The organism is Streptomyces sp. MMBL 11-1, assembly GCF_028622875.1.
In the GTDB taxonomy this organism is placed as follows: Bacteria; Actinomycetota; Actinomycetes; order Streptomycetales; family Streptomycetaceae; genus Streptomyces.
In genome coordinates, this window is the sequence record NZ_CP117709.1 from 2450533 (window position 1) to 2911905 (window position 461373).

At 71.5% G+C, this 461373-nt stretch carries 374 protein-coding genes, 8 tRNA genes, 3 rRNA genes, 1 other RNA gene, 6 pseudogenes and 2 riboswitches (2 of these 394 cut by a window edge); of the genes and pseudogenes, 179 read left to right on the top strand and 213 right to left on the bottom strand.

All coding sequences use genetic code 11. The features are described 5' to 3' along the window. The 4 genes from PSQ21_RS10490 to PSQ21_RS10505 all read left to right on the top strand — a co-directional run. A protein-coding gene (locus tag PSQ21_RS10490; protein WP_274030194.1) for a type 2 lanthipeptide synthetase LanM family protein crosses the window boundary here: on the top strand, positions 1-2455 show its 3' portion. Its footprint begins 992 nt before the window's first position; the window shows 2455 of its 3447 coding nt (coding positions 993-3447); its start codon lies off the left edge, out of view; the stop codon is at positions 2453-2455. An 81-nt stretch (positions 2456-2536) separates the two neighbouring features. Continuing rightward, positions 2537-2734, top strand: coding sequence for a hypothetical protein (locus PSQ21_RS10495; RefSeq protein WP_274030195.1), 198 nt, complete (start codon positions 2537-2539; stop codon positions 2732-2734). A 79-nt stretch (positions 2735-2813) separates the two neighbouring features. Further along, entirely contained in the window at positions 2814-5741 is a 2928-nt protein-coding gene (locus PSQ21_RS10500; RefSeq protein WP_274030196.1) for a helix-turn-helix transcriptional regulator, read from the top strand. Positions 5742-6026: 285 nt separating this feature from the next. Beyond that, entirely contained in the window at positions 6027-8033 is a 2007-nt protein-coding gene (locus PSQ21_RS10505) for an AfsR/SARP family transcriptional regulator (RefSeq protein ID WP_274030197.1), read from the top strand. Here the strand turns inward: PSQ21_RS10505 and lanKC are convergent. From lanKC to PSQ21_RS10525, 4 genes are all read right to left on the bottom strand, one after another. Then, positions 8020-10626 carry a class III lanthionine synthetase LanKC gene (gene lanKC, locus PSQ21_RS10510; protein WP_274030198.1) on the bottom strand — a complete coding sequence of 869 codons (2607 nt, stop codon included), beginning with the start codon at positions 10624-10626 and terminating at the stop codon, positions 8020-8022. The genes PSQ21_RS10505 and lanKC overlap by 14 nt on opposite strands. 11 nt (positions 10627-10637) lie before the next feature. Continuing rightward, on the bottom strand, positions 10638-12086 hold the full coding sequence (locus PSQ21_RS10515) for an MFS transporter (RefSeq protein WP_274030199.1): 1449 nt from the start codon (positions 12084-12086) through the stop codon (positions 10638-10640). A 457-nt stretch (positions 12087-12543) separates the two neighbouring features. Further along, entirely contained in the window at positions 12544-12696 is a 153-nt protein-coding gene (locus tag PSQ21_RS10520) for a hypothetical protein (RefSeq protein WP_274030200.1), read from the bottom strand. A gap of 94 nt (positions 12697-12790) precedes the next feature. Further along, the gene (locus PSQ21_RS10525) at positions 12791-12952 is read right to left on the bottom strand and encodes a hypothetical protein (RefSeq protein ID WP_179892522.1); all 162 of its coding nucleotides are present in this window, start codon (positions 12950-12952) and stop codon (positions 12791-12793) included. Between the two features lie 320 nt (positions 12953-13272). On the opposite strand from PSQ21_RS10525, the gene PSQ21_RS10530 reads away from it, so the two are divergent. From PSQ21_RS10530 to PSQ21_RS10565, 8 genes are all read left to right on the top strand, one after another. Beyond that, positions 13273-14457, top strand: coding sequence for a radical SAM protein (locus PSQ21_RS10530; RefSeq protein WP_274030201.1), 1185 nt, complete (start codon positions 13273-13275; stop codon positions 14455-14457). Beyond that, positions 14454-15209 carry an iron-containing redox enzyme family protein gene (locus PSQ21_RS10535; RefSeq protein WP_274030202.1) on the top strand — a complete coding sequence of 252 codons (756 nt, stop codon included), beginning with the start codon at positions 14454-14456 and terminating at the stop codon, positions 15207-15209. Before PSQ21_RS10530 ends, PSQ21_RS10535 begins: the two co-directional genes overlap by 4 nt. Beyond that, on the top strand, positions 15206-15424 hold the full coding sequence (locus PSQ21_RS10540; protein ID WP_274030203.1) for an aroma-sacti cluster domain-containing protein: 219 nt from the start codon (positions 15206-15208) through the stop codon (positions 15422-15424). Before PSQ21_RS10535 ends, PSQ21_RS10540 begins: the two co-directional genes overlap by 4 nt. A 232-nt stretch (positions 15425-15656) precedes the next feature. Then, positions 15657-18953 carry an adenylate/guanylate cyclase domain-containing protein gene (locus tag PSQ21_RS10545; RefSeq protein WP_274030204.1) on the top strand — a complete coding sequence of 1099 codons (3297 nt, stop codon included), beginning with the start codon at positions 15657-15659 and terminating at the stop codon, positions 18951-18953. Positions 18954-19190: 237 nt separating this feature from the next. Then, positions 19191-20036 (top strand): S8 family peptidase, encoded by an 846-nt coding sequence (locus PSQ21_RS10550; protein ID WP_274035703.1) that lies wholly within the window; start codon positions 19191-19193, stop codon positions 20034-20036. Then, a complete protein-coding gene (locus tag PSQ21_RS10555; RefSeq protein ID WP_274030205.1) occupies positions 20020-20646 on the top strand; it encodes a GAF domain-containing protein in 627 nt (208 codons plus the stop codon). The genes PSQ21_RS10550 and PSQ21_RS10555 overlap by 17 nt, the downstream gene beginning before the upstream one ends. Positions 20647-20822: 176 nt before the next feature. Then, the gene (locus PSQ21_RS10560; RefSeq protein ID WP_274030206.1) at positions 20823-21611 is read left to right on the top strand and encodes a sugar phosphate isomerase/epimerase family protein; all 789 of its coding nucleotides are present in this window, start codon (positions 20823-20825) and stop codon (positions 21609-21611) included. A 278-nt stretch (positions 21612-21889) separates the two neighbouring features. Beyond that, positions 21890-23737: a glycoside hydrolase family 3 protein gene (locus tag PSQ21_RS10565; protein WP_274030207.1), complete on the top strand. Its 1848-nt coding sequence runs from the start codon at positions 21890-21892 to the stop codon at positions 23735-23737. A 154-nt stretch (positions 23738-23891) separates the two neighbouring features. Here PSQ21_RS10565 and PSQ21_RS10570 read toward each other — a convergent pair whose 3' ends face one another. From PSQ21_RS10570 to speB, 5 genes are all read right to left on the bottom strand, one after another. Continuing rightward, complete coding sequence (locus PSQ21_RS10570) at positions 23892-25376, bottom strand: S28 family serine protease (RefSeq protein WP_274030208.1); 1485 nt, start codon at positions 25374-25376, stop codon at positions 23892-23894. A gap of 122 nt (positions 25377-25498) precedes the next feature. Then, a complete protein-coding gene (locus PSQ21_RS10575; RefSeq protein ID WP_397991865.1) occupies positions 25499-25864 on the bottom strand; it encodes a hypothetical protein in 366 nt (121 codons plus the stop codon). A 226-nt stretch (positions 25865-26090) separates the two neighbouring features. Continuing rightward, positions 26091-29822 (bottom strand): ABC transporter ATP-binding protein, encoded by a 3732-nt coding sequence (locus PSQ21_RS10580; RefSeq protein WP_274030210.1) that lies wholly within the window; start codon positions 29820-29822, stop codon positions 26091-26093. A 132-nt stretch (positions 29823-29954) separates the two neighbouring features. After that, positions 29955-31637 carry a thiamine pyrophosphate-binding protein gene (locus tag PSQ21_RS10585; protein WP_274030211.1) on the bottom strand — a complete coding sequence of 561 codons (1683 nt, stop codon included), beginning with the start codon at positions 31635-31637 and terminating at the stop codon, positions 29955-29957. Then, positions 31634-32623 carry an agmatinase gene (speB, locus tag PSQ21_RS10590; protein ID WP_274030212.1) on the bottom strand — a complete coding sequence of 330 codons (990 nt, stop codon included), beginning with the start codon at positions 32621-32623 and terminating at the stop codon, positions 31634-31636. Before speB ends, PSQ21_RS10585 begins: the two co-directional genes overlap by 4 nt. A 180-nt stretch (positions 32624-32803) precedes the next feature. Between speB and PSQ21_RS10595 the strand changes: the two genes are divergently transcribed. From PSQ21_RS10595 to PSQ21_RS10650, 12 genes are all read left to right on the top strand, one after another. Further along, on the top strand, positions 32804-34555 hold the full coding sequence (locus tag PSQ21_RS10595) for a PucR family transcriptional regulator (RefSeq protein ID WP_274030213.1): 1752 nt from the start codon (positions 32804-32806) through the stop codon (positions 34553-34555). 68 nt (positions 34556-34623) lie between these two features. After that, positions 34624-35517, top strand: a complete 894-nt coding sequence (locus PSQ21_RS10600) for a GNAT family N-acetyltransferase (protein ID WP_274030214.1) — start codon at positions 34624-34626, stop codon at positions 35515-35517. Between the two features lie 82 nt (positions 35518-35599). Further along, positions 35600-35890: a hypothetical protein gene (locus PSQ21_RS10605; protein WP_274030215.1), complete on the top strand. Its 291-nt coding sequence runs from the start codon at positions 35600-35602 to the stop codon at positions 35888-35890. Positions 35891-36063: 173 nt separating this feature from the next. Further along, a complete protein-coding gene (gene eccD / locus PSQ21_RS10610) occupies positions 36064-37407 on the top strand; it encodes a type VII secretion integral membrane protein EccD (RefSeq protein WP_274035704.1) in 1344 nt (447 codons plus the stop codon). Positions 37408-37462: 55 nt separating this feature from the next. After that, entirely contained in the window at positions 37463-38623 is a 1161-nt protein-coding gene (locus PSQ21_RS10615; protein WP_274030216.1) for a nucleotide-binding protein, read from the top strand. A 154-nt stretch (positions 38624-38777) separates the two neighbouring features. Continuing rightward, positions 38778-42770 (top strand): type VII secretion protein EccCa, encoded by a 3993-nt coding sequence (eccCa, locus tag PSQ21_RS10620; protein ID WP_274030217.1) that lies wholly within the window; start codon positions 38778-38780, stop codon positions 42768-42770. Positions 42771-42853: 83 nt separating this feature from the next. Further along, positions 42854-44272, top strand: coding sequence for a DUF6177 family protein (locus PSQ21_RS10625; protein WP_274030218.1), 1419 nt, complete (start codon positions 42854-42856; stop codon positions 44270-44272). A 151-nt stretch (positions 44273-44423) separates the two neighbouring features. Next, a complete protein-coding gene (locus PSQ21_RS10630) occupies positions 44424-44756 on the top strand; it encodes a hypothetical protein (protein WP_018959355.1) in 333 nt (110 codons plus the stop codon). A 58-nt stretch (positions 44757-44814) separates the two neighbouring features. Next, positions 44815-45126, top strand: a complete 312-nt coding sequence (locus PSQ21_RS10635) for a pore-forming ESAT-6 family protein (RefSeq protein WP_274030219.1) — start codon at positions 44815-44817, stop codon at positions 45124-45126. Between the two features lie 78 nt (positions 45127-45204). After that, entirely contained in the window at positions 45205-45651 is a 447-nt protein-coding gene (locus PSQ21_RS10640; protein ID WP_274030220.1) for a DUF6507 family protein, read from the top strand. After that, positions 45648-48179, top strand: a complete 2532-nt coding sequence (locus tag PSQ21_RS10645) for a hypothetical protein (RefSeq protein WP_274030221.1) — start codon at positions 45648-45650, stop codon at positions 48177-48179. Before PSQ21_RS10640 ends, PSQ21_RS10645 begins: the two co-directional genes overlap by 4 nt. Then, positions 48160-48807: a pentapeptide repeat-containing protein gene (locus PSQ21_RS10650; protein WP_274030222.1), complete on the top strand. Its 648-nt coding sequence runs from the start codon at positions 48160-48162 to the stop codon at positions 48805-48807. The genes PSQ21_RS10645 and PSQ21_RS10650 overlap by 20 nt, the downstream gene beginning before the upstream one ends. 348 nt (positions 48808-49155) lie before the next feature. Here the strand turns inward: PSQ21_RS10650 and PSQ21_RS10655 are convergent, their stop codons facing one another. Beyond that, positions 49156-50580, bottom strand: coding sequence for an FG-GAP and VCBS repeat-containing protein (locus tag PSQ21_RS10655; protein WP_274030223.1), 1425 nt, complete (start codon positions 50578-50580; stop codon positions 49156-49158). 178 nt (positions 50581-50758) lie between these two features. On the opposite strand from PSQ21_RS10655, the gene PSQ21_RS10660 reads away from it, so the two are divergent. Then, positions 50759-51658 carry a class I SAM-dependent methyltransferase gene (locus tag PSQ21_RS10660; protein WP_274030224.1) on the top strand — a complete coding sequence of 300 codons (900 nt, stop codon included), beginning with the start codon at positions 50759-50761 and terminating at the stop codon, positions 51656-51658. A gap of 33 nt (positions 51659-51691) precedes the next feature. On the opposite strand, the gene PSQ21_RS10665 is transcribed toward PSQ21_RS10660, so the two are convergent. Beyond that, positions 51692-52690 (bottom strand): hypothetical protein, encoded by a 999-nt coding sequence (locus PSQ21_RS10665; protein WP_274030225.1) that lies wholly within the window; start codon positions 52688-52690, stop codon positions 51692-51694. Between the two features lie 330 nt (positions 52691-53020). Here PSQ21_RS10665 and PSQ21_RS10670 point away from each other — a divergent pair, with 330 nt between their 5' ends. Together PSQ21_RS10670 and PSQ21_RS10675 are read left to right on the top strand one after the other, a co-directional pair. Then, positions 53021-53311, top strand: a complete 291-nt coding sequence (locus tag PSQ21_RS10670) for a DUF1905 domain-containing protein (protein ID WP_274030226.1) — start codon at positions 53021-53023, stop codon at positions 53309-53311. Between the two features lie 144 nt (positions 53312-53455). Further along, complete coding sequence (locus tag PSQ21_RS10675; protein WP_274030227.1) at positions 53456-54373, top strand: alpha/beta hydrolase; 918 nt, start codon at positions 53456-53458, stop codon at positions 54371-54373. A gap of 100 nt (positions 54374-54473) precedes the next feature. On the opposite strand, the gene PSQ21_RS10680 is transcribed toward PSQ21_RS10675, so the two are convergent. Then, the gene (locus PSQ21_RS10680) at positions 54474-54818 is read right to left on the bottom strand and encodes a hypothetical protein (protein WP_274030228.1); all 345 of its coding nucleotides are present in this window, start codon (positions 54816-54818) and stop codon (positions 54474-54476) included. 133 nt (positions 54819-54951) lie between these two features. Between PSQ21_RS10680 and PSQ21_RS10685 the strand changes: the two genes are divergently transcribed. Then, the gene (locus PSQ21_RS10685; RefSeq protein WP_274030229.1) at positions 54952-55749 is read left to right on the top strand and encodes a helix-turn-helix domain-containing protein; all 798 of its coding nucleotides are present in this window, start codon (positions 54952-54954) and stop codon (positions 55747-55749) included. Beyond that, on the top strand, positions 55742-55951 hold the full coding sequence (locus tag PSQ21_RS10690) for a DUF397 domain-containing protein (RefSeq protein ID WP_274030230.1): 210 nt from the start codon (positions 55742-55744) through the stop codon (positions 55949-55951). Before PSQ21_RS10685 ends, PSQ21_RS10690 begins: the two co-directional genes overlap by 8 nt. Positions 55952-55982: 31 nt before the next feature. Here PSQ21_RS10690 and PSQ21_RS10695 read toward each other — a convergent pair whose 3' ends face one another. The 3 genes from PSQ21_RS10695 to PSQ21_RS10705 form a co-directional block, all read right to left on the bottom strand. Next, entirely contained in the window at positions 55983-58370 is a 2388-nt protein-coding gene (locus tag PSQ21_RS10695) for an excinuclease ABC subunit UvrA (RefSeq protein ID WP_274030231.1), read from the bottom strand. A 179-nt stretch (positions 58371-58549) separates the two neighbouring features. Next, on the bottom strand, positions 58550-58963 hold the full coding sequence (locus PSQ21_RS10700; RefSeq protein ID WP_274030232.1) for a VOC family protein: 414 nt from the start codon (positions 58961-58963) through the stop codon (positions 58550-58552). Positions 58964-58973: 10 nt separating this feature from the next. Continuing rightward, positions 58974-59393 carry a helix-turn-helix transcriptional regulator gene (locus tag PSQ21_RS10705; protein ID WP_274030233.1) on the bottom strand — a complete coding sequence of 140 codons (420 nt, stop codon included), beginning with the start codon at positions 59391-59393 and terminating at the stop codon, positions 58974-58976. 292 nt (positions 59394-59685) lie between these two features. Here PSQ21_RS10705 and PSQ21_RS10710 point away from each other — a divergent pair, with 292 nt between their 5' ends. From PSQ21_RS10710 to PSQ21_RS10720, 3 genes are read left to right on the top strand one after another with little or no spacing between them, the layout of a single operon-like run. Next, entirely contained in the window at positions 59686-60843 is a 1158-nt protein-coding gene (locus tag PSQ21_RS10710) for an acyl-CoA dehydrogenase family protein (RefSeq protein WP_274030234.1), read from the top strand. Positions 60844-60860: 17 nt separating this feature from the next. After that, positions 60861-61745 (top strand): acyl-CoA thioesterase, encoded by an 885-nt coding sequence (locus PSQ21_RS10715; RefSeq protein ID WP_274030236.1) that lies wholly within the window; start codon positions 60861-60863, stop codon positions 61743-61745. A gap of 38 nt (positions 61746-61783) precedes the next feature. Further along, positions 61784-62767 (top strand): cation diffusion facilitator family transporter, encoded by a 984-nt coding sequence (locus tag PSQ21_RS10720; protein WP_274030238.1) that lies wholly within the window; start codon positions 61784-61786, stop codon positions 62765-62767. Between the two features lie 4 nt (positions 62768-62771). On the opposite strand, the gene PSQ21_RS10725 is transcribed toward PSQ21_RS10720, so the two are convergent. The 3 genes from PSQ21_RS10725 to PSQ21_RS10735 form a co-directional block, all read right to left on the bottom strand. Then, a complete protein-coding gene (locus PSQ21_RS10725) occupies positions 62772-63206 on the bottom strand; it encodes a YdeI/OmpD-associated family protein (protein WP_274030239.1) in 435 nt (144 codons plus the stop codon). A 78-nt stretch (positions 63207-63284) separates the two neighbouring features. Next, the gene (locus PSQ21_RS10730) at positions 63285-64121 is read right to left on the bottom strand and encodes a phosphatase (RefSeq protein ID WP_274030240.1); all 837 of its coding nucleotides are present in this window, start codon (positions 64119-64121) and stop codon (positions 63285-63287) included. 329 nt (positions 64122-64450) lie between these two features. Further along, positions 64451-65032, bottom strand: coding sequence for a TetR/AcrR family transcriptional regulator (locus PSQ21_RS10735; RefSeq protein ID WP_274030241.1), 582 nt, complete (start codon positions 65030-65032; stop codon positions 64451-64453). A 104-nt stretch (positions 65033-65136) separates the two neighbouring features. On the opposite strand from PSQ21_RS10735, the gene PSQ21_RS10740 reads away from it, so the two are divergent. After that, entirely contained in the window at positions 65137-66048 is a 912-nt protein-coding gene (locus tag PSQ21_RS10740) for an NmrA family NAD(P)-binding protein (RefSeq protein ID WP_274030242.1), read from the top strand. Positions 66049-66114: 66 nt separating this feature from the next. Here PSQ21_RS10740 and PSQ21_RS10745 read toward each other — a convergent pair whose 3' ends face one another. Then, complete coding sequence (locus PSQ21_RS10745; protein WP_274030243.1) at positions 66115-66780, bottom strand: GOLPH3/VPS74 family protein; 666 nt, start codon at positions 66778-66780, stop codon at positions 66115-66117. Positions 66781-66964: 184 nt separating this feature from the next. After that, positions 66965-67582, bottom strand: coding sequence for an SACE_7040 family transcriptional regulator (locus PSQ21_RS10750; protein WP_274030244.1), 618 nt, complete (start codon positions 67580-67582; stop codon positions 66965-66967). Between the two features lie 196 nt (positions 67583-67778). Between PSQ21_RS10750 and PSQ21_RS10755 the strand changes: the two genes are divergently transcribed. The 7 genes from PSQ21_RS10755 (at position 67779) to PSQ21_RS10785 (ending at position 75364) form a co-directional block, all read left to right on the top strand. Further along, positions 67779-69401 carry a carboxyl transferase domain-containing protein gene (locus tag PSQ21_RS10755; RefSeq protein WP_217228267.1) on the top strand — a complete coding sequence of 541 codons (1623 nt, stop codon included), beginning with the start codon at positions 67779-67781 and terminating at the stop codon, positions 69399-69401. A 7-nt stretch (positions 69402-69408) separates the two neighbouring features. Next, on the top strand, positions 69409-71370 hold the full coding sequence (locus PSQ21_RS10760) for an acetyl/propionyl/methylcrotonyl-CoA carboxylase subunit alpha (protein WP_274030245.1): 1962 nt from the start codon (positions 69409-69411) through the stop codon (positions 71368-71370). Then, complete coding sequence (locus tag PSQ21_RS10765) at positions 71367-72338, top strand: hydroxymethylglutaryl-CoA lyase (protein ID WP_274030247.1); 972 nt, start codon at positions 71367-71369, stop codon at positions 72336-72338. The genes PSQ21_RS10760 and PSQ21_RS10765 overlap by 4 nt, the downstream gene beginning before the upstream one ends. 7 nt (positions 72339-72345) lie before the next feature. Next, positions 72346-73512 (top strand): acyl-CoA dehydrogenase family protein, encoded by a 1167-nt coding sequence (locus tag PSQ21_RS10770; protein ID WP_274030248.1) that lies wholly within the window; start codon positions 72346-72348, stop codon positions 73510-73512. 118 nt (positions 73513-73630) lie between these two features. Continuing rightward, entirely contained in the window at positions 73631-73825 is a 195-nt protein-coding gene (locus PSQ21_RS10775) for a hypothetical protein (protein ID WP_274030249.1), read from the top strand. A gap of 79 nt (positions 73826-73904) precedes the next feature. After that, positions 73905-74699, top strand: a complete 795-nt coding sequence (locus tag PSQ21_RS10780; RefSeq protein ID WP_274030250.1) for a GntR family transcriptional regulator — start codon at positions 73905-73907, stop codon at positions 74697-74699. Next, positions 74699-75364, top strand: a complete 666-nt coding sequence (locus PSQ21_RS10785; protein WP_397991895.1) for a YdcF family protein — start codon at positions 74699-74701, stop codon at positions 75362-75364. Before PSQ21_RS10780 ends, PSQ21_RS10785 begins: the two co-directional genes overlap by 1 nt. Here the strand turns inward: PSQ21_RS10785 and PSQ21_RS10790 are convergent. From PSQ21_RS10790 to PSQ21_RS10805, 4 genes are all read right to left on the bottom strand, one after another. Further along, entirely contained in the window at positions 75321-76016 is a 696-nt protein-coding gene (locus tag PSQ21_RS10790; protein WP_274030252.1) for an alpha/beta hydrolase, read from the bottom strand. The genes PSQ21_RS10785 and PSQ21_RS10790 overlap by 44 nt on opposite strands. A 166-nt stretch (positions 76017-76182) precedes the next feature. Continuing rightward, entirely contained in the window at positions 76183-76692 is a 510-nt protein-coding gene (locus PSQ21_RS10795) for a DUF1707 SHOCT-like domain-containing protein (protein ID WP_274030253.1), read from the bottom strand. Positions 76693-76873: 181 nt separating this feature from the next. Further along, positions 76874-77797, bottom strand: coding sequence for an aminoglycoside phosphotransferase family protein (locus PSQ21_RS10800; protein ID WP_274030254.1), 924 nt, complete (start codon positions 77795-77797; stop codon positions 76874-76876). Between the two features lie 448 nt (positions 77798-78245). Then, on the bottom strand, positions 78246-78689 hold the full coding sequence (locus PSQ21_RS10805) for a winged helix-turn-helix transcriptional regulator (RefSeq protein WP_274030255.1): 444 nt from the start codon (positions 78687-78689) through the stop codon (positions 78246-78248). Positions 78690-78907: 218 nt separating this feature from the next. On the opposite strand from PSQ21_RS10805, the gene PSQ21_RS10810 reads away from it, so the two are divergent. From PSQ21_RS10810 to glmS, 10 genes are all read left to right on the top strand, one after another. Then, positions 78908-80383: an MFS transporter gene (locus tag PSQ21_RS10810; RefSeq protein WP_274030256.1), complete on the top strand. Its 1476-nt coding sequence runs from the start codon at positions 78908-78910 to the stop codon at positions 80381-80383. Positions 80384-80507: 124 nt separating this feature from the next. Next, positions 80508-81158, top strand: a complete 651-nt coding sequence (locus PSQ21_RS10815; protein ID WP_274030257.1) for a GNAT family N-acetyltransferase — start codon at positions 80508-80510, stop codon at positions 81156-81158. A 421-nt stretch (positions 81159-81579) separates the two neighbouring features. Beyond that, positions 81580-82566, top strand: coding sequence for a hypothetical protein (locus PSQ21_RS10820; protein WP_274030258.1), 987 nt, complete (start codon positions 81580-81582; stop codon positions 82564-82566). A 302-nt stretch (positions 82567-82868) separates the two neighbouring features. Continuing rightward, positions 82869-84317, top strand: coding sequence for a pyridoxal phosphate-dependent decarboxylase family protein (locus tag PSQ21_RS10825; RefSeq protein WP_274030259.1), 1449 nt, complete (start codon positions 82869-82871; stop codon positions 84315-84317). Further along, complete coding sequence (locus PSQ21_RS10830) at positions 84301-85578, top strand: lysine N(6)-hydroxylase/L-ornithine N(5)-oxygenase family protein (protein ID WP_274030261.1); 1278 nt, start codon at positions 84301-84303, stop codon at positions 85576-85578. The genes PSQ21_RS10825 and PSQ21_RS10830 overlap by 17 nt, the downstream gene beginning before the upstream one ends. Then, positions 85575-86147 (top strand): GNAT family N-acetyltransferase, encoded by a 573-nt coding sequence (locus PSQ21_RS10835; protein WP_274030262.1) that lies wholly within the window; start codon positions 85575-85577, stop codon positions 86145-86147. The genes PSQ21_RS10830 and PSQ21_RS10835 overlap by 4 nt, the downstream gene beginning before the upstream one ends. Continuing rightward, the gene (locus PSQ21_RS10840; RefSeq protein ID WP_274030263.1) at positions 86144-87922 is read left to right on the top strand and encodes an IucA/IucC family protein; all 1779 of its coding nucleotides are present in this window, start codon (positions 86144-86146) and stop codon (positions 87920-87922) included. The genes PSQ21_RS10835 and PSQ21_RS10840 overlap by 4 nt, the downstream gene beginning before the upstream one ends. A 108-nt stretch (positions 87923-88030) precedes the next feature. Further along, entirely contained in the window at positions 88031-88906 is an 876-nt protein-coding gene (locus PSQ21_RS10845; protein ID WP_274030264.1) for a DUF4429 domain-containing protein, read from the top strand. Between the two features lie 86 nt (positions 88907-88992). Then, positions 88993-89268: a hypothetical protein gene (locus tag PSQ21_RS10850; RefSeq protein WP_003968990.1), complete on the top strand. Its 276-nt coding sequence runs from the start codon at positions 88993-88995 to the stop codon at positions 89266-89268. A 75-nt stretch (positions 89269-89343) separates the two neighbouring features. Beyond that, on the top strand, positions 89344-91173 hold the full coding sequence (gene glmS, locus PSQ21_RS10855) for a glutamine--fructose-6-phosphate transaminase (isomerizing) (protein ID WP_274030266.1): 1830 nt from the start codon (positions 89344-89346) through the stop codon (positions 91171-91173). A gap of 186 nt (positions 91174-91359) precedes the next feature. Here glmS and PSQ21_RS10860 read toward each other — a convergent pair whose 3' ends face one another. After that, on the bottom strand, positions 91360-91881 hold the full coding sequence (locus PSQ21_RS10860; RefSeq protein ID WP_274030267.1) for a universal stress protein: 522 nt from the start codon (positions 91879-91881) through the stop codon (positions 91360-91362). Positions 91882-92909: 1028 nt separating this feature from the next. On the opposite strand from PSQ21_RS10860, the gene PSQ21_RS10865 reads away from it, so the two are divergent. From PSQ21_RS10865 to PSQ21_RS10875, 3 genes are all read left to right on the top strand, one after another. Then, positions 92910-94127 (top strand): helix-turn-helix domain-containing protein, encoded by a 1218-nt coding sequence (locus PSQ21_RS10865; RefSeq protein ID WP_274030268.1) that lies wholly within the window; start codon positions 92910-92912, stop codon positions 94125-94127. Between the two features lie 10 nt (positions 94128-94137). Beyond that, positions 94138-94743 carry an oligoribonuclease gene (gene orn, locus PSQ21_RS10870; RefSeq protein WP_274030269.1) on the top strand — a complete coding sequence of 202 codons (606 nt, stop codon included), beginning with the start codon at positions 94138-94140 and terminating at the stop codon, positions 94741-94743. Positions 94744-94863: 120 nt separating this feature from the next. Continuing rightward, positions 94864-94936: transfer RNA gene (locus PSQ21_RS10875), tRNA-His, on the top strand. Between the two features lie 96 nt (positions 94937-95032). Here PSQ21_RS10875 and PSQ21_RS10880 read toward each other — a convergent pair. The 6 genes from PSQ21_RS10880 to PSQ21_RS10905 form a co-directional block, all read right to left on the bottom strand. Next, on the bottom strand, positions 95033-95623 hold the full coding sequence (locus PSQ21_RS10880) for a lytic polysaccharide monooxygenase auxiliary activity family 9 protein (RefSeq protein WP_274030270.1): 591 nt from the start codon (positions 95621-95623) through the stop codon (positions 95033-95035). Positions 95624-95800: 177 nt separating this feature from the next. Continuing rightward, positions 95801-96838 carry a LacI family DNA-binding transcriptional regulator gene (locus tag PSQ21_RS10885; protein ID WP_274030271.1) on the bottom strand — a complete coding sequence of 346 codons (1038 nt, stop codon included), beginning with the start codon at positions 96836-96838 and terminating at the stop codon, positions 95801-95803. Between the two features lie 187 nt (positions 96839-97025). Continuing rightward, positions 97026-98495 (bottom strand): GH1 family beta-glucosidase, encoded by a 1470-nt coding sequence (locus tag PSQ21_RS10890; RefSeq protein ID WP_274030272.1) that lies wholly within the window; start codon positions 98493-98495, stop codon positions 97026-97028. Positions 98496-98740: 245 nt separating this feature from the next. Beyond that, complete coding sequence (locus PSQ21_RS10895; RefSeq protein ID WP_274030273.1) at positions 98741-99661, bottom strand: carbohydrate ABC transporter permease; 921 nt, start codon at positions 99659-99661, stop codon at positions 98741-98743. A gap of 14 nt (positions 99662-99675) precedes the next feature. Then, positions 99676-100674 carry a carbohydrate ABC transporter permease gene (locus tag PSQ21_RS10900; protein WP_097870632.1) on the bottom strand — a complete coding sequence of 333 codons (999 nt, stop codon included), beginning with the start codon at positions 100672-100674 and terminating at the stop codon, positions 99676-99678. Positions 100675-100838: 164 nt separating this feature from the next. Further along, positions 100839-102161: an ABC transporter substrate-binding protein gene (locus PSQ21_RS10905; RefSeq protein WP_274030274.1), complete on the bottom strand. Its 1323-nt coding sequence runs from the start codon at positions 102159-102161 to the stop codon at positions 100839-100841. A 308-nt stretch (positions 102162-102469) separates the two neighbouring features. Here PSQ21_RS10905 and aspT point away from each other — a divergent pair, with 308 nt between their 5' ends. Then, positions 102470-104146, top strand: coding sequence for an aspartate-alanine antiporter (gene aspT, locus PSQ21_RS10910; protein WP_274030275.1), 1677 nt, complete (start codon positions 102470-102472; stop codon positions 104144-104146). Between the two features lie 162 nt (positions 104147-104308). Continuing rightward, positions 104309-105961 (top strand): bifunctional aspartate transaminase/aspartate 4-decarboxylase, encoded by a 1653-nt coding sequence (locus PSQ21_RS10915; RefSeq protein ID WP_274030276.1) that lies wholly within the window; start codon positions 104309-104311, stop codon positions 105959-105961. 277 nt (positions 105962-106238) lie between these two features. Here PSQ21_RS10915 and PSQ21_RS10920 read toward each other — a convergent pair whose 3' ends face one another. Together PSQ21_RS10920 and PSQ21_RS10925 are read right to left on the bottom strand one after the other, a co-directional pair. Then, the gene (locus PSQ21_RS10920) at positions 106239-107672 is read right to left on the bottom strand and encodes a sensor histidine kinase (RefSeq protein ID WP_274030277.1); all 1434 of its coding nucleotides are present in this window, start codon (positions 107670-107672) and stop codon (positions 106239-106241) included. Then, positions 107669-108397, bottom strand: coding sequence for a response regulator transcription factor (locus PSQ21_RS10925; RefSeq protein ID WP_274030278.1), 729 nt, complete (start codon positions 108395-108397; stop codon positions 107669-107671). Before PSQ21_RS10925 ends, PSQ21_RS10920 begins: the two co-directional genes overlap by 4 nt. Positions 108398-108695: 298 nt before the next feature. Between PSQ21_RS10925 and PSQ21_RS10930 the strand changes: the two genes are divergently transcribed. Then, positions 108696-109256, top strand: a complete 561-nt coding sequence (locus PSQ21_RS10930) for a hypothetical protein (protein WP_274030279.1) — start codon at positions 108696-108698, stop codon at positions 109254-109256. Positions 109257-109278: 22 nt separating this feature from the next. On the opposite strand, the gene PSQ21_RS10935 is transcribed toward PSQ21_RS10930, so the two are convergent. Next, a complete protein-coding gene (locus tag PSQ21_RS10935; protein ID WP_274030280.1) occupies positions 109279-110226 on the bottom strand; it encodes a spermidine synthase in 948 nt (315 codons plus the stop codon). 76 nt (positions 110227-110302) lie between these two features. After that, complete coding sequence (locus PSQ21_RS10940; RefSeq protein ID WP_274030282.1) at positions 110303-110671, bottom strand: hypothetical protein; 369 nt, start codon at positions 110669-110671, stop codon at positions 110303-110305. Between the two features lie 301 nt (positions 110672-110972). Between PSQ21_RS10940 and PSQ21_RS10945 the strand changes: the two genes are divergently transcribed. Next, entirely contained in the window at positions 110973-112454 is a 1482-nt protein-coding gene (locus tag PSQ21_RS10945) for a tetratricopeptide repeat protein (protein ID WP_274030284.1), read from the top strand. A 288-nt stretch (positions 112455-112742) separates the two neighbouring features. On the opposite strand, the gene PSQ21_RS10950 is transcribed toward PSQ21_RS10945, so the two are convergent. Next, on the bottom strand, positions 112743-113339 hold the full coding sequence (locus PSQ21_RS10950; RefSeq protein WP_274030285.1) for a histidine phosphatase family protein: 597 nt from the start codon (positions 113337-113339) through the stop codon (positions 112743-112745). Between the two features lie 246 nt (positions 113340-113585). Between PSQ21_RS10950 and PSQ21_RS10955 the strand changes: the two genes are divergently transcribed. From PSQ21_RS10955 to PSQ21_RS10985, 7 genes are all read left to right on the top strand, one after another. Continuing rightward, positions 113586-114614: a phosphatase PAP2 family protein gene (locus PSQ21_RS10955; RefSeq protein WP_274030286.1), complete on the top strand. Its 1029-nt coding sequence runs from the start codon at positions 113586-113588 to the stop codon at positions 114612-114614. Positions 114615-114720: 106 nt separating this feature from the next. After that, positions 114721-115755: a hypothetical protein gene (locus PSQ21_RS10960; protein WP_274035705.1), complete on the top strand. Its 1035-nt coding sequence runs from the start codon at positions 114721-114723 to the stop codon at positions 115753-115755. Continuing rightward, positions 115746-117365 (top strand): hypothetical protein, encoded by a 1620-nt coding sequence (locus PSQ21_RS10965; RefSeq protein WP_274030287.1) that lies wholly within the window; start codon positions 115746-115748, stop codon positions 117363-117365. Before PSQ21_RS10960 ends, PSQ21_RS10965 begins: the two co-directional genes overlap by 10 nt. Positions 117366-117423: 58 nt before the next feature. Next, entirely contained in the window at positions 117424-118758 is a 1335-nt protein-coding gene (locus tag PSQ21_RS10970; RefSeq protein ID WP_274030288.1) for an AAA domain-containing protein, read from the top strand. Between the two features lie 130 nt (positions 118759-118888). After that, complete coding sequence (locus PSQ21_RS10975; protein WP_274030289.1) at positions 118889-119230, top strand: hypothetical protein; 342 nt, start codon at positions 118889-118891, stop codon at positions 119228-119230. Between the two features lie 425 nt (positions 119231-119655). Further along, positions 119656-120351 (top strand): bifunctional DNA primase/polymerase, encoded by a 696-nt coding sequence (locus PSQ21_RS10980; protein WP_274030290.1) that lies wholly within the window; start codon positions 119656-119658, stop codon positions 120349-120351. Beyond that, a tRNA-Lys gene (locus PSQ21_RS10985) sits at positions 120342-120415 on the top strand. The genes PSQ21_RS10980 and PSQ21_RS10985 overlap by 10 nt, the downstream gene beginning before the upstream one ends. Positions 120416-120506: 91 nt before the next feature. Here PSQ21_RS10985 and PSQ21_RS10990 read toward each other — a convergent pair. Continuing rightward, positions 120507-121748 carry a M6 family metalloprotease domain-containing protein gene (locus PSQ21_RS10990; protein ID WP_274035706.1) on the bottom strand — a complete coding sequence of 414 codons (1242 nt, stop codon included), beginning with the start codon at positions 121746-121748 and terminating at the stop codon, positions 120507-120509. Between the two features lie 386 nt (positions 121749-122134). Between PSQ21_RS10990 and PSQ21_RS10995 the strand changes: the two genes are divergently transcribed. Beyond that, on the top strand, positions 122135-124075 hold the full coding sequence (locus PSQ21_RS10995; RefSeq protein WP_274030291.1) for a putative bifunctional diguanylate cyclase/phosphodiesterase: 1941 nt from the start codon (positions 122135-122137) through the stop codon (positions 124073-124075). Between the two features lie 26 nt (positions 124076-124101). Here PSQ21_RS10995 and PSQ21_RS11000 read toward each other — a convergent pair whose 3' ends face one another. Then, positions 124102-125256: an LLM class flavin-dependent oxidoreductase gene (locus PSQ21_RS11000; protein ID WP_274030292.1), complete on the bottom strand. Its 1155-nt coding sequence runs from the start codon at positions 125254-125256 to the stop codon at positions 124102-124104. A 71-nt stretch (positions 125257-125327) separates the two neighbouring features. Beyond that, positions 125328-126092, bottom strand: coding sequence for a maleate cis-trans isomerase family protein (locus PSQ21_RS11005; protein WP_274030294.1), 765 nt, complete (start codon positions 126090-126092; stop codon positions 125328-125330). A gap of 244 nt (positions 126093-126336) precedes the next feature. On the opposite strand from PSQ21_RS11005, the gene PSQ21_RS11010 reads away from it, so the two are divergent. After that, the gene (locus PSQ21_RS11010) at positions 126337-127338 is read left to right on the top strand and encodes a D-2-hydroxyacid dehydrogenase (RefSeq protein ID WP_274030295.1); all 1002 of its coding nucleotides are present in this window, start codon (positions 126337-126339) and stop codon (positions 127336-127338) included. On the opposite strand, the gene PSQ21_RS11015 is transcribed toward PSQ21_RS11010, so the two are convergent. Next, positions 127310-127777, bottom strand: a complete 468-nt coding sequence (locus PSQ21_RS11015; protein WP_274030296.1) for a hypothetical protein — start codon at positions 127775-127777, stop codon at positions 127310-127312. The two genes, PSQ21_RS11010 and PSQ21_RS11015, sit on opposite strands and share 29 nt — an antisense overlap. Before the next feature lie 224 nt (positions 127778-128001). Between PSQ21_RS11015 and ehuB the strand changes: the two genes are divergently transcribed. The 7 genes from ehuB (at position 128002) to PSQ21_RS11050 (ending at position 132898) form a co-directional block, all read left to right on the top strand. Next, entirely contained in the window at positions 128002-128904 is a 903-nt protein-coding gene (ehuB, locus tag PSQ21_RS11020; RefSeq protein ID WP_274030297.1) for an ectoine/hydroxyectoine ABC transporter substrate-binding protein EhuB, read from the top strand. An 18-nt stretch (positions 128905-128922) separates the two neighbouring features. After that, entirely contained in the window at positions 128923-129654 is a 732-nt protein-coding gene (gene ehuC / locus PSQ21_RS11025; RefSeq protein WP_274030299.1) for an ectoine/hydroxyectoine ABC transporter permease subunit EhuC, read from the top strand. After that, positions 129651-130292 carry an ectoine/hydroxyectoine ABC transporter permease subunit EhuD gene (ehuD, locus tag PSQ21_RS11030; RefSeq protein ID WP_274030300.1) on the top strand — a complete coding sequence of 214 codons (642 nt, stop codon included), beginning with the start codon at positions 129651-129653 and terminating at the stop codon, positions 130290-130292. The genes ehuC and ehuD overlap by 4 nt, the downstream gene beginning before the upstream one ends. Further along, entirely contained in the window at positions 130282-131139 is an 858-nt protein-coding gene (ehuA, locus tag PSQ21_RS11035) for an ectoine/hydroxyectoine ABC transporter ATP-binding protein EhuA (RefSeq protein WP_274030301.1), read from the top strand. Before ehuD ends, ehuA begins: the two co-directional genes overlap by 11 nt. Positions 131140-131306: 167 nt before the next feature. Continuing rightward, a complete protein-coding gene (locus tag PSQ21_RS11040) occupies positions 131307-132065 on the top strand; it encodes an IclR family transcriptional regulator (RefSeq protein WP_274030302.1) in 759 nt (252 codons plus the stop codon). Between the two features lie 37 nt (positions 132066-132102). Beyond that, positions 132103-132645, top strand: coding sequence for a hypothetical protein (locus tag PSQ21_RS11045; protein WP_274030303.1), 543 nt, complete (start codon positions 132103-132105; stop codon positions 132643-132645). Positions 132646-132824: 179 nt separating this feature from the next. After that, a tRNA-Lys gene (locus tag PSQ21_RS11050) sits at positions 132825-132898 on the top strand. A 232-nt stretch (positions 132899-133130) separates the two neighbouring features. Here the strand turns inward: PSQ21_RS11050 and PSQ21_RS11055 are convergent. The 3 genes from PSQ21_RS11055 to PSQ21_RS11065 form a co-directional block, all read right to left on the bottom strand. After that, positions 133131-133721 carry a lytic polysaccharide monooxygenase auxiliary activity family 9 protein gene (locus tag PSQ21_RS11055; RefSeq protein WP_274030304.1) on the bottom strand — a complete coding sequence of 197 codons (591 nt, stop codon included), beginning with the start codon at positions 133719-133721 and terminating at the stop codon, positions 133131-133133. Positions 133722-133965: 244 nt separating this feature from the next. Then, on the bottom strand, positions 133966-136197 hold the full coding sequence (locus tag PSQ21_RS11060; protein WP_274030305.1) for an SPFH domain-containing protein: 2232 nt from the start codon (positions 136195-136197) through the stop codon (positions 133966-133968). Between the two features lie 29 nt (positions 136198-136226). Then, a complete protein-coding gene (locus PSQ21_RS11065; protein ID WP_274030306.1) occupies positions 136227-137519 on the bottom strand; it encodes a peptidoglycan-binding protein in 1293 nt (430 codons plus the stop codon). A gap of 192 nt (positions 137520-137711) precedes the next feature. Between PSQ21_RS11065 and PSQ21_RS11070 the strand changes: the two genes are divergently transcribed. The 3 genes from PSQ21_RS11070 (at position 137712) to PSQ21_RS11080 (ending at position 141522) form a co-directional block, all read left to right on the top strand. After that, positions 137712-137785, top strand: a tRNA-Lys gene (locus tag PSQ21_RS11070). Positions 137786-138066: 281 nt separating this feature from the next. Next, positions 138067-140952, top strand: a complete 2886-nt coding sequence (locus PSQ21_RS11075) for a DNRLRE domain-containing protein (RefSeq protein WP_274030308.1) — start codon at positions 138067-138069, stop codon at positions 140950-140952. A 30-nt stretch (positions 140953-140982) separates the two neighbouring features. Then, complete coding sequence (locus PSQ21_RS11080) at positions 140983-141522, top strand: hypothetical protein (protein ID WP_274030309.1); 540 nt, start codon at positions 140983-140985, stop codon at positions 141520-141522. Positions 141523-141739: 217 nt separating this feature from the next. Here the strand turns inward: PSQ21_RS11080 and PSQ21_RS11085 are convergent, their stop codons facing one another. The 11 genes from PSQ21_RS11085 to PSQ21_RS11135 form a co-directional block, all read right to left on the bottom strand. Then, the gene (locus PSQ21_RS11085; protein ID WP_274030310.1) at positions 141740-142429 is read right to left on the bottom strand and encodes a class F sortase; all 690 of its coding nucleotides are present in this window, start codon (positions 142427-142429) and stop codon (positions 141740-141742) included. Between the two features lies 1 nt (position 142430). Continuing rightward, complete coding sequence (locus tag PSQ21_RS11090) at positions 142431-143003, bottom strand: hypothetical protein (RefSeq protein WP_274030311.1); 573 nt, start codon at positions 143001-143003, stop codon at positions 142431-142433. A 179-nt stretch (positions 143004-143182) separates the two neighbouring features. Next, positions 143183-144028, bottom strand: coding sequence for an HAD-IIA family hydrolase (locus PSQ21_RS11095; protein ID WP_274030312.1), 846 nt, complete (start codon positions 144026-144028; stop codon positions 143183-143185). A gap of 75 nt (positions 144029-144103) precedes the next feature. Then, on the bottom strand, positions 144104-145648 hold the full coding sequence (locus PSQ21_RS11100; protein ID WP_274030313.1) for an alkaline phosphatase family protein: 1545 nt from the start codon (positions 145646-145648) through the stop codon (positions 144104-144106). Between the two features lie 203 nt (positions 145649-145851). Next, positions 145852-146955: a 2-aminoethylphosphonate ABC transporter substrate-binding protein gene (locus PSQ21_RS11105; RefSeq protein WP_274030314.1), complete on the bottom strand. Its 1104-nt coding sequence runs from the start codon at positions 146953-146955 to the stop codon at positions 145852-145854. 32 nt (positions 146956-146987) lie between these two features. Next, positions 146988-147785 (bottom strand): ABC transporter permease, encoded by a 798-nt coding sequence (locus PSQ21_RS11110; RefSeq protein WP_274030315.1) that lies wholly within the window; start codon positions 147783-147785, stop codon positions 146988-146990. Continuing rightward, positions 147772-148680, bottom strand: a complete 909-nt coding sequence (locus PSQ21_RS11115; protein WP_274030316.1) for a 2-aminoethylphosphonate ABC transporter permease subunit — start codon at positions 148678-148680, stop codon at positions 147772-147774. The genes PSQ21_RS11110 and PSQ21_RS11115 overlap by 14 nt, the downstream gene beginning before the upstream one ends. Then, positions 148673-149929, bottom strand: coding sequence for an ABC transporter ATP-binding protein (locus PSQ21_RS11120; RefSeq protein WP_274030317.1), 1257 nt, complete (start codon positions 149927-149929; stop codon positions 148673-148675). The genes PSQ21_RS11115 and PSQ21_RS11120 overlap by 8 nt, the downstream gene beginning before the upstream one ends. Then, the gene (locus PSQ21_RS11125; protein WP_274030318.1) at positions 149926-150657 is read right to left on the bottom strand and encodes a phosphonatase-like hydrolase; all 732 of its coding nucleotides are present in this window, start codon (positions 150655-150657) and stop codon (positions 149926-149928) included. Before PSQ21_RS11125 ends, PSQ21_RS11120 begins: the two co-directional genes overlap by 4 nt. A gap of 5 nt (positions 150658-150662) precedes the next feature. Beyond that, the gene (locus PSQ21_RS11130) at positions 150663-151787 is read right to left on the bottom strand and encodes a TIGR03364 family FAD-dependent oxidoreductase (RefSeq protein WP_274030319.1); all 1125 of its coding nucleotides are present in this window, start codon (positions 151785-151787) and stop codon (positions 150663-150665) included. Between the two features lie 297 nt (positions 151788-152084). Further along, a complete protein-coding gene (locus PSQ21_RS11135) occupies positions 152085-152900 on the bottom strand; it encodes a hypothetical protein (protein WP_274030320.1) in 816 nt (271 codons plus the stop codon). Positions 152901-153075: 175 nt separating this feature from the next. Here PSQ21_RS11135 and PSQ21_RS11140 point away from each other — a divergent pair, with 175 nt between their 5' ends. Then, a complete protein-coding gene (locus tag PSQ21_RS11140; RefSeq protein ID WP_274030321.1) occupies positions 153076-153297 on the top strand; it encodes a hypothetical protein in 222 nt (73 codons plus the stop codon). A gap of 221 nt (positions 153298-153518) precedes the next feature. On the opposite strand, the gene PSQ21_RS11145 is transcribed toward PSQ21_RS11140, so the two are convergent. The 3 genes from PSQ21_RS11145 to PSQ21_RS11155 form a co-directional block, all read right to left on the bottom strand. Next, complete coding sequence (locus tag PSQ21_RS11145; RefSeq protein WP_274030322.1) at positions 153519-154289, bottom strand: GntR family transcriptional regulator; 771 nt, start codon at positions 154287-154289, stop codon at positions 153519-153521. 102 nt (positions 154290-154391) lie between these two features. Then, positions 154392-155573, bottom strand: coding sequence for a peptidase (locus tag PSQ21_RS11150; protein WP_274030323.1), 1182 nt, complete (start codon positions 155571-155573; stop codon positions 154392-154394). Positions 155574-155691: 118 nt separating this feature from the next. Beyond that, a complete protein-coding gene (locus PSQ21_RS11155; protein ID WP_274030324.1) occupies positions 155692-156891 on the bottom strand; it encodes an ROK family transcriptional regulator in 1200 nt (399 codons plus the stop codon). Between the two features lie 73 nt (positions 156892-156964). On the opposite strand from PSQ21_RS11155, the gene PSQ21_RS11160 reads away from it, so the two are divergent. Both PSQ21_RS11160 and PSQ21_RS11165 read left to right on the top strand, forming a co-directional pair. Continuing rightward, positions 156965-158104, top strand: a complete 1140-nt coding sequence (locus PSQ21_RS11160; protein ID WP_274030325.1) for a Gfo/Idh/MocA family oxidoreductase — start codon at positions 156965-156967, stop codon at positions 158102-158104. Beyond that, positions 158101-158580, top strand: a complete 480-nt coding sequence (locus PSQ21_RS11165; protein ID WP_274030326.1) for a heme-degrading domain-containing protein — start codon at positions 158101-158103, stop codon at positions 158578-158580. The genes PSQ21_RS11160 and PSQ21_RS11165 overlap by 4 nt, the downstream gene beginning before the upstream one ends. A gap of 138 nt (positions 158581-158718) precedes the next feature. On the opposite strand, the gene PSQ21_RS11170 is transcribed toward PSQ21_RS11165, so the two are convergent. The 4 genes from PSQ21_RS11170 to PSQ21_RS37860 all read right to left on the bottom strand — a co-directional run bounded on the left by PSQ21_RS11170 (position 158719) and on the right by PSQ21_RS37860 (position 161460). After that, positions 158719-159579, bottom strand: coding sequence for a fumarylacetoacetate hydrolase family protein (locus PSQ21_RS11170; protein WP_274030327.1), 861 nt, complete (start codon positions 159577-159579; stop codon positions 158719-158721). Positions 159580-159739: 160 nt separating this feature from the next. Continuing rightward, positions 159740-160510, bottom strand: a complete 771-nt coding sequence (locus PSQ21_RS11175) for a YidC/Oxa1 family membrane protein insertase (protein WP_274030328.1) — start codon at positions 160508-160510, stop codon at positions 159740-159742. Positions 160511-160695: 185 nt separating this feature from the next. Further along, positions 160696-161028 carry a DUF6412 domain-containing protein gene (locus PSQ21_RS11180; RefSeq protein ID WP_397989822.1) on the bottom strand — a complete coding sequence of 111 codons (333 nt, stop codon included), beginning with the start codon at positions 161026-161028 and terminating at the stop codon, positions 160696-160698. A 111-nt stretch (positions 161029-161139) separates the two neighbouring features. Beyond that, complete coding sequence (locus PSQ21_RS37860) at positions 161140-161460, bottom strand: hypothetical protein (RefSeq protein WP_443334380.1); 321 nt, start codon at positions 161458-161460, stop codon at positions 161140-161142. Positions 161461-161683: 223 nt separating this feature from the next. Here PSQ21_RS37860 and PSQ21_RS11190 point away from each other — a divergent pair, with 223 nt between their 5' ends. From PSQ21_RS11190 to PSQ21_RS11215, 6 genes are all read left to right on the top strand, one after another. After that, a complete protein-coding gene (locus tag PSQ21_RS11190; protein ID WP_274030330.1) occupies positions 161684-162691 on the top strand; it encodes an SEC-C domain-containing protein in 1008 nt (335 codons plus the stop codon). 210 nt (positions 162692-162901) lie between these two features. Beyond that, positions 162902-164431, top strand: a complete 1530-nt coding sequence (locus tag PSQ21_RS11195) for an ATP-binding protein (protein ID WP_274030331.1) — start codon at positions 162902-162904, stop codon at positions 164429-164431. 49 nt (positions 164432-164480) lie between these two features. Then, positions 164481-167441, top strand: coding sequence for a Z1 domain-containing protein (locus PSQ21_RS11200; RefSeq protein ID WP_274030332.1), 2961 nt, complete (start codon positions 164481-164483; stop codon positions 167439-167441). 13 nt (positions 167442-167454) lie between these two features. Continuing rightward, complete coding sequence (locus PSQ21_RS11205; protein ID WP_443334381.1) at positions 167455-167895, top strand: very short patch repair endonuclease; 441 nt, start codon at positions 167455-167457, stop codon at positions 167893-167895. Continuing rightward, the gene (locus PSQ21_RS11210) at positions 167892-168845 is read left to right on the top strand and encodes a DNA cytosine methyltransferase (protein ID WP_274030334.1); all 954 of its coding nucleotides are present in this window, start codon (positions 167892-167894) and stop codon (positions 168843-168845) included. Before PSQ21_RS11205 ends, PSQ21_RS11210 begins: the two co-directional genes overlap by 4 nt. A 71-nt stretch (positions 168846-168916) precedes the next feature. Then, complete coding sequence (locus PSQ21_RS11215; protein WP_274030335.1) at positions 168917-170239, top strand: DNA cytosine methyltransferase; 1323 nt, start codon at positions 168917-168919, stop codon at positions 170237-170239. On the opposite strand, the gene PSQ21_RS11220 is transcribed toward PSQ21_RS11215, so the two are convergent. The 3 genes from PSQ21_RS11220 to PSQ21_RS11230 are packed head-to-tail and all read right to left on the bottom strand — an operon-like array spanning position 170161 to position 174172. After that, positions 170161-171063: a DUF6339 family protein gene (locus tag PSQ21_RS11220; protein WP_274030336.1), complete on the bottom strand. Its 903-nt coding sequence runs from the start codon at positions 171061-171063 to the stop codon at positions 170161-170163. The two genes, PSQ21_RS11215 and PSQ21_RS11220, sit on opposite strands and share 79 nt — an antisense overlap. Then, positions 171060-172052 (bottom strand): hypothetical protein, encoded by a 993-nt coding sequence (locus tag PSQ21_RS11225; RefSeq protein ID WP_274030337.1) that lies wholly within the window; start codon positions 172050-172052, stop codon positions 171060-171062. The genes PSQ21_RS11220 and PSQ21_RS11225 overlap by 4 nt, the downstream gene beginning before the upstream one ends. After that, positions 172049-174172: a helix-turn-helix domain-containing protein gene (locus PSQ21_RS11230; RefSeq protein ID WP_274030338.1), complete on the bottom strand. Its 2124-nt coding sequence runs from the start codon at positions 174170-174172 to the stop codon at positions 172049-172051. Before PSQ21_RS11230 ends, PSQ21_RS11225 begins: the two co-directional genes overlap by 4 nt. A 609-nt stretch (positions 174173-174781) precedes the next feature. Here PSQ21_RS11230 and PSQ21_RS11235 point away from each other — a divergent pair. From PSQ21_RS11235 to PSQ21_RS11265, 7 genes and pseudogenes are all read left to right on the top strand, one after another. Further along, positions 174782-175135, top strand: a complete 354-nt coding sequence (locus PSQ21_RS11235; protein WP_274030339.1) for a hypothetical protein — start codon at positions 174782-174784, stop codon at positions 175133-175135. A gap of 115 nt (positions 175136-175250) precedes the next feature. Then, positions 175251-180023: a DEAD/DEAH box helicase gene (locus tag PSQ21_RS11240; protein ID WP_274030340.1), complete on the top strand. Its 4773-nt coding sequence runs from the start codon at positions 175251-175253 to the stop codon at positions 180021-180023. Then, a complete protein-coding gene (locus PSQ21_RS11245; protein WP_274030341.1) occupies positions 180020-181933 on the top strand; it encodes a UvrD-helicase domain-containing protein in 1914 nt (637 codons plus the stop codon). Before PSQ21_RS11240 ends, PSQ21_RS11245 begins: the two co-directional genes overlap by 4 nt. Further along, positions 181930-185187 (top strand): helicase-related protein, encoded by a 3258-nt coding sequence (locus tag PSQ21_RS11250; protein WP_274030342.1) that lies wholly within the window; start codon positions 181930-181932, stop codon positions 185185-185187. Before PSQ21_RS11245 ends, PSQ21_RS11250 begins: the two co-directional genes overlap by 4 nt. Beyond that, the gene (gene drmB, locus PSQ21_RS11255) at positions 185184-187028 is read left to right on the top strand and encodes a DUF1998 domain-containing protein (RefSeq protein WP_274030343.1); all 1845 of its coding nucleotides are present in this window, start codon (positions 185184-185186) and stop codon (positions 187026-187028) included. The genes PSQ21_RS11250 and drmB overlap by 4 nt, the downstream gene beginning before the upstream one ends. A gap of 272 nt (positions 187029-187300) precedes the next feature. After that, positions 187301-187366, top strand: a pseudogene (locus PSQ21_RS11260) (hypothetical protein); the annotation flags it as partial. Between the two features lie 64 nt (positions 187367-187430). Then, positions 187431-187595: pseudogene (locus tag PSQ21_RS11265) on the top strand (DUF397 domain-containing protein); the annotation flags it as partial. A gap of 59 nt (positions 187596-187654) precedes the next feature. Here the strand turns inward: PSQ21_RS11265 and PSQ21_RS11270 are convergent. From PSQ21_RS11270 to PSQ21_RS11290, 5 genes are all read right to left on the bottom strand, one after another. Then, positions 187655-188503, bottom strand: a complete 849-nt coding sequence (locus PSQ21_RS11270) for a helix-turn-helix domain-containing protein (protein WP_274030344.1) — start codon at positions 188501-188503, stop codon at positions 187655-187657. Between the two features lie 24 nt (positions 188504-188527). Then, the gene (locus PSQ21_RS11275) at positions 188528-189280 is read right to left on the bottom strand and encodes a DUF6879 family protein (RefSeq protein WP_274030345.1); all 753 of its coding nucleotides are present in this window, start codon (positions 189278-189280) and stop codon (positions 188528-188530) included. Between the two features lie 444 nt (positions 189281-189724). Further along, positions 189725-190231, bottom strand: a complete 507-nt coding sequence (locus PSQ21_RS11280; protein ID WP_274030346.1) for a hypothetical protein — start codon at positions 190229-190231, stop codon at positions 189725-189727. Further along, positions 190224-192053, bottom strand: coding sequence for an alpha/beta hydrolase (locus PSQ21_RS11285; RefSeq protein WP_274030348.1), 1830 nt, complete (start codon positions 192051-192053; stop codon positions 190224-190226). Before PSQ21_RS11285 ends, PSQ21_RS11280 begins: the two co-directional genes overlap by 8 nt. A gap of 8 nt (positions 192054-192061) precedes the next feature. Then, complete coding sequence (locus PSQ21_RS11290; protein ID WP_274030349.1) at positions 192062-192517, bottom strand: hypothetical protein; 456 nt, start codon at positions 192515-192517, stop codon at positions 192062-192064. A gap of 346 nt (positions 192518-192863) precedes the next feature. Here PSQ21_RS11290 and PSQ21_RS11295 point away from each other — a divergent pair, with 346 nt between their 5' ends. Continuing rightward, positions 192864-193733 (top strand): endonuclease/exonuclease/phosphatase family protein, encoded by an 870-nt coding sequence (locus PSQ21_RS11295; protein ID WP_397989817.1) that lies wholly within the window; start codon positions 192864-192866, stop codon positions 193731-193733. A gap of 242 nt (positions 193734-193975) precedes the next feature. Here PSQ21_RS11295 and PSQ21_RS11300 read toward each other — a convergent pair. Next, a pseudogene (locus PSQ21_RS11300) lies at positions 193976-194353 on the bottom strand (hypothetical protein); the annotation flags it as partial. Between the two features lie 74 nt (positions 194354-194427). Between PSQ21_RS11300 and PSQ21_RS11305 the strand changes: the two are divergent. Further along, positions 194428-194501: transfer RNA gene (locus PSQ21_RS11305), tRNA-Ile, on the top strand. A 62-nt stretch (positions 194502-194563) separates the two neighbouring features. Here the strand turns inward: PSQ21_RS11305 and PSQ21_RS11310 are convergent. After that, complete coding sequence (locus PSQ21_RS11310) at positions 194564-195580, bottom strand: phosphotransferase (protein WP_274030352.1); 1017 nt, start codon at positions 195578-195580, stop codon at positions 194564-194566. A gap of 252 nt (positions 195581-195832) precedes the next feature. On the opposite strand from PSQ21_RS11310, the gene PSQ21_RS11315 reads away from it, so the two are divergent. Both PSQ21_RS11315 and PSQ21_RS11320 read left to right on the top strand, forming a co-directional pair. Continuing rightward, a complete protein-coding gene (locus PSQ21_RS11315) occupies positions 195833-196342 on the top strand; it encodes an Ig-like domain-containing protein (protein ID WP_274030353.1) in 510 nt (169 codons plus the stop codon). A 109-nt stretch (positions 196343-196451) separates the two neighbouring features. Then, positions 196452-197951 carry a hypothetical protein gene (locus PSQ21_RS11320; RefSeq protein WP_274030354.1) on the top strand — a complete coding sequence of 500 codons (1500 nt, stop codon included), beginning with the start codon at positions 196452-196454 and terminating at the stop codon, positions 197949-197951. Positions 197952-198047: 96 nt separating this feature from the next. Here PSQ21_RS11320 and PSQ21_RS11325 read toward each other — a convergent pair whose 3' ends face one another. The 3 genes from PSQ21_RS11325 to PSQ21_RS11335 form a co-directional block, all read right to left on the bottom strand. After that, positions 198048-198656 carry a hypothetical protein gene (locus PSQ21_RS11325; protein ID WP_274030355.1) on the bottom strand — a complete coding sequence of 203 codons (609 nt, stop codon included), beginning with the start codon at positions 198654-198656 and terminating at the stop codon, positions 198048-198050. Between the two features lie 53 nt (positions 198657-198709). After that, positions 198710-199516, bottom strand: a complete 807-nt coding sequence (locus tag PSQ21_RS11330) for an alpha/beta fold hydrolase (protein ID WP_274035707.1) — start codon at positions 199514-199516, stop codon at positions 198710-198712. A 138-nt stretch (positions 199517-199654) separates the two neighbouring features. Beyond that, on the bottom strand, positions 199655-201262 hold the full coding sequence (locus tag PSQ21_RS11335; protein ID WP_397991858.1) for a DUF445 domain-containing protein: 1608 nt from the start codon (positions 201260-201262) through the stop codon (positions 199655-199657). 97 nt (positions 201263-201359) lie between these two features. On the opposite strand from PSQ21_RS11335, the gene PSQ21_RS11340 reads away from it, so the two are divergent. Continuing rightward, a complete protein-coding gene (locus tag PSQ21_RS11340; protein WP_274030357.1) occupies positions 201360-202607 on the top strand; it encodes an SGNH/GDSL hydrolase family protein in 1248 nt (415 codons plus the stop codon). Between the two features lie 244 nt (positions 202608-202851). Here the strand turns inward: PSQ21_RS11340 and PSQ21_RS11345 are convergent, their stop codons facing one another. From PSQ21_RS11345 to PSQ21_RS11360, 4 genes are all read right to left on the bottom strand, one after another. After that, positions 202852-203565, bottom strand: coding sequence for a DUF1707 SHOCT-like domain-containing protein (locus tag PSQ21_RS11345; RefSeq protein ID WP_274035709.1), 714 nt, complete (start codon positions 203563-203565; stop codon positions 202852-202854). Between the two features lie 108 nt (positions 203566-203673). Then, positions 203674-204768 (bottom strand): ABC transporter ATP-binding protein, encoded by a 1095-nt coding sequence (locus PSQ21_RS11350; RefSeq protein ID WP_274030358.1) that lies wholly within the window; start codon positions 204766-204768, stop codon positions 203674-203676. Between the two features lie 30 nt (positions 204769-204798). Continuing rightward, on the bottom strand, positions 204799-205602 hold the full coding sequence (locus PSQ21_RS11355) for an ABC transporter permease (RefSeq protein ID WP_274035710.1): 804 nt from the start codon (positions 205600-205602) through the stop codon (positions 204799-204801). A gap of 121 nt (positions 205603-205723) precedes the next feature. Next, positions 205724-206524, bottom strand: coding sequence for an ABC transporter permease (locus PSQ21_RS11360; protein ID WP_274030360.1), 801 nt, complete (start codon positions 206522-206524; stop codon positions 205724-205726). Between the two features lie 236 nt (positions 206525-206760). On the opposite strand from PSQ21_RS11360, the gene PSQ21_RS11365 reads away from it, so the two are divergent. Then, positions 206761-209181 (top strand): transglycosylase domain-containing protein, encoded by a 2421-nt coding sequence (locus PSQ21_RS11365; RefSeq protein WP_274030361.1) that lies wholly within the window; start codon positions 206761-206763, stop codon positions 209179-209181. Positions 209182-209203: 22 nt separating this feature from the next. Here the strand turns inward: PSQ21_RS11365 and PSQ21_RS11370 are convergent, their stop codons facing one another. The 3 genes from PSQ21_RS11370 to PSQ21_RS11380 form a co-directional block, all read right to left on the bottom strand. Next, on the bottom strand, positions 209204-209524 hold the full coding sequence (locus PSQ21_RS11370) for a DMT family transporter (protein ID WP_097869140.1): 321 nt from the start codon (positions 209522-209524) through the stop codon (positions 209204-209206). Between the two features lie 39 nt (positions 209525-209563). After that, positions 209564-209622, bottom strand: a riboswitch (guanidine-III (ykkC-III) riboswitch). 54 nt (positions 209623-209676) lie between these two features. Then, the gene (locus tag PSQ21_RS11375) at positions 209677-210051 is read right to left on the bottom strand and encodes a GroES family chaperonin (protein WP_257138866.1); all 375 of its coding nucleotides are present in this window, start codon (positions 210049-210051) and stop codon (positions 209677-209679) included. Positions 210052-210131: 80 nt separating this feature from the next. Beyond that, a complete protein-coding gene (locus PSQ21_RS11380; RefSeq protein ID WP_274030363.1) occupies positions 210132-210449 on the bottom strand; it encodes a DUF3618 domain-containing protein in 318 nt (105 codons plus the stop codon). Between the two features lie 142 nt (positions 210450-210591). On the opposite strand from PSQ21_RS11380, the gene bcp reads away from it, so the two are divergent. From bcp to PSQ21_RS11400, 4 genes are all read left to right on the top strand, one after another. Beyond that, positions 210592-211059 (top strand): thioredoxin-dependent thiol peroxidase, encoded by a 468-nt coding sequence (bcp, locus tag PSQ21_RS11385; RefSeq protein ID WP_097869138.1) that lies wholly within the window; start codon positions 210592-210594, stop codon positions 211057-211059. 178 nt (positions 211060-211237) lie between these two features. Then, positions 211238-212734 carry a glycine betaine/L-proline transporter ProP gene (gene proP / locus PSQ21_RS11390; protein ID WP_274030364.1) on the top strand — a complete coding sequence of 499 codons (1497 nt, stop codon included), beginning with the start codon at positions 211238-211240 and terminating at the stop codon, positions 212732-212734. Between the two features lie 179 nt (positions 212735-212913). Beyond that, positions 212914-213918 carry an HNH endonuclease signature motif containing protein gene (locus tag PSQ21_RS11395; protein ID WP_274030366.1) on the top strand — a complete coding sequence of 335 codons (1005 nt, stop codon included), beginning with the start codon at positions 212914-212916 and terminating at the stop codon, positions 213916-213918. Between the two features lie 42 nt (positions 213919-213960). Then, a tRNA-Leu gene (locus tag PSQ21_RS11400) sits at positions 213961-214044 on the top strand. Positions 214045-214104: 60 nt separating this feature from the next. Here PSQ21_RS11400 and rdgB read toward each other — a convergent pair. From rdgB to PSQ21_RS11420, 4 genes are all read right to left on the bottom strand, one after another. Continuing rightward, on the bottom strand, positions 214105-214707 hold the full coding sequence (rdgB, locus tag PSQ21_RS11405) for an RdgB/HAM1 family non-canonical purine NTP pyrophosphatase (RefSeq protein WP_274030367.1): 603 nt from the start codon (positions 214705-214707) through the stop codon (positions 214105-214107). A gap of 155 nt (positions 214708-214862) precedes the next feature. Beyond that, entirely contained in the window at positions 214863-215252 is a 390-nt protein-coding gene (locus PSQ21_RS11410; protein ID WP_274030368.1) for a hypothetical protein, read from the bottom strand. A gap of 122 nt (positions 215253-215374) precedes the next feature. Beyond that, positions 215375-216112, bottom strand: coding sequence for a ribonuclease PH (rph, locus tag PSQ21_RS11415; protein WP_274030369.1), 738 nt, complete (start codon positions 216110-216112; stop codon positions 215375-215377). Positions 216113-216354: 242 nt separating this feature from the next. Then, positions 216355-216654 carry a PTS glucose/sucrose transporter subunit IIB gene (locus tag PSQ21_RS11420; protein ID WP_274030370.1) on the bottom strand — a complete coding sequence of 100 codons (300 nt, stop codon included), beginning with the start codon at positions 216652-216654 and terminating at the stop codon, positions 216355-216357. 153 nt (positions 216655-216807) lie between these two features. On the opposite strand from PSQ21_RS11420, the gene PSQ21_RS11425 reads away from it, so the two are divergent. Next, positions 216808-218067, top strand: a complete 1260-nt coding sequence (locus PSQ21_RS11425; protein WP_274030371.1) for a PTS transporter subunit EIIC — start codon at positions 216808-216810, stop codon at positions 218065-218067. A gap of 278 nt (positions 218068-218345) precedes the next feature. Next, positions 218346-219611, top strand: a complete 1266-nt coding sequence (locus PSQ21_RS11430) for a PTS transporter subunit EIIC (RefSeq protein ID WP_274030372.1) — start codon at positions 218346-218348, stop codon at positions 219609-219611. Between the two features lie 87 nt (positions 219612-219698). Here PSQ21_RS11430 and PSQ21_RS11435 read toward each other — a convergent pair. Beyond that, positions 219699-220212 (bottom strand): annotated as a pseudogene (locus tag PSQ21_RS11435) (GNAT family N-acetyltransferase). 43 nt (positions 220213-220255) lie between these two features. Then, positions 220256-221008 (bottom strand): MBL fold metallo-hydrolase, encoded by a 753-nt coding sequence (locus tag PSQ21_RS11440; RefSeq protein ID WP_274030373.1) that lies wholly within the window; start codon positions 221006-221008, stop codon positions 220256-220258. Positions 221009-221265: 257 nt separating this feature from the next. Here PSQ21_RS11440 and PSQ21_RS11445 point away from each other — a divergent pair, with 257 nt between their 5' ends. Continuing rightward, on the top strand, positions 221266-221790 hold the full coding sequence (locus PSQ21_RS11445; RefSeq protein WP_274030374.1) for a type II toxin-antitoxin system PemK/MazF family toxin: 525 nt from the start codon (positions 221266-221268) through the stop codon (positions 221788-221790). A 264-nt stretch (positions 221791-222054) separates the two neighbouring features. Here PSQ21_RS11445 and PSQ21_RS11450 read toward each other — a convergent pair whose 3' ends face one another. From PSQ21_RS11450 to clpS, 10 genes are all read right to left on the bottom strand, one after another. Continuing rightward, complete coding sequence (locus PSQ21_RS11450) at positions 222055-223005, bottom strand: PLP-dependent cysteine synthase family protein (protein WP_274030375.1); 951 nt, start codon at positions 223003-223005, stop codon at positions 222055-222057. Beyond that, a complete protein-coding gene (locus tag PSQ21_RS11455) occupies positions 223005-223292 on the bottom strand; it encodes a MoaD/ThiS family protein (RefSeq protein WP_274030376.1) in 288 nt (95 codons plus the stop codon). The genes PSQ21_RS11450 and PSQ21_RS11455 overlap by 1 nt, the downstream gene beginning before the upstream one ends. A gap of 98 nt (positions 223293-223390) precedes the next feature. After that, positions 223391-223519 carry a putative leader peptide gene (locus PSQ21_RS11460; protein WP_018958487.1) on the bottom strand — a complete coding sequence of 43 codons (129 nt, stop codon included), beginning with the start codon at positions 223517-223519 and terminating at the stop codon, positions 223391-223393. Positions 223520-223588: 69 nt separating this feature from the next. Next, on the bottom strand, positions 223589-224386 hold the full coding sequence (locus PSQ21_RS11465; RefSeq protein ID WP_274030378.1) for an ABC transporter ATP-binding protein: 798 nt from the start codon (positions 224384-224386) through the stop codon (positions 223589-223591). A 28-nt stretch (positions 224387-224414) separates the two neighbouring features. Continuing rightward, entirely contained in the window at positions 224415-225455 is a 1041-nt protein-coding gene (locus PSQ21_RS11470; protein ID WP_274030379.1) for a FecCD family ABC transporter permease, read from the bottom strand. Further along, positions 225452-226453, bottom strand: coding sequence for an ABC transporter substrate-binding protein (locus PSQ21_RS11475; RefSeq protein WP_274030380.1), 1002 nt, complete (start codon positions 226451-226453; stop codon positions 225452-225454). The genes PSQ21_RS11470 and PSQ21_RS11475 overlap by 4 nt, the downstream gene beginning before the upstream one ends. Positions 226454-226491: 38 nt before the next feature. Next, positions 226492-226682: riboswitch (cobalamin riboswitch) on the bottom strand. A gap of 19 nt (positions 226683-226701) precedes the next feature. After that, complete coding sequence (locus tag PSQ21_RS11480; protein WP_007450621.1) at positions 226702-227124, bottom strand: Mov34/MPN/PAD-1 family protein; 423 nt, start codon at positions 227122-227124, stop codon at positions 226702-226704. Between the two features lie 132 nt (positions 227125-227256). Then, on the bottom strand, positions 227257-228705 hold the full coding sequence (locus PSQ21_RS11485; protein ID WP_274030381.1) for an amino acid permease: 1449 nt from the start codon (positions 228703-228705) through the stop codon (positions 227257-227259). Positions 228706-229109: 404 nt separating this feature from the next. Then, entirely contained in the window at positions 229110-229721 is a 612-nt protein-coding gene (locus tag PSQ21_RS11490) for a DUF2017 domain-containing protein (protein WP_274030382.1), read from the bottom strand. 85 nt (positions 229722-229806) lie between these two features. Beyond that, the gene (gene clpS, locus PSQ21_RS11495) at positions 229807-230124 is read right to left on the bottom strand and encodes an ATP-dependent Clp protease adapter ClpS (protein ID WP_010062069.1); all 318 of its coding nucleotides are present in this window, start codon (positions 230122-230124) and stop codon (positions 229807-229809) included. Between the two features lie 79 nt (positions 230125-230203). Here clpS and PSQ21_RS11500 point away from each other — a divergent pair, with 79 nt between their 5' ends. Together PSQ21_RS11500 and PSQ21_RS11505 are read left to right on the top strand one after the other, a co-directional pair. After that, positions 230204-231532 carry a nicotinate phosphoribosyltransferase gene (locus PSQ21_RS11500; protein ID WP_274030383.1) on the top strand — a complete coding sequence of 443 codons (1329 nt, stop codon included), beginning with the start codon at positions 230204-230206 and terminating at the stop codon, positions 231530-231532. Positions 231533-231753: 221 nt separating this feature from the next. Further along, on the top strand, positions 231754-232344 hold the full coding sequence (locus PSQ21_RS11505; RefSeq protein WP_274030384.1) for an isochorismatase family protein: 591 nt from the start codon (positions 231754-231756) through the stop codon (positions 232342-232344). A 91-nt stretch (positions 232345-232435) separates the two neighbouring features. On the opposite strand, the gene PSQ21_RS11510 is transcribed toward PSQ21_RS11505, so the two are convergent. Both PSQ21_RS11510 and PSQ21_RS11515 read right to left on the bottom strand, forming a co-directional pair. Continuing rightward, positions 232436-232858 (bottom strand): hypothetical protein, encoded by a 423-nt coding sequence (locus tag PSQ21_RS11510; RefSeq protein WP_274030385.1) that lies wholly within the window; start codon positions 232856-232858, stop codon positions 232436-232438. A gap of 124 nt (positions 232859-232982) precedes the next feature. Further along, entirely contained in the window at positions 232983-235385 is a 2403-nt protein-coding gene (locus PSQ21_RS11515) for an immune inhibitor A domain-containing protein (protein WP_274030386.1), read from the bottom strand. Positions 235386-235812: 427 nt separating this feature from the next. On the opposite strand from PSQ21_RS11515, the gene PSQ21_RS11520 reads away from it, so the two are divergent. Beyond that, positions 235813-236142 carry a hypothetical protein gene (locus PSQ21_RS11520; RefSeq protein WP_274030387.1) on the top strand — a complete coding sequence of 110 codons (330 nt, stop codon included), beginning with the start codon at positions 235813-235815 and terminating at the stop codon, positions 236140-236142. 33 nt (positions 236143-236175) lie between these two features. Here the strand turns inward: PSQ21_RS11520 and PSQ21_RS11525 are convergent, their stop codons facing one another. Further along, a complete protein-coding gene (locus PSQ21_RS11525; RefSeq protein ID WP_274030388.1) occupies positions 236176-236841 on the bottom strand; it encodes an RDD family protein in 666 nt (221 codons plus the stop codon). A 214-nt stretch (positions 236842-237055) separates the two neighbouring features. After that, a complete protein-coding gene (locus tag PSQ21_RS11530) occupies positions 237056-238750 on the bottom strand; it encodes an RDD family protein (RefSeq protein ID WP_274030389.1) in 1695 nt (564 codons plus the stop codon). 247 nt (positions 238751-238997) lie between these two features. On the opposite strand from PSQ21_RS11530, the gene PSQ21_RS11535 reads away from it, so the two are divergent. After that, on the top strand, positions 238998-239480 hold the full coding sequence (locus PSQ21_RS11535; RefSeq protein WP_274030390.1) for an SsgA family sporulation/cell division regulator: 483 nt from the start codon (positions 238998-239000) through the stop codon (positions 239478-239480). 25 nt (positions 239481-239505) lie between these two features. Here the strand turns inward: PSQ21_RS11535 and PSQ21_RS11540 are convergent, their stop codons facing one another. Next, on the bottom strand, positions 239506-240873 hold the full coding sequence (locus PSQ21_RS11540) for an FAD-binding oxidoreductase (protein WP_274030391.1): 1368 nt from the start codon (positions 240871-240873) through the stop codon (positions 239506-239508). Between the two features lie 98 nt (positions 240874-240971). On the opposite strand from PSQ21_RS11540, the gene PSQ21_RS11545 reads away from it, so the two are divergent. Further along, on the top strand, positions 240972-242642 hold the full coding sequence (locus tag PSQ21_RS11545) for a tetratricopeptide repeat protein (RefSeq protein ID WP_274030392.1): 1671 nt from the start codon (positions 240972-240974) through the stop codon (positions 242640-242642). A 96-nt stretch (positions 242643-242738) separates the two neighbouring features. Here PSQ21_RS11545 and hppD read toward each other — a convergent pair whose 3' ends face one another. Continuing rightward, positions 242739-243884, bottom strand: coding sequence for a 4-hydroxyphenylpyruvate dioxygenase (gene hppD, locus PSQ21_RS11550; protein ID WP_274030393.1), 1146 nt, complete (start codon positions 243882-243884; stop codon positions 242739-242741). A 122-nt stretch (positions 243885-244006) separates the two neighbouring features. Here hppD and PSQ21_RS11555 point away from each other — a divergent pair, with 122 nt between their 5' ends. The 8 genes from PSQ21_RS11555 to PSQ21_RS11590 all read left to right on the top strand — a co-directional run bounded on the left by PSQ21_RS11555 (position 244007) and on the right by PSQ21_RS11590 (position 250628). Beyond that, positions 244007-244504 carry an Lrp/AsnC family transcriptional regulator gene (locus PSQ21_RS11555; protein ID WP_274035712.1) on the top strand — a complete coding sequence of 166 codons (498 nt, stop codon included), beginning with the start codon at positions 244007-244009 and terminating at the stop codon, positions 244502-244504. Positions 244505-244520: 16 nt separating this feature from the next. Next, positions 244521-245168, top strand: coding sequence for an ABC transporter permease (locus PSQ21_RS11560; protein ID WP_274030395.1), 648 nt, complete (start codon positions 244521-244523; stop codon positions 245166-245168). Then, the gene (locus tag PSQ21_RS11565) at positions 245161-246432 is read left to right on the top strand and encodes an ABC transporter ATP-binding protein (RefSeq protein WP_274030396.1); all 1272 of its coding nucleotides are present in this window, start codon (positions 245161-245163) and stop codon (positions 246430-246432) included. Before PSQ21_RS11560 ends, PSQ21_RS11565 begins: the two co-directional genes overlap by 8 nt. Next, on the top strand, positions 246429-247295 hold the full coding sequence (locus PSQ21_RS11570) for an ABC transporter permease (protein WP_274030397.1): 867 nt from the start codon (positions 246429-246431) through the stop codon (positions 247293-247295). Before PSQ21_RS11565 ends, PSQ21_RS11570 begins: the two co-directional genes overlap by 4 nt. Positions 247296-247348: 53 nt before the next feature. Then, entirely contained in the window at positions 247349-248293 is a 945-nt protein-coding gene (locus tag PSQ21_RS11575) for a glycine betaine ABC transporter substrate-binding protein (protein ID WP_274030398.1), read from the top strand. Between the two features lie 77 nt (positions 248294-248370). Beyond that, positions 248371-248988, top strand: coding sequence for an ArsR/SmtB family transcription factor (locus PSQ21_RS11580; protein ID WP_274030399.1), 618 nt, complete (start codon positions 248371-248373; stop codon positions 248986-248988). Between the two features lie 46 nt (positions 248989-249034). Continuing rightward, positions 249035-249229: a hypothetical protein gene (locus PSQ21_RS11585; protein WP_274030400.1), complete on the top strand. Its 195-nt coding sequence runs from the start codon at positions 249035-249037 to the stop codon at positions 249227-249229. Between the two features lie 25 nt (positions 249230-249254). Beyond that, positions 249255-250628, top strand: coding sequence for an MFS transporter (locus PSQ21_RS11590; protein WP_274030401.1), 1374 nt, complete (start codon positions 249255-249257; stop codon positions 250626-250628). Here PSQ21_RS11590 and PSQ21_RS11595 read toward each other — a convergent pair. The 6 genes from PSQ21_RS11595 to PSQ21_RS11620 all read right to left on the bottom strand — a co-directional run bounded on the left by PSQ21_RS11595 (position 250588) and on the right by PSQ21_RS11620 (position 256762). Further along, positions 250588-251376: a S16 family serine protease gene (locus tag PSQ21_RS11595; protein ID WP_274030402.1), complete on the bottom strand. Its 789-nt coding sequence runs from the start codon at positions 251374-251376 to the stop codon at positions 250588-250590. The genes PSQ21_RS11590 and PSQ21_RS11595 overlap by 41 nt on opposite strands. Before the next feature lie 168 nt (positions 251377-251544). Further along, entirely contained in the window at positions 251545-252189 is a 645-nt protein-coding gene (locus tag PSQ21_RS11600) for an IclR family transcriptional regulator (protein ID WP_018958460.1), read from the bottom strand. Between the two features lie 498 nt (positions 252190-252687). Next, positions 252688-254472, bottom strand: a complete 1785-nt coding sequence (locus PSQ21_RS11605) for a DEAD/DEAH box helicase (protein ID WP_274030403.1) — start codon at positions 254470-254472, stop codon at positions 252688-252690. A 158-nt stretch (positions 254473-254630) separates the two neighbouring features. Beyond that, on the bottom strand, positions 254631-255020 hold the full coding sequence (locus PSQ21_RS11610) for a type II toxin-antitoxin system death-on-curing family toxin (protein ID WP_274030404.1): 390 nt from the start codon (positions 255018-255020) through the stop codon (positions 254631-254633). Beyond that, a complete protein-coding gene (locus tag PSQ21_RS11615; protein ID WP_026290595.1) occupies positions 255017-255217 on the bottom strand; it encodes a ribbon-helix-helix protein, CopG family in 201 nt (66 codons plus the stop codon). Before PSQ21_RS11615 ends, PSQ21_RS11610 begins: the two co-directional genes overlap by 4 nt. Before the next feature lie 39 nt (positions 255218-255256). After that, entirely contained in the window at positions 255257-256762 is a 1506-nt protein-coding gene (locus PSQ21_RS11620) for an MFS transporter (protein WP_274030405.1), read from the bottom strand. Positions 256763-256997: 235 nt separating this feature from the next. On the opposite strand from PSQ21_RS11620, the gene PSQ21_RS11625 reads away from it, so the two are divergent. Next, positions 256998-257072 (top strand) — tRNA-Cys (locus tag PSQ21_RS11625). A gap of 53 nt (positions 257073-257125) precedes the next feature. Here PSQ21_RS11625 and PSQ21_RS11630 read toward each other — a convergent pair. The 16 genes from PSQ21_RS11630 to PSQ21_RS11705 all read right to left on the bottom strand — a co-directional run bounded on the left by PSQ21_RS11630 (position 257126) and on the right by PSQ21_RS11705 (position 276311). Continuing rightward, positions 257126-257899, bottom strand: a complete 774-nt coding sequence (locus tag PSQ21_RS11630; protein WP_274030407.1) for a hypothetical protein — start codon at positions 257897-257899, stop codon at positions 257126-257128. A 232-nt stretch (positions 257900-258131) separates the two neighbouring features. After that, positions 258132-259472: a hypothetical protein gene (locus tag PSQ21_RS11635; RefSeq protein WP_274030408.1), complete on the bottom strand. Its 1341-nt coding sequence runs from the start codon at positions 259470-259472 to the stop codon at positions 258132-258134. Between the two features lie 158 nt (positions 259473-259630). Further along, positions 259631-260302, bottom strand: a complete 672-nt coding sequence (locus PSQ21_RS11640; RefSeq protein ID WP_274030409.1) for a hypothetical protein — start codon at positions 260300-260302, stop codon at positions 259631-259633. Between the two features lie 67 nt (positions 260303-260369). Continuing rightward, on the bottom strand, positions 260370-261053 hold the full coding sequence (locus PSQ21_RS11645; protein WP_274030411.1) for a hypothetical protein: 684 nt from the start codon (positions 261051-261053) through the stop codon (positions 260370-260372). 175 nt (positions 261054-261228) lie between these two features. Next, complete coding sequence (locus PSQ21_RS11650; RefSeq protein ID WP_274030412.1) at positions 261229-261885, bottom strand: hypothetical protein; 657 nt, start codon at positions 261883-261885, stop codon at positions 261229-261231. Next, the gene (locus PSQ21_RS11655) at positions 261882-264200 is read right to left on the bottom strand and encodes a hypothetical protein (RefSeq protein ID WP_274030413.1); all 2319 of its coding nucleotides are present in this window, start codon (positions 264198-264200) and stop codon (positions 261882-261884) included. The genes PSQ21_RS11650 and PSQ21_RS11655 overlap by 4 nt, the downstream gene beginning before the upstream one ends. Before the next feature lie 20 nt (positions 264201-264220). Next, the gene (locus PSQ21_RS11660; RefSeq protein WP_274030414.1) at positions 264221-264643 is read right to left on the bottom strand and encodes a hypothetical protein; all 423 of its coding nucleotides are present in this window, start codon (positions 264641-264643) and stop codon (positions 264221-264223) included. A 112-nt stretch (positions 264644-264755) separates the two neighbouring features. Further along, the gene (locus PSQ21_RS11665; protein WP_397991829.1) at positions 264756-267104 is read right to left on the bottom strand and encodes a xanthine dehydrogenase family protein molybdopterin-binding subunit; all 2349 of its coding nucleotides are present in this window, start codon (positions 267102-267104) and stop codon (positions 264756-264758) included. 58 nt (positions 267105-267162) lie between these two features. Continuing rightward, entirely contained in the window at positions 267163-268959 is a 1797-nt protein-coding gene (locus PSQ21_RS11670; protein WP_274030415.1) for a 2Fe-2S iron-sulfur cluster-binding protein, read from the bottom strand. Then, on the bottom strand, positions 268956-269852 hold the full coding sequence (locus PSQ21_RS11675; RefSeq protein ID WP_274030416.1) for an FAD binding domain-containing protein: 897 nt from the start codon (positions 269850-269852) through the stop codon (positions 268956-268958). The genes PSQ21_RS11670 and PSQ21_RS11675 overlap by 4 nt, the downstream gene beginning before the upstream one ends. A gap of 337 nt (positions 269853-270189) precedes the next feature. Then, positions 270190-271851, bottom strand: coding sequence for a beta-N-acetylhexosaminidase (locus tag PSQ21_RS11680; RefSeq protein WP_274030417.1), 1662 nt, complete (start codon positions 271849-271851; stop codon positions 270190-270192). 4 nt (positions 271852-271855) lie between these two features. Beyond that, positions 271856-272725 carry a carbohydrate ABC transporter permease gene (locus PSQ21_RS11685; RefSeq protein WP_443334418.1) on the bottom strand — a complete coding sequence of 290 codons (870 nt, stop codon included), beginning with the start codon at positions 272723-272725 and terminating at the stop codon, positions 271856-271858. Between the two features lie 80 nt (positions 272726-272805). Beyond that, positions 272806-273786, bottom strand: a complete 981-nt coding sequence (locus tag PSQ21_RS11690; protein WP_274030418.1) for a carbohydrate ABC transporter permease — start codon at positions 273784-273786, stop codon at positions 272806-272808. Between the two features lie 2 nt (positions 273787-273788). Beyond that, entirely contained in the window at positions 273789-275093 is a 1305-nt protein-coding gene (locus PSQ21_RS11695; protein ID WP_274030419.1) for an extracellular solute-binding protein, read from the bottom strand. 239 nt (positions 275094-275332) lie between these two features. Beyond that, a complete protein-coding gene (locus PSQ21_RS11700; protein WP_006124925.1) occupies positions 275333-275629 on the bottom strand; it encodes a DUF3039 domain-containing protein in 297 nt (98 codons plus the stop codon). A gap of 121 nt (positions 275630-275750) precedes the next feature. Next, positions 275751-276311, bottom strand: coding sequence for a YqgE/AlgH family protein (locus PSQ21_RS11705; protein ID WP_274030420.1), 561 nt, complete (start codon positions 276309-276311; stop codon positions 275751-275753). Between the two features lie 287 nt (positions 276312-276598). Here PSQ21_RS11705 and murA point away from each other — a divergent pair, with 287 nt between their 5' ends. Both murA and PSQ21_RS11715 read left to right on the top strand, forming a co-directional pair. After that, positions 276599-277939: a UDP-N-acetylglucosamine 1-carboxyvinyltransferase gene (gene murA, locus PSQ21_RS11710; protein WP_274030421.1), complete on the top strand. Its 1341-nt coding sequence runs from the start codon at positions 276599-276601 to the stop codon at positions 277937-277939. A gap of 138 nt (positions 277940-278077) precedes the next feature. Then, positions 278078-278269, top strand: a pseudogene (locus tag PSQ21_RS11715) (DUF2000 family protein); the annotation flags it as partial. Between the two features lie 136 nt (positions 278270-278405). Here the strand turns inward: PSQ21_RS11715 and PSQ21_RS11720 are convergent. The 4 genes from PSQ21_RS11720 to PSQ21_RS11735 all read right to left on the bottom strand — a co-directional run bounded on the left by PSQ21_RS11720 (position 278406) and on the right by PSQ21_RS11735 (position 284170). Further along, positions 278406-278687, bottom strand: coding sequence for an HU family DNA-binding protein (locus tag PSQ21_RS11720; protein WP_003968811.1), 282 nt, complete (start codon positions 278685-278687; stop codon positions 278406-278408). Positions 278688-279063: 376 nt separating this feature from the next. Next, positions 279064-280500, bottom strand: coding sequence for an NAD-dependent malic enzyme (locus tag PSQ21_RS11725; protein ID WP_274030423.1), 1437 nt, complete (start codon positions 280498-280500; stop codon positions 279064-279066). A 525-nt stretch (positions 280501-281025) separates the two neighbouring features. Further along, on the bottom strand, positions 281026-283404 hold the full coding sequence (locus PSQ21_RS11730; protein ID WP_274030424.1) for a HelD family protein: 2379 nt from the start codon (positions 283402-283404) through the stop codon (positions 281026-281028). Positions 283405-283531: 127 nt separating this feature from the next. Continuing rightward, positions 283532-284170, bottom strand: coding sequence for a CGNR zinc finger domain-containing protein (locus PSQ21_RS11735; RefSeq protein ID WP_274030425.1), 639 nt, complete (start codon positions 284168-284170; stop codon positions 283532-283534). Between the two features lie 146 nt (positions 284171-284316). On the opposite strand from PSQ21_RS11735, the gene PSQ21_RS11740 reads away from it, so the two are divergent. After that, positions 284317-285006: a GNAT family N-acetyltransferase gene (locus tag PSQ21_RS11740; protein WP_274030427.1), complete on the top strand. Its 690-nt coding sequence runs from the start codon at positions 284317-284319 to the stop codon at positions 285004-285006. Here PSQ21_RS11740 and PSQ21_RS11745 read toward each other — a convergent pair. From PSQ21_RS11745 to PSQ21_RS11760, 4 genes are all read right to left on the bottom strand, one after another. Further along, entirely contained in the window at positions 284939-285502 is a 564-nt protein-coding gene (locus tag PSQ21_RS11745; RefSeq protein WP_274030428.1) for a GNAT family N-acetyltransferase, read from the bottom strand. The two genes, PSQ21_RS11740 and PSQ21_RS11745, sit on opposite strands and share 68 nt — an antisense overlap. Positions 285503-285532: 30 nt before the next feature. Further along, a complete protein-coding gene (locus PSQ21_RS11750) occupies positions 285533-286675 on the bottom strand; it encodes a uroporphyrinogen-III synthase (protein ID WP_274030429.1) in 1143 nt (380 codons plus the stop codon). 143 nt (positions 286676-286818) lie between these two features. Next, positions 286819-288150 (bottom strand): nitrate/nitrite transporter, encoded by a 1332-nt coding sequence (locus PSQ21_RS11755; RefSeq protein WP_274030430.1) that lies wholly within the window; start codon positions 288148-288150, stop codon positions 286819-286821. A gap of 149 nt (positions 288151-288299) precedes the next feature. Then, a complete protein-coding gene (locus tag PSQ21_RS11760; protein ID WP_274030431.1) occupies positions 288300-289271 on the bottom strand; it encodes a LysR family transcriptional regulator in 972 nt (323 codons plus the stop codon). A 102-nt stretch (positions 289272-289373) separates the two neighbouring features. Between PSQ21_RS11760 and PSQ21_RS11765 the strand changes: the two genes are divergently transcribed. Together PSQ21_RS11765 and PSQ21_RS11770 are read left to right on the top strand one after the other, a co-directional pair. Beyond that, positions 289374-290822 carry an MFS transporter gene (locus tag PSQ21_RS11765; RefSeq protein ID WP_274030432.1) on the top strand — a complete coding sequence of 483 codons (1449 nt, stop codon included), beginning with the start codon at positions 289374-289376 and terminating at the stop codon, positions 290820-290822. 66 nt (positions 290823-290888) lie between these two features. After that, positions 290889-292613: a serine/threonine protein kinase gene (locus PSQ21_RS11770; protein ID WP_274030433.1), complete on the top strand. Its 1725-nt coding sequence runs from the start codon at positions 290889-290891 to the stop codon at positions 292611-292613. Positions 292614-292698: 85 nt separating this feature from the next. Here PSQ21_RS11770 and ssrA read toward each other — a convergent pair. The 5 genes from ssrA to ftsE form a co-directional block, all read right to left on the bottom strand. Further along, positions 292699-293086: a transfer-messenger RNA gene (gene ssrA / locus PSQ21_RS11775) on the bottom strand. Positions 293087-293206: 120 nt separating this feature from the next. Further along, entirely contained in the window at positions 293207-293695 is a 489-nt protein-coding gene (gene smpB, locus PSQ21_RS11780) for an SsrA-binding protein SmpB (protein WP_097871213.1), read from the bottom strand. A gap of 18 nt (positions 293696-293713) precedes the next feature. After that, complete coding sequence (locus PSQ21_RS11785) at positions 293714-294901, bottom strand: S41 family peptidase (protein ID WP_274030435.1); 1188 nt, start codon at positions 294899-294901, stop codon at positions 293714-293716. A 68-nt stretch (positions 294902-294969) separates the two neighbouring features. Further along, positions 294970-295887 (bottom strand): permease-like cell division protein FtsX, encoded by a 918-nt coding sequence (gene ftsX, locus PSQ21_RS11790; protein WP_097871215.1) that lies wholly within the window; start codon positions 295885-295887, stop codon positions 294970-294972. A gap of 55 nt (positions 295888-295942) precedes the next feature. Next, positions 295943-296632 carry a cell division ATP-binding protein FtsE gene (gene ftsE, locus PSQ21_RS11795; protein ID WP_003968787.1) on the bottom strand — a complete coding sequence of 230 codons (690 nt, stop codon included), beginning with the start codon at positions 296630-296632 and terminating at the stop codon, positions 295943-295945. A gap of 260 nt (positions 296633-296892) precedes the next feature. Between ftsE and PSQ21_RS11800 the strand changes: the two genes are divergently transcribed. Then, on the top strand, positions 296893-297093 hold the full coding sequence (locus PSQ21_RS11800; RefSeq protein WP_274030437.1) for a hypothetical protein: 201 nt from the start codon (positions 296893-296895) through the stop codon (positions 297091-297093). A gap of 200 nt (positions 297094-297293) precedes the next feature. On the opposite strand, the gene PSQ21_RS37865 is transcribed toward PSQ21_RS11800, so the two are convergent. The 4 genes from PSQ21_RS37865 to PSQ21_RS11820 all read right to left on the bottom strand — a co-directional run bounded on the left by PSQ21_RS37865 (position 297294) and on the right by PSQ21_RS11820 (position 303107). Next, complete coding sequence (locus tag PSQ21_RS37865; RefSeq protein WP_443334382.1) at positions 297294-298319, bottom strand: LPXTG cell wall anchor domain-containing protein; 1026 nt, start codon at positions 298317-298319, stop codon at positions 297294-297296. 330 nt (positions 298320-298649) lie between these two features. After that, positions 298650-299756 (bottom strand): peptide chain release factor 2, encoded by a 1107-nt coding sequence (gene prfB / locus PSQ21_RS11810; RefSeq protein WP_274030439.1) that lies wholly within the window; start codon positions 299754-299756, stop codon positions 298650-298652. Positions 299757-299894: 138 nt separating this feature from the next. Next, positions 299895-301142 carry a serine/threonine-protein kinase gene (locus PSQ21_RS11815; protein WP_274030440.1) on the bottom strand — a complete coding sequence of 416 codons (1248 nt, stop codon included), beginning with the start codon at positions 301140-301142 and terminating at the stop codon, positions 299895-299897. Positions 301143-301415: 273 nt separating this feature from the next. Next, complete coding sequence (locus tag PSQ21_RS11820; RefSeq protein WP_274030441.1) at positions 301416-303107, bottom strand: serine/threonine-protein kinase; 1692 nt, start codon at positions 303105-303107, stop codon at positions 301416-301418. Between the two features lie 495 nt (positions 303108-303602). On the opposite strand from PSQ21_RS11820, the gene PSQ21_RS11825 reads away from it, so the two are divergent. The 5 genes from PSQ21_RS11825 to PSQ21_RS11845 all read left to right on the top strand — a co-directional run bounded on the left by PSQ21_RS11825 (position 303603) and on the right by PSQ21_RS11845 (position 313840). Next, positions 303603-307409 (top strand): FHA domain-containing protein, encoded by a 3807-nt coding sequence (locus tag PSQ21_RS11825; protein ID WP_274030442.1) that lies wholly within the window; start codon positions 303603-303605, stop codon positions 307407-307409. 216 nt (positions 307410-307625) lie between these two features. Next, a complete protein-coding gene (locus PSQ21_RS11830; RefSeq protein WP_274030443.1) occupies positions 307626-308990 on the top strand; it encodes an ABC transporter substrate-binding protein in 1365 nt (454 codons plus the stop codon). A 106-nt stretch (positions 308991-309096) separates the two neighbouring features. Continuing rightward, positions 309097-310383: a carbohydrate ABC transporter permease gene (locus PSQ21_RS11835; RefSeq protein ID WP_274030444.1), complete on the top strand. Its 1287-nt coding sequence runs from the start codon at positions 309097-309099 to the stop codon at positions 310381-310383. 100 nt (positions 310384-310483) lie between these two features. Beyond that, positions 310484-311425, top strand: coding sequence for a carbohydrate ABC transporter permease (locus tag PSQ21_RS11840; protein ID WP_274030445.1), 942 nt, complete (start codon positions 310484-310486; stop codon positions 311423-311425). Positions 311426-311614: 189 nt separating this feature from the next. Continuing rightward, positions 311615-313840: a bifunctional glycosyltransferase/CDP-glycerol:glycerophosphate glycerophosphotransferase gene (locus tag PSQ21_RS11845; RefSeq protein ID WP_274030446.1), complete on the top strand. Its 2226-nt coding sequence runs from the start codon at positions 311615-311617 to the stop codon at positions 313838-313840. A gap of 69 nt (positions 313841-313909) precedes the next feature. Here the strand turns inward: PSQ21_RS11845 and PSQ21_RS11850 are convergent, their stop codons facing one another. The 6 genes from PSQ21_RS11850 to PSQ21_RS11875 form a co-directional block, all read right to left on the bottom strand. Continuing rightward, positions 313910-315052 carry a glycosyltransferase gene (locus PSQ21_RS11850; RefSeq protein WP_274030448.1) on the bottom strand — a complete coding sequence of 381 codons (1143 nt, stop codon included), beginning with the start codon at positions 315050-315052 and terminating at the stop codon, positions 313910-313912. After that, complete coding sequence (locus PSQ21_RS11855; RefSeq protein ID WP_274030449.1) at positions 315049-317928, bottom strand: bifunctional glycosyltransferase/CDP-glycerol:glycerophosphate glycerophosphotransferase; 2880 nt, start codon at positions 317926-317928, stop codon at positions 315049-315051. Before PSQ21_RS11855 ends, PSQ21_RS11850 begins: the two co-directional genes overlap by 4 nt. After that, positions 317925-321374: a bifunctional glycosyltransferase/CDP-glycerol:glycerophosphate glycerophosphotransferase gene (locus PSQ21_RS11860; RefSeq protein ID WP_274030450.1), complete on the bottom strand. Its 3450-nt coding sequence runs from the start codon at positions 321372-321374 to the stop codon at positions 317925-317927. The genes PSQ21_RS11855 and PSQ21_RS11860 overlap by 4 nt, the downstream gene beginning before the upstream one ends. 295 nt (positions 321375-321669) lie before the next feature. After that, positions 321670-322539 (bottom strand): TylF/MycF/NovP-related O-methyltransferase, encoded by an 870-nt coding sequence (locus tag PSQ21_RS11865; protein WP_274030451.1) that lies wholly within the window; start codon positions 322537-322539, stop codon positions 321670-321672. Positions 322540-322550: 11 nt separating this feature from the next. After that, the gene (locus PSQ21_RS11870) at positions 322551-323321 is read right to left on the bottom strand and encodes a methyltransferase domain-containing protein (protein ID WP_274030453.1); all 771 of its coding nucleotides are present in this window, start codon (positions 323319-323321) and stop codon (positions 322551-322553) included. Positions 323322-323480: 159 nt separating this feature from the next. Continuing rightward, on the bottom strand, positions 323481-324677 hold the full coding sequence (locus PSQ21_RS11875) for a CDP-glycerol glycerophosphotransferase family protein (protein WP_274030454.1): 1197 nt from the start codon (positions 324675-324677) through the stop codon (positions 323481-323483). A 101-nt stretch (positions 324678-324778) separates the two neighbouring features. Here PSQ21_RS11875 and PSQ21_RS11880 point away from each other — a divergent pair, with 101 nt between their 5' ends. Both PSQ21_RS11880 and PSQ21_RS11885 read left to right on the top strand, forming a co-directional pair. Beyond that, positions 324779-328615 (top strand): bifunctional glycosyltransferase/CDP-glycerol:glycerophosphate glycerophosphotransferase, encoded by a 3837-nt coding sequence (locus PSQ21_RS11880; protein ID WP_274030455.1) that lies wholly within the window; start codon positions 324779-324781, stop codon positions 328613-328615. An 82-nt stretch (positions 328616-328697) separates the two neighbouring features. Continuing rightward, the gene (locus PSQ21_RS11885; protein ID WP_274030456.1) at positions 328698-329936 is read left to right on the top strand and encodes a hypothetical protein; all 1239 of its coding nucleotides are present in this window, start codon (positions 328698-328700) and stop codon (positions 329934-329936) included. A 6-nt stretch (positions 329937-329942) separates the two neighbouring features. On the opposite strand, the gene PSQ21_RS11890 is transcribed toward PSQ21_RS11885, so the two are convergent. After that, positions 329943-330551, bottom strand: coding sequence for a TetR/AcrR family transcriptional regulator (locus PSQ21_RS11890; RefSeq protein ID WP_179889851.1), 609 nt, complete (start codon positions 330549-330551; stop codon positions 329943-329945). Between the two features lie 252 nt (positions 330552-330803). On the opposite strand from PSQ21_RS11890, the gene PSQ21_RS11895 reads away from it, so the two are divergent. Next, positions 330804-331709, top strand: coding sequence for an ABC transporter permease (locus PSQ21_RS11895; protein ID WP_274030457.1), 906 nt, complete (start codon positions 330804-330806; stop codon positions 331707-331709). Then, on the top strand, positions 331702-332493 hold the full coding sequence (locus tag PSQ21_RS11900) for an ABC transporter ATP-binding protein (RefSeq protein ID WP_274030458.1): 792 nt from the start codon (positions 331702-331704) through the stop codon (positions 332491-332493). The genes PSQ21_RS11895 and PSQ21_RS11900 overlap by 8 nt, the downstream gene beginning before the upstream one ends. Positions 332494-332718: 225 nt before the next feature. On the opposite strand, the gene PSQ21_RS11905 is transcribed toward PSQ21_RS11900, so the two are convergent. Then, positions 332719-337725, bottom strand: coding sequence for an NAD-glutamate dehydrogenase (locus PSQ21_RS11905; RefSeq protein ID WP_274030459.1), 5007 nt, complete (start codon positions 337723-337725; stop codon positions 332719-332721). 432 nt (positions 337726-338157) lie between these two features. Here PSQ21_RS11905 and PSQ21_RS11910 point away from each other — a divergent pair, with 432 nt between their 5' ends. Continuing rightward, entirely contained in the window at positions 338158-338736 is a 579-nt protein-coding gene (locus PSQ21_RS11910; protein ID WP_274030460.1) for a DJ-1/PfpI family protein, read from the top strand. Positions 338737-338869: 133 nt separating this feature from the next. Here PSQ21_RS11910 and PSQ21_RS11915 read toward each other — a convergent pair whose 3' ends face one another. Then, the gene (locus PSQ21_RS11915) at positions 338870-339547 is read right to left on the bottom strand and encodes an HAD family hydrolase (RefSeq protein ID WP_274030461.1); all 678 of its coding nucleotides are present in this window, start codon (positions 339545-339547) and stop codon (positions 338870-338872) included. A 38-nt stretch (positions 339548-339585) separates the two neighbouring features. Then, positions 339586-340092, bottom strand: a complete 507-nt coding sequence (locus PSQ21_RS11920; RefSeq protein WP_274030462.1) for a DUF6912 family protein — start codon at positions 340090-340092, stop codon at positions 339586-339588. 273 nt (positions 340093-340365) lie between these two features. Between PSQ21_RS11920 and PSQ21_RS11925 the strand changes: the two genes are divergently transcribed. Beyond that, positions 340366-340812 carry an Rv3235 family protein gene (locus PSQ21_RS11925; RefSeq protein WP_274030463.1) on the top strand — a complete coding sequence of 149 codons (447 nt, stop codon included), beginning with the start codon at positions 340366-340368 and terminating at the stop codon, positions 340810-340812. 65 nt (positions 340813-340877) lie between these two features. Here PSQ21_RS11925 and secA read toward each other — a convergent pair whose 3' ends face one another. After that, positions 340878-343694 carry a preprotein translocase subunit SecA gene (gene secA, locus PSQ21_RS11930; protein WP_274030464.1) on the bottom strand — a complete coding sequence of 939 codons (2817 nt, stop codon included), beginning with the start codon at positions 343692-343694 and terminating at the stop codon, positions 340878-340880. 240 nt (positions 343695-343934) lie between these two features. Here secA and PSQ21_RS11935 point away from each other — a divergent pair, with 240 nt between their 5' ends. Together PSQ21_RS11935 and PSQ21_RS11940 are read left to right on the top strand one after the other, a co-directional pair. Continuing rightward, positions 343935-344555 (top strand): GNAT family N-acetyltransferase, encoded by a 621-nt coding sequence (locus PSQ21_RS11935; protein ID WP_274030465.1) that lies wholly within the window; start codon positions 343935-343937, stop codon positions 344553-344555. A 56-nt stretch (positions 344556-344611) separates the two neighbouring features. Then, on the top strand, positions 344612-345799 hold the full coding sequence (locus PSQ21_RS11940; protein WP_274030466.1) for a winged helix-turn-helix domain-containing protein: 1188 nt from the start codon (positions 344612-344614) through the stop codon (positions 345797-345799). A gap of 116 nt (positions 345800-345915) precedes the next feature. Here the strand turns inward: PSQ21_RS11940 and PSQ21_RS11945 are convergent, their stop codons facing one another. The 7 genes from PSQ21_RS11945 to mtnA all read right to left on the bottom strand — a co-directional run bounded on the left by PSQ21_RS11945 (position 345916) and on the right by mtnA (position 354485). After that, positions 345916-346671, bottom strand: a complete 756-nt coding sequence (locus tag PSQ21_RS11945) for a response regulator (RefSeq protein WP_274030467.1) — start codon at positions 346669-346671, stop codon at positions 345916-345918. 193 nt (positions 346672-346864) lie between these two features. Further along, entirely contained in the window at positions 346865-347554 is a 690-nt protein-coding gene (hpf, locus tag PSQ21_RS11950; protein WP_003968752.1) for a ribosome hibernation-promoting factor, HPF/YfiA family, read from the bottom strand. Positions 347555-347880: 326 nt separating this feature from the next. Then, positions 347881-348639 carry a ComF family protein gene (locus PSQ21_RS11955; protein ID WP_274030468.1) on the bottom strand — a complete coding sequence of 253 codons (759 nt, stop codon included), beginning with the start codon at positions 348637-348639 and terminating at the stop codon, positions 347881-347883. A 104-nt stretch (positions 348640-348743) separates the two neighbouring features. After that, positions 348744-350573: an LpqB family beta-propeller domain-containing protein gene (locus PSQ21_RS11960; RefSeq protein ID WP_274035717.1), complete on the bottom strand. Its 1830-nt coding sequence runs from the start codon at positions 350571-350573 to the stop codon at positions 348744-348746. A gap of 34 nt (positions 350574-350607) precedes the next feature. Beyond that, complete coding sequence (gene mtrB, locus PSQ21_RS11965; protein ID WP_274030469.1) at positions 350608-352647, bottom strand: MtrAB system histidine kinase MtrB; 2040 nt, start codon at positions 352645-352647, stop codon at positions 350608-350610. A 1-nt stretch (position 352648) separates the two neighbouring features. Further along, a complete protein-coding gene (gene mtrA, locus PSQ21_RS11970) occupies positions 352649-353338 on the bottom strand; it encodes a two-component system response regulator MtrA (RefSeq protein WP_007448372.1) in 690 nt (229 codons plus the stop codon). A 4-nt stretch (positions 353339-353342) separates the two neighbouring features. Continuing rightward, positions 353343-354485, bottom strand: a complete 1143-nt coding sequence (mtnA, locus tag PSQ21_RS11975; protein WP_274030470.1) for an S-methyl-5-thioribose-1-phosphate isomerase — start codon at positions 354483-354485, stop codon at positions 353343-353345. A 140-nt stretch (positions 354486-354625) separates the two neighbouring features. Here mtnA and PSQ21_RS11980 point away from each other — a divergent pair, with 140 nt between their 5' ends. The 5 genes from PSQ21_RS11980 to PSQ21_RS12000 are packed head-to-tail and all read left to right on the top strand — an operon-like array spanning position 354626 to position 360133. Further along, the gene (locus tag PSQ21_RS11980; protein WP_274030471.1) at positions 354626-355837 is read left to right on the top strand and encodes a hypothetical protein; all 1212 of its coding nucleotides are present in this window, start codon (positions 354626-354628) and stop codon (positions 355835-355837) included. 4 nt (positions 355838-355841) lie between these two features. Next, positions 355842-356531 (top strand): DUF4129 domain-containing protein, encoded by a 690-nt coding sequence (locus tag PSQ21_RS11985; RefSeq protein WP_274030472.1) that lies wholly within the window; start codon positions 355842-355844, stop codon positions 356529-356531. Beyond that, positions 356528-357784, top strand: coding sequence for a DUF4350 domain-containing protein (locus PSQ21_RS11990; protein ID WP_274030473.1), 1257 nt, complete (start codon positions 356528-356530; stop codon positions 357782-357784). The genes PSQ21_RS11985 and PSQ21_RS11990 overlap by 4 nt, the downstream gene beginning before the upstream one ends. Next, on the top strand, positions 357781-358809 hold the full coding sequence (locus tag PSQ21_RS11995; RefSeq protein ID WP_397991785.1) for an AAA family ATPase: 1029 nt from the start codon (positions 357781-357783) through the stop codon (positions 358807-358809). Before PSQ21_RS11990 ends, PSQ21_RS11995 begins: the two co-directional genes overlap by 4 nt. Positions 358810-358819: 10 nt before the next feature. After that, positions 358820-360133, top strand: a complete 1314-nt coding sequence (locus PSQ21_RS12000) for a DUF58 domain-containing protein (protein ID WP_274030474.1) — start codon at positions 358820-358822, stop codon at positions 360131-360133. Between the two features lie 156 nt (positions 360134-360289). Here the strand turns inward: PSQ21_RS12000 and rrf are convergent. From rrf to PSQ21_RS12020, 4 genes are all read right to left on the bottom strand, one after another. Beyond that, a 5S ribosomal RNA gene (gene rrf / locus PSQ21_RS12005) occupies positions 360290-360406 on the bottom strand. A 78-nt stretch (positions 360407-360484) separates the two neighbouring features. Further along, positions 360485-363609 (bottom strand): 23S ribosomal RNA (locus PSQ21_RS12010). Between the two features lie 304 nt (positions 363610-363913). Continuing rightward, positions 363914-365439: ribosomal RNA gene (locus PSQ21_RS12015) — 16S ribosomal RNA — on the bottom strand. The 16S, 23S and 5S rRNA genes sit together here, the layout of an rRNA operon. Before the next feature lie 737 nt (positions 365440-366176). Next, positions 366177-367184 carry a stage II sporulation protein M gene (locus PSQ21_RS12020; protein ID WP_274030475.1) on the bottom strand — a complete coding sequence of 336 codons (1008 nt, stop codon included), beginning with the start codon at positions 367182-367184 and terminating at the stop codon, positions 366177-366179. Between the two features lie 119 nt (positions 367185-367303). Between PSQ21_RS12020 and PSQ21_RS12025 the strand changes: the two genes are divergently transcribed. Beyond that, a complete protein-coding gene (locus PSQ21_RS12025) occupies positions 367304-368254 on the top strand; it encodes an RDD family protein (protein ID WP_274030476.1) in 951 nt (316 codons plus the stop codon). Here PSQ21_RS12025 and PSQ21_RS12030 read toward each other — a convergent pair. From PSQ21_RS12030 to PSQ21_RS12065, 8 genes are all read right to left on the bottom strand, one after another. Further along, positions 368251-368919, bottom strand: coding sequence for a hypothetical protein (locus PSQ21_RS12030; protein WP_274030477.1), 669 nt, complete (start codon positions 368917-368919; stop codon positions 368251-368253). The two genes, PSQ21_RS12025 and PSQ21_RS12030, sit on opposite strands and share 4 nt — an antisense overlap. Positions 368920-369115: 196 nt before the next feature. Beyond that, a complete protein-coding gene (ahcY, locus tag PSQ21_RS12035; RefSeq protein WP_274030478.1) occupies positions 369116-370573 on the bottom strand; it encodes an adenosylhomocysteinase in 1458 nt (485 codons plus the stop codon). 453 nt (positions 370574-371026) lie between these two features. Further along, positions 371027-371977: a cation diffusion facilitator family transporter gene (locus PSQ21_RS12040; RefSeq protein WP_274030479.1), complete on the bottom strand. Its 951-nt coding sequence runs from the start codon at positions 371975-371977 to the stop codon at positions 371027-371029. A gap of 87 nt (positions 371978-372064) precedes the next feature. Beyond that, positions 372065-373240: a mannose-6-phosphate isomerase, class I gene (gene manA / locus PSQ21_RS12045; RefSeq protein WP_274030480.1), complete on the bottom strand. Its 1176-nt coding sequence runs from the start codon at positions 373238-373240 to the stop codon at positions 372065-372067. Positions 373241-373508: 268 nt separating this feature from the next. Further along, on the bottom strand, positions 373509-374645 hold the full coding sequence (locus PSQ21_RS12050) for an SIS domain-containing protein (protein ID WP_274030481.1): 1137 nt from the start codon (positions 374643-374645) through the stop codon (positions 373509-373511). Between the two features lie 179 nt (positions 374646-374824). Continuing rightward, a complete protein-coding gene (locus PSQ21_RS12055; protein WP_274030482.1) occupies positions 374825-375007 on the bottom strand; it encodes a Trm112 family protein in 183 nt (60 codons plus the stop codon). A gap of 949 nt (positions 375008-375956) precedes the next feature. After that, complete coding sequence (locus tag PSQ21_RS12060; protein WP_274030483.1) at positions 375957-377327, bottom strand: phosphomannomutase/phosphoglucomutase; 1371 nt, start codon at positions 377325-377327, stop codon at positions 375957-375959. A 69-nt stretch (positions 377328-377396) separates the two neighbouring features. Next, complete coding sequence (locus tag PSQ21_RS12065; RefSeq protein ID WP_274030484.1) at positions 377397-377774, bottom strand: DUF3499 domain-containing protein; 378 nt, start codon at positions 377772-377774, stop codon at positions 377397-377399. Positions 377775-378125: 351 nt separating this feature from the next. Here PSQ21_RS12065 and PSQ21_RS12070 point away from each other — a divergent pair, with 351 nt between their 5' ends. Further along, positions 378126-378554 (top strand): metallopeptidase family protein, encoded by a 429-nt coding sequence (locus PSQ21_RS12070; protein WP_274030485.1) that lies wholly within the window; start codon positions 378126-378128, stop codon positions 378552-378554. A gap of 7 nt (positions 378555-378561) precedes the next feature. Here PSQ21_RS12070 and PSQ21_RS12075 read toward each other — a convergent pair. From PSQ21_RS12075 to PSQ21_RS12095, 5 genes and pseudogenes are all read right to left on the bottom strand, one after another. Continuing rightward, positions 378562-379043, bottom strand: a pseudogene (locus tag PSQ21_RS12075) (IS630 family transposase); the annotation flags it as partial. Positions 379044-379215: 172 nt separating this feature from the next. Next, entirely contained in the window at positions 379216-379677 is a 462-nt protein-coding gene (locus tag PSQ21_RS12080; protein WP_274030487.1) for an SRPBCC family protein, read from the bottom strand. 456 nt (positions 379678-380133) lie between these two features. Continuing rightward, positions 380134-381672, bottom strand: coding sequence for a DUF5719 family protein (locus PSQ21_RS12085; protein WP_274030488.1), 1539 nt, complete (start codon positions 381670-381672; stop codon positions 380134-380136). Beyond that, positions 381669-385559 carry a glycosyltransferase gene (locus PSQ21_RS12090; protein ID WP_274035720.1) on the bottom strand — a complete coding sequence of 1297 codons (3891 nt, stop codon included), beginning with the start codon at positions 385557-385559 and terminating at the stop codon, positions 381669-381671. The genes PSQ21_RS12085 and PSQ21_RS12090 overlap by 4 nt, the downstream gene beginning before the upstream one ends. A 557-nt stretch (positions 385560-386116) precedes the next feature. Next, the gene (locus tag PSQ21_RS12095) at positions 386117-386380 is read right to left on the bottom strand and encodes a WhiB family transcriptional regulator (RefSeq protein WP_274030489.1); all 264 of its coding nucleotides are present in this window, start codon (positions 386378-386380) and stop codon (positions 386117-386119) included. A gap of 725 nt (positions 386381-387105) precedes the next feature. Between PSQ21_RS12095 and PSQ21_RS12100 the strand changes: the two genes are divergently transcribed. From PSQ21_RS12100 to PSQ21_RS12110, 3 genes are read left to right on the top strand one after another with little or no spacing between them, the layout of a single operon-like run. Then, entirely contained in the window at positions 387106-387606 is a 501-nt protein-coding gene (locus PSQ21_RS12100) for a cysteine dioxygenase (protein WP_274030490.1), read from the top strand. Positions 387607-387619: 13 nt separating this feature from the next. Next, entirely contained in the window at positions 387620-388576 is a 957-nt protein-coding gene (gene cofD, locus PSQ21_RS12105) for a 2-phospho-L-lactate transferase (protein WP_274030491.1), read from the top strand. Then, complete coding sequence (locus PSQ21_RS12110; protein WP_274030492.1) at positions 388573-390015, top strand: coenzyme F420-0:L-glutamate ligase; 1443 nt, start codon at positions 388573-388575, stop codon at positions 390013-390015. Before cofD ends, PSQ21_RS12110 begins: the two co-directional genes overlap by 4 nt. A 187-nt stretch (positions 390016-390202) precedes the next feature. On the opposite strand, the gene PSQ21_RS12115 is transcribed toward PSQ21_RS12110, so the two are convergent. From PSQ21_RS12115 to PSQ21_RS12125, 3 genes are all read right to left on the bottom strand, one after another. Then, a complete protein-coding gene (locus PSQ21_RS12115) occupies positions 390203-391210 on the bottom strand; it encodes a DNA-3-methyladenine glycosylase family protein (protein WP_274030493.1) in 1008 nt (335 codons plus the stop codon). Positions 391211-391449: 239 nt separating this feature from the next. After that, on the bottom strand, positions 391450-392541 hold the full coding sequence (locus PSQ21_RS12120) for a nucleotidyltransferase family protein (RefSeq protein ID WP_274030494.1): 1092 nt from the start codon (positions 392539-392541) through the stop codon (positions 391450-391452). 79 nt (positions 392542-392620) lie between these two features. Continuing rightward, positions 392621-394213: a peptidoglycan recognition protein family protein gene (locus tag PSQ21_RS12125; protein ID WP_274030495.1), complete on the bottom strand. Its 1593-nt coding sequence runs from the start codon at positions 394211-394213 to the stop codon at positions 392621-392623. 137 nt (positions 394214-394350) lie between these two features. Here PSQ21_RS12125 and PSQ21_RS12130 point away from each other — a divergent pair, with 137 nt between their 5' ends. The 4 genes from PSQ21_RS12130 (at position 394351) to PSQ21_RS12145 (ending at position 400599) form a co-directional block, all read left to right on the top strand. Further along, the gene (locus tag PSQ21_RS12130; RefSeq protein ID WP_274030496.1) at positions 394351-395103 is read left to right on the top strand and encodes a TIGR03089 family protein; all 753 of its coding nucleotides are present in this window, start codon (positions 394351-394353) and stop codon (positions 395101-395103) included. A 177-nt stretch (positions 395104-395280) separates the two neighbouring features. Further along, positions 395281-396831: an LCP family protein gene (locus PSQ21_RS12135; RefSeq protein WP_274030497.1), complete on the top strand. Its 1551-nt coding sequence runs from the start codon at positions 395281-395283 to the stop codon at positions 396829-396831. Between the two features lie 224 nt (positions 396832-397055). Beyond that, positions 397056-398837: an LCP family protein gene (locus PSQ21_RS12140; RefSeq protein WP_397990493.1), complete on the top strand. Its 1782-nt coding sequence runs from the start codon at positions 397056-397058 to the stop codon at positions 398835-398837. A gap of 37 nt (positions 398838-398874) precedes the next feature. Beyond that, the gene (locus tag PSQ21_RS12145) at positions 398875-400599 is read left to right on the top strand and encodes an LCP family protein (protein ID WP_274030499.1); all 1725 of its coding nucleotides are present in this window, start codon (positions 398875-398877) and stop codon (positions 400597-400599) included. A gap of 107 nt (positions 400600-400706) precedes the next feature. On the opposite strand, the gene PSQ21_RS12150 is transcribed toward PSQ21_RS12145, so the two are convergent. Continuing rightward, complete coding sequence (locus PSQ21_RS12150) at positions 400707-401735, bottom strand: glycosyltransferase family 2 protein (RefSeq protein WP_274030500.1); 1029 nt, start codon at positions 401733-401735, stop codon at positions 400707-400709. Between the two features lie 167 nt (positions 401736-401902). Between PSQ21_RS12150 and PSQ21_RS12155 the strand changes: the two genes are divergently transcribed. Next, on the top strand, positions 401903-403465 hold the full coding sequence (locus PSQ21_RS12155; protein WP_443334419.1) for an LCP family protein: 1563 nt from the start codon (positions 401903-401905) through the stop codon (positions 403463-403465). A gap of 119 nt (positions 403466-403584) precedes the next feature. On the opposite strand, the gene PSQ21_RS12160 is transcribed toward PSQ21_RS12155, so the two are convergent. Further along, positions 403585-404133 carry an acyl-CoA thioesterase gene (locus tag PSQ21_RS12160; protein ID WP_018961270.1) on the bottom strand — a complete coding sequence of 183 codons (549 nt, stop codon included), beginning with the start codon at positions 404131-404133 and terminating at the stop codon, positions 403585-403587. A gap of 117 nt (positions 404134-404250) precedes the next feature. Between PSQ21_RS12160 and PSQ21_RS12165 the strand changes: the two genes are divergently transcribed. Beyond that, a complete protein-coding gene (locus PSQ21_RS12165) occupies positions 404251-405570 on the top strand; it encodes an LCP family protein (protein ID WP_274030501.1) in 1320 nt (439 codons plus the stop codon). Positions 405571-405639: 69 nt separating this feature from the next. On the opposite strand, the gene PSQ21_RS12170 is transcribed toward PSQ21_RS12165, so the two are convergent. Beyond that, positions 405640-406686, bottom strand: coding sequence for a DUF5954 family protein (locus PSQ21_RS12170; RefSeq protein WP_274030502.1), 1047 nt, complete (start codon positions 406684-406686; stop codon positions 405640-405642). 160 nt (positions 406687-406846) lie between these two features. Here PSQ21_RS12170 and PSQ21_RS12175 point away from each other — a divergent pair, with 160 nt between their 5' ends. Then, positions 406847-407062, top strand: coding sequence for a hypothetical protein (locus PSQ21_RS12175; RefSeq protein WP_274030503.1), 216 nt, complete (start codon positions 406847-406849; stop codon positions 407060-407062). Between the two features lie 93 nt (positions 407063-407155). Continuing rightward, positions 407156-408283 carry a hypothetical protein gene (locus PSQ21_RS12180; RefSeq protein ID WP_274030504.1) on the top strand — a complete coding sequence of 376 codons (1128 nt, stop codon included), beginning with the start codon at positions 407156-407158 and terminating at the stop codon, positions 408281-408283. A gap of 46 nt (positions 408284-408329) precedes the next feature. Here PSQ21_RS12180 and PSQ21_RS12185 read toward each other — a convergent pair whose 3' ends face one another. After that, positions 408330-408899, bottom strand: a complete 570-nt coding sequence (locus tag PSQ21_RS12185) for a TetR/AcrR family transcriptional regulator (protein ID WP_274030505.1) — start codon at positions 408897-408899, stop codon at positions 408330-408332. A gap of 103 nt (positions 408900-409002) precedes the next feature. Between PSQ21_RS12185 and PSQ21_RS12190 the strand changes: the two genes are divergently transcribed. Then, positions 409003-409962, top strand: coding sequence for an alpha/beta hydrolase family protein (locus PSQ21_RS12190; protein ID WP_274030506.1), 960 nt, complete (start codon positions 409003-409005; stop codon positions 409960-409962). A gap of 23 nt (positions 409963-409985) precedes the next feature. Here the strand turns inward: PSQ21_RS12190 and PSQ21_RS12195 are convergent, their stop codons facing one another. Beyond that, positions 409986-410864: a methyltransferase domain-containing protein gene (locus PSQ21_RS12195; protein ID WP_274030507.1), complete on the bottom strand. Its 879-nt coding sequence runs from the start codon at positions 410862-410864 to the stop codon at positions 409986-409988. Then, entirely contained in the window at positions 410861-411331 is a 471-nt protein-coding gene (locus PSQ21_RS12200; RefSeq protein WP_274030508.1) for a hypothetical protein, read from the bottom strand. The genes PSQ21_RS12195 and PSQ21_RS12200 overlap by 4 nt, the downstream gene beginning before the upstream one ends. 162 nt (positions 411332-411493) lie before the next feature. On the opposite strand from PSQ21_RS12200, the gene PSQ21_RS12205 reads away from it, so the two are divergent. Continuing rightward, positions 411494-412066 carry a dihydrofolate reductase family protein gene (locus tag PSQ21_RS12205; RefSeq protein WP_274030510.1) on the top strand — a complete coding sequence of 191 codons (573 nt, stop codon included), beginning with the start codon at positions 411494-411496 and terminating at the stop codon, positions 412064-412066. Between the two features lie 45 nt (positions 412067-412111). Here the strand turns inward: PSQ21_RS12205 and PSQ21_RS12210 are convergent, their stop codons facing one another. Continuing rightward, positions 412112-412639, bottom strand: coding sequence for an AAA family ATPase (locus PSQ21_RS12210; RefSeq protein ID WP_274030512.1), 528 nt, complete (start codon positions 412637-412639; stop codon positions 412112-412114). Between the two features lie 132 nt (positions 412640-412771). On the opposite strand from PSQ21_RS12210, the gene PSQ21_RS12215 reads away from it, so the two are divergent. The 6 genes from PSQ21_RS12215 (at position 412772) to PSQ21_RS12240 (ending at position 416501) form a co-directional block, all read left to right on the top strand. Then, positions 412772-413350: a maltokinase N-terminal cap-like domain-containing protein gene (locus tag PSQ21_RS12215; RefSeq protein WP_274030513.1), complete on the top strand. Its 579-nt coding sequence runs from the start codon at positions 412772-412774 to the stop codon at positions 413348-413350. Positions 413351-413782: 432 nt separating this feature from the next. Further along, positions 413783-413992 (top strand): hypothetical protein, encoded by a 210-nt coding sequence (locus tag PSQ21_RS12220; RefSeq protein WP_274030514.1) that lies wholly within the window; start codon positions 413783-413785, stop codon positions 413990-413992. Next, positions 413976-414500 (top strand): DUF6879 family protein, encoded by a 525-nt coding sequence (locus PSQ21_RS12225; protein WP_274030515.1) that lies wholly within the window; start codon positions 413976-413978, stop codon positions 414498-414500. Before PSQ21_RS12220 ends, PSQ21_RS12225 begins: the two co-directional genes overlap by 17 nt. Next, on the top strand, positions 414490-415332 hold the full coding sequence (locus tag PSQ21_RS12230) for a helix-turn-helix domain-containing protein (RefSeq protein ID WP_274030516.1): 843 nt from the start codon (positions 414490-414492) through the stop codon (positions 415330-415332). The genes PSQ21_RS12225 and PSQ21_RS12230 overlap by 11 nt, the downstream gene beginning before the upstream one ends. Positions 415333-415722: 390 nt before the next feature. After that, a complete protein-coding gene (locus PSQ21_RS12235; protein WP_274030517.1) occupies positions 415723-415953 on the top strand; it encodes a DUF397 domain-containing protein in 231 nt (76 codons plus the stop codon). An 80-nt stretch (positions 415954-416033) separates the two neighbouring features. Further along, positions 416034-416501 carry a hypothetical protein gene (locus tag PSQ21_RS12240; RefSeq protein ID WP_274030518.1) on the top strand — a complete coding sequence of 156 codons (468 nt, stop codon included), beginning with the start codon at positions 416034-416036 and terminating at the stop codon, positions 416499-416501. A gap of 413 nt (positions 416502-416914) precedes the next feature. Here PSQ21_RS12240 and PSQ21_RS12245 read toward each other — a convergent pair whose 3' ends face one another. Next, positions 416915-418072, bottom strand: coding sequence for an acyl-CoA dehydrogenase (locus tag PSQ21_RS12245; protein ID WP_274035723.1), 1158 nt, complete (start codon positions 418070-418072; stop codon positions 416915-416917). A gap of 218 nt (positions 418073-418290) precedes the next feature. On the opposite strand from PSQ21_RS12245, the gene PSQ21_RS12250 reads away from it, so the two are divergent. After that, entirely contained in the window at positions 418291-419634 is a 1344-nt protein-coding gene (locus tag PSQ21_RS12250; protein ID WP_274030519.1) for a UDP-glucose dehydrogenase family protein, read from the top strand. Positions 419635-419857: 223 nt separating this feature from the next. Here PSQ21_RS12250 and PSQ21_RS12255 read toward each other — a convergent pair whose 3' ends face one another. Genes PSQ21_RS12255 through PSQ21_RS12265 form a run of 3 tightly spaced genes read right to left on the bottom strand, consistent with a single transcriptional unit; the run spans position 419858 to position 422764 of the window. Next, positions 419858-421057 carry a dipeptidase gene (locus tag PSQ21_RS12255; protein ID WP_274030520.1) on the bottom strand — a complete coding sequence of 400 codons (1200 nt, stop codon included), beginning with the start codon at positions 421055-421057 and terminating at the stop codon, positions 419858-419860. A 10-nt stretch (positions 421058-421067) separates the two neighbouring features. Beyond that, positions 421068-421616: a 5-(carboxyamino)imidazole ribonucleotide mutase gene (gene purE / locus PSQ21_RS12260; RefSeq protein ID WP_274030521.1), complete on the bottom strand. Its 549-nt coding sequence runs from the start codon at positions 421614-421616 to the stop codon at positions 421068-421070. Beyond that, on the bottom strand, positions 421613-422764 hold the full coding sequence (locus PSQ21_RS12265) for a 5-(carboxyamino)imidazole ribonucleotide synthase (protein ID WP_274030522.1): 1152 nt from the start codon (positions 422762-422764) through the stop codon (positions 421613-421615). The genes purE and PSQ21_RS12265 overlap by 4 nt, the downstream gene beginning before the upstream one ends. Before the next feature lie 177 nt (positions 422765-422941). Here PSQ21_RS12265 and PSQ21_RS12270 point away from each other — a divergent pair, with 177 nt between their 5' ends. Next, positions 422942-423463: a GtrA family protein gene (locus PSQ21_RS12270; RefSeq protein WP_274030523.1), complete on the top strand. Its 522-nt coding sequence runs from the start codon at positions 422942-422944 to the stop codon at positions 423461-423463. A 135-nt stretch (positions 423464-423598) separates the two neighbouring features. On the opposite strand, the gene PSQ21_RS12275 is transcribed toward PSQ21_RS12270, so the two are convergent. Then, positions 423599-424864: an ATP-binding protein gene (locus tag PSQ21_RS12275; protein WP_274030524.1), complete on the bottom strand. Its 1266-nt coding sequence runs from the start codon at positions 424862-424864 to the stop codon at positions 423599-423601. 142 nt (positions 424865-425006) lie between these two features. After that, positions 425007-425684, bottom strand: a complete 678-nt coding sequence (locus PSQ21_RS12280) for a response regulator transcription factor (protein WP_274030525.1) — start codon at positions 425682-425684, stop codon at positions 425007-425009. A gap of 489 nt (positions 425685-426173) precedes the next feature. Here PSQ21_RS12280 and PSQ21_RS12285 point away from each other — a divergent pair, with 489 nt between their 5' ends. Further along, positions 426174-427673: a peptide MFS transporter gene (locus tag PSQ21_RS12285; RefSeq protein WP_274030526.1), complete on the top strand. Its 1500-nt coding sequence runs from the start codon at positions 426174-426176 to the stop codon at positions 427671-427673. A gap of 103 nt (positions 427674-427776) precedes the next feature. Here the strand turns inward: PSQ21_RS12285 and PSQ21_RS12290 are convergent, their stop codons facing one another. From PSQ21_RS12290 to PSQ21_RS12300, 3 genes are all read right to left on the bottom strand, one after another. Next, positions 427777-427956, bottom strand: a complete 180-nt coding sequence (locus PSQ21_RS12290) for a hypothetical protein (protein ID WP_274030527.1) — start codon at positions 427954-427956, stop codon at positions 427777-427779. Between the two features lie 193 nt (positions 427957-428149). Beyond that, entirely contained in the window at positions 428150-428641 is a 492-nt protein-coding gene (locus tag PSQ21_RS12295) for an ATP-binding protein (RefSeq protein WP_274030528.1), read from the bottom strand. Positions 428642-428843: 202 nt separating this feature from the next. Further along, on the bottom strand, positions 428844-429212 hold the full coding sequence (locus PSQ21_RS12300) for an STAS domain-containing protein (protein ID WP_097867211.1): 369 nt from the start codon (positions 429210-429212) through the stop codon (positions 428844-428846). A gap of 284 nt (positions 429213-429496) precedes the next feature. Here PSQ21_RS12300 and PSQ21_RS12305 point away from each other — a divergent pair, with 284 nt between their 5' ends. Beyond that, on the top strand, positions 429497-430477 hold the full coding sequence (locus PSQ21_RS12305) for an RNA polymerase sigma factor SigF (protein ID WP_274030529.1): 981 nt from the start codon (positions 429497-429499) through the stop codon (positions 430475-430477). A gap of 147 nt (positions 430478-430624) precedes the next feature. Here the strand turns inward: PSQ21_RS12305 and hutI are convergent, their stop codons facing one another. The 4 genes from hutI to hutU all read right to left on the bottom strand — a co-directional run bounded on the left by hutI (position 430625) and on the right by hutU (position 436357). After that, on the bottom strand, positions 430625-431797 hold the full coding sequence (gene hutI / locus PSQ21_RS12310) for an imidazolonepropionase (RefSeq protein WP_274030530.1): 1173 nt from the start codon (positions 431795-431797) through the stop codon (positions 430625-430627). A gap of 230 nt (positions 431798-432027) precedes the next feature. Beyond that, complete coding sequence (locus PSQ21_RS12315; protein WP_274030531.1) at positions 432028-433395, bottom strand: formimidoylglutamate deiminase; 1368 nt, start codon at positions 433393-433395, stop codon at positions 432028-432030. After that, positions 433386-434699: an allantoate amidohydrolase gene (locus PSQ21_RS12320; RefSeq protein ID WP_397990472.1), complete on the bottom strand. Its 1314-nt coding sequence runs from the start codon at positions 434697-434699 to the stop codon at positions 433386-433388. Before PSQ21_RS12320 ends, PSQ21_RS12315 begins: the two co-directional genes overlap by 10 nt. After that, on the bottom strand, positions 434699-436357 hold the full coding sequence (gene hutU / locus PSQ21_RS12325) for a urocanate hydratase (RefSeq protein ID WP_274030532.1): 1659 nt from the start codon (positions 436355-436357) through the stop codon (positions 434699-434701). Before hutU ends, PSQ21_RS12320 begins: the two co-directional genes overlap by 1 nt. Before the next feature lie 134 nt (positions 436358-436491). On the opposite strand from hutU, the gene PSQ21_RS12330 reads away from it, so the two are divergent. The 5 genes from PSQ21_RS12330 to PSQ21_RS12350 all read left to right on the top strand — a co-directional run bounded on the left by PSQ21_RS12330 (position 436492) and on the right by PSQ21_RS12350 (position 440280). Next, positions 436492-437874: an APC family permease gene (locus PSQ21_RS12330; RefSeq protein WP_274030534.1), complete on the top strand. Its 1383-nt coding sequence runs from the start codon at positions 436492-436494 to the stop codon at positions 437872-437874. Positions 437875-438018: 144 nt separating this feature from the next. Continuing rightward, positions 438019-438432 (top strand): hypothetical protein, encoded by a 414-nt coding sequence (locus PSQ21_RS12335; protein WP_274030535.1) that lies wholly within the window; start codon positions 438019-438021, stop codon positions 438430-438432. Positions 438433-438437: 5 nt separating this feature from the next. After that, positions 438438-439247, top strand: a complete 810-nt coding sequence (locus PSQ21_RS12340) for a transcriptional regulator (RefSeq protein ID WP_397990528.1) — start codon at positions 438438-438440, stop codon at positions 439245-439247. Positions 439248-439285: 38 nt separating this feature from the next. Continuing rightward, the gene (locus PSQ21_RS12345; RefSeq protein WP_274030537.1) at positions 439286-439762 is read left to right on the top strand and encodes a roadblock/LC7 domain-containing protein; all 477 of its coding nucleotides are present in this window, start codon (positions 439286-439288) and stop codon (positions 439760-439762) included. 143 nt (positions 439763-439905) lie between these two features. Then, positions 439906-440280 carry a hypothetical protein gene (locus tag PSQ21_RS12350; RefSeq protein WP_274030538.1) on the top strand — a complete coding sequence of 125 codons (375 nt, stop codon included), beginning with the start codon at positions 439906-439908 and terminating at the stop codon, positions 440278-440280. A gap of 66 nt (positions 440281-440346) precedes the next feature. Here the strand turns inward: PSQ21_RS12350 and PSQ21_RS12355 are convergent, their stop codons facing one another. Both PSQ21_RS12355 and PSQ21_RS12360 read right to left on the bottom strand, forming a co-directional pair. Next, the gene (locus tag PSQ21_RS12355) at positions 440347-440889 is read right to left on the bottom strand and encodes a hypothetical protein (RefSeq protein WP_274035726.1); all 543 of its coding nucleotides are present in this window, start codon (positions 440887-440889) and stop codon (positions 440347-440349) included. 147 nt (positions 440890-441036) lie between these two features. Next, positions 441037-441882, bottom strand: coding sequence for a MurR/RpiR family transcriptional regulator (locus PSQ21_RS12360; protein ID WP_274030539.1), 846 nt, complete (start codon positions 441880-441882; stop codon positions 441037-441039). Between the two features lie 208 nt (positions 441883-442090). Between PSQ21_RS12360 and PSQ21_RS12365 the strand changes: the two genes are divergently transcribed. Then, positions 442091-442507 carry a hypothetical protein gene (locus tag PSQ21_RS12365; protein ID WP_274030540.1) on the top strand — a complete coding sequence of 139 codons (417 nt, stop codon included), beginning with the start codon at positions 442091-442093 and terminating at the stop codon, positions 442505-442507. A gap of 399 nt (positions 442508-442906) precedes the next feature. Here PSQ21_RS12365 and PSQ21_RS12370 read toward each other — a convergent pair whose 3' ends face one another. Next, positions 442907-444313, bottom strand: a complete 1407-nt coding sequence (locus PSQ21_RS12370; RefSeq protein WP_274030542.1) for a cystathionine beta-synthase — start codon at positions 444311-444313, stop codon at positions 442907-442909. Positions 444314-444472: 159 nt separating this feature from the next. Between PSQ21_RS12370 and PSQ21_RS12375 the strand changes: the two genes are divergently transcribed. The 3 genes from PSQ21_RS12375 to PSQ21_RS12385 all read left to right on the top strand — a co-directional run bounded on the left by PSQ21_RS12375 (position 444473) and on the right by PSQ21_RS12385 (position 448022). Continuing rightward, positions 444473-445474, top strand: coding sequence for an SGNH/GDSL hydrolase family protein (locus PSQ21_RS12375; RefSeq protein WP_274030543.1), 1002 nt, complete (start codon positions 444473-444475; stop codon positions 445472-445474). 205 nt (positions 445475-445679) lie between these two features. Then, the gene (locus tag PSQ21_RS12380) at positions 445680-446900 is read left to right on the top strand and encodes an acetyl-CoA C-acetyltransferase (protein WP_274030544.1); all 1221 of its coding nucleotides are present in this window, start codon (positions 445680-445682) and stop codon (positions 446898-446900) included. A 255-nt stretch (positions 446901-447155) separates the two neighbouring features. Then, positions 447156-448022, top strand: coding sequence for a hypothetical protein (locus tag PSQ21_RS12385; RefSeq protein WP_274030545.1), 867 nt, complete (start codon positions 447156-447158; stop codon positions 448020-448022). 45 nt (positions 448023-448067) lie between these two features. On the opposite strand, the gene PSQ21_RS12390 is transcribed toward PSQ21_RS12385, so the two are convergent. The 3 genes from PSQ21_RS12390 to PSQ21_RS12400 form a co-directional block, all read right to left on the bottom strand. After that, positions 448068-448385 carry a hypothetical protein gene (locus PSQ21_RS12390; RefSeq protein WP_274030546.1) on the bottom strand — a complete coding sequence of 106 codons (318 nt, stop codon included), beginning with the start codon at positions 448383-448385 and terminating at the stop codon, positions 448068-448070. A 138-nt stretch (positions 448386-448523) separates the two neighbouring features. Continuing rightward, positions 448524-449408, bottom strand: a complete 885-nt coding sequence (locus tag PSQ21_RS12395) for a Bax inhibitor-1/YccA family protein (protein ID WP_274030547.1) — start codon at positions 449406-449408, stop codon at positions 448524-448526. 231 nt (positions 449409-449639) lie between these two features. Beyond that, positions 449640-449725, bottom strand: a tRNA-Leu gene (locus PSQ21_RS12400). Between the two features lie 590 nt (positions 449726-450315). On the opposite strand from PSQ21_RS12400, the gene PSQ21_RS12405 reads away from it, so the two are divergent. Together PSQ21_RS12405 and PSQ21_RS12410 are read left to right on the top strand one after the other, a co-directional pair. Then, positions 450316-451086 carry an ABC transporter ATP-binding protein gene (locus PSQ21_RS12405; RefSeq protein WP_215107609.1) on the top strand — a complete coding sequence of 257 codons (771 nt, stop codon included), beginning with the start codon at positions 450316-450318 and terminating at the stop codon, positions 451084-451086. A gap of 124 nt (positions 451087-451210) precedes the next feature. After that, positions 451211-453742 carry an ABC transporter permease gene (locus PSQ21_RS12410; protein ID WP_274030548.1) on the top strand — a complete coding sequence of 844 codons (2532 nt, stop codon included), beginning with the start codon at positions 451211-451213 and terminating at the stop codon, positions 453740-453742. Between the two features lie 103 nt (positions 453743-453845). On the opposite strand, the gene PSQ21_RS12415 is transcribed toward PSQ21_RS12410, so the two are convergent. The 7 genes from PSQ21_RS12415 to eno form a co-directional block, all read right to left on the bottom strand. Further along, positions 453846-455198 (bottom strand): SAM-dependent methyltransferase, encoded by a 1353-nt coding sequence (locus tag PSQ21_RS12415; protein ID WP_274030549.1) that lies wholly within the window; start codon positions 455196-455198, stop codon positions 453846-453848. A gap of 321 nt (positions 455199-455519) precedes the next feature. Further along, positions 455520-456905: an NAD(P)/FAD-dependent oxidoreductase gene (locus tag PSQ21_RS12420; RefSeq protein ID WP_274030550.1), complete on the bottom strand. Its 1386-nt coding sequence runs from the start codon at positions 456903-456905 to the stop codon at positions 455520-455522. Positions 456906-457292: 387 nt separating this feature from the next. Beyond that, positions 457293-458300: an arsenic resistance protein gene (locus PSQ21_RS12425; RefSeq protein WP_274030551.1), complete on the bottom strand. Its 1008-nt coding sequence runs from the start codon at positions 458298-458300 to the stop codon at positions 457293-457295. Between the two features lie 84 nt (positions 458301-458384). After that, entirely contained in the window at positions 458385-459338 is a 954-nt protein-coding gene (locus PSQ21_RS12430; protein ID WP_274030552.1) for a Ppx/GppA phosphatase family protein, read from the bottom strand. After that, positions 459335-459877, bottom strand: coding sequence for a DUF501 domain-containing protein (locus PSQ21_RS12435; protein WP_274030553.1), 543 nt, complete (start codon positions 459875-459877; stop codon positions 459335-459337). Before PSQ21_RS12435 ends, PSQ21_RS12430 begins: the two co-directional genes overlap by 4 nt. A gap of 61 nt (positions 459878-459938) precedes the next feature. Beyond that, entirely contained in the window at positions 459939-460418 is a 480-nt protein-coding gene (locus PSQ21_RS12440) for an FtsB family cell division protein (protein WP_097867236.1), read from the bottom strand. A gap of 148 nt (positions 460419-460566) precedes the next feature. Then, positions 460567-461373: the 3' portion of a phosphopyruvate hydratase gene (gene eno, locus PSQ21_RS12445; protein ID WP_274030554.1), read on the bottom strand. It continues 474 nt past the right edge of the window; the window shows 807 of its 1281 coding nt (coding positions 475-1281); its start codon lies off the right edge, out of view; the stop codon is at positions 460567-460569.

Sequence of the window (461373 nt, forward strand, 5' to 3'; positions counted from 1 at the left end):
CCGGCTGGTCTACAAGCCGCGTCCGCTCGCGGCGCACCGGCACTTCAACGCCCTGGCCGAGTGGTTCGGTTCGCTGCCCGGCGCCCCGGAGCTGCGGGTGCTGCGGGTCCTGGACCGGGGGGACTACGGCTGGGCCGAGTTCGTCGAGGAACGGCCGTGCGCCTCGGTCGCGGAGACCCGGCTGTTCTACCGGCGCCAGGGTGCGCTGCTGGCCCTGCTGCACACGCTGGACGGTACGGACCTGCACCACGAGAACGTGATCGCCTGCGGTCCGCACCCGGTCCTGGTCGATGTGGAGACCCTGTTCCACCCACCGCTCGGGCCCGCCCGGTCCACCGATCCGGCCGCCCGGGCCCTGCACGACTCGGTCCACCGGGTCGGTCTGCTGCCCCAGTTGCTCGTCGGGGACACCACCGCACTCGACATGTCCGCCATCGGCGGGGGCCGGGCCGCGTCGTCGCCGATCGAGACCGCCGACTGGGCGGACACCGGAACCGACCGCATGCGGCTGGTGCGGCGGGCGGGCCGGTTCACCGAGTCCGCCAACCGGCCCCGGCTGGGCGGAGTGGCGGCCGATCCCTCCGCGTACACCGAAGCGTTGTGCGGCGGCTTCCGCGCCGGATACACCGCCATCAGCGAGCACCGGGACGACCTCGTGGGCGAAGGGGGGCTGTTGCGGCTCTTCGCGCGGGACGAGGTGCGCGTGGTGCCGCGCCCGACCTGGACGTACACGACACTGCTGGACGAGTCGACCCACCCCGACCTGATGCGGGACGCCACCGAACGGCACCGCGTGCTCTCGTTGCTGCGCACCCCGCTCCTGGGCGTGCCCGCGCTGCCCGGAGTGGAGGACGAGGAGGTGGCGGAGCTGTGGTGCGGTGACGTGCCGGTGTTCGGCACCCGGCCGGGCGGTACGGAGGTGTGGAGCGGCACCGGCCGTACGGTTCCGGGGCCGGCCCACCACCGGCCGTCGCCCGACGGGCCCCCGCAGGACCGGACCGCACGTGACCGGAGCGCACTCGACGGGCCCCCGCAGGGCCGGGCCGCCCCCGACCGGGCCGCCGACGGCGGCGTCGAGCCCACGGGGCTGGCGCGCGTCGAGGCGAAGGTGCGCGCGATGGACACCGTGGACCGCCAGGACCAGGAACGGATCATCCGGACCGCCATGGTGAGCACCTCGCCCGAGCCGCCGCACCGGGCGGCGCCGGGCGGCCGGTCGCGGAGCGCGGCGACCGCCCCGGAGCCCGAGCAACTGCTCTCCGCCGCACGGTCGGTGGGCGACCAGCTCGTCTCCCTCGCCTACCGGCACGAGGGCCGCACCAACTGGATCGGACTCGAACTGCTCGGCGAGCGCTACTGGCGGCTCACGTCGATGGCCGCGGACCTCGCGGGCGGTTACACCGGCCCCGCCCTCTTCCTGGCGCAGCTGGCCGCGCTCACCGGCGCCTCCCGGTACGCGGAGGCGGCCCGCGAGGCGCTCGCCCCGGTCCCGGGGCTGCTGGACGCGCTGCACGGGCGGGCCGACGAGCTCGGGGCCCTGGGCTCCGGAGCCTTCGCGGGCCTCGGCGGCATCGCGTTCGCGCTGGCCGAGGTGGGCACGCTGCTGGGCGACCGGGAGGTGCTGGACCAGGCCGGTCCGGCCGTCCGGCTGAGCTGCGCGGCGAGCGCGGCCGAGGACGGGTACGGGGTGCGCGGCGGCGCGGCGGGCGGGCTCGTCTCGCTGCTCGCGGTGCACGGCGCCACCGGCCGCCCGGAGGCTTGGCGTGGCGCGGAGCGCTGCGCCGAGCGGATCGCCGCCGCCCCGCTCCCCGGGACCGGGGGCTTCGCCGACGGGGCGGCGGGGATCGGCTGGGCGCTGCTCCGCTTCGCCGGGGCCGGGGGTGACGCCCGCCACCGGATCGCCGGGCTGGAGGCCCTGCGCCGGGCGACGGCCGGAGCGACCCGCCTGACGACCGCCGGAGCGCCGCACGACACGACCGCCGGGGCGCTCCGGCCAACCACCACCGGGGCGGCCGGCCGGACAAGCGCCGGAGCGGCCCGGGGAACGGCCGCCGGGCCGGCCTGGTGCGACGGGGTCGCCGGGATCGCGCTGGCGATCGCGGACAGCCCCGAGGCGCTGGCGGACCCGGAGCTGTCCGGCTGGCTCGCGGCGCGCTCCGGTGAGCTGGCGGACATCGGCCCGCTCGCCGACGACAGCCTGTGCCACGGAGAGTCGGGGCTGCTCGAACTCCTCGGCCACAGCGCGCTGCCGGCCGCACGGCCCGCGTGGATGCGCCGGGCCGGAACGCTGCTGGCCTCGGCGGACCGGGCGGGCCCGCAGTGCGGGACGCCCGGCCGCGTACCGCACCCGGGGCTGCTCACCGGGCTCTCGGGGATCGGGCACGGGCTGCTGCGGGCCGGGTTCCCCGACCGGATCGGGTCCGCGCTGCTCCTGCGCCCCTCCCGGACACCCTGACTGAACCACGGGTTTCAAGGTTTCACGAACGAACATCACCACCACCACCACGACCACGACCACCCAGAGGATGAGGCAGAGATGAAGCAGTACGGCGAATCGGCCCTGCAGGCGTCCGGCGAGATCGCGCACGAGGGCGCGCCCGAGCACCCGGCCGGGCAGATCTCCTTGGGGTCCACCGGAGGCCTCGGTGCGCGCGGCAGACTTCTCAGCGCCTCGGAGGGCGAGAGCGGCTACAGCCACGACCTTCCGTGGACCACCATGACCGCACCCTGGTGAACGATTTCGGCCAACTCAGGTGTCATTGAGCCGAATTGGCCCGCTGCCGCAGGGGGTGGGGCTCCAGTAGCCTGCGGCCATGCGAGCCACTTCGCCGGTCATCGTCGGGCGGGACGAGGAGATCGGACTCCTGAGCAGCGCCCTGGACGCCGTACAACGGCGTTCGGGGCGCGCGCTGTTCCTCCTCGGGGAAGCCGGTATCGGCAAGTCCCGGCTGGTGGGCGAGTGCGCCTACCGGGCGTACGGGCTCGGCATGCCGGTGCTGCGCGGCCGGGCCACCTCGACCGGGCTCGTCGTCCCCTTCCGTCCGCTCGCGGAGGCCCTGGCCTCCCGGTTCCGGGCCGCGGGCACCCCGACCGATCCGGAGCTGGCGCCCTACCATCCGGCGCTGGCCCGGCTGGTGCCGGAGTGGCGCAGGGACGGCTCCCCCGGCTATCCGGAGACGGTCGTGGAGCTGGCCGAGGCCCTGCTGCGGCTGCTGTCCGTGCTGGGCCGGGAGGCGGGGTGCGCGATCCTGCTGGAGGATCTGCACGACTGCGACACGGAGACCGTGGCGGTCGTCGAGTACGTCATCGACAACCTGGCCGATCTGCCCATCCTGTTTCTGGGCACCCTGCGCCCGGAGCCGGGCGCCGCCCTGGACCTCGTACGTTCCGCCGAGCGCCGGCACACCGCGACGGTGCGGGAGATGGGACCGCTGCGCGACGACCGGGTGCGGGCGCTGACGGGCGCGTGTCTGGAGGCACGGCCGGAGGAGATACCCGAGGCGGTGCACCGCCGGCTGGCCGAACACGCGGCGGGCAACCCGTACTTGCTGGAGGTACTGCTGGCGGACCTGCTGGACACCGGCCGGCTCCGCCGGACGGACGACGGGTGGGAGGCGGCGGAGCAGCCGGGCGGTGCGGTCCCCTCGGACATCGTCCGCAGCTGGGCCCGCAGGCTGGAGCGGCTGGACGAGCCGGTGCGGGACCTCCTGCTGGCGTCGGCCACCCTGGGCAGCCAGTTCTCGGTGCCCGTGCTCCAGACCGTCACCGGCTTCGAGGACCGGGCCCTGTTCACCCATCTGCGGTCGGCCGTGGAGGCCGGTGTCATCGCGCCGGACGGCGCGGCCCCCGACCGCTACACCTTCCGGCACTCGCTGACCGCCGAGGCCCTGATCTCCTCGCTGGCGCCGGCCGAGCGCGCCTCGCTGGCCCGCCGCGCCGCCGGGGCCATCGAGCACTCCGGGCAGCCGCTGGACGAGGACGGGCGGCAGCTCGTGGCCTCGCTGCAACTGGCCGCGGGCAACCGGGCGGGGGCGGCCCGCCAGTTCGCGGAGGCCGGAAGACGGATGCTCGCTTCGGGAGCGCACGGCTCCGCCGTGGTGCTGCTGGAGCGGGCGCACCCGCTGGCCGCCGAGACCGACCGGGCCGCCGTCGCCGAGTCGCTGGCGGTCGCCCGTGCCGAGGGCGGCGACCTGGACGGCGCGCTGGCGCTGGCGGACGCGCTGCCGCCGGTCCCGGCGCGTTCCGAGGCCGCCGCCCGGCGCGGCCGGACCCACATCGAACTCGCCTGGGCGGCCGTCATGGCGGAGCGCCCCGCCGACGCGGCGCTCCAGGTCGAAGCGGCCCGCGTCCTGCTCGGCCCGTCGCCGCCGCCGGGCCGCCGGGCCGCGCTCGTGGTGGTCGAGGGGCATCTGGCACTGCTTCCCGGGCACGGGCACGGGCACAAGCCCCGGGATCCGGCGGATTCCGAGCGGACCGTGCGGGAGGCCGCGGAGACCGCCGAGGCGGAGGGGCTGCCCGTGGTGGCCTGCCAGGCCTGGCAGTTACTGGCGCTGCTGCGGCGCGAGGAGGGCTTCGACGCCGCGGACGCCGCGCTGGAGCGGATGCTGTCGATCTCCACCGAGCACGCCCTGCCGGTCTGGCGGGTGGAGGCGTTGGTGCGGCTCGGGGCGAACGCCTTCCTGCGGACCGGGGACGCGGCCAGGCTGCTCTCCGCGCGGGCGGCGGCCACCGAGCTGGGCGCCCTGCTGCTGACCCGTACGGTCGACGGGCTGCTCGCGATGAACGCGGTGATGTGCGCCCGGTGGGAGGAGGCGCAGGAGATCATCGACCGCTCGGCGGAGGCCAGTGCCCGGGTCGGTGACCGGTCCGCCCACCGCTATCTGCTGCTGGCCGGGGCGACGATGGCCGCGCACCGGGGGCGGCGCCGGGAGATGGACCGGGCGCTGGCGGCGTTCCGGCGGGCCGGTGGCGAGCAGTCGCTGCTGGTGCCGCTCCGGTCGGGGCTGTGCCGGGCGTTCGGGGCGCTGCTGGAGGAGGACCGGGAGCGGGCGGCGGCGGGGCTGGACGAGGCGCTGGCCTGGGAGTCGGACCACCCGAGCTATTACTACCTGAGCGGGCGGTACGGGCTGCGCCCGCTGCTGCGGGTGCTGGCGGGCGAGGCGGACCGGGCGGATCTCGCGGAGGCGCGGGCGGCCCCGGGGGGCGCTCTCGCCTGGAACCGGCAGTTCCTGGAGCTGGCCGACGCGGTGCTGCTGGGCCGGGAGGGGGACCCGGCCGGGGCCGCCCGGCTGATGGCGTCCTTCGACGGGGTCTCCACGCCCTTCCCGGTCGCCCGCCACCTGGGGCTGCGGCTGGTCGCGGAGGCGGCCCTCGCGGACGGGTGGGGTGAGCCGGTGGCGTGGCTGCGGTCCGCCGAGGAGTTCTTCTACGGGGCCGGGGTGCAGGCGGTCGCCTCCGCGTGCCGGGCCGCGCTGCGGCAGGCCGGGGCCAGTGTGGGCCAGCACCGGGGCGGCTGGGACCGGATCCCGTCGCCGCTGCGGGCCGGCGGGGTGACCCCGCGCGAGTACGAGGTGTTCGTCCTGCTGCCCGAGCGGCCGGGGAACCAGCAGATCGCCCGGCAGTTGTCCATCTCGCCCCGCACGGTGGAGAAGCACATGGCCAGTCTGCTGAGCAAGACCGGGCGCGCGGACCGGGCCGCGCTGTGCGAGTTCGCCGCCGAGTGCGCCGTCGAACCGGCCTGAGGGGCGAGCACGGGGCCCACGCCCCCTTCCCCGGCCCGGCCACTCCCGGCCCGGCCAAGCACCGCCGGGTGGTCCCGCAGGGTCCCGGACCCGGGCCGCGCGCCGCCCCGGCGGTCCCGCCGTGGGGGCCGGGGCGGGCAACATGGGGGCGCCGGGCGGTTTCGGTCGGGTCACCGGGCGGAAGATGCGTGCGGGGCCCCGATGCGCGGGGGCCGGGGCGGCAGCAGGATCGGGACGTCCGCACGGCCCAGCCCGCCGCCCGTCCCTGTTCCCGGAGGCCCGCCGATGACCCGACCTCCCGCCCGTACCGGCTCCGCCGGTGCGGTACACGTCTCCCTGCTCGGTCCGCTCACGGCCCGGCTGGACGGCCGTGAGCTGCAGCTCGGTCCGCGAAAGCAGCGACTGGTCCTCGCCACCCTGCTGGCCCGCCCCAACACCCCCGTGCCGGTGGGTGTGCTGATCGACGCGGTGTGGCCGGACGACCCGCCCCGTACCGCCCGCAAGAACCTCCAGGTCTACGTCAGTGCCGCCCGCGCCCTCCTGGGGCCGGCCGGGGACGGGACCCGGCACCGGGTGGTGCACGGCTGCGGGGGCTACCTCCTGCGCATCGCCGAGGGCGAGCTGGACACGCTGCGCTTCGGGGCGCTGGCCCGCGCGGGGCGGGCGGCGGCCGGGCGGGGCGACCTGCCGGGCGCCGCCCGGCTGTTGCGTGAGGCGCTGGACCTGTGGGAGGGGCCGCCGCTGAACGACCTGCGGGACTCCGCCGAGGTCGCCGAGGAGGCCGACCGGCTGGAGGCCCGCTGTCTGACGGTGTTCGAGGACTGGGCGGAGGCCGAGATCGAGCTGGGCCGGGCCGCTGTCGCGGTGGACGGGCTGCGGGATCTGGTGGAGCGGCATCCGCTGCGGGAGCGGCTCCGGGCCGCCTGGATGAACTCCCTGCACCAGTCGGGCCGGCAGGCCGAGGCGCTGGCGGTGTACGACGACTACCGGCAGCTGCTGGCGCGCGAGCTGGGCCTGGAGCCGAGTCCGGCGATGGCGGGGCTGTACCGCTCGATGCTCGGCCGGGGGCGCGAGGCCCGGCGGCCCGCCGCCGCCCGGGAGACGGTGAGCGCGGTGGCGCTGCCCGCCTGTACGGGGGCCTTCACCGGCCGCCGCGACGAACTGCGGGACCTTCTCGACGTGCTGGGCGGCGGCGAGGAGCGGGTGGTGGTCGTCTCGGGCCCGGCCGGGGCGGGCAAGTCGGCGCTGGCGGTCCGGGCGGCGCATCTGCTCGCCGACCGCTTCCCCGACGGCCGCGTCCAGGTCCGGGTGCGCCGGGAGGACGGTACGGCGCGCGGCCCGGCGGAGGTCCTGGCGGAGCTGGGGCGGCTGTGCGGGGTGGCGGGCGCCGCCCCTGCGGGGCCGGAGGGCGGGCCGGGGGACGTCCGGGCGGCGGGGGCCCTCGCGGACGCCTGGCAGGGGTGGCTGGCCCGGCACCGGGCGCTGGTCGTCCTGGACGACGTGCCGGGCGAGGCGGCCGTACGGGGGCTGCTGCCGCGGTCCGGGCGGTGTTCCGTACTGGTCACCGCACGGGGGCAGTTGGCCGGGCTCGCCCCGGTGCACCGGATCGCGTTGCCCGCGCCGGCGGACGGCGAGGCCCTGGAGCTGCTGGGGAAGCTGATCGGGGCCGGGCGGCTGCGGACCGACCCGGGTGCGGCGTTGCGGATCGTCCGGGCCTGCGGGGCGCTGCCCCTCGCGGTGGAGGTGAGCGGGATGCGGCTGGCGGTGCTGCGGCATCTGCCGCTGGCGGAGTACGCGGCCCGGCTGGAGGACCCGTCGGCCGCACTGGACGAACTGGTCGCCGGGGACGTCTCCGTACGGGACCGGATCGCGTCCGGCTGGCGGGATCTCGCGGACGGCGAGCGTCGGGTGCTGGGGCGGCTGGCGGGGCTCTCCGAGGACGGGGGGTTCACCCTGGACCGGGCCACGGCGGCGCTGGGCTGTGGGGAGCGGACGGCGATCCGGGCCGTCGAGTCGCTCATCCACGCCGGCGCGGTGACCTCGCCCGCCGGGGAGGTCACCGCGCATGCCGCGCTGTACGAGGTGCCGAGGCTGCTCGGCCTGTACGCCCGCGAGCGGGAGGCCCTCGCGCACGGCGGCGCACCCGCCGGCACCGGCGTACCGGTCACGCCCGCGCACCCCGGCGCACCGGCCCCGGCCCGCGTGCAGGGTCTGCCCCCGGCTCCGGCCCCGGATCTCATCGGCGTACCTGCCCGCGCGGTGGTGGCGGCCGGTCCGCTCAGCCCAGGGTGAGCAGCTTCAGCAGGTCGTGCGGACGGGCGTCGGCGGAGGCCCCGTGGTTGGGCCCGTCGGCTTCCGCCGCGGCCAGGAAGTGCAGGGCCAGCAGCAGCCCGGCCGCCCCGGTGGCCAGGTCGGCGGAGCAGCGCCGCAGCCCCGCCCCGGGCACCAGCAGCCGGTCCTCGTCGGCGACCAGGTGCCAGGACAGGTTGCGTACGGAGGCGAGGACTCCTGGCCCGGCCGGGCCCCGCTCCAGCTGACGTGCGGTGGCGACGAGTCCGGCCCGTCCCGTGAACAGCCCCGGTTCGCGGACGAACTCGTTGGTGCAGCCCTTGTGCACGCCGGGCAGCAGGGCGGCGAGCGCGGGCGCCTCGTGCCGGGCCAGGTAGGCGCGGGCGACCAGGGCGAAGCCGCCGCTGCCCTGGTCGAGGTAGAGCAGGTGGCGGCGGCCGTCCTTGACCTGGACGGTGCCGTCGGGCATCGCGGTGCAGTGGCCGGAGTCCCGGTACAGGGCGGTGCGGGCGGCGCGCGGCAGCCACTCCTCGCCGGTGAGCGCGTGGAGTTCGAGGTGCAGCAGGGCGACGCCGCTCAGTCCGCGCAGCAGCCCCGCGGAGGGCGGGGCGGTCAGGCCGCCGCCCGCCGCCGTTTCGCCCCGGACCAGACAGTCGAGGTCCCAGGCGGTGCGCAGGGCCATGTCCACCAACTCCGGGTCCGGAGCGGACGTGCCGGCGGTCGCGGTCGCCAGCCGCAGGGCGGCCAGGGCCGTGCCCGCGCGGCCGGTCAGGAGGTCGGCGGAGGTGGAGGGGTGCGCGGCGGCGGTGGCCCGGGCGAAGAGCTCCCGCGCCTCGTCCGGGCGGCCGAGCAGCGCCAGCACCGCCGCGGTGCCCGGCAGTCCGTCGAACAGGCCGCCGGATGAGGCGGGGTCGCGCCGGTGGGCGGCCGCCGCGAGCCAGTCGGTCCAGGCCTCCGGGACGGGGGCCCCGATGCGGTGGAGGGCGTAGAGGACGCCGGCCGCCCCGTGCGCCAGGTCGCTTCCGCCGGTGGCGAAGGCCTTCGGGTCGCCGGGAAAGAGCCGGTCGCGGCGTTCGGGCGTCGCGCCCGCGTGGAGTCCGGCGAGCAGCCGGGTCCGCAGGCCGTCCCAGTCGGGGGCGGGGCCGTCGAGCAGGGCCGCGATCTCGCTCTCCCGGCCGTCCGCCACGGTCCGCAGGACCGCGGGGCGGCGGGGCCCCGCGTTGGCCGCCAGGCCGTACCTGCGCCGCGCCCAGCGTTCCAGGGTCAGGGCCTTGGCCCGGTCGTGGCCGGCCATCTCCATGAGGGGCATCAGCATGGAGAGCCAGGTCGCCCAGAGCGCGTAGGCGTCGGCCTCGGCGCCGGAGGTCCCGGCGGGCGCCTGGAGGCCCGGCGCGCCCGCCGTCGGGGTGTCCCGGTCGTCGAGGCCGGTGGCGTACTCGAAGTCGATGAGGGCGACGCGGCCGTCGGGGCGGACGATGATGTTGTTGGGGTGCAGGTCGCCGAAGCGCAGGCCGCGCCCGTGCACGGCCGCGAGCGCCCGCGTGAGCTGTTCGGTCACGGAGTCCACCCACGCGGTGTACGGGGCGAGTTCGGCGGCCGTGCCCGCCCCGCGGACGAGGGCGAAACGGGCGACGATCTCCTCCAGGAGGGTGGTCCCCTCTATGTGCTCCTCGATCAGGAAGTGGTGCTCCCACACGGTCGTCACCCCGTGCACCGCCGGTACGCAGTCCAGTCCGGCCAGCGCGGTCAGGGCCCGGTGTTCGCGGTGCAGCCGTGTCACCGCGTCGTCGCCGGCCCCGTCGAGCCCGCAGTGCGGCCGGGCCTCGCGGAGGACCACCTGCCGGCCGGTCTCCCGGTGCCGGGCCAGGTAGATCCCACCCGCGTTGGAGAACTGGAGGGCCGAGAGGACGGTGTAGGGGAAGGCGGCGTCCCCGGCGGCGGCGCGGGCCGCCAGGTGCGGTCGCAGCGCCCCGGGGACGGTGACCCACGACGGGACCCGGAACACCACCCCGCGCTCGTCGGGCACCAGTTCGCCGGAGGGGTGGCGCAGGGCGGGGACGCGTTCGCCGTCCGCGTCCCGGCACCAGCGGGCGGTGAACGCCCCGTACCGGACGTGCACCGGGGTGTCGCCGATCCGGAGGTCGCTGAGGATGTACGGGCCGCGCCGTCCGGCGAGGACGCGGGTCAGCTCGTCCAGGACCCGCAGGAAGACGGTCTCGTCCGGCGGATAGAGCGTGAGGAACTTCCCCGCGCCGGAGCGGGACATGTACTTGCCGGACATCAGCAGGAGCGCCTGCTCGCTGCGGAGGAACTTGAACGGCACCCGGTGGGAGAGGCAGACGCCGGTGGTGTCGCGCAGGGTCGCCTCCGCCTCCTCCGGGACGGTGGAGACGTGGATCTTCCACCCCTGCTCGGCCGGTTCACCGTGTTCGGGCAGCATCGAGGTCCACAGCCCGCCCGGGGTCCGGCGCCAGCCCTCGGGGGGCGGGGCGATGTCCAGCGGGTAGCGGGTCTCCTCGTCCCGCAGCCGGGCCGGGGTGTCGTAGTACGTACGGTCGGCGAGGCAGTAGAGCTGGGTCTGCTGCGGTCCGGGCACGGCGGTCCTCCTCAGAGTGCGCCGGGACGACCGGCGGTGTCGGGGGTGGGTCGGGCCGGGGCTTCCTCCACGGCGGTCCCCTGGTGGGTCCGGGCGGCTCCGGCCGGTTCGGGAGCGGGTTCCCCGGGCGTCCGCGTACCGGCGGATGTCCTCGTACCGTCAGCCGTCGACGTACCGGCGGATGTCCCCGTACCGTCAGCCGTCCGCGTACCGGCGGATGTCCCCGTACCGTCAGCCGTCCGCGTACCGGCGGGCGCCGGGACCGCGCCGGCCCGGACGGAGGGGGCGAACGTCACCACGGCCGCCGAGACGGCCAGCACGCACCCGGTCACCCCGAAGGCCGCGCGGCTGCCCAGAGCGGTCAGCAGGGCGCCGCCCGCGAGCGGCCCGAACGGCTGGACGACGGAGGACAGGAAGCTCGCCGCGCTCTGCACCCGGCCGAGCCGGTCCTCCGGGGTGACGACCAGCAGGGTCGAGAGGAAGCCGATGCTGGCGATCGTCGACAGGCACATGCAGAGGGCGCACAACAGGCCGGCCATCAGGGGGCTGCTGAGCCAGGCCAGCGCGGCGGCCGTCCCGACACAGCTCCAGCAGGTGATGACGATGAGCGTCCGGACGTGACGGTCGGGTGCGAGCCGGGGCGCGAGCAGCGCGCCGACGAGGGCGCCCGCCGAGACACAGGTGATGACGAAGCCCCCGCCGAGGCCGGAGCGCCCGCCCCCGGAGAAGACGGCGAGCGCGGTGAAGGTGAGGGCGCCGAACGCGAAGTTCATGCCCAGGCCGAAGACGAGCAGCACCGTGCGCAGGTAGGGCAGTTGCCACAGGAAGGTGAGACCTGCGGTGAGTTCCCGGCGGCTGAACACCGAACCGGCCTTGGTCCTGGCCTCCGAGCGGGTCCGCACGAGGGCGACGCAGACCGTCGAGAGGAACAGCCCGAGGAACTGGGCGGTGAAGGGCAGGGCTTCGTGCACGCCGAACAACGCACCACCGACGAGCGGGCCGACCAGCCGGACGGTGGAGGTGCGCGCCTGGAGGCGTGCGGTCGCCGTGCCCATCTGGTCCGGCGGCACGACCGCGCGCATCAGACCGAACGCGGCGGGGGCGTAGACGCTGTTCAGCACGGCGCCGGCGGTCGCGACCAGCAGGACGAGCGCCATCGGGGCGCTCCCGTTCCACACGGCGACGGTCAGGGCGGTGACCGCGGCCAGGCTCCCCACGTCGCACAGCCGCATCAGGCGGCGGCGTTCGACCCGGTCGGCCATGACCCCGCCCGGCAGCATCGTGATCAGCACGGCGCAGACGGACACCGTCCCCACGAGGCCGGCCTGCACGGCGGAGCCGGTCTCCCTGAGGATGAGCAGGGGCAGTGCGAGGGCGCCCATCTGGCTGCCCAGAACGGCGAAGAGGCCGCTCATCCAGAGCAGCCGGAAATCCCGGTTGGAGCGGAGCGACGTGGCCATCGGAGGGCTCCCGGAGATCGTCGGGCAGGGCGGTGTGAGAGACGTGCGTGCGCTGTGCGGACGCGGGTCACGTGGCGGGAAGGGGCCGGACCCCCGGCGGGGCAGGGCGGGGCGGGTGCCGCGGCGGAACCGACCGGACCCGCGGCAGGGCTGGGCGGAAGCCGCGACAGCACGGGCGGACCCGCGACAGGGCAGAAGCCGCGAGAGAACGGGCCGGACCCGCGGCAGGGCGGGGCAGAAGCCGCGACAGCGCGGGCGGACCCGCGACAGGGCAGAAGCCGCGGGAGAACGGGCAGGACCCGCGGCAGGGCGGGGCGGAAGCCGCGACAGCACGGGCCGGACCTGCGGCGGGGCGGCTCCCGTGGTCACGGAGCCGCCCCGTACCGTCTGTCCGCCGTCCGGGCGCCGCGGCGGCGAGGCGTCGGCCTCGTCCGCCGCGGCGCACGGCCCGGTGGGATCAGAGCGGCTGCGTCTCGACGACGCTCAGGACGCTGATGCAGTTGCCGTCGGTCTGGTCGCCGCCCTGGACGGACGTCTCCTGGAGGTCCAGCACGGAGTGCGCCTCGACCTCGGGGGTCTCGTCGGCGGTGGGCTTGGTGTTCTCGGACATGGCGATCTCCATCCACTCGTCACTGCGATGACAGGAAGCTGCGGGACGACCGGAACCCCCGGAGGGAGCTGCCCCTGGGCGTCCGGCGCGGGGATCAGTTCTCGACGACGCTCAGCACGCTGATGCAGTTGCCGGGGGGCGCGATGATGTCGCGGTCGGCGTTGACGGCCGTCTCCTGGAGGTCCAGCACGGAGTGCGCCTCGACCTCGGGGGTCTCGTTGGTGTCGTCGGCGGCGGGCTTGGTGTTCTCGGACATGGCGGTCTCCATCCACTCGTCACTGCGGGTCCGGGTCCGTGGGGCGCGCCCCTCGGTGTCCGGTGCGGCCGGCCGGTGCCTGCCGTTGCCGAGAAAGTTAGGAAGCCGGGCCTGGCGATCGCTTCGGCGGCGGTATGGCGTCGGTATCGGGCCAGTTCGGAGGGAGGGAAGCACTGCTTTCCGGCCTCGCCGACGGCCCCCGCACCCGCCCCCACCTGGGCCCATACCGCCGCCGAAGCCCCACCGGACCGTCCGTGAACCGGTGACGCGCAGCCTGGGTACGCACCCGACGCGCCCCGGCCCAGAAGGAGGCGGCCCGCATGGAACTCGCCGAACTCGTCTCACGGCGGCCCTACCCGGCCGCCGGTCTGCTCCTCGGCCTCACCCGGCGCTGCCCCCTGCGCTGCGCGCACTGCTCGACCGGGTCGGACCTGTTCGCCCGGGAAGAGCCGGACGCCGGTCAACTGGAGCGCTTCGTCGGCTCGTTCAACGAGGAGAACCGGCCCGACGTCGTGATGCTCACCGGCGGGGAGCCGCTGCTGCTGCCCGCGCTCGCCGAACGGCTGAGCGTGCTGGCGCACCGCGCCGGGTCCCGTACCGCGCTGCTCAGCGGCATGTTCTTCGCCCGGTCCGGGAACACGCGGCCGGACGGCAACCGGCCGGGGAGCCACCGGGGCCGTGGGGACGGCGGGACCGGCCGGACCGGCCGGGGCGGGAAGGCGATTCCCCCCGCGATCCTGCGCGCGATCCGGTCCGTCGACCATTTCTCGGCCTCCCTCGACGTCCACCACGAGCGGGAGGTCCCGCGCGCCGACGTGTTCCGGGCCCTGCACCGGATCCGGGACGAGGGCGTGGCCGTGAGCTTCCACCTCACCGGGACCGGGGCGTCCGACCCGTATCTCGCCGACATCACCCGGGCGGTGGAGAAGGAGTTCGGCGGCCGGGTCCCCTGTCTGGTCAACGAGGTGCGGCCGTTCGGCCGGGCGGCCTCCTGGGCGAGGCCCGCCCGGATCGGCCCCGACCCGGCGGTGGCGTCGCCGTGCTCGATGGCCGCCTGGCCCGTGGTCGCCTTCGACGGCCGCGTGCTGGCCTGCTGCAACCAGGACACCGTCGACCAGCGGCCCGTCCCGGCCCATCTGGACCTCGGGCACATCGGCGTCGACGACTGGGCGACCGTGCGCCACCGGGCGCTGGAGTCCCCGGTGCTGCGCATGCTCCGCGCGGTGGGGCCCGCGCATCTGGCCGCCCGGTACGGCTCCGGCCCCCCGGCGGGCTCCTACTGCGACGGCTGCCGGGCTCTGGGCGGCGACGAGGCGGCGGCGGCCGGAGCCCTTGCGGTGGCGGGCGGGGCGGCCGGAGCGCTGCTGGACCTGACGGCCGCGGTGCGCGGCGCCCGGGAGGGTGCGCAGGGTGTCGTGCGCCGCCACGGCTGCGCGGAGTACGCACCGCTGGTCGTCGCGGGCGGGTCTCCGGCGCCGGAGACCGACGCCCCGGATGTCCGATGAGCGCGGTGGCCGGCGGCACGCGGCTCGGGCGCGCGGGGGCCTCCGCACGCCTCCGGGTCAAACTCCGCCTCCTGGAGCCGGAGTTCCGGGCGGCGACGCATCATATGTGGCGGTCCGATGGGCTGTTGCCGCGCTACCGGACGTATCTGTGCACCATGCACGCCGTCATCCGCGCCTCCGTCCCGCTGATGGAGCTGGCCCTCGGCCGGGCTCGCGCCCGGGCCGCGTCCGGCGATCCGCTGGCGGCACCGCTCGCCGCGTACCTGGAGAAGCACATCCGGGAGGAGGAGGGCCATGACGCCTGGCTGCTGGAGGACCTCCGGGCGGCGGGCGGCGCACCCGAGGACGCGCTGGGTCCGCTGCCCCCTCCCCTGGTCGCCTCGCTCGTCGGGTCCCAGCACTACTGGATCGAGCACCACCACCCGGTCGCCCTGCTCGGCTACATCGCCGTGCTGGAGGGCTACGCGCCGGCCCCCGGCCTCACCGGCCGCATCGCCCGGCTGACCGGGCTGCCCGCCGCCGCGCTGCGGACCGTGCGGGAGCACTCGGTGCTCGACACGGAGCACCTGGACGAGCTGTACGCGCTGCTGGACCGGCTGCCGCTCGGCCGGGGGCCCGAAGCGGCCGTGGCGGTCAGCGCACTGCACTCCCTCGACGCGCTCACCCAGCTGTTCGTCCGGCTCGGGCGCTCCGCACCGGCGCCGTCGCTGCGGGGAGCCGGACCTGTCCCACCGATGGGAGCCACACCATGACCGGACCACCCCAGGACGAGGAACGGCCCGCGCTGCCCGACGCGTTGTACGAGGCGGGCTTCCCCGTGGACCTGCTCACCGAGGAACAGCGCGAGGTCCTGAGCGGACTGACCCCGCAGGAACTGGACGTGCTGCTGGACATCAGGAGGCGGCTGGACGCCGTGGGGCCGGAGGTCCAGGCACACGGCGAGATCGCCGGCGGAGCGCTGTTCTGACCGGAGACCGATCAGCGGTACGGGCCCGGCTCCGGCGACGGACCGGGCCCGTACCCGCCCGGGGCCGCAACGTCACGACGTCCCGGCAGCGTCGCCCGCCCCGTTCGCCCGATCGCACGCGCCTTGTGCGCACGACCACCGGCCGCACCACCGTTGACCGCACGGCCGTTGACCGCATGACCGTTGACCGCGCCACCGTTGACCGCACGGCCCCCGGGAGAGAAGGACCGCCATGAACTGCCCCTCGTGCCAGCAGGATCTGCCGCCGACGGCCCGGTTCTGTTCGTCCTGCGGGACGCCGTGCGCGACCGCCGCCGCCACCGGGACCGGACCGGCCCCCGCCGCGCCGCACGGTGACGAACGCAAGCCGGTGACCGTGCTGTTCTGCGATCTCGTCGGGTCCACCGCGCTGTCCGGGGTGCTCGACCCGGAGACGCTGCGCACGGTGACCCTGCGGTACTTCGAGGCGATGAGTGCGGAGATCGTGGCGCGGGGCGGGACCCCGGAGAAGTTCATCGGGGACGCGGTGATGGCGGTGTTCGGCGTACCGGTGGTCCGTGAGGACGACGCCCGCCGGGCGCTGGCGGCGGCGCTCGGGATGCGCCGGGCGCTGGCCCGGCTGAACGAGGAGCTGGAGGCCACCCTGGGCATCGAACTGGCCACCCGGATCGGCGTCAACACCGGTCAGGTGGTGGCGGGTTCGGACACGGACGCACGGCAGGCCCTGGTCTCAGGGGAGACCGTCAACATCGCCGCCCGGCTGGAGCAGAACGCGGGCAGCGGCGAGATCCTCATCGGCCCGGGGACCCTGCTCGCCGCCGGCCCGACGGTGAGCGCCGAGCCCACCGGGCCGCTGCGGCTGAAGGGCAAGCGGGACAGCGTGGAGGCCTATCGGCTGCTGGCGCTGGGCGCGGACGACCCCGAGCTGCTGCGCCGCTTCGACGTCCCCTTCGTCGGCCGCGACGCCGAGCGGCAGGCGCTGGACACCGCCCTGGAACGGGCCGCGCACGGCGGCGGGGCCGGACCTCTGCGGGTCACCGGGGAGGCGGGCATCGGCAAGACCCGGCTGGTCCGGGAGTGGCTGGCGCGGCGGTCGGCGTCCGGAGTGCTCGCGTACGGCGCGGGGCGGTGCCGCAGTTACGGGGACCACGGCACCCTCGCCCCGCTGGCCGACGCGGTACGTTCGCTGGTGGCGGCCGGGCTCACGCCCGAGCCCCCGCCCGGGCCAGGTCCCGGGCCCGCGCCCCGCCCCGCGGACGACGCGAAGGACGCGGCGGGCGGGCTGGCGGTCGACGACGCGATGGCCCTGCTGTCCGGGGGCCTGCTGCGCGACGGCACGCCGAACGCGCCCTTCGAGGACATGTGCGCGGCTCTGACGGCGGTCCTGGAGCGGGCCGCCCGGGCCCGCCCGGTCGTCCTGGTGCTGGACGACTGGCACGCGGCGGCCCCACTGCTGGTCCGCACGGTGCACCGGCTGACGGACGGGCCGGGGTGCGCGGGGGTGCTGGTGCTCTGCGCCGGGCGGCCCGACGGGCCGGACGGCGCGGAGGGTGCGGACGGGCCGGACGAGGGGGGCGGGCTTCCCACCGGTGCGGGGCGCCTCCAGCTCACCGGACTGCCGCCCGAGGAGGCGGCGCGGCTCGCCGCCGGTCTCGCCGGTCCGGGCGGCGGGCCCGCCCCGGTGGACGACCGGCTCCTCGCCCGGGCCGGGGGCAATCCGCTCTACCTGGAACAGCTCCTGGTCGGCGACCGGCCGGACCCGGCGGTCGCCTCCCGCCCGGGGGAACCGGCCGCCGAGGAGGACCTGCCGCCCACGCTCCAGGCCCTGCTGGGCGCGCGCATCGGGGCCCTGGCCAGGGCGGAGCGCGGGGTGGTGGACCTGGCCGCGGTGATCGGGCGTGAGTTCACCGCCCCGGAACTGGTCCGGCTGGAGCTGTCCGTGCGGGCCGGGGAGGGCCACGAGGCCGGGCAGCCGGCCGGGGCGACCGGTGCGGCCCCCGAGCACCGGCGACGCGTCGAGGAGGTGCTGGCGGTGCTGGGCCGGCGCCGTCTGGTGGAGTCGGGGCCGCCGGGGGGCCGGGAGGCGGCGGCGTACCGGTTCAGCAGCGGACTGGTGCACGAGGTCGCCTACGCCTCGCTGTCCAAGCGGGCCAAGGCGGAACGCCATGCCTGGGCGGCGGAGCTGCCCAGCGTGCTGCGGAGCGGCGACGGCGCGGTCGGCGGCCACCTGGAGCGTGCCTACCGCTACCGCGCGGAGCTGGGCCTGCTGGACGACCGGGCCCGGCGGCTGCGCGAGCGGGCCGCCGCCGCGCTGGGCCGGGCCGGGGCGCAGGCCGCCGCCCGGTCCGACCTGCACTGGGCGCACGGTCTGCTGGAACGGGCGGTGGACCTGTGCCCCGGGGACCCGGCGGCGACGCGGCGGCTCGGCGAGGTACGGGTGGCGCTGGGCCGCACCGGGGAGGGGGCCGAACTGCTCCGCCGGGTAAGGGACTCGGGGTCCGACGCGGTGGAGGCCGCGCATGCCCGTCTCGCGCTGGCGGTGCTGGATCCGGGCGGTCCGGGCCCCGGCCCCGCCGCCGTGGCCCGTGCCGTGCTCCCGGTCTTCGAGGCGGCCGGGGACTCGGCCGGCCGGGCGCGGGCCCATCTGCGGCTCGCCCAGCAGTTCCAGCGGTCCGGGCGGCACGAGGAGGCGGAGCGGGACCAGGCGCGGGCCCTGGAGCACGCGGTGCTGGCGGGCGCGGAGCCGGAACGGGCCGGGGCGCTCGGCGCGATCGGTGTCTCCCTGTGGCGGGGGCCGGTTCCGGTGCCCACCGCGGTGATCCGCTGCCGGACCCTGCTCGCGGCGCACGGGGCGGGCCGGCCCACGGTGCGGGTCACCCTCAACTGCCCGCTGGCAGTGCTGTACGCGCTCCAGTACCGGCCCGACGACGCCTACCGCTGCCTGGCCGAGGCGGAACGGCTGGCCGGGAAGCTGGGGTTCGCCGAGGCGGAGGTCTTCCTTCCGGTGTTCCGGGCGACGGTGGAGGCGCTGCTCGGCAACGGCACGGAGGCTCTGGACCTGCTGGACCGGGCGGACACGGCGGCCCGGCGCACGGGGGCGGCCGGGATGCGGACGGCGGTGGCGCTGGACGCGGCCCGCCTCGACCTGGACGCGGGCCGGGAGGAGCGGGCGGCCGTCCGGCTGGCGGGTGTCGGGGACACCTCGGGGCTGAGCCGCGCGGACGCGGTGGACCTGGCGGGGCTGCGGTCCCGGCTGGCGGTGCGGGACCGCCCGGAGGAGGCGGCCGAGCGCGCGGACCGGGCGGTCCGGGCCTCGCTGCTCACGGATTCCCCGCTGGTGCAGGCGACGGCCGAGCTGGACCGGGCGCACACGCTCGCCGCCCTGGGCCGGTGGCCGGAGGCCGGGGCCTCGGCCCGGTCGGCCGGGGCGCACTTCACGGGCAAGGGGCATCTGCCGGGGGCGCGCCGGGTCGCCGGGTTCCTCACGCACCCGCCCCGGCCCATGGCCACGACGAGGGAGAGGAGCTGACCGATGACGACCACGGAGCCGGAACGGCCGCGCACGGAAACGGAACAGCCGCGTACGGAGCCCCAACGGCCGCGTACGGAGACGGCACGGCCGCGTACGGAAACGGAACGGCCGAGCACGGAGACGGCACGGCCCCTCACGCAACCGGAACGATCACAGCCGGGGCCGGGGCAGCCGGGGCCGGGACCGGGGCAGCCGTGGACGGCCCCCGGCGCACGCGGGGCCCCGGGGCAGGGGCTGACCTGGAGTCTGCGCGGGCGCGGCCCCGATGACGTACCGGTGCTGGCGGACGCCGGACCGCCGGGCGGACGCCCCGCCGGGCCCGCCACCGGGCGCGGCGTACGCGTGTGCGTGGTGGATTCGGGCGTGGAGCGGGACCATCCGCTGATCGGCCCGCTGGCCGGTTCCTGGGTGGTCGTCAAGGACGGGGAGAGCGGGGAGATCACGGTCGAGCCGACGACCACCGGAGACACCTGCGGGCACGGCACCGCGTGCGCGGGCATCGTCCGCCGGACCGCCCCGGAGTGCGAGATCCACAGTGTGCGGGTGCTCGGGGAGCGGTTCTCCGGCACCGGGGACGTCCTGATGGCCGGGCTGCGCTGGGCGGTGGAGCAGCGCTTCGACGTGGTCAACCTCAGCCTGTCGACCACCCGCACACGGTTCGCGCAGGAGCTGCACAACCTGGCCGACAGCGCCTACTTCGCCCGTACGGTGATCGTCGCCTCGGCCCACAACACCCCGGTGGAGAGCTTCCCCTGGCGGTTCGCCTCGGTGATCTCGGTGGGCAGCCACCAGGAGGACGACCCCGAACTGCACCTGTACAACCCGGACCCCCCGGTGGAGTTCTTCGGTCCTGGCCAGAACGTGACCGTGCCGTGGCTGGGCGGCCGGACGATCCGCACCACGGGGAACAGCTTCGCCACGCCGTACGTCGCCGGGCTCTGCGCCCGCGTCCTGTCCGCGCATCCGCGGATGACGGCCTTCCAGCTCAAGAACGCCCTCTATCTGTCCGCGGCCAATGTGCGCCACGCGCCGCGTCCTTCCACTGCGGCAGGAGATATCCGTGATGACTCCGAGAACTGATTCCGCCCCCTCCTCCTCCCTCTCCCCCACCGCCGCCGCGGTCGCCGACGCGCCGCGCAGCGAGCTGCTCCAGTCGGTCGTCGACGTGGCCCGCGCCATCTTCGGGGCGGAGGCCAGTTCGGTGTTCCTGCTCGACGAGGAGGCGGACGAGCTGGTCTTCCAGGCCGTGTCCGGGCAGGGCGAGGAGTTCCTCGTGGGCCGCCGGTTCCCGGCCGGCCGCGGGATCGCCGGGTGGGTGGCGACCTCCGGCGAGCCGATGGTGGTGGACGACCTGAGCGCCGATCCGTCCTTCGACCGCTCGCTGGCCGAGTCGACCGCGTACGTGCCGAACGCCCTGATGGCGGCTCCGCTCATCAGCGACTCCCGGGTCCTCGGCGTGCTGGAGGTGCTGGACCCCTCCCCGCAGGCCCGGTCGGGCGTCCGGGAGCTGGACCTGCTCGCGATGTTCGCCCGACAGGCCGCCGCCGCCCTGCGGGTGATCACCCCGGAGCGGGTGCGGGAGGCCGAGCAGCGCGCATCCTCCTTCACCGGCGCGCTGGAGGGCGCGCGGCGCGAGGACGCGCTGAAGCTGCTGGGTAGCCTGGAGCGACTGCTGCGGGGCGTCGGCTGAGGAGGCCGGGGCCGGGGAGCAGCCACCGGCCCCGCGTCCGCGAGCAGCGACCGGCCCGGCGTCCGGGATCAGCGACCTGCCCCGCGTGCGGGTTCAGCGACCTGCCCCGCGTCCGGGAGTAGTGGCCTGCCCGACGGGCAGGAGCGGGGCGTCGGCACAAGGGAAGGACACGCACGATGAAGCTCGCATTCTCCACTCTCGGGGTGCCGGGAACGCCGGTCTCCGAGGTCGTCCGGCTCGCCGCCGGGAACGGCTACCGGGGGGTGGAGCTGCGCGTCCACCCCGAGGAGCCGGTCCACCTGGGCCTCTCGTCGCTGGAACGGGCCGATGTGGTCGAGGCGTTCAAGGCCGGCGGGGTGGAGATCCTGGCCCTCGCCGGGTATGTGAACGCGGCTGCCGAGGGGGACGACGAACCGGTCGTGGCGGAGCTGTCCGAGCTGGTGAGGCTCGCGCGGGACCTGGGCGCGTCCTACGTCCGGGTCTTCCCCGGCGGAGGCGACCAGGAGCAGGCGGAGGCCGACGCGACGGCCGCCCGGCGGCTCGGCGCCGCCGCACCGGCCGCCGCCGACATGGGTGTGAGCATCCTGCTGGAAACCCATGATTCGCACCGGGCGGGCCTCGACGTCGCGCGGGTCGTCGCCGCGGTCGGGCACCCCCGGGTCGGGGCGATCTGGGACGTGCTGCACACCTGGCTCGCCGGTGAGGAGCCGGCCGCCAGTCACGCGGTGCTCGCCCCGCACCTGGGGTACGTCCAGGTGAAGGACGTCGCCTCGGCGGACGACCTCACTCCGGTGGCGCTGGGCTCCGGGGTGCTTCCGCTGGCCGCCTGCCTGGACCTGCTCGGCCCGGACACGTGGGTGTGCTGGGAGTACGAGAAGCGCTGGTACCCGGGGGTGGCGGAGCTGCCGGGTCTGCTGGGCGCGGGGCGCGAGCACCTGCTGCGGCTCGGAGCGCCGAAGCAGTAGCGGCGGGGCGGTGCGAGGGCGCGGGGCCGGTGCGGAGCGGCACCTCCCGCGCCCTTTCGCGTCGGTGGGAGGCGGGTGTCCGCGCGCCCTTTCGCGTCCGTGGGAAGCGGTGTGCCCGCGCGTTTCCGCGTCCTTGGGAAGCGGTGTGCCCGCGCGTTTCCGCGTCCCTCCGTTCGCGTGCGGGTCGTGACGCGGGCGGCTCGGCCTCTTGACCGGAAGTTAGTTTCCATATAAGCGTACTCACTTGAAAGTTTCTTTCACCCCGGGAAGGAGCTCACGTGCCCCACCGCACCTCAAGACGCACCCTCCTCACCGCCACCGCGGCCGCCACGGCGGCGGCGGCCACCGGCGCGCTCGCCGTCCCCTCCGCCGCATCCGCACCCTCCACGAACGCGAACGCCTCCAGCGACCGCCGGCTGCGACGGATCATCGCCGGGATGAGCCTGGAGGAGAAGGTCGGCCAGCTCTTCGTGATGCGGGTCTACGGGCATTCCGCCACCGACCCCGATCAGGCCGACATCGACGCGAACCTCAAGGAGATCGGGGTCCGCACCGCCGCCGAACTGATCTCCACGTACCACGTCGGCGGGATCATCTACTTCACCTGGGCGCACAACACCCGCGACCCGCAGCAGATCGCCGAACTCTCCAACGGCCTCCAGCGCGCGGCCCTCGCCGGGCGCTCCCGGCTGCCGCTGCTCGTCTCCACCGACCAGGAGCACGGCATCGTCTGCCGGGTCGGCGAACCCGCCACCCTGCTTCCGGGCGCGATGGCCCTGGGCGCGGGCGGCTCACGCTCCGACACCCGCCGGGCGGCCTGGATCGCGGGAGCCGAACTGGCCGCGCTCGGCATCAACCAGAACTACGCGCCGGACGCCGACGTCAACGTCAACCCGGCCAACCCGGTCATCGGCGTACGCTCCTTCGGCTCCGACCCCGACGCGGTGGCCGCCCTGGTCGCGGAGCAGGTGAAGGGCTACCAGGGCGCGGGCATCGCGTCGACCGCCAAGCACTTCCCCGGCCACGGCGACACCAGCACCGACAGCCACACCGGGCTGCCCGTCATCAACCACACCCGCGCGCAGTGGGAGGAGCTGGACGCCCCGCCGTTCCGCGCCGCGATCCGGGCCCGTATCGACTCGATCATGACCGCGCACATCGTGGTCCCCGCCCTCGACCCGTCCGAGGACCCGGCCACGCTCTCCCGGCCGATCCTCACCGGCATCCTCCGCGAGGAGCTGGGCTACGACGGGGTGGTGGTCACCGACTCGCTCGGCATGGAGGGGGTGCGCACGAAGTACGGCGACGACCGCGTGCCGGTCCTCGCGCTGCTGGCGGGCGTGGACCAGCTGCTGAACCCGCCGAACCTCTCCGTCGCCTGGAACGCCGTGCTGGATGCGGTGCGGGGCGGCGAGATCAGCGAGGCGCGCGTCGATGAATCGATCCTGCGGATCCTGCGGCTGAAGAGCCGGCTGGGCCTGTTCCGGGACCCGTTCGTCAGCCGGCGGGGCGTCGAGCGCACGGTCGGCAGCCGCACCCACCGGGCCGCCGCCGACCGGATCGCCGAGCGCACGACGACCCTTCTCGCCGACCCGGGCACGCTGCTGCCGCTCACCCGCCGCAGCCACCGCGACCTGCTGGTGGTGGGAGCCGATCCGGCCTCCCCCTCCGGGACGACGGGCCCGCCGACCAGCACGCTGAGGGACGCCTTCGCCGAACTGGGCTTCAACGCGCGGTCGTTGTCCACCGGTACGGCTCCGAGCCAGGCGAAGATCGCCGAGGCGGTCGCCGCCGCCGAGGGCCGGGACGTGGTGGTCGTGGCGACGTACAACGTCACGGCGACCAGCTCGCAGCGCACCCTGGTCACGGCCCTCGTCGCGACCGGCGTCCCGGTGGTCACCGTCGCCGTCCGCAACCCCTACGACGTCGCCCACCTCACCGGGACCAAAGTCGCCGCGAGCCTCGCCGCGTACTCCTGGACCGACGTCGAACTGCGCGCCGCCGCCCGGGTGATCGCGGGCCGGGCCGCCCCGGAGGGCACCCTCCCGGTCCCGGTGCAGCGCGCGGACGATCCGACGCGGGTGCTGTATCCGGTGGGCCACGGGCTGTCCTACGACAGGGTGTAGCCCGACAACCCCCGCGCACCTGGCGCGGCCCGCTCCGGCGGGCCGCGCCGGCGGGCCGCGCCGGGGGTACGGGGCTGCGCCCGCCGGTCGCCGGGGGGATGACCGAAGGGCGCAGCCCACGCGGGGCACCGCCGGGAGAGCCGCGAGGGGGCCGCTACGGGCGCAGCGTGGCCTCGTCGCGCTCGATCTCGCCGTTGCGCTTGTCCAGCTTCTTGTCGAACTTCGCCAGCGGCTTCGCCTTCGCCGGGTCGGCCTCGACGGCCGCCGGGGCGACGCCCGCCCAGCGCAGGATCGCGGCGGTGGCCTTCGCCTTCTCCTCGGCGGGGAGGCCGGAGACCTTCGCGCCGTGGTTGCCGCCGGGGACGGTGTAGACGTAGCTGTCCTTCGCGCCGCGTCCGAGGCGGAACGGCTCCGCGCTCCACGGGTCGTTCTCCCCGTTGACGTACATCATCTGCCGGGCGTTGCGCTTGACCCAGCGGTCGATGTCCCGCATCGCGCCCCGGTCGAACGTCATGGGGATGGAGCGGGGCACGAAGTTGCGCGGGGGCTGGTAGCCGTAGCGGCTCAGCTTGCTGAGCCAGGGCTGCTTGATGTCCGGCGACCCGAGCTGGGTGCCCGCCTGGTAGTAGTACGGGGTGTACCGCTCCAGGCCCTGGTCGACATAGGCGGAGAAGCCGGAGATGGAGTCGACCGAGTTCCAGATGACGTCGTCGCTGGCGTCCTCGGCGTCGGCCGGGAGGTCCGCGCAGTCGGCGAGCAGGCTGTACTGCCAGAACGCCCACCCGTAGTCCATGACCGTGGCCTCGTAGGCCCGGTCGAGGGAGCCGACGGTGTTGAAGGTCCAGCCCTGCGCCGCGGCCAGCTCCTTGTACTTCTTCTGGAGCGGGGCCCGGCGGATCAGCGCCTCGCGCTGCACGTCGGCCAGCTTGTCGCGGCACTCCTCGGTGCCGACGTTGCGGAAGAACCGGTCGTACGCCGAGTCCTCGTTGTTCACCACGTCGTTGGGCGCGACGTAGGCGACGACGCCGTCCATGTCCTTCGGGTAGAAGCGCTCGAAGTACGTGGCGGTCATGCCGCCCTTGGACCCGCCGGTGGCCAGCCACTTCTTGTCGTAGATCTTCTTCAGCGCCGTGAACACCCGGTGCTGGTCGCTGGCGGCCTGCCAGATGTCCAGCTTGGACCAGTCGGCCGGGGCCGGCCGGGACGGGGTGAAGTAGCGGTACTCCAGGGAGACCTGGTTGCCGTCGATGATCTGCGTCGGCTCGCTGCGGCTGGGGTTCGTGGAGACGTTGTAGCCGCTGGTGAAGAAGACCGTCGGGCGGCTCACGTCCTTGTGCAGCAGCGTCAGACGCTGCTGGAACGTGCCCTTGGACGGGCGCCGGTGGTCGACCGGCTGGGTGTAGTTGAGGACGAAGTAGCGGTAGCCAGCGTAAGGCTTCTCCTCGATCAGACTCATGCCCGGGATGGCCAGGATGCGGTCCTTGATGTCCTCGTTGCTCGCTTCGCCGCCCTTGGCAGCGCCGCTGCTCCGCTTCGCGGCCGGCTCAGCGGCGGTGGCCGCACCGGCCGAGGCCCCCGTGACTCCTACCGTGCCTATGAGCACGGCGAGCGAGAGAACCCCTGTGAGTGACTTGCGCATGCACGCTCCCCTTGGTTCACAACAGTCGCCGTGAACTTATCGGGGCAACACACGCCACGCCAGACCTGGTTGTCCGTGTCAGTGGAGAAGTCGGCGCAGAAGGGGAGGAGTCGGCGGAAAGGTCAGCAGAGAATCCATCCGGTGGAGGCGGATTTCCCGCCGATCGCGCCGGAGGCCCGTACGCACCGGTTGAGTGCGCTGACGGTGACCGGACCGGCCATCTTCGTGTACGCGCCCTTGTCGGAGACGGCGCGTCCGCCGCGCGCCTGGAGCGTGACGCTCATCGTCCGCCGCTTGCCGGGCTTCTTCGCGACGGTCACCGCGCAGACCTGGGCGCGGCTCTTGTAGACGCGCACTTCTCCCGTGGAGAACCCGACGGTCTTCGCCGGGCGGCCGGAGCAGCCGGAGGCGGCCCGCGCGACGCCGGGGGCGCCGAGCAGGGGCACGAGTCCGGCCAGCAGGAGCAGAACGAGGAGGCGGGCCAGCAACGGCCGTCCCCCCGGCCCCGGCCTCGTGAGACCGGCCTGCCCAGCCGGTCCCGCTGCCTCCGCCGGTCCGGCCGGTCCCGCCGGTCCCGTCTGCCTCATGGGTCTCACCGGCCCCGCGGTTCTGCCGAACACCTTCACCCCCACCTGACATCTGTACGCACCCGTGCGTCCCTGGCTACGACGCAGCAGACCCGTGGGAGGTTGCACCGCCGGACCCGAGGGCCCCTCAGACGCCCGCCGGCTCGTCCTCCCCTATGCCCTCGCCGATGAAGGTGCGCCAGAGCCGGGCGTACCGCCCGCCCCGGGCGAGCAGCTCGTCGTGCGTGCCGTCCTCGACGACGCGCCCGTGGTCCATGACCACGACACGGTCGGCGCGGGCGGCGGTGGTCAGCCGGTGGGCCACCACCAGCGTGGTGCGGCGGCCGGCGAGGCGGTCGGTGGCCTGGTTGACCAGGGCCTCCGTGGCCAGGTCCAGGGCGGCGGTGGCCTCGTCCAGGAGCAGGATGTCCGGGTCGACGAGTTCGGCGCGGGCCAGGGCGATGAGCTGGCGCTGTCCGGCGGAGAGGTTACGGCCGCGCTCGGCGACCTCGTGGAGATAACCGTCCTCCAGCGTGGCGATCATCTCGTGCGCGCCGACCGCGCGGGCGGCGGCCTCCACCCGGGCGTCGGTGGCGTCGGGCAGCCCGTAGGCGATGGCGTCGCGGACCGTGCCGCCGAAGAGGTACGCCTCCTGCGGGACGACACCGAGACGGTGCCGGTAGGCGGTCATGTCGAGGGTGCGCAGATCCGCTCCGTCGGCGGTGACCCGGCCGACCGTGGGGTCGTAGTACCGGGCGACGAGCTTCACGAGGGTCGACTTCCCGGCCCCCGTCTCCCCGACGAAGGCCACCGTCTGGCCGGCCGGGATGCGCAGGTCGACACCGCTCAGGGCCTCCTCGCCGGAGCCGTACGCGAAGGAGACGTCCTCGAACGCGATCTCGCCCCGCAGCGAGCGCACGCCGAGCGGCTCGTCCGGGTCGGCGGTCGAGGTGGGCTCGCGCAGCAGTTCCTGGATGCGGCCGAGGGAGACGGTCGCCTGCTGGTAGCCGTCGAAGACCTGGGAGAGCTGCTGGACGGGGGCGAAGAACAGCTCGATGTAGAGGAGGTAGGCGACCAGGGCGCCGACGGTCAGCGTGCCGTTGTCGACGCGTCCCGCGCCGACGATGATCACGGCAGCCGCGGCGACGGAGGCCAGCAGCTGGACGAAGGGGAAGTAGACGGAGATCAGCCACTGGCCGCGCACCCGGGCCTGGCGGTAGTGGTCGCTGTGCTCGGCGAAGCGGACGGCCCCGTCGTGCTCGCGGCCGAAGGCCTGGACGATGCGGAGGCCGGAGACGGACTCCTGGAGGTCGGCGTTGACGGCGCTGATACGGGTCCGGGCCAGCTCGTACGCCTTGACGCTGCTGCGCCGGAAGAAGACGGTGCCGATGATCAGCACGGGCAGGGTGGCGAAGACGACCAGGGCGAGCTGGACGTCCAGGACGAGCAGCGCGGCCATGATGCCGAAGAAGGTGACCACGGAGACGAACGCGGTGACCAGCCCGGTCTGGAGGAACGTGGCGAGGGCGTCCACGTCCGTCGTCATCCGGGTCATGATCCGGCCGGTCAGTTCCCGCTCGTAGTAGTCGAGGCCGAGCCGCTGGAGCTGGGCGAAGATCTTCAGGCGGAGCGAGTAGAGGATCCGCTCGCCGGTCCGGCCGGTCATCCGGATCTCGCCGGTCTGCGCCGTCCATTGGACGAGGACGACGACCAGCGCGATCGCGGAGGCCGCCCACACCGCGCCGGTGGAGACCTGGGAGACGCCCTCGTCGATGCCGTGCCGGATCAGGACCGGCAGCAGCAGGCCCATTCCGGCGTCGACGGCGACAAGCCCGAGGCTGATCAGCAGGACCCCGCCGAAGCCGCGCAGCAGCCGGCGCAGCCCGTAGGAGTCCTCCGCGCGCACGGCGGCGGCCTCGTCCACCCCGGGGGTGTCCGTGGCGGGCGGCAGCGCCTCGACCTGGGCGAGCAGCTCGGGCGTCGCGGGCATACCGGCGACGGTGGTGTCCCCCTCCTCCTCCTTGCGGATCCACAGCTCGGGGGTGATGCCGCGCTCCGCGTCGAACTCGGCGTCCAGCTCCTCCTGGAGGGCACGGTCGTCCTCGAGGGCGGCCTCGGTGCGCTCCGGCCGGTGGCCGGGTGAGGTGCCGCCCAGCTCGTCGGGGTCGGTGAGGAGGCGGCGGTAGAGCGCGGAGGTGCGCTCCAGCTCCTCGTGGGTGCCGATCGCGGCGAGCTTCCCGGCGTCCAGGACGGCGATGCGGTCGGCGAGCTGGAGGGTGGAGCGGCGGTGGGCGATGAGCAGGGTCGTGCGGCCCGCCATCACCTGCTTGAGGGCCTCGTGGATCTCGTGCTCGACGCGGGCGTCGACGGCGGAGGTCGCGTCGTCGAGGAGGAGGAGCCGGGGGTCGGTGAGGATGGCCCGGGCGAGGGCGACCCGCTGGCGCTGGCCGCCGGAGAGGGTGAGCCCGTGCTCGCCGACGGTGGTGTCGTACCCCTCGGGCAGTTCGGCGATGAACCCGTCGGCCTGCGCGGCGCGGGCGGCCTGCTCGATCTGCTCCTGGGTGGCGTCGGGGAGGCCGTAGGCGATGTTGGCGCGGATGGTGTCGGAGAACAGGAAGCTGTCCTCGGGGACGAGGCCGATCGCGGAGCGCAGGGACGCCTGGGTGAGCTCGCGGACGTCGTGGCCGCCGATGAGGACGGCCCCGTGGGACACGTCGTAGAAGCGGGGCAGCAGGAGCGAGACGGTGGACTTGCCGCTGCCGGACGCGCCGACGACGGCGACGGTCTCACCGGGTTCGACGGTGAGCGAGAAGCCGTCGAGGACGGGGCGCTCCTCCTCGTAACCGAAGCGGACGTCGTCGAACTCGATGCCGGCCGGGGCGTCGGCGGGCAGCTCCTTCGTACCGTCCCGCATGGAGGGCTCGGTGTCGATGAGTTCCAGGACCCGCTCCACGCCGGCCCGGGCCTGCTGGCCGACGGTGAGGACCATGGCGAGCATCCGGACCGGGCCGACGAGCTGGGCGAGGTAGGTGGAGAAGGCGACGAAGGTGCCGAGGGTGATCTCGCCCCGGATGGCGAGCCAGCCGCCGAGGGCGAGCATGGCGACCTGGCCGAGCGCGGGCACCGCCTGGAGGGCCGGGGTGTAGCGGGAGTTCAGCCGGATGGTGCGCAGCCGCCCGGCGAACAGCCGGCGTCCGACCTCGCGGAGCTTGCCGGTCTCCTGGTCCTCCTGGCCGAAGCCCTTGACGACCCGGACCCCGGAGACGGCCCCGTCGACGACTCCGGCGACGGCGGCCGCCTGGCTCTGGGCGTACCAGGTGGCGGGGAAGAGCCGGGTGCGGGAGCGGCGGGCGATGAACCAGAGGGCGGGGGCGACGGCGAGGGCGACGAGGGTCAGGGGCAGCGAGAGCCAGGCCATGATGACCAGGGAGATGAGGAAGAGCAGCACGTTCCCGATGGTCATCGGGAGCATGAACAGCAGCCCCTGGATCAGCTGGAGGTCGCTGGTGGCACGGCCGACGACCTGCCCGGTGGACAGCTCGTCCTGACGTTTCCCGTCGAGTCGGGTGATCGTCGTGTACATGTCCGTACGCAGGTCGTGCTGGACGTCCAGGGCGAGCCGGCCGCCGTAGTACCTGCGGATGTAGGTGGCTATGTAGACGAGGACGGCCGCGCCTATGAGCAGTCCGGTCCAGACGGCGAGGGAGCGGGTGTGGTCGGTGACCACGTCGTCGATGATCACCTTGGTGATGAGCGGCACGAGGGCCATGACGGCCATACCGGCGAGCGACGAGCCGAGAGCGAGCACGACGTTGCGCCGGTACCGCCACGCGTACCCGGTCAGCCGCCGGCTCCACCCCTGTTGCTCTGCGCCCGTCACGCGTTGCCTCCCGTTTCGGCCTTCTCCTCGGCCTGTCCGCCGGTCCAGCTGATCCGGCTGTTCCACCTGGTCTACCGGAAGGCACCAACGCCCGGGGCTGCGGATTTCATCCCGCCGCCCCGGACGTACGGCTCACAGGTGCGTCGGCTCGAACATCCGCAGCAGGGCCGGGAGCACGACGACGGAGGGGCCCGGGGCCGCCAGCGCCTTACTCAGGTCCCCGGCGAGGGAGTCCGGTGTCGTGCGGACGGCGGGGACACCGAAGGACTCGGCGAGCGCGACGAAGTCCGGGCGGGACAGCTCGGTGGCGGTGGCCTCGCCGAAGGCTCCCGTCATGTACTCGCGCAGGATGCCGTAGCCGCCGTCGTCGACGATCAGCCAGGTCAGCGGCAGGTCGTACTGGCGGGCGGTGGCCAGTTCCGCGATGGAGTACATCGCGCCGCCGTCACCGGAGACCGCGAGTACGGGCTTCGTCGGGTCGGCGACGGCCGCGCCGATGGCCGCCGGGAAGCCGTAGCCGAGGCCGCCCGCGCCCTGGGCGGAGTGCATGGTGTTGGGGCGGCGCGCGTCGAACGCGGACCAGGCCCAGTACGCCAGGATCGTCATGTCCCAGAAGCTGGGCGCGCCGTCGGGCAGCGCCTCGCGGACGGCGGCGAGGACCTGCTGCTCCAGGGTGAGGTCCTGGGCGTCGATCCGGGCCCGTACCTTCTCCAGCACCGTACGTACGCGCTCGGCGGCTCCCGCGTCCTCGCGGGGCTCGACGGCGTCCAGGAGGTCGGACAGGGCCTCGCGGGCGTCGGAGTGGATGCCGAGGGCGGGGTGGTTGGACTCCAGCTTCCCGGCGTCCGCCTCGATCTGGATCACCCGGCCGCGCGGGCGGAAGGTGTGGTAGTTCGAGGAGAGTTCGCCGAGCCCCGAACCGACGACGAGGAGAACGTCCGCGTCCTCCAGGAAGTCGGTCGTGTGCCGGTCCTCCAGCCAGGAGCGCAGCGACAGCGGGTGCTCCCAGGGGAACGCGCCCTTGCCGCCGAAGGTGGTGACGACGGGGGCGTCGATCCTCTCGGCCAGCGCGAGGAGCTTGCCGGAGGCGTCGGAGCGGACGACTCCGCCCCCTGCGATGATCACCGGCCGTTCGGCGTCCGCCAGCAGGTGCGCGGCGGCGATCGTCAGCTCGGGCCGGGGATACAGCTCGCGCGGGGTGGCGTCCATGGCGCTGACGACCGGCAGGGAGGTCTCGGCGAGCAACACGTCCTGCGGGATCTCCACCCAGACCGGCCCGTGCGGGGCGGTCAGCGCGGACTCCCAGGCGGCGGCGATCGCGGAGGGGATCTGGGAGGCGGACCGCACGGTGTGGACGGACTTCACGAGGTCGCGGACGGAGGCCTGCTGGTCGCGCAGCTCGTGGAGGAAGCCGTGCCGGCCGCCGCCGAGCCCGGCCGTGGGGATCTGGCTGGAGATCGCGAGGACGGGCGCGGAGGCGGCGGCCGCCTCCTGGAGCGCGGCGAGCGAGGTGAGCGCGCCGGGCCCGGTGGAGAGCAGCAGGGGCGCGACCTCGCCGGTGATCCGGCCGTACGCGTCGGCGGCGAAGCCCGCGTTGTTCTCGACACGGAGTCCCACGTAACGGAGGGAGGAGCGGCGCAGCGCGTCGAACACGCCGAGCGCGTGCTGGCCGGGCAGCCCGAAGACGGTGGTCGCGCCGAGCCCCTGGAGGGACTCGACGACCAGGTCACCGCCGTTGCGGCCGGCCGGCGGGTTCAGTACGGCGGCGGCCTGGGCGGCGGTGAGCCGCGGCCGGTCGTCGTGGTCGTGACTCACTTGGCGCCCTCGGCGCCCTGGGGGCTCCTGGAAGCCGCGATCTGCCGGGACATGATCGTCGTCAGCTCGTACGCGGTGTGGGAGGCGGCCACGGAGGTGATCTCGGCGTGGTCGTAGGCGGGGGCGACCTCGACCAGGTCGGCGGAGACCAGGTGGCAGGAGGAGAGCCCGCGCAGGATCTCCAGCAGCTCGCGGGAGGTGAGGCCGCCGGCCTCGGGGGTGCCGGTGCCGGGGGCGTGCGCCGGGTCCAGGACGTCGATGTCGATGGAGATGTACAGCGGCCGGTCGCCGATGCGCTGCCGCAGCTGGTCGGCGATCTCGTCGACGCCGCGCCGCATGACGTCGGCGGAGGTGACGATGCCGAAGCCCATCTTCTCGTCGTCGGTCAGGTCCTGCTTGCCGTACAGCGGGCCGCGGGTGCCGACGTGGGAGAGGGCGGAGGTGTCGAGGATGCCCTCCTCGACGGCCCGGCGGAACGGGGTGCCGTGGGTGTACTCGGCGCCGAAGTAGGTGTCCCAGGTGTCCAGGTGCGCGTCGAAGTGGAGCAGGGCGACGGGCCCGTGCTTCTTGGCGACGGAACGCAGCAGCGGCAGGGCGATGGTGTGGTCGCCGCCGAGCGTCATGAGGCGTGCGCCGGTGCCCAGCAGGTCGTCGGCCGCACCCTCGATGGTCTCGACGGCCTCGTTGATGTTGAACGGGTTCGCCGCGATGTCCCCGGCGTCGGCGACCTGGGCGAGGGCGAACGGGGAGGCGTCCTGCGCCGGGTTGTACGGGCGCAGCAGCCGGGACGCCTCACGGATCGCGTTGCCGCCGAAACGGGCGCCGGGCCGGTAGGAGACCCCGGAGTCGAAGGGCACGCCGACCACGGCGACGTCGGTCCGGCCGACCTCGTCGAGCCGGGGCAGCCGGGCGAACGTCGCGGGCCCGGCGTAGCGCGGGACGCGGGAGGAGTCGATGGGGCCGCGCGGCGATTCGGTGCTGCTCATGGGGGTGCCTTCCTTCGTGTTCCGTACGGTGTCAAGTGTGCGGGCCCGCCGGCCCGACCGGCCCGCCCCAGCCCGTCGGCCGTCGCTCCTTCGACCGGGCGCGGCGCCCGTGCGAGGAAGACGGTAAGTGGCCGAAGGCCGACACTGAAGAGTACGTTTCCTCCATTCGCGACCCACTGAATGGATGAACCATCCATGCCGAACCCTTCCGCGGGCACCTCGCGGACGACTCCGCCGCCCGGCCCGCCGACCCCGCCCGTCCCGCTGGCCGAGCTCCTGGCGCGCGAGGAGCTGGGCCTGCGCCGGATCGCGGGCCCCGCCGACGCCGATCTGCTCTGGGTGCACACCTCGGAGATGGCCGACCCGTATCCGTATCTGCTCGGCGGCGAACTGCTGCTGAGCGCGGGGGTGCTGCTGACCGACCCGGACCACTACGTCGGCCGACTGGTGGAGGCGGGGGCGGCGGCACTCGGTTTCGGGGTCCGGCCGGTGCACGAGACGGTGCCCCGGGCCCTGATCGAGGCGTGCGACCGGCACGGCCTGCCGCTGCTGGAGGTGCCGCCCGAGACCCCGTTCACCGCGATCGCGCGGGCGGTGTGGCGGTTGATGGCCGAGGCGCGCCACCGTGAGCTGCGCCGGGTGACCCGCGCCCAGCAGGCACTGGCGACGGCGGCGGCCCGCCCCGACCCCGTGCCGGCGGTCCTCCGCCAACTCGCGACGCGGCTCGACGGCCGGGCGGCGCTGCTGTCGGCACGCGGCGAGGAGGTCCACGCGGCGGGCCGCCGCCCGGAGCCGGAGGCGGCGGGGGCCCTGGCCCGGCTGGCCCGGGTGGTCGCAAGCGAACGCCCCGGCTCCCCCTCCTCGGCCACCGACACCCACGGCGGTACCCACCTCGCCGCGTACGCGCTGGGCGGCGGCGAGGGCCTGGTCCTGGCGCTGGCGACCCGGCGACGGGAGCCCGGCGACCACACGGTGGCGGGCATCGCGGTGGTCCTCCTCTCCCTCCTTGCCGCCCCCCACCAGGGCGCGGACGCGGCGGGCCGTTCGGCGGCCCTGGTCCGCATGCTCCTGGGCGCCTCCCCCGCCGAGGTGGCCCCGCTCCTCGGCTCCACCGGCCCCTGGACGGTGATCCACGCCCGCCGCACGGACGGCACCCCGGCGGACGCGCTGACGGCCGGAGCCCTCGGCGCGTCGCTGGGCACGGCCTTGGTCGACGCGGGGCGCGGGGCCGGCGAGGCGGTCCGGGTGCTTCTGAGCCCCGACCAGGGCCCCGACCGGAACACGGCGCGGCCCGGCGAGACCACGACGCGGCCCGACGATCACGCAGAGCAGCCCGACCGGAACAGGACGCGGCCCGACGAGAGCGCGGCGCGGCCCGGCGAACGCGCAGAGCAGCCCGACCGGAACAGGACGCGGCCCGACGAGACCACGACGCGGCCCGACGATCACGCAGAGCAGCCCGACCGGAACAGGACGCGGCCCGACGAGAGCGCGGCGCGGCCCGGCGAGCGCGCGCCGGAGCCGCCCCGGCTCACCCCGAGGCCCGGCTGGACGCTCGGCGCGTCCGCGCCCACCCCCCTCGCCGCTCTCGACGCCGCCGATGGCCGGGCGGCCCGCGCCCTGGCCCACGCGTGGGCGACCCGCGCCCCGCTGACGGTGGACGCCCCCATGAGCGGCCTCGCCGCGCTGGTCCCTCCCGAACAGGCGGCCGCCCACGCCCGTGCCCTCCTCGCCCCGCTCACCGCGCCGCTGGCCGACACCCTGCGCTGCTGGCTCTCCCTCCACGGCGGCTGGGACCGTACGGCGGTGGCCCTGGGCGTCCACCGCAACACCGTCCGCCAACGCATCGGGCGGTGCGGGGAGTTGCTGGGCGCGGACCTGGACGACATGGACGTACGGGCGGAGTTGTGGTTCGCGCTGCGGCAGGCATGACCACCGGCCCGGGCCCATCGGGCACAAAAGCCTTCGCCCCTCCGTGGCGCGCTGACTAGTCTCCGCGCATGGCCTCACTCGCGCGGCACCGCCTGTCCCCTGCCGACACCGGCCCGGCGCTGCGTGCCCTGCGCGCGTGGACACCGCCCGACGCCCCGTCCGGAAGCCTGCACCCCGGGGACGTGGGCTGGCTGCTGCGGCTGGACGACGCGACCGTCTACCTCTGGACCGACGCACGGGCCTCGGCCTCCGCAGGGACCGGCGCGGGGGCCGGCCCACGGGCCTCCTCCTCGCGGGCCGGGGCCCGGTCCGGCGGTGCGGCGGAGCCTGCCCCCGTGGCGGTCGGCTTCCTCGACGGCCCCGTGCTGCGGGTGACCGCCGCACCCGACGCCGACCTCGGGGCGCTCGCGTCGGATGCCGAGGAGCTGCTCGTACCCGGCAACGACGCGACCGACGGCCTGCCCGTGCCCGGCTGGGAACCGGACACGGAGGAGCCCTGGCTCGTCTTCTCCTGGACCCCGGAGCCGGTGTCGAGCCGCGCCGTGCGGGTCGGCGAGTCCGACCTCGCCGACCGGGCGCTGGTGCACCGGGCCGCCTTCGCGGGATCCACGCTCTCCGTCGACCACTGGCGCAGGATGACGGGGTCCCCCGCGGGCCATCTGGCCGTGGAGACGCTCGTCCGCACGCCCGCCGGGGAGCCCGCGGCCGCCGCGACCGGCTGGTTCGGGGGCGCGGGCAGGTGCGGACTGCTCGAACCGGTCGGCACGCATCAGGACCACCGCGGCCACGGTTACGGACGCGACGCCGTACGGGGCGCGTGCGCGGCACTCGCCGACCGGGGCGCGAGCGCGGTGGCCGTTCTGACACCGGCCAAGAACGTGGCGGCGGCAGCGCTTTACCGATCGGCCGGATTCACCCTCGTACGCGAGAACCACGACTGGACGCGCCCCGGCCGGGTCTGAACACCGCTTCCCTCACGTCCCGTCCCCTGGTGTGTACTTCACGACCGCCCCTCGGTATGTTGCAGTGGCAAAGGGGGATCGTGTGGCACGGGATTACGACAGTCAACTGCTGGAATCGGTAGGGGTACGCCGCCGCAGGATGCGAGACGCCCTGCTCTTCGGCGTTGGGCGCGCACGGCGCACCTCCGACGAACGGCTCGGGAAGGTATTCGCGGGCATCGCCATCACCGCCGTGCTCTGCGCCGGGTGCATCGGCTGGTCCTTTCTCCAGCACACACTGGACAAACAGAAGGCCGAGCAGGAGAAACAGCAGCGGCAGGCGCAGCGGTACGAACCGCTGACGCATTCTTCGGGCCCGGAGAAGGGCCACTGATCAACTCCGGCCGAGAAACGACGGAGTGGCCGGAAACTCACCGGGCCCGCAGGTATCGCAGGCGAGATTTCGCCGAACTCGGAAACGCGCCAACCGCGCTGTGCGCTATGCCTCATTGGCCCGGAATCTCGGAACATCACGATGATAGGTTTCCGTAAGTGGTGAGCACAGCAATGACGTCCCGCTCGGAACTGAGCCGGGTGACCCTGGTCGGTGAGCGGCGCCGGGCCGACATCGTGCTGCCCTCGGACACGCCCATCGGGCAACTACTGCCGGACATACTGCAATTGCTGGACGACCGGGCGGCATCACGGCCGTTGACCCGGCAGTTGATCACCTCCGACGGTTCGGCCCTGCCGCACGACAGCACGCTCGCCTCGGCCGGTGTCAGCGACGGCGCCGTGCTGCGCCTGGTCAGGACCCACGCGGCTCCCCCCGCCCCGGTGGTCCACGACGTCACGGACCAGGTGGCCGACGGTCTCGACCTCCAGGCCTGGCGCTGGCGTCCGGCCGCGCGAAGGGTCACCGCCGGGGCGTCGACCGTGGCCTTCGCGGTGATCGCCGCTCTGTTGGCCCGGCGCGAATTCCCGCTCGGCACCCTGGCCGTCGCGCTGGCGGTCGCCACCGCCGTCCCCCTGGTGGGCGGTGCGCTGTGCGCCCGGACCGGAACGGGCAACCGCGGCCTGGCGACCGCGCTGCTGTTCGTCTCGGGAGGGCTCGGCGTTCTCACGGCCTGGACCGCCGCCGACGCGTACGGCTGGTCGGGCCCGGCCCGGCTCGCCGCGGTGGCGACGGCGGTGGCCCTGGCCCAGCTGCTGCTCGGCTTCTTCTCGCCACTCGGCCGCGGCGGCCTGATCGGTGCGGGCGCCACCGCCGCCGTCACCGCGGTGTGGGAGGCCGTCGCCGCCGTGGAGCCGGATCCGGCCCGACTGGGCGCCGTGATGGCGGTGTTCTCCGTAGTGCTGCTCGGCATGCTGCCGCGGCTCGCGCTGATGGTCTCCGGTCTCACCGCGCTCGACGACCGACGGTCGGGCGGAGCGTCGGTCAGCCGCCACGACGTGGCCGACGCACTGGCCGCCACACACCGCGGGCTCGCCCTCGCCACCGTGGTCACCGCGGCGTCGGCGACGGCGGCGGGCTGGCTCCTCACCCTGACCGCGCGACCGACCGTGTGGACGGTGCTGCTGCCCTCGCTGGTGGCAGTGGTGCTGCTGTCGAGGGCTCGCGCGTTCCCCCTGGTGGCCGAGGTGGTGGCCCTGTTCACCGCCGCGGCGGCCCTTCTCGTACGCCTCGTGATGCTGTGGATGGAGCAGGCGTCCGGGAACGCGGGGCCCGTCGTCGTACTCGGCGTGGCGGCGCTGCTGCCCCTGCTCGCCCTGGCGGTGGAGCCTCCCGAGCATGTACGGGTGCGGCTGCGGCGCACCGCCGACCTGGTCGAGTCCATCGGCATGGTGGGGCTGTTCCCGCTCGCCATCGGCGTGTTCGGCATGTACGGCCAGTTGCTCGACAAGTTCTGACATTCATACGCGGGCGGCCCCGGTCGGGGCGCCGGAGCGGAGGAGGAGGGCAGGCATGCCGAACGCGGACGACTGGCAGGGTGATGTGCTGCGCGATCTGAAGGGAACGCCTCCTCCGCAGCGCGCGCCGGGCCACGGGGCGGGACAGGGCCACGGTGCGGCGCGCGAACAGCAGCAGCCCCCGCGGGCGCTGCCCCAACCGCCGACGGGTGCGCGGGCGCCGGGCCCGGACACCCCCGCGTCGCCCGTTCCCCCTCCCGCCACCCCGTCGGCAGGTGCTCGACGGCCCGCCCGCTCCCCCGACTCACGGCCCGTGATCGACAGCGCGCTGTCCGGTACGGCCCGCCGCCCCCGGCAGGGTGAGCCGACGGCCACGCGGGTCTCGCGTGCGGTACGGCGGCTCGTCTCCTCGTCGGCGGCCCGCGAGGTCGCCGAGATCACCCGCACCGCCGAGCGGATCCAGCAGCCGGTGACGACCGGCCGGCAGATCGCCGTCACCTCCATCCGGGGCGGCGCGGGCAAGACGACGGTGGCCGCCCTGCTCGGCACGGCGTACGCGCACTTCCGCCAGGACCCGGTCCTCCTCGTCGAGGCCGATCCGGCGCTCGGCTCGCTTCCCCTGCGTCTCGGCGCAGAGACGCTGCGCTGGACGACTGCCGACCTGGCGGACATCGTGGAGCCGCAGATGTCGCTGCTCGACGTCACCGGCTATCTCGTCCAGCTCCCCGACAACGCCTGGCTGCTGCCCGGCAGTCAGGGCCGGATCGGGGCGATGCTGGACACTGCGGCGTACGAGCGGGTGATGGTCGCGCTCCGCCGGTACTTCGGGGTGACCGTGGTCGACTGCGAGACGCTGCCCGCCGAGCTCGCCCGGGTCGCGCTCTCCGCCGCCCAGGCCCGGGTACTGGCCGCCCCCGCCACGCTGGACGGCATCACCAGCACGTACGCGGTCCTCCAGTGGATGCGGGGGCTGCCACGCCACATGATCGCCGGGACCGTGGTGGCGCTCACCAGCACCACGTCCCACCCCGGGATCGATGTGGCGGCCGCCGCCGAGAAGCTCCGGTCCACCGGCGCGACCGTCCACGTGCTGCCCCACGACCGGCATCTGGCGGCAGGCGGAGTCCTCCGCACCGAACTGCTCGCCCGGCCGACGCGGCTGGCCGCCACCCGGCTTGCGGCCGAGGTCTTCCAGCTCTCCCAGCAGCGCCGGTGACCTCGATGCGACGCACCGCCACAAGAAGAACCGCGGCCACGACCACGGCCACAACTTCCGCCACAACCAGGACCACCGCTGCCGCCGCTGCCGCCGCTGCCGCCACTTCCGCCACTTCCGCCACTTCCGCCACCGCGACCGCCGGACCACTCCGATGAGCACTCGCCTGATCCACCGCCCCGCCCGGACCACCCGCCCGCCGGCCGCGCCCGCGCCCCGCACCATCGAGGCCCCGCCCAACCTTCCCGAGGGGAAGGCGGGCAACATCGCGATGTCGCTGCTGCCGGTCGCCGGGGTCATGTCGTCCGTCGTGATGATGACGGTCGTCCGCAACAGCCAGTTCGCCGCCCTGGGCGCGATCATTCTCGTGGTCACCGTCATCGGTTCTGTGGCACTGCTCTTCTCGCAGCGGGGCAAGGCCCAGCGCACCCGACGCACCCAGCGCGAGGCGTATCTCGCCTATGTGGAGGACCTGCGGGAGGAGTTGTCGGGCGAGGAGCGCGAGCGGCGCGAGCGCGCCGATGTCCTGAACCCCCCGCCGTACGCCCTGTACGACATCGTGCGGGACCCGGCGCGCCTCTGGGAGCGGCGCAGGGTCGACGACGACTTCCTGCGGGTGCGGGTCGGCACCGGCGAGATGCCCGTACGGGATCTGGGGATCGCCGAGCCGGGTTCGACGGTGCTCACTCCACCCGACCTGTTCATGCTCAACGAGGCGTCGGCGCTGGTGAACCGGTTCCGCAACGGCACCGAACTGCCGCTCACCGTCCCGCTGGACCGGATCGGCAACGTCAGTGTGATCGGCCCCCGCGAGGACTGTCTGCGGGTGGCCCGCGCCCTGCTGGTCCAGACGGCCGCCCTGCACGCACCCGACGACGTGGCCATCGCGGTCGCGACGCCGGGGGACCGCGTGGCCGACTGGGAATGGGCCAAGTGGCTGCCGCACCTGCTCGACGCCGAGCAGTTCGACGGGCCCGTGGCCGCCCGTCGGATCGCCCCCTCCGCCCCGCAGCTCGCGCGGCGGATCGGGGCGGAGCTGCGCCGCCGGGCCTCGTACGCGGCCGAGGTCCGACGGGGGCTGGCCGGACGGGACGCGCTGTCCATGAACTCCCGGCTGCTCGTCGTCACCGACGGGCACGGCGAGGACGCCGTGGAGCTGCCGCGCCCGGACGACGCCGTCGGCCTGCGGGAGATGGGCGTCACCGTGCTGCATCTGCTGGAGCGGCGGGTGCAGGAGCCGGACCACGTCAGCGTACGGATCACGGTAGTCGGCACGGACGTGACCATCGAGGACCTGCGGGCGCCGGAGCCCGTGAAGGCGCACGGCACGGTGGACGAGACGGGCGCCCCGTTCGCCGAGGGGCTGGCCCGCATGCTCGCGCCGCTGCGGCTGTCCGCCGAATCCCTGGTCGATGCCCCGCTCTCCGGGCCGGTGGAGTTCGCGGCGATGCTCGGCATCGACGACGTGGCCCGGCTCGATCTGGACCGGCTGTGGGCGCCGCGCGGCGAGCGCGCGTTCCTGCGCGTCCCGATCGGCATCACCGACTCCCACGAGCCGGTGCTGCTGGACCTCAAGGAGTCCTCGGAGCTGGGGATGGGCCCGCACGGCCTGTGCGTGGGCGCGACCGGGTCGGGCAAGTCGGAGCTGCTGCGCACCCTGGTCCTCGCTCTGGTGGCCACCCACCCGCCGGAGGACCTGGCGCTCGTGCTGGTCGACTACAAGGGCGGGGCGACGTTCGCGCCGTTCGCCGGTCTGCCGCACGTGGCCGGGGTCATCACCAACCTGGAGAACCAGGCGGGGCTCGTCGAACGGGTCCACTCCTCCCTCGCCGGTGAGGTCAAGCGCCGGCAGCAGGCCCTCAAGGACGCGGGGAACGTCGCCGACATCGGGGACTACGCGGCCCTGCGCGACGAGAAACGGCCGGACCTGGATCCGCTGCCCCACCTGTTCGTGGTGATCGACGAGTTCGGCGAACTGCTCACCGCCAAGCCGGACTTCATCGACCTGTTCCTCTCCGTCGGCCGGATCGGCCGCTCCATCGGCGTGCATCTGCTGCTTTCCAGCCAGCGCATCGAGGGCGGCAAGCTGAAGGGCCTGGACACCTACCTCTCCTACCGTCTCGGCCTGCGGACCTTCTCCGCCGACGAGTCCCGCACCGTCCTGGACACGACGGACGCCTTCCACCTGCCTCCGCTGCCCGGCTTCGGCTATCTGAAGGTCGACACGAGCCACTACGCCCGGTTCAAGGCCGGCTATGTCTCGGGCGGCTACCGCGGCCCGGTCCGCGTCACCGACGAGGAGGAGACCGGCCCGCTGGCACTGCCGTACGAGGCGTTCAACACCCTGGCAGGTCCTGACGAGGCGCGACAGTCCGCAGAACCGGCATCGCGTCGCCGCGAGACGGGCCCGACCGAACTAGGCGTCATGGTTGCCCAGTTGACCGGATCGGCACCGCCCGTACGGAGCATCTGGCTGCCGCCCCTGCCGACGGTCACCGCGCTGGACACCGTCGCCGGTCCACTGGACATCGGACCGCGCGGGATGCGTCTGACCGGAGCGGTCGCGGACGGACACCAAAGGCCTCTCCGCGTTCCCGTCGGCCTGATCGACGACCCGGCCAAACAGTGGCAGGGGCAGTGGTTCCTGGACCTCACAACGGCGGGCGGCCACGCGGCGGTGATCGGCGGGCCCCAGTCGGGCAAGACGACGCTGCTGCGCACGCTCGTGCTCTCCCTCGCGCTCACCCACACCCCGCGCGAGATCGGCGTATACGGACTGGATCTGGTCGGCGGCGGCCTCCAGGCGCTTTCGGGTCTGCCGCACGTGGGCGGTATCGCGGGCCGCGCAGACCGGGAACGGGCAGCCCGCACCGTCGAGGAGGTCCGCACGATGCTCGCACTGCGCGAGGACCTCTTCCGCGAGCACGGCATCGACTCGGTCGAGCAACTGCGCACCCTGCACGCGGCCGGCCGGCTGCCCGAACTCGCGTCGGCCGAGGTCCTCCTCGCCATCGACGGATTCGGCGCGCTCCGCGACGACTTCGACGAGCTGGACGACGCGATCGCCGACATCCTCAAGCGCGGCGGCGGCTACGGCGTCCACGTCGTCGCGTCCATGCTGCGCTGGAACGACGTACGCATCGCCATCCAGTCCAACTTCGGCACCCGCGTCGAGCTGCGCCTCAACGACCCCGGCGAGTCCAGCATCGACCGCAAGCTCGCCGAGACCCTGTCGCCCGACGAGCCCGGGCGCGTCCTCACCGACGGAAAGCTCTTCGCCCAGGTGGCGCTCCCCCGTACGGACGGGATCGCCGACACGGCGGGCCTTGGCGCAGTCCTGGAGCGCACGGCCCGTACGGTCCGGGCTACCTGGAGCGGTGAAGTGGCGCGGCCGGTGCGGGTGTTGCCACACCTTCTGGAGCCGCACGCGCTGCCGGGCCCGGCTGCCGAGCCCACGCGCGTACCGATCGGGCTCGACCAGTCGGCGCTCGCGCCCGTACTGCTCGACCTGTTCCAGCACGATCAGCATCTGCTGGTGCTGGGGGACAGCGAGTGCGGCAAGACGAACCTGCTGCGGACCGTTGCGCACGGGCTCATCGACCGGTACGGCGAGGACGAGTTGGTGTTCGCCGTGATGGACCCGCGGCGCTCCCTGCGCGGTGCGGTCCCGGAGGAGTTCAACGGGGGGTACGCGTACAACTCCAAGCTCTGCACGGGGCTCTCGGCGGGCATCGCCACCGAACTGGAGAAGCGCCTGCCCGACGAGAACGCCCGCCTGGAGGATCTGGAGCCCGGCAACTGGGGCACGGGCCCGCGCATCGTCGTCCTCGTCGACGACTACGACGTCCTCACGACGGCCGGACAGTCCCCGCTGTCGGCGTTCCTCCCGTACATCCCCTCGGCGGTCGACATCGGCCTTCACTTCGTCCTGACGCGCCGGGTCGCCGGCGCCTCACGCGGCATGTACGAGCCGCTGGTGCAGGGCCTGCGGGAGTCGGGGGCCTCGGCGCTCCTGATGGCGGGCGACCGCAGCGAGGGCCAGCTGTTCCCCGGCGTGTACGCCTCCCAACAGGCGCCCGGGCGCGGCGTGTTCGTGCGCCGCGGCCAGCCGAACCGGCTGATCCAGACGGTGTACGCGCCTATGTGACTCCTCGGCGCGGAGCAGCGCCCGCCCGTGCGTGCCCATCACCGCAGAACGACGAAGCACCGGAAGGACCGGACGACCACTCCATGACCAAGGACGTCATCGCTCTCACACCCCGTATGCCCGACCCGTGGGCCGTACTGGCGGGGCTGCTCTCGGGCGGCCCGGACAAGCTGGTGGGTACGCGGGGCGAGGGCGCGGTGATCCAGCTCTGCGACGCGGAGGGCCGCCCGCTCGTCTCCGTGGAGGCGCCACTGCTGGTCTCCGTGGAGGGCGAGGCCGAGCGGCTGCTCGGGACCACGGCGCCGCCGGTCCCGTACTGGTGGACGGAGGCCCGCGCCACCACGGGCGTCGCGGAGGCGGAGCAGCTCGCGGGCACCTTCGCGACCCGGCTCGCCGCGCTGGTGGGCGGCTCCGCCTGGCCGCCGGACATGGCCGGCTCGATCACCGTGGTGACGACCGACGGCGTGAGCGTCGCGCCGGAACCCGCCGCCGCCCAGCCGGCCATCGACGTGCTCACCGGCAAGGTCGCGGTCGTCATCCAGGACCGCCCTGTGGTGGCGATGACGGCCTGGCTCTCCGACGCCTTCCGGGCGGCCTCGGCCGCGGGCCTCGGCCTGCAGATCGTCAGCCCGGCGGGCACCACGCTGTCCCCCGCCGTACGGGACGCGCTGGGCGGTTGGCCGTCCCGCTGGATCGTCCAGGACGAACGGGACGGCTACTACGACGGACTGACCGGGGCCGTACTGCGCTGGCAGGACGGCGCGTTCGACCCGGTGCTCTCACCCGACGCCACGGAGGACGACCCGCGCACCCCGGTGGCGGCGGCCTACCAGCGGGTCCACGACACCGGCGACCGCCAACTGGGCCTGACATTCCGCATGGTGCACCCGGCGGACGAACGGCTGGTGCTGGGCGGCGGTCTGGAGACGGTGTGGCGGGAGCTGACGGGCGAGCCGCCGGCCGGCTGGGGCACCTCCGAACCTGCGAACCTCCCCTGGTCACCGGCCCGCCTGACCGATGTCGCGTACGAACGGGCACCGGAACCCGCCTGGTTCGTCGTGGTCGGGAACCGCTTGCGACGGGGCATCGCGACCGTACGCGTCACACGTACGCAGGCGGGCGTGGAGGAGGAGGTCACGCTCGCGTTCGGCTACGGCGCCGACGAGGAACTCCCGCTGGACGCCCTGCCCGCGGCCGCCGAGGCGCTCGCCACGCGCCACCGCCTCCAGTCGATGCTCGTACAACTTCGCAAGGCGCGCCGCGATGTGGCCGTACCGCCGCGCTTCGAGGGCCCGGGAGTCCCGCTGGCCTTCGTCCTGGGCGCGGAGGAGGTCCGCGCGATGCCGGAAGACCGGGCACGGCGCACGCCCCTGGCCGAACAGCCGGTGCGGCTCGGCCCGAGAACGAGGCCGGCACTGTACTACCCGCTGCCGGGGGACCCCTCGGACCTGGCGGGGTGGCAGGAGTTCGAGAGGCTCATGCGGCACCTCAAAGGGGCATAGGGGCCTACACGTCTCGCCTGTCACAATCTGGCTGATTGCAGACTGCAGTAGTGATACGAGGGTTGATAGATGTTGACGGGCAAGGATGTACGCGCAGGTACGCGTGCGTTCGGTCGGTGTCATCGATGCATGCGAGGTAACGGGGGATGTCATGAAGTTCGACATGGGGGCGTCGGTCCTGTCGAGGCTGTTGTCGGATTCGCAGGGTGCGAGTACGGATCTGGGGACGCTGATCCAGCAGTTGATCGCGGCGGCAGAACCGTTGGAGGGGAAGTTCAACGGGGCGGGGAAGGTCGCGTTCGATGATTTCAAGGCGCGTTCGGACGAGATCACCAAGGCGTTGAACGCGTCGTTGTCGGGGATTCTGGGTGGTCAGTCGGGGATGGACGCGGCGTTCGGTTCGGGTGATCAGGAGCAGGACGAGAACGCGAAGTCGCAGATGGCGTCGGCGAATTTCGACGCGGCGCGTTTCGGTGGCCGCTGACAGCGGTCGCGGTGACCGGTTCGGCCACACTTTTGTCTGACGGGGAGTTGAAGGACTGATGGCGGGCAGCATGGATCGGCGTTCGTACGACACGGGTGCCTCGACGGAGGTGCAGGCGGCTCTCCAGGTGGTGATCGGCCGTCTGGAGCAGGTGATCACGGCGCGGGACACGCAGGTGAGAGCGGCGATGAACGACTTCGCAGCCGATGGTGTGGCGGATGAGTACCACGGCAAGGAACTGCGGTGGAACGCGACGTCGCAGGAGGTGCGGAACATCATCCGGCTGCTGCGGACGACGTTGGAGAAGAACGACGGTACGGCCGCGCAGACGTTGGCGCGGGCGAAGGCCGCGGTCGACGGTATCGGCTGACCGCCGGGGTGGTTCCGGTGTTCGCCCACCCCGTGCCGGGTGGGCTTTGTGGTGTGCGTGCGGGGGCGGGGGCGTGGGATGACCGGGTGGGATATCAAGCCGCAGGGTGTGCAGGGCCAGTTGAAGGTGGTCGGCGGGTACGCCGGTGAGCTGGAGGAGGCGCTGAACGCGCTGATGGCGCACCTGGCGGAGGCGGCGGAAGCAGCGGGGACCGCGGTGCCGGGGGGTACGGAGGTGGGGCAGCCGGTGGGTCCGGTGATTCCGCGCCGGCAGGCCGGCCCGGTCGAGGCGCTCGTGGACACCCCGGCGATGACGGGTCCGGTGGCGGCGGCGCTGGGTGCGTACGTGACGGCGCGGCAGGCGCAGCTGAAGTCGATGTCCGAGCGGATCCAGGCGGCGGTGCTGGGTGCGGCGACGGCGACGAACGAGTACGTGGAGGGTGATCTCGACACGGCGAAGCAGGCGCAGGACGCGGCGAAGGCGGTCCGTCTGGACGTGCTGAAGGAACTGCGGGGTGGGAAGTGAGCGACAAGGAGCCGGTCGACCCGTCTGGCATTCCGGTGTTCACCGGGGATCTGGCGGTGCTGGGCCAGAAGGTGACCGCTGTGGTCGGGGACGGGGAGAAGATCGCGTCGGCCACGGGTGATATCCACAGCAGTTTCGGCGGACTCCAGGCGTTCTACAAGGCTCCGGAGGCCGATCAGCTGTTCGCGACAACGCAACCGGTCGCGTACCGCGGGGCCGCGCTGGAGTGGGACCTGACGAGCATCGCCGGCGCGCTCAGCGCGTACGCGGACGACGCGCAGCCGCTGGTGGAGAAGCTGAAGCGGCTCAAGCGAGACGCGTCGGCCTTCCTGGACGAGACGAACGCGGACGACAAGTGGCGCGAGGACGGCGGCCTGGTCGAGGAGAACAACCGCCGTCGTGGAGAGATCGCCGAGACGTGGGCGGCGTTCCAGGCTGCGGAGCGCGCCTGCTACAACAAGATCATCGCGCTGGTGCCCGGCGGCAAGCCGCTCAAGACGGACGACGGCTCCGGCGGCAAGGGCAAGTACGGATACGACGCCGAGGTCCTGAAGCAGGTCAAGGGCCTGCCGTGGGGCGACCCGGTCAAGGAGTCCACCCCGTGGTGGCACGTCCACGAACACGTCCACGACTTCGGGAAGGGCTTCGTCGTGGACGGCGTCCTGGCCACGGTCAAGGGCCTGGGCACCCTGGCCGGGTTCGACGGCTGGGACAGCATGAAGCAAGCCTGGACCGGCCTGGGCAACCTCACCACCGGCACCATCCTCACCGTCACCGCACCCCATCTCCTGTGGCTCACTCCGAAGGACAAGCTGCCGGGCTTCGCCCGCGACGCGCGCGAGGCGATGACGGGGACCGGCAAAGCGCTGATCGCCTACGACCAGTGGGGCGAGAACCCGGCCCGCGCCGGCGGTGCGGTCACCTTCAACGTCCTGACGACCGTCTTCACCGGCGGCACCGGAGGCGCGGCCTCCGGCGCGGGCAAGGCGGCGGTCGCGGCGAAGGCCCTCTCGTTCGCGAACAAGGCGGGCCGCTACGCCGACCCGACGACGTACCTCTTCAAAGGCGCGAGCAGCGGCCTGACCAAGATCAGCGACGTCATGGCCGGCCTCAGGGGCACGGGCAACGTCGAGATCCCGCCACTGCCGCCGGGCACGATCACTCTGCCGGACGGCGGGTTCAAACTCGCCGACGGCACCCTGCACCTGCCCGAGGGCGCGGCGCTCCCGGACGGCGCGTTCGAGGTCCCGAGGAACTCGGTCAAGCTCCCGGACGGCGCGGAGATCCCCGCCGGAGCGATCGACCTGGGCGACGGCGTGGTCCGTCTCCCCGAAGGCGTGGCCCCGCCCGCAGGCTCTCTGCCGATCCAGGAAGGCGCCCTCAAACTCCCCGAAGGAACCACCGCCCTGCCCGAGGGCACCCTCCGAGGCACCGACAAGGACGGCAACATCGTCCACCTGGACCGCGAGGGCAACATCCTCGGTGAAGACGGCACGCTCAGGCAGCACCACACCGCCGCCCACCGCGAGAACCCGACGGACGGCGCTTCCGTCAGGACAGACGCAGACAGTCCCCCGCCCCGCACCCCTGCCGAACAATCGGCCCTCGTCGCCGCGGGCTCCCGCGGCGGCAGCGACTCGGCCCGGCTGGGCTCGGACCTGGGCGGCGCGGGGCGGATCGGCGACGACGCGGGCCGGACGGGCGATGACGCCTCGCGCCCGAACAGGACACCGGGCGGCACAGCGAACAACCTGCCGACCAACAGCGTGGACGGGGGCGGCCCGACTGGCACAGGCGGGCACGATGCCCACAGTGGATCCGCCTCGGAAGGCACCACTACTGGGAGCCGAACGGACAGCGAGGGGCCAGGTTCCACAGCTAGCGGACACCGAGAGAGTGCCGAGACCCAGTCAGAGAAGCCACCGTCCGACGACAAGGTGACGGATCATGCTGGAGGCCGAGCTTCGGATACCTCGGGCCGGACGGACACTACACCCAGCGAGCGGGCAAACGAGCCGATACCCGAACTGACGACTGCAGAGCGGGCCAGGCATGGGAAACACTTGGAAGAGGTAGGGGGCCGGGCTCCAGATGTATTCGACCACCTGAGGCACGACCCAGATCACAGAGGTAAAATCACTGACGATTCGATGGACGAGGCCCGGGTCGGCCTTGACCTGCGAGAGCAGGGACGCCTCCCGGCGGACATCCGCCGACCGAATGAAGCCGATATGGGCGAGTTCTATTCCGAGACAACCGGAAGATATTACGACATCAAGGGTGTCCATTCCTTCTGGCCCCCATTCAATAACGTGCGCAATCCGAAACTGCTCGCAGGCCCGTTCCCAGGCGCATACAACCCAGCCAGGGACGCCCAGACCTGGGTGAATACTTTCACATCCATGATTCGCGAAAAGAATCGCATAGTAATTGTCGACGTACGGAACGCGAATCAAGCGGCAATTGACAGCATCAAGGAAATTGTCGACACTCACGGCTGGGGAGATCATGTCATCTGGTACCCATGAAAAATGGAAGCCCATTACGTTCCCGAACGACCCTGAAGCGACCCATCAAATCCAGGAATGGATGACCGAAGAGGGCTACAGCCTCTTCGGTATCGAGCATGACTTCCGGGGAGCCGATCTCTCGGGCGGAGACTTCACAAAGGCGTGGCTCACACAGGCGGTCTTGGTGAACGTACGACTGACCGGGGCGATCTTCTATCGAGCCGACCTCCAGTCGGCCGATCTCACCGGTGCTGACCTGACAGGCGCCGACCTCGTCCGGGCGAATCTTGACGGTGCCGCACTCCGGTCGGCGCGGCTCGACAGTGCCGACATGACTAAGGCTTCACTGCAAGGGGTTGACGCATCAGGAGCGAGCTTCAGAGGCACACGGATCATGGGAGCCTCTCTGTTCGACGTCGATATGAGGGGGGCAGATCTGACCAACGCGGTCCTGTTCCAGAACACCTTTAAGATCACAGTCGACGAAGCCACCATCGTGCAGGGCCTGACAGGCACTGCGTTCGGACCAATCACTGCTTTCGAAGGCGAATATTCTCGCGAGCTGGCCGGGTCGGAACTCGAGGCATGGATCACCGAGCGAGGAGGGCAAGTACAGGTGATTCCCCCCAGCAGCATGCCGAAGTAGCCCGGTAGCTATTATCAGCAGACGCCGATTTTGCGGCGTGAGCGAGCACCGCAGGCAAGGCGGGAGAAGAAAGTAGGGACCGGTAGAGAGAAGTAATATTTGGTGCCCGCAGAGAAGGGAAACGAACTCAGGGATCTGACCCATAAAGTACAGGATGGCCTCAGGGGAGGCAGAAATCCCTGAGCAGCCGCATGAGCCGGAGGCGAAATGGCCCGTACTGAGCATTTCAGAAATTTCTTCAGAGTGCACCTGGATCTTTAGCGAGGGTACGAGTCAGCGTTCCGCCGCTGACACCCACTTGACGTGCGATGCCACCGCTTCCGCCGACGCGTGCGACGTCTGAACCCCTCACCCCAGCAATCCCCCGAAGCGGACCGCCGACGGCTTGACGCCCAGGCTCGACTCGCCGAAGGAGACGCTGCCCTTCGTGACCGGGCCCGTGCGGCTGCCCTTGAGGAGCCAGACGGCGCCCTGGTTGGTGTTCTCGCCGGGGGCGGCCAGGGCCAGTGTGGCCGGTACGCCCTTGGCCGGGGCCACCACGTGGACCTCACCGCCGAACGCGTCGCCGTTCTCGTCGACTCCGGGGACGTTCGCCGTGGACTGGCCGATCACCTTCGTGCCGGCGCCCGTGATGCCCGAGGCGCGTCCCTTGAAGACCAGGACCCCGCCGGCGTCCTTGGCCGGGCCCACGTCCTCGCCCGGCAGGCCCACGACGACCTCGCCGTAGCCGTCGCCGTCCAGGTCTCCCACCGCGGCGCTCGCGCCCATGGCGTCGCCCCTCTCGTCGGCGCCCGGCACTCCGGTGGTGGCCTGGGTGATCCACTTCGGCTTCACGGCGGTGTTCTGGCCCTTGGGGCCGCCGAGGACGACCGCCACCGCGCCGCCCTTGCTCGGGAAGTCCAGGTCGCTGTCCAGGCCGGTCGGTTGCCGGGTGAAGACCAGGTCCGGGTACGCGTCGCCGTTGACCGAACCGACCGTCACCGATGAGTGGTCGAGGTACGTCCCCGGCGCGGTGGCGATCGGGGTGCGGGTGAAGCCCGTACCCGTCGACAGGTAGAGCGACCGCCCGCCGCAGTCCGGCTCGTCGTTGCAGCCGGTGCTCACCAGCAGGTCGTCCTTGCCGTCGTTGTTCATGTCCACGGCCCGCACGTCCTCGAAGACGGTGGCGCCGTTGTTCACGGTGAGTGCCGTGCGGGTGCCGCCGACCGAGCCGTCCGCGCCGATGTTCTCGTCCAGGACGACCTTCCCGTCCCACTCGCTGTGGTCGATCCAGGCCGCGTCCGTCCGGCCGTCGCCGTCGAAGTCGCCCACCGCGTGCCCCTGGCCCCGGTACACGACGGCCCGGGTGCCGAGGCCGCTCCTGCCGCCGAACAGGAGGACCCGCGGGCCGTTGCCGGCCGAGACCAGCAGGTCGGTGTACCCGTCCCGGTCGATGTCGGCGGGGGTGCCCGTGCCGAAGCGGGCGTTCGCGGCGGCGGTGCCGGGGATCCCGGACGTGTTCTGGTTGATCACCCGGTGGCGGGCGGGGCTGATGCCCTTCGCGCCGCCCGGGTAGACCACCAGGTACCCGGCCTTCTTGAGGCCGGACACGGTCCCGTCGGGCACCGAGGCGAACATGTCCGCGTATCCGTCCCCGTTGAAGTCGACCTGCTGACGCGCGGCGGAGACCGGCGCGGCCGCCACCGCCGTAGCGGAAAAGGCCGGCGCGGCGGCCGCTGTGGCCGCGAGCGTCACGAAGATCGCGGAAGCGGTACGGAGTCGAGAAGTCTTCATGGTCGTTCATCCCCCTGATGTGCGCACGTGCTCACTGCTGAGAAAGACCATCCGTACCGTGAATGGTTGTGCGCTCCGGGACCGGTCCCCTTGCGCAGGAGGGTGGCTCCGGCGTCATCTTCTTGCGTTATCGGCAAGCATGCATGCATCTGACGCAAGAGTCCGTACGCTCGATCCCATGGCTCACGGACACCAGCACCAGCACCAGCACCAGCACCAGCACCAGCACCAGCACGGACATGCGGCCCACTCCCACGGTTCCGCCGCGACGCCGAACGGTCTCCCCGAGATCCTCGACCTCGACGCCGCCCTCTTCGCACCCCACCTGACCGCGCTCACCGGGCGTATCGCCTGCCTGGCCGGAGACGACGTCCGCAATATCGTCGACCTCGGCGCGGGCACCGGGACCGGCACGTTCGCCCTCCTGGAGCGGTTTCCGACCGCCCGGGTGACCGCCGTCGACAGTTCCCCCGAGATGCTGGAGCGGCTCGCCTCGGCGGCCCGGGAACGGGGGCTCGGCGACCGCGTGCACACGCTGGAGGCCGACGCCGGTGCGGGGCTGCCCGGGGTCGTCGACGCCGACCTCGTCTGGGCGTCGGCGTCCCTGCACCACCTGGACGACCCCGCCACCGCCCTGGCCGGCATCCGCGCCGCGCTGCGTCCCGGCGGGCTGCTGGCCGTCGCGGAGGTGGACGGGATGCCGACCTTCCTGCCCGAGGGCGGGGAGCCGGGCGCGTTGGAGCGCCGCTGCCGGGAGGCCCTCGACGGCCTGCATGCCGAGCAGCTGCCGCACCGGGGCGCCGACTGGGGGTCGCTGCTGGTGGCCGCCGGCTTCTCCGTCGAGCAGGAACGCGCCGAACCGTGGGAGCTGCGCGCCCCGCTTCCCGAGGGGGCGGGCCGGTACGCCTATCTCGTCTTCGAGCGCATCCGCGACAACCTGGTCGGGCGCGTCTCGGCGGAGGACCTGGCCGCGCTGGACCGGCTCATCGGCGGCGGGCCCGAGGACGTACGCCACCGGGACGACCTCGTCGTACGGTCGGCCCGGGAGACGTGGATGGCCCGCCGCCCCACCAGCTGAGCCGGGGCCAGCAACCGGAAGACGCCCGACACGCTAAGGCTGGGCCAGCTTCTGGAACAGCGCGTCGATCTCCGCCTGGTCGGCGACCAGCGGGAGGGTGTCGAAGGACAACTCCCACTCTCCTTCCGGGCCGAAGCGCTCCACCACCCCGAAGGGGATGTCCTTGCCCTTCGGCCCGGACACCGTGCCGTGCCACTCGACGTACGCCGTGGTCCTGCCGAACGCGACCTGGCCGGCCTTGAAGCGGACGTCCGCCGTGCCGAAGAACCGCTGGAGGTAGGCCCGCTTGCCCGCCTCCGTCGTCAGCGGAGCGTCCAGCCCCGGCCCCGACAGCCGAGCCCTGCCCATCCGTGCGAGCAGGGCGTCGGCGTCCTCCCCGTTCCAGGCCGCCAGGCGGGCCGGAATTTCCGCGGCCCTCAAGCGCTCGGGTGCCGGGCCCCCGGAAGGAGCCGGGCCGGAGTCCGCGATCCCGTCGAACAGGCTCTTGGGCGCCAACTCGGGGACGGTGTCGCGGAACAGGACGTAGCGGTCGTAGTAGCGCCTGGCCTGGAGGCTCTTACCGTCGTCCCCCAGGACATTGCGCGCAATCTGCGGGTAGGCCACCTTGTGGCCCTTCAGCGTGACCTCGTTCCACTGGCCGAACATCGCCACACCGCCGTCGGCCACCACGTTCGTCCCCCGGTAGCGCAGGTCCGGTACCAGCCTCAGCGATCCGGTGATGGAGGTACCGATCACGCTGTGCCCGCGCTGCGGGGCGCTGCCCGCCTCCCAGAGGGTGGCTTCCTCGTCGAAGATGTCGAGATAGGCCTTCACCCGGGGGTGGCTCAGGTCCCCGAGAGCCGGCGGGGTCCCGGTCGGCAGCTCACCGAAGGCGATCTGACGCCGCATGAACGCGCAGGCGTTCGGGGTGATCCGGCCCTCCAGACGCTCGACCTTGGCCCGCACCTCCAGGCAGTCGCCCTGGGCTGCGGTCTTCTCACCCCCCGGCAGTGCCGCCGCCGAGGTCGCCACCCCCGCTACGACAGCCAGCACCGCGACCCCCACCACACCACGCCGCCACCGGAACATCCTGTACCTCGTCTCGTTCCGTCCGAGGCGGACCGTCGCCGCTCGATGCGGACCAACATGCCCGCCCGCCGGGCAGGGGTCGATTACTCGTGAGGTAATGGCCGGACCTTCAGGCGGTACGGGCTGCCACGACCGGCAGGACCCACGACCGTCGTGCGTCCGCGGAGCGGAAACAGGTTGCACGGGGTCCGGCGGCCGTCGTGGTCGCGATGAGTTTCGCGGGCCGTCTCGGTCCTACTGGTGGGCGGCAACAGCCCCTGCTCGTCGAAAGCACCTGGACAGGCGGTATCAACGATGGACAGCACCCTGAACAAGCTGAACAAGCAGTTCACCGCAACCCTGCAGAAGAGCCCGGAGAAGGGCGGCTGGACCTACGTCGTGTGGCCCGGGGCGGCCGAGTTCTTCGGCACACGAGGCCTGGTCAAGGTCCGGGGCACCATCGACGGCCATCCGTTCCGCAGCTCGTTCATGGCCCTGGGCGACGGCACGCACAAGCTGCCGGTGAAGGCTGATGTGCGCAAGGCGATCGGCAAGGAGGAAGGAGACAGCGTGACCGTCCTCCTGGAGGAGCGGGTGGACGCTTGACCTCCGGATCGATCGCCCTGCCGTGACAGCGGCGATCACCGCGACGGCGACGAACCGCGCCCACGATCCACCACGACCCGCCGCTACATTGGCTGCCGGCCGGCACAGACAGGGTCGGCCAGGACGACGGATGAGGAGCGACGCGTGCGATTCGCGCTGGAAGCACTGCTGGCCGACGTGCCGGCCGGGCAGGTCGCCGAGGCCCGCGCCTTCTACCGGTCGAGGGCGGCGGGCCGGGGGCCCGGCTCGTACGAGGAGCTGAAGGAGGCCCGCGCGAAGAAGCCCACTCCCCGTGCCGCCGTTCCGCCCGCCGTCGAAGAGACGGTCGAGGCCGCCGGGGTACGGGTCCCGGTCCGGATCTTCCTCCCTTCCGGCGGCCCGCCCCGGGCGGTCTACCTGGGCATCCACGGCGGCGGCTTCTACATGGGCTCCGCGGCGCAGGGCGACGAACGCCACCGCGCGCTCGCGGACACCCTGGGCATCGCGGTCGTCGGCGTCGACTACCGGCTCGCGCCCGAACACCCGTGGCCTGCCGCGCCCGACGACTGCGCGGCGGTGGCGCTCTGGCTCGTCGAAGAGGCCGAGGCCCGTTTCGGGACCTCCCGGCTCGCGATCGGCGGAAGCTCGGCCGGGGCCACCCTCGCCCTGGCCACCCTGCTCCGGCTACGGGACCGGGGCGTCGTCGACCGCTTCGCCGGGGCCGCGCTCCGCTTCGGCACATGGGACCTGAGTGCACGGACCCCCGGCGGCCGTCTCATCGCCGACGAGTTCTTCCTCCGGGCGTACGCGGGCCACGTGGCCGACCGCACCCTTCCCGACATCTCACCCCTCTACGCCGACCTGACCGGGCTTCCTCCGACCCTGCTGGTCGTCGGCGCCGAGGACATCCTGCTGGAGGACAACCTGACGCTGGCGGGCCGGTTGTCGGCGGCCGGAAACGACGTGGAGCTGCGCGTCTATCCCGCGTCTCCCCACGGCTTCACCGGCCACCCCACCGCCCTGGCGGCGACGGCGCTCGACGGCATCAACTCCTGGCTGCGCGACATGATCGGGCCCCCCTGACGCGGGCGCGCAGGTGCGTGCCGTGTCGGCCCTCGTCATGCACGGCCGCGTCGTCGGCGCTGCGCGCCGAGGGGGGTGGGCCCGGTCGCCCGCCCCCGCCTCACGGCCGCAGCCGGACCAGCCCCAGGCCCGACGGGTGACCGGGCTCGAAGGCGTCGGGAATCCCCAGCCTGAGACCCCGGCTCCTCGCGACCCGGTGGACATCCCGCAGGGAATGCGCCAGGGCGGCGGCGACGTGGCGGAGCTGGACGGCCGTGGAGCCGTCGTCCTCGACCATGTCGTCGGCGTGGTCGAGGAGTTCGTACGCCATACCGAGCTGCATGGCCTCGACCTTGTCGGCCTCGCGCGAGACTTTGCCGTCGCCGTCACCGACGACGTAACAGGGCCTGCCTTCCGTTCCGGTCCAGGGGAGCAGGCGGGCGGCGTTCTGGGGCTGTTCGTTCATGAGGGGGTCAACTCCGTGCACGGTGGGGGTGAATTCTTCGCTGCGTAGCGATCCACTCACAGAGTGCGAGCGATGCGGCTAGGCTCGCCAGGGGGTTTGTGGTGACACCGCGTTCGTCGCACGGGAGTTGGCTGTGAGTAATACCTATGGCACATGGTTGAAGGCGCAGCGCGAAGCGGCGGGCCTGACCCAGCAGCAGCTTGCGGACCTGGCGCTGATGACGCGGTCGCACATCTCGCACATCGAGGCGGGGCGTCGCATGCCGAGCGAGGAGGATGCCCTGCGGCTGGACAGGGCGCTCGGGACAGGGGATGTGCTGACGACGTTCCGGCCCCGGGAGGATGACCGCTCGGTCGCGGAACACTTCGAGGGTGCCCGAAAACTCGAGGAACAGGCAACGTTCATCTGCGAATTCGCCATCGCCTACTTTCCCGGAATCCTCCAGACCCGTCGGTACGCGGATGCAGTGCTGGGCACCGCCTTTCCGCCGTACAGCGACGAGGAACGTGACGAGGCCGTTGTCTCACGGCTGGAACGGGCCAAGATCCTGGATCACCCCACCTCGCCCGCAGTCTGGGCGCTGCTGGACGAAGCAGTCTTCCGGCGGGTTGCAGGCAGCGCGGACATCATGGCGGAGCAGATCATGCATGTGGTGCGCCTGGCCGAACGAGGACGGATCCGCGTCCATGTGCTGCCCCTGGGCGGCCCCATCTCCACTCTGCACCAGAGCATGGTGACGCTGATGCAGTTCGCAGATCAGCCACCGGTGGCGTACTCCGAGGGCACGAAGGTGGCCAAGCTGCATGACTCGCCACACTTGGTCGCGCGGATTCAGAGCACCTACTCTCTGGCCATGAGCGACGCGCTGTCCCTCTCTGAGTCGCTGAAAGCGCTCAGGGCAGCCGCAAAGGAGTACGGATACCGTGAGTGAAGGCATCAACTCGCCGGCCGGCTGGCGGAAGTCGTCGTACAGCAGCCCCGAAAAGGACAGCTGCCTGGAAGTCCAGGACCACCACCCCACCGCCGTCCCCGTCCGCGACTCCAAGGTCCCCTGTGGGCCCGCCCTGCTCATCCCCGCCGCCGGGTGGGCCTCCTTCGTGGACGCGGTCAAGAGCGGGGCCCTCTCCGCCTGACCCGGAGGGCCGGCGGAAAGGGCCCCGTGTCTCACGCCCCCACGTACTCCGCCAGGTGCTCGCCCGTCAGCGTCGAGCGGGCCGCGACCAGGTCCGCCGGGGTGCCCTCGAAGACGATCTGCCCGCCGTCGTGGCCGGCGCCGGGGCCGAGGTCGATGATCCAGTCGGCGTGGGCCATCACCGCCTGGTGGTGCTCGATGACGATCACCGACTTTCCGGAGTCGACGAGCCGGTCCAGGAGGCCGAGGAGCTGTTCCACGTCCGCGAGGTGCAGGCCGGTGGTCGGCTCGTCGAGGACGTAGACGCCGCCCTTGTCGGCCATGTGCGTGGCCAGCTTCAGGCGTTGGCGTTCGCCGCCGGACAGGGTGGTGAGCGGCTGGCCGAGGCTCAGGTAGCCCAGGCCGACGTCCACGAGACGGTCGAGGATCTTGTGCGCGGCCGGGATGGCCGCGTCGCCGGAGGCGAAGAACTCCTCGGCCTGGGCGACCGACATGGCGAGGACCTCGCTGATGTCGCGGCCGCCCAGGTGGTAGTCGAGCACCGAGGCCTGGAACCGCTTGCCCTCGCAGTCCTCGCAGGGGCTGGAGACGCTCGCCATCATGCCGAGGTCGGTGAAGATGACGCCCGCGCCGTTGCAGGTGGGGCAGGCGCCCTCGGAGTTGGCGCTGAACAGGGCGGGCTTCACGCCGTTGGCCTTGGCGAAGGCCTTGCGGATCGGTTCGAGGAGGCCCGTGTACGTCGCCGGGTTGCTCCGGCGCGAACCGCGGATCGGGCTCTGGTCGACCGAGATGACGTTCTCGCCCGCCGGGATCGAACCGTGGACGAGCGAACTCTTTCCGGAGCCCGCGACGCCGGTGATGACGGTGAGCACACCGAGCGGGATGTCGACGTCGACCTCGCGGAGGTTGTGCGAGGTCGCGCCCCGGATCTCCAGTGCGCCCGTGGACTTGCGCACCTCGTCCTTGAGAACGGCCCGGTCGTCCAGGTGGCGGCCGGTGACGGTGCCGGAGGCGCGGAGTCCTTCCAGGGTGCCCTCGAAGCAGACGGTGCCGCCCGCCGTACCGGCCCCGGGGCCGAGGTCGACCACGTGGTCGGCGATGACGATGGCCTCGGGCTTGTGCTCCACGACCAGGACCGTGTTGCCCTTGTCGCGCAGGCGCAGCAGCAGATCGTTCATGCGCTGGATGTCGTGCGGGTGCAGACCGGTGGTGGGCTCGTCGAAGACGTACGTGACGTCGGTCAGCGAGGAGCCGAGGTGGCGGATCATCTTGACGCGCTGCGCCTCGCCGCCGGACAGGGTGCCCGAGGCCCGGTCCAGGGCGAGGTAGCCGAGGCCGATCTCCACGAAGGAGTCGAGGGTCTGCTGGAGGGCTTCGAGGAGGGGGGCGACCGAGGGTTCGTCCAGGCCGCGGACCCACTCCGCGAGGTCGCGGATCTCCATCGCGCAGGCGTCGGCGATGGAGATCTTCTTGATCTTCGAGGAGCGCGCGCCCTCGGTGAGCCGGGTCCCCTCGCATTCGGGGCAGGTGGTGAAGGTGGCCGCCCGGTCGACGAACTCCCGGATGTGGGGCTGCATCGACTCGCGGTCCTTGGAGAGGAACGACTTCTGGATCTTGGGGATCAGCCCTTCGAAGGTGAGGTTCGCGCCCTCGACCTTCACCTTGGTCGGCTCCCGGTAGAGGAAGTCCTGCATCTCCTTCTCGGTGAACTCGGCGATCGGCTTGTTCGGGTCCAGGAAGCCCGACTCCGCGTACGTCCGCACGGTCCACCAGCTGTCCGACTTCCAGCCGGGGATGGTGAACGCGCCCTCGGCGATCGACTTGGAGTCGTCGTAGAGCTGGGTGAGGTCGATGTCGGAGACCGATCCGCGGCCCTCGCAGCGGTTGCACATGCCGCCGGTGCGGCTGAAGGTCGCCTTGACGGCCTTCTTGTTGCCGCGCTCGACGGTGATCGCGCCGCTCGCCGTCACTGAGGGGACGTTGAAGGCGAACGCGCCGGGCGGGCCGATGTGCGGCTTGCCCAGCCGGCTGAAGAGAATGCGCAGCATGGCGTTGGCGTCGGTGGCGGTGCCGACCGTGGAGCGGGGGTCGCTGCCCATCCGCTGCTGGTCGACGATGATCGCGGTCGTCAGACCGTCGAGGACGTCGACGTCGGGCCGCGCCTGCGTGGGCATGAAGCCCTGGACGAAGGCGGGGTACGTCTCGTTGATCAGCCGCTGGGACTCCGCGGCGATGGTGTTGAAGACCAGCGAGCTCTTGCCCGAACCGGAGACTCCGGTGAACACCGTCAGCCGGCGCTTCGGGAGCTCGATGCTGACGTCCTTCAGGTTGTTCTCCCGCGCACCGTGCACGCGGATCAGGTCGTGGCTGTCGGCAGCGTGCTGCGCGGGCGGCTGCTGGGTCTTCGTTCGCGGAGCCATGCTCGTCGTCTCTCCATTACTGATGCGCGGAGCCTGCTGGTACGGCGCCCTGCTGGTACGGGAGCCCTGCTGCTACGGCTGGTTGGGCTGGTACGGGTGTGTGCCTGTTGGTGCGCGGAGCCTACTGGTCATGCGTGAGGGCCAGGGCCTGTTTCGGCCCCGGCCCTCGCGGGCTGGTGCTACTTCTTGGCCTGGGTGATGCGGAGCATGTTGCCGGAGGGGTCGCGGAAGGCGCAGTCGCGGACGCCGTACGGCTGGTCGATCGGCTCCTGGAGCACCTCTCCGCCCGCCGCGCGGACCTTCTCGAAGGCCGCGTCCACGTCCTCGGCGGAGAGGATGACGCCGCGGAGCAGGCCCTTGGCGAGCAGCTCGGCCATGGTCCGGCGGTCGGCTTCCGGCGCGTTCGGGTCCGCGAGCGGGGGTTCGAGGACGATCTCCACGTCCGGCTGCGCGGGGGACCCGACGGTCACCCAGCGCATGCCCTCGAATCCGACGTCGTTGCGCACCTCCATTCCCAGGGCGTCGCGGTAGAAGGCGAGCGCCTTGTCGTGGTCGTCGACGGCGATGAAGCACTGCGAGAGGTTGATGTTCATGCGTTTCACGCTACGGGCGGCGGGTGGGATGCGCTTCTCCATTCCTGACCGGTCGTGTGAGCATCTTGGCGACGCACGCCGGGATGGTCTCGCCCGCGTCGTGGGGGCGGGCCCGGTAGGCGCTCGGGCTCTCGCCGACCAGCTCGGTGAAGCGTGAGCTGAACGAGCCGAGCGACGTACAGCCGACGGCGAAGCAGACCTCGGTGACCGAGAGGTCGCCCCGGCGCAGCAGCGCCTTGGCCCGCTCGATGCGGCGGGTCATGAGATAGCTGTACGGGGTCTCGCCGAAGGCCGCCCGGAAGCTGCGGGAGAAGTGGCCGGGCGACATCAGGGCGGCTCGGGCCAGCGAGGGGACGTCGAGCGGTTCGGCGTACTCGCGGTCCATGCGGTCGCGGGCCCGGCGCAGCCGGGCCAGGTCCTCCAGCCTCACTCCTTCACCCTCCCACGGCCGTCGGCGCCCTGCCCGTCCCCCGGAGTCGGGACCCGGTCACCACTCGCGCTCGGGTCTCCCGCATACGTTCCGTACGTTCCTTCGCCGTCGTTCCGATACTCCCCCACGCCACTGACAATCGGTCCGCGCGCGGGCGCCGAGGCGGCGCCCCCCTGGCTTCCGCGTGCCGAGCATCACCCTGGACAGCGGCCACAACCGACGGGTAACTTCGAGGGAAGTCTGAGCAAGCGCTTAGCACGAACGAATCGACTGCCGACCTAGGAGGCATCCCGTGCGCCGTACGGTATTCAACGAGGACCACGAGGCGTTCCGGGAGACCATCCGCGCCTTCATCGCGGCCGAGGTCGTGCCGGTCTACGACGAGTGGTTCGCCGCGGGCGAGGTGCCGCGCGACTTCTACCTCAAACTCGGCGAGCTGGGCATCTTCGGCATCGAGGTCGACGAGGAGTACGGCGGCGCGGGCATCGACTCGCACAAGTACGAGGCCGTCATCTATGAGGAGACCGCCCGCGCGGGCGTCTCCTTCGGCGGCTCCGGCGTGCACACGCTGCTCGGCCTCCCCTACCTGAAGATGCTCGCCACCGGCGAGCAGAAGAAGCGCTGGCTGCCGAAGTTCGCCACCGGCGAGGAGATGTGGGCCCTCGCGATGACCGAGCCGGGCACCGGCTCCGACGTCGCGGGCATGAAGACCACCGCCAAGCTCTCCGAGGACGGCACGCACTACGTCCTCAACGGCGCGAAGACCTTCATCACCGGCGGCGTGCACGCCGACCGCGTCATCGTCTGCGCCCGCACCGCCGCCCCGCGCGAGGACGACCGCCGCTTCGGCATCTCCCTCTTCGCCGTCGACACCAAGTCCGCGGGCTACTCGGTCGGCCGCAAGCTCGACAAGCTCGGCCTGAAGACCTCCGACACCGCCGAGCTGGCGTTCGTCGACGTCAAGGTCCCGGCCGAGGACCTCCTCGGCGAGGAGAACAAGGGCTTCGGCTACCTCGGCACCAACCTGGCCTCCGAGCGCTGGGGCATCGCCTTCGGCGCGTACGCCCAGGCCGCGGCCGCCGTCCGCTTCGCCTCGGACTACGTGCGGGAGCGCACGGTCTTCGGCAAGACGGTCGCCTCGTTCCAGAACACCAAGTTCGAGCTGGCCGCCTGCCAGGCCGAGGTGGACGCGGCCCAGGCCGTCGCCGACCGTGCGCTGGAGGCCCTGGACGCCGGTGAGCTGACGGCGGCGGAGGCCGCGTCCGCGAAGCTGTTCTGCACCGAGGTCGCCCACCGTGTCATCGACCGCTGCCTCCAGCTGCACGGCGGCTACGGCTTCATGAACGAGTACCCGATCGCCCGCCTGTACGCGGACAACCGCGTCAACCGCATCTACGGCGGCACCAGCGAGGTCATGAAGTCGATCATCGCCAAGTCCATGGGTCTGTAAGGGATTACCTTCCCTCCATGAACGAGAGCCCCGATCCCCTGCTCGATCTGCTCCACCTGCTCGACCTGGAGCGGATCGAGCGGGACATCTTCCGGGGCGAGAGCCGCAGCGCGCTCGTGCCCCGGGTGTTCGGCGGCCAGGTCGCGGCCCAGGCGCTCGTCGCCGCGGGCCGCACCGTCCCCGCCGACCGGGCCGCCCACTCCCTGCACGCGTACTTCCTGCGGGCGGGCGACCCCGGCGCGCCCATCGTCTACAGCGTCGACCGGATCCGCGACGGCCGGTCCTTCACCACCCGCCGCGTCGTCGCCGTCCAGCACGGGCAGCCGATCTTCCACCTCTCCGCGTCCTTCCAGAGTCACGAGGAGGGCATGGAGCACCAGGCGCCCATGCCCGCCGCCCCGGACCCGGAGACCCTGCCGACGGCCGCCGAGATGCTGCCCCGGTACGCGGACCGCTTCAGCGATCCGGGGGTCGTCGACCGGCTGATCGAGGCGCGGGCGGCGGTGGACCTGCGGTATGTGGACGCGCCGCCGTTCGGCACGGTGGGCGAGGCGCGCGAGCCCCGGTCCCAGGTGTGGTTCCGGACCAACGGCAAGCTCGCGGACGATCCGCTGCTGCACGTCTGCATGGCCACGTACGTCTCCGACATGACCCTGCTCGACTCGGTCCTCCTCGCCCACGGGCGGGGCGGCTGGGCGGTCGGGGACGTGGTCGGCGCGAGCCTGGACCACGCGATGTGGTTCCACCGGCCGTTCCGGGCGGACGAGTGGCTGCTGTACGACCAGGAGTCGCCCTCGGCCTCCGGCGGTCGCGGACTGGGCCAGGCCCGTATCCACACCGCCGACGGGCGCCTCGCCATCACCGTCATCCAGGAAGGCGTCGTCCGCATCCCCCGGGGATGAACGCCACCTGAAGCGCCATTTCGGACATACTCCCCATCATGAGCGACGCGGGAGCGGGCAGGGAAGCCGATGGCGGGGAGTCCACGTTCACGGTGATCGTGGCGGCCGTCGCCAACCTCGGCATCGCCGTGGCGAAGGCCGTCGCCGGGCTGATCAGCGGCTCCAGCGCGATGCTCTCCGAGGCGGCCCACTCGGTCGCCGACACCGTCACCGAGGTCATGCTCCTCGCCGCGCTCAAGCGGAGCGGGAAGCCGGCCGACGAGGACCACCCCCTCGGCTACGGCCCCGAGCGCTACATCTGGGCGATGCTCGCCTCCATCGCCACCTTCGTCGGCGGGGCCGTCTTCTCCCTCTACGACGGAGTCCACACCCTGGTCGAGGGCGAGGAGCCGGGCGACCCGCTCGTCTCCTACATCGTCCTGGGCGTCGCCTTCCTCCTGGAGAGCTATTCGCTGCGCACCGGGGTCAAACAGGTGCGGCGCGAGGCGTCACGGCTGCGGGTGCCGGACGCGTACTACCTGCGCCACACCCCCGACACGGCGGTGAAGGCCGTCGTGATGGAGGACTCGGCGGCCCTGACCGGCCTGCTGCTGGCCGCGGGCGGCCTGCTGGGCGGGCAGCTGACGGGGTCGGGGGTCTGGGACGGCATCGCGTCCTGTCTGATCGGCCTGCTGCTCGTGTACGTGGCGTGGGTGCTGGGCCGGTCCAACGCCCAGCTGCTCATCGGCCGGCCGCTGCCCCCGGCGATGCGGTCCGGGGTGCGCGAGGAGCTGCTGTCGGTGCCGCACATCGTGGACGTGCTGGAGCTGACCACGCTCATCCAGGGGCCGTCCGAGATCCTGATCGCGGCGAAGGTCGACTTCCGGGACATGGCCACCGCCGCAGAGGTCGAGTGGGCCTGCGAGGAGGCGGAGGCCCAGCTGCGCGAACGGTTCCCGTCGGTGCGCCGGGTCTATCTGGACCCGACGCCCGGGCGGGCGCAGCGGCTGCGGCGGCAGCAACAGCAGGACACCGGCCCTTGACGCCCTACGGCGTCAGCTCCGCCACCGTCTTCGCGATCCGCCGCTCCCGTGTCGCCTGTGTCTTCGCTCCCTCGACCGACGTGACGTGCGCCTTCTGCCGGCTGGGCGACAGCGCCGCGAACGCCTCCGCGGCCCCGGGGGCCGCCGCCAGCGCCGCCGCGAGGTCCTCGGGCGGCTCCACCGCGCGGGACGCGGTGTCGAGGGTCAGCTCCACCTCGATGGCGTCCCCGCCGTTGATGCCGGTCTCCGCGCGCTTGTCGGCGCTGAACGGGATGAGGTACTTCCCGCCCATCGGGGCGATCGTCGAGCGGTACGCGTACCCGTTGACCGTGACGTTCACCGGGGGGCGCTTCCCCGCGCCGAGGGCCTCGACCACGGCCTCCGGCACCTCGATGCCCGTGTTGTTGCCGGTCAGGAACATCGTCGTGCTGAACTTCATGGCCTTCCCCTTGCCTCGGCGTCGTGTCAGTGAAGACGCCCGCCGGGACCGAAACTCATCGCCGGCCCTCGTCGCCCCCTACGCGGCGGGCTCCTCCGCAGGCTCCCCGGACTCCCGAGACTCCACCGGCTCCTCCTCCAGCAGCCCCGCCGCGTGCAGCAGGTACTCCGTCATCGGGTCGTAGAAGCGCGGGTCGGTGACGTGGTCGTCCAGCGGGACCGTGACCTGGAGGGTGCCCTCCGCCTCACCGAGGAAAAGGGCCGGGTCGTTGCAGTCCGCGTAACCGATCGCGTCCAGCCCCCGCTGTCCCGCGCAGCCCGCCCAGCCGTGGTCGGCGACGACCAGGTCGGGCAGCGGGCGGCCGAGGTGGGCCATGGCGTCCAGGATGGCGGCCATCGGGGCCGGGGAGTGGGTGTGCCAGAGGGTCGCCCCGCGTTCCAGCATCGCGACGTCGGCGAACTGGAAGACCATGCCCTCGTCCGCCATCAGCCCGGACGGGATGCGGACGATCTCGCAGCCCGCGCGGCGCAGCGCGTCCGCCGTCTGCCGGTGCACGTCCAGCATCCCGCCGGGGTGCCCGGTGGCGAACAGGACCCGCTCGCGGCCGTCCGCGGCCTTGCGCAGGCGGGCCGCCATCCGCTCCAGGGCGTCGACCGTCAGCTCCGGGTCGATGGTGTCCTGGCCCTGCCGGTGCGCCGGGTCGTCGTTGACACCGCAGCGCTCGGCCATCACGGCGAGCACGTCCTGCTCGTCGGTCCAGCGGTCGCCCAGCTCCAGACCCAGCCAGTAGTGGCGGTCGCCGTTGGCGAGCTTGCGGTAGTGGGAGAGGTTGTTGTCGCGTGGCGTGGCGACGTCCCCCGCGATACGCGTACGGACGAGGTGGTCGACGAGGGCGGCGCGGCTGGGTATCGGCATGGCCCCATTGTGCCGTCCGGTGTGCGGGGTGTCCCCGGTGTTCTGCCTGACGGACGGGTGGGCCGGGTGTTCCGCCCGGCGGAGGGTCCGCTTCCGGCCGGACGTGCGGGACTCCGCGCCCCGGCCGGACGTCCCGCGCCCTCCGGTCCCGTACCTCGCGGACCGGGCCGTCGGCATCGCGCCGTGGACGCGGGGACCTGGAAGCGGGCCGTGGACCTGGACCACGGGGTCTGCCTGATCCTGAACGGGACGGGGTCTTCCTGATCCTGGACGTGGCGGTCGTCGGCAAGCCGCCGGAGGCCGACCGGGCGCCTCTCGGCCCCGGTCCGTCAGGCGCTGGGGCTGGGGCTGGGGCTGAGACCTTCGACCGCCAGTGTGAAGAGGCGGTCGGCCTGGACCGAGGGTTCGGCGTGGTGCTCGGTGGCCAGGGCGATGCCGACGACCAGGGTGATCAGGTCGTGGAAGGTGACGCCCGGCCTGACCGTCCCTTCGCGCAGGGCGCGCCGGAGCAGGGGGGCGGCCGCGTCGTCGAGCACCGCGCCGCAGGAGTGCGGCGCGTCGCCGGCGGGCGCGTCGGTCGGCGGCTCGTAGGTCAGTGCGTCCGCGAGCCCCCGGGCGGAGACGGCGTACTCCACGAGGCCGCGCAGCCAGTCCAGCAGGGCGGTGCGGCTGTCCTCGGTCCGGCTCAGCTCGTCCGCGCGCCCGCAGAGGGCCTGGACGCGCTCCTGGAAGACCGCTTCCAGGAGCGCCTGGCGGGTGGGGAAGTGACGGCGCACGGTGGCGGAGCCGACGCCTGCCGTGCGGGCGACCTGTTCGAGGGAGGCGGCGGCTCCGTGCCGGGCCACCTCGGCCTCCGCCACGGCGAGGATGCGGCTGTAGTTGCGGCGGGCGTCCGCGCGCTGACCGGTCACGTTCTCACTCCAGTTGCTAAGTGGTGGGCCCCGCCATATCGTAGCCGGAGGAAAACGGCGGGCCCCGCCGTTTTGCGTTCCCCGGTTCGCGAGGAGACACACCCATGGCATCACGTACCACCCCTGTCCTGGTCACCGGCGCCACCGGCCGCCAGGGCGGGGCCACCGCCCGGGCCCTGCTGGCCGCCGGCATCCCGGTGCGCGCCCTGGTGCGCGACCCGCACACGCGGCGTGCGAAGGACGTCGAGGCGCTGGGGGCCGAGCTGGTGACCGGGGACCTGGCCGACCGGCCCTCGCTGGACACGGCCTGCGCGGGCGTCCGGGCCGTGTTCTCGGTGCAGATACCGCCGATGAGCGGGAGCGGGGTCGACTTCGCGGGGGAGCGGGCGCAGGCGACGCACCTGATCGAGGCGGCGCGGGCGGCGGACGTGCCGCAGTTCGTCCAGTCCTCGACCAGCGGGGTCGGCGCGCACACGGAGACCCCGGGCTGGGCGGAGGGGCACTGGGCGGCGATGGAGCCCTACTTCGCCACCAAGCAGGCCATCCTGGAGGCGGTGCGCGGGGCGGGCTTCGCCCGCTGGACCGTGGTCAAGCCCGCGTTCTTCATGGAGAACCTGCCCCAGCTGGCGCCGGAGGGCCCCGGCGGCGGTCTCGCGACGGTCATCCGGCCGGACACCACCCTGGCGCTGGTGGCCTGCGAGGACATCGGCGCGGCCGTCGCCCACGCCGTACGGGACCCCGACCGCTTCCACCGGGTGGAGCTGGAACTCGCGGGCGACCGGCTCACGATGGAGCAGGTGGCCGGGGTGCTGTCCACCGCGTGGGGCGTGCCGGTGGCGGCCCCGTCCATGGATCTCGACGAGGCCCTCGCGGCAGGGATGCCGGCCTGGGGCGCCGGTCACCTGTGGAGCAACGCCATCACCCAGCCGGCCCGCCCCGAACTCGCCACGGAGCTGGGGATTCCGGTGACCTCGTTCGCCGCCTGGGCCGACCGTCACCTGACGGCGCGCGCCTGACGGCCTCCCGGCCTCCCCGGCCCGGCGCTCCCCCAAGGCGACCCCGGGTCCTGCCCGGGTGCGGACCTACGACACCACGGAGAGCACCGTCACCACGGTCACCGCGGAGATCGCCGCCCGGAGGTCGCGGATCGCCTCGCCCACGCTCACGCCCGCCCAGTGCCCTTCGGCGATCTGGGCCATACGCGGCGCGACCTGCTTCTTAGGCAGGCCGGGAAAGGCCTGGGGGTGCATGCCCGTGGCGTGCAGCAGGGCGACGAGGGAGCTGGTCCGGGCGTCCGGCTCGGCCCCGTGCAGCACCGCGGCGGCCAGCCGGGCGCGCAGCTCCCGCTCGACGGTTCCGTCGGCCTCCGGGTAACGGCGCACGGGGAAGACGCCGAGGGCCCGGTGCCTTTCCTCGGTCACCAGACCGCGGGCACAGAGGCTCTTCACGACGTCCTGCGAGCCCTTGGCATGGTCCCGGGTCAGCCAGTCGGTGACCTTGCGGCTGCTGGACGTCCCGTGGACCCAGCGCGCCAGCCGGTCGAGCCGTCCGTCCAGGAGCGGATCGCCCGTCGGGGTCGGGTCGAAGACCTCGACGCGGCCGCCCCTCACCGTGACGCGGCCCGCCATGACCAGCTCCAGGAGCATGCCCGCCGCCACGCCCCAGCGGGCGGCGGTCTCCCCCTTCGCCGCGCCGGTCGTGTCGTCCAGCGACAGCAGCATGATCTCTTCGCCCAGTGAGACGGGCATGGAGCGGCTCCCCGATTCGTTACGTGTCGTCCGGACAGACGTACGGACCTCGTCCGAGGTTGCCCTGGAACGGAAAGGAGCAGGTCAAGGGCAGGGCAGGGGCAGGGCAGGGGCAGGGCAGGGGCAGGGGCAGAGCAGGGGCGCAGTCAGCTGACGGGGACGGAGCCGGAGCCGGAGCCGCCGCTCAGGAAGGGTCCGCGGCGGCGAAGGCGCCCCGGGCCAGCCGGTGCAGCAGGGCGGCGGTCACCGCCCGGCCGGGCAGGGCCTCGGGCCGGGCCAGGTGCGGGGTGGAGTTCAGCAGGCCGAAGACGGCGTGCACGGTGACGCGGGCCCGGTTCTCGGCCAGCGACGGATAGAGGGCGCGGACGACGCCGACCCAGACCTCCACGTACTCGCGCTGGAGGCGGCGCACCCGCTTGCGGTCCGTGTCGCGCAGCCGGTCCAGCTCGCGGTCGTGGAGGGTGATCAGGGGGCGGTCGTCGAGGGCGAAGTCGATGTGGCCCTCGATGAGCGCGTCCAGGAGGGCCTCCGGGGAGCCGTCGCCCCGGGAGGCGTCCTCCGACACCCGCATACGGCCGCCTTCCAGCAGACGTTCGCTGATGCCGACCAGGAGCTCGGCGAGCATCGCGTCCTTGCCGGGGAAGTGACGGTAGAGGCCCGGGCCGCTGATCCCCACGGCCGCGCCTATCTCGTCGACGCCGACGCCGTGGAAGCCGCGCTCGGCGAAGAGGCGGGCGGCCTCCCGGAGGATCTGCTCGCGGCGGGTGGGGGCCGCGACGCGGGCGGCGGCATGGGTGCTCATGAGGATTCATTCTAGACAGGGTCGTTAGCGCTCGTTAACCTGACGAGGGAAACGCGTTAACGCTCACTAACAGCGCTGACGGCACTGACGGCACTGACGGCACTGACGGCACTGGCAGCACGAAGAGCACCAACAGCGCTGACAGCAGCGACAGCAGCGGTTGACTATCGCGGTACGGGCAAGGGGGCTCGACACGATGCAGCAGGCACCGGTCCTGGCGAGCGCGGCCGATCCCGCCTCGGAGGCCTGGCAGGCCAACGAGGCGGCTCATCGCGCGCTCTCCGACGAGCTGGCGGGACGCCTCGCCACGGCACGGCTGGGCGGGGGTGAGAAGGCGCGGGCCCGCCACGAGGCGCGCGGCAAGCTGCTCCCCCGCGACCGGGTGGACACCCTCCTCGACCCGGGCTCGCCGTTCCTGGAGCTGGCCCCGCTGGCTGCCGAAGGGCTGTACGGGGGCGCCGCCCCGGCCGCCGGGGTGATCGCCGGGATCGGGCGGGTCAGCGGCCGGGAGTGCGTGATCGTCGCCAATGACGCGACCGTCAAGGGCGGCACGTACTACCCGATGACCGTGAAGAAGCACCTGCGCGCCCAGGAAGTCGCGCTGGAGAACCGTCTCCCCTGCCTGTATCTGGTCGACTCGGGCGGTGCGTTCCTGCCGATGCAGGACGAGGTCTTCCCCGACCGGGACCACTTCGGGCGGATCTTCTACAACCAGGCCCGGATGTCGGGGGCCGGAATTCCGCAGATCGCGGCGGTGCTGGGCTCCTGCACGGCGGGCGGGGCGTACGTCCCGGCGATGAGCGACGAGGCAGTGATCGTCCGGAACCAGGGCACGATCTTCCTCGGCGGCCCGCCGCTGGTGAAGGCCGCCACCGGCGAGGTCGTCACGGCGGAGGAGCTGGGCGGCGGCGAGGTCCACTCCCGTACGTCGGGGGTCACCGACCATCTCGCGGAGGACGACGCGCACGCCCTGCGGATCGTCCGCAACATCGTCGCGACACTCCCGGACCGGGCCCCGCTCCCCTGGTCGGTCGAGCCGGCCGAGGAGCCGAAGGTCGACCCGGCCGGTCTGTACGGGGCGGTCCCGGTGGACTCCCGCACCCCGTACGACGTACGCGAGGTGATCGCGCGCGTGGTGGACGGCTCGCGCTTCCAGGAGTTCAAGGCGGAGTACGGCACGACGCTGATCACCGGCTTCGCCCGGATCCACGGCCACCCGGTCGGGATCGTCGCGAACAACGGGATCCTGTTCTCCGAGTCGGCCCAGAAGGGCGCGCACTTCATCGAACTGTGCGACCAGCGGGGCATCCCTCTCGTCTTCCTCCAGAACATCTCCGGCTTCATGGTCGGCCGGGACTACGAGGCGGGGGGCATCGCCAAGCACGGCGCGAAGATGGTCACGGCCGTGGCCTGCACCCGCGTCCCGAAGCTGACGGTCGTGGTCGGCGGTTCGTACGGCGCGGGCAACTACTCCATGTGCGGCCGGGCCTACAGCCCCCGCTTCCTCTGGATGTGGCCGAACGCCAAGATCTCGGTGATGGGCGGCGAGCAGGCCGCCTCCGTGCTGGCCACCGTCAAGCGCGACCAGCTCGGCGACGACTGGAGCGCCGAGGACGAGGAGACGTTCAAGGCCCCGATCCGCGCCCAGTACGAGACCCAGGGCAACGCCTACTACGCGACCGCCCGGCTCTGGGACGACGGTGTGATCGACCCCGTGGACACCCGGCAGGTCCTGGGCCTCGCGCTCACGGCCTGCGCCAATGCCCCGCTGCCCCAGAAGGACCCGGCCGGGCCCGGCTTCGGCGTCTTCCGGATGTGAGGAACAGATGACGATGTTCGACACCGTTCTGGTCGCCAACCGCGGCGAGATCGCGGTCCGGGTGATCCGGACCCTGCGGGAGCAGGGCGTGCGCTCGGTCGCGGTCTTCAGCGACGCGGACGCGGACGCCCGGCATGTGCGGGAGGCGGACACGGCGGTCCGGATCGGCCCGCCGCCCGCCGCCGAGAGCTACCTGAACGTGGCGGCGCTGCTCGACGCGGCCCGCCGCACCGGCGCGCAGGCCGTGCACCCCGGGTACGGGTTCCTGGCGGAGAACGCGGAGTTCGCGCAGGCGTGCGCGGACGCGGGCCTGGTCTTCATCGGCCCGCCCGCCTCCGCGATCTCCCTGATGGGCGACAAGATCCGGGCCAAGGAGACGGTCGCGGCGTACGGGGTCCCGGTGGTCCCGGGCTCCTCGGGCAGCGGCCTGACCGACGCCCAACTGGAGGAAGCGGCAAAGGAGATCGGCATGCCGGTCCTCCTGAAGCCGAGCGCGGGCGGCGGCGGCAAGGGCATGCGCCTGGTCCGTGACGCGGCGGTGCTGGCGGAGGAGATCGCGGCGGCCCGCCGCGAGGCACGGGCCTCCTTCGGCGACGACACCCTCCTCGTGGAGCGGTGGATCGACCGGCCGCGCCACATCGAGATCCAGGTGCTGGCCGACGCCCACGGCAACGTGATCCACCTCGGCGAGCGCGAGTGCTCGCTCCAGCGCCGCCACCAGAAGATCATCGAGGAGGCCCCCTCGGTCCTCCTCGACGAGGAGACCCGGGCGGCGATGGGCGAGGCGGCCGTGCAGGCGGCGCGCTCCTGCGGGTACGCGGGCGCGGGCACGGTGGAGTTCATCGTCCCGGGCGACGACCCGGCCTCGTACTACTTCATGGAGATGAACACCCGCCTCCAGGTCGAGCACCCGGTCACCGAGCTGATCACCGGCCTGGACCTGGTGGAGTGGCAGCTGCGGGTGGCGTCCGGCGAGCGACTGCCGTACGCACAGGAGGACATCACCCTGACCGGCTGGGCGATCGAGGCCCGCGTCTGCGCCGAGGACCCCGCCCGGGGCTTCCTCCCCTCCGGCGGTACGGTGCTGGCGCTGCGCGAGCCGCAGGGCGGCGGGGTGCGGACGGACTCGGGGCTCAGCGAGGGCGTGCCGGTGGGCAACCTGTACGACCCGATGCTGTCGAAGGTCATCGCGTACGGCCCCGACCGCGCGAGCGCGCTGCGCAAGCTGCGGGCGGCCCTCGCGGACACGGTCATCCTCGGCGTCCCGACCAACGCGGGCTTCCTGCGCCGTCTGCTGGCCCACCCGGACGTGGTCTCCGGCGACCTGGACACCGGGCTGGTGGAGCGCGAGGCGGAGGGCCTGGTGCCGGACGGGGTGCCGGACGAGGTGTACGCGGCGGCGGCCGCGGTCCGCCGGGAGGCGCTGGAGCCCCGGCCGGACGCGGGGGGCTGGACGGACCCGTTCTCGGTGCCGAACGGATGGCGGACGGGGGGTGTGCCGGCGCCGCTGCTCTTCCCGCTGCGAGTAGCGGGAGCTGAACCCGTCACTCGCTGCGCTCCGGCCTCCGCGACGGTCACGCCCGACCACGTCACGGTCGAACTCGACGGCACGGTGGGCCACTTCCACCGCTCCGGGGAGTGGCTCGGCCGGGACGGCGACACCTGGCACGTCCAGGACCACGATCCGGTGGAGGCCTCCCTGAGCGGGGCGGGCCGGAGCGGGGCGGACACCCTGGCGGCCCCGATGCCGGGCACGGTCACGGTGGTGAAGGTCGCCGTCGGCGACGAGGTCGAGGCCGGACAGAGCCTGCTCGTGGTGGAGGCGATGAAGATGGAGCACGTGATCTCCGCCCCGCACGCGGGGACCGTCACCGAGCTGGACGTCACGGCGGGCGCGACGGTCGCGATGGACCAGATCCTGGCGGTCGTGGTCCCCGTCCCGGCCGCTTCGGTCCAGGAGGGCTCATGACCATGCGCACGCTCCCCATGGAGGTCCCGGCCCCCGGGCTGCCGGCCCGGGTCCGCATCCACGAAGTAGGCGCGCGGGACGGTCTCCAGAACGAGAAGGGGATCGTTCCGACGGAGGTGAAGGCGGAGTTCATCCGCCGACTGGCGGTGGCCGGCCTGACCACCATCGAGGCGACGAGCTTCGTGCACCCGAAGTGGGTGCCCCAACTGGCGGACGCGGAAGCCCTGTTCCCGCTCCTCGGGGAGATCGCGGACGTGGGCGACGTGGCCCTCCCGGTCCTCGTGCCGAACGAACGCGGACTGGACCGGGCCCTGGCGCTCGGGGCCCGGTCGATCGCGGTGTTCGGCTCGGCGACGGAGACGTTCGCCGCGCGCAACCTGAACCGGACCGTGGACGAGTCGCTGGCCATGTTCGAGCCGGTGGTGGCCCGCGCCAAGGCGGAGAAGGCGCACGTCCGCGGCTATCTGTCGATGTGCTTCGGCGACCCGTGGGAAGGCGCGGTGCCCGTGGCACAGGTGGTCCGGGTCGCGAAGGCGCTGATGGACCTGGGCTGCGACGAGCTGTCGCTGGGCGACACCATCGGAGTGGCGACGCCGGGCCACGTAACAGCGCTGCTGACAGCCCTGAACGAGGCGGCGGTCCCCACGGACTCCATCGGCGTCCACTTCCACGACACATACGGCCAGGCGCTGTCCAACACCCTGGCGGCGCTCCAGCACGGGGTGATCACGGTCGACGCCTCGGCGGGCGGCCTGGGCGGCTGCCCGTACGCGAAGAGCGCCACGGGCAATCTCGCCACCGAGGACCTCGTGTGGATGCTCGACGGCCTCGGCATCGAAACGGGCGTCGACCTCGACGCGCTGACCGCCACCAGTGCCTGGATGGCCGGACACCTGGGCCGGCCGAGCCCGTCCCGCACGGTCCGCGCCCTGACCCCTTCCTCTTCTTCCCCCTCCCACAAGGAGTGAGCCACCCATGTCCCTGGACCACCGGCTGACCGCCGAGCACGAGGAACTGCGCCGCACCGTCGAGGCGTTCGCGCACGATGTGGTCGCGCCGAAGATCGGCGACTTCTACGAGCGCCATGAGTTCCCGTACGAGATCGTGTGCGAGATGGGCCGGATGGGCCTGTTCGGGCTGCCGTTCCCGGAGGAGTACGGCGGTATGGGCGGCGACTACCTGGCGCTCGGGATCGCCCTGGAGGAGCTGGCCCGGGTCGACTCCTCGGTGGCGATCACCCTGGAGGCCGGGGTCTCGCTGGGCGCCATGCCGCTCCACCTGTTCGGCACACCGGAGCAGAAGCGGCAGTGGCTGCCGAAGCTGTGCGCGGGCGAGGCGCTGGGCGCGTTCGGCCTGACCGAGCCGGACGGCGGCTCGGACGCGGGCGGCACCCGGACGACGGCGGTCCTGGACGAGGCCACGGACGAGTGGGTGATCAACGGCTCGAAGTGCTTCATCACCAACTCCGGTACGGACATCACCGAGTTGGTGACGGTGACGGCGGTGACGGGCCGCAAGGAGGACGGCCGCCCGCTGATCTCCGCGATCATCGTCCCCTCCGGCACCCCCGGCTTCACGGTCGCCGCCCCGTACTCCAAGGTCGGCTGGAACGCCTCGGACACCCGGGAGCTGTCCTTCGCCGACGTCCGCGTCCCGGCGGCGAACCTCCTGGGCGAGCAGGGCCGGGGCTACGCGCAGTTCCTGCGCATCCTCGACGAGGGCAGGGTCGCGATCTCGGCGCTGGCCACGGGCCTGGCGCAGGGCTGCGTGGACGAGTCGGTGAAGTACGCGGCCGAGCGCCACGCGTTCGGCCGGCCGATCGGCGCGAACCAGGCGATCCAGTTCAAGATCGCCGACATGGAGATGCGCGCCCACATGGCCCGGGTGGGCTGGCGCGACGCGGCCTCGCGGCTGGTGGCGGGCGAACCGTTCAAGAAGGAGGCGGCGATCGCGAAGCTGTACTCCTCGACGGTCGCGGTGGACAACGCCCGTGAGGCGACGCAGATCCACGGCGGCTACGGCTTCATGAACGAGTACCCGGTGGCGCGGATGTGGCGCGACTCGAAGATCCTGGAGATCGGCGAGGGGACGAGCGAGGTACAGCGGATGCTGATCGCACGGGAGTTGGGGCTGCCGGGCTGACACTCCGACCGTCGCCGCCGCCCCGCCTGCTGTGGATCGCTCCACGGCGGGCGGGCCGGACCTGCGGGCAAGGGGGTCACCCATCGCTCTCTGGCGGCACGAGGTCGGGGCAGAGCGAGTGCCCGCATTGACAGGGCGGCCACCGGAGTGCGGCTCCGGGGACGAGGTCGTCCTGGTCATGGCCATCGGTCGGAACGACGAGAACCCCATCGCTGCCCAGCTCCCTCATGAGTCGAGAGAGATTCCGCCGACCATCGCTGCTTTCCACCATGACGAACTAGCCTCCCAGTCCCAGGACTACGACCATCAGTGACGCTACTGTCACTGACAGTCCCAGGACTGTCAACCTTCTCTTCGCTGTGTTTGACTGCTCCTGTCGAGAGGAGGGACGCATGGCGCCCAAGTGGCGGGACTTGGCCGACCGGCTGGCCGAACGCATCAGAAGCGGCGAGTACGAGCCGGGCCGGCAGTTGCCTCACATCAGGGACCTCGTGGCATCGGGTGAGGGATCCAAGTCGACGGTCCATGCGGCATACAAAGCGCTGGAGGCAGAGGGCCTGGTGACTTCGTCGCGCGGCCATGGCACTGTCGTACGGCCACCGGCAGCTCTCCAACGACTCGGCATCGATCGCTACGACAAAGCGAAGTGGCGCGACGGCGACGAAGTCGCCTTCATCGCGGACCGAGTAGCGTCTGGGCGACCGCACAGCCGTGGCGACCAGACGCAGACAGTGAGCCAGATCGAAGCCACGGACACCATTGCCGCCGCCCTTGGCCTGCGGCCAGGATCCGACGTGTACGCGCGAGCCCGCCTCATCAAGGAAAGTGGCCATCCCACGCACACCCTGACCAGCTACTACCGCCCCGAACACGTCGAAGGCACCCGTCTGGTCGACCCGGCACCCGGCCCGGCCGGGCGTGGTGGAGGGTTCCGTGTCCTGTACGACGCCGGGTACGAGATCGACCACATGCGCGAGGAGCTCTTCGCGCGCCCGGCCACGCCGGAGGAGGCGAAGCTGCTGCAACTACCGTCAGGTGAAGCCGTGGTGGAGCTTCATCGGACAGCGTTCACCGCAGACGGATCGCCCGTCGAGTTCGCCATCGGTGTGCACGCCGCATCGAGGTTCCGCTGGACGTACGACTTCGCAGTACCGGACTCGGCGCGCACAAAGGGCAAGCAGTCGTGATGACTGCCCAGTCCTGGTCGGACGCCCGGCAGGTGTGGGACCACCACCTCATGCACCACACCCCACGCCCCTGCTCGGTCATCGTCGGGCTGGGCAGCCATGACCTCGGGGTGGCCGACGTGTCGGCGGGGTTCTACCTGCACGGGCTGGCCCCCGTCATCGTGTTCACCGGCTCGACCAGCCCCACCACCCGCGAGCGCATGCCGCGTGGCGAGGCCGTGCACTACCAGGAGCGGGCCGTCGAACTCGGCGTGCCGGCCTCCGCCGTGCTCGTCGAGCCGAAGGCCCGCAACACCGGGGAGAACATTCGCTTCTCGCGGGCCCTCCTCGAAGCGGCTGGTGTGCGAGTGGACTCCGTACTGCTGGTCAGCAAGCCGTACGAGGAGCGGCGCGCGTACGCCACGGCCCGCAAGCTGTGGCCGGGCGTGGACGTCGTCAGCGCGTCGAGCCCCATGACGTTCGAGGAGTATGTGGACTCCATCGGGGACGACCGGCTGGTCATCGACATGCTGGTCGGGGCCATGCAGCGGCTGCTCGTCTACCCCGCGCAGGGGTTCATGATCGAGCAGCCCGTCCCGGACGAGGTCTCGGCAGCGTACGAGCGGCTGGTCGAGGGCGGGTTCACGAGCCGGCTGATCCCGCGGCCTCCTCGATCAGATCCGTGACCGGGCCGGGCTGCGATGCCAGGGACGCGTGGCCGGCGTCCAGCTCGATGATCCTGCGCGGGTTCATACGCTCGGCCATGCGGCGCTCGTTGTCGGGGTGGATCATGCGGTCGTCGGTGGAGACTTGGTACCAGGTCGCCTTGGCGCGCCAGGCCGGGGCGGTGACGTTGTCGCCGAAGGTCGAGGCCAGCGGTGCCTTCTGTGTCACCGCCATCACCAGCGCCTCCTCCTCGGACAGGTCCTGGGCGAAGCTCTCGTGGAACTTGTCCTGCTTGACCCACAGATAGCCGTCGGAGTCCGGGGCGAGGTTCTCGAACGCCGCGGGGGGCTTCTCCTGGCTGATCTGTCCGGGGCTCTCACCGGCGTCCGGGGCGAACGCGGCGATGTAGACGAGTCCGGTGACATTCGGCAGGTCACCGGCCTCGGTGATGACCGCGCCGCCGTAGGAGTGGCCGACCAGGACCACCGGCCCGTCGATCTGCCGGACCATCTTGCGGGTGCGCTCGGCGTCCTCGGCCAGTGAGGTCAGCGGGTTCTCCACCGCGTGCAGGGAGCCGAAGCCCCGGCGGTGCAGCTCGGTGATGACCTTGCCCCAGTGGGCGGCGCCGCCCCAGAAGCCGTGGACGAGGACGATCGCGGGTTCGTCAGCCATCGGGCGGACCTTTCGAGGGGGGCGACGTGATGGAAGGCGTGCGTCCCCAGCAGACATCCATCCGCTCGTCCCCGCCTGCCGGGGCCGTTATTCAGGTGACCGGGCCGGCCGGTCACAGTGAAGGCCCCGTCCCTGGCCCCCGCCCCCGGCCCCCGGCCAGGCCGCCTCACCGCCAGGCGTGGCGGATCTTCAGCCGGCCGTACCCCAGCGCCCCCGAGAAGCGGATGCGCGGCGCGCCGGGGCGGGCCGGCTGCCGGGGCCTGTAGCGCAGGTCCTTCCACCCGGTCGTGAGGCCCTCGACCTCGACGATCGCGTCGCGCGGGACCGTGATGCTCGCGTTGCCGGTGCCGAGGCTCAGCTCGATGTCGATGACCGGGTGTTCGATGATCGCCCGGGACAGGTCCAGCCGCACCCGTCCGAAGGCGGACTGGACCTTGAGGACGCGGGGCACCCGCCATGCGCCGCGCCGCTTGATCCGTCCGCCGGCGGCAGCGATCGTCGACGTCGTGCCCGGGTCCTCCGCCGGGAGCAGGTCGACGGCCGACGCGAGTTCGCCCTGCGTCGTGGCGGCCAGCACCCGGCCCAGGCGCTCGTCCATCTCCTCGTGCGCGATGTACCCGTCGGCGTACGCCTCGCGCACCCGCCGCACGGCGTTCTCGCGGTCGTCCTCGCTCACGCGCGAAACGGCGTTTCCCTGGGGTGAGTTCACCCCATCACTCTAGTGCGGCCCCGGCCCCGCCGACATGGCTGGCGGGACGACTCCGGGGGCTTCGGTCCTTCACCGAGGCGCCTATGTCGGGCTGCCGGTGGACTGGTGGGGGGACGCGCTCGATGGGGTCGTGTTCAGTGGGTCGTGTTCAGTGGCGGGGCAGCGCCTGGGCCACGGTGGTCTGGGAGGGGTCAATGGTGGTGCGCCCGTCCTCGATGTCCCACAGCGTGTTCTGCAGCAGCCGGGCCAGGGTCCAGCCGGCCGCGCGTCGGCGGTCCAGCCCGAGCGCTTCGGTCAGCAGGTCGAAGCGGCGCCGCACCGCCCGGGAAGCGTCCCCGGGGGTGCGGAACTTCTCCCAGCCGGTGTCCAGCGCCGGCCACAGGTCGAAACCCGGGTCGCCGACGAGGGGTTCGGGGTCGATGGCCAGCCACGGCTCGCGCTCGGCGGCGAGCACGTTGCCGTAGTGCAGGTCCCAGTGCAGCATCCGGTCGCCAGGGTCACCGGCCAGCTCGGTGACCACCGATGCCCAGTCGTGCAGCCGCCGCTGGTCCTGGGGGTCCGGCAGGGCGGCGACGGCCGCCGGCACGGACGCCAGCATGTCGCGCGCGATGGCACCGAGCCCGCGCAGACCCTCGGGTGCCAGGCCGGAGTGCAGCCGGGCCATGAGTCCGGCCAAGACGTTCATGGCGACGTCGTCGTCCTCGACGGAAGCCAGGGTGCGTGAGCCGTCCAGGCGTTCCAGCAGCATGGCGCTGCTCTCCGGGTCGTGGTCGAGCAGCCGCACGATGCCGTTGCCGTTCCACGCCCGCAGCCCGATCAGCGCGGCGGCCGTCTCCTCGCGGGGCATCTGGAGTTTCAGCGCGGCACGGGTGTCGTCCGCCCGGCGCACCGGCACCACCAGCGAGGCCTCGCCGGACCCGGTGCCGCCGTCGCGCTCCAGTTCCCATCGGTCGAGCAGCTCAGCCACCAGTGCGGGCAGCCGCGCAATCCAGGCCCGTTGCTCATCGCCCCCGTTCCTCAGGTGCGAGGCGACGAGCGTGTCGGGGATCTCCATGTCCTGCGGCGAACTCATGGGGCGTGGTCCTTGGGAGGAGCGGGTTTTCCACCGCGACCGCAGGTGGTGACGCGGGTCGAGCGGCGGCTGGTGCGGGGACGCGGGTCTCACGGGCCGATGGGCCGTTCCGTCGCGGAGCATGACGTACGGGACGCCGGAGCGCATGCGGGCGGGGCGGAGGAGAGCTTGCGGGCGGCCTTGTCGGGGATCTTCCCACCGGCCGGAGTCGGTCCGTGGCCGGAAGGGGCGTTCTTGCCGACGCCCGCCCAGGGCTCCCGGCGGCGGCCGTGGTGAGGACCGCGACCGGGCGCACCGCCGACGGGAGTTCACCGGACCACGCCGCACTCGTCGCCCCCTGTCTCCGGCCCGACGGTCCCGCCCGGAATACAGAAACTGCCGGACTACAGAAACTGATCGGCGCCCCATGACGCGGCACGGGGCCGGGACGCGTCCGGGCCCCGCGATCTCAGGAGACCGCCGCCTCGGCCTCCTGGCGGGCGTCGTAGTCGGCGCGGGCCTTCGCGATCTCCTGCTGGTGGCTCTCGGTCCAGTCGACCAGGGCCCTGATCGTCGTGTGCAGCGTCGCGCCCAGCTCCGTCAGCTCGTACTCCACGCGGGGCGGGACGACGGGGTAGACCGTGCGCCGCACCAGGCCGTCCCGTTCGAGCTGGCGCAGGGTCACCGTCAGCATGCGCTGGCTGATGCCCTCGATCAGCCGGCGCAGCTCGGAGAAGCGCAGCGTGCGGCGTTCCAGGTGGGCGATGGCGAGGAGCGACCACTTGTCCGCGACGCGGTCGAGGATCTGCCGCACCTCGCACCCCTCGCGGACGTCCCACTGGCTGATGTCGTAGTCCGGCCCGGCGCCGGTATCCGCGCAGTTACTCGGTGACTTCGAAGTGCCTTCTTCCATACCTCCCCACGGTGCCGCAAGCTTCGAGTGGTTACAAGAGGGAACCAAGCAGCACTTCAGTAACTCGCCGCCGCCTCGCGCCGCTTGACGCCCGCGTACGCGAACCCCATGCCGTCCACACGCAGTTGCGGCAGCTCGCCATGCCCTTTCCCGACCGCACAACAAGGAGAAGTCCCGTGTCCTCATCACCATCCCTTTCCGGACCGACCGGTGACCGCATGACCGGCCGCTCGTGGGGCGTGCTGTTCGTCCTGTGCGGCGCGATCTTCCTGGAGGGCATCGATGTGGCCATGCTCAACGTGGCCCTGCCCGCGATCCGTGACGATCTGGATCTGTCCACCGGCACGCTCCAGTGGGTGATGAGCGCGTACGTCCTGGGCTACGGCGGTTTCATGCTGCTGGGCGGACGGGCGGCCGACCTGTTCGGCCGTCGCCGGATGTTCCTCCTCTGGCTCGTGGTGTTCCTGCTCTTCTCCGGCCTGGGCGGGCTGGCCACCGAGGGCTGGATGCTGGTCGTCGCCCGCTTCGTGACGGGGATCTCCGCGGCCTTCATGACCCCGGCCGGCCTGTCGATCATCACCACCGGCTTCCCGGAGGGACCGCAGCGCAACAAGGCCCTGCTGGTCTACTCGGGCACAGCCGCCGGAGGCTTCTCGATCGGCCTGGTCGTCGGGGGGCTGCTCTCCGCCGTCGACTGGCGCTGGGTGTTCTTCGCCCCGGTCGTCCTCTCGTTCGGCATCCTCCTCGCCGCGCTCGCGCTCGTCCCCGCCTCACCCCGGCCGGACCGCACCGGGCAGGGCGTCGACCTGGCCGGAGCGGTCGCCGTCACCGCCGGGATCCTGCTGCTCGTCTTCGGCGTCGAGCGGGCCTCGCACGTCCCGCTCGCCTGGACCGTCGGCACGATCGGCGCGGCCCTGCTCCTCTTCCTCGCGTTCGTCCTGATCGAGCGCGCCTCGTCCTCACCTCTGGTGCGCCTGGGCCTCTTCCGCAGCGGGGCGCTGGTCCGCGCCAACGTGTCGGGGCTGCTGTTCGCCGCCGGGTTCTTCGGCTTCCAGTTCATCGCCGTGCTCTACCTCCAGGAGCTGCGCGGCTGGTCGTCCCTGCGGACCAGCTTCGCGCTGATCGTGATCGGTGTGGACGCGGTCCTCTCGCCGCTCCTCACCCCGAGGCTGGTGGCCCGGTTCGGCAACGCCCGGGTGATCTTCGGCGGACTGCTGGTCGCGTCGCTGGCGTACGCCCTGTTCCTGCCGATCGCCGCGGACTGGACGTACGCGGCGATGTTCCCGGGCCTGCTCCTCCTGGGCCTGGCCTTCTCCCTGGTCTACGGGCCCCTCACCATCGTGGCCACCGACGGCATCGCCGAGGAGGAGCAGGGGGTGGCGGGCGGGCTGCTCTACACGTCCTTCCAGTTCGGGGCCGCGCTGGGACTGTCGGCGGTGGCCGGCGTCAACGTCGCGGCCACGGACGGTACGTCGCCCGCCGCGCTCCTCGACGGGTACCGGGCGGCCCTGGTCGTCCCGCTGGCCGCCGCCCTGACCGCCGCCGCCGTCAGCGCGTTCGGCCTCCGCGCCCGGCGTGCGGCGGCGACGGGCGGGCCCTCCTCCGGCGACGGCGGCCGGGGCGGCAGCAGCGCCTCGCCGGGCGGGAACAACGTTGCGGGCGACGTCGAGCGGCCCGCACCGATCGGCGCCTGAACGCGCTTGCAAGGCGGTGGGGGGGCGTACGGGTGGGCCCGGCCGCCCCCAACCCCAACGGCCGTACGCCGCCCCCTCCGTATTGCGGTCGACACCTCCCGCGCGCCTCCGGCAGAGTCCCCTCATGGATCTCACGGACCACCCGCACTGGCCCCTCTACCGGCTCCGCCTCCGCACGCCTCGCCTCGAACTGCGGCTGCCCGGCCTCGGACTCCTGGACGAGCTGGCCTCGGTGGCGGCCCACGGGGTGCACGACCCGGACCGCATGCCGTTCAACGTGCCGTGGACCGACGGGACCCCCGCCGAGGTGGGGCGGGCGGTGTTCCAGCACGTGCTGGGGACCGTGGCCGGCTGGTCCGCGCAGGACTGGACGCTCAGCCTGGCCGTCCTCCACGAAGGGAAGGTCGTCGGGCGGCAGGACCTGATGGGGCAGCGGTTCGGGGTGCGGCGGGAGACGGAGACCGGGTCGTGGCTCGGGCTCCCGTACCAGGGGCAGGGCTTCGGTACGGAGATGCGCGCCGCCGCCCTCCACCTCGCGTTCGCCGGGCTCGGCGCGCGGTACGCGGTCTCCGCCGCCATGACCGACAACCCCCGTTCGCTCAGAGTCTCGCGACGCCTCGGATACACGGACGACGGCCTGAAGACCGACGACGTACGGGGGGTTCCCGTCACCCTGCGGCGACTTCGCCTGGACCGGGCCCGGTGGGAGGCACACCGGAGCGTCGAGGTGACCGTGGAGGGACTCGACGCCTGCCGGGCGGAGTTCGGGGTCTGAGGTGGAGGTCCCGCGCACCGATGACCGGGCACGGGAGGCGGAAGCGGAGGCGGACGCGGGCACGGGCACGGGCACGGAGGGCGGACGCGGAAACGGACACAGACACAGACACAGACACGCCACGGCACGGCACGGCACGGCACCACGATGACCGTGGGTGACGGCCTCCACCGGGGGCAGCCCGTCCGAGATTCACCCGTTCCGGTGGCCGCCCCCCGCAAACGCCCTCCGACGACGACAGATCACCCATGATCGGCCCGGTGATCACCCGCCGCACACGCCCCGCCTCCGGGCACCGGGCGGCTCGGACCGTCGGGGTCGGCGTGGCTGCGACGGTGACACGCGGTGATATGCGTAACTCTGAGTCATGGAACGCGAGAAGTGCGAGCCATGCGAAGTGTTTTCCACTGGAGGCGAAAGAGTGTCACGTCAGCGTCTGAGGCTGGGAGTACTGGCCCTTGCGGCCCTGGTTCTGTCAGGTCCCGCGGTTGCCCCGACCGCGGCGGTAACCTCCTGGCAGGCCACCACGGGCATCCACGGGCAGGCCGTCCTGGCGGGCCCGTCGGCCGACGAGGATCCGGGCTTCCTCAAAAGGCGTCAGAGGGCCCAGGCCGAGGGGCTCATCGACGCCGACGGCAGAGTCCCGGGAAGTCAGAGCGAGGGGAGCCGCGCCTGGCCCCACGATGACACGGGATACCGCATCCAGCCCCGGGACCTGGAGTTCCTCGGGCTGACGCGGCAGCAGGTCACGTGGTGGCGCCACTACCAGGCACCGCTGGGCACGACTCCCCACCAGTTCAAGCGCATGTCGGCCTCCCTGTTCAGGGTGCTGTGCTCCGCCTGCGAGCGCCCCCAGGACTACGACGTACGGCTCCAGGGATCATGGGCGTTCTTCTTCTCGGGCCGCCACAAGAACTTCCCGACCGAACGGGACCTGGCAGGACAGCCGGTGGCGCCGGCGAGGTTCCAGGAGTGGATGGGCTCCACACCCCCCGCCGAGCGCCCGGCGCGCCGCCCGTTCGACGCGTTGCACAAACTGGGGATGCTCGACGAGAACGGGAAGCCGTACGGGCCCAGCGACGGGGACTTCCAGATCTCGTCCGACGTCATGGTGGCCAAGGCCCGGGCGAAGTGGGATGAGCTGAAGAGCGCGGGGAAGCTCAGCGATGAGGACATCCGCAAGGGATTCATCCACGAGAAATTCAGCTTCGTCAACCGGACGGCGGTCCAGGAGGCCTTCCCGGACCTCGAAAAGTGGTCGACCGTATGGGAGGAGCGGCTGGGCCGGGGCATCGCCCCGTCACTGTTCCCCAGCTCCGGGCCCCCCGACACGTCCCAGAAGGGGAACGGGATCTCCACCCACTTCCGCAACTCCGACTGGGTGGTGACCAACCCGCCGAAGCACTGACCCGGTTCCGTCCCGGTCGGCCGGGTCACAGCCGACACCCTTGACCTGAACGCCGTACGCGCTCCTCGGCCGCCGCCGCTCCCGCTCCGACGGGACGGCGGCGGCCGTTCGCGTGGGGCCGACCTCGGACGCCGGCCTCGGGGGCAGGGGCGGGAATCAGACAACAGGTGCATCAGAAGGGGCAAGGGGAGCAGTCGAGCGCAAGGTTAGGTTAGGCTAACCTAACTTCGACATCGCGTCCTCGTCCCCCCTTCCTGCCCGGAGGGCCGCGATGAAGTTCCCCTTACCCGGGAGGACCCTTCATGCGTTCGCACCTGCTCAACAACACGACCGCGGAGCACTATCGAAACACCGTATCCGCGGGAGTGGAACGGGTCGCGGCCACGCTCGCCGCCACCGAGCGCCCCTTCAGTGGGATCGGCGTCGACGAGCTCGCCCCCGCCGTCGACGCGATCGACCTCGACCGGCCGCTGGGCGACGCCGCCGCGGCCCTCGACGAGCTGGGCGAGGTCTACCTCCGTGACGCCGTCTACTTCCACCACCCCCGCTATCTGGCGCACCTCAACTGCCCGGTCGTCATACCCGCCGTGCTCGGCGAGGCCGTGCTCTCCGCGGTCAACTCCTCCCTGGACACCTGGGACCAGAGCGCGGGCGGCACCCTCATCGAGCGCCGGCTGATCGACTGGACCGCCGAGCGGATCGGGCTCGGCCCGGCAGCCGACGGGATCTTCACCAGCGGTGGTACGCAGTCCAATCTCCAGGCCCTGCTGCTGGCACGGGAGGAGACGAAGGTCCGGCCGGAGCACTTCACGCGGCTGCGGATCCTCACCTCCGAGTGCAGCCACTTCAGCGTGCAGAAGTCCGCCAAGCTGCTCGGCCTCGGCCCGGACGCCGTCGTTTCCGTTCCGGTCGACCGCGACAAGCGCATGCGGGCGGTCGCCCTGGCCCGCGCCCTGGAGCGTTGTCTCGCCGAGGACACCGTCCCGATGGCCGTCGTCGCCACCGCCGGCACCACGGACTTCGGGTCCATCGACCCGCTGCCCGAGATCGCCGCGCTGTGCGATCAGTTCGGCGTCTGGATGCACGTGGACGCCGCGTACGGCTGCGGTCTGCTCGCCTCCCGCGAGCGGGGCGGGCTGCTCGACGGCATCGCGGGCGCCGACTCGGTCACCGTGGACTACCACAAGTCCTTCTTCCAGCCCGTCAGTTCCTCCGCGCTGCTGGTCCGCGACCGGGCGGCCCTGCGGCACGCGACGTACCACGCGGAGTATCTGAACCCGCGCCGGACGGTCGAGGAGCGGATACCCAACCAGGTCGACAAGTCCCTCCAGACGACCCGCCGCTTCGACGCGCTCAAGCTGTGGATGACGCTGCGCGTCATGGGCGCGGACGGCGTCGGTGAGCTGTTCGACGAGGTCTGCGACCTTGCCGCCGAGGGCTGGCGGCTGCTCGCCACCGACCCGCGTTTCGACGTGGTCGTCGAGCCGCAGCTCTCCACGCTCGTCTTCCGCTACGTCCCGCCCGGTGCCGCCTCCCCCGACGAGATCGACCGGGCCAACCTCCATGCCCGCAAGGCACTGTTCGCCTCCGGGGAGGCCATCGTCGCGGGCACCAAGGTAGGCGAGCGCCAGTACCTGAAGTTCACCCTGCTGAACCCCGAGACGACCGTGCGGGACATCGCCGCGGTCCTCGATCTGATCTCCGGCCACGCCGAGAAGTACCTGGGAGACTCCCTTGACCGCGCTTCCTGAACCCCACGACTTCATCGGGATCGGGCTCGGCCCGTTCAACCTCGGCCTGGCCTGCCTGACCGAGCCGGTCGACGAGCTGAACGGCGTCTTCCTGGAGTCCAAGCCGGACTTCGAGTGGCACGCCGGAATGTTCCTCGAAGGCGCCCATCTCCAGACGCCGTTCATGTCGGACCTGGTCACCATGGCCGACCCGACCTCGCCTTACTCGTTCCTGAACTACCTCAAGGAGCGCGGCCGGCTCTACTCCTTCTACATCCGGGAGAACTTCTACCCGCTGCGGACCGAGTACAACGACTACTGCCGCTGGGCCGCCGCGAAACTGAGCAGCATCCGGTTCGACGAGACCGTCGAGACAGTGACGTACGACGAGGGCTCCGAGCTCTACACCGTGCGCACCGCCTCCGGTCGGCTGTTCCGGTCCCGGCATCTGGTCCTCGGCACCGGCACGCCGCCGCACATCCCGGACGCCTGCCGAGGGCTCGGCGGGGACTTCCTGCACAACTCCCGTTACCTGGAGGCGAAGAGCGAGCTCCAGAGGAAGCGGTCGATCACTCTGATCGGCAGCGGGCAGAGCGCGGCGGAGATCTACCACGACCTGCTCTCCGACATCGACACCTACGGCTACCGGCTCAACTGGGTCACCCGCTCCCCGCGGTTCTTCCCGCTGGAGTACACCAAGCTCACGCTGGAGATGACCTCCCCGGAGTACATCGACTACTTCCACGCGCTGCCCGAGGAGACCCGCTACCGCCTGGAGACCGGTCAGAAGGGGCTGTTCAAGGGCATCGACGGGGAGCTGATCGACGCGATCTTCGACCTGCTCTACCAGAAGAGCGTCGCCGGGCCCGTGCCGACCAGGCTGCTGACCAACTCCGCCCTGGTCAGCGCCCGTTACGACGCGGACGGCGGCGCGTACAGCCTGGGGCTGCGCCAGGAGGAGCAGGGCAAGGACTACGAGCTCACCGCCGAGGGCCTGATCCTCGCCACCGGCTACCGTTACGAGCCGCCCGCCTTTCTCGCGCCCGTCGCCGGGCGGCTGCGCCTCGACAGCCGGGGCCGCTTCGACGTGGCTCGCAACTACAGCATCGACACCACCGGGCGCGGGGTCTTCCTCCAGAACTCCTCGGTGCACACCCACTCGATCACCTCGCCCGACCTCGGCATGGGCGCCTACCGCAACGCCTACATCATCGGCGAGCTGCTCGGCCGTGAGGTCTACCCGGTCGAGAAGTCCATCGCCTTCCAGGAGTTCGCCGTATGAGCCGCCCCGAGAACCGCCGCGCCCCCGGCACACCCGGCGCGTTCACGGTCCGCCCGCTGGACCCCGCCGCCGACGCCGGGCTGGTGCACGGCTGGGTGACCCACCCCAAGGCCGCGTTCTGGCTGATGGGCGACGCCGGACGCGCTGACGTGGAACAGGAGTACCGGTCCATCGCCGCCCACCCGCACCACGACGCGTTCATCGGGCTGCACGACGGCGCGCCCGCCTTCCTGATCGAGCGCTACGACCCCGCCGAGGTCGAGCTGAAGGGGCTGTACGAGGCGGAGCCCGGCGACGTCGGGATGCACTTCCTGGTCGCCCCCACCGACACCCCGGTGCACGGCTTCACCCGGGCCGTGATCACCGCCGTGATGGATTTCCTGTTCGCCGACCCGTCGGTGCGCCGGGTCGTCGTCGAGCCCGACGTGACCAACAGGGCCGTGCAGGCCCTCAACAAGGCCGTCGGCTTCGAGGTGCTCCGGGAGATCACCAAGCCGGAGAAGACAGCTCTGCTCAGCGCCTGCACCCGCGAGCAGTTCGAAGCAGCAACCGGAGGAAACGACCGATGACGACCGCCCTCACCGAGAGCGTCGCCCACCTCTCCCCGGAGCGCTGGGCCACCGCAAACCGACTGCTGGTACGCAAAGCACTGGCGGAATTCAGCCATGAACGGCTGCTGACGCCGGCGCCGCTCGGCAACGACCACTTCACCGTCCGTAGCGACGACGCCTCCACCGAGTACCGCTTCACCGCGCGCCTCTTCGCCCTGGACCACTGGCAGATCCCCGCCGAGACCATCACCCGGCACCGGCACGGCTCCGAACTTCCCCTGGATATGACGGAGTTCCTCATCGAGCTGCGGCACACGCTCGGGATCTCCGCGGAGGTCCTGCCGGTCTATCTGGAGGAGATCTCCTCCACCCTGGCCGGAACCGCCTACAAACTCACCAAGGAACCGGCGACCTCCGGCCAGCTCGTCGCCGCCGGCTTCCAGGCCATCGAGACCGGGATGACCGAGGGCCACCCGTGCTTCGTCGCCAACAACGGGCGGCTCGGCTTCGGCGTGGACGAGTACCGGGCGTACGCCCCCGAGGCGGCCTCGGAGATCCGGCTGGTCTGGCTGGCCGCCCGCCGTGACCGGGCCACCTTCACCGCGGGCGCCGGTCTCGACTACGACGCGCTGGTCAAGGGTGAGCTGAGCGAGGCGGCCCGGGAACGGTTCGACGGCACGCTGCGCGGGCTCGGCCTCGACCCCGGCGACTACTTCCTGCTGCCCGTCCACCCCTGGCAGTGGTGGAACAAGCTCGCGGTCAGCTTCGCCGGAGAGCTGGCGGCACGGCATCTGGTGGTGCTCGGCGAGGGTGAGGACAGGTACCTCGCCCAGCAGTCGATCCGCACGTTCTTCAACACCGACCACCCGGACAAGCACTACGTCAAGACGGCGCTGTCGGTCCTGAACATGGGCTTCATGCGCGGACTGTCCGCCGCGTACATGGAGGCCACTCCCGCGATCAACGACTGGCTGGCCGGTCTGATCGAGCGCGACGAGCTGCTGCGCGGGGCCCGGTTCTCGATCATCCGGGAGCGGGCCGCGATCGGCTACCACCACCGGTCCTACGAGGCGGCCACCGCCAAGGGCTCCCCGTACCGGAAGATGCTGGCCGCCCTGTGGCGCGAGAGCCCCGTGCCGGGACTCCGGTCCGGCGAGCGGGTCGCGACGATGGCCTCACTGCTCCACACCGACCGCGAGGGCGGATCGGTGGCCGGGGCGCTGATCGCCGAGTCGGGCCTGGACCCGCGGGTGTGGCTGCGGCACTACCTGGACGCCTATCTGGTGCCGGTGCTGCACAGCTTCTACGCCTACGACCTCGTCTACATGCCGCACGGCGAGAACGTGATCCTGGTCGTGGAGGACGGTGTCGTCACCCGCACGATCTTCAAGGACATCGCCGAGGAGATCGCGGTGATGGACCCGGACGCGGTGCTGCCGCCGCAGGTCGAACGGATCCGGGCCGAGGTCCCGGAGGACCTGAAACTGCTGTCGGTCCTCACCGACGTCTTCGACTGCTTCTTCCGCTTCCTGGGCGCGGGCCTGGCCACCGAGGGCGTCCTGCACGAGGACACCTTCTGGCGGACGGTCGCCTCCTGTGTGCGCGACTACCAGAAGTCGATGCCGTATCTCGCGGACAAGTTCCAGCGGTACGACCTGTTCGCGGCGGATTTCGCCCTCTCCTGCCTCAACCGCCTCCAGCTGCGCGACAATCAGCAGATGGTCGACCTCAACGACCCTGCTGGCGCACTACAGTTGGTGGGGCGTCTGAAGAATCCGATCGCCGGGTTCTGAGCCCCGGCCGCCGCATCGCGGCAGCCCGCCCGACCGGTGAGCGCCCGGGGACGGTCCCCCGGGCGCTCACCTTCTCCGCCCGGAAGACGGGCTGGCAGAATCGCGGGCATGGCAGAAATCATCCAGCGGGACGGAACGTGGACATTCGACGGGGACACCGTTCGGATCGTGCCGGGAGGAAAGGCGCATCCGGTCCGGCAGGAGCTGGGTGAGACAGCCGTACCCCTGCGGGCGGTGGCGGGCGTCTCGTTCGAACCGGACCGCAAGGGCGGGCGGCTGCGGCTGCGCGGCGGCGCCTGCCCGGTACTGCGGGCCGCCGACGGCCGGCTCAAGGACGGCGCCGACCCCTATGCGCTGACCGTGGAGAAGGACCGCACCGGGGTCGCGGAGTACTTCGTCGACGAGGTCCGCAACGCGCTGCTGATCGAGCAGGTGCCGGAGGGCCCCGTGGACCGTTTCCTGCTGCCCGGCCCCGCGCTGCCGGTCTCCGGCGGAGGCGGTGACGGCACGGCGTCCTTCGACGGGGAGACGGTCCGGCTGACCTGGAACTGGAAGGCCGAGGAGTCCAAGACCGCCGGGGGCCCGTCCGTCTTCCCGCTGTCGCGGATCGCGGGCGTGCGGTGGCTGCCCTCGATCGGGCTGGAGAACGGCTACCTCCGCTTCGAGCCGGTCGAGGGGGCCGTCTCGGCTCCGCCGAAGTACGACACGTACGCCCTGGACCTGTGGGGGATCTCCAAGAAGGAGCACACGGCGGTCCTGGTCGCGGCGGCGGTGCTGATGCGGCTGCCCGGGGCCCGTGCGGCGCTGGACGCACCGGAGGCGGCCCCGGCCCTGGCCAAGGCGGCCGAGCCCGCCGCCCCGCCCGCCGGCGACCACGACACGTTGCTGCGGCGACTCCGGGAGCTGGGCGAGCTGCACCGGGCCGGGGTGCTCACCGACGAGGAGTTCAGCACCGCGAAACAGGCCGTCCTGCGCAGCATGTGAGGCGATCGAGCCGCATTCCAAGCATCGCCTGCCCGATTTCGGGCAGATTTCTTGCATAAGAACGCCCCGGCACGCAATATCGACGGGTGCTTGAACGCCGCTCGTCGCACGACGACCTCATCGACCACCTCGTACGCTCCACCGCGCTCCAGCGCGGCGAGGCGGCCCGGGTGATCCTCGACGTGCTGGCGTACTTCGACGAGAGCACCGACGACTTCGTCCGGCGCCGCCACCGCGAACTGCAGTCCGGCGGCCTGGTCAACACGGAGATCTTCGAGCGGATCGCGGCCGAGCTGCCGCACCGCGCCGTGGCGCCGCCGGAGCTCTCGCTCCGCCAGCTGCGCCGCATCGTCTACGGCTGACCCGGGGGCCGGCCGGGCGCCCGTGCGGGGCGTCGAACGGAAATGCGTGTACGTCGATGGAGGGGCAGAGAACACATGTGCGGAATCGTCGGTTACATCGGAAAGCGTGACGTCGCTCCGCTGCTGCTGGAAGGCCTGCAGCGGCTGGAGTACCGGGGGTACGACTCCGCGGGCATCGTCATCACCGGCAAGGCGGCGGCGGGCAAGCCGGGCGCGCTGAAGATGGTCAAGGCCAAGGGCCGGGTCCGCGAGCTGGAGGCCAAGGTCCCCAAGCGTTTCGCCGGCACCACCGGCATCGCCCACACCCGCTGGGCCACCCACGGCGCGCCGAGCGACGAGAACGCCCACCCGCACATGGACGCGGAGAACAAGGTCGCCGTCGTCCACAACGGGATCATCGACAACGCCTCCGAGCTGCGCGCCAAGCTCACCGCCGACGGCATCGTCTTCCTCTCCGAGACCGACACCGAGGTGCTGGTCCACCTGATCGCCCGCGCCCAGGCCGAGACCCTGGAGGAGAAGGTCCGCGAGGCGCTGCGCTCGGTCGAGGGCACCTACGGCATCGCCGTGCTGCACGCCGACTTCAACGACCGCATCGTGGTCGCCCGCAACGGCTCCCCGGTCGTCCTCGGCATCGGCGAGAAGGAGATGTTCGTCGCCTCCGACGTCGCCGCCCTCGTCGCCCACACCCGCCAGGTCGTCACGCTGGACGACGGCGAGATGGCCACGCTGAAGGCCGACGACTTCCGTACGTACACCACGGAGGGCTCGACCACGACGGCCACGCCGACCACCGTGGAGTGGGAGGCCGAGTCGTACGACATGGGCGGCCACGACACGTACATGCACAAGGAGATCTCGGAGCAGGCCGACGCCGTGGACCGCGTCCTGCGCGGCCGGATCGACGACCGGTTCTCCACCGTGCACCTGGGCGGACTCAACCTGGACGCCCGCGAGGCGCGCGGGGTGCGCCGGATCAAGATCCTCGGCTGCGGCACCTCGTACCACGCGGGCCAGATCGGCGCCCAGCTGATCGAGGAGCTGGCCCGCATCCCCGCCGACGCCGAGCCGGCCTCCGAGTTCCGCTACCGCAACCCGGTCGTCGACCCCGACACCCTGTACGTCGCGGTCTCCCAGTCGGGCGAGACGTACGACGTGCTGGCCGCCGTCCAGGAGCTGAAGCGCAAGGGCGCGCGCGTCCTCGGCGTGGTCAACGTGGTCGGCTCCGCCATCGCCCGTGAGGCCGACGGCGGGACCTACGTCCACGCGGGCCCGGAGGTCTGCGTCGTCTCCACCAAGTGCTTCACCAACACCGTGGTCGCCTTCGCGCTGCTCGCCCTGCACCTGGGCCGGATCCGTGACCTGTCGGTCGCGGACGGCAAGCGGATCATCGACGGGCTGCGCAGGCTGCCGGAGCAGATCAGCGAGATCCTGGCGGGCGAGGACGAGATCAAGCGGCTCGCGGCGGAGTACGCGGACGCCAAGTCGATGATGTTCATCGGCCGGGTGCGCGGCTACCCGGTGGCCCGCGAGGCCTCCCTGAAGCTGAAGGAGGTCTCGTACATCCACGCCGAGGCCTACCCGGCCTCCGAGCTGAAGCACGGCCCGCTCGCGCTGATCGAGCCCGCGATGCCGACCGTGGCGATCGTGCCGGACGACGATCTGCTGGAGAAGAACCGCGCCGCGATGGAGGAGATCAAGGCCCGCAGCGGCCGCATCCTCGCCGTCGCCCACCAGGTGCAGGAGAAGGCCGACCACACCATCGTCGTGCCGAAGAACGAGAACGAGCTGGACCCGATCCTCATGGGCATCCCGCTCCAGCTCTTCGCGTACCACACGGCCCTGGCGATGGGCCGCGACATCGACAAGCCGCGCAACCTGGCGAAGTCCGTGACGGTCGAGTAGACGGCCGCGCGCAGACCTGGGGCCCCGTACCGTCGCGCAGACGGTACGGGGCCCAACGCGTGCCGCTCCAGGGCTTTCTGGCGGCAGATCAGGAAACTCGGACCGCACGGCTCGCTCACGCCGCTCCCGCCGCTCCGGCCGCTCCGGCCACTCGCCGGTGTCTCCGCGGCCCGGGCCCGGGGCCCTTCAGGGGATGACGATGACGGGGCGTCGCGCGCGGCGGGCGAGGCGGCCGGCGACGGATCCGAAGATCCGGCCCACGATGCCGTGCGTGGAGCCCACGACGATGGCGTCGGCGGCGTACTCCCGGCCGACCTCCTCCAGTTCGTGGCAGATGTCGCCACCGCGCTCGACGAGCACCCAGGGCACATCGGAGAGGTAGTCCGCGCAGGCCAGCTCCAGGCCGAGGACCTCGGTGCGGTGATCGGGGACGTCGACGAAGACGGGGGGCTCGCAGCCCGCCCAGACCGTGGTCGGCAGCCGGTTGGCGACGTGGACGATGATCAGCCCGGAGTCCGAGCGGCCGGCCATGCCGATGGCGTAGGCGAGAGCCCGCTCACTGGACATGGAGCCGTCGAAACCGACCACGACACCGTGCCGGAAGGCGGGATCGCACGCATGGCGTGCTTCGTCGACCGTCCGCGGCTCCGACCCTGGGTCGGCTACCGGCTTGCGGTCTTTGGGTTCAGGGATTTCGTGACCGGCCATCGGTGTCTCGGCGAAGAGAGTCCTCGTGAGGAGGGAACGGTTTCGAGAGGTGCATCAGCTGGTGGTGGAGCTCTGTCCGGGAATCATCTTCCCAACCCCATACCCCCAAGGGTACGGGGTCACTCCTCCACCGCCCAGACCCCCGCAAAAGCGTGCGTGACGCTGGAGGGAGCATGCCCGAGCCCGTCCGGGATGGCAATGCCGGTTGTGTCGTACACGGGCCTCGGAGGGGGGTGAACAGGGTCGGCCGTCCTGTTTTTCGCGACGTCCGACGGCCGCCCCGCTCGCGCGGCGGCGAGGCCCTCACCCGGTCCCTGTTGGCCACACCGCCGCCGGGCCGTCACCCCGGGGCGTGACGCCGCGACGGGCTCGGCGCGATCCTCGTCCGGGACGAGCACGGCGACAGCCCCCGCCGCGGCGGACGGCGAGGTCCGCCGGACCGGCCCCGGCCGGCCTCCGATGCCCGCGCTTCTCGTGCCCCACGGCCCATCGGTCGGTAATCCGGTCCTGCGGAACCTCGGCCCCGCCCCCGTCGCGACCGCCCGCCGAATCCCCTCGCGGCGGCCCGAACGCGCCATGGTTCACAGCGCCGAGGGAGCGCACCGGCGCGACCGTCAGGCGCCGGTTGTGCGCCCGGCGTGACCGGATACAGCACACACAACTGATGGTTTTCAGCCAACTTCACCTGGGTGCCGAACCCTTCGCGTGATGGCCGGAGACCCCACCGCCCACCAGGCAGGAACGGACCGCGCGGTACGCTTTCACCCGACGCGGACGGGCCACGTTGGCGAAGGACACTTCCCTGTGCGCTTCGCGGGTGGAACGCTTCGTGATCGAACGCTTCACGCCACGTTTCCTTATCGACATTGAGCTGGTGGGGGAAGGTGTCACGGCGGGACCACGCGACGCAGTAGATTCGATCTTGGAAATCGGAGACTGGGGACACGTGCGACACCGAGGGGAAACGTGCAGGAGCCACAGGCCCGTAAGGACCAGGGAGACGCGAACACCGAGGGGGGCTTAGCGTCATGAGCCAGGACTCCGCCGCCGCGACGGAGGCCGCACGCAAGCTGACCGGGCGGCGACGCCGGGAAGTCGTTGCCGTGCTGCTGTTCAGCGGCGGCCCTATCTTCGAGAGCTCCATCCCGCTCTCCGTTTTCGGAATCGACCGGCAGGACGCGGGAGTTCCCCGCTACCGCCTGCTGGTCTGCGGCGGCGAGGAAGGACCGCTGCGCACTACCGGTGGGCTCGAACTCACCGCGCCGTACGGCCTGGAGGCGATCAGCAGGGCCGGCACCGTGGTGGTGCCCGCCTGGCGGTCGATCACCTCGCCGCCGCCCGCCGAGGCACTGGACGCGCTGCGGCGCGCCCACGAGGAGGGCGCCCGCATCGTCGGTCTGTGCACGGGAGCCTTCGTGCTCGCGGCCGCCGGCCTGCTGGACGGACGGCCGGCCACCACACACTGGATGTACGCGCCGACGCTGGCCAAGCGCTATCCGTCGGTGCACGTCGATCCGCGCGAGCTGTTCGTGGACGACGGCGATGTGCTCACCTCCGCCGGCACGGCCGCCGGGATCGATCTCTGCCTCCATATAGTCCGCACCGACCACGGCACGGAAGCCGCGGGGGCACTAGCCCGCCGGCTCGTCGTGCCGCCGCGGCGCAGTGGTGGGCAGGAGCGCTACCTGGACAGGTCTTTACCGGAGGAGATCGGCTCCGACCCGCTCGCCGAGGTCGTGGCCTGGGCCCTGGAGCATCTGCACGAGCAGTTCGACGTGGAGACGCTCGCCGCGCGCGCCTATATGAGCAGACGCACCTTCGACCGCAGGTTCCGTTCGCTCACCGGCAGCGCACCGCTGCAGTGGCTGATCACCCAGCGGGTGCTGCAGGCGCAGCGGCTGCTGGAGACCTCCGACTATTCGGTCGACGAGGTCGCCGGCCGCTGCGGCTTCCGCTCCCCGGTCGCGCTGCGCGGGCACTTCCGCCGCCAGCTCGGCTCCTCCCCCGCCGCGTACCGGGCCGCTTTCCGGGCCCGCCGTCCGCAGGGGGTGGCGGAGAGCGCCGCGACGGTGGTCGAGACGATGGTGCCCAGCCAGGGGCCACCGTCCGGACGCCGGGGCTCGCCCCTGTCCTCCGCGGCCGTCGCCGTGGCGGCGTCGGTGGGGTCCGGGGAGCTGTCCCTGCCGGGTCCTGACGCGTACGTCCCCGGACGCCCGGCCCTGCCGGGACAGCGGAGCGCCCCGTAGGGTGGGGCGCATGAACGACCGCATGGTGTGGATCGACTGCGAGATGACCGGGCTCTCGTTGACGGACGACGCACTCATCGAGGTGGCCGCCCTGGTCACCGACTCGGAGCTGAACGTGCTCGGCGAAGGGGTGGACATCGTGATCCGCCCGCCGGACGCGGCCCTGGAGACCATGCCCGAGGTGGTGCGGCAGATGCACACCGCCTCGGGCCTCCTCGACGAGCTGGCCGGGGGCACCACCCTGGCGGAAGCCGAGGAGCAGGTCCTGGCCTACGTCCGTGAGCAGGTGAAGGAGCCCGGCAAGGCCCCGCTCTGCGGAAACTCGGTAGGGACCGACCGCGGGTTCCTGGCGCGGGACATGCGGGAGCTGGAGGGCTACCTCCACTACCGGATCGTGGACGTGTCCTCGATCAAGGAGCTGGCCCGGCGCTGGTACCCCCGGGCGTATTTCAACAGCCCGGCCAAGAACGGCAACCACCGGGCGCTGGCGGACATCCGTGACTCCATCACGGAGCTCCGCTACTACCGGGAGGCGGTCTTCGTGCCGCAGCCCGGCCCGGACTCCGAGCACGCCAAGGAGATCGCGGCGCGCTTGTCGGCCCCGGCCGCACCGTAGGAACCCGCTGGTCACGGGCGCGCAAGCGCCCGTGGACCGGCCCCGGGAAACGGGGGCGCGAGCACCCTCCCGGACCCTGTACACTTTTTCTCGGCCGGTCGGAAACGCCCGGGCGACATGGTGGGTATAGCTCAGCTGGCAGAGCACCTGGTTGTGGTCCAGGATGTCGCGGGTTCAAGTCCCGTTACTCACCCTGAAGGAAGGGCCCCGGTCATACGACCGGGGCCCTTCTTCATGGAGTGCCGTGCTTCACAGCGTGTGCTTCACGGGCCGCTCCATGGTGTGCCGCTCAGAACGTGACGTCGGAGCAGGCGTAGAAGGCGTTGCCGGTGTCCGCGATGGTCCAGACGCCGAGGATCAGGTGCTTGCCCGACTTCTGCGGCAGGCTGCCCGCGTGCGTGACCGTCGACCCCGGCTGCCGGCCGCCGAACGGCACGGTGAGGAACGGCTGCGGGTCCAGGTCGGCCCGGGTCAGGGGCTTCGCCGGGTCGTAGCCGTCCTTGGTGACGTAGTACCGGAAGTCGGTCGTGGCGTGCCGGGCGGTGATCCGCCAGCGGAAGGTGTGGCTCGCCCCGGCGGTCACGTCGGAGGCCGGCCAGGCTCCGCCGCGCGGGTCGTCCAGCTCGGCGAACCGCTGGTTGCCCCCGGCGCAGATCAGGCCGTCGCGGGGGCCGCGCGCCGGGAAGCCCTTGGGGCCCTCGACGCTCGGCGGCTCCCACTGGATCTGCCCGCAGCCGCGGACGGTGCCGTTGCCGCAGAGCTGCTGCCTGCTGACCGGGGAGTCGGTGTACCCGTGGCTCTGCGCGCTGCCGGAGGTGGCCAGCAGGGAGGCCCCGGCGACGCCGAGCCCGAGGAGTAAGGAGGTGATCTTTCTGCGCATGTGGTGCTCCTGGGGTGAGGGGTGGAGCGTGCGGACAGATGGACCGGGCGGCGGCTCGCCGCTTGGTCTAGACCAAGACGGAGGCTAGCCCCGTCTTTTGGTCATGTCCATACCACTGAAGGCGGGCGGACGGCCGCCGCACCCCGCACCGGCCGGAAAAGCCGGCCGCCCCGGCGGTCACGACGAGTCGCGGACCACCAGCTCCGTGGGCAGCACCACCGAAGGGCGCTCGCCGTCCGGGTCCCGGCCCGCGATCTCGTCCAGGAGGAGCTGGGCCATCCGGCGGCCCATCTCCTCGATGGGCTGGCGGACGCTGGTGAGGGCCGGGTGCATGTGGCGGGCGACCACCGAGTCGTCGAAGCCGACCAGGGCCACGTCCTCGGGGATGCGGCGGTCCGCCTCGCGCAGGACCTGGCGGGCGCCGGCGGCCATCACGTCGGAGGCGACGAACACCGCGTCGAGGCCGGGGCGGCGCGCGAGGAGGTCGCGCATGGCCCTCGCTCCGCCCTCCTCGGTGAAGTCGGCGGGGGCGATGAGGCGCTCGTCGGGGGCCAGGCCGGCGGCGGAGACCGCCGCGCGGTAGCCGTCCAGGCGGCGCTGGGCACCGTAGACCTCCAGGCGGCCGGTGATCGTGGCGACCTGGCGGCGTCCCCGGGCGACCAGATGCTCGACGGCGGCCCGCGCGCCCTCGAAGTTGTCGGAGTCGACGGAGGGCAGCGTCTCGGCCGCGTCCCGGGCGCCGCTGATCACGCAGGGCATGCCCAGCTGCTCCAGCAGCTCCGGCAGCGGGTCGTCGGCGTGCACGGCGACCAGGAGGACCCCGTCGACGCGGTGGGCGGTGAGGTACTGGGCGAACCGGCGGCGCTCGCGGTCGTTGCCGACGAGGGTGAGGAGCAGCTGCATCTCGGTGTCCGCCAGGGCCGCGCCGACGCCGCGCACTATCGCGGAGAAGTACGGCTCGGCGAAGAAGCGGGTCTCCGGCTCGGGCACCACCAGCGCGATGGCGTCGGTGCGGTTGCCCGCCAGGGCGCGGGCGGCGCGGTTGGGGACGTACCCCAGCTCGGCCACGGCCGCCTCGACCGCCTGCCGAGTGGTGTCGCTGACCCGGGGCGAGCCGTTGATGACCCGCGAGGCGGTGCCCCGGCCAACGCCGGCCCGCGCCGCCACCTCTTCGAGCGTGGGCCGCCCGCCGCTCCGTACTCGCGCTGCCGCCATGGCCGCCTCCCCGTTCCCGGTCAATTTCTCACAGCCGTACAGTCAATCCAAGTCCTGGGCCGATCACCCCGACGAGCGTACGGACAGTGTATTGGGAGCGCTCCCAAGCCTGGCCGGAAAACACGTGTGAACAGAAAAGCGGTGGGCCCGGTCGGGGATGACCGGGCCCACCGCCGCTCTCACCAGGTCAGGCGTCCGCCTCGGCGGCCGGGGGCAGCGCGTGGCGGGCGATCACGTCGCTGTACCAGTGGGCGCTGGACTTCGGCGTACGGCGCTGGGTCGCGTAGTCGATGTACACCGCGCCGAAGCGCTTCGCGTAGCCGTAGCCCCACTCGAAGTTGTCCATGAGGGACCAGAGGAAGTAGCCCCGTACGTCGGCCCCGTCGGCCGCTGCCCGGCGCACCGCCTCCAGGTGGCCCCGCAGATAGGAGATCCGCTCCGGGTCGTGGACCCGGCCCTCCGCGTCCGGGGCGTCGTCGAAGGCCGCGCCGTTCTCGGTGACCATCAGCGGCAGGTCCGGGTGTTCGCGCGAGACGTCCATGAGGAGGTCGTACAGGCCCTCCGGCTTCACCGACCAGTTCATCGCGGTGACCGGCCGGCCCTCGGCGAGGTGGAAGGCGACGTGCTCCGAGCCGGGCCACGGGGAGTGCTCGCTGCTTCCGTGGCCGTCGTTACGGGTGTCCCCGGCGCCGGTGGGCGAGGCGCTGACGATGGTGGGCGTGTAGTAGTTGACGCCGAGGACGTCGATCGGGGCGGCGATGGCGGCCAGGTCGCCCTCCTGGATCAGCTCGGGCCAGTTCACGATGCGTTCGGTGTCGGCCAGCAGGTCCTCCGGGTACGCGCCCTTCAGCATCGGCCCGGTGAAGACGCGGTTGCCCACCGCGTCGATCCGGCGGGCCGCGTCCGCGTCCGCCTCGCTGCCGGTCAGCGGGCGCACCTGGTGGAGGTTGAGGGTGACCGAGGTCTGCGCGGCAGCGGGGAGGTTGGCGCGCAGCGCCTCGGCCGCCCGGCCGTGGGCGAGGTTGAGGTGGTGGGCGGCCCGCAGCGCGGCGGCCGGTTCGGTGCGGCCGGGGGCGTGGACCCCGGAGCCGTACCCGAGGAAGGCCGAGCACCAGGGTTCGTTCAGCGTGGTCCACAGGGAGACGCGGTCGCCCAGGGCGCGGGCCATGATGGCCGCGTAGTCCGCGAACCGTTCGGCCGTAGCCCGCTCGGGCCAGCCGCCCGCGTCCTCCAACTCCTGCGGCAGGTCCCAGTGGTAGAGCGTGGCGACGGGCTTGATGCCGGCTGCCAGCAGTTCGTCGACGAGCGACCGGTAGAAGTCCAGGCCGCGTTCGACGGCGGGCCCCCGGCCGGTGGGCTGGACCCGGGACCAGGAGACCGAGAAGCGGTACGCCTGGAGTCCGAGGCTCTTCATCAGGGCGACGTCGTCGCGGTAGCGGTGGAAGTGGTCGGCCGCCACGTCCCCGGTGTCCCCGCCGAGGACCCGGCCGGGCGTGTGGCTGAAGGTGTCCCAGATGGAAGGGGTGCGGCCCATCTCGGTGGCCGCGCCCTCCACCTGGTACGCGGCGGTGGCCGCGCCCCAGAGGAAACCGGTCGGGAAAGGGGCCGTGGCGGCGGGGGCCTGCTGCGGGACCGTGTCAGGTCGGACGGCTGTCATGTGGGAGCGCTCCCTTGAGGAAGGTGAGGGGTGAGAGGAGGTGGGGCAGAGGCAGGAAAGCAGGGGGAGAGGGCCCGGCCCGCCCCTTCACCGCGGGGAGGGGTGGCCGGCCCTCACCACGGGAAGGGGGAGGCCGGCCGTTCACCGGGGCGAACGGGGGACAGTCCTCACCGGGGTGAGCGGGGCGGACAGTCCCCCACGGGGCGAGCGGGGCGGTCAGCCCTTCACCGGAGTGAACAGGGCGGTCAGCCCTTCACCGCGCCCGACATGATCCCGCCGACGATCTTCTTGCCGAAGACCACGAACACCACCAGCAGCGGCAGCGTGCTGATCAGCGCGCCCGCCATCACGATGGACTGGTCGGGGGTGTACGAGGCGCTGAGCTGGCCGAGGGCCACCTGAAGGGTCGGGTTCTGCTGGTTCAGGGCGAGGTAGGGCCAGAAGAAGTCGTTCCACGCCTGGACGAAGGTGAGCATCCCGAGCACCATCATCGCGGGGCGGGCCACCGGCAGCACCACGCTCACCACGATGCGGAAATTGTTCGCGCCGTCGATCTTGGCCGCCTCGATCAGCTCGTACGGCAGCGCCTCGATCAGGTACTGGCGCATGAAGAACACGCCGAACGCGCTCACCAGCGTCGGGAAGATCACCGATTCCAGCTGCCCGCCCCAGCCGAGGCCGGACATCATCATGAACAGCGGGACGACGCTGAGCTGCGGCGGGATGGTGAGGGTGGCGATGACCGCGGTCATCAGCCATCCGCGGCCCCGGAAGCGCATCTTGGCGAACGCGTAACCGGCGAGCGTGCAGAAGAAGAGCGTCGCGAGGGTGATGGAGGACGAGACGATGACGCTGTTGAGGATCGCCTTGCCGAGGTTGGCCTGCTCCCAGGCGGTCTGGACGTTCTCCACCAGCTTGCCGCCCGGGAAGAACGGCGGGGTGGAGGCGAGGACTTCGTCCTGGGTGCGGGAGGCCGCGACCAGGGTCCAGTAGAGCGGCAGCAGCGAGCCGAAGCCGACGACGGCGAGCGCGATGTACGCGAACGGGCCGCCCTTCAGCTGCTGGCCGGCGCCCATCCGGAAGCGGCTCGGTCGCTGCGGGGCGCCGCCCTTCGGGGCCGGCGCGAGCTTCACGGGGGCGGTGTGCGTGGGGCTGGTCATGGTCATGGATGCGCTCCCGGTCAGACCGCGGACTTGCGGACGAATCGGCCGATGAACCAGTTGGCCGCGGCGATGAGGAGGAGGAGGGCGAGCATCGCCCAGGCGACGGCGGCGGCCGGACCGAGATGTCCGAGGTTCCAGCCGTAGTTGTAGAGGTAGATGCTGAGCGTCTCGTACTGGTTCTCGTTGCCGCCGGTGGCGCCCAGGGCCCCGCCCTCCAGCAGCAGCGGCTCGCCGAAGAGCTGCATGGAGCCGATGGTGGAGATGACGATGGTGAACAGGATCGTCGGGCGCAGCGAGGGGATGGTGACCTTGCGGAACTGCTGCCAGCGCGAGGCGCCGTCCAACGAGGCCGCTTCGTAGAGGTCGTTGGGGACGGCCTGCATCGCGGCGAGGTAGATCAGCGCGTTGTAGCCGGTCCAGCGCCAGATCACGATGATGGAGATGGCGAGCTTCGAGGTCCAGTGCCCGTTGGCCCAGTTGACCGGGTCGAAGCCGACGAGGCCGAGCGTCCAGTTCAGCAGTCCGCCGTCGGCCCGGAACACCAGGGCGAAGACGAGGGCGGCCGAGGCGACCGAGGTCGCGTACGGGGTGAGGATGATCGTGCGCCAGAACGTGCTGGCCCGCAGCTTGTAGTTGAGGAGATGAGCCAGGCCGAGGGCGACCAGGAGCTGCGGGACGGTGGAGATGACGCCGATCAGGAACGTGTTGCTGACCGAGGTCCAGAACTCGGGGTCGTGCAGGATCTTGTCGAAGTTCTCCCAGCCCACCCACTCCATCGAGTCCAGGCCGGTCATCTCCACCCGGTGCAGGGCGATCCAGCCGGTGTAGAGGAGGGGGTAGAGCCCGAAGGCCCCGAAGACGAGGAAGAACGGCGCGATGTACGCGTACGGGGACGCCTTGTCGTCGAACCGCCACAGCCGGCTGCGCCACAACTGCCGCCGTTCGCTCGGCGGTTCCTTCTTCGGTTCACGGGGCGGGGTCGCGTACGCATCCCGGGTGGGGGTCGAGGTTGCCACGGGCGGGGAGTCCTTCCCTGGGTGCGCCGACGGACGGCCGGGGCGGCTGGAGGGGCGGGCAGCTGGAGGGGCGGGGCGGCTGGAGGGGCGGGCGGGCGGCGGGGCGGGCGGGTGTCGCCCGCCCGCCCCGGCGCGGGACCGGCGCGGGCCGGTCCGGTGTCAGGTCAGCCGATGGCCTTGTCGATCGTCCGCACGGCCGCGTCCCAGGCGTCGTCGGGGCTGGTGCCGCGCTGCTCCATGTTGTTGATCTGGGTGGAGATGGAGTCCTTGATCACGCCGTCCTTCGGGCCGAGGACCGCCTCGGGGATGGACTTCGCGCCGTCGGCGTAGATCTGGCCGATGGGGGCGTTGTTGAAGTACGGCAGGGTCGCGTTCTTCACGTCGGGCAGCTCGTAGGCGCCCTGGTTGGACGGGAAGACGCCGATCGCCTTGAAGACGGCGGCCTGCTGCTCGGGGGCGGTCAGCCACTTGACGAGCTTGGTGGCCTCGGCGACGTTCTTCCCGGACTTCGGGACGGCGAGGAAGGAGCCGCCCCAGTTGGCGGAGGTGTTGCCCGGGGCGCTGGTGATGTCCCACTTGCCCTTGTTGGCGTCACCGGCGTAGGTGGAGATCTGGCCGGCCATCCAGGCGGGGCAGACGACGGTGGCGACGGTGCTCTTGCGCAGGGCCGCCTGCCACTGGTCCTCGAACTGGGCGAGGCCCTGGGTCAGCTTCTTGGACGCGGCCTCGGCGGCGAGCTTCCAGCCCTTCTCCACGCTGGCGCTCTTGTCGTAGATCGGCTTGCCGCTCGCGTCGTAGTACTGCTCGGGGCTGGAGCTGACCACGGCGTTGAACATGGCGCTCGCGGAGTCCATGAAGTACGTGCCCTTGGGGGCCTTCTTCTTGTACTGCTCACCCAGGGCGAGGAAGTCCTCCCAGCCGCCCTCGGTCAGCTTCGCGACCTCGGCCCGGTCGGTGGGCAGTCCGGCCTTCTCGAACAGCTCACGGTTGTAGCAGAGGGACATGGGGCCGATGTCGGTGCCGGCGCCGATGACCGCGCCGCTGGGGGCGGTGGCCTGCTTCGCCTTCCACGACACCCACTCGTCCACGCTGATCGCCTTGGAGAGGTCGGCGAACGAGTCCGCCTTGGTGTCGACGATCTCCTTGATCCGGCCGACCTCGATGCCCTGGACGTCGGCGAGGCCGCTGCCGGAGTTCAGCTGCTGGAGGAGCTTCGGGTAGTAGTTCTTCTCCTCCGCGGTGGTGTCCTCCTTGACCGTGATCTTCGGGTTCAGCTCGTGGTACTTCTCGAAGAGCCCGGCCTCCTTGTAGCCGAACTGCCCGAAGTCGGCGAGGGTCAGGGTGATGTTCCCGTCCGCGTCGGCTCCCTTGTCCGAGTCGGACGAGCCGCCGCATCCGGTGAGGAGGAGGGCGGTGACCGTGAGGCCCGTGGTGGCCACGAAGGCGGTTCTCCTGCGTCGACCGGCAACGCTGCGGGTGATGCGCATTCCACTGCTCCTTGTTCCGGGAAGGGGAAGCGCGCGAGACCTTCCCCCAGAGTGGGAGCGCTCCCATGCGCCGTTGCCGGAAGGTTGCTGCCTGAAGGGGGTGGGTGTCAAGAGTTGAAGACGATTCCGTTGCCGAGGGATGTCCGGCGGGCGATCGAGGGGGCGTTGGGCCACCCCTCCCGTCGGAAGGTGAACGGGGGTGGACCGGACCGGGCACACCGCCCGACCGCCCCACCCCTGTTAATTTCTCCCTTATGCACCTTTTGAGCATCCTGGTCGCCGACACCAGCACCGGTGGGTGAGGCGGGATGGGCGTCCTGCGTGACCATCCCGAACTGGCCCTCTTCCTCTGCCTCGCGGCCGGCTACCTCGTCGGCAAACTACGCGTCGGCCCGATCACGCTCGGCGGCATCTGCGGCACCCTGATCGTGTCGCTGCTGCTCGGCACCCGGCACATCAGCGTCGACGACGACGTCAAGACGGTCTTCTTCGCGCTGTTCATCTTCTCGCTCGGCTACATGGCCGGGCCGCAGTTCTTCGCCAATCTCAACCGCAAGAGCCTGCGGTTCTTCACTCTCTGCCTGATCGAACTGGTCTGCGTCCTGGGCATCGCCTACGGGCTCGCCAAGGCCTTCGACCTGGACGTGGGCACGGCATCCGGAATCCTCGCCGGGGCGGCCACCGAGTCCGCCGTCGTGGGGACGGCGACCGAGGCCATCGGCAAGCTGGAGGACCTGACTGCCGAGCAGATCAGCCAGTACCAGGGGCATGTGGCCACCGCGTACACGGTCTGCTACCTGTTCGGCCTGATCACCATCGTGCTCTACACCAGCCAGATCATGCCGATGCTGATGCGCGTCAACCTGGCGGACGCCTCGCGCGAGCTGTGGGAGAAGATGCGTGGCGGCCAGGCCGGGCTGGAGTCCGACGAGCGCGAGGCGCTGCCCGGTATGGTCGGCCGCACCTATCTGGTGACGTGGGCGGACGGGCGGACCGTCGGCGCCCTGGAGAGCGCCATGGGCGGCCGGATCACCGTCGAGGGCGTCAAGCGCGGCAGCAGGCTGCTGACGCCGTCCCCCGGTCTGGAGCTGACGCTCAGCGACCTGATCCAGGTGGTCGGGGAGCGGGCGGCCATCATCGAGGCGGGCCGGGAGATCGGCCCGGAGACCCCGGCCGTGCCGGGGCTCGACGCCCCCCTGGCCACCAGTCAGGTCGCGGTCACCGAGAAGGAGACGGTCGGGGCGACCATCGACCGGCTGGAGAAGCGCCATCCGGAGTTCCGCAAGGACGGCGTGTACGTCACCGACGTGCTGCGCAACGACCAGCACCTGCCCGCCAGCGGGGAGACGGTCCTCGCCCGGGGCGACGTGCTGACCCTGGTCGGCGCCCGGGGCGGGCTGAACCGGCTCGTCGCGAAGCTCGGCGCGGTGGTGAAGAACGACGCCACCGACTTCATCTACCTCGGTTTCGGCATCGTGGCGGGCTCCCTGCTCGGCCAGATCGTCGTCAAGCTCGGAGACATCCCGATGTCGCTCGGCACCGGCGGCGGCTGTCTGATCTCCGGCCTGCTCTTCGGCTGGTTCCGGTCCCGCAGCCAGACCTTCGGGGCGTTCCCCCCGCAGGCCGCGAGCACGCTCAAGGACATGGGCCTGGCCGTCTTCATCGCCTGTACGGGGCTGGCGGCGGGACCCCAGGCGTGGCCGCTGCTGAAGGAGTACGGGGCGCTGCTGCCGTTCGCGGGCATCGCCATGGTGCTGGTCCCGGCGACGGTCTCCCTGGTCGTCGGGCGCAAACTGCTGAAGATCGAGAAGCCGCTGCTGATCGGCGCGATCGCCGGGCAGCAGTGCTCGACCCCGGCGATCACCTCCATCACCCAGGTGGCCCAGAGCTCGGTACCTCTTCTCGGCTACACGATCACGTACACGCTCTCCAACTTCCTGCTGCCGCTGACCGGGCCCATCCTCGTCGGCGTCCTGGGGGCGTGACGTGACCGGCTTCCCCAGGCCGGGGAAGGGCGGGCCGCCGGGGCTCCGCCGCCGTGACCGAGCCCGTCCCGAGGCGCGATCCGCCGACGCCGTCCCGCTGACGGGGCGGGGCGCCGTGATCGTCCTGCTGAACCACCGACCTGCTACGGAGTGGACACCACCATGCCCAGGACCAGCTTCGGCCGTGAAGAGATCCGGTCGTTCGCCCAGCTCTCCCCCTTCGAGCTGAAGGACAAGTTCATCCAGATCGCGACGGCCGCGCAGAGCGATCGTCCGGGCCAGAAGGGGAGGTCGACCCGGACGATGCTGAACGCGGGCCGGGGCAACCCGAACTGGGTCGCCACGGGGCCCCGCGAGGCGTACCACGCGCTCGGCTACTTCGCGCTGTCGGAGTCCCGCCGGGTGTGGACGGCCGACAACCTGGGCGGCATGCCGGAGGAGGCGGGGTGTGCGGAGCGCTTCGAGCACTTCGTCCGTACGCACCCGGAGCTGCCGGGCATCGAGCTGCTGAAGGCGTGCGTGGACCTGGCGGTGAAGCGGTTCGGCTTCGACCGGGACGCGTTCGTGCACGAGCTGGCGGACTCCTCGATCGGCGACAACTATCCGGTCCCGGACCGGATCCTGCACCACACCGAGCAGATCGTGCGCGGCTACATCACGGACGAGATGTTCGACCACCGGCCGCCGGAGGGGCAGACGCTGAGCCTGTTCGCGACCGAGGGCGGCACGGCGGCGATGTGTTACGTCTTCGACTCGCTGATGAAGAACGGGATCCTGGAGAAGGGCGACCGGATCGCCCTGATGGTGCCGGTGTTCACCCCGTACCTGGAGATCCCGGAGCTGGACACGTACGGCTTCGACGTGGTGCGGGTGGAGGCGAGCCTGTTCACGGAGACCGGGGTGCGGCAGTGGCGCTACCCGGAGGAGGAGATCGCCAAGCTGGCGGACCCGTCGGTGAAGCTGGTCTGCTGTGTGAACCCGAGCAACCCGCCCTCGCTGGCTCTCTCCACCCGGGTCGCCGAGCAGATCGTGTCCGTCGTCGACGAGCGGAACCCGAACCTGATCATCGTGACCGACGACGTGTACGGGACCTTCGTGGAGGGCTTCCGCTCGCTCGCGGCCGACCTGCCGCGCAACACGCTCCTCGTCTACTCCTACTCCAAGCACTACGGGGCGACCGGCTGGCGGCTCGGGGTGATCGCGCTGCACGACGACAACGTGATCGACGCGATGCTGGCGGAGCAGGACCGGGCGGTGAAGGACCGGTTGAACAGGCGTTACGGGACGCTGTCGCTGCATCCGGAGAAGATCCGGTTCATCGACCGGCTGGTGGCGGACTCCCGGCAGGTGGCGCTGAACCACACGGCGGGCCTGTCGCTGCCGCAGCAGCTGATGATGGCGCTGTTCTCGCTGTTCGACATGCTGGACGAGGGCCAGGCCTACAAGCACCGGATCCGGGCGATCGTCCAGCAGCGCCTCGAACTCCTGCTGGAGGGCGCGCACATGAAGGTCTCGGAGGATCCGAAGCGGGCGGCGTACTACATCGAGCTGGATCTGCTGGCCGAGGCCGAACGCGTGCACGGGAAGCCGTTCGCCGACTTCCTGGAGAGGAACTACGAGCCGGTCGACCCGCTGTTCCGGCTGGCCGAGCAGACCTCGGTGGTGCTGCTCAACGGCGGCGGCTTCGACGGCCCTCAGTGGTCGGTGCGGGTGTCGCTGGCCAACCTGGACGACCTGGACTACCTGAAGATCGGCCACCATCTGCGGGCGATCTTCGACGCGTACGCGCAGGAGTGGCGGGCTCAGGCCGGGTGAAGGTGCGCGCCCCGGCCGGAGGTGGGTGGGGTCCGGCCGGGGCGCGCGGTGGGGGGCATACGTGCGGTTCGGGGCCCGAGGGCGCGTTCGGGCTGCTGGGCGCCGGTTTCCCCGCCGCCACCGGGGCGACCGGTGGCGGTGGGGGCCGGCGTGGGGGGGCTGTACCGCCGACGAGGAGGTACAACGAGCACGCTAGCGGCAACGGAAGGGACAAAGTGGGCTTTACGGACCGCAGTTGATGTTCTTAGGGCGGGCTTAAGGAACCCATGGGCACGGGTTAATGCTGGGCCCCGGGGCCGGTCGTGGTCCGGGACTCCTTGCGCCGCTGCCAGCCGGTCCGGCGGCCGACCCGCCGGCCGTGTCCGCGCCGGCCGCGCTCGGGGCGGCTGCCGTACAGGCCGATCCAGATCCGGACCTCCGTGCCGCCGAGCACGGACCTGCCGATGCGCAGGTCGCCGCCGGTGGACTCGGCGACCCGGCGCACGATGTCGAGGCCGAGGCCGGTGGAGCCGACGGACCCGCTCGCCGCGCCGCGCCCGCTGCCGCCCCGGGCGAGGGCGGCCTTCGGGTCGGCGATGCCCGGGCCGGCGTCGGAGACGAGCACGATGACCGCGTCGCCGCTGTGGTGGACGTCGACGGAGAACGCGGTGCCCTCGGGGGTGTGGCGGAAGACGTTGCCGAGCAACGCGTCCAGAGCGGCTGCCAGTTCGGGCCGGGCCACAGGGATGCGCGCCGTACGGTCGACTCCCGCGAGGCGCACCTCGCGGCCCTCGTCCTCCGCGAGCGCCGACCAGAAGCCCATGCGTTCGCGGATCACCTCGGAGGCGTCGCAGCCCGCCCCCGTCTGCCCGGCCTGGGGCTGCGGGCGCTGCTCGCGGGCGGTGCGGATGATCGTGTCGACCTCGTGCTCCAACTGCTGGACCGCCGCCCGGGTCTGCTCGGCCGCCGGGCCCTCGCCGAGGGAGGCGGCGTTCAGCCGGAGCACGGTGAGGGGGGTGCGCAGCCGGTGCGAGAGGTCGGCGGCCAGCTCGCGCTCGTTGGCCAGGAGCTGGACGACCTGGTCGGCCATGGAGTTGAACGCGACGGCGGCGGACCGCAGTTCGGTGGGCCCGTCCTCGGGGACCCGGGTGCCGAGGCGCCCCTCCCCCAGGTCCTGGGCGGCGCCGGCGAGGCGCTGGGCGGGCCGCACCATCCGTACGCCGAGCCGGTCGGCGACCGCGACCGAGCCCACGATCAGCGCGAGGCCGACGCCCGCCAGCGTCAGCCAGGCGGTGGCGACCCCGTGGGAGACCTCGCCCTCGGGGACGAACACCTCGACGACGGCGATGTCCCCGGTGCCCAGCGCGGTCGGCTGGAGGAGCGCGAAGCCGCCGGTGACTTCGGTGATGGAGGCGCGCCCGGCCTTGCGCACGGTCGCCACGTCCTCGGGGGTGGCGCGCCGGGTGCCGATGTCCAGGGGCCCGCCCTCGGCGGGGACCTGGACGGCGAGACGCCCCCGGTCGCCCGGTTCGGTGGACAGGACCGCCCGGGTCAGCTCCTCGCGGTCGGTGGTGATGGAGAGCGTCGGGGCGATCATCGCGGCCTGGCGTTCGGCGTCGGAGAACGCCCGGTCGCCGGCCATCTCCCGGATGACGAGTCCGAGCGGCACGGCGAAGGCGATGACGACCATGGCGGTGACCGCCAGGCAGACCTTGACCAGGGCCCATCTCATGCGGGCGGCTCCGTGACCGGCGTATCGGCCGGGGCGTCGGCGGGCGGCTGGAGCTTCACGCCGACGCCGCGCAGCGTGTGCAGATAGCGCGGCCGGGCGGCGGTCTCGCCGAGTTTGCGGCGCAGCCAGGAGAGATGGACGTCGATGGTCTGGTCGTCGCCGTAGGACTGCTGCCAGACCTCGGCCAGCAGCTCCTTGCGTGCGACGACCACGCCGGGCCGCCCGGCGAGGAAGGTGAGCAGGTCGAACTCGCGGCGGGTCAGGTCGAGTTCGGCGCCGTCCAGCTCGGCGCTGCGGCGCAGCGGGTCGATGGAGAGCCCGCCGACGCGGATGACCCTGGGCGGCGTCGCCCCGCCACCGGTGGCGCGCGAGCGGCGCAGTACGGCAGCCATCCGGGCGGAGAGGTGCTCGACGGAGAACGGCTTCGTCAAGTAGTCGTCGGCGCCGTCGTTGAGCAGCCGGACGATCTCGCTCTCGTCGTCCCGGGCGGTGGCGATGATCACGGGCACATCGGTGATGGACCGCAGCATCTTCAGCGCCTCGGCACCGTCCAGGTCGGGCAGCCCGAGGTCGAGGATGACCACGTCGAAGCGGAAGTGCGCGACCTCGCGCAGCGCTTCGAGCGCGGTGCCCACGCTCCGTACCGTGTGGGAGGCCTCACTGAGGTGCCGGATGAGGGCGGAACGTACGAACTGGTCGTCCTCGACCACGAGCACACTTGCCATGGGCGGCACCGTACGCCATGCCGGCGGGCCCGGTCCCGGCCTCGTCGGAAACGTCCGCAAAGGCCGGAGAAGGGCGGTAGTTCGAGGTCTCGGGGAAGATCCGGAGCGGGCCGGGACGGGCCGGGTGGCGCGGGGCCGGCCCGGACGGGCCAGGGTCGGCCGGGTGGCGCGGGACCGGCCCGGACGGGCCAGGGTCGGCCGGGTGGTGCGGGACCGGCCCGGACGGGCCAGGGTCGGCCGGGTGGTGCGGGACCGGCCCGGACGGGCCAGGGTCGGCCGGGTGGTGCAGGATGTGCCGATGCAACGAGGACTCGTACACGCGCTGGCGTGGATGCTCGCCACCGGCGCGGCGGTGACGCTCTCGTGGTGGGGTGTGCACACGGTCATGGCGGGGACGGCCTACGACCCGCCCCGGGCCGTGCCGGTCTCGGTGGGCTCGGCCCCTCCCCAGCGCGTCGGAGAGAGCACCGGGGCGCCGCTCGTCTCCTCGACGCACCGCACCTCGCCCTCCCCCTCCCCCTCCGCCTCGTCGCGCACCGGCGGGGCGAGACCCTCTCCATCGGCCCCGCGCCCCTCCCGGGCGCCGACGGCCGCGTCGGCGAAGCCGCCGGCGCCGTCGACCTCGGGCAGGGTGAAGAGCTATCGCACCGACGGCGGCCGGGTCGTGTTCGAGCTCGGCGCGGACACGGCGAAGCTCGTCTCGGCCACGCCCGAGCCGGGCTGGTCGATGCAGGTGTGGACGAACGACGCGTGGATCCGGGTGGACTTCAGCGACGGGGGCGGGAGGGACGGGAAGACGTACTCGGTGTTCTGCACCTGGAACGGGACGCCGCCGACGGTGCAGGTCGTCGAACCGTGATCCGGGCCCGACCTGCGGCGGGTCACGGGTTCTCGAAGACGGACGGCGGCGGCGCGGGCGACGGTCTGGCCGCGGCGTCGGTGACGACGGCCGCGCCGCCGGTGAAGTCGGCGAGCGCGCGGCCGTGTTCGACGCGGCCGGGGTGCGGGTCGCTCGCCACCCGCCGGGTGAACTCCGCGACCGGGAGGGGCAGGGCCGAGGCGAGCAGGACCGCGTTGCCGAAACGGCGGCCCCGCCACACCACCGGGTCGGCGGCCAGCGCCAGTTCGGGGAAGACGGCGGCGGCGGTGGCGACCTGGCCGCGCAGGTGGGCGAGCGGGGGGCCGTCGGCGAGGTTGGCGGCGTACCGCCCTTCGGGCTTCAGGACCCGGCGCACCTCCGCGAGGAATTCGGCGGAGGTCAGGTGGGCGGGGGTGCGGGCCCCGCTGAACACGTCCGCGATGATCAGGTCCGCCCAGCCGTCCGGGAACCTGCCGAGCCCCTCGCGGGCGTCGGCCGTGCGGACCCGGACCCGGGCCTGGGGGTCCAGCGGGAGGCGGTCGCGGACGAGCTGCACGAGGGGCGCGTCGAGCTCGACGATCTGCTGGGTGGAGCGGGGGCGGGTCGCGGCGGTGTACCGGGCGAGGGTGAAGGCGCCGCCGCCCAGGTGCAGGACGTGCAGCGGCTGGAGCGGGGGCGCGGCGAGGTCGATGACGTGGCCGAGGCGGCGCTGGTAGGCGAACGAGAGGTGCGCGGGGTCGTCGAGGTCCACATGGGACTGCGGGGCGCCGTCGAGCAGGAGCGTCCAGCCGTTCGGGCGCTCCCGGTCGGGTATGAGCTCGGCGAGTCCGCCGCCGACCTGCTGGGTGACCGGCTCCCGCTCGGCGCGGCCCGGTCCCCGGCCGCCGCCCTGGCGCCCCTTCGCGCCCGGGGTTCTGCCCTTGCCGGCGGCCTTGTTCTTGCCCTGGGCCGGCGCTCCTCGACGTGCCACGTTCGCTGGTCCTTGCTGGTGGGGGCCCGGGTCGCCGGCCACGCGGAGGTGTTCCGCACGTCCGGCCATTATGGGCTCAGCAGCAGTTGTCGGCCGCCTCGAGCAGCCGGGCGGCCTGGTCGAGGGCGGCACGGAGCACGGCGGGATCGGTGACCGGGGCGTCCGCGGCGGGCGGGAGCAGCCAGCCGGAGCCGGAGACGGGGGGGTCGGCGGGGACGCGCAGCCCGCGGCCGTCGGTCCGCGTGCAGGCGCTGCCGGGTACGTCCCAGGCGTCGGCGGTGCCCGGCGGCACGAGGAAGCCGAGGGTGTCGCAGGCGCCGTCGTGCAGAACCGGGCCGACGGGCTCCTGGTCCCTTCCGCGGCGCAGGATGTCGACGGCTTCCAGCCCCTGCCGCGCGGGGACCGTGACGAGGTCGCAGGACTGGCCCCCCTGCGCCGGGGTCATCGGTTTCGTCTTCGTCGCGGTCGTCCGTGAGCCGGTCTCCCTGCCGAGCTGCAACAAGGGAACCCCTCCTCTCATCGCCGAACGGAGCCACGCTCCGTCTCCACCTGACCAACGCCCCGGGTGCGTCAAGGGCTACGGGCCCACACCGCCGCAAAGGGTGGCAGTTCATGGCGGATCAGGAGCGGTATGCCCTCTTTCGTAACGAAACGCTGTGTGTGCGACCCGTCACAGCAGGTACGTTCTTGCTCCGCCGGGAGCACCGGGAACCACGGGCCCCGGCCGCATCAGAGAGGGGCCGGCCATGGCGGCGACAGCGGCAGTTCCCAACCTCGCCTTCCGTCAGCTGCGCGGACAGCGCTCCGCCGGGGAGTTCGCTGCGGCGGTCCGCAGAGCGGCGCGGGAGATCGGGGAGCAGGTCGCGTGCGACGCCCGCTACATCGGGCGCGTGGAGTCCGGGGAGATCCGCTGCCCCAACTACGCCTACGAACGCGTGTTCCTGCACATGTTCCCCGGGGCGTCCCTGGCCGATCTGGGGTTCTCGGCCCGCGAGAGCGTACGGGGGCGGGGCGCGCGGGTCGTGTCCGAACCCCCGCCCACGGCGGGGCCGGCGGCCTCGGCCCGTTCCCTGTCGCCCTCCCTTTCGCCCTCTCATCCACCTTCCCCTTCATTTTCGTCTTCCTCTTCCGACCCCGCCCTTCTCCACCTTCTCCACCGCGACACCGAAACCGACGACATCCCCGAGGAGAGCGACGTGCTGCGTCGCGTGTTCATGACGAGCGGCACCACCACGGTGGCGGCCGCTTCCCTGGGTCTCGGCGGGGGTCCCGCCTCCGCCGCCGCCCGGGTCTCTCTGCCCGCGCAGCGCCGGGTCGGCGAGGCGGAGGTGAACGCCGTCGAGAAAGCCGTACGGCAGATCCGGCTGCTGGACGACCGGCACGGCGCGGACGGGCTCTACCGGCGGGCCGCCCAGCCGCTGCGCGCGGCGTACGAACTGCTGGACGCCGGGACCACCGCACGGCGCGCCACCGCGGACCGGCTGCACGCGGGCGCGGGCGAGCTGGCCATCTCGGTGGGCTGGCTGGCCCACGACTCGGGCCGCTTCGACGACGCCCGCTCGCACTACGCGGAGGCCCTGGCCACGGCGAGGCTGGCCGGGGACGCGGGGCTGGAGGCGCACGCGTTCTGCAACACGTCGTTCCTGGCCCGGGACGCGGGGCGGCCCCGGGAGGCGGTACGGGCGGCGGAGGCCGGACAGCGGGCCGCCCGCACGCTGGGTTCGCCCCGGCTGCTGGCGCTGCTCGCGCTGCGGGAGGCGGGGGGCCGGGCGGGGCTCGGGGACCGGACGGGGTGCGACCGGGCGATCGGGCGGGCCCGGGCGGCGTTCGAACGGGGCACGGCGGCGGGCGATCCGGAGTGGATGAGCTTCTTCCGGGAGGCGGAGCTGGAGCTGCTGGAGGCGCAGTGCTGGTCGGCGCTGGGCGACTGGTCCCGGGCGGCGCGGCACGGACGGCGGGCGACGGCGCTCCAGGACGCGCACTTCACCCGGAACCTTGCGCTCTACCGGGCCCAGCTCACGGGCGACCTGGCCCGGGCGGGCAGGACGGACGAGGCGGCGGCAATGGGGCACCAGGCGCTGGACCTGCTGCCCCGGGTCCAGTCCTCGCGGATCCGCGGGATGCTGGCGGGGGCGGCGCGCGTGCTGGAGCCGCGGGCCGGGGCGGCCCCGGTGGCAAGCTTCCTGACCCGCCACCAGGAGTCGGCCCCGGGCCCTGCGGCCACCTGAGCCCGACGGGGGGCGTGAGCCCGGCGGGGCCACCCCAACCTGACGGGAGCTGCTCCAGACCGCCCGGGGGTCACCCCAGAACGACGAGGGGGCGCCCCCGCCCGGCGGGGCCACCCCAGCCCGTCCGGCGTTTGAGGACGGAACCGGCGAGCACGTTCCAGGGTGCCGATCCGGGTCTCCCGCGCCACGGGGTCCGTGAAGAGCCCGCCCACCGGGCGAAGGGTTCCGTCCTCAATCGCCGGACAGGCTTGAGCAGGCGCACGGCCCGGGAAAGGCGGGCCGGCGGGGTCAGCGTTCCAGGTGGCCCGTGTCGTTCCAGCGTTCCACGGCCGGCAGGCCGTACGCCCAGCCCAGGACCGACAGCGACGTCGGCTCCAGGCGGATGCGGGCGCCGAAGGACAGGTCCTCGCCCAGCCACCGCGCGCCCAGCGCCCGCAGGATGTGGCCGTGGGCGAAGACCAGGACGTCCCGGTCCGCCGAGCGGGCCCAGGCGACGATCTCGTCCGCGCGGGCGGTGACGTCGGCGACGGACTCCCCGTCCGGGACCCCGTCGCGCCAGATCAGCCAGTCGGGCCGGTCCGCCTTGATCTGGGCCGGGGTCAGCCCCTCGTACGCCCCGTAGTCCCATTCCATCAGCGCGTCCCACGGCTCGGCCCGCTCCCCGAACCCGGCGAGGCTGCAGGTCTCGGCGGCCCGGACGAGCGGGCTGGTGCGGACCTCGACGCCGGGCAGCCCCGCCCAGGGCGCCCGGTGCAGCCGCTCACCGAGGAGCTTCGCGCCCTCGCGCCCGTCGTCCAGGAGCGGGATGTCCGTCCTGCCGGTGTGGTTGCCCCGGACCGACCACTGGGTCTGGCCGTGCCGGGCGAGCAGGATGCGCGATGCCATGAAGGCTCTCCCTGGAACGTTGGTGCTGCTGGGACCTTCCATCATCCTGTACCGGCCAGGCAGGCAACCTCCCGGGCCATGCGGGCGTCCCACCCTGAGCAGTCCCCCGGCCGATGATGCGGACCAGGGCGGGGACCGCTGTGTACGGGGCGTCCGGAAGGGGACCCCCGGGGGAACCGGCGGCACGGTGCCGCCGTACGGTTGAACGTTCGTCGTCGGCCGCATGAACATGGGGAGAGCTACCGGATGCCGCACGCCACCGCGCCGCCCGCGACCGGTCATCGGCCCCGCTGGTGGACGGAGCTGCCACTGATCGCGGTGGTGTACGCGTTGTATTCGCTGGGCCGGCTCCTGGTGCGTGGCGACGTGTCGACGGCGGTCGACCACGGCCTGGCGATCCTGCGGCTGGAACAGGCCCTGTACCTCAACGCCGAGCACCCGCTGAACCGCCTCTTCACCAGCACCCCGTCGCTCGGGATACCCGCCGACTTCGCGTACGCGTCCCTGCATTACCTGGTCACCCCGGCCGTCCTCATCTGGATGTTCCGGCGCAGATCGGCCGCGTACCGGGCGGCCCGGGTCTGGCTGATGAACTCCACGCTGCTGGGTCTGGTCGGGTTCACGCTGATGCCGACCTGCCCGCCCCGGCTGCTGGACGCGAGTCACGGCTTCGTCGACACGATGGCGCAGTACAGCAGTTACGGCTGGTGGGGCGAGGGGGCGAGCGCCCCGCGCGGGCTGAGCGGGATGACCAACCAGTACGCGGCGATGCCGAGCCTGCACGTCGGATGGTCCCTCTGGTGCGGGATTTTGTTGTGGCGGCACGGCCGCCACCCCCTCGTGCGGGCGGCGGGAATCGCCTACCCACTGATCACCACGATCGTCGTGATGGGCACCGCCAACCACTACTTCCTGGACGCCGTCGCGGGCGCCGCGGTGATGGGTGTCGGAGCCCTGCTGGTCAGGCCCGTCATGCGGACCTCCGACCGGTTCAAGGCGTGGGGCGCGACGCGGTTCACCGGGCGGGCCGCCGTCCTGTTCGCGGGCCGGAGCGAGGGCGGCCGGGGCCCTGCCGCCGAGTCGGTTCCGGTGACCGTGCCCCCGAATGTCAGTACCGGATGCAAGACTTCCCCGGGTGAGCGAATCCCCGGCCAGCGGACCACCTCCGCAGATCCCCCCGGCACGGCAGTCGGCGGCCCGGCAGTCGGCGGCGCGGCAGTCGGAGACGACGCCGACGCGGCCGCGAGCGACGACGCTCCGGCAGCGGCTCGCTGAGCTGCGCGGCCCGTCCGTCGCACCGCACCCGCTCGACGCCCGGGCCCTCGCCGCCCTCGCCGCCAACCCGGGCTGCAGACGGCGTGCCCTGCTCGACGGCGCCGGGGTGGACAAGGGCGTGCTGGCCACCGCGCTCGGCTCCCCCGCACCCTTCGGCCAGTCCCAGTTCGCCTTCATGCGGGGCAACGCGTTCGAGGCGAAGGTCAAGGCCGACGGCGGCGCGGAGCTGCTGCGCCTGCTGTACGAACGGCTCGGCGGCGGTGTCGAGGCCCCGGCCGGGGACGCCGCCACACCCGATCTGAGCGCCGCCGGTCCCGAGGGCCGCGCCGCGCGCACCGCGCTCGCGCTCCGGGAGGCCACGGCGGCGGGCGGCTGGGCGCTGCTGGACCACCCGATGCTGGCCCTGGAGGTGGCCGGGTCCCCCGCCTATCTGGAGCCCGACGCCGTCGTGGTGCACCCGGACGGCCGGTGGACGGTCGTCGAGATCAAGTCGTTCCCCATGATCGACACGTCGGCCGACCCGTCGAAGGTCGGCGCAGCCGCCCGGCAGGCCGCGGTGTACGTGCTGGCGCTGGAGCGGGTCGCGGCGGTCACCGAGGGTGCGGAGGTCGGGCACCGGGTGCTGCTGGTCTGCCCCAAGGACTTCTCGAACCTGCCGACCGCCTCCGTCGTGGACGTACGCAAGCAGCGCGCCGTGACCCGCCGGCAGCTGACCCGGCTGACGCGCGTCGAGGACATCGCGGCGGGGCTGCCGGAGGGGACGACGTTCGATCCGGCGTGCTCGCCGGCGGAGCTGGACGCCGCCGTGGCGGCGGTGCCCCCGGCCTACGCCCCGGAGTGCCTGGCCGCCTGCGAGCTGGCCTTCCACTGCCGGGCGAAGTCCCGGGCCGAGGGCGCCGTGGAGGCGCTGGGCCGGAGTGTGCGGGGAGAGCTGGGCGGGCTGACCACGGTGGCGGGGGTGCTGGCCGCCGCCGCGGGCAAGGAGGGCGATCCCGCCGATCCGACGGTCGCCGCGCTGCGCCGGGCCGCCGCCCTGCGCTCCGAGGCGCTGGAGAGCGCGTCCGTGCTGCGTGCCGAGGCGCTGGAAGGCTCCTCCGGGCCACGGGCCGGGACGCCGGAGGGGGCGACGGCATGTCGCTGATCACCACCCTGGCCCGGCTGGAGGCCGTCGACACCGGCCGCGCCCAGCCGCTGGCGACCGTCCGGCACCGTCATCTCACCGACCGGCCGCTCGTGCTGGTGCCGCTGACCACCGCCGGTGAGGCCGGGGCCCCGCTCGGGGCGCTGGTCGGCACGGACCGGGAGGCGCCCCGGCTGCTGGCCGTCGCCCAGCCCCGCGACCGGGACCTGCGGTTCGCGTTCCTGGCCGAGCTGGCGGAGGCGGTCCTGCCGCACATCGAGGCGTACGCGGACGTCGTCGAGCCGGCCGAGCGCAACGAGAGCGACCCGGCGACCGGCAAGAAGACCAAGGTCGAGGTCGAGCTGTGCACGGACGCCGCCCAGTTGATCGTGCCGAGCCGGGCGGGCGTCGAGTTCGTCCGGCTGCTGGGCCGGTCCATGCGGTTCCGCCGCACCGCCGAGGACGATCCGGACACCCCGTATCCGGCCCCGGCGCGGGTTCCGCTGCTCGGCCGCTGGCTGACGCACTACGGGGAGCGGGCCCGGGTGCCCGGCTCCGCGCTGCTGCCCGCCGTGACGGATCTGCTGAACCGGCACTGGGCGACCGGGCAGAGCAGCCTGGAGGACCAGCACCTGGGCGCGCTGCTGGCCTGGATCGACCCGCCGGCCGGCTCCTCGGGGGCCGAGGCCGCGCTCCGGGCCGAGCTGGCCCGGGACGGGGAAGGCCAGCTGCTGTGCCCGCCGGCGGGCCCGGCCACGGACCCGGACTTCGACAACCGCCTCCTCGCCCCGGCGATCGAGCGGTACGACCGGGCGGGCACGGCGCTCGCGTCCGCCGAGGACGGCCTCGCCGCCGATGCCCGCCTCGGTGAGCTGAGCGCCGCCGAGCGGGAGATCCGCTCCCTGCTGGCGCGGGTCATGCTGCCGACCTGGGACGCGGTCTGGCGGGGCCTCGACCTGCTGCGGGAGCTGCCCGAGGGGTCCCGGGCCGAGGACCGCTGGACCCGGGACCGGTGGTCGTTCACCGCGCACCGGGACCGGGTGCGCTCGGGCGAGCCGCCGCAGCCGCGCCGCGACGACGCGGTGACGGCGGCCCAGAAGCTGGCCTCCCGGGAGACCGCCCAGGCCCAGTTGGAGGCGCAGGAGGCGCTGGACGATCCGCTGGTGCTGGCGGGGCGGCGGCTGGCGGGCGAGGCGTTCCTCGCCACGGTGTCCGGGGTGGAGATGGCGTACACCGAGTCCAAGCGGCCCTCCCCGCGCCCCCTGGTCACCGTCCGCACGGACGAGCGTCCGCACCTGGGCGAGCGGACGAAGGTCTACCGCTCGCTGGAGGGCAAGCCGCAGACGGCGGAGTTCGTGCGGTACGCGGACGGGCCACCGGCCGACGACGGGGAGATCCCGCTGGTGCTGCGGATCCTGGACCGGATGGGCCGGGGCAAGGAGCCCGCGCCCGGGTCGGTGCCGGAGCCCGGCGAGCGGATCGCCTGGACCCTGTTCGAGCACGACCAGCGCGGCGGCCCGAAGCTGCCGGACCCGGAGGAGACGCCGTGGACCCACGGCGGCCCGCCGGGCGCGGACGCCGCCGACCGCGCGGAGCGACCCGACCCCGTGACCCCGGAGGACCTGCTGTGAGGACCGTCTTCGACCCGGGTGCGGAGCGACCCGACCCCGTGACCCCGGAGGACCTGCTGTGAGGACCGTCTTCGACCCGGGCGCGGAGGCGGCGCGCGCGACCGGCGCGATCCTCGACGACACCCTGAGCGGCAGCGCCCGGGGCGTCGTCGTGGACTCGCCCCCCGGCGCCGGGAAGTCGACGCTGGTGGTCCGGGCGGCCCTGGAGCTGGCCGCCGCCGGGCATCCGCTGATGGTGATCGCGCAGACCAACGCCCAGGTCGACGACCTGGTGGTACGGCTCGCGGAGAGGGACCCGGAGCTGCCGGTGGGCCGGCTCCACAGCAGCGACTCCGACCCGTACGACAAGGTCCTGGACGGGCTCGCCAACGTCAGGAAGTCGGCGAAGGCGGCGGATCTGGCCGGGCTCGACGTGGTGATCTCGACGGCCGCCAAGTGGGCGCACGTGAAGAACGTGGAGCCGTGGGGGCACGCGATCGTCGACGAGGCGTACCAGATGCGCTCGGACGCGCTGCTCGCCGTGGCCGGGCTGTTCGAGCGGGCGCTGTTCGTCGGGGACCCGGGCCAGCTGGACCCGTTCTCGATCGTCGGCGCGGACCAGTGGGCGGGACTGAGCTACGACCCGTCCGCGAGCGCGGTCTCCACGCTTCTGGCGCACAATCCGGAGCTGCCGCAGCACCGGCTGCCGGTGTCGTGGCGGCTCCCGGCGTCGGCGGCCCCGCTGGTGTCGGACGCGTTCTACCCGTACACACCGTTCCGCAGCGGTACGGACCACGGGGACCGGAAGCTCTCCTTCGGGGTGGCGTCGGACGGTTCGGGGCCCGACCGGGTGCTGGACGAGGCGGCGGAGTCCGGGTGGGGGCTGCTGGAGCTGCCCGCCCGGCACACCCCACGCACCGATCCCGAGGCGGTACGGGCGGTGGCGCTGGTGGTCCGGCGGCTGCTGGACCGGGGCGGGGTCGCGACGAGCGAGCGGGCCGAGGAGCCGGTGCCGGTGACGGCGGACCGGGTGGCGGTCGGCACGGCCCACCGGGACCAGGCGGCGGCGGTGCGGGCGGCCCTCACCGAGCTGGGCGTCACGGGGGTCGCGGTGGACACGGCGAACCGGCTCCAGGGCCGCGAGTTCGACGTCACGGTGGTGCTGCACCCGTTGTCGGGGCGGCCCGACGCGACAGCGTTCCACCTGGAGACGGGCCGCCTGTGCGTGCTGGCCTCACGGCACCGGCACGCCTGCGTCGTGGTGTGCCGGGAGGGGGTGGCGGACCTGCTGGACGAGCACCCGTCCACGGAGCCGGTCCAGCTGGGCGTCACGGTGAAGTTCCCCGACGGCTGGGAGGCGAACCACGCGGTGCTGGCCCACCTCTCGGAACGCCGGGTCCGGTGGCGGCCCTGAGCCCGGGGCACGCCGAGGGCGCTTCCCCGCGCCCCCGCCGCGCGCCCCGGCCCTCTTGCGCGGGGTTGGACAATGGAGGGTGGCCGTCCGGATCTTCCGGTCATCAGGTCGTCCGAGGGAGGAACACCGCATGACACAGTCCGAGCGGAACGAACGGCAGCGGCTGCGCCCCGCGCCGCTGCTCTTCGAGCCGTCTCAGGCCACGGCGGATCCGGAGCACTTCTTCGACCTGGAGTCGCTGGAGGACCCCCGTGAGCTGCTGGCCCGTGCGACCGAACTGACGCAGGCCTTCCGGGCGGCGACGGACCGGTCGGTGGAGTTCCAGGCGATGGCGGCGGCCCAGCTCGCCGACCCGCGCCGGTTCGACCGGCTGACCCCGGCGGACGTCGCGGAGCGCGCGGAGTGGACCGAGGACTACGCGAAGAAGATGATCGAGTTCGGCCGCTCCCTGCTGGACACCCCCGGAGCCTGACCCCGTGGGGCTCGCGGAGCTACCGGGCGTACGGGGCTGACGGGGCGGGCCTGCGGAGCACACGAAGCCCGCACGAAGCCCATGGGGCCGGGGGCCCGGGCCGTGGAGTGGCTGAGGCCGGGGCCTGGGGCCGTGGAGTGGCGGGGGCCGGTGGCCCTGGGACCGGTGAGGCGGCTGGGGACCGTGGGGCGGCTGGGGACCATGCGGTGACTGGGGCCGGTGGGGCGACTGGAGATCGTGCGGCGATTGGGGCCGGTGGGGCGGCTGGGGATCGTGGGGTGGCTGGGGCAGATGCCGTTACGCCAGGCCGGGGGTCAGGTCCCGTGGCATATTCCGGCGGGCAAGATACTCCTTCCTCTCCCGGCCTGTCCCCGTTTCCGGCAACTCTCGGATTCCTTTCCGTTACTCCCGGTAGACCTTGCTCCATGAGCGCATGGCTGAAAGACGAAACGACCCTGCAGGCCGGTGCCGCCCCGCACCACGGCGTCGACATCTTCGCCCTGCTCCGGGACCAGTCCGGGCCCCAGGCCGCACAGGTCACGGCGGCCGGTGCCGCCTGGCTGGCAGGGGCCGCCCCCTACCCGCGCAGCACGCTCGCCCACTGGGAGGACCGGCCCCAGGCCCCCGGAGTGCTCCCCTGCGGTTCCGCTTTCGACGTCGTGAACGTGCCGGCGCTGTTCGGGCGGCGGATGCTGGAGCGGCTCTGGGCCGAGGGGCCCGGTTCCGGTCCCGTCGCCACGCACCGGGGGCGGATGCTGCTGTTCGCCGCCCCCGGAACGGCCCAGCGGCTGCCCTCTCTGCTCGCCTGGGAGGAGTGGGGATCCAGCGGTTCCGAGGGCCCCGATGGGTCCCGGGGGCAGCGCGGCACGGTGCCGCCCCTGCTCTGTCACGGCACCGGCGACGCCGTGACCGTCCCGCCGCTGACCTGCGGATCGTCCGACGGCGGGCCCCGCTGGGTGGTCGCCCCCGACACCCGTAGTCCGTGGCTGCCGGGCCCTGATGTGCTGCTCTGGGCGTGTGTGCGGGTGAGCCGGTCCGATGCGTCCCGGAGTGCCGTGCATTCGATTTTTCCTCGGGCGGATCAGGGTGCTAATGTCTACGACGTCAGCAGGCGCCGTTAGCTCAGTTGGTTAGAGCAGCTGACTCTTAATCAGCGGGTCCGGGGTTCGAGTCCCTGACGGCGCACAGACGGAAGAAGCCCCTCGCGGAAGCGGGGGGCTTCTTCGTGTACGGAGGCCTCCGGCCGGCCTGTTTCAGACGCCGGTGGCCTTCCGGTTCAGACGCCGGTGGTGATCCGGACGGTCCAGGAACCGGACGGGGTGCGGTCGGCGACCTCGACGCGGGTGTCGTCGGCCTCCACGGTGAAGGTCTCCCCGACCCCGAGCGGGGCGTCGGCGAGCGGCGGGTAGACCGAGCGGTCCCAGCAGGCCCCGGTGTCCGGGTGGGTGTCGACCACCTCGATGGGCCCGCCGCCGGAGGCCGTCCCGCCGCGGACGCGGTAGATCAGGACGCCCTCGGCGCAGGTGTCCCGGTCGTTCCCGGTGGCGCTGCGCGCCTCGATGGCCAGGGCGCTGTCGGCGCCGGTGCGGACGACCGCGAGCCGGGTGCCGATCGACCCGCCGGGCACCGGGGCCGCGGCGACCGGTTCCAGGGTGAGGTCGGTCGGCCCCCGGACACAGACGACCTGGCCTCCGCCGAGCCAGCCGAGCTTCCATTTGTGCCAGCCGAACAGGTCCGGGGCGAGGCCGAACTGGCTGCCCATGACGTCCCAGTCGCCGACGTGGGTGTCCCAGTCGCCCTTGCCGTCGGTGGGCCGGTGGTACAGGTCGGCGAGGTCGAAGACGTGCCCGGTCTCGTGGGCCAGGACATTGCGGTCGGGCGGGTGCTGTTCGAAGACCGTGACGACACGCCGGATGTCGCTGCCGTCGGCGCGCAGCGGCCGGTCGAAGTTGACGACCTTCGTGGCGTCGGAGTCGACGCCGGGGGCGTCCGGGTCGGCCACCAGGTAGACGATGTCGTACCGGGAGAAGTCCACCTCCGGGTCGGCGGCGTCGATGGCGTCGCGCAGGTAGGCGGTGCGCCGCTCGGCGTTCCAGTCACGCTCTATGCCGTACCAGGTGGAGTCGCGCGGCATCTGCGTCCAGGTCCGCCGCGGATGCGGACGCAGGGTGAACCGGCCGTAGCTGGCGCGCTCGAAGAAGCGGGTCGTGGCGGGGAAGTGGTCGGCGGTGAGCGCCTCGGGGGTGAGCGTGGGTGCGGAGTCCGGGAAGGACAGGAAGATCATGACCGCGTCGAGTCCCCGGCCGGGGCGCGGGTAGGCCGTGTTCCAGGTGTCCAGGCCGAGCGAGTGGTGCGCCGCCGTCCGGGGCAGGGCGCAGGAAGCGGCGTCCCCCGCGGCGGCCGCGGCGGGGCCCGCGACGAGGGACGTGGCGGCGAGCGCCAGGAGGGAGGTGGCGGCGGCGGCCAGAGTGCGCAGGGGCGGCCGTTCCGCTCCCCCGGGTCCGCGACGGCACGGCACATCGACCTCCGGGTGGGGAAACACGGTCCTTCCCGTCCACCCTGTGCCGCTTCACCACGCCACGCCCTGTTGTGCTGCCCCACACGGGTCAGCGGTCAAAATCGCCACCCACACCTTCACGGAACGTCACTGCCAGTCATTCCAGCCACCCGATGAAACAGATCTGCACAGAAACGATCAGGACCGGGCAAAGCGGAATGTCTGCTCCCGTCTCCTCACGGGCCCGGGCGATGGCCCGGACCTGACGGTGAGCTGGAACGGCCGACGCGGCACCCTCTATGCTTCACCACGCTTTCCCGCGTGGAACGGGCCCGTTCACGGGACCGCCACCCGGTGGCCAGTCCGACCCCACCAGTTCACGACGACCTTCACAGCGGGAGCGAGCGGTGAGCGGAACCTCCGAAGGGCCGAGCGCCCCGGCAGGCACGGCCTCCGGCGCGCCCCCCGCGCCGGTCACGGAGCGTCATACGACGGCGATGGCCCCACCGCCCACGGACATGCGGACCCCGGCCCCACCGCCCACGGCCCCGCTCCCCGCCGAAGGCGGCCCCACCGGAGACGGCCCCGCCGTCTCCGAGCTGCGCGACTGCCGGGCCGCCTTCAACGCCGCCACGCTCCCCATGGGCGTCGTCGACGGCCGGGGCCACGTCGTACGGGCCAACGGGGCGCTCGGCGGACTGCTGGGGGTCCCGGCGGCGGTCCTCGCCGGACAGCAAGCCAGTGAGCTCCTCGACCTCGCGTCCGACGACCGCACCTGGCACGCCTACCGCGAGGTCCTGCTGGGCCGCCGCTCCCGGTTCCGCTGCACCCGCCGCCTCAAACACCTCGACGGCCGCTCCCTGTGGGCCGAGATCACTGTCGTACCGATGACCGGCGCATCGGCGGCGGAGCCCGCCCGGGTCCTGCTGACGGTCGCGGACGTCAGCGACCGGCGGGAGCTCCAGGAGCGGCTGCGCCACCTCCAGATGCACGACCCGGTGACCCGGCTGCCCAACCGGACGCTGTTCTTCGAGCGCCTCGCCTCGGTCCTGGAGACCCCGCCGTACCAGGACGACTCGATGCCGCCGCGGCAGCACGACCGGATCGGGCTCTGCTATCTGGACCTGGACGGCTTCAAGGCGATCAACGACACCCTGGGCCACCGGACCGGGGACCGTCTGCTGGCCGCCGTCGCCGCGCGGCTCACCGACTGCGCCGAGAACGACGCCTCCCGCAATCCCGGCGGCAGCCGACTGGTGGCGCGCCTGGGCGGCGACGAGTTCGCGATCCTGGTCGAGGACTCGACGGGCACCGAGGAACTCGCCGAGCTGGCCCGCTCGGTCCTCGCCGCGCTCCAGCAGCCGTTCGACCTCGCGGGACAGCGGCTTTCGGTCTCCGCGTCGATCGGGGTGGTCGAACGGGCCGCGGCGGGCACCTCGCCCACCGGGCTGATGCAGGCCGCCGACACCACGCTGTACTGGGCGAAGGCGGACGGCAAGGCCCGCTGGACCCTGTTCGATCCCGAGCGCAACGCCCACCGCATGACCCGGCAGTCCCTCTCCTCCACGCTCCGGCCCGCCGTGGAGCGCGGCGAGTTCACCCTGGAGTACCAGCCGCTGGTCGGGATGGCGGACGGCGTGCTGCGAGGCGTCGAGGCGCTGGTGCGCTGGAACCATCCGCAGTTCGGCGTGCTGCCGCCGAATCGGTTCGTCCAGATCGCCGAGGAGGACGGCTCGATCGTCCAGCTCGGCCGGTGGGTGCTGCGCACCGCGTGCCGGCAGGCCCGGCGCTGGCAGCTGGACCACCCGGACGAGCCGCCGCTGTTCATCAGCGTCAACGTCGCCGTACGGCAGGTCTGGGACTCCGACCTGGTCACCGACGTGGACCGGATCCTGGCGGAGACGGAGCTCGCCCCCGGGCTGCTCCAGCTGGAGCTGACCGAGTCGGCGGTGATGGGCTCGGGCGGCCGTCCGCTGCGGGCCCTCCAGGCGCTGAGCGACATGGGTGTACGGATCGCCATCGACGACTTCGGGACGGGTTACAGCAACCTCGCCTACCTCAGCCGGCTGCCCGTCTCCGTGCTGAAGCTGGACGGGGCGTTCGTGAAGGGCTTCCGGTACGAGGACGGTACGCATCCGAGCCCGGCCGACGAAACGATCGTGGAGGCCATGGTGCAGCTGGCGCACCGCCTGGGCCTGACCGTCACCGCGGAGTGCGTGGAGACGGCCGGGCAGGCGGAGCGGCTGCGGCGGATCGGCTGCGACACCGGGCAGGGCTGGCTGTACTCACGGGCCGTGGCGCCGGAGCAGATCGCCGGGCTGATCGGGTCCCGGCCGCTGGAGGGCTGACCGGGACCCGCCCACGGCCGGCGGTCCTACGGGGCGGCGGGCAGGCCGTACGCGTCCGCGATCAGGTCGTAGCTGCGCAGCCGCGCCTCGCCGCCGTGCGCGTTGGCGGTGATCATCAGCTCGTCGGCGCCGGTGCGCTTGGCCAGGTCGTCGAGGCCGCCGCGGACCTCGTCGGCGGTGCCGTGGATCACGTTGGCGAGCCAGCCGTCGACGAACTCCCGCTCCATCGGGGAGAAGTCGTACGCCGCCGCCTCCTCGGGGCTCGGGATCAGCCCCGGACGGCCGGTCCGCAGCCGGACCATGGACAGGGCGCCGGTCAGCACCTGGCGGCGGGCCTCACGCTCGTCGTCGGCGGCCAGCGCCGAGACCCCGATCAGCGCGTACGGGGCGTCCAGCACGGCGGAGGGCCGGAAGGACTCGCGGTACAGATCGAGCGCGGGGATGGTGTTCTGCGCCGAGAAGTGGTGCGCGAAGGCGAACGGCAGCCCCAGCGTCCCGGCCAGCCGCGCGCTGAAGCCGGAGGAGCCCAGCAGCCAGACCGGCGGCCGGTGCGCGGACTGCACGCCGCCGGGGGTGGTCGCCTGGACCGGTCCCGGCACGGCGTGGATACGGGCGTAGGGGTGTCCGTCGGGGAAGTCGTCGTCCAGGAACCGGATCAGCTCCATCAGCTGCTGCGGGAAGTCGTCCGCTCCTTCGTTGAGCCGGTCGCTGCGCCGCAGGGCCGCCGCCGTCGCGCCGTCGGTGCCGGGGGCCCGGCCGAGGCCGAGGTCGACCCGGCCCGGGGCCATCGCCTCCAGGGTGCCGAACTGCTCGGCGATCACGAGCGGCGCGTGGTTGGGCAGCATCACCCCGCCGGAGCCGAGCCGGATGCGCTCGGTGTGGGCGGCGATGTGCGCCAGGATCACGGCCGGGGAGGACGAGGCGACCCCGGGCATGGAGTGGTGCTCGGCGACCCAGAAGCGGTGGAAGCCGCGGCTCTCGGTGAGCTTCGCGATGTCCACGCTGGTGCGCAGGGCCTGGGTCGCGGTGCGGCCCTGCCCCACGGTGACCAGGTCCAGGACGGACAGCGGAACGGCGGTCGTTCCGGCTGCGGCGCCCCGGATCCCGTCACGGCCGGCCGTGCCGCCGCTCGTGTCGCCACTCGCGTCGCCGCGGGTCTCGTCGCCTCGGATCTCGTCCACGTGTCGGCCTCTCCCGGTGCTGCTGTCGTACGGCTGTGTATCGGAGGGCTACAACAGGAGGATGACTCCGCTTATTCCCGTATCTCGATGCCCTTCGGCTCCAACGACCTCAGCACCGGCTCGCGGGTGGCGAACAGGGTGCCCAGCGCGGGGGCCCAGGTCCGGCGGTCGGTGAGGCGCAGCCCCTCCCACACCGTGACCTGGTTCGCCGTGAGGACGGGCTTGCCGAGCAGTTCCTCCAGCTCCGGTACGTACGCGGCGGTGCGCAGGGAGGTGTCCGGGATCAGCACCACCTCGGCGTCCGGGTGGTCGGCCTCCCGCGCCAGCCGCTTCACCCGCTCCGGGGCCCAGGACCCGGCCTCGGCCGACGAGGCGGCCCCGCCGGACGCCGCGGCCACCACCTCGACGCCCGCCGACGCCAGGAACTCCACGAAGAGGCCGGTGACGTCCTCGGGGTAGGGGGCGGCGACGGCGACCCGGCCCGCGCCCAGCTCCCGCAGCGCGTGGACGAAGCCGATCGAGGTGCTGGAGGCGGGCAGGCCGGCGCCCCGGGCGAGCGTGGCGGCCTGCTCGTGGGCGCCGTCCCAGCCCCGCCCGAAGCTGCCGCCGCTGGAGGCCCACAGCAGGGCCTCGGCCCCGGCGAGGCGCAGTTCCTCGACGCCCTCGGCGATCCGGGCGGGTGCGCCCTGCTCGCGCAGCGCGTCGGCGCGGTAGGCGTCCTCCCCGGCCTCGGTGGAGAACAGCGGCAGCCGGATGTCGGTGTCGAGCAGGATCTCGGTGCGTGGGAAGTCGTCCTCGGCGGCGTGGCCCGGGTAGAGAAGTCCTACGGTCGTCATGTCCACCCTTCCTGTGCGTCGACGGCTCGCCGCACGGCGGGCGACCCCGCTACGGGATCGCGGCGGCACTCCGGACGCTCCGGCGGCCGTGACCGCGCGACCGGTCACTCTTGCCCCGACTTGTTCCCAGTATTCCCCCGCGCGGGCGCCGGGGCGCGCGGCCGGGCCTCGTTGACGAAGGGAGGGCCGGCTGCGAGCGTGGGCGCATCCGTACGCCCGCCCCGTCGCGGAGGCCTGACCAGCGATGCCGGATCCCGTCCTGCTCGTCCTCGACGCCGCACCCTCCCCGCGCCTCGGCCGGCTGACCGGCCGGGTGGACGTGCGGCGCGCGGACGCCTCCTCGCTCGCCGGGCTGCTCCCGGCCGCCGACGTCCTGCTCGTGTGGGACCTGGCGTCCGACGCGGTGCGGAAGGCCTGGCCGGGACCGGGGGCCAGGCCGCGCTGGGTGCACACGGCGAGCGTGGGCGTGGACCGGCTGCTCAGCCCGGAGCTGGTCGCGTCCGACACCGTCGTCACCAACGCGCGGGGTGTCTTCGAACGGCCGGTCGCGGAGTGTGTGGCCGGTCTGGTGCTGGCCTTCGCCACGGATCTCCCCGGCGTCCTGGAGTGCCGGGGACAGCGGCGCCCGCACGACCGGGAGGGGCAGCGGGTCGCCGGATCGCGGGCGCTGGTCGTGGGCGCGGGGCCGATCGGCCGGGAGATCACGCGGCTGCTGCACGGCCTGGGGCTCACGGTGGCGCTGGTGGGGCGGACGGCCCGGCGCACGATCCACGGGGTGGCGGATCTGGACCGGTTGGCCGCGCGGGCGGACTGGGTGATCGCGGCGGTCCCGCTCACGGAGTCGACGCGCGGGATGTTCGACACCCGCTTCTTCGGGCTGCTCCAGCCGTCGGCACGGTTCATCGGCGCGGGGCGCGCGGCGACGGTGGTCGAGGCCGACCTGGTGGACGCGCTGAACCGCCGCTGGCTCGCCGGGGCGGCGCTCAGCACCTTCCAGGAGGAGACGCCGGGCCCCGGGAGCCCGCTGTGGGACGCCCCGGAGCTCGTCCTGACACCGCACCTGGGCGGGACCACCGCGGGCTGGCGCGACCGGCTGGGCGAGCGCTTCGTGGCGCTGTACGAACAGTGGTCGCGTGGCCTCCCGTTGCCGGACACGGTCGACAAGGCCCTCGGTTACGTACCGTCCACGGACCTGCCCGGCAGTCCGGGCCCGGGTGTCAACGGGTCAGCGGCGCGGCCCGGGTGATGAACTCCTCGATCGCCTGCCTCGCCCCGGTGTCCAACGCGTCGTGCTCGGCCTGGTCCTGTGCGGTCGACACATCCCGTGCGCACCGGTAGGCCCGTTCGGCGGCGAGGACCACTTCCCGGTCGTCGGTGAGCAGTTTGACCCGGTAGAGCACGTGCCGGGTGGCTGTGCGGAGGCGGTGGGCCTCGTCGCGTGCCTCGATGAAGGCGTCGTCCGTACGCCCCTCCCTCATGCGGTACCAGCGGGCCGCCTGGCCGTGGCGGTAGTCCTCCACCGCCGCGGCGAACGACCCGTAGGCGGCCGTGCGCTCCTGCCGGAGCGCCTCCGACCGCGCGAACCGCTCGGCGCGCGAGGCCGCGAGGCGCTGGAAGAGATGCGTGACCACTGCGCCCAGGAGCGTGCCCCCGACCGCTACGACGCTTGTCCATATGGCAACCATGGCGCCACCTGATCACAGAAGTGGCCGATGCGGAGTCATGGGTCCCGCGTGACGGGGGAACACGCCCCGCACTCCCCCGGTGGCGCTCCGCTCCCCTCCGGGCACGGGAAGGTCACCTTCCGGCCTCTGTTGGGTTACATGACTCCGGCTTCCTGCATAGACGTACGGGATCGGGCAGGGGGTCACTCTGTCCGGACTGTTCGACCTCCAGGAGATTGCGAACCATGGCTGAATTCCCGAACCTGTCCCGCCGGGGTTTCCTCAACGGAACGGCGGCCGTGGGCGGCCTCCTCGTCGTTCCCGGCCTCCTCACCGCGTGCAGCAAGACCGACTCCGGCTCCGCGACCGGCGAGGGCGCCCTGGACAAGCTCCGCAAGCAGGGCTTCGTACGGGTGGCGTACGCCAACGAGGCCCCGTACGGGTACCTGGAGGGCAAGGAACTCAAGGGTGAGGCCCCGACGCTCCACCGGGAGATCTTCAAGGCGCTCGGGGTGGACGAGCTGAAGCCGACGCTCTCCGAGTGGGACGGTCTGATCCCCGGACTCCAGGCCGGGAAGTACGACGTGGTCAGCGCGGGCATGGCCATCACCCCGGAGCGCTGCGGCAACGCGATCTTCTCCGAGCCGGAGTTCATCTCGCCGACCGCCCTGATGGTGAAGAAGGGCAACCCGAAGAAGATCACCGACCTGGCCTCCGCGAAGGCGGCGGGGATCACCGTGGGCGTGATGTCGGGTGCGGTCGAGGGCAGTTACGCCGAGGGCGCGGGCATCCCCGCGGACAAGATCAAGACGCTGCAGAAGCCGCAGGACGGGGCCGACGCCGTCAAGGGCGGCCGCGTCGACGCCTTCCTGCTCACCGGCATCTCGCTGCGCTGGCTGGCGAAGACCAACCCGGACACCGAGGTCACCGAGGCGTTCGTGCCGGAGCTGGACGGCAAGGAGCAGTTCTCCCCCGGCGGCGCGGTGTTCCGCAAGGGCAACGAGGACCTGCGGGACTCCTTCAACCGCGAGCTGAAGAAGATCGTGTCGGACCGCTCCCGCTATGTGCAGCTGCTGGAGCCGTACGGGTTCGGGGAGACGGAGATCCCGCCCGCCGACCTGAAGACCGCGGATCTGTGCAAGGGCTGACGGGGCGGACACGCGCGCATGAGTGACTTCTTCTCCCTCCTCGTCGAGGAGCTCCCCCGGGTCCGCTCGGGCCTGTGGGTGACGCTCCAGGCCACGGTCCTGGGCGCGCTGCTGGCCGGGGTCCTGGCCTTCGCGCTGGGCCTGATGGCGGGCAGCCGGCTGCTCCTGGCCCGAGGGGTCTCCCGGGTGGTCGTGGAGTTCTTCCGGGGCACCTCCCTCTACATCCAGCTGTTCTGGCTCTACTACGCCATGCCGCTGATGACCGGCTACGAACTGACCCCGGTCATCTGCGGCGTGGTCGCGTTCGGCCTCAACTACGGCGCGTACGGGGCCGAAGTGGTGCGGGGGGCGATCAACTCCGTACCGCGCGGCCAGTACGAGGCGGCGATCGCGCTCAACCTGAGCCCGTCCAGGCGGCTGTGGAAGGTGATCCTGCCGCAGGCCTGGGTCCAGATGATCCCGTCCTTCACCAACCTGCTGATCCAGCTGCTGAAGTGCACCCCGTTGCTGTGGCTGATCTCCGCCGCCGATCTGATGACGGTGATCCAGCAGCTGCGCGACCGTACCGGTGAGACGCTCACCGCCTATCTGACGCTGCTGGTGGCCTACTTCGTCCTGGCCTACGCGCTGACCCTGCTGATGAATCTGCTGGAGCGGAGCGCCAAGCGGCGGCTCGGCCTGGACACCGGCGCGAAGAGCCTGTTCAAGAGCCGCAGCGTGTCCACGACCGCCGTGGGAGGTACCCGGTGAACGGCTTCGACTGGAACGCCGTGGGAGAGTCCCTGCCCCTCCTCCTGGAGGGGTTCAAGGTCACCCTGCTCGCCACCGTGCTCGGCACCCTGGTGGCCGCCGTGCTGGGACTGGCCGTCGCGATGGCCGGGCGCGCGCCCAGCAAGCTGGTGACGGTCCCGGTGCGCCTCGTCACGGAGTTCGTCCGCTCCACCCCGCTGCTGGTCCAGCTGGTGGGGGCGGCGGCCCTGTTCAACTCGGTGGAGCCGCTGTACATCGGCATCGCCGTGCTGGGCGTCCACTACGCCGCGTACACCTCCGAGGTCTACCGGGCCGGGATCGACGGCGTGCCGAAGGGCCAGTGGGAGGCGTGCCGCGCGCTGTCGCTGTCGCCCCGGCGCACCTGGCAGGCCGTGATCCTGCCGCAGGCGGTGCGCAACGTGCTGCCCGCGCTCGGCAACTACGCGATCTCGATGTTCAAGGAGACGCCGTTCCTCGCCGTGATCACGGTGCAGGAGATGGTCTTCGAGGCCCGGAAGTACGGAGCCGAACAGTTCGCGTACACCGAGGTGTTCACCCTCGCCGGCCTGATCTTCCTGGTCGCGAGCTACCCCACGTCGCTGTTGATGAGAAAGCTGGAGAAGCGCCTTGGCCACTGAACCCCTCCCCATCGAGAAGACGGAGTCGCCGGGGCCGGCCGCAGCTCCCGAGGACGCGGCCCCGGCCACCGCGCGCACGGGCGAACCGCTGGTGCGGTTCGACAAGGTGGTGAAGCGCTACGGCGACCATGTGGTCCTGGACGAGCTGGACTTCACCGTGGACCGCGGCGAGCACGTCACCCTGATCGGGCCCAGCGGCTCGGGCAAGACCACCATCCTGCGGCTGCTGATGACGCTGGAGAAGATCAGCGGCGGGGTGATCTGGGTCGACGGCTCCCCGCTGTCCCACGTCCGCGCCCCGGACGGCTCGCTGAAGCCCGCGGGCGAGAAGCAGCTGCGCGAGTCCCGGAAGAAGATCGGGATGGTGTTCCAGCAGTTCAACCTCTTCCCGAACATGAAGGTGATCGAGAACATCACCGAGGCCCCGGTCAGCGTGCTCGGCAAGAGCCGCGAGGAGGCCGAGGTGCGGGCCCGGGAACTGCTGGACCTGGTCGGCCTCTCCGCCAAGGTCGACGCCCATCCCTCGCAGCTCTCCGGCGGCCAGCAGCAGCGGGTCGCCATCGCCCGTGCCCTCGCGATGGAGCCGGAGATCCTGCTCCTGGACGAGGTGACATCGGCGCTCGACCCGGAGCTGGTGGCGGGCGTACTGGAGCTGCTGGGGGACATCGCCCGCAACACCGACATCACCATGCTCTGCGTGACCCACGAGATGAACTTCGCCCGGGACGTCTCGAAGAAGGTGCTGATGTTCGACGCGGGACGGGTCGTGGAGTCCGGATCCCCGGAGAAAATCTTCTCCGACCCGTCACACGAACGTACGCGCGAGTTCCTCAACGCGGTGCTGTGACCTCACGGTTGAGCCATCGACCATGACGCTGGCATATGCCAGACGGGTGCGCCCCTGATGACAGCGCCGGGGCGCGCCCGCCGACCCGTCAAGTGCCGCCCCGCGGGGGCGTTCCGGCGGCTATCGTGGGGCGAAAGCTTGCGGTCACAACCTGGTAGGGGGACACCGTGGCGTTGAAGCCCGAGCCGACCGCGCCGTTCCACTCGGTGCAGTACGCCCTGCGGGTGCTGGAAACCGTCTCCCAGCACGGCAACGGCGTCACCGATGCCCAGATCTCCCGCGAGACGGGGCTGCCGACCGGCCACCTCGCCTCACTGCTCCTCACGCTGCGCCGCGAGGGATATGTGGAGCAGACCAGCGACGGCGCGTACGTCATGGGCGCCTCGCTGCTGCTGCTCGGCTCCGGGGCGGCCCGCCGCCAGGCCCTGGAGGACCGCCTCCAGCACATCCTGGCCGAGCTGCGCGACTCCGTCGGCGCGGCGGTCTATCTCAGCCGGTATGTCGACGGCGAGGTCAGAGTGGAGCAGGTCGCGGACGGACCGCTGACACCGGCGGTCAACGAGTGGGTGGACTTCCGCTCCTCCGCGCACGCCAGCGCGGTCGGCAAGTGCCTGCTGTCCCAGCTCGACCACGACGGGCGGCGCGACCACATCTCCCGGCACCGGACAGCGCGGCTCACCTCCCGGACGATCACCAGCGAGAAGATCCTCTTCTCCCAGCTGGACGCCCAGTCCACCACGGTCCCGGTGCTGGACCTCCAGGAGTACGCGGTGGGCACCGTCTGCGCGGCCGTGCCGCTGACGGCCGGCTCCGCCGCGGGCTGCCTCGCCCTGTCGCTGCCGATCGAGGACGCGCACCGGCTGCGGGAGGCGGCCGAGACCCTCAGCCGCCGGGCGGCGCCGGTCCTGCTGTCGCTGGCGCTGTAACCGCCGGGGGGTGCCCAGGGCCGGTAGCGTCACCGCCATGTACGCACCGATACCCGCGCTGAACCTCCTCAAGGAGTTCGAGGACGGCGTCGAGGACTACTTCGCGCCCGGCTTCGAGCTGACCGCCTTCGGCGAGGACGACGGAGGCTACCCGCCGATCGCCGACCGGATCCGTCCCTTCGCCCAGGCCACCGGCTCCGGCTCGGCCTACGCGATCTGGCTGCTGGACGACCGCCCCGACCTCGCCACGCTGCCCGTGCTCCTCCTGGGGGACGAGGGAGGCGTCCATGTCGTGGCCCGCGATCTGCCCGAGCTGCTGCGCGTCCTCGCCTCCGGCTGGTCCCCGATGTGCGGCTGGGACGGCGTGGACTACTACGACGAGCGCGAGGAGGAGGACGGGTACGACCCCTGCCCGGGGAATCCCGCGTTCCGGTCCTGGCTGCGCGACCGTTTCGGCCTGGAGGCCGCCGAGGACCCCAACGCGGTCGTCCGGGCGGCCGGGGCCGAGCTGCGGGACGCCTTCACCGCCTGGATCGGCCCGCTGATCCCGGACGCGGTGGCCGGACGCGGGGCGGCGTGAGCAGGCGCGCGACGGCGTAAACAGGCGCGAGCGGCCCAGGCCGGGCGGGGGACGGGCCCAGGCAGGGCGCGCGGGGCGGCCCAGGCAGGCGCGGACGGCCTTCCGGGGCCCCGGAAGGCGGGGCCACGGGGGGTGTCATCAGCACGCTTCCGGACCAGGTATTATTTTCGAGTCAGCAGGCGCCGTTAGCTCAGTTGGTTAGAGCAGCTGACTCTTAATCAGCGGGTCCGGGGTTCGAGTCCCTGACGGCGCACGACACGCAGTGGGCGGTCTCCTTCACGGAGGCCGCCCACTGCGCTTTGGCGGCGGCCCCGGCCAGGGCCGCCGCGCTGAGCAACAGCGGGAAATCCGGGGATGCCACCTGGTGATGACTGAGCACGGTGGGGCCGTGCTCCGGGGCGGGCCGGTGGTCATCCCTTTGACGTCGTACGAGGTCCGCGACGGTGGCGGCACTTCTCAGGGTGCCGCACGGTAACGGACGAAGCTCAGAACTTGACGTCGGAGCAGGCGTAGAACGCGTTGGGGGTGTCCGCGACGTTCCAGACGGCGAGGATGATGTGCTTGCCGTTCTTCTGCGTGGGAATCGTGCCCTGGTGGGTCAGCGTGGACGGCGGCTGCTTGTTGCCGTACGGCACGGTCATGAAGGGCTGCGATTCGAGCGCGGCCCGGGTGAGCGGCTTGGTGGAGTCCCAGCCGTCCTTGGTGATGTAGTAGCGGAAGTCGCTGGTGGAGTGGCGGGCGGTGAACTGCCAGCGGAAGCTGTAGCCCTGTCCGCCGGTGACCTGGGTGGCGGGCCAGTTGCCGCCACGCGGGTCGTCGAGCTGGGCGAACTGCCCGTTGCCGCCGGCGCAGATCTTGCCGTCCGCCGGTCCTGCCGCCGGGAAGCCCTTGAGCCCCTCGACGCTCTGCGGCTCCCACTGGATGTTGCCGCAGCCGGTCACCGTGCCGTTGGCACAGAGCTTCTGACGGCTGATCGGGGAGTCCGTGTAGCCGTGGCTGCTGGCGCTCGTGGTCGCGAGCACCGAGACGCCCGCTATCGCCAGACCGATCACGGCCGCGCCTGTCTTTTTCCGCATGGGCTGTCGCTCCTCTAGAACGTGGGGGAGGTTCCATGAGCATTGCTCGACTGCTGCGCGCTTGGTGCGTGGTGTGGTGCGTGGTGCTGTGCATGCGAGGTACTGCGGTCTAGACCAAGTCTTAGATTATTGACGCGGCGTGAACATGTCCAGACCAATGAGCGTCATATTCCAGCCGGTGGACAGAGCACCCCGGGCCACTCCCGGAGCACCCCCGGGCCGTCCCCGGCTCTCCCCCGGGGCCTCAGCCCCCGTCCCCTCCCCCACTGCGACCGGTGTAGAAGGCGACCGTCAAGTCCTTGACGAGTGCCTTGCGTTCGTAGTCGTCGAGTTCGACGATGCCACGCGTGGTGAGCCGGTTGACCGTGTCGTCGACCGCGTCCACCACGGAGGTGAGCACGCTGTCCCGGTGCATCGAGTCGATCGCGGCGATCCGCCGCCGCTGCATCGCCGCCGCGACCTCGGGGGCGTACTCGATGCCGGTCGGCTGCGCCGAGTACACCTCCACGCCCACGGGTTCGCAGTCCGCCTTCAGCATCCGGGTCAGCGCGTCACCGACCGCCTCCGCGTCGCGCAGGCTCGGGGCGTCCTCGTGGAACGCGTCGGCGGGCAGCTGCGAGAGGACCCGGGCCATCGCGGCCTCGACCTGTGCGCTCAGGTACGCCTCGTGGTCCTCGATGCCGAGGACGGCCCGGACCGTGTCGTTGATCCGCCACACCACGAGGACGACCACGCGGAGCGCGGTGCCGTTCGCGTCGACGGCGGGCAGCGGTTCGCTGCGCCAGTGCCGCAGCCGCACGTCGACGCGGCGGCGCAGCAGGAGGGGCGAGACCCAGACGAGGCCGGTGCGCCGGACGCTGCCCCGGTAGTCGCCGAAGAGCGTCAGCACCCACGCGTGCCCGACCCTGCCCCGGCCGAGGCCGCCGAGCGCGAGGAGCACCACGGTGGCGAGGAGGCCGAGCAGGACCCAGGCTCCGAAGCCGACGCCGAGGTCGGCCCGCGGGGTGAGGCCGACGGCCGTCTGCCAGGCGGTGGGGAGCGCGCCGCGCCACCACAGGACGGCCAGCCCGCCGGCGATCCCGGCCGCGCCGACGAGCAGGGCTGCGGAGCCGGGCAGGGCGGGGCCCGGGCGTTCGGCGAGCCGGGGGTCGGCGACCGGGGCGGGCCGGGTGGACGGCCGCACCCGGGTCTGCGGCGAACGCGGGACGGGGGGCTTCCGGGTGGCGGGCGAGCGGTCCCCGGTGGCGGGGCGACGGACGACGGCCGCGGGCAGCGCCGCCGCGGTCGGCCCGGCCGGGCCGGCCGGGCCCGCGGACTCCTGGTCGTCCCGGAAGAGGAGGTGTACGGGGATGGAGGCGGTGGTCTCGTTGGCGATGACGGAGTGGCGGCGGCCGGGGTTCGCGGGCGTCGCCGTGGTCGGCGCGGAGGGCTCGGCGGCGGCCGGGGAGGCGGATACGGGAAGGGATACGTGTCCGGGCCCGGGTACGGAGAACCTGGCGGAGGCGGCCCGGTCACCGGGGGCCAGGTCCAGGACGAGGTCCAGCTCGGTGTCGGGCCCGGGGTCGTCCACGGCCCCCCTGGCGGGGGCGCCCCGGGGGCGGCGTCCGGCCGGATCCTTCCGGGCGGAACCCTTTCCGGCCTCCGGCTCGGCCCCGTAGGACGGATGCGGGGTCCATTCCGCCGAGGGTTCCGCCGTCCTCGAACGCCGGACGGGCTTGAGGTGGAGGTTCCCGTCGAGCGGCACGGGGCGCGCGGGGGCGGGACGGCCGGAGGTGGTGCGGTCGCCGCCAGGACCACCGGGGGCGGGACTGCCGTCGACAGGGGCCGACGGGACCGGCCCGCCCGTCCGGCGGTCCGGGCCGGGGCCGAGGTGCGGGCTCACGTTCGAGGGCTCCGGGGCTCCGGTCCGAGCGATCGCGGGCGGAACGCTACCGGCGTCCGGCGGGGCGGAGTCCCGGCCGCCCCGGCCGGACAGCGCCGGCCCGGGCTCGTCGTCCGACGGAGACGCAGGTACGGACGCAGACGGTGACGGTGACGGCGAAGGTGAAGGGGACGGAGGCGCGGGCGCGGGCGCAGGCGCAGGCGCAGGCGGGAGCTCGCCGTCCGGCGGCGGGGGCCTGTCGACGACGGGGCCGAAGAGCGGAGGCGGGGAGCCCCTGCCCGCGCGACCGGCCAGCGGCGGCGGGGGCTCGGCGTTCGCTTCCAGCACCCCCGCGGACTCCGCGCCCGGCACCCGTACGGGCTCGGGCTTCGCGGCCGGCGCGCGCGCGGCGTCCGGTCGTGGCGGAAGCTCCTGCTCCGGCGGCGGGGTCCTGTCGACAGCGGGGCCGAAGAGCGGGGGCGGGCTCCCCTTGCCCGGTGGCGCGAAGAGGGACGGCGGGAACTGGTCGTCCAGGAAGTGGGGGTCGGGGTCGGGGGTGGGGGTGGAGGGGGAGGGGGAGGTGGTCCGGGGGGTCTGGTCGTCGTTGGGGGTCACCGGTTACCGATTCCTTTCCGTCACGTCCGTCAGGCGAAGAGCCGGCGCCAGGTCTCCGGCCCCGGGTAACCATCGGCCGCACCGCCGCGCCAGCCCTGGGCCCGCTGGAACGCCTCGACGTTGCGGCGGTCGGCCTCGGTCCAGCGCGGGTCGGGGCCCGACACGTAGTGCTTGCCGTATCCCTTCTTCACCAACTGTTCGCCGAGCCGGTCGACATGGCTGTTGTACTGACCCGGCTTGAAATAGCCGCGTCCGGGGAACGCGACCGCTGTACTCGGGCTGCCGCCCGCCCCGGCGGCGGGAATGCTCCGTCCGCCGCCGGTGGCCAGCAGGCGCCAGGTGTCCGGGCCCGGGACACCGTCCGCCTCCTCGCCCTGCCAGCCCTGCGCCCGCTGGAACGCCTGGGTCGCGCGCCGGTCCGCCGTACCCCACACGGGCCCGGGGCCGACCGCGTAGAAGCGCGCGCCGCCCCGCTGGACCAGCATCCGGCCGAGCTCGGTGACGTACTTGTTGTCGGCGCCGGGGCCGAACCGGTCGGCCCCGGGGAAGGCGGTGGAGGATCCGGAGCCGGGCGATCCATCCGTGACTCCTTTGTAGCGGTATGCCACATAACGGTCGGAGTTGTTCCAGTACGCCAGGGGCGTCGACTGCTTCCGCGTCCGCGGGCGCGCCTGCTCGTAGGCGACGTAGCGGGTGTGCGCGGAGTCGGCCCAGCCGCCGAAGATCGTGACGTGCGAGCCCTCGGAGGGGTCGGCCGGGTTGTGGAAGAGGAGGATGTCGCCGGGCTGGAGGTCGGCGCGGGCGATCCGGGTCCCGTAGGCGGCGAGGCTGCCGGTCCACTCGTTGCTGCCGAGGTTCCAGGCCATCGACACATAGCCGGAGCAGTCCTGGCGGTAGCCGTCCGACCAGTACGCCTCCATGCTGTACGGGACCTTCGCGCTCACCCACCTCGCGGCCCGGGCGATGATGTCGGCCCGGGTCGTCTTCGGCGCGGCCGATCCGGCGGACGGCGGGCCCGAGGCGCCGGCGCCCCGGAGCGGCCCCTTCTCACCCTGCGGGGTGGCCGGCTCGGGGTCGGATCCCCCGTCGGCGTGCGGGGCCCGGGGGGCATGGCCGGCGGCCTCGGCCGCACCCGCGGCGCCGCAGGAGAGGACCACCCCGGCGGCCGTGGCCAGCACCAGGGCGCGGCGCGCACCGTGCGCGGCCGGGTGACCACCGCGCCGGACCGGCAGGGCCCTCGCGGCGGAGCGCCGCCGCACGGCGCACCCCGCGCATCCGCAGTCGATGGCGGGTTCGTACTCCTCGAAGACCGGCACAGTCATGCGATTCCCCTCCGCACTCGTCATTCGTCAAGATCTTTGGGCGCAGCCGCAACGGACGTCAGGGCCTTAACTCCCCTGACATATCGCATTTTGACGGAACAAAGGAAAAAAACGACTATCTGATGGGGTGTGGCGTCCGGTAAATGGTTCGGAGCACCCCTGGGAGTCGGGTAGAGTTCTCCAGGTCAGCAGGCGCCGTTAGCTCAGTTGGTTAGAGCAGCTGACTCTTAATCAGCGGGTCCGGGGTTCGAGTCCCTGACGGCGCACGCACAGTCAAAGCCCTCTCACGTTCAGTGAGGGGGCTTTGATCATTCCCCGCCTCCCCCCGGGTGACACCCGCGGAGGCCCTCGTCGCACCGCACCCCCACACCCCCCTCGTCGCGGTCGATACACCCGAATCGCCGGCCAGGTGCGGCGAATCCGCAAAGATCACCGATGGTAAAGATCACTTGCCGAACGTGACCGTGGGGGCTGGATCAGGGCAGTGATGGGGTGCCATGGTTCGACTGCGATTTCGAACACGTGCACGATTAATGGGGGTTCATCGATGCGAAGACACATACGCCTGTCCGCGGAGGGGTCCGCGCGAGGCGGCAGCGGCGCGGCACGACGGCTGAAGGCACTGGCCGTACCGCTGTCCGTGCTGCTGCTGGCCGAGGTCGGTGTGACGGCCGGTACCGCGGTCGCCGACGGCCCGCAGGGCAAGAAGGTGTCCGACACCGCTCAGGCGCCCGCGCGCGACGGGGCCGCCGAGGCTCCGGACGAGGCGTCGGCCCGTGCCGCAGCCGTCGCCCAGGAGCGTCAGGTCGAGGTTCTCGGCGCACGTACGGAGAACACCACGCTCTGGGCCAACCCCGACGGCACCATGACGCAGGAGACCCACGCCGGACCGGTCCGGTTCCGCGAGGGCACGACCTGGTCCGCCATCGACGTCGACCTGGAGAGGGCCGAGGACGGTTCGGTGCGGGCCAAGAGCCACCCTCGCGGCCTTGAGCTCGCCGGCCGTACCGGCGCCGCCGGCGGCGACCTGGTGACGCTCGGCAACGGGCCGCACGAGGTCAGCCTGGGCTGGCAGGGCGCACTGCCCGAGCCCGTGCTGAAGGGCAACAAGGCCACCTACGTAAACGTCCGGCCCGCGACCGACCTGGTGGTCGAGGCGACGCGGACCGGGTTCGAGCAGTATCTGGTGGTCAAGGACCGGTCGGCGGCCGACGCGGCGGCTTCCATCACCCTGCCTCTCACGGCGAAGGGCCTGAACGCGGCGCGGAACGCGGACCACTCGGTCACGTTCACCGACGCCAAGACGGAGAAGACCGTGGGCAGGCTCCCTGCCCCGGTGATGTGGGACGCCTCCCGCAACAAGCAGGGGCTCGCGGCGACCAACCGCGCCGCGGTGGGCCTGGAGGTCGCGGGGCAGGGCCAGGACCTGGAGCTGCGCCTGACCCCCGACCGGAAGTTCCTCGCGGACAAGGACACGAAGTTCCCGGTCACCATCGACCCGGCCGTCTTCTTCGGCACCAACTTCGACACCGCCGTACGCGAGGGCGTGACCGAGGACCTCTCCGCCTCCATCGACCTGCCCGTCGGCCGGGAGTACGGCAAGCAGGCGGCACGCTCCTTCGTGCACTTCCCGAGGAACTTCGTCGTCTCGGGCAAGGAGATCCTCAACGCGGAGCTGAACCTCTACTCGGTCTGGTCCGACTCCTGCGAGCCGAGGTCGTGGGAGCTGTGGGACACCGGGCTCACGTCGGCCTCCACCCGCTGGAGCAACCAGCCCGCCTGGCGTTCGAAGGCCGCGACCTCCACGGAGACCCTCGGCCACTCCCCGGCCTGCGGCTCCCAGTGGATCCAGACCGATGTCACCGGCCTGGTGAAGGAATGGGCCACGGCCGACCGCGCGGAGAACGCCATCGGCATCCGCGCCACCGACGAGGCCGACACCACGGCGTACAAGATCTTCGCCTCCGGCGACGCGCCGAGCAACGGGCCGTCGATGCTGGTCACCTACGAGGTCCCGGCCGACCCGGTCAAGGACCACGTCACCTACTGGAACGACGTACTGCAGGCGTCCTACCGTCAGATCGGCGGCGCTCCGGGACCGCTGGCCCGGGCCGGCGCGATGATGCACGGCGCGGTCTACGACGCGGCGAACTCCGCCCAGTGCGCCCAGGGCGCCGCCAAGTGCCTGGGAGACCCCTACCTCGTCAAGGTCGCCTCGCCCGGTGAACTGCCGGACATCAACAGCGCCATCGACCACGCGGCCTTCGACGTGCTGCGGTCGGTGTACCCGCAGCTGAACTTCGACCAGGAGCTGGCGGACGCGCGTTCCACCATCCCGGCCGGGGTCACCTCCGCCCAGCGCGCGGCGGGCACCTCCGTCGGCCAGCAGGCCGCCGCGGCCATGCTCCAGGACCGGCAGAACGACGGGGCGACCAGCAACACCGCCTACACGCCCAGCACCGCCCCCGGGCAGTGGCGTCCCACGGGAAGCGGCAGCGCCGCCACCCCGGGCTGGGGCCTGGTCAAGCCGTTCGGCCTGACGTCCGGCTCCCAGTTCCGCCCCAAGAGCCTTCCCACGCTCGCCGGAAGCTCCGATGTGCTGAAGAGCGCGGAGTACGCCCGGCAGGTCAACCAGGTGAAGTCCCTCGGGAAGTCCGACTCGACGCAGCGCACGGCCGACCAGACCCGGGCGGCCCTCTTCTGGGCCAACGACCTGGACGGCACCTACAAGCCCCCGGGCCAGCTCTTCGAGTTCACCCAGACCGTCTCGCGCGACCGCGGTCTGTCCGTCACCGCCAACGCGAAGCTGTTCGCGCTGACCGCCTTCTCCATGGCGGACGCCGGCGTCGTCGCCTGGGACGCCAAGTACCGGACCGACCTCGACCTGTGGCGTCCGGAGTCCGCGGTCCGTCTGGACGGCGACGGCAACGCGGCCACCACGGTCGACCCCAACTGGCAGCCTCTGTCGCAGGACCGCAACGGCCAGCACTTCTCCCCGCCCTTCCCCGCCTACGTCTCGGGGCACGCCACGTTCGGCGGCGCGTGGGCGAAGGCGATGGAGCAGTGGTTCGCCACCGACCAGGTCACCTTCACCGCGACCACCGAGGACCCGAACGCCGTCGGTGTGACACGGACGTTCAGCAGCTTCTCGGCCGCGGCGAACGAGAACGCCGTCGGCCGGGTGTGGCTGGGCGTTCACTACGACTGGGACGGCACCGAGGGTGTCTCCTCCGGTGCTGCGGCCGCCGGCTACATCGCGGCGAACAAGGTGAAGAGCAACACGGCAGCCACCTGGGTCGCCTACGAGACCCTGAAGAACCTCGGTGGCTGTGATGCGCTGGGCAAGAAGCTGGTCGCCGAGCACCGCTGGTCCACCTACCGGTGCGAGCGGGTCACCACCGCGAACACCGACCACGCGCTCTCCGTCAAGTAGCCCGCCCACCTCCAGGAAGAGACAGAAGCGATGCGTCTGTTGAACAAGAAATCCGGTACGTGGTCACGGGCCGCGATCGCCCTGACGGCCGCCGTGGTCGTCGGAGCGGTGGCCGCTCCCTTCTCCATGGCCGACCCCAAGCCGGAGACCACCCGGGCGGCGCAGGCCGGCGACCCCGATCTGCTCCTCGCGACCCCCGAGGTGCCGCGGGTCTCCGACGGCTCCTACTCCGGCTTCCAGTTCTGCGGGATCCCGGACAACGTGCCGCAGGTCACCACGGACCGTCCGAGCCTCGCCGCGACCCTCGAATCGGTGGCGCCCCCCGGGTCCGTCGAGACGCCCGACGGGGACCGGCCCGGCCGGAAGGTCGTCTTCGAGGTGACCGGGACGGACGGCAGCCCGGTGCTCACCAAGAAGGCCACCACGGAGGCCAGTCACACCGCTGTCTACCAGTTCCCCGAGGGCAGGCTCGGCAGCGGCGACTACCGCTGGAGGGTACGGGTCCAGGACGGCCCCGCCTCTTCGCAGTGGACCGCGTGGTGCGACTTCTCCGTGCGGCTGACGGGCTAGCACCGGTGGTCCGTTCCCTCTGACCGGTCCGTCCGCGCCCACTGTCCGATCCGTCTGATCCCTCTGACGGATCCGTCTGATCCCTCTGCCCCGATGAACGGCTTCGGCCGGGCGTCGGGGCAGAGGGCGTGAGGGCAGGGCGCGTCGAGGCAGGGGGGCGTGGGGGCAGGGCGCGTCGGGGCAGAGGGCGTGGGGGCAGGCGCCGGGGCAGGGGCCGTCAGGCCTGGCTGTTCCGCTCCGCCGTGGCCTGTGCGCCGGTGAGATAGGCGGAGACGATCACGTTCGCCGTGTAGGAGCGGGTCCGGTGGTCGTACGTTCCGCCGCAGGTGATCAGCCGCAGCTCGGCCCGGCCGTCCTCGCGGGGACCGTACGCCTTCTGCGCGTCGAAGCGTGTCCGGGTGACGAGCTGGACGTCGTCCACGGTGAACTCCGCGACGCTGCCGTCGGTCCGGGCGACCTCGATGCGGGCGCCCGGCTTCACCGCGCTGAGCCCGTAGAAGACCGCGGGCCTGGTGTCGGTGTCGACATGGCCGACGAACAGGGCCGCGCCCCTCGCGCCGGGCTGGGCGCCGTCGCCGTACCAGCCGGCGGTCTTCGGCATGTCGTACGGGGGCGGGTCGATGGCCCCGTCCCGGTCGAGGCCGCGTGTGATGACGGGGGCCGAGATCCCCACGGAGGGGACCTCGACGCGTGCGGGGGCCGCCCCGTCGAGCGGCTCGTGGGCCGGGGGCAGCTCCGCCCCGAGGGGGCGGCCGACCGCGGCCACGTCCCCGGTGGTGGGCCCCGACAGGCCGCCGAGCCCGCCGCCGGCGTCCCGGCCCCAGATCCACAGGCCGAGCAGCAGCACGGCCCAGGTCACTCCGGTGAGCAGTCGCCCGTTTCCCGCCGGGCGGTCCGGGGCTCCCATGTCAGTGGCCGACCGGGCCGCGACGCCGGCGCGAGCTGCGCAGGGCGACGGCGACGGCCGCGACGGCGGCGAGCACCAGACCGATCACCGCGTGCCGGGTGCCGGGGCCCTCGGCCTCGGCCTCGGTGGACCGTTCGGCGAGGGTGGCGGTGCCTCCGCCGCCCGCCTTGACGGGTGCGGCGGGCGAGGGGCGGTGGTGGTGGACGACGGTGAGGGTGCCGGTCGCCTTCCCCCGGCCGTCCTTGCACGTCACCCGGACGTCGTAGGAGCGTGGTTCGGCGTCGTCCCGGATCCGGGCCTCGGCGAAGAGGCCCTGGTCATCGGCGGGACGGAAGCGGGCCTCCGAGGCGAAGGCGTCGGAGTTGCCCGTCGCCTCGCGGCCCTTGCCGCAGACGTCGACCCACAGCTCCACCTTGCCGCCGGGGGCGATGGTGGACGGGGTGACCGAGACGGTGCCGGTGCGCCGGTCGTCGTCCCCGGCCGGGGCGGCCGGGGACGCCAGGGCGGCGGGTGCGGGCACGGCTATGAGCGCGGCCGCCACCGTGGCACAGAACGTGAGGGGGATTGAACGCATCGTGAACCTCCTACGGGAAGGTTCACGCCCACGGCGGCGGCCCGCATCCGCAGTCCTCCATTCGAGCGACGCCACTCCGGTGTTCCGGCGACAGTCGGACGATTGCGGATGCGGTCCGCGCAGGTCAGCGCTGGTCAGCGCTCGTCAGCGCTGGTCAGCGCTCGTCAGCGCTGGTCCGGCTACGCGGACACGTCCGGCTTGCCGGCCTTGCCCGTCTGTTTCCCCTGGTCCACCTGGTCCGGCAGGTCGATGAGGTCCACCAGGTCGGCGATGGACTCGACGACGTGCGAGGGACCGTACGGGTAGCGGTCGATGTCCGCGACGGTCGTCAGCCCGGTGAGGACCAGGAAGGTCTGCATGCCCGCTTCCAGGCCGGCGAGGACGTCGGTGTCCATCCGGTCGCCGATCATGGCGCTGGTCTCGGAGTGCGCGCCGATGGCGTTGAGACCGGTCCGCATCATCAGGGGGTTCGGCTTGCCCGCGAAGTACGGGTCCTTGCCGGTGGCCTTGGTGATGAGCGCGGCGACCGAACCGGTGGCGGGCAGCGGGCCCTCGGCGGACGGGCCGGTCTCGTCGGGGTTGGTGCAGATGAAGCGGGCGCCCGCGTTGATCAGCCGGATCGCCTTGGTGAGCGCCTCGAAGCTGTACGTCCGGGTCTCGCCGAGCACCACGTAGTCCGGGTCGTGGTCGGTGAGGACGTACCCGATGTCGTGCAGGGCGGTGGTGAGGCCGGCCTCACCGATGACATACGCCGTACCGCCGGGCCGCTGGTCGTCCAGGAACTGGGCGGTGGCGAGCGCGGAGGTCCAGATGTTCTCCACGGGCACGTCCAGGCCCATGCGCTTCAGCCGGGCGTGCAGGTCGCGCGCGGTGTAGATGGAGTTGTTGGTGAGGACGAGGAAGGGCAGCCCGGAATCCCGCAGCCGCTTGATGAAGGCATCGGCACCGGGGATGGGGGTGCCCTCGTGGATGAGGACGCCGTCCATGTCGGTGAGCCAGGATGAGATGGGCTTGCGCTCTGCCATGTGTCGGGACTCCTGCCGTACGCACTGCGTGCTTGGGGGTGCCCGGACCACGCCGTCCCGGCACCCCCAGCATAATTAGCCGGTGGTGACCCTGACCCCGTCGATCACCCAGTACCAGTTGTTGCTGCCGGTGTAACGGAACCGGAAGCTGACGTTGGCGGCCCCGGACGGGACGTCCAGGGTGAGTGATTGGGGCTGCGCGATCACGTCGGACGTGTAGCTCTTCACGACGACGGGCGTGCCGCCGTTCCAGGAGGCGAGGATCTGGGCGCTCTGGCCGCCCTCCTGCCGGTAGTGGGTGGTGAGGCCGAGCGTCACGGTGGACGTGCCGCCGACCGCGTACGCCGGGGTGACGAGCGTGGAGTCGTACGGTCCAGAGGACGCCTTGTCGTCCCACTCGTCGGAGTCGGCGACCGCGAAGATCCCGCGCGAGCGGACGTTCAGCTCACGGGACTGGTCGCGCTGGCTGCGGCTCCAGAACTCGTCGGTGGCGAAGGACCAGCCGCGCCACTCGGCCACGCCTCCGGTGCCCATCGCGGAGTTCACGACGGACCAGCCGCTGGGCGCGGTGTGGGTCCAGCCGAGGACGCCCGCCGGGATGCCGGTCTCGTCGACGCGGGCGGAGAGGGCCGGGTACAGGGCCTCGAACGGGTCGGTGGAGCGCTGCTGGACCGGCTTGCCGTCCAGGCCCCAGGCGGGGTCGGGCACGATGCCGAGCTGGTGGAAGACGGTGGCGGCGACGTCGACGAGGCGCGTGTCGGCGGGGCGGGCGCCGGCCGCGATGCCGGGGCCCTGGGCGAGGACGAAGGTGCGCCGCTCCTCGATCGCGCTGCCGCCGTGGCCGCCGGAGTCGGTGTGGCCGTGGTCGGTGGTGACGATGACGGTCCACCGCTCGCTGGCGTACGAGGGGCGGGCCCTGATCGCGGTCAGGAGGCGGCCGAGGTAGCCGTCCTGGACGTCGATCGCGTTCCGGTACTGGGCGCTGGCGGCACCGGAGTTGTGGCCGGCGATGTCGGTCTGGCCGAAGTAGACGAAGAGGACGTCCGGGTTCTGGTTCCGGAGGATCGACTCGGTCCCGGCGGCGATGGTGGCGTCGTGGCCGGTGTAGCCGTCGGCGTCGCCGTCGAGGACGAGCTTGGCGTCGGCGCCCGCGGTGACCGTGCCCTGGGTGTCCAGGGGCTTCCAGTCGACGGCGGCGTAGGTGGAGAGCTGGGGGCGGATCTGGGCGAGGCGGGCGAGGAAGCCGGGGTACTTCCCGTAGTTCTTCCCGGCGAAGGAGTTGTCCTTGACGCCGTGCTTGTCGGGCCAGACGCCGGTGGAGACCGTCGACCAGCCGGGGCCGGAGGAGGTGGCGGCCATCGGGTTGGCGTACAGCAGCGAGGTGCCGTACGTCCCGTTCGCCATCATCGACTTGAGGTGCGGGGCCTTGGCGGCGGCGATGACGTCGTGGCGCAGCCCGTCCATGCCGACGACGAGCACCTTGTCCTTGCTGGTGCCGTCGGGGAGGGTGGGCGCGGCGTACGCGGCGGGGGCGGAGGCGAGGGGGCCGCCGACAGCGGCGGCCGTGGCCGCGGCGGCGGTGGTGGCGAGCACGGTGCGGCGGGACAGGGACCGGGACACGTGATCCTCCAGGGAGGGGGCGGGTCGGACGGGGCTGGGCGTGACTGCCTTCGTGAACTGCCTTCGTGAACTGCCTTCTGAACCTTCTTGGCCTAGTTGGCCTAGTTGGCCCAGTTGGCCTTGTGGACCAGACCCGTTACCTTCGCGAGATAATCGGGCCGGGTCCAGACCTTCGCGTGGATCCGTGGCGGAGAGGTGGCCGGTCAGCTTCCGGTGGCCGACTTCCAGGCGTCGATGTACGTGTTCAGGTTGGCGCCGATGTCCGCCCAGTCGGGCTCGAAGATCTCCACGCCCTCCATCAGCCGGGCCAGTTCGACGGCGTTGGCGTCGGTGGCGTCGATGTCCTTGCGGGCGGCGAAGCCCCCGCCGACCGCGCTGACGTCGCGCTGGGCCTGCTCGGAGAGCATGAAGTCGAGCAGCTTCTTGCCGTTCTCGCTGTGCGGGGCCTTCGCGACGAGGCCGGCCGCGTACGGCAGGGCGAAGCTGGTGGGCTTCCCGTCGCCCTGCGCGGGGAACCAGATGCCGAGGTTGGGCATGTCCTTGGACTGGGCGAAGTTCATCTGGACGTCCCCGTTGGCGGCGAGGAGTTCCCCCTTGTCGACCTTGGGGGCGAGCTTGCCGGTGGAGGCGGACGGGCCGACGTTGTTGGTCTGGAGCTTCTTCAGGTACGCCATGGCCGGCTCCTGGCCGCCGAAGTCGTGCATCGCCTTGATGAGGACGGCGGTGCCGTCGCCCGCGACGCCGGGGGTGGAGTACTGCACCTTCTCCTTGTACGACGGGTCGAGCAGGTCCTCCCAGGTCCTGGGCGGGCTCTTCAGCTCCTTCTTGTTGTGGATGAACCCGAAGTAGTTGTTGACGACGGAGGTCCACTTCCCGTCGGCCGCCCGGTCGGCGCCGTCGACCTGGTCGGCGCCCTTCGGCTCGTACGCCGCGAGGAGGCCCTTGGAGTCGGCCTGCTGGATGAAGGGCGGCAGGGTGACGAGCACGTCGGCCTGGGTGTTGGACTTCTCGCGGACGGCGCGCTGCACCATCTCGCCGGAGCCGCCCTCCACGTACTTCACCTCGATGCCGGTCTCCTTCTCGAAGTCCTTGAAGACCTTGTCGTACCAGCCGTCGCCGTTCTCGCCCTTGAGGCCGTCGGCGCTGTAGACGGTGACGGACTTCTCGTCGGACGCGGCGGAGGAGCCGCCGCAGGCGGTGAGGGTGACGGCGGTGAGTGCGGCCAGGGGGAGGGCGAGGGCACGGACAGGGACACGGGCATGGGCGTATGCGTGGGCATGGGCGTGAGCACGGACACGGTTGCGCATGGGGTCTCTCCAGAGGAAGTACGGGGCGGGGATCAGCGGTAGGAGGCGCGGGTGCGGATGCGGGAGACGGCGGCCAGGACGAGGAGCGTCGTCGTCATCAGGACCACGGCGAGGGCGGCGCCGGTGAAGAGCGAGCCCCGGTCGGTGGCGGCGAAGATCTGCACCGGCAGCGGGGTCCAGTCCGGCGGGTAGAGCATCATCGTGGCGCTCAACTCCCCCATGGACAGCGCGAAGCAGAGCCCGGCGGCCGAGGTGAGCGAGGGCAGCAGGAGGGGCAGCCTGATCCGCCACAGCACCCGGGCGGGGCTCGCCCCGAGGCCGGCGGCGGCCTGTTCGTACATCGGGTCCAGGCGCCGGACGGCGGCGGCGACCGACTGGTAGGCGAACGCGGTGACGAGGACGGTGTGCGCGAGGATCACGATCCAGCGGGTCCCGTTGAGCAGGACGGGCGGCTGGCTGTAGGCCACCAGCACCGCGAGGCCGACGACCACCGAGGGCACGGCGACCGGCAGGATGAACAGGGCGTCCAGGAGCCGTTTTCCGCGCTCGCGGAGAGAGGCGGCGGCGAGAGCGGCCCAGCCGCCGAGGCCGAGCGCCAGCACACTCGCGGCCACGGCCGTGACCAGGCTGGTGGTCAGCGCCTGGAGGGAGTCGCCGCTCGTCGCGGCGGAGTAGCGCTCGACGGTGGGCCCGGAGGGAAAGGCCCCGGACCAGTTCGTGGCGAGGGACGCGGCGAGGATGACGAGCAGGGGCACCGCGAACAGCGGGACGAAGAGGAGGAGGAAGACGGCCCAGGTGGCCCACTTCCCGGCCCGGCTATGCACCAGCACGACGGCTCACCACCCGGTAGAGGCTGTAAAGGCCCACGGAGAGCGCGATGTTGACGACGGCGACGACGCAGGCGGCCGCGTAGTCCGACTCCAGGATCGCCTTGCTGTAGACGAGCATCGGCAGCGTCGTGACGTCCTTCGCCCCGGTGAACAGGACGATCCCGAACTCGTTGAGGCACATCACCAGGACGAGGCTGCCGCCCGCCGCGAGGGCCGGGAACGCCTCGGGCAGGATGACCCGCCGGATGATCCGGAGGGGCCCGGCGCCGAGCGAGGAGGCGACCTCCAGCTGTCCGGTGTCGAGCTGGGAGAACGCGGCGAGGAGCGGGCGCATCACGAACGGGGTGAAGTAGGTGATCTCGGCGAGCAGGACGCCCCAGGGGGTGGTCAGGAAGTGGAAGGGCCCGTCGGACGCCCCGGTGACGTCGGTCCAGAGCCCGTTGGCCATCCCGACGGAGCCGTAGATGAACAGCAGGGCCAGGGTGATGAGGAAGGACGGGAAGGAGAGGAACACGTCGACGAACCGGGCGACCGCCTTCCCGCCGGGGAACGGGACGAACGCGATGACCAGCGCGAGGACGAACCCGAGGACGAGGCATCCCACGGTCGAGCCGACAGCGAGCCACACGGTGGTGGTGAGCGCGTCGCGGAAGACCTCGGAGGCGAAGACTTCGGCGTACGGGTCGAGCGAGACGCCGCCCTCGTCGGGGGTGAAGGACTGCTGGACGACGAGGGCCAGAGGGTAGAGGAACGCGAGCGCGAGGACGGCGACGGGCGGCAGCGCCCAGACCCAGGTGGGGACGGAGCGGGACCGTGCGGGGGTGGGGGTGGTGGGGGCGGGGTCCGGTCGGCCGGGACCGGTGGTGCGCTTGCGGTCGAGGAGGGCACTAGCCACGGGGCACCCCCGCCTTCTCCCGCGCCACCGGGGGGCCGGACGGGTCGGCCGATACCGCTAGCGCCGCCGCATCCGCTGTCGCGGCCGTACCTGCTGTACCTGCCGTCCCTGCCGTCGCTACTGCTCCCGATGTTCCCGCTGTTCCCGCTGTTCCCGCTGTTCCCGCTGTTCCCGCTGTTCCCGCTGTTCCCGCTGGGAGCAGTACCGCGTCCTCGGGGGCGAAGTGCAGGGTGACGGGGTCGCCGAGGGCCGGGGGGTCGCGGAGTTCGCGGAGGTCGGCCATGAGGCGGTGGCCGTCGACGTCCGCGTGGACGCGGTGGGTGGAGCCGCGCCACTGGACCTCGGTGACGCTGCCGGTGAGCGCGTTGGGCCCGTCGCCGAGGCCGACCAGGTGCGGCCGGACGCAGAGGGTCGCGGTGGCTCCGGGGGCGGCGGTGTCGGTGGGGACGGCGAGCGTGTGGCCGCCGAACCCGACGGCTCCCTCACCGGCGACCGAGACCGGGAGGAGGTTGGCGTTGCCGACGAACGAGGCGGTGAACTCGGTGCGTGGGCGGCGGTAGAGCTCCTGGGGCGTGCCGCAGTCCTGCAGTCGGGCCCGGTCCATGACGGCGATCCGGTCCGCGAGGGTGAGCGCCTCGACCTGGTCGTGGGTGACGTACAGGATGGAGACGTCCGGCAGCTCGCGGTGCAGCCGTGCCAGTTCGGCGAGCATTCCGGAGCGGAGCCGGGCGTCGAGGGCGGAGAGCGGTTCGTCGAGGAGCAGGACGCCGGGGCGGATGGCGAGCGCGCGGGCGATGGCGACGCGCTGCTGCTGGCCGCCGGAGAGCTCGCGCGGGTGGCGCTCGGCGTACGCGGCCATGCCGACGAGTTCGAGTGCCTCGGTGACCCGGCCGGGGATCTCGGCCTTCGGGGTGCGGTGGGCCTTGAGCCCGAAGGCCACGTTGTCCTTGACCTTGAGGTGCGGGAAGAGTGCGTATTGCTGGACGACCATGCCGATGCCGCGCCGGTGCGGGGGCAGGTCGGTGACGTCCCGGCCGCCGAGGTGGACCCGCCCGGAGGCGGGCCGGACGAACCCGGCGACGGCGCGCAGCGCGGTGGTCTTGCCCGAGCCGGACGGCCCGAGGAGGGCCATCACCTCGCCGGGTTCGACGGTGAGGTCGAGCCGGTCGAGGACGACGTTCCCGCCGTAGGCGACGGTGACGCCGTCGAAGCGGATGCCGCTGGGGGCGGCGGGGGCCGGGGCGCTCATGCCTCGGCCCGCGCGATGAGGTCGGGCAGTTCGGCGACGGACCCGAGCACGTGGGTCGCGCCGTGCCGGGCCAACTGGTCCTTGCCGTGCGCGCCGGTGAGGACCCCGGCGACGATCCCGGCGCCGGAGCGTACGCCGCTGAGCATGTCGTACGAGGTGTCGCCGGCCACCACGGTCCGCCGGACGTCGTCCACGGCTCCGGTGCGCAGGAAGGCGGCCAGCACCATGTCCGGGAAGGGCCGGCCACGGCCGCCCGCGTCGGCGGGGCAGAGGGTGAGCGGGACGAGGTCCTGCCAGCCGAGGGCGGTGAGGATGGCGTCCTGGGTGGTGCGGGCGAACCCGGTGGTCAGGACGACGGTGCGGCCCTCGGACGCGAGCCGTTCGACGGCCTCGCGGGCTCCGGGGACGGGGGCGATACGGCCGCCGTCGACGAGGTCCCCGTACGCCTCCTCGAAGGCGGTGTTGGCGCGCTGGGCCTTGTCCTCGCCACCGTCACCACCCTCGTCGGCGAACAGATGCCGGAAGACGGTGATCTTCGACTCGCCCATGGTGGCACGTACGTAAGCGAGTTGACGGGCGTGCTCGTCGGATCCGGGCCGTACGCCGAGCCGTTGGGCGGCGGCGGAGAATGCCTGTTCGACGAGGCCGCCGTCGGCGACGGTGGTCCCGGCCATGTCGAGGACGACGAGGCGGTAGGGGTCGCGCGTGATGTCGGTCGGGGAAGTCATGTGGTTCACCAGCCCAGTTCGTCGGCGGTCGTTTCGGCGATGGCGGGCGAGCACGTCATGCCGCGTCCGCCGGGCCCGGTGACGAGCCAGACCCCGTCGCGCACCTGCTGCCGGTGGACGACGCGTGAGGTGTCGGTGCACTGGGCGTAGACACCCGCCCAGCGGTGGCGGACGCGCGGCAGCGGGCGGCCGAGGAAGGCCTCGACGACCCGGGTGAGGTGCTCGTAGGGCTCCTCGACGGTGTCGAAGGCGAAGGGGTGCTCGTACTCGTGGGTGTCGCCGATGGTCAGGCCGCCGTCGTGGCGCTGCACCATGAGGAGCTGCATGCGGTGCTCGGCGGCTACCGGGTCCTGGGCCTGTCCGGCGTTGAGGGCGTCGAGCGCCTCGCCCCGGTAGGCGGGGTAGTAGCGGAAGCTGTCGGCGTCGGCGACGGAGGTGGTCAGCGGTTCGCCGAGCGGGTCGGTCTGCATCATCTGGAGGCGGACGCGGCGCACGGGCAGTTCGGGCCCGGCGAGTTCGCGGACCAGCCCGCCGAGCCAGGCGCCGGTCGCGAGGATCACGGCGTCACCGGTGTGGATGTCGCCGTGGTCGTCGCGCACCGAGGCGGCCCCGACGACCTCACGCACCTCGCGGCCACCGAGGAACGTATACCTGCCGGATGCCAGCAGGTGTTCCTTGAGGGCGAGTTGGGCGGTTCGGGGTTCAACTGCCGCGTCCCGCTCGCACCACAGGGCGGCGGTGAACGTGCCACGCAGTGCGGGGTTGAGTGCCCGGGCCTCGTCGGCGGTGAGCAGCTGATAGCCGCGTGCCGCCGCGTCGGGCCGGGCGACGGCCGCCTCGGCGACGGCGACCTCGCGTGCGGTACGCAGCGGGGTGAGCGAGCCGCAGGCCCGGAAGCCGAGTCCGGGCACCCGCTCCCCGACGGCCTCCCACAGCTCGCGGGCGCGCAGGGCGGTCTCCAGCTCCTCACCGCCGGCCCGGCCGCTGACCCATATCTGTCCGAAATTGCGGAGCGACGCCCCGCGTGCCTCGCTCTCGCGCTCGATCTGTACGACCTCGTGGCCGCGGCTGACTGCGTGCCAGGCGTGCATGGTTCCCACCACGCCGGCTCCTACGACGATGACTCTCACGGCGCCCACGCTCCTCGGGACGGGTGTCCCGGACGCGTCCGTACTCCGACGGGACGGTGAACGACCCCGCAAGTTTGGACCAGACCCGTTACGTTTTCGTTACTTGAAAGCTCACTGGTGAAGCAGGGAACGGGCCCGGTTCCCGTCGACACCCGTGCCACCCGGTGCGGCGCGGTCTGCCCCAACTACCCTGCTGCAGCACAGATGGACACCCTTCACGAAAGAGAAAGTGGCCCCCGGGTGGCGATGGCGTGGCGAACGCCTCTGCGGGCTATTCGCTCGCTCACCCCCTGAGCGTCAACCCTTCCGAGTTCGGAACTGGCGCGCCTGATCAATCACGGATACCAGTTCCTCCCGTGAGGGATGTTCTGACAGGAAGATCGTGTGGTGAAGAGACAGGCTGCCGAGCGCGGTCGTCAGGCTCGCCAGGCGCCACCGGTAGGTGCGCCGGTCTCTCAGCCCGCAGTCGAGCCACTCCTCCGCCATCAGCTCCTCGGCAGTGGCGAAGGGGTCGATGTTCTGTTCTGCATCGTGCCCGTCGAGCTCGACCCACGCTTGGTGAGCCTTGTACGCGGCCTTGATGACCTCGTCTGCCAGGTCATCAGGCGTCTGCGGATGCGACTCCACTCCGCCACTTCCAAAGAATTGATCGAGCAGGCCGGCACGGGAAGCTTCAGCTCGGTCACTCGGGGCCCGCCGTGCGGCATCCCGGACGTCCACATCGTCGGCAACACCTTCGAAGGGATCAGCGAACGGATCGCACACGGAGTCCTCAAGCCGGTGGCCCACGTCTTCCGGTACGACTCGCGAAGCCTCACCGTCGGCGACATGCCACAGCTCCACGAACCGGTCGACCTCGGCTTCGATGTCGCCGATGGGCGGGCGGGCCATCTTCGCCATCTCTCTCACCACCAGTTCGACCACGCCTCGGGCGGGCAAACGCGGCTTGCTGAAGGCCTGATGGATCTTGGTGTGGCTGAACACCTCTTTACCGATCAGTTCCTGAAGCTTGCGGCTCGAAGGGTACCCAGCCCTCTCGTGCAGGACGTGCAGCGCGTTGTTGAGGCCTTTCAAAGGTCCCTCGGGAAGTTCAGGCTTCCCCCATTCCGACATCCTGCCCCCACTGCTCTCAGAGATCGTCAGACCCTGTCAGGCAGCATGCCAGCAAGGCGGCGTTCTCTGTCCGCGAACGTAAGTCTTCGTGGTAGATCGTCAGAGGGCGTTCCGCTCCCTCAAACGTCATCAATGCTGGTCGTGGCAGTGTTTCCCACACAGAGGACCCCACACCATGAGCAGTACAGCTACGAACGACGACGGTCAACTCTCTCAGCGGTGGGCCATCATCCTTACCGCGGCCTTCGGTGCTGGGGCCTGTGCCGGGGCGGTTGGTGGCGTAGGAGCCTGGGCGTACTTCGATGATCCGCTCGTCGCCATGGCGACGGGCGCTCTGGGCGGCCTGGGCGCCTTCTGGAAGGTCATGAAGACGATGCACTCCGTCGTACGTCGATAACTACCCGGCCTGGACGCGCCACCCTGACGAGAGCGGCGTGTCCCTGGTTCCGGGGAACCGTGCGCGGCTGGCCGGCGGGAGACCAGACCCGCCAGTTGTGACCGGTGGAGCGAAGGCCCGGCAGGCCCGTGCGGGGAACCAACCCGCAGGTGGTCAGGCGGCCCGGTCGGCCGAGGCGACGCAGCTGTATCCGTCCCACTCAGCTCCCTCCTCATCCGCGCTCAGCTCCGCTCCTCGCCTCGCAGACGGGCGGAGAAGGAGAAGCGGTCGCCCCGGAACAGGGTCCGCACGCGCTCCAGCGGCCGGCCGGCGGTGTCCCGGGAGAGCCGGTGGATCAGGAGCATCGGCAGGGCGGGCGGGGTCCCGATGAGCAGGGCCTCGCGGGGGGTGGCGAGCACGGTCTCGATCCGCTCGTCGGCCTCGCCGAAGGCGATCTGCAGGCGGTCGCGGAGGTAGGCGTAGAAGGAGGAGTCCGGGTCGAACTCCGTGTCCAGGTCCGGGACGCGGTCGACACCGACGTACGTACTCTCCAGGCCGACGCGCTCGTCGTCGGCGAGCAGCACCCGCTCCAGGTGCCAGACCGGCTCGCCCCGCTCGACCGCGATCTCGGCGGCGAGCGCCTCGGGGCAGGGGAAGCGGTCGAGGCCGATGAGGTGGCGGCCGGGCCGTCGGCCCTGGCGGCGGACGCCCTCGGTGTAGCTGGCCAGCGAGAGCGGCTGCTCCAGCTTGGGCCCGGCGACGACCGTGCCGCGCCCCTGCCGCCGCAGCCGCCCTTCCAGGAGGAGTTCGCGCAGGGCCTGGCGGACGGTCTCGCGCGCGACCTCGTGCCGCTGGGCGAGCTCCCGCTCGGTGGGCAGGAGCCCGCCCTCGCCCAACTCGTCGAGCAGCACCGCGATACGGGCCTTCACCGCGTAGTACTTCGGGATACGGCCGTGCTCGGGGATGCCGGAGCGGATCGGTGCGCCAGGTGCCTGGTCGTTCGGGTAGTCCACGGCCCGATGGTTGCAGACGCGGGTGAACCGGCGGCGGTACGGGCACCGCTCCGCCCCCGCCGGGGCGGGCCCCCGCGCCACGGAACGTACGGCGGCAGCCGGTCAGTCCGTGGCGCGGCGGGCCCGGCGGGCATGCCGCAGCAGGGCGGCCCCGCCGAGCAGGAGCGCCCCGGCGGCGACGCCGGTCCAGGCCGGTGACGCCGGTCCGGTGCGGGCGAGTTCGGGGAGCGGGCGGCCCAGGCCGTCGCGGGGCGGATGTCCGGGGCGCTCCTCGTCGGCTCCGCCGCTCTCCTCCCCGGTTCCGGGGCGGGCCGACGGCCGGGCGGTATCGCGGTCCGGCGACGGGTCCCCGCCCGTGCCGGGGCCCGGGTCCGTACGGGTGCCGTCTCCCGGGCCGGTGCGGTCCGGATCAGGACGCCCCGGAACAGGATGTTCCGGCCGAGGACTTTCCGGCTGCGGGAACTCGGACCGGGGGCGCTCGGACGGAGAGTCCGGTTCGCGGATGCCGCCCGTGGCGCCATCGACGATCACGAAGGGGTAGTCCTCGGACTCCCCCACCCATTCGCCGTCCTCGCGCCCGCCGCCCTTGGCCTTGTCCTGGTGGCGGCGCTGGACGACGGCGGCGTGGGCGGTGACCGGGCCGGGGGCGGTGTCGGAGGTGAAGGCCATCCGGACGCGTACGGAGACGGTCTCACCGGCGGGAACGGTGAAACCGAGGAACTCCTCGCCGGAGCCGTCGGTCTCGGCACCGGTGCCGCTCGACGTCCCCGCCTTGCCCGCTTCCCCACCCTCCTCCTCGCCCTCCCGTTTGCCTGCCTCGCCCTGGTCGCCGCCGAAGACGCCGATCTGCTCGTCGCGGTCGGTGCTCTCCCAGATGACCCGGTGTTCGATCTCCGGACGGCCGGGCTCGGAGAACTCCAGCTGGATCTGGTCCGACGTCAGCCTGCGGTCGCGGTCGGCGAGGACGAGGACCGGGTGCAGGGCGCGGCAGGACGTGTCGGTGGTGTTGGTGAGGTCGAGGAACCAGGTGCCGTAGCCGCCGCCGGAGGCGTACCTGTCCGGGGCGCCCTGGATCCGGGTCTCGATGGGGAAGTCCTTGGCGTCCGGGTCACCGCAGACGGGCTGCCGGTCGGCGGCTAAGGAGGAGAGTGCGGACGCGGCCGGCAGGGCGGCGGCGGCCTGCGGGCCGCCCAGGAGCGCGGCGGGCACCGTGATCCCGGCGGCCAGCCCGAGGGCGGCGAACGCACGGGCGTCACGCAGCCGTGCGCAGGAGGTGGGAGGCATGAGGGGGCACCCTTCACTGCTCGCGGACGACCGGGGCCGGGGACCTCCGGCGGTGGTCTTCGACGCAAGCACGCGCGCGCGGACTCAGAGAGTCGACATGCCGACTTGATTCATATGATCACCCGACTGCCCCGTCCCGCTCTCCACCTCGCTCTCCACCTTGCTCTGCACCTCGCTCTCCGCCGTGTTCGTCACCGTGCTCCCCGTCCCGCTCCCCCACCCGCCCGAACACCGGCGCGAGCACCAGTTGCGCCGCGCCCTCGGCGACCGGCCGGTCGCCGCCCCGGGCGACCGTGACGGTCACGCCCGCGCCCGCCCCGCCCCGCGCGGCCCGCTCCTCGATCACGGCGCGGACGCCCCGTACGTACGCGTCCTCGTCGGCGGCCACCGTCCTGCCGCCCAGAACCACCCGGTCGATGCCGAGCAGACCGACCAGGTTCGCCGCTCCCGTCCCCAGCACCCGGGCCGCCTCGCCCCGGTCGCCGCACGCCTCGGCGGCCAGGCACAGCGCCTCGATGCAGCCGCGCCCGCCGCAGCCGCAGAGCGGGCCGTCCAACTGGAGGGTCTGGTGGCCGAATTCACCCGCCCCCGTCCGCGCGCCCCGGTGCACCTCGCCGCCGAGGACCAGGCCCGCGCCGAGCCCCGTACCGAGGTGGAGGTAGGCGAAGTCGCCGCGCGGCTCGTCGAGCGACAGGGCCAGGGCGAGGGCGGCGGCGTTGGTGTCCTTGTCCAGCACCACCGGCAGCCCGGTCCGCTCGGCCAGTGCCGCGCGCAGCGGGTACCCGTCCCACTGCGGGAATCCGGTGACCCGGCGCAGCACGCCGTCCCGGTGGTCCAGCGGGCCGGGCACGGCGACGCCGACACCGAGCACCCGCTTGTGCGGTTCGGCGGCGGACAGGTCCCGTACGGCGTCCGCCGCGTCCGCGAGGACCCGGTCCGCCGGAGCGCCGAGGTCGAGCGGTGCGCGGGTGACCGCGACCGGCCGGCCCGCGAGGTCGACCAGGACGGCGGTGAGCCCGTCGCGGTCCAGGTGCAGCCCCACGGCGAACTGCGCGTCGGGGACCAGCCGCAGCACGGTACGCGGTTTGCCGCCGGTGGAGGGGCGCAGGCCCGCGCCGGCGGCGAGGCCGTCCTCCCGCAGCCGGGCGGTGATCTTGCTGACGGCCTGCGGGGTGAGGCCGGTGCGCTCGGCGAGCTCCAGTCGGCTGATGCCCTCCGCCCCGGCGGCCCGCAGCAGATCGAGGACCAGCGTGGCGTTGTGGTGGCGCAATGCCGGCAGGTTGACCCCGGCCTGGGCTTTCGTCCGGCTCCCGTTCACGGTTCGCTCCTCTTCACCACCCCATTGTGCCGGTCGCTTGCACTTTGGCAACAGCGTTGCTTAAGTGGATCGCATGACCTCCAACGCCCCCAACGCCTCCGACGCGCCCCTTCGCGTCGCCCTCGTCGGCTACGGCCTGGCCGGCTCCGTCTTCCACGCCCCGCTGGTCTCCGGGACCGAGGGACTGGCTCTCGACACGGTCGTCACGTCGAACGAGGAGCGCCGGGCCGAGGCCCTCGCCGCGTTCCCCGGCGTCCGCCTCGCCGCCTCGCCGAAGGAGCTGTGGGAGCGCGCCGACGAGCTGGACCTCGTCGTGATCGCCACTCCGAACAGGACGCACGTCCCGCTGGCGACGGCCGCGCTGAAGGCCGGGCTGCCGGTGGTCGTGGACAAGCCGGTCGCCGGGACCGCCGCCGAGGCGCGCGAGCTGGCGGCCCTCGCCGAGGAGCGCGGGCTGCTGCTCTCGGTCTTCCAGAACCGCCGCTGGGACAACGACTTCCGCACCCTGGCCGGGCTGATCGCCGGGGGCGAGCTGGGCGAGGTGCAGCGTTTCGAGTCCCGGTTCGAGCGCTGGCGGCCGCAGCCGAAGGGCGGCTGGCGCGAGTCGGGTGACCCGGAGGAGATCGGCGGCCTGCTGTACGACCTGGGCAGCCACGTCGTCGACCAGGCGCTGATGCTGTTCGGCCCGGCGGTCCAGGTGTACGCCGAGTCCGACGTACGGCGTCCGGGCGCGGCGGCGGACGACGACACGTTCCTCGCGATCACCCACGCCGACGGGGTCCGCTCGCATCTGTACGTCAGCGCCACCACGGCCCAGCTCGGCCCGCGCTTCCGGGTGCTGGGCTCGAAGGCGGGCTATGTGAAGTACGGCCTGGACCCGCAGGAGGCGGCCCTGCGCGAGGGCCTGCGCCCGGTGGCCGGTGAGCCGTGGGGCGAGGAGGCGGAGGAGCTGTGGGGCCGTCTCGGCTCCGGCGAGTCCCCGCTGACCGGTGGCGGCGCTCCGGTCCGTACGCTGCCCGGCGACTACCCCGCGTACTACGCCGCCGTCGCCGCCGCCGTACGCGGCGCCGGCGACAACCCGGTCACCGCGCTCCAGGCCGCCGCAGCGCTGGACGTCCTGGAGGCGGCCCGCCGTTCGGCCCGCGAGGGTGTCTCCGTCACCCTTCTCCCCCACCACGACGAGGACCAGCAGGCGAAGGAGCAGCGCGCATGAGCACCGCCTCCCCCACCCTCTCCGAGCTGATCGCCCAGGAGCGCCGGCTCACCCTCGCGCGCTTCTCGTACGACGACGCGTTCGCGCTCGGCAGCCTGCTGGTCGCGCTGGCCCGGGAGCGGCAGGCACCGGTCGCGATCGACATCCGGCGCGGCGCGCAGCAGCTCTTCCACGCGGCGCTGCCCGGTTCCAGCGCGGACAACGACGCCTGGATCGACCGTAAGCGCAAGGTCGTCGAGCGGTACGGCGAGAGCTCGTATCTGGTGGGCACCCGGTTCCGGGCGAAGGGCACCACGTTCGAGGAGTCCTCGCGCCTGGACCCGGACACGTACGCGGCGCACGGCGGTTCGTTCCCGATCACGGTGGAGGGTGCGGGCGTGATCGGCACGGTCACGGTGTCCGGGCTGCCGCAGGCCGAGGACCACGCGATGGTGGTCGAGGCGCTGGAGCGGTTCGCGGCGACGCCGGGAGCCTGAGCGGGACGGTACGGGGACGGGGCGCCGCGACCGTACGGAAACCCTGGGCGCTGTCAGCGGGGGGGTGAGGGCGGGGCGCCCCGTCTGCGCGGCGCCCCGCCTGCGTGCGCGGCGCCCCGTCTGCGCGTGGGAGAGGGCCTACGCCCCCTTCAGCTCCTGCCGCTGCCGGCCGAGCCCCTCCACCTCCAGCTCCACCACATCGCCCGCCCTCAGATACGGCTTCGGATCGGGCTGCCCCATCGCGACCCCGGCGGGCGTACCGGTGTTGATCACGTCGCCCGGGTAGAGCGTCATGAAGTGGCTGAGGTAGCGGACGACCTCGCCGACCGGGAAGATCTGCTCGGCCGTGGTGCCGTTCTGCTTCAGCTCGCCGTTGACCCAGAGCCGCAGCGGCAGGGCCTGCGGGTCGGGCACCTCGTCGGCGGTGACCAGCCAGGGGCCCAGCGGGTTGAACGTCTCGCAGTTCTTGCCCTTGTCCCAGGTGCCGCCGCGCTCGATCTGGAACTCGCGCTCCGAGACGTCGTGCGCCGTCGCGTACCCGGCGACATGGGCGAGGCCCTCCTCGGCCGTCTCCAGGTAGCGGGCGGTGCGCCCGATGACGACGGCCAGCTCGACCTCCCAGTCGGTCTTCCGGCTGCCGCGCGGCACCAGGACCGTGTCGTCGGGCCCGACGACGGTGTCGGGGGCCTTGAAGAAAAGGATCGGCTCCGCCGGGATCTCCGCACCCGTCTCGGCGGCGTGGTCGTGGTAGTTCAGCCCGATGCACACGATCTTGCCGATGCGTCCCAGCGGCGGGCCGGTCCGCAGCCCCGTCGCGTCCAGGGCGGGCAGCACGCCGGGCGTCTCGGCGGCTGCCCGTACCCGGGCGAGCGCGGAGGCGTCGGCGAGCAGCTCGCCGTCGATGTCGGGGACAATCCCCGACAGATCACGCAGAGTCCCGTCGCGGTCGAGAAGTGCGGGGCGCTCGGCGCCCGCCGTACCGACTCGAAGCAGCTTCAACGGTCCAACTCCTCTTGGTCGAGGTGGTGGCCCTCCGGCGGGTTGCGGCCGACGGCGGACTTGGCTGATCGTCCAAGAGAAGCGAACACTCCGCAAGACCTCGTTCACACACTGGACCGACGCTCGCCCACGCGCCGCACCTGCGTGGAGGGCGGGCCGATTACGGCGCCGTGGCCATGGCGCCGCCGGGGGCGGGCATGTCGCGGTACAGCCAGGCCCGCTCGACGGCGGTCCAGGTGGTGGTGGTGACCACGTAGAGGGCGGCGGCCAGCGGGACGACGGCCACGGTGATCAGGGTGAAGAAGGACAGCAACGGCATCACCTTCGTCATCGCGCCCATCCCGGGGACAGCCTGTCCGTCCGGGCCCGCGGCGGGCGCCATCGGGTTGGCGGCCAGCTGCCGCTTGGTGCGTCCGTAACTGAACGTGGCGACGGCGGCGACGATCGCGAAGAGCCCCAGGTAGACCCAGCCCTGACCACCGAACACGCCGCCCTGCGCGAGCGCGTCGTGCCAGCGCCCGCCGAGCGGTGCGCCGAGCAGGTCGTGGCTGAGCAGCGCGTTGGGCTCGCCGCCGATGGAACTGCTGGAGAACAGGTGGTAGAGCAGGAAGAACGCGGGCATCTGGAGAAGGCTCGGAAGGCAGCCGGAGAGCGGCGACACCTTCTCGGCGGCGTGCAGTTCCATGATCGCCTTCTGCATCCGCTCCGGGTTCCTGCCGTGCTTCTTGCGGAGTTCGGCGATCTGCGGCTGGAGCCGGCTGCGGGCCTTCTGACCGCGTGCGGCGGCCCGCGACAGGGGGTGGACGGCCAGCCGGACGAGCGCGGTGAACAGGATGATCGCGGCGGCGGTGGACGCGGTCTGGAAGAACGGCTGGAGCAGGTCGGCGAGGGAGCCGACCAGGCTCGCGAAAGCGGACATGAAGGCGGACATGGGTGAGCCCTCCGGGGGTCTCGTCGTGCCGGGAGGTACCTGCGAGGAGGTACGGGGTGATCACTCGGCAGGACGACCGGCGCGGAACGCACCGCCCGTACGGGACGTACGTACGCAAGAGACGCACGAGGCACACGAGGCACTAAAGATGCGGGAGGTACGTACGGGAAGACGTGCGGGGTTCGCTACGCGGCGGCCGTCAGGAGGGCGCGCCCGGGTGCCCGGGGCCGTGTGCGGCCCCGGGCGTCGGGGTCGCGTTGCGGGAGGAACGCGGTGCGCTGCTCCCGGTCCCTGATGGCCGTACGGACCCGGGTGCGGGGCACCGGGGACGCGCAGCGGGCACTGATGACGGAACAGGCGAGGAGCGCGGAGCCGGCGGCCGCGGTGGCGGCGAGCGCGACGGCCGCGGAGAGGCTGCCACCCTCGGCGAGGAGGACCTCGGTGAGGAAGAGGACGAGAAGCCCGGCGGGCCGGAGCAGCCGGGCGAAGGCGCGGCGCGGAGCGAAGACATCCCTCAAGGCAAGCACCTCCCGTTCCTCTCTCGTACGCACCTCGTACGGACTCGGACTCGTACAGCCCCCGGTACCGCTCATGCGCACCGTTCATCGATGCGCACGTCACTCTCTTCGTTATACATGATGACCGGATGTGCTCCGGGCGGGTCCGGAGTACATCCGGTCGGCTCGGGCGGAGGCCGAAGGACGGGAACGCCCCTCCTTCACCGCGTCGTCGACCACGGTCGGCTCGCCCCACTCCCGCCGCGGACTCTGCACGGTACGACCACCCTCGGCGCGCGATTCGCGGTCGGTCCACCACAGCTGGTGGGCGACGAGGAGCAGCAGCACGGCACCGAGGGTCACGACGAGCTCGGCCGACACCCACAGCCGCCGGGCGAGGAGACGTGACGCACCGCCCTCGCGGCTTCGCACGACCGACCGGATCGAGATCACCGGCCCTCTTCCCCCTCCTCGCGCAACGTTCCACTCCCGCAACATCGGCGTCCCCGCTCCCCCCCTGCCCCAGCTCTCTCCCCCGCATCGGCGCGCGCACGACGCCGTACGGGCATCGGCGCGCACGGTAGGGGCAAACCTCACAACTCTCCAGACTTCTCTCCCTTCTCACTCCCCCGCCCTCTCCTCCACGCCGCCGCCGTACGGCAGTACCGTGTGGTCCATGCGCCCCGACACGCCTGCCGACCACACCACCGAAGCCGAGCGTCTGCTCCGCACCGCGGCGCAGTACCCCGAGGACCACGAACCGCTGATCCTCCAGGCCGCGGCCCACCTGGAACTCGCGGGCGACCGCGCCCGCGCGAGCACGCTCTACGACGATCTGCTCGGGGCCCCCGAGGCCACCGTCGACAACCCGCACCTGATCAAGTCCCTGAAGGCGGCCAACCTCTGGGAGTACGGCCACGAGGCCGAGGCCCGGGCGATCATCGACGGCATCCGCGCCGCGGGCCCGCTGGACGCGGCACCGTGGCAGGTGGCCGCGGAGACCCTGGAGGCGCACGACGAGCTGGAGTCGGCGCACGACTTCCTCTCGACCGCGCTGACCCTGCTGCTGGCCCCCGGTGAGGAAGTCCCGTACGCCGTCCAGTCCCTGCTGACCGGCCGCCACCGGGTGCGCCGGCTGATGGGCCTGGACCACGACGCCTGGGACGAGCTGGCGGGCGAGCTGCACACGGCCCCGGTCCCCCTGGACGAACTCCACGACCCCAAGCGCCTGTGGTCGCTGGGCTCCTCGGACCCGGTCGAGCTGAAGGCCGAGATCACCCGCCTCCGCGCGGAACTGGGCACCTACCGCACGGCGCTCTCCCGCCCGTTCCCGGTCGCCGTCCTGCACTGGCCCGAGGACGAACTGCGCGAACTGCTCACCGCGTACCCGGCGTTGACCGAGGAGTACGTGGACCGCGCCACGCACCTGGACCGCCTGGAGACCGCGCTCCGGGACCTCCACGCGACGGGCACCCCGAACCTGGGCATCGTCACGGGCACGGTCCCCTCGTACGAGGCGTTCGCCGCATCCGAGGCCGCGTCCCCGGCCGACCCGGGCCTCCTCCCCCAGTACGCCACCACCCTCGCCGCCCGAGGCCGCGCCGTCCCCTGGCCCCCGTCCCGCACGGCCGCCTGCTGGTGCGGGTCGGGGGAGGCTTATGGACGGTGCCACGGGGCCGGATGACCCCCTTGGCTCGACGGCTGCGGCCCGGAACCGCGTACGACGGGTGCGGGGTTCCGGGCCGAGTCATGCGCGGGCCGGCAGACGACGGGCCCAGTCGATTCACGCAATGATCCCCGGACGCCCGACCTTTCCCATACGATCACATTTCAACAATCAACTCAGGGCCGACGTCCCCACACGGGCCCCGTTCATGTGTGCGAGGAAGCCTTCATGCCGCCCTACCAGCCGACCGCGGACTGGCAGTACGAGATCCCGACCGCGGGAAGCAAGCGTCTGCCGCCCGCCGCCCGTTACGTCGAGTCGCTGACGCACCAGGGATACGGGTTCGAGGCGGCCGTCGCCGACCTCGTCGACAACTCCATCGACGCGGGCGCCCGTAACGTCGTGATCAGCTTCCTCCGGGACGACCAGCGGCTCGTGGGGCTGCTCGTGGTGGACGACGGCTCCGGCATGAACGACGAGACGCTCGACACCGCCATGACGGTCGGCGGACGCCAGGAGTACGGGGACAGCGCGCTCGGCCACTTCGGCGCCGGCCTCAAGGCCGCCTCGCTCTCGCACGCCGACTCCCTCACCGTGATCAGCCGCACCAAACGCAGTCCGTCGACCGGCCGCCGCTGGCTGACCGCCAGTGCCCGGGCCGACTTCACGTGCGACATCGTGGACCCCCGCTACTGCCAGGCACTCGTCGACCGCTACGACGGCCTGATCGAGTGGCACGGCACGATCGTCCGCTGGGACCGGGTCAGGGCCTTCGAGACGATCACCGCCGGCCAGGCCGACCGCTTCCTGAACGACGCCATCGAGAAGCTGGAGACCCATCTCGGTCTCCACCTCCACCGCTTCCTGGCCCGCGACGACTTCAACGTCGACATCGTCGTCGAGGACGTGACGACGCGGGAGGAACTCGATCACCGCGGCGTCGAGCCGATCGACCCGTTCGGCTACCGGATCTCCGGCCGGCCCGGCTATCCGCGCACCTTCACCGCCCCGGTGGAGGGAGTCGGCGACGTCCCGCTGACCGCCCACATCTGGCAGCCGAAGTCCCCGCTGGTGAGCTTCCGGGGCATCGGCCCGCTCGCCGAGCGCCAGGGGTTCTACATCTACCGCAACGACCGGCTCGTCCAGGCGGGCGGCTGGAACGGCACCCGCAGCCCGGAGGGCCACCTCGCCCTCGCCCGGATCGCCATCGACCTGCCGGCCGAGGCGAACGACGTCTTCAGCCTCACGGTCAAGAAAGACGGCGTGAGCGTCACCCCGGCCTTCGCCCGCGGCCTGGAACAGGCCGTGGACGGCGCGGGGAACGACTTCGCGGCCTACGTCAAGGAGGCGGAGGCGACCTACCGGGAAGCGGCCCGGCGCGCCACCGAACCCCAGCGCAAGGCGGTCCTCCCCCCGGGCAAGGGCCTCGACCCGCGCCTGAAGCGCACGTTGCGCGACGAGCTGCCCGAGCTGGAGGGCGAGGACCCGATCACGTTCCGCTGGGACAGCCTGCACTCCGACGTGTTCTTCGAACTCGACCGCGACGAACGGGTGGTCAAGCTCAACAAGGAGTACCGGCAGGTCTTCAACGGCGGGCGCCGGGGCGGTCTGAACGACGCCCCGGTGGTGAAGAGCATGCTCTACCTCATGGTCAACGAGATCTTCCAGAAGGAACGGGTCCGGGCCACCCACCTCGACAACATCGCCCTGTGGAACAGCGTCCTCGTGACGGCCGCGCGCTGCGAACTCGCGCGCTGACCCGTCCCGTCACGCCGGCCCCGTTCCCCCCGGAGAAGAGATCCACCACATGACCGACCACCTGCTCCACCTCCATGGCGACGTCCTCGCCGCGATGCGCCGCGGGCCGAGGAACTTCGCCAAGCTCGCCTTCGCCCTCGCCGAGGAGGAAGAGCCCGCCGACACGGAACAGAGCACGTTCCGGGACCGTGTCGCCGGCTCGGGCCCGGGCGACGAGCTGACCGCGCTGTGGCACCGGACGCTGACCTCGTGGGACCTCGCGGAGCAGGCGGACTGGTCGGCGGCGCCGCCCCGCACGGACGAGCGGCGGGCGGACGCGTACGACCGACTGGGCTTCGACGCCGGCCTGCGCAAGGTGCTGGACCACGCGGTGCCGGTGTTCAAGGAGCCCGGCCCCACCATCATCAGCACCACACCGACCTCGTGGTACTCCCGCGACACGGCCGCGGTCCGGTCCTTCTACTGGACCGCGTACGAACAGCTCCTGCGCCGCAAGGGCTGGCCCGACGCCGCGGTGGCGAGCCTCGACGAGGCGAGCCACGCCGTGGTCGAGCGGCTCGCGGACCCGATGCGCCCCGACGCCTACGGAGCCCGGGGCCTGGTCGTCGGATACGTCCAGTCCGGCAAGACCGCCAACTTCACCGGCGTCACGGCCAAGGCCATCGACGCCGGGTACCGCCTCGTCATCGTCCTCGGCGGCACGCTGAACCTGCTGCGCGGACAGACCCAGCGCCGCCTGGACATGGAGCTGATCGGCCGGGAGAACATCCTGCGCGGCGCGGACCCCGACGATCCGGACGCCCTGACCGGCGTCGACTACCAGGACGACGAGGACTGGCCGGAGAAGTTCGTGAGCCATAACGGCCGCCCGTCCGCGCTCGGCGCCTTCGACATCGAGCGCCTCACCACCCGGGACGACGACTACAAGAGCCTCGCCACCGGAATCCGCGCCCTCGAATTCGACAAGCAGGTCCGCACACAGCCACTGCACGTGCCGGACAACCTCCACCGTGCCGCCGCCCGCGTGATGGTGGTGAAGAAGAACAAGTCCGTCCTGAGCAAGCTCATCAAGGACCTCAAGAAGATCGGCGACCCGCTGCTCTCCGAGATCCCGACGCTGATCATCGACGACGAGTCGGACCAGGCGTCCGTCAACACGACGGACCCGAAGAAGTGGGAGGAGGGCAAGGTCACCCGCTCGGCGATCAACGACCAGATCTCCCAGCTGCTCAAACTCCTGCCCCGCGCCCAGTACGTCGGCTACACCGCGACGCCCTTCGCCAACGTCTTCGTCGACCCGGGCGACGGCGACGACATCTTCCCGCGCGACTTCCTGATCTCCCTGCCGCGCCCGATCGACTACATGGGCGTCCAGGACTTCCACGACCTCGACCGCACGGACGAGGCGGCCGTCGGGAGCGCCGAGCGGGCGCACGTACGCGGTATCTACGACGACGCCGACGGGGACCGGCTCGCGGAGGCCCTCGACGCCTTCGTCCTCACCGGCGCGCTGAAGCTGTACCGGGCGGCCCACGACCCGTCCCTGGAGAGCCACTTCCAGCACCACACCATGCTCGTCCACGAGTCCGTCCGCATGGCCGAGCACGCCGCCCTGGCCCTGCGGATCAGCTCGATATGGCACCAGGCCGCCTACACGAGCCAGGAAGGCCACGCCCGCCTGGCGGCCCTCTTCGCCTCCGACTTCCAGCGCTTCGCCGACGAGGGGCTGCCCACGCCCGCCTCGTACGAGGAGCTGAGGCCGCACGTCTTCCGCGCCCGCCAGCTGATCAACTCGGGCGGGACGCCGGTGCTCGTCGTCAACGGCGACACCGAACGCGACTACGACCAGCCCGAGCTGGACTTCGACCGGACCCCCCACGTGTGGAAGATCCTCGTCGGCGGTACGAAGCTCTCCCGCGGCTTCACGGTCGAGGGCCTGACCGTGACGTACTACCGCCGCAGGACCCAGCAGGCCGACACCCTGATGCAGATGGGCCGCTGGTTCGGCTTCCGCCCCGGCTACCGCGACCTGGTACGCCTCTACATCGGCCGCGCGGAACCCGCGGGCAGGACCGGGACCGTCGACCTGTACGAGGCCTTCGAGGCGATATGCCGCGACGAGGAGACGTTCCGCGCCCAGCTCACCCGCTACGCCACCCTGATCGACGGCAAGCCGCAGGTGACCCCGGCCCAGATCCCGCCCCTGGTCTCCCAGCACCTCTCCTGGCTGAAGCCTTCCGCCCGCAACAAGATGTTCAACGCGGAACTTGTGGAGATCCGCTCCCCGGGCGAGTGGGTCGAACCGACGGCCTACCCGACCTCGCCGGCGGACCTGCGCCACAACGCGGAGGTGTGGCGGCCGGTGCTGGATCTGCTGGACGCCGCCCCCGTCACCCTGTCGCGCGACGCATCCGGCAGCGGCCGCGGCGAGAGTTTCGAGGCTGAGATCGGCACCCTCGACCACGAGGCGATGCTCAAGGTCCTGTGCGACCTTCGGTGGTCGTTTCCCTCCCAGTTCTCACCCCACCTGGAGTCCCTGCTCTCCGCGGGTGAGCGTGACGAGGACATCGACGACTGGCTGGTGGTACTCCCGCGACAGACGTCGTCCCGTCGTGTCGAGGCGAGCGTCCTGGGGTCCCGCCCCCTCTCCCTCGCCCACCGTGCTCGGCGGCGTGGCGATCTCTTCGGTGCCATCAGTGAGCCGAAGCATCGTGAAGCCGCACTACGGATCGCACGCGCGAACGACTCGGGAAGCCGGTCCGGCGACGGAAGCCTGGAATCGTTGGCGCGTGAGCGGCGCGGCGTGGTCGTCCTCTATCCCGTGGTGGAGGAAAAACCCCCGGCCGTATCCCCTGCCGGAGCGATAGCCCCGGAGCGTCTGGTCATGGCCTTCGGTCTGGTCGCACCCCGTTCCTCGACCACGCCGCAGGGAAACCTGGTGCGTTTCCGGACCGTCGATTCGACCAGGAAGAACTCCGTGATCATCGACTGCGGGGCGGGCGGTTCGTAGGAGACTGGTGATGATGAGCACAGTTGAACCTTCGTCCCCCGGCGTTTCCGCCCGGATGAGCCGCCAGGCGAGCCGCGACACCAAGCCCGAGGTAGCGGTACGCAAGCTGCTGCACGCTGCGGGCTATCGCTTCCGGGTGAACGCCCGGGTGCCGGACATGCCCCGGCGCACGATCGACATCGCCTTCACCCGGGCCAAGGTCGCCGTGATGATCGACGGCTGCTTCTGGCACGGCTGCCCCGTTCACGCCACGCGACCGAAGTCGAACGCTCAGTGGTGGCGGGACAAGCTGGACCGGAACATGGCCAGGGACCGGGAGACGACGGAGCACCTGGCTGCGGCAGGATGGACCGTGCTGCGATTCTGGGAGCACGAGACGCCGGACGGGGCCGCCGCGCTGGTGGCGGCGGCCGTCGACGGGCGGCGTGGAACGAACGAGGACGGGGGCCCATGAGCGATCTGAGGTTCGTCGATGTGTGCGCGGGGGCCGGGGGACTGGCCCTGGGGTTCGAGAAGGCGGGTTTCGAGCCCGTACTGCTGTTGGACAAGAAACGGATCGCCTGCGAGACGCTCCGGATGAACCGACCGACGTGGCACGTCCTGGAGGCGGATCTCCTGGACTTCGACCCTGCCGAGCACCGGCAGACCTACGACGTGGATCTCCTGTCGGCCGGGCTTCCCCGGGTGAAGTCCAGCGCGACGGTTGCGAGGGTGGAGACGGAGGAGGAACAGCGGCTGCTGGAGGCCTCGGTTCTCCTTGCCCATGCCATCCAGCCGCGCGCGCTGGTGATCGAGAACGTTCCGGGGCTGGTCGACTCCCCGAAGTTCGAGAGCATCCGCGATTTCATCCGGAAGGAACTGGAGCACCTGGGCTACCGCTTCCGTTGGTTCGTCCTGAACGCCGCCGACTTCGGCGTGCCGCAGGATCGCAAGCAGGGGGTACTCGTCGCGCTCAAGGACCAGTACTTCGACGCGTTCGAACCGCCGGTCCCGACGGTCAGGGAGCATCTGCCGGTGGGTCGAGCGCTTCACGGATCAGTGGGTGCTCGCGGTTGGCCCGGCGCCGACGCCTGGGCGGCACAGGCCATCAGTGTCGCCCCGACACTGGTGGGCGGCTCGGACAAGCGGGGAGGCGCGGACCTCGGGCCGACGGGTTCGAAGAAGGCATGGGCTCGGATGAGGGTCAACGGCGGCACGGTGGCCGACGAGGTGCCGGGTCCGAACGACGACGTGTCCGGGTTGATCAAGCTCACGGACGCGCAGGCGGCGATTCTGCAGGCTTTTCCGCGGGAGTGGCAGTTCGCGGGAAAGAAGACCGCCCGCTACCGGCAGATCGGCCACGCCTCTCCCCCGCCGGTCGGAACGGCGCTCGGGCGGGCCGTTGCCACCGCTCTGAAGGGCTGATCCGCGCGCCGGGAGCGGTGCCGGCCGGAAGCGTCCGGAGTGATCTTGATCGCCGGCTACACTTGCACACCATGACCCACCCCTCTCCCCCTTCACTCCCCTCTGCGAAATTCGGGATCGTCGATCTCTTCGCAGGGCCCGGCGGCCTCGACATCGCCGCCACGATCATGAAGGGCGAGGGCGTGGAGAGCATCGGTGTCGAGTGGGACGACGCCACCCGCGCGACGCGTGCGGCGGCCGGTCTCCTGACCACCGACGTGAAGGATGTCGCCGAGCTGGGCCCGTGCGACCCCTCGGTCCACGAGGCCACTGTGCTCACCGGCGGGCCGCCCTGTCAGTCGTTCTCGGTGGCGGGCAACCGCGAGGGCCATCAGGCGCTGGACGACGTGAAGCGGCTGGCCTCCCGGTTGATGGAGCAGAAGGACAAGGCTTCGTTCGACGTGGCCTGGAAAGAGGTCAAGGACGAGACCGACGCGATGTCGGACAACCGGACCGGGTTCGTGCTGCAACCACTGCGCTGGATCATGGAGGCGATGCTCGAGCGCGAGCGGCCGTACAAGGTGATCGTGCTGGAGCAGGTACCGACCGTGCTTCTGGTGTGGAAACACTTCGCGGAACTCCTCCGGGGTGTTGGCTACGCCGCCGAGGCCCACGTGCTGCACACCGAGGATTTCGGAGTTCCGCAGACACGACGCAGGGCGGTACTGATCGCCCAGTACGACCCGAAGAACGTGCACCGCAGGGTTCTCTTCCCCGAGGCGACGCACCAGAGGTACCGGAAGGGTGCCGTACGGCTTCCCCCCAGAGATGCCACTCAGAAGGCATCGTTGTTCGACGACGTCGAGCCCTGGGTCTCCATGGGAGACGCGCTCAGCGGCACACGGACGACCGAGTTCGTCATGGTCTCCAATTACGGGTCCGGCGGCGACCCGAAGAAGCGGGGTCGCCGGGAGTCCGGGGAGCCCGCCCCGACGGTCACCGGCAAGGTACGGCGCAACCGCCTGTACACCTTGCGGAAGGACGGCGCGGGCGAGATCGTGCTCAGGCCGGAGGACGAACTCGAACGCCTTTCCCCGCGGGAGGCCGGCCTGCTCCAGTCCTTCCCCGCGGAATATCCCTGGCGCTCCACCGATGTGGCCCAACAGATCGGGAACGCCATCCCGCCGAGGCTGTCGCTGCACATCCTGAGCATGGCGCTGTTCAACAGGCCGCCACGGAAAGAGTGGTTCGAGCAGTTGGAGAAGTGGAGTCCCCGGGGCGAAGCGTCGCAGGCGCAGGCGACGACTCCGGCGGCGTCCGTTCGGTCCGCGCCTCCTCAGGTCTCGGCGCCGTCCCGTTCGTCCGCGTCCGACCGTCCCCTCACCGGTGCTTCGGCGAAGAGCTCCGCGAAGTGATCGACGAGTACGGCCACCGAACGCTCCGGAGTCTTCTCTTCGTACGGCCCGACGGGCAGCTCCCTGCGCGGGACGGCCGGAGCTGACTCCGCCGCCTCGATCCACTCCCGCAGGGGCCGGCCGTCCCGTTCGGCGTCGGGCGCGATGACGTCGTACATCAACGTCGCGGCGGAAGCGTTGATGGCCGCCACCAGCGCGTTCACCTCCCGACCGGTCCGCACGGTGCCGCGCTCCATCAGGCGAACCGCCGCCTGCGCCGTCGGCCGGTGGTCGATCACGTCGACCCGCAGGGCTGTGTTCAGCATGTCCTGGTTGGAGCACACGGTCACCACCGGTCCGTAGTCGGGACCGTCGCGGAACAGTTCGGCGGTCCACCACAGTCGGGCGAACGCCTGGGTGTAGGCCGGCCCTCGGAACCGCCGGGAGGCAACCTTCGGCGGAACGTCCTCCGATTTGGCCACCAGGTGGCGCCAGACCACATAGTCCGGAGCCACCCCCAGGGCCAGGTAGTTCCAGATCCGGCGGTCGGCCGCCTCCCGCCGGGTGAGCCTGAGCGTCGCGTGGAGCCGGGGTGCCAACCAGGCATCGGCGCTGGTCGGTCGGCCGTCCCGGAACTGATACATCGCGTCGTCGATCAGGTCGCGCACAGGGCCCAGTTCCGCACGGCTCTCACCGTCGTGCGGCAACGGTTCGGTGGTCTTGTTGAGCGCTATGGCCTGTGCGTCCTCCTTGCCCGACAGAAGCCCTTCGGTGAGGTACCGCGCCGCGTTGAGGTCCGCGAGCAACGCCAGGCGTTCCGGGAGGAAGTTCGGCTTGTCGGTCATGCGTCGGCCCCCCGGTGGATGCTGTCCAGACCACGGATCGTGGCACTCAGCGCCTTGGGCACATCGGCCCTGCGCGTGGCGGCGTAGTGGATGCGCGGTTGGAGATCGGTCCATCCGGATGCTCCGGTCCGTCTCCGATGGACCTCCCCCAAAGCGTCCTCGACCGGGAGGCCGGGCACGATGTCGGGCAACATCTCGCGCAGCACCTCGCCTCTCCAGTCCCGGGGGAACAGGGGAGTCCCGTCATCCTCGATCTCCAGGTCTCCGATGGCGGTGTGGAAGACGGCGGTCCACACGTCCGTGCACATCTGGGCGATGAGCAGATCCCGCACCATGTTGTCGACCGAGGTGCCATTGCCGGCGACGAGGTCGGAGACTCCCTCGAAGTCCTTGTTGATGTGGACGACGGGAAGGTCGCCGGACGTGTCCACGGCCCAAGGCACTTCCTGGAAGCGGCGCAGCCACTGCGGGCCCTCGCGGAATCCGACCTCGACGACCTCGAGCTCCCTCTCGCGCAGCGGGGCTTCGGCCTTCAGGTCGACGATCCAGTCCTTGGCCGAGGCGGCGATCTCACGTCCTGGCACACCGTCCACCGTGGCGACGACGTGGACGGACATCGTCGGCCGGTCCAGGTGGTCCGCACGCCACAGATCGAGCTGCCCCTCCCACTTCCGCCCGTCCTCCGCACCGGGGGCGAGGGCCGTGGCGATCCGTGTGTTGGTGGCCCCTTCGCTCAGCACCACGACGACCGCCAGGTCGGTCCACGGGCTGTCGGGGGCGGTCGCCCGGCCCGGCACGGTGGCCGAGACCTTCATACGGAGCCACTCCCAGTCGTCCCGTCCCGTCGAGCCGGGCGCGACGACCTGCTCGACGGCGGAGAAGGCGCTGGTGTCGAGGGGGTCCCTGACGTCGTCCGGGCCCCGCAGTTCGACGGAGGTGACTCGGAGCGACACGACACCGGGAAGTCGCTGATACGGGTATGCCCTCATGCCTGGGCCCCCTTGTCGGTGCGGAGTTCCACGACGAGGCCACTGAACTGGGCGCGTACGGGATGGGTGGTTACGTCGGTGGTTCCCCGGAAGGTCGCGGTGCGCGCGCCGGAGGCGAAGCGGATCGTGCCGTCGACGACTTCGCAGTTGTGCACGGCGACCAGCTCCGACCAGGCCAGAACCGGCCGGGGCCCGGAGCGCACGTCGAGCTTGGCCACCGGTGCGGCGCGCCAGGAGTCTCCGCCGGCGGGGATCTTCATCTCGGCCGTGACGCACCACGCACCGCTGTCGTCGATCCGGGCGTCGAGTTCCTCGAGCGTCGGCGGGCCCGCCGGGGGCGTGGGTCGAGCCGCCCTGCGTCCTCCCACGGACAGACGCTTGCGCAGTCGTTCCGGGCCGCCCTTGCGACTCTTCCTGGGCAGTGCGACCAATTCGCGCACGGCCTTGTTCGCCTGGTTCGTGAGTGCGCCGATCCGTCGGTACGCGGAAGGCGAATACAGCATGCGCAGTTCCTCGGTCTGTCCCCACTTGTCGTGCTCGGGCGGTTCGGAGGCGCGCAGGAAGGCCTCGGCCTCGTCCGCGAAGGGGGCGTCGGCCCCTGCCGCTCTGCCCGCGAGCAGGACCGCCTGGAACGGGTTGGTGCCCACCGGTAGACCGGGCACCCAACCGATCTTGACCGTCATGCGGTTGCCCCGCATGGTCGTCACCCGGTTCGGCTTCCCGTCGTCGCCGTCCTCGGCCTCCGTGACCAGCACGACCGCCCGGTGCTCGACCGCGTTTCCGCGACCGGCGGGGGCGGGCACCATCAGAGGCACGGTCGCCATGGCCACCTGCCCGGACTCGGTCATCCTGTCGACGGTCGTGCCGTCCAGGAACGCCTGCAGTGCGCGCGTCCGGGAGGGTTGGGTCTCCCGGGGGTCGACCCGCGTCTCGGGGATGAGCTCCACTCCGTTGCGAAGCGTCCTCACCGATGCCTCCAGCAGGGGCCGCTGTTTGCCACCGCCGGTCATGGCCGCCCAGAAGTTTCGGCCGAGCGCGTCCTTGAGGCGGTGGTGCATGCGGTGCACGCTGTCGTCGTCCTCGACGTCGGCGTCGGTGTCCGTCCCTTCGACGAGGCTGGCGACGTCGTGCGCGCCGACGATGAGGAAGGACGTGCCGGGCTCGGTGCTCTCCCGGGTGAGGTGGAGGCGTTCGACGCTCTCCTCGTCCGCCCACCACGAGCGGGCCACGTTCACGTCCTCCGTCTCGAGGTCGGGTCGACCGAACCAGGCGGGGCCGGCCCACGGCTTGCCGTCCACCTTCCGCCAGGGAAGGTCGAGCCGTCCGACGAGCCGACGCTCGGTCCGTCCTTCGTGTGGCTCCGACAGGGTGGAGTTCATGAGGACCAGGCCGAGACGGCTGGTCGCCCAGAGCGTCGCCTTGCCGAGGCCGTAGGACCCACCGGCGCCGCTCATCGACTTCTGGCTGTCGAGTTGCCGACGTACGACCGCGGCGAAACGACCGGTTTCGTAGTCGTCACCGGTCAGCCCGGAGGCGTTGTAGTCGTCGATACGGAGGAGCACCAAGCGGTCCCGGTCGTACATGTCGCTCAGCCCGGCCGCGATCATGCGCCCCACCTTCTGGTCCTGCTGCGCGGCCGCTTCGTAGTGGGGCAGCAGATCGTCCCAGCGAATTTCGTCCCGGAACCGGGCCAGAGCCTCGCCCGACAGTTCGTGCAGGGTGTAGCGAACCCGGACCGGCTGGGCGAGGTCGAGCCGTTCGTCGAGGCTGTTCTGGGTCGCCTCCCGGGCCAGGACGCCGACGTCGGCCTCGAAGGCGAAGGCCGCCGCGTTCCCGAACTCGCGCCCACCGTCGGCGTGTCCGGGACGGTGGTACCAGGAAATCGGCAGGCCGGCCAAGGTGTCGGAGGTACGGGTGTGGATGGTCCCCAGGTCCGTGCCCAGCGCCTCGGCGATCTTGTGGATCGTCTCCTCGCGAGGAGTCGCGCGGCCCGTGATCCAGGCGGAGACGGCAGCGCGCGTCATCCCGACCCGCTGAGCGAGATCGGCCTGGCTCATGCCTGACTGCTTCAGCTGGCGGGCCAGCCAGGGGCCGAAGTCCATCCCGGTGTCCACCCTCATCACTCCTCAGCTGCGGCGTGGGCCATGACCTGCACGATACACCCACCATTTGACGCTGACGATCCGTCCGACAAAGGCGTTTGACACCTCCCTTCGAGACTCCTTCCACACCTTCAATTCCTTGGAAATAAATCCGGGAATGCATCGAAGGGCGGAAATCCAGCCGAAATCACCCCTCCCATCCCTTTACTTCCGGGGCGCCCGAAATGCGCATCCCCGCAAGCGTCCTGAAGAGGGGGGGTTGCTCGCCACAAAGCCTTGCGGCCAAGCGTTTCAATCAGGTAGCTTCAGGGCGGGGACGCCTCACCCGTGCGACCACCCCTTCCTTTCCCGGGACCTTTCCCGTATGCCATAAAGCGCTTCAAGGGCCGCTAAGGAACTCCCGCCCGGGAATCACCAAACTCCTTGCCCCGGCCGGAAAAATACGCTTGGCTTCTGGAACGTTTATCGCTCACGTTCTTTTCGCCTACTCCGCCGTCGACTTCTCCGCTACCGAAGAAACCTTTCCCCTGGCGATCGCGCCCGTCACCCCGGTGCTCCCGCCCTTCTGCACGTGCGCCATTTTCCGTCCCGCCCGGTACACATCAACAGAGCCCAGGGGGCACCGCCATGAACATGGACCCGCCCGATCCGGACGACGGCACGTTCGGACTCGTCGAACAGTACGACTCCATCGAAGACCCGTCCCTGCGGTCCGAGTTCCTCGATGCCGTCGGTACGACGCGTTCGCACATCAACGCTCTTCGGCTCCGGCGTGACAAGGCGGCAGCCCGCAATGCCTCCGCCCCGGAAACACTTGGGGCACCGGAGGACAAGAAGCCGCGGCACCGCGTTCCGCGTCAGCCGCTCCGCAACCGTGACATGTCCAGCCGCCCGCCGAAGTACCCGGGCTCCGTCCGGAACAAGCGTCGCCGCGACCGTGCGCGCCCGGAATTCGTCGTCATCATCTTCAAGCTCGACTGACCCGGCACATCGTCGGGCCCGGAACTCCTATCGTGGAGTCGGGGCCGGCCGCATCCCCCGCTGCCGCCGCCCCCGGCTCCACCCGCGCTCAGCTCACGGCCAGGATTGGAAGACTTTGAACCACCCCTATGTGACGGACAGTTCCGGCGAAACCTCCGTCATCCGGACGATCATCGATCAGTCGGCGCGCGTGCTGGCGGCGTATCGGATCGATCCGGGGCTGATTCTTGAGCATGCCAACGGTGAGCGACGAATCACTCAAGGCGGTTACGGGGACCGCCAATTGTTCGAGCTCGTACAGAACGCCGCGGACGAGATCGCGCACTCGCCGGGCGGGAAGGTGCACGTCGTTCTCACGGCTGCGCATCTGTACTGCGCGAACGAGGGCAAGGAGGTCACGGCGGAAGGCGCCGAGACCATTCTCCGCATGAGCGTGTCGAAGAAGCGTGGAGGTCAGATCGGCCGCTTCGGCGTCGGAGTGAAATCGGTCCTCGCCGTCACCGACACACCTCAGTTCTTCAGCACATCAGGGGCATTCGGATTCGACCGGGCCTGGTCGCGCGAGGAAATCCGTCAGGCCGGCGGGGACGCGGTGGACACCGACTTCGAGGCCCCCGTCCTGCGCATGGCCCGCCCCTTGGACGCCGCGAAGGAGCGCTCCGCCGATCCGGTCCTCGACGAGCTGCTCGACTGGGCCACGACGGTTGTGCGTCTTCCCCTCCTGCCCGGAGCCGCCGATCGACTCGGGCACGATATCCACGCGGTCGCCGGCAGTCACGAGGCGCAGCGCGAGTTCCCGGCGCGTTTCCAGTTGTTCTCCCACCACGTGGGCACCGTGGTTCTGGAGGACCGCCGGCCCATGCCGCAGATCCGGCGGGAGATCACCGTCGAGCACGAGGGCGTCGTACGCACGGTCCACGAGGCTCGTACGGGCAAGCCGGAGTCCCACGCCACCTGGAAGGTGTTCACCCACGCCCACCGGCCCACCGAACGGGCGCGGGCCGGCGCGGGCGAGATGCACGACCGGGTGACGATCGACATCTCGTGGGCCGTACCCGAGTACACCGGTGACACCATCCTCACCATTCCCAGGGGGCGGGGGGAGTTCTGGTCGTTCTTCCCGACCAAGTACCCGATGACCTTGGCAGGCATCCTGAACGGAGCCTGGAAGACGAACGAGGACAGGCAGAACCTCCTCGACTCCAGTCCGTTCAACGAGGAGATCATCCAGGTCGCCGCGAAGCTGGTCGTCGAATCACTGCCGCAGCTTGCCCCGGCCGAGGACCCCGGCGCCTATCTCCCCCTGCTGCCCGGTCGGACCAGGGAGTCGGAAACCCTCAACTGGGCCGACAGGTATCTGACGGAGCAGATCTGGAAGCTGACCGCCGAGCTCCCTTCCCTTCCCGACCAGGACGGCGTTCTACGGGCTCCCCGCGAGTTGCGCGTCCATCCCGCGCCGGTTGGCAAGACACCGCTCAAGCTCGACTGGCTCCGGATGTGGAACGCCTACCCCGGGCGTCCGAAGGACTGGGCCCATCCCTCCGTGGAGGCCGCCGAGTTCCGTGCCGGAAAAGTGGGGCACGTTCTGGAGCAGACGAGGCAGGGGCGGGCAACCGTTCGGGAATGGTTGGAGGCCCTGGTCTCCGACGGTACGGCCGAGGCCTCCGCCGTCGCGATCCGCATCTTCGCCGCGATGGTCCGCGAGGGGTCACCCTTCGCGGACCAGGCCCGGGCGGCCCGCATCGTGTTGACCGAGGAGAGCGGGTTGGTGCCCGCCGTGGTGGGCAAGGTCTTCCGCAGGGCCGTCCAGGACGGGCTGCGGGACGGTACGACCTACGTGGACCCCGCTCTGTCCGAGGACGAGTCACTCATCCAGGACCTCAACACCATCGGTATTCGGGAGGCCGATTCCCGAGGACGCTTCATCGGAGTTCTGGAGCAGGGCTTCACCGGCTACGGTCCGCAGGACTGGGCACGGTTCTGGGAGCTGTTCCACAGCGCGGGCGGCAGCCAGGTGAGCGGCGAGGTGATCGCCCGCGTGCCCGACCCGATGTCGACGCTGTCGGTCCGCACCGTGGACGGGCGCTTCCACCGCATGCGGGACTGCCTCCTGCCCGGACCCGTTGTGCCCTCCGACGGGAGTCGGGACCGGTCCGTCGCGGTGGACCTGGCCTTCCACTCCGACGACCGGATGGTCTTCCACGAGTTCGGTCTGCGTGCGGCGCCGACCGCCGGTCACCGTCCATCTGCGGACGAGGCGTGGTACGGCGAGTACTCGACGGCGATCTACGACAGCTACTGCCGCACCCTGAGCAGCAACGCGGCACGTCCGAGCCCCACCAGGCTCAAGCTGGAGGGCTCCCCCGTCGGCGGGCCGTTGCACCTCCTGGAGCTCCTGTCGGACGAAGGGCGAGCAGCCTTCGTGAAGGCGTTGCCCGACGGAAGCGTCATCGACACCTGGACCATGCAGTTCGGCACCCAGGTGTCCACACGCAAGCCCGTCTACTCCCCGCTGCGTTGGATGCTGGTACGACACGGCCGGGTCCCCACCTCGCAGGGCGTCGTCCCGCTCTCCGACGCCGTGGGTCCTCAGCTGCACGCGTACGCCGACGTCCTGCCCGTCGCGGACATCAGCACCGAGAAGGCCCGCAAGCTTCACCTGCCCACGCTGGTGGAGGACGTGCCGCCGAAGCAATGGTCCCGCCTGCTCGAACAGCTCGGCTCCAGCGACGACGACACTTTCGTCGGGCGTACGTACGTGATGCTGACCCGGCTGGGGGTCGACTTTCCCGAGGGCGAGCTCACGCGTTGCCGGATCGGCTCGGAGTGGTCCGCGCGGGAGGACGACGAGATCGCCGTCGCGGCCTCCGAGGCGGAGTACCGCACGCTGCGTGCGGAGCAGATTCCGGCGCTGTCGGCAGGCAGTGAGGAGGACGCCGCCCTGCTCGTCAGGACGTGGGGCATGCTCCGATACAGCGATGTCGTCAGCAAGGAGACGCGGCATGTGGGTATCGGCGAGCCCACGCCTCTGCACGATGAGTTCCCCACGCTCCGCCAGCGGATGGGAAATGCCGTCAACAACTACCGGCTGCAGCCCTGTTCCGAGCTGGAGGAAGTGACCCGTACCCCCCAGGGCACCCGTCCGACGCCCCTCAGAAGCGCACTCCGGGGCAACACCGTGCTCGTCCTCGAACCCGCGGACCGGCTCGCTGCCCTCGTGGCGGTCGACCGTGAGCTGCGCTGGGGGCTGAAGGAAGCGGGATGCCGGGCGGTCCTCGAGGCCCAGGAGCGGCAGGAGGCCGACCAGCAGCTCCAGGCGGCCCTGCGCCGGGTCCGGGAGGCGGAAAGCGTCGAGGAGAAGCTGGAACTGCTCATCGGCGAAGCCGCGCTACGTGCGGGTCTGCCGCCCGGCCTTCTGGACAGCGAGCGCGCGGAGCTGGGGGACGTCGAGCCGTCGGCCCGCCGAATCGCGCGGATGGCGTACAACGCCCACGGGGACGGCGTTCTGCGGATGCACGCACGTGATCTGTTGGCCGCCTATCCGAGTCATGCTCCGTCCGGCTTCACCGGATCCTCGCCCGCGGTGAAGTTCGTCTCCGACTTCGGCTTCCCCGACTCCTTCGCCGGCACCAGGACTCCATCGCTGCCGCCGAGGATCGAGATTCCCGGTCCCACCGAGTTTCCGCGTCTGCACGACTACCAGGAGCGTCTCGCGGCGAAGGTCTTCGCGATGCTCGACCGGTTCGCCCCGCAGCGCGGGATGCTGTCGCTGCCCACCGGCGCGGGCAAGACCCGGGTGGCGGCGGAGGCCGTGATCCGCTGGGTCAAGTCCGTGGGAGAGCTGGACGGTCCCATCCTCTGGATCGCGCAGACCGAGGAGCTCTGCGAGCAGGCCGTCCAGAGTTGGGGCTTCGTCTGGTCGAAGGTCGGCGCCGAAAGTCCGCTCACCATCAGCAGGCTGTGGACCACCAACGAAGCGGGTTCGGTGAACGATCGCCCGCACCTCGTGGTCGCGACGGACGCGAAGCTGCGGAACTGTCTCGACACCGAGGGATACGCCTGGCTCCGGCAGGCGAGTCTGGTCATCGTCGACGAGGCGCATGTCGCCATCTCGCCCCAGTACACGAAGATCCTCGAGCAACTCGGACTGACCGCGAGGGACACGGGTCGCCATCTGCTGGGGCTCACCGCGACCCCGTTCCGCAACACGAACGACGCGGAGACCCGACGCCTGGTCCAACGCTTCGGGGGCCAGCGCCTCGACGAAGGCGTCTTCACGACCGGTGACGTCTACGGGGAACTGCAGGAACTCGGCATGCTGGCCAAGGTCGACCACCGGGAACTTCTCGGCGGCACCATCGAGCTGACCCTCGACGAGAGGGAGCGGGCCGACCAGATGAGCCTGCTGTCGAAGGCCGCCGAGCAGCGTCTCGCCGACGACCACGACCGAAACAAGCGCATTCTGGAAGAGATCGGCGAGATGCCCGCCGACTGGCCCGTCCTGGTGTTCGCCACGTCCGTGGCGCATGCCAAGTTCCTCGCCGCGAAGCTCAAGGACCGGGGCATCACCGCCGCTTCGGTGGACTCGGCCACCTCGGCGGGCGAGCGCAGGAAGAGTATCGACGACTTCCGTCGCGGTCGCGTGCGTGTCCTCACGAACTACGGTGTTCTGACACAGGGATTCGATGCTCCGGCCACCCGGGCGGTGGTCGTCGCCCGCCCCACCTACAGTCCGAACGTCTACCAGCAGATGATCGGTCGCGGTCTGCGCGGTCCCGGCAACGGGGGCAAGGAGACCTGCCTGATCCTCAACGTCCGCGACAACATCACCAACTACGGCAAGGCGCTCGCCTTCACGCAGTTCGAGCACCTGTGGAGGGCCAAGTGACCGACGTCTACCACGACAGCCCGCCCTTGACCGAGGAACAGCGGGCCGTGATCGAGCAGCCCTGGGACGCCCGGTTGCTGGTCACCGCCGGCGCGGGCGCGGGCAAGACACACACGCTGGTCCGCCGGCTCGACGCCCTGATGGGGCACGAGGACGACGCGCTGGAGGCGGGCGAGATCCTGGTGCTCAGCTTCTCGCGCGCGGCGGTCCGCGAGCTGCGCGAGCGCATCGCGCTGCACGCCCGGGAGGCACGCCGGGTCCGGGTGCAGACATTCGACTCCTGGGCGTACTCGGTGCTGCGCGCGGAGCAACCCGATCGGGATTGGGGTGGCCTGCGCTTCGACGAGCGGATCAGGGAGACGACCGAGGCCGTTCTCCGGGGCGCGGTCGAGGAGAGCGAACAGGGCGCCCCCGCCCACGTGGTGATCGACGAGGTCCAGGACCTGGTCGGGGACCGCCGGGACATGGTCGAGACGCTGCTGGACCGTTTCCAGGAGAACTGCGGGTTCACGGTGGTGGGGGACGGCGCCCAGGCCATCTTCGGTTTCCAGGTCTCCGACCAGGACGCCCGTGCCGCGGAGACCAACTACTTCTTCGACTGGTTGCGGGCCTCCTACCCGGACGATCTGGTCGAACTGCACCTCACCACCAACTTCCGGGCGCGGACCGAGGAGGCACGCACGGCGCTCGCCCTCGGCGATGTGCTCAAGAGGCTGCCGTCGGAACCCGCCGAATCCGACGCGGCGGGCGAGAAGTTCCACCGGCAGCTGACCGATCTCCTGCGGTCGTGCCCCGATCTCAGCCCTCTGGAGGCGGAGTCGACCGTCGAGTCGCTCCGCGGCTACCCGGGCACCTGCGCCATTCTCTGCAGGGACAACCGCCAGGCTCTGGTGCTGTCCGAGAAGCTGTTCGACCTCGGTGTGCCGCACCGGGTCCAGCGTGCGTTGCAGGACCGCCCCGTCCCGGCCTGGGTCAGTTCCGTCCTGCGGAGCACCGGTTCCACCACGTTGACCGAGGAACGCTTCCTGGAACTGCTCGACGCCGGCCCGACCGCTCCCGTCGGCGACCGCGCGCGGATCTGGCGCTCCCTGCGGGGCGCCGCCCGTGCCCCCAGGGGGCTGCTGGATGTCTCGGCGCTACGACGCCTGGTGGCGGAGGGGCGTTTCCCCGACGATCTGGCGGCCGTGGAACCCTCGGGCCTGGTGGTGTCGACCGTGCACCGCGCCAAGGGACTCGAGTTCGATCGGGTGATCGTGGTCGAACCGGCCACCACCGCGGAGCTGCGCAAGCAGCACAGTCACGTCGACCCGGCGGCCGAGGCTCGTTCGCTGTACGTCGCGATGACCCGCGCCCGGGACGACCTGTTCCGCGTCGCGGCACCGGACACGGCACTCGTGCGCCGGGACCGGGTGACCGACCGGTGGTACATCGGCGGGTGGAAACCGTACATCCGCGACGGCATCGTCGCCGGCGGGCAGGACGTGTGTCGGGAGCATCCGCCCGGCACGGACGGCTTCGTCGAAGACGCGACAGCGGTGCAGGACTACCTGGCGTCGTCGGTCTCGCCGGGTGACGTGCTGACGCTCCGCCCTCAGCACGAGATGGCCATGGCCGCCGACCAGAGCCCTCCGTACACCGTCTTCCACGGGGATCGCGCGATCTCCGTCGTCTCGGAGCGGTTCCGCAAGGACCTCCACACCTCCCTGAAGATCAACAGGACGTGGGAGATCAACTGGCCGGTGGAGATCACCGGCTTCCGGGTGGACTGCTTGGAGAGCGTCGCGGGCAGCACCGCGTCCGGCGTCCGGGCGGGGCTGGGCGACCACGGCATCTGGACAGTGCCCCGCATGTCAGGACTCGGGCGCTACAGGCGCGCCTCAAGGAACACGCAGGAAGGCATCGTCGGATGACGGACGGGACCAGCACGCACGCCGCTCACTACGCGCTCCGGGAAGGTCTCGTCGAGCAGCTCCGCAGGGACCTGCTCGGCCCGGTCTCCGCCGACGAGGTCCTGACCCAGGATCCGCCGATCACCACCTACCCGATAGGGGTGTTGTTCCCGAGGGCCTCCGATCCTGAGTCCGGGCGGGCCCTCCGGGAGGACGCGGCCGAGAACGACGGACTCGACGACACTCCGCTCGTGCGGAGGGGGCGCGACATCGAGGACCCGCTGCCCGAACTCGGCACGGCCCATGTGGGCGACCGACGCCCCTCGTCCATGGGGTTGACGTTCGCCGTGGACCCGACGATCTCTCCCCGGCTTGTCGTGCACACGGACGTCGCGGCCTACGATCCGGTCGACGCCGAGGGGCGTCCGGTGGCCGCCGAGCGGGCCGAGGCCCGAACGGTGTCCGAGCAGAAGGAGCGGTGGCGTCGGCGCGAGCTGGCCGTGCGCCCCGTGACCGTCGATGTGACTGTGCCCTGTCGCTACCGACTGGACGACATTCGTCAGGGCAGAACACCGAACGAAACGATCGACGGCCCGGCGTTGGACGTCGTCGTCCGGCCGATGGCCCCGGGGAGCGGCACGGTCACCGTGACGATCACGCTGATCAACACGCATCGCGTGGGCAAGTACGCCCTCCAGGACGCGTTCTGCCTCTACCAGCCGCGTCTGACCGTGACCACCGAGTTCGGCACGCCCGGCCTGGTGGACCGTCCGTCCGAGCGTACGGTGATCGATCCGGAGGTCGCCACGAGCCGACTGCTGCACCGGCACGCGCCGACCTTCGCCATCGGCCACGGCTGCTCGGCGGACTGGCAATGGACCCCACCCCCGATCGGTGACCCGAACGTCGGACGCGCGGCGATCTCCACCGTACGCACCGAGTTCGTCCCGGCGCACGATGTACTCCTCACCGACTCCAATCCCGACATCGACGACTCGGCCCTCACCATGGAGGGCCTGGCGACACGCCCCGAGAACGAGGTCCTGGCCGCGCTCGACGATCTGATGGCCGGGTACGCGCAGTGGATCGACCGCAAGGAGGCAGAGGCGGAGACCTTCCGGGGCACCCCGCACGAGGCCCCGGCACGGAAGCAGATCGAGCACTGCCGAGCGGCTCTCGCCCGCATACGTCGAGGCATCACGGTCCTCGGTACGAACAGCGAAGCGATGCGGGCGTTCCGTCTCGCCAACCGTGCCATGTCCCAGCAGCGGGGCCGCAGCGAGTGGGTGAAGAACGGCCGGGTGGGCGAACCGGACACGTCCGCGAGTCGGTGGCGCCCCTTCCAGATCTCCTTCGTGCTTCTCTGCCTCGAAGGAATCGTGGACCCGAAGCACGACGACCGCCACATCGCCGACCTCCTCTGGTTCCCCACGGGTGGTGGCAAGACCGAGGCCTACCTGGGCCTGATCGCCTTCACGACCTTCCTGCGCCGCATGCGGCACAAGGAACGGGGCGGGGGCGTGACCGTGCTGATGCGCTACACCCTGCGACTGCTCACCCTGCAGCAGTTCGAGCGTGCCGCATCCCTGATCTGCGCCATGGAGCGCATTCGTCTCGGTGACGAACGGACACTGGGGACGGAACCCATCTCCATCGGCATGTGGGTGGGCCAGTCCGCCACACCGAACAAGTTGTCGGTCGCCGAGGAGAGTCTGGTGGAGCTCCGGAAGGAGAAGGAGCTCCAGGAGAAGAACCCGGTCCAACTGCACGCGTGCCCCTGGTGCGGCACACGCGTCGACGCGTTCCAGTACGAGGTCGACGAAGGGGCGAAGCGGATGCACGTCCGCTGCCCCGACACGTGGTGCGACTTCCGCGACGGGCTGCCGGTCCACCTGATCGACGAGGCCGTCTACGACGCACGCCCGACGCTGGTGATCGCGACCGTCGACAAGTTTGCCGCCATGCCGTGGCGTGAACAGACCGCAGCGCTGTTCAACCGTGACCGTGAGGACGGCACACCTCCTCCGGAGCTGATCGTCCAGGACGAGCTGCATCTCATCTCGGGGCCGCTCGGAACGCTCACCGGGCTGTACGAAACGGCGGTGGACCTCCTCGCGAACGAACCGAAGGTCATCGCGTCGACCGCGACGATCCGTCGAGCCTCCGAGCAGGGCAACAGTCTGTTCGCCCGTGAGGTCGCCCAGTTCCCTCCGGCGGGCATCGACGCCAGGGACTCGTGGTTCGCCGTGGAGACCCCCAAGGAACGCAAGGCGAGCAGGCAGTACGTCGGCCTGCTGACGCCGAGCACGAGCCAGTCCACCCTGCTCATCCGTACGTACGCCAACCTGCTCCACCGGGCTGCGCAGGGCAAGGACGACGAACAGGTCCGGGACGCCTACTGGACACTCGTCGGATACTTCAACAGCCTCAGGCTGTTGGCCGCGGCCGAGCTGCAGGTCCACGACGACGTCGAAGCGCACCTCGGCTACCTGGCAGACCGTGACGGCGGCGTGCGGCGCAGGATTCTGGAACAGACCGAGTTGACGAGCCGCGCCAACTCCAGCGAGGTGCCGAAGCGCCTGAAGCAGGTGGAGCAGCGGCTGGGGCACCCCGATGCCGTGGACGTTCTTCTCGCCACGAACATGATCTCGGTCGGCGTCGACGTGGACCGACTCGGCCTGATGGCCGTCATGGGCCAGCCGCAGACCACGGCCGAGTACATTCAGGCAACCAGTCGCGTGGGCCGCCGCCGCCCCGGCCTGGTGGCCGTGATGCTCAACGCGAACCGATCGAGGGACCGTTCGCACTACGAGAGCTTCCAGCACTTCCACTCGGCGCTGTACCGCGAGGTGGAATCGACCAGCGTGACGCCGTTCTCCTCCCGCTCCCGCGAGCGGGGACTGCACGCCGTCGTCGTCGCGCTCGCCAGGATCATGATCCCCGAGGCCCGTCCGAACGACGGTGCGGGACGGATCGACGAGTTCCGCGGGGAGCTGGACCGGCTCGTACGGTCCACGCTGCTGGCGCGGGTCGAGAAGGTCGACAAGGAGGAGTACGAGGCAACGGCGGACGCGTACGACGAGTTCGTCGATTGGTGGTCGGATCTGGCGGCGTCCCGGGGCGGCCTGCTCTACGAGCCGAAGCGGGGCAAACGGACAGCCTCGCTGCTGTGCGCGTTCGACGACGAAGACCCCGACGAGAACGCCTGGCAGACGCTCTGGAGTCTGCGCGATGTCGATGCCGAGTCCGGTCTGTTCATGGAGGCAACCCGATGACCCCGCCCCCCGCCCGACGCCGCCGGACCGGAGCTCCGGAACGGAGCTATCCCCGTCGCGGTTCCGTCCGTCGCGCCCAGATGATCACGACCTACGGCGTCGGGTCGATGGTCGCTGTGGACAACGAATCGTTCATAGTGGCGGGAACCGACTCCTGGAACATCAGCGACGCACCCACCATCCACGAGCACCGCTTGGCCCGGGTCCTCGGCGTGAAATCGTTCCGCCTCCCGCCGGCCTCGGACGACACGAGCAAGGACGGCGTGCATGTCCGCCGGTTCCCCCTGTGGCATTCCTGCCCGCAGTGCCAAGCCCTCCAGCACGTACGACAGTTCAACTCCCCTCCGGGGAAGAACGAATGCGGTGACTGCGAGGAGGATCTCGTACCCTCACGTTTCGTCATGGCCTGCGCGAAGGGCCACATCGACGACTTCCCGTACTGGAAGTGGGTGCACCGCAAGAACCGGCAGGAGGGCGAGACGGGCCTCTGCGGCGGAGCGATGCGGCTGCGCACAAGCGGAAAGACCGCCTCCCTCCGGTCGGTCCTGATCTCCTGCACCTGCGGAGTGCCCGAGGTGTCGATGGAAGGCGCGTTCAGCGGAACGGCCCTGTCGGACCTGAAGGTGTTCTGCAGCGGCAAGCGGCCCTGGTTGAAGGACGCTCCGACCGATCACTGCTCGGAGAGGCCACGCACGCTGCAGCGCGGTTCGTCCGTCGCCTGGCAGCCGATCGTGCGGACGGCGTTGTCGATCCCACCGTGGAGCGACGAGCACTTCACCCGGCTCGAAGACCACATGGATGATCTGCGCGAGATGTACGAGGCGGGCGACGAGCACGGCATCCGCGGCTTTCTCAAGGCCCTCACGCGGAAGAAACCGTACGAGTTCTCGGCCGAAAGGGTCATCGCCCTGCTCGAAGCGGAGAATCAGGAGGACGCGGACGCCGACGGCGACGCCTCCGTGGACAGTGCCTTCATCGCGTTGCGGAAGCAGGAATACGAACGGCTGATCGCGGGGCAGCCGGAGAAGGGAACCGGTCACGAGGACCGGTTCGTCTGCGAGCCGCCTCGCTCCTCTCCGACCGCCCTGGCCCCGTACGGGGTCACGGGTCCGATGCTGGTGAAGCGGCTGCGGGAAGTACGTGCGCTGAAGGCCTTCTCCCGGGTCGACACCCCGGACACCCGCGCGGACGTCCAGGAGGCGGCCCTGTCCCTGAAGGAACTCGACTGGTTGCCCGCGATGGAGGTCCAGGGCGAGGGCGTCTTCCTCCGGCTCGACGAAGAACGACTGGACGCCTGGGCCCGGAGCGTCGCCGTGGCGGCGCGTGCCGATCGCATCCGGACCAACCACACTCGCATGACGCGCGAACGCGCGCAGGATCCGGACTCCGTGCCCGACTCGCCGGCCTCCCCCCGCATGATTCTTCTCCACACGCTGGCGCACGCTCTGATCAACGAGTGGAGCCTGGACGGCGGCTACCCGGCAGCCTCCCTGCGGGAACGGCTGTACGCGAGTGACGCCATGGCCGGAATCCTCATCTGCACCGCGACGAGCGACTCCGCGGGCAGCCTGGGGGGCCTGGTCGCGCAGGGCGAGCCCGAGCGTCTGCGCGGTACCTTGGACTCGGCGCTGGACAGGGCGCGTTGGTGTTCCGCAGACCCTCTCTGCGTCGAGTCGGAGGGAAGCGGTGTCGGGGGGATCAACATGGCGGCCTGCCATGCCTGCGTGCTGCTGCCGGAGACGAGTTGCGAGCACAACAACGGTCTGCTCGACCGTGCTCTTCTCGTCGGCACGCCGGAGGATCCGTCGATCGGATTCTTCAGTGACCTGCTGCGTTCCTGAGCCCACGGTCACACGGCTTCGGGTAGCTCCGCCTCGAAGTTCACCTGTGCGCGATCAAGGGCCCTTACGGATCACAGCCGTGGGCCCGAAGCCAGTGGCGGGGGGGCGGCGATCACGTCAATGGCGGCCCCCTACGCCGAAGCCGTGCACTGTGCGTCCGAAACACGGCGCGCGGACGAGGAGATCCGGCACATGGTGAGTATCCGCATGAAGCGGCGGAACTGCTCGAACGGTCCGCGCCTCCCCGGCTCTGGGCAGTGGTCGACGAAGCGGTGATCCGCCGCGCCGTGGGTAGCCGCCACACCATGCGCGCGCAGTTGCACCACCTTCTCGAACAGGCCCGACGCCCCCACGTCACCGTGCAGATCCTGCCCTACGAGGTCGCGTATGTGGGGAGTTCTGATGGTTCACGGCCTCGGTCAGTGGTTCAAGTTCACTTACGGCGGGGGCAGCGGCACGGAGTGCGTGGAGGTCGCCGACCTGTCCGCAACCGTGGGAGTACGCGACTCGAAGAGGCCTGCCGGCCCCCGCGTATCCGTCTCCCGCGCGGCCTGGGCCCCGTTCGTCGCCGGCATGAGGATGCGGAGGCTGTGGTCCGGCGAAAGGTCGCGCCCGTCCGCGCATCCCTATGCGACAACTGCCTGTCGAGCCCGGACGATGACGTGTTGCGCCTCGGTGCCGAACACGGCGGAGTCATTCGGGGATTCCCAGACCCGCCGGTACAGGGCGACCGTATCGGCGCCGTCCAGCCAGAGCTCCGCGTGCCAGTCTTCTGTGATCACCAACTGCTCACCGACGATCCAGAATGCGTTGGCAGGAGGAAGACGCAGAGTGGCGTTCATCGGGACGATCCCCAGCCGGACGGTGTCCATGCCGACGACGCCCAACAGGCGGTCCATCTGCCCCGCCATGACCTCCGGGGGGCTTACCTGAGCCCGTAGCGCGCCCTCCCACATCAGGAGGTTCAGACGCCTTCCGGGCTGGTACAGCCATCTCTGCCGGTCCATGCGGGCCCGTACCGCGTCCTCGGTGTCGCGAGGTGAGTTCTGGAGCGTCGCATAGCGCTCGAACACGTGCCGCGCGTAATCCGGGGTCTGCAGGAGACCGTTGACGGCGAAGGAATCCCACACGTGCAGGACGCGGGCCGCCGCCGTCACCTCGTTCCACGTCTCCTGTACCGGGCGGTGTCCCGACGACAGCTGCCGCCGCCAGGACCGGATGTGCGACTCGAAGCCCTTCAACCGTCCGAGCAGCTCGTCGTACGCCCCGGGGTGCCCGGTGGCGTCGGCCCATGCCCGGAGGTCTTCCGCAGTGGGTGTCTGGCGCCCGTTCTCCAGCTTGCTGACCTTGCTCTGCGCCCAGCCGAGGGAGGCACTCAGGGCGGTACCGGTGAGAGGACCGTGCGGGCACTCCGTTCGGAGAGTCCGGAGTCGTCGGCCCAAATCCTCACGAGCCTTCTGAAAATCAGTGCTCACCGGTAAGCGTCTGTTCCTTCGCTTTTACTGGCCGCCGCTCAGTCGCGCCGCGAACTCTTCGTAGGGCACCGCGTGGTGCCATGCCGCATCACGGATGACGGAGTACCGGACGACTTCGGCCGGCTCAGTGATCAACTCGACGTCCAGGAGGTGGTCATCGTCGTCGAAGCGGAGCTTCGCGGCAAGCCGGCTGTCGAAGAGCCAGAAATCCTCGTCCTCGAGTTGGAGACGGTCGGCATCAGCTCGCCACAGGTTCCGGATGTCTTCCCCCAGACCGCTGTTCCGCTTCGCGTTGTTCAAGAGGTAGAGCTGCCCCGTGGTTGGCGGCTGATCAACGATCCGCACCCGTTCGACACGTTTGCCCTGCGCGGTCTGGGAACGGATCAGCTCGCAGTACGGATCCTCCACGGACCAGTCGACGCTGCCGGTCTCGACGAATTGCCGGTAGGTGTCCGTGGCTTCGTCACTGGCGAAGCGCCGCCGGGTCTCCAACCTCCAGGCCGAGTGGCTGAACGTACGAAACAGGCCTTCGAACTCGTCCAGGCCGACGATCCGAGCCTGACGGGTCGCGACCTTCGGCGTCCAGTCGACCAGCAGCTCACGCGGCACGACCACCGCCACCTCGCCTTCGGACAAGTGCTGCAATTGGGCGATGTCGCCGGTATCCGTCAACGGCGGTCCGTGAACCACGACCTCACCGCTCTCCACGTCCTCATGAACAGAGGGGCATCCCGTACCACCACTACCTGTGCCGTTGAACCGTAACCGCCGTGCCATCACGCGCCGCCTTCCGCTTCGGAGGTGATCCGTCCGCTGCTCCAAGGCTGTCCGCTGCTCCACATGAATGTCGAGGGATGACGGCTTCGCTCACGAGAATATTCGCGAATAGCGGCCGTGGCCGTCGAACCGGTGGGCCGACCATGGGCGGTATGACCGAGCCCACCAGGTACAGCACCACTCCCGTACAGCTTTCACCGCTCCCGGAGGCCGATCCAGCGCCTGTTAACGGCTGTCCGGGACGGGCCTTCATCGCCTCGCCGCTGCCGCCCCTCATGACCGGGCGTTGGCTCATACGGCAGAACCAGACAGCTCTGGACCGCACCTGGACCCGGGCGGTCAGCGCCGTCACCTGGCTGAAGAATGGCCATCCTCGGGCTCAACTGGCCTGTACCGAACCACCATCAGGGGAGCTAGATTCGCCCTGCCCACCCCAACCGAGCGTCAGGACGTGGATCCTGACTCGGGGCGGAAGCAGGTTGATTGAACGGTGACCTCAAGTTGGGCCGGATCATCGCTCGGCCCGCCATGAAGACGAGCATCGACGGAGAATTTCCCATCGGTCGAGTCGGCGATGATTTGCGGACTCTTTCCCCGACTATCGTCCGGGCCGTCCTTTACAATTTTCCACCCCTTCTCCGGCAGCTGGCTTCGCAGCCTATCCATTGCTCCTTCCAGATCCTTGACAGGAGGCCCGTATACGCCCCAGGGGTGGTGCGCCCGATACGTTCCTCCCTCGCAGGGAGAGATCATGGCGCCCGCCTCGGTCATCTTCGCCTTCAGCGAAAGGATCTCCAGGATCGAGCTCGATACCTTCTCGACCTCGTCCTGCACCTCAGAACTGACACGCACCGGAGCGTCGTCGCTGTTATCGTTCATCCCAGAACACCCCAAAATAAGCGAGCAGAAGATGATTACGCAGGCTGCGGCCTTGCGCGCCTTGCTAGTCATGCTGAACTCGTTCATATTTTCCCGCAATCACGGCCGCCTGGTTTCTGAGGCTGGTCGATTCAGGATCCCAGAACCCACCATGATCGGGCGAGTCACTCTTCATGATGTTTCCGCCGAACCGTTCGTCCGTGGGGATCGTCAGATTGTCGCCGAGTCCGACCAAGCGGCCTCCCTGACGGACGACCTGGTCATCCGAGGACCCTCCCATGGCCCATACGTGCTGGGCGCCGACTCCCAGATCCGCCGCATGGTCGGCCTGCATGCCGGGGCTGCCGACAGCGATCACATCATCCGCGATGCGCGGGGTCGGTCCGAACTCCCCGGGCGGCCCGATGTCGGACTGGGCGGCAACACCCACAACAGTGGTTCCATAGCTGTGCCCGATGAGTGTCGTGTGGCCCGGGTTTCCGATGTTCATTTCATGCGCGGCCCGGTTTCCTTCCATGAAGCTGCGCAGCGTCGGGCCAGCATCTTCCGCGTACGACCCGCGAGTGGCTTCGCCTACAACCTTGTCGGGAGCGTCGTAGTCGAGCCAGGTGATAGTGGAAAAGCTCTTGTCCGGAGCCATCCTTCCGCTTTCCGCCCACAGTCTCTCACTTCTACCCAAGTCGCCCAACGCGGCACCCTCAGCGATTTTCTCAATGTTGGCTTTGGTTCCCGGCACATATACGGCCGTATGGTCTGCGGTGTCGGGATTCCCGTTCGCCAGAATGATCTTCCCGTCAGAGTGACCCACAGGGTCGTAGCCAAGCAGGTACGCCTCGGGGAGGCCTCGCACGCCGGTCCGGTCGAAGCGGTCCTGGATCTGGTCCATCCCCTTGAGGTAGCCCTCCAGCTCCTTCTTCCTGTCGCTGTATCTGTCGTCCCACGCCATGTACTCGTCGGAGTACACCCTGACCGGGCCTCTGGCGGTGGTGATGTACGTGTACTTCGTCGGCGGGGCCGGGATCGCCTTCAGGGCCTGTTCATACTCGCCGCGCTTCTCCGCGAAAACCATGCGGTTCGCCTCGTCACGAGTCACGGCGGGCAGCCCGTCCAGCGCTCCGACCGAAGCCGCGTTCAGGGCAAGGTGGGCCGCCTGCTCGTCCGCGCTGAGCCCCTTCCACCAGGCCGCGTTGTCCTTCGGGCTGCCGTCCTTCGGGGGCTCCGGCAGGGAGTCGGTATAGGCCTTGCCCGCTTCGCGGACGCCGCTCGTGTCCGACTGTGCGTCCGCCCAGTCCCGGTGGGAGACCGTCAAGTCGTCGTCAGCCTTCAGTGCGCGCAGCTTCGGCGCCCACTTCGTGTCCGCTTCCGTGGCCTCTTCCAGGGCGTCGGCGATCCGGTTCGCGTAGGCCATCGCCCTGCCGTAATACGGGTTCGGGTGGATGTTGATCGCCTGGCGCTCCAGTGCGTCGGACGTCGGGCTGCCCCCCGCGCTCCCGGTCACCGTGCCGCCGTCCGCCGTCTTCTCGTCGCCGGGCTTGCTGCCCGCCGGGTAGGAGACGGAGCCGTTCGCGTTTACCGTGCAGCCGCCGGCCCGGGCGTCCTCCATGGCCGCTTCCAGCTTGCGCTTGGCCACCGCGATGTCGAAGGCGAAGCCATTCAGCGCGGTGCTCACCAGGCCGCACTCGGTCTGCGTGTAGTGGAAGTTCTTCGAAAGGCTCTTGAGCTCCTCGACCGCTGCCTTCGCCGCGTCGCCCTCCAGCTGGTTGCGGAGTTCCACACTGATGCGGTTGTCGATCGCGTCCTTGGCCTCGGAGGCCATGTCACCGGTCGTCCGATATCCGTCCGCTGCCTCTTCGTACTCCGACGGCTTGAAAGCTCTGAGTGTCGCAAGGTCCATGACCGGACTCACTTCTCCTTGGCCTGGCCGCCGACGGCCTCGGTGTCCCCGTATTTCACCTTGAGCTTCTTCAGCTCTGCCTCGGCCTCCTCGTCGGACTTCGACAGATCGTGGCCCGCTGCCCGCAGAAGCCCGCCCAGCGCTTCACAGCGGCCGCTCACATCGCTCACGTACTTCTTCCAGGAGTCGTAGAGCTCCTTCTGTGCCGCCGCGCTCTGCGAACCGGTGGTGTCCCCCAGCCCCGTCTGGCCGGCGGCCAGCTTCGTCAGCGCCTTGCCGACGTCACCCTTGAGGCCGGTGACTCCCTCGCCTGCCCTCACCCACGTTTTCCTGTTCGACTTCAGATCGCCCGAAGTCGCGCCGCCCGTGCTTCCGCCCTCCGACGGGGCCTGGTTCAGCTGCATCTGCGCCGCCCCATTCACCGCGACGTCAGCTTTGATCTGCTCCCATTCGTCCCACGCCACCGTAGAAAATCTCCCCGTGTCCCGATATCCCCGTTCCCCGTGGTCCCGTGCTGTTCCCGGGCGCCTCGGGTTGAGCCGACATGATCTCCGGCTTCCATGGGCCGAATCAAATGCGGCCCTGATCTCCTGGTCCCTGGTGCGCGGCCCCTGTTCCAGATCGTGATCGGGGGCCGGAACCCTGTTCGCCCGGTCACTCGTCCTGTAAACGGGACCAAGCGGATGGGAAGACATGGTGGAGCAGGCAGGCCCTGGTACGGAGTCGGCGGCGGGGCGGGTAGTTCCCGGTGCGGGCGGCGGGCGGCGGGGGTGGGTGGTCGCCGGGCTTGCCGTGGTGCTGGCCGGGGTGATGGCGTTCCACCGAGGGGTGCCCAACGCGGTCGGGCGGGTCGGGAGTCTGCTGGAGTCCTTTCTGCCGTGGGCCGGCGTGATCGTCGTTCTGTTGCTGGTGCTCGCGCTGGTGCGGCGGTCCGCCGTCGCGCTGGTGGCGGTGCTGCTGCCCGTCGGGGCCTGGGTGCATCTGTTCGGCGGGCTGCTCCTGCCCGGCACGGAAGGCGGCGGGCGGGAGCTCGTCGTCGTGCAGCACAACGTCAGCGACGAGAACCGTGATCCGGCGGCGACCGCCCGGGCGCTGATCGAGGCCGGGGGCGATCTCGTCGCGCTGGAGGAGCTGGTGGTTCCGCAGCTGTCCGTGTACGAGAAGGCTCTCGCCGCCGACTATCCGCATCACGTCGTCCGGGGCACCGTCGGGCTCTGGTCCAAGTACCCGCTCAGCGGGGAGCGGGTCGTCGACATCAAGCCGCCGAGCATCGCTGAGGGGTGGAGCCGTGGCGTCCGTGCCGTCGTCGATTCGCCGTACGGGGACATCGCGGCGTACGTCGCCCATCTGCCCTCCGTCCGGGTGGGCGCGGGCGGGCTCGCGTCCGAACGGAGGGACGAGAGCGCCGAGTTGCTGGGGCGTGCCATCGCCGCCGAGAGCGTCGATACGGTGATTCTGCTCGGGGATCTCAACGGGACCGTGGAGGACCGGGGGCTGGAGCCTCTCACCTCACGCCTGAACGTGGCCGAGCGCGGCTTCGCCTTCAGCTTCCCGGCCTCCCTCCCGCTGGCCCGGATCGATCAGGTCCTGGCCCGCTCCGCCACCGTCGACCACATCCGCACCCTGCCTGCCACCGGCAGCGACCATCTGCCCGTCGCCGCCCGCGTCGTCCTAGGGTGAGTGCGCGGCCCGGAGCGCGTCCGCCTTCCGTACCACCTCGACGCGTTGCTTCCAGGTCAGGTCCCCGGGGACGTCATAGGGGCCGCTCTGTGTCCGCCCCTGTGCGCGCACGGAACGTGATGTCGACGTCGCCGTATCGTACGTTTTCGGCCTGCTTCGACGTCCGCGAGAAGTGCGCCCCCGCTCACCACCCGGTTCGCGACCGGACCACCGCTGGGCGCTGTTGAAGCAGTCGACGCCTCCTACAGATCCGTGAGCCAGGCATGCCCCGGGTGCACGCGGGCGAGCAGCTCCGCCAGGGTGGCGCGCTGTGCCCGGGTCAGGTGCGGGACGGTGACGTCGAAGTCCCTCTGATCCTTGGAGCGGGCGTGCTTGGCCTTGAACAGGAGTACGAGTTCGGGCGCCAGATACGGGATGCCGCCCTGGGTGTGGTGGACGATCTCGCGGTACGGGAGCCGGATCCCCTCGTCCCGTCGGCAGATCCAGGTGTCGCCGTCATGCGGTTCCCGGAACACGTCGAGCAGGTAGTTGCCGGTGGCCGGATCGCGGAGCCATGTCTGGTGGACGGCGGCCAGTGTCTCGGGCGGGGCGTCCTCCCAGATCCGGCCACGTGCTTCCGCATGTCCGCATCTCGTCATTCCGCGTCTGCCGCACAGCCCTTGGGGCAGGACTCTTGTACGATCGCGCACGGGACGGGGCTCGTAGCGCAGCGGTTGTCGCGCCTTCACCTCATGTGGGAGGACGCCGGTTCGAATCCGGCCGGCCCCGTCTCGCCTCAACCTACGCCGACAGGAACCGCGCGCCGGGATGCTGTTGCCGGATCGCCGCCTTCACCCTTCGCGCTCGGTCGACCGCCCCTTCTCCACCAGCGCGGTCACCGCGTCGACCAGGCCCTCCCACGTCTGCCGCGTGTCGGCCGTGTCCGGGTGCCGGGTGCCGAAGGTGTCGAGCGCGGCAGCCATGTCGTCGAGTGCCCAACGGAGTTCGTAGTAGGCGAGCAGCTCCGGGTCCGGGTGGTGGCCGGTGAGTTCGGCGTAGCGGGACAGGTCCTGCGGGGCGGCGGTGGCGAGCCAGAGGTCGCGCTCCGGCGGTGCGAGGGCGACGGTGTCCCAGTCGACCAGGAGGGTACGGCCTCCGGGGTCCAGGACGTTGCCGGGGTGGGGTTCGCCGTGGGTGACCACGGTGGTGGCGGTCGACGCGTCGGACATGAGCTGCGCCGTGGCGCTGTCAAAGCGCTCCAACATCGGCCCCATGGACGCTGAGTTGGCGGTCAGCAGGGCTTGGCAGCGCTGCGCGTACGGCCCCGCGTCCGCGCGAAGGCTCCGCGGATCGGCCAGCGCCGCTCCGATCGCCGCGCGACCCGGCAGCGCCGGGTCATGGGGCGGGGTCGTCAACGGGGCGCGTGTGGTGTGCAGTTGGGCCAGCCGCTCCACCAGCTTGCCTCGCGCCCCGGGGTCCAGCGTCTGGCCGAAGTGGCCGGTGGGCGCTTCCACGTACGGGAAGACGCTCACGGCGTAACGGTCGGTGAGCCGGAGCAGCGTCTCGCCGTCACCGGTGCGCAGTGGTGCCACCAACACCGGCTCATCAAGGGCTGTTTCGAGGATCGCGGCCGTGTCCATGGCGCGGCTCAGGCCCGTCCACGCCTCGGTCGCGTCTCGCCCGCAGTGCGGCTTGTGCGCGAGGTCGGCGACCGTGACGAAGGTCCGCCGGCCTTCCGCGTCGGCCGCGATCCAGTGGTGGTCGCCGAACCCGACCGGGGCGTGGGTGAGCACGGCGGGTTCGATGCCCCAGGCCCCGAGGGCGGCGGCCAGGGCGGTTGCGTCGATGTCGGCCGGACGGTCCTTCATACGGGACACCGTAGTGGCCTTCCGGGAAGGGGCGGGGTGGTCGGCTCCACCCGCCGCCGCCACGCTCGCCCGTCATCCCCTCGGCTCCTGCCCCTCGGCTTCCCCGCGCACCCACCCCCACCCCTCCCTCCATGCTTTGTACACGCTCTCATCACAATTGCGCGTCGCTTCCGACATGCCCCTGATGTACGCCCGGCCGCGCTGCGAATATCGGCTGCTCCACAGCACAGCGTTCGGCGTTGGGGGCACCACATGCAGACGAGGAAGCAGGCACGGCGGCCGAGGCGCGGGGCCCTCCGGACACGGGTATCGGCCGGGGCGGGCGCGCTCGCGCTGGTCCTGACAGGGTGCGGGGACGAGGGCGCCGCGTCGACCGGGGCGTCGCCCTCCGTGAAGCGGGCGCTGGCCCTCATGGACGACAAGCGGAGCGTGGACGCGGGCAGCAGCCTGGACGTGGACGTCCTGGACAACGACTCCGTCATCCTGGAGAGCGGGGCCGGGGCCGCGCTGCTCGACGCCTACTACGCGACCGATCTGGCCCTGAGCATCGACACCGCGCCCCGGCACGGGACCGCCGTGGTGTCCGGCGCCTCGGTCACGTACACCCCCACCGACGGGTACGCCGGTGAGGACACGTTCACGTACCAGGTTCTCGTGAAGGGCACCAAGGTTCCCGCCGCCACCGCCGTCGTCCGCTTCACGGTCACCGCGCCCGAGCCCGGACCGGGCCCGTCAACGGACCCTGCCTCGGAGGGAACGTAACGGCCGCGTTTCCTTCCGCGACAGGGCACCGACTCTGCCCTCGGGGCCCTTGCCCGGCCGGACGGATCCCCGTAAGTGTGGCTGGCGAGCTCCCTCGAGAAGGAGATTCATGCACTCCCCACATCCTCATGATCTTCCGCAGAACCAGCCGGTGGCGCGGCGGCGCACCTCTCAGCCGTCCGGTGCCAGGCCGCCCGTGGGGGCGCCCGGCGCGGCCCCGGCCAGGCTTCTCTCCCAGCAGTCCGGGGCGGGGAACGCCGCCGCCGTCGAGATGCTCCGCAGGGCGGGGCACGGACGCGCAGGGGGTGCGGAGGAGCATCAGCACGCTCAGGACTGCGGGCATCGGACGTCCGAGCAGCCTGTCGTGCAGCGTTACGCGTCCGGCGGCGCATTCACCGGTCTGGTGAGCGCACCCTCGGAGGGGCAGGAGGGCGCGTGGGACAAGGTCGACCACTTCACGACGCAGGGGTCCGAGGGGGTGCTGCGACCGGGCGAGTCGCCGGGGAAGCTGATCAAGCACCAGATCGACCACATGGACGTCCAGGCGCATCACCCCGGAGATGTCTCTCTGCTGATCTCGGACGACGGCACGCTCGCCGTCCACGACACCGACCGTGAACCCAAGGAGTTCTACGCGTCCCCCGAGGTGTTCCAGCAGTCGGTCGCGGAACTGGAGGAACGCCAGAGCGCCTACACCCTCATCCAGGCCGGGGGTGGAATCCGGACCCCGAACGGGGAGTTGAAACGGATCAAGCCCGTGGTCAGCGGCGACGAGCAGCAGGCCAGCGCGTCGGGGTTCGCCGACCTGATCAAGGTGCAGTGCATCGACGTGGCGCGCAAGGTGATCGGCAAGCACGCGATGGAGATCGTGCTTCAGGATGGCTCGCTCCCCATGCCCTGGAGCGAAAGCAACGGCGCTGAGATCGCCGGACGCGCGGCGGACTCGGTGCGCGAGAAGACCGGGGTCGAGTCCGGCGCCTCTGTGGCCGAGCGGTACGGATCCGGACTGCGTGAGCATCCCGACCACGCCGACGAGGCCGCACGGGAGTTGGGCATCAACAACCACGCCCGGCCGGAGGTGGGCGAAGCCTTCGCGACCCTGTCGATCGGCAGCGACGCGAAGATCGACTACGCGACGGCCGCAGAGGGTGAGACCTCCACCGACCGGAGTGCCGTGGACGTCTGGAACTACCACTTCGCCGGAGTCGTGGCCCGCAGCACCGACCGCCAGGACTGGGTGACACTGGAGAACTACACACGGAACCAGCAGGCACAGAAGGCGCTGCACGACCTGGAGAGCAAGCTGCTCTCCGAGTACGCGGAGAAGACCCGGGGATGGTTCTCCAACCCTGAGGGCAAGAAGCCCAAGGGCATGTTCGAGAGCGACCGGATCACGACGATGATCCAGGAACTCGCGAAGGTCACTCGCACGAAGGCCCAGCAGGAGTACCAGGCCCTGGGCATGGATGAGAAGGCCTGGAAGACCAAGTGGTTCTTCCGGATGTACGGATCGGGCGAGGGCCAGCGCTTCCACGAGCAGCAGTACAACTCCGGTCAGGGCGACTTCGTCAACCCCCTGACCATCCGGACGCGGGCGACACCTTCCTAGACGCGTGTGGTCAAGCTCCCGCCTGCCCGGCGGCGCCCTGCTCGCGCCCGTACGCACGGTTCACGCGGCTGAACCGTGCCGGGGCGCCGGCCGGGATCAGCGGTAGTCGTCGGGGTGGTCCTGCATCCAGGTGTTGATGCCGTCACGGGTGCCGACGATCTCGGAGAAGTGCTTCTCCAGGTGTGCCTCGGACCGGTCGTCGCCCAGCTTGTCGAAAAGGACCTTCATGTCGGCGAGCGGCTGCTTGAAGTGGCCCGGGCCCTTGGCGTCCGCCCGCATCGACTCGTCCAGCTCGGTGAGCTCCCGGGTGACCCGGCCGAGGAAGTAGGCGCAGTCGCCCGCGCCCGGGGTGCAGGTGTCGCCGAGCGTCGCCTGGAGCGTCGCGAAGGCGTCGCGGACCAGGGCGGGGCCAGGTGAGGGGACAGCCGTGGGCTCCGCCTCGCCGGCCTCCCGTTCGGCCCGGTCCGCGTTCTCCGCGTTCTCCGCCTTCTCCGCGCTTCGGGCCAGGTCCGCCGCGGGGTCCGCCGACACGCTCGGGACATCCGCACCGGGGCCGCCGCCGCTCGACGCCTGCGTGCAGGACACCAGCGCCGCCGCCACCGCCGCGGCAAGGACCCCCGTAAGCAGCCCTGTTCGGACAGGACGGCGAGCGCCGGCGCGGGCATCCGTACCGGTGGTCGTGCGGGCAGCGTTACGGAACAGCATGAGTCCCCCCTCGTGCGAAGGCTCCAGACCCTACACGGCGCCTCCGCCGGGGCTCATGCCAGGAAGGCCGCCATCTCCCCGTACACCGCCGCGGTGTTGTCCAGGTGGGCGTCGTGGCCCGCGTCCGGGATCACGCCGATCCGCGTCCCCGGGAGCCGGGCCCGCATCCGGTCCACCTCGTCCGGCTTCATCGCGCCGTTCTCGCCCCGTACCACGAGCACCGGGCAGCGCACCCGGTCCCAGGCGTCCCAGAAATGCCGCCGCGCGTTCTCCTGGACGGTGGCCACCATGACGTCCCGGTCGACGCGGGGGTGCAGGCCTCCGGGGCCCGGCGCGAGCCCCGCCGCCCAGGCCCGCCCCGCCGGCCCGCCGCCGAAGAAGGCCTCGGCCGCCCGCGCGTCCGGGAACGGCACCGGCCAGGAGTCGAGCCAGCCGCCGATCTGTTCCGGGAGTTCTGGACTCGGGCCCGCCGGGCCCGCCTCGATCAGGACCAGCGCGCGGCACACCTCCGGGTGGGCCGCCGCCGTCAGCAGCGCGGTGAGGCCGCCCATCGACTGGCCGACCAGCACCGTCTCCCGCCCCGCCAGACCGAACCGGCGCGCGACGGCGAGGACATCGCGGACGTGCGCCGCCCGCGTGACGTCATCGGGCCGACGGGTGCTCGCCCCGCTGCCCCGGGCGTCGAAGGCGACCACCCGGTGGGTGGACGCGAACCGGGCCGCCAGCGCGTCCCACTCCCCGCAGTGGCCGGCCAGCCCGTGCAGCATGAGCAGCGGCGGGCCGTCGCCGCCGTGGTCGGTGCAGAAGAGGCGTACGGGGCCGGTTCCGCCCGCCGCTCCGCCCTCCTCGACCGTCACCATCGCTGTCGCCACCGTCGTGTCCCCTCCCACCCGGCACCCCCGCTTCGTCCTGATGCCGTACCGCCCGCCCGCCGGTCGGCCGGCCGGCCGGCCGACCGCATCGTCCGCGCCGTGCAGCCCGTGCAGCCGCGCAGCCGCTCAACCGCTCAGCGCGTGCGACACCGTGTAGATCGCCAGGCCCGCCAGCGCGCCGACCACCGTGCCGTTGATCCGGATGAACTGGAGGTCGCGGCCGATGTGCGCCTCGATCTTCTTCGAGGTCTGGTCCGCGTCCCAGCCCGCGACCGTCTCGCTGATCAGCGAGGTGATCTCCGCGCGGTACGTCGTCACGACGTACACCGCGGCATCCTCCAGCCAGCCGTCCAGCTTGCCCTGGAGCCGTGCGTCGCTCGCCAGCCGCGCCCCCAGTGACATCAGCGAGGCGCGCGCCCGCATACGCAGTTCGCTGCGCTCGTCCTCCGCCGCCGAGAGGATCATCGTCCGTACGGAGGACCAGGCCGAGGCGATGACGTCCTGGACCTCGCCGCGGCCCAGGATCTCCGACTTCAGCCGCTCCACCCTCGCCCGGGTGTCGGCGTCGCTCTGGAGGTCGGACGCGAAGTCGGTCAGGAACGTGTCGATGGATCCGCGCGCCGGGTGCTCCGGCATGTCCCGCATCTCCGTGACGAACCGCAGCAGTTCCTTGTAGACCCGCTCCCCCACCCGCTTGTCCACGAACCGCGGGGTCCAGCCGGGGGCTCCGCCCTGCACCGCGTTCATCACCGAGTCGCCGTGCTCCACCAGCCAGTCGTGCGCCCGGACGCAGACGAGGTCGACGACCTTGCGGTGGCCGCCGTCCGTGACGACCTTCTCCAGCATCTTGCCGAGCCCCGGACCGACCTCCGCCGCGTCCGCGCGCCGGGTGATGGCCTCGCCGACCACCGCCTGCACATCGGAATCCCGAAGGACCGTCAGCGCGCCGCGCAGGGCCGTCGCCAGCTCGGCGGTGACCCGGTCGGCGTGAGCGGGCTCCGCGAGCCACACCCCGAGCCTCCGGCCGACCCCCAGAGCGTGAATTCGGTCACGAATGACGTCTCCGGAGAGAAAGTTCTCGCCAACGAAGGAACCGAGGGACTGTCCCAGCTGATCCTTCTTGGTGGGGATGATGGCCGTGTGCGGAATGGGCAGGCCGAGCGGGCGCCGGAAGAGCGCCGTGACGGCGAACCAGTCCGCCAGCGCACCCACCATCCCCGCCTCGGCAGCCGCCGCGACGTAGCCCGGCCAGCCCCCCACGCCTGAGTTCTTCGCCCAGGTGGCCAGGACGTACACGAGCGCGACGAGCAGAAGGAGGCCGGTGGCCGTGACTTTCATGCGCCGTACGCCGCGCTGTTTCTCCTCGTCGGCGGCGGTGTACGCGAACGAGGCCAGCGGGCCCGCACCCGCCGCCGGCCCCCGTGCCGGCTCCGGCGGGTCCTGCGACGGCTCGTGCGCCCGCCGCACCACGCGCTCCGACAACTGCTTCCCCGACTGCTCCGCCGCGCGCTCCGACGGGCCCTGCGACTGCTCCGCCGCGCGCTCCGACGGGTCCTGCGACTGCTCCGCCGCGCGCTCCGAGGAGTCCTGCGACTGCTTCTCCGCGTGCTCCGACGGGTCCTGCGACTGCTCCGGCTTCTGCACCGCGTCCTCGCTCTGCCCCTGCTCGCCGGATCCGGTCCGTTCCATCCGCTCCACCCGTCCGCGTGCGCCTCGCCCCCGTGACGTACGCATTGTCCCTACCTCCCCTACTCCCGGGCCGCACGTCGAGTTCCCGACGGCCTGTCGCATCATGGGACCAGCACGATCATCACAAGGAGAAACACCGCACATGCCCAGGCGCCAGGGGTATGCCCTGTTCATCGCCCTAGTGGCGGGCACCGCCGTGCTCGCCGCCGCCGTCGCCTTCGGCACGACGCTGTTCTCCGGCCCCCGGGCGGCACCCCTCCCGACCGCCGAGACCCAGGCGGCCGCCCGTAACCCGGTCGCCCCCGCGACCTCGGGCGGGAGGTGGGTCACCACCTGGGCCGCGGCGCCCGTCCGCGCCGAACCGGGCACCGAGGACGGATTCCCCGGACGCACCATCCGTAACGTCGTGCACACCAGCATCGGCGGGGAGGTCGCCCGGATAACCCTGTCGAACCTCTTCGGCACGACCCCCCTGGTCATCGACCGGGCCACCGTCAACACCCGACCGGTGACCTTCAAGGGCGCAGGGGCCGTCACCGTCGCGGCCGGCGGACAGGTCATCAGCGACCCGGTCGCGGTGCCCGTGGCCCCCGACTCCGACCTCCAGGTCGGGTTCCGCACCCCGCGGGCGGGCGGGCCGGTCACCTACCACCCCAACACGCACCAGACCTCCTACCTGATCGACGAACGCGGCACCTGGAGCACCACCCGCTGGCGCTATCTGACCGCCGTGGACGTCCGCAGCGAGAGCGCGCGCGGCGCGATCGTCGCCCTCGGGGACTCGCTGACCGCGGGCAGCGGCTCCACCACCGACGCCAACGCCCGCTGGCCCGACGTCCTCGCCGACCGGCTGGGCGGCCGGTACGGCGTCGCCAACGCGGGCATCGCGGGCAACCGGGTCGTGGGCATCGGCCGCGGCACCGGGGGCCAGTCGGGCACCGACCGGTTCGACCGCGACGTCCTGGCCGTCGCCGGGGCCCGGACGGTCATCGTGGCCCTCGGCATCAACGACGTACAGCAGTCCCCCCAGGAGTCCGACCCCCAGCGCATCGTGGACAGCCTGCGCGCCCTCACCGACCGGGCGCACGCCCGCGGACTCAGGGTCGTCGGCGCGACGCTCACCCCGTTCGAGGGCTACGCCACCTGGACGCCCCGGCGCAACGCCGTGCGCCAGGCGGTCAACGAGCAGATCCGGGCGGGCACGGTCTTCGACGCGTACGTGGACTTCGACGCGGCGGTACGCGACCCCGCCGCGCCCGACCGGATCCTCTTCTCGTACGACTCCGGCGACCATCTGCACCTCAACGACGACGGGTACCGCGCGCTCGGCGACCGGCTGGACCTGAAGGTCCTGGACCGGGCCGCCGCTCCCCGGTCCGATGCTCTGTGAGACACCTGCGACACCTGCGACACCTGTGAGGCACGGCTGAGGCGCTGCTGAGGCACTGTTGAGGCATCGCTGAAGGAGCCACGGAGCCGCCGGAGCCGTCGATCCGTCGATCCGTCGATCCGTCGATCCATCGATCCGTTGATCCATCGGATCCGTCGGATCCGTCGATCCATCGGATCCGTCATGGCCACCTGAGCCACCTGAGCCGCGTACGGGCGGGCCGGATCCGGGCCGGCCCCGGGCCTCAGAGTTCCTTGCGGCCGCCGCCCTCCGCGCCTCCGTCCAGACCCTCCGGGCCACGTCGGCGACGCGCCTGCCGCTCCGCCTCCTTCGCCTCCTTCAGCCGGCGGCGCTCCGCCTTCGTCCGCTTGCGGTCCACACCGACGCCGCCCATCAGGGCGAAGCCGGTGATCCGTACGTACGGGGCGTCCGGGGCGGGCTCGCCCTCCCCGTTGGAGCCCTCCCCGAAACCTCCCATGATGCCGACGCCCCTGACATCGACGTTCAGTTCGGGCGGTACGGTCACCTGGATGCCGCCCATGATGGTGACGCAGCGGATGACGGTCTCGCGGTCCTCGAAGTACGCCTCGCGCAGATCGATCTCGCCGCCGCCCCACATCGCGAACGCCGTGAACATCCGGCCGACCGTCCAACGGCCCTTCCGGCTGAACCCGCCCCACAGGGCGAACGCCCCCTTCGAGGTGGCGTTGCCGCCGATCCTCGCGGGCCAGTTCGCGGCGGAGCCCCGCAGCGGCGCGGGCGCGGACGAGCCGACCGGAGCGACGGCCCGGCCCGGCACCGGGAGATCCTGGACCAGCGGCTCCAACTCCCCGTGCGTGCGGGCCTTGTAGGCCCTGTCGAGGCGCTGGTCGAACTCGTCCATGTCCAGCCGGCCCTCGGCCACCGCCTCGCGCAGCAGTTCCGCGATCCGCTCACGCTCGGCATCGGAGGCGCGCATGTCCGGGCTCTCACTTGTCATACAGCACAGCCTAGGGAACGCACTCGTTCCCGGCACAGACGTTCAGGCCCCTGTCCTGCGCGCGCCGCCGGCCCGGGAGGGCGCCCGTCACCGCGCGGACGCGTACATCCTCGCGATCACGGCCTCGATGTCCGGTTCCCGTACCGACAGGTCGACCAGCGGGTACTCCGCGGCGATCCGCGCCACCAGCGGGGCCGCCGACGCGGCGGCGGGGAACGCCAGCCACTGCCGCGGGCCCTCCACCTTGACCGCCCGCAGGGCCGGCCCACCACCGGCCCCCTCCGGCTCCAGCACGATCGGCGGGAGCTCGCTCTCCAGGTCCACCACGAGCATGCGTTCGCTCTCGCCCACCTCGTGGAGGCCCGCCAGCGAACCGTCGTACATCAGACGGCCGTGGTCGATCACCATCACCCGGCTGCACAACTGCTCGATGTCGGTAAGGTCGTGCGTCGTTATCAGGACCGTCGTCCCGCGCTCGGTGTTCAACTCCTGCAGGAACTGCCGCACCTTGGCCTTGGAGATCACGTCGAGGCCGATCGTCGGCTCGTCCAGGTAGAGCACCTCCGGATCGTGCAGCAACGCCGCCGCGATGTCCCCGCGCATCCGCTGCCCCAGCGAGAGCTGCCGTACGGGGACGTCCAACAACGCGCCCAGGTCGAGTAGTTCGACGCAGCGGTCCAGGTTCTCCCGGTAACGCCGGTCGGGAATGCGGTACATGCGGTGCATCAGCCGGTACGAGTCGCGCAGCGGCAGGTCCCACCAGAGGGTCGTCCGCTGGCCGAACACCACCCCGATGCGGTGGGCCAGCCGGGTGCGTTCGCGGGAGGGGTCGATGCCCGCGACCCGGAGCCGGCCGCCGCTCGGGGTGAGGATGCCCGTCAGCATCTTGACCGTGGTCGACTTCCCGGCCCCGTTCGGGCCGATGTAGCCGACCATCTCGCCGCGGGCCACCCGGAAGCTGATCCCGTCCACCGCCCGTACCTCGCGGCGCTCCCGGCGCAGCAGACCGGCGCGGCGGCGGACCTGGAAGACCTTCTCGACGCCGTCGAGCGTGATGAAGCCGTCGCCGGTGCCGTCGACGCCCGGGGCCGGGCCTGCACCTGTGCCCGTGCCTTTGGACGTGCCCTCACCCGTGCCCGTGCCCTCATCGGTGCCCGTGCCCGTGCCTGTGCCGTCAACCATGCCCGCACCCTCCTCCGTGGTCGTTCCCGCTCAACTGCCCGTGCTCCGGTACGCCCGCAGCCCCGCCCGCCACGCGAGGCCCGCGAGCACCCAGCAGCCCGCCGCCACCAGCGGCGGCAGGAACGCCACCCACTGCGGCAGATCGACCGGGTACTCCCTGCCCAGCACGTACAGCGCGGGCAGCCAGCTGACGAAGGCCAGCGGCACCACGAACGTCACCCCGCGCACGAGGTCCTTCGCGAAGATCGTGGGCGGGTACTGGAGCAGCGTCGTCCCGCCGTACGTGAAGGAGTTCTGCACCTCCGAGGCGTCCTGCGCCACGAACTGGAACGCCGCCCCCGCGACGAAGACCGCCCCGAAGATCGCCGCGCCGCTCACCACCATCATCGGCAGCATCAGTACCTTCAGCGGCGTCCACGCGATGTCCAGCGAGAGCAGCGCGTAGCCCAGCACCAGCAGCCCCTGCGTGATCCGTCCCAGCCGGCGCAGCGCGAAGCGGTCCGCCGCGACCTGGGCCAGCACCGGGACCGGCCGCACCAGCAGGGTGTCGAGCGTCCCGTCCCGGACCCGGCGGCCCACCCGGTCCATCGAACCCAGCAGCAGGTCGCACAGCCCGAACGCGGTGGCCGACACCCCGTACAGCAGGGCGATCTCCTGCAGCGTGTAGCCGCCGAGGGCGTCGACGTGCGAGAACATCAGCAGGATCGTCACGAAGTCGAAGGCCGTCACCGTGAAGTCCCCGAACACCGTCATCGCGAACGAGGCCCGGTACGCCATCGTCGAGCGCACCCACATCGCCATGATCAGCCCGTACGCCCGCAGGCCCTCCAGCAGCCGGGGCCGCTCCGGAAAGGGGAACGCCTCCGCCGCCCGGGCCTCCTCCGCCGCCCGGGTCTTCTCGTCCGCCCGGATCTCCGCGTCCGTCCGGGACTCCTCGTCCGCCCGCACCCCGCTCTCAGCCACCCTGCACCACCACCCTCCTGGTCGCCGCGGTCTGCGCGAGCCGGCCCGCCAGCAGCAGCACCACCGCCCAGCCGCCCTGGAACGCGTACGCCTCCGCCAGACCCCACCCCGTGTGCTTGCCGAGGAACACATCGGCCGGAACCTGGAGCAGCGAGGACCACGGCAACGTCCGCGCCACCTCGCCCAGCAGCCCGGGGAACAGGTTCAGCGGCAGCAGCATCCCGGAGAAGAACAGCCCGGCCAGCGACACGATCCGCATCGCGCCCGCCCCGTCCATCAGCCAGAACGCCGACATCGCGACCAGATAGCGCATCGCGAAGCTGACCACCACGCCCAGAAAGACCGAGACGAAGAACGCCGGCCAGGTCCACGGCGATCCCGGGAGCGCCAGATCGAAGGCGAGCGCCCCCAGGAACATCGGCACGACACCGCGCCCCAGCAGATGGAACGCCGCCCGGCCCAGGTCGCCCGCCATCCACCACAGCTGAAGGTCGACCGGGCGGTACAGATCGACGGCGATGTCCCCCGTACGGATCCGCTCCACCAGCTCGTCCTCGAAGCCGCCGCCCATCATGGCGCAGGCCATCAGCAGAGCCTGGCCGAGCCAGACGTAGGTCAGCGCCTCGGACGTGTCGTACCCGCCGAGCTCGGGACGCACGTCCCACAGCGCGATGTAGGTGTAGGCCACGATGAAGCCGAAGACCGTGTTGGTGAACACGCCCGCGGCCGTGGCCGTCCGGTAGGTGGCGTAGCGCCGGAACGCACCCCCCGCCACCACCGCGTAGAGCCGCACGTCGTCCCCTCTCCACCGCCGCCACCGGCTCCCGACACCAAAGCGGCCGACCCTAGTGCACGTGCTCCCGCCCCCGCGACCGTATTTCGGGACGACGGACGGCGACCGGTGACGACTGTTGACGACCGATGAAGACGATGACGACCGATGGGGGGAGCAAACCGGGAATAACTGATGATTTCCTGACCAAGCGGGCATTATGGGAGAACTGACCACGCCCGAGGAGCCCCACGGACATGAGCGACGCGTCACAGCACTGGGCACCCCGCGACCCCTCGGGCGCGGCGGCCGCACCCGGAAGCCACCGGGGAGAGCCGCCCGGACAGAACGGGGTGAGCGGGAGGAACGGCGACGACGACGGCAACGGCAACGGCAACGGCAACAGCGGGAACGGGAAGAAGCGGCGCACCGGCTGGCGGCGTGCCATCCCGACCTGGCGGATGACCCTCGGCACCGTCCTGGGCCTCGCCCTTCTCCTCATCGGCGGATTCGTCGCCGGATACCAGTTCGTCGACATCCCGGCCGCCAACGCCTCGGCCACCGCCCAGTCCAACGTCTACCTCTACAGCGACGGCAGCGTCATCGCCCGGGACGGCGAGGTGAACCGGGAGAAGGTCAAGCTCTCCCAGGTCCCCACGACCGTCCAGCACGCCGTACTGGCCGCCGAGGACCGGGACTTCTACTCCGATCGCGCCGTGGACGTGAAGGCGATGGTCCGGGCGGGCTGGAACACCGTGACCGGCAAGGGCAAACAGGGCGGCTCGACGATCACCCAGCAGTACGTCAAGAACTACTACCTCGGCCAGGAGCGGACCGTGGTGCGCAAGGCCAAGGAGTTCTTCATCGCGGTCAAGCTCAACCGCGAGGAGACCAAGGACCAGATCTTCGAGGGCTACCTGAACACCAGCTACTTCGGGCGCAACGCGTACGGCATCCAGGCCGCCGCCCAGGCGTACTACAGCAAGAACGTCGAGGACCTCACCACTGCCGAGGGCGCCTACCTCGCCTCCCTGCTGAACGCCCCCAGCGCCTACGACGTCGTCGCCCACCCCGACAGCGAGCCCGCCGCCCGGCACCGCTGGAACTACGTCCTGGACGGCATGGTCAAGGAGAAGTGGCTCGACGCGGCCGAACGGGCGACGACGACGTTCCCCACCCCCGGCGAGGCCAGACCGCCGACCGGGCTCTCGGGACAGCGCGGCTACATCGTGCAGGCCGTCGACGACTACCTGAACCAGCGCGGCATCCTCGACGAGGAGACCCTCGCCACCGGCGGCTACCGCATCACCACGACCCTCGACAAGCCCAAGCAGGACGCCTTGGTCAAGGCCGTCGACGCCAACGTGATGGCCAGGACCAGCACCGGACGCGAGGCCGACCGCAACATCCGCGTCGGCGGGGCCTCGATCGTCCCCGAAACCGGCAAGGTCGTCGCCCTGTACGGCGGCATCGACTACACGAAGCAGTACGTCAGCAACGCGACCCGCCGCGACTACCAGGTCGGCTCCGTCTTCAAGCCGTTCGTCCTCACCTCCGCCGTCGTCAACGACTCCACCACCCAGGACGGCCGGCGCATCACGCCCGACACCGTCTACGACGGCACCAACAAACGTAAGGTCGTCGGCCCGCAGGGTGCCACCGACTACGCCCCCGCCAACGAGGACGACGTCGACTACGGCGCCATCACCGTGCGCACCGCCACCGACAAGTCCGTCAACTCCGTCTACGCGCAGATGGCCCAGGACGTCGGCCCCGGAAAGGTCCGGGACACCGCCGTCGCCCTCGGCATCCCCGCCGACACCCCCGACCTCACCGCCTCCCCCTCCATCGCCCTCGGCACCGCCAACGCCAGCGTCCTGGACATGACCGAGGCCTACGCCACCCTCGCCGACCACGGCCGGCACGGCCATCACGTCCTCGTCGACCAGGTCACCAAGGGCGGCGCGGAGATCGAACTGCCCGAGCGCACGACGGACCAGGCCGTCAGCCGCGAGGCCGCCGACACCACCACCGCCGTGCTGCGCGGCGTCGTGGAGGGCGGCACCGGCACGGCCGCCCAGGCCGTGGGCCGCCCCGCCGCGGGCAAGACCGGCACGGCGGAGGAGGACCGGGCCGCCTGGTTCGCCGGGTACACCCCGGACCTCGCGACCGTCGTCGCCGTGATGGGCCAGAACCCGGACACGGCCGCCCAGACACCGCTGTACGGAGCCCTCGGCCTGTCCCGCGTCAACGGCGGCGGCGTCCCGGCCGAGACCTGGGCCGCCTACACGGAAGCGGCGCTGCGCTCCTCCCCGGCCCAGGAGTTCGACCTGGAGCCGGCACCCGGCTCCGACAAGGGGGACGAACCACCGGTCGACGAGAACCCCGACGGCGGCACGGACCCGTCCTCCTCGACGGAACCCACCGCCGCCCCCTCCGGCACCACGCCGAGCAGCCCGCCCACGTCCGGCGCGGACACGGACGGGGCGGACACGGACGGGGCGGACACGGACGGGGCGGCCAACAGCGGAACGAACGGCACCGCCGGCGCCACCGGCGGCTCCGGAGAAACAGGGAGCACCGGCGGCACCGGCGGTGACGGCGACAGCGAAGGGGGCGGCGGAGGCTCCGTCGAGGGCGTTCGCGGCCCCGGCCTCCCCGGCGTCCGCCCGGTATGACCGGCCCGCCGGAGCCCGTGCGTCAGTGCCCGGAGGTCGCCTTCAGGCCGACCACGGCCACCAGCAGCAGACAGACGAAGAAGATCCGGGCGGCGGTCGCCGGCTCGTTCAGCGCGACCATGCCCACGATCGCCGCCCCGGCCGCGCCGATACCGACCCACACGCCGTACGCCGTACCGATCGGCAGGGTCTTCGCCGCCTGCGACAGCAACACCATGCTCGCCACGATCCCGAGGCCGGTGAACACGCTCGGCCACAGCCGGGTGAACCCCTCGGTGTACTTCATCCCGATCGACCAGCCCACTTCGAGCACACCGGCAATGATCAACAGAACCCACGCCATGACAGGCACCTCCGACGACGAACCACGTGAACAGAAACGGGTGCGTCGTCTTTGCAGACCCGGTACGGCGCGTCTCGTCGGGGTGGTCCCACCGTAGCAAAAAACGAGGAAAGGGCCTGGTGACACCGGTCACCAGGCCCCGACACAAGGTCCTACAGATACAACCCGGTCGAATCCACCGAACCCTCGAACCGGTCAGCGGCCACCGCGTGCAGATCGCGCTCCCGCATCAGTACGTACGCCACGCCCCGCACCTCGACCTCGGCACGGTCCTCGGGGTCGTACAGCACCCGGTCGCCGGGCTCCACCGTCCGCACGTTCTGCCCGACCGCGACGACGACGGCCCAGGCGAGCCGCCGGCCCACCGCGGCCGTCGCCGGGATCAGGATGCCGCCGCCGGAGCGCCGCTCGCCCTCGGACGCGTCGTTCCGCACCAGCACCCGGTCATGCAGCATCCGGATGGGCAGCTTGTCGTCTTCGGCGGAGCCGGTGGCGCCGCGATGGCCCTCGTGGGTGTTGTCGCTCACGCCCGCAACCTACCTGCCGGGCCCCGGGCCGTACGCCTCCGGGTGCCGAACGCCTCCGGACGCGCACCGGCCACCACCGGTCACCCGCGGCGGCGCCTGGACGCGGCGAGCAGCCCCACCACGCCGACCACCAGCAGAGCCGCGGGAATCACCCGCTCCAGCCGCGGAGAGCCGTCCTCCGCGACGAACTGCGCCTTCACCTCCGACACCGAGCGGTTCACCGCGACGAAGGCACGGCCGGCCGTCCGGTCCACGGACTGGGCCGCCTTCGCCTTGGCGTCACCGATGATCGTCTTCGGGTGTACCCGCACCCCGATCTCGTCGAGCACCACAGCGAGCTGCTCGCGCCTGCTGATGATGTCCGCCTCGATCTGCGCAGGGGTCCTGGCATCCGACACTGCGCCGCCTCCGTGGTCGTCGTCCGGTAAACCTTCGTCTGAACCTTCATCGACAGTCTGTCAGCTCGAACCCCCGCACACCCGGCGGCACCCCTATTACCCTCGGTCCCGTCCGACCCGCGCACCACCTGAGGAGAACCACATGAGCGAGCGACTGAAGCCCGGCGACACCGCTCCCGCCTTCACCCTTCCCGACGCCGACGGCAACGAGGTGTCGCTCGCGGACCACAAGGGCCGCAAGGTCATCGTGTACTTCTACCCGGCGGCGCTTACCCCCGGATGCACCAAGCAGGCCTGCGACTTCACGGACAACCTCGACCTCCTGACGAGCGCCGGGTACGACGTCATCGGCGTCTCCCCCGACAAGCCGGAGAAGCTCGCGAAGTTCCGCGACACGGAGAACCTCAAGGTCACTCTGGTGGGCGACCCCTCCAAGGAAACTTTGGAGGCCTACGGCGCCTTCGGCGAGAAGAAGCTCTACGGCAAAGTAGTGACGGGCGTGATCCGTTCGACCGTCGTCGTCGACGAGGACGGCAAGATCGAGCACGCGTTCTACAACGTGAAGGCGACCGGCCACGTGGCCAAGATCATCAGGGATCTGGGCATCTGACACCCACCGGCGACCGCCGGGAACCTCCCGCCCCGCACACGGTCCCGACACGCTCCCCGGCCGGAAAACGTGTCGAGATCGTGTGAGGGAGATCGCATCGGCCCCCGAAGTCGGTTTGCGACCGCCACGACCGCGCAGAAGCCTTTCCTGGAACACACTCCGAGGAAAGGACCCGGCCATGGCGGCCCCCGACCCCCACCAGGCGGCCGACCCCGATGCGGTCAAACGCCACCCCACGCTCTTCCGGGCCATCCGGAAACGGCGGAACCCGCGGCTGCGCCGGACGGACATCACGGTCACCGACGACGCCGCGGTCAAGCGGGCCGTGAAGGCCGCCTCCCTGGGTAACGCCATGGAGTGGTTCGACTTCGGGATCTACTCCTACCTGGCCGTGACGATCGGACATGTGTTCTTCCCGTCCGGGAACGACACCACCCAGCTCCTCTCCTCCTTCGCGACCTTCGCGGTGGCCTTCCTCGTACGGCCGCTCGGCGGCATGTTCTTCGGCCCGATGGGCGACAAGGTCGGCCGCAAGAAGGTCCTCGCGCTGACGATGATCCTGATGGCCCTCGGTACGTTCGCGATCGGCCTGATCCCCTCGCACGACTCGATCGGCGTCTGGGCCGCGGTCCTGCTGATCTTCTTCCGGATGCTCCAGGGCTTCTCGACGGGCGGTGAGTACGGCGGCGCCTCGACGTTCATCGCCGAGTACGCCCCCGACAAGCGGCGCGGCTTCTTCGGCAGCTTCCTGGAGTTCGGCACCCTGGCCGGCTACGTGGGCGCGGCGGGCCTCGTGACGACCCTGTACGCCCTCCTGAGCGACGCGCAGATGGAGAGCTGGGGGTGGAGGATCCCGTTCCTCGTCGCGGGCCCGCTGGGCCTGGTCGGCCTCTACCTGCGACTGCGCCTGGACGAGACCCCGGCCTTCCAGAAGCTGGAGGGCGGCACGGCGCACGCGAGCGAGGCGGCGGACGGCGTCGAGGCCACGGCCAAGGGCGACCTGGCGAAGATCTTCCGGCAGCACTGGCGGACGCTGATCCTCTGCATCTGCCTGGTCGGCGCGTACAACATCACCGACTACATGCTGCTGTCGTACATGCCGACGTACCTCTCCGACGAGCTCGGCTACAGCGAGACGCACGGCCTGCTGATCCTGCTGGCGGTGATGCTGTTCCTGATGACGATCATCGCCCAGATCGGCAAGGCCTCCGACCGCTTCGGCCGCAGGCCGCTACTGATGACCGGGATGCTCGGCTTCCTCTTCCTCTCCCTCCCCGCGTTCCTCCTCATCCGGATCGACGGCATCCTCCCGATCACGGTCGGCATGCTGATGCTGGGCCTCTCCCTGGTCTGCATGCTCGGCACGATGTCGGCGGCGCTCCCGGCCCTCTTCCCGACGAACGTCCGCTACGGGTCCCTGTCGGTCGGCTACAACCTCTCCGCGTCGATCTTCGGCGGCACGACCCCGCTGGTGATCACGGCCCTGATCAGCTGGACCGGCTCCAACCTGATGCCCGCGTACTACGCGATGGCGGCGGCCCTGGTCGGCCTGATCGCGGTCGCCTGCATGAAGGAGACCGCCCAGCAGCCGCTGATCGGCTCCCCGCCGTCGGTCGAGACGGACGAGGAGGCGGCGGAACTGGTCCAGGCGCAGTCACCGGACCCGAAGTTCTGACCCGCTCCCTTTCCGGCTCCCTCGGGCTGCCTTCCTCGGAGGAACGGCCCGTACCGCTCGACGCGAGCGGTACGGGCCGTTCCGCGCTTCCACCGGATTTCGGGCGTGACTGTCCGATAAACGGTTCGTTACTCCGTACGAGGCTGCGAACGCACTCGCGGCCGGGATCGGAGGGGGACATGGGGGACAACCCGTACACGCGTGAGCGTCTGACGGAGGCGGTGGCCGTAGCGACAAATTGGACAGACCTGCTTCGCCGCCTCGGGCTGCCGGAGAACGGCGGCAGGCGGCGCACGCTCCAGCAGCGGGTTGCCGAGTTCGGTCTGAACACTTCGCACTTCAAGCAACGCAGCCCGTGGAAGAAGTACCCGGACTCGGCGATCGCGGCAGCGGTGAAGACCTCGAGTTCGTTGCGCGAGGTCGTCATAGCACTCGGTGCTCCACCAGCCAGTGGCACGCTCTCACACATCGGCCGCCGCATCGCCGCCGCCGGAATCGACGTCAGCCACTTCCCGGGTTTCAACCGCACCCAGACGGAGCTTCCGTTCACCACAGACGAGTTACGGGAGGCAGCAGCTTCCGCCGACAGTATCCGTGGCACTGCTCGCGTTCTGGGAATACCCGATGACGGTCGGTCCCGCTCCGCGCTGGCGCGCCTGCTGCGAAGGCGTGGTGTCGACACCTCGCATTTCCGCAACGCGCGCGTGACAGTACCCGAAGAGGCCCTGAGGCATGCCGTCCATCGGTGCACGAGCTACGCGGACGTCATGCGGGCTCTGGGGCTGGAAGTCAACGACACCAACCATCGCCGTGTGAGACGCAAAACCGTTCAGCTGAAGCTGGACACAGGCCATTTCGCCCGTCGTTCCTGGACGGCAGAGCGCGTACCCCCACCCCGAACGGTCGCGTCGACCACCCTCGTCGTCAGACCGCCCGGATCCACCCGCGTCCACCGAGAACGGCTTCACCGTGCACTGCAGGAGGTCGGCGTCGCGTACCGATGCGTCTCCTGCGGCAACCCGGGCACATGGCTGGGACAGCGCTTCACGCTCCAGATCGATCACATCAACGGTGACTGGCTGGACAACCGGGCGGAAAATCTGCGCTATCTGTGCCCGAATTGCCACGCATTGACAGAAACGTGGTGTCGCAAGGGCCGGAGCCCGAAGGCAAGCACCGTATGAATCAGAGGACTGACGCCTCGCCCCTTGTAGACTGCCGAGGACGCGCGAGTGCTGGAATTGGTTAGACAGGCTGGTTTTAGGTACCAGTGTCCTAGTGGCGTGAGGGTTCGAGTCCCTCCTCGCGCACCCCACCGACAGGCCCGACCCGTATGAGATGAGGGGTGGGCCTGTCGGCGTTTCAGACCCTTATCCCACCAACTCCCGCACCACCGGCGCCAACGCCCGGAACGCCTTCCCCCGGTGGCTGATCGCGTTCTTCTCCGCCGGGGTCAGCTCCGCGCAGGTGCGGGTCTCGCCCTCCGGCTGGAGGACCGGGTCGTAGCCGAAGCCGCCCGTGCCCGACGGGGTGTGGCGCAGGACGCCGTTCAGGCGGCCCTCGACGACGCGTTCCGTGCCGTCGGGGAGGGCCAGGGCCGCGGCGCAGGCGAAGTAGGCGCCGCGGTGTTCGTCGGCGATGTCGCCGAGTTGGGCCAGGAGGAGGTTCAGGTTGGCCGCGTCGTCGCCGTGGGTGCCGGACCAGCGGGCCGAGAAGATGCCGGGGGCACCGCCGAGAACGTCGACGCAGAGGCCGGAGTCGTCGGCGACGGCGGGGAGGCCAGTGGCGCGGGCCAGGGCGTGGGCCTTGAGGAGCGCGTTCTCGGCGAAGGTGACGCCGGTTTCCTTGACGTCGGGGATGTCGGGGTACGCGTCCGCGCCGACGAGGTCGAGGTCGAGTCCCGCGTCGGCGAGGATGGCGTGGAGTTCGGTGATTTTCCCGGCGTTGCGGGTGGCGAGGATCAGGCGCTTCATGGGGCGATTATCGCCCCCGGCGGCCCCGGCCGGGACGTGCCGCCCTCGCCCCGGCCGGGCCCGGGTTGCCCCGTCGCGGACCGCCCGGTCGCGCCCCCGGGCCGCCCCGTCGCGGACCGCCCGGTCGTGCACCCGGCCCGCCCCGTCCCTGGTGCTTACGGGGTGCAGACCTTGCCGATCTCCGTCGCCGCGTCGGTCACCGGGGTGATGTCGGGGGTGGCGTCGCCGGCCTCGATGGACTCGCGGACGCCTGTGACGCCGGCCTGGAGGTCGTCGACGGCCTTGGAGAGGTCGGCGTTGTCCGTGGTGTCGTCGAGCTTCTTCAGCTCGCGGTCGATCTCGTCCAGGGACTCGGAGGCCTGGGTGAGGTCCTCGGAGGCGTTGGAGACGGCCTGCTGCAGCTTGCCGACGCTGGTGGCGATGGCGTCGGCGGTGCGGACGCAGTCGAGCGCCTTGTCGAGGCCGGCGCAGCCCACGGCCGTGGTCAGCGTCAGCAGGGTGGCGGCGGTGGCGAGTGCGAGGCGTTGGTGGCGGCGCGAAGCCATGGTGCGGTCCCTCCCCGGGTGCGTTACGTGGACGGACGCACGGTTCGACCCGTGCGCCCGTATCCGTAACGACGCTCTGTGGTGCTTATTTGGTTGCTTCTTTACCCGCGGCGGGTGGGTCGCTACGCGTCCTGGGTGCGGGCGAGTGCGTCGCGCTGGAGTGCGGCGAGGTCGACGCAGCCCGCGGTGGCGAGGTCGAGGAGCGCGCCGAGTTCCTTGCGGTCGAAGGGCGCGCCCTCGGCGGTGCCCTGGACCTCGACGAAGCGGCCGTCCCCGGTGCAGACGACGTTCATGTCGGTCTCGGCGCGGACGTCCTCCTCGTAGCAGAGGTCGAGGAGCGGAATGCCGTCGACGATGCCGACACTGATGGCGGCGACGGTGTCGGTGAGCGGCTTGCGGCCGGCCTTGACGATCTTCTTGCCCTGGGCCCAGGCGACGGCGTCGGCGAGGGCGACGTAGGCGCCGGTGATGGCGGCCGTACGGGTGCCGCCGTCGGCCTGGAGGACGTCGCAGTCCAGGACGATGGTGTTCTCGCCGAGGGCCTTGCAGTCGATGACGGCGCGCAGGGAACGGCCGATCAGGCGGCTGATCTCGTGGGTGCGTCCGCCGATCTTGCCGCGTACGGCTTCGCGGTCGCCCCGGGTGTTGGTGGAGCGGGGCAGCATGGAGTACTCGGCGGTGACCCAGCCTTCGCCGCTGCCCTTGCGCCAGCGCGGGACGCCTTCGGTGACGGAGGCGGTGCAGAAGACTTTGGTGTCGCCGAAGGAGATGAGGACTGAGCCCTCGGCGTGCTTGCTCCAGCCGCGTTCGATGGTGACGGGGCGGAGCTGTTCGGGGGTGCGGCCGTCGATGCGAGACATGGGCCCGACCCTATCCGGTGGTGGGGGTGGCTCCGTTCGGGTGCGGTGGGGCCGCCGTGGATCGCCTGGGCGGGGTGTGCGGGCGTGGCGCGGCCCGCCACGGGCATGGCACCGCCCCGTCCTCCGGCGAAGGGTGTACGGGCGTGGCACGGCCCGTCCTCCGACGGGGGTGTACGCGCATGGCACGGCCCCGTCCTCCGGCGGGGGACGGGGCCTGTGGTGTCCGGCGTGGGGTCAGCCGGTCACATCATGTCTTCGATGTCGGCGGCGATGGGGTCCGCGTCGGTGCCGATGACGACCTGGATCGCGGTGCCCATCTTGACGACGCCGTGGGCGCCGGCGGCCTTGAGGGCGGCCTCGTCGACCTTGCTCGCGTCGTGGACCTCGGTGCGGAGGCGGGTGATGCAGCCTTCGACCTCGTCGATGTTGTCGATACCGCCGAGCCCGGCGACGATCTTCTCAGCCTTGGTGGCCATGTCTTCTCCCTGGTTTCGCGCGCAGACAGCCGCCCGCTGCGGGTCCGTTTCGCCACGGTAACGCACGGTTGGCCCAACTTCACGAGCGGGTAACCGAATGATCCCTAAAGATGACGATCACCGGCGCCCTGCCTTCGGGAGGGACCCCGGACCGTGACGCAACTGGTCTACACCAGTTTGCAACGACCGCCAAACGTGAAGTGTTCCGGGAGGACGCCCATGAGTTCGAGCGCCGCTGCGGTGCCGCAGCAGAAATGGTGGAACGGACCGGTCCAGGGCCTGCAGAAGGTCGGGCGGAGCCTCCAGCTCCCGGTGGCCGTCCTCCCCGCCGCCGGCCTGCTCGTCAGCCTCGGCAACCTCTTCGGCTCGTACCTGGACGGCGCCTTCTGGGACAAGACCTCCAAGGTCCTGCTCAACGGCGGCGGCGCGATCCTCGACGGCGAGCTCGGCCTGCCCCTGTTGTTCTGCATCGGCGTCGCCATCGGCTTCGCGAAGAAGGCGGACGGCTCCACCGCGCTGGCGGCCGTCGTCGGCTTCCTGGTCTACCGGGGGGTGCTGACCGCCTTCCCCATGGACGGCACCGTGACGGAGGCCCTGCCCGACGGCGAGCCGCAGAACCCCGGCGTGCTCGGCGGCATCCTGATCGGGCTGCTGACCGCGGTCGTCTGGCAGCGCTACCACCGCACCAAGCTGGTCGACTGGCTCGGGTTCTTCAACGGGCGGCGCCTGGTGCCGATCCTGATGGCGTTCCTCTGCGTGATCCTCGGCGTGCTGTTCGGCCTGCTGTGGCAGCCGGTGGGCGACGCGCTCACCTGGTTCTCCAAGCAGCTCATCGACCTCGGCTCCTGGGGTGCGGCGATCTTCGGCTTCGCAAACAGGTTGCTGATCCCGATCGGCATGCACCAGTTCCTCAACACGTTCTTCTGGTTCCAGGCGGGTGAGTTCACCGGGGCGGACGGCCAGACCGTGCAGGGCGACATCTCCCGGTTCTTCGCCCAGGACCCGTCGGCCGGCCAGTTCACCTCGGGCTTCTTCCCGATCATGATGTTCGGCCTGCCCGCCGCGGCGCTGGCGATCACCCACTGCGCACGGCCCGAGCGCCGCAAGGAAGTGGCGGGCCTGATGGTCTCGGTGGCGCTGACCTCGTTCGTCACGGGCGTGACCGAGCCGATCGAGTTCTCGTTCATGTTCGTCGCGCCGCTGCTGTACGGCGTGCACGCGGTGCTCACCGGGGCGTCGATGGGCATCACCTGGCTGCTGGGGGTGCACGCGGGGTTCAGCTTCTCGGCCGGGTTGATCGACTACGTCGTCAACTGGCACCTGGATACAAAACCCTGGCTGATCATCCCGATCGGCGCGGGCTTCGCGGTGATCTACTACGTGGTCTTCCGTTTCGCGATCACCAAGTTCGATCTCAAGACGCCGGGGCGCGAACCGGAGGAGATCGAGAGGGAGATCGAGAAGGACCTCACCAAGTAGCACGGAGCGGCAGGACGGCGGGGCTTCGGCTCCGGCGCACGGCACCGCACAAGGCCCTCGGACCACCCGGTCCGGGGGCCTTCGGCATGTCACCGAACGTGCCGGATCTGCTACTGCGAATAAGTAGGGAATTGCAGGTTCCTTATCTAACCCTCACCATGCTAAAACTGGTCTACACCACTGAGTGGTCCAGACCACGGCTGTCTGCCGCCGTCTGCCGAGTCGCCGCCTCCCCGCATCCACCACCTGGGCGGCACCGTGTCCCATGGAGGAAGTTGATGACCACGGCTGAGACCGCACCCGCGGCCGAGAAGAAGAAGGGCGCCGGCGTGATGGCCGTCATGCAGCGCATCGGCCGCAGCATCATGCTGCCGGTCGCCGTGCTGCCGGCCGCCGCACTCCTGGTCCGCCTCGGCAATGACGACATGCTGGGCCGGGAGTCGTTCCCGACCTTCGTCACGAAGCTCGCCGGCTACATGTCCGCGGGCGGCAACGCGCTCCTCGACAACATGGCGCTGCTGTTCGCCGTCGGCATCGCGATCGGCTTCGCGAAGAAGTCGGACGGCTCCACCGCCCTGGCCGCCGTCACCGGCTACCTGGTCTTCCAGAAGGTGCTGGCCACGTTCACGGACCCGAACCTGGACAAGGTCGCCAAGGTCGTCGACGGCAAGATAGTCATGACCGAGGCGCCGGTGGACGCCAAGGTCCTCGGCGGTGTCGTGATGGGCATCGTCGTGGCGCTGCTCTACCAGAAGTTCTACCGGACGAAGCTGCCCGACTGGGCCGGCTTCTTCAGCGGCCGCCGCCTGGTCCCGATCCTCTCCGCCTTCGCGGGTCTGCTCATCGGTATCGCCTTCGGTCTGATCTGGCCGGTCCTGGGCTCGGGTCTGCACAACTTCGGCGAGTGGCTCGTCGGCTCCGGCGCGGTCGGCGCGGGCATCTTCGGTGTCGCCAACCGTGCGCTGATCCCGGTCGGCATGCACCACCTGCTGAACTCCTTCCCGTGGTTCCAGGCGGGCGAGTACAACGGCAAGAACGGCGACATCGCCCGCTTCCTGGAGGGCGACCCCACGGCAGGTCAGTTCATGACCGGCTTCTTCCCGATCATGATGTTCGCCCTTCCGGCGGCCTGCCTCGCGATCGTCCACTGTGCCCGCCCGGAGCGCCGCAAGGTCGTCGGCGGCATGATGTTCTCCCTCGCGCTCACCTCGTTCGTCACCGGTGTGACCGAGCCGATCGAGTTCACCTTCGTGTTCATCGCCCCGGTGCTGTACGCGATCCACGCCGTGCTGACCGGTGTGTCGATGGCCCTGACCTGGGCGCTCGGCATGAAGAGCGGCTTCGGATTCTCGGCCGGTCTGGTCGACTTCGGGCTGAACCTCGGTATCTCGTCGAAGCCCTGGCTGCTGGTCCTGGTCGGCCTCTGCTTCGCGGTGGTCTACTACGTGATCTTCCGCTTCGCGATCACCAAGTTCAACCTGCCGACCCCGGGCCGGGAGTCGGACGAGGAGCTCGCCGAGCTGCAGAAGGCCGAGGCGAAGTAGCCTCCGCCACGCCCGTACGCCGAAGCCCCCGCCTCCCGAAGATGTCTTCCGGGGCGGGGGCTTCGCCGTGCCTGCCGTACGGTCGCGTCACCGCCGGCTCACAGGTACGGGCACGGGTACCGGCAGCCGGTAGACCTGGCGGGAGCCGCCCTCCGGGCCCGGGCCGGCCGCCTCGCCGGGGCGGAATCCGAGCCGTTCGTAGAAGACCCGGGCCCCGCTCTCCACGGCCCCGGGGTGGTCGGGGCCGAAGGTTGATCACCTCTACGGTGCCGGGCCCGGTGACGTACCGGCGCATCGCCTCCGCCATCAGCAGCCGGCCCACGCCCGCACCCCGGCAGCGCTCGGAGGTGACGAGCCAGTGCACGTGGTACGTGGGCGGTTCGGCGCCGAACAGGAGGCCGCCGACCGGGCCGGACGCGTCGGCCGGCCCGCCGGGTTCCGTCGACTCGGCGACCAGCGCCGCCCCGTCACGGATGTGGGCTTCCACCGCGCGGTGGAAGCCCGGCTCCTCGACCATCGGCCCGAACCAGTGCTCGACCTGGGACGCCAGGGCCAGGAAACCGTCGAGGTCGCCGTCCCGGGCGGGTCTGATCGTGATCATCCCGGAAGTCTCGCAGAGCGGGCCTCGGCTCGGTGGCCCGCGGTCAGAACTCGTACACCGCTCCCGGGGCCGCCAGCTCCACCGGCCCCGGGTAGGCCGCACGGGCGTCGGCGGCGTTGCGGTCGGCGTCGGTCCACGGCGGGATGTGGGTGAGGACGAGCCGGCGCGCTCCGGCGCGGGCCGCCGCCTCGCCGGCCTCGCGGCCGTTGAGGTGCAGGTCCGGGATGTCCTCCTTGCCGTCGACGAACGACGCCTCGCAGAGGAACAGGTCCGCGTCCCGGGCCAGCTCCTCCAGCGCCTCGCAGGCCCCCGTGTCGCCGGAGTAGGTGAGGACGGAGCCGCCGTGCTCGACCCGGATGCCGAAGGTGTCGACGGGGTGGCGGAGCCTCTCCGTACGGACCGAGAAGGGGCCGATCTCGAAGGACCCCGACTTGAGGGTGTGGAAGTCGAAGACCTCGCTCATCGCCCGGTCGGAGGGGGTGTCCCCGTGGGCGGCGGTCAGACGCTGCTCGGTGCTCTCGGGGCCGTAGACCGGGAGAGGGACGGGGCGGGCGCCGTCGTGGCGGTAGTAGCGCACGACGAAGTACGCGCACATGTCGATGCAGTGGTCGGCGTGCAGATGGCTGAGGAAGATCGCGTCGAGGTCGTACAGACCGACGTGGCGCTGCAGCTCGCCGAGGGCGCCGTTGCCCATGTCGAGGAGCAGCCGGAAGCCGTCGGCCTCTACGAGGTAGCTCGAGCATGCCGAACCCGTGGAGGGGAACGAGCCGGAGCAGCCGACGACGGTGAGCTTCATGGAGCGTGAACCTCCGGTACGCGGGAACGGGGAGGGTTCGTGCGATTCCGCCGGAGCTGCGTACGGGGCCTGCGGAGCTTCGTACGGTTCCAGCGGAATGGGTTCTGCGGTTTGTCGAGCGTAAGGCGCGGAACTCCACGTCGCTCCTCCGCTGCCCTCCGTTGTGGGGGAACTCACCTGCTCTGTCACCGGTTCGATGGAAGCGCGCCCACCGGCTGTCCCGCCGCGCCCGTTCCGGCCGCCGGTACGGTCGGGGGATGAACACGTTCTGGTGGGTGGCGCTGGTCGCCGTGGTTCTGCTCGCGCTCGTGGCCGCGGTGGTGGACGGCCGGGGGCGCTCGGACCGCGGTCCCCGCTCGCGCCGGCCCCGGCAGCCGGCGGGGCCGGCCCGGCCGCCGTCCCGGCCCTCGCGGCCTTCGGGCCCGGAAGGGCGTGGGGACGGGCATGGGGACGGGCGTGTGCCCCGGGCCGGCGAGGTGTGGTGGGCCGATGTGCCGTACGAGGACGGGCCCGGGTCGAAGGACCGGCCGTGTCTGGTGATCTCGGTACGGGGGCGGGGCCGGGGGCGCACGGCGCTGGTCGCGAAGATCACCAGCAAGCATCACGAGGAGCGGCCCGGGGTGATCGCGCTGCCCGCGGGGACGGTCGGGGACCGGCAGGGGCGGCGGAGTTTCCTGGAGACGGACGAGCTGCGCGAGGTGCGGATCGCCGGGTTCCGGCGGCGGGTGGGGGCGGTGGACCCGGAGCTGTGGAAGCGGGTGCGGGGGCTGGGGGCGGAGTGAGGGGCGGGGCCCTGGTTCCGGGACTCCGCCCCGGGCCCCGCTCCTCAAGCGCCGGAGGGGCTTGAAAAGACGCCCTCGAACGCCGGACGGTCTGGGATGGCCCGGACGTGCTCGATGCGGCCCGGACCTCCCGGCTGGAAAGACGCCCTCAAGCGCCGGACGGGCCGGGATGGCCCGGGCGGGCTGGGGCAGGCCGGGAGGGTCCGGGCAGGCTGGGTGGCCCGGGCAGGCTGGGTGGCCCGGGCCCGCTGAGGTGGCCCGGGGCTACGCCCAGAGCTGGCCCTGGAGGGTTTCGATCGCCGCTTCTGTCGTCTCCGCCGTGTAGACGCCCGTCGACAGGTACTTCCAGCCGCCGTCCGCGACGACGAAGACGATGTCGGCACTCTCCCCCGCCTTGACCGCCTTGTTGCCCACGCCGATCGCCGCGTGGAGGGCGGCGCCGGTGGAGACGCCCGCGAAGATGCCCTCCTGCTGGAGGAGCTCGCGGGTGCGGGTGACCGCGTCGGCGGAGCCCACGGAGAAGCGGGTGGTGAGGACCGAGGCGTCGTAGAGCTCGGGGACGAAACCCTCGTCGAGGTTGCGCAGGCCGTAGACCAGGTCGTCGTAGCGCGGTTCGGCGGCGACGATCCGGATGCAGGGCCGGTTCTCGCGGAGGTAGCGGCCGACGCCCATGAGGGTGCCGGTGGTGCCGAGGCCGGCGACGAAGTGGGTGATGGACGGGAGGTCGGCGAGGATCTCGGGTCCGGTGGTGGCGTAGTGGGCGCCCGCGTTGTCCGGGTTGCCGTACTGGTAGAGCATCACCCAGTCCGGGTGCTCGGCGCTGAGTTCCTTCGCGACGCGGACGGCGGTGTTGGAGCCGCCCGCGGCCGGGGAGGAGATGATCTCGGCGCCCCACATGGCGAGCAGGTCGCGCCGCTCCTGGGAGGTGTTCTCCGGCATGACGCAGACGATGCGGTAGCCCTTGAGCTTGGCCGCCATGGCGAGCGAGATGCCCGTGTTGCCGCTGGTGGGCTCCAGGATGGTGCAGCCGGGTGTCAGCCGGCCGTCCTTCTCGGCCTGCTCGACCATGTGGAGCGCGGGGCGGTCCTTGATCGAGCCGGTGGGGTTGCGGTCCTCCAGCTTGGCCCAGATCCGGACGTCCTCGGACGGGGACAGCCGCGGGAGGCGGACGAGGGGGGTGTTCCCGACGGCCGCCAGCGGGGAGTCGTACCGCATCAGCGCATGCCGCCGGCGACGGCCGGGAGGATCGTGATGTTGTCGCCGTCGCTGAGCTTGGTGGAGATGCCGTCGAGGAAGCGGACGTCCTCGTCGTTGAGGTACACGTTCACGAAGCGGCGGAGCTGGTCGCCGTTCGCGCCGTCGACGAGGCGCTCACGGATGCCGGTGTGGCGGCTCTCCAGGTCGGCGAAGAGGTCGGCGATGGTGTCCCCGCTGCCTTCGACGGCCTTCGCGCCGTCGGTGTAGGTGCGGAGGATGGTCGGGATGCGGACCTCGATGGCCATGGCGTGGGCTCCTGTCGAAAGCGTGGAGGTGGCGTGGGGCGCGCGTTTCTGCCCCCGCGCGGGGGGTGGTGCGTGTGGGTGGGCGCGCGGACCGCGGCTCAGGCCGGGCGGCTCACGGGCAGGCTGCGGGCGGGACAGATCGCGCTGGCGAGCCTGCACAGGTCGACGTGCAGCCGCGCGACGAGCAGCGTGCCCGGCGTCTTGTTGCTCACGTCATGGGGAACCATGCGGGCATCGTATCGATTCCCTGTGCGGAAACCCGAGTGTCATATCAGATGCTGGATGGTGAGCGACCGCTATGTGGACAGCGCGGGGTGGGTGAGCCCTTCCGGCAGGTAGACGACCGTGGGGGCGCCGGTCTTCGGGTGGGTGCTGACCTCGGCGGCGACGCCGTACACCTCGCCCAGCAGCTCGGCCGTGAGCACCTCCTTCGGGGTGCCGGAGGCGATGACGCGGCCGTCCTTGAGGACGTAGAGGCGGTCGCAGTAGTACGCGGCGAGGTTGAGGTCGTGCAGGGCGAGGAGGCTGGTGGTGCCGAGGTCGCGGACCAGGGAGAGGATCTCCAGCTGGTAGCGGATGTCCAGGTGGTTGGTCGGCTCGTCCAGGACGACGAGCGACGGCCGCTGGACCAGGGCGCGGGCGACCAGGGCGCGCTGGCGTTCGCCGCCGGAGAGGGAGGCGAACGTACGGGGGGCGAGGGCGGCGATGCCGACCCGGGCGAGGGCGTCGGCGACCAGGGCGGCATCGGCGGCGGTGTCCGCCTCCCAGAACCGTTTGTGCGGGGCGCGGCCCATCGCGACGACCTGGCCGACGGTGAGCTCGAAGCCGGCGTGGCCGTCCTGCGGGACGGTGGCGATGCGCTGGGCGCGGGCCTTCACGGGGAGGGCGGCGAGGTCGTCGCCGTCGAGGAGGACGCGGCCGTGGGTGGGGCGCAGGGTGCCGTAGACGCAGCGCAGGAGGGTGGTCTTGCCGCTGCCGTTGGGGCCGACGAGGCCGACGGTCTCGCCGTCGGCGGCCGTGAGGTCGACGGAGTCGACGAGGTGGCGGCCCTCGCCGACGCCGTACGAGAGTCCCTCGGTGCGCAGCGTGGTCATGGGCGGGCTCCCTCTACGGGTGACGTCGTCATGCGGGTGCTCCCTCGGGGCGGCGGCGGAGCATCCAGAGGAAGAACGGGCCGCCGGTCAGCGCGGTGAGGACGCCGACCGGGATGTCCTGCGGGGCGGCGAGTGTCCGGGCGGCCAGGTCGGCGAGGACCAGGAACACCGCTCCGCCGAGGGCGACGACCGGGAGCAGTGCCCGGTGCGCGGCGCCGACGGCCATCCGGGCCATGTGCGGGACCATCAGCCCGACGAAGCCGATCGCCCCGCTGTACGCGACGAGCGCCCCGGTCATGAGGGAGGCGAGGACGAAGACGGCGGCCCGGAAGCGGGCGGTGTCGAGGCCGAGGACGGTCGCGCCCTCCTCCCCCACCAGGAGCAGGTCGAGCGGCCGGGCCAGGGTGAGGAGTACGGCGGTGCCGACGGCCAGGGTGACCGCGGGGAGCGCGAGCATGTCCCAGCGGGCCGCGCCGAGGCCGCCGAGGGTCCAGTAGAGAACTTCCTGGAGGTGGTCGGCGCGGGCGGAGGTGACCAGGATCAGGCTGGTCAGGGCGGAGAGGACGTAGGAGACGGCGACCCCGGCGAGGACGAGCCGGTTGGTGGCGAGGCCGCCTCCGCCGCGCGCCAGGGTGTAGACGAGGAGCAGTGAGAGCAGCGCACCGGCGAAGGCCGCGGCGGGGATGGTGACGGTGGTGGCGAGGGTCGCGCCGATGCCGAGGACGATCACCAGGACGGCGCCGGTGGAGGCCCCGGAGGAGACGCCGAGGAGGAACGGGTCGGCGAGCTGGTTGCGTACGAGGGCCTGGAGGACGGTGCCGATGACGGCGAGTCCGGCGCCGACGACGATGCCGAGCAGCACCCGGGGAAGGCGGACGTCCAGGACGATCGTGCGGAACGGGCTCGCGTCCGCCCGCCCGGTCAGGATGGAGAGGACCTGGCCGGGCGGGATGCGGACGGAGCCGAGGGCGAGTGCGGCGATGACGGCGGCGGCGAGGAGCACGGCGAGGGCGCCGAGCACCAGGGTGTAGCGGAGCGGCCGTCGCGGTGCGGCGGTGCGGCAGCTCACGGGGTGGTGGCCCCCGGGTGGAGCTGGGCGGCGAGCTTGTCGACGGCGGCGGGGACGCGGACGCCGAGGACCGCGTCGGAGAGCGGCATGACCGCGAAGCGCTTGTTCCTGATGGCCGGGATGTCGGCGAGGGCCGGGTCGGTGAGGAGGCGCTTCTTCTTCTGTTCGACGGTGGTGGCCCCGTAGTCGTAGATCACGATCGCCTCGGGCCTGCGGGCGACGACGTTCTCCCAGGAGGCGTCGCCGAAGGGCTTGTCGAGGTCGGCGAAGACGTTGGTGCCGCCGGCCCGCTCGATCAGTTCGTTGCCGATGCCTTCGCCGCCGGCGGTGAACGCGGTCTTGTCGCCGCTGTCGTAGACGAAGACGGAGACGGGCTTCAGGCCGGCGAGCTTCTCGGCGGTGGCGGCGTTGTCGGCCTCGGCCCGCTTGATCCAGGCCTCGGCGCGGTCGCTGACGCCGAAGGTGCGGCCGACCTCGCGGATCTCCTCGTAGAGGGTGTCCATGGGCTGGTCGCCCTTGGTGCAGCTCTCGGCGTTGAGGCGGGTCTCGATGCCGGACTTCTTCAGCGCCTCGCGCCCGCGCCCGTCGCCTGCCGCGAACGCGCTGGCGTAGCCGCCGTAGACGAAGTCGGGGTTGGCGGCGAGGACCTGCTCGTAGGAGGGGTACTCCTTCGCGATGACCGGGACGGACGCGTAGTCCTTCGCGTACTTCGGCAGGACCTGGTCGTCGAGGTAGGCGGTGCCGACGAGGGACTTCGCCAGGCCCAGTTCCAGCATGATCTCGGTGACGTGCTGGTTCATGGTGACGACGCGTCGCGGCGGGGCCGTGTACGTGGTGGTGACGCCGCAGTTCTTGACGGTGTACGGGAAGCCGTCGCTCCTGGCCGCGGCCTTGTCCCCGGTGGTGGCGGTGTCGCCGCCGTCCGGGGTGGAGCAGGCGGTGAGGGCGAGCGGGAGCAGCACGGCGGCGGCTATGAGCGCGGGGGTGCGCCGGGGCATGGCGTGGCCTCTCCGGGGGATTTCCGCGTCCCCTGGTCGATGCGAGAAGGCGGCGGGCCAGTTCCTGACTTCCGGGCCGCCCTCCGGTGCGTCGTCGTCCGCTGGGGAGTCGTCCGCGTGGGAGGGGGCCCGGTCACAGTGGCGGGACCGTGCCGGATTCGCACCGGCTTCCTGGTTCCTGCTGCCTTGTTGGGTCTGGGGGCAGTGTGCCAGACCCGTGCGGGGCCCTGTGGGGGCACCCGGGTGGGTCAGTACGCCTCGACGACCCGTACGTCCTCCTCGGTGATCTCGCCGTCCACGATGCGGTACGAGCGGAACTGGAAGGGTCCGGCGTCGTCGGTGTCGGCGGTGGAGACCAGGACGTAGTGGGCTCCTGGTTCGTTGGCGTAGGTGACGTCGGTGCGGGAGGGGTAGGCCTCGGTCGCCGTGTGCGAGTGGTAGACGATCACGGGCTCCTCGTCGCGGTCGTCCATCTCGCGGTAGAGCTTGAGGAGGTCGGCCGAGTCGAACTCGTAGAACGTGGGCGAGCGGGCGGCGTTGAGCATCGGGATGAAGCGCTCGGGGCGGTCCGTCCCGGCCGGGCCCGCGACCACTCCGCACGCCTCGTCGGGGTGGTCGGCGCGGGAGTGGGCGACGATCTGGTCGTGGAGCGCCTGGGTGATGGTCAGCATGGCGCCAGGATAAGCAGCGGGCCCCCGGCGTACCGATGGGTGGTACGCGGGGGCCCGCATGCTGGACGCCGTCGGCCGTTGGGGCGGCCGGGGGCGGTCCGGGAGGAGGGCGGTGTGGGGCCTGCCCTCGGGTCAGGGGTTGCCGGCGGTGGCCTTCTCCTCGGGGGTGCGTGACCGGAGCGCCCGGTGGGAGACGAAGAGGATGAGCGCCCACAGCGGTGCGCAGTAGAGCGAGATCCTGGTGTCCCCGTCGATCGCCATCATCACGATGACCAGGCCGATGAACAGGAGCGCGAACCAGCTCGTGTACGGGGCTCCGGGGGCCTTGAACGAGGACGGCGGGAGCAGACCGGCGTCGGCCGCGCGGCGGTAGCGGATCTGGCTGATCAGAATCATGATCCAGGCCCACATGCCGGAGATGGTCGCGAAGGAGACGACGTAGGTGAACGCCTTGCCCGGCCACTGGTAGTTGATCCACACGCCGACGAGCATCAGGGCGGCGGAGAACGTGGTGCCCGCCAGCGGCAGGCCGTTCTTCGTCAGCCGGGCGAAGGCGCGGGGGCCCTGGCCGTTGAGGGCGAGGTCGCGGAGCATGCGGCCGGTGGAGTACATGCCGGAGTTGCAGGAGGAGAGCGCGGCGGTGAGGACGACGAAGTTGACGACCGCGGCGCCGACGCCGAGCCCCATCTCCTCGAAGGCCTTCACGAACGGGGAGGCGTCGGGTTCGAAGGTGGACCAGGGCACGACCGAGAGGATCATGATCAGCGCGCCGACGTAGAAGACGGCGATGCGCCACGGCACGGTGTTGATGGCCTTGGGCAGCACGGTCTCGGGGTTCTTGGACTCCCCGGCGGTGACGCCGACGAGTTCGACGGCGAGGAAGGCGAACATGACGATCTGGAGCGTCATGAGGGTGCCGGTGATGCCGTTGGGGAAGAAGCCGCCGTCGTTCCAGAGGTTGGCGACGGTGGCGGTGTCGCCGGCGTCGGAGAATCCGACGGTGAGGACGCCCGCGCAGATCAGGATCATGCCGATGATCGCGGTGACCTTGACCATGGAGAACCAGAACTCCAGCTCGCCGAAGAGCTTCACGGAGATCAGGTTGGCGCCGTACAGAATGACGGTGAAGGCGAGTGCGGACAGCCACTGGGGAATGTTCCACCAGTACGTCATATAGGTGGCGGCGGCGGTGACTTCGGTGATTCCGGTGACGACCCAGAAGAGCCAGTAGGTCCAGCCGGTGACGAATCCGAAGAAGGGGCCGAGGAATTCCCGGGCGTACTCCGAGAAGGAGCCGGATACCGGGCGGTACATGAGCAGTTCACCCAGGGCCCGCATGATGAAGAAGATGACCAGGCCCGCGATGACGTAGGCCAGGACGAGGCTGGGTCCGGCCCGGTCGATGGCTTTGCCCGCGCCGAGGAAGAGCCCGGTCCCGATGGCTCCGCCGATGGCGATCATCTGAATCTGACGAGCGCCCAGACCGCGCTGGTATCCCTCGCCACTGGTCCCGGATGTCCCGGCGTCGCCGCCGGGCCGGCCCCTGTCGGCCTGTCCCTCGTCGACCTGCGCCGATGTCATGGTGGTGCGCCTTTCTCCACGCCGATCCGCGCCTGGACAAGGCTGCGGACCAGGCCCTGGTCCCCCCGGACATGGATGGAATGCCGTCGGCGTTCGGCCGGTTTCCGGCGCCCCCGGGAACAGGGGTGGCGTTTCCGGGCGGTCGTGAAGATTTATCACGGCCGCCCGGGGACATGGTGGGACATTCTGTGGCGCACGGCACAGGAAAAAGCGGGCAAGGGGTTATGTCCGGCACGAAAGGGCCGGATCGCTTGGTGAGATCTTTATACGGATCTGAGCGTCCGTTGAGCGAACAGAGGGCGCCTCCCCCGGCACGGCGGGGGAAGCGCCCTCTGTTACGGCCTTACGACCTCATGGCCTTTTGGCATGACGGCCTCACGGCATCACGGTCTCGGGCCTCCGCCTCACGGCATGAGCGTGTCGACGAGCGTTTCCTGGAGCGCGCCGAGCCAGAGGTAGGCCATCACCATGGGCTTGCGCGGATCGGTGTCGGGGAGCCGGTAGAGCGAGCCCTCCCCGCCCTCGTCCTCGTCGGAGACCTCCAGCCGGGTGCCGATGGTCAGGCGCAGGTCGTTGAGGGAGCGGAGCCAGCTGCGGCACTCCTCGCCCGTGAGGGTGAGGACGGCGGCGCCGTCCCCGGCGGGCGAGAGTGCGTCCAGGGTGCGGACGACGGTGACGGCGTCCTCGCGCTTGCCCGAGCGCAGGTCGTTCTCGGTGAAGCGGCGGAACTCGGAGGACAGCTCGCGCAGCTCCTCCTCCGGCTTTCCGCCCTCGGCGGGCCGGTCGGGGCCGCCGTAGGCGTCGGGGAAGAGCCGGGCGAGCGCCGGGTCGGACGGCGGCTTGCTGGGGCCCTCGGCGAAGAGGGCGGCGAGCGGGTCCTCGCCCTCGGCGGGCGTCTCGCCCGGGCCGATCAGTTCGAGCAGCTGGACGGCGAGGGAGCGCAGGATGGAGATCTCGACCTCGTCGAGCGCGACGGCCGCGCCGCCGCCTGGGGTGGCCTCGAAATGGCCGGCCATGGATTCTCCGATGGTGGGTCGAACGGGGCGGGATCGGGCGGGTCGGGCTGATCGGGTGGGCCGGACCGGGCGGGCCCGGGCGGCCCTAGTTGCGGTCCTGGGTGAGGGTGGCCCACAGCCCGTATCCGTGCATGGCCTGGACGTCGCGCTCCATCTCCTCGCGGCTTCCGCTGGAGACGACGGCGCGGCCCTTCTGGTGCACGTCCAGCATGAGCTTGTGGGCCTTGTCCTTCGGGTAGCCGAAGTAGGCCTGGAAGACGTAGGTCACGTAGCTCATGAGGTTGACCGGGTCATTGTGGACGAGCGTCACCCACGGGACGTCCGGCTCGGGGACCGCGAAGGTCTCCTCGGCCGAATCGGGACGTTCGATCTCTAGCGGGGTAGCAACGCTCACCTGTCCCATGCTGCCACCCGGGCGGGCCCGGCGCACAAACGGACCCCACATCTCGTCACTTTGACGAATAGGGGGTAGCATCCCAGCCATGAACTCAGCGGACCTCGGGCGACGGGTCGGCGTTCCGTCGACCGCGCTCTTCACCGACCAGTACGAACTGACCATGGTGCAGGCGGCCCTCAGGGCCGGCACCGCCGACCGGCACTCGGTCTTCGAGGCGTTCACCCGCCGGCTGCCCGAGGGGCGGCGCTACGGAGTCGTCGCGGGCACCGGCCGGGTGCTGGACGCGGTGGAGAACTTCCACTTCGACGACGAGATGATCGGCTTCCTGCGGCAGCGGAAGATCGTCGACGAACCCACCCTCGAATGGCTGGCCGGCTACCGCTTCGGCGGCGACATCTGGGGCTACCCGGAGGGCGAGGTCTACTTCCCCGGCTCCCCGATCCTGCGGGTGGAGGGCTCCTTCGCCGAGTGCGTGCTGCTGGAGACGGTGATCCTCTCCATCCTCAACCACGACTCCGCCATCGCCGCCGCCGCCTCGCGGATGTCGGCCGCCGCCGGGGACCGCCGGCTGATCGAGATGGGCGCGCGCCGCACCCACGAGCTGTCCGCGGTCGCCTCGGCCCGCGCCGCGTTCGTCGGTGGCTTCGACGCCACCTCCGACCTGGCGGCCGGCTTCCGCTGGGCGATCCCGACCGTCGGCACGAGCGCGCACTCCTTCACCCTGCTGCACGACAGCGAGCGCGACGCGTTCCGGGCGCAGGTGGACTCGCTGGGCCGGGGCACGACGCTGCTGGTCGACACGTACGACGTGACCGAGGCGGTCCGGGCGGCCGTCGAGATCGCGGGACCCGAGCTGGGCGCCGTACGGATCGACTCCGGGGACCTGCTCCTGGTCGCGCACCGGGTGCGGCAGCAGCTGGACGAGCTGGGGGCGACGGACACGAAGATCGTGGTCACCTCCGACCTGGACGAGTACGCCATCGCCTCGCTGGCCGCCGCGCCGGTGGACGCGTACGGGGTCGGCACCCAGCTGGTCACCGGGAGCGGGCACCCCACCTGCTCGATGGTCTACAAGCTGGTGGCCCGCGCCGGCTCGGCGGAACCGGACGCTCCGCTGGTGCCGGTGGCGAAGAAGTCGCTCGGCGCGAAGGCGTCGAAGGGCGGTCGCAAGTGGGCCGCCCGCCGGACCGACGAGCACGGCGTCGCCGAGGCCGAGGTGGTCGGCACCGGCCCCGTCCCCGAGGAGCTGGCCGACCGGCAGCTGCTGGTGGAGCTGGTGCGCGGTGGCGAGGTGCTCGCGCGCGAGCCCCTGGAGGCCATCCGGGAGCGGCACGTGGCCGCGCGCGCGGGGCTGCCGATGTCGGCGATCCAGCTGTCGCGGGGCGAGCCGGTGATCCCGACCGAGTACGCCTGAGACCGGCCCGGGGCGGCCCTCGGGGGGCCGCCCCGGCATCCGGACCGACCGGGTCCGCAACCGGGGGTTTGGCGGGTGGGCTTGATTGTGACGGCCCAGTGCCTAGGCTCGAACCCGCGGACCCACCCGCATCCCCGCCCCGCTCGGCGCCATCCCGCTCCGGTCCCCACCCGCTCCCGCCCCACCCCATCCGCTCCCGCCCCCACCGAAGGACACCCGCCATGCACCGCGCATTGATCGTCGTGGACGTTCAGAACGACTTCTGCGAGGGCGGCAGCCTCGCGGTGGCGGGCGGTGCCGATGTCGCCGCCGCCATCACCGACCTGATCGGCGACGCCCAGCCCGGCTACCGCCACGTGGTGGCCACCCGCGACCACCACATCGACCCGGGCGACCACTTCTCGCCCAGCCCGGACTTCGAGCACTCCTGGCCGCCGCACTGCGTCGCCGGCACGGAGGGCGTCGGCTTCCACCCGAACTTCGCGCCCGCCGTCGCCTCCGGCGCGATCGACACGGTGTTCGACAAGGGGGCGTACGCGGCCGCGTACAGCGGGTTCGAGGGATCCGACGAGAACGGGACCGGCCTCGCCCAGTGGCTGCGCGACCGCGAGATCACCGAGGTCGACGTGGTCGGCATCGCCACCGACCACTGCGTGCGGGCCACCGCGCTGGACGCGGCCCGTGAGGGCTTCGTCACGCACGTGCTGCTCGACCTGACCGCGGGCGTGTCCGGGCCGACCACGGAACGGGCCCTGGCGGAGCTGCGTACGGCGGGCGTGAAGCTCTCCGGCACACCGGTGGTCGCACCGTAACGCCACCGCGCCCGGACCACGCCTCCGCCGCCCGGATGACGCCTCCCGCGCCCGGATCACGCCTCCGCCGCCCGGACCACGCCTCCCGCGCCTACGCGGCCGGGCGGGCCGGGCCGGCGTACCCGGCGGGGCCCAGCAGGGCCCTGATCGGGTGCCACAGCTCCTGGCACGCCGGGGGCGCCTGGGGTGACTGGGGCGCGAGGCCCGACGGGCCGGCCGGGCCCGCCTGCGGTGCGGCCCGCCACAGCAGGCCGTCCGGGTGGTGCAGCACCGCCGTGACCTCGTCCGGCGTGGGCGGCCGGTCGTTGCCGCGCAGGTAGACCGCCCGCAGCCCCAGGTTGCGCAGCCGGGTCAGGGCGCGCGCCCGGTTCGCCGCGTGCACCAGCACCCGTACCGGGGCTCCGGGCCCCGCTCCCGTACCCCCGTGGGGGGCTGTTCCGCCGACCGGTCTGGTCAGGGTCAGTGCGACCACCACCGTGCCGTTGGGCAACCTGCAGAAACCTCCGCCTGCCATGCTCCGCGCTCCCCCGTGAGACGTCGTGTCAATAAGGATGTGAACAAGACGCACCTAAACACGATCGGCCGCCGCCCGCTAGAGGGCGACGGCCGATCACGCTTTGACCTGCGATTTTACTTGATCAGCGACCCGAGGGGCTGACCAGAACGCTCATCGTCGAGCCGTTGCGGGGCTCGTGGACGATGGAGATGCGGGTGTTCGTGTCAGGAACCTTGACACCACCCGTGGGGTTCTCCTTGTACCAGTAGGTGCCCTTGCGGTCGTCGAAGACCGGGTTGCCCAGGGCCGGCTTGATGTACAGCGGCACGTCCGCGTTGTGGAGCGTGAAGCCCTGGTTCGGGTACCAGCTGAACGGCGCGTCGAACGGCTGGATCTTGTTGCGCAGGAGCGAGCCGTCCTTCCACTTCAGCGGCTTGGCGTGCGCGTCGATCGGCAGGATCAGACCCTGGCCCGGGTGGACGGAGGTGTTGTTGTCCTTCTGGGAGGTGTCCCAGAGCCAGACCAGCAGGCCGTTCTGGTACGCGTAGTGCTCGACCCAGTCCGGACGGGTGCCGGAGAAGCCGAAGTTGTACGGTCCGACCTCAAGGGTCTCGTCGTACGACACGTACTGGCGGTTCTCCGCGATGTAGTACTGCGGGTAGTCCTGGGTGAAGGACTCACCGACCCGCGAGAAGCCCTTCGCGGTCCAGCCGTTGTCGTCGCCCTCGGCGTTGTCCGAGAAGAGCGTGGCGCCGTCGGCCGTGATGGTGATCTCGTCGGCCGCGAAGCCCTTGCCGCCCGCGCCGCCGTCCGTCTGGTAGCGGAAGCGGAGGTCGACCTTCTTGCCCGCGTAGGCGTCCAGCGAGAAGGAGAGCTTCTTGTGCGCGCCGGAGACGTCGGTCAGGGCCGGCTTGTCACTGGCGTCGCGCGGGATGGCCTTGCCGTCGGCGGTGCCGTCGAGCGCGGTCCAGTTGGCGCCGCCGTTCTCGGACACCTCGGTGTAGAGGTAGTCGTAGTCGGCCTCGATGTCGTACCAGCCCGAAAGGTCCAGCGTGGCCTTGGACTTGCCGGTCAGGTCGACCGAGCGGGTCAGGGTGTTCGACAGGTCGTCGCCCATGTCGCTCCACCACTGCTTCGCACCCTCGGCGGGCTTGACGACAGTGGTGGTGACGGCCTTCTTCGGCAGCTCGACGACGAGCGCCTGCGGGTTCTTGGTGTTGTACGCCGAGACACCCAGCTTGTGCAGCGAGGTCTTGCCCGCCTTGGCCTTGTCGTAGTCGAGCCAGCCGAGCTGGAGCTTGTCCCACGAGGTCATGTCGCCCGGCAGGTTGCCGATCTCGCCCGTGCCGGTGCCGAGCCAGGAGCCCGCCGACATCAGGGACCAGAAGCCGACCGAGTTCTCGCCGCCGCCGGAGGTGTCGTACAGGTCCGGGAGGCCGAGGTCATGGGCGTACTCGTGGGCGAAGACGCCCAGGCCGCCGTTCTCGGGCTGGACGGTGTAGTCACCGACCCAGATGCCCGTGTCGCCGATCTGGGCGCCACCGGCCTTGTTGTCCGCGGGCCCGGTCGCGCCGGCGTTGGTGCCGTACGCGTACCAGCGGTGCGCCCAGATGGCGTTGGTGCCCTCGGCGCCGCCGCCGGCCGACTCGTCCTCGCCGGCGTGGACCAGCTGGAAGTGGTCGATGTAGCCGTCGGGCTCGTTGAAGTTGCCGTCACCGTCGAAGTCGTAGCGGTCCCACTCGTCGTACTCGGCGAGGTTCGCCTTGATCTCCGCGTCGGTGCGGCCCTTGGCCTGCTGGTCCGCGACCCAGGCGTTCACGCCGTCGCGCACCGCGTCCCACACGTTGGCGCAGTTGGACTGGCCGCAGTAGTTGGAGCCGTAACGGGCCTCGTTGTACGGGACCTTGACCCAGTCGGAGACCTCTCCCTCGACCGAGTAGCGGCCCGAGGAGGTCTTCTCGTAGTAGGTCTTGAGCGAGTGGACGCCCTTGCCCTCGCCGAAGTAGAGCTCCTGGAAGTGCTCGCGGTTGTAGTCCTCCTTCCAGGCGGTGCTGTTGTCCTTCTTCGGGTCCGGCTTGGCGATCTTGTTGTGCGCCGGGCCCGGGGCGCCCCCGAACTTCTTGACGGGCGGCTTGGGGCCGTCGCCGTCGGGGTCGAACATCGTGGTGTCGTCGACCTGGTCGCCGAACTCCAGCAGGATGGTGAAGATCTTGTCGGTCTTCTCCCGGCCGAGCTCCACGTACTTCTTGTCGCCGAGCTTGACGACCTTGGAGCCGCCCCGGTTCGCCACCTTCTTCTCGCCGGAGAGCACCTGCTCCAGCGCGGCCTCGCGCTGGGCGGCCTGCTGCTCGCTGAAGGGGCCCTCCAGGTTGTGCTCCACGTGCCCCTTGGCCGGCGCCGGGTCACGGCGGTCGACGGTGGAGACGCCGGAGCCTGATGAGCCGTCATGCGCCTGGGCGGTGGCGAAGGTCGACGCCGTCGCGGCGGTCGCAGCCATGGCCACGACAACGGCGGCGGCGCGAAGCGCCTGTCTCTGATTGGTCACTTGATGCAGTCCTCCCCGGGCGTCCGCGCAGCGGCCAGGGGGGTAGGAAACGGGCCGCGCGCGTAAACGCGTCACAAGTGACGACATTCGATCGGAGTTATGAGAGAAAAGACAGACCTTGACTTGAACAGACCAAGTGCACTATGCGGAGCGCTTTTCCGGTATGCGGACGGTAGGGGGCGGGTATGGGAACGGTAAAAGAACGGACGCGGCCCGGACCTGGCCGTTCGCCTCACCCCAACCGGCGCGTCCCGCTGTCCGGTTGGTGAGAGGCGTGAACCCGTGCGCCCCCTGTGCACCGGTACCGTGTGTTAGGTCACGCTTACTACCGGTCCCGGTCGGGCATTCACCGTCGTAGGGTCGTTCGGCGCGCACGACCGTGCCGAACGCCGCCCGCCCATCCGACGTCCCGAGGACGGAAACCGCCATGCCGCGTCCGACTGCCGCACAGTTCGCCTACGGTTCGGCCACCGTCGTCGTCACGACGCTCGCCCTGCTGCTGCTGTTCCGCACGGAGTCCGGCATCGGCGTCGCCGCCGTCGGCACGACCGCGCTGGCCCTCGGCCTCCTGGTCGCCGTACGGCTGCCTCTCCCCCGCCACCGTGGAGCGGAGGGGGCCGGACGGACCACGACCGAGCAGGCCGCCGCCCGAACCCACCGCGCCCTGGAGGGCGTCGGCACCCGGGAGCGCGTCCCGGCGGCCCGGTCATCGGCGTCGGCATCGGCATCGGCGGACGAACACTCGCTGCGTCGCTGAACGGGCGGCGAGGGACCAGAGGCCGGCCGTCCGCTAGCGGACGGCCACCACGACCGTCTTGGCGGCCTTGTCCTGAAGCCCCTGCCGGTAGGGCTTGTCCGTGAACATCAGCACGATGTTGATCAGCCACCACAGGCACGGGCAGCACAGCAGCGCCGGGGCCCACAGCACGACGGCCCGCATCAGCGCGGCCCCGGTGTCGGGCACCCGCCCGTCGTTGAGCATCGCGACGCGCAGCTTCAGCAGCCGCTTGCCCAGCGTGCGGCCGTCCTTGTGGGTGAAGTACGTGTCGTAGGCGACGTAGACCACCAGGCCGATGATCGACCACAACAGCTGGCTCCCGCCGTACCCGTTGGCGACGGCGTCGCCGAACCCGTCGTCGCCGTCCCCGTTGACGTCGACCGCGCCGCCCCAGGGCAGCGAGATCAGGTACAGCGGGATCGAGATGACGAGGAAGTCGATGAGCCGCGCCAGGATCCGCTTGCCCGGCTCGGCGAGCGGCGGCATCCCGGCCAGCGGATCGGGCGCGCCGAAGCCGGCGCCGCCACCGTACGGATCGTTCGGCGGGGGCGGAGGCGGCGGGGGCGGCACACTGCCGTACGGCTGACCCTCGGACGGCGGCGAGGGCTCCTGCGGCTTCTTGAGGAACGGATCGTCGTCCTCGGGCGGCTGGCCGGGCGTCGGCTGGTCGTTGCTCATGGGGGCAGTGCATCCCGCGTCACCGGGCCCCGCAACGGCTCAGGTGCGTTCGGGGGACGCGGAGCGGCATACGAGTCTAAACGGGCGGACCGCCCCCCGCCCGGCCACGCGTTCCCGGGGCCCGCTCAGCCCGCCCAGCGGTTCCTTGTGGGTCCCGCTCAGCCCGCCCAGCGCTTCCTTGTGGGTCCCGCTCAGCCGTTCCTGTGGGGCCCGCTCAGCCCGCCACGAAGGTGCGGGCCGCCTTGTCGTGCCAGCACTGGCGCCAGGGGCGGTCGATCAGGCACCAGAGAACGTTGACCACGCCGATGACGAGCAGTCCCAGCACCCCGTAGACGAGCCAGCGGCGCAGGGCCGCGCCCAGGGTGGGCGCGTCGTGGGACTCGATGTCCCGTACGTCGAGTCCGCAGAGCTTCTTGCCCAGCGTCCGGCCCCACTTGGCCGTCGGCAGTGCCTCCAGGAGGAACCCGATGAGCAGGAACGCGGCGAGCAGAGCCCCCAGCAGCGCCCCGGTGGTGGAGTCCAGCAGCCAGACGGTGACCGTCTCGCCCGTCTCCTTCGCCGCGGTGATCTTCCGGTCGATGTGGTCGAGCGCCCGGGTCGCCAGGGGGACGGCCGCCGCCCCGACGGCCGCGCCGAGCACGAGGCTGTCGACCAGCCGGGCGGCGAACCGCTTGCCGAGGCCGGCGGGCCGGGCCGAGGCCTGGTTGCGGGCGAGTTGCTGGAAGGGGTCGTCGACCGGCGGCTTCCAGGGCACGACGGGCTGGTCCGCGCCCGCCCCCTGGCGCTGGTGCGACTGCGGTTGCTGGTGCGGTGGCTGATGCTGCTGCGGTTCGGGCCGGGCCAGTTGGTGGACCTGCTGCGCCCAGGAGGCCGAGCCTCCGCCGGGGCCCGGCGTCAGCGGGGCGTGCGGGGCCGCCGGGGGCGCGGGGGCGGGGGACGGAGCAGGCACGGGAGCCGGGGACGGGGTGGGCACGGGAGCCGGGGCCTGGACCGGCCCCTGCCGCACTTCCTGCGGCAGGGGGGCGGGAGCCGGGGCGGGCGCCGGCAGCGGTGCCCGCTGCACCTGAGCCTGCTGTGCCCGCTGTCCCTGGACGTGCTCCGGCTGCTGTGGCTGCGGGTGCTGGACCTGCGGTGCCGGTGGCCGCGCGTGCTGGGCCGGTGGCTGCTGTGCGTGCTGTGTCCGCGCCGGCAGGGCCCGGGGCGCCGGAGCCGGTGGGAGACTGTTCTGCGCCGCGCCCACGTTCTGCGGCCCCTGCTGCGTACCGGCGTTCTGCGGCGCCGGGGACGGAGCCGGGGCCGGAGACGGCTGTACGGCGTCGGGCCCCGGGGTGCGCGGACCCACCGCGCGGATCGTGACCGTCCCTTCGGCCGGCGGACGCGCCCCGGCCTCCTCGGCGGACCGGCCGCCGTCCCGCGTGTCCGGCAGCGCGCCGCCCGCCGGGCCCTGGGCCAGCGGCGCCCTCGGGTCGGCCTGCGGCGACGGGCGGCCGGCGGGCTCGGGCGCCGGCCCGCCCCAGTCGGCCCGGCGGTCCTGTTCGCCGCCGAAACCGTGCCGGCCCGCGGTGTCCGCCTGCCGGGCGGACGCGGAGTCCGCGTGGTCCGGGGCGGGTTCACCGGTCCCGGCCGGGGCCACGGGGCCGCCCTGGAGGCCACCCCGGGGGCCGTCCTCCTCGTCGAAGAAGATCGGCCCGGTCTCCTCCACCGGCGCGTCCTGCGCACCGGCCGCGGGGGCGGCGGCCACCGAGGCGGCGGGGGCGGCGGCCGGACCCGTCTGCCGGGGCGCGGGGCGGCTCGTGCCGGGGACCCAGGACGCGCCGTTCCAGTACCGGACGTAGCCGGGGATGGAGGGGTCGGGGTAGTAGCCCTCACGGGGGCTTTCGTCACCGGGTGCCGGAGTTGGCGCGCTCATCAGCGGGTCCCGTATCTCTTCGAGGCCTCAGGCCGTCCCCGCCGGGCGGGCGGACGGCCTCAATACAAGGGTCCACATCTATCAGACAGCCGGCCGCCCCCGGGCCGGTCCACCTGTTTGGGACCACTTTCGGGACCGCATGAAGTTTTTTCGGGAAGTCGCGTCATAGGTGGAGGGGAGGGCGCTCTCTCCTTGTGCGGGACGGTCACGGGACCGGCCCATGAGCACCGGAAGGTTGTGCATTCTCATGCTGAGCATCGTGGAACGTGAGCTGGAGATGAAGCTGGTCCTGTCCCCCGAGCGGTCCATCCCGGTACCCGCCCGGCTGACGTATCGCACGGACGACCCGTACGCCGTCCATATCGCCTTCCACATCGGGTCCGAGTCGCCCGTGCACTGGACGTTCGCCCGGGAGCTGCTGGTGGAGGGCGTGTTCCGGCCGTGCGGGCACGGGGACGTACGGATCTGGCCGACGAAGGTCGGGGGCCGCAGCGTCATCTGTGTGGCCCTCACCTCCCCCGACGGCAACGCCCTGCTCGAGATGTCCTCGCCCGCCGTGGCCGCCTGGGTGGAGCGGACCCTGCGGGTGGTGCCGCCGGGCGCGGAGAGCGACCGGCTCGGCATCGACGAGGCGCTGGCGGAGCTGCTGGCCCCGCTGCCGGCCGACGACCTCTGGCTCGGCGACCCGTGGTCGGCGGACGACGCGTCGTCCCAGGACGGCGAGGTGTGAGGGCGGCCGGACAGGAGGGCCGCTGTCAGAAGAGCTTGCCGGGGTTGAGGAGGCCGAGCGGGTCGAAGGCCGCCTTGATGGAGCGCTGCAGTTCGATGCCGGTCTCGCCCAGTTCGCGGGCGAGCCACTCCTTCTTGAGGACTCCGACGCCGTGTTCGCCGGTGATGGTCCCGCCCAGTTCCAGGCCGAGCGCCATGATCGCGTCGAAGGACGCCCGGGCCCGGCGGGACTCGTCGGGGTCGGTGTGGTCGAAGCAGACGGTGGGATGCGTGTTGCCGTCGCCCGCGTGGGCGCAGACGCCGATGGTGAGGTCGTACTCCTCGGCGATGGCGGCCGTGCCCGCGAGCATCGCGCCGAGCTGCGAGCGCGGTACGCAGACGTCGTCGATCATCGTGGCGGACTTGACGGCTTCCAGGGCGGTGAGCGACATCCGGCGGGCCTGGAGGAGGAGTTCGGATTCGGCGTGGTTATCGGCGGGGACCACCTCGGTGGCCCCGGCGGCGGTGCACAGCTCTCCGACGGCGGCGAGGTCGGCGAGAGGGTCGGGGGTGTCGAAGGCGCAGAGCAGCAGGGCCTCGGTGGTCTCGGGCAGGCCCATGGAGGCCAGCGCGTTGACGGCACGCACGGTCGTACGGTCCATCAGTTCGAGGAGTGACGGGGTGTGACCACGCTCCATGATCCGGCACACAGCGTCACACGCGGCGGCGGCCGAGGAGAACTCGGCGGCGACGACGAGCTGCTGGGGCGGCTGCGGCCTGAGCGCGAGGACGGCCTGGACGACGATCCCGAGACTGCCCTCGGAGCCGACGAAGAGCCGGGTCAGGTCGTACCCGGCGACGCCCTTGGCGGTGCGGCGGCCGGTGGTGAGGAGCCGTCCGTCGGCGAGAACGACGTCCAGGCCCAGGACGTACTCGGCGGTGACCCCGTACTTTACGCAGCACAGACCGCCGGACGCGGTGCCGATGTTGCCGCCGATGGTGCACGTCTCCCAGCTGGAGGGGTCCGGCGGGTAGTACAGACCGTGTTCGTTCACCGCGCGTGACAGGACGGCGTTGACGACGCCCGGTTCGACGACGGCGATCCGGTCGACCGGGCTGATCTCCAGGATCCGGTCCATCTTCACCAGGGAGAGCACGACGCAGCCGTCCGAGGCGTTGGCCGCGCCGGACAGGCCGGTACGGGCGCCCTGCGGGACGACCGGGACGCGCAGCGCGGTGGCGGTGCGCATGACGTGCTGGACCTGCTCGACCGTGCGCGGGAGCACGACGACGGCCGGGGTGCCGGCCTCGCAGAAGCTCGCCATGTCGTGGGCGTAGGACGCGGTGACGTCCGGATCGGTGATCAGCGCTTCCGGGGGCAGTCCCGCGCGCAGCCGTTCGAGAAGATCGCTCATGGTCCGAGCGTGGCACCCGGGGCCAATGGTGTGAACCCGTGGGGCGGCGACGATCCCAAGACGCGGTGTGCTCGTATGACTGACGCACAGTGAGGGCCATGGATGTCATGCCGCAGCAGGATCCGGAGTCCCGCCAGCCGCCCGAGCCGTCCCCGCGGGACCCCTACGCGATGCCCGCCGAAGGCGCCACCGCCGTACCCCCACCGCCGCCCACCCTGCGGACGACGCTGCGCAGGGCCGCGGTCGGCGCGGTCGCCGCCGGGGTGCTGCTGGCCGGGGCGCTGGTGGCGGTGGAGGACGGGGAGGGCGACGGGCCGAGGGAGCCGGGGCCGGTCGAGCGGGCCGAGGCGGCGACGGCCGCGGGCTCCCCCGCCTCGCTCCCGGACCTCACCGCACTGATCGGGGACCGGCAGAAGTGGGTGGAGTCCCACCCGTCCGACGCCCCGGCCCTGGCGACGCTCGGCACGGCGTACGTGGAGTGGGCGCGGCGTTCGGCGGACACGACGTACTACGCGCGCGCCGAGGAGGTCCTGAAGCGCTCGCTGGAGGCGCGGGCGGGCGAGCGGGGGAACGCGGAGGCGTGGGTGGGCCTGGCGGCCCTGGCCAACGCCCGGCACGACTTCGTCGCGGCGAAGCGCTGGGGCGAGACCGTGAAGAAGCAGCGGCCGAAGGCCTGGAGCGTGTACCCGGTCCTCATCGACGCGTACACCGGGCTCGGCGACCAGAAGGCGGCGACCGCGGCGACGGAGAGGTTCGGCGAGCTGCGCAAGGGCGTTCCGGCGCTGGCCCGCACCGCCGAGCTGTACCGGGGCCAGGGCTGGCGGGAGGACGCGCTGGCCACCGCCCGGGAGGCGGCGGACCGGGCGACGGGGCCCGCTGAGAAGGCCGAGGCGCTGCACCGTCTCGGCGAGCTGGCCTGGGAGCGCGGCGAACCGGAGGAGGCGGTGGCGCAGTTCGACGCCGCACTCCGCACGGACGCCGGCCACCACGCCTCACTGGCCGGCCGGGCGCGGGCCCTGGTGGCGCTGGAGCGCACCGACGAGGCGCTGGCCGCGTACAGGAGCGCGCTGGAGAAGCTCCCGCGCCCGGAGTACGCCCTGGAGCTGGGCGAGCTGTACGAGTCGCTGGGGCTGGACGGGGACGCCCGCACCCAGTACGCCCGGCTGCGGAAGATGGTGGCCGGGGCGGAGAAGGCCGGGGTCGACGAGTCCCTGCTGCTGGCCCGCTACGAGGCCGACCACGGGGACCCGGAGGAGGCGGTGGAGCTGCTGCGCGGCCAGTGGGCGAAGCAGCACCGCAGTGCGGCGGTGGCGGACGCGCTGGGCTGGGCGCTGCACCGGGCGGGCGAGTCGGAGGAGGGCCTGGAGTACGCCCAGCGGGCCGCGGACACCGGCGTGCGGAACGCCTCGTACGCGTATCACCTGGGCGTGATCCAGCGGGAGCTGGGGGACTACGGTCCCGCGCGGCGGAATCTGGAGCAGGCCGTGCGCACCAACCCGGCCTTCTCGCCGCTCGCCGCGCCGCTGGCCCGTCAGGCGCTGGAGGCGCTGGGCGAGCCGCCGCCGGGCGGGCCGGGCGACACGCAGCCGCCCCCGCCGCCGCCTGCCCCGGAACCGAAGCCGACGCCTACGCCGACGCCGGAACCGGAGCGGGAGGCGGGGGCGGAGGCTCCGGCCCCCTCGAAGACGGCCCCTTCCCAGTCCCCGGCCCCGCCCCCGTCGGGGACCGCGGCGAGCAGCCCGGCGGCCGAGGCCTCGAAGAGTCCGTGACCGGTGACGGGTGACGGGGTGCGGTGAAGGACGTGGGCCGCCGCGGTCCGGGGTACTGCCCCGGGCCGCGGCGGCGTTTTGCGTACGGGACGCGGATCAGAGGTTGCCGCGCTTCTCCTGCTCGCGCTCGATCGCCTCGAACAGAGCCTTGAAGTTGCCCTTGCCGAAGCCCATGGAGCCGTGGCGCTCGATCATCTCGAAGAAGACGGTCGGCCGGTCCTGGACCGGCTTGGTGAAGATCTGCAGCAGGTAGCCGTCCTCGTCGCGGTCGACGAGGATCTTCAGCTCGCGCAGGGTCTCGACCGGCACCCGGGTCTCGCCGGCCCACTCGCCGAGCGTGTCGTAGTACGAGTCGGGGGTGTCCAGGAACTGGACGCCGGCGGCGCGCATCGAGCGGACCGTGGCGACGATGTCGTTCGTGGCGAGCGCGATGTGCTGGACGCCCGCGCCGCCGTAGAACTCCAGGTACTCGTCGATCTGCGACTTCTTCTTCGCGATGGCCGGCTCGTTGATCGGGAACTTGACCTTGAGCGTGCCGTCGGCGACGACCTTCGACATCAGGGCGGAGTACTCGGTGGCGATGTCGTCGCCCACGAACTCCTTCATGTTGGTGAAGCCCATGACCTCGTTGTAGAAGCCGACCCACTCGTTCATCCGGCCGAGCTCGACGTTGCCGACGCAGTGGTCGATCGCCTGGAAGGTGCGCTTGGCGGGCGGCTCGACGATCGGCGAGGCCGCCGCGAAGCCGGGGAGGTAGGGGCCCTCGTAGCCGGAGCGCTCCACCAGGGTGTGGCGGGTCTTGCCGTACGTGGCGATGGCGGCGAGGACGACGGTCCCGTGCTCGTCCTTGACCTCGTGCGGCTCGGTGAGGCCGCGGGCGCCGTGCTCCACGGCGTACGCGTACGCGGCCCGGGCGTCCGGGACCTCGATCGCGAGGTCGACGACGCCGTCGCCGTGCTCGGCGACATGGTCGGCGAGGAAGGTGCCCCACTCGGTGGACGGCTTGATCACGGAGGTGAACACGAAGCGGGCGGCGCCGTTGGTCAGGACGTAACTCGCGGTCTCGCGGGTGCCGTTCTCCGGTCCGGAGTAGGCGACCAGCTTCATGCCGAAGGCGGTCGAGTAGTAGTGCGCGGCCTGCTTGGCGTTGCCCACGGCGAAGACGACCGCGTCCATTCCCTTGACCGGGAAGGGGTCGGCCTGCCGGACGGTTTCAGGGCTGGTGTGCAGAGTCTCAGTCATGTTCGAAGGCTCTCCCCACATCGCAAGGTGCGCAACAGTTCGCACATCTACTGGTCAATGTGAACAGCAGATGGCCATGATGGCCGGACTATCTGTACAGGATGACCATCGAAGGCGGGCTCATGGCGATCGATCATCTGGACGGGCGGCTCATCGTGCTCCTGGCGCGCGAACCGCGGATCGGCGTCCTCGAAGCGTCCCGGCGGCTCGGGGTGGCGCGCGGGACCGTGCAGGCGCGGCTGGACCGCCTTCAGTCGAACGGCGTCATCCGGGGATTCGGCCCGGACGTGGATCCGGCGGCGCTCGGCTACCCGGTCACCGCGTTCGCCACGCTGGAGATCAAACAGGGCCAAGGGGCCGACGTACGCGCCCACTTGGGCGGCGTACCGGAAGTGCTGGAGCTGCACACCACCACCGGGCACGGCGACATGTTCTGCCGGCTGGTCGCCCGTTCCAACGCCGACCTTCAACGGGTGATCGACCGGGTTGTCGGATTTGATGGCATTGTCCGGGCCTCCACGGCGATCGTCATGGAGAACCCGGTTCCCCTGCGGGTCATCCCTCTGGTGGAACAGGCGGCCGAGGACACCGACCGGCCCGAGGCCCCGGGGCGTCATTGATCAGAAGGAGTGCCGTGTGAGCTTCTGGGAGTACCTGACCACCCGCCACCAGCAGCTCCTCACGGACGCGTTCCAGCACATCAGCGCGGTCTTCCAGTGCATGGTCATCGCGACCGTGCTGGGGGTGGCCATCGGGGTGGTGAGCTACCGCAGCGGCTGGGGCGGCTCGCTGGCCATCACCTCCACGGCGACGATCCTCACCATCCCGTCCCTGGCCGCGATCGGTCTGCTGATCCCGCTGGTCGGCCTCGGCGTCGCACCGACGGTGATCACCCTGACGCTGTACGGGCTGCTGCCGATCGTCCGGAACTCCGTCGTCGGGCTGCGGGGCGTCGATCCGTCGCTGGTCGACGCGGCGACGGGCATCGGGATGTCACGGTCGGCGCGGCTGTGCCGGGTGGAGCTGCCGCTCGCCTGGCCGCCGATCCTGACCGGCATCCGGGTCTCCACCCAGATGCTGATGGGCATCGCCGCCATCGCCGCGTACGCCTCCGGGCCCGGCCTCGGCAACGAGATCTTCCGGGGCATCGCCTCGCTGGGCAGCGCGAACGCGATCAACCAGGTCCTCGCGGGCACGCTCGGCATCGTCGTCCTCGCCCTGCTCTTCGACGCCGCGTACGTCCTGCTGGGACGGCTGACCATCCCGAGGGGGATCCGTGCCTGAGACCGCGACCGACACCAGGGCCCCCGCCGCGGGCGGGGCCGCCGCCACCTCCGGGGCCACCATCCAGCTGGAGAACCTCACCAAGAGCTACCCGGGTAACCCGAACCCGGCCGTCGAGAACGTGTCGATGGAGATCAGGGCGGGTGAGACCGTGGTCTTCGTCGGGCCCTCCGGCTGCGGGAAGTCCACCACCCTGAAGATGATCAACCGGCTGATCGAGCCGACGTCGGGCCGGATCCGCATCGACGACGAGGACGTCACGGACATCGATCCGGTGAAGCTGCGCCGCAAGATCGGCTACGCCATCCAGTCCTCCGGTCTCTTCCCGCACATGACGGTCGCGGACAACATCGCCCTGGTCCCGAGGATGGTCGGCTGGTCCAAGTCCCGGGTCAGGGACCGGGTGGAGGAGATGCTCGACCTGGTGGGCCTGGACCCGCGCGAGTTCCACGGCCGCTATCCGCGCCAGCTCTCCGGCGGGCAGCAGCAGCGGGTGGGCGTGGCGCGGGCGCTGGCAGCCGACCCTCCCGTACTGCTGATGGACGAGCCGTTCGGGGCGGTCGACCCGATCACCCGCGACCACCTCCAGGACGAGCTGATCCGGCTCCAGCACGAGCTGCACAAGACGATCGTGTTCGTCACCCACGACTTCGACGAGGCGATCAAGATCGGCGACCGGATCGCGGTGCTGCGGGAGCGCTCGCACATCGCGCAGTTCGACACCCCCGAGGCGATCCTCACCAACCCGACGGACGACTTCGTCTCCGGCTTCGTCGGCGCGGGCGCGGCCCTGAAGCGGCTGAATCTGACCCGGGTGCGGGATGTGGGCATCGCGGACTTCCCGACGGTGACGGTCGAGGACCCGCTCCAGTCGATCTTCAACAAGCTGCGCAGCGGCCCAACCAACGAGCTGCTGATGCTGGACCGCCGCAACCGCCCGTACAAGTGGCTGCGGCGCGGCGACCTGATGCGGGCGCGCGGTTCGCTGGCGCGGGCCGGGCAACTGGTGCACGACACGGTGACCCGGGACGCCACCCTGCACGACGCGCTGGAGGCGGTCCTCACCGACAGCGGCGGCCGGGTCGCGGTGACCGGGCGGCGCGGCGAGTTCATCGGGGTCGTCGACATGAAGACGCTGATGGACAACGTGCAGGAGCTGCTGGAGGCCGACCGGCTGACGGCGATGGAGCACCAGCACGAGCTGGAGGAGCTGCGGGTCCACCAGACGGAGCAGGAGCTGGAGGGGGGTGGCGGCGGCCGATGAGTCCCAGCCATCCGGCCGGCCCCGGCAAGGGCCCCGCCCCGGCCCGGCCGCCGGGCGAACACGACGTCAAGGGCCACGCGTTCCACGACGAGGAGAACGACCCCTCCCCCGCCCCGGCGGGGCCCGCGCGCCGGTTCACCTGGCGGAAGCTGGTGGTCCTGCCGGTGGTGCTGGCGGTGCTCCTGGTCGTCACCTACGTATGGATCACCAACACCCATCTGGACTCGATCGCGGAGAACTCGCTGACCGGCGGCAATGTGCAGCTGCGCTGGTGGCAGCATGTGCGGCTGACGGCGATCTCCACGTTCTGGGTGCTGATCATCGCGATCCCGCTGGGCATCGCCCTGACCCGGCGGCGGCTGCGGAAGGCGGCCCCGGCGTTCACCGCGCTGGCCAACATCGGGCAGGCGACGCCCGCGATCGGCCTGCTGGCGCTGCTGGTGATCTGGCTGGGCATCGGCCCGCGCACCGCGATCATCGGCATCGTGATCTACGCGGTGCTGCCGGTGCTCTCCAACACGGTGGCGGGCCTGCGGGCGATCGAGCCGAACATGATCGAGGCGGCGCGCGGGATGGGGATGTCCGGCCGGGGCGTCCTGATGAAGGTGGAGCTGCCGCTCGCGGTGCCGCTGATCCTGGCCGGAGTACGTACGGCACTCGTCCTGAACGTCGGCACGGCGACGCTGGCGACGTTCGGAGGGGGCGGCGGACTGGGCGACCTGATCACCTCGGGGATCCAGACGCAGCGGATGCCGGTGCTGATCATCGGCTCGGTGCTGACGGTGGTGCTGGCCCTGCTGGTGGACTGGCTGGCCTCGCTGGCCGAACTGGCGCTGACGCCGCGCGGGCTGGAGGAGCGGTGAGGAGGGCGAGGAGGGCGAGGGGAGCGAGGGGAGCGAGGGGGAAACTGCTGCTGATGGTGGTGCCGGTGCTGCTGCTGGGCGGCTGCGGGCTGAAGAGCGGTTCGCCGATGGTGGACGACGTGTCGCCCGGGTCGGTCGGGCAGGGCGAGCCGCTGAAGGGCGCGACGCTGACGGTGACGTCGAAGAACTTCAGCGAGAACATCATCCTGGGCCAGATGACCGGCCTGGTCCTCAAGGCGGCCGGAGCGGAAGTCCTGGACCGGACGAACCTGCCGGGTTCGATCAGCGCGCGCGAGGCCATCATCAACGGCGACGCCGACGTCCAGTGGGACTACACCGGCACGGGCTGGATCACCTTCCTGGGCCACGCGGACCCGATCGTCGACCCGAAGAAGCAGTATGAGGCGGTACGGGACGAGGACAAGGGCAACGGGGTCATCTGGCTGCCGCCGGCCCCGCTCGACAACACGTACGCGCTGGCGATCAGCAAGAAGAACAACGCGAAGTACGGGCTGAAGACCCTCTCGGACGTGGCGGCCCTGGCGAAGAAGGACCCGGGCGCGGTGACGATCTGCGTGGAGAACGAGTTCGCCTCCCGCGACGACGGGCTGCCCGGTATGGAGAAGAAGTACGGGATGAGGATCCCGGCCGGCAACATCCGGAAGATGGACGCCGGGATCATCTACACCCAGGTGTCCGAGTCCAGCTCCTGCCTGCTGGGCGAGGTCTTCACCACGGACGGCCGGATCAAGGCCATGAACCTGGACGTCCTGGAGGACGACAAGCACTTCTTCCCCAACTACAACGCCTCCCCGGTCGTCCACGAGGCCACCTTCGAGAAGTACCCGGTGATCGCGGAGCTGCTGGACCCGCTCGCGGAGAAGCTGACGACCGAGGTGGCGCAGACGCTGAACGCCAAGGTGGACGTGGACGGCGAGGACCCGCACGAGGTGGCGAAGGACTGGCTGGTGGAGGAGGGGTTCATCGAGGAGGGGTGAGTTGCCCGGAAGTCGTTGCAAAGAGTTCGTTGCAAAAAAGCCTTGCAAAGCGTTCTTTGCATCTCTACTGTCGACGCATGACGGAGAACGAGGACGCCTCCCGCCCCCACCGCCACGACGAAGCCGACCGCAGGATCCACAACGTCGACGCCCGAACACTGCGCGCCGTCGCGCACCCCCTGCGGATCCGCCTGCTGAAGGCGCTGCGCGAGTTCGGCCCCGCCACCGCATCCCAACTCGGCGAAAGGCTCGGCGAGTCCAGCGGTGCGACCAGCTACCACCTGCGCCAGTTGGCGGAGAGCGGGCTGGTCGAAGACGCTCCGGAGCTGGGCAAGGGGCGCGAGCGCTGGTGGCGGTCGGTGCACGAAGGCTCGATGTTCGAGACAACGGACTTCCGGACGCATGCCGACCCGGAGGTGCGCGGGGCCATCGACTTCGTCCTGTACGAGACGGCCACGTCCCACGCCCAGGAGCTGAACACCTGGCTGGGCACCGTGGACGACTGGTCGCAGGAGTGGCAGCGCAGCTGGGACATGAGTGACTTCACGCTCCGCCTCACCCCGGAACTCGCCCTGGAGATGTCCCAGAAGGTCCACGAAGTGATGGAGAGCTACCGGGGCCGCGTCCCCGACGACACCGAGGGATCGGCCGTCGTCCGGACCCACCTGCATGCCTTCCCGCGCCGCTCCGAATGAAGCCGCCGCACACCGCGACTCGCCACCATCTGAAGGGAATCCCGTTATGCACGCGGACGTCCACCACCTCCTGCACGCCACCCGGGCCGCCGAACTTCACCACGCGGCAACGGCGTTCCGCCTCCCCCGCACCAGCCTGCGCACCCGGGTCGGCTGGACCCTGGTCGAGGTGGGGCTGCGCCTGACGACCCAGAGCCGGGAGGCGACCGCGCCTAGCGCCGCCGCCTTCCATCCGGCGTAACCATCGACTCGGGGGAGACAACACCATGGGGCACCGCACCCCGCTCGCCGCTACGCTCGCGGCCAACTCCATTTCCACCGCGGGCACTTCACTGACCCTGATCGGCGTCCCCTGGTTCGTCCTGGAGACCACCGGCAGCGCGGGTCGGGCCGGGGTCGTCGCCTTCTGCGCCACCCTGCCGATCGTCGTCGCCGCGCTGGTCGGCGGACCGGTCATCGACCGGATCGGCCGCCGCCGGGCCGCCATCGCCTCCGACGCCGTCTGCGCGGCCGCCATCGCCGCGATCCCGCTGCTGCACTTCGCCGGCGCCCTCGACTTCTGGATGCTGTGCGCGCTCATGGCGCTCAACGGGTTCGCCCACACCCCGGGCAACACCGCGCGCTACGTCCTGATCCCGGACCTGGCCGAGCACGCCGGAACCACGCTCGCCCGGGCCGCCAGCCTCTTCGACGCCGTCTCGCGCGGGGCCCGCATGGTCGGCGCGGCCCTCGCCGGGGTCCTCATCGCCTTCGTCGGCGCGGAGACGGTCCTGCTGCTGGACGCGGCGACCTTCGGACTGTCGGCCCTGCTGATCGCCGCAGGGGTACGGGGAGTACGCGCGGCCGAACCGCGGAAGGCGGAGGCCCCGGTCTCGCTGCGCGCCTACGGCACCGAGCTCCGCGAGGGTTACGCCCACGTGCTCGGCAACCGGCTGCTGCTGGCGGTCGTGGTGATGGTGATGTTCATGAACGGCACCGACCAGGGCTGGAACGCGGTCCTGCTCCCGGTGCACGCCGAGGGCGAGCTGAGCGGCGCGCCCGCCATCGGGCTGCTCACCGCCCTGTTCGGCGCGGGCGGCCTGACCGGGGCGCTGCTGTACGGGGCGGTGGGGCACCGGTTCTCGCGCCGGGCGGTGTTCACGGTGTGCGTGATCCTGTGCGGTGCGCCGAGGTTCCTGGTCGCCGCGGTGACCGGGACGACGCTTCCCCTCGCGGTGACGATGCTGCTCGGCGGGATCGCGGCCGGCGCGCTGAACCCGATCCTGACGACGGTGATCTACGAGCGCGTGCCGGACCGGCTGCGCAGCCGGGTGGCGGGGGCGCTGACAGCGGGGTGCGAGTTCGCGATGCCGGTGGGCGGGCTCGCGGCCGGACTGCTGGTGGAGGGCGCCGGGGCGACGGGGGCGCTGCTGCTGATGGGCGGGGTCTACTTCCTGGCCACGCTGAGCCCGCTGGTGTTCCCGTCCTGGCGGACGCTGGACGACGCACCGGTGACGGAGAGCGGGGAGGTCACGGAGACCGGGGTGACCAGGGAGGCCAGGGAGGCCAGGGAGAGCGGGGAGACTGCGGATTTTCCGGGGCCCCGCGTGGAGCCGCTGGTCAGCAGCTCGGCACCGGTCCGCCCGTCTCCAGGCTCTTGAGCGAGCCGACCGCGTCCTTCAGCGTGGAGACGGGCACGACCCGCAGCCCGTCGGGCGCCTCGGCCTCCGCCTGAGCGCACTCGGCCTTCGGCACGAGGAAGACACTCGCCCCGTCGCGATGGGCGCCCTGGGCCTTCATCGCCACCCCGCCGACCGCGCCGACCTTGCCGTCCGCGTCGATCGTCCCCGTACCGGCGATGGTGCGGCCGCCGGTGAGGTCGCCGCCGGAGCCGTTGCCGTCGAGCTTGTCGATGATGCCGAGGGAGAGGAAGAGGCCCGCGCTCGGGCCGCCAACGTCGCCGAGGTCCACCTCGACGCGCATCGATCCGGGCTCGCGGTCCAGGTAGTTCAGGGCGGCGTCGACGGCGACGTTCTGCGACTGCTTCATGTCGTCGAGGTTGTGCTTCTCGATCTCCTTCTCGGAGCCGCCGGTGGGGTAGACGGAGTCGCGCGGCATGACCGCCCGGTCGGTCCGGAACCAGCCGTCGATCACCTCGCCGACACGGACGTCCGCCTTCGGCCCGGTGGCGAGGATCGTCGTCATCCTCAGCTGCCCGTCGGTGGGCCGGGTCTCGGCGCCGGTGATGGTGATCACCGGCCGCCCGTCGTCCTCGCCGAGCACGTCCGCGGTCAGTCCGGGCCGGGCCAGGGTGAACGGCAGCGGTGCGAAGGCCGCCGTACCGAAGAGGGCGAGGACCGGCAGCGCGCAGAGGGCGAGGACGCGGGGGCGCGTGAGACGAGTGAGCACGCACCCAATCTAACCGCCGTCCTCCGGCCGGAACGCGCCAGGCGTACGCCGCCCCCGACGCCGCCCCCGACGCCGTTTCTGCCCGCACGGCGTCGACGCGTTCGACGCGTACCGGCCGGGGAGTGCCCGGGCGAAGGCGGGTGCGGGCGCTCCCCTGCCGGTACGGCCCTACCGCAGCGCGTCGGCCACTTCCCGGGCGGCGTCGAGCACGCGGGGCCCGACCCGTTCCGGTACGGCGTCGGCGAGCATGACGACGCCGACACTGCCCTCCACGCCCGAGACCCCGACCAGGGGCGCGGCCGCCCCGCTGGCCCCGGCCTCGAGTTCGCCGTGGGTGAGGGTGTATCCGGGGTGTCCGGCCTCCGTCGTCTGCCGGGCGGACAGGATGGCCCGGCCTGCCGCGCCCCGGTCCAGCGGGTGCCGGAAGCCGGCCCGGTAGGCGACGTGGTAGTCGGTCCAGGTGGGCTCGACGACGGCGACCGCGAGGGCGTCACTGCCGTCGACGAGCGTGAGGTGGGCGGTGGCCCCGATGTCCTCGGCCAGGGAGCGCAGCGCGGGCAGCGCGGCCTCCCGGACGAGCGGGTGCACCTGTCGGCCGAGCCGCAGCACACCGAGGCCAACACGGGCGCGGCCGCCCAGGTCCCGGCGGACCAGTGCGTGCTGCTCCAGCGTGGCGAGCAAACGGTAGACGACGGTCCGGTTGACACCGAGCTTGTTGGACAACTCCGTCACGGTCAGGCCGTGATCGGTGTCGGCGAGCAGTTTGAGGACGCGCAGTCCTCGGTCGAGCGTCTGGGAGGTCTCCGCTGTCACGACGCCCTCTCCTCTTCGGGGTGAGCGACGACGGTCCTACTCCGGCGGGGTTGCGACGCCGGTCCCAGCGGCGACGCACGGAGAGGCCGCCGGCCTGGCAAGGCACCGGCTGCGCTCCGCGGCGGCGTTGCCACGGGGCGTTCATATGGCGGGGACAGTAGCGAGCCAGTCCGCTCAGCGGAAGTCCTCGTCCAGAATCCGGTCTCCGGACACGGAGGCCCGCAACGGCGCACGCATAAGGGCCGGTCAGCGGGGCGGCGTCCGGAAAGCGAACATCTACGCGCGTTCACGTGTCACGACACCGACAGGGACGCACGTCCACAGATGTGAACCAACGTTAACAGTGTGTGAACGGCCACCGAGAAAATTTCCCGGAACCAACGGCCGGAAACGTCTCCGCGGAAGCCGGGAAATGTCGCCGCCCTGCCCGGGAACGCCGTCGGCCCGTACGGAGGTTGAGCCTCCGTACGGGCCGGCGGGAACGGACGGCACCGGGGGTCACGTCATCCGGGTCGCCCACTCCTGGACCTTCACGATGCGCTGCTGGATCTGGTGGGCCGTGGCCTCGGCGCTCGGCGGGCCGCCGCAGACCCGGCGCAGCTCGGTGTGGATGACACCGTGGGGCTTGCCGCTCTGGTGGGTGTAGGCGGAGACCATCGTGTTGAGCTGCTTGCGCAGGCTCAGCAGCTGCTTGTGGGTGACCACGGGCCGGGCGTCGGCGGGCTTCTCCAGGAGGTCGGCCTCCGAGGCCGGCTTCTGGCGGCTGTGCGCGATCTGCCGGCTCTGCCGCTTCTGGAGGAGGAGCTGGACCTGGTCGGGTTCGAGGAGACCGGGGATGCCGAGGTAGTCCTGTTCCTCCTCCGAGCCGGGGTGGGCCTGCATGCCGAACTCGGCGCCGTCGTACAGCACACGGTCGAAGACGGCGTCGGACTCCAGCGCCTCGAAGGGCAGCTGCTCCTCGGTCTCCTCGTCCTCCAGCTTCTCCGCGTCGGCGAGGAGCTTGTCCTCCTCGGAGAACGGGTTCTCCTCGTCGCTGCCCTTCTTCGGCTTGTCGAGCACGTGGTCGCGCTCGACCTCCATCTCGTTGGCGAAGTCGAGAAGCATCGGGATGGTCGGGACGAAGACGGAGGCCGTCTCGCCGCGCCTGCGGGAGCGCACGAAGCGGCCGACGGCCTGGGCGAAGAAGAGGGGGGTGGAGATGGTGGTCGCGTACACGCCGACGGCGAGGCGGGGCACGTCGACGCCTTCGGACACCATGCGCACCGCGACCATCCAGCGCGACTCGTCCGCGCTGAACTTGTCGATCTTCTTGGAGGCGGCCTTCTCGTCGGAGAGGACCACGGTCGGCGTCTCGCCGGTGACCTTCTTGAGGATCTTGGCGTAGGCGCGTGCCGACTCCTGGTCGGTCGCGATGACGAGGCCGCCCGCGTCGGGGATGCCCTTGCGGACCTCGGTGAGCCGCTTGTCGGCGGCGGAGAGCACGTTGGGGATCCACTCGCCGGTGGGCGCCAGCGCGGTGCGCCAGGCCTGCCCGATGGCGTCCTTGGTCATCGGCTCGCCGAGCCGCGCGGCGATCTCGTCGCCCGCCTTCGTGCGCCAGCGCATGTTGCCGCTGTAGCTGAGGAAGATGACCGGGCGGACGACGCCGTCGGCGAGCGCGTTGCCGTAGCCGTAGGTGTAGTCGGCGGAGGAGCGGCGGATGCCGTCGTTGCCCTCCTCGTACGCCACGAACGGGATCGGGTTGGTGTCCGAACGGAACGGCGTACCGGTCAGCGCGAGCCGTCGGGTCGCCGGGTCGAACGCCTCCTGGCAGGCCTCGCCCCAGGACTTCGAGTCACCGGCGTGGTGGATCTCGTCGAGGATCACGAGCGTCTTGCGCTGCTCGCAGCGGTTGCGGTGCAGCATCGGACGGACGCCGACACCGGCGTACGTCACGGCGACCCCGTGGTACTCCTTGCTCAGCGGGCCCGCGCTGTAGTCGGGGTCGAGCTTGATCCCTATCCGCGCCGCCGCCTCCGCCCACTGCTTCTTGAGGTGCTCGGTCGGGGCGACGACGGTGATCTGCTGCACGACATGGTGGTGCAGCAGCCACGACGCGAGGGTCAGCGCGAACGTGGTCTTGCCTGCGCCGGGCGTCGCGACGGCGAGGAAGTCGCGCGGCTGCTCCTGGATGTACCTCTCCATGGCGCCCTGCTGCCAGGCTCGCAGCTTGCCGGCGGTGCCCCAGGGGGCGCGGCCGGGAAAGGCGGGTGAGAGGTGGTGGGAGGCGGTGGTAGTAGTCACGGTCTCCGGTTCGGGGCTCTCGGGTACGTGGGGCGCTGTCCGCTCCGGACCCGGCCCTTGATCGGCCCGGCCCGCGATACGACAACCGGGCCACCCTACCGGGGGCCCGGTGGAAACCCGGTACGAACGAGCCGCGCCCGGGCCGGACGAGACGGTGCTCACATCGTGTCGAGGACCAGGTCCCGCAGCCCCTGGGAGATCGTCTTGATCTCGTCCGTCGCCCCCGTGGCGACATCGATGACCAGCCGTTCCGCCGCGTCGATGTCCGGGCGCAGTTCAACGCCATTCATGGCCAGGAACGTGACACAGGACAGCCAGGCAGTCCTTTTGTTGCCGTCGAAAAGGGGGTGGTTGACCGCCAGGGACTGGAGGAGCGCCGCCGCCTTGTCGATCAGATCGGGGTAGGCCTCCTCGCCGAACATGGAGGCGGAGGGGCGGTGCGCCGCCGACTCCAGCAGTCCGGCGTCCCGAAGGACGATTCGCATGTCGTCGCAGGCATGCTCGGCGATCACGAGGATGTCCTCGGAACTCAGATAGACACAGCTCACTTCAGCCGCTCCATCAGCTCGCTCCACTTGGCCGCCTGCTCCTTGGCCGTCTTGCGGACGATGGCCTGTTGCGCGGTCCTGGCGAGGTAGTCGTCCACGGCCTGGAGCAGTATGGCGTGCATGCTGGTGCCCTCCTGCTCGGCACGCTGCTTGAGGGCTTCGGTCTGGTCGTCACGGAGACGCAGGTTCATAGCCATACCAGAACGGTACCAGCGAATGGGGCCAGAGTGGTACCGCTACTTCTCCCGTCCGACCACCCGCGTAGCCACCCACGCCCCCACCAGCGCCACCGCCGCCATCGGCAGGAACACGGCGGCGAACGCGCCCGGGTGCGAGCCGGCGGCTCCCGCCTCCACCGCCCCGTGCGCTGCCGCGCCCACCGCCCCGCCGCCGAGCGCGGCGAAGGCCGCACCGCCGCCGGCCAGCAGCAGCACGTTGGAGAGCCCGTCGGAGATCTGGAGGGCTGCGGAGTTGGAGCCCGCCTCCTCCGGGGCCGAGAGCTTCAGCAGCAGCACGCTGGTGGAGGCGATCACCATGCCCATCCCGAAGCAGCCGAAGGCCCAGGCGACGGCGACGGTCCAGACCGGTACCCCCTCGATCAGCACGGAGGGCGCCACCGCGATCGAGGCGGCGACCAGCACCATGCCGCTGACCATGAGCCGCTCCCGGTGGGGCTCCATACGGGGCCGGGACTGTACGAACGAACCGAGCGCCCACGTCGCCCCGCCCACGGCCAGCGAGAGCCCGGCCATGGTCGGGGACAGCCCGCGCTGGGTGACCAGCATCAGCGGTACGAAGGACTCGGCGGCGACGAACGCCCCGGCGGCGACCCCGCGCAGCAGGACCACCGAGGGAAGCCCGCGCCCCGCCCGTACGGTCCCGGTGGGCAGGAGCCCGCGGACGGCGGGCACCAGCAGGGCGGTGCCGAGGGCGGCCGGCAGGAGCGCGAGCCAGGTGAGCTCCTGCCCCGCGTACTGGAGCAGCCCGGCCCCGGCCGATATCCCCAGCGCCAGCCGGATCCGGCGGCGGTCGTACGGTTCGCCGGCGGCCTCCGGGTCCGCGGGCCCGGAGGCCGTACGCCGGATCGCCGGGAGGGCCAGGACGAGCGGGATCACGATGAGGGCCGGGATGCCGACGAAGACCCAGCGCCAGCCGAGGTGCTCGGTCACCGTCCCGGAGGCCAGCGGCCCGACGACGGAGGGGATCACCCAGCTCGCGGCGAAGGCGGCCAGGATCGCGGGCCTGATGCGCTCGGGGTAGGCCCGCCCGATGACCACGTACAGGGCGACGATCACCAGCCCGCCGCCGAGTCCCTGGACCGCCCGGCCGGCGATGAAGATCCACATGCTGGTGGCCGCCCCGGAGAGCAGCAGGCCGACACCGAACGCGGTGATCCCGGTGGCGAGCGGCTGCAGCGGCCCGCGCCGGTCGGCCCACTGCCCGGAGAGGACCATGGCGAACAGGCTGGTGGTGAAGTAGGCGGAGAAGGCGAACGCGTAGAGCGGGATCCCGTTCAGCTCGCGCGCGGCGACCGGCATGGCCGTGCCGACCGCCGTGGCCTCGAACGCGATGAGGAACACCACGGAGACGATGCCGATACTGAGCGCCCGGTAGGTGCGCCCGAGGACCCCTTCGACGGCTGCGAGGGGGATGTCGGACAACGGGTCCGAGGAGTGATCGTCGGTCGCGGGCGGCGCGAGGTGTGCGGCATCGGTGCCGTCACGCGGTTCGAGGGCGGTCATGGGCCCAGCGTAAGAGGCGTGGAGCAGTTTGAACCCTGTCCATGTGCGGCACCGCGCTCGGCCCTTGGTCGTAGGTCCCGGGCCCCGGCACCGGGCCGGGTGTGAACGGCGTGTGGCAGTCGCGTTGCGGGCCCGCCGGACGCCTTGAGACGGCGGACGGAGACCCGTAGCGTCGTGGACGGCAAGGGAACGGAGCACCGCACCACAGCACCACCGCACCCGCAGCACCACACCCGACCGTGTGCCCGAGAGGCTCAGGGGCTCGACTGCAACTCGAGTTACACCGGTTCGAATCCGGTCACGGTCTCCATCCCCGGGCGGCCGTCCCCACGACAGGGGGCGGCCGCTCCGGTTCGCGGCCGGTCAGCCGGCCTTCAGGGCCTTCATCACCTCGCGCGTATCGCTGATCAGATCGGCCCGGTGGGCGAGCATCTCGGGTTGGTCCACCACATCGGGCAGCGATTTCGTTCCGGTGTCGATGTCCGGAGGAGACATCCAGGAGGTCAGGGTGAGCGTCGCGACGAAACCGCCGTCCACCACCCGCACGCGCAGGGACTCGTCCTCCAGGACCAGCAGATAGGCCAGGTCCCCGAGGTCCGGTACGCGCTCCACCCGGTCCACGCCCGTCCCGTCGACCTCCGTCAGCGTGCTGCTCGCCTCGAACTCGGGGCGCGGGTCGGTCTCCTTGTGCAACTCGGCCGTGAGGGACGCCTGATAACCGGTGGACCAGCCCGACTCCTCCTCGCCCTCCGGCGCGCGCACCACCGCCACCGCGAAGTCGACGGTGCAGCGGATGCGGTGGAGGGCGGGGTGCTCGATGCCGTCCAGTTCGGTCGCCGGTTCGGCCGCCGGCTTCCCCACCGACCGGGCGAGCGCCGTCAGCTCCACCGCCGCGCAGGAGTCGGACTCCACGCGGTAGCCGCGCGGATCGGGCTTCCGGTCGCCGCCGATCCCGTACGCGAAGACCGCCGTCGCCCAGACCGCCGAGGCCACCAGCGCTCCGGCCGCGGCCCAGAGCAGCCGCCGCACCCGGCGGCGGCCACCTGCCGGGACCTCCTGCCCCGGGTCGAACCCGCTCACCACATCAGCGGGCTCCGGCGGCCCGGGCTCGCCCACCAACTCCGGTTCAGTGATCACGTACGGGCACTCCCCTGGTCGGACGACGGTACGGGCCTGCGGCCGGGTCCGGCCCTTCGCGGCATTCTCCGGCTGTCCGGCCCGGCCCGGCCCGGCCCGGCCCGGCCCGGAAGTATCCAGGAGTCTTTGTCGTCACGGGAAGCCTCTCGCTCCGGCAGGGGACGCGAAGGGCCCCGCACGGAACCGGGAAGCCGGGGGTTCACGCGCGGGGCCGCTCACAGGGCTCGGGCCGTCAGACGGCGTCCAGGGAGTACGTGCCCGTACCGTCCTGCCTGCCGCTGGAGAACTGGCGGACGAACTCCCCGTCCGCGTACCGGTCGTGGCCCATCATGGATCCGGTGTACTTGTTCTGCACGCCGATCTTCGAGCTGCCGGGCACGTCGCGGTAGACGTAGAACCGCTGGAGGTCGTCCTCCGCGCAGGTGGCCGTCCTCAGGACCGCCCGGTCGGTGCCCGCGTCCGGCGCGGCGATGGTCGCGCACCCGCCGTTGCCCCAGTTCCACAGGGTCGCCTCGATGACCCCGTTGCTCTCCGTGACGTTGCACAGGCGCCAGTGGTCCAGGTGGGCGCTGAAGATCGTCGAGGGCCGCAGGCGGACACCGTCGCTCGCCAGGAGCGGCGCGCCCCAGGACAGGGGCTTTCCGGGCACGGCGATCTTGTAGACCTGGGTCTGGCAGTCGAGAGCGGCCCGCGCGCTGCTCCCGGTGGACGCGGGCTGTTCGGCGGACATGCTGCTGGTACGGGCCGGAGGCTGCGCGAGGCGGTCCTGTTCCTGTTCCCGGTCCTGGTCCTGGCCGCCCTGTTCCCGGTCCTGCTTCTGCTTCTCCGTCGGTGCCACCGCGCCCGCCGGGTGCTCGGCCTTCGCGGCGGGCGAGCCACAGTCGAGCAGCCCCTGCGCCTTGGCCATGATGCTGCCCGCGGGCACCGTGTCCTGGCAGCTCACCGCGCCTTCCTCAAGGGTGGTGTAGGTGGTGAAGCTGCCGCTTCCGGGCCCCTCCGCCCACTTCAGCGCCCAGCTTCCGTCGCTCTGCTGGGAGCGGTTGCAGTTGAGGCTTCCGTAGGTGCCGGTGACCTTCTTCGTGCCCTTGTAGACGCCGTAGTAGCCGGGCTGGTTGAAGCTCCACGCAACCGTGTTCGACTCGCTGCTGGTGGAGGCGTAGTCAACCTTCACCTCCAGACCGAGGCTCGCTTTGGCCGCTTCGAGGGTCGCGACGGCGAAACTGCCCTCGACGCCGCCGGTGAGACCGACGGATACCGTGATGACCGTCTCGGTGCTGGTGACGACGGTGTGGTTGCCGGTGGTGCCCTCGGTGACGAACCAGCCCTTGAAGTGGGTGATCGTCGGGGACACTTCGGTGTTCTTGACGTACGGGTGGCGGGTGCCGAGGTCGGCCGCGGTGCAGGCGCCGCCGAGCTGAGGCGCCGTCGCGTTGGCGGGTGCCGTCGCGTTGGCGGGTGCGGCAACGGCCGGTGAGGCGGCGAAGCCCATGGTGGCGACCGCTACGGCGACCGCGGGGGCGGTCACTGCCGTGAATGATCTACCGGTACGGCTCCTGGATTTCCTGGGACGCATGGCTGTCTGTTTCCCCCTGGTCGATTCCACCCGGCCCGGTCCGGACCGGACAGAGGTGAATGTAGCGGCCACAGAGGGTGCCGGAGTGAGGCCCGAACGAGCCAGGAATTTACGGGGAGGGGCTTATTCCTCCCCCGTCGCAGCCGCGCGTCACCGGGTCACACGGGGTCCAGTGACGGCCGGGCCTCCAGCCCCCCGTTGTTCTCGCAGCCCAGCTCTTTCGCCATGGCCAGCGCGACGGAGTGGGCGACGGTCGCGTAGGCGTCCTTCAACTTCTCCGGGTCACCCTCGGGTTCCTCGGGCGACCAGCGCTCCACGCCGACATCAATGTGAGCGGGCTGGGAGCCGAGCAGCTTCTTGTTTCGGCAGGCGAACTGGACGACACCGGCGTCCGGGGCGGCCAGCGCGCGTTCCCCCATCGGGAGCACCGTGAACTTCGAAGCGGGTTCGCCCTCCGGTGGGCCTCCGATCAGTTCCCAGGTGACCTCCAGCCGATCGCTCTGGGCGGCATCGACCGCGAACACCTGGCAGATGTCCCCGTCATCGGCGGCAGGGGAAGAGAACGCCTCACTCAACAAACTGGCGGCACGTGCGACGGTGGATCCCTCGGCCGGGGCAGCGAACCGCGAGGACCCCGTGATCATCTCCACCCCTTCTGCCGCGTCGGGCGACAGGGCGGTGCCGCCGCAGAGCTGTGCAGCCTCCACAGCCTTGTCGTTCTCCTTCGCGGCACCGCCCCCTCCACTACAGCCGACGGCTCCGAGGGCCAGTGAGCCGGCCACGGCCACGGCCAGGAGCCCATCGCGTACAGCCCTGCGGCTGATCACCATCTGCCGCCTCTGCCGTCGACAGCCCGATCGGCCACGCCCGTCAGCGATTCCGTCCGGTGCGACATCGTCAAGAGTCCGACTCCGTCTCGCGAGCAACCGGCGGAAGCTCCTTCAGATCCGGGTCCAGTTCCGCCGGGAGACCGGCGTTGTCCTGGCATTCGAGCTTTTCGGCCAACGCCAAGGACGCGGAGTGAACAACGCGAAGGTTGTCCATCAAGTTCTCCCGGGCGTCACCCCGGTCACTGGCTTTTCCCAGCCCTCCGTAGATCCGTGCCGGGTGGTTCTTCGAACCTTCGAGCTGCGGGCTGACGCATTCAAAATAGATGCCGGCCGAGCGAACGTTGGCTACCGCTTCCTTGCCCACCGAGAACCGCTTCGTTCCTTCAGGATTCCCCGGGTAATTGACGTCCTGTGGAGCATATATATGGAAGGCCAGGGTCGTCTCTGCACCACTGCGGCCCCCCTTCGCAGCCATCTCGCAGAGCTCTTCCCTCGGCGACCAGCTGCGACCGGAGGCGTACCCCTTCTCGATCTCTTCGACGAGCTGCTCCATGCCACCACCCGCTCGCCGCTCGAAGGACGTCGCGCCCGTCACGGTCTCCAGCGTCGTCTCCAGGTCACCCGCGAACACCTCATCGCACACCTCCGCCGCGTTGACGTACGGAGACTGAGGCTCCGGGTCCGATGAGCATGCGGTGGCGCAGACGGCCACGAGCAGGCCGACGATCAGGTTCTTTCCGTTCCGGTACACACCTCTACCTTTCATCGTGCCCGGGGCGGCCGCAGCCTGTCTCCGACTTCACACCCTGCTGGTTCTCCCGGGCGATACCGTCCGGCCTCGGCGTCCTTCAGCTTCTCCGGGTCGCTTTCGGGTCCTCGGGCGACCAGCGCTTCACGCCGACGGAACAGGGCGGGACCGCCGGCCCTCACGCGGACGGAGGCAACGCGGAGGGAATGACGGGAGACTTCGCGCAGCCCATCTCTTCCGTCACCGAGCGGGCGAACGTGCTCAGCGTCTTCCATCGGAGTTCCGCTCCCAGGCTCTCCCCCGCCACCTCGAACTGGAGTGGCAGGTCGGACGGTTGGGAGGCAATGGCACCGGGCACAGCGCATACCGCGATCAACTGCATACGGGACGGCCCGGGTTCCGGTGCCACGAACACCGATTCGTTCGCCCGCCGCCAGGTACGGCTGTTCTCCGGGCTGTCCATCATCCCCAGGGAGAGGACAGACCACTTCACCGACGCATCAACAGTGCCGCTGGTCTGATCGCCTTCGAACATGTCCATGCGACAGCCGGTGTAGCCGGTGTGCTGCAGATCCGACTGCTGCCATTTCTTCGCCTCTGCCACGAGGCTCTTCGCCAAGACATCCGCCTGAGGCGTCCCGGCCACCTCGACATCACCGCCACCGGCCGACTCGACCGCCGCGTCCACGTTGCCGGCACCGAGCAACGACTTGCACTGTTTCAGCTTCGGTGACTCCGCCCGCTCCTCTCCCCCGGAGCAGCCCGAGAGAAGACCAGCTACGGTCAGAGCGACGACAGCCGTCATCCAGTTCCTGTGATGACGCAGTATCGTCACTTAACCCTCCCCTGGTCACCGGCCGCCGTCTTGCCGTTCCCGTAATAGGTCTCGATGTCCAGGGCAAGCTGTCGCTTCTCGTCAGCCGAGAGCCCGACTTCATCCGCATAGTTCAGCAGGGGCGTCACTGCGCCACGCTCCCCTTCGGCCTTGAACTTGTCGATGCCTGTCAACGCATCGTCGTTGTTGTCGTACTCGCGCTGCTTCAGATAGTCCATCGTCTCGCCGGCGTACCCCGTATCGATGGCCGCGGTCGCCGTATCCATGACGAGGGGAACCGCCGTAGCAGCCACGACGCCCGCAGCGGGACCCAGAACCACCGCCGTACCGACCCCCACGACAGCGCCCACACCAGAACTGACGCCGAACTTCCGCCACTCGGCTTCCTTCTCCATCTCCAGGATCTTGGCTTCTTCCTCACCCTTGAACTGCTGATGGATGCCGTCGATGCGCGCCTCGTCGAGAATTCCGTGCACCTTTGCGCCGCCGTATCCGAAGTGCAGCCCTAGTTCCTTCTCCTCGGCTCCAAAGGCCTTCAGTCCGCTTGCCTCGTACATCTGCTGCGCCGACGACAACGACCTCCAGCCCTCCTCATCGGCTGCCACGACGCCCATGAACCTGCGCGCAGCCGCCTCGCCGAAGTCGGTCCGCTCGGAGCCGTCACTGCTGTTCGCGAACAACTTGTCGCGCCCGAGTTCGTCACCCGCCGACCCGAAGTTGTACGTGGAGTAGTTCAGGTCGTCGATGTACGCGGCCCCCATGCGCCCCAAATTGTCCTTCAGCGCTTCGTGCCGGCTGAGCAGGCCCGAATCCGATCCGTAGCTGTCGATGACGTTCTTCATGATGCCCGCCGTCACCTCGTCCCGCTTGAGCGTGGGCGAGGGGTCGTCCCAGGCGTGCCCGGTGGTCGCCGCCTCCAACGCCTTCCCGAGCGCGTCGGGCATGTACTGCATGGACTTCTTCGCGTCATCGGGGTCGTGACCCGTGATGTCGTAGAAGGGCTCGTAGTCCTCGTTCTGGAAGAAGTCCAGATAACTGGTGATCGCCTGCCCGTCCTTGTCCTTGCCCAGGTCCGCGTCACCGCTCTTCGGGGTGCCGTCCTCGTTGTAGGCGGTGGGCTCGGCGGAGAAGAACTGCTTCGCGGCTTCCGGGCTGTGCCCCAAGGCCTCCATCATGCTGGTCACCGGGTCGTAGCCGGAGCCATTGACACCCGAAGGGTTGAACGGGTTCTCCGGCCCGCCAGGCATGCCCTTCGACCCGTAGAAGAAGTCGTGGTCCTTCTGCCTCAACTGGACCACGTGCTCGGCAATCGGGTTGAGGAACTGTGCGTCGTATTTCCCGTACCGCATGATGCCGCCGAGCAGCTGGTAGCCGTACGGTCCGCCGCTGTTGTCGTACTTGGACAGCGGGATCTGCTGGGTCCCCAGCTTGCGGAGCTCCGGCCCCCACTCCGCCGTGAACGCCTTGTCGTGCGACGCGGTGGCGAGGTTCAGGCCGAGGTTGCGCTGGAGTTCCTGCACGTCCGCCAGGCGGGTCTTGTCGACCTTGGCGTAGTCGTGCGTGTCCGTGGCCAGCTGGCCGAAGAAGGCGAGGGACTTCTCCGGGCCGAGCTTCTCGTAGAAGGCCTTCGCGAACTCCGGCGACTTTCCGTTGTCGCGCAGCAGCTCGTTGAGCGACTGGAGTTCGGTGTGGGTGAGGTCGCGGCCCTTGGCGGCCAGCGCGGCGGCCCGCCCCGCCTCCTCCTGGTCGAACTTCGTGTACTTGGGGGCGCTGAAGTCCTTGCGGTCGGTGACGTTGGCCTCAAGGGAGTTCTTGAAGGTCACATCGGTGTCGTTGCAGTTGTCGACGATGAGGTCGATCCGCCGCTGCCACGACTCGATGTTCTCCCTCTCCTGCTGGAGGTACTTGCTGAAGTCGGGGTCGTGGCGGGCCGCGTTGTTCTCGGAGATCGGAGAACGCGCCCTCGCCTTGCCCCTGCCGTCCACCTTGATGCCGGCCGCCGGCCCTTCGTGGTCCCGGATGTTGACCAGGTCGTCCTTGGCCTTCTTGAAGGCCGTGTAGCCCTCTTCCAGCAGCGTCTTGACGCCCTTGGCCTCGGCGGCGGCGTCCGCGAACTCCTTGGCGGTCTTGCCTATGAACTCCCGGGTGACCCCGGCGTTGAGGCCCTCCCAGCTCGCCTTGCTCGCTTTCGCCTTCATCCCGTCGCGGGCCTGGGTGGCGAGCCTGTCGAGATTGGCCGCCATTTCCGACCAGTCGTCGGCCGCGGCCTTCAGCTTTCCCAACGGGGCTTCGACGATGTCCTCGTAACTCAGCATTGCGCGTGCTCCCCCGAGCCCTACTTCATGTATTCCGAAAGCACGGAGACCGATGTCAGGTCCCCGCCGATCTTCACGTCGTCCTTGGCGTGCTGGGCCTTGGTGTAGTCAAGGTGGTTCGAGATGTGCGCACAGGAATCCAGCAGCGTCCTGAGGTGGGTCTGCCAGAAGTCGTGCACCTTGAGCACCGCCGAACCGCTCGCGAAGTTGCCGTTGGTGAGCGCGGTCGCCGCTTCGAAGGTGGCAGGACGGGCGTGATCACCGTCCTTCGAGAGCTTCGTCCTCAGCTCGTAGGCGTCATTCCCGATAGCGCCCAGATCATCCCGGTTCACCACCAGATCGGAACTGCCACCGCCCCCTGCGGCCGGAGCGCTGTTGAGCTGCATGGCACTTCGTTCTGCCGCTGCCGCGCGCAGTTCGGCCCATTCCTTCTCGAACGTCACGAATTCCCCAAGTCCGCTTGCGTCGACCGCTTTATCGCAAGAATGCGGCCACCTGCCCGCTTACCGTATCGGGTTCATCGCCACCCGGGGTGAGCAACGGGTGAAGACCGTTTCACTTGGGTGTCGCCACCGCCGCCTGCGGTCGGATGGGCAGGCGGTTCACCGGGCGGCCCGTCGCCGAGCGGACTGCCGAGGCGACCGCCGCGGGGGCCGTGACGACCGGGACGGCCGAGGCCGGCTTCGCGCCGAAGGGGGCCACCACGTCGCGTTCCTCGATCAGTTTCACGATGCGGATGTCCGGCGCGTCCAGCGAGGTCGGGAGCGCGTAGCCGGTCAGGTCGGGGTGGCGGATCAGGCCGCGGGCGGTGCGGAGGTTCTCCGTGAGGGCCGCGCCGATGCCCTGGGTGATGCCCGCCTCGATGCGGATCGCCAGCTGGGCAGGGTTCAGGACGCGGCCGACGTCCTGGGCGACCGCCATCTCCACCACGCGGACGGAGCCGAGCTCGATGTCGACGTCGACCACCGCCCGAACCGCGCAGAACGCGAGGCCGACGAACGCGTCGCCCTGGCCGGACTCGTCCAGCGGTTCCGTGGGGTGGGGGCGGCACTGGGCGGTGGCCCAGAGTTCCTTGCCGTCCAGCTCCTCCGTGACCGTCGTGGACAGCACCCCGTCGTACGAGGTGATCTTGCCGTCGGCGATCTGGAGCAGCTCCGTGGACATGCCGAACTTGTGGGCCAGCGGCTGGAGGAGCTGGGTGCGGACCATCTTCGCCGCGCGCTCCACCGCCCCGCCCGACACCCAGGTGTGGCGGCCGTGCGTCGCCGGGCCCGCCGGGGGCTGGTCGGTGTCGACGGCGGCCACATGGACCTCTTCGATGCCCAGGGTCTCCTGGACGATCTGGCGGGCGAGGGTGGTGAAGCCCTGGCCCGTCTCCACCGCCGCGCAGATCACCGTGGCCACACCGTCGTGGACCCGGACCGTGGCCGTGGAGACCTCGTCCGTGCCCTCGGCGCCGAGCATGTGGACCATGCCCAGGCCGTAGCCCACGCCCCGGCGCACCGCCCCGGGCTCCCCCGCGCCCTCGGGGCCGCCCGGCAGCAGCCAGTCGTCCTCCGGGGCGTCCTTGGGGAGAGCGGGGAGCGGGTAGTCGCGGACGGCCTGGAGCAGTTCGGCCACGGGGGCCGGGCAGGTCACCGTCTGGCCCGTGGGCAGGATGTCGCCCGTGGAGAGGGTGTTGCGCAGGCGCAGCTCGGCCGGGTCGATGCCCAGCTTGGCGGCCAGCTTGTCCATCTGGCCCTCGTACGCCGCGCAGACCTGCATCGCGCCCTCGCCGCGCACGTGGCCCGAGGGCGGGTTGTTCGTCCGGACCGCCCAGCCCTCGATGAAGGCGTGGGGGACGACGTACGGGCCGCAGGCGAAGGCCACGGCTGCGGCCAGGGATTCGGAGGAGGCGTCGGCGTACGCGCCCGCGTCCAGGAGGATCTGTGCCTCCACCTTGACCAGCCGGCCCTCCGCGTCCGCGTGGTGGCGGTAGCGCAGGAGCGTGGGGTGGCGGTGGGTGTGGCCGAGGAAGGACTCCTCGCGGCTCGCGGCCAGCTTCACCGGGCAGCCGGTACGCAGCGCGAGCAGCCCCAGCGGGATCTGGAATCCCGGGTCCTCGCGGTCGCCGGTCGCGCCCGGCACGCCGGTCACGACGACCTTGACCCGGTCCGGTTCCAGGCCGAAGCAGGCGGCGATCAGGTCGCGGTCGGTGTGCGGGTCGGTGGAGGCGGTGTAGATCTCCACGCCGCCGTCCGGGCGGGGCACGGCGAGGCCGGCCTCCGCGCCGATCGGGGCCGGGTCCTGGCGGCCGATGCGGTACAGGCCCTCGACGACGACCTCGCCCGTCGCCTCCGCGTCGCCGTACCGCAGCGGGATGTGCCGGATCAGGTTGCCGTCGGGGTGCAGGGGCTCGGCCGCGAACGCCTTCTCCGGGTCCGTGACCGGCTCCAGCACCTCGTACCGTACGGCGATGGCGGCGGCGGCCAGCCGAGCCGTGTCCGGGTGGTCGGCGGCGACAGCGGCGATCGCCTCGCCGTGGTGGCGTACCAGGTCGGACGCGAACACCGGGCGGTCCACGACGTGGCGGCCGTAGTTGCTGTCGCCCGGCACGTCCTCGTGCGTGACGACCGCCCGCACCCCGGGCATCTCCTCGGCGCCCGAGGTGTCGATGGACAGGATCCGCGCGTGCGGGTGCGGGGAGCGCAGCACCGCCGCCCACAGCAGGCCCTCGGCCCAGAGGTCCGCGGCGTACGGGAAGGTGCCCTCGGTCTTCGCACGGGCGTCGGCGGCCGGCAGCGAGGCGCCGAGGCCCAGCAGGGGCTGCGCCTCGTCCGGGCCGGAGCCCGCGCCCGGTCCGCCGCCCATGGCGTCGATCCTGGGCAGGGTGGTGCTGGTCGCGTTGGCCGCGTCGCCGCTCACGCCGCCTCCTTGTCGTTCGCGTGGTGCTGCTGTCGTACGGCGGGACCGCGGGCGTGCCTCACAGCGCCTCTCCCTCGTGCGGGTGGGGCCCCTGCTGCACGCCGCCGGCGCCGGGCTCGGCCTGGTGCGGGATGCGGGCCTCGTCCTGGGCCGCCGTGGCCGCCTCGGCGCTCGCCTCGCGGGCCGCGACGACGTCCGCCACCGCGTCGAGCACGCCCCGGTAGCCGGAACAGCGGCAGAGGTTGCCGCAGAGTGCCTGGCGGGTCTCCAGCTCGCTGGGGGCGTGGTTGCCCTCCAGCAGGTCGTGGACGGTCATCGCCATGCCGGGGATGCAGAAGCCGCACTGGACGGCTCCGCAGGCGGACAGGGCGCGCTGGACGTCGGACGGTTCGCCGTCGACGGCGAGGCCCTCGACCGTACGCACCTCGCTGCCCGCCGCCGTGGCCGCGGGGACCAGGCAGGAGGCGACCAGCCGGCCGTCGACCTGGACGTTGCAGGCGCCGCACTCACCCTGCGAGCAGCCGTCCTTCGCCCCGGCCAGGCCGAGGCGCTCGCGGAGCACGTAGAGCAGGGACTCGCCGATCCAGGCGTCGGCGACCGGGCGGTCCACGCCGTTCACATGGAGCAGGTAGGACGCGGAGGGGTGCTGACTCGGAGCGTCGAGGAGGACGGCGGCGGGGGCGACTCCCGCTTCCGCTTCCGGCATCGGGTCCGGCGTCGGGTCCGGAAGCGGGTCCGTTTCCGGGGCCGCGCTCGGTGCCGCGTTCACGTCGGCCTCGGGAGCGGGTGCCGCGTCGGGTGCCGTCCCGGCTTCCTCCGTGGCGGGGCCCTCGGTGTCGGCGGGGGTGGCGGGGCCCTCGGTGTCGGCGGGGGCGGAGGGCTCCGCGGCCGTCGCCTGAGCTGTCTGTTCCGCCGGTTCGCCCGTCGCCGGTTCGTCCGTCGTCGGTTCGCCCGACGCCGGTTCCGCTTCCGGGGTCTGCTCCGCCATGGGTCCGGGTTCGGCCGCCGGTTCCGGTTCCGGCTTCGGTTCCGGTTCCGGGGTGGCCCAGGGAGCGGCGGCGCCGCCGGGCAGCGTCGCGGGGCGCGCGCTGTCCGCGTACCACTGCGGCGTGTGCGGCGTGTGCGCCGAGGCCAGGAACTCGCCCGATTCGTCCGGGAGATCCCCGTCCGCCACCGGGATCGTCCACTGACCTGTATGGCCGGCGTGGTCGGCGTGGGTGGTGTGGTCGGCGGGAACGTCGTGGCCGGCGTGGCCGGTAGGACCGGTGTGGTCGACGGGAACGTCGTGGCTCGCCCGCTCCGGGTGGTCGAAGTGCCCGGCCTCCGGAAGCGACCCCGCCTCCGGGGCCGTGGCGGTCGCCTCCGGAGCCGTCGGCGCCTCCGGAACCGCCGTCCCGCCGAACCCCTCGGTGAAGTTCCACTGGGCCGTGGCGTGCGACGTGTCCTGGTAGGGGCCCTGGTATCCGACCTGCCCGCCCTGCTGGTTCGGGTCCGGCCAGTGGACCGCGCCGGGCTGCTGAGCGTCGGCCTCCTGGGCGCGCTGTTCGGTCCGCGCCTGCTGGGTCTGCGCCTGCTGGGTCTGCGTCTGGAGCACCCAGCTGCCCGTCGCCGCCGGGTCCAGACCCGCGGCCGGGGTCAGCGGCAGGATCATCGGCGGGACGTACCCCTGGCCGGGCGCGGCCAGCGGGATGTTCGCCAGGTCCTCCGGCGGGAGGTGGACGAACGCCGTGGCGTCGGCGTCGTACCCGTCGCCCTGCGGCGTCGGCTCCCAGCCGCCGTAGCGGGGGTCCGGGCCCTCGGAATGGCCCTGCTGCCCGTGCTGCCCCTGCTGGTCGGGGTATTCCTCATTGCTCACGACAGTGCCCTCCCCAGCGCGCGTCGGGCGAGCGCGGCGACGGTGCGCCGCAGGTGCAGTACGGCCGGGGACAGCGGCGGGGCCTCTGTTCCGTCGTCCGGTGGTGCGTGGTCCGGGATGCAGGCCGCGGCGACGTACTCGCCGAAGGCGGCCAGCGCGTCGGGGGCCAGGCCCCGCTCGCCGTCCCAGTCGATCAGCGAGGCGATCCAGCGTTCGGCCTCCAGCGGGCGCAGCGGCATCGGGGCGATGGCGCCGACCGCGCAGCGCACGCCGCGGCGGGCCGGGTCCAGGACGATGGCGACCGAGGCGGTGGCGCGGCCCGGGCCGGTGCGGCCGGTGGCCTTCAGGAACACCTGCGGGGCGTGCAGCAGCGGTACGCGGACGAAGCCGATCAGCTCCGCGGGCTCCAGCAGTTCACGGCCGGCCAGCAGGTGGGAGACGGGGATCTCGCGGCGGGTGCCGCCGGGGCCCACGATGACCAGCTCGGCCTCCAGCGCGGCCAGCACCGGCAGGGCGTCGCCGGTGGGCGCGGAGGTGACGATGTTGCCGCCGAGCGTGCCGGCGTTGCGGATCTGCGGCGGCCCCGCGGCGCGGGCAGAGGCGGCGAGGGCCGGGATCAGGGCGGCGAAGTCGGGGCGCCCCATGCGGGCGTGGGTGAGTCCGGCGCCGAGGAGGGCGTGGCCGTCCTGGTAGTGCCAGCCGCGCAGCTCGCTGATCCGGCCGAGGCCGACCAGCCCCGAGGGGCGCAGAAGCCCCTTGTTGACGGCTGCCATCAGGTCCGTGCCGCCCGCGACCGGAACGGCCGCGGGCATGGCGCCGAGCGCCGCCACGGCCTCGTCCAACGAGGCCGGCAGCGTCACCGGCTGCATCGTCTGCGGTGCGTGCGTGGTCAACCCAGCTGCCCCTTCCCGGTCTCCCGGCTGTCCCGCCTGTTCCGCCGTACGGTACGTGTTCACAGCCCGGACGTGGCAACTCTGGCACATCTTCCGATCGGACCGTCGCGAGGGTCCACGAAGGGTGGATCCGTCCCTGACCTGCTGGATGTTCCGATTTCGCACTTCTTCGGCGGGGAGGGTGAATTGCCACTCTTCAGCGATGCTTGTACGACTTATGTGGTTCGCGGCCTCGCTCCGGCGCGTGCCGGCAGGGTAGTTCGACGCCCGGTCCCGGACGCGCGCCGGCCGCGGCGGTCCCGGAGGACGGCCGCGGCCGGGCGGTGCGGTGCGGGGGTCACACCACCGGCGGCGCTCCCTCACGCGGGAAGCCGAGGACGCCGGGGCGCTGCTGCCGCGGGTACGGGCCGCCCGGCGGGCGGTAGTCCACGCCGAGGGCGTCGAGCCGGGCGTAGTGGGAGGTCATCCGGGCGTCGAAGGCGGCGAAGTCCCGGTCGGCCGGGGCGGGCAGGGCGGACCAGGCGACCTCGGCGAAGGCGGCGAGGCGCGGGAAGACCTGGTAGTCGACGCGGGCCCGGTTCTGCATGACCTCGGTCCAGACGTTGGCCTGGGTGCCCAGGATGTGCCGGACCGCCTCCTCGCTCAGGCCCGGCGGGACGGGCTCGAAGCGGTAGACGTCCTCCAGGCTCCGGACGTACCCGATGGGCATCGGCTCGTCGGGGCCGCCGTCCTGACGGTGGTCCAGATACACCTGCTGCTCGGGGCACATGACGACGTCGTGCCCGGCCTCGGCGGCCGCGATGCCGCCGCCGTAACCGCGCCAGGAGGAGACCGCGGCCCCTTCGGCGAGGCCTCCTTCGAGGATCTCGTCCCAGCCGATGAGGCGGCGGCCCCGCTCGGTGAGCCAGGCGTCGAAGTGCCGGATGAACCAGGACTGGAGCCCGTCCTCGTCGTTCACGCCGAGTTCGGCGATCCGGGCCTGGGCGAGCGGGGACTCCTTCCACTGGTCCTTCGGGCACTCGTCGCCGCCCATGTGGACGAAGGGCGAGGTCTCGGCGGGGAAGAGTTCCAGGACCTCCTCCAGGACGCCCTCGAAGAAGCGGAGGGTGGTGTCGGTGGGGGCGAGTACGTTCGGGCTGACGCCCCAGTTGTCCCAGACGGAGAGGGCGGTGGTGTCGATGACGTCGGTGTTGCCCAGCTCGGGGTAGGCGGTGATGGTCGCCTGCGAGTGGCCCGGGATGTCGATCTCGGGGACGACCCGGATGTGCCGTGCGGCGGCGTAGGCGACGATCTCGCGGATGTCGTCCTGGGTGTAGAAGCCGCCGTAGGGGGTCTCGTCCCACAGTTCGGAGGCCCGGTGGCCGTATTTGGTGCGCGCGCGCCAGGAGCCGACCTCGGTCAGGCGCGGGTAGCGCTTGATCTCGATGCGCCAGCCCTGGTCGTCGGTGAGGTGGAAGTGGAAGACGTTCAGCTTGTGGGCGGCCAGCAGGTCCAGGTAGCGCAGGACGTCGTCCTTGGGCAGGAAGTGCCGCGAGACGTCGAGCATCATGCCGCGCCAGCCGAAGCGGGGTTCGTCCTCGACGACGACCGCCGGGACCTCCCAGGCGCGGTCCGCGGCGAGGGGCGCCCTCCGGAAGGCGTCCGGTCCGAGGAGCTGACGGAGGGTCTGCGCGCCCCGGAAGACGCCCGCGGCGCTGCCGCCCGTGAGGCGTACGGCATCGGTCCCGACGGCGAGACGGTAGGCCTCGGGGGCCAGTTCCCCGTCGAGGGCGAGCACGATGCCGCGGTCGCCCGTGCCCTCCGCGAGCGAGAGCCCGGTGGCCGCGCCGAGCGTGGTGCGCAGCCAGCGGGCGACGTCCTCCGTGCCCGGTGCGGCGGTCAGGCGGGTCTCCGGGCCCAGCGGGTACGGCCGCCCGGAAGGGGCCGCCGTCAGGGTGCGCGGTGCCGGGATCAGACCGAGAGCCGCGGTGTCCACGGTGTCCGTGTTCTCGGGTGTCATGACATCAGTCCTTTACCGCTCCGCCCAGTCCGGAGACGAGGCGTCGCTGTACGAGTACGAAGAAGACCAGTACGGGAATGGTCATCACCGTCGAGGCTGCCATGATCCCTCCCCAGTCGTTCTCGTCCGGTTTGAAGAAGACCAGCAGCGCCATGGGCAGCGTCGACTGGGAGGTGTCGCTGATGATGAAGGACTTCGCGAACAGGAAGTCGTTCCAGGTGGTGATGAAGGAGAACACGCTGGTCGCCACGAGGCCCGGGAAGACCAGGGGGAAGAGGATCTGCCACAGGAAGCGGGTGCGGCTGGCCCCGTCGATGTAGGCGGCCTCCTCCAGGGCTTCGGGGACGGCCTTGACGAAGCCGCGCAGCATCCAGATGGCGAACGGCAGCGAGAAGGCGAGGTGCGGCAGGATCAGCGAGCCGAGGGTGTTCAGCTGGCCGAAGTCCCGCATCAGGAAGAACAGCGGGATGGTCAGCGCCTCCACCGGCACCATCTGCGCGACCAGGAACATGATCAGCAGCGTGGTGCGGAACTTGAAGCGGAAGCGGGTCACCGCGGTGGCGGCGAGGAAGGCGATCAGCGCGGAGAGGATGACGACCGTGCCCGCCACCAGCAGGCTGTTGAGGAAGTAGCGCCCGAAGTCCTGCTGTTCGAAGACCCGGCGGAACGAGTCGAGCGAAGGGGCCAGCGTCCAGGGGCGGGCGTCGGTGGACTGGATCTCCCCGGCCGGTTTGAAGGCGGAGAGCACCATCCAGTAGAGGGGGAAGGCGACCGCGACGGCGATCAGCAGGGCGGCGGCCTCCGCTACGAGCCTGCCGGGCCGCTGGACGCGCAGCAGTCCGGCGATGCCGCCGCCGCGCGTGCCGCCGCGCACGGGACGGTCGGGTACGGGGCGGTCGGGTACGGCAGGCCCGGGTACGGCAGGTTCGGGTACGGCACGGTCGGTGGTCGCGCTCACAGTTCTTCTCCCTGGCGCCTCACCAGGCGCAGATAGACCAGCGTGACGGCCAGCAGGATCACCAGCATCACGACGCCGATCGCGGATCCGAGGCTGTACTGCGAGGACGCGAACGCCTTCTGGTACGCGTACACGTTGAGCACCAGGTTCTGGCCGGCGATGCCACCGCCGTTGGTCATGACGTAGATCTGGGTGAAGACCTTGAAGTCCCAGATGATCGACTGGATGGTGACGACGATCAGGATGGGCTTGAGCATCGGCGCCATGATGGTGCGCCAGATCCGCCACTGGGACGCGCCGTCCAACGAGGCGGCCTCCAGCACCTCGGTCGGGATGGCCCGGATGCCCGCGTACACGGTGACCATCACGAACGGGAACGAGCACCACAGGACTTCGAGGAGCACCAGGGCGAAGGCGCTGTAGCGCCCGTACGTCCAGGAGAAGTCGCCGAGGCCCAGCACCTTGTTGACCGGTCCGAAGTCGGGGTCGAAGAGGAAGACCCAGACGGTGGAGCCGGTGATCGCGGGGGTGGCCCAGGCGCCGAGCGCGGCCATCATCAGCGCGAGCCGGGGCAGGGCGCGGATGCGGGTGAGCATGACGGCCAGGGCGCAGCCGACGAACAGGGTGGACACCACGCAGGCCGCGGCGAAGAGCACGGTGGCGAGGAGGACCTGCCAGAACTGGCTGTCGTTGAAGAGGGTGGCGTAGTTGCCGAAGCCCTGGAAGGTGGTGGGTTCGCCGCCGCTGACCTGAGCCTGGGTGTACTCCAGGAACGAGATCAGGCCGAGCTGGTAGATCGGGTAGACCAGCAGCCCGGCGAGCAGGACGAGCGCCGGCAGGAGGTAGAGCCACGGGGTCCAGCCGGAGCGGTTCGCGGGCGAGACGGAACGGCCGCGCCGGGGCGGGCGGGCGGCCGGGGAGCCGCCGCCCTTCCCGGCCGCGGGCGGCGCCTTGAGCGAGGTGGTGTGCGTGGTCATCGTCAGCCCGCGTCGGTGAAGGCGGCGTCCATCTTCTTCGCCGCGTCGTCCGAGGCCTCGGCCACGTCCTTACGGCCGGAGACGATCTCCTGGAACATCGTGGGCAGGACCAGCGAGGCGTCGATCTGGCCCCAGGCGGGCGAGGCGGGGACGAACTTGGCGCCCGCGCCCAGGGTCTCGACGAACGGGGCGACGAAGGGCTCCTTCTTCGCGGCGTTGTCCAGGACGTCGGAGTAGGTGGGCAGGAAGCCCATCGCGTCGAACATCGCCGCCTGGGTCTTCTTGCCGCTGAGCGACTTCATCAGGTCGACGGCGAGGGTGCGGTGCGAACTGCTCTTGAGGACGCCCAGGTTGTTGCCTCCCGCGAAGGCGGGGGCGATGGAGTTCGGGGCGACGCCGGGCAGCGGGACGACGGCGTACTTGCCCTTGACCGCGCCGGCCTCGACGGCCGCGTGGCTGAAGTCGCCGCCGATGGCCATGGCGGCCTTGCCGGAGGCGAAGGCGGTCACGGTGGCGTTGCCGCCCATGGAGGCGCACTTGGCGGCCGGGCAGTTGTCGTCGCCGAAGAGGGAGGTGTAGGCCTCGATGCCCTTGCGGGACTTCTCGCTGTTGATGCCCGACTTGTACGTCCCGTCGGTCTCGCCCGCGAGTTCGCCGCCGTTGGCCCAGATGAAGGGCATCGCGCCGTAGGTGTACGCGCCGCCGACCGCGAGGCCGTAGAGGTCGGGCTTCGCCTTGCGGATCTTCTTCGCGGTGGAGATCAGCTCGGCCTGCGACTTGGGAGCCTCGATGCCGAGGTCCTTGAAGACGTCGGTGCGGTAGTAGAGGGCCCGGACGCCGACGAAGAAGGGCGCGCCGTAGACCTTGCCGCCGACGGTCACGGACTGCTTGGCGATCGGGTCGGTGTCCTTGGCCTCGTCCCAGGCGCCGAACTCCTCGGTGATGTCCGCGAGTCCGCCGTCCTTGACGTATCCGGCGGTGTCGGAGTTGCCGTACTCGATGAGGTCCGGGGCGCTCTTGGGGTCGTTGAAAGCGGCCTTGATCCGCTGTGCGCGGGTGTCGACCGGTATGTACTCGACCTCGACCTTCGCGCCCTCGTGGGCCTTCTCGAACTCGGCGACGGCCGTGTCGACGACCTTCTCCTTGGGCTTGTTGCCGACCTCCTGGAAGAGCCAGACACGGAGCGTGCCGCTCTTCTCGTCACCCTTCGCACTGGTGTCGGAGGTCTGCGGCGCGCAGGCGGTGGCGGTGAGGCCGGCCAGCACAAGCGCCGCAGCCGGGGCGGCAATTCGGGCAGAAAGCTTCATCCGGAACCCCTACCGGTCATGCGTTGCATCATGTGCAACGTGCGTTTCGTTCTGCACAACTGGCAGGAGAGTAGATCCGCGTTCCGGCGACGACAAGTGGTCTCGACCACTCTGTGACCAGCGGATGCAGCCCGTGCAACGCGCATGCCCGGTCACCGTGGGTGACCGGGCATGCGGAAGGCCCCCGGGGCGTGCGGTGTCGCACGCCCCGGGGGCCTGACAGCGGGTGAGGTCCGGACCTACTTCTTGTCCTTGCCGCCGCCCTTGCCCTTGTCCTTGTCGCCGCCGGCGCCCATGGACTCGTAGATCTCCTTGCACATGGGACAGACCGGGTACTTCTTGGGGTCGCGCCCCGGCACCCAGACCTTCCCGCACAGCGCGACCACGGGAGTGCCCTCCAGGGCGCTCGCCATGATCTTGTCCTTCTGTACGTAATGGGCGTAGCGCTCGTGGTCGCCGTCGCCCCTCGACACCTGCGGCGTCGGCTCGACGAGGGTCCCCGTACCTGCCCCGCGATCGGGCTCAAGAGTGCTCATAACCGCCAAGGGTACTGAAAGAGACGGCCTCCGGTTGAGGGAAGGGCCACCCCCGGCCGAGCGAAGGTTCGTCCCCCAGTTGAACGACGGGGCGCCCCTCGGCCGAGCGGCGGTTCGTCGCTCAGTTGAGCGAAGGGTCGTCCGGATACGTGGCGATCATCGCCAGCTCGCTGCGCTGGCGTCGGAGCACCGCGCGCCATAGCCGTTCGGGGCGCGGCGAGGAGACGTCGCCGGGCTCCGACGCGACCACGTACCACGCGCCCTCGTTCAGCTCGCCCTCCAGCTGACCGGGGCCCCAGCCCGCGTATCCGGCGAAGATCCGCAGCGAACCGAGGGCGGGGCCCAGCAGTTCGGGCGGGGTCTCCAGGTCGACCAGGCCGATCGCCCCGTGCACCCGGCGCCAGCCGAGCGGGCCCTCGTCGCCGGGGATCACCGCCACGCCGAGCGCGGAGTCGAGCGAGACCGGGCCGCCCTGGAAGACGACGTCCGGCTCGCCGGCCAGACCGGCCCAGGACGCGAGGATGTCGCCGACGCCGACCGGAGTCGGACGGTTGAGGACCACGCCGAGGGAGCCCTCCTCGTCGTGGTCGAGGAGCAGCACCACCGCCCGGTCGAAGTTCGGGTCCGTGAGGGCGGGTGCGGCCACGAGCAGCCGCCCTGTGAGCGAGGACACCTCCGTCATGGCAGGAATGATCCCGCATCTTCACCCTTCACGGGGGCCGAGTGACCGTAATGCCGCCCTCAGCGGAGCGAGCGCAGCTCAGGGCGCACGGAGGCACGGGGAGCGCACCGTCGGGCGGGCGCGCGGTGGGCCATCCGGACGGTGACCCTCCGCAAGATCGGATGCGCGGAGGGTGTTGTGGCGGATTCATGACGTTCGTACACCCCCCTTCGCCTTACGGAAGGGGGGTAGGAGGCCATTACCCTTTTCGTTGGCCCCCTGCCCGACCACTCCGGAACGCGAGATACATGACCGGCACAGACGATGTCCTGCTTGTCCACGGCGGAACCCCGCTGGAGGGCGAGATCCGCGTCCGAGGCGCCAAGAACCTGGTGCCGAAGGCCATGGTCGCCGCGCTGCTCGGCAGCGGGCCCAGCCGCCTCCGCAATGTTCCCGACATCCGTGACGTACGGGTGGTCCGGGGGCTCCTCCAGCTCCACGGCGTGACCGTCCGGCCCGGCGACGAGCCGGGCGAACTGGTCCTCGACCCCTCGCACGTCGAGTCGGCGAACGTCGCCGACATCGATGCCCACGCGGGCTCGTCGCGCATCCCGATCCTGTTCTGCGGCCCGTTGCTGCACCGCCTCGGCCACGCCTTCATCCCGGGCCTGGGCGGCTGCGACATCGGCGGCCGGCCGATCGACTTCCACTTCGAGGTGCTGCGCCAGTTCGGCGCGACCATCGAGAAGCGGGCGGACGGCCAGTACCTGGAGGCCCCGCAGCGGCTGCGCGGCACCAAGATCCGGCTGCCGTACCCGTCGGTGGGCTCCACCGAGCAGGTGCTGCTCACCGCCGTCCTCGCCGAGGGCGTCACCGAGCTGTCCAACGCGGCCGTCGAGCCGGAGATCGAGGACCTCATCTGCGTACTGCAGAAGATGGGCGCGATCATCTCCATGGACACCGACCGGACCATCCGGATCACCGGTGTCGACAAGCTCGACGGATACACCCACCGGGCGCTCCCGGACCGCCTGGAGGCGGCTTCCTGGGCGTCGGCGGCGCTGGCGACCGAGGGCAACATCTATGTGCGCGGAGCCCAGCAGCGCTCGATGATGACCTTCCTGAACACCTTCCGCCGGGTCGGCGGCGCCTTCGAGATCGACGACGAGGGCATCCGCTTCTGGCACCCGGGCGGCGCGCTGAACGCCATCGCGCTGGAGACGGACGTGCACCCCGGCTTCCAGACGGACTGGCAGCAGCCCCTGGTCGTCGCGCTGACGCAGGCCGCCGGTCTGTCGATCGTCCACGAGACGGTGTACGAGTCGCGGCTCGGCTTCACCTCCGCGCTCAACCAGATGGGCGCGCACATCCAGCTGTACCGCGAGTGCCTCGGCGGTTCGGACTGCCGCTTCGGCCAGCGCAACTTCCTGCACTCGGCGGTCGTTTCCGGACCGACCAAGCTCCAGGGCGCCGACCTGGTCATCCCGGACCTCCGGGGCGGCTTCTCGTACCTGATCGCGGCGCTGGCGGCGCAGGGCACCTCCCGGGTGCACGGCATCGACCTGATCAACCGCGGTTACGAGAACTTCATGGAGAAGCTGGAGAAGCTCGGCGCGAAGGTCGAACTGCCGGGCGGTTCGCTCGTCTGACCGTCCCCGTGCGCCGTGAAGGCCGCACAGTGCTGCCGCACACAGCATTGCGCGCACCGCGCGGTTCCCGCGTGAGCGGCCCGCCGCCCCGGTTCCGGACTCGGAGCCGGGGCGGCGTGCTGTCGGGCGTCAGAAAGGCACCTGAAGGCCTTGTGGGCGGACATGACGGGCGTGTTCACCGCTGACCTCTTCGGCACGGGGAACGGCCGGGACAACCGGGCGGCCGTACGGGCGGTGGGGCGTGACGCGCTCGATCCGGGGGGTCTCGCCGTGTACGGGCCGCGCGACGCCGTGGGCAAGGCCCTCAAGGGCGCGCGGACGGATCCCTGAGCCCCTCACCGCGCTGGAGAGCCCCCGCGATGCCCGGCACGGTACGGGGGCTCCTGCGGGGCGCATGTGCCCGCGGCATACGCGAGGGCGGCCACCCCTGGTCAGGAGTGGCCGCCCTCTGTTGCGCCGTTGAGGGTTACTTGCCCTTGGCGGCTTCCTTGAGCTTCGAGCCCGCGGAGACCTTCACGCTGTAGCCGGCGGGGATGTTGATCGGGTCGCCGGTCTGCGGGTTGCGAGCGGTGCGAGCGGCACGGTGGGTGCGCTCGAAGGTCAGGAAGCCGGGGATGGTGACCTTCTCGTCGCCCTTGGCGACAATCTCACCGACGGTCTCGGCGAGCGCGGCCAGCACGGCGTCGGCGTCCTTGCGAGTCACCTCGGCGCGGTCGGCCAGGGCGGCCACCAGCTCACTGCGGTTCATGTTGTTACTCCCGTGTTCTTCTTGCCTGTGAGGCGTGAGATCGAAGCCGATGCTGCCAGGGCCCTCTGACAGTCCCCGGACCCGGGTCTGATGTCAGACCCTCTCGCCCGATTACGCATCCTGCCCCCACCAGCGGCGGGAAAGCCAATCCGGAACCCTTCGGGGTCAATGAGAAGCGCCACGGTTTGCTCGTGGTGACGCTCCGTCGACTTGGCCGAGCGGTCCGCAGCGGATGCCGGGCCCCGCAGGGCCCACTGCCCGCCCACCCTAAAGGGGCGTTTGGGGCGCCGCGACCCGCGACGCGCCGTACGGCACGGGCGGGTGCGGCCCGGGGTGTCCTGCGGCTGCCCCGTGACAGACCCCCGAAACGGTGGGATCAGACCGATGTGGAGGGGGCTGCTCCGGCGCCCGCGGCGGCCTTCGCGGCGGCCCGGACGGCTCCGGCGACCGCGCCCGCCACCTTGTCGTTGAAGACCGAGGGAATGATGTAGTTCGCGTTGACCTCGTCCTCGGCGACCACGTCGGCGAGCGCGCCGGCCGCGGCGAGCATCATCTCCGTGTTGACGGTGCGGGACTGAGCGTCCAGCAGACCGCGGAAAACGCCCGGGAAGACCAGCACGTTGTTGATCTGGTTGGGGAAATCGGAGCGGCCGGTGGCGACGACCGCCGCCGTCCGACGGGCGATCGCGGGGTCGACCTCGGGGTCCGGGTTCGCGAGCGCGAACACGATCGCACCGTCCGCCATCGCGGCGACGTCCTCGCCGTTCAGCACGTTCGGGGCGGAGACGCCGATGAAGACGTCGGCGCCGACGACGGCCTCCTTGAGGGTGCCGGTGACGCCCTCCGGGTTGGTGTTGTCGGCGATCCAGCGGAGCGGGGAGTCGAGGTCGGCCGCGACCAGGTCCTCGCGTCCGGCGTGCACCACGCCGTGGATGTCGGCGACGACGGCGTGCTTGACGCCGGCGGCGATGAGCAGCTTCAGGATGGCCGTACCGGCCGCTCCGGCGCCGGACATGACGACCCGTACGTCCCCGATGTTCTTGCCCACCACGCGCAGGGCGTTGGTGAGGGCGGCCAGCACGACGATCGCGGTGCCGTGCTGGTCGTCGTGGAAGACGGGGATGTCCAGGGCCTCGCGCAGCCGGGCCTCGATCTCGAAGCAGCGCGGCGCGGAGATGTCCTCCAGGTTGATGCCCGCGAAGCCGGGGGCGATGGCCTTGACGATCGCGACGATCTCGTCGGTGTCCTGGGTGTCCAGGCAGATCGGCCAGGCGTCGATGCCGGCGAAGCGCTTGAAGAGGGCCGCCTTGCCCTCCATGACGGGCAGTGAGGCCATCGGGCCGATGTTGCCGAGGCCGAGCACCGCGGAGCCGTCCGTCACAACTGCGACGGAGTTGCGCTTGATGGTGAGGCGGCGCGCGTCCTCGGGGTTCTCGGCGATCGCCATGCAGACCCGGGCGACGCCGGGGGTGTAGATCATCGACAGGTCGTCACGGTTGCGGATGGGGTGCTTGGACGCCATCTCGATCTTGCCGCCGAGGTGCATGAGGAACGTACGGTCGGAGACCTTGCCCAGCGTGACACCCTCGATGCCGCGCAGACCTTCGACGATCTCGTCCGCGTGCGAGGTGGAGGTGGCGGCGATGGTGACGTCGATCCGCAGCATCTCGTGGCCCGAGGCGGTGACGTCGAGGCCGGTGACCGAGCCACCGGAGGACTCCACGGCCGTGGTGAGCTGAGAGACCGCGGTGCCGCTCGCGGGCACCTCCAGCCGGACCGTCATCGAGTACGAGACGCTGGGCGCCGTTGCCATGGCCGAGTCCTTCGCTTTCCTTAGCTTCATTGCCGCATGTCCGGAACCCTCGCCCCGGAGACGCTTCCCGATCGTCGCACCTACTGGCTGGTAGCCGGTAATGACTGCCGTCTTTCGGAAAGTAGTTTCCACCATACGAGAAACTACCCGTTCGGCGGAACCCCCAACGTGGCTCGAACCGGCCGGGCGGCCCGTGAAGCACGGAACAGGGCCCGTGGAACCGGTGGGGGGTGGCGCCCGTGGAACCGGGGGACGGAGCCCGTGGAACCGGGGGCCGAGCCCGTGAAACAAGAACAGACCCGCGCCACCAGCAGGTGACGCGGGTCTGTCTTCTTCGGTTGAGCGGCACCGACCCGCCATGCTCGCCTCGCGGCAAGTGGTCGCTCGAAGCGACGAAGGTTGGGCCCGGGGGCTTGGATCGGGCCGGTGCCACTACCAAGGTAACAAAGACCCCCGAGAAGTGATTCCCGCGCGCCGGGTTGACTCGCCCGCCGGGAAGCGGGGCAGCCCGCGGCCCCTCCGGCGTCAGTCCCTCAGCAGGTCCGGCACCCCGTCCTCGTCCGGCAGGTCCCGCTCCCCCGAGACCACCGTGAGCTGCTGTGTCGCCCGGGTCAGCGCCACGTACAGCACCCGCAGACCCGCCGGGGACTCGTCCGCGATCTCCGCGGGCGAAACGACCACCGTGGCGTCGTACTCCAGCCCCTTGGCCTCCAGGCTGCCCAGCGCCACCACCCGCTCCCCCAGCTCCGCGAGCCACTCGCGGGCCTGGGCGCGCCGGTTCATCGCGACGACCACGCCGACCGTGCCGTCCACCTCCGCGAGCAGCCGCGCGGCCTCCTCGCGGACCGTGGCGGCCAGGTCCCCTCCGCGTACCGGCTCGAAGCGGGGCACCACCCCGGTCGAGCGGACCGCGGCCGGGGACTCCATCCCGGGCATCGCCAGCGCCAGCACCTTCGCGGCCAGCTCCGCGATCTCCGCCGGGTTGCGGTAGTTGACGGTGAGGGTGAAGCGGCGGCGGGGCCGGGAGCCGAGCGCCTCGTCCCGGGCCGCGCCCGCCTCGTCCGGGTCGGACCAGGAGGACTGGGCCGGGTCGCCGACGATCGTCCAGGTGGCGTGCCGGCCCCGGCGGCCGACCATGCGCCACTGCATCGGGGTGAGGTCCTGCGCCTCGTCGACGATGACGTGGGCGTACTCGGTGCGCTCCGCCGCGAGCCGCTCGGCCCGCTCCCACTGGGTCTCCTCGCGCTGCGGCATCAGCTCCTCCAGACCGGTGAGCTGGTCCAGCGGGTCCGCCTCGCGCTTGCGCCGGGGCTTGTTCGGGGTGCCCAGCAGCGCCTGGAGCTCGTCCAGGAGCGCCACGTCGTGGACCGAGAGCGGCCCGTCGCCGTCCGCGTCGAGGCGTTTCAGCGACCGGGCCAGGCGGCGCACCTCGCCCTGGTTGAGGATGCGCCGGGACCAGCGGCCGAGGCGCCGTTCGTCGGCCATCGCGGCCAGCACCCGGCGCGGCGTCAGCTCGGGCCACCAGGCGTCCAGGAACTCCAGGAACGGGGTCTCGGTGGAGACGTCCTCGTCGAACGAGGAGCGCAGCTCCGCCACCAGCTGGGGATCGGTGTACCTGCCCCGTCCGGAGGACTTGCTCCACAGGGCGTCCAGCAGCAGCTTGCGGGCGCGCGGGCGCAGCAGGTTGACCGGGGCCGTGCCGCCCAGCGCGTTGTGCCGGATGCGCTGGAGCTCGTCGGCCTCCAGCTCGACGCGGGCCCCGAAGGCGACGACGCGCAGCCGGTTCGGGGGCGTCGCCGCGCCCTGCTCGGGCTCCTCGCCGAAGGAGAGCTGGCCCGCCTCCTCACGTGGCGCCGCGGGCCGGCCCTGTTCCAGCGCGCCCCGGGCGGCCTTGCGCAGTACGTGGAGCATCCGGGAGGAGCCCTTGATCCGGGCCACGGCCGGTTCGTCGTGGGCGGTGGCGCCTTCGAGGCCCGCCGCGTCGTCGGAGAGCGAGCCGATCGCGCGGATCGCGACCTGGCCCTCCTCGCCGAGCGAGGGCAGCACCCCTTCGGTGTACGCGACCAGGAGCGGGGTGGGCGAGACGATCAGGATGCCGCCCGCGTACCGCCGCCGGTCCTGGTAGAGGAGGTAGGCCGCCCGGTGCAGGGCGACCGCGGTCTTGCCGGTGCCGGGGCCGCCGGTGACCTCGGTGACGGAGGCGGCGGGGGCCCGGATGACCAGGTCCTGTTCGGCCTGGATGGAGGAGACGATGTCCCGCATGGTGTGGCTGCGGGCCTGGCCGAGCGCCGCCATCAGCGCGCCGTCCCCGATCACCGGCAGCTTCTCGCCGTCCAGGTACGCCGTCAGCTCCGGACGCATCAGGTCGTCCTCGACCCCGAGGACCTTGCGGCCCTTGGAGCGGATGACCCGGCGGCGTACGACGCGGCCCGGCTCCTTCGGGGTGGAGCGGTAGAACGGGGCGGCGGCCGGGGCCCGCCAGTCGATCACCAGCGGCGCGTAGTCGGAGTCCAGGACCCCGATCCGGCCGATGTGGAGCGTCTCCGCGATATCGGCGGTGGCGTCCTCCCGTACGGCGTCGTCGGCCGGCTCCACGGAGGTGTACGCGCCGTCCGGGCCGCGCTCCCCGTCCTTGCCGAGCAGCAGGTCGATCCGCCCGAAGAGGAAGTCCTCGAACTCGCTGTTCAGCCGGTTGAGGTGGATCCCCGCCCGGAACACCTGGGCGTCCCGCTCCGCGAGCGCGCCGGGGGTACCGACCTGGCCGCGCTTGACGGCGTCGTCCATAAGAAATTCCGCCTCGTGGATCTTCTCTTCGAGGCGGTGATAAACACGGTCGAGATGCTCCTGCTCGACACCGATTTCCCGGTCCCGCAGCGATTCGACAGCGGCATCCTGCGCGGCCACCGAGGCCCCCTTCTTAACAGCACTGGGCAGCCGTCAACCCTATAGCGAAGGGGGGCCCGAGCGCACCTGCCGACCGGGGGCGATCGCGCGTCGCGCCGAACGGGGCACGGCGGGGCCGGGGCCCGGTTCACTTCCCGCCGGGCGGAGCCTCCTTCGCCGGACCGCGTCCGCCGGCCGCCCCCGTGGTCCGGCGCCGGTGCCGGGCGACCCGTTCGCGGTTGCCGCAGACCTCGCCGGAGCACCAGCGCCGCCGCCCGCCGCGCGAGGTGTCCAGGTAGAGCCGGTGGCAGGCCTCGCCCTGGCAGCGGCGCAGGGCCGCCCGCGCGACCGGGTCGGTGAGCAGGTCCACCGCGTCCCGGGCGACGACGGCGAGGAGCCCCGCGCAGTCGGGCGTGGCGCTCAGCGTCCGCACCAGGCCGCCGTCCGCGCCGCGCACCGCGCGGGGCCCCGGAGGCGCTCCGGACGCGAGCGCGTTGACCCGCTCCAGCGGCCCGTCGGCCTCGGGCCCGCCCAGCTGAGCCACCATCAGGCGGCGGACGGCACCGCGCAGTTCATGGAAGCGGGCCACCCAGGTGTCGTCCAGTTCCGCCAGCGCGGTGCCCGGCGGGACGAGCCGGGCGTCCACCAGCCACCGGGCCAGACGCGCGGGCCCGTCGAGCTGCTCACAGGTCCCGGGCGCCCCGCCCGCGTGCTCCGTGGCCACCAGATCGAGGCAGATCCGGCCCGTGTCGAACCGCCACGCCCGCGTACCCCTGCCCGCTGCCATGTTCCTGTCACCGCCTTGGTCACCGGGGGAACGGCCACCCCCCAGAGTGCCCCTGTCGGGGCCCGGCCGTAACCCCCGCCGCCGTCCCGGTGCGGGTGGCCGCCCCCGTACCGTGGGCGGTCCTGGAACACGAGAGAGAGACGCCCATGGACCACAGGGAGATACCCAGGGACCACCTCGACGGGGACAGCCTGCCCGGCCCCGGCGGCCTGCGGCTGCGCCGGTGGCGCGAGGAGGACCTGCCCGCGCTGCTGGAGGCGTACGAGGATCCGGCGATGCGGCGGTGGCTGGCCACCCAGGTCTCCGGAGCGGACGGGGCGGCCGCCTGGCTGGAGGCGCAGCGTACGGGGTGGGAGACGGGCACCCGCTTCGCCTTCGCCGTGACGGAAGCCGTGACGGAAGCCTCGACGGAAGCCGTGACGGCCACCGGGCGGGGCGTTCGGCGGGGCGGCGCACCACTCGGCAACATCGTGCTGAAGCGGCCGGACCCGCACGACGACCGCGCGGAGGTGGGCTATTGGACGACCGCCGCGGCGCGTGGCCGAGGCGTGGCGTCACGGGCGCTGACGGTGCTGACCGACTGGGCGTTCACGAACTTCGCCGAACAGGGGCTGGCCAGACTGGAGTTGCTCCACCAGGTGGGCAACGGGGCCTCGTGCCGGGTGGCGGAGAAGTGCGGATACACGCTGGAGCGGGTGCTCCCGGCGCTGCCGCCCGACTATCCACTGGACGGCCATGTGCATGTGCGCGAGGCGTCCGCGGCGGCGCTCAGCCGGCCGGCGGGTCGTCGTGCAGAAGCCGCTGGAACAGGTGGTGGTCGCGCCAGCGGCCGTTGATGTGCAGATAGCCCGGCGCGGTGCCGATCCGCTCGAACCCGGCCTTGGCGAGCACCCGTTGGGAAGGGGCGTTGTCGGTGACCGTCGCCGCCTCGACGCGGTGCAGCCCCAGCCGGTCGCGGGCGGCGGCGCAGACCGCGTCGACGGCGGCGGTGGCGAGACCGCGTCCGGCGTGGTCCGCGTCGACCCAGTAGCCGAGGCGGGCGTTGCGGTACGGGCCCCGCTCGACGCCGGAGAGCGTGAAGGCGCCGATCACCCGGCCCTCGTCGTCCGCGAGCGCCCAGGGCATGGCCCGCCCCGCGTCCCGGTCGGCGAGCAGCGCGGTGAGCCGGGCGGCCTGGCCCTCGACGGTGTAGAAGGCCTCGGGGCGTACGGGTTCCCAGCGGCGCATGTAGGCGCGGTTGCGGGTGAGAGCCGTGGCGAAGGAGGCCGCGTCGGTGATCGCGACGGGGCGGAAGCCCACGTCCGGGGCGATGCGCTGGAGGTGATCGGTCATCCTCACACGCTAGGGCACGCCCCGGGAGCCTCAGCGGCCGTACCTCGTGTCCGCCGCCGGGTCCAGCGCCAGCCGGTAGCCGCGCTTGACGACCGTCTGGATCAGCCGGGGCACGCCCAGCGCCGACCGCAGCCGGGCCATCGCCGTCTCCACCGCGTGCTCGTCGGTGCCGCTGCCGGGCAGGACCCGCAGCAGGTCGGCGCGGGCCACCACCCAGCCGGGGCGGCGGGCCAGCGCCCGCAGGAGGGCCATGCCCGCGGGCGGCACCGCGCGCAACGCGTCGTCGACGAGGACGGCGTGGCCCCGGATCTCGACCCGGTGGCCGGCGACGGGCAGGACGCGGGCGGCGAGGGGGAGCCGGGCGCACAGCAGCTGGACGAGGGGGCCGAGCCGGAAGCGCTCCGGCTGGAGGGTGTCGATCCCCCGGTCCTGGAGCGGGAGGGCGGTGACCGGTCCGACGCAGGCGACCAGCACGTCGTCGCGCAGGGCGCCGAGGATCTCCGGGAGCAGTCCGCGGGTCTCGGCGCGGCCCAGGAACGAGGCGGCGGCGGGGGCGCTGGTGAAGGTGATCGCGTCCAGGCCCCGGGCGGCCGTGACGTCGAGCATCCGGTCGAGCGGGGCGATGTCCTGCGGGGGCATCCAGCGGTAGACGGGGACGACGACGACGTCGGCGCCCGCGGCGTTGAGGGACTCGACGAAACCGGGCAGCGGTTCGCCGTGCAGCTGGAGGGCGATCCGGCGGCCGGCGACGCCTTGGGCGAGGAGCCGGTCGAGGACCTCGGCCATCGATTCGGACCCGGGCGACCAGGCCTCGGTCAGCCCGGCGGCCCGGACGGCGCCCTTGACCTTGGGGCCCCGGGCGAGGAGTTCGACCCCGCGCAGCGTCTTCAGCAGGGCGTCGCCGACGCCCCAGCCGTCGGCCGCCTCGATCCAGCCGCGGAAGCCGATCGCGGTGGTGGCGACCGCCACGTCGGGGGCGTGGCCGATCAGCTCCTCGGTGGCGGCGAGGAGTTCGCTGTCGTCGGCGAGCTGCACGATCCGCAGGGCCGGAGCGTGCAGGACGGCGGCCCCGCGGCGTTCGAGGAGGGTGGCGAGCTCCTCGGCGCGACGGGCGGCGGTCACGCCGACGGTGAAGCCCGCGAGAGGGCCGTGCGTTGTGTCGTCGTCCTGCATGGCGTGATCCCGGCTCCTGTGTTTCCCGCTGGTACGCGATGTGCGCGGGCCCGAGCCTGTCAACGATGCGTGTCGGGCTCGGTTCCCCCGTATTTCCCGGCCGTTACGTCGCACGACGCCGGCCGGTCGTCCGGTGACCGGCCTCATACCTCCGCGTAGCCGACCTGGGCCCGCGTGGGCACGGACGCGGGCCGGCGAAGGTATACCGCCCAGGTCAGGGCGAAACACACACCGTAGAAGGCGAGGAAGGACCAGAAGGCCGCGGTTCCGGTTCCGGCGGCCTGGAAGGACTGGCGGAAGGCGAGGTTGATGGCCAGGCCGCCGAGCGCGCCGACGGCCCCGATGAGGCCCATGGCCGCGCCGGAGAGCCGCCGTCCCCGGGCCGCGGCCGCCTCCCCGTCGAGCCCGCCGGCGAGGGCCTTGGCGTGGAAGATGCCGGGGATCATCTTGTACGTCGATCCGTTGCCGAGGCCCGTCAGGACGAACAGGGCGGTGAAGCCGGTGAGGAAGACGGGCAGCGAGGCGGTCCCCGAGGCCTGGATGACGACGCCGGTGGCGGCGGCCATCGCGGCGAAGGTGGCCAGGGTGATGCGCGCGCCGCCGAACCGGTCGGCGAGCCGGCCGCCGACGGGCCGGATCAGGGAGCCCAGCAGCGGGCCGATGAAGGTGAGCGAGGCGGCCTGGAGCGGAGTCCGGCCGAACTGGATCTGGAGCACCAGGCCGAACGCGAAGCTGTAGCCGATGAACGAACCGAAGGTGCCGATGTAGAGGACCGACATGATCCAGGTGTGCGGGTCCCGGACAGCTTCCAGCGCGGCCCCGGTGTCGTTCTTCACGGGCCGGAGGTTGTCCATGTACAGGGCGGCGCAGACGCCGGCCAGGACGATCAGCGGGACGTACACGCCGAGGACGATCCGGGGGTGCGAGGCGCCCAGCGTGCCGATGACGAGCAGACCGACGAGCTGGACGACGGGGACGCCGATGTTGCCGCCGCCCGCGTTCAGGCCGAGCGCCCAGCCCTTCCTCCGCAGCGGGAAGAAGGCGTTGATGTTGGTCATCGACGAGGCGAAGTTGCCGCCGCCGATCCCGGTGAGCGCCGCCACCGCGACGAAGGTGGCGTACGAGGTCCCGGGCTCCATCACCCAGAACGCGGCCAGGGTCGGGACGAGCAGGCTCACCGCGCTGAAGACCGTCCAGTTGCGGCCGCCGAACCGGGCGACCGCGAAGGTGTACGGGACCCGCACCAGCGCGCCGACGAGGGTGGCGGTCGAGATGAGGAAGAACTTCCCGGCCGGGTCGATGCCGTACTCCGGCCCCATGAACAGGACCATCACCGACCACAGGGTCCAGATGGAGAATCCGATGTGCTCGGAGAGCACGGAGAACCACAGGTTGCGGCGGGCGACGCGTTCGCCCTTCTCCCGCCAGAAGGTCTCGTCCTCCGGCTCCCAGGTCTCGATCCAACGGCCTGCCATCACGCGCCTCCACAAGGGGTCGGGGTGTTGTCCCCGACCATAGGGAACCCGCGTTTCGGCGTGGTGCCGTGAGGTGACCGGTGCGCAACCTCACTCTCACGGTGCGGCTCCCGGCCCGGTGAGACGCGCTGCCCGCGACCGCCCCGCGATCAGGAACGGTTGCGCATCAGTGACCGGTCGCCCTCGGGAAGCCATGAGCCGGCCGGGGGAACCATCCACCCCTCGGCAAGCGCCAACCGGTCGGCGGCGTTCCGCAACGCGTCCACGCCGGGATGGTTCAGGCCCTTGCGCCAGACCAGTGCCAGCGGCGAGAGCGGAACGGGGTCGACGAGAGGCCGCACCACCGTTCCGGGCAGCGGCGGAAAGCCGACGACGGCGAGCACGGGGTGTCCCCCCTTCGACATGACCCGCTGGAATTCGGCCACCCCCACGGCCAGCGGAACGGGCGGGGCCATGGTGACGCCCCACTCGGCGAACAACAGCGCGGCGAGGTCGGTCCACTCCCGGGTCCGCTCGTTGCCGGCGCCCGCGTAGACGGTCTCCCCGGACAGCTCCGCCAGGGCGACGGCCTCCCGCGCGGCGAGGGGGTGGGAGACGGGCAGCATCAGGGCCATCGGCTCGTACCGCACGGGGTGCACGGAGAGCCCCGCGCGCACCGCAGGGGCCAGCCCGGCGACCCGGCCGAAGGAGGCGTCGAGCCGGCCGGCCAGGATCTCGGCGGCGGCCCAGGTGAGACCGGACTCGAAGCGGGCCATCAGCTCGCACTCCGGCAGCAGTTCGCGGGCCCGCGCCAGCACCCGGGCGGCGGCCGTCCCGTCGCTGTTCAGGTCGACGAGCAGCGGCCGGGCGGGCGCACCGCTGAAGACCCCGGCCAGTTCGGCGTGCGCGTCGAGGACCCGGCGGGCGGGCGCCAGCAGGCGTTCGCCGTCCGGGGTGAGCGTGACCTGCCGGGTCGTGCGGACGAACAGCTCGACGCCCAGCCGGCGCTCCAGCCGCCGGATGTCCCGGCTCAGCGCCTGCTGCGCGACGAAGAGACGGGCGGCGGCGCGGGTGAAGTGCAGTTCGTCGGCGACGGCGAGGAAGGCGCGCAGGAGACGGGGGTCGGTGTCGGCGGAAGGCACACCGCGAATCTACCGCGCGGGTCACCATTGACAACACGGACGCGTGAATCGGTGCGGAGCAGGTGTTGGACCCGGGCGGTGGAGCACGGCCAGCCTGGTCGTATGCCGATATCCCCCGCCGCCGGCCCGGAGTCCGCGCCCCGGCCCGCACCGTCCCGCCCTGCCGCCCCTCCCCGGTCCGCCCCGGCCGCCCGCCCGGTCGCCTCCCGCCGGCCCCTCCCGCCTGCCCGCCCGGACCGGACCTCCGCGCCGCCGTCCGCTCCCCTGTTCGCCGTCGCCGGAGGCCAGTTGGTCGCGGCCCCGCGCTCCGCGCCCGGAAGCGGCGGCGCCGGGAAACGGCCGTCGGCCAACCCCTACCTCCGGCTGCTGGCCACGCCGGGGGCCCGGGCGTTCACGGCGGGCAACCTGATCGCCCGGCTGCCGATGGGGATGTTCAGCGTCAGCGCGGTCATCATGATCGCCGGGTCCCGGGGGTCGTACGCCCTGGCCGGGGCCGTCACGGCGACGGGCCTGGCCGCGACGGCGGTCGTCGCGCCCTTCACCGCCCGGCTCGTGGACCGTTTCGGGCAGGCACGCGTCGCGGTCCCCGCCACCGCGCTCGCCGTGCTGGGCTCGCTGGCCCTGGTGCTCTGCGTGCACCACGACGCCCCGGCCTGGACGCTGTTCGCCGCGTACGCCGCGACCGCGACGACCCCGAACACCGGCGGGATGTCGCGGGCCCGCTGGGCCCATCTGCACCGGGGCGACCCGGCGGCCCTGCACACCGCGAACTCCTTCGAACAGGCCGCCGACGAGCTGTGCTTCATGCTGGGCCCGGTGCTGGCCGCGACGCTCTGCGGGGCGCTGTTCCCGGAGGCGGGCACGCTGGTGGGGGCGGTGCTCCTGATGAGCGGCGTCCTGGTCTTCGCCGCCCAGCGCGCCACGGAACCGCCCGTCACCCCCCGTACGAGGGCGGTGGCCTCGCCCCTGCGCACACCGGGGGTGGCCGCGCTGCTGGCGGTCTTCCTCGCCACGGGGGCGGTGTTCGGGGCGCTGGAGGTGGTCTCCATCGCGCATGCCGGGGGCGCGATCCTGGCGCTCCAGGCGGCCGGGTCGTGCGTGGCGGGCCTGGTCTACGGCTCGCTGCGGCCCGCCCGGAACGTCCGCATCAGACTGCTGCTGTGCCTGGCCGGGATGACGGCGCTGATGTCCCTGCCGCTGCTGGCCGCCGCCGGCTCCGCCTCCCTGCCGGTCCTGGCGCTCTGCCTGCTGGTGGCGGGGGCGGCGACCGCGCCGACGATGGTCACGGGCATGACGCTGGTCCAGCGCTCCACGCGCCCGGAGCAGTTGAACGAGGGCATGACGCTCGCGGTGACGGCGCTGCTGGGCGGGGTCGCGGCCGGGGCCGCGGCCGGCGGCTGGCTGGTCGAGCACGCCGGAACGGTCACCGGCTACGCGGCCCCGATGTCCGCGGCGGCCCTCGCCCTGGTCATCGCGGGCGCGGGGGCCGGGGCGGCCGCTTCGCCCCGCACCGCGGAACGGGCCAAGGCAGCCACCCCGGAGGGGAGTTGACCTGGGCCGATGGCTGGGAGAGGCTGATCCGGCCGCTGTTCACGCGTATCCGGGGGGACTTCTCACATGGCGACCACGACCGGAGGTCTGCGCGTCGGACCGGACGCGACCCCGGACCGCTACCGGCTGCGGCGGTCCATCGGGCGCGGCGGGGAGGCGGTCCTCTACCTCGCGGACCTGGAGCTGTCCGGGGAGGCCGAGCCCGTCGTGGTGAAGGTCCTGGACACCCGCGCCACCATGACGGCCGAGGGCTTCGCCCGGATCAGCGCCGCGTGGAGCGACCAGGCGGAGCTGCTCCGCTTCGTGCACCGGGTCGGCGTGATCGGCGTACGCGAGCACTTCGAGGGCCCGCCCCCGCACCCCCCGGGCCAGGCCGGGGAGAGCACCGGCCGCTGTCTCTACCTGGTGATGAACCACGTGGAGGGCCTGGACCTGCGGGACTGGCGGGCCGAACGCACCCTGGAGACCCCCGCCGAGCGGCGCGAGGCCGTCCGCTGCCTGGAGCAGCTGGCCGAGGTGCTGGACCGGCTCCACTCGGGCGCCGCCACCCCGTCGGGCCGCGTGGTGGTGCACGGCGACCTCTCGCCCGGCAATGTGATGGTCGACTCCGACGGGCAGGCCACCCTGGTGGACTTCGGGCTGAGCAAGCTCGCCCCCGAACACCGCACGACCGAGGTCTGGTTCACCCCCGGGTTCGCCGCACCGGAGGTGCACGAGGGCGTACGGTCCCCGGCCGCCGACCGGTACGCGTTCGGTGCCATCGCCTACTTCCTGCTCAGCGGCGAGACCCCGCCCACGGCCCCGGAGCAGCTGCGCGAACGGTTCACCGCGCTGCCGGAGGTGGCCGGGCTGCCGCCCGAGCGGCAGGCCGCCCTGCTCGCGCTGTACGACGCCGACCCCGGCCGCCGCCCGGAGTCCCTGACCGGCTGGGTGCGGCAGCTCCGCCCCGCGGTGGTCACGACGACGTCCCGCGCCCGCACCGTCACGGCCCCTCCCCCGCCCACGTCCCCGCCGCCGGGAGCGGTCCCGCCCGGGGCCGCTCCCTCCGCGCGCCCGCACTACGTTGCGCCGCAGCCACCGCCGGCGCCCCCGTCGGCCCAGCCGCCCGTGACAGCGCCGGACACGAGGCGCCCCCGCCCGAAGTACCTGCTGCCGCTGGGTGCGGCGGCGGCCGTGGCCCTGCTGGTGACCGGCGGAGTCCTGGGCTCCCAGTTGGCCTCGGGCGACGGCGGGGACACCGCGTCCGGCAAGCGCCCGGAGGCGACCAGCACGGTCACGGAGAGCCCCACGACGGAGCCGAGCCCGGAGCCCAGCGCTCCGTCGGACGCGCCCGGGACGCCGACACCCGACGCTTCCGGCACCCCGGATGCCGACAGCTCACCCACGCACGTAGACCCGCAACCTCAGTCACTGACCGCGCTGACGCCGGTCGACGGCATCGATTTCGCCACGGAGCCGGTCGTCCTGAACACCCGGAGCTTCGACACCGCGCTCAGCGTGAGCCTGCCCTGCATGGGAAGGCACTCCACCGAGTACAACCTGGGGCGCGCCTGGTCCACCCTCCGCTTCACCGGCGGCATGTCGGACAGCTCGCCCCAGTCCCAGGGCAAAGTGACCCTCCTGGGCGACGGCAAGATCCTGGCCTCCGGAACACTGTCCCTGGGCAAGGAGCGGGCGTTCGAGGTCCCGGTCACGGACGTGCTGCGGCTGCGCATCACGGTGGACAAGGTCTCGGGCCAGTGCGGTCGCAGAAGCCGGGCCGCCCTCGCCGATCCTGTACTGGAGCCCTGACGCGTCCTGGCACGCAAAAGCTCTCCGGCATGCAGAAAAGCCTCCGCCCCGCGAGTGAACTCGCGGGGCGGAGGCTTACATGGGGTGGTGGAGATGGCGGGAATCGAACCCGCGTCCAACGGTGCGGAACCAGGGCTTCTCCGAGTGCAGTTCGCTGCGCTTTTCTCGGCCCCGGAGGTCACGCGAACAAGCCTCCGACAGGCCCAGCCACTGTTTGATTTCCTTCTCGGCCCCGTGGCCGGGCCGAGAAGTTTAGATCCCTAGCTGATGCCAGGATCCGGGTCGGGATCACCCCCGGGCTGACACTCCGCAGAGTCTTCGCTTAGCTGCTAATTAGGCAGCGAGGGCGAAGGCGGAGGAATCGCGCTTGGAATTGGCGATTATTGTTTGCGACATATGGTTTACGAGATCATTGCCGCTTCCTCGACTCGCTTCCCCTGCTTCGACATCCGCTGTCGAAACCGATCATCCCCATGTTGATTTTTCAAAACGCGCACCTTCGCTGAGGTGCACGGCCCATCGTACGTGACCAACGCCGGACGATGCCACTGTATTCCTGCCCCGGCCGCCTGCCCCGCCGGGGCAGGCGCCGCTCAGGCGCTGCGCTGTCGCCGCCGGGCCGCCGAGATGGCCCGGTTCGTCTCCCGCGTGTCCTGCTTCTCGCGGAGCGTCTGCCGCTTGTCGTACTCCTTCTTGCCCTTCGCGAGCGCGATCTCGACCTTGACCCGGCCGTCCTTGAAATACAGCGCGAGGGGCACGATCGTGTGGCCCGTCTCCTGCGACTTCGACTCCAGCTTGTCGATCTCGGCCCGGTGCAGCAGCAGCTTGCGCTTCCGCTTGGCCGTGTGGTTGGTCCAGGTGCCCTGGACGTACTCGGGTACGTGGATGTTGTGGAGCCAGGCCTCGTGGCCGTCGATCTGGACGAAGCCGTCGACCAGGGAGGCCCGCCCCATGCGCAGGGACTTGACCTCCGTGCCCATGAGGACGAGACCGCACTCGTAGGTGTCGAGGATCGTGTAGTCGTGCCGCGCCTTCTTGTTCTGCGCGATCATCTTGCGCCCGGTGTCTTTTTCCTTCGCCATAGTGCGGTCATTTTCGCACTACGACCCGCCCCCGAGGCCACTCAATACCGTCTCGGCCCGCTGCTGGGCCCGCGTCCCCACCACGAGGTCGGGCGTGATGCCCCTGCCGTCGACGTTCCGGCCGGCCGGCGTGCGGTAGTGGCCGACGGTCAGCTCGGCCACCGAACCGCCCGGAAGCTCGCTGGGCATCTGCACGGATCCCTTGCCGAAGGTGGGCGAGCCGACGGTGACCGCGCGGCCCCGGTCCTGGAGCGCACCGGTCAGCAGCTCGGCGGCGCTCATCGTGCCGCCGTCGACCAGCACGACGACCGGCCGCTCCGTGTCCCCGCCCGGGTCGGCGTACAGGGCCTGCTGCTCCCCGCGCACGTCGTACGTGGCGACCAGCCCGCCGTCCAGGAAGGCGGAGGCGGCGACGACGGCCTCGGCGACGAGTCCGCCGGAGTTGGCGCGCAGGTCGAGCAGTATCCCGGCCCCCTCGGGAGCCTCGCGGACCGCCTCCCGGACCTCGGCCCCGGCGCCCTTGGTGAAGGCCGCGACCTTGACCAGGACCGCCGACGACGGCTCGGTCCCCAGCCGCCGCACGGTGACCGCGTCGGCGGTCAGCCGGGCCCGCTGAAGGGTCCTGGTCCAGCTCCGGCCCTCGCGGACCAGGCCGACCTCCACCCGGCTGCCCTCGGCCGCCCCCGTACCGTCGCCGCGCAGCAACGCGACGACCTCCGCGACGGGACGCTTGCCGACCGCGCGGCCGTCCAGGGTGCGCAGCAGGTCGCCGGCGCGGATGCCGGCCCGGTCGGCGGGGCCTCCGGCCCGCACGCGCGACACCGTGACCTCGCCGCGGTCGGTGCGCCGGGCGGAGAGCCCGACGCCGGTGTAGGAGCCGTCCAGCGCCTGCTCGAACTCCTCGTACTCCCGCTCGTCGTAGACCGCGCCCCAGCGGTCCCCGCTCCGGCTGACGACCTCCTCCGCGGCGTCCTTCACGGACTTCCCGTCCGCCTCGGCCTCGGCGGCGGCGTCCTCGATCTCGTCACGGTCGACCGGGGCGACGGTGGAGGAGACGGCACGGGTCTGCGGCCCGGCCCCGGGATCGAGGTCCTGGGGCAGTGAACCGGTCGCGGCGCCGGTGGCGAGAGCACACCCGAAGACCAATGTCAGGGCCGCCCCGCGGCAGAGACCGCGGGGCCGGAAGCGGTGCGAACAACCCGACATGACGCCGAGTCTAGGACAAGCCCCTTGGGGCGCACGGGTGATCGCCCGTGCGCCCCAAGGGGCACATGTCACACCTTCAGGTACTTGCGCAGCGCGAACAGAGCGGCGACGGCGGGCATCAGCAGGCCGATCGCGAGCACCAGCGGAAGCTTGGTGAGGACCGCGTCCCAGCCGATGAAGTTGATCAGGTTCAGCTTCTCCTGGAGCGCGAGGCCGCCGTCGATCAGGAAGTAGCGTCCGCCGAGCAGCATGGCGCAGGCCAGCACGCCGCCGATCAGGCCGGCGACGGCCGCCTCCATGATGAAGGGGGCCTGGATGTAGAAGCCGGAGGCCCCCACGAGGCGCATGATGCCTGTTTCACGTCTCCGGCTGAACGCGGAGACGCGCACGGTGTTGACGATCAGGATCAGCGCGATGACCAGCATCAGGATCATCACGTAGACCGCGACGGCGTTCATGCCGTTCATCAGCTCGAAGAGCTGGTCCAGGATGGAGCGCTGGTCCTGGACGGACTGCACCCCGTCCCGCCCGGCGAAGGCCGTCGCGACGACCTTGTACTTCTGCGGGTCGTCCAGCTTGACCCGGAAGGACTCCTGCATCTGGTCGGGCGTGATGTTGCCCGCCATCGGGGAGTCGCCGAACTGCTCCTGGTAGTGCTTGTACGCCTCGTCGACGGTCTCGAAGTGGACCGTCTCCACGGCGTCCATCTTCTCCAGATCGACCTTGATCTGTTCCTTCTGCTCCTTGGTGACAGCCCCCTTGGCACACTTGGGCATGTCCTTGGCGTCGTTCTTGTTGCAGAGGAAGATCGAGACGTTGACCTTGTCGTACCAGTAGTCCTTCATCGTGCTGACCTGCTCGCGCATCAGCAGCGCACCGCCGAACAGGGCGAGCGAGAGGGCGACGGAGACCACGACCGCGAAGGTCATCGTGAGGTTGCGGCGGAGACCGACGCCGATCTCCGACAGGACGAACTGGGCGCGCATGGCGTCCTTTCAGTGACTCGATGCTCGAAATGCGCGAAAGGCCGGAGCCCTTCGGTCAGTGCTGGTAGCCGTAGACGCCGCGTGCCTGGTCGCGTACGAGACGGCCCTGCTCGAGCTCGATGACGCGCTTGCGCATCTGGTCGACGATGTTCTGGTCGTGGGTCGCCATGATCACGGTGGTGCCGGTCCGGTTGATCCGGTCCAGCAGCTTCATGATGCCCACGGAGGTCTGCGGGTCGAGGTTGCCGGTCGGCTCGTCCGCGATCAGCAGCATGGGGCGGTTCACGAAGGCGCGGGCGATGGCCACGCGCTGCTGCTCACCACCGGAGAGCTCGCCCGGCATCCGCTCCTCCTTGCCGCCGAGGCCGACGAGGTCGAGGACCTGGGGCACGGCCTTGCGGATCTCGCCGCGGGGCTTGCCGATGACCTCCTGCGCGAAGGCCACGTTCTCCGCGACCGTCTTGTTCGGCAGCAGGCGGAAGTCCTGGAACACCGTCCCCAGCTGGCGGCGCATCTGCGGCACCTTCCAGTTGGACAGGCGCGCGAGATCCTTGCCGAGCACATGGACCATGCCCGTGCTGGCGCGCTCCTCGCGCAGGATCAGTCGCATGAAGGTCGACTTGCCGGAGCCGGAGGACCCCACCAGGAAGACGAACTCACCCTTCTCGATGTCCAGCGAGACATCGCGCAGAGCCGGTCGGGTCTGCTTCGGGTAGGTCTTGGAGACGTTGTCGAATCGGATCACGAATGCACCACGGTCGGCCGGGAGTAGGTGAGCGTGACCATACGCGAACCGGGCTCACGCGTGCAGGCGGCGTCCGGGAATGGGCGTTTTATGATGGATCGGACCCTGGAACGAAACGGGTCGTGCCGGACCTTGTCCGGCGGGCCGCGCCGAAATCGCCGCGAGCTGGCACAGTGGTGGGGGGAACGGTTGCGTTTCCGTGAGCGTTGTGCGGAGAGAAGGCAGGGAAGCGGCTCCGCCGCGCGGGAGGAGGAATGCGCATGACCTATGACCGACTGGTGTGCGCGAACTGCGCGTCCCCCGTCAGCGAGGGCCGCTGCCGCGTCTGCCGTGCCGTGCGGCAGCAGATGCTGGAGGAGCAGGGCCAGGGCCCGCTGGCCGGGATGAGCCCGGCGATGCTGATCGTCCTGATGGTGGTGCTGCTGACCGCGCTCGCGCTGCTGGCGCACCAAGCGGCCTGATCCGGCCGCCCGGCCCTCCGCGGCCGCCCCCCATCGCCCCGTCGGGGCCGAGACCTCTGCGTACGGCCGCCTGAGCGGCTCGGGCGCACAGAAGGGCCCGGGAGGCGTTCCACGCCCTCCCGGGCCCTTCTTCATGCTGTGCCGTGCCGTGTACGGGCCTGGCGTGCGCCCGCTACGCGTCGGCGCGGTCCGCCGAGGAGCTAGGCGACCGCGCGACCGCCGCCGACGAGGCGCGGCAGGATGCGGAAGCCGATGCCGCCCGCGATCATCGTCGCGGCGCCGATGACCAGGAAGGTCGTCTCGGCCGCGCCGGTCTCGGCGAGCTCTTCCTTGCCCTTGCTCTGCTCGACCGGCTTGTTGCCGACGCTGTCGGTGTCCGTGTTGTCGGTGCACTCGGCGCCGTCGAGGTCGACGGTGCAGGTGCCGGCGTCGCCGCCGCCGGTGGTGGCGCCACCGGTCGAGCCGGCCGAGGCCGAACCGGTGGTGCCGGTGCCGCCCTGGTCGCCGCCGCCATTGTTGCCGGTGCCGCCGTTGTTGCCGGTGCCACCGTTGTTGGCAGTACCGCCCTGGTCGCCGCCACCCTGGTCGCCGCCACCCTGGTCGCCACCGCCCTGGTCGCCACCGCCCTGGTCGCCGCCACCCTGGTCGCCGCCACCCTGGTCGCCGCCACCCTGGTCGCCACCGCCCTGGTCGCCACCGCCCTGGTCGCCGCCACCCTGGTCGCCACCGCCCTGGTCGCCACCGCCCTGGTCGCCACCGCCCTGGTCGCCACCGCCCTGGTCGCCACCGCCCTGGTCGCCACCGCCCTGGTCGCCACCGCCCTGGTCGCCACCGCCCTGGTCGCCACCGCCCTGGTCGCCACCGCCCTGGTCGCCGCCACCCTGGTCGCCACCGCCCTGGTCGCCGCCACCCTGGTCGCCGCCACCCTGGTCGCCGCCACCCTGGTCGCCACCGCCCTGGTCGCCGCCACCCTGGTCGCCACCGCCCTGGTCGCCACCGCCCTGGTCGCCACCGCCCTGGTCGCCACCACCACCGACGTCGGCGCCACCGGCCGGGTTCTCCTCGCCCCCGCCCAGCAGGCCCGTCTGCACCTCGACCTCGGCGACGCCGGCGTCGACGCCGCCACCGATCGCCTGCGCCGCACCGGCCGCGGTCAGCGAGGCACCCGCGGCGATGACCGCACCAGCGGCGATCCGCGCGACGCGAATACGCGTCTTCTTCGTCATGTGTTGCTACCCCCAGTAGCCGATCTCGTCATTGGAGCAGCCATATGCGGGCCGTGGCCCTGCGGGGAATCGCTCTCGGCGAGTCCACGTCGTGTCGTGGTCACCTCGCCAGCCCCCCGGTTCACACCCGTCCCAGACATACGCATGCTGCTCTAGCACCCTGGCCAGAGTTAAGGATTACGTCAAGGCCGTTCCGTGCACTACACACCGGTATGGGGGTTCTTGACGGCTATTCGGAAGCCGGACTGTGACGCATCGGGCACCGGCCCTCCAGAACGGAGAACGGCCCGGACAGTCGCCTGTCCGGGCCCAACTTCCGTACCGCCGAGGCTACTTCTCGCGCTGCTTGCGCCAGCGGATGCCCGCTTCGACGAAGCCGTCGATCTCGCCGTTGAAGACCGCTTCGGGGTTACCCATCTCGAACTCCGTACGCAGGTCCTTGACCATCTGGTACGGGTGCAGGACGTACGAACGCATCTGGTTGCCCCAGGAGTTGCCGCCGTCGCCCTTGAGCGCGTTCATCTTCGCCTGCTCCTCCTGGCGGCGGCGCTCAAGGAGCTTCGCCTGGAGGACGTTCATCGCGGACGCCTTGTTCTGGATCTGCGAACGCTCGTTCTGGCAGGAGACGACGATGCCGGTGGGCAGGTGGGTCAGCCGCACCGCGGAGTCCGTGGTGTTGACGCCCTGTCCGCCGGGGCCCGAGGAGCGGTACACATCCACGCGCAGCTCGGACTCGTCGATCTCGATGTGGTCGGTCTGCTCGACGACCGGGAGCACCTCGACACCCGCGAAGGACGTCTGGCGGCGGCCCTGGTTGTCGAAGGGCGAGATGCGGACCAGGCGGTGGGTTCCCTGCTCGACGGAGAGCGTGCCGTAGGCGTACGGGACCTGGACGGCGAAGGTGGTCGACTTGATGCCGGCCTCTTCCGCGTACGCGGTCTCGTAGACCTCGGTCTTGTAGCTGTGCCGCTCGGCCCAGCGGATGTACATGCGCTGGAGCTTCTCCGCGAAGTCGGCGGCGTCGACGCCGCCGGCCTCGGCCCGGATGGTCACCAGGGCCTCGCGCGCGTCGTACTCGCCGGAGAGGAGCGTGCGGACCTCCATCTCGTCCAGCGCCTTCTTCACCGACTCCAGCTCGGCCTCGGCCTCCGCCTGGGCATCGGCGTCGCTCTCGTCCGCGGCGAGCTCGAAGAGGACTTCGAGATCGTCGATGCGGCCGCGCAGGGTCTCGGCCTTGCGGACCTCGGCCTGGAGGTGGGAAAGCTTGCTGGTGATCTTCTGGGCCGCCTCCGGGTCGTCCCACAGGGACGGCGCCGCAGCCTGCTCCTCGAGCGCGGCGATGTCCGCCCTCAGCGCATCCAGGTCCAGGACGGCCTCGATCGACCCCATGGTCGAGGAGAGGGACTTCAGCTCTTCGGAAATATCGACGACTGCCACGGGTCCAGCGTAACGGCTGGGCGGATGAAGCTTGCCCTCACCCGGAAACCGGATGCCGGCCCGGCTCCGGGCGAGGGTTCTCGACGGCTCTGCGGAAGGGGCTCCGGCGGCTCTGCGGCAGGGGCTCCGGCGGCTCTGTCACGGGGACGCCGGGGCCGAGTTCTCGCTGTCCCGGGGGGTCGGGCCCTCGTCGGCGCCGCCGGTGGCCAGCCAGCCGCCGACCGCGACGGCCGCGCAGAGGGCGAGGGCGGCGACACCGAGGGTGATGCGGCGCTTGCGGACGGCCGCCGCCTTGTTGCGGGCGGAACCGGGCCGGGGCCTGCCCGGGGCGCGGGGGGCGCGGGCCGTTCCGAGAGGGCCGCCCGCCAGCTCGTCCGGGGCGGGGACGCGCATGCTCGTGTGGGTGTCCCGGTTCGAGTCGGGTGCGGAGCCGGGCACCAGGGGGACCGCCCCACGGCGGCGGGGCTCCTCGGCTGCCGGGGTGTACTGCTGTTCGTCGTAGCCTGCGGGCTGCTGGTCGTGCTCCTCCGGGCCCGGCTCGTCCACCTCCAGCGGGGGTATCCCCGCCAGCAGGGGCAGCAGATCGCGCAGCCGTACGGCCAGCTCCGAGGCGCGCAGCCGGGAGGCGGGGGCCTTGGCCAGGCACTGGACCAGGAGCTGCCAGAGCTCCTCGGGAATGCCGGGGAGCGGGACGACGGTCTCGGTGACGTGCCGGCGCAGGACCGCGCCGGGGTGACCGCCGCCGAAGGGCGTGAATCCGGCGAGCAGCTCGTAGAGCACGGTCGCCAGGGCGTAGATGTCGACGGCGGCGCGCGGCGGGAGGCCCTCGACGATCTCGGGCGCCAGATAGTCCGGCGTACCGATGATCTTCGTGGCCTTGGTGCGGCGCGGGGTGTCGATCAGTTTGGCGACGCCGAAGTCGGTGAGCAGGGCCGGATGCGCGCCGGCGGGGCCGAGCGGGCCCTCCATGTCGAGCAGGATGTTCTCCGGCTTGACGTCCCGGTGGACCACGTGGGCCTTGTGCGCGGCGGCGAGTCCGTCGGCGACGTCCGCGATGATCGCGACGGCGGCCTCGGGGGCGAGGCGGCGTTCACGGTCCAGCCGGGTGCGCAGGTCGGTGCCGCGTACGAGGGTCATGACCAGGGCCAGGTCGGTGCCGTCCACGACGAGGTCCCGGACGGCGACCACGTGCGGGTGGTCGAGTCCGAGCAGGGCGGTGCGCTCCTGCACGAAGCGGCCCACGAGCTCCTGGTCGGACGCGAGGTCCTCACGGAGCAGCTTGATGGCGACCGGGCCCTCGGGCCCTTCGCCGAGCCATACCGTGCCGGCGCTGCCGCGCCCCAGGATCTGGTGGGCCGTGTACCGGCTGCCGATATTCCGTGCCAAGACTGCTCCCTCAGCGGCTGGCGGTGGACCCCCGGCCGACAAAGTTACGCGGCGTTCGGGGTGTCACGTGCCCCGGATGGCACCGACCTTCACTTCTCCGGGCCGAATAGGCCCGGTGAAGTCGACAAAGGGACAGAGTGGCGGGCCGGGCCGCCTCCGGCCGTCACGGCCCGACCGGCCACCGGTCCGTTACGGGCGGGCCTCGCCCGGCCGTTACGGGTCGAGCCCCGCCCGGTCGTTCACGGGGTCAGGTCCCGCCCGGCCGTGACGGGGTCAGGCCCCGCCCGGATCGCCCGTGCTGTCGCCGAGGTCGGAGATCCAGCCGGTGACCGTGCCGATCGCGTCGCCGATCGCCTCCCAGTAACCCTTGCCCTGGGCGACCCAGTCCTGGAGCGGGGTCAGCTCCCAGATGAGCCAGCCGGCGACGAACAGGAGCACCACGGTGAACAGGCAGCCCTTGAGGCAGCCGAGACCGGGGATGCGCATCGGGTTGGCACCGCGCTGCCTCGGCGGACGCGGCTCGCGCGGCGGACGCGCGGCCGGCTGCTGGGGCTGCTGCGGCTGTGGGGGCGGGGGCGGGGGCGCGTACTGCTGCCGCTGAGGCTGCTGCGGCTGCTGGTAGCGCTGCGGCTGGTACTGCTGTTGCTGCTGGTGTTGCGGCGGGTACTGCTGATGCTGCGGAGGCGGCTGACGGCGCTGGGGCGGCTGCTGCTGATGCTGCTGCGGCTGCGGCTGGCGCTGGGGGCGTCGGCGCAGCGGGTCCTGGCTCGGGTCGAGGTACTGGACCTGGGTCTGATCGTTGCGGTCGCGGGCCGCCTGGAGCTGCGACTGCCAGGGGTGCGGCCCGTCCGGCTGCGGCGGCCCGTCGGGGCGCTGCGGTACGGGCGGCAGGACGGCGGTCGGGTCGGCGTGGCCGCCGCCGGGGCCGCCCTGGCCTCCGGGGCCGGACTGCGGGAGCACGCTGGTGGCGCCGGCGGGGTCGAAGGAACCCGCGTTGCTCGGCAGCACCTGCGTGGGGTCGGCCGCGCCCGGGGTCTCCGGGACCGCGGTGGGCGCCGGGTCGGGGGCGAGCAGGGCGCCCACCCCTTCGGCGGCGGCGATCTGGGCGGAGTTCGCGTGGACGCCGATGCCCGAGGCGACCGTACGCAGACCGCGGGCCAGGTTCTCGGCGCTGGGCCGCCGGTCCGGGTCCTTGCTCAGGCAGCGCTCTATGACCGTCCACAGCGGGGCCGGGACGTTGGAGGGGCGGCTGGGCTCCTCGCTGAGGTGCCGGTGCAGGACCTCCAGGGCGGTGCCCCCGGCGAACGGCGGGCGGCCGGTGACCAGCTCGTACAGCAGGATGCCCGCGCCGTAGATGTCGACGGCGGAGGTCTGCGGGCGGCCCTCGGCGGACTCCGGCGCCACGTAGGCGGGCGTGCCGACGAACTCGTGGGTACGGGTCAGGCCCGGGGAGTCGGCCAGGCGCGCGATGCCGAAGTCGGTGAGCATCGGGTGCATCTGGCCGTCGCGCTCGTCGACGAGCACGTTGGCCGGCTTGAGGTCGCGGTGGACGACGCCGTCGGCGTGGCTGGCGGCGAGCGCGTCCGCGATCTGGGCGGTGAGCAGGGAAGCGGCGACCGGGGTGAGCGGGCCGTTCTCGCGGAGATAGCGGTGCAGGTCGGGGCCGTCGATCAGGTCCATGACCAGGGCGAGGAGATCGCCCTCGACGACGAGGTCCCGGGTGCGCACGATGTTGGGGTGCGTGAGCCTCAGCAGGACGGAGCGCTCCCGCAGGAACCGCATCACGACGTCGGCGTCGTTGGCCAGCTCCTCCTTGAGGACCTTGATGGCCACGGTCTCGCCGGGCTGACCCGCGACGGCTGCCTCGGCGCCCGCGGTCTCCCGCTGGCGGGCTCGCCAGACGGTGCCCGTGGCGCCGCGTCCGAGCGGCTCCTCGAGCAGGTATTTGCTGCCTACCGGCCGCACGTCATGCGCTCCCTGCTGATCGTGGTGCTTGCGGTCCCCCAGGGGGTGTCCTGTCGCTCCCTGGGCCCGTCCGGATGTTCCGGCCCACTGTAATGCCGCCGAACGGGGCACCGGGGGCTCACGTTTCGGGGGAAGACGCGCGGACGGGGCGGAAGGTTGCCGCACAGCTGATCACAGACCGGCCGGATGTTCGGCCACGGCGGCGGATTCCCGTCCGGCATCCGGCAGGTATCTGTGGGGAAACCGCTTCGAGCGGCGGGATCCGGACGCAAGCAGGCACTTTTGCGCCCACAGCCGACCATTCAAGATCATTTAAAGGTGACCGCCGGGCGTGTTGTCAGTGGCAGGTGCGAGGATGCCTCCAGCACGGATCTGCGAGGTCGGAGTCTCGCGGTGCGTGACGACCTGTACGGACGACGTGTCCGTGCCGGGTGGGGGGAATCACAGGGCGTTTCCCCTGCCGGCACCCCCGCGCAGAAGGGACCGCTGACGGCGATGCAGATCCGGCTGACCGTCCTCGCGCCGCGCAGCGGCCAGACCCCGGCGCGCACCTGCGACGTGCTCGTCACCGCCCCCGCCGGGACGGCGCTGGCCGCCGTCGCCTCCCAGCTGGCCGCCGCCGTGTCGGGGCCCGAGAGCTCCCAGGGCGGCGGGGCGGTCGTGCTCTTCGCCGGACGGGAGCGGCTGGACGGGCACCGCATCGCGCTGGGCGAACCGCCCCTGGTGGACGGCGCGGTCCTCTCGCTCCAGGTTCCCGGCGACGACGAGGCGACGGACGAGGCCGTTCCGGCCCAGCTCCACGTGGTGGCGGGTCCGGACGCGGGCGGCGTCCACCTGCTGCACGGCGGGCAGATCCGGATCGGCCGCTCCGCCGACGCGGACGTCCCGCTCGACGACCCGGACGTCTCCCGGCTGCACTGCGCGGTGACGGTCTCCGACGACGGCAGGGTCTCGGTCGCCGACCTCGGTTCGACGAACGGCACCTCGCTGGACGGCGTCGAGGTGCGCGAGCGGCCCGTCCGCCTCGCTCCCGGCGCGCTGCTGCGGCTCGGCGAGTCCGCCCTCCGCCTCACGGCGGGCTCCCGGCCCCCGGCGCTGCCGACCGCCCCGGACGGCGAGGGGCACCTGCGGGTGACCCGCGCCGAGACGGGGGCCCCCGCCCCGGGCCACGGCACCACCGCGCCCCTCTTCGCGCACACCCCCGACCACGGCGGCCAGGGCCACGGTCACGGCGCACCGGGCTCCCCGTCCCCCGCTTCGGCTCCCGCCGCCGGTTCCCCGGCGTCCTCCGGGCCCCACGGCGGCTTGGGGGCCCCGGGTTCCGCACCCGACGAGGCCGCCTGGCCGGAGCACGCCGAGGCCGGGCCGGGTGCGTATCCGGGACACGCGTATCCGGGACACGGGCACGACACCCACGCCCGCGGAGCGGAGTTCGCGGACGCCCCGGCGCCCCGGCGCGGCATAGGCGCATGGGCGAGGCGGCTCAAGGGCGGCGCGAAGGGCGAACAGGCGGCGGGCCCGGAGACCGGGGCGGGCGTCCGGGGCGACACGTACGGCGGCTCCCGCGTCCCGGACGGGCCGGGCGGCCCGACGGCGCCCGGAACATCGGCATACGGACCGTCGGCGCCCGGATCATCGGCGTCCGGATCATCGGCGTCCGGATCCGGCGCGTACGGATCCGCGGCGGGGCACCACGACTTCCCGGGCGGTTCCCACGATCCGTCCGGCGGCCCGTCGGGGTCCGGGCACCTCTCCTCCCCGGCCTCCCCCGGCTCCCCCTTCTCCGCGCTGCCCTCCGCCCCCGAGGGCACCTGGCCGGACCCGGCCGCCGTGCTGCTGACCGCGCTCGGCCCCGGGCCCCGGCTCTGGGAGCGCCGGCCGGGGCACCCGGAGGCGCTGGTGGTGCGGCTCGGCACGACCGACCGGGCCGAGGTGCCCGCCGTGCCGGTGACCGTGGGGCTGCGGGAGGCCGGTTCGCTGGGGCTGGCCGGTCCGCGCGCCCGGCTGGCGGGACTGGCCCGCGCGACGGTGGCGCAGCTCGCCGCGCTGCACTCCCCGTTCGACCTGGAGATCGTCCTCATCAGCACGGACCGCTCCCGCCCGCTGGAGGAGCGGCGGCGCGAGTGGTCCTGGCTGGGGTGGCTGCCGCATCTGCGCCCGACGCACGGGCAGGACTGCCGGCTGCTCCTCGCGTACGACCGTGAGCAGGCGGCCGCCCGTACGGCCGAGCTGGTGCGCCGCCTCGACGAGGGCTCCCTCGGTCCCGGCTGGCCGCATCTGGACCGGGCCTCGGTGGCCGAGGCCGCCCGCGCCCACACGGGCCCGCACACGGTGGTCGTCCTGGACGGTGACCCCGGTACGGCGATGCTGCGCGAGACCACGGCGCGGCTGGCCGGGGCGGGCGCGGCGGCCGGGATCCATCTGATCTGCCTGGCCGAGACCCCGGCCGCCTCCCCCGCCTCTCCGGTGGCCGCGACGTACGAGGCGGCCTGCCGGGCCTCCATCGCCTTCCGGGAGTGCGGGGCGGTCGCGATGCTGAGCGGGGACGTCGCCACGGCGCTGCGCCTGTTGCGCACGGCGGGCGGGCAGGCCGCGGGGCACGGGACGGTGGCCGCGGTGGACGCGGTGTCGGCGGCCTGGGCCGAGCGGTTCGGGCGGGCCCTGGCGCCCCTGCGTGAGGAGGGCTCGGCCGCGCTGGCGGGCCGCCCGACGACCGCGGCACTGCCGCCGTCCGCCCGGCTGCTGGACGAGCTGGGCCTGGCCCGGGCCACACCGGCCTCGCTAATGGCCCGCTGGGCGTCCACGGCGGAGGCCCAGCCCGGCGCATCGGCGCCCCGGGCCGGGGCCGCCGCCCCGGCCCGCTCCGAGCTGGACAGCGCCAACTCCGGGCGCACCCTCAGCGCGGGCCCGCGCGTCGGCCCGCAACGCACCGCGGCCTCCCCTCCCCACCGCGACTCCGGGCGCACGCCGTACCCGGCCGCGGGCACCCCCGACCCGGACCGCACCCCGTATCCGCCGCCGGACGCCCGCGACTCTGGGCGCACGCCGTACCGGGGCCACCGCTCCGACCCCGACCGGCCGCACTGTCCGCCTCCGGACACGCACGACTCCGGGCGGACGCCCTATCCGGGCTCCCGGCGTTCCGGGCCGGGGCAGGCGCCCGGGTCCGGGTCCAGGTCCGGGTCCGGGGAGCGCGGCGACGCCGCGGCGGCGTCCGTCTCCGGCGGGGCCACACCCCCCGCCGGCGTCCACACCGGCCGGCCGGTCCTCGTCCTCGGGGCGGGCCCCCGGGGCCCCCTCGGCGTCGATCTCGCCGACGAGGGGCCGCACCTGCTGATCGAGGGGCCGCCGGGCAGCGGCCGCACCGAGCTGCTCCGGGCCGTAGCCGCCTCGCTCGCCTCCGCGGCCCGGCCCGACCGGCTCGGCATCCTGCTCGTCGACGGCTCCGGCGGCGAACAGGGGGAGCGCGGCGAAGGCTTGCTCCCCTGTACGGAGCTGCCGCATGTCTTCACGCACCTCGTGGCGTGCGACCCGGTCCGGATGCGGGAGTTCGCGCAGGCCCTGGGCGGCGAGCTGAAGCGGCGCGCCGAGCTGCTCGGCGACCTGGACTTCGCCGCCTGGCACGAGCGGCACGCGCAGCGGGAGGCCACCCCCCGGATCGTGGGCCAGCGGCCGCCGAGCGGCGTCGAGCGGCGGGGCGACCTGGACTCCCCGGCCAGCGGCACCCTGCGGCTGCGCCCGGCCGCCCGGTCCGGGGACCCCGGCCCGTCGCCGCTGCCCCGCCTCGTGGTCCTCGCCGACGACTTCGACGCGCTGGTCGCCCCGGCGCTCGGCAGCCCCGGCCGGCCCGCCGCCGGTTCGGTGGTGCGGGCGCTGGAGGCCGTGGCCCGGGACGGCGGGCGGCTCGGGGTGCATCTGGTCGCCACCTCCGCGCGCCCGGACCGCACCGAGGACACCGAGCTGGCCCGTGGCGCCCGGCTGCGCATCGTGCTGGACGCCCCCGTGCTGCCGCCGTCCCCGGACGAGCCTGCCCCCGGCCGGGGCAGGCTGGGGCATCCGGACGGCCGGGTGACGCCGTTCCAGGGGGGCCGGGTCACCGGCCGCATCCCGCGTACGGCGACGCTGCGGCCCACCGTCGTCCCGCTGGAGTGGGAGCGGATGGGAGATCCGCCGACCCGGCGCCCGGTCCGGGAGCTGGGCAACGGGCCGACCGACCTCGCGCTGCTCGCCAGCGCGCTGGAGCGCGCGGCCCGCTCGGTGAACGCCGAGCGGCTTCCGGCGCTGGTGCCGTTCCCAGCCTGACCCGGCCTGACCCGGCCGCCGGACCACCCCGCCTCCTCCTGCCCCGGCAGGCTTCCGACATGCCCTGACATGACGTCACGAGGCGATCACGATAAGCCTGTTGGGGCCTCCAGCGGTATTGCGGGCCTCGTGCGCCGGGCGTAGGACTGTGCGCACGGACGACGTGGTCCGGGCATGCGGACATGGCCGGACGCGTACAGCAGAGACGGGGCAGGAATGCGCACAACCTTCTCGATACGCAGGGCCGCAGTCGTGTTCGCGGCGGTAGGCGCTCTGGCGCTCACCGGCTGCGGAGGCGACGGAGACGGCAAGAAGAAGACGGACGACGGCGCCGGCAAGGGCACGGACAGCGCGTCCACGGTGAAGCTGCCGAAGCTGGACGGGGAGGACATCTCCGTCGCCGCGGTCTGGACCGGACCCGAGCAGGCGAACTTCACCAAGGTGCTGGAGGAGTTCGAGAAGCGTACGGGCGCGAGTGTCACCTTCGTCCCGGCGCAGGACCCCATCATCAACTTCCTGGGCACCAAGATCGCGGGGAAGCAGCCGCCGGACGTGGCGATGATCCCGCAGGTCGGGGCGATCCAGCAGGCGGCCGCGAAGAAGTGGGCCAAGCCGGTCGGCCCCGAGGCGAAGGCTCAGCTCGACAAGAACTACGCGAAGGTCTGGCAGGACCTCGGCGCGGTGGACGGCACCCAGTACGGCGTGTACTTCAAGGCCGCCAACAAGTCGCTGATCTGGTACAACGCCGCCGCGTTCGACAACGCGGGGGCGAGCGAGCCGAAGACCTGGAAGGACTTCCTGACGACCGCGGAGACCATTTCCGCCTCCGGCGTCACGCCGGTCTCGGTGGGCGGCGCGGACGGCTGGACCCTGACCGACTGGTTCGAGAACGTCTACCTCTCCCAGGCGGGGCCGGAGAAGTACGACCAGCTGGCGAAGCACGAGATCCCGTGGACCGACCCGTCCGTCAAGGACGCGCTGACCACGCTGGCCGCGCTGTTCGGGAAGCCGGAGCTGATCGCGGGCGGCGCGGACGGGGCGCTCCAGACGGAGTTCCCGGCCTCGGTCACCCAGACCTTCACCGGGGGCGACCAGCCCAAGGGCGCGATGGTCTTCGAGGGCGACTTCGTCTCCATCAACATCGCGCAGACCGAGGCGAAGATCGGCACGGACGCCAAGGTCTTCCCGTTCCCGGCGGTCGGCGCGGACTCCCCCGTGGTGACCGGCGGCGACGCTGCGGTGGCGCTGAAGGACACCAAGGGCGCGCAGGCGCTGCTGACCTGGCTGGCCTCGTCCGACGCGGCGAAGATCTGGGCCGAGGCGGGCGGGTTCATCTCCCCGAACAAGGGCCTGGACCTGAAGGCCTACCCGAACGACGTGCAGCGCACGATGGCCCAGGCGCTGATCGACGCCGGTGACGACGTCCGGTTCGACATGTCCGACCAGGCCCCGCAGTCGTTCGGCGGGACGCCCGGGAAGGGCGAGTGGAAGATCCTCCAGGACTTCCTGAAGAACCCGAAGGACATCGCGGGGACCCAGAAACAGCTGGAGTCCGAAGCGGTCAAGGCGTACAAGAGCTGACGCCGTGACGACAGCGACCGCGGGGGGCGCCGGTTCGGCGCCCCCCGCCGACGACACGCATCCCCGTCCGTCCCCGCCCCCGGATCCGAAGGGGTCCCGCCGGAGCGTGACCGGCACCCGGAGGGTCATCGCGGCGGCGTTCCTGCTGCCCGCGCTGGTGCTGCTCGGCGCGCTGGTGCTCTATCCGATCGGGTACTCGGTCTACCGGTCGTTCTTCGACCAGGCCGGTACGGGCTTCGCCGGGTTCGACAACTACCAGGCGCTGTTCACCGACGCCACCATCGTCACGGCGGTGAAGAACAACGCGATCTGGGTGGTCTTCGCCCCGACGGTCGCCACCGCGCTCGGGCTGATCTTCGCGGTGCTGACCGAGCGGATCCGCTGGGGCACCGCGTTCAAGCTGATCGTCTTCATGCCGATGGCGATCTCGATGCTGGCGGCGGGCATCATCTTCCGGCTGGTGTACGACCAGGCTCCCGAGCGGGGTGTGGCCAACGCGGTGGCGGTGGGCGTGCACGACACGTTCAACCAGTCCTCCGTCTTCCCGAAGGCACGCCCGCTGCCCGTGCACCCGCTGGAGAAGGGTGACGGCGGGGCGTTCGTTTCCAAGGAGCCGGTCCGGGCCGGCCAGCCGCTGCGGGTGCCGTTGATCGGCGTGGCCCCGGCGCGGATGCCGGGCGACGCACGGCCGGCGGAGGGCGCCCCCGCGGCCTCCGGGGACAGGATCTCCGGCACGGCCTGGCTGGACTTCACCCGGGGCGGCGGCGGGAAGCCGAATGTCGTCGACCCGAAGGAGCTGGGCCTGAAGGGCCTGAAGGTCGAGGCGGTGCGGGACGGGAAGGTCGTCGCCACCGCCACGGCCGGAGCGGACGGCGTGTTCACCCTCCCCGCCTCGGCGGACGGGGCCCAACTCCGCCTGCCCGCCGACAACTTCCGCGAGCCGTACAACGGCGTCGACTGGCTCGGCCCGTCCCTCGTGACACCCGGGATCATCGGCAGTTACGTGTGGATGTGGGCCGGGTTCGCGATGGTGCTGATCGCGGCGGGCCTGGCCGGTCTGCCGCGCGAGCTCCTGGAGGCGGCCCGGGTGGACGGCGCCAACGAGTGGCAGGTGTTCCGCCGGATCACGGTGCCGATGCTGGCGCCGGTGCTCGCGGTGGTCCTGGTGACGCTGATGATCAACGTGCTGAAGGTCTTCGACCTGGTGTTCATCATCGCGCCGGGCTCCTCGCAGGACGACGCGAACGTGCTGGCGCTCCAGCTGTACCGGTCCTCGTTCGGCACGGACGCCGACCTGGGGATCGGGAGCGCGATCGCGGTGCTCCTGCTGCTGCTGGTGATCCCGGTGATGCTCTTCAATATCCGCCGGATCCGGAAGGAGGGACGGCGATGACGGGCCACACCCGCCCCGTGCCGCCTCCCGGCCGGGGGTCCGGGGGTCGCCCCCCGGGAGAACACAGCAATATCCGCCGGATCCGGAAGGAGGGACGGCGATGAGCAGCGCACCGGAAGTGAACACCGCGCGCACCGGCCGCCAGAAGGCGGTTTCCCGGCGGTCGAGCGCCCCCGAAGCGCCCAGGGCCAAGCAGCCCCTCGGCGCCCGGATCGCCGCCCGTGCCGGCGGCGGGGTGATGAGGGTCTTCCTGATCCTGGTCGCCCTGTTCTGGCTGATGCCCACGATCGGTCTACTGCTGTCCTCGCTGCGCGGGTCGCAGGACATCGCGGCGTCCGGCTGGTGGAAGGTCTTCACCGCCCCGTCGGAGATGACCCTCGACAACTACCAGCGGCTGCTGGACAACTCGACGATCACCGGCTCGCTGGTCAGCACGATCATGATCACCGTGCCCTCCACGGTGCTGGTGGTGGTGATCGGCTCGCTGGCCGGATACGCCTTCGCGTGGATGGAGTTCCCCGGCCGCGACTGGTGGTTCCTGCTGGTCGTCGGGTTGCTGGTGGTTCCCGTGCAGGTCGCGCTGATCCCGGTCTCCGAGCTGTTCGGCACCATCGGGATCTTCGAGACGACGCTCGGGGTGGTGCTGTTCCACACGGCGTTCGGCCTGCCGTTCGCGATCTTCCTGCTGCGGAACTTCTTCGCGGAGATCCCCCGTGAGCTGCTGGAGGCCGCCCGGCTCGACGGGGCCGGCGAGATCCGGCTCTTCACCCGGGTCGTGATGCCGCTGGGCGGCCCGGCGATCGCCTCGCTCGGGATCTTCCAGTTCCTGTGGGTGTGGAACGACATGCTGGTCGCGCTGATCTTCGCGGACTCCGAGTCGCCGCCGATCACGGTGGCGCTCCAGCAGCAGGTACGCCAGTTCGGCAACAACATCGACGTGCTGGCGCCCGGCGCGTTCGTATCGATGGTGATCCCGCTGGCGGTGTTCTTCGCCTTCCAGCGGCAGTTCGTGTCCGGCGTGATGGCGGGCGCGGTCAAGTAGCGCTCGCCACAAGGCCGTACGCCCTCGTGGGCGTACGGCTGTGCGTCAACCCGGAGCGGCCCGGTTCCCCGGAACCGGGCCGCTCCGCCGTCCGCGTCCCCCGATTGCCGCGTCCGGCGTAACCCTGTCATTCCATCCGACGTTTGCGCTCTGCCTGGTTCCCGCGAACGATCGACCCATGGATGTGTAGTGCCTCGGTTCTCCGTCATCGTGCCCGCATTCCGGGTCCAGGCGTATCTGCACGCGTGTCTGGATTCCGTGCTGGCCCAGTCCTTCAAGGACTACGAGGTCGTCGTGGTCGACGACTGCTCCCCCGACGCCTGTGGACCGATCGCCGACGAGTACGCCCGCCGGGACCCCCGCGTCACCGCGCTGCACCTCCCCCGCAACACCGGCCTCGGCCCCGCCCGGAACGCCGGGATGGCACGGGCGGGCGGCGACTACCTGATCTTCCTCGACGGCGACGACACCCTGCTGCCGGACGCGCTCCAGACCATCGCCGACCGGATCGACGCGACCGGCGGGCCCGACGTCCTGATGTACGACTACGCCCGCACCTACTGGACGGGCCGCAGCGTGCGCAACGTCCTGGCCGCCCATCTCGACGAGGGCGGGCCCGCCACCTTCCGGCTCTCCGACCGGCCCGAGCTGCTGCGGCTCCTCATGGTCGTCTGGAACAAGGCGTACCGCCGCGCGTTCATCGAGGCCGAGGGGTTCACCTTCCCGCCCGGCTACTACGAGGACACGCCCTGGACCTACCCGGTGCTGATGTCGGCCGGGTCGATCGCGGTACTGGACGCGGTCTGCGTCTCCTACCGGCAGCGGCGGCGCGGCAACATCCTCTCCACCACCAGCGAGAAGCACTTCGACGTCTTCGACCAGTACGACCGGGTCTTCGCGTTCATCGACGCGCGCCCCGAACTCGCCGTGTGGCGTCCGGTGATGTTCCGCCGGATGCTGGACCACTTCTCGGCGCTCTTCGCCTCCCGGGACCGGCTGCCGCACCACAGCCGCGCCGCGTTCTTCCGCCGGGCGGCCGCGTACGGCCGCCGCTACCGCGCCCCCGGCGCCCCGGTCCCCCGCCGCACCCTGCTGCGGCACGGCCTGCTGCGGCTCGGCGCGCGGCGCACCTACCAAGCTCTGTCGGGCGCCCAGCGCCTGGCCGGCCGGCTGCGCCGGGGTTCGGCGGCCGTACGCCGGGCGGTGCGGGGCGCGGCGCTGCGGACGCACTACCGGATCCAGTCGCGGCTGCCGCTGCGCTCCCGGGACGCGGTGTTCGCCGCCCGGGGCGGCGGGTACACGGGCAGCCCCGCGGCGATCGAGGCGAAGGTCCGCGAGCTGGTCCCGGGGGTGCGGACGGCCTGGATCTGCCGGCCCGCCGACGCCCCCACCGTGCCGGCCGGCACCCGGCACCTCGCGACCGGCACCTTCGCCCACTGGACGGCGCTGGCCCGCTCCGCGTACCTGGTGAACGACTCCGCCTTCGACCGGGGGCTGGTCAAGCGCCGGGGCCAGGTCCTGCTCCAGACGCACGAGGGCACGCCGCTGCGGACCGTGGGCACCGATCTGCTGGACCGGCCCGCCGCCGCCCGGGACACCGACTTCGAGCAGCTGCTGCGCTCGGTGGACACCTGGGACTTCTCCCTCTCGGCCAACCCGCACTCCACCCTCGTACGGGAGAGGGCCTATCCGTCCGCGTACACGACGCTGGAGTACGGCTCGCCGCGCAACGACGTGTACCACCGCACCGGCCCGGCGGAGGTGGCGCGGCTGCGCGAGTCGCTGGGGATCCCGGCGGGCAGCACGGCCCTGCTGTACGCCCCGGCGCACCGCGACTACCGGCGTGTCCAGCGGCCCGTCCTGGACCTGGAGCGGCTGGTCCGGGTCCTGGGCCCGCGGTTCGTGGTGCTGGCCCGGGCGCCCCGCCCCACGGGTGTCGACGGCCACCGGGCGCCGCACCCCCGGATCATCGACGTCCATGGGCACCGGTCCGTGGAGACGCTGGCACTCGCGTCGGACGCGCTGATCACGGACTACGCGTCGCTGATGTTCGACTACGTCAACCTGGACCGCCCGGTGGTGCTGCACCTGGCCGACATCGAGGCGTACGAGGCGGCACGGGGAACGTACTTCGACATCACGGCGTTCCCGCCCGGCATCGTGGCCCGGGGCCAGGACGAGCTGTTCGACATCTTCGCCTCGGACCACTGGCGGGGCTCACGCTCGGCCCAGTTGCGGGCCGCGTTCCGGGCCCGGTTCTGTCCGTACGACGACGGTTTCGCCGCCGAGCGGGTGGTGCGGCGGGTCTTCCTCGGGGAGACGGACGGGCTGCCGCTGCCGGTGCCGTCCGCCGCCCGCCGGACGCCCGCGGCCCTTCCGGCGCAGGACGGGGCCGGGGCGGGCGTCAGGGGCTGACCCCGGGCCGTCGCCGGATCCGTGCCCGGGGCCTGCCCCGCCCGGGCTCGGAGCGGGTACGGAGCGTGCTCAGCGTTCCAGGAGCGCGAACAGCTCCTCCCAGCGGCGCAGGGTCTCCGGCTCGGAGAACCGCTGGACGCCGGACCGGGCCCGCGCGCCCATCGCGTCGCGCAGCCGGGGGTTGCCGGTGAGCCGCAGCAGCCGGTCGGCGAGGGCGGCGACGTCTCCGGCGGGGGCCAGGAGGCCGTCCTCGCCGTCGCGGACGATCTCGCGCACCCCCGGCGCGCAGTCGAAGGCGGCGCAGGGCACGCCGCTGGCCATCGCCTCCAGGAGGGCCAGCGGGAAGCCCTCGCCCCGGGAGGACTGGACGAAGACGGAGGCCTCGGCGAGGGCCCGCTCCACGTCGTCGGTGCGGCCCATCCACTCCACACAGCCGTCGAGGCCGAGTCTCGTGCACTGCTCCTTCAGCGCGGCCTCGTCCTCGCCGGCCCCGTACACGCGCAGCCGCCAGTCGGGGCGGGCGGGCGCGACCAGGGCCCAGGTGTCCAGAAGCAGGTCGATGCCCTTCTGGTCGCTGAGCCGGCCGATGCTGGCGACGGTCCTCGCGGTGCGGGGGGAGGGCACGGCGGGCAGGCGGGAGAGGGCGTTGGGCAGGAAACCGACGTTGTTCATGCCGTCCCCGGCCCATTGGTCGGCGTCCTCCTCGGTGAGGACGAGCCAGTGGTCGAGGTCCTTGTAGTGCTTCTTGATCCAGCGGTAGCGATGGCTCGCGCGGGAGTAGCCGTAGGACTCGTGGCTCATCCCGATGACCCGCAGCCCGGTGGTGTCGGCCTCCCCGACCCATTCCATCGCCCAGACCTGGGTGACGATGACGACCGCGCCGGGGCGGGCGGTCGCGAAGATCTCCGAGAGCCGGGCGACCGCCCGCTTCTTGGCGGCGGCCCGGGCCGCCTCCCTGCGCCGGGTGGGGAGGCGGAAGCGGTCGCGGACACCTCGGGGCGTCCAGGGGGTCGGGGGGTGGGCGGGGTAGAGGGCGGTGACGGGGTGGGCGGGCTGTGCGGGCAGCGCCATCTTGAGGTCGGAGGCGTGGATGCCGATGGCGTGGACCCGGTGGCCCTGGTCGGCGAAGAGGCGGGCGGTCTGGTGCATCCAGCCGGTGACGCCGCCGAGTTCGTCGGTGCTGTTGGAGACGATGAAGATGTCGCGGCTCATCGGCCGGCCCCCCGGTCCTGGTCGATGGTGTGGTGGGCGCCCCGGGAGGCTCCGGGGCCGAAGACGGCGGCGACGGTCCTGCGGGCCGCGTCGCCCCGGTCGTAGGGCCCGAACTGCCGGACGAAGGACCGGCGTCGGTCGGCGTACCGGGTGTCGGTCCTCTTCAGTTCGGCGAGGGCCGCGAACAGCTCCTCCCGCGTCGCGGTCACCGGCCCGGGAGCCTTCTCCCGCAGGTCGAAGTAGCTGCCGCGCTCGGCCGCGTACGCCTCCAGGTCGGGGGCGTACAGCACGACGGGCCGGTCGAGGAGGGCGAAGTCGAACATGATGGAGGAGTAGTCGGTGATCAACACGTCGGTGAGCGTGAGCAGTTCGCTGACGTCGTGGTGGCGCGAGACGTCGATGACGGTCCCGGGCGGGCAGGGCGGCAGCCGGGCGGACTCCAGGTAGTGGGCGCGCACCAGCAGGGTGTGGGTGTCGCCGAACCGCTCCGCGAACTCCCGTACGTCCAGCAGGAGACGGCTTCTGCGCTGCTTGCCGGGGCCGCCCCGGAACGTGGGGGCGTACAGCACGGTCTTCTTGTGGTCGTCCAGCCCGAGCGCCCCGGCGAGCGGCGGGCGCGGCAGCCGCCCCTCGGTCTCGGCCCGGGTGCGCTCCGCGATCAGGGCGTCGTTGCGCGGGTAGCCGGTGCGCAGGAGCCGCTCCTCGGGCAGCCGGTAGGCGCGGGCGAGGGTGTTCACGTCGTGCTCGGAGCGGACGAGGAAGTGGTCGAAGCGGTCCACGGCCCGCTGGAGCCGCGCGCGCTGGGAGGTGTTCTGGAGCCGTACGCGCTGCTCGTCGAAGCCCATCCGCTTGTACGCGGAGCCGTGCCAGGTCTGGAGGTACGTGGTGTGCCGGGGCTTGTGCAGCTGCTGCGGGAAGCCCTGGTTGTCGACCCAGAACTCCGCGCGGGCGAGCGCCCACAGGTAGCGCCAGGACCAGCGGCGTACGAGGCGGGCGTCGTCCGGGAAGCCCGCCGGGGAGGGGTCGTAGGACCACGTGGCGTGGAGTTTCAGGCCCTGGCGGCGGATCTCCTCGTACAGGGCGCGCGGGCTGTCGCCGTAACAGGTGCCCATGTGGCTTTCGAGGACGACGGAGCCCCGGCGGACGGGGAGCCGGGTGAGCCAGGTGTTGTAGACGGGGACCTTGAAGCCCCGGGAGCGGTAGCGCTCCAGCCGTCCCCGCAGGGACCGGACGAGGAGCTTCGCCTTGCGGGCGGGCCGGAAGCGGGTGGCGTAGCGGACCAGGCGGTGGGTGGTGCGGGCCGGGCGGCGGCGGGCGGTCAGCCGGAGCGCGAAGTGGTCCTTGAGCGTGATGTAGGGCTCCCAGGTGTCCCCGGCGAGCCGCCCGAGCCGGGGCCTGGCGGCGAACCGGAGGCCGCCTTCCACCTGGTCCTGCGGGGCGAACAGATCGCTGACGGACCGGGGCCCGTCGGGGCCCCCCGCGGTCACGGTCAGCCGCGCGTCCCACGCCGTGTCGCGGACGCCGACGGGGCGCAGGCGGCGCGTGACGTCGGCCCGCGCGCGCCAGATGATCCCGTTGCCGTCGTGCCGGATCTCCTCGACCGGGAACGCGACGGCGCGCGCCCCGCCCCGGGCCCGGAGCTCCAGGGTCGCGGCCAGGGGGGCCTCCGGGGCGGGCCCGCCGTGGCCGGGCAGTACGAGGCGGCCTTCCAGCAGCAGGCGGCCCCGGTCGGCGGTGGCGCGGGTGAGCCGGTTCATCAGCCGGGCTTCGCCGAACGCGCGGTACTGGTGGCCGAGTTCGGTGACGTCGATGTCCGGCCCCTCCGGGCCGCCGCCCCAGGCCACCCGGCCGTCCGCCCCCGTCGTCAGCGGCGCGCACACGGTGGCGGGTCTGCTCAGCGCGTACGCCGCGGCGAGGGCCCCTTCGGCGTCGCCCCGGGCCAGCAGGCTCACGGCGACCCGCTCCAGCGGAGGCAGGCCCGGCAGGCCCGTACGGAAGGAACCGCTCAGCGCGCGTGCGGCGACCGCGGCGGTGCGGGCGCGGCGGGCGGCGGGCAGGTGGGGGAAGGTCCGCACGAGCGGCACCAGGTGGTCGCGGGCGAACGCCTCCTCCCGGTCCTCGCGCAGCCCCGGAAGCCCCCGCGTGAGGAGGGTGTTGGCGACCCTGCGGTGGGCCTCGGTCAGGGCGGCGAGGTCGCGGGCCCGGTCGGGGACGGCCCGGCCGGTCACGATCAGCCGGCGCACCAGGGCGATCCGTCCGACCGCGGCGGCGGCGAGCGGGCCGAAGAGGATCTCGCCGTACGTCAGGTCCTCCTCGTACCGCAGCCCGTGCCGCCTGGCGGCCTCGCGGCGCAGGCAGAACCCGGTCACCAGGGCGTCCCTGACGACGAGTTCGGGGGCGTCGGTGAAGCGGGCGAGCGTGCGGGAGCGGGCGTACAGCTGACCCTGCCAGGACGGCTCCCGCTCCTTGCCGCCCTCGGCCTCAAGCATGCTCCAGCGGCCGGCGATCAGGTCGGCGCGGCTGGTCTCGCCCGCCTGCCACAGGTTGCGGCAGGCGTGGAGCTGGAGGCGTTCGCCGGGGGCGAGGACCAGGACGTACCGGCCGTCCGCCGCGTCCAGGCCCACGTTGCGCAGGGCGCCGGTGGTGCGGGCGGCCGGGTCGGCGTGGAGGAGCCGGACCCTCCCGGGGGCGCGGTCGGCGAGCGTCCGGGCAGCGGTGCGGACGGCCGCCTCGGCGGTGGAGGCGAGGACCACGACGGCCTCGGCTCCGCGCAGCGACTGGCCGAGCACGGACTCCACGGAGGCGCGCAGGGCGTCGGCGCCCCCGGGGCCCTCGCCGTCCCCGCCGCCGGTGATCACACAGCTGAAGTCGCTCACGCCTGCTCCCCCTTGAGCATCCGGTCGACGACCCCGGCGGCGGCGGTCCCGTCGTCGAGGTCGCAGAACTCCTCCCGGAACCGCTCGTACGCCTCCCGGTGCCCGGCGGTCGCGGCTTCCGGGTCGCGCAGGGCGGCCACGATCCCGGCGGAGTCGGGGATCAGGGGGCCGGGGGCCCGGTGCTCGAAGTCGAAGCAGAAGCCGCGCAGGGTGTCGCGGTAGTGGGCCAGGTCGTAGGTGTGGAACAGCATCGGGCGGCCGGTCTGCGCGAAGTCGAACATGATCGAGGAGTAGTCGGTGACCAGGACGTCGCTGATCAGCAGCAGTTCGGCGGCGTCCGGGTGGCGGGAGACGTCCCGGACGAAGGCGGTGTCGGGGATGCTCCCGCCGACGAGGTAGTGGCGGCGGACCAGCAGGACGTGGTCGTCACCGAGGCTCTCCCGCGCCCGCTTCAGGTCGAGTTGGAGGTCCAGCCCGTAGCGCCCGCCCCGCCGGGGGTGGTCGTCGCGCCAGGTGGGGGCGTACAGGATCACGCGCCGCCCCTCGGGGATCGCGATCCTCTCGCGTACGGCTGCCGCGACCTTGTCCCGGTCGGGGGCGTACAGCAGGTCGTTGCGCGGGTAGCCGCACTCCAGGACCTCGCCCGAGTAGCCGAAGGCGCGGCGCAGGACGGGGGTGGAGAACCTGTTCGGGGAGACGAGCACGCTCCACTGGGCGGACCGGTGTTCCATGGACGCCATGTACGCGGCGTCGGCGTGCGGGGTGCCCGCGAGGTCGCGGCCGATGCGCTTGAGCGGGGTGCCGTGCCAGGTCTGGACGACGCACTGGCCCTCGGCCCGTTCGAACCACTCGGGCAGGTGGGTGTTGGTGACGATCCAGCGACTGCGGGCCAGCGCCTCGTACCAGTCGGCGCTGTGCAGGGCCACGGGGCGGACGCCTTCGGGCACGGCCGTCTGCTGGTCGCGCACCACCCACAGGTGGTCGATGTCCCGTCCTCGCGCGGCGAGTTCGCGGTGGATCGCCCGGGGCGAGTCGGAGTGCTGGCGGCCGTCGAAGCTGGAGTAGAGGACGGCCGGGCGGGGTTCGTCGACCGTGGCGGCGCGCAGTCCGGCGTACCGCTCGCGCTGGATCCGCTGCCCGTACGCTCCCCTCTCCGCCGGGGGGAGGGCGCTGCCGGACTCCAGGACGAGGCGGTCGTGGTGGCGCCGCTGCAGGACGAACTCCCGGTGCCCGGACCGCTGTCGCCATGGAAGGGTGTGGTGCAGAGGGCTGCTGAGCCGTAGCGGCCGGTACGCCTCCGGGTCCCGCTCCCCCGGCTCGCGCAGGAAGAGGTACCAGCGGCCCTCGGCGAGCGGCAGCGCCCCGCCGGGCCCCTCGACGGCGGCGGGCGCGATCACGGCCCGGAAGCCGTCGCCGTCCCGCCGCTCCAGGCCGAGGACCGCCTCCTCACGGTGGCCGCTGTGCCGCAGGACGAGTTCCCGGAAGGCGCCCGTGGGGTCGGGGAAGGTCCCTTCCAGGACCAGGGTGCCCGGCTCCTCCCGGGCGGCGGAGGTGACGACGGGCTGGACGGGCCGGTCGGTGAGCACGAGGTCGCCCGAGGGGTTGGGGGCCGCGTACAGCTCTCGGCCACCAGGCAGCGGATAGCGCCCGTCCTGGCCGTCGGTGCGGGCCGCCACCGTCAACGGCTGGCCCTCGCCGACGAGTTGGACGCCCCAGATGTCGTCCTCCCCTCGGAAGGCGCTGAGCGGGATGTCCGCCGCCCGGGAGCCGGGTGAGCCGCGCAGGGCGAACTCCCGGGTCTCCTTGGTGCGCCACTCGGTGAGTCTGAGGGCGACCGGTCCGGTGTCGCCGAGGACCTTCACCTCCAGGCGCACCGCGTCCTCGACCGCCGACTGCCCGGTCAGGACGGCCGCGACGCGTTCGGTGCGCAGCTCCAGCTTGTTGCCGGCGAGGACGGGGACGACACGGGTCCGCTCGTCGGTGTACAGCGCGGCGGGCGGGGCCGGGGTGGAGACGAGCCGCATCGGGCCCCGGCGCGGCCGGCCCGCGCCGACGACGACGGCCTCCAGTTTCCATGTGGTGCGCCCGCCGCCGCCCGTGCCCTTCGCAGCGAGCCTGCGGGGGTCGACGACGGCCTCGAACCCGGCGCGGTCGTAGCGGTGCAGGGAGCGGCCGGAGAGGGCGGTGGCCTCGTCGCCCGGGACCGGGCGGGTCCGCAGGGGGATCAGCCTCTTCCCGGAGCGCAGCCAGCCGAGCCGGACCGGGCCGCCCGGGGCGTTGCGTACGTAGGCATGGCCGGTCAGGTGCAGCAGCCCGTCCCGCCAGACCGCCTCGGTGAGGTGGGCGTGGACGGGCAGGTCGGCGGGGGTCAGCGCGGTCGTCGCGGGCGGCAGGGGGGCGCGGACGGCGGGGTGGTGGGCCCGGGGCCGGAGCAGCCCGGTGACGTGGAAGGTGTCCCGGTCCTTCTTCTCGTCGGCAAGGAGGTCGAGGAGTTCCGGGAGGCGGCGTTCGCGGATGAGCTGCCACTTGACCCGCAGGTGCAGGGGCAGTCCGGTGAGGACACCGGGCTCGACGGTGGCGGCGAAGGCGCCCGCGTGCTCCAGGAACGCCTCGTGGAACTCCGCGTCGCCGTCCCCGAGCGCCTCGATGAACAGCCACAGGTCGCCGGAGAGGGCGTGGGCGTCGTAGCGGCGCTTGGCCTCGGCCAGTTCGGGCCGGGCGGCGAGGAAGCGGCTGACGGTGGTGACGGCGGTGACCCGGTCGCGGATGCCCCGGGGCACGGCCCGCCGGGTGGTGATCGATCCGTCGCGGTCGCGCCAGTGGTAGACGGGCTCCTCGACGACGTCGACGGAGCCGGCCAGGAAGTGGGCGGGCAGGACGACGGCGATGTCCTCGTACAGCACCCCGGTGGGGAAGGCGAAGGCGTGCTCGTCCCAGAAGGCGCGGCGGAAGACCTTGTTGCAGGCGATGCGGTCACCGAGCAGAATCCAGTCCCGGGTGACGTGGGTGGCCCGCCGCGCCTTCTCCATCGGCTTGCGGAACATCGGGGACTGTTCCAGCTTCCCGCCCGCCCGCAGCCGGAGCACGTTGCCGGTGGCGAAGTCGGAGCCGGAGCTGTCGAGTTCGGCCAGCATGCGGGCGTACGCGCCGGGCGGTACGACGTCGTCACTGTCGACGAACGTCAGGAACTCCGCGCCGGGGTCGGCCTCGCGGACCCCGGCGTTGCGGGCCGCGCCGAGTCCGGCGTTCTCCTGCCGGAGCAGCCGGAAGCGCGGGTCGCGGTCCACGAACTCCTGTGCCAGAGCGGGGCCGTTGTCCGTGGACCCGTCGTCGACGAGGACGACCTCCAGGTCCGGCATGGTCTGCTCGGCGAGCGAGGAGAGGCAGGCACCGAGGTACTCCTCGACGTTGTAGAGGGGGACGACGACGGTGAGACGGGGTGCCATCGCGGCGCACGATCCTTCCGGGCGGACGCCATCAGGGGCAATGAGCGTCGGGGGCTTGAGCTTCGGGGCCTGGGCTTCGGGGCCTGGGCTTCGGGGGCTTGGACTTCCGGGGTGGGGCCCGTCGGGGGCCATGGGGTACAACCCGCGCCGGAAGGGCGGGTCACCCGAGGGGGCCCGTTCGGGTGACGCGGAGGGGGCGGAGCCACGCGCCCCAGGGGCGTGCCGGGAGCACGTTCGAGCCCCGTACCGGAAGGGCACGGGGCTCGGTGCTCGGCGCTGCCGTGATGGGCTCGCGTCAGGGCTTCACGGCGATCCGGCCCTCGTCCATCCGCAGCAGCAGAAGGCGCTCACCGGTCTTGTCGAGGAACTCGTCGACCGCCTGCCGCGATCCCTGCCAGTAGCCGTAGTCGTCGATGAGGAGCACCCCGCCGGGGACCAACCGGGAGTACAGGTGCTCCAGTTCGTGCTTGGTGGAGGCGTACCAGTCGGTGTCCAGGCGCAGGATGGAGATCTGCTCGGGGGCTTGCGCGGGGACGGTGTCCTCGACCCGCCCCTGGACGTAGTGGACGCGCTCCTTCGGGTACGGAACGGTGTCGAAGCCCGCCTTGACGTCCTCCAGCGAGGCGACCGCCCAGATCGGCCGGTCCTTGCCCTGGGCGTCCAGCAGTTCCTGGGCCGGCCGCCCGTCGCGCCGCAGATCCTCGGCGGTGGGCGGGGTCATGCCCTCGTACGTGTCGAAGAGGTACAGGTCGCGCTCGGTCTCACCGACGGAGAGCAGGGTCCGGGCGCAGGCCTGCATGGAACCGCCGCGCCAGACGCCGCACTCGACGATGGAACCGGGGATGTCGTGCCGGGCGATGTAACGGGTGGCGAGGATGAAGGTGTTGAGCCGCTCCGGCGAGGTCATCGAGTACGGCTTGACCGCGCGGATGATGTCCTTCGCCTCGTCGTCGTAGTCCGCGGGGAACCCGGGCGCGGCCTTCTTCGCCTTGGGTTCCGGAGCCGTTACGGGGGTGGGTGCGGCGGCCGGAGCCGGTGCGGGGGCGGTGCGGGCGGCGGGCACCGTGACGCGCCTGAGCTGGTATCCGGTGAGCTGCTGAAGGACGCCGTTGACGGCGTTGCGCCAAGCCATGCCCCGGGACAGTACGCGCGGTTTGCGCCGCATGTCATCTTTCGTCAACCTGCCATTGATCGGGGCGGTTCCTGTTCGCGTGCGGCCCCCTGCGCGGGCACGGCCTCCGGGCGTCCGCACGCCTCACGGCCGTCCACCGGACGGGGCAGCGGTACCCCGTCCACGCCGCCGACCCGGTTCGCCCACCACACCGTCAGCTCCCGTACGGCGAACATGGTCAGGCGGGGGTAGCGCCGCGGCTTACGGAAGACGCCGACGGAGTCGCCCCAGTAGGCGGCCTTCTTGTCGATGGCCCGGTAGTCGTGCCAGATGCCCTTGCGGGGCGGGAAGTCGGTGTACGCCTCGCGCAGTTCGAGCCGCGCGTGCGCGGCGAGCGCGCGGAACCCGTCGGGATAGTAGCGCCAGCAGTCCTGCGCGTCGTGGACGTGGCCGCGCGACGGGGCGGTGATGAACGCGTGGCCGCCCGGCTTCAGGATCCGGGCGATCTCCAGCATCGACGCCCAGAAGAACGGGATGTGCTCGAACGCCTGCCCGGACAGCACCACATCGGCGCTGTTGGAGCGGGCGGGGATGCGGTACGGCTTCCTCATCACCGCGTCGACGTTGGGGCCGTCCTGCACGTCGACACCGAAGTAGTCGACGGGGTGCCCGGCGAGCAACGCCCGGTGGGTACGGGTCTGTTTGCCGGAGATCCGCGACCCGAGGTCGACGACGCGGTAGGCGCCGTTGCCGGACGCGGCCCCGCGGGCAGGCCCTTCGACGGGCAGATACTCCTTGATGCAGAGTTCCATCTGCTCGTAGGCGGACCGGTGCATGGACGTCTCCCAACATGGCGGGGTGAGCGAGATGCCGGGCACAACGACCGGGCGGCACGGAAGAACCGGCGCGGGCGGGCCGCCTTGAGCCATTCGGGTGGCGGGGACACCCCGGTCGGTCAGGGACGGGGCCCCGGGTCACAGGGGCGGGGCCCCGGGTCACAGGGACGGGGCGAAGAACCGCCGCACGACGCGTTCTGCCGCGCGTCCGTCGTCGTACGGGCAGAACCGCTTTCGGAACGCGGTGCGCAGCACGGCCGCCTCCGGTGACCGCCACTCCCCCGTACGGAACACGTCGGCCAGCCCGCCGGGGGTGGTGGTGACGGCGCCGGGGGTGTCGCCGGGCCGCCCGGAGAGCAGGTCGAAGTAGGTCCCGCGCGCGGCACGGTAGGCGGCCCAGTCGGGGGCGTGGACGACGATCGGGCGGTCCAGGCAGGCGTAGTCGAAGATCAGGGAGGAGTAGTCGGCAATCAATGCGTCGGCGGCCAGGCACAGTTCCTCGACCCGGGGGTGCCCGGTGACGTCGACGACGCGCCCCGTCCCCGCGTCCGCACCGTGCCGCGCCTCCGCCCCGCCGACCTCGGCCGTGCGCCCGTAGAAGTAGTGGGCGCGCACCAACAGCACGTAGTCCGGCCCGAGTTCCCGCGCCAGCCGTGCCGGGTCGAGGTCGGGTACGAAGCTGTCGCGGTAGTCGCGGTGGGTCGGGGCGTAGAGGAGGGCGGTCTGTCCCTCGGCGATGCCCAGGCCGGCGCGGACCTTCGCGACGTCCCCGGCGGTGGCGGTGGCGTAGAGGTCGTTGCGGGGGTAGCCGAGGTCGAGCCGCTCGTACGCGCCCGGGTAGACGCGGTCCCAGACCTCGGTGCTGTGCGGGTTGGCGGAGAGACTGAAGTCCCACTGGCCGACATGGGCGAGGATCCTGGCGAAGTCGGTCTTCCGGGCGAGGGCGGGGTACGCGCGCTGGTCCAGCCCCATGGTCTTGAGGGGGGTTCCGTGGTGGGTCTGGAGATAGCGCTGACCGGGCCGTTTGGTGAAACCGCCGGGAAAGCTGGAGTTGTTGACCAGGTAGGCGGCGGTGGCCATGGCCCGCCAGTAGGGACGCGAGCCCTCGATGACGTACGGCACACCGGCCGGCATCCGGTCGCGGTGCCGGGAGGAGACGACCCACACGCCCCGTACGTGCGGGGCCAGTTCGCGGGCCTTGGCGTGGATCGCGGCGGGGTTGCAGGCGACGCCCCGGTTCCAGTACGCCCCGTAGACGGCGAGGTCCGGGTCGAGCGGGCGGCGCAGGTCGGTGCGGTAGGCGGCCCGCATGGCCTGCCGGCGCGCGAAACGCTTCACGGAAGCTCGGGTGGGCATGGCAGCCGAGGGTAATCGCGGGCCGGGACGGCACAGGAGCCGCGTTCACCCGTTCGGGGCAGCGCCGGTGACCCCGGGACCTGGCCCCTGTTGACCAGGACATGAAGCCACCAGTGCCGCCCCTCCTCAGCGTCGTCGTCCCCGTCCACAACGTCGAGGCCTACCTGGAGGACTGCCTGCGGTCGGTGGCGGACCAGACCCTCGAAGCGATCGAGGTGGTCATGGTCGACGACGGTTCGACGGACGGCAGCGCCCGGATCGCGGCGGAGTTCGCCGCCCGGGACGGCCGCTTCCGGCTGGTGCGGCAGCGGAACGCCGGCCTGAGCGCCGCCCGCAACACCGGCGTCCGGCACACCACGCCCACCGTCCCCTACCTGGCGTTCGCCGACAGCGACGACGTTCTCGTGCACGACGCGTACGAGCGGATGACGGCCTCGCTGGAGTCGACCGGTTCCGACCTGGTGACCGGCAATGTGTGGCGGCTGACCGCACAGGGACGGCAGCAGGCGTGGCAGTACCGCTGGCTGACCGGCCCCCGGCCGCGTACCCACATCACCCGGGACCCGCGCCTGTTGGCGGACCGGGTGGCGTGGAACAAGGTGTTCAGGCGCTCCTTCTGGGACGCGCACGGCTTCGCCTTCCCCGTGGGCAGGCTGTACGAGGACACCCCGGTGATGATCCCCGCGCACCATCTCGCCGGGTCCGTCGACGTCCTGCACGAGCACGTCTACTACTGGCGGGTGCGGGAGGGGTCGATCACCCGGCGGCGTACGGACGTCACGGGCGTACGGGACCGGATCGCCGCGTGCGAGCAGGTCAGCGCGTTCCTGGGCGACCGGGACGCGGCACAGCGGCGGGCCTACGACACGTCCTGTCTGCGCGACGACTTCGGGTACTTCCTGGACGGTCTGCCGCTGGGCGGCGCGGCGTACCGGGCGGCGTTCCTGGAAGGCGCCGGGGCCTTCGTCGACCGGGCGGGGCCCGGGGCGCTGGAGGGGCTGCCGGTGGAGCTGCGCGTCAAGTGGACGCTGGTGCGGGAGCGGCGGCTGGAGGAGCTGCTGGCGGTCCTCGCCTTCGAACGGGCCAACGGGGCGGGAACGTTCGCGGTCGAGGGCCCCCCGGGGCGGCGGCGGGCGGTGTACCCCGGGGTGCGCGGCGCGAGCGCCCGGCTCACGCGCGCGGACGTGCCCGCCGTGGCGCGGCTGCTGGAGGCGCGCTGGGGCGCGGACGGGAAGCTGCGGCTGCGCGGGTACGCGTATCTGCGCAACCTCCCCGCCGCCTCCGCCCGGCACCGGCTCACGGTGGGGATGGTCCGGGCGGAGCGGGGCCGGCAGGTGCGCCCGGTGCCGGTGCGCTCCGTGTGCACGCCCGAGGCGACGGTGAGCTCCGGGCAGGAGCTGCACGGCTACGACCACGCGGGCTTCGAGATGGTCCTCGACCCGGACCGGCTGCCCGCGACGACGGAGGGCGGCGGCTGGCTGGTCGGCCTGGTCCTCGCCGCGCCCGGGGCGGTCCGGCGGGTGGCGGTGCGCGCCCCGGACGCGGGCGCGGACCAGCCGCTCGTTCACGACCTGGGCGACGGGCGGCGGGCGGTGCTCGACTACCGGGGCGGCCGGCTCCGGCTGACCGTGTCGCGCCTGCGGGCACGGGCCGAGGGGCACCGGACCGCCGGGGCGGAGGGCTCCTGGCTGGAACTCACGGGCCGGCTCTTCGACGGGAGCAGGCCCACGGCGCTGCTGCTGACACGCGACGGGAGCGAGGAGCGCTCCTGCCCGGTGGAGTACGCGGAGACCACCGGGGCGAACGAGCACCGGACGCCGGGCGGGGCGGACCGGCACGGGGGCGGAGGGCCGGGCGGGGCGGACGGGAACAAGAGCGGGGCGCCGGACGGGGTCGGGTTCACGGTGCGGGTGCCGCTCGCCGACCTCGCCGGGGCCCCGCCCGCTCCGCACCGGGCGCCCCGCGAGGTCGAGGCGGCCGGCGGGGCGCGCTGGCGGGTCCGGCTGCTGCTCGCCGACGGCACCCGCGTCCCGCTGCCCGCCGCCCCGGACCTGCCGCCGCCCGCGTGCGCGGATCCGGCGGGCGACCTGGTGCTGGACCTGGCGGGGCCTCCGTACGCGGACCGGGTGGAGTGCACGCCGGAGGGGGCCCTGCGCGTCTCGGGGACGTACGTTCCGCCCGCTGCGGGGACGGCGACCGGCCCCGGCGGCCGACTCGTCCTGCACCACGAGACGCTGCACGAGACGGTCCCGGTCGAGGGGACGGTCGCGCAAGCCGTGGCGGGGAACAGCGCTCAAGCCGTCACGGAAACCATCACGGAGTCCATCGCAGACTCCGTCACGGAGTCCGTCACGGAGTCCATCGCAGACTCCGTCACGGAGTCCGTCACGGAGTCCATCGCGGAGTCCGTCACGGAATCCGTCACGAACGCAGATGCGGACGAAGATACGGACGGAGATGCGAACGGGGTTGCGGACGAGAGCGCGGGCAGAAGCCCAGGGGCGAGGCCGGACGACGTCAGCCCGGGTATGAGCCCGGACGGGCTCCCCGCCCCCGCGGCGGGCGGCCGGTCGCGGTTCTCCGTGCTGATCGCCCCGCCGCTCCCGGAAGGCCGCTGGGAGATCCGCCTGGACGGCCACCCCGTACGCGTCCTCGGCTCCGCCGCCGCCCAGCTCCCCTCCGGCCGTGGCGAGAGCGCCCTGCGCCCGGAGCGGCGGCACGGCGACCGGCTGTCCGTCGTCGCGGTGCCGGAGTCGTCGGCGGTGGCCGGGCGGAGCACGTACGGCAGGCGGCTCCTGCGCGCCGCGCACTACCGCGACGGGCGCACGCTGCTCCCGCTCAGCGAGACCGTCCTCTACGCGGGCGGCGACTCCCCGCGCGCCGTCCACACCGAACTCGTGCGCCGGGGCACGGAGACCGAACACCTGTGGGTCACCGGTACCACCCCCGGCCGCACCACCCACGTCCCGCCCGGCGCGCGGGCCGTCCCCGTGCACAGCCCCGCCTGGTACGCGGCGCTGGCGCGCTCCCGCCGGATCGTCACGGACGAGCAGCTGCCCGAGTGGTTCGAGCGGCGTCCGGGGCAGACGGTCGTCCAGACCTGGCACGGCACCCCGCTCGGCCGGTTCGGCGGCGGCCTGGCGGACACCCTCTACGCCGACCACCAGTATCTCGCCACCCTGCCGCGGCGGTCGGCCCAGTGGTCGGTGCTGGTCTCCCCGAGCCGCTTCGCCACCCCGTGGCTGCGCAGGTCACTTGCGTACGAGGGCGAGGTGCTGGAGGCCGGTTCGCCCGCCAACGACGTGCTGTTCCCGCCCGACCGGGACAAGGCCGCCGAGGAGGCGCGGCGCGGGCTCGGAATCCCGGAGGACCACCGCGTCGTGCTGTACGCCCCGACCTACCGCGACCACCTGGCCCACCCCCCGGCCGCTTCCGCCGACCGCACGGCCCCCGGCCCGTACCGCTGGGAGCCGGCGCTCGATCCGGGTGCCCTGGCACGGGCGCTCGGCCCCGGCCACACGGTGCTGGTGCGCCGCCACCCCCGGGTCACCGGGACCGTCCCGGCCGGGCCCGGCGTGCTCGACGTGTCCGGGCACCCGGGGGCGGCCCGGCTGCTGCTGGTGGCCGACGTCCTGGTGACGGACTACGCGGGGCTGATGTTCGACTTCGCGCTGACGGGCCGGCCGATGCTCTTCCACACGTACGACCTGGAGCACTACCGCGACACCGTGCGCGGCTTCTGCCTGGATTTCGAGACCCGGGCGCCGGGGCCGCTGCTGGTCACGACGGACGAGGTGGCCCAGGCGCTGCGCGACACCGGGTCGCTGGCCGCCCGGCACGCCGACGCGTACGAGAGCTTCCGCCGCGACTACTGCGATCTGGACGACGGCGGCGCGGCGGCCCGGGTCGTGGACCGGCTGCTGGCGGACGTCCCGTAGGGGCGTCCGGGAGGCGTCGCCCGGAATCCCCCGGACGAGTGGCGGCGGGGAGAGCGGGCCCGCCGCACGGAACCCATGAGGTGTGCCCCTCTTCTCCGCTGCCTCCTCCTCCGCCCCGTCCTCCGGCGCCCCTCGCTCCGGCCTCCCGCCCGCCGCGGCCGGGGGCGACGCGGCCGACGGCCCGGCCCGGCCGCCCCTGTGGCTGCCCTCGCCGTACCTCGTGCTGGGCGGCCTGCTGTGGGCGGTGCTGTCGGCGGCGGCCTGGCAGGCTCCGCTGTGCTGCGAGACCGGGCTGCAGGCGGCCGTCGTCGAACGGCTGCGGGTGAACCTGCTGCACCCGGCGTTCCCGATGACCGACCTGCCTGCCGTGGCGAGCGCGCACTACTCCCCGTACGCGCTGCTCCAAGGGCTGGCCGCCCGCGCCACCGGCCTCTCGGGCCCGTCCGTCGTGGCGCTGGCCGCGTCGGTGAACCTGCTGCTCCTGCTGACCGGAATCGGCCGGCTCACCCGGCTGCTGACCCCGTCCCGCTGGGTCCCGGTCCTCGCGCTCGTGCCGCTGGCGCTGATCCACTGGGCGGACCCGGCCCGCTGGAGCGCGCCGAGCACGTTCGCGGTCGCGGTCACCCTGCACCTGTGGGCGTGGACCGGGCGCGCGACCGCCCGGGCCCCCCGCCCCGGTGATCCGAAGCCCGGCCGGACGCCCCGGTGGGCGGAGGCGACCGGGATCGGCGTACTGCTCGGGCTCGTCCTGCTGGTCCACCCGCCGACCGCGATCGGCGCGGCGATCGGGTGTCTCGCCCTGATCGCGGTCCGGACGCGGACCCGGATCCGGCCGACCGTGTGGCGGTGGGCGTTCGCCGTCGTGTGCGCGGTGACCGTGGCGGCGCTGTGGCCGTACTACAACGGGCTCACCGCCCCGCGTACCCCCGCCGACGGCCGGACCACGGGGCCCCCGGCGGCCGAGGGGGTGCGTGCGGCCGGGGAACCGTATGCCTGGGCGACCGCGCACGTGCCCCCGGGCGAGGTGGTCCTGACGGACAGCCGCCCGGCGATGTACGCGCTGGCCGGCCACGGGGCGTACGTGCTGGCCGACGCGCTGCCGGACGCGGGGCTCGCGCGCACGGAGCGGCGGGAGAGGAGCCGGGCGGTGGCCTCGTACCTCGACGCGTCGACCCCGCGGGCCCGGCGGGACGGGATCACCGCCCGGTACGGGGTGCGGTGGCTGCTGCTGACCCGCTTCCAGCGGCTGCCCGAGAACGCGACGGTGCTGGCGTTCAGCCCGGCCACGGGCGAGGTGCTGGCGCGGGTACCGGCGGGCTGAGCGTCTTCAGGCGTGCTTGAGGGCGGCGACCGCCGAGGCGGCCAGATCGTCCAGGTAGCCCTTGGGCAGTTCGCCGCGGACCACGACGAGCCGCCAGTACAGCGGCCCCACGATCAGGTCGAGCGCCCGGTCCGGATCGCTGCCTTCCGGCAGCTCCCCCCGGGCCACGGCCTCCCTCACCACCACGGCGGCGACGCCCTGCTGCTGGTCCAGGAGCGCGGTCTTGATCGCCTCGGAGATCTCCGGATTGCGGGCCGCTTCGACCAGCAGGTCCGGGATGACCTGCGAGGCGACCGGGTGGCGCAGGGCGTACGCGGCCAGTTCCAGGACGGCGCGCACGTCCCCGTACAGCGAACCGGTGGCCGGGGCGGGCATCCCCTGGGCGGCGACGGCGGCGACCAGGTCGAGGACGAGCGCCAGCTTGGACTTCCAGCGGCGGTAGACGGCGGTCTTGCCGACGCCCGCACGCCGGGCGATGCCCTCGATGGACATCCGGGCGAACCCCACCGCGGCGAGTTCCTCGAAGACGGCGGCGCGGATGGCGTCCGTCACGTCCTCGCGCAGGACGGCGGCGCCTGCGGGGGCGCGGCGGCGGGTTCCCCGTTCGGTGGTCATGGCCCGCATGATAGTCGGCCGCGACGAAACGGTTGCGTTGCGACGTAGAAGCGTCCTACTCTCAGCGTTACGACGATACGGTCCCGTCCCAACGAGGGCGTCCCTACGGGGCCGTATCGTCCCGTCGCCGTATTACCCCACCGCCCCACCGCCCCCTCGCTCCGGCGTTCCGGCGTTCCGGCGGTGTCCCCCTCCCGCTTCCGTCGAAAGCGATCGTTCGTGGTGAGCCAGACAGCAGCTCCACCGGCCCCGGTGAGCACCCCCGCCCAGGACGTCCCCACCTACGCACCCGGTGAGCTGGCCGCCCTGGCCGCCCGGCACGGCCTGACGGTCAGCGGCGCCAGGCCCTCGCTGCCCGCCTATATCCGGCAGCTCTGGGGGCGGCGGCACTTCATCGCCGCGTTCGCGACGGCCAAGCTGACCGCCCAGTACAGCCAGGCGAAGCTCGGCCAGATCTGGCAGATCGTGACGCCGCTGCTGAACGCGACCGTCTACTACTTCATCTTCGGCGTCCTGATGAACACCAAGCACGGGGTGGAGGACTTCGTCCCGTTCCTGGTCACCGGGGTCTTCATCTGGACCTTCACCGCCAGCTCGATCACCGCGGGCACGCGGGCGATCAGCGGCAACATCGGCCTGGTGCGGGCCCTGCACTTCCCGCGCGCCTCGCTGCCGGTGGCCCTCGCCCTCCAGCAGTTGCAGCAGCTGCTGTTCTCCCTCGGCGCGCTGGCCCTGATCCTGCTGGCGTTCGGCCAGTACCCGAGCCCCTCCTGGCTGCTGGCCGTCCCGGCGCTCGCGCTCCAGGCGCTGTTCAACACCGGGGTGTCGATGGCCGTGGCCCGGCTGACGGCGAAGACCCCGGACATCGCGCAGCTGACGCCGTTCGTGCTGCGGACCTGGATGTACTCCTCCGGCGTGATGTGGAGCCTGGACCACCTGCTCAAGGGGGAACGGGTGCCGCACGCGGTGATGGTGGCGCTGGAGTACAACCCGGCGGCGCTCTTCATCAACCTCATGCGGTACGCGCTCATCGACAGCTACACGGCGGCGCAACTGCCACCGTTCGCATGGGCGGTCGCGGCGGGCTGGGCGCTGCTGTGCGGCGTGGCCGGATTCGTGTACTTCTGGAAGGCCGAGGAGACGTACGGACGTGGCTGATCCCCAGGACTCCCCCGGGCACGACCGGGTCCCGACGGTCGTCGTCGACGACGTCCACATCACGTACACGGTCAACGGCGCCCGTACGGGCAAGGGCAGCGCGACCTCGGCGCTCAGCCGGATCACCACGCGCCGCCGTACCCCCGGCGCACGCCAGGTGCACGCCGTGAAGGGGGTCAGCTTCGCCGCATACAAGGGCGAGGCCATCGGCCTGATCGGCTCCAACGGTTCCGGCAAGTCGACGCTGCTCAAGGCGGTCGCGGGCCTGCTGCCGCCGACCCGGGGCAGGGTCCACACCCAGGGCCAGCCGTCGCTGCTCGGCGTGAACGCGGCGCTGATGGGCGACCTGACCGGGGAGCGCAACGTGGTGCTGGGCGGACTCGCGATGGGCATGACCCGCGAGCAGATCCGCGAACGCTACGACGAGATCGTCGACTTCTCCGGCATCAACGAGAAGGGCGACTTCATCACGCTGCCGATGCGCACGTACTCCTCGGGCATGGGCGCCCGGCTCCGCTTCTCCATCGCGGCGGCCAAGAGCCACGACGTGCTCCTGATCGACGAGGCGCTGTCCACGGGCGACGCGAAGTTCCAGCACCGCAGCAAGGACCGCATCAAGGAACTGCGCGCCGAGGCGGGCACGGTCTTCCTGGTCAGCCACAGCAACAAATCGATCACCGAAACCTGCGACCGGGCCCTGTGGCTGGAGGCGGGCACGCTGAGGATGGGCGGCCCGGCGAAGGAAGTGGTCGCCGCGTACGAGGCGTTCACCAAGCGCAAGTAACCCTTCGGCCCAAGCGCAAGTAGCCCTTCGGCCCCCGTCCGGCCCAGGCCCTTCCCCATCCGGCCGATCCCATCCCCGTCCGGCGCTTGCGGACAAGGCCCACGCCCGGGAGGCCCGCGCCCGGGAGGCCCGCGCCCGGGAGGCCCGCGCCCGGGAGGCCCGCACCAACGGCCAGGGGGCCGGCGCCACCCACGGCACCGGCCCCCACAGACGTACGGGAACGCCCTACGCGTGCGTACGCAACAACGTCCGCATCGTCCGCATCGCCACCGACAGGTTCGCCAGATCGAACGCGTCCGACCCCTGGATCTCCTCCAGCGTCGACCGCGACCGGGCCAGGATCGCCGCGTTCTTCTCCTCCCACGCCCGGAACCGCTCCTCCGGCGTCGCGGACCCGCTCCCCACGCTCAGCACGTCCGAGGTGAGCGCCGCGTGCGCCGCGTACAGGTCCTCGCGGATGGAGGCGCGGGCCATGGACTGCCAGCGGTCGGCCCGCGGCAGCTCGATGATCCGGTCCATCAGCTGGGTGATCCGCAGCCGGTCCGCGAGGTCGTAGTAGACCTCGGCGACCTCCAGCGGGTCCTGGCCCGTACGGTCGGCGATGGCCACGATGTCCAGCGCCGGGAAGGCGGAGGAGAACCCGGCCACCCGGACCGCCAGCTCCTCCGGCACGCCCGCGGCCGTCAGCTCGTCCAGGATCGAGCGGTACCAGTCCAGGTCCGCGCCCCTGAGCAGCTTGGGCAGCTCGTCCCAGACCCGCGCGACGCCGTCCCGGAACCCTTCGATGGTCTCCGCGATGGCGACGGGCTGCGGCCGGTTGCCCAGCAGCCAGCGCGAACCGCGCTCGACCAGCCGCCGCGAGTGCAGCCGGATCCGGGTCTGGACGTCCGCGGCGACCTTGTTGTCGAGCGCCTCGACCGCGTCCCACACCCGGGACAGCCCGAAGATCTCCCGGGCCGCGAACTGGGCCCGCACGATCTCCTCGATCGACGCCCCGGTCTCCTCGCGCAGCCGGTGCAGGAAGGTCGAACCGGCGGTGTTCACCGTGTCGTTGACCAGGACCGTCGTGATGATCTCGCGGCGCAGCGCGTGCCCGTCGACCGCCTCGGGGAACCGCTCGCGCAGCTCGCTCGGGAAGTAGGCGTGCACCAGCTTCTGCAGGTGCGGGTCGTCCGGCAGGACGGTGGAGATCAGCTCGTCCGCCGTCGTGATCTTGGTGTAGGCGATCAGCACGGCCAGCTCGGGCTGGCTGAGCCCCTTGCCGTTGCTCAGCAGCTCCCGGATGTGCCGGTCGGCGGGCAGGAACTCCAGCGCCCGGTCGAGAGCGCCGTCGCGCTCCAGGCGTCGCATGAAGCGCTGCTGGGCGTGGAGCAGGGACGGGGCCTGGGCGGAGGCGTTGGAGAGCGCGACGTTCTGCGCGTAGTTGTTGCGCAGGACGAGCGCGCCGACCTCGTCGGTCATGTCGGCGAGCAGCTTGTTGCGCTGCTTGACGGTCATGTCGCCGTCCCGGACCAGACCGTTGAGCAGGATCTTGATGTTCACCTCGTGGTCGGAGGTGTCCACACCGGCGCTGTTGTCGATCGCGTCGGTGTTGATCCGGCCGCCGCTGCGGGCGAACTCGATCCGGCCGAGCTGGGTGGCCCCGAGGTTGCCGCCCTCCCCGACGACCTTGGCCCGCAGGTCCTCCCCGTTGACGCGGATCGCGTCGTTGGCCTTGTCGCCGACGTCGGCGTTCGACTCGGAGACGGCCTTGATGTACGTGCCGATGCCGCCGTTCCACACCAGGTCGACGGGGGCCTTGAGGATGGTCTGCATCAGGTCGGCGGGCGTCATCTTGCTCACCGAGGGGTCGATGCCGAGCGCCTCGCGGACGTGCGAGTTGAGCGGGATCGACTTGGCGCTGCGCGGGTGGATCCCGCCGCCCGCCGAGAGCAGGCCCGTGTCGTAGTCGGCCCAGGAGCTGCGGGGCAGGTCGAAGAGCCGGCGCCGCTCGGCGTACGAGGTGGCGGCGTCCGGGTCCGGATCGATGAAGATGTGCCGGTGGTCGAAGGCGGCGACGAGGCGGATGTGCTCGGAGAGCAGCATCCCGTTGCCGAACACGTCGCCGGACATGTCGCCGACGCCGACGACGGTGAAGTCCTCGGTCTGGGTGTCGTGACCCAGCTCCCGGAAGTGCCGCTTGACGGACTCCCAGGCGCCCCGGGCGGTGATGCCCATGCCCTTGTGGTCGTAGCCGGCCGAGCCGCCGGAGGCGAACGCGTCGCCGAGCCAGAAGCCGTACGCGACGGCGACCTCGTTGGCGATGTCGGAGAAGCTCGCGGTGCCCTTGTCGGCGGCGACGACGAGGTAGGTGTCGTCCTCGTCGTGCCGGACGACGTCGGCGGGCGGCACGACCTCGCCGGCCACCATGTTGTCGGTGATGTCGAGCAGCGCGGAGATGAACGTGCGATAGGCGGCGATGCCCTCCGCGAACCAGGCGTCGCGGTCCACGGCCGGGTCCGGGAGCTGCTTGGCGACGAAGCCGCCCTTGGCGCCGACGGGCACGATGACGGTGTTCTTCACCATCTGCGCCTTGACCAGGCCGAGGATCTCCGTACGGAAGTCCTCGCGCCGGTCCGACCAGCGCAGCCCGCCTCGGGCGACCTTGCCGAAGCGCAGGTGGACGCCCTCCACGCGCGGCGAGTAGACCCAGATCTCGTACGCCGGCCGGGGCGCGGGCAGGTCCGGGATGGCCTGCGGGTCGAACTTCATCGAGACGTACGAGTGCGGGGTGCCGTCGTCCGTGTGCTGGAAGAAGTTGGTCCGCAGGGTGGCCTTGATGACGGTGAGGAAGGACCGCAGGATCCGGTCCTCGTCCAGCGAGGCGACCTGGTCCAGGGCCCCGTCCAGCTCCTCCAGGAGCCCGTCGGTCAGCTCCGTGCCGGCGCTCTGGCGGCCGGGCGACATGCGGGCCTCGAAGAGCGAGACGAGCAGCCGGGTGGTGTGGACGTTGTTGCGGAGCGTGGACTCCATGTAGTCCTGGCTGAAGGTCGAGCCGGCCTGCCGCAGGTACTTCGCGTAGGCGCGCAGCACCATGGCCTGCCGCCAGTTCAGCCCGGCGCCGAGCACCAGCGCGTTGAAGCCGTCGTTCTCCGCCTCGCCCTTCCAGACGGCGGCGAACGCCTCCTGGAAGCGGGCGCGGGCGTCGTCGGCGAGATAGCCGCCGTTGCCGGTGGCCACCGGCATCCGCAGCCCGAAGTCGTAGATCCAGGCGTGGGTGCGGTCCGCGCAGCGCAGCTCGTACGGCCGCTCGTCGACGACCTCGACGCCGAGCTGCTGGAGCGCCGGGAGGACGGCGGAGAGAGAGACCTGCTCGCCGGTCCGGTAGATCTTGAAGCGGCGCTCGCCGGGGCCCGCGCCGACCGGCTCGTACAGGCTGAGGGCGAAGTCCTTCTCGCCCTGCTTGAGGGTCTCCAGGTGCACCAGGTCGGCGACGGCGGCGCGCGGCGAGTGGTCGGCCTTGTAGCCCTCGGGGAACGAGTGGCCGTACTGGCGCTGGAGTTCGGCGCCGCGCTCCTCGCCCAGCTCGGCGGTGAGCGCCTCCTGGAAGCCGTCGGCCCAGGAGCGGGCGGCCTCGACGAGACGGGCCTCGATGCGGTCGGCGTCGGCGTCCGTCAGATGCGGCAGCTCGGTGCCGGCCGGGACGCGGATGACGAAGTGCAGCCGGGAGAGGATCGACTCGGTGTTCCAGGCGGTGAAGTCGACGCTGTTGCCGCCGAGCTCCTCCTTGAGGATGTCGATCAGCCGGAGGCGTACGCCGGTGGTGTAGCGGTCGCGCGGCAGGTAGACGATCGCGGAGTAGTAGCGCCCGTACTCGTCCTGGCGCAGGTAGAGCCGCAGCCGGCGGCGCTCCTGGAGGTAGAGGACGGAGGTCACGATGGAGCGGAGCTGGTCGACGGGCGTCTGGAACAGCTCGTCGCGGGGGTAGGTCTCCAGGATCTGGAGCAGGTCGCGGCCGTCGTGGCTGTTGTACGAGAAGCCCGCGCCCTCGACGACCTCGGCGACCTTGCGGCGGATGACGGGCACCCGGCGCACGGACTCGGTGTAGGCGGCGGAGGAGAACAGCCCGAGGAAGCGGCGCTCGCCGACGACGTTGCCCTTGGCGTCGAACTTCTTCACGCCGACGTAGTCGAGGTAGCTGGGGCGGTGCACGGTGGCCCGGCTGTTGGCCTTCGTCAGGACGAGGAGCTTGTGCTCGCGGGCCTTGGCGCGGGCGTCGGCGGGCAGCCGGTCGAAGGACGGGCTGACCGGGTGGGCCTCGTCCTCGCTGTGGTGCGGGTCGGAGCGCAGGATGCCGAGCCCGGTGCCGGGCACGGCGGCCAGCGCGTCGCTGTCCCTCAGCTCGTACTCGCGGTAGCCGAGGAAGGTGAAGTGGTCGGCGGCCAGCCAGCGCAGCAGCTCGCGGGCCTCCTCGACCTCCTCTTCGCCGAGGTCGTCCAGCGGTTCGCCGGGCAGGTCCTCGGCGATCCGGAGGGCGGCGTCGCGCATCTTCCCCCAGTCCTCGACGGTCTCCCGTACGTCGGACAGGACGCGCAGCAGGTCCGTGGTGATCTGCTGGAGGTCGGCCCGGTCGGTCTCGCGGTCCATCTCGACGTGGATCCAGGACTCGACGAGCGCGTCGTGGGGCAGCTCGGCTTTACCGCCCTTGGCGTCCTTGCGGCCCGGGGTGCTCTTCGGGAGGCCGGGGCCGCCGGAGAGCACCTCGATGAGCTTGCCGGTGACATCGCGACGGACCGTGACCTGCGGGTGGATCACGACGTGGATGCCGCGCCCCTGCCGGGACAGCTCGTTGGTGACGGAGTCCACCAGGAAGGGCATGTCGTCGGTGACGACCTCGACCACGGAGTGGCTGCAGGTCCAGCCGTTCTCCTCGACGGTCGGGGTGTGCACCCGGACGTTCGCGGTGCCCTGCGGACGGTTCTCGGCCAGCCGGTAGTGCGAGGCGGCGGCGCCGTAGACGTCGACCGGGTCACGGCCGCTGAGGTCCTCCGGAGCCGTGTGCAGGTAGTAGCGCTGGAGGTAGGCGAGCACCGTGTCCTGACCGGCACGGGCGCTCTCGTCGGCCCCGGCGGCGGAAGCCCGCGCCCGGGGGGCACCTCCCGGGCCACCGACACCACCGCCCGGACCACTCTCAGCTACCTTGGCGGCCCCTTCGAGCAGCTCGGCCTTGGCTTCGTCCAGCTTGGTCTGCATGTCCTCTGGCTCCTGTCGCGCGCCGTTGCGTGACGTAGGTGAGAAAAGCGGCGTACCGCCACGACGCGGGGTTTCCGGTCTGGGTCGACGCTATGCCGCTTCGAGAGATACCCGGGACCATATTGGCCATTTTCGGCAGCCGGTCCGGAGTCGGGAGATCGCGGATCGCCCGGGTGCTGTGGCACTCCGGGCGGCAGCCGGGGGCTTCGCTGCCCCCGAGGCGTATCGCGCTGATCACGGCACCAGGCTATCCCCCTCGCACCCCATCGCGTCATGAGCTGCTTGTGTACAAAAGAACCCCCCGGACTTTGACACTCTGGACAGTGCGCCGCGCCGCCTTGGCGAACTCCCGAAACCGGGGCAGTCTGTCCGTACCGCACGGATCCAGGCCCTCGGCACGCCATCGGGGCCACCGGCCCCGAGGAGCCCGCCATGCCGCAGAAGATCCTCATCGTCACCGGCGACGCCGCCGAGTCGCTCGAAGTCCTCTACCCGTACCAACGGCTGCTGGAGGAGGGGTACGAGGTCGACATCGCGGCCCCCGAGCGCAAGACGCTGCGCTTCGTGGTCCACGACTTCGAGCCCGGCTTCGACACGTACACGGAGAAGCCCGGCTACACCTGGCCCGCCGACCTGTCCTTCTCCGAGGTCGACCCCGGGGCCTACGTCGCCCTGGTGATCCCCGGCGGTCGCGCCCCCGAGTACCTCCGCAACAACGCCGAACTGCGGAAGATCGTCGGCGCCTTCTTCTCCTCGGACCGCCCGGTCGCCCAGATCTGCCACGGCCCCCTGATCACCGCGGCCAACGGCAGCCTCGCCGGCCGCAACGTCACGGCCTACCCGGCCCTGGAACCGGACATGCAGGGCGCGGGAGCGACCTTCCAGGACACGGAGGCGGTCGTGGACGGCGCCGTGGTCTCCTCCCGGGCCTGGCCGGACCACCCGGCGTGGATGCGAGAGTTCCTGAAGGTACTCAGGTCAACCCACCCCTCCAGCCCGCCCGGCGCTTGAGGACGTCTTTTCCAGCCCGCCCGGCGCTTGAGGACCGGGGTCCGGGGCAGCGCCCCGAAAGCCCGCAGCACGCCCACCCGCACACGGACAGGCACCGGCAGCCGGCACCGGCACAGGCACCACCCCGCCCCCGCTACGCGGAAAACGTCCGCGCCAACGCCACCGCCTCCCCCAGGCTGTCCACCACCGGCACCCCCGCCCCCTCCAGTTTGCTGCGGCTGTGCGACCCCCCGGTGTACAGCACCGCCCGAGCCCCCACATGCGCCGCCGCCACCGCGTCGTCCAGCGCGTCCCCGATGACCACCGCGTTCTCGGGCGCGATCCCGCCCACCCCGGCCAGCGCCTCGAAGTGCCGCTCCATGTGGAGCGCCTTGCTCCCGCCGGACGGCCCCGTACGCCCCTCGACGCGGACGAACCGCGGCTCGATTCCGTACCCCCGCACCACCGGCACCAGCTGCTCGTGCCCGTACATGCTCAGCAGCGACTGGCTGCGCCCGGTCCGCTGCCACTGATCCAGCAGCTCCTCCACCCCGGCGGTGAGCCCACAGGCCAGGCGCTGCTCCGCGTAGTGCCGGTGGAAGACGCCGTCCATCCGCTCCCACTCGGCCTCGGTGGGCAGCCGGCCCAGGAACCGCTCGTAGAACCGGGGTATGGGGATGGTGTACATCTCCCGGTACTGCTCCAGCGTGATCGGCGCCAGCTCGATCTCCGCGAACGCGGCGTTCGTCGCCTGGATGACGGCATGGGTGTCGTCCAGCAGCGTGCCGTTCCAGTCCCAGACCAGATGTGTGCGTGTCGTCCCCGAAGTCATGGAGGAAAAGTACCCGCCGGGTACGACAACGCCGCCACTCAGCCGATGAGCTGCGGAATCTCCTGCACGCCGAACCACAGCAGCTCGTGGTCCTCGGCCCCGTCCACGGTGAACCGCGCGTCGTCGTCGCCGAGGTCCGCCGCTCCCAGCGCCGCCGCCGCGGCGGCCACGTCCTTCTCCGCGTCGTCGGCGTCCACGTGCACCGCCGCCGCCTTGGCCAGCGGCAGCATGGCGGAGATCCGCACCTCGCCGAGCGATGCCGCGCTCAGCCCGTGATCGGGGTCGGCGACGGCGGCCCCGTCCGGTACGTCGACGGCCACGACGACCCGGCGGCGCGCCTCGTCCGGCTTCCCCGCGATCATCCGCAGCGAGGCGGCGGCGGCCCGGTTGAGCGCCGCGTACTCCAGCTCCTCGATGTCGTCGGAGACATACCACTCGCGCAGCCCGGGAGTCACCGCGTAGGCGGTCAGCGGTCCGGGGCCGACCTCGCCCGCACCGTGCGCCGCTGCGAGACCGGAGAGGGTCAGGGGGACGTACACGCGCATGGCAGGTCGCTTTCGTAGAGGGAAACGTTCTCAGGATACGTGGGAACGCCCCCTTTCGGGTTTCGGCAACCGGGGTCGTCCGTCCACGGCCGACGCCCCGTCACCCCCGCTGTCGCCCTTGTCCCGCAAGGGCCGAGCCACGGATAGGTGATTCCGCCCACGCCCGATCGGCGCCCGGAGGCCCCTTGCGTCGCTGACGACCGCACCCGTAGAAGATCCCCAACACAAGTTACCGTCCGGTAGAACCGGGCCCGGTCAACGGGGGCGACGATCATGAGCATGGACAGGACGAGGCCCGCCGGCCGACGCGACCAGGGTGGTCCCCGGACCGTTCCTCCGCAGCGGTCCCGCAGGCAGCAGCCCCACCGGCCGCAGCGCCCGCACCAGTGGTTCGCCGAGCGCCTGCTCGCCGTCCTCAGCGGCCAGCGCCCGGTGCACTGGATGCTCGGCCACACCATCGGCGAGGCCTACGACCAGCTCGCCGAACTGGCCCCGAGCACCCCACTGGGGGCCACCCGGGGCAGCCGCCCCGTCCTTCGCCACTGCCGCGGGGCGCAGCCCGCCACCGGCGTGGTCGAGGCGTTCGCCAGCATCACCGCGGGCGACCGGGTCCGGGCGATGGCCTTCCGCCTGGAACAGGGCGCCGACCATCGCTGGCGCTGCGCCGCGGTGGAACTGGGCGGCGAGCGCCTCACGGCCGGCCGCACCGGCCCCCGGTGATCCGGAAACCGCGGCAGGGGCCGGACACCCCCTGGTGTCCGGCCCCTGCCGCGGTACCGCTGGTGCTACTTCTTGCGGCGGCGGCCGCCGCCCTTCTGGGCCTTGCGGCGCTCCGCACGCGTCATGCCGTCGGCGGAACCGGACCGCGTGTCACCGGTGGCGTCGTCATTGGCGAAGTCACCCTCGACGACACCGCCCTCCCCGTCCACCGTGGGAGCGGAGAAGTGGAGCCGGTCCGGCCGCTGCGGGGCCTCCAGGCCCTTGGCGCGGATCTGCGGGACGGGAACGGCGCTCTCCTTGTCCAGCGAGGTGCGCTCGGCGCCGTCCTGCACCGGAACCTCCTCGACCTGCTGCTCGACCTGGACCTCCAGGTTGAACAGGTAGCCGACGGACTCCTCCTTGATGCCCTCCATCATGGCGTTGAACATGTCGAAGCCCTCGCGCTGGTACTCGACCAGCGGGTCCTTCTGCGCCATGGCCCGCAGGCCGATGCCCTCCTGGAGGTAGTCCATCTCGTAGAGGTGCTCGCGCCACTTGCGGTCGAGCACCGAGAGGACGACGCGCCGCTCCAGCTCACGCATGATGTCGGAGCCGAGCGTGTTCTCGCGCTCCTCGTACTGCTCGTGGATGTCGTTCTTGACCGACTCGGCGATGAACTCGGCGGTGACGCCGGCCAGGTCCCCGGCCGCCTCCTCCAGCTCCTCGACGGTGACCTTCACCGGGTAGAGCTGCTTGAAGGCGCCCCACAGCCGGTCCAGGTCCCACTCCTCGGCGAAGCCTTCGGCGGTCTCCTGCCGGATGTAGTCGTCGATCGTGTCGTCCATGAAGTGCCGGATCTGGTCCTGGAGGTCCTCGCCCTCCAGAACGCGGCGGCGCTCACCGTAGATGACCTCGCGCTGCCGGTTGAGCACCTCGTCGTACTTCAGGACGTTCTTACGCGTCTCGAAGTTCTGCTGCTCGACCTGCGACTGGGCGGAGGCGATGGCGCGGGTGACCATCTTGTTCTCGATCGGGACGTCGTCCGGAACGTTCGCCATCGACATGACGCGCTCGACCATCTGGGCCTTGAACAGGCGCATCAGGTCATCGCCGAGCGACAGGTAGAAACGGGACTCGCCCGGGTCGCCCTGACGGCCGGAACGGCCGCGCAGCTGGTTGTCGATACGGCGCGACTCATGCCGTTCGGTGCCCAGCACGTAGAGCCCGCCAAGCTCCTTGACCTCTTCGAACTCCGCCTTCACGGCCTGCTCGGCCGCCTCCAGCGCGGCGGGCAGCGCTGCCGCCCACTCCTCGACGTTCTCCACCGGGTCGAGGCCGCGCTGGCGCAGCTCCGCCTCGGCGAGGTCGTCAGGGTTGCCGCCGAGCTTGATGTCGGTGCCTCGGCCGGCCATGTTCGTCGCGACCGTGACGGCGCCCTTGCGGCCCGCCTGGGCGACGATCGTCGCCTCCCGGTCGTGCTGCTTGGCGTTGAGGACCTCGTGCTGGACACCGCGCTTGGAGAGCTGCTGGGAGAGGTACTCGGACTTCTCGACCGAGGTGGTGCCGACCAGGATCGGCTGGCCCTTCTCGTGCTTCTCGGCGATGTCGTCGACGACCGCGGCGAACTTGGCGACCTCGGTGCGGTAGATCAGGTCCGACTGGTCGGCGCGGACCATCGGCCGGTTCGTCGGGATCGGCACCACGCCGAGCTTGTAGATCTGGTGGAACTCGGCGGCCTCGGTCATCGCCGTACCGGTCATGCCGGAGAGCTTGTCGTAGAGGCGGAAGAAGTTCTGCAGGGTGATCGTGGCGAGGGTCTGGTTCTCGTCCTTGATGTCCACCCCTTCCTTCGCCTCGATCGCCTGGTGCATGCCCTCGTTGTAGCGGCGGCCGGCGAGGATACGGCCGGTGTGCTCGTCGACGATCATGACTTCGCCGTCGATGACGACGTAGTCCTTGTCCTTCTTGAACAGTTCCTTGGCCTTGATGGCGTTGTTCAGATAACCGACGAGCGGGGTGTTCACCGACTCGTAGAGGTTGTCGATGCCGAGCCAGTCCTCGACCTTGGCGACACCGGCCTCGTGGATGGCCACGGTCCGCTTCTTCTCGTCGACCTCGTAGTCGCCGGTCTCCTCGATGCCCTTGAGCTGGTTGCCCGCCTCACCCTTGGTGAGGCGCGTGACCAGCTTGGCGAAGTCGCCGTACCACTTGGTGGCCTGGTCGGCCGGGCCGGAGATGATCAGCGGCGTACGGGCCTCGTCGACGAGGATCGAGTCGACCTCGTCGACCACCGCGAAGTTGTGGCCGCGCTGGACGAGCTCGTCCTTGGACCACGCCATGTTGTCGCGGAGGTAGTCGAAGCCGAACTCGTTGTTCGTGCCGTACGTGATGTCGCAGGCGTACTGCTCACGGCGCTGGGCCGGCGTCATGTTGGCGACGATGCAGCCGACGCTCAGGCCGAGGAACTTGTGGACCCGGCCCATCATCTCGGAGTCACGCTCGGCGAGATAGTCGTTGACCGTGATCAGGTGCACGCCCTTGCCGGAGAGGGCGTTCAGATACGTGGGCAGGGTGCCGACGAGAGTCTTGCCCTCACCGGTCTTCATCTCGGCCACGTAGCCGAGGTGCAGGGCGGCTCCGCCCATCATCTGTACGTCGTAGTGGCGCTGTCCGAGGACGCGCTTCGCGGCCTCACGGATCGTGGCGAACGCTTCGGGAAGCAGGTCGTCCAGGCTCTCGCCGTCCGCGTACCGTTCCTTGTACTCGTCGGTGAGCGCCCGCAGCTCGGCGTCGGAGAGGTTGACGAAGTCCTCTTCGATGGAGCTGACCTGGTCCGCGATGCGGTGCAGTTTGCGCAGGATCTTGCCTTCGCCTGCACGCATGAGCTTGTTGAAGACGGACACTGAGGCTGGTCTCCTTGCCGGTCGGGCCTGGCACTGGGTCGTGTAATGGACTCTGGCGCGGGCACGGCAGGTGGGCCCCACCGCAACGGCCATCGTAAGCGAGGACACCACCGCGTCGGGAGGGCTGCCGTCGCGTGGACCTCGCCGCACCCTTCCAGGACAACGGTCCAAACGCACGGAAGGTGCCGGGAAGCCCCAAAAGTGCTCGCATCCAGGAAGTGGGCTCACGAGAATCGGTCCATGGAGCCGATCACTCTCACCACGGAACGCCTGCTGCTGCGGCCCTTCGGCCCGCAGGACACGTATCCCGTGCACGCCGCCTGTCAGGACCCGGACATTCAGCGCTGGACGGTGATCCCTTCCCCCTACCGCCTCACCGACGCGGAGGTGTTCACCACGAAGCTGTGCCCGGCGGGCTGGCAGGACGACTCCTCCTACGGCTTCGCCCTGGTCCTGCGGGAGACCGGGGCGCTCGTCGGTGCGCTCGGCATCGACCGCCGCAGCCGGCCGGGAACGTACGAGGTCGGCTACTGGTCCGCCAAGGAGCACCGCGGCCGCGGTTACGTCACCGAGGCGGTGCTCGGCTCCGCCCGCTGGGCGTTCTCCTCCCTCGGGGCGGACCGGCTGGAGTGGCGGGCCGAGATCGGCAACCTGGCCTCGCGGGCCGTCGTCCTGCGGGCGGGCTTCCGGCCGGAGGGCGACCAGCGGTCCGGGCTGCTCAACAAAGGGGTGCGGCGCGACGCCTGGACGGCGGCCCTGCTCCCGTCCGACCTGGGGCTCGCCGGCGCCCACCCGTACGTCCCCGTGCGGCATGCTGCACGGCCCGGCGGGGCCACGGAACCCGGGCCGTCACCGGCCTGATCCGTGTACGCCGTCCGTGGCCCGGGCTGTCAGTGGCGCCGTCTAGGGTTCGACGTATGACGCCTGTGCCTCCTCCCGCAGTCGAACTCTCCGCCGACCAGGCCCGCCGCATAGCGCTGCGTGCCCAGGGCTTCCTGGGGGCTCCGGACCGCCGGGCGGGGGTGCCGGGGGTGCTGCGGCACCTCGGCGCGGTCCAGCTGGACACGATCTCGGTCCTGGCCCGCTCGCACGAGCTGATTCCCTACGCCCGGCTCGGCCCCGTGAGCCGCCGGACGGTGGAGGACGCCTACTGGTCGGGCGGCCGGACCTTCGAGTACTGGTCGCACGCGGCGTGCATCCTGCCCGTCGAGGAGTGGCCGCACTTCGCGTTCCGCCGCCGTGCCTACCGCTCCCGCCCGCACTGGGGCCACGATCTGCCCGACGGCTCGTACGAGACAGTGATCAAGCAGCTGCGCGACGAGGGCCCGCTGACGGCGACCGAGCTGGGCGGCGCGAAGAACGGCGGCGAGTGGTGGGACTGGTCGGCGTCCAAGGTCGCCGTCGAGCGGGCCCTGATGTACGGCGAGGTGGTGTGCACCGAGCGGCGCGGCTGGAAGCGGGTCTACGACCTGGCCGAGCGGGCCATCCCGGACGCGCTGCTGCACGACGACCTGAGTGACGCCGAGTGCCGGAGGCGGCTGGTGGCGCTGGCGGGCAAGTCCCTCGGCGTCGGCACCCGCGGCGACATCGCGGACTACCACCGGCTGAAGGGCGAGGAGTTCGACGCCGTGGTGGCGGACTCGGGGCTGGTCCCGGTCGTGGTCGAGGGCTGGGCGAAGCCGGCCTGGGCGGACCCGGAGGCCCTGGCCAAGGAGGTGCGCGGACGCCACCGTACGACGCTGTTGTCGCCGTTCGACTCCCTGATCTGGGAGCGGGCGCGCACGGAGCGCATCTTCGGCTTCACGCATCGGCTGGAGGCCTACGTGCCCAAGCAGAAGCGGGTCCACGGCTACTTCGCGATGCCGTTGCTGGCGGGCGGAAAGCTGCAGGGCCGGGTCGACCCGGCGCGCGAGGGCACCACGCTGGTCGCCCGGCAGGCGTCGCTGGCCGGCCCGAAGGCGGTGGTCCCGATGGCCGAGGCCCTGGTGGAGGCGGCGGCCTGGGTGGGCTGCACGGACATCCGGGTGGACCGGGTGGACGCCCCGCAGCTGCGCGAGCCGCTCAGGTCGGAGATCGGCCACGCGCTTCAGCGCGCCCACCGCTGACCGGTTGCTACTGATTGGTTGCTGTTGACCGGTTGCTGTTGACCGGTTGCTGTTGAACGGCCGCCTCCGGCCGGCTACCGCTCGCCGGGGCCGCGGCGGTGGGCGGGGCCCGTCCGCTATCTGATCTCCAGGATCTTCTCGCGCATGGCATAGACCACGGCTTCCATCCGGGAGTGCAGCTGCAGTTTCTCCAGGATATTGCGGACGTGGTTCTTCACCGTGTTCTCGGAGATGAACAACTCCTTGGCGATATCCCGGTTGTTCATGCCGGTCGCCACGAGTTTCAGCACTTCCAGTTCGCGTTCGGTGAGCCGGGGCGCCGGAACGAGCCGCCGCTCGTCGGTGCGCTGGATCATCGATTTGAACTCGGTGAGCAGCTTGGAGGCCATGGAGGGGCTGATCTGGGACTGCCCGTCGGCGACCGCGCGAATGGCTGTGGCGACCTCGTCGGTGGAGATCTCCTTGAGGAGATATCCGGTCGCGCCCGCCTTGATCGCCTCGTAGAGATCGGCTTCCTCGTCGCTGATCGTCAGCATGATGATCTTCGCGCTGGGGGCCACCTCCTTGATGGCCGTACAGGCCTCGATGCCGCCGCGCTTGGGCATCCGGACATCCATCAGAACGATGTCGGGCAGCAGGTCGGCGGCCTTGTCGACCGCCTCGGAGCCGTCCCCGGCCTCGCCGATGACCTGGATGTCCTCCTCCTGGGCGAGGACGATCTCCAGGCCCCTGCGGAAGAGCGCGTGGTCATCGACCACGAGGACCCTGATGGGCTCCTTGCGTGAAGCGCTGTCCGCGTCGGCGCCGGTGTACGCACCGGTGTCGTCGTCGGAGTCGTTCGCATCGCGCACGGGCCCGAAGGTGTCCGCCATCGTTCCTCCCCCTGAAGGCCACGGCCTGAAGTGTCGGTCGTTCGCCAACGGCACTTCGTGGAACACCGATTGGCTTCGGGCCGCCATGATTCCATGCCCGGCCCCCGGCACGGTGGTCCTGTGCCCGTGCGCCCCGTGCGCGGGTGCCCCCGGTGGCGCGAAAGCTCCCCGGGGGCACCTCGGCGCTGTGGCCTCAGCCGCCGAGCGCACCGCCCGCGCCGCCTGCTTCGTCCGCGGCGAGCGGGTCGGTCCTCAGGTGGATGACGCCGTAGTCGTAGGCGTGTCGCCGGTAGACGACACTGGGCTCCTTCGTCTCGGAGTCGACGAACAAGTAGAAGTCGTGGCCGACCAGTTCCATCTCGTAGAGCGCCTGGTCGAGCGACATCGGTGCGGCGGTGTGGGTCTTCTCGCGCATCACGAGCGGCCCTTCGCCCTGTACTTCGAGCGAGCCGATCTTCGTGGTGGGGACGGGCTCCGACGGCTGGTCGCCGACCAGTTCACCGTCCTCGTCGAACGAAGCGACGCCGGGGACCACGTCCCCGACCTCGGCAGCAGACAGACGGCCGTTGCCACGGCGGCTGTAGCGCTTGTCGTGCTGCTTGCGCAGCCGGGCCTCCAGCTTTCCGGTGGCCAGGTCGAGCGCTGCGTAAGGGTCGCCCGCCGCCGCTTCCGCCCGGATGACCGGTCCCCGGGAGCGGAGCGTGATCTCCACCCGGTCGGAACGGTCGGCCTGACGGGGATTCGGCTCCTTGGACACCTCGACGTCGAGGCTGATCACCTTGCCGTCGAACTTCTGGATCTTGTCCAGCTTCAGCTTCTCGGCCACGTGCTTGCGGAACCGCTCGGGCACCTCGGTCTTGCGGCCCTTGACGACGATGTCCACGCAGAACTCCGTTCCCGGATCGCCCCGCTCAGCGGCGGAGCATCTCCCTTTTGCACCAGGCCCCGGAGATCACCAGGGCCTCGGACTCGGTGGCTTTCGCCTCCTCCTCCCCCGTCGGAAGGGTCGCAACCCCACCGACTCGCGTGCTTCTCCTACCGGTGAGTTACCTGCCCGAAACCTGTTGGTGCATTCATCGAGGTCCGGCATTCACCGTTCCTCACAACCGAACATAGCCTGCACACCAGGGTCTCGGCACCCGCTACTGGCACGTACCTCCGTTCAGGGCGTATTGCCCTCTCATTACCTGCAACGATGCGGGTTCTCCGTCAGTTCCGGTTTATTTCGAAGGCGGAGGGAGAGGCCGCGACGACCGCGGCCCGGCACGCTCCGTGCCCGGAGCGCTCCCGACCGGCTCCGCACCCCTCGCCGAAGGCCCGTGCCGCCTCCGCCAGCGTCGATCCCGTCGTCAACAGATCGTCGACCAGAATCACCGTGCCGTGCCGGAGAGGGGTGTGCCCGAGGATTCCGTGCCGGAGGAGTCGCCCTCCCCTCTCCGTGAGCTCCAGCGCTCCGGCCAGATTCGCCCGCCGCTGCCGCGCCCCGAGACCCGACTGGTCGGCGACCTTCCGCCGCTGCCGCAACAACGGAACCACCTCGGCCGCCAGCCCCTCGCGCCGGAGGTCCCGCGCGGCCGCGGCGGCGATCCTGCGCACCGGGTCATGGCCACGCGCCGCGGTCGAGCTACGCGCCGAGGGCACGGGGACCAGCAGCAGGGGGCCCGCACCGCCCGGCCGCCCCGCCCAGGCCCGTACACCACCCGCCAGGGCCCGCCCGAGCACCCCGGCCAGCCCCAGTGCCCCTCGCTCCTTGTGGGCCAGCAGAACCGCGCGTACGGCGTTCTCGTACGGCGCGGCCGCGTACACCGCGGGAAGCCCCGGAGGCCGGGGCGAGGGCCGGACCAGGCGGACGGCCGTACCGTGCAACGCGGCTCCGCAGGCCGCGCACAGCTCGGTGCGCGGTCTGCCGCAGCCGGCACAGGCCACCGGCAGCAGCAGACCGGACAGCTCCTGCCACGCGTTCCGCATGACCTCACTGTGCCGGGGGCCGCCGGGACCGGACCACCCCTGTGGAAAACCCCCGGTGCCGGGCGGAGCCCCGCCGGCTGCGGGATCAGCCGGGAGGGACCGGATCAGCCGGGGTAGACCAGCGACGTGCCCTGTTTGAGGACCGTCTGCCAGTTGTCGCCCGGCGAGAGCTTCACTATGCCGTCGCTGACGGTCTCCGCCATCAGCGGAAGCAGCTCGTCGTCCGCCGCGGCGACCGACTGGACCTGGTTCACCCCGGGCAACGACCCCGAGGCCGACGTGGAGCCGTCCGCCTGCACGTAACGCACCTGCTGGACGCCGCCCTCCTCCTTGCCCACGACCACCAGCCGGCTGCGTCCGGACCAGGAGACGGCCGTCACATCCGTGAGCTGCGGCGCGGCCTGGCGCAGGTCCTCGACCGAGACGTCGGGCGCCACGGAGGAGCCCCGGCGCTCGACCCGGCCGATGTTCAGCGTCGTACGGCCGTCCTTCCGCAGCAGCAGAGCGATCCGCACCCCGTCCGCGGACATCCGCAGCTCCTCGATCCTGGCGCCGTCGAGGCCCGGCACCCGGACCTGCTGCGCCTCGCCCGCGCCCCCGGCCAGCCGCAGCAGCCCGGAACCGGCCGGATCGCGGTCGGCGACCCACAGGTCGCCGCGGCCGTCCCAGCTCGGCGACGACAGCCGGTCCGCGGCCTTCTTCCCCTTACTGCTGACGAGGGGTTCGGCCAGTTCGCCCTCCGTCTCCAGGGACGACACGTAGAGGTGATGCCCGTCGGCGGAGACCGCGGCGGCCCGCTGTTCGTCCCGGGCCACCCCGACGGCGCCCATCGGGACGGCGCCCGCACCGAGCGGGCCGGTCACGGGCTCGGGCGTTCCGGTGCCGTCGGTGGCGCCGGGGATCCGCTCCACCTGGCCCTTCTCGTTGATGAAGTACTGGCTGTCGTCCCCGTCGGAACCCTGGTCGGCGGAGAACTCCGGCCCGTCCTCGGCGTCCAGCCCGCAGAGCTGACCCTTGCTTCCCTCCAGCTCCACCCGCTCGACCCGCGCCGAGGTCAGGTCCCCCAGCGTGAACAGCACCTGGGCGGCCATCATCCGGCAGGCACTCCGGTCCACCGTGTCGGCCTTCCGGTTGAGCCGCACCTTCAGGACGTTCTCATCGTCCGGCGCCAGCGCGACGACGTCCTTGCGCAGGGTGGTCCCCGCCGGGAACCGGGAGTCGACCACGGGCCGCAGCCAGTTCGACGGCCCGGCGAGCAGCGTCCTGACGGTCTGAGCCGCGGTGTCCATGCGCGTGACCGGATCCGTACGGTTGCGTACGTGGACGGGGTCCGCGACGAGCGTCAACCGGCCGTTCGTCCGCCCGGCGGCGAAGTAGTACTTGTTCACGGAGCGGTAGAGCCGCTTGAAGTCGGACTGCCCGAGGAGCAGGCCGTCCGGCACGATGTCGATGCGCCACTCCTGCTTCCCGTCCGCCCCCTTCTCCCGCACCAGGTGCAGGGCCTGGGAGTAGTCGGCGGGCGCGAACGGACGGTAGGAACTCTGGGCGTCGACCGCCGCCACCTTCTCGCCGGTCAACGTGTAGGTCGTCTCCCTGTCCCGGCCGGCCCGGTTGTCCTCGTCGTGGAGCAGGGGGCCGCTGCGGTGGGGAGCCTGGGCGAGCACCGTGATGCCGCTGCTGGGCTGCCAGGTGTTCCGGGCGGCGGCGCTCAGATACTTCCGGGTGGTCGCGAACGCGGGGTCGTCACTGGTCATCGACTCCAGGAAGCCGTCGACGATCTCGCTGGGCGGCGCGCCTTCCCGGGGCGCGACCGCGTACACCTGCACCTGGGAGTCCCCGGGCTGCGAGGCGTCGACCGCCTTGACGTCCCCGGTCACCGGCATCGAGCCGCACCCGGCCAGCACGACGGTGCCGCAGACCAGCAGCGCGGACATCCGCACCGCCCGTCCCCGGCCGCCCGGACGGCGGTCAGTACCCACGAGTGGTGTCCTCCTGGTCGGAATCGAGTACGCCGTCGCCCGAACGGCCGCCGGGGCGCTCCTGGGCCGGGCGCGCCACGACACGCGCCCCGTTGCCGGGCAGCGCCGCGGGGTGCACCGACGAGGGGGCGCCGGTGCGGACGGCGGGGCCGCGGCCGGGCACGGGCAGCGGCGAACGCTCGCCGGCCCCGGGCTGGGGCGGCACGGACATCAGCCGGTGGCCGTCCGACGCGCCCACCCCGGCCTCGTCACGTTCCCGGTTGTCCCGGTTGCGCCGCGAGTCCTCGGGCTCCAGCGGTATCGGCGAGCCACGCAGAGGCTCGTCCGCCGTACGCGGCAGGGTCAGCCTGAACTGCGAGCCGCCTCCCGGCTCTCCCCAGGCCTGGAGCCAGCCGCCGTGCAGCCGGGCGTCCTCCACGGCGATCGACAGGCCCAGGCCCGTCCCGCCGGTCGTCCGGGCCCGCGCCGGGTCGGCGCGCCAGAACCGGTTGAAGACCCGGGTCGCCTCGCCGGGCTTGAGCCCGACCCCGTAGTCCCGGACGGCCACGGCGACCGCGCCCTGGGCCACGCCCATCCGCACCACGACGTCCCGGCCCTCACCGTGTTCGACGGCGTTGACCACGAGGTTGCGCAGGACGCGTTCGACGCGGCGGGCATCGGCCTCGGCTATCACCGGCTGTTCGTCGCCGACGACCAGGATCCGGGTGCCCTTGCGCTCGGCGAGCGGCTCGGCGCCACCGATCACCCGGTGCACCACGGTCCGCAGGTCTATCGGCTCGGCCTCCAGGGCCGCGGCACCCGCGTCGAACCGGCTGATCTCCAGCAGATCGGCGAGCAGCGACTCGAACCGGTCGAGCTGGTCGCCGAGCAGCTCGGCGGAGCGCGCGGTCACGGGGTCGAAGTCGGCACGCGCCTCGTGGATGACGTCGGCGGCCATCCTGACGGTCGTGAGAGGGGTCCGCAGCTCGTGCGAGACGTCGGAGACGAAGCGCCGCTGCATCCGGGAGAGCTCCTCCAACTGCTGGATCTTCAGCTGGAGGTTCTGGGCCATCTTGTTGAAGGCCTCGCCGAGCCGGGCGATGTCGTCCTCGCCGGTGACCTTCATCCGTTCCTGCAGCTTGCCCGCGGAGAGCCGCTCGGCGATGCCGGCGGCCATCCGCACCGGTGTGACGACCTGCCGCACCACGAACCAGGCGATGGCCCCGAGCAGCACGACGACGAACAGTCCGGCGGTCGCCAGGGTCGTCTTGACCAGGGTCAGGGACTTCTCCTCCTGCGTGAGCGGGAAGAGGTAGTAGAGCTCGTAGGGCTGTTGGTCGATGTCGTAGAGCCGCTTGCCGACGACGAGCCCCGGTTGCGCTTCCGTGCCGTACGAGTACCGGATCTCGGAGTACGTCTGGAACGCGCCCTGCTTGCTGCTCACGTCCCGCCGCAGGCGCTCGGGCACGCTGGACGCCTCGACGCTGCCCGAACCGCGCGCGGCACGGCTGCTCGCTCCCTCGGCCACCGAGTCGACGCTGAGCGCCACCACGTTGAAGGCGTTCTTGCCGCCGCTGGCGAGCTGGTCGACGAGTTCGGTACGCCAGGAGGTGCTCCCGGTCATCCCGTCGGTGCGCTCGCTCCCCTGCCCATCGGGGGCGATGGGGGCGTTGGCCTTTTCCTGGGCCGCGGCGAAACCGCCGACGGCCTGGGTCTGGGCGGCCGTGCCCTTGGCCTCGAGCAGGCCGTTGCGCACCTGGCCGATGACGACGAAGCCGAGCAGCAGCACGACCCCGATCGACATCAGCAAGGTGCCCGCGACGACGCGGAGCTGCAGATTGCGCCGCCACAACCGGACGGCGGGCAGCAGAGGACGGCGCACCCAGCGCATCAGCAACCGCGGCACGGGTCCGCCGGGCGTCCGGTTTTCGAACAACCGGCCGCCCCGCAGGAAACGGCTCATACGTGACGCCTTCCGTCCCGGGCCGGCAGCCCGCTCCGTACGGACTCCCGGTTCACCGGGCCCCGGAGCAGCGCTGCCTCGGGCCATCTCAGCTCGGTCCGGCCTTGTAGCCGACGCCTCGGACCGTCACGACGATCTCCGGCCGTTCCGGGTCTTTCTCGACCTTGGAACGCAGACGCTGGACATGCACATTCACCAGGCGGGTGTCGGCCGCGTGGCGGTAACCCCACACCTGTTCCAGCAGGACCTCACGGGTGAAGACCTGCCACGGCTTGCGGGCGAGCGCGACCAGCAGGTCGAACTCCAGCGGAGTCAGGGCGATGGACTGCCCCTCCCGCTTCACGGAGTGGCCGGCCACGTCGATGACCAGGTCACCGATGGTCAACTGCTCCGGCGCGGGCTCTTCGGACCTCCGCAGACGTGCCCTGATCCGGGCAACCAACTCCTTAGGTTTGAACGGCTTGACGATGTAGTCGTCGGCCCCTGATTCCAGGCCGACCACGACATCGACAGTGTCGCTCTTGGCGGTGAGCATGACGATCGGCACACCGGACTCGGCCCTGATCAGCCTGCACACCTCGATGCCGTCCCTTCCGGGCAGCATGAGGTCGAGCAGCACCAGGTCCGGCTTGGCCTCACGAAATGCGGCCAGTGCCTTGTCGCCGTCCGCTACGAACGACGGCTCGAAACCTTCTCCACGCAGCACAATCCCGAGCATCTCGGCCAGTGCGGTGTCGTCGTCGACGACAAGGACGCGTCCCTTCATAATCGACATCATCCCATTAGCTAATCGTTACCTGCGATGACCTGGCACACAGCTCTGCCAGTCCGGCCCCCGTGACCGGGGAAACAGCGCCCTCCTCGGTGACGATCGCCGTGATCAGTTCCGGCGGCGTGACGTCGAAAGCCGGGTTGTACGCCGGGGCCCCGAGGGGTGCGACGACCATCCCGCCTCCGCCGTCGGCCGATACACCCCACGCGGGTGTGAGCTCCGTCACTTCCCTCCCGGAACGCTGCTCGACGACGATCGATGTGCCGTCCGAAGTCTCCAGATCCACCGTCGTCGTCGGCGCCACCACGATGAAGGGCACGTGGTGGTACTTCGCGAGCACGGCCAGCGGATAGCTTCCCACCTTGTTGGCCACCGAGCCGTCCGCAGCGATGCGGTCCGCCCCTATGAGCACCGCATCCACCTCGCCGGCCGCGAACAGGGACCCCGCCGCGTTGTCCGTGAGCAGGGTGTACGCCAGACCGCTGCGCGCCGCCTCGAACGCGGTCAGCCGGGCCCCCTGGAGCAGCGGCCGCGTCTCGTCCACCCACAGCCGTCGCAACCGCCCCTGCCGGTTCGCCCGCAACGCCACGGCGAACGCCGTCCCCTCGCCGCCGGAGACCAGCGCCCCGGTGTTGCAGTGGGTCAGCAGCCGGTAGGCGCGGCCCGGCAACAGCTCCTCGAGCAACGCCTCGCCGTACTCCGCCATGCGGCTGCTGGCCCGGGCATCCTCCCGGTGCAGCGCCCGCGCCTCGGCCAGCGCCGCCGCCGCGGCCGCCTCGTCCCCCTCTCCCTTGCCGGACGCCTCCCAGTAGGCCGCCGCCACCCGCCGTACCCCGTAACCGAGGTTCACAGCGGTGGGGCGCGCTCCCTCCAGGAGACCGGCCGCCTCCGCGACATCGAAGCCCCGCGCCGCGGCGAGCGCCACCCCGTAGCCCCCGGCGATCCCGAGCAGCGGAGCCCCTCGCACCGCCAGCGTCCGGATCGCCCGCACCAGTGCGGGCACGTCGGTGCACACCAGCTCGACCTCCTCGGCGGGCAGCCGCGTCTGGTCGAGAAGCACCAGCACGGGACCTTCCGGAGGCTCGTCCCAGCGAAGTACGGAAAGCGCGGGAGGCTCGCGGCCCACCGTCGATTGCGCGTCCTGATCAGCCATCCGCCCAGTCTGCCCGGTGAGCCGCCCGCACATGAAGGCGCGGAGCAGACAGAGCGGCTGGTCCGCCCCGGACCCACGCGTGGCACGATGGCTGCCAACCTGCCGCCCCGATGAGCGGTCAGGACGGTGAAGGAGCGAGAATGAACGACTCTCCGGGCTGGGCGTCGCCCGGATCTGCCCCCTCCGACGGCAAGGAGACGGCGATCCCCCGCCCCTCCGGCCCCCAGGACGGAAGCGGCCCGACGGGACAGTGGTCCCCCGAGCAGCCGCCCCCCGGGCAGTGGTCCCCACCGAACAACCCCGGCAGTGGCCCCGGAACCCGGCCGCCGGCCCCCGGCTGGGGCGGTGGCCCGCAGCGACAGGGCTGGGCAGGACCGCCACCGGCCGCGAAGCCCGGCGTCATCCCGCTGCGCCCCCTGAGCCTCGGCGAGATCCTCGACGGCTCCGTCTCCGCCCTGCGCGCCCACTGGCGCACCGCACTCGGCTTCAGCCTCGCGGTCTCGGTGGTCACCCAGGTCGCCGTCATCCTCATGCAGCGCTACCTGCTGCCGGAACCGACCTCCGTCGACCCGAACGCCACCGGTACCGAAGCCCTCCGCCAGGCCACCGACTCCGCCCGGTCGACACTGATCTCCCTGGCCCCGGCCTCCCTCGTCACGATGATCGCCACGCTCTTCACCGCGTCGATCATCACCGTGGTCATCAGCCGCTCGGTGCTGGGCCGTCCCACCACGCTCTCCGACGCCTGGGCGGAGGCCCGCCCGCGCGTCCTCCCGCTGCTCGGGCTGACCGTGCTGGTGGCCCTGATCATGGCCGCGATCATGACCGTGGGCATCGGCCCCGGCCTCCTGCTGGGCTCCGAGGCAGGCGCGGCGCTCGCCTTCCTCGGCTTCGCCGCCGCCTGCGTCGTGATGCTCTGGCTGAACGTCAGCTTCGCACTCGCCGCCCCCGCACTGATGCTGGAACGACAGAGCATCGTGGCCGCGCTGCGCAGGTCGGCGAAGCTGGTCCGCGGCGCGTGGTGGCGCACCTTCGGAATCCTCGCCCTGACCTGGCTGCTGACCTTCCTGCTGACGTTCCTCGTCTCCATCCCGTTCGGCGTCATCGCGGTGATCGCCGACGGAACCGACGTCAGCGAGTTCTTCAACGGCACCGCCCCTTCCTTCGGCTGGCCGTTCCTGATCGTCACCGGCATCGGCGAAGTGATCGTCTCGACACTGATCTACCCCTTCGTCGCCGGCGTGATGGCCCTCCTCTACGTGGACCAGCGCATCCGTCGCGAAGCGCTCGACCTCGACCTCGCGCGGGCCGCCGGACTGCCCGGCTACGGCACCGACACCCCCGGGAGCTGATGCGGTGTCGGAGGCGGGGGGCATCACCATCACACGGCGGGACTCGGCATCGGGCGACATACCGGTGGACACTCCACGCCTCCCCGCGCGGGAGGCGGCCGAGAGCGAGCTGTCCAAGCCGATGTACCACGAGAACGACCCGAACTTCCTCCAGCGTGCCCTGAACCAGTTCTGGGACTGGGTCACCGGAGTATTCGACGCCGCCGCGGGTGCCGCCCCCGGCGGCCCTGCCGGACTCGCCGTCCTGATCGTCATCGTCGTCGGCCTTGCCGCCGCCCTCTGGTGGCGGCTCGGCACTCCGCAACGCTCCTCCCGGAGCACGGACGCTCTCTTCGACGGCGCCGGCCCCCGTTGCGCGGCCCAGCACCGCGCCGCCGCCGAAACACACGCCGCGGCTCTGCGCTGGACCGAGGCCGTCCAGGAACGCATGCGAGCCATCGTCCGGTCCCTGGAGGAACGCGCCCTGCTCGACCCCCGCCCCGGCCGCACAGCGGACGAAGCCGCGGCCGAAGCGGGCCGTGCCCTGCCCGAGCACTCCGCCCGGCTGCGCGCCGCCGCCCGGAGCTTCGACGACGTGACATACGGGGGCCGCTCCGCGGACCAGCCGACATACCTGTCCCTGCGCACCCTCGACCTCGAACTCGACGAAGCGAAGCCGCTGCTGCCCGGAACCTCCCGAGGAGCCACCGGATGACCGCGGAGACCACCGCTTCCCCCACCTCGACGGCGCCCACCCCTGGCCAGGTCTGGACCCGTGCCCGAGGCATCCTGGCCGTCGTTCTCATCCTCGTCGTCGCCGGCATCACGTTCGCCGTCGTACGTTCCGGAACGAACCACGGACAGCTCGACCCCCGCTCCGCGGACCCCAAGGGAAGCCGCGCCGTAGCCGAACTCCTCAAGGCACGCGGCATATCCGTCACCGTCGCCACCACTCTCGACGAAGCCACCGCCGCGACCGGCCCCGACACCACGCTCCTCGTCGCCGGCCCCAACCTCCTGACACGGTCGCAGCAGCTCCGACTGGACGCGACCGCCTCCGCCTCCGCCTCCGCAGGACGCACCCTGCTGATCGCCCCCGGGCCGGGAGCCACGGCCCGACTCGCCCCCGGCGTCCGCGCCGAGCCGCACCACGCCGTCCGTGCTCTCGCCCCGTCGTGCGAGCTCCCCGCCGCCCGGTTGGCCGGCACGGCGGACATGGGCGGCACCCGCTACACGACGCAGGACCCCACCGCCGTCACCTGCTACCCGACTGCTGGCCTCCCCAGTCTGATCGTCCTCCCGACCGGTTCGGGCGGCGACACGGTCATCCTCGGCTCCCCCGCCTTTCTCCACAACGAGCGTCTCGACCAGCAGGGCAACGCCTCTCTCGCCCTGCAACTGCTCGGCTCCCGTCCCCATCTCGTCTGGTACCTCCCCTCTCTCGCGGATCCATCCGCCACAACCGACGACGACTCCCCCGGCGGCGGAAACGAAGACCAGTCAGAGGACGGGGCGAGGGACGACGCGGCCGACGAGAGCAGCTTCCTCGACCTCGTCCCCTCCGGCTGGCTGTGGGGAACCCTTCAACTCGCCCTCGCCGCAGTCCTCGCCGCCGTCTGGCGGGCCCGCCGACTCGGCCCTCTGGTGACCGAACAGCTGCCGGTGGCCGTCCGCGCGTCCGAATCGGCCGAAGGCCGCTCCCTCCTCTACCGCAAGGCCAACGCCCGCGACCGGGCCGCCGACGCCCTCCGAGCCGCCACCCGCACACGCATCGCGCCCCTCGCCGGAGTGCCCGTCCGTGATGCGCACACCCCCGCTGTCCTCCTCACCGCCTTGTCCACACGCGTCAACGCACCGGACAACGACCTCACCACGCTGCTCTTCGGTACAGCTCCCTCCACCGACGCCGCCCTGGTCCTCCTCGCCGATCAACTCGACGCCCTCGAAAGAGAGGTACGCACTTCATGAGCGCCCCGACCCCCGAGCCGGCCGAGCCCACGGTGCCCGCAGCGGCCCCCATGGGGCTCACGGAACCGGAGCCGTCCGACAGCGCCCGCGCTTCCTTGGAGGCTCTGCGCTCCGAGATCGCCAAGGCCGTTGTCGGCCAGGACCCCGCCGTCACCGGACTCGTCGTCGCGCTGCTCTGCCGGGGACACGTACTCCTCGAAGGCGTACCCGGCGTGGCCAAGACCCTGCTGGTGCGGGCACTTGCCGCATCACTCGAACTCGACACCAAGCGCGTCCAGTTCACCCCTGACCTGATGCCCAGCGACGTCACGGGTTCGCTGGTCTACGACGCGCGCACCGCGGAGTTCTCCTTCCAGCCCGGGCCCGTCTTCACCAACCTGCTGATCGCGGACGAGATCAACCGCACCCCTCCCAAGACCCAGTCCTCCCTCCTCGAAGCAATGGAGGAACGGCAGGTCACGGTGGACGGAACCCCTCGGCCACTGCCTGACCCCTTCCTCGTCGCAGCGACCCAGAACCCCGTCGAGTACGAAGGCACCTACCCCCTCCCCGAAGCCCAACTGGACCGTTTCCTGCTCAAACTGACAGTTCCGCTTCCCTCGCGGCAGGACGAGATCGATGTCCTCACCCGTCACGCCGACGGCTTCAACCCGCGCGACCTGAAGGCAGCGGGGATACGGCCCGTCGCCGGACCCGCCGATCTGGAAGCGGCACGCGAAGCCGTCGCGAAGACGACCGTCTCCCCCGAGATCGCCGGCTATGTAGTGGATATCTGCCGTGCTACGCGCGATTCCCCGTCGCTCGCCCTCGGCGTCTCCCCCCGAGGCACCACCGCACTGCTGTCGACAGCCCGAGCCTGGGCCTGGCTGACCGGCCGGGACTATGTCATCCCGGACGATGTGAAAGCCCTGGCGCTCCCTACGCTCCGTCATCGCATCCACCTGCGGCCCGAGGCAGAAATGGAGGGAGTCACCCCGGACTCCGTCATCGCCTCAGTGCTCGCCCACGTCCCCGTACCCCGATGAGGCGGTGACCATGGCCCTCACCGGACGAACCGCGCTGCTGGCCGCCCTCGGGTCACTCCCCGTAGGCATCCTCGCTCCCAGCTGGACCGGGATGCTTGCGATCAACGCACCGCTCTCACTGGCAATTCTGTGTGACTACGCCCTGGCCGCGCCAGTGCGCACGCTCCGATTCACTCGATCCGGCGATACATCCGTTCGACTCGGTGACGCGGCCGAAGTGCAACTCACGGTGACCAATACGTCCCGCCGGCGCCTGCGCGCCCAACTGCGGGATGCCTGGCCCCCCAGCAGCTGGACCTCGGGCTCCGAGCTCCGCGCCTCCCGCCACACACTGACGATCCCCGCCGGGGAACGGCGGCGTCTGGTCACCGCGCTACGCCCGACCCGGCGCGGCGAACGGCGGGCAGAACGCATCACCATCCGCTCGTACGGCCCTCTGGGCCTCGCCGCCCGCCAGGGACAGCACCGGGCCCCGTGGACCGTACGGGTCCTGCCACCGTTCACCAGCCGCAAGCATCTGCCTTCCCGGCTCGCCCGCCTCCGGGAACTCGACGGCCGTACCAGCGTTCTGACACGCGGTGACGGCACGGAGTTCGACAGTCTGCGGGCGTACGTGCCCGGGGACGACACCCGCTCCATCGACTGGCGGGCCACCGCACGCCAGTCCGCCGTCGCGGTCCGGACATGGCGCCCCGAGCGTGACCGGCATGTCCTGATCGTCCTCGACACCGGCCGCACGTCAGCGGGCCGGGTGGGTGATGTCCCCCGCCTGGACGCCTCGATGGACGCCACACTCCTTCTCACCGCACTCGCCACCCGGGCGGGCGACCGCGTAAGCCTCCTCGCCTACGACCGCCAGGTCCGAGCCCGGGTCCAGGGCCGGACGGCCACGGGTGAAGTTCTGGCCACCGTCATCAACGCCCTGGCCACGTTGGAACCAGAGCTCATCGAGACGGACGCCCACGGCCTGAGCAACGCCGCCCTCACCCACGCCCCACGCGGTTCGCTGATCGTCCTCCTCACCACGTTGGAGGCCGCCCCCGTCGAGGAGGGCCTCCTCCCGGTGCTCCCACAGCTCACCCAGCGCCACACCGTTCTGCTGGCCGCGGTCTCCGACCCTCGGATCGAGGAAATGGCCAACGCCCGGGGAACTGTGGACTCGGTGTACGACGCGGCAGCCGCCAGCCAGGCCCAGGCCGACCGCCGCCGCACGGCAGACAGACTCCGCCGCCACGGCGTTGTCGTCGTGGACGCCGCTCCGGAGCATGTCGCTCCCGCGCTTGCCGACACGTACTTGGCCCTGAAGGCCGCCGGTCGTCTCTGAGGCGCTTGTGTCAGGCTCCTGCGGGCTGGATGGCATTCTCCTCTGCCGCCTGCCGTGGTCCTACGGTGCAGGAGCCTCTGCCTGTCGGCTCGCCGATTGAGCCTGAAACGCAGGAAAGCCCCGCACCAAATGGTGCGGGGCTTTCCCGGAAAAATTGTTCGGCGGCGTCCTACTCTCCCACAGGGTCCCCCCTGCAGTACCATCGGCGCTGAAAGGCTTAGCTTCCGGGTTCGGAATGTAACCGGGCGTTTCCCTAACGCAATGACCACCGAAACACTATGAAATTAACCAACACCGGAGAAAACACGGCCGTTCGTTATTTCAGAACTAACACAGTGGACGCGAGCAACTGAGGACAAGCCCTCGGCCTATTAGTACCAGTCAGCTCCACCCGTTACCGGGCTTCCACATCTGGCCTATCAACCCAGTCGTCTACTGGGAGCCTTAACCCTTCAAGAGGGTGGGAATACTCATCTCGAAGCAGGCTTCCCGCTTAGATGCTTTCAGCGGTTATCCTTTCCGAACGTAGCCAACCAGCCATGCCCTTGGCAGGACAACTGGCACACCAGAGGTTCGTCCGTCCCGGTCCTCTCGTACTAGGGACAGCCCTTCTCAATATTCCTACGCGCGCAGCGGATAGGGACCGAACTGTCTCACGACGTTCTAAACCCAGCTCGCGTACCGCTTTAATGGGCGAACAGCCCAACCCTTGGGACCGACTCCAGCCCCAGGATGCGACGAGCCGACATCGAGGTGCCAAACCATCCCGTCGATATGGACTCTTGGGGAAGATCAGCCTGTTATCCCCGGGGTACCTTTTATCCGTTGAGCGACAGCGCTTCCACAAGCCACTGCCGGATCACTAGTCCCGACTTTCGTCCCTGCTCGACCCGTCGGTCTCACAGTCAAGCTCCCTTGTGCACTTACACTCAACACCTGATTGCCAACCAGGCTGAGGGAACCTTTGGGCGCCTCCGTTACTCTTTAGGAGGCAACCGCCCCAGTTAAACTACCCATCAGACACTGTCCCTGATCCGGATCACGGACCCAGGTTAGACATCCAGCACGACCAGAGTGGTATTTCAACGACGACTCCACAACCACTGGCGTGGCCGCTTCACAGTCTCCCACCTATCCTACACAAGCCGAACCGAACACCAATATCAAACTATAGTAAAGGTCCCGGGGTCTTTCCGTCCTGCTGCGCGAAACGAGCATCTTTACTCGTAGTGCAATTTCACCGGGCCTATGGTTGAGACAGTCGAGAAGTCGTTACGCCATTCGTGCAGGTCGGAACTTACCCGACAAGGAATTTCGCTACCTTAGGATGGTTATAGTTACCACCGCCGTTTACTGGCGCTTAAGTTCTCAGCTTCGCCGCTCCGAAAAGCAGCTAACCGGTCCCCTTAACGTTCCAGCACCGGGCAGGCGTCAGTCCGTATACATCGCCTTACGGCTTCGCACGGACCTGTGTTTTTAGTAAACAGTCGCTTCTCGCTGGTCTCTGCGGCCACCCCCAGCTCAAGCAGCAAGTGCTATCACCAGTGATGGCCCCCCTTCTCCCGAAGTTACGGGGGCATTTTGCCGAGTTCCTTAACCATAGTTCACCCGAACGCCTCGGTATTCTCTACCTGACCACCTGAGTCGGTTTAGGGTACGGGCCGCCATGAAACTCGCTAGAGGCTTTTCTCGACAGCATAGGATCATCCACTTCACCACAATCGGCTCGGCATCAGGTCTCACCCTTAACGTGTGACGGATTTACCTACCACACGGGCTACACCCTTACCCCGGGACAACCACCGCCCGGGCTGGACTACCTTCCTGCGTCACCCCATCGCTTACCTACTACAAGTCTGGTTCATCGGCTCCACCACTACCCTCAACTCCGAAGAGATCGGGCCGGCTTCACGGACTTAGCATCGCCTGATTCAGTACTGGGCGTTTCAAAGCGGGTACCGGAATATCAACCGGTTGTCCATCGACTACGCCTGTCGGCCTCGCCTTAGGTCCCGACTTACCCTGGGCAGATCAGCTTGACCCAGGAACCCTTAGTCAATCGGCGCACACGTTTCTCACGTGTGTATCGCTACTCATGCCTGCATTCTCACTCGTGAACCGTCCACAACTCGCTTCCGCGGCTGCTTCACCCGGCACACGACGCTCCCCTACCCATCCATACGGGCGTTGACCCTATGTGTATGAATGACACGACTTCGGCGGTACGCTTGAGCCCCGCTACATTGTCGGCGCGGAATCACTTGACCAGTGAGCTATTACGCACTCTTTCAAGGGTGGCTGCTTCTAAGCCAACCTCCTGGTTGTCTCTGCGACTCCACATCCTTTCCCACTTAGCGTACGCTTAGGGGCCTTAGTCGATGCTCTGGGCTGTTTCCCTCTCGACCATGGAGCTTATCCCCCACAGTCTCACTGCCGTGCTCTCACTTACCGGCATTCGGAGTTTGGCTAAGGTCAGTAACCCGGTAGGGCCCATCGCCTATCCAGTGCTCTACCTCCGGCAAGAAACACACGACGCTGCACCTAAATGCATTTCGGGGAGAACCAGCTATCACGGAGTTTGATTGGCCTTTCACCCCTAACCACAGGTCATCCCCCAGGTTTTCAACCCTGGTGGGTTCGGTCCTCCACGAAGTCTTACCTCCGCTTCAACCTGCCCATGGCTAGATCACTCCGCTTCGGGTCTAGAGCGTGCAACTCAAACGCCCTGTTCGGACTCGCTTTCGCTACGGCTTCCCCACACGGGTTAACCTCGCTACACACCGCTAACTCGCAGGCTCATTCTTCAAAAGGCACGCAGTCACGACTGACAGCACAAGTGCTGCCAGCGACGCTCCCACGGCTTGTAGGCACACGGTTTCAGGTACTATTTCACTCCGCTCCCGCGGTACTTTTCACCATTCCCTCACGGTACTATCCGCTATCGGTCACCAGGGAATATTTAGGCTTAGCGGGTGGTCCCGCCAGATTCACACGGGATTTCTCGGGCCCCGTGCTACTTGGGTGTCTCTCAAACGAGCCGTTGATGTTTCAGCTACGGGGGTCTTACCCTCTACGCCGGACCTTTCGCATGTCCTTCGCCTACACCAACGGTTTCTGACTCGTCTCACAGCCGGCAGACTATGAAAGAGAGATCCCACAACCCCGCATGCGCAACCCCTGCCGGGTATCACACGCATACGGTTTGGCCTCATCCAGTTTCGCTCGCCACTACTCCCGGAATCACGGTTGTTTTCTCTTCCTGAGGGTACTGAGATGTTTCACTTCCCCTCGTTCCCTCCACACTGCCTATGTGTTCAGCAGCGGGTGACAGCCCATGACGACTGCCGGGTTTCCCCATTCGGAAACCCCCGGATCAAAGCTTGGTTGACAGCTCCCCGGGGACTATCGTGGCCTCCCACGTCCTTCATCGGTTCCTGGTGCCAAGGCATCCACCGTGCGCCCTTAAAAACTTGGCCACAGATGCTCGCGTCCACTGTGCAGTTCTCAAACAACGACCAGCCACCCATCACCCCACCCAAACAGGGCGAGTTCACTGGGGCCGGCAACCGAAGGCAGCCTTTACGGCCATACCCTCAGACACCCAACAACGTGCCCGGCACAACCGATCTCTCACCACGTTCCACGCCCCGAAGAGCAGTACTAGCTGTGATCAACCTGTCGTGCCGAATAGTCAACGTTCCACCCATGAGCAACCAGCACCGAACATTCGCCGGTGTACTGGCCTCTGACCAAGCGGACTTGGTAAGAAGTGCTCCTTAGAAAGGAGGTGATCCAGCCGCACCTTCCGGTACGGCTACCTTGTTACGACTTCGTCCCAATCGCCAGTCCCACCTTCGACAGCTCCCTCCCACAAGGGGTTGGGCCACCGGCTTCGGGTGTTACCGACTTTCGTGACGTGACGGGCGGTGTGTACAAGGCCCGGGAACGTATTCACCGCAGCAATGCTGATCTGCGATTACTAGCAACTCCGACTTCATGGGGTCGAGTTGCAGACCCCAATCCGAACTGAGACCGGCTTTTTGAGATTCGCTCCGCCTCGCGGCATCGCAGCTCATTGTACCGGCCATTGTAGCACGTGTGCAGCCCAAGACATAAGGGGCATGATGACTTGACGTCGTCCCCACCTTCCTCCGAGTTGACCCCGGCAGTCTCCTGTGAGTCCCCATCACCCCGAAGGGCATGCTGGCAACACAGAACAAGGGTTGCGCTCGTTGCGGGACTTAACCCAACATCTCACGACACGAGCTGACGACAGCCATGCACCACCTGTATACCGACCACAAGGGGGGCACCATCTCTGATGCTTTCCGGTATATGTCAAGCCTTGGTAAGGTTCTTCGCGTTGCGTCGAATTAAGCCACATGCTCCGCTGCTTGTGCGGGCCCCCGTCAATTCCTTTGAGTTTTAGCCTTGCGGCCGTACTCCCCAGGCGGGGAACTTAATGCGTTAGCTGCGGCACCGACGACGTGGAATGTCGCCAACACCTAGTTCCCAACGTTTACGGCGTGGACTACCAGGGTATCTAATCCTGTTCGCTCCCCACGCTTTCGCTCCTCAGCGTCAGTAATGGCCCAGAGATCCGCCTTCGCCACCGGTGTTCCTCCTGATATCTGCGCATTTCACCGCTACACCAGGAATTCCGATCTCCCCTACCACACTCTAGCTAGCCCGTATCGAATGCAGACCCGGGGTTAAGCCCCGGGCTTTCACATCCGACGTGACAAGCCGCCTACGAGCTCTTTACGCCCAATAATTCCGGACAACGCTTGCGCCCTACGTATTACCGCGGCTGCTGGCACGTAGTTAGCCGGCGCTTCTTCTGCAGGTACCGTCACTTTCGCTTCTTCCCTGCTGAAAGAGGTTTACAACCCGAAGGCCGTCATCCCTCACGCGGCGTCGCTGCATCAGGCTTTCGCCCATTGTGCAATATTCCCCACTGCTGCCTCCCGTAGGAGTCTGGGCCGTGTCTCAGTCCCAGTGTGGCCGGTCGCCCTCTCAGGCCGGCTACCCGTCGTCGCCTTGGTAGGCCATTACCCCACCAACAAGCTGATAGGCCGCGGGCTCATCCTTCACCGCCGGAGCTTTTAACCCCGTCCCATGCGGGACAGAGTGTTATCCGGTATTAGACCCCGTTTCCAGGGCTTGTCCCAGAGTGAAGGGCAGATTGCCCACGTGTTACTCACCCGTTCGCCACTAATCCACCCCGAAGGGCTTCATCGTTCGACTTGCATGTGTTAAGCACGCCGCCAGCGTTCGTCCTGAGCCAGGATCAAACTCTCCGTGAATGTTTACCCGTAATCGGGTGCACACATCACGAGAGCGGAACAACCGGTCGGAATAAGACCCATTGTTCTCAGCGTCCTCGCTGTGTTCTTGCCTGCCGCCACCCACAAACGGGGTGGAACGACAGGACTTTCAAAGGAACCACCAACCTGCCGTAGCAGGCCGGGGTATCAACATATCTGGCGTTGACTTTTGGCACGCTGTTGAGTTCTCAAGGAACGGACGCTTCCTTCGGTCCCGTATCACCGGGGCCCTCCGGGCGCTTCCCTTCGTTTACTGCTTTGTCTTGCTGTCTTGCGTTTCCGACTCTATCAGACTCTTTCGTGTCCGATTCCCGGTCGAAGCGGGCCCTGCGTTTCGCATCTCGCCTTCCGGTTCTTCGCTTTCGCGTTTTCCCTTTCGGCGAGTCCGACTTTACCAGACTCTTTTTCGTTCCGTTTCCGGTCCGAATTCGATTTCCGGTGGCCTGTCGAGCGGCCTTACCTTTCGGCGGATCCGACTTTACCAGAAACTCACGGAGTTAAACGAACGACCCGGTGAGTCCGAGAAAGGAGAATCATTTGGCCCGGCGGAGTTAACAGGCACTCCTGCACGAGCGAGATAGATATTATGCGCTCAACCCGAACCTGTCCAGTCCGAGGCAACCGTTCAAATCTACCTCCACACATCTGCCGTGTCAACGGTTTTTGTGGGCGAGGAGGACACTAGCAGGTCAGCGGTGGTGAAAGCACATCGGCGATCAGGCTGCGGTGGGAAGTTCGGCGCTGCGTTCGACCACGGGGAGGTCGCCTGTGTCGCCGGCGCGGGCCGCGCGGCCTCCCAGGAGGTAGACGTACGCGAGAAAGGCCAGCTCAGCGGCGATGCCGATCGTGATCCGGGCCCAGGTCGGAAGACCGGACGGGGTCACGAAGCCCTCGATGAGTCCGGAGACGAACAGGACCAGGGCCAGACCGATTGCCATACCCAGAGCGGCGCGGCCCTGCTGAGCCAGGGCGCTGCGGCGTGACAGGGGACCCGGATCGATCACTGTCCAGCCGAGGCGTAGCCCTGTGCCGGCGGCGACGAACACCGCGGTCAGTTCGAGCAGACCGTGAGGGAGCACCAGGCCGAGGAAGACGTCGAGGCGGCCCACGGAGGACATGAGACCTATGCCGACGCCGAGGTTGAGCATGTTGAGGAAGAGGATCCAGATCACCGGTATGCAGAGGAACGCCCCCAGGACCAGGCACAGGGCTGCGGCCTGAGCATTGTTCGTCCATACCTGTGCGGCGAACGACGCCGCCGGATGGCTGGAGTAGTAGGTCTCGTACTCCCCGCCCGGCCGGGTCATCGCCCGGAGGTCTTCCGGTGCGGCGATCGCGGCCTGTACCTCGGGGTGCGTACCGATCCACCAGCCCAGCAGTGCGGCCAGCGCTGTCGAGAGGACCGCGGTGGGAATCCACCAGTGGCGCGACCGGTAGACGGCCGCGGGGAATCCGGCGGTGAGGAAGCGGGCCGCGTCCCGCCAGGAGGCCTTGCGGGTGCCGGTCACCGTCGACCGGGCGCGAGCCACGAGCTGGGTGAGACGTCCGGTGAGGAGCGGGTCCGGGCTGCTCGACTGGACCAGCGAGAGGTGGGTCGCCGTGCGCTGGTAGAGGACGACGAGTTCGTCCGCTTCCGCGCCCGTGAGGCGGCGCCCCCGGCGCAGGAGGTGTTCGAGGCGGTCCCACTCCGTACGGTGGGCGGTGACGAAGACATCGAGGTCCATGGGCGTCTGTTGCTCCAGGCGAGGGTGGGTACGTGGCCCTACTACTGCGGCGCGCTGGCGGTCAGCTTGGCAGACTGTGCCCGGCTGGGGCAGAGAAGGTCGGCGAAGGGTGGGGCCCGATGAGTGAGCTGGTGACCGGGGACGCGGTCGTTCTGGGGCTGAGGCCCGCGCGGCTGCCGAGCCGGGCTCTGGCCTCGACGATCGATCTGGCGGTGACGCTCGTCGTGTTCATCCTGGTATCGGTCGTTCTGGGCATCGCTTCCGTCTCGTTGGACGAGGCTGCGGTCGCGGCGATCGGAGTCGCCTCTTTCCTGCTGGTCCTGATCGGTGGGCCGGTCGCGGTGGAGACGCTGAGTCATGGCCGGTCACTGGGAAAGCTGGCCTGCGGGCTGCGGGTGGTGCGGGACGACGGGGGGCCGATCCGGTTCCGGCACGCGCTCGTGCGGGGGGCGATGGGGCTCGTCGAGATCCTCATGACCTTCGGCGCCCTGGCCTCGATCGCCTCCCTGGTTTCGGCACGGGGCCGCCGGATCGGTGACGTGTTCGCCGGGACGCTGGTGATCCGGGAACGGGTCGCGGCCACGGGCCGGTCCGTCTCCGTGCCGCCTCCTCCGCCCTGGCTGGTCGGCCGGTTCGCGCAGCTGGATCTGTCGGCCGTACCCGACGAACTCTGGCTCGCGATACGGCAGTACCTGACGCGGATGCAGCAGCTGGACCCCGGCGTGGGTGCTTCGATCGCGGAACGGCTGGCCGGTGAAGTGGCCGCACGGACAGGGGCCGCAGCGCCCCAGGGTGTTCCCGCGGCCGCGTTCCTGGCTGCGGTGGTTCATGAGCGGCAGTCACGGGATGCGCGGCGCGTGTTCGCCGGGCCCCGGGGTGAGGGGCCCGTACCGTCCGGGTCTGCCCGGACTGGTGGGCCTGGCTGGTCTGGTGGGCCTGGCTCGTCTGGTGGGCTTGGCGGGGCCGGTGGGTCTCGTGAGGTCGGCGCCGGGGCGGGGGGCGATGGCGGCGGTGCTCACGGGCAGCGGCGCGGGAGTGTCTCCTCGGGCGGATTCGCCCCGCCCGGCTAGGCGGTGTCCGGCCCTGGTCCGGGTGTCAGGTCCTGGTCGGCCGGGGTGGCGGGGGCGCGGGGTGACGGGGGCGTCTCCAGGTGTTCGAGCTCGATGCCGGGTGCCGCGAGGACCACGTCACCGGCGAGGTGGATGGTGTGCTGTTCCCCGGTGTCCAGGGCGCTGACCTGGTATTCGTCCACGACCAGGGGGCCGTTGTCAGTGGTGTGCGCTTCACTGTTCACCAGGGCCCAGGACTGGTCGACGGTCCTGGGTGCGAGAACCGGGTCCGTGAAGGTGACCACGCGGACGCGGGTCGTGGGGGAAGCGGGGGTGAGGCGCAGGAGGCGGGTCATGGCGATGAGGAACGCGGGAGATGTGCCGGCGAAGGTGTGGGCGCGGACGTTGCCTTCGGTGGCGTGGCTGCCGGTCGGGTCGGTCCGGACCCAGGTGACCCCTTCCAGGGCTGCTCCTCGGACCTGCCAGCTCGCGGCATGCAGTTCGAGGCGGATGGGCCTGCCCAGCTCGTCCAGGGCGAGGTCGACGGAGCCGAGGTGGTCTCCGGAGGGGGATGTGGTCTGGGAGACGTAGCGCCAGCCGGAGGGGCCTGGGGCGCAGTGGAAGTGTTCTTCGCCGAGGGGGGTGTGATCGTGAAGGTCGTGGAGCGAATACCTGCCGCGGGGCATGGGGTCCTTCGGGTTCCTCGGGCTGTGCGGGAGCGGTAGCGGGAGCAGGCCCCCGCCACGGGGGTGCGGGGGCCTGCTCTCATATCGGCTGGTGCTACTGAGGGTCTGACACCGCTCGGTGTCCGGGAGGCCGTCCTCCCGGACACCGAGGGTGGATCAGGGTCCGCGGAGGGGTCAGTGGCGGTTCAGTAGCGGATCAGTAGCGGTAGTGGTCGGGCTTGTACGGGCCCTCTACCTGGACACCGATGTACGCCGCCTGCTCGGGGCGCAGCGTCGTGAGCCTGACACCCAGGGCGTCGAGGTGGAGCCGGGCGACCTTCTCGTCCAGGTGCTTGGGCAGCACGTACACGTCGGTCGGGTACTCCTCGGGCTTCGTGAACAGCTCGATCTGCGCGAGGGTCTGGTCCGCGAAGCTGTTGGACATCACGAAGGAGGGGTGCCCGGTCGCGTTGCCCAGGTTGAGGAGACGGCCTTCGGACAGGACGATGAGGACCTTGCCGTCGGGGAACGTCCAGGTGTGGACCTGGGGCTTGACCTCGTCCTTGACGATGCCGTCGATCTTCGCGAGGCCGGCCATGTCGATCTCGTTGTCGAAGTGGCCGATGTTCCCGACGATCGCCTGGTGCTTCATCCGGGCCATGTCCTTGGCCATGATGATGTCCTTGTTGCCCGTCGTGGTGACGAAGATGTCCGCCTGCTCCACGACGTCGTCCAGCGTGGTCACCTGGTAGCCGTCCATCGCCGCCTGCAGCGCGCAGATCGGGTCGATCTCCGTGATGATCACCCGGGCGCCCTGGCCGCGCAGGGACTCCGCGCAGCCCTTGCCCACGTCGCCGTAGCCAAGGACGACGGCGGTCTTGCCGCCGATCAGGACGTCGGTGGCGCGGTTGATGCCGTCGATGAGCGAGTGGCGGCAGCCGTACTTGTTGTCGAACTTCGACTTGGTCACCGCGTCGTTCACGTTGATCGCGGGGAACAGGAGGGAACCGTCACGGTGCATCTCGTACAGGCGGTGCACACCGGTCGTCGTCTCCTCGGTGACACCGCGGATCTCGGACGCGAGCTGGGTCCACTTCTGCGGGGCCTCGCCGAGCGTGCGGTTCAGCAGGGTGAGGATGTGGGCGAACTCCTCGCTGTCCGCGGTCGACGGGTCCGGGGCGGCGCCGACCTTCTCGAACTCGACGCCCTTGTGGACGAGGAGGGTGGCGTCGCCACCGTCGTCCAGGATCATGTTCGGGCCGCCGGTGGGGGTGTTCGGCCAGGTCAGCGCCTGCTCCGTGCACCACCAGTACTCCTCCAGCGTCTCGCCCTTCCAGGCGAAGACCGGGACGCCCGCGGGGGCTTCCGGAGTGCCGTTCGGGCCGACCGCGATGGCCGCGGCGGCGTGGTCCTGGGTGGAGAAGATGTTGCAGGAGGCCCAGCGGACCTCGGCGCCGAGGGCGACGAGGGTCTCGATGAGCACGGCGGTCTGCACGGTCATGTGCAGCGAGCCGGTGATCCGGGCGCCGGCCAGCGGCTGAGCGGCGGCGAACTCCTTGCGGATCGACATCAGGCCGGGCATCTCGTGCTCGGCGAGCGTGATCTCCTTGCGCCCGAAAGCGGCGAGGGAGAGGTCGGCGACCTTGAAGTCCTGGCGGTTGGTGGCCGTCGTCATAACGGGCTGCTCCTCGTGATGGGTCGAGGGTGGGCTGTCTGGGCTGACTCTGCGGCACGGCGGGCACACGAATGCCCGGGGGTTCGCAGTGCAGTCCGTCGGAGGCCCTCTGTCCCTCGCCCGGCTCGCTCCCGCCAGCCGGTCGACCGCCATCAGCAGCGACGTCTGTTATCCGTATCCGAATCTACACCGAACGGCCCAGTGAGCCCCAGCCCGTCTGGGGAGAGAGGCATGTGTGAGAGGTCACCGGGCCGATCGGGGCTGGTGTGCGGTGGGTCAGTGGCCTGAATCCTTCGAGGCCGGGCCCGCACCGGGGTCACCATCCGGGCTCTCGCCCGTATCGGTGTCCGTTTCCGTGGTGGAGACCCTTCCGGCGGTGGGGCCCCTTCTGGCGGTGGAAGCCGTTCCGGTGGTGGAAGCCGTTCCGGTGGTGGTGGTGGTGGTGCTCGGGGGTCAGGTCGCCCGGCCCGGGTCGGTTGCGGTCGCTGCGGCCTCCGCGTTGTAGATGTCCGGCTCCAGGTAGATGACCCGGGCGATCGGGCACGCCGCGCGGATGCGGTTCTCGGCGGCGTTGATGGCGTCGGCGACCTCGCTCGCGGTCTCGTCGTGCCGGACCGCGATCTTGGCGGCGACCAGCAGTTCCTCGGGACCGAGGTGGAGGGTGCGCATGTGGATGATGCGCGTGACGGTGTCGCCGTCCACCACGGCCGCCTTGATCTTCTCGACGTCCTCGATGCCGGCGGACTCACCGAGCAGGAGCGACTTCGTCTCGACGGCGAGGACGATCGCGATGAGGATCAGCAGGATGCCGATGCAGAGGGTACCGATGCCGTCCCAGACGCCGTTGCCGGTGCCGAGGGCGAGGCCGACGCCCGCGAGCGCCAGGATCAGGCCGACGAGCGCGCCGAGGTCCTCCAGGAGAACGACCGGGAGTTCGGGCGCCTTGGAGCGGCGGACGAATTCGGTCCAGGAGCGGTCGCCGCGCGTCTGGTTGGACTCACGGATCGCCGTACGGAAGGAGAAGATCTCGGCGATGATCGCGAAGACCAGGACCCCGACCGGCCAGTACCAGGCCTCGATCTCGTGCGGGTGCTTGATCTTCTCGTAGCCCTCGTAGACCGCGAACATGCCACCGACCGAGAAGAGGACGATGGAGACGAGGAAGGCGTAGATGTAGCGCTCGCGCCCGTAGCCGAAGGGGTGCTGAGGAGTGGCTTCGCGCTTCGCCTTCTTGCCGCCGAGCAGCAGGAGTCCCTGGTTGCCCGAGTCGGCGAGTGAGTGGACGCTCTCCGCGAGCATCGACGACGAACCACTGAAGAGGAACGCTACGAATTTGGCCACGGCGATCGAGAGGTTGGCGACGAGTGCCGCCACGATCGCCTTGGTTCCGCCTGACGCGCTCATGAGTGCGTGGTGTCCCTTCGTCGGTGCGCGGCATGCGCCGCCGCGGTGAGGCGGCACATTGTTGCAGCCGTCGGGACGGCTCGTGGGTCAGGCGGCCACAGTGGCCCGGAAGAGTGTCCCCGGTCCCGCTGCCTCGACGGTCTCGCCGGCCGGAACGTACGCGGACTCCCCCGGCCCGAGAGTGAGTTCGCCGACGGTGACCGAGCCGGCCGTGCAGAGCAGGATCTGGGGCGTGGTGGCGGTCAGTTCGGTGGGGGCCGCCCCCGAGGCGAGCGTGTAGCGGGAGAGGGCGAACTCGTCGACGGGGGTCTCGTAGCGCTCCTCTCCCGACGGGGCCGCTTCCGGGCGCAGTACGCCGGGGTCGGTGGCCTCGAACCGGACGATCCGCAGGAGTTCGGGAACGTCGATGTGCTTAGGGGTCAGGCCGCAGCGCAGCACGTTGTCCGAGTTGGCCATGATCTCGACGCCGAGGCCGTCGAGGTAGGCGTGCGGGACGCCCGCGCCGAGGAACAGGGCTTCTCCGGGCTGGAGACGCACGTGGTTCAGCAGCATCGCGGCCAGGACCCCGGGGTCGCCGGGGAAGTGGTGGGCGATACGGGCGTACGGGGCGTGGGCGCCGCCGAGACGCTCGGCGGCGGCCGCCGCGTCCGCCACGGTCTCGGCCATCTCCGCCGGTTCCGCGCCGAGGATCGCCGTGAGCACCTCGCGGAGGGCCGCCTCCTCGGGGTGGGCACGGAGGAGGTCCACGTACGGCTTGAGGGAGTCGACTCCCAGCGCCTCCATCGCGTCGGCCGCTTCGGCGGGCCTGCGGAAGCCGCACAGGCCGTCGAAGGGGGTGAGGGCGCAGATGAGTTCGGGCTTGTGGTTCGCGTCCTTGTACGTACGGTGCGGGGCGTCGATCGGGACGCCCCGGGCTTCCTCGTCGGCGTAGCCCTCGCGGGCCTGCTCCAGGTTCGGGTGGACCTGGACGGAGAGGGGGGCACCGGCGGCGAGGAGCTTCAGGAGGAAGGGGAGGCGGGGGCCGAACCGGGCGACGGTCTGCGCGCCGAGCTCGCCTTCCGGGTCGGCGTCGATGGCCTCGGTGAGGGCCAGTTCGATCTCGCCGGACGCAGTGGTACGGGTGATACGCGAGGGCGCTCCGGGGTGGGCTCCCATCCACATCTCGGCCTGCGGTTCGCCGGTGGGCGCGATGCCGAGCAGGGCGGGGATGGCCGTTGTGGACCCCCAGGCGTAGGGGCGCACGGTGTTGGACAGCCGGTCCATGGAGTCGTCCTCGGGTGGGGCGGATCGGGTGGGGTGGGGCGGGGCGGAGCGGGGCGGGGCGGGGTGAGTGTGGCACCAGGGGTATCAGCGTTACGTGAGGTCCTGGCGTCGTGCGGGTGGCCGGGGGGTGACGCGGTCGGTGGGGGGTGCTCTGTCTGCTCCGTGTGTTGCATGTACTGCGTGTGGTGCGCAGTCTCCGCGTGTTCCTGGGGGTGCTTCCCCGGGTGTTTCCCGGGGCGCGGTCCTGTGCGGTGTTCGGGTGCTTCTGTCAGGGCTGGGGGGTCGAGGCCAGTGACAGGTAGACCGCTGCGAAGTCGGTGATCGCGAGCAGTTCGGCCACGGCCTCCAGCTCGCCGCCATCCTCCGGTTCCAGCTCGCTCACGGGGGTGTCGTGGCCCAGTGCCAGCTCCCGGGCCGCCGGGTAAGCGCTGAGGCCGCCCGTCGGGCGGTCCCGGAGCAGGACGACCCGGGCCCTCAGCGTCTCGCCCTCGTCGACCCGGTCGCGGAAGAAGTCGTCGGGGTCCGCTCCTGCCGCGAAGTCCCCGGCGAGGAGCGTGCCGTGCGAGGGCAGTGCCTCGGGCAGTTCCGCGGCGAGGGCGGGGCGGCCTGCGAGTTCGGACAGGACGGCGGCGAAGCGGCGTCCCACCGGTCCTGCGGCGTCGCCCTCCGTCCAGAGCAGCGGCAGGCTGTCGGCGAGCTCGGCGGCGAGTGTCTTGGCCGGGTTGCTGTACGTGGCGATGGCCGGGCCGCAGCGTGCCGCGGTGCGGTCCAGGCGGTCCGCCACCTTCTGCAGGTCCTCCGGAGGCGCGGTCACCAGGCCGACCCGGTCCAGGAGCGCCAGCAGAGGGGTGAGCAGGGCCCACAACGTGCCGGGGCCGGCGGCGGAGGTCTCCGCGTCGTACTCGCCGTACGGGGCGGCGGCCATCGGGACGACCAGGCCGTGCACCCCGTCGACCGCCTCGCGCAGCGGGGAGCGGGTGGGGGCGACGGCGACAACGGTGCAGCCGCGACGGTAGGCCTGCTCGGCGAGCAGGGCCAGGCCCGGTTCGGAACCGTCGGCGGTCGCGATGAGGAGCAGGTCCACGGATCCGGCCCAGCCGGGCAGGGCCCAGCGAAGGGCGCCGGGGGCGGGGGCGACGCCCGTGGGGTTCATGCGTACGACGGGGGCGCCCGCGCCCGCCAGCGCGCCGACCAGGTCGGCGACCCCGGAGGCGGCGGTGCCGGGGCCCGCCACGAGAACGGCTCGGGGCCGGCCCTCCGGGTTCAGACCACCGATGCCTGCCTCGGCGGCGTACCGGGCGGCGGTCCGGACCCGGGCGCCTGCCTCGGCGGCACCGCGCAGCAGATCGCGGCGGTCGGCTCGGGTCAGGGCTTCCGGGTCATCGAGCAGGGACTCGTCGAGCATGGCGGTGGGCCTCCGATCACCGGGTGGGGTGCGGGCTGCGGATACGGGCACGGACGCGGCGGCGTGGCCGCCGGGGCCGGCTCGGTGCCGAACGGTGGCCCCGCCTCTGGTCGGGCCCGGCCGTCGTGCGCTGCCGGGGCCGTCCCGCGTCGTCCTGCCCGTACGCGTGTCGCTCGCGGTCAGGCGGGGCGGCGCGCCTCGTCCACGAGAAGGACCGGGATGCCGTCCCGGACCGGGTACGCCAGGCCGCAGGCGTCGCCCGTGCAGACCAGCTCAGGGCTGTCGGCCGCCGAACGGTCGTCGAGCGGGGCGTGGCAGGCCGGGCAGGCCAGGATCTCCAGGAGGCCGGCTTCGAGCGCCATGGGATGAGTCCCTTCGAGCATGCGAGTTCCGATCCGCGTGGATCAGGCGTCGTCAGCCTACCGCTGGGGTGGAGGGGGCGCGGCCTGGCCGGGGGATGAAACGGGGAATGGGGGGGTGGGGGGTGGGGCCCCGTGGTGACCGCCGGGCGGTGCAGGCGGCGTCCGGTCCGGGCGCCGTCCGGTGCGGGCGCCGTCCGGTGCGGGCGCCGACTGGTGCGGGTGCCGTCCGGTGCGCGGGCGCGGGTGGGGCGGGCGGGCGCGGGCACGGGCGGCGACACGGGCGCGTGTAGCGGGGGTGGCGCGTGTGGGCGCCTGCGGCGGGCCTCTCCCCGCCCCGCCCCTTCCCGTAACCGGGGCTCCGCCCCGGGCCCCGCTCCTCAAACGCCGGAGCGGCTGAAAGGAGCGGGGCGGGGAAGCGAACGCCGCTGAACACCGGAGGTCGCCCAGGACCCCGACCTCGACCGCGCTCGGAACCCCGACCCCGAACAGCCCCGGGGCCTGGCCTGGGCGTGGGCCTGGGCCGCGACCTGAGCCGGAGCCGGGCCTGGGCCGGGGCCTGGCTTGGGCGTGGGCCGGGCCTGGCCTCTGCCGGGGCGGGGCCTAGGCCGGGGCCGGGGCCGGAGCCGAGGCCTGAGCCCAGCCCAGAGCCAGAGCAGGCCCAGGCCGGTGCCGGGCCGGTGCCGGGCTGGGGCGGGGCAGGGCCAGAGCAGGGCGGTGCCGGGGCCGGGCCGGGCCGGGGCGTGGCCTGGGCCGCGACCTAAGCCTGGGCCTGGCCTGAGCCGGAGCGGGGCCTGAACCGAGGCCTGGGTCTGAGCCGGGGCCTGAGCCTGGCCCAGCCCAGAGCCGGGGCCCGGCCTGGGCCGGGGCCTGGCCTGGGCCGCGGCCTGGGCCTGGGCCGCGGCCTGAGCCTGGGCCGCGGCCTGAGCCTGAGGCCGAGGCCGTCTGCTGTTCAGGCTTTGCGGATCAGGGTCAGGACCTCGTCGCGTACCGCTGCCATCGTCTTCTCGTCCTTCGCCTCGACGTTCAGGCGCAGCAGCGGTTCCGTGTTCGAGGCGCGGAGGTTGAACCACCAGTCGGCGGCCGTGACCGTGAGGCCGTCCAGGTCGTCGAAGGTGATGCCGTCGCGGGCGCCGTAGACCTTCCTGACGGTGGCCAGGCTGGCGGCCTGGTCGGCGACGGTGGAGTTGATCTCGCCGGAGCCGCTGTACCGGTCGTACTCCGCGACCAGCTCGGAGAGCGGCTTCTGCTGGCCGCCGAGCGCGGCGAGTACGTGGAGGGCGGCGAGCATGCCCGTATCGGCGTTCCAGAAGTCGCGGAAGTAGTAGTGCGCCGAATGCTCGCCGCCGAAGATCGCGCCGTGCTCGGCCATCTCCGTCTTGATGAAGGAGTGGCCGACACGCGTGCGGACCGGGGTGCCGCCGTTCTCGCGGACCACCTCGGGGACGGACCAGGAGGTGATCAGGTTGTGGATGACGATGCCCTCGCCGCCGTTGCGGGCCAGCTCGCGGGCGGCGACCAGGGCCGTGATCGCGGAGGGGGAGACGCCCGCGCCCCGCTCGTCGACCACGAAGCAGCGGTCCGCGTCGCCGTCGAAGGCGAGGCCCAGGTCGGCGCCCTCGGCGAGGACGCGGGCCTGGAGGTCGACGATGTTCTTGGGGTCGAGGGGGTTGGCCTCGTGGTGGGGGAAGGTCCCGTCCAGCTCGAAGTACAGGGGTACGAGGTCGAGCGGGAGGCCTCCGAAGACCGTGGGGACCGTGTGGCCCCCCATGCCGTTGCCCGCGTCGACCACGACCTTGAGGGGGCGGATCGCCTTGAGGTCGACCAGGCCGCGGAGGTGGGCCGCGTAGTCGGTGAGGGTGTCCCGTTCGGTGATGGTGCCGGGGGCGGTGGCGGCCTGCGGCTGCGGGGCGCCTTCCGACCACTGCTCGACCAGGGTGCGGATCTCGGCGAGGCCGGTGTCCTGGCCGACCGGGGTGGCGCCCGCCCGGCACATCTTGATGCCGTTGTACCGCGCCGGGTTGTGCGAGGCCGTGAACATCGCTCCGGGGAGGCCGAGGGCCCCCGACGCGTAGTACAGCTGGTCCGTCGAGCAGAGGCCGATGAGCGTGACGTCCGCGCCCCGGGCTGCCGCGCCCCGGGCGAACGCGCCGGCGAGCCCCGGTGACGTGGGGCGCATGTCGTGGCCGATCACGATCGCGTCGGCGGCCGTGACCTGGACGAACGCGGATCCGAAGAGTTCGGCCAGCGATTCGTCCCACTGGTCGGGCACCACTCCGCGCACGTCGTACGCCTTGACGAGCTGCGACAGATCAGCAACCACGGCCGGTCCTCCTGGGGTCTTTGCGGACCGCCCAAACTACCCGGCCGGGCAGAAGCTCAGGAGTCGGCCTCAGGAGTCCGGTGAGCGCAGCACTCTCAGATGGCCTCGGCGGGCCACTTCCACCGGGTCGGCGGCGCGTGGTCCCCGGCCTCCCGCGTCCGGGCCCCGGTCGTGCGGGCGTGCCGCTTCGCGGACCGCGTTGGCCAGTGCTTCGAGGTCGTCGCCGCTGGGGTGCGCCGGTGCGGACCCGTCGGAGAGCCGCACCACTTCCCAGCCCCGTGGCGCGGTGAGCCGCTCACTGTGTTCGGCGCAGAGGTCGTAACAGTGGGGCTCGGCGTAGGTGGCGAGCGGGCCGAGGACCGCAGTCGAATCGGCATAGACGTACGTCAGTGTCGCGACGGCAGGGCGGCCGCACGCGGTGCGCGAACAGCGACGTACAGGGCTCACGATGGTGGACGCTACCGCACTCGTGAGCGGGCTGCGACGACTCCCCCTCGGGTCACCCCACCGTGTCGCCCCGTGACCTGGGGCACAGAGGCTTCCCGGGCGGCTGTCCTGACCTGCGCCGGGGCGGGGGCCCGGCGATCGTACGGTGGTCGTGCCGCCCTCGGGCGGGGCGGATCACGGCGTCGGGCGCGGGGTCGATGATCGGATCACGGGCCTGAAAGAAGCTCAACCTTGGCCGAAATGTTCAACTGCGGACATCCGGAAACGGGACGATCCCCTCTCCGAGAGGCCTGGTCGGCCGCGTCGTCTCCCCGGCCGCTCCGGTCCCCGGAGCGTTACGCTGCGTCGGTGATGGACAGCTCCGTACCTTCCCTCCCGTTCGAGCCGCGGCCCCGGCGCCGTGACCGTCATGGCCGCGGCATGCGCGGGCCCCTCGCACCACCGCAGGTGCCGCTGTCGGCCAGCCGGGGCGAGACCTTCCGTGATCTGGTCCAGGACTCCGTGGAGCGGCTGGAGCGGCGCTGGCCCCAGCTGGCCGAGGTCGACTTCGTCGTCCTCGATGTGCCGGACACCCCGGAGGAGAACGTTCCGCTCGGCAGCGCGGTGTCCGAAGGCAAGGGGCGGCCCGCGCAGATCGTCGTCTACCGGCGCCCCGTCGAGATCCGTACGAAGAGCCGCGACGAGCGCGCCCTGCTCGTGCACGAGGTCGTCGTCGAGCAGGTCGCCGAGCTGCTGGGGCTGGCGCCCGAGTCGGTCGACCCCCGGTACGGGCAGGACTAGTGCCGTATCAGGCAACGTTTGCCCTGTCGACGACGGCGCGTAGACGCCGGTCGTCGGCGTGGCGGTTTCGCCAGAGGATGTAGCGGCGGATCATGCTGCCCTGTTCCTTGTGGCTGGTGTGGTCGGTGCCGTCGAGGGTGACGTAGCGCAGGGCGGTGAACTGGGCTTCGATACGGTTGAGCCAGGAGCTGTTGGTTGGGGGGCGGAGGCGATCTCGACGTTGTTCGCCGCGGCCCAGGTGCCGACTCGGCGGCACTTCTTCGTGGTCAGGTGCGGGGAGAAGTTGTCGGCCCCGATCGAGATGCGGACCTCGGGTGGACAGAGGGTTCGCAGGTAGCGGCAGAACTCCAGGAACTGGGTGCGCTTCTTGACCGGCTTGATGTGGCCGTAGAGCTTGTCCTTGGCCAGGTCCAGGGCGGCGAACAGGTGTCGCACTCCGCCGTAGCGGTCGTAGGTGGCCCGCCGCCTGCGGCGCGGTTCGCGGTCCGGTGCCCCGGCGGATGATCCGAAGCAGCCGTCTGCCCTCGTCATCGTCGATCGCGCGCGCGTACTCGTTCCGCCACCCGGACAGGGCGACGGCCACACGCTGCCCGGCACAGCACCGGGACGGCGCGTTACCTCACGACAGGGCAAGCATCGCCTGACGCGGCGTCAGCGAGGGCTACTGCTCCACGTAGGCGGCAAGATTCGTCAGGGAAGAGGCGAGCCCCGCGGCGTGGTCCTCCGCGGAGATGCCGTCCGGGACGTCCTCGGCACCGATGTCGACGCGCGTCCCCGCTTCGACAGCGGTGACCTTCCAGGTCATGGTCATCGTGCCGGCGAAGGCATGATCGTCGGAGACGAAGTCCACCGCCTGCACGACCTGCGCACCGGGGACGATGTCGACGAAGCGAGCCTCGACGATGTCGGAATCCACGGCCGCCTTGCCCGGTGCTGCGGACGCGTCGGAATAAGTCAGCACCATCCGGTACGACCCGCCCGGCCGGGCATCGAAGCGCTCGAACCTGCCAGTCATCCCGGCTGGAGGGAGCCATGCCATGAGCGCCTCGCGATCGACGAGCGCGGCCCAGACGCGATCGGGTGGCGCAGCGATGACCCGCGAGGCCCTGTCCGTACGTGGCATGGCGCGACCGTAGCATCTTCGCGTGCCCCTTGAGCCAGGGCTTCGCCGTGCACGGCGAAGCATGGCCATGCACCCGCCGCCCGCTCCAAGGCGCCGGCGTCGAACAGGGCAAACGTCGCCTGACGTGGCACTAGCTAAGGGCTGTCCCGTAATTCCCGGTGGATAAGCGCGCGGCGTCAGATGCGGTGCATCGCAAGGCGGAGGGACGTCCGCATACTGGATGTATGTGGACGTTCCGACAACGCGGCGAGGTGCCGTAGCTGTCGTCGCGCGCCCGCCGGGAATTGCGGGACAGCCCTTAGCTAAGGAGTGCTTGCAAAGTAAAGTCCCGTCCGCCCTCTGTCGCGGGCCGGACGGGACGTTGCGGACACGACCTGGCCAGGGCCTGGCGGCGGACCGCCGTCTGCCGGTCGTCGCCCCTGATGGGCGACTTGGCTGCCGGAGGCTCGCTCGCGCTCAGTCGTCCAGGACCGAGAGGTCCTGGCGGGCCGACGGGACCTCGACCATGCCCCCGTCGTCGGGGAGCGTCTGCACGGTGAACATCGGGACCCCGCCCTCCGTGCGTGCCAGGGAGCGCGAGGCGTGGACCGGGCCGCCCGAGGTCGTCTCGACGGTCAGCGCGTAGGCGCCCTTGAGGCCGCCCGGGGCCTTCGGGGTGACCGCGAGGGTGGTGCCGGCCTTGACCGTGTACGTCTCCACGGCCGGTTCGCCGCCCTCGCTGCCCGCCGACGCGGTGACCTTCACCTCGGCCGTGGCGCCCGGCGCGGTCAGGGACAGTGTCGAGTCCTTTTCGCCGTTGTCCGGGACGCTCGCCCGGGCGCCGACCGGTCCGGTGGCCGGAATGTAGGCGACCTCCTGCTTGTCGCCCTTGCCCCGGACCACGCGCAGTGCGGCCACGATCGGGGTCGCCCGGTTCTTCTGGACGGGGCTCAGGCGCAGGGAGCCCGGCTCGCCGCGGGTGACGTCCTTGAGGTCCACGGCCGCCGTCATCGAGGACTTGATGTGCAGGGTAGCGTTCCCGGCCGGGGAGAACGCCGCGTTCTTCCCCATGAGCTGGACTTTCACGTCCGCGTCGTCCTCGCCGGGCGCGAACGCCACCAGGTGGACGGAGGTGGCGTCGGCCGGGATGCCGGGCAGCACGAGCGTGCCGGAGGGTTCCTGGGACGCGGAGATCCAGTCGCTGCCCGCGCTGTCGTCCGCGCTCAGGACGACCGCTCCGATCCGCCCCGAGCGGGTGGTGACGTGGGCGGTCAGCTGGTCGACGGCCTCGGAGGTGAGGGTGGACAGCAGAAGGGCGACGCTGGAGCGGGCCGGCACGGTGATGCCGTCGTTGACGTCGGACTTGAGCGCACCCTCGGGGCCGTACAGCTCGATGTCGGCGACTGCTGCGGAGTCCTCGGGGTTGGTGAGGTGGAGGTAGTCCTGGCGGGACTTCGCGGTGCTCGCGCCCGGGAACCAGAAGTCCGTGTCGGGGGCGGTGCAGGTGACTCCGAGGAGCCCGCGGGCACCGCCCGCGGTGACCTCGGTGGTCTGCTGTGCGGCCCAGCCGGGGGCCAGGCGGCCGGTGGCCGTGCCGACGAGGGCCGGGGCGTCGGCGCCGTCCGCCTCGGCGACGACCGGCTTTCCGGGCTCCTTCACGGCGAGGACCGGCTTGTCGGCCTTCTCCTTCGCCTTCTTCGCCGCTTCCTCGGCCTTCTTGATCTTCTTCGGGTCGGTCTCGTCCTCGTCGTCCACGACCGGGAGGGCCGGCTTCAGCTCGGCGGTGCCCTTGGCGTCGCCGCCCTCGCCCGCCGGGGTGAACGAGGTGTACCGCGTCTCCGCGAGGTCGGAGTCGCTGGGCGCCGGGCAGACCAGGCTGGAGCGCTCGACCGGCCGCAGCTCGGCGGAGGTCGCCCCGGTGGGCGCCGGGGCGCCGGGCGCGGTGACCGTGGCGAATCCGGTGATGGCGGCCAGGACGGCGGCGCCCGCGATCAGGGACAGGTGGGTGGACTTCACTCGGACTCGCCTCGCGATGCGTTACCGGTCTGCCACGGGGCCTGGCCCGGGGCCGGGGGGTCGGTCTGTTCGCCGTTCTCGGCGGGGTGCTGGTCGGGGGCCGTGTAGGGGGGCTGCTGGTACCGCCCGCCGACGTACTGGCCGTACTCGTCGTACGCGCCCTGGTCGTTGTACGTGCCCTGCGCGCCGTACGTGCCCTGGTCGTTGTGCGTACCCTGCGCGCCGTACGTGCCCTGGTCGTTGTACTGCTGCGTGTAGGGGGCCTGGGCGTCGTATCCCTGGTAGCCGGCGTTCTGTTGCTGTTGCTGTTGTTGCTCCGGCTGCTGTTGCTGGGCGTACGGGTCCGGCTGGTACGGCGTGTAGTAGTCGGCGCCCGGCTGCTGCTGCCCGTCCCACTGCCCGTACTCGCCGTACTGCTGCTGCGGGACCGCCGCGTAGCCGCCGGTGGCTTCCTGCGGGTCGTGCGCCGGGGTGTTCGCGGCGTACGGGTCGGCGGACTGCTGCGCGGGGATGTACTCCCCCGGGTTCACCGCCGGGTCCGCGGCTCCTGACGGATCGCGGTCGTCGGGGTAGGCGTCGTCCCCGGCCTCCGGTGCTGCGGCCGCCGCTTCGGCCTGGGCCGCGGCGCGCAGCCTGCGGGCGCGGCGGCCCTCTCCGTCGACCGGCTCGGCGGCCACGGCGAGCGCCGCCTCCTCGGGCAGGTCGTCGTCGATCTCCCGGCGGCGGCCCGGCAGGGCCATGACCACCAGGACCAGAAGGAGTCCGGCCTGTGCCCAGGTCCACGCGGTGTGCGTGATCGGGGCGTCGTAGGTGAGGTCCAGACGGCCGCCCTCCGCGGGCAGTTCGAAGCCCTGGGCCCAGCCGTCGACCGTCTTGCGGGTCAGCGGCTTGCCGTCCAGGGTCGCCGTCCAGCCCGGGTCGGCGGCGTCCGCGATCCTCAGCACACGGCCCTCCTGGCCGGACGGGATCTCGGAGTGGGCCTCGACGGCGGCCGAGCCGACCGGAAGGTGCTCGCCCTCGCCGGAAGCCGGGGTGATCATGACACGGGCGACCTGGCGGTCCACGCGCCACAGGGCACTGCCGTCGAGCTGGCTGAGGCGGCTGAGGCCGGGCGTCGAGTCGAGGACGCGGCTCATCTGGCGCGGTGCCCCGTCCCGGACGAGGACGTAGCGGATCGCGAAGCCGCTGAGCTGGCCGCCCTGATCGGCGCCGGAGCCCGCGACGAGGTTGGCGACGACCTTGTCGAGGTGGCTGTTGCTGCCGCCGGCCTCGGTGAGTTCGCCGTCGCCGAGGCGGGCGCCCGAGCCGCGGACCAGGCTGTACGCCACGGAGTCGGGCGAGCTGCCGCCGAGGACGAGGGTGCGGGGCTGGTCGCGGGTGGTGCTCTCCTCCGCGACGAAGGCGGGCACCTGGACGGGGTCGCGGCGCTCCAGGGGTCCGTCCGCGCCGCCGATCATCCAGCCGAACGCGGCCAGTGCCGGGGCCAGTCCGGCGGCCAGCGCGATCAGCGCGGCGACGGGCTGGCGCCAGCCGAAGCTCTGTTCGGCGACCCGGATGCGGGCCCCGTCCGCGCCCACCAGGGCGGCGGCGATCAGGGCGATGCCGTAGACGAGGGTGGCGGGCCCGGCCCAGGTGGACCCGTTGGCGATGGCGGCGAAGAGGAAGCCGACGAGCGCCACCGCCCAGGCGGTGCGGACGGCGAACTGCCGCTCCCCGCGCAGCAGGGCGGCGAGCGCCGCCAGCACGATGCCGAGGAGCAGGAAGCCGCCCGCCGCTCCGGGGCCGCCGGGGCTGATGCCGAGCAGGTCGAGGCCCGTTGCCGTTCCCGTACCGATGTCCAGGCCCGCTTCGGTCAGGAGCGCGGACGGGTCCGTCAGGAGGGTGAGCGACCAGGGGGCGAGGACCAGGACCGGGGTGCCGACGGCGGCGACGAAGCGGAGTCCGTACGCCGTGATGTCGCCTCGGCGCAGCACGAGGACGCCGATGCCGAGGACCACGGCGAGCGGCCAGACGATCGGGGTGAACGCCATCATGACGGTCAGCAGCAGCGTGTACGCCCAGGTGGCGCGCCAACTGCCACGCTCCCCCGCCGCGCTGTCCACGCGCAGCCCGTGGGCGGCGACGCCCGCGCGGGCGGCCAGCGGGAGCAGGACGAGGAGGACGGCGGTGCCGAGGCGGCCGGTGGCCAGGGCGCCGGTCGCGGCGGGCAGGAAGGCGTACGCGACACTCGCCCAGGCCCGCAGCAGCCGCGAGGGAAGCAGCGGGCGGGAGGCGAAGTAGGCGGTGAGTCCGGCCAGGGGGATCGAGCAGACCAGCAGCACGCTGACGGCGAGACCGGTCGAGCCGAGGAACAGGGCCGACAGCGCGGCGAGCAGCGCGAGGTAGGGCGGGGCGGTCTGGGTGCCGCCGGTGCCGACGGTGTGCCAGGCGTCCGCGTAACTCCCCCAGAGCGCGCCGACCTCGGCGGGGGCGGGCAGCAGCGCGCCGCCCGCCAGGGCGCCGCCGCTGAGGAGGTTGCGGCAGGCGATGAGGGAGACGAGCAGGAGCAACGCGAAGAGGACGGGTCCCGGTTTGCGGCCGATGCGCTTGAGGCGGGCGAACTGGTCGATCTCCAGGAAGTCGGCGTCATCGCCGCCGGGCCCGGATTCGACGGCTCCGTGCCGTGAACCGCCCGAGTCGGCGTCGCTGCGCCCGCCGAAGTTGCCCGCGACCTGGTCGACGGTGGCCCGGACGGTCGCGCCCGGCGGCGGGAACAGCGCGCGCAGCTCGGCGGCGTCGACGACACCCTTGCCTCGGTCGCGGCGGGCGGCGAGGATGCGGCCGGGGCGCAGCAGGGTGCCGAGGAGGCCGGTGACCTCGTCGAGGGCCTGACCGGGCACCTTACCGACGAGGTAGGCGAGGGTACGGAGCAGGGTGCCGACGACGAGCCTGAGCAGGACCCAGGGCAGGGCCTTGCCGCGGGCGTTGACGAGCATCGTGTAGACCGCGCCCGCCTTGTCCACGCGGTGCGGGCTGGCGACCGAGCGGCCGGCGCAGTCGATGGGGCGGCGTTCCCGGGCGGAGGCCTCGGCGTGCCGCAGGACGGCGTCCGGGGCGACGAGGACCCGGTGGCCCGCCAGGTGGGCGCGCCAGCACAGGTCCACGTCGTCGCGCATCAGGGGGAGCCCGCGGTCGAAGCCGCCGAGCTCCTCGTAGACGTCGCGGCGGATGAGCATGCCGGCGGAGGAGACGGACAGGACGGTACGGACCTGGTCGTGCTGGCCCTGGTCCTGTTCGCGGCGGTCCAGGCCCGTCCAGCGGCGCCCGCTGTTGGCGATGGAGACGCCGACTTCGAGGAGTTGCTTGCGGTCGTACCAGCCGCGCAGTTTGGGTCCGACGATCGTGGCGTGCTTGTCGGTGTCGACGACGCGCAGCATCTCGGCGAGCGCGTCCGGCTCGGGGGCGCAGTCGTCGTGCAGCAGCCAGAGCCATTGGACCGGTTCGCCGTGCGGCAGTTCGGGAAGGTCGTAGTTCTCGTCGACCCAGGTCCGGCCGGCCGGGTCCCAGCCGCTGGGGCGCTTGAGGTACGGCAGGTCGTCCGGGGTCAGGGTTCCGGCCGTGCGTGCCGCCTCGTCGACGGCGGTGCCGAAGCTCGTACGGCGTGCGAGGTGCAGGACGCGTTCGTCGCCGAGCGCCTCGGTGACCAGCCGGGCCGAGTCGTCGGCGCTGCCGGTGTCGGCGGCGACGACGTTCTGCACGGGGCGTTCCTGCCCGAGGAGCCCGGCCAGCACGTCGGGCAGCCAGCGGGCGCCGTCGTGGGAGACGAGCACGGCGGTGACGACGTGCCGGGGGAACTCTGGGGCGGCGGCGGCCGCGTTCGGCGCCGCCGAGTGGCTGTGCACGGACATCGAGGTACGGGCCCTCCGGCCGGGTCCGGGGGCGTCCCCGGGGGCTGCATCGGTGTACACGCGCGCGCCGTCGGGGCGTTGGCGCGTCTCGGACGGGGCCCCACACTAACGGTACGGACAGGTGGCGGGGGTCGGAGCGGGTGAAGGGGCCGGGCGCGGACGTGCCGACGGCCCGCCGGCCGAGTCCCGGTGAAGGGGTCGGTGGCGGGCCGTCGCCGCGGGTGAGCGGGGCCGGGGAGCCTGCACGCTGAGAGGGAGCGGCCTCGGCCGGAAGCGCGGGGAGGGGCTTGCCCGGGGGGCGCTCCGCGGCTCGCGCGGGAGCGGCCCTTGATGGTCCGGGATGCGCCTGGGACCTGGTGGGGGGTGGGGGGGAGGGGTGGGGGGGGGGGAGGGGTGGGGGGGTGATTGGGGGGTGGGATACGCCGGGTCCGGTGGGGGACGTCCGGGGTCTGTTCTGGGCCGGGGTGAGCCGGGGTGAGCCGGGGTGGATCGGGGTGGTCCGGGTGCGACGGCCGGTGGCCGGCGCGTCCGGGGGCGGGGCCCGCCGGGGGCGGACGTCACATGGCGGCCTTCTTGAGGCGCCGCCGCTCCCGCTCGGAGAGCCCGCCCCAGATTCCGAAGCGTTCGTCGTTGGAAAGGGCGTACTCAAGGCATTCCGAACGCACCTCACAGGCGAGGCAGACCTTCTTGGCCTCCCGGGTGGATCCGCCCTTTTCGGGAAAGAAGGACTCGGGGTCGGTCTGGGCGCACAGTGCGCGCTCCTGCCAGCCGAGTTCCTCGTCCGCGTCCTCGACCAGCAGTTGCTGGAACAGCTCGGTCATGTGCGCCCCTCGTCTGTCTCTTGCGTCCCGTGATGCAGCCGTTTGCGGCTGAACGACACGAGTGAAATTACAAGTGTGTATCTCCGAGCCAGTCAAGCGAGGATCTGCTATTGGCCCAGGGATTCACTCTGCGGAACCAAGCGTATGCAGAAAGTGTTCAAATCAGCAAAAACCTGACATATGCCACTGGCCCTACGGCTCCACCCCCTCCTCCTGGAAAGACGAACGAGGGTGTCCTTGTGTTGCGATTCGATCACCGGAGCGACCAAGATCACAGTCAGGTCACGGTACGTCAGTCGCGTTTGAGGGCGCGGATGATGCGCCACATGTCCCTGCCCAGGGGCGCATAAACCTTTCTCCGGACCAGGCAACCGGAAGGGGTGAAACATTGCCCCCATATCGGGCATTGGGTTGACAGCGGACGGCCGAGCCGGTCTCCTTGATTCCATGCCAGCGACCACAGCCATGCACGTCACCCACATCCGTGGGTTCCGTAGTGCTGTCCAGGCCCGCTGTTGCTGTTCCAGCTGTCACAGCTGTTGATGCCGTAGCGCTCCAGCTCTGATCCAGCCTCCAGCTCTGATCCAGCCTCTCCGGTCGGGCGTCTTTCTCCATCTCTTCTGCTCCTCCCCCGCATCTCGCACTGCCCGCGGCTTCTCCCGAGCTGCCGACGCTCACCGCGACTCCCCGCACGTGTACCCCCATGCCGAGGAACCACCGCAGCCATGAACAGCGACAGCGACCTTCAGATCGCCGGCGACATCCTTGAGGTCCAGCACCTCCTGCAGCCCGCCCGCGAGCACCCCTCCACCCTCTCCGAATTCGTCGGCCTCGCGCGTTCCATCGCCGCCGACCGCGCGCGGTGGGCCGGAATCGTCCAGTACGACTCCGCCTCCCGCTGGTACCACCGCCTGCACCAGGGCCCCGGCTACGAGGTGTGGCTGCTCAGCTGGGTGCCGGGGCAGAGCAGCGGGCGACACGACCACGGCCTCTCCGCCGGCGTACTGACGGTCCTGGGAGGCGAGTTGACCGAGCACACCGAGCGCGGGACGCGGGCTCTCGGCGCGGGCGCGCAGCGTGCCTTCGGCCCCGGGTACGTCCACGAAGTGGTCAACGACTCGCTCGAACCGGCCGTGAGCCTGCACATCTACTACCCGGGCCTGACCGAGATGCCGATGCACGCCACGCAGAGCGCCCCGACGGCCGTGGGCGCCGTACCCGCCTGACAAACTGCTCCGCATGCGCATTGTTGTTCTGGCCGGTGGCATCGGCGGTGCCCGCTTCCTTCGCGGCCTCAAGCAGGCCGCGCCCGACGCGGACATCACGGTGATCGGCAACACGGGTGATGACATCCATCTGTTCGGGCTGAAGGTCTGTCCCGACCTCGACACCGTGATGTACACCCTCGGCGGTGGCATCAACGAGGAGCAGGGCTGGGGGCGGACCGACGAGACCTTCCAGGTCAAGGAGGAACTCGCGGCCTACGGGGTGGGCCCCGGGTGGTTCGGGCTCGGCGACCGCGACTTCGCGACCCATATCGTCCGTACGCAGATGCTGGGCGCGGGCTATCCGCTGAGCGCGGTCACCGAGGCGCTCTGCGCCCGCTGGCAGCCCGGCGTACGGCTGCTCCCCATGTCCGACGACCGGGTCGAGACGCATGTGGCCGTCGAAACGGACGGCGAGAGCAAGGCGATCCACTTCCAGGAGTACTGGGTGAAGCTGCGCGCCTCCGTCGAGGCGCAGGCGATCGTGCCGGTCGGCGCGGAGCAGGCCAAGCCGGCTCCTGGGGTGCTGGAGGCCATCGGTTCGGCCGATGTCATCGTCTTCCCGCCGTCGAATCCGGTGGTGTCCATCGGCACGATCCTCGCCGTGCCCGGGATCCGGGAGGCCATCGCCGAGGCCGGGGTGCCGGTCGTGGGCCTCTCCCCCATCGTCGGGGACGCGCCCGTGCGCGGGATGGCGGACAAGGTCCTCGCCGCGGTGGGCGTCGAGTCGACCGCCGCCGCCGTGGCCCAGCACTACGGGTCGGGGCTGCTGGACGGCTGGCTCGTGGACACGGTGGACGCGGGTGCGGTCGGCGAGGTCGAGGCGGCGGGGATCCGCTGCCGGGCGGTGCCGCTGATGATGACGGATGTGGACACGACCGCCGAGATGGCCCGGCAGGCGCTGGATCTGGCCGAGGAGGTACGGGCGTGAGCGGTTCTCCTGGCGCCGGTTCTCCTGGCGCCGCGGGTGACGGTGTCGCGGCCTCGGCCTCCGGTGGTCCCGCTGCCCCCGGTAGCGCTTCGGACTCCGGTGGTCCTTCGGCTTCCGACGGCCCCTCGGCTTCCCGTACGCCCTCCTTCCAGGTCTGGGCGCTGGGCGGGATTCCCGAAGTGCGGGCCGGTGACGATCTCGCCAAGCTGATCGCCGCGGCCGAGCCCGGGCTGGTCGACGGCGACATCCTGCTCGTCACCTCGAAGATCGTTTCCAAGGCCGAGGGCCGGATCGTCGAGGCCGCCGACCGCGAGGCCGCCATTGACGCCGAGACCGTGCGGGTCGTGGCCCGGCGCGGGACGCTGCGGATCGTGGAGAACCGGCAGGGTCTGGTCATGGCCGCCGCCGGGGTCGATGCCTCGAACACGCCGGCCGGGACCGTGCTGCTGCTGCCCGAGGACGCCGACGCCTCCGCCCGGGCCATCCGGGACGGGCTGCGGGACGCCCTCGGCGTGGAGGTCGGCGTCATCGTCACGGATACCTTCGGGCGGCCCTGGCGCAGCGGTCTGACCGATGTCGCGATCGGGGCGGCCGGGGTGCGGGTGCTGGACGATCTGCGCGGCGGGACGGACGCGTACGGCAACCCGCTCAGTGCCACGGTCGTGGCCACGGCGGACGAGCTGGCCGCGGCCGGGGACCTGGTCAAGGGCAAGGCGGAAGGGCTGCCGGTCGCCGTGGTACGGGGGCTGCGGCACGTGGTGTCCACCGGTGACGGGGACTCCGCCAGTGCTCGGGCGCTCGTACGGAATGCGGCCGACGACATGTTCCGGCTCGGGACGTCGGAGGCGGTCCGTGAAGCGGTGACGCTGCGGCGTACGGTGCGCGAGTTCACCGATGAGCCGGTGGATCCGGGGGCCGTGCGGCGGGCCGTGGCCGCGGCGGTGACGGCGCCCGCCCCTCACCACACGACGCCGTGGCGGTTCGTGCTGCTGGAGTCCGCCGCGTCGCGGACCCGGTTGCTCGACGCGATGCGGGACGCGTGGATCGAGGACCTGCGGCGCGACGGCAAGAGCGAGGAGTCGATCGCCAAGCGGGTGCGGCGCGGGGATGTGCTGCGCAACGCGCCGTATCTGGTGGTGCCGTGCCTGGTGATGGACGGCTCCCACACGTACGGGGACGAGCGCCGCGACACGGCGGAGCGCGAGATGTTCGTCGTCGCGGCGGGCGCGGGCGTGCAGAACTTCCTGGTGGCGCTGGCGGGTGAGCGGCTGGGGTCGGCGTGGGTGTCCTCGACGATGTTCTGCCGGTCCGTGGTGCGGGAGGTGCTGTCGCTGCCGTCGTCCTGGGATCCGCTGGGGGCGGTGGCTGTGGGGCATGCGGCGGGGGTGCCTCGGGAGCGGGGCGTTCGGGATGCGGAGGCGTTTCTCACCGTGCGGTGAGGTGGGGCGGGGCGGGTGCTGGTGGGTGCCGCTGCGCGGGGCCTTCCCCTCCCCGCCCCTTCCCGAAACCGGGGCTCCGCCCCGGGCCCCCTTTGTCCTCAAGCGCCGGACCGGCTGGTTTCGGGGCTCCGCCCCGGGCCCCGCTCCTCAAACGCCGGAGGGGCTGGAAGCGTCGGCCCTGGAACGGCTACCAGTGGGTGATGTTGCCGGGAGTCATCCTCGGGGCCCGGCGTTTCGGGGTCTGGCCCGAGAGCAGGATCAGGCGGGTCGCCCGGTGGCGCTGGCCCTCGTACGGGGTCAGCAGGGACAGCATCTCCTCGTCGTCCGCGTCACGACGGTCCGCCAGGGCATGGCCGACGATGCCCGGCAGGTGCAGGTCGCCGACCGTGACCGCGTCCGGCGCGCCGTTCGAGCGCTGGAGGGTCTCGGACGAGGTCCAGGGGCCGATGCCGGGGATCAGTTCCAGGCGGGCCAGGGCCTCGGGGAGGTTCATCGTCGCCGCCTCCTCCAGCCGGCGGGCCACGCGTACCGCGCGCAGGATCGTCGACGACCGCTTGGCGTCGACGTTCGCCCTGTGCCATTCCCAGGACGGGATCATCGCCCAGCCTCGCGGGTCCGGCATCACATGCAGGCCAAGGTCAGCGGTGGGTCCCGGGGCGGGGGTGCCGAAGCGGCGGACCAGGTGGCGCCAGGCGCGGTACGCCTCGTCCGTGGTGACCTTCTGCTCCAGGATCGAGGGGATCAGCGATTCCATGACCAGGCCCGTACGCAGCAGCCGCAGGCCGGGGCGGCGGTGCCGGGTCAGGGCGAGCAGGCGGTGGCGGGGGACGAAGGCGTCCGGGTCGTCGTCCGCGCCGAGGAGCGCGGGGAGCCCCGTGAGCAGCCAGTCCGCGCCGGGGCCCCAGGCCGCCGCCTCGATCCGGCCACCGCGCGCCGCGACGCGCAGGGTGCCGGGGCCCTCGGGCGTGAGGGTGGCCCGCCAGAACGTACCGTCAGCGACCATCCGGAACGTGGGATCCGCCGGGCCCCGGCGCAGGGGGCCGAGGACGAGGCGGAGGTCCAGCGGACCGGGCGGGGTCCACTCCCGGGTCAGCGGCGGGCCGTCGTGCGCGGGCGTGGCGGTCCGAGGCGCCGGGGCCACGACCTGGTGCGGCAGCACCGCTCGCGCGGAGCGGGGGGCGAATCGTCCTGCCACGGGTGGCCTCGGTGTTCTCGGTACGGAGGGGCGTCCCTTCGAGGGTACGGGTACGGGACTAGGGGTACGGGGTCGCGTACACGCTACGGGGATGGGCTCGCGCACACGCGGATACGCGTACGGGGCTCACGCACACGGGGCTGCGCGTACGAGGCTGCTCGTACGAGTTCACGCGCACACGGCTACACGTACGAGGCTCGCGCGCACGCGGCTACGCACACGGGGCTGCGCGTACGGCGTTACTGGTCCGAGGAGAAGCGGACCGAGGCGTCCGGCAGGACCGCGCCGCACCAGATCCTGATCCCGTCGCGCAGTTCGTTGTCCGCGCCCACCTGCGCCCCGTCGCCGATCACCGCGCCCGCCAGGACCGTACGGTCGCCGATCCTGGCGCCAGCCCCGACCAGGGAGTCCGTGATGACCGCGCCCGCCTCGACGACCGCGCCGGCCAGGATCGCCGAGCCGTCAATTCTCGCGCCCGCGCCGATCACCGCGCCGTCGCCAACCACCGTGCCGCCGGTGAGCTTGGCGTCCGGGGCCACGGACGCGGTCGGCAGGACCAGGCGGTCGCCGCAGCGGCCGGGGACCGCCGGGGAGGGTGCGCGGCCGAGGACGAGGTCGGCGGAGCCACGGACGAAGGCGCCCGGGGTGCCGAGGTCCAGCCAGTACGTGGAGTCGACCATGCCCTGGAGATGGGCGCCGGAGGCGAGCAGTCCGGGGAAGGTCTCGCGTTCGACGGAGACGGGACGGCCGGCCGGGATGGAGTCGATGACCGAGCGCCGGAAGATGTACGCCCCGGCGTTGATCTGGTCGGTGACGATCTCTTCCGGCGTCTGCGGCTTCTCCAGGAAGGCCGTGACCCGGCCCGTCGCGTCGGTCGGCACGAGGCCGAAGGCCCGCGGGTCCTCGACCCGGGTCAGGTGGAGGGAGACATCCGCCCCGGAGACGGTGTGCGAGGTGACCAGGGCCCGGATGTCGAGCCCGGTCAGGATGTCGCCGTTGAAGATCAGGACCGGTTCGTCCGGTCCCGAGGACAGCTTCGGCGCGACGTTGCGGATGGCTCCGCCGGTGCCGAGCGGCTCCCGCTCGGTGACGTACTCGATGTGCAGACCGAGCGAGGAACCGTCGCCGAAGTACGGTTCGAAGACCTCCGCCAGGTAGGACGTGGCGAGCACGATGTGCTCCACCCCGGCCGCCCTGGCCCGCGCCAGCTGGTGGGTGAGGAAGGGGACCCCCGCGGCCGGCACCATCGGCTTCGGGGTGTGCACCGTGAGCGGGCGCAGCCGGGTGCCTTTGCCACCGACCAGGAGGATCGCTTCTTTTGCCTCTGTCACAGCACCGTCTCTGCTTCCTGCTGGGGCCTGGCCTGGTTGTGGCTGGCCAGTCTAAGCAGACCGGTCGGAAACGCCCCGGTCAGCGGCCCTGCAGTTTGGCGGAGGTGGTCCGGGTCTTGCCGAGCTTCTTGTAGAGACGCGCTCCGGGGCATTCGGTTGCGAAGGCGTTCCGATGGCCCGAGATGACGTTCATCTTGACCTTCCTGCCCTTCGCGTACTTGCCGCTTCCGCCGGAGACGAGGGTGACCTTGCCCTTGGGGTTGGCCCCGAACAGTCCGAGCTTCCAGGCGGTGAGCTTGGCGACGCCGGTCACCGCGGCGGCGGGCGGGTTGGTGGAGGAGTAGGTGCCGAGCACCGCGACCCCCATGGTGTTGGTGTTGAAGCCCAGCGTGTGCGCTCCGAGGACCGCCTTCGCGACGCCTCCGGCCCGGCCCTCGTAGATGTTTCCGCACTTGTCGACGGCGAAGTTGTAGCCGAAGTCGCGCCAGCCGCTGCTCTTGACGTGGTAGCGGTAGATGCTGCGGAGCAGCGAAGGCGCCTGCTTGCAGGTGTAGTTGTTCCCGGACGCGCTGTGGTGCACGAAGGCCGCCTTGACCGTCCTGGTGTAGGCGAAGTTGCGCTCGCGGAGCTTCTCGTCCGCGCCCCAGCCCTTGCGGGTGATGATCTTCGGCCGGGGTCCGATGTACGGCCTCGCCCCGGCCGCGGCGATCGCTGAATCCTCCGCCGACTCCGCCTGGGTCAGCGCGGGGATGACGGCAGCGCCGAGCGGTGCGAGGTCCGCGTTGACGGCCGAGGCGGCGGCGGATTCGGCGGTCAGCACCTCCGGCACGCCCGCCGTCGTCGGGGGCACCGGGTTGCCGGCGAAGATCGCCTGGGTGACGGTCCGGCCGATGGTGTCGTCAGCGGGTTGCGGCACGGGGTCCTCGCCGGGGTCGACGAGTTCGAGGCGCAGCCCTTCGGGGAGCGGTGGGGCGGCGGACGGGTGCCGAGGGTCGGCCGCCTCCGGGAGTACGCGTACCTCCACGCCGTCCGAGTCACCGACCCAGAGCGGGGCGGTCGCTCCGCGCGCGGCGCCGGACGCCCGCTCGGCGCTGTCCAGGTCGGCGGCGTGTTCGGCGTTGTGGGTCTCGACGTCCTGCCAGTCCGACCAGCTCGTGGAGCCGGTCGCCCGGGTGCGGACCTGGACCGTGCCGTGGAGTTCGGCTTCGGCGTCGTCCCAGACCACGCCCACGAGGGAGAACGGCCGCGCCGTCCGCCGGTCCAGCCCCTGGCCGGACGCCGCCTGGCCGCCGGCCCGGTCGGAGGGTGCGGCGAGGGGCTCCAGGGGCAGGGACTGCGTCGAGCCCGCCAGCGCGTCCGCACGGGCCTCGCGGGTGCGTGGCGGGGCGGCTGTTTCGGGGGCGGTCGCTTCGGCCGGGGCGGCCGCTTCGTTCGCTTCGGCCGGGGCGGTCGCTTCGTTCGCTTCGGCCGGGGCGGTCGCTTCGTTCGCTTCGGCGGGGGCGCCGTCGGCCCGGGCCGACGGCGGGCCGGACCCGGGCGACCCGGGGGACAGAGAGGGAGGGCGGGCCGAGGCGGAGTGCGCGGCCGGGGCGGACAGGGCGGGGGCGGCGAGCGGCAGGGTGAGGGCCGCCGCGCAGGTGACGCCGACTGAGGTGACCAATAGTGCACGCATACGCACGATCGTGGCCATACAGTCACAGGTCCGGCGACCCGGGCTTCCGCCCCGCTTTGACGCCCCGTCGGCCGAACCGGTGTACGTGATGCCCGTTCAGCCCGCCCCGCTCAGCGCCCCCGCGTACGCTTGCGCGGATGAACTCCAGCGACCGCACCCCCGCCGACCTGCTGCGATCCGCCCTCGCCGCGGACCCGGCCCGCCCCTTGGTCACCTTCTACGACGACGCCACCGGAGAGCGCGTCGAACTGTCGGTGGCCACCTTCGCCAATTGGGTGGCCAAGACCGCCAATCTGCTCCAGGGCGACCTCGCCGCGGAGCCGGGCGACCGGCTCGCCCTGCTGCTCCCGGCGCACTGGCAGTCCGCGGTCTGGCTGCTCGCCTGCTCCTCCGTCGGGGTCGTCGCCGATGTCCAGGGCGACCCGGCCGCCGCCGACCTCGTCGTGACCGGGCCGGACACCCTGGAGCGGGCGCGGGCCTGCCGGGGCGAGCGTGTCGCTCTCGCCCTGCGCCCCCTGGGTGGCCGGTTCCCGCAGGCGCCCGAGGGGTTCGCGGACTACGCGGTGGAGGTGCCGAGCCAGGGCGACCGCTTCGCGCCCTTCGCCCCGGTGGACCCCGAGGCGCTCGCGCTGACCGTCGGCGGGGCCGGGCTGACGGGTGCGCAGCTCGTCGCCCGGGCCCGCGAGGACGCCGACGCCCTCGGACTCGTACCGGGGTCCCGGCTGCTCACCGGGCGTACGTACGACACCTGGGAAGGGCTGAGCTCCGGGCTCTTCGCGCCGCTGGCGGCCGGTGGGTCCGTGGTGCTCTGCCGCCACCTCGGGCAGCTCGACGCGGACGGACTGGCAAAGCGGACCGCCAGCGAGCGGGTCACCAACACCGCGGTATGACAAGCGCCCTGAGGTGCACTCGTCCGGCCCACAGCGGGCCGAGTCCTCGGCAATCGGCTCCGGCGCGGGTAGATGATCGGGCGGTACAGACCACTCTCCTGGCCGTGCACAACCAAGCGTGAGTTTCAGCCGTCTACTCCTGCGACCGGCGGCCCCTCGCGCCGCCGAACGTGAAGGATGGACGCAGACGTGACCGACAGTGCTGGCCCGCCGTCCGGCCCGGACCACCCGGCCGGGAACACGCCACAGGGCAGGTCGCAGGAGGAGCCCGGACCCGAGGGCGTGACCTCCGAGAACGGGGCCCCGGGGGGCGGTTCGCCGCAGGACGCTGCCCGGCGTGACGGGGCCCCGGCGGCCGGGGGCGGCCAGGAGCCCGCGAAGCCGGCGGACACCCGGCGGGAGCCGGACGGCCCGGTGGCCGGGGACGAGCCCCCGGCCGCCGCGTCGCCGGAGCCCGGGACCGAGCCCGAGCCCGCAGAGGCCGGGAGCCGCGAGGGCGCCGGGGAAGGTGGCGGCGCACCGGAGGCCGGAGGCGATGAGGGCGCCGGCGGGCGGGCCTGGGCCGACCGGCCCAAAGGCGGCGCCGTCGTCGGCCGCCGGGGCCGCTGGCTGCGCTGGACCGCCCTCGCCGCCTCGTTCCTCGTACTCGTGGCCGCGGGCGTGGGCTGGTGGATGTACCAGAAGCTCGACGGGAACATCACCACCGACACGGGCGCCGCCGCCGAGCTCAAGGCGTACGAGAAGGAACGGCCGACCCCGATCGTCATGGACGCCCGGAACATCCTGCTGATCGGGTCCGACAGCCGGGCCGGGGACAACAGCGAGTACGGCCGGGACGACGGCGGCAGCCAGCGCTCCGACACCACGATCCTGCTGCACCTCGCGGCGGACCGGAAGAGCGCGACGGCCGTGTCCCTCCCCCGTGACCTGATGGTGGAGGTCCCCGCCTGCCGCACCGCGGACGGCAAGGAGACGCGGGAGCGGTTCACCCAGTTCAACACGGCGTTCGAGGTCGGTGGCACCGCCTGCACGATCCGTACCGTGGAGCGGCTGACCGGCATCCGCGTCGATCACCACATGGTCGTCGACTTCAACGGCTTCAAGGACATGGTCGACGCCGTGGACGGGGTCGAGATCTGTCTCAAGGAGCCGATCGACGACAAGGACGCGCACCTGGAGCTCCCGGCCGGCCGGCAGACGCTGAACGGCGAGGAGGCCCTCGGCTACGTACGGGCGCGCAAGACCCTCGGCAACGGCAGCGACACCGAACGCATGGAGCGCCAGCAGCAGTTCCTGGGCGCCCTGGTGAACAAGATGCAGAGCAACGGCGTCCTGCTGAACCCGACGCGGCTCTACCCGGTGCTGGACGCGGCGACCAAGTCGCTGACCACGGACCCGGGGCTCGACTCGCTGCGCGACCTGTACGACCTGGTGCGCGGGATGCGCAACGTGCCGACCGAGCAGGTGCAGTTCCTGACCGTGCCCCGGCAGCCGTACCGCAACAACGCGAACCGGGACGAACTGGTTCAACCGGACGCCGACGACCTGTTCAGGCAACTCCGCGAGGACCGGCCCGTCGCCGTGGTCCCGGCCGACGAACTGGAGGAAGCACGGCAGGACCAGGAAGGGAAGCAGGACGGGAAACCGGACGGCACGGAGTCCGGGAGTCCGACGCCCACACCCACGTATTCGGGCTCGAGTGCGGCGGACGACCTGTGCAAGCAGTAAAGCAATTGCCAAGACACCGAACACAATCGACGCCTAATGGGAAGAATGCCCGGTTGTAAGGGGCGTGGAATGTGTCACGCACGTCGCTCGACGCGGAATCGGCCGGATAGTGTGACGCGATCCGGTGCTTCCGGCCGTCAGGTCGTGCACTGCTGGAGCGAAGGAACGAGCGCCTTGCCGGGGGAGGGCGCCTCGCGTGGCACCGACGGAGGACGCAGGCAACCGTGGACGCGCACAGTCGTGGACGGGCGGACGATATCGACCCCGCCGACCAGTGGGTACTCAACCCGCACACCGGTAATTACGAATTGCGACTGGACCACTCCACTGGGGAGTCGAGCAGCTCTTCGCGTACGGCTACGGCCGAAGGGACCGGCCGCCGCGGAGACTCCCGGACCGGTTCGGCCGGTGAGGGTTCGGGACGCCGCGGTTCCGGATCGCGTGAGCGCGAGGCCGCCCCGGACGGGCCGCGCCAGGTGCCCGGTCAGCGCAGCCGCCGCAGCTCCCAGGGGGGACGCGGAGCCGCCGAGCCGCCGGCGGCGGGCCGCCGCAAGCGCAAGCCCCGGAAGTCGCGCAAGAAGAAGGCGCTGCTGTGGACGGGCGGGGTGATGGCGTTCGTCGTGGTGGGCACCTCGCTCACCGCGTACGTCGTGTACCAGAAGCTCAACGGGAACATCGACGCCATCGACGTGGGCGACGCCGGCAGTAAGAACGTCGTCACCGACGGCCCGATGAACATCCTGATCATCGGCACCGACAAGCGCACCGGCAAGGGCAACGAGGGGTACGGCGACAAGGGCAGCGAGGGCCACGCCGACACCACCATCCTGTTCCACGTCTCCGAGGACCGGACCAACGCGACGGCGATGAGCATCCCGCGCGACCTGGTGACCGAGATCCCCGAGTGCGAGACGAAGCAGCCGGACGGCACCACCACGGTCATCCCCGGCACCCCGAACGTGCGCTTCAACACCAGCCTCGGCCAGAACGGCCGTAACCCCGGCTGCACCATGAAGACGGTCGAGAACATCACCGGCCTCAAGCCCGACCACTTCATGATGGTCGACTTCAACGCGGTCAAGGCCCTGACGTCGGCGGTCGGCGGCGTGAAGGTCTGCATGGCGAAGCCGGTCGACGACCCGAAGTCGCATCTGAAGCTGCCCCAGGGCGAGTCGAAGGTGGAGGGCGAGCAGGCGCTGGCCCTGCTGCGCACCCGGGACAGCTTCGGCAACAGGAGCGACCTCGACCGGATCAAGGTGCAGCAGCAGTTCCTCGGCTCCATGATCCGGGAGATGAAGTCGAGCGACACCCTGACCAACCCGAAGAAGCTGTACTCGCTGGCCGACGCGGCCACCAAAGCGCTGACCGTCGACACGGCCATCGGCGACGCGAAGAAGCTGATGACGCTGGCCGAGGAGATCGGCAAGGTCGACACGAAGAACATCAGCTTCCTCACGATGCCGGTCATAGACAATCCGGCCGAGCCGAAGCCCGTCACCGTGGTCGTGGACCCGGTCAAGGGCGAGCAGCTCTTCGCGATGATGCGCTCCGACACCTCGCTGACCGAGGTGAAGCAGAAGGAGAAGGCCGCCAAGGGCAAGCAGGCGGCCCTGCTCAAGGGCCCGAAGGCCGAGCCCGCCGACGTACGCGTGGACGTCCTCAACGGCGGTGACATCGCCGGCGCGGCGGGCTCGACCGTCACCTGGCTCCAGAACGAGCAGGGGGTGCTGAAGTCCGCCAACAAGGCCAACGCACCCGAGAAGATCAAGAAGACGACACTGGAGTACGCGCCCAACCAGGCCGATCAGGCCCGGGCGCTCGCCGAGATGATGGGGCTGCCCGCCACGGCCATGAAGAAGGGCACCACCGACGCCGAGGGACTTGAGGCGATGGTGCTCACGCTGGGGGCGGACTTCAAGGGCGCGGGACAGCTCATCACCGGACCGGCGAAGCCGCCGAAGGACATCGAGAAGGCAAGCGCCGACAAGGCGGTATGCGCCGAGTGACACCGGGTCACCGCGCCACAGCGGAAATCTGAACAGCATGGGGGGTCCGGTGGGACGGAGCAGCACGCCCGGGGAGAGGACGCGGTCACGCGTCCGCCGCGCCGATCAACTCGGCTGGGACGAGAGCCCGCACGAGGACGGTGAAGGGCCGGAGAACGGCGACGGGCCGGGGGGCCGCGCGGGGGCGGGGGGCCGCGAGCGGCCGTCGGGCGGTCGCCGTCGGGCGTCGAAAGGCCGGGGCGCCGCCCGGGGGCGCAGCAGCCGCCGCGCGCCCAAGAGCGCCAAGCGGCGTGTGCTGCGCTGGAGCGCCTCCGTACTCGCCGTGCTGATACTCGGCACCGGCGGCGCCGGTTATCTCTACTACGAGTACCTCAACGACAACATCAAGAAGGAGGATCTGACGCTCGGCGACAAGCCGATGGCCGATCACAAGGTCAACTCCGCCGGGCAGACCCCGCTCAACATCCTGCTCATCGGTTCCGACGCCCGCGACTCCGAGGCCAACCAGAAGCTGGGCGGGGCGAAGGAGACCTTCGGCGCGAAGCCGCTGGCCGATGTGCAGATGCTGCTCCACATCTCCGCGGACCGCAGCAACCTCTCCGTGATCAGCATGCCGCGCGACACCATGCTCAAGATGCCCAAGTGCACCGCCCCGGACGGCGAGGTCTTCCCCGCCAGCACCGCGGACATGCAGACCAACCAGAGCCTGGGCCGCGGCGGTCCGGGGTGCACGGTGGCCACCTGGTACGAGCTGACCGGCATCAGGATCGACCACTTCATGATGATCGACTTCGCCGGTGTGGTCTCGATGGCGGACGCGATCGGCGGCGTCCCGGTCTGTGTCGACGCCAACATCAACTCCCGCGGCCGGGACGGCAAGGGCTCCGGGCTGAAGCTGGAGAAGGGCACCACCTACGTCAAGGGCGAACAGGCCCTCCAGTGGCTGCGCACCCGGTACGGCTTCGAGGACAACACCGACCTGGGGCGGGCGAAGGCCCAGCACCAGTACATGAACGCGATGGTGCGTCAGCTGCGCAAGGGGACCAAGCTCACCGACCCGGCGAAGCTGATGAACCTCGCCGAGGCGGCCACGAAGGCGCTGACGGTCGACAAGGACCTCGACACGGTCAAGAAGCTCTACGACCTGGCCGAGGAGTTCAAGAAGGTCCCCACGAAGCGCATCACGATGTCGACCATGCCCAACGTGTACGGCACCGGCACGAACAGCGGCCGTGTCTACCCGAAGGCGGGCGACGCGGAGCAGCTGTTCCGGATGGTCCGCGACGACATCCCGCTGGACGGCAAGGCCTCCAAGCGGAAGAAGCCGGAGGCCACGAAGGACCCGTCGGCGCCGGTCGGTGAGATCGCGGTCGCCGTGCGGAACGGGACCGCCACGGACGCGCTCGGGCCGGCCTCGGGTCGCGCCGGTGACGTGGCGGACCAGCTGAAGGAGGCGGGCTTCGCGAAGACCACCGTCGACGCGGGCGACGTGACCGGGGCGGCGCGGACCGCGGTCCTGTATCCGAGCGCGGATCTGGAGGGCGACGCGCAGGCGGTCGCCAAGGCGCTCGGGGTTCCGCTGTCGCAGGTGAAGAAGTCCACGGACGTCTCGGGGATCTCGCTCGCCGTGGGCGCGGACTGGCGCGAGGACGGGGCCTACCCGGTGTCCAAGGGCAAGGAGAAGACCCCGGAGTCGGCGGGCGCCCTCAACGGCGACGACGACAAGGCCTGCATGAAGGTGAACCCGAACTACACCTGGTGACGCCGTAACGGCACGCGTTGTACGAGGAGGGCCCCTGGAAGCCGCCCGATGCGGTTTCCAGGGGCCTTTCTCCGTACGGCTGCCTTGCCCGGCGGTGCTCCCCCGGGTCAGACGGTCTCGCTGCTGCCGGTCATCGACGGGCGGCGGCTCGCGATGACCCGCTTGGCCAGCGAACGGGGGCTGGTGAGGAAGCCGAAGCCCCAGCACATGTGCATCGTCGCGAGCGCCACCGGGATCTGTGCGCGGGCCTTCAGCGAGAGGCCCTTGCCCGCGGGCAGCGACCCGGCGACGATCGCGGCCACGTAACCGCCGGGCACGATCAGGGCCCACGGGGTGACGGCCGCGCCCAGGACCAGGCCCGCCGCGATGGCGACGACGGCGGTCGGCGGGGCCAGGTAGCGGAGGTTGATCGAGCCGGAGTGGTAGCGGGCGACGACGTGGCGCCAACGGCCGTAGTCCTTGTACTGCTTGGCGAGGGCCTTCACCGTGGGGCGCGGGCGGTACTGCACCTTCAGCTCGGGCGAGAACCAGATCAGCCCGCCGGCCTCGCGGATGCGGAAGTTCAGCTCCCAGTCCTGGGCGCGGATGAACTCGACGTTGTAGCCGTCGGCCCGCTCCAGGGCTTCGCGGCGGAAGACGCCCAGGTAGACGGTCTCGGCCGGGCCCGCCTGGCCGCCGGTGTGGAAGGCGGCGTTGCCGACGCCGATCTTCGAGGTCATCGCGGCGGCGACGGCGTCCTCCCAGGCGTTCTCACCCTCGGCGTGCATGATGCCGCCGACGTTCTGCGCGCCGGTCTCCTCCAGGAGGCGGACGGCGGTCGCGATGTAGTTCGGCGAGAGCATGCCATGGCCGTCGACCCGTACGACGACGGGGTGGCGGGAGGCCTTGATCGCCGCGTTGAGGGCGGCGGGGGTGCGGCCCGTGGGGTTGGGCACGGTGTGGACCCGGGGGTCCTCGGCGACCAGTTCGGCGGCGATCTCGTCCGTACGGTCGGCGGAGGGGCCGAGCGCGATCACGACCTCCATCTCACCGGGGTACTCCTGCTCCAGGATGTGCCGGACCGAGTTCCTGAGATGACGTTCCTCGTTGAGCACCGGCATGATCACGGAGACGGCGGGGTACTGCGCGGCAGACATGTGGTCCTCGGGTGGTTCCTCGGGGGCGCCGGGGGTCTCGCACCGCGGGAGGCGGGCGCCCCGGGAGGCGGCGTTATTCGGCCGCCACGTTACCGCGAATGGGGGATACCGGTGCGCGCGCCGCCGGGTCGCGGGCCGGGGCGGAGATCGTATGGGCCTACCGTGCGATGGTCCCCTTGCACCGCAGAGGTGTCTCCCTTGCACCCCGGAGGTGTCTCCCCGTGCCCGTGCCGCAACGACCGCAGCGCCCGCCGCGTCCCCGCCCCGCTCCCCCGCGACGCCGCCCGCCCCAGGGCACCCGGCCGGTCCGCCGCCGCACGCAGGACGAGCGTCCGCGCTGGGGCATGCGGGTGGCCACGGGCCTGTCGGTGCTGGTGCTGGGGGCGGGCGGGATCGGCCACGCGGTGGTGAGCAGCCTGGAGGACGGGATCGGCCGGGTCGATCCCTTCAAGGACATGAAGAACCGCCCCCAGGGGGGCCACGGCACGAATCTGCTACTCGTCGGCACCGACGGCCGGGACACGATCACCAAGGCCGAGAAGAAGAAGTACCGGCTCGGCGGCGCGCCCTGCCACTGCACCGACACGATCATGCTGGTCCATCTGTCGGCCGACCGGCGGCGGGCGAGCGTCGTCAGCCTCCCCCGGGACAGCTACGCCGAGATGCCCGCCCACACCGACCGCACCACGGGCAAGCGCCACGAGAGCCACCCGGTGAAGCTGAACGCCGCGTACGCGGAGGGCGGGCCCACGCTGACGGTGCGGACCGTCGAGAACATGACCAAGGTCAAGATCGACCACTATCTGGAGGTCGACTTCACCAGCTTCATGAAGACGGTCGACGCGGTGGGCGGGGTGAAGATCTGCACGGCGCGGCCGATGAAGGACTCGTACACCGGTCTGGACCTCCCCGCGGGCACCCATGAGCTGGACGGCGGACAGGCGCTCCAGTACGTGCGCTCACGCCACGTGGACGTGGCCTCCGACCTGGGCCGGATGGAACGCCAGCAGAAGTTCATGGCCGCGCTGATCAAGCAGGCGACGAGCAGCGGGGTGCTGCTGAACCCGGTGAAGTTCCAGCAGGTCGCCACCTCGGCGCTCGGCTCGGTCCGGGCCGACAAGGGCTTCGGTACGCAGCAGATGCTGGCGCTCGGCAAGGCGATGAAGGGCTTCGGGCCGGCCTCGTCGGAGTTCGCCTCCGTCCCCGTCGGCGATCCCAGCTTCCCCGTCAAGGGCATCGGCTCGACGGTGCGGTGGGACACGGAGAAGGCGGAGGAGCTGTTCCGGGCCCTGCGCGAGGACAAGCCGCTGGCCCCGTCGAAGCCGGAGCCCACCGCCGCCGGTCCGGAGAAGCCTCCGGCCACGGTCGTGGACGTGGCGCCGAAGCAGGTCCGGGTGCAGGTCTACAACGGGACCCCGAAGGACGGCCTCGGCCGGACGGTGGACGCGGCGCTGCGGGCCACCGGGTTCGCCACCAGCGAGGCCCCGCTCAACGGGGAGGTACGGGACCTGGAGCGGACGCTCGTGGAGTACGACCCGCGCTGGGACCGGTCGGCGAAGTCCCTGGCCACGGCCCTGCCCGGGAGCGAACTGAAGGCGGTGAAGGACCAGGGCCCGCAGATGCGGGTGACGGTGGGCTCGGACTTCACGAAGGTGCGGCAGGTGAGGGCGGAGAGCCGGCAGACGGGCGAGTTCTCCACGGTGCGGGGCGACGAGGTCGTGTGCCCGTGACCCGGTGACCGCAGGGCGGATGCCCGTATAGCCCTTGGGTGCCCGTGGGGCCTTTGGGAGCCCGTGGTGCCCTTGGGAGCGCGTGGTGCCCGTGGGGCCCTCAAGGGGCTCGCGCGGCCTCAGTCGTCGATGCCGTCGGCGGCGCGCTTCTCGCGCAGTTCCTTGATCGCGCGGCGGCGGGCGAGCCGGTGGGTGCGCCGGATCTGCGCCTCCTGGTAGCGCCGGTTGTCGCGCTCGGTCTCGGGGATCACCGGCGGTACGCGGCGCGGCTTGCCGTCCCCGTCGACGGCGGCGAACACCAGATAGGCGCTGCCGACCTGCTGGGCGGGGGTCGACTCGTTCCAGCGTTCGGCCATCACGCGGACGCCGACCTCCATGGAGGAGCGGCCGGTCCAGTTGACCTGTGCGCGTACGTGAACGAGGTCACCGACCCTGACCGGCTCCAGGAAGACCATCTCGTCCATCGAGGCGGTCACCGCGGGCCCGCCGGAGTGCCGGCCGGCCACCGCGCCGGCGGCGTCGTCGACCAGTTTCATGATCACGCCACCGTGCACCGTACCGAGGAGGTTGGTGTCGCTGCCGGTCATGATGTGGCTGAGGGTGGTCCGGGACGCCGCGGTCGGCTTGCCCGGAATCTCGCCCTCCGGGCGGGTGGCCTGATCTGTCATACAGTCCACCTTATGCGGGGGCCCGCGTCCCGCAGAATGCATCAGCTTCGCAACAGCCGTGGCCCAAATCTCCATACACCCTGTAAAGGCTGTAGTACGGCGCGGCACACTGAGCGAATGAACGATTGGCCCGATCGACGGACCGGCGACCGCAGCGAGCGCTACGGGCGGGGCAGCGACAGCGTCCGGCCCGAGAGCGCGCGGGCGATGCCCCACATCCAGCGCCGCCCGACCCCGCCGCCGAGGCCGCAGTCTCCGCCGCAGCGACCCCAGGTGCCGCCGCAGGGCCAGGGTTACGACGACCGCTACCCGGGCGGCTACGGCAACAGCCCTGACCCCGGGTACGACAGCGGTTACAACACGGGCCAGGTCTACGGCTCGCGCGGCGGGTCCGACGGCCGGGGCGGCGGCGGACGCCGGGGCGGCGGTGACGGGGGTTACGTCCAGGGCCGCCCGGCCCCGGACTGGGGCCGCCGGATCAAGCTCGGCGCACTGACCCTGGTGGTCGTGGTGCTCGCGGTCTCCATCTCGACGTACTTCTGGGCCGACTCGAAGCTGAAGCGCGAGGTCGACCTCGCCAAGGTCATCGAGCGCCCGGAGTCCGGCGACGGCACGAACTACCTGATCGTCGGGTCGGACAGCCGCGAGGGCATGTCTGCCGAGGAGAAGAAGCGGCTGCGCACCGGTTCCGCCGAGGGCAAGCGGACCGACTCGATGATGATCCTGCACGACGGCTCCAGCGGGCCGACGCTGATCTCGCTGCCGCGCGACTCCAACGTCGAGATCCCGTCCTTCGTGGGGTCCGAGTCCGGGAAGAAGTTCCAGGGCACCGGCCGGCAGGTGAAGCTGAACGCCGCCTACGCCGAGGACGGCCCCGAACTCCTCGTCCGTACGGTCGAGTTCAACACCGGGCTGCGCATCGACCACTACGTCGAGATCGGCTTCGGCGGCTTCGCGAAGATCGTGGACGCGATCGGCGGGGTCGAGCTGGACATCCCGAAGGCCTTCAAGGACAAGAAGTCCGGGGCCGACTTCCAGGCGGGCAAGCAGACGTTGAACGGCGAGCAGTCCCTCGCCTTCGTCCGGACCCGCTACGCGCTGCCGGGCAGCGACCTGGACCGCACGAAGAACCAGCAGAAGTTCCTCGCCGCGCTGGCGAGCCAGACGGCGACCCCGGGCACGATCATCAACCCGTTCAAGCTGTACCCGACGATGGGCGCGGGCCTGGACACACTGATCGTGGACAAGGACATGTCGCTGTGGTCGCTGGGCAACATGTTCTTCGCGATGAAGGGCGTCACGGGCGGCGACGGCACGTCGATGAACATGCCGATATCGGGCAGCGTCAACGGCAACCTGGTCTGGGACAAGGCCAAGGTGAAGCAGCTGGTGGAGCAGCTCAACAACGACGAGAAGGTCACGGTCAAGGGCAACTGAAGTCGTACGCAGAGCCGTTGAAGGGCGCCGGGCTGTTGCCCGGCGCCCTTCCTCCGTCTGCGGGGCCGCCTACGAGCCGTGGGTGATGTTCCCCTTCTCGTCCATGAGGGGGTGGATCTGGGAGGGGCCGTAGTCGTCCACGTCGGACGGGCGCGACCTCTCCGGCCCGTCCGGCCCGATCCGCATCACGCGCTCGACCCGGACCACCTCGTACCGGCGCCCCCGCACCACGAGTTCGTTGGGCCTCCGGCGCGCCATGAACTTCTTCGCGGCCCGCGCGTGGAGGGCCGCCTCCTTCTCGTCCACCTTCATCCAGGCGGGCAGCTCCGGCATGTCGGGCAGGTCCGGCAGTTGGGGAACGGGCCGGGTGAGGTGGTGGACGAGGGCGCGGCGGGCGCCCTGCGGGGTCGAATACTGCCCGGTCACCATCGACCAGGTCGCCTCCTTCCGCTCCACCACCCGGAACGTCGTCGGGAGGAGCACAACCCCGGGATGGGTGGTCAACGCCCGCCGGGAGTCGGCCCGTACGTCCTCGGGGAAGCGGGCGGCGGTGTAGGAGAGCCCCAGCAGACCGGCCCGGTCGATCCCCTCGGTCAGCCCGACGGCGGCCGCGTGGTCGACCACGAAGCCCTCGGTGCGGCAGGGGTCGGGGGCGTCCAGGTCCCAGCTGTCCTCGTCCGGGTCGGTGGCCCGGGGCGGCTCCAGCCGGCCCCCGCCGATCCGGGCGAACTCGTCGGCGCGCACGACCCGGTAGCGGACGCCGTCCGCCGACACCTCGTCGGTCGCCTCGACCTCCAGCCGCGCCACGGCATCCAGCAGGGACCTCCGCACCACCGGGTCCTCGGTGTCGTCCCTCGCCTTGAACCACAGCAGCGAGTTGAGCTCGTCCCGGGCCAACTGCGGAAAGCCGCAGTCCAGTTCACCCAGCAGCCGCCAGCGCGGCCGGTCGCCGCGCCGCTGCTCGGCAAGCCCGAACAGGGGCCCCCGGACCACGATGTTCGGGTACTTGCGGACCGAGGCGAACGCGTCCGCCTCGATGACCTCGGAGACCGGGTCGTCGTGACGGGTGACGTTGATCGTGAGATGGTCCGGCGATTTCTCCGGGTGAGCGTTCATGCACTCAGTGTGCCGAAGGGGGCGTGCCGGTGTCAGGGGTTTGCCCCGCAAAGGGCTTCCCCCCCGCGCGGAGCCGACGCCGACGAGCGCGCCGCCCCGGCCGCCCGTGGGGGCCGAGCGCGCTCGGACGAAGTCCCTGAATCGCTGGTCGCACCGGGTCGTGGCGCGCCGCGACCCGGTGGAGGCCGACCGGATCGTGGCCCACCGCGACCCGGCGGGCCACGACGTCAACTACCTAAAGAACCAAGAGAAAATACCCAACCCCACCCCACCCGATCCCGGTGGTCAACTGCGGGACGGGCCGGTCACCCACATGGGTGAGATTCACCAACTGGTGTGGATTTCGGTCGGGTTGGCGGGCATATGCTCGCGCTGACACACAACACCAGACACCAGACATGAGACGGCCCCCGCCGGGACGGCAATCCCGAGCGAGGACCTGACCACCGAGGAAGAAGACCCTTCCCCCATGGATACCCAGCACGATATCGCCCTCACCCGCGCCCTGGCAGAGGTTCCCGGACCACTGCCGTTCTCCGGCGTGATCCACGTCGCGTTCCCGCACACGACCCGCTTCACGGTCGTGGGCAACCACCTCGCGCAGCACGACGGGCTCTCCCTCACCGCGATCGGGATCGGCGTACACATCCAGTCGCTGCCCGCCGGGTCCCAGGTCGGCGTCAAGGCGCTCACGGCCCGCTTCGCCGAGGGCGAGACCACGATCGCCGCCGCCCTGCGCGAGCTGGAGACCCACGGCTACCTGCACCGGTCCCGCGCCAGGCTGGCGAACGGCCGGGTGGTCACCCGCACGGTGTTCTGCAACCAGCCGGGCGCGTTGTCGCGGGGCGGGGCGGTGGCGCAGCCGATGCCGATGCCGATGCCGATGATGGTGGCTCCGTTGCCGGTGGTGGCGCCTGTGGTGCGGGTTCCGCCGATGCCTGTGGTGCCCGGTCCGCCTATGCCTGCGGAGGCGCCCGTGGTGCCGGTTCCCCCGACGCCTGCGGAGGCGCCTGTGGTGCCGGTTCCCCCGACGCCTGCGGTGGCGCCTGTGGTGCCGGTTCCCCCGACGCCTGCGGTGGCGCCCGGCCCTACGCTCGCGCCCCCGCCTGCGCCCGAACCCACCCCCGTACCGGAAGAAGAGCATCCGCCGGTCCGCGTACCGTCACGCATCGGGCCCAAGCCGCCGCGTCGGCCGCTCCCGCAGCCCCGCGAGCTGACCCCGGAGCTGCACCGCGCCGCCTCCGCGCTCCTCGCCGACCTCCGGCGTCATGCGCCGGAGCTGGTGCTCTCCGAGGACGACGTCGAGGAACTGGCCCCCGGCGCTGCCGCCTGGCTGGAGCGCGGCGCGCACCCCGGCGCCGTCCGCCACGCCCTCACGACCGATCTCCCGCAGCCGCCCAAGTACCCGGCGAAGATCGTCAGGCACCGCCTCACCGTGCTCCTGCCGCCACCGCTCCCCGGCGCCCAGGAGCTGGCCCCGGTCAGCCGTACGCCCGTCACCCCCTTCCAGACCTGCGAGGGCTGTGACCGCGCCTTCCGCTCCCCGGCCCCGGGCCACTGCCGTGACTGCCGGGCCCAGTACTGGGAGGCGGCGTAGCCCCGCACGCCGACCGTCACGCGGTGGGCGCGGCCGGGCGTTGTCGCTACGCCTGGCAACGGCATCCGGCGAGGAGGGTCGCGACCATGCGCCCGGCGTCGGCCCGGTCGTAGTCGGGGCCGGTGATGCAGAGGTTCCCGATAGCGCGCATGAGCGTGTAGGCGGTGACGTCCGGGCCGACCTCGCCGGCCGCGACGCAGGCGTCGAGCAGGGTCGTGCAGGCCGGGACCAGGGTGTCGAGCATCAGGGCGTGGAGGTTCTCCAGCCCCGGATCGCCGGACCCCAGGGCGGCACCGAGGCCGTGTTTCGTCACCAGGAACTCGACGAACGCGTCAGCCCAGCCGGTCAGGGCGGCGTACGGGGAGGCCGACTCCTCCAGGAGCCGGGGCGCGAGTGCGGCGCAGGTGTCGATCTGGTGCCGGTAGACGGCGGTGACGAGGTCCGCCCGGGTCGGGAAGTTCCGGTAGATCGTGCCGACGCCGACGCCGGCGCGTTCGGCGATGTCGCGGATGGGGGCCTGGACGCCCTGGTCCACGAAGACCGCCGCAGCGGCCGCCAGCACCCCGCTGCGGGTGCGCTGCGCCTGCGCTTGACGTACTCCGACCGGCTCCGGCACGAGGCTCTCCCTTTACTCGCGGAACAATGTTCCGCTAAATTGGCGGAACAGCGCTCCGCCAAAGTATGGCAGAGCGTCCCCCTAGGGAAAGCGCAGGTCCCCCATGCCTTCCAGCCACCTGAGCCTCGACGGCGACGGCGACCACTACCGCGACCGCGACGGCTACCGCGACCAACGGATTGTCGCGGTCAAGCCCATCACCGTTCCCGCGCCCGGCCGCAGCGTCGGCCTCCAGGTGAAGGTCACCGCTCCCCTGTCCGGCCGGGACCTCCCCGTCATCGTGTTCTCCCACGGCAACGGATGGTCCCTGGACGGATACGAACCCCTCGTCGACCGATGGGCGGCGGCCGGGTTCATCGTCGTACAGCCCACCCACCTGGACTCCCGCCGCCACGGCATCGGGTGGGACGACCCGCGCTTCGCCACCATCTGGCGCGTCCGGATCGCCGACCTCCACGCGGTCCTCGACGGCCTCGGCGACCTGCTGCGCCAGGCCGGCGGTCTGGAGGACCGGGCCGACCTCGAGCGCATCGCGATCGTCGGCCACTCCTGGGGCGCGCAGAGCGCCGGCGCGATCCTCGGCGCGCGCGTGCTGGACGCCGACGGCGTTCCCGGAGAGGACTTCTCCCACTCCGCCGTCTCGGCCGGCGCGCTGATCGCCGCGACCGGGACCGGCGACACCCTGACCCCGTTCGCCGCCGAGCACCTTCCGTTCATGAGGCCGGACTACTCCACCATGACCGCCCCGGCCCTGGTCGTCGCGGGCGGCAAGGACCGGTCCCAGCTCTCCACCCGGGGACCGGAGTGGTTCACCGACGCCTACCGCCTCGGCCCGTCCCCGAAGAGCCTGCTCTCCATCGCCGAGGGCGAGCACACCCTGGGCGGCCTCGCCGGCGAGGCGGTCGCCGAGACCACCGACGAGGACCCCGCCCGCGTCGCCCTCGTCGCCGACGCGGTCTCCGCCTACCTCCTCGACGCGCTCAAGCTCGACGACGCCGCGTGGACCGCCCTCAAGCGCACCGCTGCGGCCGGCGACGGCACGTGGAGCGTCACCGGCAAGTGACCCCACGGGCGGCGCGCCTGCCCCTACGCCCGCCCCCGCGCCAACAACGCCACGTGCGGCAGCACCAACAGGCCCTCTGCCGTGCGGGATTCGGCGCACAATTCGTCATACGCCCGCCGGGCCGCCGCCACCCCCTCCGCGCCCCCGCTGTTGAGGACCTGGCCGATCGCACCGATCCCCCGTTCCGCCCCCGCCCACCAGGTGTCCGGGTCGCATCGGTGCTCCCACGCGACCTCGGAGCACTCCGCGCCGAGAAGTCCGGCCCCGTCGAGGAGGGCGGCGAGCCCTTCACGCGTACGGGGAAAGTCGTCCTCGGGGGCGAGCGCGGGAAGCCAGTCGGGGCGGGTGAGCCCGGCCGCCTGTACCGCGCGGCCGATCAGCGCCTGGCCGGGGGCTCCGGGCGACCGCCAGATGCTGACAGCGACCCGGCCGCCGGGTCGGGCGATCCGGCGCAGCTCGGCCAGCGCCTCGCGCGGGCGGCCCACGTGATTGAGTACGAAGTTGCCGACGACCGCGTCGAACGTGGCGTTCGCATAGGGGAGTTCGGGCAACAGGCCCGTACGCACCTCGGCTGTCGGGACCGCCCTGCGGGTTGCCTCCACCATGCCGGGCTCGGCGTCGACAGCGTGCACCGTCGCACCCCGCCCGGCGGCGAGGGCGCTGATGGCGCCGCTGCCGCAGCCCACGTCGAGGACGCTGGTGCCGGGCCCGGCCCCGGCTGCTTCGAGGAGGGCCGCCGCCGGGTGGGCGCAGAGCCGGGCGTAGGTGCTGGCGTACGCCTCGGCCTTGCCGGACCAGATGCGCCGCTCGGCGTCGTCGAAGGGGGTTGGGGAACGCTCCGCGTTCGCACGCGGGGGGACAGCCGTCCTGCCCGCTTCCCGTGGCACGGGGGAGGCGGTCATGACCCGGCTCCCTTCGGTTCGAGTTCGGCGAAGTCCTCATGGAGGGCGTCGAGATGGCGGCCCGTCGGCGCTCCGGCCGGGTCCAGCTCCGCCAGTCGCCAGCCGGGCAACTGCGCCTCGACCTCCGCCGGGAGCGACCCGTCCGCCGGGACCGCCAGCGCGTGCAGCACCCCGAACGCGGTCTCCCTGGCGACCTCGCGGGCCAGTGCGCCGAGATCCTCGGGGGTGAGCCCGGCCGCCAGGGCCCGGTCGACGGCGTCGGCCGCCGCCCCGTCGGTGCGGTAGGCGTCGACCCACTGCGGGGCCGCCGCGCCCCAGGCGTCGACGTCCTGCCACACCGTCCGCAGGAGGCGGTAGCGGGCGAGCTGCGGCAGCCCCTCCTCCGCCTCGGACTCGGCCCAGTCGCGGGCGTCGCCGTCCGCACCCAGGGCGCTGAAGAGGGAGGTCAGCCTGTCGAGTTCGGTCATGGGGAGGGAGGGTACCGGCCGGGGCCGGGGCGTGGTCGGGGATGGTGCGCGGTGCGAAACCGATGAGTTCTCGCGAGGTGCGCGGTCTGTACTTCCGTAAGACTGAGAGGCGGCACCGGGCACCGGAACCCGGGGCCCACCACGACACAGCCAGGAGACCTGATGCGCACCCTGATCAGCACCGCCTTCATTTCGCTCGACGGCGTCATGGAGGCCCCGGGCGGTGAGCCGGGCTACCGGAACTCGGGGTGGACGTTCAGGGACGTGGAGTTCCTGCCGGAGGCGTACGAGCTCAAGGGCCGGGAGCAGGAGGAGGCCGCCGCCCTGATGATGGGCCGGAAGAGCTACGAGGCGTTCAGTCCGGTGTGGCCGGGCATGGAGGAGTTCACGGGGTACAAGGCGATGCCGAAGTACGTCGTCTCCACCGGGCTGACCGACGACGACCTGGTCTCCGACTGGGGCGAGACCACGATCCTGCGGTCGCTCGACGAGGTCGCCGCCCTGAAGGAGACCGAGGGCGGCCCGATCATCGTCCACGGCAGCACCGAACTGAACCGGAACCTCTCGGACGCCGACCTGATCGACCGGTACCACCTGCTCGTCTTCCCGCTCCTGCTCGGCGCGGGCAAGCGCCTGTTCAGCGAGACGGACAAGGACACCCAGAAGCTGAAGCTCATCGAGCACGAGGCGTACGCCAACGGCATCCAGAAGAACGTCTTCGAGGTCGTCCGCTGACGCGCGGGCACGGCCCGGCCGGTGCCGTACCCCCTACCTGCCTGCCTACGTGCCTGTGCGCACCCCTCGCAGGACGGTCTCCGCCACCTCCGCGGGCGTGACACCCGTCGTGTCGATCTCCCGGGCCTCCCGGCGGAGCCAGGGCAGGGCCCGCTCGTAGTCGGACAGATGGTCCAGGCGCCACTGCCGGGCGCCGGCGCTCTCGGGCTTGCTGTCGGTCTCGATACGTTCGACGAGCGTGTCGCGGTCCGTGTGCAGCAGGACGTGGTGCACGGGGATACCGGCCCGCGCCAGGCCGTCGTGGATCTCCTGCCAGTACGACTCCACCAGAACCGTCTGCGTGACCACCAGCGTTCCGCCCACGTGGTCGAGCACCTGCCGCGCGGTCTCCACCACCAGGCCCCTCCATGGCGGAAAGTCCTGGAAGTCCTTCTCCGGCACGCCGAGCACATGCCAGAGCATCTCGCCGACCTTCTCGGTGTCGAACAGCCGGGAGTCCGGGAGGAGCGAGGTCACCTCCTTCGCGGTGGTGGTCTTGCCCGCGCCGAAGGTTCCGTTCAGCCAGATGATCATCGCTGCATCCTAGGCGCGGCCGGATACTCCGGGCACCGGAGCGACCGTTGCCCATAGGTTCGGACACAGCCGTTAGGTTCGGACACACAGCCGTCGTGAGGACGGACCGGACCTACGCATCAGGGAGCCCGCATGGCATCCATCCACCGCACCACCATGACGCCCACCAAGCTGGAGCTGCTCACCGGCTGGCTGCCGAAGCAGAGCTGGTACGTGGGCGCCGGGGGAACGCCGGACCTGGTCAAGGCCGGCGGCTTCCGTCTGGACGATCCGGCAGGGGAGGTCGGGATCGAGTTCATGGTCGTGGCGGACGCGGCCGGGCAGGAGCCGGTGGCGTATCTGGTGCCGCTGGGCTACCGCGGCGCGGCGCTGGAGGGCGTCCCCGACGAGGCTCTGATCGGCACCTCCGAGCACGGGGTGCTCGGCACCCGGTGGATCTACGACGGCGCCCACGACCCGGTGGTCCTGGCGCGGTTGGCCGCTCTTCTGCGCGGCGAGGCGGAGCCGCAGCAGCAGAACGTGAGCGACACCCCCGACCCGACCGTCGTCGTGCACGGGGCCGGCCCCGGCCAGGCGGCGGACGTACGGATCAACCGCGTCCTGCGGGCGGCGGAAGCCGGGCAGGAGGCATCGGGAAGTCTCGTCGCCGGCTGGACCTGGCCGGACGGGACGGCTGTACGGGGAGTGTTCGCGGCCCTCTCGCCGCAGTAGGAAGTCATGCGTACGGCCCCCGGCGGGTCACACCGGGGGCCGTGGCAAGTGGCGCCGCGCCAGGGACCGTTACGGCAGGTTGCGCGCCATCACGATCCGCTGGACCTGGTTCGTGCCCTCGTAGATCCGGGTGCTTTACCGGTAGCACGGCTCTGACCTGGGGATACACCCTCTCCATAGGGTGCCTCCCCAGCATTTCCCCATGATCACCAAGCCGACCCCTTGGGACCTTCCTCGTTCCCTTGGTGGTCATGCGTTGGTCACGTGACCAACGCATGACCACGCCATACCCAAGGCCACCTCCGGCGGAGGCGGGCACCACAGTTTTATGCGACAACGCAAATATTGGCGCGACCGCATGGACGGCGATGGCACGCCCTCCGTACGGTCGTGGAGCCGCCCCACGAGGGAGCGGGGACAGGGGGTTTCGCCATGGCTCGTGAGGAACTGACCCGACTCACCGGAAACGGCAACGGGGGACCTTGCGGCAAGGACGACTGCCCGAACATCTACCGCACCGCGTCCGGCTCCATCGTCGTCCAGGGCGACGTGTCCAAAGCGTTCCAGCCCCCGGAGGGGGAAGGGCTTGTCGAGATCCCCGAGGGCGTTCTGAGGGAGGCTGTCCGTGCTCTTGGCTGGTGAAGAGTGGGCCGCGCGCTTTGAGGGTTTCCAGCGGGAAGCATGGCGTCTTGAGACCCTGCCGCAGTACCTCATGCCGCAGGAAGCCGAGGAGTTTCAGGCGTTCCGCGACGGCGCGCGTATCGACCCCGCAACGGTCCACAACGAGTACACAGACCGGCTCCGCAGGCAGGTCACGGAGGGGCGCGTTCAAGGACGCGTCCACATCGCCACTCGACCTCTGTCCGAGTACCTGCGGTTCGAGTTCTCCCAGTACTACCGACCGCACCTCTTGGCCGGGGAGCAGATCCGCATTCTCGACGTGACCGACAGAACCAACCCTCTTGAAGGGGTTCAAGACTTCTGGATGTTCGACCGGTCGGAAGTCGTGCTCATGAACTATGAGCCTGACGGGAAGCAGATCAACCGCGAGGTATTCGAGGGCGATGCGGCCCCGTTCATCGAATACCAGCGAATCGCGGTAGCTGAGTCCGTGCCCTTCGAGGAGTTCGTGAAGGGTCTTGAGCTTTGAGCCTGAACGGCTAGGTCAGTCCAGGTCGGACCTAGCGGAAGCACTGCGAAGCCTGCGGAAGCGGGCTGGGAAGACTCAGACCTGGCTCGCTCGCCGCTGCAACATGTCACAAACCAAGGTCAGCAACATGGAGAGTGGGAAACTCACTCCCGCCATTGTTGACGTAGAGCTGATCCTTGATGCGCTTGGGACCGATGATCCGGCAGCCTCACAGATCCTCGAACTGGTTCGCACCGCGAATACCGAGTGGCAGGATCATTGGTCTTCGCGGCGTCGGGGCCTAGAAAAGAAGCAGAACGAGCTAGCCAGGATCGAAACGGTCACAACAGAGTTCCGATTCTTCCTACTCTCGGCGATCACAGGGCTACTTGCTACGCCGGAGTATGTGCGTGCCAGTATCGCGGACACTCCCGGAGACCAGTCCAAGACCATTGCGAAAAAACTGGAACGCCAGAGGGTCCTCTACGACTCGTCAAAGTCGTTCACGTTCCTGCTGACGGAACAAGCCGTGCGCTGGCCCTTTCTGCCACCTCTCGCCATGGCAATGCAGCTCGACCGACTGGCTTCGGTATCTCGAATTCCTAGTGTTCGGCTGGGAGTCATACCCTTGGCAGGCCACATTTCAGAGATGCCGCTGAACACTTTCACGGTATACGACCGGCGACTAGCCACTGTGGAAACCGGAACCGGTGCATTGATCCTGCGTGACCATCGCGACGTGAACGCATACCGCGAGGACTTCGAGAGGTACGAGTCGTACGCAGTGTTCGGAGACGAGTGTCGAGAACTCCTGAACGAGTGGTCCGGGATCTTTACCCGACAACGCAAATAGCACTAGAGGTCCCTCGCCTGCGGGCTGAGGATGTACCTATGCCGACCGAACCGAAGAGCGACAGTCAGAAGACCCCGCAGGGTTGGCGGATGGACCCCATCCCAAGCCGTCCGGCATATCAGGATGGTGATGGGAACATTCGCGTGCCCATGTGGTTGACGAGGAACGGTCGGCATATGGCAGACACGGAAATGGTTCTGCTCCCGTCTGAGGCTGCCTTACTGGCCGACCACCCGACCAACGCCATGCGGGACAACTCCCGATCGATGCTGCACGAGTTGTTCCGGGAGTCGGCGACGGCTCTTGGCCCTGGCGTTGTGTACGTGCGGAAGTCGGAGCAATACCCGGCCTGATCCTGCCCCGTCACTGACCTCACAGGAAGGCACACCCATGCCGGGAACCGACCTGTACAGCCTGCCTATCGACGGCGCCCAGTTCTTCAAGGCGTGCGGGGGCAACACGCATCCGGACGGCGAGTCCTGCGCCACGCTGGCGAAGATCGGCCCCGGCGCTTGGGCGCTGGGCGACAGTAAGCAGCCCGGTGCGGAGCCGCTGAGGTTCACCACTGCCGAACTGAACGCTGCCGGTATCGACCCGACGCGCTTCACCGTCTCGGCCTGACTGGCCGCTCACTGGCTGGCGGTCTCCGCTCTCTGGGGAGGGCGGGGGCCGCCTTCAACTGCCCTGGACAGGATGACCAGTTGCACCACCACGGCTATCTATGGACCGGATCGAAGCAACGGTTCGATGATGAGGCGCTGAGGCGACTTCCGCACTCCGATCCACCTACGCCAGACGGTAAGCCGGAGCTGATCCAGCGGTACAAGGAAGTGAAGGCGGAGTTCCCCGTCGTAGACCTTCCTCCGCTGGAAACGTCGTACTGGCTGATCAAGCCACGCACATTGGTTCGGGGCACCTGGCAGGAGCCGAAAGAAGCAGCGGAATGGCTCGGGGAAAGACTGGCCGAGTACGCGCCCCGGTTCGCCTCCGAGTCGGACCGCGACAGCACGCGCCTGGCGATACTGGTCAACTCTGCCGCCGAACGGCTTGGTTGGGGCGGGGACGTGTCGCACGGCTTCTACCTGGAACGGCCCTCGTTCCTCTCCCTGGCCCTGGCGTGCTGCTCCCCGAACCGCGCCGCCCCAGAGCTCAGCTGCCCGCTCCGGTAGGTCGACACTCAGCAACAAAGCCCCGGCCCTCAATGGGCCAGGGCTTTGTGTTGGTGCGGTTCCACGGGTGCCAGCTGCGGTTCCGGGGAAGGGGAGACGGATCGCAAGCTGTCCGCGCGGATCCGCCGCCAGCGGTTCTCGTTCTTCTCCGCGATGACGGACTGGGCCGTCGTCAACGAGATCATCGGGCGCAACCCGTGCAAGAAGACCTGACAGAGCCCACGCGAACGGCCCCCGGCAGAGCGCCGGGGGCCGTTATGTTTGTGCAGGTGAGAGGCGGTTTTCCGCCCAGCGTCAGCCCAGGATTTCCCCAGCACAACGCCCACGATCGGCCCGAAACGGCCCTGCCCGGACCGGAAGCCGATCACAGCCTGCGAGCCATCGAAAATGGCCGCTGACCTGCGAAAACCCAGCTACGGCAGGTTCCTCGCCATCACGATCCGCTGGACCTGGTTCGTGCCCTCGTAGATCTGGGTGATCTTGGCGTCGCGCATCATGCGCTCGACCGGGTAGTCCCGCGTGTAGCCGTAGCCGCCGAGCAGCTGGACGGCGTCCGTGGTGACCTCCATGGCGACGTCGGAGGCGAAGCACTTGGCCGCGGCACCGAAGAAGGTGAGGTCGCCGTCGACGCGCTGGGACTTGGCGGCGGCCGAATAGGTGAGCTGGCGGGCCGCCTCCAGCTTCATCGCCATGTCGGCGAGCATGAACTGGATGCCCTGGAAGTCCGCGATCGGCTTGCCGAACTGCTTGCGCTCCTGGACGTACCCCTTGGCGTAGTCCAGCGCGCCCTGGGCGATGCCGATGGCCTGAGCGGCGATGGTGACGCGGGTGTGGTCCAGGGTCTTCATCGCGGTGGCGAAGCCGGTGCCCTCCTCGCCGATCATCCGGTCGGCCGGGATGCGCACGTTGTCGAGGTAGACCTCGCGGGTCGGGGAGCCCTTGATGCCGAGCTTCTTCTCCGGGGCACCGAAGGAGACGCCCTCGTCGGACTTCTCGACGACGAACGCGGAGATGCCCTTGGAGCGCTTGGTCGGGTCAGTGACGGCCATGACCGTGTAGAACTCGGAGACGCCCGCGTTGGTGATCCAGCGCTTCACGCCGTTGAGGACCCAGAAGTCGCCGTCGCGCACGGCCTTCGTCTTCATGCCCGCCGCGTCGGAGCCGGCGTCCGGCTCCGAGAGTGCGTACGAGAACATCGCGTCGCCCTTGGCGAGCGGGCCCAGGTACTTGCGCTTCAGCTCCTCGGAGCCCGAGAGGATCACCGGGAGCGAGCCCAGCTTGTTGACGGCCGGGATGAGGGAGGAGGAGGCGCAGGCGCGGGCCACCTCCTCGATCACGATGACCGTGGCGAGCGCGTCGGCGCCGGCGCCGCCGTACTCCTCCGGGACGTGGACGGCGTGCAGGTCCGAGGCGACCAGGGCGTCCAGCGCCTCCTGCGGGAAGCGGCCCTCCTCGTCGACCGCTGCGGCGAAGGGGGCGATCTTCGTCTCGGCGAGCGCACGGATGGTCTCGCGGAGCATGTCGTGCTCCTCGGCCGGACGGTACAGGTCGAAATCGGTCGAACCCGCCAAGACGCTCACTCCCCAGATGCTAACTACCGTTAAGTAACTCAATTTTAGTGCGCCTGCCGCCGGAAGGCATACGTGCCGTGTACGTGAGCTTCCCGACAGGGGTGGAACATATCCGGCACGGCGGACAGATAGCGCACGGATAGAGCGGTGAATTCCGGCCTTCAGCTCCCCGACTATGCTCGGTCCGCACGTCCGTCCGTATCTTCCAGGAGCACTCCATGGCCCTCAGGATCACTGTGATCGGCACCGGCTATCTCGGCGCCACCCATGCTGCGGCCATGGCCGAGCTGGGCTTCGAGGTCCTGGGGCTCGATGTCGTACCGGAGAAGATCGAACTGCTCTCCACCGGCCGCGTGCCGATGTACGAGCCGGGCCTGGAGGAAATGCTGCAGCGGCACGTCGCCGGTATCGAGGGATCCACCGGGCGGCTGCGCTTCACCACCTCCTGGGAGGAGGTCGGGGAGTTCGGCGACGTCCACTTCGTCTGTGTGAACACCCCGCAGAAGCACGGCGAGTACGCCTGCGACATGAGCTACGTCGACAGCGCCTTCGATTCGCTGGCCCCGCACCTGACCCGGCCCGCCCTGGTCGTCGGCAAGTCGACCGTCCCGGTGGGCTCCGCCGCCCGCCTCGCGGTCCGCCTCGCCGAGCTGGCTCCGGCGGGCGCGGACGTCGAGCTGGCCTGGAACCCGGAGTTCCTCCGCGAGGGCTTCGCCGTGAACGACACCCTGCACCCCGACCGGATCGTCGTCGGGGTCGCGAGCGAGGGGGCCGAGAAGCTCCTGCGCGAGGTGTACGCCGTGCCGGTCGCGGAGGGCTCGCCGTTCGTGGTGACCGACTTCCCGACCGCCGAGCTGGTGAAGACCTCCGCCAACTCCTTCCTCGCCACCAAGATCTCCTTCATCAACGCGATGGCCGAGGTGTGCGAGGCCGCCGACGGGGACGTCGTGAAGCTCGCGGAGGCCATCGGGCACGACGAACGCATCGGGAAGAAGTTCCTGCGGGCCGGGATCGGCTTCGGCGGCGGCTGTCTGCCCAAGGACATCCGCGCCTTCATGGCGCGCGCCGGCGAGCTGGGCGCGGACCAGGCGCTCACCTTCCTCCGCGAGGTCGACTCCATCAACATGCGCCGCCGCGGCCACATGGTGGAGCTGGCCCGGGAGGCGGTGGGCGGCGACTCGTTCCTCGGCAAGCGGGTGGCGGTGCTGGGCGCCGCGTTCAAGCCCGACTCCGACGACGTACGCGACTCCCCCGCGCTCAACGTCGCCGGGCAGATCCACCTCCAGGGCGGCCAGGTGACCGTGTTCGACCCGAAGGGGATGGACAACGCCCGGCGGCTGTTCCCGACGCTCGGCTACGCCGCCTCCGCGCTGGAGGCGGTGCGCGGGGCGGACGTGGTGCTGCACCTGACGGAGTGGCGCGAGTTCCGCGAGCTGGACCCGGCGGAGCTGGGCGAGGTGGCCGCTCGCCGGATCATCCTGGACGGCCGCAACGCCCTGGACAGCGCGGTGTGGCGCGAGGCCGGGTGGACGTACCGGGCCATGGGCCGCCCGAAGGCCTGACGGAAGGCCGGCGCCGCACGCCGCACGGGCGAGCGCTTCGGGGCGCTCGCCCTCGGTCCGGGCGGACCGTCCGCGGCGGCCGGCGCGGGAGACCTCCCGGCGTCAGCCGAGCGGGTCCGCCCCAGCTCCGTGACCTCTCGGTATCAGCCGAGCGGGCCGTCCAGCTCCGTGACCCACCGGGGCGTCAGCCGAGCGGGCCGCCCTTCTCCGTGACCTCCCGGCGTCAGCCGAGCGGGCCGTCCAGCTCCGTGATGGTCGCGTGGGACGGGCCGCGCACGCTCTGCTCGTCGCGGGCGACGGCTTCCGCGTCGCGCAGCACACGTACGGAGTTGCGCCAGGTCAGCTTGGCGAGGTCGCCCTCGGACCAGCCGCGCCGCAGCAGTTCGGCGATGAGGTTCGGGTAGCCGGAGACGTCCTCCAGGCCCCGCGGGGTGAACGCCGTGCCGTCGTAGTCGCCGCCGATGCCGATGTGGTCGACGCCAGCGACCGCGCGCATGTGGTCGAGGTGGTCCGCGATGGTCGAGACGGTGGCCTGGGGACGCGGGCTGGCCGCCTCGAAGTCCTCGTGGATACGCATCGCGGCCGGGGTGGTGTCGAGGTGGTGCAGGCCGTGCTCGCGCATGTTGCGGTCGGCGGCCAGGGTCCAGGCGACGGCCTCGGGCAGCACGAACTTCGGGACGAAGGTCGCCATCGCGACGCCGCCGTTGGCCGGGAGGGCGGCGAGCACGTCGTCGGGGATGTTGCGCGGGTGGTCGCAGACGGCGCGGGCCGAGGAGTGCGAGAAGATCACCGGCGCGGTGCTGGTGGCGAGCGCGTCGCGCATGACCCCGTCCGCGACATGGCTGAGGTCGACCAGCATGCCGACGCGGTTCATCTCGCGGACGACCTCGTGGCCGAAGGCGGAGAGGCCGCCGAGGCGCGGCAGGTCCGTCGCGCTGTCGGCCCAGTCGATGTTGTCGTTGTGGGTGAGCGTCATGTAGCGGACGCCCAGGTCGTACAGGGCGCGCAGGGTGCCCAGCGAGTTGTTGATGGAGTGGCCGCCCTCGGCGCCCATCAGGGAGGCGATCCGGCCCTCGGCGCGGGCCTTCTCCAGGTCGTCGGCGGTGAGCGCGCGCCGCAGGTGCGTGGGGTAGCGGGCGATCAGCTCGCCGACGACGTCGATCTGCTCCAGGGTGGCGCTGACGGCCGCGTCCCCGGTCAGGTCGGTGCGGACGTACACCGACCAGAACTGTCCGCCGACCCCGCCGGCCCGCAGCCGGTTCAGGTCGGTGTGGAGCAGACCGCGCTGGTCGGCGGCGATGTCCCGGGCGTCGAGGTCGTATCCGACCTGTTCGCGCAGGGCCCAGGGGAGGTCGTTGTGGCCGTCGACGACGGGGTGGACGGCGAGGAGCTCGCGGGCCCGCCCCAGATAGGCGTCGTTCATGTGCCGCCCCCTACTTTCCGAAGCCGAAGGAGTCCGCGCCCTGGACCTTGGCGCGCAGACGTTTGCCCTTCTCGGTGGCCTGGTCGTTCAGCTCCTGCAGGAACTCCCGCATCCGCTCCTGGAGCGCGGGGTCGGACGCGGCGAGGATCCGCGCGGCCAGCAGGCCCGCGTTGCGCGCGCCGCCGACGGAGACCGTGGCGACGGGGACCCCGGCCGGCATCTGGACGATGGAGAGCAGACTGTCCATGCCGTCCAGGTACTTCAGCGGCACCGGAACGCCGATGACCGGCAGCGGGGTGACGGAGGCCAGCATGCCGGGCAGGTGGGCCGCCCCGCCCGCGCCCGCGACGATCGTCTTCAGGCCGCGGCCCGCCGCTTCCTCGCCGTACGCGATCATCTCGCGCGGCATGCGGTGGGCGGAGACGACGTCGACCTCGTAGGGGATCTCGAACTCGTCGAGCGCCTTGGCCGCCGCCTCCATGACGGGCCAGTCGGAGTCCGAGCCCATGACGATGCCGACGAGAGGGGCGGCGGGGGATCCGGTGCCGGAAGAAGTCATTCGGTGATCGTTCCTCGCAGGTAGTCGGCCGCGTGCCGGGCGCGCTCCCGCACGTCCGCCAGGTCGTCGCCGTAGGTGTTGACGTGTCCGACCTTGCGGCCCGGCTTCACGTCCTTGCCGTACATGTGGATCTTGAGCTGCGGGTCGCGGGCCATGCAGTGCAGATACGCCTGGTACATGTCCGGGTAGTCGCCGCCCAGGACGTTGCACATGACCGTCCAGGGGGCGCGCGGGCGCGGGTCGCCGAGGGGGAGGTCGAGGACCGCCCGTACGTGGTTGGCGAACTGGGAGGTGATCGCGCCGTCCTGGGTCCAGTGGCCCGAGTTGTGCGGGCGCATCGCCAGCTCGTTGACCAGGATGCCGGGCTTCCCGTCGGGTCCACGCGTCTCGAACAGTTCGACCGCGAGGTGTCCGACGACGCCCAGTTCGGCGGCGATGCGCAGCGCGAGCTGCTGGGCCTCGCCGGCCAGTTCCTCGTCCAGCTCGGGGGCTGGGGCGATCACCGTGTCGCAGACGCCGTCGACCTGGACGGACTCGACGACCGGGTAGGCGACGGCCTGGCCGTGCGGCGAGCGGACGATGTTGGCCGCCAGCTCCCGTACGAAGTCGACCTTCTCCTCCGCGAGGACCGGGACCCCGGCGCGGAACGGGTCGGCGGCGTCCGCCTCGGAGCGCACCACCCACACGCCCTTGCCGTCGTAGCCGCCGCGCACGGTCTTGAGGATGACGGGGAAGCCGCCGACCTCCTCGGCGAACGCGGCGGCGTCGGCCGGGTCGCTCACGATGCGGTTACGGGGGCAGGGGGCGCCGATCTCCGCGAGCCTGGCGCGCATCACCCCCTTGTCCTGGGCGTGCACCAGGGCATCGGGGCCGGGGCGCACGGGGATGCCGTCCGCCTCCAGGGCCCGCAGATGCGCGGTCGGCACGTGCTCGTGATCGAAGGTGATCACGTCGCAGCCGCGCGCGAAGGCGCGCAGCGTGTCCAGGTCGCGATAGTCGCCGATGACGACCTCGCTCACCACCTGGGCCGCCGAGTCCTGGGGAGTGTCACTGAGCAGCTTGAATTTCAGGCCGAGGGGGATGCCCGCCTCGTGGGTCATGCGGGCGAGCTGACCGCCGCCGACCATGCCGACTACCGGGAACGTCACGTCTCCAGGGTATCCGCCACGCCGGTGGTTCCCGGACGGCCGTACGGATGCAGTCCGGCCACCACCCCCGCGGACTCACGGGCATCACACGGGCGGGCTGGTTAGCATGGCGGAGTTGACGTGCTTGCGTCGACACGTCTTCCAGACGCCTTCCGACGGACGGGGCCAGCGATCACCATGAGCGAACGGGGCGCACTGCGGTCCCGGCTTGAGCTGCTGGCCCGGGAGGTCGCCAAGTTCGGCGCGGTCGGCGCTTTCGGCCTGCTGGTCAACATCGCGGTCTTCAACCTGCTGCGGCACACGACGGACCTCCAGGTGGTCCGGGCGAGTGTGGTGGCGACGTTCGTCGCGATCCTCTTCAACTACGTGGGCTTCCGCTACTGGACCTACCGGGACCGCGACAAGACCGGCCGGACCCGTGAGCTGGCCCTCTTCCTGCTGTTCAGTGCGGCGGGCGCGGTGATCGAGACCGGCGTGCTGTACCTGGCGACGTACGGCTTCGGCTGGAACACCCCGGTCCAGAGCAACGTCTTCAAGATCGTCGGCATCGGGGTCGCCACCCTGTTCCGCTTCTGGTCCTACCGGACCTGGGTCTTCAAGACCCTGCCCGCCAAGGAGGCCGTGCTGAACGCGGAACGGTTTCTGGAGCAGCGCAGGCCGTCGGAAGAACGGGTAGTGCCCAACCCCGTACGGAACTGACGCGCCGCGCCCGTCGTTGTTCAGCGCACCGGGCGCTCAGGGCCGGGGGTTCAGAGCCGGTGGCTCAGGGCCGGGCGCTCACGGCCGGGGTTCAGGGCCGGTGGCTCAGGGCCGGTGGTTCATCGGAGCCGTCGTTCAGCGCACCGGGCGTTCAGGAGTCCCGCGTTCGACCGGGACCCGGCTGAGGAAGAGCGCGAAGACCGCGGGGTGCTGCTGGAGCAGCTCCAGCCGGCCGCCGTCCGCCTCCGAGAGATCGCGGGCCACAGCCAGGCCGATACCGGTGGAGTTGCGTCCGCTGATGGTCCGCTCGAAGATCCGCGCCCCCAGTTCGGCGGGGACGCCGGGGCCCTCGTCGGTGACCTCGATGACCGCCTGGTTGCCGGTGACCCGGGTGCGCAGGGCGACGGTGCCGCCGCCGTGCATGAGGGAGTTCTCGATCAGCGCCGCCAGGACCTGGGCGACCGCGCCCGGGGTGCCGACGGCCCGCAGCCCGTGCTTGCCGGAGCAGACCAGCGCGCGGCCGGCGCTGCGGTAGGCGGGGCGCCACTCCTCGATCTGCTGCTTGACGATCTCGTCGAGGTCGAAGATGACGGCGGAGCCGGTGCGCGGGTCGCGGGAGTTCGTCAGGAGCCGCTCGACGACGTCGGTGAGGCGCTCGACCTGGGTGAGGGCGATGTTCGCCTCCTCCTTCACCGTGTCGGGGTCGTCGGTGACCGAGATCTCCTCGATCCGCATGGAGAGCGCGGTCAGCGGCGTCCGCAGCTGGTGCGAGGCGTCCGCCGCCAGCCGGCGTTCGGCGGTCAGCATCCGGGCGATGCGCTCGGCGGAGGAGTCCAGGACGTCGGCGACCCGGTCCAGTTCGGGCACCCCGTACCGCTTGTGGCGCGGGCGGGGGTCCCCGGAGCCGAGGCGTTCGGCGGTCTCGGCGAGGTCGGTGAGCGGAGAGGTCAGCCGGTTCGCCTGGCGTACGGCGAGCAGCACGGCCGAGACGATCGCCAGCAGCGCCACCGCGCCGATGATCAGGAGGGTGCGCCCGACCTCGCGGGTAACGGCCGAGCGGGACTCCTCGACGGTGACCCTCTCGCCCTGCTCCCCGGTCTCGACGGCGCGCAGGACGCTGCCGACGGGGCGCTCGCCGACGGCGATGGGCTCGCGGCCGGGGATCTCGACCAGCGCGTACCGCTTGGGGTCGATCTGCTCGGCCAGCACCCCGGGGTTGATCCGCTCCGCGCCCAGCAGCCGGCTGTCGACCACGCTGATCAGCCGGAGCGCCTCGGACTCGACGCTCTCCTGGGCGCTCGCGCTGATGGTGCGCGTCTCCACGATCACCAGCGAGACGCCGAAGACGGCGATGACGACGAGGACCACGGCGAGCGTGGAGTTGATCAGCCGGCGGCGCATACCCGCCGCCTCATCAGGCCGTCCGGACGCTCGTGGCCACCGGCGTCGGGACGGTCCCCGGAGCGGCCCCCAGGGCGGTCTCCGGCGCGGTCTTCAGGGCGGCCTTCAGGGCGGTCTTCAGGATGCATGGGTGCTTCGTACGTCAGCTCTTCTCGAACCGGAAGCCGACGCCCCGGACGGTGGCGATGTAGCGCGGATTGGCGGCGTCGTCACCGAGCTTCTTGCGCAGCCAGGAGATGTGCATGTCGAGGGTCTTGGTGGAGGACCACCAGGTGGTGTCCCAGACCTCGCGCATCAGCTGGTCGCGGGTGACGACCCGGCCGGCGTCCCGGATCAGGACCCTCAGGAGGTCGAACTCCTTGGCGGTGAGCTGGAGTTCCTCGTCGCCCATCCAGGCCCGGTGCGATTCGACGTCGATCCTGACTCCGTGGGTGGCGGGCGGCGGGACGGGCTCGGAGGCCCCACGGCGCAGCAGGGCGCGGACCCGGGCGAGCAGCTCGGCGAGCCGGAACGGCTTGGTGACGTAGTCGTCGGCGCCCGCGTCCAGACCGACGACCGTGTCGACCTCGTCGGCGCGGGCCGTCAGCACCAGGATCGGGATGGTGTGGCCGCCGGCCCGAAGCCTGCGGGCGACTTCGAGACCGTCCATGCCGGGGAGCCCCAGGTCGAGGACGACCAGGTCGATACCGCCCTGGAGTCCGGCGTCGAGCGCGGTCGGACCGTCCTGGCGGACCTCGACGTCGTAACCCTCCCGACGCAGTGCGCGGGCCAGTGGCTCCGAGATGGATGCGTCGTCCTCGGCGAGCAGTACACGGGTCATGGACTGATGGTAGTCCGGACGGGGTACCCGCAGTGAGGCCCACGACGTCACCTGCGGGTCAGTGCCACAAAGCGGACGGTGACCTTTGAATATGGGAGCGTGGTTCCACCGGGACCTGTGATCCATGTCTCAAGTCCTTCCATATGCCGCTGTGTCGTGTCGTATGGTGTCCCAACGCCTGTTGCACTACTCAAGGACCTTTGGGCAGCCATGAGCGCCAAGGGTCCCTTCTGTGTGCGGGGCCGGTTCCCGCCGGCTCCTTCGAGTGAATGACCTGTGAGCCGGGCCCGGAGCGTGAGAACGCGCGACGGGTGTGGATCCCGACGCGGTTCTTCCCCGCTCCGCCGCCGTAGCTCCGTCAGGAGCCCGGCCGCACGGAGCACGTCCCCTTCAGGCGTGGGGATGGGGTACGCCGCGCCGGTGCCGGCTGCCCCCCACCGGGCGCGTACAGCTCACGAGGCGTCGCGTCCCGACCAGCAAGGATCGACCATGGCGTCCAGCCTGACGAAGGACTCGCCCAGTTCCGGTGAGAGGACCTTCTTCGGCCACCCCCGCGGTATGGCCACCCTGTTCATGACGGAGATGTGGGAACGCTTCTCCTGGTACGGGATGCGCGCCATCCTCACCCTGTACTTGGTGGCCGCTGTGCTCGACGGCCCCCTTGAGGGCCGGGAGGCGCTCGCCGCCTCCATCTACGGTGTCTACAACGCCGTCGTCTACATGGCCGCGATGCCCGGCGGCTGGGTCGCCGACCGCCTCTGGGGCGCCCGCAAGGCCGTTCTGGTCGGCGGCATCGTCATCGCGCTGGGCCACTTCACCCTGGCTCTTCCGAGTGACATCGCGTTCTTCATCGGTCTGGCGCTGATCGCGGCCGGTACGGGTCTGCTGAAGCCGAACATCTCGGCGATGGTGGGCGCGCTCTACGAAGGCCAGTCCAGCTCCCGCCGTGACGCCGGTTTCACCCTCTTCTACATGGCGATCAACATCGGTGGCCTCGCCGCCCCGCTGCTGGTCGGCTACCTCGGCGAGCACGTCAACTGGCACCTCGGCTTCGGCGTCGCCGGTGTCGGCATGACCTTCGCGGTCATCCAGTACGCGCTGGGCTCCAAGCACCTCGGTGACGTCGGCAAGCTGCCCGCGAAGCCCGCCTCTCCCGAGGAGCGGCGGCAGATGCTGCGCAAGGTGGGCCTCTGGTCCGGCGTCGCGGTCGCCGCGCTGCTGATCGACCTGGCGCTGGGCACGTACGACATCGAGCACATCGTCAACGTCCTGGCGGTGCTGGGCGTGGTCGTGCCGGTCGTCTACTTCGTCTCGATCTTCCGGAACCCGGCGCTGACCCAGGAGGACCGGCCGAAGATCAAGGCGTACGTGTGGTTCTTCGTCACCGCCGTGCTCTTCTGGATGATCTACGACCAGTCCGGTTCGCTGCTGACGATCTTCGCGGACAACAAGACGGACCGCTTCATCGGCGGCTGGGAGTTCCCGGCCTCCTGGCTGCAGTCGGTCAACCCCGCCATGGTCATCATCCTGGCCCCGGTCTTCGCCGGGCTCTGGGTCAAGCTGGCCACGCGCAACCGTGAGCCCAGCACGCCGATGAAGTTCGCGCTGGCGATGCTCCTCATCGGCGGCTCCTTCGGCATCATGGGCCTGGCGGGCGCGGCCGCCGCGAACAGCGAGACCGGCAAGGTCACCGTCTTCTGGCTGCTCGCCGTCTACCTGGCGCAGACCATGGGTGAGATGTGCCTCTCCCCGGTCGGCCTGTCGCTGTCCACGAAGCTGGCGCCCAAGATGTTCGTCGGCCAGATCATGGGCCTGTGGTTCCTGGCCACATCGACGGGCAACGCCCTGAACGGCTGGACCACGAAGCTCAACGCCCCGCTGGGCGACGCCGCGTACTACACGTTGCAGGCGGTCGTGGCCGTCGCGGCGGGCCTCGCCTTCATCGTGGCGGGGCGCAAGATCCGCGCGCTCATGGGCAACGTCAAGTAGCTCGTCCGCAGCTGTACCCAGCACGCTCGGCACACGACAGCGGCCCGCACGAACATCCCGTGCGGGCCGCTGTCGTGCGTGCCTGCTGTCGTGCGGGCCGCTGTCATGCGGGACCGCTGCCGTGCGGGTCTGCTGTCGTACGGCCGTGCGGTTCGGGTCGGCGGGAGGCCGCCGCGCCGCCGCTACCGCCGGACGCGCCGCCCGGCTGGGCCGAGGCGTCCAGCTCCAGGGAGACGGCCACGCCGGCGGGAGGGGTCCAGGTGGTCGTCGTACCGGCGGCCATGATGACCGCATTGCTGACGGCGCATCAGAATTGGCGCTCAAGGTACGCCGGGGGCCTGATGGGGCAAGACAAAAAGCGCGCCGATCGGGCGCGCTCTTCGCGGTGCGGGTGAGGGGTACGACCGAGGCGTACCGGCGAGGCGTACGGGCAAGGAACGCGGGCCAGGCCAGCGCGGCCGGCTCCGCCCGCACGCCTAGGCCGGCGCGGCCAGCTCCGCCCAGACGGTCTTGCCCGGGGCGTCCGGCGTGCGCAGGACACCCCAGTCGAGGCAGAGGCGCTGCACGATGAACATGCCGTGCCCCCCGGGCCGGCCGGCGCGATGGGGCGTACGGGGCGCGGGCTGGCCGGCCCCCCGGTCGACGACCTCCACGCGCAGCACCTTGGAGGTGTGGCCGATCCGCAGCTCCTCGGGGCCCTCCGCGTGCAGACAGGCGTTGGTCACCAGCTCGGAGACGACCAGCAGGACGTCCTCGGCGGCGGCCCTGCGGTCCGCGGTGGACGCCGGGAGCCAGCCCCAGTCGTGCAGCGCCTGCCGAGCGAAGTCGCGGGCCGCAGGAACGATGCCCGCGGCCTGCCCCAGTGAGAGCGTGCGCCACTGCCGCGCGGCCGGGACGGTCGAGGCTGCGCCCGCTCCGTCCGGCTCGCGACCGAGGTCGCCCGGCGGATGCTGCCGGGTGGTGCTCATCAGCGCTTCACCTCACCGATTCGCCATGTCGCCATGTCGCCGTTGAACAGATAGTGATCAGTTACCGAGTGTGCCGGAGCCCTTGCGGGGCACCGCCGGGGTGTCTCCTGCCCGGCCGCGTCGTAACAACACCCACTTGTGGCACACGATCGCGTGACACGGGCGACATCGGGGATATCCGCAGCCGCACGTTCATACCGGGTCAGGTGACCAGGGCCTCTTCGAGCGTGGCGTGGACGGTGAAGACCGCCTCCGCGCCAGTGATCTCGAACACCCTCGCCACGACGGGCAGCATTCCGGCCAGATGAACCCCTCCGCCGGCCGCCTCCGCCTTGAGGCGGGCGCCGAGCAGCACGTTCAACCCGGTGGAATCGCAGAAATCCAGGCGAGAGCAGTCGACCACCAGGCGCGAACGCCCCTGCTCGACCGCACTCTCCAGGGGCTCGCGCAGCAGATCGGCGGTGTGGTGGTCGAGCTCACCCACCGGCGTCACGACCTCGCTGCGCCCCTCGGTCCGGGCCTCGACCTGAAGTCGCCCCCGGTTAGCACTGCCGACCGTCCCGCGGTCCATGCCTGTCCCTCTTCGCCGTTCGTCACTGTGCGCGTCACTGCCTGTGCGGCTGTATGCGTAGCTGCCGCCGACGTGCGTAAAACAGTACGCGTTCCGTACGCCACGCGGTAGTCGGAGACCTCAACAAACCGGACATATAGCATGAATTGGCGCTTGTCACCGCTGGTCAGAACCGGGTATGGGTAGAGGGACACCCGAACACGACCGGCTTTGGAGGCGCCGCTTCACCGCAGGAACACGTAGGGGCATCGGCAGCCATATGCCGAGAACGATGGAGGAGACCCATGTCACCCCGGCTCGACGAAGCGCGTACCCACAACGCGTCGTCGGCATGTCCTCAGGGACCGATCAATTCCGACTCCCCCGCCGCGAGCGCCGTTCCCGGCCCGCGCACCAGCACCACCGGCTTCACCGGCACCACCTCAGACTTCTCCGACGCGGTCGGCAGGGGGCTCGAAGGACTCGAAGGACTTCCCGAGATCCCGCCCTACGCCGAAATAGGCGCTCTGGACGCCAGGGCCCTGTCGAAGACGCTCTTCGAGCGGCTGGAGTCCCTCGAAGAGGGCACCCACGAGTACAGCTACGTCCGCAACACCCTCGTCGAACTCAATCTCGCGCTCGTCAAGTTCGCCGCCTCCCGGTTCCGCTCCCGCAGCGAGCCGATGGAGGACATCGTCCAGGTCGGCACCATCGGCCTGATCAAGGCGATCGACCGGTTCGAGCTGAGCCGCGGCGTGGAGTTCCCCACCTTCGCGATGCCGACGATCGTCGGCGAGATCAAGCGCTTCTTCCGTGACACCAGCTGGTCCGTGCGCGTACCGCGCCGGCTCCAGGAGCTGCGGCTCGACCTGGCGAAGGCGGGCGACGAACTCTCCCAGCAGCTGGACCGCGCGCCCACCGTGGCGGAGCTGTCCGAGCGCCTCGGCATCACCCAGGACGAGGTCGTCGAGGGCATGTCCGCGAGCAACGCCTACACCGCGAGCTCGCTGGACGCCAAGCCCGAGGAGGACGACCACGAGGGCGCCCTCGCGGACCGCATCGGCTACGAGGACCACGGTCTCGAAGGCATCGAGTACATCGAGTCGCTGAAGCCGCTGATCGCCGCGCTGCCTTCCAGGGACCGGATGATCCTCTCGCTCCGCTTCGTCAGCAACATGACGCAGTCGGAGATCGGCGAGGAACTGAACATCTCGCAGATGCACGTGTCCCGGCTGCTCTCCCGGACGCTGACCAAGCTCCGCAAGGGTCTGACCCTGGAGGAGTGACCCCGACGCGGCCCCTGTCCCGCGAGGGGCTCCTCGGGCCGTTCGAGCAGCACCGCGGAAGGACCCGCCCCGGATGCCGGGAGCGGGTCCTTCCGCGTGTGGGGCGCTTCCGCCGACCGGCCCCCCGCCCCGGCCCCCGGGCCGCCGTCACACCACCCGCTGCCCGCTCCGCCAGACCGCGCTGACCAGCGGGACGCCCGGGCGGTAGGCGAGGTGGACGTGGCTCGGGGCGTCCAGGAGGACCAGGTCGGCGCGGGCGCCGGGGGTGATCCGGCCGATGTCGGTACGCCGCAGGGCAGCGGCCCCGCCCGCCGTGGCCGACCAGATCGCCTCGTCCGGGGTCATCCCCATGTCGCGCACGGCCAGCGCGACACAGAACGGCACGGACGAGGTGAACGACGAGCCGGGGTTGCAGTCCGTGGAGAGTGCGACGGTGGCCCCCGCGTCGAGAAGACGGCGGGCATCGGGCCAGGTGGCGCGGGTGGAGAACTCCGCGCCCGGGAGCAGCGTGGCCACCGTGTCGCCCTGGCCGAGCGCGTCGACGTCCGCGTCGGTGAGGTGGGTGCAGTGGTCGGCCGAGGCGGCGTCGAGCTCGACGGCGAGCTGGACGCCGGGGCCGTACGTCAGCTGGTTGGCGTGGATCCGGGGGTGCAGCCCCTTGGCGCGGCCCGCCGTGAGGATGGCACGGGCCTGGTCGCCGTCGAAGGCGCCCTGCTCGCAGAACACGTCGATCCAGCGGGCGTGCGGGGCGCAGGCCTCCAGCATCGGGCCGGTGACCAGGTCGACGTACCCTGCGGGGTCGTCGGCGTAGTCGGGGGACACGATGTGGGCGCCCAGGTAGGTGACCTCGTCGGTGTGGCGGGACGCGATCCGCAGGGCGCGGGCCTCGTCCTCGACGGTGAGGCCGTAGCCGGACTTGGTCTCGAAGGTGGTGGTGCCCTGGCGCAGGGCCTCGGCGAGATACCGCGCGACGTTGGCGGAGAGCTCCTCGTCGGAGGCGGCCCGGGTGGCGGCGACGGTGGTGCGGATGCCGCCGGCGCGGTAGGGCTGCCCGGACATGCGGGCGTTGAACTCCTGGGTGCGGTCGCCCGCGAAGACCAGGTGGGAGTGGGAGTCGACGAAGCCCGGGACCACCGCGCGGCCGGCCGCGTCGAGGACGTTGTCAGTGGCGGGTGCTTTGCTGGATTCACCGGTCCACGCGATGCGGTCGCCGTCGATGACGACGGCCGCGTCCTGGATCAGGCCCAGGGGGGTCCCGTTGCCGAGGGAGGGGTCATTGGTGACCAGGCTGGCGATGTGGGTGATGGCTGTGGTCGTCATCTGGAGAGCGTTCTCCTTGCGTTCCGGAGGGCCCGGTTCGGCGGGCGGGCTCCGGTCCGGGGTCGCGGGCGGGGTTCGGTCCGGTTCTGCGGGCGGGGCCCGGTCCGCGGTCGCGGGCGGAATCCGGTCCGGGGTCGCGGGCGGGTTCCGGTCCGGGGTCGCGGGCGGGTTCGAGATCTCCGGCGGGTCTGACATCTCCGGCGCGTCCGGGGTGTCGGGCGGGTCCGGGGTCAGTGGTGCAGGGCGGCCACGGCCTCGGCGAGCGCCCGGGGCACGTCCTCGATCCGGGTGTGACGGCCGTCCCGGACGATGTGCCGGCCCGCCACGACCGTGTGCCGCACATCAGCGGCGGAGGCGGCGAATACGGCGGTTTCCGCTGCCAGTCGGGGCATCGGTCCGGCCGTCCTGACGGAGTCCAGGGCGACGGTGGTCAGATCGGCGGGGGCGCCCGGCTCCAGCACCCCCGCGTCGGGGCGGCCGAGTGCGGCGTGCCCGTCGGCGGAGGCGGCGCGGAGCAGGGCAGCGGCCGTCCAGTGGCCCCGGACGTGCGTGCGCAGCCGCTCGTTGAGCTCCATCGCGCGCGCCTCTTCGAAGAGGTCGATCACAGCGTGGCTGTCGCTGCCCAGCGAGAGCGGCGAGCCCGCCTTCTGGAGGGCGGCGGCGGGGCCGATGCCGTCGGCCAGGTCGCGTTCGGTGGTGGGGCACATGCAGGTGCCGGTGGCCGAGGAGCCGAGCAGCTCGATGTCCGCCTCGGTCAGGTGCGTGTTGTGGATGCCGGTGGTGCGCGGGCCGAGGACCCCGTGGTCGGCCAGCAGCCGGGTGGGGGTGCGGCCGTGGGCGGCGTAGCAGGCGTCGTTCTCCGCCGTCTGCTCGGAGAGGTGGACGTGGAGCGGGGCGTTCCGCTCCTCGGCCCACCGCACGACGGTGGCCAGCTGTCCGGCCGGGACCGCCCGGACGGAGTGGACGGCCGCGCCGATGAGGGTGTGGTCGTCGCCCTTGAGGAGGGAGGCGCGCTCCGCCCAGGCCTCGGCGGTGGTGTCGGAGAAGCGCAGCTGGTGCCGGTTGGGCTGCTCGCCGAATCCGGCGGCGAGATAGGCGGCGTCCAGCAGGGTGATCCGGATCCCGGCCTCGGCGGCGGCCGCGATCAGCGCTTCGCCCATGGCGTTCGGGTTGGCGTACGGGGTTCCGCCGGGGGCGTGGTGCAGGTAGTGGAATTCGCCGACGGCGGTGATGCCGGCCAGCGCCATCTCGGCGTAGGTGGCGCGGGCCAGGTCGAAGTAGGTGTCCGGGGTGAGCCGGGAGGCCGTCCGGTACATCAGCTCGCGCCAGGTCCAGAAGGTGCCCGAGCCGACCTGGACGGTGGCGCGCAGGGCCCGGTGGAAGGCGTGGGAGTGGGTGTTGGCGAGGCCGGGGAGGGTCAGGCCGCGCAGCGCCGTCGCGCCGGGCGGCGGGGTACCGACCCCGGTTCTGATCCCGGCGATGCGGCCGTCCGCGACGTCGAGGGTGACGCCCGGCTCGACGTGGGTGCCGAGCCAGGCGTGGTCCATCCAGTACGTCGCGGTGACGGGCGCGCCCGTCGTCCGGTGTGTCAGCTGCACGCGAGACCTTCCAGTACGTCGGCGAGTGCCTCGACCCCGGCCGTGCAGTCGTCCTCGGTGGCGTGCTCGGCGGGTGAGTGCGAGATGCCGGTGGGGTTGCGCACGAAGAGCATGGCGGTGGGCGCCGAGGCGGACAAAATACCCGCATCGTGGCCCGCGCCGGTGCCGAGGACGGGCACGGGCCGCGCCGTGTCGCCGGCCCCCTCCAGGATCTTGCCGAGCTCGTCGCGCAGGGCGTGCTCGAACGCGACGACGGGCGTGAACGACTCGCGCACGACGTGGAGGTCGATCCCGGCCCGCTCGGCGTACTCCCGGGCGGCGCGCTCGATTCCGGTGACGACGGCGTCGAGGGAGGCCTGGTCGGCGGCGCGGGAGTCGAGCCAGCCGCGCACGAGGGAGGGGATGGCGTTGACGCCGTTGGGCTCGACGGCGATCTTGCCGAAGGTGGCGAGAGCGCCGGTCAGTTCGGCTTCGCGGCGGGCGGCGAGGACGGTCTCGGCGTACGTGAGCATCGGGTCGCGGCGGTCGGCGAGGCGGGTGGTGCCCGCGTGGTTGGCCTCGCCCCGGAAGTCGAACCGCCAGCGGCCGTGCGGCCAGATGGCGGAGGCGATGCCGACGGGGTCGCCGGTCAGGTCGAGGGCGCGGCCCTGCTCGACGTGGAGTTCGACGAACGCGCCGATCCGGGCGAGCCGTTCCGGGTCGGGGCCGATGGTCCCGGGGTCGTATCCGGCTCCCTCCATGGCGGCGGGCAGGCTGGTCCCGTCCCCGTCGCGCAGCCGGTGGGCGTCGGCCACGGCGAGCTGTCCGGCGGCGAGCCGGGACCCGACGCAGGCCAGACCGAAGCGGGCGCCCTCCTCGTCCCCGAAGTTGGCGATCGCCAGGGGGCGGGTGAACTCCACTCCCCTGCGGTGGAGTTCGTCGAGCGCGGCAAAGGACGACACCACGCCGAGCGGCCCGTCGAAGGCGCCGCCGTCCGGGACGGAGTCCAGGTGCGAGCCGGTGACGACGGCGTCCCCGGCCAGCGGGTCGCCGAGCCAGGCCCATTGGTTGCCGTTGCGGTCGGTCTCGTACGCGAGGCCGCGCGCCCCGGCCTGCGCGCGGAACCAGGCCCGGCAGTCGAGGTCCGCCGGCGACCAGGCGTAGCGCCGGTAGCCGCCGCTGTCGGGGTGGCGCCCGATGGGGGCCAGCTCCCGCCACATCGAGAGGAAGGAGTCACCCGCGCGCCACCGCTCCCGGGTGCCGGGAGCGGTGACCGGTCCGCCCCCGGGCGTGCCGGGGGTGTTCTCGGGCCCGCCGGACGGCATCAGTTGCCCTCCGTCATGGGGACGCGTACGCCCTGGTCGGCGGCGACGTTCTCGGCGATGTCGTACCCGGCGTCGACGTGGCGGATGACGCCCATGCCCGGGTCGTTCGTCAGCACGCGGCGGATCTTCTCGCCCGCCAGCTTCGTGCCGTCGGCGACGGAGACCTGGCCCGCGTGGATGGAGCGGCCCATGCCGACGCCGCCGCCGTGGTGGAGGGAGACCCAGGAGGCGCCGGAGGCGACGTTGACCATGGCGTTGAGCAGCGGCCAGTCGGCGATGGCGTCGGAGCCGTCGAGCATGGCCTCGGTCTCGCGGTACGGGGAGGCGACCGAGCCGCAGTCCAGGTGGTCGCGGCCGATGGCCAGCGGGGCGGCCAGTTCGCCGCTCGCGACCATGTCGTTGAAGCGCTCGCCGGCCTTGTCGCGCTCGCCGTAGCCGAGCCAGCAGATGCGGGCGGGCAGGCCCTGGAAGTGGACGCGCTCGCCGGCCATCCTGATCCAGCGGTGCAGCGACTCGTTCTCCGGGAACAGCTCCAGCATCGCCTTGTCGGTCTTGTGGATGTCGGACGCCTCGCCGGAGAGCGCGGCCCAGCGGAAGGGGCCCTTGCCCTCGCAGAAGAGGGGGCGGATGTAGGCGGGAACGAAGCCGGGGAAGTCGAAGGCGCGGTCGTAGCCGGCGAGCTGGGCCTCGCCGCGGATGGAGTTGCCGTAGTCGAAGACCTCGGCGCCGGCGTCCATGAAGCCGACCATGGCCTCGACGTGGCGGGCCATCGACTCGCGGGCGCGCCGGGTGAAGTCGGCGGGCTTGTCGGCGGCGAGGTCGGCCATGTCGTCGAAGTCGACGCCGAGCGGCAGGTAGGCCAGCGGGTCGTGGGCGCTGGTCTGGTCGGTGACGATGTCGATGGGCGCGCTCTCGGCGAGCATCCGGGGCAGAAGTTCGGCGGCGTTGCCGAGGAGGCCGATGGAGAGCGGGCGGCGGGCGTCGCGGGCCTCGACGGCGAGCTGGAGGGCGTGCTCCAGGTTGTCCGCCTTCACGTCGAGGAAGCGGTGCTCGATGCGGCGCTCGATGGCGCGCGGGTCGCAGTCGATGCAGATGGCGACGCCGTCGTTCATGGTGACGGCGAGCGGCTGGGCGCCGCCCATGCCGCCGAGCCCGGCGGTCAGGGTGATCGTCCCGGCCAGCGTCCCGCCGAACTTCTTGGCGGCGACGGCGGCGAAGGTCTCGTAGGTGCCCTGGAGGATGCCCTGGGTGCCGATGTAGATCCAGGACCCGGCGGTCATCTGGCCGTACATGGTGAGCCCGAGCGCCTCCAGGCGGCGGAACTCCTCCCAGTTGGCCCAGTCGCCGACCAGGTTGGAGTTGGCGATGAGCACGCGCGGCGCCCACTCGTGGGTCTGCATGACGCCGACCGGCCGCCCGGACTGGACGAGCATCGTCTCGTCCTGCTTGAGCGTCCGAAGGGTGCGGACCATCGCGTCGAACGAGCGCCAGTCACGGGCGGCCTTGCCGGTGCCGCCGTAGACGACCAGCTTGTCGGGGTGCTCGGCGACCTCGGGGTCGAGGTTGTTCTGCAGCATCCGCAGGGCGGCTTCCTGCTGCCATCCCAGGGCGGTCAGTGCGCTGCCGCGCGGTGCCCGAACGGGGCGGGGTCCTGACATGGCGGTGCCTCCTCGCGACGGTGAAAATCTATTCACATCCTGATGCTCTGAATAGTCGTAGTCAACAGGTGCGCTTCGCGCCGCGACCGGGAACAGGTTCTGCCAGTGATGCGCGGCACGGACCGGAGGCGTCGATGAGCACTGCCGAATCCCCCACGACCGGCGATCCCACGAACCCCGGAGGGTCGCCACCGCTCAAGCGCGCCCTCGGCACCAAGCTGCTGATCCTCTTCGTCATCGGCGACATCCTGGGCACCGGCATCTACGCGACCACCGGGAACGTGGCGGGCAAGGTCGGCGGCGCGCTGTGGCTGCCGTTCGCGATCGGTTTCGCCGTCGCCCTGCTGACGGCGGCCTCGTACGTGGAACTCGTCGGCAAGTACCCGAAGGCGGCCGGGGCCGCGCTCTACACCCAGAAGGCGTTCAAGGTCCCCTTCCTGACCTTCGTCGTCGCCTTCATGGTGATGTGCTCGGGCCTCTCCTCGGCGAGCGCGGCGGCGCGGGCGTTCAGCGGCGACTACCTGGGGGAGTTCACCGACGCGGTGCCGCCGACCCTGATCGCGGTCCTGTTCGTCCTCGCCCTCGCCGCGATCAACCTCCGCGGGGTCGCCGAGTCGGTGAAGGCGAACGTCGTCCTGACCCTGGTCGAGGTCAGCGGTCTCGCGGTGATCCTCGCGATCGGCGCGTACGCCGTGTTCAGCGGCGAGGGCGAGCCCTCGCGGCTGACCCAGATCGAGACCGGCGGCACCGGGTACGCCCTGCTCACCGGGGTGCTCGGCGCCACCGCCCTGGGCTTCTTCGCTTTCGTAGGTTTCGAGGACTCGGTCAACATGGCCGAGGAGACCAAGGACCCCGTCCGTGCCTTCCCCCGCGCGATCTTCATCGGGGTGGGCATCACCGGCACCGTCTACGTCCTGGTCGCCCTGGTCTCCTCGCTCCTGGTCGACACCCGCACCCTGGCGGGCTCCAGCGGCCCGCTGCTGGAGGTGGTGAAGGCCGGGGGCGTCGATTTCCCGCCAAAACTCTTCGCGCTGATCGCCCTGTTCGCCGTCACCAACTCCGCGCTGATCAACATCATGATGGCCTCGCGGCTCTGCTACGGCATGGCCAACGAGCGCATCCTGCCGCCCGCGATGGGCAAGGTGCTGGCGGGTCGGCGCACCCCCTGGGTCGGCATCGTCTTCGTCTCCGCCCTGGCCATCGGCCTGGTCTCCACCGGCGAGATCGAGGGGCTCGGCGACACCACCTCGTTCCTGCTGCTCTGCGTCTTCGCCGTCGTCAACATCGCCGTGCTGGTGCTCCGCAAGGACCGGGTGGACCATCACCATTTCCGTACGCCGACGGCGCTCCCGGTGCTCGGCGCGCTCACCTCGCTGATCCTGGCGAGCCCTCTCGCCGACCGGGGCTCCGACGTGTACGTCCGGGCCGGGATCCTGCTGCTGATCGGGATCGGGCTGTGGGCGCTCAACAAGGCGGTGATGACGGCCCGCGAGAAGTCGGGCGCCCCGGGCGCCTGACGGGGCGCCGCCACCGCGTTCCGGCCGCTCCTTTACACCGCGGGCCGCATGTACCAAGGGAAAATGCCAGAACCTCCGCCGGCCGCGAGCACGATGCGTAGCCTCTGCGTTACAGCCGTACGCCACGTCGGGAAGGGAATCCGCGTGCCCGGAATCGACGAGTGCCTGCTCGAAGTCATGAGGCTGCCCGGTGCCCGGGGCGCCGCGGTGGTCGACTGGACGAGCGGTCTCGCCCTCGGCACCATCGGGGAGTCCCCCAACGGCGACCACGAGGCGACCGCCGCCGAGACGGCGGAGGTCGCCCGGATGGCCGCCGAGCAGCCCGCCTTCGCCCACCTCGCCCCGGGCGGCGGCGCACAGCCCCCCGGACAAGCGCCGAGCACTCCCGTCGAGGACGTCATCGTCACCGCCCACGGCGGGTACCACCTGCTCCGGTTCGTCGAGACGGCCTTCGACAGCAGCGTCTTCCTGCATCTGTGGCTGGACCGCTCCGAGGGCAATCTCGCGCTCGCCCGGCTGCGGCTCGGCGAGCTGGCCGAGCGCCTGGTGCTGGCATGAGCGCGATAACCGCCGACCCCGCCGACCCTGACGCCCCCGGTACGGACCGGCTCCCGGTGGTCTCCCCGATGCTCCGGCGCCTCGCCGACGAGCGCGCCACCGGCGCCCTGATGCGCGACCGCGGCACGCTCTACCTCGCCGACGGCCAGGTGGTGCACGCCGAGAGCCCCGCCACCCCCGGCATCGACGTCCTGCTCACCACCGGCGGGACCCTGCGGCACGAGGGCTGGTGGGACGCCGTGGCGCAGGCCGGGGCGCACCGCCGGGTCGGCCGCTATCTCGTGGACAGCGGTCATGTGCCGAGCGGCGCACTGGAGTTGTGCCACCTCGGCGCGCTGTACGACGCCGCGTTCTTCGCGCTCGCGCCGACCGGGACGCCCGCCCGCTTCCGCTACGGGGTGGCGCACTGGATCGGCCCGGTGCGGCCCGTCCCGGTGGCGGCCGTGGAGCGCGAGACGCTGCGCAGACGGGAGTTCCTGGACCGGATCTGGCCCGATCCCGCCTGCGACAGCGCGCCGCTGCTGCGGACGGCGGCGCGTCCGTCCGACGCCCCGGTCCCGGCCCGGCAGCGCCGGCTCCTGGAGCTGGCCGACGGGGCCCGCACGGCCTCGGACATCGCACGGACGCTGGGCCGTTCGGCGTTCCACATCCTGGTCGACCTGCGGCGGCTGTCGGCGGCCGGTCTGGTCGGGGCGGTCCGCGCCCAGCCCCTGTCGGCCCCCTCCGCACCCGGCCGGATCACGCTCCCCGAGGTGACGGCCGACCCCGATACCGCCCTGCTGCGCCGGCTCCGAGACGCATTGGAGGCCCTGTGATACGCGCGCTCAGACAGCGTGCCGGGAGGAGACAGCTGATGGTGCCCGAGGCCGAAGTCCGTGAGGTCCTCGACGAGCTCCAGCGGTTACGCGCCCGGGTCCCGATGCTCTCCGGGGCGCTGGCCGCCTCCGCCGACGGGCTGGTCCTGGCCCACGACATCCCGGGCATCGAGGCGGAGGGCGTCGCCGCCCTCACCGCGGCCGCCCTCGGCGTCTCCGTCCGGATGACCGAAGCCACCGGGCGGGGCGGCTTCCGCGAACTGCTGGTCCGCGGCGGCAACGGCTACATCGCCAGCTACGCCGCGGGCTCCTCCGCCGTCCTGACCCTGCTGGCCGAGGACCGCATCAACGTCGGCCGGCTCCATCTGGAGGGCCGCCGCGCGGGCACCCGTATCGGCGAACTGGTCGACGCCGCACTGGAACGCACGGAGCGCCCCGCCACCGTCGCCCGCCCCGCTCCCCCTCCCCCCGCCGCCACGCCCGGGAGCCACGCCCTGCCGCAACGCCCCACGTAGACGGCCCCGCTCCCCCACCCGCACCCGTCACCACCACCGGGACTCCCGCCATCACGCAGAAGCCCGCGCACCGACCAGCACAGAAGCCACCACAGAAACGGATCCGGTCACCACGACCGGCCAGGGAAAGGAAACGAGCTTTCATGGCGAACACCGAAGCGGCACTGAAGGAAGCGATGAGCTCGATCGAGGGCACCACGGGTGTCGCCCTCGTCGACTACACGAGCGGGATGGCCCTGGGCACGCTCGGCGGCGGCAAGGACTTCAACCTGGAGGTCGCCGCCGCGGGCAACACCGACGTGGTCCGCGCCAAGCTCCGCACCATGGAGCACCTGGGCATCAAGGACGAGATCGAGGACATCCTGATCACGCTCGGCACCCAGTACCACCTGATCCGACTGCTCAAGACCCGTGGAAACACCGGCCTGTTCCTCTACCTGGTGCTGGACGCGAGCCGGGCGAACCTGGCGATGGCCCGTCACCAGCTGAAGAAGATCGAGTCGGACCTGGAGGTCTGAACCCACCGGACACATTGAGGTCCGACCTCTGCGAGGTCTTCGGTCCGGCCCCCGAAAGGTCCGACCTCACCGTCGGCGGCGACGCCGCGCTCCGCCCGGCGCGGCGTCCCCCGCCTCCGGCCCCGTCGTCCGGTACGCCTTCACCCGCTTGCCCACCGGGCCACCGCGCCCGGTCCAGTCGGTGCGCACCCAGTACAGGACGTCCTCACGGCGCTCGCGCTGTCCGAGCCGTACGGACTTCAGCCACATTCCCGCCCCCACGCCGGCGAGCAGCAGCCCGCCGGCCCCCGGCAGCGCGAACGAGGACGCCACCGCGACGACGAACGCCCCCAGCAGCCACCACCTGCGCCCGCGCCGCCACCTCCGGACGGTCACGGCCCGGTCCTGGAGGAAGTCGCCCCGCCCGGCGCGCGAGGCGCTCCGGGCGAGTTCCGCGTACCGCTTGCCGCGCGCCAGGGCCACCACGGCGGCGGTGACGATGAAGAGCGCCGCGCCGGCCAGCAGCCCGATCCGACGCCCGGTCAGGCCCGGAACGAACGCCCCGGCCGCCGCGGCCACCAGGCCCGCCCACCACAGGGGCGCCGCCCCGGCCCGTACGGTCACGGCCACTCGCGCCAGTGACTGCCCTCCGCGTCCCACGTCCGTACCTCATCTCTTCCTGGCGCCGCGTTGCCCGCGGTGCTTCTGGGCGCGGAGATTAACCGCCGGAGATGAGCGATGCCTGAGAATCCGCGGAAATGCCGGGCGCGGGGGCTCTCACTCCACGAACAGGCCGCGCGCCGCCGCCCGGGCGTCGAACTCCTCCAGCCGGGCCTGCGCGTCGGGGAGCCCGTCGCACATCGCCTCCAGCAGCACCCGGCCGAGCAGCATCGGCGCGCAGACGGTGTCGAAGGAGAGCCCGGAGCCGATCGCCGCCGGGAGCAGCAGATCGCTGTGCTTGGCGACGGGCGCGAAGGCGGAGTCGGCGACCGTCACCACGGTCAGCCCCTGGTCCCGGGCGTACGCGAGCGCGTCCACGCTCTCCTTGGAGTGGCGCGGCAGCGCGAAGCACATCAGGGCGGTGGCCCCGGCCCGGCGGGCGGAGTCGATCCGGTCGGGCAGCATGCTGCCGCCCTCGTCGAGGACCCGGACGTCGGGGTGCACCTTGGCGGCGAAGTAGCCGAAGCCGCGCGCCTGCGAGGAGGCGGCGCGCAGCCCCAGCACCGGCAGTGGCCGGGAGCCGGCGAGCAGCCGCCCGGCCCGCTCGACGGGCGCGGGGTCGGCGAGCACGTCACAGAGGTGCTGGAGGTTCTCGATCTCGACGCGGACGGCCTGCTGGTACTCGTTGTACGTCTCCCCCGCGTCCTCCTGCTCCCCGTCGGCGGGCGCGACCTCGCGCAGGTGCCTGCGCAGCGCCGGATAGCCGTCGAAGCCGAGGGCGACGGCGAAGCGGGTGACGGAGGGCTGGCTGACCCCGGCCAGCTCGGCCAGCTCGACGCTGGAGAGGAACGGCGCGTCGGCGGCCCGGCGGACCATGCAGTGCGCGATGCGCCGCTGGGTGGGCGTGAGCCGGTGGCCCTCGAAGAGCCGCTGCAACCGTGCGGCGGGGCTGCTCCCACTCATGCTGTCCGTCCCCTTGCTGGATCCGTCGCGCCGCGACCGGCGCCGACCGTTCTATTCAGCCAGGAAGGTCGCTGTATGTCCATATGCAGGGGGTGGGGCGGGGCGGCTCGGAGGCCGGGGCGGGAGTGGTCGACAGGGGGGTTAGCCCCACGGAACCTGGGGGCTAGCCCTACTGCCGGCGGGGGCCCGGCTCCGTACCGTGGTCGGCATGGAAGCCCGTGACCACGAGCTCAAGAAGGAGCTCGCCGCCACCCTCCAGGCCCGCGGCGAGCTGGGTGCGGAGTACGAGACCGCGCTCATCGACTCGTTCCTGGAGAAGGTCGAGCAGCGGCTCGACACCACGCTCGACCGCCGGGTCCGCCGTCAGCTCGCCGAGCAGCAGATGTCCGTCGCCCGGGGAGCCCGTCCGGTGGAGGCGTGGAGCTTCGGGGAGCGGCACGGCCTGGGGATCGTCTCGCTGGTCCTGGCCGTCCCGCTGTCCGCGATCGGCGTCGCGAACGCCGGGATCGAAGGACTGGTCGTGGCCTGGCTCGGCATCGTCGGCGTCAACGCGTTCCAGGCGGCGCGGGGCGGCGGTCTGTTCCGCCGCCGGGAGGAACGCGCGCGGTCCGACTGGAGGGACTGAGCGCCGCACGAAGTGGCCCGTGTATGTCGCGGGGACCGCCGCACCCCCGGTCGCCCGGGGGGCGGGACGACGGCGGTCCCCGCGAGGGACGCGGTCCGGGTCAGGGCCGGTTGCCCGCGTCCGGGCGACGGTGGAGGTCCGGGAGCCGCTCCGTAGTCCGGTGTCGCCGTTCTGGGTGCCGGCGGGTTTCCCTGCCGACACCCACCAAGGTGCCTGAGCCGTGTTAAGCGGGTGCTGCGCGGACGTGACGCGCTCGTACCGTTTGCGCGAAGGCCCGGCCGCCGGGCCGGGTCCGGGGCCCGCTTCCGGCCCGCCGGACCTCGGCCGGGCCCCGGCGGCCGGGCCGGAAAACCCCGGCCGCCGGGCCGTCAGGCCTTCGCTGTACCCGCTGCCGGGCCGTCAGGCCTTCGCCGTGCCCGCGTCCTTGGCGAGGAACGCCAGCAGGTCCTGCCTGCTCACCACGCCCTTGGGCTTGCCCTCGACGAGCACGATCGCCGCGTCGGAGCCGCCCGCGCCGCTGAGCACGGCCATCAGGTCCTCGACCGGTTCGCCGGAGCCGACCTGCGGCAGCGGAGCCGACATGTGCTTCTCCAGCGGGTCGGTCAGCGAGGCGCGCTGGGTGAACAGCGCGTCCAGCAGCTGCCGTTCCACGACGGATCCGATGACCTCGGCGGCCATCACGTCCGGGTGGCCGGCGCCCGGCTTCACGATCGGCATCTGGGAGACGCCGTACTCGCGGAGCACCTCGATGGCCTCGCCGACCGTCTCCTCCGGGTGCATGTGGACGAGGGAGGGCATCGGGCCCTCCTTGAAGTCCAGGACAGCGCCGACGTTGGCGGAGGCGCCGGTGCTCTCCAGGAAGCCGTAGTCGGCCATCCACTCGTCGTTGAAAATCTTGCTCAGGTAGCCGCGCCCGCTGTCGGGGAGCAGCACCACGACGACGTCCTCGGGGCCGAGCCGCCTGGCGACCTCCAGGGCCCCGACGACCGCCATGCCGCAGGAGCCGCCGACGAGCAGCCCCTCCTCCTTGGCGAGCCGCCGCGTCATCTGGAAGGAGTCCTTGTCGGACACCGCGACGATCTCGTCGGTGACGGTGCGGTCGTACGCACTCGGCCAGAAGTCCTCGCCGACGCCCTCGACCAGGTACGGCCGCCCGGAGCCGCCGGAGTAGACCGAGCCCTCCGGGTCCGCGCCGATGACCTGGACCGCGCCTTCGCTGACCTCCTTGAGGTAGCGCCCGGTGCCACTGATCGTGCCGCCGGTGCCGACGCCCGTGACGAAGTGGGTGATCTTCCCCTCCGTCTGCTCCCACAGTTCGGGACCGGTGGTCTCGTAGTGCGAGCGAGGGTTGTTCGGGTTGGAGTACTGGTCGGGCTTCCAGGCGCCCGGCGTCTCGGTGACCAGCCGGTCGGAGACGTTGTAGTACGAGTCCGGGTGCTCGGGGTCAACGGCGGTGGGGCAGACGACGACCTCCGCGCCGTACGCGCGCAGCACGTTGATCTTGTCCGTGGAGACCTTGTCCGGGCAGACGAAGATGCACTTGTAGCCCTTCTGCTGGGCCACGATGGCGAGCCCGACTCCGGTGTTGCCGCTGGTCGGCTCGACGATCGTGCCGCCGGGCTTCAGCTCGCCGCTCTGTTCGGCCGCCTCGATCATGCGCAGCGCGATGCGGTCCTTCACCGACCCGCCGGGGTTGAAGTACTCGACCTTGGCCAGGACCGTCGCCTGGATACCTGCCGTGACGTTGCGCAGCCTCACCAGCGGGGTGTTGCCGACAAGACTGATCATCGAATCGTGAAATTGCACCGTGTACTCCGGGATCTCCGAGATGGTCCGGCCCAGAGTATGCGTACGGGACGCACTCCGCGTACGGGAAGGAGTACACCGAGCCCCCGGCGGGGCAAGTAGGTACGTGTACGGCTGTACGGCGAGGAGGAGGTGGACCGGACTGTGTCGAGAGCAAGGGTGGCACGGCGGATCGCGGCGGGCGCGGCCTACGGCGGTGGCAGCATCGGGTTGATCGGTGCGGCGGCCGTGGGCGTGTTCCTGGCGGAGGTCCAGCTCGCGAAGAGGCAGGTGGGCGGCGGGACGGCTCCGGTCCCGCCGAGCGCGGACGGGCGGTACGGGGTGGCGTTCGCCGGGCCGAACGACGCGATGCGGCTCGGGATGCTCGGGGACTCGACGGCCGCCGGCCAGGGGGTGCGGCGGGCCGGGCAGACCCCGGGCGCGCTGCTGGCCTCGGGGCTCGCCGCGGTGGCCGAGCGGCCGGTTGACCTGCGGAACGTGGCCCTGCCGGGGGCCCGGTCGGACGATCTGGAGCGGCAGGTGTCGCTGCTGCTGGCGGACCCCGCCCGCGTACCGGACGTCTGCGTGATCATGATCGGGGCGAACGACGTCACGCACCGGATGCCCGCGACCCAGTCGGTGCGCTGTCTGACGACGGCGGTGCGCAGGCTGCGGACGGCGGGGGCGGAGGTGGTCGTCGGCACCTGCCCGGACCTGGGCACGATCGAGCCGGTCTACCAGCCGTTGCGCTGGCTGGCCCGGCGGGTGAGCCGGCAGCTGGCGGCCGCGCAGACGATCGGCGCGGTGGAGCAGGGCGGGCGCACGGTGTCGCTGGGCGACCTGCTGGGCCCCGAGTTCGCGGCGAACCCGCGCGAGCTGTTCGGCCCGGACAACTACCACCCTTCCGCCGAGGGCTATGCCACGGCCGCCATGGCGGTGCTGCCCACCCTGTGCGCGGTGCTGGGCCTGTGGCCGGAGACCGACCGGCTGGACGGCGCGCGACGCGAGGACATCCTCCCGGTGGCGAAGGCCGCCTCCCAGGCGGCCCGGGAGGCCGGTACGGAGGTCACGGGGGCGCGTGCTCCCTGGGCCCTCCTCAAGCACCGTCGGCGGCGGCGCCTGCCCGCCGCCACGGAACCCACCCCGCATCCGCACCCGGACACCGCTCACGGGCACGCGTGAGGCGCCGCCACTCGGCGTACGTTCAGGAGGACGCCGACAGCGCGCCCGGCAGGACACCGGCCGGACACCGGCAGGACTCCTGAGCAAGCGCTTAGAAAAGAGTCCCGCATCACACGGCCTGCCGGGTGACCCCGGCGATACGTCCGGGTAACTTCCAGAGGAGTCCGCCCGTCCACACAGCCTTCCAGCCCCTTGGAGCCGCGTGATGCCCGAAGCCGTGATCGTCTCTGCCACCCGTTCACCGATCGGCCGCGCCTTCAAGGGGTCCCTGAAGGACCTGCGCGCGGACGACCTGACCGCCACGATCATCCAGACCGCGCTGGCCAAGGTCCCCGAGCTGGACCCGAAGGACATCGACGACCTGATGCTGGGCTGCGGCCTGCCCGGCGGCGAGCAGGGCAACAACCTCGGCCGCATCATCGCCGTACAGATGGGCATGGACCACCTTCCCGGCTGCACGGTCACCCGCTACTGCTCCTCCTCTCTGCAGACCAGCCGGATGGCGCTGCACGCGATCAAGGCGGGCGAGGGCGACGTCTTCATCTCGGCCGGTGTCGAGATGGTGTCCCGCTTCACCAAGGGCAACTCCGACAGCCTGCCGGACACGCACAACCCGCTGTTCGCCGAGGCCGAGGCCCGCACCGCCGCCCGCGCCGAGGAGTCCGGCGCGAACTGGCACGACCCGCGCGAGGACGGCCTCGTGCCGGACGCGTACATCTCGATGGGACAGACCGCGGAGAACCTGGCCCGGTCCAAGGGCGTCACCCGCCAGGAGATGGACGAGTTCGGCGTACGGTCGCAGAACCTCGCCGAGGAAGCCCTGAAGAACGGCTTCTGGGAGCGGGAGATCACCCCGGTCACCACCCCCGACGGCACCGTGGTCGCCAAGGACGACGGCCCGCGCGCGGGCGTCACCATGGAGGGTGTGCAGGGCCTGAAGCCGGTCTTCCGCCCCGACGGCCTGGTCACGGCGGGCAACTGCTGCCCGCTCAACGACGGCGCCGCGGCGCTGGTGATCATGTCCGACACCAAGGCGCGCGAGCTGGGCCTGACCCCGCTGGCCCGGATCGTCTCCACCGGCGTGTCCGGCCTCTCGCCCGAGATCATGGGGTACGGCCCGGTCGAGGCCAGCAAGCAGGCGCTGAAGCGGGCGGGCCTGACCATCGACGACATCGACCTCGCCGAGATCAACGAGGCGTTCGCCGCCCAGGTCATCCCCTCCTACCGGGACCTCGGCCTGCCGCTGGACAAGGTCAACGTCAACGGCGGCGCGATCGCCGTCGGCCACCCCTTCGGCATGACCGGCGCCCGCATCACCGGCACGCTGATCAACAGCCTCCAGTTCCACGACAAGCAGTGGGGCCTGGAGACGATGTGCGTGGGCGGCGGCCAGGGCATGGCGATGGTGATCGAGCGGCTGAGCTGAGGCCCCGGGCCTCCCGCGTGGCGGGGGTTTCGAACCCCGCCGAGCCCCGACCGTGACCGAATCTCCCCCAGGATGTGATGTGCGTCCCGGGGGAGAGTCGTTTTCGCAGGTCACCGCCGATATGGGGCTAAACGTCGGACCGAAAGACCTGTCCATTTCGTGACGTAATGCACTGACAGCACGTACCGGTACAGGCCAAGCTGATGTAGGAAGTCGGGGGTATCGATAGAAACCGGGAGTATGTCAGTGAGCGCCATGTCGTTTGCCCTGTTGCTGACCACCGCCGCTGCCACGGCCGTCGGCGCCGCCGCACTGCACGCCGCTCACGGGCTGCGCAAGCAGGTCGCGGCGCTGCGCACGGAGCTGGCCGCCGGCCACGCTCTCCACGCTTCCGTGCCACCACAGAGCCGCAGTACGGCCACTCCCGCCGAGGAGATACGCGCGGCGGTCGCCGATGCGCTCGCCGAGGAGCGCGAGCGCGAGCTGGCCGAGGCGCGCGCCTTCTGGGCCGCCCAGGAAGCCCGTGACGCCGCCGACGCCCCGTCCTTGCTGGGCGGCCTGTCCGGCCTCGGCGACGACGCCCCGTACTACCTGCCCCGGCAGGCCGACTTCGCCGGTCTGGAGTCGATGGACCTCGAAGCGGCCGAGGCGATGGAGGAGCTCGCGGAGCTGAGCGAGCGGACCCTCGCGGAGCACGAGATCGGCGAGCTGACCGACCTTCCGGAGATCACCGAGTTCCCCGAGGACTCCCCCGAGCTGGCCGCCGCCCGCCGCCGCCACCCCTCGCACCCGGACTTCACCCCCGTACAGGCGCCGGTGGTCACCGACCACGAGCGCACCGTGAACCGGCTCGACGAGCTGGCCGGTACCGCGACCGAGCTGACCGACGTGCGGCCCGGCCCGCTGGGCACGCTCGACGTGTACGTCTTCGCCGACGGCACCACGCTCTGCATGACCCCCGGTCACCGCGAGACCGCGGAGCGCCTCGCCGACGCCCTGCGTGCGGGCCGGCAGCCGGTGCTGCTGGGCGGCTCGGGCGTCTCGGGCGCCTACGCGCTGACCTTCTCCTGCGGCGAGGACAACGTGTACATCCTCGCCGACCGCGTCATCGCCTCGTTCTGACCGGGGTCCGCTCCGTACCACCCCGGTCCGCCGGGCGCGGGCCGCTCACGCGAAGGCCCGCGCCGCCGCTTCCCCGACATACCGCACGGCCTCGTCCAGCTCCTGGGACGGGGCCGTTTCCAGTGCCACGGCCAGGTCCCGCCCGGCGACGGCGAGTTGGTCGCCCACGGCGAACATCCCGGCGTCCGGCATCTCCCGCGGCTCGGCGTCCGGGTTCTCCAGGCGCTGGGCCCGGGCGCCGAGTTCACGGGCCGCGGCCAGCGCCTCGGCGGCCGCACCGCGCTGGAGGCGGCTCTGCGGGGCCGCGCGCAGCCGGTCGGCGAAACGGTCCACGGCCAGGATGAGGGGCGTCGTATCGAGCACCCGGCCGACCTTACGCGGCCCTCCCGCACGGCTGCCAACGCCCCGGGGCACGGAACGCGGAACGGCCCGCAGGCGCGATGCCTGCGGGCCGTTCCGGTCTCGCACGTACTGCGGGTGCCGCGTGTGCTCCGCGGTCGGTCAGTCGTCGCCGCTGAGAATCGCGACCAGGCGCAGCATCTCGATGTAGATCCACACCAGGGTCACGGTGAGGCCGAAGGCCGCCAGCCAGGACTCCTCGCGCGGGGCGCCGTACGCGATGCCGTCCTCGACCTGCTTGAAGTTCAGGGCGAGGATGCACGCGCCGATGACGATGGCCACGATGCCGAAGACGACGCCGAGCGCGCCGCTGCGGAAGCCGAGGCCGTCACCGCCGCCGAACACGGCGAACAGGAGGTTGACCATCATCAGCAGCATGAAGCCGATGGCCGCCGCCATCACGAAGCCGTAGAAGCGGCGCGTGACCCGGATCAGTCCGGTGCGGTAGGCGATCAGCACACCGGCGAAGACCGCCATGGTGCCGATCACCGCCTGCATCGCGGCGCCGGGAGCCCAGTAGACGCTGACGATGTTGCTGATGACGCCGAGGAAGACACCCTCGAACGCCGCGTACGTCAGGATCAGCGGCGGCGAGGGCCGGCGCTTGAACGAGTTCACCAGCGACAGCACGAAGCCGATGATCGCGGCGCCGATGGCGACGCCGATCGCCGTGCCGACGTTCTCCTTGTCGACCGGCAGCGTCCACCAGGCGGCGGTCGCGGCGACGATCACGGTGCCGAGCGTCATCGCCGTACGCGTCACCACGTCGTCGATGGTCATCACGTCGGGACGGGCGGGTGCCTGCGGGGCGCCCTGGATGTCCGTCTGCGCGTAGGGGTTGGTGGCGTACGGGTTGGCGGCGGTGCCCTGCGCGTACGGGTTGGCACCCGTTGCGGGGGCCCCGGCCTGCGGCGTCGCGTTGAAGCCCGCGTGGCCGTTGTCGCGGCTGAACCCCCGTCGCGAGAAGACCGGGTTGCTGCTCCTCATCTCACTCCTCCATGGCCACACTGCGTGGCCTTGCCACAAGGGTAATGGGTAGGCAAAAGAATCACCCTAGTGCCAGGGGAGGATCTTTGCGGCGGCCTGCGGCGGGGCCCTCCGGGAGCCCGGGAGGACGGTCGTACGAGGCCGGGATCACGGGACACGCGGGTGGCCGGGCTCACAGAACCGGACGCCGGTCACGGTCTGGGCCGTCCGGGTCACGCACGGTGCGGCGCATGGTGCCCGGAGCCGGACTCGAACCGGCACGCCCCCGAGGGGCAGCGAGGTTTAAGCTCGCCGTGTCTACGTTCCACCATCCGGGCGTGCCGCGCGGCTCCGCGTCTGGCTACCGACCCTATCCGGGGACGTCCCTCGATCAGCGGAACAGTGGCGCGATGTTGTCTTATTTTATTGACCGCTTGAGGGACCGTCAGGACAGCTGGCCGGGCTGACCGCACGCCTGCGGCCGATCATGAGCGGTCCGCGCACCGCGCGGGAATGACGGAAAGTCGCCGCACTCGTACGGCCCAACGCGCCAGCTCCGCGCCAGGCTTCGCCAGGGCCTCCGCCACCCTCGGGTCCGGCACCGCTCCCCCACCGCTCGCGCCCCGGGTCCGGCACAGCTCCGGGAGGCCCGGCCCGCCGCCGGGGCCGCTCCCCGCTCGCGGCCCCGCGCACTCACCGTGGGTGACCACGGAGCGGTCGCCACGACTCCGGTCAGGGTCGGTGTCATACCCGAGGAGGATGGATCCACGCCCTCGATGCGACTCAAGACGGCCACGGGAACGGGCATCGGGAGGGACGACCGGGGCCGATCGGGACGTGACGATGGAGTAAGTCCCCGAGGCATGGCGTCAGCGCCCGCCTCAGCACGGCCCATGCCGTCCGCATCACCCGAACCAGGAGCGTCCCTGTGACCACCACCCCCACCGTTCACCGCGCCACCGCGGTGGCTGCCCGCGCCACGGAGCTGTCGAAGGTCTACGGCGAGGGCGAGACGCAGGTCGTCGCCCTGGACCGGGTGACCGTGGACTTCCCGCAGGGCGAGTTCACCGCGATCATGGGCCCCTCGGGCTCCGGCAAGTCGACGCTGATGCACTGCGTCGCCGGCCTCGACAGTTTCAGCAGCGGTTCGGTGCGCATCGGCGAGACCGAGCTCTCCACCCTGAAGGACAAGCAGCTCACGCAGTTGCGCCGGGACAAGATCGGCTTCATCTTCCAGGCGTTCAACCTGCTGCCGACGCTCACCGCGCTGGAGAACATCACCCTGCCGATGGACATCGCGGGCCGGAAGCCGGACGCCGCGTGGCTCCAGAAGGTGATCGACATGGTCGGGCTCTCGGAGCGGCTGAAGCACCGCCCGACCGAGCTCTCCGGCGGTCAGCAGCAGCGTGTCGCCGTGGCCCGCGCCCTGGCCTCGCAGCCCGAGATCATCTTCGGTGACGAGCCGACCGGAAACCTGGACTCCCGCTCCGGCGCCGAGGTCCTCGGCTTCCTGCGCAACTCGGTGCGCGAGCTGGGCCAGACCGTGGTGATGGTGACGCACGACCCGGTCGCCGCCTCCTACGCGGACCGGGTCATCTTCCTCGCGGACGGCGCGGTCGTCGACCAGATGATGCACCCGACCGCCGACGGGGTCCTCGACCGGATGAAGGCGTTCGACGCGAAGGGCCGCACGAGCTGACGCCGTCGGCGGCCGGCCGACACGGCCGCCGCACCGGCTGACGCGGGTGCCCGCCGCACCACCCCGGCCGCCGCCCCCGCGCGTCCCCGCCCCCCTTCCGGAACCCATCCCAGGACACACAGACATGTTCCGTACCGCCCTGCGCAATGTGCTCGCGCACAAGGCCAGGCTGCTGATGACCGTGCTCGCCGTCATGCTCGGCGTAGCGTTCGTCTCCGGCACCCTGGTCTTCACCGACACCCTCGGCAACGCCTTCAGCAAGCAGTCCGCCAAGAGTTACGACAACGTCGCCGTCTCCGTGGAGACGTACGCCGGCAACGACGAGAAGACCCCCGGCATCGACGAGGCCACCCTGGAGAAGATCCGGGGCCTGGACGGCGTGGCCTCCGCCACCGGCCGGGTCAACGGCTTCGCCGGGGTCGCCGACCCGGACGGCAAGCTGATCGGCAACGGCTGGTCCAACACCGGCGCGAACTTCGCCCCCGGCAAGGACGGCAAGGACGCGAGCTACGTCTTCACCGACGGCTCCGGCCCGGCGGAGAACGGCGCGGTCGCGCTCGACAAGGACACCGCGAGCAAGGGCGAGTACCGTGTCGGCGACCCCGTGCGGGTCGCGACCAACGGCCCGGTGAAGGAGTACACCCTCTCGGGGATCTTCACCACCGAGGACGGCGCGGTCAACGCGGGCGGCAGCCTCGTGCTGTTCGACACCCCGACCGCCCAGAAGCTCTACCTGAAGCCCAGCGTCTTCCAGAACGTCACCGTCTCCGCCTCGGGCGGCGTCTCCGACCAGAAGCTGCTGGACGCCATCAAGCCCCTGCTGCCGAAGGACGCCACCGCGCAGACCGGCAAGGCGCTGGCGGACCGGCAGGCGAAGGACATCGAGAGCGGACTCTCCAGCCTCAACTCCATGCTGCTGGCCTTCGCGGGCATCGCGCTGTTCGTCGGCATCTTCCTCATCGCCAACACCTTCACCATGCTGATCGCCCAGCGCACCCGTGAGCTGGCCCTGATGCGGGCCATCGGAGCCACTCGCCGTCAGATCAAGCGTTCGGTGCTGCTGGAAGCGGCCGTCGTCGGCACGCTCGCCTCCGTCATCGGCTTCGCCCTCGGTCTCGGCCTCGCCACCGGGCTGCGCTCCGCGATGGGCCTCCTGGGCGGCAAGATCCCCGCCGGGCCGCTGGTCGTCTCGCCGACCGCCGTCCTCTCCGCCTTCGCGGTGGGCGTCCTGATCACCGTGCTGGCCGCCTGGCTGCCCGCCCGCCGGGCCGCGAAGATCGCCCCGGTGGCCGCGATGAGCAGCGTGCACGCCACCGCCTCCACCAAGTCCCTGGTCGTACGGAACTCCATCGGCGGCGTGATCGCCCTCCTCGGCGCCGCGGGGATCGTCGGCGGCGCCGCGGCCGGCGGCACGTCCGGCAGGCAGCTGGTCGCGGGCGGCGCGTTCTTCGCCCTGATCGGCGTCATCATCCTGATCCCGCTGCTCTCCCGCCCGGTCATCGCGCTGGTCCGGCCGCTGCTGAAGAAGCTGTTCGGCGTCTCCGGAAAGCTGGCCTCGCAGAACGCGGTCCGCAACCCGCGGCGTACCGGAGCCACCGCCTCCGCGCTGGCCATCGGGCTGACCCTGGTCACCGGCATCTCGGTGCTCGGCGTCACCCTCGGCCAGGCCATCGACAAGATGACCACGGACAACATCAAGGCCGACTACATGGTCTCGATGGCCAGCGGCGACGCGCTCGACGAGTCCGCGCTCAAGGCCCTGGCGAAGGCCGACGGCGTCTCGGCGCTCTCACCGCAGCAGGCGACCTGGTTCGAGGTCGACGGTGGGGGCTACTCGGCCTCCGGCGTCACCCCGGGAGACGTGGAGAAGGTCTTCTCGCTGACGACCGTCTCCGGTTCGCTCGGCTCGCTGGAGGACGGACAGGTCGCGGTCGGCTCCAAGACCGCCAAGACCCACGGCTGGAAGACCGGCGACACGCTCCCGGTGACGTTCGACGACGAGAAGAAGGGGAAGGTGACCATCGGGGCGCTCTACGAGGAGAACGAGTTCCTCTCGCCCTTCCTCATCCCGAAGGAACTCGCTGACGAGCACAGCGCGTCTTCCCGCCCCGACATCCGCGAGATCTGGATCAAGGCCGACGGTGGCGCGAGCAAGGCCAACGAGCAGTCGATCGTGGACGCGCTCGGCGACAACCCGGCGATGAGCGTCATGGACCGGCAGGACATCCGTGACATGTTCGGCGGCTTCATCAACACCGCCCTGAACATCATGTACGGGCTGCTCGCCATGGCCCTGCTGATCGCGGTCCTCGGGGTCGTCAACACCCTCGCGATGTCGGTGTTCGAGCGGCAGCAGGAGATCGGCATGCTCCGTGCGATCGGCCTCGACCGGGGCCGCGTCAAGCGGATGATCCGTCTGGAGGCCGTCGTCATCTCGCTCTTCGGCGCGGTGATCGGGGTCGGCCTCGGGGTCTTCCTCGGCTGGGCGATCGGCCGGACCCTGTCCGCCGACATCCCCGGCTACGCGCTGGTCATCCCGTGGGACCGGCTCGGCATCTTCCTGCTGCTCGCCTGTCTGGTGGGTGTCCTCGCCTCGCTGTGGCCCGCCCGCAGCGCCGCGAAGCTCAACATGCTGACGGCGATCAAGACCGAGTAGCCGCCGGCGCCCGGCAGGCCCGGGACGTGGGGACGACGAGGGGCCGGTGCACCGCTGGAGAGCGGTGCACCGGCCCCTCACCCGTAGGCGTACGGGGACGGGGTCAGGCGCCCCCGCCCTCGGCGGGCTCCGTCCAGACGCGGGCGCGCAGCGGCATCCGGGAGCCGCCGTCGTCCAGCGGGCGCACCGCGAGGATCTGGTTGACGCCGATCCTGTTGCGCTCGAAGGAGAGCGCCGAGGCGGCCATGTACAGCCGCCAGACCCTGGCCCGGCCCGGGGAGGTGGCGCGTACCGCCCGCTCCCAGTGCTGCTCCAGGTTGGCCACCCACTCGCGCAGGGTCAGCGCGTAGTGCTCGCGCAGCGTCTCGACGTCCCGGGCCTCGAAGCCGGCTTCCTCCAGGATGGCCAGGGTGCGGCCGAGCGGGGCCAGTTCGCCGTCGGGGAAGACATAGGCGTCGATGAACGCGTCGATGCGGTAGGCGTCCTCGTCCTTCTCGGGGCGGCGGGCGATCTGGTGGTTCAGGAGTCGGCCGCCGGGCTTCAGGAGGGCGTAGAGGGCGTCCGCGTACTCCCGGTAGCGGACCGAACCGACGTGCTCGGCCATGCCGATCGAGGAGATCGCGTCGTACGGGCCGGGTGGGACATCCCCTGCTCGGTCGGGATCGAGAGCTTGGGGAAGGACGTCCCGGTAGTCCTGGACCCGGATCTCGATCCGGTCGGTCAGGCCCTCCTCGGCGATGCGCTTGCGGGCGTGGGCCGCCTGCTCCCGGGAGAGGGTGATGCCGGTGACCTGCGCCCCGTACGTACGGGCGGCGTGGATGGCCATGGAGCCCCAGCCGCAGCCGACGTCCAGGAGCCGGTCGCCCTCCTTCAGGCCGAGCTTGCGGGAGACCAGGTCGAGCTTGTCGCGCTGGGCGTCCTCCAGGGTCCCCCCGTCCTGCCAGTAGGCGCAGGAGTAGACCATGGAGGGGCCGAGGACCAGGGCGTAGAAGTCGTTCCCGACGTCGTAGTGGTGGCTGATGGCCTCCTTGTCGCGGCGTCTGGTGTGCAGCGGGCCGGTGCGGCGGCGCACCTCCTCGGCGGGCGGGGCCGGCGGCGGCCAGGGGCCCGCGAGGTCGAGGAGGCCGCGGGCGAAGGCGCGGACCTTGGGGTCGCGGACCGGGTGGACGGAATCCTTGGCGTCGGCGCCCCGGTCCCAGAGCAGCCCGGCCAGCTGGCCGAGCGCTTCGTACAGGTCACCCTCGATGTCGATCTCCCCGGCCACCCAGGCGCGGGCCAGCCCCAGTTCGCCCGGCTTCCACAGGAGCCGGCGCAGGGCGCGGCGGTGGCGGATCACGAGGACCGGGGCGCCGGGCGGCCCCGATTCGCTGCCGTCCCAGGCCCGGATACGGACCGGCAGGGGTCCCGAGAGCAATTCCTCGGCAAGAGCGGTCAGCCGCGACGCGGCGTCTGCCATGGCGCACACCTCCGTGGTGTTTCCCCGACAAGCACGACAAGCACAGGCAACAGACATGCTCGTAACCCCGCCGGGACACCCCGGTGCCGTGGCGAGGTACACCTGCGTCAACTGTCCTCGCACGCTCCGTCATTCCGCCACCGGGCAAGGAAACGGCAAAACGCATGTATGCGCCATCCATGCCGTCGGGAACCGGCCACGGACCCCCGCCGGACCCGGTCCGCGCCCGGATACGCCGAAGGGGCCGTCCGCACCACGGATGGCGGACGGCCCCTTCGGGCGTCGTACGGCGCGCTCCCCGCGGAGCGCTTCACCGGGGGGTCAGGAGGCCTTGGCCTTCTCGCCCTCGGACTTCGCCGCGGCTGCGGCCGGGGCCGGCTTGGCGGCCTCGTAGAACTCCTCGCGCGGCGTCTCCATGGCGCCGAGCGAGACCACCTCACGCTTGAGGAACATCGCCAGCGTCCAGTCGGCGAAGACCCGGATCTTGCGGTTCCAGGTCGGCATGGCCATGCCGTGGTAGCCACGGTGCATGTACCAGGCGAGACGGCCCTTGAGCTTGATCTTCACCTTGCCCATGACGATCATCGCGACGCCCTTGTGCAGGCCGAGGCCGGCGACGGCACCCTTGTTGGCGTGGCTGTACTCCTTCTGCGGGAAGCCCCGCATGCCGGAGATCACGTTGTCGCCGAGGACCTTCGCCTGACGCAGCGCGTGCTGGGCGTTGGGCGGGCACCAGGCGTTCGGGTTGCCGGCGCGGCGGCCGACCATGTCCGGCACCTGGGCGTTGTCGCCCGCGGCCCAGATGTAGTCGGTGCCCTGCACCTGGAGCTTCTCCGAGGTGTCCACGTGACCGCGGGGGCCGAGCGGCAGGCCGAAGCGCGCCAGCGCCGGGTTCGGCTTCACACCGGCGGTCCACACGATGGTGCTGGAGTCGACCTCCAGGCCGTTCTTCAGCACCACGTGGCCGTCGACGCAGGAGTCCATGGAGGTGGAGAGGTAGATCTCCACGCCGCGGCTCTCCAGGTGCTCCTTGCCGTAGGCGCCCAGCTTCGGGCCGACCTCGGGAAGGATCTTGTCGGCGGCGTCGACGAGGATGAAGCGCATGTCCTCGCGCTTCACGTTGGTGTAGTACTTCGCCGCGTCGCGGGCCATGTCCTCGACCTCGCCGATGGTCTCCGCGCCGGCGAAGCCGCCGCCCACGAAGACGAACGTCAGCGCCTTGCGGCGGACGTCCTCGTCGGTCGTGGAGTCAGCCTTGTCCAGCTGCTCCAGGACGTGGTTGCGCAGGCCGATGGACTCCTCGATGCCCTTCATGCCGATGCCCTGCTCGGCGAGGCCGGGGATCGGGAAGGTACGGGAGACCGCGCCCATCGCGATGACCAGGTAGTCGAAGGGCAGCTCGTAGGCCTCGCCGACGAGCGGCGCGACCGTGGCGACCTTGCGGTCCTGGTCGATGGTCGTGACACGACCGGTGAGAACCTCAGCCTTGGGCAGCACGCGTCGCAGCGGGACGACGACATGCCGGGGCGAGATGCTGCCGGCAGCAGCTTCGGGGAGGAAGGGCTGGTAGGTCATGTACGACCGCGGGTCGACGACCGTGACGGTCGCCTCCCCGTATCGCATCTTCTTCAGAATGCGACGAGCTGCGTACAGGCCTACGTACCCACCGCCTACAACGAGGATCCTGGGACGCTCCGTGGTGCTCATGCCATCGAGTATCCACCCCTCCCGAGGGGGGTGCTCGTGAGCCCCTTCACAAGGATTGACCGACCCTCTGCTACACTTCGCCGCCCACGTGACCCAGGTCATGGGCACGAAAGGGAACCACAGCACCGCGGGAAACGTTGTTCACCGCCTGTGAGCTGGCCCTTGCCCCTTCGGGAGGGGCGGACCACTCCTCCCCTTCATGGGGACGCAACACTCCCGGAACCCGCGCGCGACACCTCCACGCCCCCTCCTGGGCGACCAGTTCCAGCCCGATGGGCCCCAACTGCGACCAACAACGCCCCATTCCTTGTGAAGAAGTTCACGAAGTTTCTCGCGGCGCCGCTCCGAAGGGGCCCCCGGGGCGGCCCGGAGAGGCCCGGTAGGGGCTCAACGGTGCAGGTGACGGTACGAAGGAGCGGGCAGCAGACGGGGCACGGCCCGGACGCAGAGCACCATCCCGACGACCTCGACCAGGGTCTGCGTGACCACCACGACGGCCGCGACGGCATACGCGTCCGGCAGGGACAGGGCGAGCGGCAGAACGACCAGGGAGTTACGGGTCGCCCCGCTGAAGACCACGGCCCGCCCGCCGGGCACGTCGAGCCGGAAGAGGCGGGCGACCGCCTTCCCCGCGAAGACCATCACCACCAGGAACGCCGCGTAGAAGGGGACCACCGCGGCGACGTCGGTGAGGTTGCCGCCCAGCTCCGGCACCTGGGAGGCGACGACGACCAGCAGGGTCGCGGCCATCAGGGGCACCATCGTCGTGGACGCCGCGCCGGACACCCTGCGCCCGCTCTCCCGCCGCCCCGCCCAGAACTGGAGCGCCCAGGCGAGCGCGAGCGGCACGACGACCAGGAGGACGAACGCCTCCAGGAACGGTCCCGCCTCCACGAGGTCGGCGAGCCCGGAGCCGAGGAACGCGTACAGGAGGACCGGCAGCAGCGCCATCTGCGCGACCAGCAGCAGCGGGGTCGCGGCGAGCAGCCGGCGGGCCGAGCCGCCGGCGAGACCGCTGAAGACGATCACGTAGTCGACGCACGGGCAGAGCAGCACGAGCAGCACACCGAGGCGTACCGCCCGGTCGGCGGGCAGGAAGGAGAACATCGCGGCGACGACGAGCGGCACGACGAGGAAGTTCACCACCAGCGCGGCGGACAGGAAGCGGCCGTCGCGCAGCGAGCGCAGCAGCTCTGCCGCCGGGACCTGAAGGAAGGTCACGAAGAGCAGTGCGCCCAGGACCGGGTTGACGAGGTGTTCGAGACCCGGCCCCGCGGAGGGGGCGGCCAGCCCGAGGAGCGCGCCGAGGGCCATCGCGGCGAGGTAGATCACCACCTGGTGGTGTTCCATCCGCTCGACGGCCCCGCGCGGGGCGCGCGTCGCCTCCTGAGCCATTCGTCCGCTTCCCCTCCCGGAGCCCGCCGGCCCTCCGCCTAAGCGGCGCTCCAGGCGATCCCGTCGAGGATGTCGCCCGAAGCGCTACTGAGCATCCTCTGCCGCATTCCAGGCGATCCCGTCGAGGATGTCGTGCTCGCTGACGACGACCTCGTGGGCTCCCGTCCGCTCCATCACGGCGAGCAGGACGAGCGCCCCCGCGCCGATCACGTCGACCCGGCCCGGGTGCATCACGGGGATCGCGGCGCGCTCCTCGTGGGTGGAGCGGAGCAGGTGCTCGGTGATCGCGCGGACCTGGCCGCGGGTGACCCGGGAGTGGTGGATGGCCCCGGAGTCGTACTCCGGCAGTTCCAGCGCGATCCCCGCGACGGTGGTGACGGTGCCCGCGAGACCGACGAGGGTGCCGGCGCCCTTGAGCGGCACGGTCCGCTCGGCGAGGTCGAGGGCGGCGTCGACGTCCGCGCGGATCGCCGCGGCCCGCTCGTGGCTGGGCGGGTCCATGACGGTCCCGTCCACGACCAGGTGACGCTCCGTCATCCGTACGCAGCCGATGTCCACGGACCGGGCCGCCTCCACCCGGTCCGAGCCGAGGACGAACTCGGTGGAGCCGCCGCCGATGTCGACGACCAGATACGGCTTGACCAGGTGGTCGCTGCCCGCCAGTTCCCTGGTGGCCCCGTCGAAGGAGAGCTGCGCCTCCTGGTCGCCGGTGATCACCTCGGGCTCGACCCCGAGGATGTCCCGGACCCCGGCCACGAAGTCGGCACTGTTCTCGGCGTCGCGGGAGGCGGAGGTGGCGACGAAGCGGATCCGTACGGCGCCCAGCTCCTCGATGGCCGCCGCGTACGCGCGGCAGGCGGCGAACGTCCGCTCCAGCGCCTCGGGGGCGAGCCGGCCGGTCTGGTCCACCCCCTGGCCGAGGCGGACGATCGTCATGCGACGGTCCAGCTCGGTGAAGGAGCCGGTGGCGGGGTCCACGTCGGCGATAAGGAGCCGGATGGAGTTCGTACCGCAGTCGACGGCGGCGACCCGGGTCATGCGTCCTGCCCCTCGGGGGTCCCGCCGCAGGGCGTGACGCAGGGGCCCTTGGCCCACCACTCGGGCAGCATCGCGATGGCCTCGTCGCCCAGCGGGTTCACCCCGGGGCCGGCGGCCAGCGAGTGGCCGACCAGGACGTGCAGGCACTTCACCCGGTCCGGCATGCCGCCCGCGCTCGGGAAGCCCTCCAGGACCTCGATGGCGTCGCGGCGGGTGATGTAGTCCTCGTGCGCGGCCCGGTAGGCGTCGGCCAGCTCCGGGTCGGTCTCCAGACGGGCCGTCATCTCCTTCATGACCCCGTTGGCCTCCAGCGTGCCGATCGCCGAGGCGGCCCGGGGGCAGGTGAGGTAGTACGTCGTCGGGAACGGCGTGCCGTCCTCCAGACGGGGCTGGGTCTCCACCACGTCCGGGTTGCCGCACGGGCAGCGGTGCGCGATGGCACGCAGGCCGCGCGGCGGGCGGCCCAGCTGCTGCTCGAACGCGGCGATGTCCGCGTCGGTGGGCTTGGTGGACTCGGTCTGCGGAGGGGGCGTTTCCATGCCTGCCTTGGTTCTGCTCGAAAGCTCGTAGAAGTGGGCGTAACGGTCGTCGGTCGGTCGGTCAGTCGCGGTCGGCCCGGTCGGCGCTGTCCACGCCGTCCCAGAGGTTCGAGTGCCACGGGCGGTCGCTCGCCCCCGACTCGCCGCGGCGGTCCTGGGCCGCGTCGGGGTCGGCCACGGTGTAACCGGTCTCCCCGGGGAGGACGTAGTGGAGGTGCTGACGGGCCAGTCGCATGATGTACGCGTCGTCCTGGAGCCGCGCCTTCTCGTCCCGCAGCTCCTCGGTGCGCCGCTCCGCCTGCTGCGAGAGCCGCTCCTGCTCGGCGATCTCGTCGCGCTGGGAGACGTACTGCCGCATCGGGTAGGCGAGCGCCACCACCAGGGAGCAGACCACCAGCGCCAGGAACGCGGCCCGGCCGGTGAGCCGGGAGCGGCGGGCCTGCCGGCGGTTCTGGGACCGGTACACGCGGGCCGCCGTCTGCTCGCCGAGCAGTCGCAGCCTGGTCGCGGTGGAGAACCGGTCGCGGTCCTTCCCGGCCATGTCTCCCGCCTCCCCGAGCTGGTCGTCGCACGGCCGTCGTCACCCGAAGGGCGGCCGTTCGACGCCGGGCTCTACGCACGTCCGTCCCCGCACACGGTACGGGACCGGGTGCGGGGACGGGCGGAGGCTACCGTCCTACGACGACGGGTCAGCCCTTGAAGCGCGGGAAGGCGGAACGGCCCGCGTACACCGCGGCGTCGTCGAGGATCTCCTCGATGCGCAGCAGCTGGTTGTACTTGGCGACGCGGTCCGAACGGGCCGGGGCGCCCGTCTTGATCTGACCGCAGTTCACGGCGACGGCGAGGTCGGCGATGGTGACGTCCTCGGTCTCGCCGGAGCGGTGCGACATCATGCACTTGAAGCCGTTGCGCTGGGCCAGCTCGACGGCGTCCAGGGTCTCGGTCAGCGAACCGATCTGGTTGACCTTGACGAGCAGGGCGTTGGCGGAGCCCTCCTCGATGCCGCGGGCCAGGCGCTCGGGGTTGGTGACGAAGAGGTCGTCGCCGACGATCTGGACCTTGGCCCCGATGCGGTCGGTGATGACCTTCCAGCCGGCCCAGTCGTCCTCGTACAGCGGGTCCTCGATGGAGACCAGCGGGTACGCGGAGACGAGCTCCTCGTAGTACTCGGTCATCTCGGCGGCCGAGCGGGACTTGCCCTCGAACTCGTAGACGCCGTCCTTGTAGAACTCGGACGCGGCGACGTCGAGCGCGAGCGCGATGTCGCGGCCCGGGACGTAACCGGCCTCCTTGATGGCCTCGACGATGAGGTCCAGGGCGGCGCGGTTGGACTCCAGGTTCGGGGCGAAGCCGCCCTCGTCACCGAGTCCGGTGGACAGGCCCTTGGTCTTGAGGACCTTCTTCAGCGTGTGGTAGACCTCCGCGCCCCAGCGCAGGGCCTCGGAGAAGGACTCCGCGCCGATCGGGGCGATCATGAACTCCTGGATGTCCACGTT

Coding starts and splice junctions, on each gene's coding strand:
- PSQ21_RS10495 (WP_274030195.1), top strand. CDS start 2,537: ATGAAGCAGTACGGCGAATCGGCCCTGCAGGCGTCCGGCGAGATCGCG.
- PSQ21_RS10500 (WP_274030196.1), top strand. CDS start 2,814: ATGCGAGCCACTTCGCCGGTCATCGTCGGGCGGGACGAGGAGATCGGA.
- PSQ21_RS10505 (WP_274030197.1), top strand. CDS start 6,027: ATGACCCGACCTCCCGCCCGTACCGGCTCCGCCGGTGCGGTACACGTC.
- PSQ21_RS10515 (WP_274030199.1), bottom strand. CDS start 12,086: ATGGCCACGTCGCTCCGCTCCAACCGGGATTTCCGGCTGCTCTGGATG.
- PSQ21_RS10520 (WP_274030200.1), bottom strand. CDS start 12,696: ATGTCCGAGAACACCAAGCCCACCGCCGACGAGACCCCCGAGGTCGAG.
- PSQ21_RS10525 (WP_179892522.1), bottom strand. CDS start 12,952: ATGTCCGAGAACACCAAGCCCGCCGCCGACGACACCAACGAGACCCCC.
- PSQ21_RS10530 (WP_274030201.1), top strand. CDS start 13,273: ATGGAACTCGCCGAACTCGTCTCACGGCGGCCCTACCCGGCCGCCGGT.
- PSQ21_RS10535 (WP_274030202.1), top strand. CDS start 14,454: ATGAGCGCGGTGGCCGGCGGCACGCGGCTCGGGCGCGCGGGGGCCTCC.
- PSQ21_RS10540 (WP_274030203.1), top strand. CDS start 15,206: ATGACCGGACCACCCCAGGACGAGGAACGGCCCGCGCTGCCCGACGCG.
- PSQ21_RS10545 (WP_274030204.1), top strand. CDS start 15,657: ATGAACTGCCCCTCGTGCCAGCAGGATCTGCCGCCGACGGCCCGGTTC.
- PSQ21_RS10555 (WP_274030205.1), top strand. CDS start 20,020: ATGACTCCGAGAACTGATTCCGCCCCCTCCTCCTCCCTCTCCCCCACC.
- PSQ21_RS10560 (WP_274030206.1), top strand. CDS start 20,823: ATGAAGCTCGCATTCTCCACTCTCGGGGTGCCGGGAACGCCGGTCTCC.
- PSQ21_RS10570 (WP_274030208.1), bottom strand. CDS start 25,376: ATGCGCAAGTCACTCACAGGGGTTCTCTCGCTCGCCGTGCTCATAGGC.
- speB (WP_274030212.1), bottom strand. CDS start 32,623: ATGAGCAGCACCGAATCGCCGCGCGGCCCCATCGACTCCTCCCGCGTC.
- PSQ21_RS10595 (WP_274030213.1), top strand. CDS start 32,804: ATGGATGAACCATCCATGCCGAACCCTTCCGCGGGCACCTCGCGGACG.
- PSQ21_RS10600 (WP_274030214.1), top strand. CDS start 34,624: ATGGCCTCACTCGCGCGGCACCGCCTGTCCCCTGCCGACACCGGCCCG.
- eccD (WP_274035704.1), top strand. CDS start 36,064: ATGACGTCCCGCTCGGAACTGAGCCGGGTGACCCTGGTCGGTGAGCGG.
- PSQ21_RS10615 (WP_274030216.1), top strand. CDS start 37,463: ATGCCGAACGCGGACGACTGGCAGGGTGATGTGCTGCGCGATCTGAAG.
- eccCa (WP_274030217.1), top strand. CDS start 38,778: ATGAGCACTCGCCTGATCCACCGCCCCGCCCGGACCACCCGCCCGCCG.
- PSQ21_RS10625 (WP_274030218.1), top strand. CDS start 42,854: ATGACCAAGGACGTCATCGCTCTCACACCCCGTATGCCCGACCCGTGG.
- PSQ21_RS10630 (WP_018959355.1), top strand. CDS start 44,424: ATGAAGTTCGACATGGGGGCGTCGGTCCTGTCGAGGCTGTTGTCGGAT.
- PSQ21_RS10635 (WP_274030219.1), top strand. CDS start 44,815: ATGGCGGGCAGCATGGATCGGCGTTCGTACGACACGGGTGCCTCGACG.
- PSQ21_RS10640 (WP_274030220.1), top strand. CDS start 45,205: ATGACCGGGTGGGATATCAAGCCGCAGGGTGTGCAGGGCCAGTTGAAG.
- PSQ21_RS10650 (WP_274030222.1), top strand. CDS start 48,160: ATGTCATCTGGTACCCATGAAAAATGGAAGCCCATTACGTTCCCGAAC.
- PSQ21_RS10655 (WP_274030223.1), bottom strand. CDS start 50,580: ATGAAGACTTCTCGACTCCGTACCGCTTCCGCGATCTTCGTGACGCTC.
- PSQ21_RS10660 (WP_274030224.1), top strand. CDS start 50,759: ATGGCTCACGGACACCAGCACCAGCACCAGCACCAGCACCAGCACCAG.
- PSQ21_RS10670 (WP_274030226.1), top strand. CDS start 53,021: ATGGACAGCACCCTGAACAAGCTGAACAAGCAGTTCACCGCAACCCTG.
- PSQ21_RS10680 (WP_274030228.1), bottom strand. CDS start 54,818: ATGAACGAACAGCCCCAGAACGCCGCCCGCCTGCTCCCCTGGACCGGA.
- PSQ21_RS10695 (WP_274030231.1), bottom strand. CDS start 58,370: ATGGCTCCGCGAACGAAGACCCAGCAGCCGCCCGCGCAGCACGCTGCC.
- PSQ21_RS10700 (WP_274030232.1), bottom strand. CDS start 58,963: ATGAACATCAACCTCTCGCAGTGCTTCATCGCCGTCGACGACCACGAC.
- PSQ21_RS10715 (WP_274030236.1), top strand. CDS start 60,861: ATGAACGAGAGCCCCGATCCCCTGCTCGATCTGCTCCACCTGCTCGAC.
- PSQ21_RS10720 (WP_274030238.1), top strand. CDS start 61,784: ATGAGCGACGCGGGAGCGGGCAGGGAAGCCGATGGCGGGGAGTCCACG.
- PSQ21_RS10725 (WP_274030239.1), bottom strand. CDS start 63,206: ATGAAGTTCAGCACGACGATGTTCCTGACCGGCAACAACACGGGCATC.
- PSQ21_RS10730 (WP_274030240.1), bottom strand. CDS start 64,121: ATGCCGATACCCAGCCGCGCCGCCCTCGTCGACCACCTCGTCCGTACG.
- PSQ21_RS10740 (WP_274030242.1), top strand. CDS start 65,137: ATGGCATCACGTACCACCCCTGTCCTGGTCACCGGCGCCACCGGCCGC.
- PSQ21_RS10745 (WP_274030243.1), bottom strand. CDS start 66,780: ATGCCCGTCTCACTGGGCGAAGAGATCATGCTGCTGTCGCTGGACGAC.
- PSQ21_RS10750 (WP_274030244.1), bottom strand. CDS start 67,582: ATGAGCACCCATGCCGCCGCCCGCGTCGCGGCCCCCACCCGCCGCGAG.
- PSQ21_RS10755 (WP_217228267.1), top strand. CDS start 67,779: ATGCAGCAGGCACCGGTCCTGGCGAGCGCGGCCGATCCCGCCTCGGAG.
- PSQ21_RS10760 (WP_274030245.1), top strand. CDS start 69,409: ATGACGATGTTCGACACCGTTCTGGTCGCCAACCGCGGCGAGATCGCG.
- PSQ21_RS10765 (WP_274030247.1), top strand. CDS start 71,367: ATGACCATGCGCACGCTCCCCATGGAGGTCCCGGCCCCCGGGCTGCCG.
- PSQ21_RS10770 (WP_274030248.1), top strand. CDS start 72,346: ATGTCCCTGGACCACCGGCTGACCGCCGAGCACGAGGAACTGCGCCGC.
- PSQ21_RS10780 (WP_274030250.1), top strand. CDS start 73,905: ATGGCGCCCAAGTGGCGGGACTTGGCCGACCGGCTGGCCGAACGCATC.
- PSQ21_RS10785 (WP_397991895.1), top strand. CDS start 74,699: ATGACTGCCCAGTCCTGGTCGGACGCCCGGCAGGTGTGGGACCACCAC.
- PSQ21_RS10790 (WP_274030252.1), bottom strand. CDS start 76,016: ATGGCTGACGAACCCGCGATCGTCCTCGTCCACGGCTTCTGGGGCGGC.
- PSQ21_RS10800 (WP_274030254.1), bottom strand. CDS start 77,797: ATGAGTTCGCCGCAGGACATGGAGATCCCCGACACGCTCGTCGCCTCG.
- PSQ21_RS10805 (WP_274030255.1), bottom strand. CDS start 78,689: ATGGAAGAAGGCACTTCGAAGTCACCGAGTAACTGCGCGGATACCGGC.
- PSQ21_RS10810 (WP_274030256.1), top strand. CDS start 78,908: ATGACCGGCCGCTCGTGGGGCGTGCTGTTCGTCCTGTGCGGCGCGATC.
- PSQ21_RS10815 (WP_274030257.1), top strand. CDS start 80,508: ATGGATCTCACGGACCACCCGCACTGGCCCCTCTACCGGCTCCGCCTC.
- PSQ21_RS10825 (WP_274030259.1), top strand. CDS start 82,869: ATGCGTTCGCACCTGCTCAACAACACGACCGCGGAGCACTATCGAAAC.
- PSQ21_RS10835 (WP_274030262.1), top strand. CDS start 85,575: ATGAGCCGCCCCGAGAACCGCCGCGCCCCCGGCACACCCGGCGCGTTC.
- PSQ21_RS10840 (WP_274030263.1), top strand. CDS start 86,144: ATGACGACCGCCCTCACCGAGAGCGTCGCCCACCTCTCCCCGGAGCGC.
- PSQ21_RS10845 (WP_274030264.1), top strand. CDS start 88,031: ATGGCAGAAATCATCCAGCGGGACGGAACGTGGACATTCGACGGGGAC.
- glmS (WP_274030266.1), top strand. CDS start 89,344: ATGTGCGGAATCGTCGGTTACATCGGAAAGCGTGACGTCGCTCCGCTG.
- PSQ21_RS10860 (WP_274030267.1), bottom strand. CDS start 91,881: ATGGCCGGTCACGAAATCCCTGAACCCAAAGACCGCAAGCCGGTAGCC.
- PSQ21_RS10865 (WP_274030268.1), top strand. CDS start 92,910: ATGAGCCAGGACTCCGCCGCCGCGACGGAGGCCGCACGCAAGCTGACC.
- orn (WP_274030269.1), top strand. CDS start 94,138: ATGAACGACCGCATGGTGTGGATCGACTGCGAGATGACCGGGCTCTCG.
- PSQ21_RS10880 (WP_274030270.1), bottom strand. CDS start 95,623: ATGCGCAGAAAGATCACCTCCTTACTCCTCGGGCTCGGCGTCGCCGGG.
- PSQ21_RS10885 (WP_274030271.1), bottom strand. CDS start 96,838: ATGGCGGCAGCGCGAGTACGGAGCGGCGGGCGGCCCACGCTCGAAGAG.
- PSQ21_RS10890 (WP_274030272.1), bottom strand. CDS start 98,495: ATGACAGCCGTCCGACCTGACACGGTCCCGCAGCAGGCCCCCGCCGCC.
- PSQ21_RS10895 (WP_274030273.1), bottom strand. CDS start 99,661: ATGACCATGACCAGCCCCACGCACACCGCCCCCGTGAAGCTCGCGCCG.
- PSQ21_RS10905 (WP_274030274.1), bottom strand. CDS start 102,161: ATGCGCATCACCCGCAGCGTTGCCGGTCGACGCAGGAGAACCGCCTTC.
- aspT (WP_274030275.1), top strand. CDS start 102,470: ATGGGCGTCCTGCGTGACCATCCCGAACTGGCCCTCTTCCTCTGCCTC.
- PSQ21_RS10915 (WP_274030276.1), top strand. CDS start 104,309: ATGCCCAGGACCAGCTTCGGCCGTGAAGAGATCCGGTCGTTCGCCCAG.
- PSQ21_RS10920 (WP_274030277.1), bottom strand. CDS start 107,672: ATGAGATGGGCCCTGGTCAAGGTCTGCCTGGCGGTCACCGCCATGGTC.
- PSQ21_RS10925 (WP_274030278.1), bottom strand. CDS start 108,397: ATGGCAAGTGTGCTCGTGGTCGAGGACGACCAGTTCGTACGTTCCGCC.
- PSQ21_RS10930 (WP_274030279.1), top strand. CDS start 108,696: ATGCAACGAGGACTCGTACACGCGCTGGCGTGGATGCTCGCCACCGGC.
- PSQ21_RS10940 (WP_274030282.1), bottom strand. CDS start 110,671: ATGACCCCGGCGCAGGGGGGCCAGTCCTGCGACCTCGTCACGGTCCCC.
- PSQ21_RS10945 (WP_274030284.1), top strand. CDS start 110,973: ATGGCGGCGACAGCGGCAGTTCCCAACCTCGCCTTCCGTCAGCTGCGC.
- PSQ21_RS10950 (WP_274030285.1), bottom strand. CDS start 113,339: ATGGCATCGCGCATCCTGCTCGCCCGGCACGGCCAGACCCAGTGGTCG.
- PSQ21_RS10955 (WP_274030286.1), top strand. CDS start 113,586: ATGCCGCACGCCACCGCGCCGCCCGCGACCGGTCATCGGCCCCGCTGG.
- PSQ21_RS10965 (WP_274030287.1), top strand. CDS start 115,746: ATGTCGCTGATCACCACCCTGGCCCGGCTGGAGGCCGTCGACACCGGC.
- PSQ21_RS10975 (WP_274030289.1), top strand. CDS start 118,889: ATGACACAGTCCGAGCGGAACGAACGGCAGCGGCTGCGCCCCGCGCCG.
- PSQ21_RS10980 (WP_274030290.1), top strand. CDS start 119,656: ATGAGCGCATGGCTGAAAGACGAAACGACCCTGCAGGCCGGTGCCGCC.
- PSQ21_RS11005 (WP_274030294.1), bottom strand. CDS start 126,092: ATGACGACCGTAGGACTTCTCTACCCGGGCCACGCCGCCGAGGACGAC.
- PSQ21_RS11010 (WP_274030295.1), top strand. CDS start 126,337: ATGCCGGATCCCGTCCTGCTCGTCCTCGACGCCGCACCCTCCCCGCGC.
- PSQ21_RS11015 (WP_274030296.1), bottom strand. CDS start 127,777: ATGGTTGCCATATGGACAAGCGTCGTAGCGGTCGGGGGCACGCTCCTG.
- ehuB (WP_274030297.1), top strand. CDS start 128,002: ATGGCTGAATTCCCGAACCTGTCCCGCCGGGGTTTCCTCAACGGAACG.
- ehuC (WP_274030299.1), top strand. CDS start 128,923: ATGAGTGACTTCTTCTCCCTCCTCGTCGAGGAGCTCCCCCGGGTCCGC.
- PSQ21_RS11045 (WP_274030303.1), top strand. CDS start 132,103: ATGTACGCACCGATACCCGCGCTGAACCTCCTCAAGGAGTTCGAGGAC.
- PSQ21_RS11055 (WP_274030304.1), bottom strand. CDS start 133,721: ATGCGGAAAAAGACAGGCGCGGCCGTGATCGGTCTGGCGATAGCGGGC.
- PSQ21_RS11065 (WP_274030306.1), bottom strand. CDS start 137,519: ATGACTGTGCCGGTCTTCGAGGAGTACGAACCCGCCATCGACTGCGGA.
- PSQ21_RS11075 (WP_274030308.1), top strand. CDS start 138,067: ATGCGAAGACACATACGCCTGTCCGCGGAGGGGTCCGCGCGAGGCGGC.
- PSQ21_RS11080 (WP_274030309.1), top strand. CDS start 140,983: ATGCGTCTGTTGAACAAGAAATCCGGTACGTGGTCACGGGCCGCGATC.
- PSQ21_RS11085 (WP_274030310.1), bottom strand. CDS start 142,429: ATGGGAGCCCCGGACCGCCCGGCGGGAAACGGGCGACTGCTCACCGGA.
- PSQ21_RS11090 (WP_274030311.1), bottom strand. CDS start 143,003: ATGCGTTCAATCCCCCTCACGTTCTGTGCCACGGTGGCGGCCGCGCTC.
- PSQ21_RS11095 (WP_274030312.1), bottom strand. CDS start 144,028: ATGGCAGAGCGCAAGCCCATCTCATCCTGGCTCACCGACATGGACGGC.
- PSQ21_RS11105 (WP_274030314.1), bottom strand. CDS start 146,955: ATGCGCAACCGTGTCCGTGCTCACGCCCATGCCCACGCATACGCCCAT.
- PSQ21_RS11120 (WP_274030317.1), bottom strand. CDS start 149,929: ATGAGCGCCCCGGCCCCCGCCGCCCCCAGCGGCATCCGCTTCGACGGC.
- PSQ21_RS11125 (WP_274030318.1), bottom strand. CDS start 150,657: ATGACTTCCCCGACCGACATCACGCGCGACCCCTACCGCCTCGTCGTC.
- PSQ21_RS11135 (WP_274030320.1), bottom strand. CDS start 152,900: ATGTCGGAATGGGGGAAGCCTGAACTTCCCGAGGGACCTTTGAAAGGC.
- PSQ21_RS11140 (WP_274030321.1), top strand. CDS start 153,076: ATGAGCAGTACAGCTACGAACGACGACGGTCAACTCTCTCAGCGGTGG.
- PSQ21_RS11150 (WP_274030323.1), bottom strand. CDS start 155,573: ATGCCTCCCACCTCCTGCGCACGGCTGCGTGACGCCCGTGCGTTCGCC.
- PSQ21_RS11160 (WP_274030325.1), top strand. CDS start 156,965: ATGACCTCCAACGCCCCCAACGCCTCCGACGCGCCCCTTCGCGTCGCC.
- PSQ21_RS11165 (WP_274030326.1), top strand. CDS start 158,101: ATGAGCACCGCCTCCCCCACCCTCTCCGAGCTGATCGCCCAGGAGCGC.
- PSQ21_RS11175 (WP_274030328.1), bottom strand. CDS start 160,510: ATGTCCGCCTTCATGTCCGCTTTCGCGAGCCTGGTCGGCTCCCTCGCC.
- PSQ21_RS11190 (WP_274030330.1), top strand. CDS start 161,684: ATGCGCCCCGACACGCCTGCCGACCACACCACCGAAGCCGAGCGTCTG.
- PSQ21_RS11195 (WP_274030331.1), top strand. CDS start 162,902: ATGCCGCCCTACCAGCCGACCGCGGACTGGCAGTACGAGATCCCGACC.
- PSQ21_RS11200 (WP_274030332.1), top strand. CDS start 164,481: ATGACCGACCACCTGCTCCACCTCCATGGCGACGTCCTCGCCGCGATG.
- PSQ21_RS11205 (WP_443334381.1), top strand. CDS start 167,455: ATGAGCACAGTTGAACCTTCGTCCCCCGGCGTTTCCGCCCGGATGAGC.
- PSQ21_RS11210 (WP_274030334.1), top strand. CDS start 167,892: ATGAGCGATCTGAGGTTCGTCGATGTGTGCGCGGGGGCCGGGGGACTG.
- PSQ21_RS11215 (WP_274030335.1), top strand. CDS start 168,917: ATGACCCACCCCTCTCCCCCTTCACTCCCCTCTGCGAAATTCGGGATC.
- PSQ21_RS11220 (WP_274030336.1), bottom strand. CDS start 171,063: ATGACCGACAAGCCGAACTTCCTCCCGGAACGCCTGGCGTTGCTCGCG.
- PSQ21_RS11225 (WP_274030337.1), bottom strand. CDS start 172,052: ATGAGGGCATACCCGTATCAGCGACTTCCCGGTGTCGTGTCGCTCCGA.
- PSQ21_RS11230 (WP_274030338.1), bottom strand. CDS start 174,172: ATGAGGGTGGACACCGGGATGGACTTCGGCCCCTGGCTGGCCCGCCAG.
- PSQ21_RS11235 (WP_274030339.1), top strand. CDS start 174,782: ATGAACATGGACCCGCCCGATCCGGACGACGGCACGTTCGGACTCGTC.
- PSQ21_RS11250 (WP_274030342.1), top strand. CDS start 181,930: ATGACGGACGGGACCAGCACGCACGCCGCTCACTACGCGCTCCGGGAA.
- drmB (WP_274030343.1), top strand. CDS start 185,184: ATGACCCCGCCCCCCGCCCGACGCCGCCGGACCGGAGCTCCGGAACGG.
- PSQ21_RS11275 (WP_274030345.1), bottom strand. CDS start 189,280: ATGGCACGGCGGTTACGGTTCAACGGCACAGGTAGTGGTGGTACGGGA.
- PSQ21_RS11280 (WP_274030346.1), bottom strand. CDS start 190,231: ATGACTAGCAAGGCGCGCAAGGCCGCAGCCTGCGTAATCATCTTCTGC.
- PSQ21_RS11285 (WP_274030348.1), bottom strand. CDS start 192,053: ATGGACCTTGCGACACTCAGAGCTTTCAAGCCGTCGGAGTACGAAGAG.
- PSQ21_RS11295 (WP_397989817.1), top strand. CDS start 192,864: ATGGCGTTCCACCGAGGGGTGCCCAACGCGGTCGGGCGGGTCGGGAGT.
- PSQ21_RS11310 (WP_274030352.1), bottom strand. CDS start 195,580: ATGAAGGACCGTCCGGCCGACATCGACGCAACCGCCCTGGCCGCCGCC.
- PSQ21_RS11315 (WP_274030353.1), top strand. CDS start 195,833: ATGCAGACGAGGAAGCAGGCACGGCGGCCGAGGCGCGGGGCCCTCCGG.
- PSQ21_RS11320 (WP_274030354.1), top strand. CDS start 196,452: ATGCACTCCCCACATCCTCATGATCTTCCGCAGAACCAGCCGGTGGCG.
- PSQ21_RS11325 (WP_274030355.1), bottom strand. CDS start 198,656: ATGCTGTTCCGTAACGCTGCCCGCACGACCACCGGTACGGATGCCCGC.
- PSQ21_RS11330 (WP_274035707.1), bottom strand. CDS start 199,516: ATGGTGACGGTCGAGGAGGGCGGAGCGGCGGGCGGAACCGGCCCCGTA.
- PSQ21_RS11335 (WP_397991858.1), bottom strand. CDS start 201,262: ATGCGTACGTCACGGGGGCGAGGCGCACGCGGACGGGTGGAGCGGATG.
- PSQ21_RS11340 (WP_274030357.1), top strand. CDS start 201,360: ATGCCCAGGCGCCAGGGGTATGCCCTGTTCATCGCCCTAGTGGCGGGC.
- PSQ21_RS11345 (WP_274035709.1), bottom strand. CDS start 203,565: ATGCGCGCCTCCGATGCCGAGCGTGAGCGGATCGCGGAACTGCTGCGC.
- PSQ21_RS11350 (WP_274030358.1), bottom strand. CDS start 204,768: ATGGTTGACGGCACAGGCACGGGCACGGGCACCGATGAGGGCACGGGC.
- PSQ21_RS11365 (WP_274030361.1), top strand. CDS start 206,761: ATGAGCGACGCGTCACAGCACTGGGCACCCCGCGACCCCTCGGGCGCG.
- PSQ21_RS11370 (WP_097869140.1), bottom strand. CDS start 209,524: ATGGCGTGGGTTCTGTTGATCATTGCCGGTGTGCTCGAAGTGGGCTGG.
- bcp (WP_097869138.1), top strand. CDS start 210,592: ATGAGCGAGCGACTGAAGCCCGGCGACACCGCTCCCGCCTTCACCCTT.
- proP (WP_274030364.1), top strand. CDS start 211,238: ATGGCGGCCCCCGACCCCCACCAGGCGGCCGACCCCGATGCGGTCAAA.
- PSQ21_RS11395 (WP_274030366.1), top strand. CDS start 212,914: ATGGGGGACAACCCGTACACGCGTGAGCGTCTGACGGAGGCGGTGGCC.
- rdgB (WP_274030367.1), bottom strand. CDS start 214,707: ATGAAGCGCCTGATCCTCGCCACCCGCAACGCCGGGAAAATCACCGAA.
- PSQ21_RS11410 (WP_274030368.1), bottom strand. CDS start 215,252: ATGGCTTCGCGCCGCCACCAACGCCTCGCACTCGCCACCGCCGCCACC.
- rph (WP_274030369.1), bottom strand. CDS start 216,112: ATGTCTCGCATCGACGGCCGCACCCCCGAACAGCTCCGCCCCGTCACC.
- PSQ21_RS11425 (WP_274030371.1), top strand. CDS start 216,808: ATGAGTTCGAGCGCCGCTGCGGTGCCGCAGCAGAAATGGTGGAACGGA.
- PSQ21_RS11430 (WP_274030372.1), top strand. CDS start 218,346: ATGACCACGGCTGAGACCGCACCCGCGGCCGAGAAGAAGAAGGGCGCC.
- PSQ21_RS11440 (WP_274030373.1), bottom strand. CDS start 221,008: ATGAAGCTCACCGTCGTCGGCTGCTCCGGCTCGTTCCCCTCCACGGGT.
- PSQ21_RS11445 (WP_274030374.1), top strand. CDS start 221,266: ATGAACACGTTCTGGTGGGTGGCGCTGGTCGCCGTGGTTCTGCTCGCG.
- PSQ21_RS11450 (WP_274030375.1), bottom strand. CDS start 223,005: ATGCGGTACGACTCCCCGCTGGCGGCCGTCGGGAACACCCCCCTCGTC.
- PSQ21_RS11455 (WP_274030376.1), bottom strand. CDS start 223,292: ATGGCCATCGAGGTCCGCATCCCGACCATCCTCCGCACCTACACCGAC.
- PSQ21_RS11460 (WP_018958487.1), bottom strand. CDS start 223,519: ATGGTTCCCCATGACGTGAGCAACAAGACGCCGGGCACGCTGCTCGTC.
- PSQ21_RS11465 (WP_274030378.1), bottom strand. CDS start 224,386: ATGACCACGCTGCGCACCGAGGGACTCTCGTACGGCGTCGGCGAGGGC.
- PSQ21_RS11475 (WP_274030380.1), bottom strand. CDS start 226,453: ATGCCCCGGCGCACCCCCGCGCTCATAGCCGCCGCCGTGCTGCTCCCG.
- PSQ21_RS11480 (WP_007450621.1), bottom strand. CDS start 227,124: ATGCTGACCATCACCCAGGCGCTCCACGACCAGATCGTCGCCCACTCC.
- PSQ21_RS11485 (WP_274030381.1), bottom strand. CDS start 228,705: ATGACATCGGCGCAGGTCGACGAGGGACAGGCCGACAGGGGCCGGCCC.
- PSQ21_RS11490 (WP_274030382.1), bottom strand. CDS start 229,721: ATGGCCGGCCATTTCGAGGCCACCCCAGGCGGCGGCGCGGCCGTCGCG.
- clpS (WP_010062069.1), bottom strand. CDS start 230,124: ATGGGACAGGTGAGCGTTGCTACCCCGCTAGAGATCGAACGTCCCGAT.
- PSQ21_RS11500 (WP_274030383.1), top strand. CDS start 230,204: ATGAACTCAGCGGACCTCGGGCGACGGGTCGGCGTTCCGTCGACCGCG.
- PSQ21_RS11505 (WP_274030384.1), top strand. CDS start 231,754: ATGCACCGCGCATTGATCGTCGTGGACGTTCAGAACGACTTCTGCGAG.
- PSQ21_RS11510 (WP_274030385.1), bottom strand. CDS start 232,858: ATGGCAGGCGGAGGTTTCTGCAGGTTGCCCAACGGCACGGTGGTGGTC.
- PSQ21_RS11520 (WP_274030387.1), top strand. CDS start 235,813: ATGCCGCGTCCGACTGCCGCACAGTTCGCCTACGGTTCGGCCACCGTC.
- PSQ21_RS11525 (WP_274030388.1), bottom strand. CDS start 236,841: ATGAGCAACGACCAGCCGACGCCCGGCCAGCCGCCCGAGGACGACGAT.
- PSQ21_RS11530 (WP_274030389.1), bottom strand. CDS start 238,750: ATGAGCGCGCCAACTCCGGCACCCGGTGACGAAAGCCCCCGTGAGGGC.
- PSQ21_RS11535 (WP_274030390.1), top strand. CDS start 238,998: ATGCTGAGCATCGTGGAACGTGAGCTGGAGATGAAGCTGGTCCTGTCC.
- PSQ21_RS11540 (WP_274030391.1), bottom strand. CDS start 240,873: ATGAGCGATCTTCTCGAACGGCTGCGCGCGGGACTGCCCCCGGAAGCG.
- PSQ21_RS11545 (WP_274030392.1), top strand. CDS start 240,972: ATGGATGTCATGCCGCAGCAGGATCCGGAGTCCCGCCAGCCGCCCGAG.
- hppD (WP_274030393.1), bottom strand. CDS start 243,884: ATGACTGAGACTCTGCACACCAGCCCTGAAACCGTCCGGCAGGCCGAC.
- PSQ21_RS11555 (WP_274035712.1), top strand. CDS start 244,007: ATGGCGATCGATCATCTGGACGGGCGGCTCATCGTGCTCCTGGCGCGC.
- PSQ21_RS11570 (WP_274030397.1), top strand. CDS start 246,429: ATGAGTCCCAGCCATCCGGCCGGCCCCGGCAAGGGCCCCGCCCCGGCC.
- PSQ21_RS11575 (WP_274030398.1), top strand. CDS start 247,349: ATGGTGGTGCCGGTGCTGCTGCTGGGCGGCTGCGGGCTGAAGAGCGGT.
- PSQ21_RS11580 (WP_274030399.1), top strand. CDS start 248,371: ATGACGGAGAACGAGGACGCCTCCCGCCCCCACCGCCACGACGAAGCC.
- PSQ21_RS11585 (WP_274030400.1), top strand. CDS start 249,035: ATGCACGCGGACGTCCACCACCTCCTGCACGCCACCCGGGCCGCCGAA.
- PSQ21_RS11590 (WP_274030401.1), top strand. CDS start 249,255: ATGGGGCACCGCACCCCGCTCGCCGCTACGCTCGCGGCCAACTCCATT.
- PSQ21_RS11615 (WP_026290595.1), bottom strand. CDS start 255,217: ATGGCTATGAACCTGCGTCTCCGTGACGACCAGACCGAAGCCCTCAAG.
- PSQ21_RS11620 (WP_274030405.1), bottom strand. CDS start 256,762: ATGACCGCCCTCGAACCGCGTGACGGCACCGATGCCGCACACCTCGCG.
- PSQ21_RS11635 (WP_274030408.1), bottom strand. CDS start 259,472: ATGCGTCCCAGGAAATCCAGGAGCCGTACCGGTAGATCATTCACGGCA.
- PSQ21_RS11640 (WP_274030409.1), bottom strand. CDS start 260,302: ATGGTGATCAGCCGCAGGGCTGTACGCGATGGGCTCCTGGCCGTGGCC.
- PSQ21_RS11655 (WP_274030413.1), bottom strand. CDS start 264,200: ATGCTGAGTTACGAGGACATCGTCGAAGCCCCGTTGGGAAAGCTGAAG.
- PSQ21_RS11680 (WP_274030417.1), bottom strand. CDS start 271,851: ATGACACCCGAGAACACGGACACCGTGGACACCGCGGCTCTCGGTCTG.
- PSQ21_RS11690 (WP_274030418.1), bottom strand. CDS start 273,786: ATGACCACGCACACCACCTCGCTCAAGGCGCCGCCCGCGGCCGGGAAG.
- PSQ21_RS11695 (WP_274030419.1), bottom strand. CDS start 275,093: ATGAAGCTTTCTGCCCGAATTGCCGCCCCGGCTGCGGCGCTTGTGCTG.
- PSQ21_RS11700 (WP_006124925.1), bottom strand. CDS start 275,629: ATGAGCACTCTTGAGCCCGATCGCGGGGCAGGTACGGGGACCCTCGTC.
- PSQ21_RS11705 (WP_274030420.1), bottom strand. CDS start 276,311: ATGACGGAGGTGTCCTCGCTCACAGGGCGGCTGCTCGTGGCCGCACCC.
- murA (WP_274030421.1), top strand. CDS start 276,599: ATGACCGGCACAGACGATGTCCTGCTTGTCCACGGCGGAACCCCGCTG.
- PSQ21_RS11720 (WP_003968811.1), bottom strand. CDS start 278,687: ATGAACCGCAGTGAGCTGGTGGCCGCCCTGGCCGACCGCGCCGAGGTG.
- PSQ21_RS11725 (WP_274030423.1), bottom strand. CDS start 280,500: ATGGCAACGGCGCCCAGCGTCTCGTACTCGATGACGGTCCGGCTGGAG.
- PSQ21_RS11735 (WP_274030425.1), bottom strand. CDS start 284,170: ATGGCAGCGGGCAGGGGTACGCGGGCGTGGCGGTTCGACACGGGCCGG.
- PSQ21_RS11740 (WP_274030427.1), top strand. CDS start 284,317: ATGGACCACAGGGAGATACCCAGGGACCACCTCGACGGGGACAGCCTG.
- PSQ21_RS11745 (WP_274030428.1), bottom strand. CDS start 285,502: ATGACCGATCACCTCCAGCGCATCGCCCCGGACGTGGGCTTCCGCCCC.
- PSQ21_RS11750 (WP_274030429.1), bottom strand. CDS start 286,675: ATGCAGGACGACGACACAACGCACGGCCCTCTCGCGGGCTTCACCGTC.
- PSQ21_RS11755 (WP_274030430.1), bottom strand. CDS start 288,150: ATGGCAGGCCGTTGGATCGAGACCTGGGAGCCGGAGGACGAGACCTTC.
- PSQ21_RS11765 (WP_274030432.1), top strand. CDS start 289,374: ATGCCGATATCCCCCGCCGCCGGCCCGGAGTCCGCGCCCCGGCCCGCA.
- PSQ21_RS11770 (WP_274030433.1), top strand. CDS start 290,889: ATGGCGACCACGACCGGAGGTCTGCGCGTCGGACCGGACGCGACCCCG.
- smpB (WP_097871213.1), bottom strand. CDS start 293,695: ATGGCGAAGGAAAAAGACACCGGGCGCAAGATGATCGCGCAGAACAAG.
- PSQ21_RS11785 (WP_274030435.1), bottom strand. CDS start 294,901: ATGTCGGGTTGTTCGCACCGCTTCCGGCCCCGCGGTCTCTGCCGCGGG.
- ftsX (WP_097871215.1), bottom strand. CDS start 295,887: ATGCGCGCCCAGTTCGTCCTGTCGGAGATCGGCGTCGGTCTCCGCCGC.
- PSQ21_RS11800 (WP_274030437.1), top strand. CDS start 296,893: ATGACCTATGACCGACTGGTGTGCGCGAACTGCGCGTCCCCCGTCAGC.
- PSQ21_RS37865 (WP_443334382.1), bottom strand. CDS start 298,319: ATGACGAAGAAGACGCGTATTCGCGTCGCGCGGATCGCCGCTGGTGCG.
- PSQ21_RS11825 (WP_274030442.1), top strand. CDS start 303,603: ATGCAGATCCGGCTGACCGTCCTCGCGCCGCGCAGCGGCCAGACCCCG.
- PSQ21_RS11830 (WP_274030443.1), top strand. CDS start 307,626: ATGCGCACAACCTTCTCGATACGCAGGGCCGCAGTCGTGTTCGCGGCG.
- PSQ21_RS11840 (WP_274030445.1), top strand. CDS start 310,484: ATGAGCAGCGCACCGGAAGTGAACACCGCGCGCACCGGCCGCCAGAAG.
- PSQ21_RS11850 (WP_274030448.1), bottom strand. CDS start 315,052: ATGAGCCGCGACATCTTCATCGTCTCCAACAGCACCGACGAACTCGGC.
- PSQ21_RS11860 (WP_274030450.1), bottom strand. CDS start 321,374: ATGGCACCCCGTCTCACCGTCGTCGTCCCCCTCTACAACGTCGAGGAG.
- PSQ21_RS11865 (WP_274030451.1), bottom strand. CDS start 322,539: ATGCGGCGCAAACCGCGCGTACTGTCCCGGGGCATGGCTTGGCGCAAC.
- PSQ21_RS11870 (WP_274030453.1), bottom strand. CDS start 323,321: ATGCACCGGTCCGCCTACGAGCAGATGGAACTCTGCATCAAGGAGTAT.
- PSQ21_RS11875 (WP_274030454.1), bottom strand. CDS start 324,677: ATGCCCACCCGAGCTTCCGTGAAGCGTTTCGCGCGCCGGCAGGCCATG.
- PSQ21_RS11880 (WP_274030455.1), top strand. CDS start 324,779: ATGAAGCCACCAGTGCCGCCCCTCCTCAGCGTCGTCGTCCCCGTCCAC.
- PSQ21_RS11890 (WP_179889851.1), bottom strand. CDS start 330,551: ATGACCACCGAACGGGGAACCCGCCGCCGCGCCCCCGCAGGCGCCGCC.
- PSQ21_RS11905 (WP_274030459.1), bottom strand. CDS start 337,725: ATGCAGACCAAGCTGGACGAAGCCAAGGCCGAGCTGCTCGAAGGGGCC.
- PSQ21_RS11910 (WP_274030460.1), top strand. CDS start 338,158: ATGCCGCAGAAGATCCTCATCGTCACCGGCGACGCCGCCGAGTCGCTC.
- PSQ21_RS11915 (WP_274030461.1), bottom strand. CDS start 339,547: ATGACTTCGGGGACGACACGCACACATCTGGTCTGGGACTGGAACGGC.
- PSQ21_RS11920 (WP_274030462.1), bottom strand. CDS start 340,092: ATGCGCGTGTACGTCCCCCTGACCCTCTCCGGTCTCGCAGCGGCGCAC.
- PSQ21_RS11925 (WP_274030463.1), top strand. CDS start 340,366: ATGAGCATGGACAGGACGAGGCCCGCCGGCCGACGCGACCAGGGTGGT.
- PSQ21_RS11935 (WP_274030465.1), top strand. CDS start 343,935: ATGGAGCCGATCACTCTCACCACGGAACGCCTGCTGCTGCGGCCCTTC.
- PSQ21_RS11940 (WP_274030466.1), top strand. CDS start 344,612: ATGACGCCTGTGCCTCCTCCCGCAGTCGAACTCTCCGCCGACCAGGCC.
- PSQ21_RS11945 (WP_274030467.1), bottom strand. CDS start 346,671: ATGGCGGACACCTTCGGGCCCGTGCGCGATGCGAACGACTCCGACGAC.
- PSQ21_RS11955 (WP_274030468.1), bottom strand. CDS start 348,639: ATGCGGAACGCGTGGCAGGAGCTGTCCGGTCTGCTGCTGCCGGTGGCC.
- PSQ21_RS11960 (WP_274035717.1), bottom strand. CDS start 350,573: ATGTCCGCGCTGCTGGTCTGCGGCACCGTCGTGCTGGCCGGGTGCGGC.
- mtrB (WP_274030469.1), bottom strand. CDS start 352,647: ATGGCCCGAGGCAGCGCTGCTCCGGGGCCCGGTGAACCGGGAGTCCGT.
- mtrA (WP_007448372.1), bottom strand. CDS start 353,338: ATGATGTCGATTATGAAGGGACGCGTCCTTGTCGTCGACGACGACACC.
- mtnA (WP_274030470.1), bottom strand. CDS start 354,485: ATGGCTGATCAGGACGCGCAATCGACGGTGGGCCGCGAGCCTCCCGCG.
- PSQ21_RS11980 (WP_274030471.1), top strand. CDS start 354,626: ATGAACGACTCTCCGGGCTGGGCGTCGCCCGGATCTGCCCCCTCCGAC.
- PSQ21_RS11990 (WP_274030473.1), top strand. CDS start 356,528: ATGACCGCGGAGACCACCGCTTCCCCCACCTCGACGGCGCCCACCCCT.
- PSQ21_RS11995 (WP_397991785.1), top strand. CDS start 357,781: ATGAGCGCCCCGACCCCCGAGCCGGCCGAGCCCACGGTGCCCGCAGCG.
- PSQ21_RS12000 (WP_274030474.1), top strand. CDS start 358,820: ATGGCCCTCACCGGACGAACCGCGCTGCTGGCCGCCCTCGGGTCACTC.
- PSQ21_RS12020 (WP_274030475.1), bottom strand. CDS start 367,184: ATGGACCTCGATGTCTTCGTCACCGCCCACCGTACGGAGTGGGACCGC.
- PSQ21_RS12025 (WP_274030476.1), top strand. CDS start 367,304: ATGAGTGAGCTGGTGACCGGGGACGCGGTCGTTCTGGGGCTGAGGCCC.
- PSQ21_RS12030 (WP_274030477.1), bottom strand. CDS start 368,919: ATGCCCCGCGGCAGGTATTCGCTCCACGACCTTCACGATCACACCCCC.
- ahcY (WP_274030478.1), bottom strand. CDS start 370,573: ATGACGACGGCCACCAACCGCCAGGACTTCAAGGTCGCCGACCTCTCC.
- PSQ21_RS12040 (WP_274030479.1), bottom strand. CDS start 371,977: ATGAGCGCGTCAGGCGGAACCAAGGCGATCGTGGCGGCACTCGTCGCC.
- manA (WP_274030480.1), bottom strand. CDS start 373,240: ATGGACCGGCTGTCCAACACCGTGCGCCCCTACGCCTGGGGGTCCACA.
- PSQ21_RS12050 (WP_274030481.1), bottom strand. CDS start 374,645: ATGCTCGACGAGTCCCTGCTCGATGACCCGGAAGCCCTGACCCGAGCC.
- PSQ21_RS12055 (WP_274030482.1), bottom strand. CDS start 375,007: ATGGCGCTCGAAGCCGGCCTCCTGGAGATCCTGGCCTGCCCGGCCTGC.
- PSQ21_RS12070 (WP_274030485.1), top strand. CDS start 378,126: ATGGACAGCTCCGTACCTTCCCTCCCGTTCGAGCCGCGGCCCCGGCGC.
- PSQ21_RS12080 (WP_274030487.1), bottom strand. CDS start 379,677: ATGCCACGTACGGACAGGGCCTCGCGGGTCATCGCTGCGCCACCCGAT.
- PSQ21_RS12090 (WP_274035720.1), bottom strand. CDS start 385,559: ATGTCCGTGCACAGCCACTCGGCGGCGCCGAACGCGGCCGCCGCCGCC.
- PSQ21_RS12095 (WP_274030489.1), bottom strand. CDS start 386,380: ATGACCGAGCTGTTCCAGCAACTGCTGGTCGAGGACGCGGACGAGGAA.
- PSQ21_RS12100 (WP_274030490.1), top strand. CDS start 387,106: ATGAACAGCGACAGCGACCTTCAGATCGCCGGCGACATCCTTGAGGTC.
- cofD (WP_274030491.1), top strand. CDS start 387,620: ATGCGCATTGTTGTTCTGGCCGGTGGCATCGGCGGTGCCCGCTTCCTT.
- PSQ21_RS12125 (WP_274030495.1), bottom strand. CDS start 394,213: ATGCGTGCACTATTGGTCACCTCAGTCGGCGTCACCTGCGCGGCGGCC.
- PSQ21_RS12130 (WP_274030496.1), top strand. CDS start 394,351: ATGAACTCCAGCGACCGCACCCCCGCCGACCTGCTGCGATCCGCCCTC.
- PSQ21_RS12135 (WP_274030497.1), top strand. CDS start 395,281: ATGGACGCAGACGTGACCGACAGTGCTGGCCCGCCGTCCGGCCCGGAC.
- PSQ21_RS12145 (WP_274030499.1), top strand. CDS start 398,875: ATGGGGGGTCCGGTGGGACGGAGCAGCACGCCCGGGGAGAGGACGCGG.
- PSQ21_RS12150 (WP_274030500.1), bottom strand. CDS start 401,735: ATGTCTGCCGCGCAGTACCCCGCCGTCTCCGTGATCATGCCGGTGCTC.
- PSQ21_RS12155 (WP_443334419.1), top strand. CDS start 401,903: ATGGTCCCCTTGCACCGCAGAGGTGTCTCCCTTGCACCCCGGAGGTGT.
- PSQ21_RS12160 (WP_018961270.1), bottom strand. CDS start 404,133: ATGACAGATCAGGCCACCCGCCCGGAGGGCGAGATTCCGGGCAAGCCG.
- PSQ21_RS12165 (WP_274030501.1), top strand. CDS start 404,251: ATGAACGATTGGCCCGATCGACGGACCGGCGACCGCAGCGAGCGCTAC.
- PSQ21_RS12170 (WP_274030502.1), bottom strand. CDS start 406,686: ATGAACGCTCACCCGGAGAAATCGCCGGACCATCTCACGATCAACGTC.
- PSQ21_RS12180 (WP_274030504.1), top strand. CDS start 407,156: ATGGATACCCAGCACGATATCGCCCTCACCCGCGCCCTGGCAGAGGTT.
- PSQ21_RS12190 (WP_274030506.1), top strand. CDS start 409,003: ATGCCTTCCAGCCACCTGAGCCTCGACGGCGACGGCGACCACTACCGC.
- PSQ21_RS12195 (WP_274030507.1), bottom strand. CDS start 410,864: ATGACCGCCTCCCCCGTGCCACGGGAAGCGGGCAGGACGGCTGTCCCC.
- PSQ21_RS12200 (WP_274030508.1), bottom strand. CDS start 411,331: ATGACCGAACTCGACAGGCTGACCTCCCTCTTCAGCGCCCTGGGTGCG.
- PSQ21_RS12205 (WP_274030510.1), top strand. CDS start 411,494: ATGCGCACCCTGATCAGCACCGCCTTCATTTCGCTCGACGGCGTCATG.
- PSQ21_RS12210 (WP_274030512.1), bottom strand. CDS start 412,639: ATGATCATCTGGCTGAACGGAACCTTCGGCGCGGGCAAGACCACCACC.
- PSQ21_RS12215 (WP_274030513.1), top strand. CDS start 412,772: ATGGCATCCATCCACCGCACCACCATGACGCCCACCAAGCTGGAGCTG.
- PSQ21_RS12220 (WP_274030514.1), top strand. CDS start 413,783: ATGGCTCGTGAGGAACTGACCCGACTCACCGGAAACGGCAACGGGGGA.
- PSQ21_RS12235 (WP_274030517.1), top strand. CDS start 415,723: ATGCCGGGAACCGACCTGTACAGCCTGCCTATCGACGGCGCCCAGTTC.
- PSQ21_RS12250 (WP_274030519.1), top strand. CDS start 418,291: ATGGCCCTCAGGATCACTGTGATCGGCACCGGCTATCTCGGCGCCACC.
- PSQ21_RS12255 (WP_274030520.1), bottom strand. CDS start 421,057: ATGAACGACGCCTATCTGGGGCGGGCCCGCGAGCTCCTCGCCGTCCAC.
- purE (WP_274030521.1), bottom strand. CDS start 421,616: ATGACTTCTTCCGGCACCGGATCCCCCGCCGCCCCTCTCGTCGGCATC.
- PSQ21_RS12270 (WP_274030523.1), top strand. CDS start 422,942: ATGAGCGAACGGGGCGCACTGCGGTCCCGGCTTGAGCTGCTGGCCCGG.
- PSQ21_RS12275 (WP_274030524.1), bottom strand. CDS start 424,864: ATGCGCCGCCGGCTGATCAACTCCACGCTCGCCGTGGTCCTCGTCGTC.
- PSQ21_RS12280 (WP_274030525.1), bottom strand. CDS start 425,684: ATGACCCGTGTACTGCTCGCCGAGGACGACGCATCCATCTCGGAGCCA.
- PSQ21_RS12285 (WP_274030526.1), top strand. CDS start 426,174: ATGGCGTCCAGCCTGACGAAGGACTCGCCCAGTTCCGGTGAGAGGACC.
- PSQ21_RS12290 (WP_274030527.1), bottom strand. CDS start 427,956: ATGGCCGCCGGTACGACGACCACCTGGACCCCTCCCGCCGGCGTGGCC.
- PSQ21_RS12295 (WP_274030528.1), bottom strand. CDS start 428,641: ATGAGCACCACCCGGCAGCATCCGCCGGGCGACCTCGGTCGCGAGCCG.
- PSQ21_RS12300 (WP_097867211.1), bottom strand. CDS start 429,212: ATGGACCGCGGGACGGTCGGCAGTGCTAACCGGGGGCGACTTCAGGTC.
- PSQ21_RS12305 (WP_274030529.1), top strand. CDS start 429,497: ATGTCACCCCGGCTCGACGAAGCGCGTACCCACAACGCGTCGTCGGCA.
- hutI (WP_274030530.1), bottom strand. CDS start 431,797: ATGACGACCACAGCCATCACCCACATCGCCAGCCTGGTCACCAATGAC.
- PSQ21_RS12320 (WP_397990472.1), bottom strand. CDS start 434,699: ATGCCGTCCGGCGGGCCCGAGAACACCCCCGGCACGCCCGGGGGCGGA.
- hutU (WP_274030532.1), bottom strand. CDS start 436,357: ATGTCAGGACCCCGCCCCGTTCGGGCACCGCGCGGCAGCGCACTGACC.
- PSQ21_RS12330 (WP_274030534.1), top strand. CDS start 436,492: ATGAGCACTGCCGAATCCCCCACGACCGGCGATCCCACGAACCCCGGA.
- PSQ21_RS12345 (WP_274030537.1), top strand. CDS start 439,286: ATGGTGCCCGAGGCCGAAGTCCGTGAGGTCCTCGACGAGCTCCAGCGG.
- PSQ21_RS12350 (WP_274030538.1), top strand. CDS start 439,906: ATGGCGAACACCGAAGCGGCACTGAAGGAAGCGATGAGCTCGATCGAG.
- PSQ21_RS12360 (WP_274030539.1), bottom strand. CDS start 441,882: ATGAGTGGGAGCAGCCCCGCCGCACGGTTGCAGCGGCTCTTCGAGGGC.
- PSQ21_RS12365 (WP_274030540.1), top strand. CDS start 442,091: ATGGAAGCCCGTGACCACGAGCTCAAGAAGGAGCTCGCCGCCACCCTC.
- PSQ21_RS12380 (WP_274030544.1), top strand. CDS start 445,680: ATGCCCGAAGCCGTGATCGTCTCTGCCACCCGTTCACCGATCGGCCGC.
- PSQ21_RS12385 (WP_274030545.1), top strand. CDS start 447,156: ATGTCGTTTGCCCTGTTGCTGACCACCGCCGCTGCCACGGCCGTCGGC.
- PSQ21_RS12395 (WP_274030547.1), bottom strand. CDS start 449,408: ATGAGGAGCAGCAACCCGGTCTTCTCGCGACGGGGGTTCAGCCGCGAC.
- PSQ21_RS12410 (WP_274030548.1), top strand. CDS start 451,211: ATGTTCCGTACCGCCCTGCGCAATGTGCTCGCGCACAAGGCCAGGCTG.
- PSQ21_RS12415 (WP_274030549.1), bottom strand. CDS start 455,198: ATGGCAGACGCCGCGTCGCGGCTGACCGCTCTTGCCGAGGAATTGCTC.
- PSQ21_RS12420 (WP_274030550.1), bottom strand. CDS start 456,905: ATGAGCACCACGGAGCGTCCCAGGATCCTCGTTGTAGGCGGTGGGTAC.
- PSQ21_RS12425 (WP_274030551.1), bottom strand. CDS start 458,300: ATGGCTCAGGAGGCGACGCGCGCCCCGCGCGGGGCCGTCGAGCGGATG.
- PSQ21_RS12430 (WP_274030552.1), bottom strand. CDS start 459,338: ATGACCCGGGTCGCCGCCGTCGACTGCGGTACGAACTCCATCCGGCTC.
- PSQ21_RS12435 (WP_274030553.1), bottom strand. CDS start 459,877: ATGGAAACGCCCCCTCCGCAGACCGAGTCCACCAAGCCCACCGACGCG.
- PSQ21_RS12440 (WP_097867236.1), bottom strand. CDS start 460,418: ATGGCCGGGAAGGACCGCGACCGGTTCTCCACCGCGACCAGGCTGCGA.